320 protein-coding genes, 3 tRNA genes and 5 pseudogenes are annotated in these 359,137 nt (G+C 72.6%); 141 read left to right on the top strand and 187 right to left on the bottom strand.

Going from position 1 to position 359,137, the window contains the following annotated elements; all coding sequences use genetic code 11:
• Nucleotides 1-881 (top strand): hypothetical protein (locus tag AB0M29_RS07395; protein WP_365380208.1); only part of this gene is annotated, 881 nt, incomplete at its 5' end.
• A 131-nt stretch (nucleotides 882-1,012) separates the two neighbouring features.
• On the opposite strand, the gene AB0M29_RS07390 is transcribed toward AB0M29_RS07395, so the two are convergent.
• The gene (locus AB0M29_RS07390; RefSeq protein ID WP_365380206.1) at nucleotides 1,013-1,408 is read right to left on the bottom strand and encodes a hypothetical protein; all 396 of its coding nucleotides are present in this window, start codon (nucleotides 1,406-1,408) and stop codon (nucleotides 1,013-1,015) included.
• A gap of 1,346 nt (nucleotides 1,409-2,754) precedes the next feature.
• On the opposite strand from AB0M29_RS07390, the gene AB0M29_RS07385 reads away from it, so the two are divergent.
• Nucleotides 2,755-3,204, top strand: a complete 450-nt coding sequence (locus AB0M29_RS07385) for a phosphoribosyltransferase (RefSeq protein WP_365380203.1) — start codon at nucleotides 2,755-2,757, stop codon at nucleotides 3,202-3,204.
• Here the strand turns inward: AB0M29_RS07385 and AB0M29_RS07380 are convergent.
• Nucleotides 3,179-3,652: a hypothetical protein gene (locus AB0M29_RS07380; RefSeq protein ID WP_365380200.1), complete on the bottom strand. Its 474-nt coding sequence runs from the start codon at nucleotides 3,650-3,652 to the stop codon at nucleotides 3,179-3,181. The genes AB0M29_RS07385 and AB0M29_RS07380 overlap by 26 nt on opposite strands.
• 24 nt (nucleotides 3,653-3,676) lie before the next feature.
• Here AB0M29_RS07380 and AB0M29_RS07375 point away from each other — a divergent pair, with 24 nt between their 5' ends.
• From AB0M29_RS07375 to AB0M29_RS07360, 4 genes are all read left to right on the top strand, one after another.
• Entirely contained in the window at nucleotides 3,677-4,726 is a 1,050-nt protein-coding gene (locus tag AB0M29_RS07375; RefSeq protein WP_365380197.1) for a serine/threonine-protein kinase, read from the top strand.
• An 829-nt stretch (nucleotides 4,727-5,555) separates the two neighbouring features.
• Nucleotides 5,556-5,987 carry a hypothetical protein gene (locus AB0M29_RS07370; protein ID WP_365380195.1) on the top strand — a complete coding sequence of 144 codons (432 nt, stop codon included), beginning with the start codon at nucleotides 5,556-5,558 and terminating at the stop codon, nucleotides 5,985-5,987.
• Nucleotides 5,984-8,071 (top strand): hypothetical protein, encoded by a 2,088-nt coding sequence (locus tag AB0M29_RS07365; protein ID WP_365380192.1) that lies wholly within the window; start codon nucleotides 5,984-5,986, stop codon nucleotides 8,069-8,071. Before AB0M29_RS07370 ends, AB0M29_RS07365 begins: the two co-directional genes overlap by 4 nt.
• A 2-nt stretch (nucleotides 8,072-8,073) precedes the next feature.
• Nucleotides 8,074-8,841 (top strand): hypothetical protein, encoded by a 768-nt coding sequence (locus AB0M29_RS07360; protein ID WP_365380189.1) that lies wholly within the window; start codon nucleotides 8,074-8,076, stop codon nucleotides 8,839-8,841.
• Nucleotides 8,842-9,164: 323 nt separating this feature from the next.
• Here AB0M29_RS07360 and AB0M29_RS07355 read toward each other — a convergent pair.
• Nucleotides 9,165-10,038: pseudogene (locus tag AB0M29_RS07355) on the bottom strand (integrase).
• Nucleotides 10,039-10,685: 647 nt separating this feature from the next.
• On the opposite strand from AB0M29_RS07355, the gene AB0M29_RS07350 reads away from it, so the two are divergent.
• Entirely contained in the window at nucleotides 10,686-11,930 is a 1,245-nt protein-coding gene (locus AB0M29_RS07350) for a site-specific integrase (protein WP_365380187.1), read from the top strand.
• Between the two features lie 131 nt (nucleotides 11,931-12,061).
• On the opposite strand, the gene AB0M29_RS07345 is transcribed toward AB0M29_RS07350, so the two are convergent.
• A tRNA-Pro gene (locus tag AB0M29_RS07345) sits at nucleotides 12,062-12,135 on the bottom strand.
• 173 nt (nucleotides 12,136-12,308) lie between these two features.
• Between AB0M29_RS07345 and AB0M29_RS07340 the strand changes: the two genes are divergently transcribed.
• Nucleotides 12,309-12,599 (top strand): YiaA/YiaB family inner membrane protein, encoded by a 291-nt coding sequence (locus AB0M29_RS07340; RefSeq protein WP_365380185.1) that lies wholly within the window; start codon nucleotides 12,309-12,311, stop codon nucleotides 12,597-12,599.
• 33 nt (nucleotides 12,600-12,632) lie between these two features.
• On the opposite strand, the gene soxR is transcribed toward AB0M29_RS07340, so the two are convergent.
• Nucleotides 12,633-13,100: a redox-sensitive transcriptional activator SoxR gene (gene soxR, locus AB0M29_RS07335; protein ID WP_365380183.1), complete on the bottom strand. Its 468-nt coding sequence runs from the start codon at nucleotides 13,098-13,100 to the stop codon at nucleotides 12,633-12,635.
• A 201-nt stretch (nucleotides 13,101-13,301) separates the two neighbouring features.
• Here soxR and AB0M29_RS07330 point away from each other — a divergent pair, with 201 nt between their 5' ends.
• Nucleotides 13,302-13,949 carry a transketolase gene (locus AB0M29_RS07330; protein WP_365380275.1) on the top strand — a complete coding sequence of 216 codons (648 nt, stop codon included), beginning with the start codon at nucleotides 13,302-13,304 and terminating at the stop codon, nucleotides 13,947-13,949.
• Nucleotides 13,950-14,114: 165 nt separating this feature from the next.
• Nucleotides 14,115-15,017 (top strand): transketolase C-terminal domain-containing protein, encoded by a 903-nt coding sequence (locus tag AB0M29_RS07325; RefSeq protein ID WP_365380180.1) that lies wholly within the window; start codon nucleotides 14,115-14,117, stop codon nucleotides 15,015-15,017.
• A 31-nt stretch (nucleotides 15,018-15,048) separates the two neighbouring features.
• Here AB0M29_RS07325 and AB0M29_RS07320 read toward each other — a convergent pair whose 3' ends face one another.
• Nucleotides 15,049-15,723, bottom strand: a complete 675-nt coding sequence (locus tag AB0M29_RS07320; protein WP_365380177.1) for a hypothetical protein — start codon at nucleotides 15,721-15,723, stop codon at nucleotides 15,049-15,051.
• Between the two features lie 376 nt (nucleotides 15,724-16,099).
• Between AB0M29_RS07320 and AB0M29_RS07315 the strand changes: the two genes are divergently transcribed.
• From AB0M29_RS07315 to AB0M29_RS07290, 6 genes are all read left to right on the top strand, one after another.
• A complete protein-coding gene (locus AB0M29_RS07315) occupies nucleotides 16,100-19,012 on the top strand; it encodes a glycoside hydrolase family 2 TIM barrel-domain containing protein (RefSeq protein ID WP_365380272.1) in 2,913 nt (970 codons plus the stop codon).
• On the top strand, nucleotides 19,009-19,623 hold the full coding sequence (locus AB0M29_RS07310) for a GNAT family N-acetyltransferase (RefSeq protein ID WP_365380174.1): 615 nt from the start codon (nucleotides 19,009-19,011) through the stop codon (nucleotides 19,621-19,623). The genes AB0M29_RS07315 and AB0M29_RS07310 overlap by 4 nt, the downstream gene beginning before the upstream one ends.
• A 237-nt stretch (nucleotides 19,624-19,860) precedes the next feature.
• On the top strand, nucleotides 19,861-20,697 hold the full coding sequence (locus tag AB0M29_RS07305; protein ID WP_365380270.1) for an SDR family oxidoreductase: 837 nt from the start codon (nucleotides 19,861-19,863) through the stop codon (nucleotides 20,695-20,697).
• A gap of 6 nt (nucleotides 20,698-20,703) precedes the next feature.
• Nucleotides 20,704-22,023, top strand: a complete 1,320-nt coding sequence (locus AB0M29_RS07300; protein WP_365380172.1) for an NAD(P)/FAD-dependent oxidoreductase — start codon at nucleotides 20,704-20,706, stop codon at nucleotides 22,021-22,023.
• 71 nt (nucleotides 22,024-22,094) lie between these two features.
• Nucleotides 22,095-23,579: a cytochrome ubiquinol oxidase subunit I gene (locus tag AB0M29_RS07295; protein WP_365380169.1), complete on the top strand. Its 1,485-nt coding sequence runs from the start codon at nucleotides 22,095-22,097 to the stop codon at nucleotides 23,577-23,579.
• The gene (locus AB0M29_RS07290; protein WP_365380166.1) at nucleotides 23,579-24,619 is read left to right on the top strand and encodes a cytochrome d ubiquinol oxidase subunit II; all 1,041 of its coding nucleotides are present in this window, start codon (nucleotides 23,579-23,581) and stop codon (nucleotides 24,617-24,619) included. The genes AB0M29_RS07295 and AB0M29_RS07290 overlap by 1 nt, the downstream gene beginning before the upstream one ends.
• Before the next feature lie 13 nt (nucleotides 24,620-24,632).
• On the opposite strand, the gene AB0M29_RS07285 is transcribed toward AB0M29_RS07290, so the two are convergent.
• The 4 genes from AB0M29_RS07285 to AB0M29_RS07270 all read right to left on the bottom strand — a co-directional run bounded on the left by AB0M29_RS07285 (nucleotide 24,633) and on the right by AB0M29_RS07270 (nucleotide 29,593).
• Nucleotides 24,633-26,213 (bottom strand): GMC family oxidoreductase, encoded by a 1,581-nt coding sequence (locus AB0M29_RS07285; protein ID WP_365380164.1) that lies wholly within the window; start codon nucleotides 26,211-26,213, stop codon nucleotides 24,633-24,635.
• 102 nt (nucleotides 26,214-26,315) lie between these two features.
• Nucleotides 26,316-26,831, bottom strand: a complete 516-nt coding sequence (locus tag AB0M29_RS07280) for a gluconokinase (protein ID WP_365380161.1) — start codon at nucleotides 26,829-26,831, stop codon at nucleotides 26,316-26,318.
• Nucleotides 26,828-27,769, bottom strand: coding sequence for a cyclase family protein (locus AB0M29_RS07275; RefSeq protein ID WP_365380158.1), 942 nt, complete (start codon nucleotides 27,767-27,769; stop codon nucleotides 26,828-26,830). Before AB0M29_RS07275 ends, AB0M29_RS07280 begins: the two co-directional genes overlap by 4 nt.
• Nucleotides 27,770-27,772: 3 nt before the next feature.
• Complete coding sequence (locus AB0M29_RS07270; RefSeq protein ID WP_365380155.1) at nucleotides 27,773-29,593, bottom strand: glycoside hydrolase family 15 protein; 1,821 nt, start codon at nucleotides 29,591-29,593, stop codon at nucleotides 27,773-27,775.
• 185 nt (nucleotides 29,594-29,778) lie between these two features.
• Between AB0M29_RS07270 and AB0M29_RS07265 the strand changes: the two genes are divergently transcribed.
• The 3 genes from AB0M29_RS07265 (at nucleotide 29,779) to AB0M29_RS07255 (ending at nucleotide 33,649) form a co-directional block, all read left to right on the top strand.
• Complete coding sequence (locus AB0M29_RS07265) at nucleotides 29,779-30,732, top strand: DUF389 domain-containing protein (RefSeq protein ID WP_365380152.1); 954 nt, start codon at nucleotides 29,779-29,781, stop codon at nucleotides 30,730-30,732.
• 175 nt (nucleotides 30,733-30,907) lie between these two features.
• Entirely contained in the window at nucleotides 30,908-31,828 is a 921-nt protein-coding gene (locus AB0M29_RS07260) for an aldose 1-epimerase family protein (RefSeq protein ID WP_365380149.1), read from the top strand.
• A 42-nt stretch (nucleotides 31,829-31,870) separates the two neighbouring features.
• Nucleotides 31,871-33,649: a sodium:proton antiporter gene (locus AB0M29_RS07255; RefSeq protein WP_365380147.1), complete on the top strand. Its 1,779-nt coding sequence runs from the start codon at nucleotides 31,871-31,873 to the stop codon at nucleotides 33,647-33,649.
• Between the two features lie 21 nt (nucleotides 33,650-33,670).
• Here the strand turns inward: AB0M29_RS07255 and AB0M29_RS07250 are convergent, their stop codons facing one another.
• On the bottom strand, nucleotides 33,671-34,933 hold the full coding sequence (locus AB0M29_RS07250; RefSeq protein ID WP_365380145.1) for an MBL fold metallo-hydrolase: 1,263 nt from the start codon (nucleotides 34,931-34,933) through the stop codon (nucleotides 33,671-33,673).
• Between the two features lie 272 nt (nucleotides 34,934-35,205).
• Between AB0M29_RS07250 and AB0M29_RS07245 the strand changes: the two genes are divergently transcribed.
• The 6 genes from AB0M29_RS07245 (at nucleotide 35,206) to AB0M29_RS07220 (ending at nucleotide 42,204) form a co-directional block, all read left to right on the top strand.
• Entirely contained in the window at nucleotides 35,206-35,979 is a 774-nt protein-coding gene (locus AB0M29_RS07245) for a GntR family transcriptional regulator (RefSeq protein ID WP_365380142.1), read from the top strand.
• A 66-nt stretch (nucleotides 35,980-36,045) separates the two neighbouring features.
• Nucleotides 36,046-36,273: a ferredoxin family protein gene (locus AB0M29_RS07240; protein ID WP_365380139.1), complete on the top strand. Its 228-nt coding sequence runs from the start codon at nucleotides 36,046-36,048 to the stop codon at nucleotides 36,271-36,273.
• Between the two features lie 14 nt (nucleotides 36,274-36,287).
• Nucleotides 36,288-37,709: an ABC transporter substrate-binding protein gene (locus AB0M29_RS07235; RefSeq protein ID WP_365380137.1), complete on the top strand. Its 1,422-nt coding sequence runs from the start codon at nucleotides 36,288-36,290 to the stop codon at nucleotides 37,707-37,709.
• Nucleotides 37,706-38,644: an ABC transporter permease gene (locus AB0M29_RS07230; RefSeq protein WP_365380134.1), complete on the top strand. Its 939-nt coding sequence runs from the start codon at nucleotides 37,706-37,708 to the stop codon at nucleotides 38,642-38,644. The genes AB0M29_RS07235 and AB0M29_RS07230 overlap by 4 nt, the downstream gene beginning before the upstream one ends.
• A gap of 5 nt (nucleotides 38,645-38,649) precedes the next feature.
• Nucleotides 38,650-39,450 (top strand): ABC transporter ATP-binding protein, encoded by an 801-nt coding sequence (locus AB0M29_RS07225; protein WP_365380132.1) that lies wholly within the window; start codon nucleotides 38,650-38,652, stop codon nucleotides 39,448-39,450.
• Nucleotides 39,451-39,495: 45 nt separating this feature from the next.
• Complete coding sequence (locus AB0M29_RS07220; protein WP_365380129.1) at nucleotides 39,496-42,204, top strand: fumarate reductase/succinate dehydrogenase flavoprotein subunit; 2,709 nt, start codon at nucleotides 39,496-39,498, stop codon at nucleotides 42,202-42,204.
• A gap of 41 nt (nucleotides 42,205-42,245) precedes the next feature.
• Here AB0M29_RS07220 and AB0M29_RS07215 read toward each other — a convergent pair whose 3' ends face one another.
• Entirely contained in the window at nucleotides 42,246-44,264 is a 2,019-nt protein-coding gene (locus tag AB0M29_RS07215; protein ID WP_365380126.1) for a M3 family metallopeptidase, read from the bottom strand.
• Between the two features lie 127 nt (nucleotides 44,265-44,391).
• Nucleotides 44,392-44,625, bottom strand: coding sequence for a DUF5302 domain-containing protein (locus tag AB0M29_RS07210; protein WP_365380123.1), 234 nt, complete (start codon nucleotides 44,623-44,625; stop codon nucleotides 44,392-44,394).
• A gap of 131 nt (nucleotides 44,626-44,756) precedes the next feature.
• Here AB0M29_RS07210 and AB0M29_RS07205 point away from each other — a divergent pair, with 131 nt between their 5' ends.
• Both AB0M29_RS07205 and AB0M29_RS07200 read left to right on the top strand, forming a co-directional pair.
• Nucleotides 44,757-45,791, top strand: coding sequence for a saccharopine dehydrogenase NADP-binding domain-containing protein (locus tag AB0M29_RS07205; RefSeq protein ID WP_365380120.1), 1,035 nt, complete (start codon nucleotides 44,757-44,759; stop codon nucleotides 45,789-45,791).
• A 188-nt stretch (nucleotides 45,792-45,979) separates the two neighbouring features.
• A complete protein-coding gene (locus tag AB0M29_RS07200; RefSeq protein ID WP_365380117.1) occupies nucleotides 45,980-46,837 on the top strand; it encodes an alpha/beta hydrolase in 858 nt (285 codons plus the stop codon).
• A 46-nt stretch (nucleotides 46,838-46,883) separates the two neighbouring features.
• Here the strand turns inward: AB0M29_RS07200 and AB0M29_RS07195 are convergent, their stop codons facing one another.
• The 5 genes from AB0M29_RS07195 to AB0M29_RS07175 form a co-directional block, all read right to left on the bottom strand.
• Entirely contained in the window at nucleotides 46,884-47,084 is a 201-nt protein-coding gene (locus AB0M29_RS07195) for a DUF6126 family protein (RefSeq protein ID WP_365380115.1), read from the bottom strand.
• A complete protein-coding gene (locus tag AB0M29_RS07190; protein WP_365380112.1) occupies nucleotides 47,081-47,728 on the bottom strand; it encodes an XRE family transcriptional regulator in 648 nt (215 codons plus the stop codon). The genes AB0M29_RS07195 and AB0M29_RS07190 overlap by 4 nt, the downstream gene beginning before the upstream one ends.
• A gap of 72 nt (nucleotides 47,729-47,800) precedes the next feature.
• A complete protein-coding gene (locus AB0M29_RS07185) occupies nucleotides 47,801-48,607 on the bottom strand; it encodes an SAM-dependent methyltransferase (RefSeq protein WP_365380110.1) in 807 nt (268 codons plus the stop codon).
• Nucleotides 48,608-48,641: 34 nt separating this feature from the next.
• The gene (locus tag AB0M29_RS07180) at nucleotides 48,642-48,857 is read right to left on the bottom strand and encodes a DUF397 domain-containing protein (protein ID WP_365380268.1); all 216 of its coding nucleotides are present in this window, start codon (nucleotides 48,855-48,857) and stop codon (nucleotides 48,642-48,644) included.
• 81 nt (nucleotides 48,858-48,938) lie between these two features.
• The gene (locus AB0M29_RS07175) at nucleotides 48,939-49,763 is read right to left on the bottom strand and encodes a helix-turn-helix transcriptional regulator (protein WP_365380266.1); all 825 of its coding nucleotides are present in this window, start codon (nucleotides 49,761-49,763) and stop codon (nucleotides 48,939-48,941) included.
• A gap of 178 nt (nucleotides 49,764-49,941) precedes the next feature.
• On the opposite strand from AB0M29_RS07175, the gene AB0M29_RS07170 reads away from it, so the two are divergent.
• On the top strand, nucleotides 49,942-50,436 hold the full coding sequence (locus tag AB0M29_RS07170) for an ATP-binding protein (RefSeq protein ID WP_365380107.1): 495 nt from the start codon (nucleotides 49,942-49,944) through the stop codon (nucleotides 50,434-50,436).
• A gap of 42 nt (nucleotides 50,437-50,478) precedes the next feature.
• Here the strand turns inward: AB0M29_RS07170 and AB0M29_RS07165 are convergent, their stop codons facing one another.
• Together AB0M29_RS07165 and AB0M29_RS07160 are read right to left on the bottom strand one after the other, a co-directional pair.
• The gene (locus AB0M29_RS07165) at nucleotides 50,479-51,270 is read right to left on the bottom strand and encodes an SGNH/GDSL hydrolase family protein (protein ID WP_365380104.1); all 792 of its coding nucleotides are present in this window, start codon (nucleotides 51,268-51,270) and stop codon (nucleotides 50,479-50,481) included.
• 79 nt (nucleotides 51,271-51,349) lie between these two features.
• Complete coding sequence (locus AB0M29_RS07160) at nucleotides 51,350-53,455, bottom strand: alpha-galactosidase (RefSeq protein ID WP_365380101.1); 2,106 nt, start codon at nucleotides 53,453-53,455, stop codon at nucleotides 51,350-51,352.
• A 161-nt stretch (nucleotides 53,456-53,616) separates the two neighbouring features.
• Between AB0M29_RS07160 and AB0M29_RS07155 the strand changes: the two genes are divergently transcribed.
• Nucleotides 53,617-54,456: a tyrosine-protein phosphatase gene (locus tag AB0M29_RS07155; RefSeq protein ID WP_365380098.1), complete on the top strand. Its 840-nt coding sequence runs from the start codon at nucleotides 53,617-53,619 to the stop codon at nucleotides 54,454-54,456.
• Between the two features lie 51 nt (nucleotides 54,457-54,507).
• Here the strand turns inward: AB0M29_RS07155 and AB0M29_RS07150 are convergent, their stop codons facing one another.
• From AB0M29_RS07150 to AB0M29_RS07075, 16 genes are all read right to left on the bottom strand, one after another.
• On the bottom strand, nucleotides 54,508-55,938 hold the full coding sequence (locus AB0M29_RS07150; RefSeq protein ID WP_365380095.1) for an aspartate aminotransferase family protein: 1,431 nt from the start codon (nucleotides 55,936-55,938) through the stop codon (nucleotides 54,508-54,510).
• Nucleotides 55,925-57,838: a 1-deoxy-D-xylulose-5-phosphate synthase gene (gene dxs / locus AB0M29_RS07145; RefSeq protein ID WP_365380092.1), complete on the bottom strand. Its 1,914-nt coding sequence runs from the start codon at nucleotides 57,836-57,838 to the stop codon at nucleotides 55,925-55,927. Before dxs ends, AB0M29_RS07150 begins: the two co-directional genes overlap by 14 nt.
• 124 nt (nucleotides 57,839-57,962) lie before the next feature.
• Entirely contained in the window at nucleotides 57,963-58,991 is a 1,029-nt protein-coding gene (hpnH, locus tag AB0M29_RS07140) for an adenosyl-hopene transferase HpnH (RefSeq protein WP_365380089.1), read from the bottom strand.
• Nucleotides 58,992-58,996: 5 nt separating this feature from the next.
• Nucleotides 58,997-59,599 (bottom strand): 1-hydroxy-2-methyl-2-butenyl 4-diphosphate reductase, encoded by a 603-nt coding sequence (locus tag AB0M29_RS07135; protein WP_365380086.1) that lies wholly within the window; start codon nucleotides 59,597-59,599, stop codon nucleotides 58,997-58,999.
• Between the two features lie 3 nt (nucleotides 59,600-59,602).
• Nucleotides 59,603-61,618: a squalene--hopene cyclase gene (gene shc, locus AB0M29_RS07130; RefSeq protein WP_365380084.1), complete on the bottom strand. Its 2,016-nt coding sequence runs from the start codon at nucleotides 61,616-61,618 to the stop codon at nucleotides 59,603-59,605.
• Nucleotides 61,619-61,715: 97 nt separating this feature from the next.
• Complete coding sequence (locus AB0M29_RS07125) at nucleotides 61,716-62,786, bottom strand: polyprenyl synthetase family protein (RefSeq protein WP_365380081.1); 1,071 nt, start codon at nucleotides 62,784-62,786, stop codon at nucleotides 61,716-61,718.
• Entirely contained in the window at nucleotides 62,783-64,201 is a 1,419-nt protein-coding gene (hpnE, locus tag AB0M29_RS07120) for a hydroxysqualene dehydroxylase HpnE (RefSeq protein WP_365380078.1), read from the bottom strand. Before hpnE ends, AB0M29_RS07125 begins: the two co-directional genes overlap by 4 nt.
• 130 nt (nucleotides 64,202-64,331) lie before the next feature.
• Nucleotides 64,332-65,276, bottom strand: a complete 945-nt coding sequence (gene hpnD, locus AB0M29_RS07115) for a presqualene diphosphate synthase HpnD (RefSeq protein WP_365380076.1) — start codon at nucleotides 65,274-65,276, stop codon at nucleotides 64,332-64,334.
• Nucleotides 65,273-66,160 (bottom strand): squalene synthase HpnC, encoded by an 888-nt coding sequence (gene hpnC, locus AB0M29_RS07110; protein WP_365380073.1) that lies wholly within the window; start codon nucleotides 66,158-66,160, stop codon nucleotides 65,273-65,275. The genes hpnD and hpnC overlap by 4 nt, the downstream gene beginning before the upstream one ends.
• Before the next feature lie 303 nt (nucleotides 66,161-66,463).
• Nucleotides 66,464-67,249, bottom strand: a complete 786-nt coding sequence (locus AB0M29_RS07105; protein WP_365380264.1) for an ABC transporter ATP-binding protein — start codon at nucleotides 67,247-67,249, stop codon at nucleotides 66,464-66,466.
• 7 nt (nucleotides 67,250-67,256) lie between these two features.
• The gene (locus AB0M29_RS07100) at nucleotides 67,257-68,186 is read right to left on the bottom strand and encodes an ABC transporter permease (protein ID WP_365380070.1); all 930 of its coding nucleotides are present in this window, start codon (nucleotides 68,184-68,186) and stop codon (nucleotides 67,257-67,259) included.
• 80 nt (nucleotides 68,187-68,266) lie between these two features.
• On the bottom strand, nucleotides 68,267-69,151 hold the full coding sequence (locus tag AB0M29_RS07095) for a glycosyltransferase (protein WP_365380068.1): 885 nt from the start codon (nucleotides 69,149-69,151) through the stop codon (nucleotides 68,267-68,269).
• The gene (locus AB0M29_RS07090; RefSeq protein ID WP_365380065.1) at nucleotides 69,148-69,927 is read right to left on the bottom strand and encodes a CDP-alcohol phosphatidyltransferase family protein; all 780 of its coding nucleotides are present in this window, start codon (nucleotides 69,925-69,927) and stop codon (nucleotides 69,148-69,150) included. The genes AB0M29_RS07095 and AB0M29_RS07090 overlap by 4 nt, the downstream gene beginning before the upstream one ends.
• A complete protein-coding gene (locus tag AB0M29_RS07085; RefSeq protein ID WP_365380063.1) occupies nucleotides 69,905-70,966 on the bottom strand; it encodes an iron-containing alcohol dehydrogenase family protein in 1,062 nt (353 codons plus the stop codon). Before AB0M29_RS07085 ends, AB0M29_RS07090 begins: the two co-directional genes overlap by 23 nt.
• On the bottom strand, nucleotides 70,954-71,706 hold the full coding sequence (locus AB0M29_RS07080) for a phosphocholine cytidylyltransferase family protein (RefSeq protein ID WP_365380061.1): 753 nt from the start codon (nucleotides 71,704-71,706) through the stop codon (nucleotides 70,954-70,956). The genes AB0M29_RS07085 and AB0M29_RS07080 overlap by 13 nt, the downstream gene beginning before the upstream one ends.
• Nucleotides 71,703-73,565 (bottom strand): DUF5941 domain-containing protein, encoded by a 1,863-nt coding sequence (locus AB0M29_RS07075; RefSeq protein WP_365380261.1) that lies wholly within the window; start codon nucleotides 73,563-73,565, stop codon nucleotides 71,703-71,705. Before AB0M29_RS07075 ends, AB0M29_RS07080 begins: the two co-directional genes overlap by 4 nt.
• 397 nt (nucleotides 73,566-73,962) lie before the next feature.
• Between AB0M29_RS07075 and AB0M29_RS07070 the strand changes: the two genes are divergently transcribed.
• Nucleotides 73,963-74,916: a cation diffusion facilitator family transporter gene (locus AB0M29_RS07070; protein ID WP_365380058.1), complete on the top strand. Its 954-nt coding sequence runs from the start codon at nucleotides 73,963-73,965 to the stop codon at nucleotides 74,914-74,916.
• A gap of 84 nt (nucleotides 74,917-75,000) precedes the next feature.
• Nucleotides 75,001-75,612: an isopentenyl-diphosphate Delta-isomerase gene (gene idi, locus AB0M29_RS07065; RefSeq protein ID WP_365380055.1), complete on the top strand. Its 612-nt coding sequence runs from the start codon at nucleotides 75,001-75,003 to the stop codon at nucleotides 75,610-75,612.
• A gap of 73 nt (nucleotides 75,613-75,685) precedes the next feature.
• Here idi and AB0M29_RS07060 read toward each other — a convergent pair whose 3' ends face one another.
• A complete protein-coding gene (locus tag AB0M29_RS07060) occupies nucleotides 75,686-76,156 on the bottom strand; it encodes an ATP-binding protein (protein WP_365380052.1) in 471 nt (156 codons plus the stop codon).
• 291 nt (nucleotides 76,157-76,447) lie between these two features.
• Here AB0M29_RS07060 and AB0M29_RS07055 point away from each other — a divergent pair, with 291 nt between their 5' ends.
• Both AB0M29_RS07055 and AB0M29_RS07050 read left to right on the top strand, forming a co-directional pair.
• Nucleotides 76,448-77,221 carry an enoyl-CoA hydratase-related protein gene (locus tag AB0M29_RS07055; protein ID WP_365380050.1) on the top strand — a complete coding sequence of 258 codons (774 nt, stop codon included), beginning with the start codon at nucleotides 76,448-76,450 and terminating at the stop codon, nucleotides 77,219-77,221.
• Nucleotides 77,222-77,239: 18 nt separating this feature from the next.
• The gene (locus tag AB0M29_RS07050; protein WP_365380048.1) at nucleotides 77,240-78,406 is read left to right on the top strand and encodes a winged helix DNA-binding domain-containing protein; all 1,167 of its coding nucleotides are present in this window, start codon (nucleotides 77,240-77,242) and stop codon (nucleotides 78,404-78,406) included.
• A 47-nt stretch (nucleotides 78,407-78,453) separates the two neighbouring features.
• On the opposite strand, the gene AB0M29_RS07045 is transcribed toward AB0M29_RS07050, so the two are convergent.
• A complete protein-coding gene (locus AB0M29_RS07045) occupies nucleotides 78,454-79,341 on the bottom strand; it encodes a DMT family transporter (protein WP_365380045.1) in 888 nt (295 codons plus the stop codon).
• Nucleotides 79,342-79,390: 49 nt separating this feature from the next.
• On the bottom strand, nucleotides 79,391-80,206 hold the full coding sequence (locus AB0M29_RS07040; RefSeq protein WP_365380042.1) for a helix-turn-helix domain-containing protein: 816 nt from the start codon (nucleotides 80,204-80,206) through the stop codon (nucleotides 79,391-79,393).
• A 395-nt stretch (nucleotides 80,207-80,601) separates the two neighbouring features.
• On the opposite strand from AB0M29_RS07040, the gene AB0M29_RS07035 reads away from it, so the two are divergent.
• Complete coding sequence (locus tag AB0M29_RS07035; RefSeq protein ID WP_365380259.1) at nucleotides 80,602-82,512, top strand: putative Ig domain-containing protein; 1,911 nt, start codon at nucleotides 80,602-80,604, stop codon at nucleotides 82,510-82,512.
• A gap of 75 nt (nucleotides 82,513-82,587) precedes the next feature.
• Here the strand turns inward: AB0M29_RS07035 and AB0M29_RS07030 are convergent, their stop codons facing one another.
• Together AB0M29_RS07030 and AB0M29_RS07025 are read right to left on the bottom strand one after the other, a co-directional pair.
• Nucleotides 82,588-82,995, bottom strand: coding sequence for a hypothetical protein (locus AB0M29_RS07030; protein ID WP_365380039.1), 408 nt, complete (start codon nucleotides 82,993-82,995; stop codon nucleotides 82,588-82,590).
• A gap of 126 nt (nucleotides 82,996-83,121) precedes the next feature.
• Entirely contained in the window at nucleotides 83,122-84,762 is a 1,641-nt protein-coding gene (locus AB0M29_RS07025) for an ABC-F family ATP-binding cassette domain-containing protein (RefSeq protein WP_365380036.1), read from the bottom strand.
• 166 nt (nucleotides 84,763-84,928) lie between these two features.
• On the opposite strand from AB0M29_RS07025, the gene AB0M29_RS07020 reads away from it, so the two are divergent.
• From AB0M29_RS07020 to AB0M29_RS06990, 7 genes are all read left to right on the top strand, one after another.
• Nucleotides 84,929-85,894 (top strand): acyl-ACP desaturase, encoded by a 966-nt coding sequence (locus AB0M29_RS07020; RefSeq protein ID WP_365380034.1) that lies wholly within the window; start codon nucleotides 84,929-84,931, stop codon nucleotides 85,892-85,894.
• Nucleotides 85,895-86,123: 229 nt separating this feature from the next.
• The gene (locus AB0M29_RS07015) at nucleotides 86,124-86,939 is read left to right on the top strand and encodes a TIGR03084 family metal-binding protein (RefSeq protein ID WP_365380031.1); all 816 of its coding nucleotides are present in this window, start codon (nucleotides 86,124-86,126) and stop codon (nucleotides 86,937-86,939) included.
• Complete coding sequence (locus AB0M29_RS07010) at nucleotides 86,936-88,528, top strand: carboxyl transferase domain-containing protein (RefSeq protein ID WP_365380028.1); 1,593 nt, start codon at nucleotides 86,936-86,938, stop codon at nucleotides 88,526-88,528. Before AB0M29_RS07015 ends, AB0M29_RS07010 begins: the two co-directional genes overlap by 4 nt.
• Before the next feature lie 12 nt (nucleotides 88,529-88,540).
• A complete protein-coding gene (locus AB0M29_RS07005; RefSeq protein WP_365380026.1) occupies nucleotides 88,541-90,547 on the top strand; it encodes a biotin carboxylase N-terminal domain-containing protein in 2,007 nt (668 codons plus the stop codon).
• The gene (locus AB0M29_RS07000; RefSeq protein WP_365380023.1) at nucleotides 90,544-91,734 is read left to right on the top strand and encodes an acyl-CoA dehydrogenase family protein; all 1,191 of its coding nucleotides are present in this window, start codon (nucleotides 90,544-90,546) and stop codon (nucleotides 91,732-91,734) included. The genes AB0M29_RS07005 and AB0M29_RS07000 overlap by 4 nt, the downstream gene beginning before the upstream one ends.
• A gap of 11 nt (nucleotides 91,735-91,745) precedes the next feature.
• Complete coding sequence (locus AB0M29_RS06995) at nucleotides 91,746-92,489, top strand: enoyl-CoA hydratase family protein (protein ID WP_365380021.1); 744 nt, start codon at nucleotides 91,746-91,748, stop codon at nucleotides 92,487-92,489.
• Nucleotides 92,477-93,103 (top strand): TetR/AcrR family transcriptional regulator, encoded by a 627-nt coding sequence (locus AB0M29_RS06990; protein WP_365380018.1) that lies wholly within the window; start codon nucleotides 92,477-92,479, stop codon nucleotides 93,101-93,103. The genes AB0M29_RS06995 and AB0M29_RS06990 overlap by 13 nt, the downstream gene beginning before the upstream one ends.
• 16 nt (nucleotides 93,104-93,119) lie before the next feature.
• Here the strand turns inward: AB0M29_RS06990 and AB0M29_RS06985 are convergent, their stop codons facing one another.
• Both AB0M29_RS06985 and AB0M29_RS06980 read right to left on the bottom strand, forming a co-directional pair.
• On the bottom strand, nucleotides 93,120-93,713 hold the full coding sequence (locus tag AB0M29_RS06985; RefSeq protein WP_365380016.1) for a DUF1349 domain-containing protein: 594 nt from the start codon (nucleotides 93,711-93,713) through the stop codon (nucleotides 93,120-93,122).
• Nucleotides 93,691-94,644, bottom strand: coding sequence for a GNAT family N-acetyltransferase (locus AB0M29_RS06980; protein ID WP_365380013.1), 954 nt, complete (start codon nucleotides 94,642-94,644; stop codon nucleotides 93,691-93,693). The genes AB0M29_RS06985 and AB0M29_RS06980 overlap by 23 nt, the downstream gene beginning before the upstream one ends.
• A 156-nt stretch (nucleotides 94,645-94,800) precedes the next feature.
• On the opposite strand from AB0M29_RS06980, the gene AB0M29_RS06975 reads away from it, so the two are divergent.
• Nucleotides 94,801-95,076, top strand: coding sequence for a DUF6343 family protein (locus tag AB0M29_RS06975; RefSeq protein ID WP_365380010.1), 276 nt, complete (start codon nucleotides 94,801-94,803; stop codon nucleotides 95,074-95,076).
• 78 nt (nucleotides 95,077-95,154) lie between these two features.
• Here the strand turns inward: AB0M29_RS06975 and AB0M29_RS06970 are convergent.
• Nucleotides 95,155-95,228, bottom strand: a tRNA-Met gene (locus AB0M29_RS06970).
• Between the two features lie 46 nt (nucleotides 95,229-95,274).
• Entirely contained in the window at nucleotides 95,275-95,658 is a 384-nt protein-coding gene (locus AB0M29_RS06965; RefSeq protein ID WP_365380007.1) for a hypothetical protein, read from the bottom strand.
• Between the two features lie 281 nt (nucleotides 95,659-95,939).
• Between AB0M29_RS06965 and AB0M29_RS06960 the strand changes: the two genes are divergently transcribed.
• Genes AB0M29_RS06960 through AB0M29_RS06950 form a run of 3 tightly spaced genes read left to right on the top strand, consistent with a single transcriptional unit; the run spans nucleotide 95,940 to nucleotide 99,442 of the window.
• Nucleotides 95,940-97,550 carry an ABC-F family ATP-binding cassette domain-containing protein gene (locus AB0M29_RS06960; protein WP_365380256.1) on the top strand — a complete coding sequence of 537 codons (1,611 nt, stop codon included), beginning with the start codon at nucleotides 95,940-95,942 and terminating at the stop codon, nucleotides 97,548-97,550.
• A gap of 18 nt (nucleotides 97,551-97,568) precedes the next feature.
• Nucleotides 97,569-98,525, top strand: coding sequence for a pseudouridine-5'-phosphate glycosidase (locus AB0M29_RS06955; RefSeq protein ID WP_365380004.1), 957 nt, complete (start codon nucleotides 97,569-97,571; stop codon nucleotides 98,523-98,525).
• A complete protein-coding gene (locus AB0M29_RS06950) occupies nucleotides 98,522-99,442 on the top strand; it encodes a PfkB family carbohydrate kinase (protein WP_365380002.1) in 921 nt (306 codons plus the stop codon). Before AB0M29_RS06955 ends, AB0M29_RS06950 begins: the two co-directional genes overlap by 4 nt.
• Nucleotides 99,443-99,455: 13 nt before the next feature.
• Here the strand turns inward: AB0M29_RS06950 and AB0M29_RS06945 are convergent, their stop codons facing one another.
• From AB0M29_RS06945 to AB0M29_RS06925, 5 genes are all read right to left on the bottom strand, one after another.
• Complete coding sequence (locus AB0M29_RS06945) at nucleotides 99,456-100,256, bottom strand: aminotransferase class IV (RefSeq protein ID WP_365380000.1); 801 nt, start codon at nucleotides 100,254-100,256, stop codon at nucleotides 99,456-99,458.
• 39 nt (nucleotides 100,257-100,295) lie between these two features.
• The gene (locus AB0M29_RS06940) at nucleotides 100,296-100,706 is read right to left on the bottom strand and encodes a RidA family protein (protein ID WP_365379997.1); all 411 of its coding nucleotides are present in this window, start codon (nucleotides 100,704-100,706) and stop codon (nucleotides 100,296-100,298) included.
• 172 nt (nucleotides 100,707-100,878) lie between these two features.
• A tRNA-Leu gene (locus tag AB0M29_RS06935) sits at nucleotides 100,879-100,963 on the bottom strand.
• A gap of 190 nt (nucleotides 100,964-101,153) precedes the next feature.
• Nucleotides 101,154-101,819, bottom strand: coding sequence for an SDR family oxidoreductase (locus AB0M29_RS06930; protein ID WP_365379994.1), 666 nt, complete (start codon nucleotides 101,817-101,819; stop codon nucleotides 101,154-101,156).
• Nucleotides 101,820-101,976: 157 nt separating this feature from the next.
• A complete protein-coding gene (locus AB0M29_RS06925) occupies nucleotides 101,977-102,315 on the bottom strand; it encodes a chorismate mutase (RefSeq protein ID WP_365379991.1) in 339 nt (112 codons plus the stop codon).
• A gap of 73 nt (nucleotides 102,316-102,388) precedes the next feature.
• On the opposite strand from AB0M29_RS06925, the gene fdhD reads away from it, so the two are divergent.
• Both fdhD and AB0M29_RS06915 read left to right on the top strand, forming a co-directional pair.
• A complete protein-coding gene (gene fdhD / locus AB0M29_RS06920) occupies nucleotides 102,389-103,255 on the top strand; it encodes a formate dehydrogenase accessory sulfurtransferase FdhD (protein ID WP_365379988.1) in 867 nt (288 codons plus the stop codon).
• Between the two features lie 44 nt (nucleotides 103,256-103,299).
• Nucleotides 103,300-103,674: a hypothetical protein gene (locus AB0M29_RS06915; RefSeq protein WP_365379985.1), complete on the top strand. Its 375-nt coding sequence runs from the start codon at nucleotides 103,300-103,302 to the stop codon at nucleotides 103,672-103,674.
• Here the strand turns inward: AB0M29_RS06915 and AB0M29_RS06910 are convergent.
• The 3 genes from AB0M29_RS06910 to AB0M29_RS06900 form a co-directional block, all read right to left on the bottom strand.
• Entirely contained in the window at nucleotides 103,614-104,615 is a 1,002-nt protein-coding gene (locus tag AB0M29_RS06910; RefSeq protein ID WP_365379982.1) for an NAD(P)-dependent oxidoreductase, read from the bottom strand. The two genes, AB0M29_RS06915 and AB0M29_RS06910, sit on opposite strands and share 61 nt — an antisense overlap.
• A gap of 66 nt (nucleotides 104,616-104,681) precedes the next feature.
• Nucleotides 104,682-105,230 carry a DinB family protein gene (locus AB0M29_RS06905; RefSeq protein ID WP_365379980.1) on the bottom strand — a complete coding sequence of 183 codons (549 nt, stop codon included), beginning with the start codon at nucleotides 105,228-105,230 and terminating at the stop codon, nucleotides 104,682-104,684.
• On the bottom strand, nucleotides 105,130-106,215 hold the full coding sequence (locus AB0M29_RS06900; protein ID WP_365379977.1) for a bile acid:sodium symporter family protein: 1,086 nt from the start codon (nucleotides 106,213-106,215) through the stop codon (nucleotides 105,130-105,132). Before AB0M29_RS06900 ends, AB0M29_RS06905 begins: the two co-directional genes overlap by 101 nt.
• A 94-nt stretch (nucleotides 106,216-106,309) precedes the next feature.
• On the opposite strand from AB0M29_RS06900, the gene AB0M29_RS06895 reads away from it, so the two are divergent.
• Together AB0M29_RS06895 and AB0M29_RS06890 are read left to right on the top strand one after the other, a co-directional pair.
• Nucleotides 106,310-107,179, top strand: coding sequence for a LysR substrate-binding domain-containing protein (locus tag AB0M29_RS06895; RefSeq protein WP_365379974.1), 870 nt, complete (start codon nucleotides 106,310-106,312; stop codon nucleotides 107,177-107,179).
• Nucleotides 107,180-107,481: 302 nt separating this feature from the next.
• A complete protein-coding gene (locus AB0M29_RS06890) occupies nucleotides 107,482-109,308 on the top strand; it encodes an AMP-dependent synthetase/ligase (protein ID WP_365379971.1) in 1,827 nt (608 codons plus the stop codon).
• A 131-nt stretch (nucleotides 109,309-109,439) separates the two neighbouring features.
• Here the strand turns inward: AB0M29_RS06890 and AB0M29_RS06885 are convergent, their stop codons facing one another.
• Nucleotides 109,440-110,108 (bottom strand): SLATT domain-containing protein, encoded by a 669-nt coding sequence (locus AB0M29_RS06885; RefSeq protein WP_365379969.1) that lies wholly within the window; start codon nucleotides 110,106-110,108, stop codon nucleotides 109,440-109,442.
• A gap of 140 nt (nucleotides 110,109-110,248) precedes the next feature.
• On the opposite strand from AB0M29_RS06885, the gene AB0M29_RS06880 reads away from it, so the two are divergent.
• Nucleotides 110,249-111,076 (top strand): aldo/keto reductase, encoded by an 828-nt coding sequence (locus tag AB0M29_RS06880; RefSeq protein ID WP_365379966.1) that lies wholly within the window; start codon nucleotides 110,249-110,251, stop codon nucleotides 111,074-111,076.
• Nucleotides 111,077-111,187: 111 nt separating this feature from the next.
• The gene (locus AB0M29_RS06875; protein ID WP_365379963.1) at nucleotides 111,188-111,919 is read left to right on the top strand and encodes a class I SAM-dependent methyltransferase; all 732 of its coding nucleotides are present in this window, start codon (nucleotides 111,188-111,190) and stop codon (nucleotides 111,917-111,919) included.
• Nucleotides 111,920-111,950: 31 nt separating this feature from the next.
• On the opposite strand, the gene AB0M29_RS06870 is transcribed toward AB0M29_RS06875, so the two are convergent.
• On the bottom strand, nucleotides 111,951-112,667 hold the full coding sequence (locus AB0M29_RS06870; protein WP_365379961.1) for a Clp protease N-terminal domain-containing protein: 717 nt from the start codon (nucleotides 112,665-112,667) through the stop codon (nucleotides 111,951-111,953).
• A 98-nt stretch (nucleotides 112,668-112,765) separates the two neighbouring features.
• On the opposite strand from AB0M29_RS06870, the gene AB0M29_RS06865 reads away from it, so the two are divergent.
• Together AB0M29_RS06865 and AB0M29_RS06860 are read left to right on the top strand one after the other, a co-directional pair.
• Nucleotides 112,766-113,347 carry a TetR family transcriptional regulator gene (locus AB0M29_RS06865; RefSeq protein WP_365379958.1) on the top strand — a complete coding sequence of 194 codons (582 nt, stop codon included), beginning with the start codon at nucleotides 112,766-112,768 and terminating at the stop codon, nucleotides 113,345-113,347.
• Between the two features lie 112 nt (nucleotides 113,348-113,459).
• The gene (locus AB0M29_RS06860) at nucleotides 113,460-114,227 is read left to right on the top strand and encodes a glucose 1-dehydrogenase (protein ID WP_365379956.1); all 768 of its coding nucleotides are present in this window, start codon (nucleotides 113,460-113,462) and stop codon (nucleotides 114,225-114,227) included.
• A gap of 61 nt (nucleotides 114,228-114,288) precedes the next feature.
• On the opposite strand, the gene AB0M29_RS06855 is transcribed toward AB0M29_RS06860, so the two are convergent.
• Entirely contained in the window at nucleotides 114,289-116,319 is a 2,031-nt protein-coding gene (locus tag AB0M29_RS06855) for an alkaline phosphatase family protein (RefSeq protein ID WP_365380254.1), read from the bottom strand.
• Between the two features lie 202 nt (nucleotides 116,320-116,521).
• Between AB0M29_RS06855 and AB0M29_RS06850 the strand changes: the two genes are divergently transcribed.
• Together AB0M29_RS06850 and AB0M29_RS06845 are read left to right on the top strand one after the other, a co-directional pair.
• Nucleotides 116,522-117,313 (top strand): MBL fold metallo-hydrolase, encoded by a 792-nt coding sequence (locus AB0M29_RS06850; RefSeq protein ID WP_365379952.1) that lies wholly within the window; start codon nucleotides 116,522-116,524, stop codon nucleotides 117,311-117,313.
• The gene (locus AB0M29_RS06845) at nucleotides 117,310-117,936 is read left to right on the top strand and encodes a VTT domain-containing protein (RefSeq protein ID WP_365379950.1); all 627 of its coding nucleotides are present in this window, start codon (nucleotides 117,310-117,312) and stop codon (nucleotides 117,934-117,936) included. Before AB0M29_RS06850 ends, AB0M29_RS06845 begins: the two co-directional genes overlap by 4 nt.
• Here AB0M29_RS06845 and AB0M29_RS06840 read toward each other — a convergent pair.
• From AB0M29_RS06840 to AB0M29_RS06830, 3 genes are all read right to left on the bottom strand, one after another.
• The gene (locus AB0M29_RS06840; RefSeq protein WP_365379948.1) at nucleotides 117,904-118,974 is read right to left on the bottom strand and encodes an MBL fold metallo-hydrolase; all 1,071 of its coding nucleotides are present in this window, start codon (nucleotides 118,972-118,974) and stop codon (nucleotides 117,904-117,906) included. The two genes, AB0M29_RS06845 and AB0M29_RS06840, sit on opposite strands and share 33 nt — an antisense overlap.
• A 397-nt stretch (nucleotides 118,975-119,371) precedes the next feature.
• On the bottom strand, nucleotides 119,372-120,580 hold the full coding sequence (locus AB0M29_RS06835) for an aminotransferase class I/II-fold pyridoxal phosphate-dependent enzyme (protein ID WP_365379945.1): 1,209 nt from the start codon (nucleotides 120,578-120,580) through the stop codon (nucleotides 119,372-119,374).
• A 483-nt stretch (nucleotides 120,581-121,063) separates the two neighbouring features.
• Entirely contained in the window at nucleotides 121,064-121,738 is a 675-nt protein-coding gene (locus AB0M29_RS06830; RefSeq protein WP_365379943.1) for an HAD family hydrolase, read from the bottom strand.
• A gap of 59 nt (nucleotides 121,739-121,797) precedes the next feature.
• On the opposite strand from AB0M29_RS06830, the gene AB0M29_RS06825 reads away from it, so the two are divergent.
• Nucleotides 121,798-123,270, top strand: a complete 1,473-nt coding sequence (locus AB0M29_RS06825; RefSeq protein WP_365379940.1) for a phosphatase PAP2 family protein — start codon at nucleotides 121,798-121,800, stop codon at nucleotides 123,268-123,270.
• A 124-nt stretch (nucleotides 123,271-123,394) separates the two neighbouring features.
• Here AB0M29_RS06825 and AB0M29_RS06820 read toward each other — a convergent pair whose 3' ends face one another.
• On the bottom strand, nucleotides 123,395-123,820 hold the full coding sequence (locus AB0M29_RS06820; RefSeq protein WP_365379938.1) for an SseB family protein: 426 nt from the start codon (nucleotides 123,818-123,820) through the stop codon (nucleotides 123,395-123,397).
• Nucleotides 123,821-123,951: 131 nt separating this feature from the next.
• On the opposite strand from AB0M29_RS06820, the gene AB0M29_RS06815 reads away from it, so the two are divergent.
• Nucleotides 123,952-124,563 carry a GNAT family N-acetyltransferase gene (locus AB0M29_RS06815; RefSeq protein WP_365379935.1) on the top strand — a complete coding sequence of 204 codons (612 nt, stop codon included), beginning with the start codon at nucleotides 123,952-123,954 and terminating at the stop codon, nucleotides 124,561-124,563.
• Nucleotides 124,564-124,591: 28 nt separating this feature from the next.
• Here the strand turns inward: AB0M29_RS06815 and AB0M29_RS06810 are convergent, their stop codons facing one another.
• Nucleotides 124,592-125,662, bottom strand: coding sequence for an RNA ligase (ATP) (locus AB0M29_RS06810; protein ID WP_365379932.1), 1,071 nt, complete (start codon nucleotides 125,660-125,662; stop codon nucleotides 124,592-124,594).
• Between the two features lie 148 nt (nucleotides 125,663-125,810).
• Here AB0M29_RS06810 and AB0M29_RS06805 point away from each other — a divergent pair, with 148 nt between their 5' ends.
• On the top strand, nucleotides 125,811-126,806 hold the full coding sequence (locus tag AB0M29_RS06805) for a 2-dehydropantoate 2-reductase N-terminal domain-containing protein (protein WP_365379930.1): 996 nt from the start codon (nucleotides 125,811-125,813) through the stop codon (nucleotides 126,804-126,806).
• Nucleotides 126,807-126,890: 84 nt separating this feature from the next.
• On the opposite strand, the gene AB0M29_RS06800 is transcribed toward AB0M29_RS06805, so the two are convergent.
• Together AB0M29_RS06800 and AB0M29_RS06795 are read right to left on the bottom strand one after the other, a co-directional pair.
• Nucleotides 126,891-129,050 (bottom strand): DUF5107 domain-containing protein, encoded by a 2,160-nt coding sequence (locus AB0M29_RS06800; RefSeq protein ID WP_365379928.1) that lies wholly within the window; start codon nucleotides 129,048-129,050, stop codon nucleotides 126,891-126,893.
• Nucleotides 129,051-129,158: 108 nt separating this feature from the next.
• The gene (locus AB0M29_RS06795) at nucleotides 129,159-130,064 is read right to left on the bottom strand and encodes an arginase family protein (protein ID WP_365379925.1); all 906 of its coding nucleotides are present in this window, start codon (nucleotides 130,062-130,064) and stop codon (nucleotides 129,159-129,161) included.
• 99 nt (nucleotides 130,065-130,163) lie between these two features.
• Between AB0M29_RS06795 and AB0M29_RS06790 the strand changes: the two genes are divergently transcribed.
• The 3 genes from AB0M29_RS06790 to AB0M29_RS06780 all read left to right on the top strand — a co-directional run bounded on the left by AB0M29_RS06790 (nucleotide 130,164) and on the right by AB0M29_RS06780 (nucleotide 132,209).
• The gene (locus AB0M29_RS06790) at nucleotides 130,164-130,961 is read left to right on the top strand and encodes a maleylpyruvate isomerase family mycothiol-dependent enzyme (protein WP_365379922.1); all 798 of its coding nucleotides are present in this window, start codon (nucleotides 130,164-130,166) and stop codon (nucleotides 130,959-130,961) included.
• A gap of 63 nt (nucleotides 130,962-131,024) precedes the next feature.
• Nucleotides 131,025-131,720 carry a hypothetical protein gene (locus AB0M29_RS06785; protein WP_365379920.1) on the top strand — a complete coding sequence of 232 codons (696 nt, stop codon included), beginning with the start codon at nucleotides 131,025-131,027 and terminating at the stop codon, nucleotides 131,718-131,720.
• 9 nt (nucleotides 131,721-131,729) lie between these two features.
• Nucleotides 131,730-132,209 (top strand): ankyrin repeat domain-containing protein, encoded by a 480-nt coding sequence (locus tag AB0M29_RS06780; protein ID WP_365379918.1) that lies wholly within the window; start codon nucleotides 131,730-131,732, stop codon nucleotides 132,207-132,209.
• A 25-nt stretch (nucleotides 132,210-132,234) separates the two neighbouring features.
• On the opposite strand, the gene alc is transcribed toward AB0M29_RS06780, so the two are convergent.
• The 3 genes from alc to AB0M29_RS06765 form a co-directional block, all read right to left on the bottom strand.
• Complete coding sequence (gene alc, locus AB0M29_RS06775; protein WP_365379916.1) at nucleotides 132,235-133,365, bottom strand: allantoicase; 1,131 nt, start codon at nucleotides 133,363-133,365, stop codon at nucleotides 132,235-132,237.
• A gap of 59 nt (nucleotides 133,366-133,424) precedes the next feature.
• The gene (locus AB0M29_RS06770; RefSeq protein WP_365379913.1) at nucleotides 133,425-134,351 is read right to left on the bottom strand and encodes a LysR substrate-binding domain-containing protein; all 927 of its coding nucleotides are present in this window, start codon (nucleotides 134,349-134,351) and stop codon (nucleotides 133,425-133,427) included.
• A gap of 74 nt (nucleotides 134,352-134,425) precedes the next feature.
• The gene (locus tag AB0M29_RS06765) at nucleotides 134,426-135,367 is read right to left on the bottom strand and encodes an AraC family transcriptional regulator (protein ID WP_365379911.1); all 942 of its coding nucleotides are present in this window, start codon (nucleotides 135,365-135,367) and stop codon (nucleotides 134,426-134,428) included.
• An 88-nt stretch (nucleotides 135,368-135,455) separates the two neighbouring features.
• Here AB0M29_RS06765 and AB0M29_RS06760 point away from each other — a divergent pair, with 88 nt between their 5' ends.
• Nucleotides 135,456-136,160 carry an anthrone oxygenase family protein gene (locus AB0M29_RS06760; RefSeq protein ID WP_365379908.1) on the top strand — a complete coding sequence of 235 codons (705 nt, stop codon included), beginning with the start codon at nucleotides 135,456-135,458 and terminating at the stop codon, nucleotides 136,158-136,160.
• 115 nt (nucleotides 136,161-136,275) lie between these two features.
• On the opposite strand, the gene AB0M29_RS06755 is transcribed toward AB0M29_RS06760, so the two are convergent.
• Complete coding sequence (locus AB0M29_RS06755) at nucleotides 136,276-137,037, bottom strand: crotonase/enoyl-CoA hydratase family protein (protein ID WP_365379905.1); 762 nt, start codon at nucleotides 137,035-137,037, stop codon at nucleotides 136,276-136,278.
• A 102-nt stretch (nucleotides 137,038-137,139) separates the two neighbouring features.
• Here AB0M29_RS06755 and AB0M29_RS06750 point away from each other — a divergent pair, with 102 nt between their 5' ends.
• Both AB0M29_RS06750 and AB0M29_RS06745 read left to right on the top strand, forming a co-directional pair.
• Complete coding sequence (locus AB0M29_RS06750) at nucleotides 137,140-137,652, top strand: hypothetical protein (protein WP_365379903.1); 513 nt, start codon at nucleotides 137,140-137,142, stop codon at nucleotides 137,650-137,652.
• A gap of 99 nt (nucleotides 137,653-137,751) precedes the next feature.
• Nucleotides 137,752-138,708: a hypothetical protein gene (locus AB0M29_RS06745; RefSeq protein WP_365379900.1), complete on the top strand. Its 957-nt coding sequence runs from the start codon at nucleotides 137,752-137,754 to the stop codon at nucleotides 138,706-138,708.
• A gap of 58 nt (nucleotides 138,709-138,766) precedes the next feature.
• Here the strand turns inward: AB0M29_RS06745 and AB0M29_RS06740 are convergent, their stop codons facing one another.
• Nucleotides 138,767-139,414 carry an XRE family transcriptional regulator gene (locus AB0M29_RS06740; protein WP_365379898.1) on the bottom strand — a complete coding sequence of 216 codons (648 nt, stop codon included), beginning with the start codon at nucleotides 139,412-139,414 and terminating at the stop codon, nucleotides 138,767-138,769.
• A gap of 80 nt (nucleotides 139,415-139,494) precedes the next feature.
• Between AB0M29_RS06740 and AB0M29_RS06735 the strand changes: the two genes are divergently transcribed.
• From AB0M29_RS06735 to AB0M29_RS06725, 3 genes are all read left to right on the top strand, one after another.
• A complete protein-coding gene (locus AB0M29_RS06735) occupies nucleotides 139,495-140,223 on the top strand; it encodes an AzlC family ABC transporter permease (RefSeq protein WP_365379896.1) in 729 nt (242 codons plus the stop codon).
• Nucleotides 140,220-140,543, top strand: a complete 324-nt coding sequence (locus AB0M29_RS06730; protein WP_365379893.1) for an AzlD domain-containing protein — start codon at nucleotides 140,220-140,222, stop codon at nucleotides 140,541-140,543. The genes AB0M29_RS06735 and AB0M29_RS06730 overlap by 4 nt, the downstream gene beginning before the upstream one ends.
• 1,002 nt (nucleotides 140,544-141,545) lie before the next feature.
• A complete protein-coding gene (locus AB0M29_RS06725; protein ID WP_365379890.1) occupies nucleotides 141,546-142,628 on the top strand; it encodes a phosphatidylinositol-specific phospholipase C domain-containing protein in 1,083 nt (360 codons plus the stop codon).
• Between the two features lie 113 nt (nucleotides 142,629-142,741).
• Here the strand turns inward: AB0M29_RS06725 and AB0M29_RS06720 are convergent, their stop codons facing one another.
• Nucleotides 142,742-144,388, bottom strand: a complete 1,647-nt coding sequence (locus AB0M29_RS06720) for an acyl-CoA carboxylase subunit beta (protein ID WP_365379888.1) — start codon at nucleotides 144,386-144,388, stop codon at nucleotides 142,742-142,744.
• A 294-nt stretch (nucleotides 144,389-144,682) separates the two neighbouring features.
• Here AB0M29_RS06720 and AB0M29_RS06715 point away from each other — a divergent pair, with 294 nt between their 5' ends.
• Nucleotides 144,683-145,909 (top strand): helix-turn-helix domain-containing protein, encoded by a 1,227-nt coding sequence (locus AB0M29_RS06715; protein WP_365379886.1) that lies wholly within the window; start codon nucleotides 144,683-144,685, stop codon nucleotides 145,907-145,909.
• Between the two features lie 8 nt (nucleotides 145,910-145,917).
• Here AB0M29_RS06715 and AB0M29_RS06710 read toward each other — a convergent pair whose 3' ends face one another.
• Complete coding sequence (locus AB0M29_RS06710; protein WP_365379885.1) at nucleotides 145,918-146,841, bottom strand: LLM class flavin-dependent oxidoreductase; 924 nt, start codon at nucleotides 146,839-146,841, stop codon at nucleotides 145,918-145,920.
• Nucleotides 146,842-146,844: 3 nt separating this feature from the next.
• A complete protein-coding gene (locus AB0M29_RS06705) occupies nucleotides 146,845-147,234 on the bottom strand; it encodes a nuclear transport factor 2 family protein (RefSeq protein ID WP_365379883.1) in 390 nt (129 codons plus the stop codon).
• 304 nt (nucleotides 147,235-147,538) lie between these two features.
• Between AB0M29_RS06705 and AB0M29_RS06700 the strand changes: the two genes are divergently transcribed.
• Nucleotides 147,539-148,132, top strand: a complete 594-nt coding sequence (locus AB0M29_RS06700; protein ID WP_365379880.1) for a DUF4291 domain-containing protein — start codon at nucleotides 147,539-147,541, stop codon at nucleotides 148,130-148,132.
• Between the two features lie 54 nt (nucleotides 148,133-148,186).
• On the opposite strand, the gene AB0M29_RS06695 is transcribed toward AB0M29_RS06700, so the two are convergent.
• Nucleotides 148,187-148,582 (bottom strand): hypothetical protein, encoded by a 396-nt coding sequence (locus AB0M29_RS06695; protein WP_365379877.1) that lies wholly within the window; start codon nucleotides 148,580-148,582, stop codon nucleotides 148,187-148,189.
• 40 nt (nucleotides 148,583-148,622) lie between these two features.
• On the opposite strand from AB0M29_RS06695, the gene AB0M29_RS06690 reads away from it, so the two are divergent.
• Nucleotides 148,623-149,207 (top strand): GNAT family protein, encoded by a 585-nt coding sequence (locus AB0M29_RS06690; RefSeq protein WP_365379874.1) that lies wholly within the window; start codon nucleotides 148,623-148,625, stop codon nucleotides 149,205-149,207.
• A gap of 230 nt (nucleotides 149,208-149,437) precedes the next feature.
• Here AB0M29_RS06690 and AB0M29_RS06685 read toward each other — a convergent pair whose 3' ends face one another.
• The 6 genes from AB0M29_RS06685 to AB0M29_RS06660 all read right to left on the bottom strand — a co-directional run bounded on the left by AB0M29_RS06685 (nucleotide 149,438) and on the right by AB0M29_RS06660 (nucleotide 156,283).
• Nucleotides 149,438-152,428, bottom strand: coding sequence for a tetratricopeptide repeat protein (locus AB0M29_RS06685; RefSeq protein ID WP_365379872.1), 2,991 nt, complete (start codon nucleotides 152,426-152,428; stop codon nucleotides 149,438-149,440).
• A gap of 31 nt (nucleotides 152,429-152,459) precedes the next feature.
• Nucleotides 152,460-152,789, bottom strand: a complete 330-nt coding sequence (locus AB0M29_RS06680) for a trypco2 family protein (protein WP_365379869.1) — start codon at nucleotides 152,787-152,789, stop codon at nucleotides 152,460-152,462.
• A gap of 310 nt (nucleotides 152,790-153,099) precedes the next feature.
• Nucleotides 153,100-153,975, bottom strand: a complete 876-nt coding sequence (locus AB0M29_RS06675) for a L,D-transpeptidase family protein (protein WP_365379867.1) — start codon at nucleotides 153,973-153,975, stop codon at nucleotides 153,100-153,102.
• A 183-nt stretch (nucleotides 153,976-154,158) separates the two neighbouring features.
• Nucleotides 154,159-154,716, bottom strand: coding sequence for a TetR family transcriptional regulator (locus AB0M29_RS06670; protein ID WP_365379865.1), 558 nt, complete (start codon nucleotides 154,714-154,716; stop codon nucleotides 154,159-154,161).
• Between the two features lie 400 nt (nucleotides 154,717-155,116).
• The gene (locus tag AB0M29_RS06665; RefSeq protein ID WP_365379862.1) at nucleotides 155,117-155,479 is read right to left on the bottom strand and encodes a DUF1304 domain-containing protein; all 363 of its coding nucleotides are present in this window, start codon (nucleotides 155,477-155,479) and stop codon (nucleotides 155,117-155,119) included.
• Nucleotides 155,480-155,599: 120 nt separating this feature from the next.
• Nucleotides 155,600-156,283 (bottom strand): alpha/beta fold hydrolase, encoded by a 684-nt coding sequence (locus AB0M29_RS06660; RefSeq protein ID WP_365379860.1) that lies wholly within the window; start codon nucleotides 156,281-156,283, stop codon nucleotides 155,600-155,602.
• Nucleotides 156,284-156,386: 103 nt separating this feature from the next.
• Here AB0M29_RS06660 and AB0M29_RS06655 point away from each other — a divergent pair, with 103 nt between their 5' ends.
• The gene (locus tag AB0M29_RS06655; protein WP_365379858.1) at nucleotides 156,387-157,088 is read left to right on the top strand and encodes a winged helix-turn-helix transcriptional regulator; all 702 of its coding nucleotides are present in this window, start codon (nucleotides 156,387-156,389) and stop codon (nucleotides 157,086-157,088) included.
• 101 nt (nucleotides 157,089-157,189) lie between these two features.
• Here AB0M29_RS06655 and AB0M29_RS06650 read toward each other — a convergent pair whose 3' ends face one another.
• From AB0M29_RS06650 to AB0M29_RS06625, 6 genes are all read right to left on the bottom strand, one after another.
• Nucleotides 157,190-158,239 (bottom strand): thaumatin family protein, encoded by a 1,050-nt coding sequence (locus AB0M29_RS06650; protein WP_365379856.1) that lies wholly within the window; start codon nucleotides 158,237-158,239, stop codon nucleotides 157,190-157,192.
• Nucleotides 158,240-158,378: 139 nt separating this feature from the next.
• A complete protein-coding gene (locus AB0M29_RS06645) occupies nucleotides 158,379-159,107 on the bottom strand; it encodes an SRPBCC domain-containing protein (RefSeq protein ID WP_365379853.1) in 729 nt (242 codons plus the stop codon).
• Between the two features lie 51 nt (nucleotides 159,108-159,158).
• Entirely contained in the window at nucleotides 159,159-159,704 is a 546-nt protein-coding gene (locus AB0M29_RS06640; RefSeq protein WP_365379850.1) for a dihydrofolate reductase family protein, read from the bottom strand.
• Nucleotides 159,701-160,330 (bottom strand): helix-turn-helix domain-containing protein, encoded by a 630-nt coding sequence (locus AB0M29_RS06635; protein WP_365379847.1) that lies wholly within the window; start codon nucleotides 160,328-160,330, stop codon nucleotides 159,701-159,703. Before AB0M29_RS06635 ends, AB0M29_RS06640 begins: the two co-directional genes overlap by 4 nt.
• Before the next feature lie 122 nt (nucleotides 160,331-160,452).
• Nucleotides 160,453-161,208 (bottom strand): Mut7-C RNAse domain-containing protein, encoded by a 756-nt coding sequence (locus AB0M29_RS06630; RefSeq protein ID WP_365379845.1) that lies wholly within the window; start codon nucleotides 161,206-161,208, stop codon nucleotides 160,453-160,455.
• Nucleotides 161,209-161,292: 84 nt separating this feature from the next.
• The gene (locus tag AB0M29_RS06625) at nucleotides 161,293-162,099 is read right to left on the bottom strand and encodes an exodeoxyribonuclease III (RefSeq protein WP_365379842.1); all 807 of its coding nucleotides are present in this window, start codon (nucleotides 162,097-162,099) and stop codon (nucleotides 161,293-161,295) included.
• Nucleotides 162,100-162,184: 85 nt separating this feature from the next.
• On the opposite strand from AB0M29_RS06625, the gene AB0M29_RS06620 reads away from it, so the two are divergent.
• Complete coding sequence (locus AB0M29_RS06620) at nucleotides 162,185-162,676, top strand: GNAT family N-acetyltransferase (protein ID WP_365379839.1); 492 nt, start codon at nucleotides 162,185-162,187, stop codon at nucleotides 162,674-162,676.
• Nucleotides 162,677-162,712: 36 nt separating this feature from the next.
• On the opposite strand, the gene AB0M29_RS06615 is transcribed toward AB0M29_RS06620, so the two are convergent.
• A complete protein-coding gene (locus tag AB0M29_RS06615) occupies nucleotides 162,713-162,955 on the bottom strand; it encodes a DUF1049 domain-containing protein (RefSeq protein ID WP_365379836.1) in 243 nt (80 codons plus the stop codon).
• A 77-nt stretch (nucleotides 162,956-163,032) separates the two neighbouring features.
• The gene (locus AB0M29_RS06610; RefSeq protein ID WP_365379834.1) at nucleotides 163,033-163,941 is read right to left on the bottom strand and encodes a helix-turn-helix transcriptional regulator; all 909 of its coding nucleotides are present in this window, start codon (nucleotides 163,939-163,941) and stop codon (nucleotides 163,033-163,035) included.
• A gap of 171 nt (nucleotides 163,942-164,112) precedes the next feature.
• Between AB0M29_RS06610 and AB0M29_RS06605 the strand changes: the two genes are divergently transcribed.
• Nucleotides 164,113-165,558 carry an MFS transporter gene (locus tag AB0M29_RS06605; RefSeq protein ID WP_365379831.1) on the top strand — a complete coding sequence of 482 codons (1,446 nt, stop codon included), beginning with the start codon at nucleotides 164,113-164,115 and terminating at the stop codon, nucleotides 165,556-165,558.
• 143 nt (nucleotides 165,559-165,701) lie between these two features.
• Here AB0M29_RS06605 and AB0M29_RS06600 read toward each other — a convergent pair whose 3' ends face one another.
• Both AB0M29_RS06600 and AB0M29_RS06595 read right to left on the bottom strand, forming a co-directional pair.
• Nucleotides 165,702-167,066: a M14 family zinc carboxypeptidase gene (locus AB0M29_RS06600; protein WP_365380252.1), complete on the bottom strand. Its 1,365-nt coding sequence runs from the start codon at nucleotides 167,064-167,066 to the stop codon at nucleotides 165,702-165,704.
• 21 nt (nucleotides 167,067-167,087) lie between these two features.
• Complete coding sequence (locus AB0M29_RS06595) at nucleotides 167,088-168,581, bottom strand: glycosyltransferase family 87 protein (protein WP_365379828.1); 1,494 nt, start codon at nucleotides 168,579-168,581, stop codon at nucleotides 167,088-167,090.
• A 274-nt stretch (nucleotides 168,582-168,855) separates the two neighbouring features.
• Here AB0M29_RS06595 and AB0M29_RS06590 point away from each other — a divergent pair, with 274 nt between their 5' ends.
• The 3 genes from AB0M29_RS06590 (at nucleotide 168,856) to AB0M29_RS06580 (ending at nucleotide 171,477) form a co-directional block, all read left to right on the top strand.
• Nucleotides 168,856-169,968 (top strand): molybdopterin-dependent oxidoreductase, encoded by a 1,113-nt coding sequence (locus AB0M29_RS06590; protein WP_365380249.1) that lies wholly within the window; start codon nucleotides 168,856-168,858, stop codon nucleotides 169,966-169,968.
• Nucleotides 169,965-170,474: a hypothetical protein gene (locus tag AB0M29_RS06585; RefSeq protein ID WP_365379825.1), complete on the top strand. Its 510-nt coding sequence runs from the start codon at nucleotides 169,965-169,967 to the stop codon at nucleotides 170,472-170,474. The genes AB0M29_RS06590 and AB0M29_RS06585 overlap by 4 nt, the downstream gene beginning before the upstream one ends.
• 82 nt (nucleotides 170,475-170,556) lie before the next feature.
• Nucleotides 170,557-171,477: an alpha/beta hydrolase gene (locus AB0M29_RS06580; protein ID WP_365379822.1), complete on the top strand. Its 921-nt coding sequence runs from the start codon at nucleotides 170,557-170,559 to the stop codon at nucleotides 171,475-171,477.
• Here the strand turns inward: AB0M29_RS06580 and AB0M29_RS06575 are convergent.
• The 3 genes and pseudogenes from AB0M29_RS06575 to AB0M29_RS06565 all read right to left on the bottom strand — a co-directional run bounded on the left by AB0M29_RS06575 (nucleotide 171,404) and on the right by AB0M29_RS06565 (nucleotide 173,756).
• Complete coding sequence (locus AB0M29_RS06575; RefSeq protein WP_365379820.1) at nucleotides 171,404-172,198, bottom strand: methyltransferase domain-containing protein; 795 nt, start codon at nucleotides 172,196-172,198, stop codon at nucleotides 171,404-171,406. The genes AB0M29_RS06580 and AB0M29_RS06575 overlap by 74 nt on opposite strands.
• A gap of 242 nt (nucleotides 172,199-172,440) precedes the next feature.
• A pseudogene (locus tag AB0M29_RS06570) lies at nucleotides 172,441-173,058 on the bottom strand (DUF2064 domain-containing protein); the annotation flags it as partial.
• Complete coding sequence (locus AB0M29_RS06565) at nucleotides 173,055-173,756, bottom strand: glycosyltransferase family 2 protein (RefSeq protein WP_365379816.1); 702 nt, start codon at nucleotides 173,754-173,756, stop codon at nucleotides 173,055-173,057. The gene AB0M29_RS06565 and the pseudogene AB0M29_RS06570, both read right to left, overlap by 4 nt.
• Nucleotides 173,757-173,871: 115 nt before the next feature.
• On the opposite strand from AB0M29_RS06565, the gene AB0M29_RS06560 reads away from it, so the two are divergent.
• A complete protein-coding gene (locus tag AB0M29_RS06560; RefSeq protein WP_365379813.1) occupies nucleotides 173,872-174,639 on the top strand; it encodes a response regulator transcription factor in 768 nt (255 codons plus the stop codon).
• Entirely contained in the window at nucleotides 174,632-175,750 is a 1,119-nt protein-coding gene (locus tag AB0M29_RS06555) for a HAMP domain-containing sensor histidine kinase (protein ID WP_365379810.1), read from the top strand. Before AB0M29_RS06560 ends, AB0M29_RS06555 begins: the two co-directional genes overlap by 8 nt.
• 224 nt (nucleotides 175,751-175,974) lie before the next feature.
• On the opposite strand, the gene AB0M29_RS06550 is transcribed toward AB0M29_RS06555, so the two are convergent.
• The 6 genes from AB0M29_RS06550 to AB0M29_RS06525 all read right to left on the bottom strand — a co-directional run bounded on the left by AB0M29_RS06550 (nucleotide 175,975) and on the right by AB0M29_RS06525 (nucleotide 184,602).
• Nucleotides 175,975-176,913, bottom strand: coding sequence for an LD-carboxypeptidase (locus tag AB0M29_RS06550; protein WP_365380246.1), 939 nt, complete (start codon nucleotides 176,911-176,913; stop codon nucleotides 175,975-175,977).
• 68 nt (nucleotides 176,914-176,981) lie between these two features.
• Complete coding sequence (locus AB0M29_RS06545; protein ID WP_365379807.1) at nucleotides 176,982-178,979, bottom strand: prolyl oligopeptidase family serine peptidase; 1,998 nt, start codon at nucleotides 178,977-178,979, stop codon at nucleotides 176,982-176,984.
• Nucleotides 178,976-180,364, bottom strand: coding sequence for a M20/M25/M40 family metallo-hydrolase (locus AB0M29_RS06540; protein WP_365379804.1), 1,389 nt, complete (start codon nucleotides 180,362-180,364; stop codon nucleotides 178,976-178,978). Before AB0M29_RS06540 ends, AB0M29_RS06545 begins: the two co-directional genes overlap by 4 nt.
• On the bottom strand, nucleotides 180,357-181,199 hold the full coding sequence (locus AB0M29_RS06535) for a M55 family metallopeptidase (RefSeq protein WP_365379802.1): 843 nt from the start codon (nucleotides 181,197-181,199) through the stop codon (nucleotides 180,357-180,359). The genes AB0M29_RS06540 and AB0M29_RS06535 overlap by 8 nt, the downstream gene beginning before the upstream one ends.
• A 117-nt stretch (nucleotides 181,200-181,316) precedes the next feature.
• Nucleotides 181,317-182,042, bottom strand: coding sequence for a methyltransferase domain-containing protein (locus AB0M29_RS06530; protein ID WP_365379799.1), 726 nt, complete (start codon nucleotides 182,040-182,042; stop codon nucleotides 181,317-181,319).
• Nucleotides 182,043-182,130: 88 nt separating this feature from the next.
• Nucleotides 182,131-184,602 carry a SpoIIE family protein phosphatase gene (locus AB0M29_RS06525; protein WP_365379796.1) on the bottom strand — a complete coding sequence of 824 codons (2,472 nt, stop codon included), beginning with the start codon at nucleotides 184,600-184,602 and terminating at the stop codon, nucleotides 182,131-182,133.
• A 347-nt stretch (nucleotides 184,603-184,949) separates the two neighbouring features.
• Between AB0M29_RS06525 and AB0M29_RS06520 the strand changes: the two genes are divergently transcribed.
• Nucleotides 184,950-186,569 (top strand): MFS transporter, encoded by a 1,620-nt coding sequence (locus AB0M29_RS06520; protein WP_365379794.1) that lies wholly within the window; start codon nucleotides 184,950-184,952, stop codon nucleotides 186,567-186,569.
• 92 nt (nucleotides 186,570-186,661) lie between these two features.
• Here AB0M29_RS06520 and AB0M29_RS06515 read toward each other — a convergent pair whose 3' ends face one another.
• Both AB0M29_RS06515 and AB0M29_RS06510 read right to left on the bottom strand, forming a co-directional pair.
• Nucleotides 186,662-189,181 (bottom strand): MFS transporter, encoded by a 2,520-nt coding sequence (locus tag AB0M29_RS06515; RefSeq protein ID WP_365379791.1) that lies wholly within the window; start codon nucleotides 189,179-189,181, stop codon nucleotides 186,662-186,664.
• Nucleotides 189,182-189,377: 196 nt separating this feature from the next.
• On the bottom strand, nucleotides 189,378-190,391 hold the full coding sequence (locus AB0M29_RS06510; protein WP_365379788.1) for a LacI family DNA-binding transcriptional regulator: 1,014 nt from the start codon (nucleotides 190,389-190,391) through the stop codon (nucleotides 189,378-189,380).
• A gap of 114 nt (nucleotides 190,392-190,505) precedes the next feature.
• Here AB0M29_RS06510 and AB0M29_RS06505 point away from each other — a divergent pair, with 114 nt between their 5' ends.
• Nucleotides 190,506-191,405: an amidohydrolase gene (locus AB0M29_RS06505; RefSeq protein ID WP_365379785.1), complete on the top strand. Its 900-nt coding sequence runs from the start codon at nucleotides 190,506-190,508 to the stop codon at nucleotides 191,403-191,405.
• Complete coding sequence (locus AB0M29_RS06500; RefSeq protein ID WP_365379782.1) at nucleotides 191,402-192,001, top strand: cysteine dioxygenase family protein; 600 nt, start codon at nucleotides 191,402-191,404, stop codon at nucleotides 191,999-192,001. The genes AB0M29_RS06505 and AB0M29_RS06500 overlap by 4 nt, the downstream gene beginning before the upstream one ends.
• Nucleotides 192,002-192,087: 86 nt before the next feature.
• Here AB0M29_RS06500 and AB0M29_RS06495 read toward each other — a convergent pair whose 3' ends face one another.
• From AB0M29_RS06495 to AB0M29_RS06475, 5 genes are all read right to left on the bottom strand, one after another.
• The gene (locus AB0M29_RS06495) at nucleotides 192,088-193,062 is read right to left on the bottom strand and encodes a glycine betaine ABC transporter substrate-binding protein (protein WP_365379779.1); all 975 of its coding nucleotides are present in this window, start codon (nucleotides 193,060-193,062) and stop codon (nucleotides 192,088-192,090) included.
• A gap of 71 nt (nucleotides 193,063-193,133) precedes the next feature.
• Complete coding sequence (locus AB0M29_RS06490; protein ID WP_365379776.1) at nucleotides 193,134-193,895, bottom strand: ABC transporter permease; 762 nt, start codon at nucleotides 193,893-193,895, stop codon at nucleotides 193,134-193,136.
• Nucleotides 193,892-194,602 carry an ABC transporter permease gene (locus tag AB0M29_RS06485; RefSeq protein ID WP_365379773.1) on the bottom strand — a complete coding sequence of 237 codons (711 nt, stop codon included), beginning with the start codon at nucleotides 194,600-194,602 and terminating at the stop codon, nucleotides 193,892-193,894. Before AB0M29_RS06485 ends, AB0M29_RS06490 begins: the two co-directional genes overlap by 4 nt.
• Nucleotides 194,599-195,747, bottom strand: a complete 1,149-nt coding sequence (locus AB0M29_RS06480) for an ABC transporter ATP-binding protein (RefSeq protein WP_365379770.1) — start codon at nucleotides 195,745-195,747, stop codon at nucleotides 194,599-194,601. The genes AB0M29_RS06485 and AB0M29_RS06480 overlap by 4 nt, the downstream gene beginning before the upstream one ends.
• 7 nt (nucleotides 195,748-195,754) lie before the next feature.
• Nucleotides 195,755-196,510, bottom strand: coding sequence for a helix-turn-helix domain-containing protein (locus tag AB0M29_RS06475; protein WP_365379767.1), 756 nt, complete (start codon nucleotides 196,508-196,510; stop codon nucleotides 195,755-195,757).
• A 393-nt stretch (nucleotides 196,511-196,903) separates the two neighbouring features.
• Here AB0M29_RS06475 and AB0M29_RS06470 point away from each other — a divergent pair, with 393 nt between their 5' ends.
• Together AB0M29_RS06470 and AB0M29_RS06465 are read left to right on the top strand one after the other, a co-directional pair.
• Entirely contained in the window at nucleotides 196,904-198,394 is a 1,491-nt protein-coding gene (locus AB0M29_RS06470) for an aromatic amino acid ammonia-lyase (RefSeq protein WP_365379764.1), read from the top strand.
• A 416-nt stretch (nucleotides 198,395-198,810) separates the two neighbouring features.
• Nucleotides 198,811-199,254 (top strand): ATP-binding protein, encoded by a 444-nt coding sequence (locus tag AB0M29_RS06465; RefSeq protein WP_365379761.1) that lies wholly within the window; start codon nucleotides 198,811-198,813, stop codon nucleotides 199,252-199,254.
• Here the strand turns inward: AB0M29_RS06465 and AB0M29_RS06460 are convergent.
• From AB0M29_RS06460 to AB0M29_RS06450, 3 genes are read right to left on the bottom strand one after another with little or no spacing between them, the layout of a single operon-like run.
• The gene (locus AB0M29_RS06460; RefSeq protein WP_365379759.1) at nucleotides 199,238-201,547 is read right to left on the bottom strand and encodes an FtsX-like permease family protein; all 2,310 of its coding nucleotides are present in this window, start codon (nucleotides 201,545-201,547) and stop codon (nucleotides 199,238-199,240) included. The genes AB0M29_RS06465 and AB0M29_RS06460 overlap by 17 nt on opposite strands.
• A gap of 4 nt (nucleotides 201,548-201,551) precedes the next feature.
• The gene (locus AB0M29_RS06455) at nucleotides 201,552-202,340 is read right to left on the bottom strand and encodes an ABC transporter ATP-binding protein (protein ID WP_365379756.1); all 789 of its coding nucleotides are present in this window, start codon (nucleotides 202,338-202,340) and stop codon (nucleotides 201,552-201,554) included.
• The gene (locus AB0M29_RS06450) at nucleotides 202,337-202,837 is read right to left on the bottom strand and encodes a PadR family transcriptional regulator (protein ID WP_365379754.1); all 501 of its coding nucleotides are present in this window, start codon (nucleotides 202,835-202,837) and stop codon (nucleotides 202,337-202,339) included. The genes AB0M29_RS06455 and AB0M29_RS06450 overlap by 4 nt, the downstream gene beginning before the upstream one ends.
• Before the next feature lie 161 nt (nucleotides 202,838-202,998).
• Here AB0M29_RS06450 and AB0M29_RS06445 point away from each other — a divergent pair, with 161 nt between their 5' ends.
• Nucleotides 202,999-204,276, top strand: coding sequence for an ABC transporter substrate-binding protein (locus AB0M29_RS06445; protein WP_365379751.1), 1,278 nt, complete (start codon nucleotides 202,999-203,001; stop codon nucleotides 204,274-204,276).
• Between the two features lie 19 nt (nucleotides 204,277-204,295).
• Here the strand turns inward: AB0M29_RS06445 and AB0M29_RS06440 are convergent, their stop codons facing one another.
• Nucleotides 204,296-204,739, bottom strand: coding sequence for an SRPBCC family protein (locus AB0M29_RS06440; protein WP_365379748.1), 444 nt, complete (start codon nucleotides 204,737-204,739; stop codon nucleotides 204,296-204,298).
• Between the two features lie 116 nt (nucleotides 204,740-204,855).
• Here AB0M29_RS06440 and AB0M29_RS06435 point away from each other — a divergent pair, with 116 nt between their 5' ends.
• A complete protein-coding gene (locus AB0M29_RS06435; protein ID WP_365379747.1) occupies nucleotides 204,856-205,929 on the top strand; it encodes an Rv2578c family radical SAM protein in 1,074 nt (357 codons plus the stop codon).
• Between the two features lie 21 nt (nucleotides 205,930-205,950).
• Complete coding sequence (locus AB0M29_RS06430; protein WP_365379745.1) at nucleotides 205,951-206,466, top strand: GNAT family N-acetyltransferase; 516 nt, start codon at nucleotides 205,951-205,953, stop codon at nucleotides 206,464-206,466.
• Nucleotides 206,467-206,563: 97 nt separating this feature from the next.
• Here AB0M29_RS06430 and AB0M29_RS06425 read toward each other — a convergent pair whose 3' ends face one another.
• The gene (locus tag AB0M29_RS06425) at nucleotides 206,564-207,082 is read right to left on the bottom strand and encodes an adenylosuccinate lyase (protein ID WP_365379743.1); all 519 of its coding nucleotides are present in this window, start codon (nucleotides 207,080-207,082) and stop codon (nucleotides 206,564-206,566) included.
• Between the two features lie 360 nt (nucleotides 207,083-207,442).
• Here AB0M29_RS06425 and AB0M29_RS06420 point away from each other — a divergent pair, with 360 nt between their 5' ends.
• The 8 genes from AB0M29_RS06420 (at nucleotide 207,443) to pssA (ending at nucleotide 217,403) form a co-directional block, all read left to right on the top strand.
• A complete protein-coding gene (locus AB0M29_RS06420) occupies nucleotides 207,443-209,263 on the top strand; it encodes a 3-hydroxybutyryl-CoA dehydrogenase (protein WP_365379741.1) in 1,821 nt (606 codons plus the stop codon).
• A 142-nt stretch (nucleotides 209,264-209,405) separates the two neighbouring features.
• The gene (locus tag AB0M29_RS06415) at nucleotides 209,406-210,197 is read left to right on the top strand and encodes a TetR family transcriptional regulator (protein WP_365379739.1); all 792 of its coding nucleotides are present in this window, start codon (nucleotides 209,406-209,408) and stop codon (nucleotides 210,195-210,197) included.
• A gap of 449 nt (nucleotides 210,198-210,646) precedes the next feature.
• Complete coding sequence (ccrA, locus tag AB0M29_RS06410) at nucleotides 210,647-211,984, top strand: crotonyl-CoA carboxylase/reductase (protein WP_365379737.1); 1,338 nt, start codon at nucleotides 210,647-210,649, stop codon at nucleotides 211,982-211,984.
• 13 nt (nucleotides 211,985-211,997) lie between these two features.
• Nucleotides 211,998-214,007 (top strand): protein meaA, encoded by a 2,010-nt coding sequence (locus AB0M29_RS06405; RefSeq protein ID WP_365379735.1) that lies wholly within the window; start codon nucleotides 211,998-212,000, stop codon nucleotides 214,005-214,007.
• Nucleotide 214,008: 1 nt separating this feature from the next.
• Complete coding sequence (locus AB0M29_RS06400; protein WP_365379732.1) at nucleotides 214,009-214,515, top strand: MaoC family dehydratase; 507 nt, start codon at nucleotides 214,009-214,011, stop codon at nucleotides 214,513-214,515.
• Nucleotide 214,516: 1 nt separating this feature from the next.
• Entirely contained in the window at nucleotides 214,517-215,731 is a 1,215-nt protein-coding gene (locus AB0M29_RS06395) for an acyl-CoA dehydrogenase family protein (RefSeq protein WP_365379729.1), read from the top strand.
• A gap of 183 nt (nucleotides 215,732-215,914) precedes the next feature.
• The gene (locus tag AB0M29_RS06390; RefSeq protein ID WP_365379726.1) at nucleotides 215,915-216,571 is read left to right on the top strand and encodes a phosphatidylserine decarboxylase; all 657 of its coding nucleotides are present in this window, start codon (nucleotides 215,915-215,917) and stop codon (nucleotides 216,569-216,571) included.
• Complete coding sequence (gene pssA / locus AB0M29_RS06385) at nucleotides 216,558-217,403, top strand: CDP-diacylglycerol--serine O-phosphatidyltransferase (protein ID WP_365379724.1); 846 nt, start codon at nucleotides 216,558-216,560, stop codon at nucleotides 217,401-217,403. Before AB0M29_RS06390 ends, pssA begins: the two co-directional genes overlap by 14 nt.
• A 141-nt stretch (nucleotides 217,404-217,544) precedes the next feature.
• Here pssA and AB0M29_RS06380 read toward each other — a convergent pair whose 3' ends face one another.
• Nucleotides 217,545-218,681, bottom strand: a complete 1,137-nt coding sequence (locus AB0M29_RS06380) for a glycerate kinase (RefSeq protein ID WP_365380244.1) — start codon at nucleotides 218,679-218,681, stop codon at nucleotides 217,545-217,547.
• 185 nt (nucleotides 218,682-218,866) lie between these two features.
• Between AB0M29_RS06380 and AB0M29_RS06375 the strand changes: the two genes are divergently transcribed.
• Entirely contained in the window at nucleotides 218,867-219,370 is a 504-nt protein-coding gene (locus AB0M29_RS06375) for an NUDIX hydrolase (protein WP_365379722.1), read from the top strand.
• 4 nt (nucleotides 219,371-219,374) lie between these two features.
• Here AB0M29_RS06375 and AB0M29_RS06370 read toward each other — a convergent pair whose 3' ends face one another.
• The 3 genes from AB0M29_RS06370 to AB0M29_RS06360 form a co-directional block, all read right to left on the bottom strand.
• On the bottom strand, nucleotides 219,375-219,869 hold the full coding sequence (locus tag AB0M29_RS06370; protein WP_365379719.1) for an NUDIX domain-containing protein: 495 nt from the start codon (nucleotides 219,867-219,869) through the stop codon (nucleotides 219,375-219,377).
• Between the two features lie 55 nt (nucleotides 219,870-219,924).
• Nucleotides 219,925-220,392: an SCP2 sterol-binding domain-containing protein gene (locus AB0M29_RS06365; RefSeq protein WP_365379717.1), complete on the bottom strand. Its 468-nt coding sequence runs from the start codon at nucleotides 220,390-220,392 to the stop codon at nucleotides 219,925-219,927.
• A 130-nt stretch (nucleotides 220,393-220,522) separates the two neighbouring features.
• A complete protein-coding gene (locus AB0M29_RS06360; RefSeq protein ID WP_365379715.1) occupies nucleotides 220,523-221,125 on the bottom strand; it encodes a TIGR03086 family metal-binding protein in 603 nt (200 codons plus the stop codon).
• 87 nt (nucleotides 221,126-221,212) lie between these two features.
• Here AB0M29_RS06360 and AB0M29_RS06355 point away from each other — a divergent pair, with 87 nt between their 5' ends.
• Nucleotides 221,213-221,962 (top strand): Sir2 family NAD-dependent protein deacetylase, encoded by a 750-nt coding sequence (locus AB0M29_RS06355; protein ID WP_365379712.1) that lies wholly within the window; start codon nucleotides 221,213-221,215, stop codon nucleotides 221,960-221,962.
• Nucleotides 221,963-222,170: 208 nt separating this feature from the next.
• On the opposite strand, the gene AB0M29_RS06350 is transcribed toward AB0M29_RS06355, so the two are convergent.
• The 9 genes from AB0M29_RS06350 to ggt form a co-directional block, all read right to left on the bottom strand.
• Nucleotides 222,171-223,586 carry an NAD(P)/FAD-dependent oxidoreductase gene (locus AB0M29_RS06350; RefSeq protein ID WP_365380241.1) on the bottom strand — a complete coding sequence of 472 codons (1,416 nt, stop codon included), beginning with the start codon at nucleotides 223,584-223,586 and terminating at the stop codon, nucleotides 222,171-222,173.
• 11 nt (nucleotides 223,587-223,597) lie between these two features.
• On the bottom strand, nucleotides 223,598-224,473 hold the full coding sequence (locus AB0M29_RS06345; protein WP_365379709.1) for an inositol monophosphatase family protein: 876 nt from the start codon (nucleotides 224,471-224,473) through the stop codon (nucleotides 223,598-223,600).
• Between the two features lie 12 nt (nucleotides 224,474-224,485).
• A complete protein-coding gene (locus AB0M29_RS06340; RefSeq protein ID WP_365379707.1) occupies nucleotides 224,486-226,000 on the bottom strand; it encodes an NCS1 family nucleobase:cation symporter-1 in 1,515 nt (504 codons plus the stop codon).
• Nucleotides 226,001-226,017: 17 nt separating this feature from the next.
• Nucleotides 226,018-227,031, bottom strand: a complete 1,014-nt coding sequence (locus AB0M29_RS06335; protein WP_365379705.1) for a TIGR03842 family LLM class F420-dependent oxidoreductase — start codon at nucleotides 227,029-227,031, stop codon at nucleotides 226,018-226,020.
• A gap of 16 nt (nucleotides 227,032-227,047) precedes the next feature.
• Nucleotides 227,048-228,454 (bottom strand): dihydropyrimidinase, encoded by a 1,407-nt coding sequence (gene hydA / locus AB0M29_RS06330; protein ID WP_365379703.1) that lies wholly within the window; start codon nucleotides 228,452-228,454, stop codon nucleotides 227,048-227,050.
• On the bottom strand, nucleotides 228,451-229,785 hold the full coding sequence (locus AB0M29_RS06325; RefSeq protein WP_365379700.1) for an aspartate aminotransferase family protein: 1,335 nt from the start codon (nucleotides 229,783-229,785) through the stop codon (nucleotides 228,451-228,453). Before AB0M29_RS06325 ends, hydA begins: the two co-directional genes overlap by 4 nt.
• 4 nt (nucleotides 229,786-229,789) lie before the next feature.
• A complete protein-coding gene (locus tag AB0M29_RS06320; RefSeq protein WP_365379697.1) occupies nucleotides 229,790-230,632 on the bottom strand; it encodes a nitrilase-related carbon-nitrogen hydrolase in 843 nt (280 codons plus the stop codon).
• Between the two features lie 213 nt (nucleotides 230,633-230,845).
• The gene (locus tag AB0M29_RS06315) at nucleotides 230,846-232,435 is read right to left on the bottom strand and encodes a hypothetical protein (protein ID WP_365379695.1); all 1,590 of its coding nucleotides are present in this window, start codon (nucleotides 232,433-232,435) and stop codon (nucleotides 230,846-230,848) included.
• A 122-nt stretch (nucleotides 232,436-232,557) separates the two neighbouring features.
• Nucleotides 232,558-234,417, bottom strand: coding sequence for a gamma-glutamyltransferase (gene ggt, locus AB0M29_RS06310; protein WP_365379692.1), 1,860 nt, complete (start codon nucleotides 234,415-234,417; stop codon nucleotides 232,558-232,560).
• A gap of 108 nt (nucleotides 234,418-234,525) precedes the next feature.
• Here ggt and AB0M29_RS06305 point away from each other — a divergent pair, with 108 nt between their 5' ends.
• On the top strand, nucleotides 234,526-235,311 hold the full coding sequence (locus tag AB0M29_RS06305) for a hypothetical protein (RefSeq protein ID WP_365379689.1): 786 nt from the start codon (nucleotides 234,526-234,528) through the stop codon (nucleotides 235,309-235,311).
• Here the strand turns inward: AB0M29_RS06305 and AB0M29_RS06300 are convergent.
• The 13 genes from AB0M29_RS06300 to AB0M29_RS06240 all read right to left on the bottom strand — a co-directional run bounded on the left by AB0M29_RS06300 (nucleotide 235,280) and on the right by AB0M29_RS06240 (nucleotide 247,495).
• Entirely contained in the window at nucleotides 235,280-236,032 is a 753-nt protein-coding gene (locus tag AB0M29_RS06300; RefSeq protein ID WP_365379687.1) for a ZIP family metal transporter, read from the bottom strand. The two genes, AB0M29_RS06305 and AB0M29_RS06300, sit on opposite strands and share 32 nt — an antisense overlap.
• A 49-nt stretch (nucleotides 236,033-236,081) precedes the next feature.
• Nucleotides 236,082-237,062 (bottom strand): SGNH/GDSL hydrolase family protein, encoded by a 981-nt coding sequence (locus tag AB0M29_RS06295; protein ID WP_365379684.1) that lies wholly within the window; start codon nucleotides 237,060-237,062, stop codon nucleotides 236,082-236,084.
• 94 nt (nucleotides 237,063-237,156) lie between these two features.
• Nucleotides 237,157-239,040, bottom strand: coding sequence for a transketolase (locus AB0M29_RS06290; protein WP_365380238.1), 1,884 nt, complete (start codon nucleotides 239,038-239,040; stop codon nucleotides 237,157-237,159).
• Between the two features lie 202 nt (nucleotides 239,041-239,242).
• Nucleotides 239,243-239,494 (bottom strand): TfoX/Sxy family DNA transformation protein, encoded by a 252-nt coding sequence (locus AB0M29_RS06285; RefSeq protein WP_365379682.1) that lies wholly within the window; start codon nucleotides 239,492-239,494, stop codon nucleotides 239,243-239,245.
• Nucleotides 239,495-239,587: 93 nt separating this feature from the next.
• Nucleotides 239,588-240,028: a DUF6278 family protein gene (locus tag AB0M29_RS06280; RefSeq protein ID WP_365379679.1), complete on the bottom strand. Its 441-nt coding sequence runs from the start codon at nucleotides 240,026-240,028 to the stop codon at nucleotides 239,588-239,590.
• A 50-nt stretch (nucleotides 240,029-240,078) separates the two neighbouring features.
• The gene (locus tag AB0M29_RS06275; protein ID WP_365379676.1) at nucleotides 240,079-240,858 is read right to left on the bottom strand and encodes an exodeoxyribonuclease III; all 780 of its coding nucleotides are present in this window, start codon (nucleotides 240,856-240,858) and stop codon (nucleotides 240,079-240,081) included.
• A gap of 57 nt (nucleotides 240,859-240,915) precedes the next feature.
• Entirely contained in the window at nucleotides 240,916-241,554 is a 639-nt protein-coding gene (locus AB0M29_RS06270; protein WP_365379674.1) for an MBL fold metallo-hydrolase, read from the bottom strand.
• 25 nt (nucleotides 241,555-241,579) lie between these two features.
• Complete coding sequence (locus AB0M29_RS06265) at nucleotides 241,580-242,845, bottom strand: alpha/beta fold hydrolase (protein ID WP_365379671.1); 1,266 nt, start codon at nucleotides 242,843-242,845, stop codon at nucleotides 241,580-241,582.
• 34 nt (nucleotides 242,846-242,879) lie between these two features.
• Nucleotides 242,880-243,482: a hypothetical protein gene (locus AB0M29_RS06260; RefSeq protein ID WP_365379668.1), complete on the bottom strand. Its 603-nt coding sequence runs from the start codon at nucleotides 243,480-243,482 to the stop codon at nucleotides 242,880-242,882.
• On the bottom strand, nucleotides 243,479-244,615 hold the full coding sequence (locus AB0M29_RS06255; RefSeq protein ID WP_365379665.1) for an ROK family glucokinase: 1,137 nt from the start codon (nucleotides 244,613-244,615) through the stop codon (nucleotides 243,479-243,481). Before AB0M29_RS06255 ends, AB0M29_RS06260 begins: the two co-directional genes overlap by 4 nt.
• Nucleotides 244,612-245,481 (bottom strand): ATP-binding cassette domain-containing protein, encoded by an 870-nt coding sequence (locus AB0M29_RS06250; protein WP_365379663.1) that lies wholly within the window; start codon nucleotides 245,479-245,481, stop codon nucleotides 244,612-244,614. The genes AB0M29_RS06255 and AB0M29_RS06250 overlap by 4 nt, the downstream gene beginning before the upstream one ends.
• Nucleotides 245,478-246,515, bottom strand: a complete 1,038-nt coding sequence (locus AB0M29_RS06245; RefSeq protein ID WP_365379661.1) for an ABC transporter permease — start codon at nucleotides 246,513-246,515, stop codon at nucleotides 245,478-245,480. Before AB0M29_RS06245 ends, AB0M29_RS06250 begins: the two co-directional genes overlap by 4 nt.
• Nucleotides 246,512-247,495: a sugar ABC transporter substrate-binding protein gene (locus AB0M29_RS06240; RefSeq protein WP_365379659.1), complete on the bottom strand. Its 984-nt coding sequence runs from the start codon at nucleotides 247,493-247,495 to the stop codon at nucleotides 246,512-246,514. Before AB0M29_RS06240 ends, AB0M29_RS06245 begins: the two co-directional genes overlap by 4 nt.
• Before the next feature lie 287 nt (nucleotides 247,496-247,782).
• Between AB0M29_RS06240 and AB0M29_RS06235 the strand changes: the two genes are divergently transcribed.
• The 5 genes from AB0M29_RS06235 to AB0M29_RS06215 all read left to right on the top strand — a co-directional run bounded on the left by AB0M29_RS06235 (nucleotide 247,783) and on the right by AB0M29_RS06215 (nucleotide 252,331).
• Entirely contained in the window at nucleotides 247,783-248,631 is an 849-nt protein-coding gene (locus AB0M29_RS06235; protein ID WP_365379656.1) for a TIM barrel protein, read from the top strand.
• Entirely contained in the window at nucleotides 248,628-249,617 is a 990-nt protein-coding gene (gene iolC, locus AB0M29_RS06230) for a 5-dehydro-2-deoxygluconokinase (RefSeq protein WP_365379653.1), read from the top strand. Before AB0M29_RS06235 ends, iolC begins: the two co-directional genes overlap by 4 nt.
• A complete protein-coding gene (gene iolB / locus AB0M29_RS06225; protein WP_365379652.1) occupies nucleotides 249,614-250,492 on the top strand; it encodes a 5-deoxy-glucuronate isomerase in 879 nt (292 codons plus the stop codon). Before iolC ends, iolB begins: the two co-directional genes overlap by 4 nt.
• 46 nt (nucleotides 250,493-250,538) lie before the next feature.
• The gene (locus AB0M29_RS06220; protein ID WP_365379650.1) at nucleotides 250,539-251,324 is read left to right on the top strand and encodes an arylamine N-acetyltransferase; all 786 of its coding nucleotides are present in this window, start codon (nucleotides 250,539-250,541) and stop codon (nucleotides 251,322-251,324) included.
• A gap of 191 nt (nucleotides 251,325-251,515) precedes the next feature.
• On the top strand, nucleotides 251,516-252,331 hold the full coding sequence (locus AB0M29_RS06215) for a methyltransferase domain-containing protein (protein WP_365379648.1): 816 nt from the start codon (nucleotides 251,516-251,518) through the stop codon (nucleotides 252,329-252,331).
• A gap of 15 nt (nucleotides 252,332-252,346) precedes the next feature.
• On the opposite strand, the gene aroA is transcribed toward AB0M29_RS06215, so the two are convergent.
• Nucleotides 252,347-253,582 (bottom strand): 3-phosphoshikimate 1-carboxyvinyltransferase, encoded by a 1,236-nt coding sequence (gene aroA, locus AB0M29_RS06210; protein ID WP_365379646.1) that lies wholly within the window; start codon nucleotides 253,580-253,582, stop codon nucleotides 252,347-252,349.
• A gap of 231 nt (nucleotides 253,583-253,813) precedes the next feature.
• Here aroA and AB0M29_RS06205 point away from each other — a divergent pair, with 231 nt between their 5' ends.
• Together AB0M29_RS06205 and AB0M29_RS06200 are read left to right on the top strand one after the other, a co-directional pair.
• On the top strand, nucleotides 253,814-254,275 hold the full coding sequence (locus AB0M29_RS06205; RefSeq protein ID WP_365379644.1) for a lamin tail domain-containing protein: 462 nt from the start codon (nucleotides 253,814-253,816) through the stop codon (nucleotides 254,273-254,275).
• Nucleotides 254,276-254,411: 136 nt separating this feature from the next.
• Nucleotides 254,412-255,218, top strand: a complete 807-nt coding sequence (locus AB0M29_RS06200) for a polysaccharide deacetylase family protein (RefSeq protein ID WP_365379641.1) — start codon at nucleotides 254,412-254,414, stop codon at nucleotides 255,216-255,218.
• Nucleotides 255,219-255,244: 26 nt separating this feature from the next.
• Here the strand turns inward: AB0M29_RS06200 and AB0M29_RS06195 are convergent.
• From AB0M29_RS06195 to AB0M29_RS06180, 4 genes and pseudogenes are all read right to left on the bottom strand, one after another.
• Nucleotides 255,245-256,429: pseudogene (locus tag AB0M29_RS06195) on the bottom strand (cytochrome P450).
• Between the two features lie 58 nt (nucleotides 256,430-256,487).
• Entirely contained in the window at nucleotides 256,488-257,111 is a 624-nt protein-coding gene (locus AB0M29_RS06190; protein ID WP_365379639.1) for a bifunctional 4-hydroxy-2-oxoglutarate aldolase/2-dehydro-3-deoxy-phosphogluconate aldolase, read from the bottom strand.
• Nucleotides 257,112-257,267: 156 nt separating this feature from the next.
• Nucleotides 257,268-258,089 (bottom strand): AIM24 family protein, encoded by an 822-nt coding sequence (locus AB0M29_RS06185; RefSeq protein ID WP_365379636.1) that lies wholly within the window; start codon nucleotides 258,087-258,089, stop codon nucleotides 257,268-257,270.
• Between the two features lie 60 nt (nucleotides 258,090-258,149).
• The gene (locus AB0M29_RS06180; protein ID WP_365379633.1) at nucleotides 258,150-259,505 is read right to left on the bottom strand and encodes an ROK family transcriptional regulator; all 1,356 of its coding nucleotides are present in this window, start codon (nucleotides 259,503-259,505) and stop codon (nucleotides 258,150-258,152) included.
• A 149-nt stretch (nucleotides 259,506-259,654) separates the two neighbouring features.
• Here AB0M29_RS06180 and AB0M29_RS06175 point away from each other — a divergent pair, with 149 nt between their 5' ends.
• The 4 genes from AB0M29_RS06175 to AB0M29_RS06160 are packed head-to-tail and all read left to right on the top strand — an operon-like array spanning nucleotide 259,655 to nucleotide 264,245.
• Nucleotides 259,655-260,995: a sugar ABC transporter substrate-binding protein gene (locus tag AB0M29_RS06175; protein ID WP_365379631.1), complete on the top strand. Its 1,341-nt coding sequence runs from the start codon at nucleotides 259,655-259,657 to the stop codon at nucleotides 260,993-260,995.
• Between the two features lie 11 nt (nucleotides 260,996-261,006).
• Complete coding sequence (locus AB0M29_RS06170; protein ID WP_365379629.1) at nucleotides 261,007-262,008, top strand: sugar ABC transporter permease; 1,002 nt, start codon at nucleotides 261,007-261,009, stop codon at nucleotides 262,006-262,008.
• A 22-nt stretch (nucleotides 262,009-262,030) separates the two neighbouring features.
• Nucleotides 262,031-262,870 (top strand): carbohydrate ABC transporter permease, encoded by an 840-nt coding sequence (locus AB0M29_RS06165; RefSeq protein ID WP_365380236.1) that lies wholly within the window; start codon nucleotides 262,031-262,033, stop codon nucleotides 262,868-262,870.
• Between the two features lie 19 nt (nucleotides 262,871-262,889).
• Nucleotides 262,890-264,245 carry a GH1 family beta-glucosidase gene (locus tag AB0M29_RS06160; protein WP_365379626.1) on the top strand — a complete coding sequence of 452 codons (1,356 nt, stop codon included), beginning with the start codon at nucleotides 262,890-262,892 and terminating at the stop codon, nucleotides 264,243-264,245.
• A gap of 16 nt (nucleotides 264,246-264,261) precedes the next feature.
• On the opposite strand, the gene allB is transcribed toward AB0M29_RS06160, so the two are convergent.
• Nucleotides 264,262-265,614, bottom strand: coding sequence for an allantoinase AllB (allB, locus tag AB0M29_RS06155; RefSeq protein ID WP_365379624.1), 1,353 nt, complete (start codon nucleotides 265,612-265,614; stop codon nucleotides 264,262-264,264).
• A gap of 164 nt (nucleotides 265,615-265,778) precedes the next feature.
• On the opposite strand from allB, the gene AB0M29_RS06150 reads away from it, so the two are divergent.
• Entirely contained in the window at nucleotides 265,779-266,540 is a 762-nt protein-coding gene (locus tag AB0M29_RS06150) for an IclR family transcriptional regulator (RefSeq protein WP_365379622.1), read from the top strand.
• A 44-nt stretch (nucleotides 266,541-266,584) separates the two neighbouring features.
• Here AB0M29_RS06150 and AB0M29_RS06145 read toward each other — a convergent pair whose 3' ends face one another.
• Both AB0M29_RS06145 and AB0M29_RS06140 read right to left on the bottom strand, forming a co-directional pair.
• Entirely contained in the window at nucleotides 266,585-266,920 is a 336-nt protein-coding gene (locus AB0M29_RS06145; RefSeq protein ID WP_365379620.1) for a DUF5955 family protein, read from the bottom strand.
• A gap of 230 nt (nucleotides 266,921-267,150) precedes the next feature.
• Nucleotides 267,151-268,965 (bottom strand): serine/threonine-protein kinase, encoded by a 1,815-nt coding sequence (locus AB0M29_RS06140; protein WP_365379617.1) that lies wholly within the window; start codon nucleotides 268,963-268,965, stop codon nucleotides 267,151-267,153.
• Between the two features lie 116 nt (nucleotides 268,966-269,081).
• On the opposite strand from AB0M29_RS06140, the gene AB0M29_RS06135 reads away from it, so the two are divergent.
• The 3 genes from AB0M29_RS06135 to AB0M29_RS06125 all read left to right on the top strand — a co-directional run bounded on the left by AB0M29_RS06135 (nucleotide 269,082) and on the right by AB0M29_RS06125 (nucleotide 272,081).
• On the top strand, nucleotides 269,082-269,723 hold the full coding sequence (locus AB0M29_RS06135) for an NTP transferase domain-containing protein (protein ID WP_365379615.1): 642 nt from the start codon (nucleotides 269,082-269,084) through the stop codon (nucleotides 269,721-269,723).
• Between the two features lie 160 nt (nucleotides 269,724-269,883).
• Nucleotides 269,884-271,512: a malate synthase A gene (gene aceB / locus AB0M29_RS06130; RefSeq protein WP_365379612.1), complete on the top strand. Its 1,629-nt coding sequence runs from the start codon at nucleotides 269,884-269,886 to the stop codon at nucleotides 271,510-271,512.
• A gap of 80 nt (nucleotides 271,513-271,592) precedes the next feature.
• A complete protein-coding gene (locus tag AB0M29_RS06125) occupies nucleotides 271,593-272,081 on the top strand; it encodes a GNAT family N-acetyltransferase (protein ID WP_365379609.1) in 489 nt (162 codons plus the stop codon).
• Here AB0M29_RS06125 and AB0M29_RS06120 read toward each other — a convergent pair.
• The 11 genes from AB0M29_RS06120 to AB0M29_RS06070 form a co-directional block, all read right to left on the bottom strand.
• On the bottom strand, nucleotides 272,062-273,426 hold the full coding sequence (locus AB0M29_RS06120; protein WP_365379606.1) for a histidine-type phosphatase: 1,365 nt from the start codon (nucleotides 273,424-273,426) through the stop codon (nucleotides 272,062-272,064). The genes AB0M29_RS06125 and AB0M29_RS06120 overlap by 20 nt on opposite strands.
• A 63-nt stretch (nucleotides 273,427-273,489) precedes the next feature.
• Nucleotides 273,490-274,134, bottom strand: coding sequence for a TMEM175 family protein (locus AB0M29_RS06115; protein ID WP_365379603.1), 645 nt, complete (start codon nucleotides 274,132-274,134; stop codon nucleotides 273,490-273,492).
• 276 nt (nucleotides 274,135-274,410) lie between these two features.
• Entirely contained in the window at nucleotides 274,411-274,977 is a 567-nt protein-coding gene (locus tag AB0M29_RS06110; RefSeq protein WP_365379601.1) for a hypothetical protein, read from the bottom strand.
• 300 nt (nucleotides 274,978-275,277) lie between these two features.
• The gene (locus AB0M29_RS06105) at nucleotides 275,278-276,720 is read right to left on the bottom strand and encodes a nucleobase:cation symporter-2 family protein (RefSeq protein WP_365379598.1); all 1,443 of its coding nucleotides are present in this window, start codon (nucleotides 276,718-276,720) and stop codon (nucleotides 275,278-275,280) included.
• A gap of 253 nt (nucleotides 276,721-276,973) precedes the next feature.
• A complete protein-coding gene (locus tag AB0M29_RS06100) occupies nucleotides 276,974-278,344 on the bottom strand; it encodes an 8-oxoguanine deaminase (RefSeq protein ID WP_365379596.1) in 1,371 nt (456 codons plus the stop codon).
• Between the two features lie 11 nt (nucleotides 278,345-278,355).
• Nucleotides 278,356-279,270: a factor-independent urate hydroxylase gene (gene pucL / locus AB0M29_RS06095; protein ID WP_365379594.1), complete on the bottom strand. Its 915-nt coding sequence runs from the start codon at nucleotides 279,268-279,270 to the stop codon at nucleotides 278,356-278,358.
• 5 nt (nucleotides 279,271-279,275) lie between these two features.
• On the bottom strand, nucleotides 279,276-279,653 hold the full coding sequence (uraH, locus tag AB0M29_RS06090) for a hydroxyisourate hydrolase (RefSeq protein ID WP_365379591.1): 378 nt from the start codon (nucleotides 279,651-279,653) through the stop codon (nucleotides 279,276-279,278).
• On the bottom strand, nucleotides 279,650-280,201 hold the full coding sequence (gene uraD, locus AB0M29_RS06085; protein WP_365379589.1) for a 2-oxo-4-hydroxy-4-carboxy-5-ureidoimidazoline decarboxylase: 552 nt from the start codon (nucleotides 280,199-280,201) through the stop codon (nucleotides 279,650-279,652). Before uraD ends, uraH begins: the two co-directional genes overlap by 4 nt.
• A 90-nt stretch (nucleotides 280,202-280,291) precedes the next feature.
• Complete coding sequence (locus tag AB0M29_RS06080; protein ID WP_365379587.1) at nucleotides 280,292-280,669, bottom strand: helix-turn-helix domain-containing protein; 378 nt, start codon at nucleotides 280,667-280,669, stop codon at nucleotides 280,292-280,294.
• Complete coding sequence (locus tag AB0M29_RS06075; RefSeq protein WP_365379584.1) at nucleotides 280,666-280,947, bottom strand: hypothetical protein; 282 nt, start codon at nucleotides 280,945-280,947, stop codon at nucleotides 280,666-280,668. Before AB0M29_RS06075 ends, AB0M29_RS06080 begins: the two co-directional genes overlap by 4 nt.
• Entirely contained in the window at nucleotides 280,944-282,356 is a 1,413-nt protein-coding gene (locus tag AB0M29_RS06070) for an amidohydrolase (RefSeq protein WP_365379581.1), read from the bottom strand. The genes AB0M29_RS06075 and AB0M29_RS06070 overlap by 4 nt, the downstream gene beginning before the upstream one ends.
• 167 nt (nucleotides 282,357-282,523) lie before the next feature.
• Here AB0M29_RS06070 and AB0M29_RS06065 point away from each other — a divergent pair, with 167 nt between their 5' ends.
• Nucleotides 282,524-282,694 (top strand): thiazolylpeptide-type bacteriocin, encoded by a 171-nt coding sequence (locus AB0M29_RS06065; RefSeq protein WP_365380233.1) that lies wholly within the window; start codon nucleotides 282,524-282,526, stop codon nucleotides 282,692-282,694.
• A gap of 119 nt (nucleotides 282,695-282,813) precedes the next feature.
• Here the strand turns inward: AB0M29_RS06065 and AB0M29_RS06060 are convergent, their stop codons facing one another.
• The 9 genes and pseudogenes from AB0M29_RS06060 to AB0M29_RS06020 all read right to left on the bottom strand — a co-directional run.
• Complete coding sequence (locus AB0M29_RS06060; protein ID WP_365379578.1) at nucleotides 282,814-284,871, bottom strand: TOMM precursor leader peptide-binding protein; 2,058 nt, start codon at nucleotides 284,869-284,871, stop codon at nucleotides 282,814-282,816.
• Nucleotides 284,868-285,620, bottom strand: coding sequence for an ABC transporter permease (locus AB0M29_RS06055; protein WP_365379575.1), 753 nt, complete (start codon nucleotides 285,618-285,620; stop codon nucleotides 284,868-284,870). Before AB0M29_RS06055 ends, AB0M29_RS06060 begins: the two co-directional genes overlap by 4 nt.
• The gene (locus tag AB0M29_RS06050; protein ID WP_365380230.1) at nucleotides 285,617-286,540 is read right to left on the bottom strand and encodes an ABC transporter ATP-binding protein; all 924 of its coding nucleotides are present in this window, start codon (nucleotides 286,538-286,540) and stop codon (nucleotides 285,617-285,619) included. The genes AB0M29_RS06055 and AB0M29_RS06050 overlap by 4 nt, the downstream gene beginning before the upstream one ends.
• 1,559 nt (nucleotides 286,541-288,099) lie before the next feature.
• Nucleotides 288,100-289,173 carry a lantibiotic dehydratase C-terminal domain-containing protein gene (locus AB0M29_RS06045; protein WP_365379572.1) on the bottom strand — a complete coding sequence of 358 codons (1,074 nt, stop codon included), beginning with the start codon at nucleotides 289,171-289,173 and terminating at the stop codon, nucleotides 288,100-288,102.
• On the bottom strand, nucleotides 289,170-292,217 hold the full coding sequence (locus AB0M29_RS06040; RefSeq protein ID WP_365379569.1) for a lantibiotic dehydratase: 3,048 nt from the start codon (nucleotides 292,215-292,217) through the stop codon (nucleotides 289,170-289,172). Before AB0M29_RS06040 ends, AB0M29_RS06045 begins: the two co-directional genes overlap by 4 nt.
• Nucleotides 292,218-292,251: 34 nt before the next feature.
• Nucleotides 292,252-293,856: a nitroreductase family protein gene (locus AB0M29_RS06035; protein WP_365379567.1), complete on the bottom strand. Its 1,605-nt coding sequence runs from the start codon at nucleotides 293,854-293,856 to the stop codon at nucleotides 292,252-292,254.
• A 39-nt stretch (nucleotides 293,857-293,895) separates the two neighbouring features.
• Nucleotides 293,896-295,842 carry a TOMM precursor leader peptide-binding protein gene (locus AB0M29_RS06030; protein ID WP_365379564.1) on the bottom strand — a complete coding sequence of 649 codons (1,947 nt, stop codon included), beginning with the start codon at nucleotides 295,840-295,842 and terminating at the stop codon, nucleotides 293,896-293,898.
• Entirely contained in the window at nucleotides 295,832-298,189 is a 2,358-nt protein-coding gene (locus AB0M29_RS06025) for a TOMM precursor leader peptide-binding protein (RefSeq protein WP_365379561.1), read from the bottom strand. Before AB0M29_RS06025 ends, AB0M29_RS06030 begins: the two co-directional genes overlap by 11 nt.
• Nucleotides 298,190-298,764: 575 nt before the next feature.
• Nucleotides 298,765-299,475, bottom strand: a pseudogene (locus AB0M29_RS06020) (BTAD domain-containing putative transcriptional regulator); the annotation flags it as partial.
• A gap of 730 nt (nucleotides 299,476-300,205) precedes the next feature.
• Here AB0M29_RS06020 and AB0M29_RS06015 point away from each other — a divergent pair.
• From AB0M29_RS06015 to gcl, 5 genes are all read left to right on the top strand, one after another.
• Complete coding sequence (locus AB0M29_RS06015) at nucleotides 300,206-301,024, top strand: TIM barrel protein (protein ID WP_365379559.1); 819 nt, start codon at nucleotides 300,206-300,208, stop codon at nucleotides 301,022-301,024.
• Between the two features lie 61 nt (nucleotides 301,025-301,085).
• The gene (locus AB0M29_RS06010) at nucleotides 301,086-301,985 is read left to right on the top strand and encodes a 2-hydroxy-3-oxopropionate reductase (RefSeq protein WP_365379557.1); all 900 of its coding nucleotides are present in this window, start codon (nucleotides 301,086-301,088) and stop codon (nucleotides 301,983-301,985) included.
• Between the two features lie 163 nt (nucleotides 301,986-302,148).
• A complete protein-coding gene (locus AB0M29_RS06005; protein ID WP_365379554.1) occupies nucleotides 302,149-303,615 on the top strand; it encodes a catalase in 1,467 nt (488 codons plus the stop codon).
• Between the two features lie 216 nt (nucleotides 303,616-303,831).
• On the top strand, nucleotides 303,832-304,578 hold the full coding sequence (locus AB0M29_RS06000; protein ID WP_365379551.1) for a hypothetical protein: 747 nt from the start codon (nucleotides 303,832-303,834) through the stop codon (nucleotides 304,576-304,578).
• 214 nt (nucleotides 304,579-304,792) lie between these two features.
• Nucleotides 304,793-306,595, top strand: a complete 1,803-nt coding sequence (gene gcl / locus AB0M29_RS05995; protein ID WP_365379548.1) for a glyoxylate carboligase — start codon at nucleotides 304,793-304,795, stop codon at nucleotides 306,593-306,595.
• On the opposite strand, the gene AB0M29_RS05990 is transcribed toward gcl, so the two are convergent.
• On the bottom strand, nucleotides 306,573-308,192 hold the full coding sequence (locus AB0M29_RS05990) for an AMP-binding protein (RefSeq protein ID WP_365379545.1): 1,620 nt from the start codon (nucleotides 308,190-308,192) through the stop codon (nucleotides 306,573-306,575). The two genes, gcl and AB0M29_RS05990, sit on opposite strands and share 23 nt — an antisense overlap.
• Nucleotides 308,189-309,862, bottom strand: coding sequence for an AMP-binding protein (locus AB0M29_RS05985; RefSeq protein WP_365379542.1), 1,674 nt, complete (start codon nucleotides 309,860-309,862; stop codon nucleotides 308,189-308,191). Before AB0M29_RS05985 ends, AB0M29_RS05990 begins: the two co-directional genes overlap by 4 nt.
• A 161-nt stretch (nucleotides 309,863-310,023) precedes the next feature.
• Between AB0M29_RS05985 and AB0M29_RS05980 the strand changes: the two genes are divergently transcribed.
• From AB0M29_RS05980 to AB0M29_RS05970, 3 genes are all read left to right on the top strand, one after another.
• Entirely contained in the window at nucleotides 310,024-310,845 is an 822-nt protein-coding gene (locus tag AB0M29_RS05980) for a LuxR C-terminal-related transcriptional regulator (protein ID WP_365380228.1), read from the top strand.
• A 153-nt stretch (nucleotides 310,846-310,998) separates the two neighbouring features.
• Nucleotides 310,999-311,610 carry a LysE family translocator gene (locus AB0M29_RS05975; RefSeq protein ID WP_365380225.1) on the top strand — a complete coding sequence of 204 codons (612 nt, stop codon included), beginning with the start codon at nucleotides 310,999-311,001 and terminating at the stop codon, nucleotides 311,608-311,610.
• A gap of 186 nt (nucleotides 311,611-311,796) precedes the next feature.
• Nucleotides 311,797-313,338, top strand: coding sequence for an MFS transporter (locus tag AB0M29_RS05970; RefSeq protein ID WP_365379539.1), 1,542 nt, complete (start codon nucleotides 311,797-311,799; stop codon nucleotides 313,336-313,338).
• Nucleotides 313,339-313,630: 292 nt separating this feature from the next.
• Here AB0M29_RS05970 and pqqE read toward each other — a convergent pair whose 3' ends face one another.
• The 5 genes from pqqE to pqqA are packed head-to-tail and all read right to left on the bottom strand — an operon-like array spanning nucleotide 313,631 to nucleotide 316,766.
• Entirely contained in the window at nucleotides 313,631-314,722 is a 1,092-nt protein-coding gene (pqqE, locus tag AB0M29_RS05965) for a pyrroloquinoline quinone biosynthesis protein PqqE (protein WP_365379536.1), read from the bottom strand.
• On the bottom strand, nucleotides 314,719-314,985 hold the full coding sequence (gene pqqD, locus AB0M29_RS05960) for a pyrroloquinoline quinone biosynthesis peptide chaperone PqqD (RefSeq protein ID WP_365379533.1): 267 nt from the start codon (nucleotides 314,983-314,985) through the stop codon (nucleotides 314,719-314,721). The genes pqqE and pqqD overlap by 4 nt, the downstream gene beginning before the upstream one ends.
• Nucleotides 314,982-315,710, bottom strand: a complete 729-nt coding sequence (gene pqqC, locus AB0M29_RS05955; RefSeq protein ID WP_365380223.1) for a pyrroloquinoline-quinone synthase PqqC — start codon at nucleotides 315,708-315,710, stop codon at nucleotides 314,982-314,984. The genes pqqD and pqqC overlap by 4 nt, the downstream gene beginning before the upstream one ends.
• 29 nt (nucleotides 315,711-315,739) lie before the next feature.
• Nucleotides 315,740-316,639, bottom strand: a complete 900-nt coding sequence (locus tag AB0M29_RS05950; protein ID WP_365379530.1) for an MBL fold metallo-hydrolase — start codon at nucleotides 316,637-316,639, stop codon at nucleotides 315,740-315,742.
• Between the two features lie 10 nt (nucleotides 316,640-316,649).
• Complete coding sequence (gene pqqA / locus AB0M29_RS05945; protein WP_365379527.1) at nucleotides 316,650-316,766, bottom strand: pyrroloquinoline quinone precursor peptide PqqA; 117 nt, start codon at nucleotides 316,764-316,766, stop codon at nucleotides 316,650-316,652.
• A 198-nt stretch (nucleotides 316,767-316,964) separates the two neighbouring features.
• On the opposite strand from pqqA, the gene AB0M29_RS05940 reads away from it, so the two are divergent.
• Complete coding sequence (locus AB0M29_RS05940) at nucleotides 316,965-318,191, top strand: MFS transporter (RefSeq protein ID WP_365379525.1); 1,227 nt, start codon at nucleotides 316,965-316,967, stop codon at nucleotides 318,189-318,191.
• Nucleotides 318,192-318,201: 10 nt separating this feature from the next.
• On the opposite strand, the gene AB0M29_RS05935 is transcribed toward AB0M29_RS05940, so the two are convergent.
• Nucleotides 318,202-318,792: a putative glycolipid-binding domain-containing protein gene (locus AB0M29_RS05935; RefSeq protein WP_365379522.1), complete on the bottom strand. Its 591-nt coding sequence runs from the start codon at nucleotides 318,790-318,792 to the stop codon at nucleotides 318,202-318,204.
• Nucleotides 318,793-318,808: 16 nt separating this feature from the next.
• Nucleotides 318,809-319,420, bottom strand: coding sequence for a TetR family transcriptional regulator (locus AB0M29_RS05930; protein ID WP_365379519.1), 612 nt, complete (start codon nucleotides 319,418-319,420; stop codon nucleotides 318,809-318,811).
• Between the two features lie 105 nt (nucleotides 319,421-319,525).
• On the opposite strand from AB0M29_RS05930, the gene AB0M29_RS05925 reads away from it, so the two are divergent.
• On the top strand, nucleotides 319,526-320,689 hold the full coding sequence (locus AB0M29_RS05925) for an FAD-dependent monooxygenase (protein WP_365379517.1): 1,164 nt from the start codon (nucleotides 319,526-319,528) through the stop codon (nucleotides 320,687-320,689).
• On the opposite strand, the gene AB0M29_RS05920 is transcribed toward AB0M29_RS05925, so the two are convergent.
• Genes AB0M29_RS05920 through kduI form a run of 3 tightly spaced genes read right to left on the bottom strand, consistent with a single transcriptional unit; the run spans nucleotide 320,676 to nucleotide 323,099 of the window.
• Nucleotides 320,676-321,488, bottom strand: coding sequence for an IclR family transcriptional regulator (locus tag AB0M29_RS05920; protein WP_365379514.1), 813 nt, complete (start codon nucleotides 321,486-321,488; stop codon nucleotides 320,676-320,678). The genes AB0M29_RS05925 and AB0M29_RS05920 overlap by 14 nt on opposite strands.
• Nucleotides 321,489-321,516: 28 nt before the next feature.
• Nucleotides 321,517-322,272 carry an SDR family oxidoreductase gene (locus AB0M29_RS05915; protein ID WP_365379511.1) on the bottom strand — a complete coding sequence of 252 codons (756 nt, stop codon included), beginning with the start codon at nucleotides 322,270-322,272 and terminating at the stop codon, nucleotides 321,517-321,519.
• Nucleotides 322,269-323,099, bottom strand: coding sequence for a 5-dehydro-4-deoxy-D-glucuronate isomerase (gene kduI / locus AB0M29_RS05910; protein WP_365379508.1), 831 nt, complete (start codon nucleotides 323,097-323,099; stop codon nucleotides 322,269-322,271). The genes AB0M29_RS05915 and kduI overlap by 4 nt, the downstream gene beginning before the upstream one ends.
• A 164-nt stretch (nucleotides 323,100-323,263) precedes the next feature.
• On the opposite strand from kduI, the gene AB0M29_RS05905 reads away from it, so the two are divergent.
• Together AB0M29_RS05905 and AB0M29_RS05900 are read left to right on the top strand one after the other, a co-directional pair.
• Nucleotides 323,264-324,916: an L-lactate permease gene (locus AB0M29_RS05905; RefSeq protein WP_365379505.1), complete on the top strand. Its 1,653-nt coding sequence runs from the start codon at nucleotides 323,264-323,266 to the stop codon at nucleotides 324,914-324,916.
• 32 nt (nucleotides 324,917-324,948) lie between these two features.
• On the top strand, nucleotides 324,949-325,305 hold the full coding sequence (locus tag AB0M29_RS05900; RefSeq protein ID WP_365379503.1) for an SAV_915 family protein: 357 nt from the start codon (nucleotides 324,949-324,951) through the stop codon (nucleotides 325,303-325,305).
• A 12-nt stretch (nucleotides 325,306-325,317) separates the two neighbouring features.
• On the opposite strand, the gene AB0M29_RS05895 is transcribed toward AB0M29_RS05900, so the two are convergent.
• On the bottom strand, nucleotides 325,318-326,160 hold the full coding sequence (locus tag AB0M29_RS05895; RefSeq protein ID WP_365379500.1) for a GntR family transcriptional regulator: 843 nt from the start codon (nucleotides 326,158-326,160) through the stop codon (nucleotides 325,318-325,320).
• Between the two features lie 248 nt (nucleotides 326,161-326,408).
• On the opposite strand from AB0M29_RS05895, the gene AB0M29_RS05890 reads away from it, so the two are divergent.
• From AB0M29_RS05890 to AB0M29_RS05865, 6 genes are all read left to right on the top strand, one after another.
• A complete protein-coding gene (locus AB0M29_RS05890) occupies nucleotides 326,409-327,686 on the top strand; it encodes an extracellular solute-binding protein (RefSeq protein ID WP_365379497.1) in 1,278 nt (425 codons plus the stop codon).
• 104 nt (nucleotides 327,687-327,790) lie between these two features.
• The gene (locus AB0M29_RS05885) at nucleotides 327,791-328,699 is read left to right on the top strand and encodes a sugar ABC transporter permease (RefSeq protein WP_365380220.1); all 909 of its coding nucleotides are present in this window, start codon (nucleotides 327,791-327,793) and stop codon (nucleotides 328,697-328,699) included.
• Entirely contained in the window at nucleotides 328,696-329,586 is an 891-nt protein-coding gene (locus AB0M29_RS05880; protein WP_365379494.1) for a carbohydrate ABC transporter permease, read from the top strand. The genes AB0M29_RS05885 and AB0M29_RS05880 overlap by 4 nt, the downstream gene beginning before the upstream one ends.
• Before the next feature lie 40 nt (nucleotides 329,587-329,626).
• Nucleotides 329,627-331,219: a beta-N-acetylhexosaminidase gene (locus AB0M29_RS05875; protein WP_365379492.1), complete on the top strand. Its 1,593-nt coding sequence runs from the start codon at nucleotides 329,627-329,629 to the stop codon at nucleotides 331,217-331,219.
• 30 nt (nucleotides 331,220-331,249) lie between these two features.
• Nucleotides 331,250-332,710, top strand: a complete 1,461-nt coding sequence (locus AB0M29_RS05870) for a cellulose binding domain-containing protein (protein ID WP_365379489.1) — start codon at nucleotides 331,250-331,252, stop codon at nucleotides 332,708-332,710.
• A gap of 148 nt (nucleotides 332,711-332,858) precedes the next feature.
• A complete protein-coding gene (locus tag AB0M29_RS05865; protein ID WP_365379486.1) occupies nucleotides 332,859-334,847 on the top strand; it encodes a sigma-70 family RNA polymerase sigma factor in 1,989 nt (662 codons plus the stop codon).
• A gap of 10 nt (nucleotides 334,848-334,857) precedes the next feature.
• Here AB0M29_RS05865 and AB0M29_RS05860 read toward each other — a convergent pair whose 3' ends face one another.
• The 6 genes from AB0M29_RS05860 to AB0M29_RS05835 form a co-directional block, all read right to left on the bottom strand.
• On the bottom strand, nucleotides 334,858-335,955 hold the full coding sequence (locus AB0M29_RS05860) for a winged helix DNA-binding domain-containing protein (protein ID WP_365379484.1): 1,098 nt from the start codon (nucleotides 335,953-335,955) through the stop codon (nucleotides 334,858-334,860).
• Nucleotides 335,956-336,031: 76 nt separating this feature from the next.
• The gene (locus AB0M29_RS05855; protein ID WP_365379481.1) at nucleotides 336,032-337,195 is read right to left on the bottom strand and encodes an XdhC/CoxI family protein; all 1,164 of its coding nucleotides are present in this window, start codon (nucleotides 337,193-337,195) and stop codon (nucleotides 336,032-336,034) included.
• Between the two features lie 34 nt (nucleotides 337,196-337,229).
• Nucleotides 337,230-338,696 carry an NCS2 family permease gene (locus AB0M29_RS05850; protein ID WP_365379479.1) on the bottom strand — a complete coding sequence of 489 codons (1,467 nt, stop codon included), beginning with the start codon at nucleotides 338,694-338,696 and terminating at the stop codon, nucleotides 337,230-337,232.
• A 160-nt stretch (nucleotides 338,697-338,856) separates the two neighbouring features.
• Complete coding sequence (locus tag AB0M29_RS05845; RefSeq protein ID WP_365379477.1) at nucleotides 338,857-341,265, bottom strand: molybdopterin cofactor-binding domain-containing protein; 2,409 nt, start codon at nucleotides 341,263-341,265, stop codon at nucleotides 338,857-338,859.
• A 2-nt stretch (nucleotides 341,266-341,267) separates the two neighbouring features.
• Complete coding sequence (locus AB0M29_RS05840) at nucleotides 341,268-341,744, bottom strand: (2Fe-2S)-binding protein (protein ID WP_365379474.1); 477 nt, start codon at nucleotides 341,742-341,744, stop codon at nucleotides 341,268-341,270.
• Nucleotides 341,735-342,631, bottom strand: a complete 897-nt coding sequence (locus AB0M29_RS05835) for a xanthine dehydrogenase family protein subunit M (protein ID WP_365379471.1) — start codon at nucleotides 342,629-342,631, stop codon at nucleotides 341,735-341,737. The genes AB0M29_RS05840 and AB0M29_RS05835 overlap by 10 nt, the downstream gene beginning before the upstream one ends.
• Before the next feature lie 249 nt (nucleotides 342,632-342,880).
• Here AB0M29_RS05835 and AB0M29_RS05830 point away from each other — a divergent pair, with 249 nt between their 5' ends.
• Both AB0M29_RS05830 and AB0M29_RS05825 read left to right on the top strand, forming a co-directional pair.
• Nucleotides 342,881-344,578 (top strand): PucR family transcriptional regulator ligand-binding domain-containing protein, encoded by a 1,698-nt coding sequence (locus AB0M29_RS05830; protein WP_365379469.1) that lies wholly within the window; start codon nucleotides 342,881-342,883, stop codon nucleotides 344,576-344,578.
• 194 nt (nucleotides 344,579-344,772) lie between these two features.
• Nucleotides 344,773-345,537: a hypothetical protein gene (locus tag AB0M29_RS05825; RefSeq protein ID WP_365379466.1), complete on the top strand. Its 765-nt coding sequence runs from the start codon at nucleotides 344,773-344,775 to the stop codon at nucleotides 345,535-345,537.
• Between the two features lie 183 nt (nucleotides 345,538-345,720).
• On the opposite strand, the gene AB0M29_RS05820 is transcribed toward AB0M29_RS05825, so the two are convergent.
• Both AB0M29_RS05820 and AB0M29_RS05815 read right to left on the bottom strand, forming a co-directional pair.
• Entirely contained in the window at nucleotides 345,721-346,584 is an 864-nt protein-coding gene (locus AB0M29_RS05820; RefSeq protein ID WP_365379463.1) for an NmrA family transcriptional regulator, read from the bottom strand.
• A gap of 82 nt (nucleotides 346,585-346,666) precedes the next feature.
• A complete protein-coding gene (locus AB0M29_RS05815; protein ID WP_365380218.1) occupies nucleotides 346,667-347,350 on the bottom strand; it encodes a GntR family transcriptional regulator in 684 nt (227 codons plus the stop codon).
• Nucleotides 347,351-347,487: 137 nt separating this feature from the next.
• On the opposite strand from AB0M29_RS05815, the gene AB0M29_RS05810 reads away from it, so the two are divergent.
• Together AB0M29_RS05810 and AB0M29_RS05805 are read left to right on the top strand one after the other, a co-directional pair.
• On the top strand, nucleotides 347,488-348,393 hold the full coding sequence (locus AB0M29_RS05810; protein ID WP_365379461.1) for a (2Fe-2S)-binding protein: 906 nt from the start codon (nucleotides 347,488-347,490) through the stop codon (nucleotides 348,391-348,393).
• A gap of 175 nt (nucleotides 348,394-348,568) precedes the next feature.
• On the top strand, nucleotides 348,569-349,642 hold the full coding sequence (locus AB0M29_RS05805; RefSeq protein WP_365379458.1) for a DUF2637 domain-containing protein: 1,074 nt from the start codon (nucleotides 348,569-348,571) through the stop codon (nucleotides 349,640-349,642).
• A gap of 38 nt (nucleotides 349,643-349,680) precedes the next feature.
• On the opposite strand, the gene AB0M29_RS05800 is transcribed toward AB0M29_RS05805, so the two are convergent.
• A complete protein-coding gene (locus tag AB0M29_RS05800) occupies nucleotides 349,681-350,130 on the bottom strand; it encodes an ATP-binding protein (RefSeq protein WP_365379455.1) in 450 nt (149 codons plus the stop codon).
• A gap of 715 nt (nucleotides 350,131-350,845) precedes the next feature.
• Here AB0M29_RS05800 and AB0M29_RS05795 point away from each other — a divergent pair.
• Together AB0M29_RS05795 and AB0M29_RS05790 are read left to right on the top strand one after the other, a co-directional pair.
• Nucleotides 350,846-351,049 (top strand): annotated as a pseudogene (locus AB0M29_RS05795) (helix-turn-helix domain-containing protein); the annotation flags it as partial.
• Nucleotides 351,050-351,076: 27 nt separating this feature from the next.
• Nucleotides 351,077-351,634: an IclR family transcriptional regulator C-terminal domain-containing protein gene (locus tag AB0M29_RS05790; RefSeq protein ID WP_365380216.1), complete on the top strand. Its 558-nt coding sequence runs from the start codon at nucleotides 351,077-351,079 to the stop codon at nucleotides 351,632-351,634.
• Nucleotides 351,635-351,641: 7 nt separating this feature from the next.
• On the opposite strand, the gene AB0M29_RS05785 is transcribed toward AB0M29_RS05790, so the two are convergent.
• On the bottom strand, nucleotides 351,642-353,384 hold the full coding sequence (locus tag AB0M29_RS05785) for a pyruvate dehydrogenase (RefSeq protein ID WP_365380214.1): 1,743 nt from the start codon (nucleotides 353,382-353,384) through the stop codon (nucleotides 351,642-351,644).
• Between the two features lie 102 nt (nucleotides 353,385-353,486).
• On the bottom strand, nucleotides 353,487-354,707 hold the full coding sequence (locus AB0M29_RS05780) for a protein phosphatase 2C domain-containing protein (protein ID WP_365379452.1): 1,221 nt from the start codon (nucleotides 354,705-354,707) through the stop codon (nucleotides 353,487-353,489).
• Between the two features lie 1,213 nt (nucleotides 354,708-355,920).
• Here AB0M29_RS05780 and AB0M29_RS05775 point away from each other — a divergent pair.
• From AB0M29_RS05775 to AB0M29_RS05760, 4 genes are all read left to right on the top strand, one after another.
• On the top strand, nucleotides 355,921-356,910 hold the full coding sequence (locus tag AB0M29_RS05775) for a helix-turn-helix domain-containing protein (RefSeq protein WP_365379449.1): 990 nt from the start codon (nucleotides 355,921-355,923) through the stop codon (nucleotides 356,908-356,910).
• 118 nt (nucleotides 356,911-357,028) lie between these two features.
• A complete protein-coding gene (locus AB0M29_RS05770) occupies nucleotides 357,029-357,514 on the top strand; it encodes a DUF456 domain-containing protein (RefSeq protein ID WP_365379446.1) in 486 nt (161 codons plus the stop codon).
• A 127-nt stretch (nucleotides 357,515-357,641) separates the two neighbouring features.
• Nucleotides 357,642-358,028, top strand: a complete 387-nt coding sequence (locus AB0M29_RS05765; protein ID WP_365379444.1) for a PPOX class F420-dependent oxidoreductase — start codon at nucleotides 357,642-357,644, stop codon at nucleotides 358,026-358,028.
• A 225-nt stretch (nucleotides 358,029-358,253) separates the two neighbouring features.
• On the top strand, nucleotides 358,254-359,137 hold an 884-nt coding region (locus tag AB0M29_RS05760), incomplete at its 3' end, for a LacI family DNA-binding transcriptional regulator (RefSeq protein ID WP_365380211.1).

Raw genomic sequence — 359,137 nt, 5'->3', positions numbered from 1 at the left:
GGACTCCGCCATGCCCGAGCACCGAAATCGCATCGGCCACCCGACAGCGGACCCCTCAGCGACGCCTCATCACCCCAACCGAAACGGCGAGGCTAATGCCCGACACCGAAAACGTGGACGAGCTGACCGACGACGACCGGCGACTTCTCAGCGAGGAGCGGACACCGGTGGTGACGGGCCGCCCAGTACCGTGGCCACAGCTCTACCTCATCGCCCGCCGCACCGGCCAGGGGGTAGCCGAGGTGACCGCACGGCTACGGAACCTCGGACACGACGTTCCCAAAACGTATCCCGCCCCGAGCGATCCGCTGGACCGAAGTATCGCCCTGCTCGCCGAGTGCAAACTTGACGTATACACGCTCCATCTCATGGACGAGCCAGTTTTCCTCCCCCAGCTCATCTACATGGCGGACACGAAAAAGCACAGCCTGTCCGCGCTAGCCGAGGCTCTGACCACACTCGGCTACACAGTCTCGGTGGACGTCGAAGAACTCGACCAGTTGAGCGAACGAGATACGTCCTCCCTTAGCTATTCCCTTCCTCTGCTCATGCGCTTCTATCCGGTCACCCCCGTCGAGCTCTACGCCATCGCCAGGCACGTCGACCGCCCTCGAGCTGACGTCGCGGCGGACCTGGCGGCCCTGGGCTGCACGATCGACCCCACGGATGAGGAGTTCGAGCGGGACGTACGGGCGGAGGAGCGCCTCGAGCGAGCGATCACGGCACCACAGGAGGCGGTTGCGACCGAGGGCGAGCCATCCGCGATCTCGCTCAGCGCCCTGGCGGCCGTCGCCCTGCGGCAGGGCAAGACCCTCCGAGAGGTGGGCCTCAGGGCGAACACGTGCGGGATGCGACACGAGGCGGAGGGGTGGTTCGCGTAGCTTCGGTACGCCGGACGGTGGTCGGGTTGCTGCGATGGTGACCATGCCTTGGCAGGCGTTGGCACGCTTGTGGCAACTCGTGGCGACTGTCGCCCTTTTCCCGCTTTTGCCAGCAGGAGCGCGGGGCCCTTCTAGGATCGGCCCCTCCGCGGGAAGGGCTTCCCGATGGGCCACGGGTTAGCCAGGCCAAACCACTCCGTCGGCGTGCGCGCAGGCTCAACGAATTGCACTAGGCCGTGGGCGTCGAGGGTCGAGCGGCGCCACATCGGGAGAGGGGGTATGGACCACTCAGGGTCGGGGTGCTCCCACATGGTGTGCTGTTGGGTGCCCACCAAGGCGGGGTGCAGTTGATTGACAACGAGCACTGCAGACACGTGGCGGTGGTCCCAACGGTCGCCCTTGTACCAGTAACCGTCCGGCTTGCGGACGATAGTGTGCGAGTGGTCCTCGGCGCCGGGCCCGGTGTCTATCAGCAGGGCCTCGGTGCCGTACAGCGCGTTCTTCACGTCGCCCTCATCGATGGTCATGCTGCTCAATGCCACCGCGACGACGTACGGGGCACCGAGCGGCCCGTAGGCGGAACCCTTGTCGCGTAGCGCGCTCTTGATGCCCTCCTCGTCCTGTACCCAAAAGGGCTGTCCCCCACCGTAGATCCCTAGGGGCCTCACGCCATCCTTCCCGCGCGCCTCCGGTGACTTCGGAAGCGCGCGGAACTGGATCCGTCACCCATCCGCCTCGTAGGGCATACCTGAAAAGTCGCGGCGGCCGTTCCCGCGATCCCGGTAGGCGTCTGGATTCAGCTCTGCCAGCCATTCTTCCAGTGTGGAGCGCAACGGGCGAGCCCGCAGGGGGCCGTCCCCCCTGCCTCTCCACGTCGATCCACAGGAAGAAGTTCGGGCTGTCGATCTTGTCAAGCGACTCGTACACGGTGTTGACCCTCGCGACCGCGCGCACTGAGCTGTCGCTTGGCGACGCTGCTCGAGCTTCCAGGTAGAACGCGCCGCCGTCCTTCTCCGCGAGGAAGTCCGGGCGGCGGCTGGTCCCGTCGACTTCCGGGTGGCAGGTCACGTCGTAGCCCATCCGGAGAAGGCATTCATGCAGATACAACTCGAAGAAGGCTCCTTTGGACTGCCGGTCGTCCCTGGAGCGCAGACGTCCCCTGACGTCCGCTTGGGCGTCCGGGCACAGCCGGGAGAACCAGTCCTCGATCAGGTCCCGGACCTGATCCCAGAAGACTCCCGCGACGCGGTCGACGAACTGGGAGTAGCTCTCCCCGTGCCTGGCCGGGGACGGGTCAGTTCGCTCAATCGCCGAGAAGATGTCGACGCTGATCATCACACCCGGTCCACCGACCCCAAGGCAAGACGATCTGCCGACCGTCGAAGCACCTCGTCGACTCGCTGACCACCACCTTCGGCGACATATTCTGATTCCTTGATCCACCTGATCCTTGGTGCGCCTTCAACCGCCTGGTCGCTCGTGGCCGTCTCGACGACCGGGCACCGACGATGGGGGCTGCAGGATGTCGCCGCCAATTCAGCAGCGCAGATGCTGGGACAGCCGGCGGTGCGGGGGTGCGGTGCGGGCGCTTGCCAAGCGCTCATGGTGCGGCGGAGCCTCACAAAGAGCGCCGAGGTACTGATGTTCAAGGAGATGCCGCGTGGAGCACGGTCGGCGCGCAGAGCGGACTGTGGCTGCTCAGATCGATGGTTGCGTAGGAGCCAACCGTCCTGGGCTTCGATCCAGGATTCTGCGAGACGTTTACTACTACGGGGCCTACTTGGTAACGGATTCCGCATCGCTGTTGGCATCTGCTCGTTGTCCATGAAGACTGCGGTTGATAGGTGCGCCAGGCTCGGCGAGAGTGGGGGACATGAGCAATCTGCTAGAGGCGGTGGAAACCGCTCAAGACAACATCGAGCGTCTGGCCGACCCAGGTGAGTTGCGCGCTGCCGCCGAGCAGATCATGAGTTACGCCCGGAAGTACGAGGCCCGATCCATCCTGGCTGCCAGTCCAGCGGCAGAGCGACTGGTTGGGGCCTTGCTGTCGGAGTACCACCAGCTGGTGGCCCTGACCACCCATGTGGCCGGGGCACAAGCTGAGGTTCTGATCGTGGACATCAATCTGGCGAGTGGGATGTCAGTCGCCCAAGCGGCCCGCGTGGCTCGCACAGCCGGAGCTCAGCATGTTCACGCGGTCGTGCTCCATCAACTGACCGCAGTGGCGGCGCGTGCCTCTGATTGCGGAGTGGACGTGTTGGACGTACTTGGCCCCGTCCCTCCGGAGCGTCAGGGCTCTACGACGAGTTCTGGCTTGGCTTAGGAAGCGCAGACAAGGCGGCAGAGGTCGCCTCTGGACGCTTGGAGTCGAGGTCCTTCCCTAGCTGTAGAGCATCGGCCTTGCTAATTCCGAGAGCTTCGCCGACCTCTTTGCCGCTACGGTAGAAGATCTTCGGGATCTTGTGTGTTTTACACACGTACGCCAATGCGCCCTCGATCATCAGGCGGCGACGCGGCCCGACAGCCCGGCTCCCCGTTGGGGCCATGTCTGCGATCCGGATGACCACAGCGCCGAGCGTCCTGGCGGAGAGTTTACTACTTAGCTTCCGGCCTAGGTCGTCGATCTGATCGACGATTTCCGTCTCGGCCGTCTTGAGCTCGCACCCCTCGTCGTAAATTGGATCTTCGTAAGATCCACTAAGTACGACGCAGGTGATCACGGGACGACGCCCTACGCCGGAGAACCCCACACTGACGCCAAGTACATCCATGCGTAGCACTATAGGGTGTGCGCCATGTCAGGATTGGTGGACGGCAGAGTTGGCAGCCGCATCAGCGACCGATACGTGGTCATCGGCCTCTTGGGGGAGGGCGACGCTGGTGAAGTGCACAGGGTTCTGGACGAGCACCTCAACGGCGAGGTTGCGATTAAGTTGTTCTTCCCCAAGTCCGGCGTGTCGGCCACTTGGGATGAGGCGCGCGTGCTAGCACGCCTGCAAAGCCAGTACCTCCTGCCTGTTCACAACGCGGACGTCATAGCTGGAACAGATATTCGATATATCACGACCCCAGTGATGGCTGATGATCTTGAGAACGCTTGTCGGCCTCATGGAGTCGACGCCGCACAAGCGGCGCGTTGGGGTCAGCAGCTAGCGTACGGGCTCCAGCGGATGCATGAGGAAGGCCTACTGCACCGAGATGTGAAGCCGGGAAACGCTTACCTAGATGCGCACGACGACGTCCTGCTCGGCGACCTGGGCATGGCGGTTCAGATGGACGAGAAGGGTTGCGCGGGGGCTGATGGAACGCTCGCAACCGTGGCTCCGGAAGTCTTGCAATCGGATACTTGCTCAGTTGCATCGGATATCTACTCCCTGGCAGCCACGCTCTTTTATATGGTTTCCGGAAGATACCCCAATGGCTCGCTTTCCCTGGATAAGAGATCACGGCGGGATCGAATTATTGCCGGGGAATTTGACAAGCTCCGCGATGTTGCACCGCATATTTCTCAAAGTTTCGGGCAAATTATAGATCGGGCACTTTCGACAGATCCAGCACTACGCCCTCAAAGCGCTCAGGCATTTGCAAACGAGCTTGCCTCCAGTCATCACCATCGCCGGTCGTGGCGACAGATCCCGGCTCACGGCGGACACGATTCCTGTTTCGAGGGAGGGGAGACCACGACGGCCAAGGCTGTCACGGTCTGCGTAACTTCCCAGCCAAAGGGGCGGCTGGCCATTGAGGTCCTGCGAGCTTCCGGTGGGCATGTGCGTGCACATGAGCACGAAAACCTGACGCGAAATCGAGCCCTGACAACCCTTCGCGCGCTATTTCGCGATCTCTGATTTAGCTCGTGGTGGTTCCGGGACGGAGTGCAGAATATCCTCTGATGGGTCATTCAATGCTGCCCTGCGTTGCTGGTTTCGAGATTTAGGGAATTTAGAGAACGCTCCGGGCCACCACGCAGGAGCCGGCCCATTGCATCGTGATGCGGCAGCACTCGTCCGTAGATCGGGCTCATTCAGGAACCTCCCAGATCGGGAGGAGTAGGTGGTCGGGAACGTGGATTGGGCACCAATCTGCGAAGCCATCGCCCGGCGGCCGAACCTGATACTGGCGGCGCTGTCGCCGACACCCTCCCTGCTCCGGACGCGTCCCGGACGGGCCGGTGTCGACACCGACGTCCTCGCCCGGCTATCACCGACGGGCTGCTCATCGACGGTCTCCTAACGACCCACGAGTGCTGCCAGGACCAGCGCGACCAGACCGCTGAGCACGAGAGCCGCGCACATGCACTCCGGGTAGAGCCGCAGCCGCCCCAGTTATCGCGTAGGCGCATTGGCACCACACGCGCAGGAGAGGCCTCAATACTCCTTCTCTGCACATGTAGCTCAGATTCGGACAATCATCCCCCGAGTGGTTCTGGCCAGATTGCGCCCGCCCTGGAGCAGGGCGACGCACTGTACTGCAGCTTCTGCGAGTGCTTGCCGCTCGCACCGGGCCGTACCTCACTAGATGACCTGTTCTACCCACCTGGGAATATCCGATTCCAGTATGTGGTAAATATGTTCGATTGCGGGGTCCCGAGTCGGCACCCACCCTGATGTGTCGAATATGCCGCCGACGCCTGCGGAGCCGTCGGCTCGGAGCCTGTCACGATCATGGGGGAACGCGTTGGACATCATGCAGGTCGCGGGCGTGGGGGCGGCGGCTCTGGTCGCCGAGATGGCCAAGAGCACCTGGGAGACCGTGCGGGCGGTGGTGGCCCGGATGCTGCGGCGGGACGGTGAGCGGGGCGCCGAGCAGGTACTGATGCTTGTAGACGGCGCCCGGCAGCAACTCATCGACAGCCCGGAGAGCGAGCGTGGACCGGTGGAGGAGCGGCTGCGCGGCGAACTGCTGATCCAGCTGGCGGCCTTTCTTCAGCGGCATCCGGACGCGGCGTCTGAACTGCAGCGGCTGACGGAGCAGGTCGAGGGCGATAGCGCGGTCGCCGGGGCCCGGACGAACGTGCACCACAACACCAACAGCCAGGTCGTCATCTCAGGTGGGGCGATCAACGCGTCGGGGGGCTTCCACTACGGCAGGCCCGAGGTGGGTCGGTGAGCGACGAGTCCTTCGTCGGTGCGGTCCCGCCTCCTACTCCGCCTCCGCCACCTGCTGCCCCGTGGGCGCCGGAATTCCGGGTCGACGTGGGAGGCAACCAGAACTCGAAGATCATCGTTGCTGCTGGATCCGTCACCATGAGCAGCAAGCCCCAGCTGCCCGTGGCCGACATTCCTCAGGCTGAGTTGGATGTCGTGGAACTGGCATGGGTGGATTTGAGCGCCCGGGACGAGAAGGTCCACACGGCCGGCGAAGCAGTTGAGCGGCTTACCCGGGAAGGGCCACGGTTGGCCGTCGTGGCCGGCGCCTCCGGCTACGGCAAGCGCACGGCCGGGATCAAAGCCCTGGCGGAGGTATCCCGTAGGGAACGGGAGATGCGGGGCAGTCCGCTCACACTGCAGGAGATCCGACCCGACTGGGAGCGCCCCGGGTCACCTGACATTTCAGTGCTGCCCGATGACCCCGGCAGAGGGTACTTGCTCGATGTCGCGGCGGAGATCGGCTCGTGGCACAACCCCGGCAATGTGGCCGAACAGCTCGTCAACTACGCGGAGAGGCTCAATTACGTTGGCTCGTACCTGGTCGTGATCGCTGACGACCACGGTTGGCCGGACGGCTCGGGAACATTGGCCCGCGTGCTCGTCCGCGCGACGGCGCGGCCATCCGCGCACCGCGTGGCGGAGGCACACCTGGAGATGGTGCACCGCAAGCCAGACCGCCTCCGATGGCTTAGCACTGCCTCGTCGGAAGGTGAGCAGCCTGGTTCGGCCGCCCATTTGCTGAATGACAGCAGTCGTCCCGCGGACGGTGTGCGCCTGGCCACAGCACTTGCCCACGCCGATGGCACAGCAGAAGGCCTCAAGACCGCTCTGAGCACCTTCCAGGAGTGGGGCAACGATGTCCAAGGCGTCTTCAAGGCCACGAACGAGGATCCTGAAGACCGTGCATTGCTCGTCTCCGCCCTCTTCCTCGACCGCAAAGACGCCCTGACCGTCCAAAGCGGAGCCCGGATTCTGCTGAACGAACCTGAGAAAACAGACGTCCGCGCGATCCTGACGGGGCCCGACCTGACCACCCGCCTCGAAAGGATGGGGGCCGAGGTCACCGGCCGGAGCGTCACGCTGGGGCACAAACCCGGTTACGCCCGGGCCGTTCTTCTGCACCTGTGGCGGCAGCGCGCCGACATTCACGCGCCGATACTGCAGTGGCTCGACGCCCTCACCGCCCCCAAGGGACTCGCCGCCGACCGGCTGGCCGCCATCAGCGACCTCCTGGTCGAACTGGCCGTCGCCGAAAAGGACATCCGTGTCATCGACCAGATCCACGCCTGGATCGACAAGGGCGACGACAGCAGCGAGCACCGCAAACTGATCGCCCGCGTCCTCACCGTCGCTGCCGAGTCCGACACCCTGGGGGCCGAGGTCCGTGCCCTGCTGCTGGACTCCGCCCAGGCCTCGACTGAAGCCGTGGCCACGGTCGTAGCACTGGTCTGCCAGGGCGAGTTCGCCGAACACTACCCGCGCCAGTCACTCGTACGACTGCGACACATTCTCGACCGATCCGCCGCCGACGACGCCGTACTGGCTGCCCAGGACGCATTGCGGGACATCGCCGCCCGCGAGGGCCAGTTGCCGCGGGTGTGGAGCACCGTCATCAAGTGGGCCACTGAGAAGAAGCACCTGGCCGGTCACCGGGCCTTTCTCTCACTCCTGGACCCGAGCGTCGCCCCATACGTCCTGCAAGTCATGCTCGCAGCCGCCCAACAGGACCCGGACGTCAAGGATGCCCTGGTGGAGGGATGGAACGTGGCCCTGGCCGACTCCCGAGTCGATGCCGAATGCCGACAACTCCTGGTCGCTTGGGCCCGCGCACGGGAATCGAAGCAGGTACCGGAAGGCACTGTCACCGAGATCCTCAACGAAGTCGTGGTGCAGCACCTGTACTCCACGCCCATCTCCGCGCTCATCTTCGGCGAACCGGGTGTGGCCAACGACGCGGCGGTCATCGAACTGCGCAAAGATCTAAGGCTGCCGCCCACTCTGTCGGCCGCCCTGCACAACGAGCCTTCCCCTGCGGGGTCCTGACGGTGGCGGTCTCTCGATGGGCGCGGCGCCGTACACGCAGACGGCTGCGGCGTGGACTTACCCGCTTCGACGCCCGGCTGCGCAGCTCATGCCCCGGCATCGGCTTCACCGCACGGATCACAGCCAGCGTCCTGACCGACCCCCCATATGCGGAGACGGACAAGGAGATCGTGCACGCGGTCCGAACAGTGCTGAGAACGGCTGCTGAAGATGTCTCCAAGTCCTGCGATCCGGCGGACCTCGCAACGGCACGCGACCGCATCGAGCATCATTTACGCCAACAGCGCACGCTGCCGGCCCAGGCCACTTTCACGTTCAGGGCCGAGCTGACGCTCGAACTCCTACCCGACGATCAGGCAGCGGTGGGCGCTCTTCTCGCTGCGCAGCGCAGTCAGGCTATGACAGACATTCTGCGTCAGCAGAAGGTGGAGGCGGCCGCGGCGGAACTCGCCGACCCGGCGGCCTTGCTTCTGCGCTGGGTCGAACGCGAAGACGCCCAGTGGTCAAAGCTTCCCTCACTGGCTGAGGACGCGAGGGCGCTCGCGGCAGTCTTCGCGCAACACCGCCCGGAGCACGAGCGAACGATTGAGTATCAGGCCATCGAGGTTGTGCGTGAGTTCTTGACCAGCTTCCCCGATCACGCCCAAAAGCGCATGCTCTACACACTTCTGGCTGCTGGCATGGAGGGCGCACAGCGCCCCCACCACGCCGCGAAAGCCCAGGCGCTACTCAAGGGGCACATGCCACCTGACACTCCGAGCGGCGGATGAACACCACCGGGCTCATACCGAGGAACGCTGACCGTAGGCGTCGCGAATGAGTACTTCCCTGTGGCGGTGCTTACTGGCGCCCCGCACAAGCTGGCGTGCATGGCAACTGACACGCTACGCCAACGGCAACATCAGCTACGACACTGCATGGCGCCGAGCCCGGATCGATCTCCACCCTGACGAGTTGCCCTACCGGCACCATGACCACCTACCGGACACCACCCACAGCACCAAACCCACCTCTGCCTGATAGGTAATCCGGCATGCGGTCGGTAGACAGCGGGGTGACGCGCGAGGTACGAGCGCGCCCCAGACCCGTGCGGTCAGTGCTGGTTGTAGAAGGTCTCGACTCTCGGAGCGCGTGGAGAAGGTGGCTCTGGTTCCAGACAAGGGTTCGGTCGAGGAGTTCGCGCTGGTAGGTCTGGATCCAGCGCTCCATGAAGGAGTTCATACGCGGTACCCGGATGCCGCTCCTGACGATCTCGAGTCCGGCGTCGGCGAGCACGGCGTCGAAGGCGGCCGTGAACTTGGAGTCGCTGTCGCGGATCAAGAAGCTGGCCTTGCTGCCCGCGTCTTCGAGGTCCATGGCAAGGTTGCGTCCGAGCTGCAGGACCCATTGTGCGGTGGCGCCCAGGATCCGGATGCGCCGGGTGGAGTGCTCGATGATGGCGAAGACATACAGGCGTGCTCCGGTCAGGGTGCGCCTTTCGAAGAAGTCGCAGGCGAGCAGGGCGCCTGTCTGCCCACGCAGGAAGTCGGCCCACGGCGTGCTCGCTCGTTCCGACGTGGGTGGGATGCCGTGCTCCACGCGGATCTCCCAGACGGTGGAGGCGGCGACCTCGATCCCGAGCGAAGCGAGTTCGCCGTGGATGCGGCGGTATCCCCACGAGGAGTTCTCGTGGGCGAGGCGCAGGCCAGGGCGCGGATGGAGCGGATCGTAGGTGGTCGTCCACGCCGCTTTGGCATGCAGGTAGCAGCATGGCGCTGTTTGAGCAGGTTGCGGTGCCAGCGCAGCATCGTGTCCGGACGTACCAGCAGTAGGAGCTGGCGGAGCTTGCCCATCGGGAGGTGGGGGAGCAGACCGGCGAGGATGGCACGATCGGCGTCGGTGAAAGCGGGCTTGCCGGCCCGGCGTTGCAGGATCAGCAGCTGGTGCCGCAGAGCAAGGATCTCGATGTCCTTGTCACGGTCACTCATCGGCAGCAGACGAAGGAACGCGAAGCAGCACGACAGATCATGATGCCCTCTGCACCCAGAGTGGATGAGGACATCGGTCCGAGTGGCAGGAGAGCTCCGGGGGCCAGTGATCAAGTTCGTGACCTGTGCGGTCTTATCGGCACCCGCAGTGTCCGCCAGGGGACACGAGCGAGGCGCTGGCACGGAACGGTCGAACCAGGCTGGCCCACCGATCGCGCACGTCTGCCGCACCTGAAGCAGGGGGGACCCACAGCTCCTCACGGCAGTCTTCCACGGACGGGCTCTTCTCCAGTGATCACCTGGACAGCCAACGCACGGCGGCCGAGGGCGTCCGATCCGGTCCGGCGTCAGATGGCCCGTTACCAAGCGTCTGCGCGCAGTTGCGTACAGGCTGATCCGCGTGGCATATCAGTCATCCTGCTTCAGGTGCACACGCAGCTCGGATGGATGTATTGACGGCCGATAGCATCACCCGCCGTCGAGACGATGCCGAATCTCAAGGGAAACGCTCTGGCCAAGCCCGTGGCCCAGTCGGGGTGATGGCGAGGTGATGGCACACCGCCCCGCAATCGCCAGGTCACGCCCCCTGCCGCGCCAGGTCGGCCCCATCGAATGGTAGGGACACGTCGAATGTGGAGGACGCCACTATGCCCGTCACCGCCACTCCCCCGCCACGCGGCCGCGTCTACCGCAGGTGCGGCTGCCGCCGGCCCGACAGGCGGCAATTCGGGGCAGCCTGTCCGGAACTCCAGGGCAGGAAGCGACATGGATCCTGGGCGTTCGCGGTCGATCTGCCCTCGATCGACGGACGGCGCCGGCCCCGCTGCCGCAGCGGATTCCCCACCCGTAGCGCTGCCGCGGCGGCGCTGGCACAACTGCTCGAAAACGAGGAGAGCGGGCTCGAGACGCAGGCCGATCTCACGGTCGCGGCCTACCTCACCGCCTGGTTGCGCTCGAAGCAGGAGCCGCTGCGTCCCACCACCTATGCCCGCTACCGCGACAACGTGCAGCGGGATCTGATTCCCGCATTCGGGCCCATGCGTCTGGTCGACCTGCGGCCGCGGCACATCGTGGCGTGGTCGGATCGCGAACTCGCCCTCGGCCGGGGGCGAACGGCCGTATACCGCGCCGGGGCCGCTCTCTCCAGCGCCTTGGGCGCCGCCGTGCGGACCCGGCTCATCGCCGACAACCCGTGTCGGTACTCGCTCATCCCGCGCCCGGCGGCCGGCGAGCGGGTCTGCTGGAATCCCAGTCAGGCCGCCGCGTTCCTGCGGCACAACCACACCGATTACGCGGACCAGTTCGCCGACATCTTCGAGCTGCTGCTCGGCACCGGCATGCGGCGCGGCGAGGCGCTCGGGCTGCACTGGGCGGACGTGCACCTGGCCGAGAACGTGCTGCTGGTGCGGTGGAACCTCACCGCCGTCGACAACAACCAGCTCTTCCTCGGCCACCCCAAGACCAAGGCCAGCCGCAACTGGGTCAGCCTGTCCCCACGCGTCGCCATCGCACTGGAGCGCCAGCAGGTCCAGGCGCGCGCACGCCTGCCGGAAGGGGCTCCACTGGAGGGGCTGGTGTTCTGCCGCGAGGACGGCTCCCCGTTGCGGCCGCAGTCGGTGCTCACGGAACTGCGCCGGCGCTCGGCCGACCTCGGACTGCCCCGGATCGGGGTGCACGATCTGCGGCATACGGCAGCCACGATCATGATCAGCTCACAGGTCCCGCTCGCCGTGGTCTCCAAGACGCTGCGGCACTCGACCTTGTCGACGACCGTGAACCTCTACGGCCACCTGCTCCCCCACGCCGCCCGCGACGCCGTCACCGCATTGGGGGAAGCCTACAAACAGGCGGATCTGGCGGCCGGTGGCGGCAGTGACGCCGCAGCGGCCTGACAGGTCCATGCGGCGAAACCGGGCCGCGCCGACGGACGGGAGCGATGAGAGCTGTCATCACCGTGCCATCACGTGTACCACCAACGCATTCAGCGGGCCCGTCGTTGCCGACGAACCCGCTGATCGCACCGTCGGGACGACAGGATTTGAACCTGCGACCCCTTGACCCCCAGTCAAGTGCGCTACCAAGCTGCGCCACGTCCCGGTGCTTGATCGTCCGGGTGAGTGGACCCCCGGCTGACCGCGCATGAGAACAATACCGCACCTGGGGTGGTGTTCGCGCGCGGCATGAGTGGGGGGTGGATGGGGGCGGGGAGCGGGGGGAGTTGAGTACGGGTACTCATGTGGGGTGGGTCACAGTGGGGGGAGCGTGGGGGTATGACGAAACCGATTCAGCAGGAGACGACGGCCGCGTATGCCGCGCAGGCGGCGCTCTCGTTCGCGCTGGCGCTGGGGGCGATGGTGGTGGGGGTGGCCTATCTGCCGGTGGGCGGATGGGTTCGGGCGTTCTTGGGGGTGGGGTTGCTGTACGTGGTGACGTCGGCGTTCACGCTGGCGAAGGTGGTGCGGGACCGGCAGCAGGAGGGGCAGGTCGTGAGCCGGGTGGACCAGGCGCGGCTGGACAAGCTGCTGGCCGAGCACGATCCCTTCAAGGTGGAGGGGCTGTAGCGGCCCGGCGACCGAGCGTGGTCGCCGGGGGGTTTACGCGGCCGGGGGTGGCTCGTCGCCGAGGAGGTAGCGGGCGCCCGGGCCGCGGCGGGCCGCCTGGTCGCCGAGGTTGTAGAGGCCGCAGCGGGTCAGGGAGAGGCAGCCGCAGCCGACGCAGCCGGTGAGCCGGTCCTTGAGGCGCTGGAGCTCGGCGATCTGGTCGTCGATGCGCTGCTGCCAGGCGCCGGCGACGTGGTTCCACTCGGCGGGGCTGGGGGCGTGGTCCACCGGGAGCTCGGCGAGGGAGGCGCCGACCTCGTCGAGGGAGAGGCCGATCCGCTGGGCGGCGCGGATGAAGGCCAGGCGGCGCAGGGTGGAGCGCCGGTAGCGGCGCCGGCCGCCGGAGGTGCGCTCGGAGTGGATCAGGCCGAGGTCCTCGTAGTAGCGCAGCGCGGAGGCGGCGATGCCGCTGCGCGCCGAGAGTTCGCCGATGGGCAGCAGGTCGCGGGTGGAGAGCGTCACAACCTCCGAGGATACGCTTGACCTCAAGTCGGCTTGACGTCGCAAGGTCGACCCATGACACGTCACCTGACAAGCCCGGCGGCACGTCCGACGGCCAGCCCCGCGGCAAGCACGACGACCCGCCCCACGCCCATCCCGACGACCCGCCCGGCAGCCACCGATGCGGCGGCACGGCACGGGTACCAGGACCTGCGACGGCTGATGTCGCAGATGACCGGCGACGAGAAGCACGGTCCTGCGGCCACCTCCACCCTCGATGTGCTGTGGGTGCTGTACGACCGGGTACTGCGGGTGGATCCGGCGCACCCCGGCGACCCCGCCCGGGACCGGTTCCTGCTGTCGAAGGGCCACGGGCCGATGGCGTACTACGCCGTGCTGGCTGCCAAGGGCTTCGTCCCGCAGGAGTGGCTGACCGGCTTCGGGGCGTACGACTCCCCGCTCGGCCACCATCCGGACCGGATGCTCGTACCGGGGGTGGAGATCGGGTCCGGGTCGCTGGGGCACGGGCTCGGCCTGGGGGTGGGCACCGCGCTGGGGCTGCGGGCCCAGGGGCTCACCGACCCGGGGGTGTGGGTGCTGGTCGGCGACGCCGAGATGGACGAGGGCAGCAACCACGAGGCGGTGCAGTTCGCCGGGGCCGTGGGGCTGGACCGACTGCATGTCGTCGCCGTCGACAACGCCTCCGCCACCTACGGCTGGCGCGGCGGGCTGGCCTCCCGGTTCGCCGCCGAGGGCTGGTCGGCGGTGACCGTCGACGGCCGCGACCACGAGGCGCTGTACGAGGCGTTCACCGCGCCGCACCCGGGGCGGCCGCACGCCGTCGTCGCCCAGGTCGAACCCAAGTCCTGACGCGGACGGCCACCCCCGGGCCGTCCCTGGGCCACCCCCGGGCCGTCCCGGGCCGCTCACCCGCCCGCACGGACAGCCGCACGGACGCCCGCACGTACAGCCACCCCGGCCGCTCACACCCGGGCACCCACCCACCCACCACCACACGAATTCGGGAGCACCCTGATGGACACCATGCGCGAGCGCTTCTCCGCCGTCACCACCGAACTCCTCGACGCCGACCCGCGGCTCGCCGTCGTGCTCGCCGTGATCTCCGGCGACCGCTTCAAGGACGCCGCGCGTGCTCATCCCGACCGGGTGATCGACGTCGGGATCAGGGAGCAGTTGCTGGTCGGGGCGGCGGGCGGGCTGGCGCTCGCCGGGCTGCGGCCGATCGTGCACACCTTCGCCAGCTTCCTGGTGGAGCGCCCGTTCGAGCAGGTGAAGCTGGACCTCGGCCACCAGGGCGTGGGCGCGGTGCTGGTCAGCGCGGGGGCGTCGTACGACATCGCCGCCGGTGGGCGCACCCACCAGGCACCGGGCGACGTGGCCCTGCTGGACACCCTGGACGGCTGGACCGTCCATGTGCCCGGCCACCCCGACGAGGCGGAGGCGCTGCTGCGGCACGCGGCGGCGGACGGCGACAGCCGGGTGTACGTACGGCTCAGCGACCAGTCGAACGCGGCGGCGCGGCCGGTGTCGCCCGGCCGCTTCGAGGTGCTGCGCGAGGGGCGCGACGGGGTGGTGCTCGCGGTCGGGCCGATGCTGGACGCCGTGCTGGAGGCGACGAGCGGGCGGGACGTGACGGTGCTGTACGCCTCGACGGTACGGCCGTTCGACGCGGCGACCGTACGGGAGGCCACCGCGCGGGCGGGCGCGCCGGATCTCGTCCTGGTGGAGCCGTACCTCGCCGGGACCTCGGCGGCCCACGCCGAAGAGGCGCTCATCGACTTCCCGCACCGCGTGCTCTCGCTCGGCACCCGCCGCGAGGAGTTGCGGCACTACGGCAGCCGGCAGGAGCACATCGCCGGGCACGGCCTGGACGCGGCGGGGCTACGGCGCCGGATCGACGCGTTCCTGCGGGTCTGAGGAGGCTGGGGCGCGGCGCGAAAGCCCCTTCTCACGCCTCGGGCGCGGCAGCGGGCCCCGGCACCGGCGAGAGCGCGGGTGCGGGTGCAGGCACGGGCGCGGGATCGGGCGCACCCGGCCCACCGTCGCCGTGACCGCCCGCTCCCCCGGCGTCCCCGGGCGACCCGCCCGCCGCACCGCCCGGCACACCCGGCGCCGCGGGAGGCGACGGCGGCGACGGCGGCGTCTTCACCCCGGCCGCGTGCCGCCGCGCGTCCTCCGCGCTGTTCTGAGCGCCCAGCGTGCCGAAGTAGAAGCCCGAGACCGTGGCCAGCACCGTCATCAGCGAGGTGACGATGGTCTTGCGGAGGTCGCCGGAGTCCGCGCCGGACGACAGCATCGCGACGGCGAGGGCGAAGCCGACCAGGGCGAGGATGAGGACGGCGATGATGCTGCGGGTGAGTCCGCGGACGCCGCGCGGCTCGCGCAGATCCCGCAGGAAGTCCCGTACCTCGGCGTCGGTGGCCGCCTGGTCGATCAGCCGGTCGGTGAGCTGCTGCCGCCAGGCGGTGGCCCGGCGTACGTCCATGATCAGCGGGACGACGGCGATCGCGGCGATCACCACGATCACCGCGGCGATCAGGACGAACGCCGACGAGCCCTTCAGTCCGAGGATCGGTTCTGCCGCCCCGGCGGCGGCGAGGCTGGGCGCGGAGTGCGTCGTCATCTGGTCGGTCCCCCCGTACGCGATAGGGCCGGAATGGTCCCAGCGTCGCGGTGGGACGGTCAAGTCCGTTGCCCGCCAAGGCAGTCGGGGATCGCGCTGCTCCGGCCGAACCCCCGTGACGCGGCCCCGCCCCGCCGAAAGAAACCGATCACCGGAACAGCTCTCACCGCGAAAGCCCCTAGCGGCGCGGCCCCCCACCTCAGGAGAATCATTCCGCAGACCACAGGCATATCCCGGCACCGTGGGACTTGAGGACTTGAGGAGCAGCACCATGCACGAGGCGCCGCACGCTGGGGCAGCGCAGGCGGGGATCGGGCCCACGGGGACCGGGCCTGACGGGGCCGGGCAGGCCGAGGCGCTCCCGTACTACGAGGACATGTCACCCGGCAGCGGAGCGCTGGCGCCGCGGGCGTGGTGGGCGGTGTCGGACGCGCGGCGGGTGAACCTGGGCGGGGCGTGGCGGTTCCGGCTGTCGGCGACCGCCACGGCGGAGGACGACAGCTTCGCGCGGCCCGGGTTCGACGCCTCGCGGTGGGGCGTGCTCGCGGTCCCGGCGCACTGGCCGCTGCAGGGCCAGTCGCTGGGCAACGGGCCGGGCCCCGGCAGCGGGCGGCCCGCGTACACCAACGTGCGCTACCCCTTCCCCGTCGACCCGCCGTACGTGCCCACCGAGAACCCGACCGGTGACCATCTGCGGGCCTTCGACCTGCCCGACGACTGGCCCGGCGGCGCCGCGGTGCTGCGCTTCGACGGCGTCGACTCGTGCGCCAGGGTCTGGCTCAACGGGCAGGAGCTGGGCACCTTCAAGGGCAGCAGGCTGCCGGTGGAGTTCGAGGTGGGCGAGCTGCTGCGGCCGCGCGGCAACGTCCTCGCGGTACGGGTCCACCAGTGGTCGTCCGGCAGCTACCTGGAGGACCAGGACATGTGGTGGCTGCCCGGGATCTTCCGGGACGTCACCCTGATCGAGCGGCCCGAGGGCGCCGTCACCGATTTCTTCGTGCACTGCGACTACGACCACACCACCGGCACGGGGACGCTGCGGGTGGAGTGCGAGCCCGGCGGCAGCGTGACCGTACCCGAGCTGGACCTGGACATCGCGACGGGCGAGACGGTGACGGTGCCCGTCGAGCCGTGGTCGGCGGAGATCCCGCGGCTGTACGACGCGGAGCTGGCCACCGAGGGCGAGCGGATCCCGCTGCGTATCGGCTTCCGCACGGTCGCCGTCGAGGACGGCGTCCTCAAGGTCAACGGGCGGCGGATCCTGTTCCGCGGCGTGAACCGGCACGAGTTCGACCCGGACCACGGCCGGGTGGCCGACCCCGAGACGATGCGCCGCGACCTGCTGCTGATGAAGCAGCACAACATCAACGCCGTACGCACCAGCCACTATCCGCCGCACCCCGCCTTCCTGGAGCTGTGCGACGAACTGGGCGTGTGGGTGGTCGACGAGTGCGATCTGGAGACGCACGGCTTCGAGGTGGTCGGCTGGCGCGGCAACCCGGTGGACGACGACCGCTGGACGCCCGCGCTGCTCGACCGCGCCGCCCGCATGGTCGAGCGCGACAAGAACCACCCCTCGGTGGTGATGTGGTCGCTGGGCAACGAGTGCGGCACCGGCCGCGGCCTGTCCGCGATGGCCTCCTGGATCAGGGAGCGCGACCCGGCCCGCCCGATCCACTACGAGGGCGACCTGACCTGCGCCGACACCGACGTCTACTCACGGATGTACGCCGACCACGCCGAGACCGAGTTGATCGGCCGCCGCGAGGAAGCACCGCTGGCCGACGCCGAGTTGGACAAGCGCCGCCGCGACATGCCGTTCGTGCTGTGCGAGTACGCGCACGCGATGGGCAACGGGCCCGGCGGACTGTCCGAGTACCAGCGGCTGTTCGCCACGTACGAGCGCTGCCAGGGCGGTTTCGTCTGGGAGTGGATCGACCACGGGCTGCGCCGCAGGACCGCCGACGGCACCACGTACTTCGCGTACGGCGGCGACTTCGGCGAGGAGCTGCACGACGGCAACTTCGTGTGCGACGGGCTGGTCTTCCCCGACCGCACGCCGTCGCCGGGGCTGCTGGAGTACAAGAAGGTCGTCGAGCCGGTGCGGATCGAGGGCGACGCGGAGCGCGGCACGGTGACCATCACCAATCTGTACGACTTCGCGGACCTGTCGGGGCTGTCCTTCCGCTGGTCGTTCGAGGTCGCGGGCGAGGAGAGCGACTCGGGGCGGTTGGAGGTGCCGCCGGTGCTGCCCGGGGAGAGCGCCGTGCTGCATCTGCCGCTGATCCCGCGGACGATGGCGGCGGGCGAGCAGTGGTGGACGGTGCGGGCGGTGCTCGCCGAGGACACCGCGTGGGCGCCCGCCGGGCACGAGGTGGCGTGGGCGCAGTTCGGCCAGCCGGCCCGGGGCAGCGCCTTCAAGCTGCGGCGCGGCGGCCCGCACAGCCCGCGGCTGGTCACGGGCGGGCTGATCGTCCTGGGCCGCGGCACCTTCGACGCGGCCAGCGGCGCCCTGAAGTACTTCGGCGGCTCGGTGGTGGCCGGTCCCGTCCTCGACGTGTGGCGGGCCCCGACGGACAACGACCACGGCATGGACTGGTACCCGGAGGGCCAACTCGCCCGCAGGTGGCGCGAGTTGGGGCTCGACCGGATGCGGCACCGGATCGTGCGGGTGACGATCGGCGGTGACACCCTCACCGTCGCCACCCGGGTCGCCCCGGCCGCCTCCGACCTCGCGCTGCGCACCGTCTACTCCTGGACGGCCACCGGCGACCAGCTCACCCTGCACGTGGACGTGGAGCCCGAGGGCGACTGGCCGGTGCCACTCCCCCGGCTCGGCGTGCGCAGCGGGCTGTGCCCGAGCCTCGACCGCGTGGAGTGGTACGGCGGCGGGCCCGGCGAGGCGTACGCGGACACCAAGGCGGCCTCCCGTATCGGCCGTTACCGCAGCTCGATCGCCGACCTCCAGACGCCGTACGTCCGCCCGCAGGAGAACGGCGCCCGCCCCGACGTGCGCTGGGCCGAACTGCGCCGCGACGACGGTACGGGGGTGCGGGTGGACGCCGAGCCGCCGTTCTGGCTGACGGTGCGGCCCTGGTCCACCGAGGCCCTCGACGCGGCGGAGCACACCCACGAGCTGGTCCGCGGCGAGCATGTGTGGCTCCACCTCGACCACGCCGTGCACGGCGTCGGCAGCCACTCCTGCGGCCCCGAGGTGCTGCCCCAGCACCGGCTGCGGGCGGCGCCCGCCGCCTTCTCGTTCACCTTCACCAGCCTGGAGCCCAAGTGACCGCCGCGGTCCGCCCGTACCGCCCCGCCGACCTGCCCGCGCTGTACGACATATGCCTCCGTACCGCGGCGGGCGGCGAGGACGCCAGCGGCGACTACCCGGAGCGCGACCACGACCTGCTCGGCGCCATCTTCGCGGCCCCGTACGCGGTGCTGGACCCCGGCCTGACCTTCGTGGTCGACGACGGCCACGGGCAGGCCGTCGGCTACATCCTCGGCACCGCCGACACCGCCGCCTTCGCCGCGCGCTTCCGCCGGGAATGGCTCCCGACGGTCGCCGACCGCTTCCCCCCACCCACCGGTGCGCGGGTCACCCCCAGCGAGGTGATGGCGGGCCTCCTGCACGCCCCGGAGCGCATGGTCCTGCCCGAACTCGCGGCATACCCGGCCCATCTCCACATCGACGTCCTGCCCGCCTTCCAACGCGGCGGCCACGGCCGGGCCTTGATGACAGCCTTCCTCGCCGCCCTCGCCACCCGCGGCGTCCCGGCCGTCCACCTGGGCATGCTCACCACCAACACCCGCGCCCGCGCCTTCTACGACCGCCTCGGCTTCCACGAGATCGCCCTACCGGACACCGGCGAACTCACCTACCTGGGGCGCGCCACCTAGCTCCGGAAGCGGCGCGCGTGCCGGAGGCGTAGCCCGACCGTGTGACATACCCCGCCGAAATGGGCTGGGCCGCGCGCCGGTTGGTTCCGCCCGCGAGGCAGGGTGCTTTTGTCGTGGTGCCGGGTGTGCGGTGGCTCCTGGGCCGGTCCCGGCGGGACGGCCGGGTCCCGGCCTTCCTCACGCGCGTCGCCCGCTTTCTGACGGCGTGCTGTCCGACACGCCGAAAGAGAGATCGTGGTGGCAGCGAAAGTCGAGAACCGAAGGGCGACGTCCGCGCAGCTCCTCAAGGGCCAGAAGGCATTGGTGACCGGTGCCAACTCGGGCATCGGCCTGGCGACCGCCGTTGCCCTGGGCCAGGCCGGTGCGGACGTCGTGGTGAACTACGTCGTCGGGGCGGACGAGGCCGAGAACGTCGTGAAGCAGATCGAGGGCTTCGGGGTCCGCGCCTACGCCCACGAGGCCGACGTGTCCGACGAGGACCAGGTGACCGCCATGGTCGCGCGGATGGTCGAGGAGTTCGGCACCATCGACATCATGGTGGCCAACGCGGGCCTCCAGCGGGACGCGACCCTGACGGAGATGACGCTCGCCCAGTGGCAGAAGGTCATCGACGTCAACCTGACCGGGCAGTTCCTGTGCGCGCGGGAGGCCGCCAAGGAGTTCATGCGGCGCGGCGTCGTGCCCGAGGTGTCCCGGTCGGCCGGGAAGATCATCTGCATGAGCTCGGTCCACCAGATCGTCCCGTGGTCCGGTCACGTCAACTACGCCTCCTCCAAGGGCGGTGTCGGCATGCTGATGACGACGCTCGCCCAGGAGCTCGCACCGCACCACATCCGGGTCAACGCCGTGGCCCCCGGCGCCATTCGCACGCCGATCAACCGGGCCGCCTGGGAGACCCCCGACGCCGAGGCCGACCTGCTCAGACTGATCCCGTACCGGCGGGTCGGGGATCCCGAGGACATCGCCGACGCCGTCGTCGCCATGGCGTCCGACCTGCTCGACTACGTCGTCGGCACCACCCTCTATGTCGACGGCGGAATGACGCTCTTCCCCGGCTTCGCCACCGGAGGCTGATCTCCGATGCAGGACCATGTCACGCCCCGCCGGGTGGTGATCCTCGGCGGGGGGTTCGCCGGGCTGTTCGCCGCCCGCGCCCTGCGGAAGTCACCGGTCGCGGTGACCGTCGTCGACCGCCGTGCCCACCACCTCTTCCAGCCGCTGCTGTATCAGTGCGCCTCCGGGATCCTGTCCGAGGGGCAGATCGCCCAGCCGCTGCGCGGGGTCCTGCGGCGCCACCACAATGTGAGCTGCGTGCTCGCCGAAGCGACCGAGGTGGATGCCGGCGCCCGGCTGGTTCACGCCCGGCGGCCGGAGGGCGGATCCGTCGCGCTGCCGTACGACGATCTGATCGTCGCGGTCGGGATGCGCCAGTCGTACTTCGGGCACGACGAGTTCGCCGCGCACGCCCCCGGAATGAAGACCCTGGAAGACGCGCTGGACATCCGCCGGCGGATCTACCGGGCGTTCGAGATGGCCGAAACGGCCGCGGACGACCGGGAACGGCAGCAGTGGCTCACCTTCGCGCTCGTCGGCGGCGGCCCCACGGGGGTCGAACTCGCGGGGCAGATCCGGGAGATCGCCGGCCACACACTCGACCGGGAGTTCCGGAAGATCGATTCCGCCGCCGCCCGGGTGCTGCTCTTCGAGGGGTCCGACGCGGTGCTGGGCGCGTTCGGGCCACCGCTGGCCCACCGCGCGGCCCGGTCCTTGCAGAGCCTCGGCGTGGAGCTCCACCTGGGCACGATGGTCACCGACATCGACGCGCACGGCCTGACCGTGAAGGACCACGCCGGCGCGACGACCCGCTTCGACGCACGCACCGTGCTGTGGACGGCGGGCGTCGAGGCGCCGCCGATCGCGGCCGCGGTGGCCCGGGCGACCGGTGCCGAGCAGGACCGGGCCGGACGCATCCTCGTCGAACCCGACCTCACCATCTCCGGCCATCCGGAGATCCGCGTCACGGGCGACGTGATGAGCCTGAACCGGCTGCCGGGCCTGGCCGAGGTCGCCATGCAGTCGGGTGCGTACGCGGGCCGGAGTGTGCGGCACCAGGTCGAAGGCAGGACGAAGAAGCCGAAGCCCTTCAAGTACGTGGACCTGGGCAGCGCCGCCTACATCGCCCGCGGCCGGGCCGTGGTCAAGACCGGTCCGGTGCATCTGTCGGGCTTCACCGGCTGGCTCGCGTGGCTCTTCATCCACCTGGCCTTCCTCACCGGCTTCCGCGGCAGGCTGGGGGCGGTGCTCAGCTGGTCCGTCGCCTTCGCCACCAGCTCGCGACGCGAGCGCGCCTTCACCATGCCCGGCACCGACGCGTCGACGGCGCCCCCACCGCCGTCCTGACAGCGACCTCCCCTCGCATCCTGTCCCTCCTCAGCCCCGCCTCCTCCGCAGGGCAGACCATCGAGGCGCACATGTTCAGCACCGCTGCCTTTCTGGCGAACAGCACTCCGGCCCAGCTCCTGCCGGCCCGCGAGATGATGGCCTTCACCCTGGCCTCGCACATCCTTCTGGTCCCCTTCGGCGTGGCACTTCCGTTCATCACCGTGCTGATGCACTACCGGGCGCTGCGCCGAGGTGACGCCGTCGCCCTCATGCTCGCCCGGCGCTGGTCGGCGGTCATGGCCGTCCAGTTCGCCATCGGCATCATCACCGGCACCGTGCTGTCCTTCGAGTTCGGCCTGCTGTGGCCGGGCATGATGGGCCGCTGGGGGGACGTGTTCGGCCTCGGATTCGGTGTCGAGGCATGGGCGTTCTTCCTGGAAGCCGTGCTGATCGCGATCTACCTGTACGGGTGGCGCCGGCTCAAGCCCTGGACCCACTTCTGGCTGGCGGTGCCGCTGCCGCTGACCGCCCTGATGGGGGCGTTCGGCATCATCGCCGCCAACTCCTGGATGAACACCCCCCAGGGCTTCACCCTCGACGCCCAGGGCAAGCCGACCCACGTCACCGTGCAGCAGGCGGTCTTCACACCGATGTTCGGCCCGGAGTACTGGCACTTCGTGGTCGCGATGTTCATGACCGCCGGATACGTGGTCGCGGGCGTGTACGCGGTCGGCTGGCTGCGGGGGCGCCATGACCGCTACCACAAGCTCGGCTTCACCGTGCCGTTCACCGTTGCCGCCATCCTCACCCCCGTCCAGTTCTTCCTCGGGGACAACGCCGCTCGCGCGGTCTTCCACAAGCAGCCGATCAAGTTCGCGGCCATGGAGATCGTCTGGAAGACCGACAGGCACGTGCCGGAATACGTGTTCGGACGGTTGAACAGCAACGGGACGATCGCCGGCGGGATCAAGATCCCCCAACTGGACTCGATGCTCGCCGGATTCAAGCCCAGTACGCAGGTGACCGGGCTGACGTCGGTGCCGGCCTCCGACCGCCCCACGCCCACCGAGGCGACCATCGTCCACTTCGCCTTCGACATCATGGCCACGATCGGCAGCGTGCTGATCCTGCTGGCCCTGTGGTACGCGTGGATCTGGTGGCGGCACCGGGACCTGCCGCACAACCGTTGGTTCTTCCGCTGCGCCGCGGTCGCGGGAGCCGCCTGCCTGGTCACCGTCGAATGCGGCTGGGTCACCACGGAGGTCGGCCGCCAGCCCTGGATCGTCTTCAACCAGATGCGGGTGTCGGAGGCCGTCACCCACACCCAAGCCAGCGGGATCTGGGCCATGCTCGGCATCGTCATGGCCGTGTACGTGGCCGTCTTCGGGTCGTTCCTCGCGGTCGTCCTGAAGATGCGCACCCGCTGGCGCATCGCCGACGAGGGCGCGGCCGGGGTGCACGTCCCGACGGATCCCGAGGCCGACACACCCTACGGGCCCAGAAGCGCGCCCGAGCCGATGGCCGCGGCGGCCGCGCGCGGCGGGTCCGACCACACCCCCGGCGGTGCGTCGTAATGGCCGGGTTCATCGCATGGGTGCTGGTGACCGCGATCGCCGCCTACGCCTGCGCCGGGGGCACCGACTACGGCGCGGGCTTCTGGGACCTGCTGGCCGGCGGCGCGGAGCGCGGGAAGCGGCCCCGCTGGCTCATCGACGAGGCCATGGCACCGGTCTGGGAGGCCAACAACGTCTGGTTGATCTTCGTCCTGGTCATCATGTGGACCGGCTTCCCGACGATGTTCCAGGCCGTGTTCTCCGCGATGTGGCTGCCGCTCGCCCTCGCCGCCGTCGGCCTGGTGCTCCGCGGCGCCGGGTTCGCCCTGCGCAAGCCGGCCCACCGCCTGGCCCAACGACGGATCTACGGCGCGATGTTCGCGGTCTCGTCACTGGTCACGCCGTTCTTCCTCGGGGCGGTGCTCGGCGGCATCGCCTCCGGCCGGGTCAAGGTCGGCACGACCGCCTCCTCGGACGCCTGGGCGAATGGCACCTCCGTGCTCACCGGTCTGCTGGCCATCGCGGCCACCGCGTTCCTCGGGGCGGTGTTCCTCTGCTCCGACGCCCTCCGGTTCGGCGCACCCGATCTCGTCGAGTACTTCCGCCTGCGCGCACTGATCGCCTTCGGCGCCGTCGTGGTCCTCGCGCTCATCGCCCTGCCCGTCACCCACCACGACGCCCGCTACGTCTGGGACGGCCTCACCGGGGGCTGGGGGCTGGCGCTGATCATTGTGGCCGCGGTCTGCGGTCTGGCCACGGTGCTGCTCGTGCTGCGCCGGTCCCACGGCTGGTCCCGCTACACCTCGGTGGCAAGCGTCGCCCTGGTCGTCGGCGCGTGGGGCTGCGCGCAGCGGCCCTATCTGCTGCCCACGTCGCTGACGGTGGCTCAGGCGGCCGGCGCCGCTCACACGCTGCGCTGGCTGGTGATCGTCACGGGCATCGCGATCGTGCTGGTCGGCCCGGGGCTGGTGCTGCTCTACCGGCTCGACACCATGGGTGAGCTGGAGGAGCTCACCGACGCCGACACCCGGGCCGCCGGAGCACCGGGGGACCACCTGTAGCGGCGCGCCCGCGTCAGCGCAGCCGGTCGGCGATGTGGTCCGCGACCCGCAGGGCGTTGGCGATGGCCGTCAGGGACGGGTTCACCGCGCCGATGCTGGGGAAGAAGGACGTGTCCACGACGTAGAGGTTGTCGAGGTCGTGGGCCTTGCAGTTGACGTCCAGGGCCGAACTGGCCGGGTCCGCGCCGAACCGCACGGTTCCGGCCTGGTGCGCGGTGGCGCCGATCGGCATGCCCTTGTGCAGGTAGATGCTGTGGTCCAGCAGGTGGTGCTCGTGCATGCCCAGGTGTCCGAGCATTCCCTGCAGCTTGTGCTGGAGGCGCTTCAACCCGGCGACGTTGTTCTTCTCGTCGATGGCCAGGTGGATGGCGTCGTCCTTGTCGAGGGTGACCCGGCTCCCGGGCAGCGGCAGGTCCTCTCCGCACAGCCAGAAGTCCACGGCGTGGTGCGCCAGCACCTCGAACGGCATGTCCGGGGAGACCTTGCCGGCCCAGCGCGGCGCCTCTCCGTGGATCTGGTCGGCGTCGGACTTGCCCAGCATCTGGATGCCGCCGAGCGGGAAGTCCCAGTCGTCCGCGCCCAGGTACCAGTCGTTCATCGCCAGGGTCTTCTGGAACTTGGTGGGGTTCGGTTCCTTCGACACCGCCATCAGCGCGAGGTTGTTGTGGCGCATGTAGTGGCGTCCCACGACGTCCGAGCTGTTGGCCAGGCCGCCGGGGTGCTTGTCGTTGGCCGAACGCAGCAGCAGGACGGCGGAGTTGACCGCGCCGGCCGCGACCACCACGATGTCGGCGCTGAACTCCGCCGACTTTCCGTTCTTGAGCTCGGCGACGACTGTGGTGACGGTGTGTCCGGTCGGGTCGGTCTCCAGGCGGCGCACGTCGGCGTTGGTCACCATCGTGACGTTGTCGTGCTTCAGCGCCGGGTCGACACAGATCACCTGCGCGTCGGACTTGGCGCCCACCAGGCAGGGGAAGCCGTCGACCCGGTCGCAGCGGATGCAGACGCTGTCATGGGTGGCCCGGCCGTTGTCGTCCTGGGTGAGGTTCACGCCGATGGGCAGGTGGAACGGGTGCAGGCCGGCCTTGCCCAGATCGTCACTGAGCTGCTGGATGCGCGCCTCGTGCTCGACCGGCGGGTAGGCGTACTGCGCGCTGGTCGGCCCTCCGGTGGGGTCCTCGCCGTGCCGTCCGTGCACCAGGTAGAGGTGCTCGGCCTGGGTGTAGTACGGCTCCATGTCCTCGTAGGAGAGCGGCCAGGCCGGTGAGATCCCGTCGTGGTGCCGCAGCTCGCCGAAGTCCTCGGGCCGGAGCCGGAAGAGCGCGGCGCCGTAGAACTTCGTGTTGCCCCCGACGTAGTAGTTGACCTCCGGGGGGAACTGGTTGCCGTGCTTGTCGTACCAGAACTCCGGGGCACGGTACTTGCCCTGGACGAAGACCGCGGTGGAGTCCCAGTTGTCCCGCTCCCGGGGCAGGTAGTCGCCGCGTTCCAGGATCAGGACCCGCTTGCCGGTGGGAGCCAGCCGGTGGGCGAGCGTGCCGCCCCCCGCTCCGGTGCCGATGATGATGACGTCGTAGTGCTGGTCGTCAGCCATGAGAGGGTCCTGTTCTGAAGGAAATCGGAACATTCCGCACTGAATTCCACGCTATCGGGTGGGCCGCGGAGCGGCGACTCGGGGAGTCGAACCCGCGTTCCCTCACCTCGCCGCCCTGAGGGCGCGCTCCGCCTGGTCGACGATGATCCGCGGGTCGGCCACCGCGGCGACGGTCAGGCCGGGCTCGTCCGGCCGCAGCGGTTCGAGGGCGGCGTATTGGGAGTCCACCAGCCCGGCGGGCATGAAATGGCCCACGCGCTCGGCGACCCGCCGGTCGGCCGACGTTCGGTCGAGCTCCAGGTACAGGATCCACACGCCCGCACCCGCCCCGCGGAAGACCTCCCGGTACGCGTACTTGAGGGCCGAGCACGCCACCACCCCGCCCTGGCCGGCGTCGGTCGCCTCGTGGATCCATGCGGCGATGGACAGCAACCACGGCCTGCGGTCCTCGTCGTCGAGCGGATGGCCCGCGGCCATCTTGGCGCGGTTCGAGGCCGGGTGGACGTCGTCGGCCTCCAGGAAGGGCACTCCGAGGCGCTGCGCGAGCAGACGTCCCACGGTGGACTTGCCGCACCCCGAGACACCCATGACCACCACGACCGTGGGCACCTCGGTCACAGGACTGCTGTCGGGTTGACCGGCGAGCCGGTGGCGTCCGGCAGCCTCAGCGGGGAGATCACGCAGAGGAACGACCACCGTTCCTCCGCCTCGCAGACCGGTGCCAGGTCCTCGAACTGCAGGTAGTCCAGCAGGTGAAGGCCCATGGCGTGGATCGCGAGCACGTGCACGGGGAAGTCGACGCCGTCGGTGGAGCTCGGGGCGGTGTCGTTGTTCCCGTCGCCACCGAGGACGGCGACCCGGCGGTCCGCCAGGAACTCCATGGCGGAGGGATGGAGCCCGGCGCGCGCCTCGGCCGCGTGCCAGGGACCCAGTTCGCCGCGGCGTCTTCGGTGGCCGACCCGGACGAACAGCAGGTCCCCCTCGGTCACTTCGACCCGCTGCGCCGTCTCGGCCGCGGCGAGGTCCTCAGCCGTGACGTGGTCGCCCGGCTCGAGCCACGGCACGCCGCGCAGCCGCGGGATGTCCAGCAGCACGCCGCGTCCGACGATCCCGTCGTGCGCGGCCTCGATGGAGAGCGCCCTGGCCCCGTCCGCCGTGACGCTGCCCGCGGACACGCCACCGTGCAGTGTGCCGTCGTAGATCACGTGGCACAGCGCGTCGATGTGGCTGTCGGCGTCGCCGTGCACGTTCATCGCGAAGCTGTCCCTCGCGAAGTCGAGGCCGCTCGCGGCGGGATCGGGGACCCCGCGCATCCTGTGCCGTGCGGGCTCGGGGTTGTCCGGCCCCGGCGTCGACTCCACCGGCGCCGCGAGCGTGATCGTCCGGCCGATCCGCACTTCCCGGGCGGCGGCCACCACCCGGGCGGGAGTGAGCGCTTCGAGCGCGCCCCGTTCACCGGCGGCCCAGGCGCTGCGCGCGCGAAGGCGCTCGTACAGTGTCCCGAACTCGGTCGAGGTCAGCCGCGGTGCTCCCACCCGGCGGTCAGGTGTGACCATGGGTCAGCGCCCTTGCTTCGCGTCGAGCGCCTCGTCCAGGGTGGTGGCGGCCATGATGAGTGACAGATGGGTGAACGCCTGTGGGAAGTTCCCCAGTTGCTCCCCGGTCGGGCCGACCTCCTCCGCGAACAACCCGACGTGGTTGGCGTAGGTCTGCATCTTCTCGAACGTGTACCGGGCCTGCTGCAGCCGTCCCGCCCGGGCCAGCGCGTCGACGTAGAGGAACGTGCACAGGCTGAAGGTGCCCTCCGAGCCGCGCAGCCCGTCCGGTGAGGCGGCCGGGTCGTAGCGGTAGACGAGGCTGTCGGAGACGAGCTTGCGGTCCATCGCGTCCAGGGTGGACAGCCAGACCGGGTCCCTCGGGGCGAGGAAGCCGACCCGCGGCATCAGCAGGAGCGAGGCGTCCAGCACGTCGCCGTCGTAGTGCTGGACGAAGGCGTTCTCCTTCTGGCTCCATCCCTTGTCCATGATCTGCTCGTAGACGGCGTCCCTGGCCGCACGCCACTTGTCGATGTCGGCGGGCATGCGGAACTGGTCGGCCAGGCTCAGCCCGTGGTCGAAGGCGGCCCAGCACATCGCCCGGCTGTAGGTGAAGTCCTGGCGGCCGCCGCGGGTCTCCCAGATGCCCTCGTCCGGCCGGTCCCATGCGTCGGCCAGCCAGTCCAGCGTCCGGGCCAGCGTCTTCCATCCCTCGTAGGTGCCCTGCTGCCCGATCTCACGGCCCTGGGCGACCGCGTAGATCGCTTCCCCGTAGATGTCCAGCTGGAGCTGGTCGGCGGCACCGTTCCCGATCCGCACGGGCGCGGAACCGCGGTAGCCCTCGAAGTGGTCGAGCGTCTCCTCCGGCAGGTCGGGGCTGCCGTCGATCCGGTACATCGTCTGCAGCGGTTCGCCCCCCTTGCCCTCGCGCTCGCGCAGCCGCTCCACCAGCCAGTGCACGAACGCGGTGGCCTCGTCGGCGAAGCCGAGGTCGAGCATGGCCCGCACGGACAGCGAGCCGTCCCGTACCCAGGTGAACCGGTAGTCCCAGTTGCGCTCTCCGCCGACCTGCTCGGGCAGGCCCATGGTGGCCGCCGCGACGAGGGCGCCGGTGGGCGCGTAGGTGAGCAGCTTGAGGGTGATGACCGAACGGTGCACCAGTTCCGGCCAGCGGCCCCGGTAGCGGGACTGGCTCAGCCAGTCCTGCCAGAACTGGCCGGTGTCCTCGACCTGCGCGGTGAGCCCCTCGACCGTGGGGAACCGCGGCGCCTTGCCGCCGGGGGCACAGACGGTGAACACGGCGCCGCCCGCCTCGCCGGCGTTCAGCGTCACCCTGCCGCGCACGTCCTGTCCGTCCCGCTCCAGCGGGAACGAGCTCTGCAGGTGCGCGTCCGTCCCCGGGGACCGGAACAGGCCGGAGTGCCCGTCAAGTTCCAGCTGGTGCTCGGATCGGCCGTAGTCGAAGCGCGGCCGGCACTCGAGCGTGAAGTCGACGGTCCCCCGCACGGCACGCACGACACGTATGAGGGTGTGCCGGTCGGTGGCGGTGCGGGTCCGGTCCGGGGGCATGAAGTCGACCACCTCGCCCACCCCGTCCGGTGACATGAACCGGGTCACCAGAATGGCCGTGTCGGGGTAGTAGAGCTGCTTGCAGGTCTGGTCCGGGTGCTCGGGGGCCAGCCGGAAGAACCCGCCGCCGTCGTGGTCGAGCAGGGCGGCGAAGATGCTGGGCGAGTCGAACCGGGGAGCGGCGAACCAGTCCACGACCCCCTGCGAGGAGACGAGCGCGGCGGTCTGCAGATCGCCCACCAGGCCGTGTTCGGCGATAGGAGGGTAACGGTCCATGACTGCTCCGAAATATCGGAAATGATCCCTTTCTTCCACTATCCGCCACTCGAATGGCCCTCGCCATGCCGGTGCTGTCGACGGCCGCTCTCCCGCCGGTGCCGCCGCCCGCACCGCACCCGCCTTGCCGAACCCCTCCCTTCGGGCATTACTGGCTGGAGTCGGCCGGACACGGGAGGTTGCGCATGGAGATGATCCACGTCCGGCTGGTGAGCCCCGCCGATCTCACCTCCCGGGCGGTCGGGCTGCTGACCGACGACCGCTATGTCTTCAATCTGGTCGTCCTTCCCGGAAGGGCGCGCAACCCCGACGGTGACGCGATCGAGTGCGACATCCTGGCCGGCGCGGCCAACACCGTGCTGGGCGGTCTGCGCGAGCTGGAAGTCGACCGTCGCGGGTCCATCGTCATCGAGCCGGTCGAGATGGCCTTCTCCGGCGCCGCGGCGACGGCGGAGCGGCAGCAGCTCGGGTCGCTCGCCCACGCGCCGGTCTGGGAGGAGGTGGAGGCGCGCATCCGCGCCGAGGGCACCTACCTGCCGAGCTTCTACGTCTACCTGGTCATCGCCGGGCTCATCGGGGCGGTGGGCATCCTCACCAACTCCCAGATCCTGATCGTCGCGGCGATGGTCGTCGGACCGGAGTACGGCGCCATCACCAGCGTCGCGCTGGGCATCGACCGCGGCAACGGCACCAGGATCCGGCAGGGCCTGTTCGCCCTGACGGCCGGATTCTCGCTGGCCGTCCTGGCGACATTGCTGTTCTCGTGGGCCATCCGGGGCCTCGACCTCCAGCCCAAGGCGTTCGAGCTGGGCATCAGACCTGTCTCCACACTGATCGACGCCCCCGACTTCTTCTCCGTCGTCGTCGCGGTCCTGGCCGGCATCGTGGGGATCGTGTCGCTGACCCAGGCCAGGACGAGCGCACTGCTCGGCGTCTTCATCTCCGTCACCACCATCCCGGCCGCCGCCGACATCGGTGTCTCCTGCGCGTTCTCCAGTTGGAGCGAGGCACGCGGATCCCTGATCCAGCTCCTGCTCAACATCGTGCTGCTGATCGTGGTGGGCGTGCTGATGCTCAGATTCCAACGGGCCGTCTGGCAGCGCATCAGCCGGCGCCGCGCACGCCCGGACAGCGCCTGACGCCGTTGTCCCCTGGCTCCTACGGGCGAAAACGCCAGGCCGATGCGCCCACGGGAACGTGTCGCGCTTGACCGGGCCGCTGCCGGGCCGCACGCTCCGGACGAGGGGCCGACGCCGCAGGCCACCGACGCGCCCACGTCTGAGGACCGCTGCCGGGCGGGCGAGGAGGCCACGCATGCAGGACAGCCGCACCGGACGGCAGCTGACCCTACGCCACGGCGCGCACACCGCCGTTGTCGTCGAGTTGGGGGCGGCGCTCCGGTCGTACACGGTCGGGGATCGTGCCGTACTCGACGGCTTCGCCCCGCAGGACCGGATCACCGGCGGGCGCGGCCAGATCCTCGTGCCGTGGCCCAACCGGATCCGGGACGGCAGGTACCGCTGGGACGGGCAGGACCTGCAGCTGCCACTCACCGAGCCGACCGGCGGAAACGCCATCCACGGGCTGCTCCGGTGGACCTCGTGGCAGGTCGTGGAGGCGAGCGACAGCCGGGCCGTCCTGGACGTGACGCTGTGGCCGCAGCCGGGCTACCCCTTCCACCTCCACGTCCGCGCCGCATACACCCTGGGCGAGGGCGGGCTCGAGACCGCCGTCACCGCCCGCAACCTCGGCGCGAGCGCCGCACCCTACGGCTTCGGCCAGCATCCCTACGTCATGGCGGGCACCCCGGTCGTCGACGAAGCGGTGCTGACGGTCCCCGCACGGACCTGGCTGCGCACCGATGAACGCGGTCTGCCCGTGGCCGTCGAGCCGGTCGCCGGGACGGCGTACGACTTCCGCACCCCGCAGGCTGTCGGGGCGCGGAGGCTGGACACCCCTTTCGGCGACCTCGACCGGGACGCGGACGGGCGGGCCGTCGTACGGCTGGCCCACCCGTCGGGTGCGTTCGGCACGGACGTGTGGGCCGGTGAAGGAGCCGACTACGTGCAGCTCTACACCGGCGACACCCTGCCCGAGGGACAGCGCCGCCGCGCGATCGCCATCGAGCCGATGACATGCCCGCCGGACGCCTTCCACAGCGGCACGGCGGTCGTCAGCCTCGGCGCCGGCGAGCGGCACACGACCCGCTGGGGGATCAGGCCGTGGGAACAGTGAGCACACCGCGAACCCGAGCAGCGCGACCCTCGTCGGACTGAGATGACGACGAACCAGGTGCTGATCGGCGTGGGCCTGATCATGGTGCTCGCCGTCGGATCGCAGATCCTGGCCGGCCGCCTGCGGATCCCCGCCCTCATCGTCCTGCTCCCGGTCGGCTTCGCCGCGGGGGCGCTCATCGACGACGTCGACCCGCAGCGGCTGCTGGGCCCGGCGTTCTCACCGCTGGTGTCCCTGGCCGTCGCCGTGATCCTCTACGACGCCGGCCTCGGGCTCGAACTGGCGAGGCTGAAAGGACACACCCGCCGTGTCGTGCTCAGGCTGATCTGGATCGGCGTCCCCATTACCTGGATCCTCGGCACGCTTCTCGCCGCGCCGCTCCTGGGCATGTCCCATCGGGCGGCCGTCATGATCGGCGCGATCCTCGTGGTCTCGGGGCCGACGGTCGTCGGACCGCTGCTCAGTTTCGTGCGACCGAAGGACCGGCTCCAGCACATCCTGGTCTGGGAAGGCTCCCTCATCGACCCGGTCGGGGGCATTCTGGGGGCACTCGTCTTCCACGCGGTCAGCGAGAGCACGAAGCACCATCGTGTCAGCTCGGTGCTGGGCTTTCTGGCCAGCATGGGCACCGGACTGGCCGGGGGCGTGATCGGGGCGGCCGTGCTGTGGACGCTGTTCCGGTGGCTGCGGCTCGGCGAGATCCTCGGCACCACGGCGCAGCTCGCCGCCGTGATCGGCGTGGCGGCGTTCTGCGATGTCCTGCGCGACGACACGGGGCTCATCGCCGCCGTGGTGATGGGCCTGGCCATCGCCAACCTCCCCGGCATCGACACTCCGGCGCGCAGGCCGTTCTTCGAGACCCTGGTCAGCCTGGTCCTGGGCCTGCTCTTCATCTCGATCTCGGCCACCGTCACCCCCATGTCCCTGCGCCACGTCGTGCTGCCCGCGCTCGGCCTCGCCGCCTTTCTGGTACTGGTCGTCAGGCCGCTGGTCGCGGCCGTGTCCACCCTGGGCACCGACCTGGGACGCGGCGAGCGGGGCTTCATCGGCTGGATGGCGCCTCGTGGCATCGTCGCGGCGGCCACCGCGTCGACGTTCTCGTCCACCCTGGTGGCAAAGGGCATCGGCGGCGCGTCGAAGATCCTCCCCGCCACGTTCCTGGTCATCGTCGCGACCGTGACGCTCTACGGCCTGACCGCCTCACCCATCGCCCGGCGCCTGCGCGTCGTACGCCCGTCCCGCTCGCGGCCGCTCCTGGTGGGCGGAGACCCCTGGGTGGTCGACCTGGGACTCGCGCTGCAGTCGGCGGGGCTGGAAGTGCTGATGTGGGCAGGGCAGGAGCAGCAGCGCGAACGCATCGAGCAGGCCGGAATCGCGATCGCGCCCGGCGAGCTGCTGGCCGCCGCCACCGGAAAGCACGCCGAACTGGAAGGCATCACGGCGGTGTTCCTCCTCACCGCCGAGGACGACTTCAACGCGCTGGCGACCGCGATTCTGCAGGGCACCCTGGAGGAGGCGGTCCACCGCATCGCCGCCCCGCCCGACAGCCGCGGGGTCGTGGCACCGTTCATCGGCGGCGAGGTCCTGTTCGGCCCGGAACTGAACGGGCCCGCGTTCACCAGCAGATACGAGGACGGGGACACCGTCCTCGCCCGGCCCGCCGGTGACGTCCCGCCGCCCGGCCACGACCTTCTGTTCCGCGTACGGCGGGACGGCCGCCTCGTCCCGGTCACGGAAGGCAGCGAACCACTGCCCGAGCCAGGGGACACACTCGTCCTGCTGGCCCCGGGCGGTCGCGGCGCCGCGACTGCGCCCGGATAGCCCGGACGCGGGCGAACCGACCTACGTGGGGCGCGCCACCTCGTAGTCGCCGCTGTCGATGTCCCCTTCGGAGCCCGTGCCCGGCCCGGACCCGTCCACCAGCGGGTCCGCGGCGGTGCCGGCGGCCGCCGCGGTGTCGGCCGCCGAGGCCGCCGGGTGCGCGGTCCAGCCACCCGGGGGCGTGACCGCGATCGGCCGCCACCACCAGTCGTCCGGCTGCTCGTCCACGGGTTCGAAGGGGGCGCCGGGGCGGGGGGTGGCGATTTTGGAGCCGGTCTCGCGGGCGGCGGCGACGGTGCCCTCGGCGGGGTCGGCCCAGGCGTGCTGGGCCAGGTTGAAGGTGCCCCAGTGGATCGGCATCATCGTGCCCCGCGGCTGCCCGCCGGACAGGTCGACATGCGCCTGCATGCCCTCGGCCGGCGTCATGTGGATGTCGGGCCAGAACTCGCTGTAGGCGCCGATCTGGATCATCGTGGCGTCGAAGGGGCCGTGCTCGGCGCCGATGTCGGCGAAGCCGGGGAAGTAGCCGGTGTCGCCGCTGTGGAAGATCCGGTGGGTGCCGTCGGTGACCGCCCAGGACGCCCAGAGGGTCTGCTGGCGGCCGCGCAGGCCGCGGCCGCAGAAGTGGCGGGCCGGGGTGGCGGTCAGGGTGAGCCCGGCGACCTCGGTCGACTCGTTCCAGTCCAGCTCGCGCAGCCGCTCAGGGGCCACACCCCAGAACTCCAGGTGCGCGCCGACGCCCAGCGGCACGGCGAAGACGACGTCGCTGTGGACCAGCGCCATGATCGAGGGCATGTCCAGGTGGTCGTAGTGGTCGTGCGAGATCACCACCACGTCGAGCCCGGTCAGCGACTCCAGCGGGACCGGCGTGGGGTGCACCCGCTTCGGCCCCGCGAAGGCGAACGGCGAGCAGCGCTCCCCCCAGACCGGGTCGAACAGCACCCGCCGCCCGCCGATCTCGGCGAGCACCGTCGAGTGGCCCATCCAGGTCAGCCGCAGCCCGGAGGCCGGCGGCCGGGCCAGGTCCGCGAGCGTGGTCGGGTGCACGGGCACGGTGCCGACCGGCTTGCGCGGCAGCCGGGCCTCCTTGCGCAGATTGGCCGGGAGGGACTTGATCAGGTCCCCGTTGGGGACGGTTCTGGCGCCGACCGGGTTGATGAAGGCGCCGTCCGCGTAGTTCGGTGACTTCTGGATGCGTTCCAGCCGCGCGCCGGTGGGGTCCGCGCCGAACGGCGCCGGGCGGAGCTTCACGAGGCGGGACGGCTGTCGGCCGGCGCCGGTCACGGGTCCTCCAGGCAGATGGTGTCGGTCGGCGGGGTCCCGCCAGAACCATTATGCGGGGACGCGCACGGGACCAAGTGGCAGATCTTCCCTGCCGGGATACGTATCCGCAGGTCACAGAGGTGCGGAAGGCGGGTCAGATGGCGCAACACACTGGCAACACCATTGCGGCCGCCCGCTCGGTAGTGTCCGTGCACGGCAGCCGGAGACCGCTGCCGAGGTACCCGCCGAACGGCCGCGTACCTCGTACGTACCGACCGACACCGGAGCGCCCGATGCCAGCCGAACGCACCCGCGAGCACACCGCACCGGTGGCCGCCGCGCGGCGCCGCAGGCTGCGGGCCGACCGGGCCATGCAACTGGCCGACCTGCTGCGCAGGCAGGTGCTCGGGCACGCCTTCGCCGACGGAGTGCTCCCGCACGAGGACGCGCTGGGGGCGGAGTACGGGGTGTCGCGCAACACCGTGCGGCAGGCGCTCGACCTGCTGCGGGCCGAGGGCCTGGTGGAGCGGGTGCCGGGGCTCGGCACGGTCGTGGTGGGCGAGAAGTACCCGCACGGCCTCGACCGGCTGATGGGGCTCGCGGAGACCCTGCACCCGCACGGCCGGGTCACCAACGAGGTGCGCGCGCTCAGCACCGTGCGCGCCCCGGCGACGGTGGCGAGCCGGCTGCACGTTCCCGAGCACACCGACGTGCTCTATGTGGAGCGGCTGCGCAGGCTGGACGGGCTACCGCTCTCCCTGGACCTGACCTATGTGCCGATGGACCTCGGCATCGGGCTGCTCGGCGCGGACCTGGAGAACACCGACGTCTTCCGGCTGCTGGAGGATCTGTCCGGCCAGCCGCTGGGCACCGCGGAGATCACCCTGGAGGCGGTCAGCGCCGACCCGCACTCCGCCGCCGTGCTCGAAGCGCCGCGCGGCGCCGCCCTGTTGATGCTGGAGCGGCTGACCCATCTGTCCGACGGCCGCCCGGTGGACCTGGAGTTCGTACGGTTCCGCGGCGACCGCATCACCATGCGCGGCCTGCTGCACCGCGCCACGTCCTGACACCCGCGGGCCCGCCCCGCCGCGGCCTGATCCGCACCCACCACCCCACCCTCACCGGAGACAGCCATGCCTGTCGTGCCCCAGCGCGCCGACGTGCCCGTGACCATCGACGAGTCCCTGTGCATCGACGGCTGCACCCTGTGCGTCGACATGTGCCCGCTGGACTCCCTGGCGATCAACCCCGACAGCGGCAAGGCGTACATGCACGTCGACGAGTGCTGGTACTGCGGCCCCTGCGCCGCCCGCTGCCCGACCGGCGCGGTCACGGTCAACATGCCCTACCTGTTGCGTTGAGAGGTGCGGAGACAATGCGCAAGTTCCTCGTGGCGGCCGGTGCCGCCGCCCTGCTGCTGCCGCTGGCGGGCTGCGGTTCCGGCTCGGGTGACGGCGGCGGCCGGACCGTCACCGTCCATGTCGGCTACCAGTCGAAGACGATCAACACGGTGACGGCGGGCACCCTGCTGCGCTCGCTCGGGTACTTCGAGCGGCAACTGGCCGCGCTGGGCCGCCGGGACGGGATCACGTACAAGGTCGACTGGCAGGACTACGCGACCGGAGCGCCGATCACCGCGCAGATGGTGGCGGGGAAGATCGACATCGGGTCGATGGGCGACTTCCCGCTGCTGCTCAACGCCGCCCGCGGCGTCCAGTTGCGCCACCCCACCAAGCTGGTCTCGGTGACCGGGTACAACCTGCGCGGCGGCCTCAACATGGTGGTGACGAAGCCGGATTCGACGCTCACCGACCTCGGCGGGCTGCGCGGCGGGAAGGTGTCCACGAGCATCGGCTCGGCGGCGGACGGCACGCTGGTCCGCGCGCTCCAACTGCGGGGTGTGGACGCCGAGAAGGATCTGCACAAGCTCAACCAGCAGCCCGCGGTGGGTGCTTCGGCGCTCCAGGCGGGCAGTGTGGACGCGCTGTCGCAGTTCGTGGCGTGGCCGGGCCTGCTGGTCTTGCAGGGCAAGGCGAAACCGCTCTACGACGGCGCCGCGCTCGACCTGCCGACCTTCCACGGCGTCACGGTCCGGCAGTCCTTCGCCGACAAGCGGTCGGCCGTCGTGGACGCCTTCCTGGCCGCGCAGATCCAGGCGACCGGCTATCTGCACGCCCATCCGCTGGCGGCGGCCGAGAAGGTCGCGCAGGCCACCGGGCTGCCACCCGAGGTGGTCTACCTCTACAACGGGCCCGGCGGGATCGCCACCTTCGACCCGACGCTCAAGCCGCGGCTCGTGGCCGCGCTCAAGAAGGACGTGCCGGTGCTGGCGTCGGAGAAGCTGGTCGACTCGATCGACGTGGACTCCTTCGTCGACGACTCCTTCGTGCGCCGCGCGCAAGGGGCCTCGTACGACAAGCAGTTGGCGTCGACGGCCAATCCGGCGCCGGTGGCGGGCACCGACCCGGTGTGCGGCGGGACCGTGGGCGATCCGGCGACGGCGAGCGAGGCATGGCCGTCGGGGAAGCAGACCACGGTCGCCTTCGCCACCCCGAGCTGCCTGCTGCGCTACCTCGGGCAGCACCCCGGCGGCGCGGTGCGCGCCGCGTACGCGCCGGACGCCCTGACCGGCACCCGCTGGTTCGCCGACCGCGCGGTGTGGGCGCGGGACCCGGCGGCCGACGCCAAGTCCCGCTTCCAGCCGTTCACGACGGCGGAGAACGCCCGCGCCTGGCTGGGCAAGCACCCCGGCGCGCGCCTGGTGACCTTCCAGCAGGCCCTGAGCGAGGCGCCGTGAGACTCGAACCCTGGTACCGCTACGCGCTGCGCGTGCTGTCGCTGCTCGGCTTCCTCGCCGCGTGGCAGGCGCTGACCGCATTCCGGGTCCATGTGTGGGTGCACTTCGAGGAGTTGCCCACGGTCGTGCAGGTCGCGAAGGAGTTCGGCCACCGGGTCCGCGGCGGCACGTACTGGCAGGACCTCGGCGACAGCCTGGGCCGGATCCTCACCGGGTTCGGGCTGGCGGCCGTCCTCGGGGTCGCCGCCGGAGTCGCGATCGGCCGGTCCCCGCTGGTCCAGGACCTGTTGGGCCCGGTGGTGGAGATCCTGCGGCCGATCCCGGCGATCGCGCTGGTCCCGGTGGCGATCCTGCTGTTCCCCAGCAACGAGCAGGGCATCGTCTTCATCACCTTCTCGGCGGCGTTCTTCCCCGTCCTGGTCAGCACCCGGCACGCGGTGCGCGCGCTGACCCCGGTCTGGGAGGAGGCGGTGCTGACCATGGGCGGCGGCCGGTGGCGGGTGCTGCTGCAGGTGGTGCTGCCGGGCGCGCTGCCCGGGATCTTCAGCGGTCTGTCGGTCGGCATCGGGGTGGCCTGGATCTGTGTGATCTCCGCGGAGATGATCTCCGGTGAGTACGGGGTGGGCTACCGCACCTGGCAGGACTACACGGTGGTGGACTACCCGGGCGTGCTCGTCGGGATGGTCACCATCGGGCTGCTCGGCCATCTCACCTCCTCCGCCGTGGAGTTCGCCGGGCGCCGGGCGACCCGCTGGCTGCCGCGCACCGACGCCGCCGCGCGGCCGGAGCGGCGCGGGAGGGCCGCGGGCCGCCGCCGTACGGGCAAGGCGTCCCCGGCCACGCCGGTACCCGCGCCCGCGCCGCCGTCCGCTCCCGTACCCGCGTCCGCATCCACATCCACATCCGCGTCCGTATCCGCATCCCAGGGCAGGTGAATCCGATGACGCTCTCCCCCACGGCCGCGCCCAGCGCGCCCCCGGCGGCCGAGGTGCCCGACGGCGCCCGGCTGACGCTGCACGACGCCGCCATCGGCCGCCGCGGGGCGCCCCCGGTGCTCGACGGGATCGGGCTGGACGTGGTGCCCGGCGAAGTGCTGGCCGTGGTCGGCGCGTCGGGGTGCGGGAAGTCCACGCTGCTGCGGACGCTGGCCGGGCTGCTGCCGGCGCTCGGCGGTGAGGTACGCGAGGACGGGGCGCCGGTGACCGGGCCCGGCGGCGGCCGGGCGCTGGTGTTCCAGGAGGACGGGCTGCTGCCGTGGCGTACCGCGCGGGCCAATGTCGAACTGCCGCTGGCCATCGGCCGGGTGGGGCGCACCCGGCGGCGGGCCGCGGCCGTGGAGTGGCTGGCCAGGGTGGGCCTGGCGGGATACGAGGACCGGCTGCCGCACCGGCTGTCCGGCGGCCAGCGGCAGCGGGTGCAGCTCGCCCGCGCGCTGGCCGGTGAGCCCCGGGCGCTGCTGATGGACGAGCCGTTCGGCGCCCTGGACGCGCAGACCAGGGCCGGGATGCAGCAGTTGCTGGTGGACGTGCTGCGCACCACCCGGGCCACCGTCGTCTTCGTGACGCACGACGTCGACGAGGCGCTCTTGCTCGGCGACCGGGTGGCGCTGCTCGGCGCCTCCCAGGACGGCCCGCCGGTCCGGCTCCTGGAGGTGCCGCGCCCGCGCGACCGCGCCGCGCACGACGATCCCGGCACCGCCGCCGTCCGCCGTGAGCTGCTGGCGTCGCTCACCTCGTCCTGACCCACCCCGTACCGACCGATGTGAGAGGCCCTCATGGACAGCCCCATGGCCATCCCCGACCTCGCCGACGCCGAGGAGTTCCGCTGCGACGTGCTGGTGATCGGCGGCGGCACGGCCGGGACGATGGCCGCGCTGACCGCCGCAGAGCGCGGCGCGTCCGTACTGCTGCTGGAGAAGGCGCACGTCCGCCACTCGGGCGCGCTCGCGATGGGCATGGACGGCGTCAACAACGCCGTCGTGCCGGGCGCCGCCACCCCCGAGGACTACGTCGCCGAGATCACCCGCGCCAACGACGGTGTCGTCAACCAGGCGACGGTCCGGCAGACGGCGACCCGCGGCTTCGCGATGGTCAAGCGCCTCGAGGGCTACGGGGTGAAGTTCGAGAAGGACGAGCACGGCGAGTACGCGGTCCGGCAGGTGCACAGGTCGGGCAAGTACGTGCTGCCGATGCCGGAGGGCAAGGACGTCAAGAAGGTGCTCTACCGGGTGCTGCGGCGGCGGGAGATGCGCGAGCGGATCCGGATCGAGAACCGGGTGATGCCGGTACGGGTGCTCACCGCGGGCGGCCGCACGGTCGGCGCCGCCGGGTTCCACACCCGCACCGGGCGGTTCGTCACCGTACGGGCGGGCGCGGTGATCCTGGCCACGGGCGCCGCGGGCCGCCTCGGGCTGCCCGCCAGCGGGTACCTCTACGGCACCTACGAGAACCCGACGAACGCGGGCGACGGGCACGCGATGGCGTACCACGCGGGCGCCGAGCTGAGCGGTATCGAGTGCTTCCAGGTCAACCCGCTGATCAAGGACTACAACGGCCCGGCCTGCGCGTATGTGGCCAATCCGTTCGGCGGCTACCAGGTCAACCGGCACGGCGAGCGGTTCGTCGACTCCGACTACTGGTCGGGCGCGATGATGACGGAGTTCGCCCGCGAGCTCGCCTCCGAGCGCGGCCCGGTGTACCTCAAGCTCAGCCATCTGCCGGAGGAGTCGGTCTCCGCGCTGGAGACGATCCTGCACACCACCGAGCGGCCCACCCGCGGCACCTTCCACGCCGGGCGCGGCCATGACTACCGCACCCACGACGTGGAGATGCACATCTCCGAGATCGGCCTGTGCGGCGGCCACTCCGCGTCCGGGGTGTGGGTCGACGAGCACGCCCGCACGACGGTGCCCGGGTTGTACGCGGCCGGTGATCTGGCGTGTGTGCCGCACAACTACATGATCGGCGCGTTCGTGTACGGCGAGCTGGCGGGCGCGGACGCGGCGGCGCGACCGGCGGTGTACGAGGGCCCGTTGCCGCCCGAGCAGCTCCGCGAGGCGCACGAGCTGGTCTACCGGCCGCTGCGCAGTCCGCAGGGGCCGCCGCAGCCGCAGGTCGAGTACAAGCTGCGGCGGTTCGTCAACGACTACGTGGCGCCGCCGAAGAGCGGGGCGCGGCTGTCGCTGGCGGTGGAGGCGTTCGAGCGGATGCGCAGTGAGATCGACGGGCTCGGGGCGCGCACCCCGCACGAGTTGATGCGCTGCGCCGAGGTGTCGTTCATCCGGGACTGCGCCGAGATGGCGGCGCGCTCGTCGCTGGCCAGGACCGAGAGCCGCTGGGGGCTCTACCACGAGCGCACCGACCATCCGGCGCGCGACGACGACGGCTGGCTGCACCACCTCAACCTCCGTAAGGGCGCGGGGGGTTCGATGGAGTTCCTGACCCGTCCGGTGGCGCCGTACGTGGTGCCGGTGGAGGGCTTCACGCCGGGCGGTGGCGAGGTGCGGCTGATCGGTGAGGTGCTGCCCGAGCAGGTGGCGACGGCCGGGCGGCGCGAGGTGCCGCCGGTGGACCCGGGCGCCGCGCGGGTGGCCGCGGTACGGCCCGCCGCGGCGGGCCCGGGTTCGCCGCGCATCTTGGAGCTGCTCGAACTGGCCGAGCGGGAGCCGGGGTTGGCCGATCTGGCGCCCTATCTCGTGGACGCCGACCCGGCGGTGCGGCGCGCGGCCGTGGACGTCCTGACCGAGACCGTGCCCCCGGGGACGGGGCCCGCGCTCGCCGCCGCGCTGGCGGACGAGGACGGGGCGGTACGGGAGGCGGCCGGGGCGGGGCTGCGCGAGCTGGTCGAAGTGCTGCCACCGGACGCGGAGTTGGCGGCGCCTCTGGTGGCGGCGCTGGAGCTGGCCAATCCGGGGGCGCGGGCGGACGCTGCCGGGGTGCTGCGGGTACTGCGGCTGGGCGGCGGGGAGTTGTTCACCGCCGCGCTGGCGGACGCCGACCCGCGGGTGCGGATCGAGGCGGTACGCGCCCTGGTCCCCCTCGGCGCCGTGCGAGCCCTGGAGGCGGCGGCCGGTGACGGCTCCCGCGAGGTGCGGGTGGCGCTGGCGAAGGGGCTGGCCGCGACACCCGGCGCGCTGCCGCTGCTGACCCGGCTGACGGCGGACCCGGATCCGCTGGTGCGCGGCGCCGCCCTGGAGTCGCTGGCCGAGGCGGGCTGCCCGCCGCCGCTGGCGCGCGCGGCGGCGGCGGCGCTCGCCGATCCCGCCTGGCAGGTCAGGCGCGGCGCGGCGACGGCGCTCGGCGCGGCCGAACCCGCCGCGGCGGTGCCCGCGCTGCTCCCGGCGGCCCGTGACCCGCACCCGGACGTGCGCCGGGCCGCCGTCCAGTCCCTCGCCCGGCACACCGCCGACGCCGACGTCCGTACCGTCCTGGAGGGTGCGAGCAGCGACCCGGACGCCGATGTCCGCGCCTACGCCAGGCGGGCGCTGGCGCACTGACCGAGGGGGGCGGCAGGCATCCGCCGCCCCCTCCGCGGCCGTCAGGCCGTCGTCAACCCGCGCCGCTCCAGCAGCGGTTCGGTGCGCGGCGCGCGGCCGCGGAAGGCGGCGAAAGCGGCCATCGGGTCGACGCTGCCGCCCTTGGACAGGAGTTCACGGCGGAAGGTGTCGCCGTTCTCCCGGCGCATGCCACCGTGCTCCTCGAACCAGGTCACGGTGTCGGCGTCGAGCACCTCGCTCCAGATGTAGGAGTAGTAACCGGCGCTGTACTGGCTGGAGAAGATGTGGTGGAAGTAGGTGGTCCGGTAGCGCGGCGGGATGGCGGGCAGCGCCAGGCCCGCTTCCTTGAGCACGGCCGCCTCGAAGGCGAGCGCGTCGCCGGGGTCGCTGCCGGCGGGCAGGGTGTGCCAGGCCCAGTCGAGCAGGGTCGCCGCCAGGTACTCCACGGTCGCGAAGCCCTGGCCGAACTTCGCGGCGTCCTTCATCCGCGCCACCGCGTCGGCGGGCATCGGCTCGCCGGTCTCGTGGTGGGTGGCGTAGCGCTCCAGGACCGCGGGCCACAGCGACCACATCTCGTTGACCTGCGAGGGGTACTCGACGAAGTCGCTCGGCACGGCGGTGCCCGAGAAGTACGGGTAGCGCACCGCGGAGAACAGCCCGTGCAGCGCGTGCCCGAACTCGTGGAAGAGCGTGTCCACCTGGGTGAAGGTGAGCAGCGCGGGCTCGCCGGGCGCGGGCTTGGCGATGTTGTGGTTGTTGACCACCACCGCCTTCCTGTCCTCCAGCCCCGACTGCAGGACGAGTTCGTTCATCCACGCCCCGCCGCGCTTGGACTCGCGGGCGTAGAAGTCGGCGAGGAAGAGCCCGAGGCCGCTGCCGTCGGCGTCGATGACCTCGTAGACCCGTACGTCGGGGTGGTAGCCGGGCAGGTCGGGGCGCTCGGTGAAGGTCAGGCCGTAGATCTCGTGCGCGGCGTGGAACACCCCGTCGCGGAGCACCTTCTCCAGCTCGAAGTACGGGCGCAGCGCGGCCTCGTCGATGTCGTAGCGCTCCTTGCGGACCTTCTCCGAGTAGTACGACCAGTCCCATGCCTCGACGGGGCCGCCCGCCACCTCGGCGAGCGCCTGGGCCTCGCGTTCGGCGTTGGCGACCGCGGGCGGCACCAGGCGGGCCAGCAGCTCGCTGACGGCCTCGGTGCTGCCCGCGGTGCGGTCGGCGACCACGTACGCGGCGTGGCTGGGGTAGCCGAGCAGCGCGGCGCGTTCGGCGCGTAGGGTGGCGAGGGTGACGGCCAGCGGGCCGTTGGTGTCCTGGGCGCGGTCCAGGGACGCGGTGAGCAGGCGGCGGCGTACCTCGCGGTCGTCGAGCGAGGCGAGTTCGAACTGGTTGGAGAAGAGTTTCAGGCTGAGGACGTAGCGGCCGTCGTGGCCGAGGTCGCGGGCGTTCTGCGCGGCGGCCGCGACGGCGTCGGCGGACAGCCCGGCGAGCTGCGCGGCGTCGTCGAGGACGAGGGCGGATGCCTTGCTCGCGGTCAGTACGTTCTGCCCGAAGGCGGTGGAGGCTGCGGCGATCTCGGCGTTCAGCTCGCGCAGCCGCGTCTGGCCCTCCGCGGAGAGTTCGGCGCCCGCCCGGCGGAAGTCGGTGTGGTAGCGCTCCAGCAGCCGCAGGGACTCGGCGTCGAGGCCGAGGGTGTCCCTGGCCTCGTACAGTGCGGTGATCCGCGCGTAGAGCGCGGGGTTGAGGTGGACGGCGTCGCTGTGCGCGGCCAGCAGGGTGCTGACCCGCGACTCGATGTCCTGCACGGCGGGGGTGATGTCGGCGGACGCCTTGTTGAAGAAGACGGCCCGGACGCGGCTGAGCAGCGCGCCGGAGCGTTCGAGGGCCACCACGGTGTTGTCGAAGGTCGCGGGATCGTCCGCGGTCGCGATCGCCTCGACCTCGGTCAGATGGTCGGCGAGGCCCCGTTCGAAGGCCGGAAGGTAGTGCTCGTCCCGGATCTCGGCGAACGGCGGCAGTTCGTACGGGAGCGTGCTGGGGCTGAGGAACGGATTCGTCGTCACCCGGCCGACCCTACGCCGCCAGGTCGGCGACGCGCGCCGAAAAAGCGCCCGCGCAGATCGCTGACCTGCGCGGGCGCCGGATGTGTCCGGGATGGGTGGGGGGACGGTACGGGGAGCGGAGTGGGTGTCAGCCGCCGCTCTTGCGGCGGAACTCCCGCTGGCCGCCGGCCCTGCCATGGGCGCCGTGGATCTTCGACTGGCCGGTGCCGGTTCCGGCTGCGCCCTTGCGGGCGCCCTGCTTGCGCTCCAGGGCTTCGCGGAACTTCCGCTTCACCTCGTCCTCGTCCGGCACCTGCGCGTCGGCCGGCGTCTCGGGGCCGGGGTCCGCCGCGGCGTCCTGTGGTGTTGCGTCAGCGGCCACGGTAGCCTCCTGCTCTTGGTCGGTCATGCCACCAGAGTCGCATGTCTCACGTCGGGTGGCCCACCCGATATCGCCCGAGCGGACGGCGCGTGTACGGTTCCGGTCACCACCTCCGGGGAGGATTCAGACCCATGACTTGGCTGTTGTACGGCGCGACCGGCTACACCGGACGCCTGATCGCCCGCCGCGCCACGGCGCTGGGACAGCGACCTGTCCTCGCCGGGCGCAACGCCGCGAAACTGGTACCGCTGGCCGCCGAACTGGGCCTGGAGCACCGGGTGTTCGACCTCGGTGACGCCGCCGCCGTGCGCCGCGGCCTGAAGGACGTGGACGCGGTCGCGCACTGCGCGGGGCCCTTCGCGCGCACCGCGGAGCAGATGGTGACGGCATGCCTGGACACCGGTACGCACTACGTGGACATCACCGGCGAGATCGAGGTCTTCGAGGCGCTGCACGCGCTGGACGCCCGGGCCGAGAAGGCCGGGATCACCGTGCTGCCCGGCGCGGGCTTCGACGTGGTCCCCACCGACTGCGTCGCCGCGCTGCTGGTCGCCAAGCTGCCCGACGCCACCCAGCTCGACCTGGCCTTCCTGATGGGCGGCGGGGCCAGCCCCGGTACCGCGAAGACCCTGCTGGAGGGGTCGGGCGCGGGCGGCAGGATCCGGGTGGGCGGGGAGATCCGCAACGTGCCGATCGGCTCCCGCCAGGTGCAGGCGGCCTTCCCGTCCGGCACGCGCAAGGTGGTGTCGATCCCGTGGGGCGACGTCAGCACCGCCTACCACTCGACCGGCATCCCCGACATCACCACGTACACCTGGGTGCCGCTGCCGGCGCCCGCGCTGGCGATGAGCAGGGTGCTGAAGGTGGGCCCGCTGCGGGGGGCGCTGTCCAGCGCGGTGTCGAAGCTGGTGCGCGGCCCCGGCGAGCGCGCGCTGAACGGCACCCGCTGCGAGGTGTGGGGCCGCGCCCGCGACGCCGCGGGCAACACGGTGACCGCGACCCTCACCGGGCCGAACCCGTACAGCCTGACCGTCGACGCGGTGCTGCGGGTCATGGCGCGGCTGCCGGGGCTGCCGACGGGCTACCAGACCCCGTCGCGTGCGCTGGGAGCGGATTTCGCGGAGAGCCTGGACGGTGTGACAGTCACGGTCGACGCGCTGCACTGAGCGGTGGTGACGCAGCCGCCGCGGGCTTGCGTGACACCTTGCGAGGTCGCGGGCACGGCGTCCGACGGACGCCGTGCCTCCGGTTTTACGGACCGGCGCACTCCGCTCCGCATACCGGCCGAAAGGCGGGGTTCCGCCGTCTGACCTGGTACTTGCCTGCGTCCCGGGGGGTCTGTGAGGATCGCTTCATGTCGACCTTCCAGGCCCCCGACGGCACCCGGCTCCGCTTCCACGTCCTCGGTACCGGCGACCCGCTGCTGGTCGTCCCCGGCGGGCCGATGAGCGCGTCGGAGTACCTGGGGGATCTGGGCGGTCTCGCCGCGCACCGTCAGCTGGTCCTGCTCGACCTGCGCGGCACCGGCGGCTCCGAGGCGCCCGCGGACCCGTCGTCGTACCGCTGCGACCGGCAGGTGCCGGACGTGGAGGCCCTGCGGGAACATCTCGGCCTGGAGCGGGTCGATGTACTCGCGCACTCGGCCGGCGCCAACCTGGCGATCCTGTACGCCGCCGCCCATCCCGGGCGGATACGCACCCTGACCCTGGCCGCGCCGAGCCTGCGCGCGCTGGGCGTGCACTTCACCGAGGAGCACCGCAGGGAGGCCTCGGCGCTGCGGGCGGACGAGCCCTGGTACCCGGAGGCGGCGGCCGCCCTGGAGTCGGCCTTCGCGGGCACCGCGACCCGCGAGGACTGGGACGCCCTGGAGCCCTTCGTCTACGGCCGCTGGGACGACGCCGCGCAGGCGCACGCCGCGTCGGGCGAGCGGTGGCGCAACGACGAGGCGGGCGAGGTCTACTACGACCCCCGTGCGTTCGACCCGGTGGCCGCCAAGGCCGCGCTGCGGTCGCTGGACGCGCCGGTCCTGTTGATCGCGGGCGAGCGTGACGGCGGTCCGCGGCCCCAGGTGGCCGCCGCGGCCGCCGCCTTCTTCCCCGGCGGCCGGACGGCCGTGCAGCCGGGCGGCGCGCACTACCCGTGGCTGGACGACCCGCGGTGGTTCGTCGACACGATGACGGACTTCCTGACGGCCGCGGCGTTCGCGCGCTGAGTACGGGGTCGGCGGCGGCTCGGCCGCGGGGTTCAGCCGCCGCGGCTCAGCCGCGCTGGCCGACCATGAACAGCAGCCAGATGAAGAACGCGAGCAGGTGCGCGACCACCACGTAGACCAGCACACGCAGGGTCACACCGCGTTCCTTGCGGCGCTCCGAGCCGTTGGTGGTGCCGACGAACAGCGGGGTCGGGACGGGGGTCTGGGCAGCCGGGACAGGCGTCTGGACAGGGGTCTGACCGGTCATCGCGGGTCTCCTGGTGTGTGGTGGTGCGCGCCCGTTCCGGCGCGGCCGTCCGGTGGTCCGACGCAGAGCGCCGAGGTCTCGCTCTGCATGAGCGTGTGGACGAACAGCAGGTCCACTCCCCCGGCGTCGGCCGCCGCGAGCTGGTGCGGCACCAGCGAGTCGAAGTGGGCCGAGTCCCCGGGGCCGAGGCTGTGCGTGCGGTCGCCGAGGGTGAGCCGCAGGGTGCCGCCGGTCACGTGCAGCCACTCCTCGCCGGGGTGCACCCGGACCAGGGCGCGCTGCGACCCGGCCGGTACGTGCAGCCGCAGCGCCTGCATGGCGCGGCCGGTGCCGCCCGCGCGGCGGTAGGTCCAGCCGCCCGCGGGCACCGGTGTCATCCGGTCGCCGCGTACGATGGGATCCGGCTCGGCGGAGGTCTCACCGAGCAGGTCGGAGACCGTGGTCCCGTACAACCGGGCCAGGCCGAGCAGGACCGGCAGCGAGGGCTGGCGCAGCCCGGACTCCAGCCGGGACAGATGCGCGGCCGACAGCTCCAGGCGCCGGGCGGCGTGCTCCAGGGTCAGGCCGCTGCCGCGCCGCCGGTCCCGCAGACGCGGGGCCAGCGCGAGCTCGGCGGCGGTGTCGGCCGTGTCGGTGCTGTCCATGGCTCCATGGAACAGCACCGCTTACCCAAAGGGCAAAAAGTTTGCCTCAGAGGCAAAAACCGGCGAGTGACCTCAGCTCTTGCGGCCGACCCCTCCGTAGAAGCCGATCCGCCGCACCTCGGCGGGCTCGGGGTCGGGGCCGTCGGGGCGCCACATCGGGACCTGGACCACACCGGGCTCGACCACGTCGAAGCCCTCGAAGAGGGCGGCGACCTCCGCGTACGGGCGGGTGTTGAGGGTCGCGGTCGCCTTGTCGTAGATCTTGAAGACCTCGGGCAGGCTGCTGGCGTGGAAGTCGGCGGTGGCGTGCGAGAGCACCAGGAAGCTGCCCGCCGGGAGGGCGTCGCGCAGTGTCGCCACGATGCCCGCCGGGTCCTCCTCGTCCTTGATGAAGTGCAGCACGGCGACCAGGAGCACCGCGACCGGCTCGTCGAAGTCGATCAGCTTGCCGATGGTGGGGTGGTCCAGGATCGTCCGCGGCTGCCGGACGTCACCGAGGAAGAAGCCGGTGTTGCCCGCGCCGGTGAGCCGGGCCCCGGCGTGGGTGGCCACGATCGGATCGTTGTCGATGTACGCCACGCGCACCTCGGGTGCCAGCGCCTGGGCCATCTCATGGGTGTTCGGCGAGGTGGGGATGCCGGTCCCGATGTCGATGATCTGCCGGATGCCGCTCTCCACCAGGAAGCGCACGGACCGGTGCAGGAAGTCACGGTTGGCGCGGGCCGCCGGAATGATGTCGGGGAGGACGTCGATCACCCGCTGGGCCGCCTCGCGGTCGACCTCGTAGTTGTCCCAGCCGCCGAGGTAGTAGTCGTACATCCTGGCCGGGTGCGGTCTGCTGGTGTCTATCTCGTCGACGGGGAATCCCTGGTCGGTCACGCCGTCCTCCGCTTCTTCTGTGCACAGTGCCTGTTCATCCGAGGAGGAAGTCCGCCTCGCCCGCCTTGGCGCCCTGGATGAACGTGGTGATCTCGTGGTTGGTGTATATCAGCGCCGGTCCGTCGGGGTCGGTCGACTGCCGGAGCGCCACCCGGCCGTCGTTGAGTCTTTTCGCCTCGACGCAGGAGCCGCCGTTCCCGCCGCTCCAGGGTTTCCGCCAGCCGTCATGACCGAGTTCGGTGGCGGGCATTCCGTTGTAGATTCCGTCGTAAACGCCGTCGTATCTGTCCTCGTACCCGTATATGTCGTCATTGCTGACGCGATCCATCGTTCAGATCTCCTTGCGCATGCCATCGAGGATGGCCTTGGTGCTCTGTGCTGGCGCAGCCTGCGCGCACATCCGGTCGAGCGCTTCCAGGAACGTGGACACGTCGTCCCGTTCGTCGAAGTAGACGCCGCCCACGAGGCTTTCGGAGTAGGCGATGTCCGGGATTTCCTGGAGCTGGAACCGGAAGATGTGGAACGGCCCGTACATCGCCGGGTGCGGCCCGGCCGAGAACGGGATGACCTGGAGCCGGACGTTGGTGCGCTCGGTCGCCTCGATGAGGGCGGTGATCTGGTCGCGCATCACCTTGCGGCCGCCGATCGGGCGGCGCAGCACGGTCTCGTCCATCACGACCCACAGCAGCGGCGCGGAGTCGCGGTCGAGCAGGCCCTGGCGCTCGATCCGCACGTCGACGAGCCGGTCGATCTCGCCGGCCGCGGCGTGCGGCAGTCCGGCGCGCAGCACGGCCCGCGCGTACGGCCCGGTCTGCAGCAGCCCGGGGACGTAGTGCGGCTCGTAGGCGCGGATGATCGAGGCTTCGCCTTCGAGGCTGACGAAGGCACTGAACCAGTCGGGCAGCACATCGCGGAAGTTGTGCCACCAGCCGGGGCGGTTGGCCTCACGGGCGAGGGCGAGGAAGCCGCCGATCTCCTCGGGTGCGGTGATTCCGTACGTGGTGAGGAGTTTCTCGACATACGGGAGCTTCAGGCCGACTTCGGCCTTTTCCATCCGCCGTATGGTGGCGTGCGTGACGTCGAGCGCCCGTCCGGCCTGCTCGTAACTGAGTCCGGCCTTCTCCCGCAGATCCTGCAGGCGCTTTCCGAGGACCATGCGCAGGACGGTCGGGGCGCCACCCGGCCGGGGGTCCATCACGTGGCTCTCCTCCAACTTCCTTGATGTGCAAGCAGTGTGTCATGGCGTCAGCGGGAGGAACAGCCTGTCCTTGACGATTCTGTAATTTACAGAACGGACCTTGCCATGTGTCTGTCACCGGCCTCATAGTTACGGAGTGGTTCCTTCATCCGACGCGCTACGACGCGAGCGCCGCGAGGTCGTGGGCGGGCCCTTCCGCCGCGATGTCTTCCGGCTGCCCGCCCAGAGTGCGTCGGTGGCCGACGCCCGCGGGCGGATACGCACCCGGCTCGGCGAGTGGGGCGCCGACGCGGAGCTGCGTGAGGACGCGAGTCTGGTGGTGACGGAGCTGTTCACCAACGCGGTACGGCACACGGACAGCGAGAAGATCACCTGTGTGCTGCAGGACTCGGGCTCGGTGGTACGGCTCGAAGTGACCGACCAGGGCAGGGGATCGGGGGTACCCGTGCCGTGTTCCGTCGGCGCCGACGCCGAGGGCGGACGGGGCTTGTTCCTGGTGGGCGTGCTCTCGCTGGCGTGGGGTTCCGCCCCGGCGGAGGACGGCGCGGGGCGCGTGGTGTGGGCCGAACTGGCCGCACACCTCGCGCCCTCTTTGCGTACGGCCCCGATCAGCCTGGAGCGCCGCCGCTAGGGCCTGTCCTCACGGCCGCCGCGGAATCCCGTTGCCCCGGCGTCACAGCGGCAGCAGGTCGGGACGCTTGGGTTCGACGTCGTCGCCCGACGACACCCCGCGCAGCCGCCGCCCGATCCACGGCACCAGGTACTCGCGCGCCCAGTGGATGTTGTCGCGGCGCACATCGGCGGGCGCGCGCTGCGACACCGGGGGCCACGGCTGGTCGGGGTCGGCGGGCACCTCCAGGCCGAGCACCTGCCCGGCGCGCAGCGCGACCCGGGTGTGCCCCTCGGGCGACAGATGCAGCCGGTCGACGCTCCACGCCCGCCGGTCCTGCACCGACCGCAGCGACCACAGGTCGAGCACCGGGCAGTCGTAGCGGTCGGCGATGGACCGTACATGGGCGGTGTACGTGGCGACCTTGCCGCGCAGATGGCGCAGCACCGGTACGTCGCGGGTGTCGAAGCCGGTGCAGACCAGCACGGTGCCCACGCAAGAGGTGAGGTCCGCGACCGCGGCCTCGAAGCGCTCGGCGATGGCGTCGGGGTCTCCCCCGGGCCGCAGGATGTCGTTGCCTCCGGCGCAGAAGGTCACCAGGTCGGGGGCGAGTTCCTTGGCCCGCGGCACCTGCTCGGCCACGATCTGGTCGAGCAGCCGGCCGCGCACCGCCAGGTTGGCGTAGCGGAAGGTGTGTTCGTCGCGCTGGTCGGCCAGCAGCACCGCGAGGCGGTCGGCCCATCCGACATACGCACCGTCAGGACCGGGATCGCCGACGCCTTCGGTGAAGCTGTCCCCCACCGCGGTGTACGACCCGATCACGCGATTGTTCAGTGTTTGCGAATCGTCAGCCACGTCAACCTATCTTTCCCCTCGCCCTGTGACCTACGCGACCGTAAGGAGGGGTTGACGCGACGTGATTCATCCCACCAGGTCAAAGCCTGCGCAGATGGAATACGGCGGCGTCCAGGTCTCCGGCCAGCGTGGTACGCAGTCCGCGCTCGGCGAGGACCGCGCCGCGCTGCACCACTGCGGTGGTCACGTCGCGGTAGGCGGCGGTCCTGTCCAGGCCGCGCAGCCGCAGCGGCGGCACCGGTTCGCCGAAGGACTGCGAGTGCAGCCAGGCCAGTACGACGGTGTCGGCACCGCGCACGTACTGCACGGCGCTCAGGCCGCCGTCGCCGGGCGGGCGCAGCCGGTAGAGGTCGCCGTACTGCACCACGGGGCGCACCGTCTTGTAGAGGCTCACCCAGCTCGCGGCCTCGGCGCGCTCGTCCTCGCTCCACTCCAGCAGGTCGCCGCCGATGCCGAGCACTCCGGCCATGGCGCTGACGAAGCGGAAACGCAGGCTGCTGGCGCGGTGGTTGAGCAGCGGGCTGGGGCTGTCGGTGACCCAGGCGGCCATCACCCGGGCGGGGTGGAGCTGGGTGAAGCCGTGCTGGATGCGCAGCCGGTCGAGCGGGTCGGTGTTGTCCGAGGTCCGCACCTGGTCGGTACGGGCGAGGATGCCGAGGTCGACCCGGCCGCCGCCGCCCGCGCAGGACTCGAAGGCGACCCCGGGGTGGGCGGCGCGCAGCCGGTCGAGCAGTGCGTACAGGCCGTCCACATGGGCGGTCCCCAGCGGCTGCGGACAGCGCTCCCCCGGTCGGCCGGGGTCGGTGCAGGAACGGTTGAAGTCCCACGCGACGTAGTCGACGGGGGCGCTGTGCAGCAGGGCGTCCAGCCGCTGCCACAGATGGTCGCGGACGTCGGCGCGGCCCAGGTCGAGCACGAGCTGGTCGCGGAATTCGGTACGGCGGCGGCCGGGGTGGTGCCGCACCCAGTCGGGGTGGGCGCGGTAGAGGTCGCTGTCCGGGCCGACCGTCTCGGGTTCGACCCGGACGCCGAAGTCCATGCCGAGCGCGTGCACCTCGTCGGCGAGCGGCTTCAGGCCGTGCGGGAAGCGGTCCGGGTGGGGAAACCCGTCTCCCAGGCCCGCCCGGTCCCGGGCGCCGCACCAGCCGTCGTCCACGACGAACAGCTCGACCCCCATCGCGGCGGCCCGCCGGGCCAGTTCGCGCTGCCGCTCCTCACCGGTGCCGAAGCCGGTGGCCTCCCGGGAGCTGTAGAGCACCGGGCGCGGCTGCTCGGCGCGCGGAAGGACGTGGTCGAGCTGGTACGTGTGCCAGGCGCGGCTGGCCGCGCCGAAGCCGCCGCCGCTGTACAGCCCGGCGAAGACCGGGCTGGTGTACGACTCGCCCGGCTCCAGCCGGACCGGGCCGGAGTCGTCGTGGCCGGCGCCGCCGGTGGCCTGGACGCGGCCGTCCGGCAGGGTGGACACCGCGATCCGCCAGGAGCCCGACCAGGCGAGGGCGGCCGTCCACACCTCGCCGTACTCCTCGCCCGCGTCGCCGGCGTCCAGGCCGATCCACGGCAGGTGGTCGTGGCCGGTGTGGCCGCGGCGGCTGCCGATCACGCGCTCGCCCGGGGTCAGCCCGGCCCGTACCAGCCGGGTCTCCGCGCCCCAGCGGCCGTGCAGCTGCGCCAGGCGCCAGGTGTCGCGCGGCGGCGGCGTCCAGGTGGCGGCGTCGGCCCGAAGCAGCTCCAGCGCGCCGAGGTGGCCGTTGGCGACATGGGTGGCGGTGGTCCAGCGCTCGACGACGTCACAGCCGGGGTGCGTCCGGTAGTGCAGGGTGAGGTCGAGGTGGTGCGCCGAGTCGTGGAAGTGCAGCCGCAGCTCCTCGCCCGCGGCGCCCTCCTCCACCTCGTGCTCCTCGAAGCACCACTCGGTGCCGCGGACGGCCGGGGAGCGCACCGACAGCGCGGGCCGGACGAAGCGCGGGCCGCCCTCGACCGGGTACTCCTCGTGGCCGTCCAGCTCCGACTCGAACGGCCGGGGGGCGGGCAGCGGGTCCATGGCCAGCGCTTCCGCGTCGAGGAGGGTGATCCTGGCCCCCCAGTGCAGGTGCAGCAGCTCGTCCCGTTCGGTGAGCTGGAGCGCGTAACTGCTCCCCGGGCCCGACAGCAGCCACAACCGCCCGGACCGCCCCGTTTCGATCATCCGGTTTCCCCCGTTCCGATCAGATCCGGACATCATCGGCCCGGGGTCGGCGCAGAGCAATGGTCCAACGGACACATACCGTTCGGTACGTGGCCTCCCCCCGCTGCCGTATCGTCGGACGTGCCCCCGCTCGCCACGTATGAGAGGTAGGAGGAGTGCCGGTGACCCAGGAACTGCCGAAGACCGCCCCGACCGGATCCGAGCCCACGCCCGAGCCCGAACTGACAGGTGTGCGTAACTTCCGTGATGTCGGAGGACTGCCGACGGTCGACGGCCGCCGGGTCAGGCACGGTGTGCTGTTCCGCAGTGGTCATCTGGCCCACGCCGACGCGGGCGACACGGCCTTCCTCACCGGCCTCGGGCTGCACACGGTCTTCGACTTCCGCAACGCCGACGACATCCGGATCGAGGGCCAGGACACCCCCCTCCCCGGCACCCTCAACGTCAACATGCCGCTGAGCGACCCGGCCCAGGGCGCCGACTTCTGGCACACCGTGCGCGACGGCGACCTGGCCGCGCTGCGGGAGGTGCTCGGCGAGGGCCGGGCGGCGGAGCGGATGGCGAACTCCTACCGCAAGCTGATCAGGGAGCGCACCGCCGAGCACGGCCGCATGCTGGCGCTGCTCAGCGAGCCCGTCGACGCCGCCGTCCCCGCACTGCTGCACTGCGCCGCGGGCAAGGACCGGGCGGGCACCTCGATCGCCGTCATCCTGCTCGCGCTGGGCGTGGAGCGCTCCGCCATCGAGGCCGACTACCTGGAGAGCAACGCCCGCCACCGCCGCTACCGGGTCCGCCGCGGCGACGGCAGCACCGGCTCGGCCATCGACCCCGCCATCATGGAGCTGCTCAACCCGCTCTTCGAGGCCCGCGTGGAGTACCTGCGCGCGGCCTTCGACACCATCGAGGAGGAGTGGGGCTCGGTCGACCGCTATCTGGAGGACGGCCTCGGCCTCACCAAGGAGCGCCGCGACCGGCTGCGGGAGCTGCTGCTCACCGACTGACCCGAGGGCGGGTGGGCGGCGCGGTCCGCGCCGCCCACCCGCCCTCGCGGCTCAGCGGTGGGCGACCGCCTGCTTCACCAGGGTCCGCCCGAAGTCCCACATCAGGCCGCCCCCGCCGTGCGCGTCGTCCATCACCTCGGTGAACGCCGTCACGAACCGGTCGACGTCCGCCTCGTCGACGACCAGCGGCGGGATCAGCTTGATGACCTCCAGATGGTCCCCGGAGACCTGGGTGAGGATGCGGTGCCGCTGCAGCAGCGGCACCACCACCATCTGCGCGAACAGCCCCTTGCGGGCGGCCTGCAGCATCGTCCAACGGCTGCGCAAGCCGAGGGACTTGGGGCGGCCGAACTCGATGCCGATCATCAGGCCCCGGCCGCGCACCTCCTTGAGGAGCTCGTAGCGGTCGGTGAGGGCCGCGAGCCGGGTGCGCAGCAGGTCGCCGGTGCGGCGGGCGTTCTCCACCACCTTCTCGTCGTCCATCACCGACAGCGTGGCCAGTCCCGCGGCCATGGCCTGCGCGTTGGAGCCGAAGCTCGCGGAGTGCACGAGGACGCGGTCCATCGAGGAGTAGACCTTCTTGAAGATCCAGTCCTTGCCCAGGGTCGCGCCGACCGGCACATAGCCGCCGGACAGCGCCTTGGCCACGCAGACCAGGTCGGGCTCGACGCCCTCCTCGTGCTGGTAGGCGTAGAAGTCGCCGGTGCGGCCGATACCGGTCTGCACCTCGTCGGCGATGAGCAGCGCCTTGTGCCGGTGCAACAGGTCCTGGGCGGCCCGCAGATAGCCGGGCGGGGTGGCGTACACGCCCTTGCCCTGGATCGGCTCCACGATCAGCGCGGCCACGTCGCCGCGCTTCAACTCCCTTTGCAGCGCGTCGAGATCGCCCATCTCGACCGCGGTGTCCGGCAGCAGCGGCGCGAAGCCGTCACGGAAGCCGCCCTCGCCGTTGACCGACAGGGAGCCGGTGGTGAGGCCGTGGAAGGCGTGGGTGCAGTACAGCACGCGCGGCTTGCCGGTGGCGTAGCGGGCGAACTTCAGCGCGGTCTCCACGGCCTCGGTGCCGCTGTTGCCGAAGAACACCCGCTCCAGGTGCGGCGAGTAGCCGAGCAGTTTCTCCGCGAGCAGTCCGGGCAGCGGCTGGCAGTCGAAGCGGGTGAGGTCGGCCAGCCCCGCGTCCAGCACGTCGTGCAGCGCCTTGCGCACCACGGGGTGGTGCCGGCCCAGGCCCATCACCCCGAACCCGGCGAGCATGTCGAGGTAGTCGGCGCCGTCGGCGTCCCAGAAGTGGGCGCCCTCGGCCCGCTCGTAGACCTTGTCGAAGCCGATGGTGTGCAGCATGCGCGGCAGTTGGTGGTTGAGGTACCGGCTGTGCAGGTCGTAGCGCTCACCGCCGCGCTCGGCGAGCAGCGTCGCCAGGTCGAAGCCCTTCGGTGCGGACCCGTCGGCCGCCTCGGGCCCCCGCGGCTCAGACGATGTCATCGCTCACCTGCTCCTTGCGTGCGTCGGTACGGGCCAGGGTGGCACCGATACGTCCGGCGATCTCGGCCGGGGTCAGTCCGATGTCGGCGAGCAGCTCGCCGCGCTTGGCGTGGGCCAGGAACTGCTGCGGGATGCCGAAGTCGCGCAGCGGCACGTCCACCCCGGCGTCGCGCAGCGCCTGCGCGACGGCAGAACCGACGCCGCCCGCGCGGCCGTTGTCCTCGACGACCGCCACCAGCCGGTGGCGCGCGGCCAGTTCGGGCAGCGCCTCGTCGACCGGCTTGACCCAGCGCGGGTCGACCACGGTCACGCCGAGGTCGCGTCCGGCGAGCAGTTCGGCCGCCGACAGGCAGGTGGCGCCGAGCGCGCCGACCGCGACCAGCAGCACGTCCTCCCGCAGTCCTTCGGCCGGGCGGGCCAGCACGTCCATACGGCCGATCCGGCCGACGGCGGGCAGCGGCTCCCCCGCGGTCTCCTTGGGGAAGCGGATGACGGTGGGCGCGTCGTCCACCTCGATCGCCTCGCGCAGCTGGGCGCGCAGCTGGTCGGCGTCGCGGGGCGCGGCGATCCGCAGGCCGGGGACGACCTGGAGGATCGACATGTCCCACATGCCGTTGTGCGAGGCGCCGTCGACACCCGTCACGCCCGCCCGGTCCAGGACGAAGGTGACACCGCACTTGTGCAGCGCGACATCCATCAGCACCTGGTCGAAGGCGCGGTTGAGGAAGGTGGCGTAGACCGCGACCACGGGGTGCAGGCCGCCGGTGGCCAGCCCGGCCGCCGAGGTGGCGGCGTGCTGCTCGGCGATGCCGACGTCGAAGACCCGGTGCGGGTAGGCGCGGGCGAATCCGGCCAGGCCGACCGGCTGGAGCATCGCGGCGGTGATGGCGACGACATCGGGCCGCTCGGCGCCGATCCGTACCATCTCGGTGCCGAAGACGGAGGTCCAGGAGGGGCCGCCGGCCGGGGTGAGCGGCTCGCAGGTGAGCGGGTTCATCGCGCCCACGGTGTGGAAGCGGTCCGCCTCGTCCTGCTCCGCCGCCGGGTAGCCGCGGCCCTTCTCGGTCAGGCAGTGCACCAGGACCGGGCCGTGGAACCGCTTGGCGCGGCGCAGCGCCGACTCCACCGCGGCGATGTCGTGGCCGTCGATCGGGCCGACGTACTTCAGGCCAAGGTCCTCGAACATGCCCTGCGGGGCGAAGGCGTCCTTGAAGCCCTTCTTCGCGCCGTGCAGGGACTCGTAGAGCGGCTGGCCGATGACGGGGGTGTGCTGGAGGACGTGCTTGCCCCAGGACAGGAAGCGCTCGTAGCCGTCGGTGGTGCGCAGGGTCGCCAGGTGGTTGGCCAGGCCGCCGATGGTCGGGGCGTACGAGCGCTCGTTGTCGTTGACCACGATGATCAGCGGGCGGTCGCGGGCGGCGGCGATGTTGTTCAGCGCCTCCCAGGCCATGCCGCCGGTCAGCGCGCCGTCGCCGATGACCGCCACCACGTGGTCGGCGCGGCCGCGCACCTGGTTGGCCTTGGCCAGGCCGTCGGCCCAGCCCAGCACGGTCGAGGCGTGGCTGTTCTCGATCACGTCGTGCTCGGACTCGGCCCGCGACGGGTAGCCGGACAGCCCGCCCTTGCTGCGCAGCTTGGAGAAGTCCTGGCGGCCGGTGAGGAGTTTGTGGACGTAGCTCTGGTGGCCGGTGTCCCACAGGATCCGGTCGGCGGGCGAGTCGAAGACGCGGTGGAGCGCGATGGTCAGCTCCACCACCCCGAGATTCGGCCCCAGGTGGCCGCCGGTCCTCGCCACCGCCTGGACCAGGAAGTGGCGGATGTCAGCGGCGAGTTCGTCGAGCCGGCCCTCGGGCAGTGCCTTCAGGTCGCGCGGGCTCCTGATGTTCTCCAGCATCGACATGTACAGACCTCGTTCCCTGCCGGGTTGCTACGTTCAGCCGACCGTTCCCGCGGTGGCGCCGCCCGCGGGCACCGGCGGCGGGGAGCCGCCGGCGACCGCGGGCTCGACTGCTGTCATCGCCCGTTCACTTCACCCGGTTCGACGCGACCGTCTCGCGGGCCGCGCGGATCGACTCCTTCAGGGAGCCCATGGTCGCCAGGACGGCCGTGGGCTCGTAGCCGCAGTGCGCCATGCAGTTGTCGCAGCGCTCGTCCTTGCCGCGGCCGTACTTGCTCCAGTCCGTCTCGTCGAGGAGCTTCTGGTACGTGGGCACATAGCCGTCCGCCATCAGGTAGCAGGGGCGCTGCCAGCCGAAGAGCGAGTAGTTCGGGATCGCCCACGCGGTGCAGGGGAAGTCGGCCTTGCCCTCCAGGAAGTCCAGGAAGAGCGGGGTGTGGTTGAGCCGCCACTTCTTCCGGTTGCCGTCGCCGAACGCCTTCTTGAACAGCTCGCGGGTCTGCTCGACACCCAGGAAGTGGTCCTGGTCCGGCGCCTTCTCGTAGGCGTACGCGGGCGACAGCATCATCTCGTCGACCTGGAGATCGTCATTGAGGTAGTTCAGCACCTCGATGATCGTCTGCGGCGTGTCGGTGTTGAAGAAGGTCGAGTTGGTGGTCACCCGGAATCCGCGGCGCTGCGCTTCCTTGATCGCCTCGACCGCCTCGTCGAAGGTGCCTTCCTTGGCCACCGACTCGTCGTGCCGCTCGCGCATACCGTCGATATGCACGGTGAACGCGAAGTACGGCGAAGGCGTGAATTTATCGATCTTCTTGCGCAGCAGAAGAGCGTTCGTGCAGAGGAACACGAACTTCTTGCGCGCCACCAGCTGGCGGACGATCTCGTCGATCTGCGGGTGCATGAGCGGCTCGCCACCTGCGATCGAGACCATCGGGGCCCCCGACTCCAGCACCGCACCGACCGCCTGTGCCACGGGCATACGCTGCTTCAGCACCCCGGCCGGGTGCTGGATCTTGCCGCAGCCCTCGCATTTGAGGTTGCACGCGAAGAGCGGTTCGAGTTCGACGATGAGTGGGAACTTTTCGCGGCGCCGGACCATTTTCTGTTCAAAGAGGTACGACGCGACACGGATGGACTGACGGAGCGGCATAGCCATCTAGCTCACCTCCACGGGAGCGCGGTAGTGCGGTGCCAATCAAGAAAGGCGGGAACAAGATCTCTGAGCACCCGGAAAGCGATGATCCCGGTGCGAAGCGTTCCGACGCGTACGAGTTCGTACTCGGGCGTGTCGACGACGACTCGGGCCGCGGCGACGTGGCGCGCTCCTTCGGCGAGCGCGGCGCGCCGCATGGCGGCCGATTCCATGTCCACGGCGATGGCACCCGTCGCCGCCAGTGCGGCGCGCTCGGCGCCCCGCACGACATGGTCGGATTCAGCGAGCGTTCCGGTGTGCACGGTGTGGCCCGCGGCCTTGAGCGCGGCGGCGAGCGCCTCGCTCTCGTGTCCGTCGTCGGACACGACGACATCGCCCGGCCGCATGCCCGGGGCGAGGCCCGCGCAGAAGCCGGTGGTGAGGACGGCCGCGTCGTGCAGCGCCGGGGCGTGCAGGGCCTCCCTGACGGCCCGGTCCGCTGCCTTCGGCCCCATGCCGGTACGGAGCACGCTGACGTGCCCCGCGGCGGCCCTGGCCGTCCCCCTGCGCAGCGCGACACGCTCGATGCGCAGGGCGCACACCACCAGCAGCGGTGGTCCTGTATGGCCCACGAACTAGGCCCCCTTTCCTACGGCGGTGACCGCGGGACCCGCGGTACCGAAGGGTTCCCTGCGGACGTAGCGGCCGAGCGCGGTCAGCGGGAAGACCATCCGGTAGAGGTGGTAGTTGATGGAGAAGTCACGGGGGAAGCCGGTCCCCGTGAAGTACGGCTCGTCCCAGGAGCCGTCGGCGAGCTGTGTGTCGGTCAGCCAGCGCACCCCGCGCTCGACCGCCTCGGTGTCGCGTTCGTCCGCCGCGAGCAGGGCCAGCAGCGCCCAGGCGGTCTGCGAGGCGGTGGAGACGCCCCGCCCGATCCACTCCCGGTCGGAGTAGGAGCGCAGGTCCTCGCCCCAGCCGCCGTCGGGGTTCTGCACCGACCGCAGCCAGGTCACCGCGCGCCGGACGGCCGGATGGTCGGCGGGGATGCCCGCGGCGGTGAGCGCCGGGACGGCGGAGCCGGTGCCGTAGACGTAGTTGACCCCCCAGCGGCCGAACCAGGCGCCGTTCTCCTCCTGCTCGGCGAGCAGCCATTCGATGCCGCGCCGGGCGTGCTGGTCGTGTTCCAGGCCGAGGGCGGCGAGCATCTCGACGACATGCGCGGTGACGTCGGCGGACGGCGGGTCGATGACCTCGCCGAAGTCGCAGAACGGCAGCCGGTTGGGGAAGGGGCTGGTGTTGTCGGCGTCGAAGGCGCCCCAGGCGCCGTTCCTCGACTGCATGCCGACGTTCCACCGGACGGCCTTCTCCACGGCGGAGTCGACGCGCGCCTGGTCGGGGTGGTCGATCCTGCGCAGCGCGAGGACCACCTCGGCGGTGTCGTCGATGTCGGGGTAGATGTCGTTGTGAAATTCGAACGCCCAGCCGCCCGGGGCGAGCTGGGGTCGTTGGACGGACCAGTCGCCGGGTCTGGTGATCTGCTCGCCGAGCATCCAGTCGGCCGCTTTGACCAGGGCGGGATCGTTTGCGGGAACGCCGGCGTCGGCCAGTGCGATGGTGGCGAGGCAGGTGTCCCAGACCGGCGACTGGCAGGCCTCGATCATCCGCACGCCCTCCTCGGGCCATACGGCGAAACGATCCAGCGAATCCAGCCCGGCCTTCACCACGGGATGGTCGAGTTCATACCCCAGCAGGTGCAGGGCGATCACCGAGTAGACCGCCGGGGGCTGGATGCCGCCCCAGCAGCCGTCGGCCTCCTGGCGTTCGATGATCCAGCGGGCGCAGGCGTTCATCGCGGTACGGCGTACCAGGCGCGGGCTGAAGCGGCGGTAGACGTGCAGTACCTGGTCGAGCCGTTCGAAGACGCCGTCCCAGCTGGTGAGCGGGGCCTTGCGGCGCTTGGGGTTGGGCGTGGCGGGGTCGACGTGCAGTTCGTCGATGCCGAAGGGCGCCGGGCGGACCGGCCGGTGGGCGCCGACGACGGTGAGCGGCACGATGGTCTGCCGTGCCCAGCAGCCGAAGGAGTAGATGTTCAGCGGCATCCACTTGGGCAAGTAGATGACCTCGGGCGGCAGTTCGGGGAGGTCCTCCCAGCTCCACCAGCCGAACAGCGCGAGCCAGATCCGGGTGAAGACCCGGGCGCGCGCGACGCCCCCCTCGGTGCGCGACCACTTCGCGGCCAGCGCCATGTGCGCTTCCTCGGGCGCGTCCCCCGCCAGCCGCAGCGCCACGTACGCCTCGATGGTGGCGGACAGGTCGCCGGGTCCGCCGTGGAAGGTCGGCCAGGCGCCGTCCTCCCGCTGCTGGGAGCGGATCCAGCGGGCCGACGCGGCCGTGGTGGGTCCGTCCTGGATACCGAGGAACTGGCGGAGCATCAGATCCTCGGCGTCCATCGTCACATTGGTTTCGAGGTCGCCCTTCCACCATCCATCGGGGTGCTGCCGTGCCAGGAGGTGGTCTGCGGCGCGCTGCACGGCACGCTGCGCCGCCGCCTCGGTTCCTCCGGATGGAACAGGGTCCGGTTCCGAGGTGCTGCTGGCCGAGGGTGTCCGGTGGGTTGGCGACCCTGGACTGCCATCGGTCGTCGCTGTCATGGCTTCCCCTTTGCAGTTGAGACTTCTGCGGTGTTGGGGCGGCCGTCGGCCGTCACATACGAGGGACCGGCGACGTTATGCGCTCCACGTTAGTTCTTTACTTCTCGCGAACCACCACAAAATCCGCCAGACCTACGAGCTTACGTTGAATATCTTCCGGCATGTCCATTTTGTCCAGCGCGGCGATCGCGGTCGCGTACTGCCTTCTGGCCTCCTGAGAGGTCCATTCGCGCCCACCGGCTTCTTCGATCAACGCCGCACGCATGGCGAACTCTTCCTCGCTGAAGGCACCGGTTTCCGGATTCTTCGCGTCCGCCGCCAGCAGTTCACCCAAGCGCTCCGAAGCGGAGCCCCCCGCGGCCAGCGCGGCGACCACCGGGAGGGACTTCTTGCGCTGCCGTAGATCACTCCAGGTCTGCTTGCCCGTCGTCGCCGGGTCACCCCAGATGCCGAGCAGGTCGTCGATCGCCTGGAACGCCAGACCCAGGTGGTAGCCGTACTCCTCCAGCGCGTCGGCGTCGGCCTCGGAGGCCCCGCCGAGCACCGCGCCGATGGACGAGGCGCAGGCCAGCAGCGCGCCGGTCTTGTTGCCCTCCATCTCCAGGCACTCCTCGACGGTGACCCGCTCGCGGTGCTCGAAGGAGATGTCCTGGGCCTGACCGTCGATCAGCTTGCGGGTGGCCACGGTCAGCCGCCGGGTGGCGCGGCCCGCGTCGGCGGTGCGCTGCTCCAGCAGGATCTCGTTGGCCAGCGCGAAGAGCGCGTCGCCGACCAGGATCGCCTGGGCGGGCCCGTGCACCTTCCACACGGTGTCGCGGTGCCGCCGCTGCTCGTCGCCGTCCATCAGGTCGTCGTGCAGCAGGGAGAAGTTGTGCACCAGCTCCACGGCGACCGCGCCGGGGATGCCGGTCTCGGCCGAGGCGCCGGCGGCTTCCGCCGACAGCAGCGCCAGCGCGGGGCGTACGGCCTTGCCGCCGTCGCCGTCCGCGGGCCGGCCGGTCTCGTCGATCCAGCCGAAGTGGTAGGCCGCGACGGTGTCCATCGGGGGTGCGAGGCGTGCCACGGCCGCGCGGAGTACCGGGGTGGTCAGGATGCGGCCGTTTTCCAGCAGCTCGATGACGCCGGCAGCGGTCACGTTCTCTCCTCTTGTTGCACCAATAGCACTCATGCCGCCTCCAGGGCGCCGTTGTCGAAGGGCATCCCGATGCCGAGGGCGGACAAAGCTTCTCGGGAGGCGTGCAGACCGCTGCGCACCGCACTCTCCATGGTCGCGGGCCAGCCGGTGGCGGTCCATCCTCCGGCCAGAAAGAGGCCGGGGGCGCGGGTGACCGGCCCGGGGCGCAGCGCGCCGACGCCCGGGGTGGGCGCGAAGGTCGCGGTGCGCTCGCGGGTGACGAAGAAGTCGCGGATCCCGGCGCCGCGGGCGGCGGGCAGCAGCCGCTCCAGCTCCGGCAGGTAGCGGGCGCGCAGTTCGGCGACCGGAAGGTCGATCTCGTCCTGGACCGCCGACTGGGACACGGCCAGGTACTGGCCGCCGCCGGTGAGGCCGGAGCTCACGGTCCGGTCGAAGACCCACTGCACAGGGGTGCCGAGCGCCGCGAGGAACGGCTGCCCGAGCACCTGTCTGTCGTAGATCACATGGACATTGAGGATCGGCGCCGTGCCGATGCGCAACAGCTTTTCCGGATCATGGACAGCGCCCTCGGGCAGCAGGCCGTGCGTCTCGCGCTGAGGAACCGCCAGCACCACGGTGTCCGCGTCCAGTTGCTGCCCGCGGCCCGGTCCGGTCTCCACGTCGACCTGCCAACCTCCGTCGGCCGCCGCCTTGATGCCGGTGGTGCGGGCGCGCAGCAGGGTGCGGACGCCCGCGGTGTCGAGCGCGGTACGGGCCCGGCCGTCGTGCAGGTCGCCGAGCGGGGCCGCGGCCCAGCCGATGTCGGCCGCGCCCGGGTCGGACAGCAGCCCGGTCTTGAAGACCTTCGCCGCCAGCCCCAGCGAGGCGTCCGCCGCGGTGGCGTTGAGGGTGGCCACCCCCACCAGGTCCCACAGCGCCTCGATGGTGCGCGGCGACTGGCCGCGCGCGGCGAGCCAGCTGGCGAAGTCGGTGGTGTCCAGCGCCGGGTCGTCCAGGTCCAGGCCGCGCAGCGCCAGTGCGGCGCGCCCGACGGAGGCGCGCTCGCGCAGGCCCAGATGCGGGTAGCGGGCGAGGCTCGACGCCAGGTGCAGCGGCACCGGCAGCCCGGCCCGGCTGAGCCGCCCGAGCCTGCCCGTGGCCACGTCGAGCACCGGCACGTCGAGCCTGCTCTGCAGGGTGACCAGGTCGCGTGCGGCGATCCGGTCGAGGAACCACTGGTAGGCGGTGCAGCAGCGCAGGAAGACATGCTGCCCGTTGTCGACGGTCAACTCGCCGCGGCGGAAGGAGAAGGCGAGCCCGCCCAGCCGCGGCCTGGCCTCGACGAGGGTGACCCGCAGACCGGCGTCGGCCAGCACCAGCGCGGCCGTCGTACCGGCGAGTCCGCCGCCGACGACCACCGCCGTACGCCCTTCGGGACGGCCGGTCGCCGTGTCCCGCTGTGCGCTCATCCGCCCTCCCCTCCCACGGTGCCGCCGGTGGCGCGGCGGTCCGTCGCGGAAAGTGACGCCGTGCGCGTCCCGGTGGTTGCTCCGCCGCGCACACCGTGTGCGCGCGGACCCGCGCCGTCGCGGGACGGTCTCACCTGTCACCCCGTGGCGTACGGGAGTTGCGGCGCGCGTCGACCCCGGCGAGGCCGCGGACGGCGACGTACGCCTTCTGACTGGTGGGCAGGGAGACCCGGCCGCGCAGCACGGCCTCGGGGTCGGCGGCGATCCGGTCGAGCAGCCGCCGGTAGATGCCCGCCATCGCCGCGACGCAGGCGCCGCTGCGCCGGTCGAGCATCGGCAGCAGCCGGTAACCGTCGGCGAACAGCGCCCGGGCGCGCCGGACTTCGAACTCGATGAGACCCGCGAAGTCGGAGCCGGGCGGCGGCGTGTCCCCGTGGAAGCCCGCCGCACAGCCGAACTTGGCGAGGTCCTGGGCGGGCAGGTAGGTCCGTCCGTTGCCGGCGTCCTCGCGGACGTCGCGGAGGATGTTGGTGAGTTGCAGGGCGAGGCCGAGCGTGTCGGCGAATTCGGCGGCACGGGCATGATCGTGCCCATTCACCGTGCCGAAAACGCCCAGGGAGAGCCTTCCGATCGCGCCGGCCACACAACGGCAGTAGACGGCGAGGTCCTCCCAGGTCTCGTAGCTCTCGCCACGGACGTCCATCAGGACGCCGTCGATGAGTTCGTCGAGCCCTTCGAGCGGGATCGGGAACCGGCGCGCGGTGTCGGCCAGCGCGACCGCGACCGGGTCGGTGTCGTCCTCGGCCACGTCGCCGGCCCTGACCCTGTCGAGCAGGGCCCGGGTGCCGTCGAGGCGTGCCGACTTCTCGTCGAGCGGCAGTTCGCCGTCGCCGATGTCGTCGACGCGCCGCGAGAACGCGTACAGCGCGGACATCGCCTGCCGCTTCGGGGTGGGCAGCAGGCGGATTCCGTACGCGAAGTTGCGGGCCTCGTGGCCGGTCACAGCCTCGCAGTAGCGGTAGGCCGCGAGGACCGGTCCGGATGTGTGGGCGGAACCGTTCACGGTCCGGCTCACCCCTCTCTTCGCAATGTCGACCCCACCTCACGCAGCAGGCGGGCCTTGGTGGCTTTCGGCGAACCCGCCAGGACGTCGTATCCCGCGCCCTCGACCGCCTTCAGCGCGGCGCGCCCGCCGCCGACGAAACCGGCGAGCAGCAGCCTGAGCCTGCCATGGACGCTGCGCACCAGGGGAGTACCTTCATCCAACAAGTATCGGGCGCGTTCGGCCTCGAACGCGACCAGGGCGCGCACCTGTGCGCCGGCCGCCGGCGCCGCCAGGTCGGCCTCCTCCACCGAGAAGCGCTTCATGTCCTCGGCCGGCAGGTAGATCCGGTCGCGGGCGAGGTCCTCGGCGACGTCCTGGAGGTGCTCGGCGATCTGCAGCGCGGTGCAGACGGCGTCGGAGCGGCGGACCCGCTCGGGGGTCGAGGTGCCGGTGATCGAGAGCACCAGGCGGCCGACGGGGTTCGCGGACAGTTCGCAGTACGCGAGCAGGTCGTCGTAGGTGGCGTAGCGCCGCACCTCCTGGTCCTGCCGGTTGGCGGCGATCAGGCCGAGGAAGGGCTCGGGGGTGAGGCCGTGGCGGCGGACGGTGGGCTGCAGGGCCGTCATCAGCGGGTGGCGCGGGGTGCCGTCGAAGACCCGGCGCAGATCGGCCTCGAAGGCGTCGAGCATCGCGACACGGTCGTCGGCGGCCGCGGCCTCCAGTCCCAGCCGGGCGGCGTCGGTGCGGCCGCCGTCGGCGAGGTCGCCGTCACCGATGTCGTCCACGAGGCGGGCGAAGCCGTAGACGGCCATCAGGTCCTGGCGCCAGGCGCGCGGCAGGAACACCGGTGCCACGGGGAAGTTCTCGCGCGCGGCCTTGTCCAGGACAGCCCGGGACTTGTCGTCCCCGGTCACCGCGGATTTCCCGGCACACAGGCGGCGAACGTGCCCCGGAGCAGGAGGATCCCGATCTTCATGGCCGCCACATCCCCCGTTCTACACCGCCTAGCAGAAACTTCCCATTTCGGACACGCCGCGCCGGGCATCGCGCCCCGGTAACGATCAGCGGAAGCCTCCAGCGACGGGTACAGCTTACGTCCGGCAGTCCGTCGGCGTACGCCCGGGGCGTGACACGTAGCGCAAGCGAAACACCGGAACCCCGCCGAATCTTCCGGCGGGGTCCTGTGACGGCTGTGAGCGGTGCGCTCCGCGGGACGGCTACTTCCCGGTGTGCTCCTCGTACGCCTTGATGACGTCGTCGGTCGGGCCGTCCATCAGCAGCTCGCCCTTCTCCAGCCACACCACCCGGTCGCAGGTGTCGCGAATGGAGTTGTTGTTGTGGCTGACGAGGAAGACGGTGCCCGCCTCCTTGCGCAGTTCGCGGATCCGCTCCTCCGACCGCTTCTGGAACGCCCGGTCGCCGGTGGCCAGCGCCTCGTCGATCATCAGCACGTCGTGGTTCTTGGCCGCCGCGATCGAGAACCGCAGCCGGGCCGCCATACCGGAGGAGTAGGTGCGCATCGGCAGCGAGATGAAGTCGCCCTTCTCGTTGATCCCGGAGAAGTCGACGATCCCGTCGTACCGCTGGCGCACCTCCTCCTGCGACATGCCCATCGCCAGACCGCCCAGGATCACGTTGCGCTCACCGGTGAGGTCGTTGAGCAGCGCCGCGTTGACGCCCAGCAGCGACGGCTGGCCGTCGGTGTAGATCTTGCCGCTCTCCGGCGGCAGCAGACCCGCGATGGCCCGCAGGATCGTCGACTTGCCCGAGCCGTTGGACCCGATGATGCCGATCGCCTCGCCGCGGTACGCGGTGAAGGTCACACCGCGTACGGCGTGCACCCGGCGCACGTTGGGCGAGCCCTTGCGCGACAGTATGCGGCCGAGGGCGGCGGTGGCGCTGCCCTTGCCGGTGCCCGCGCCGTGCACGGTGTACACGATGTGGACGTCGTCCACGACCACGGTGGGGACCCGGCTGCCCACGGCCTGCGGCGTGGTGGTCATCTGCTGCTCAACCACGGCCATACTGCTCCTCCGCCTTCCAGAAGTAGACGTATCCGCCGACGCCCACCAGCACCGCCCAGCCCACCGCGCTCGCCCAGATGTGCGGCGGCAGCTGCGAGGCCGTCACGCTGTCGATCAGCGCGAAGCGCATCAGGTCGATGTAGACGGCGGCGGGGTTGATGTCGAGGAGGATGCGCACGTAGTGGGGCGCGTGCGAGGTGAGGTTGTCGATGCTGTACATCACACCGGACACGTACATCCAGGTGCGCAGTATGAACGGCATCAACTGCGCCAGGTCCGTCATCTTGCTGCCCATCCTGGCCATGATCAGGGCCAGTCCGGTGTTGAAGATCCACTGCGTGAACAGCGCCGGGACCATCAGCAGCCAGGAGCCGTCCGGCACCTCGCCGGTCATCAGGACGATCGCGATCAGGACGAACATCGACATCAGCAGTTGCTGGAGCTGCATCAGCGTGAAGGCGATCGGCAGGCTGGCGCGCGGGAAGTGCAGCGCGCGCACCAGACCGAGGTTGCCCGACACCGCGCGCACGCCGCTCATCATCGAGGACTGCGTGAAGGTGAAGATGAAGATGCCGGTGACCAGGAAGGCGATGAAGTTGTCGATGCCCTTGCTGGTGCCGATCAGCAGGCCGAAGATCAGGTAGTAGACGGCCGCGTTGAGCAGCGGCGTCATGACCTGCCAGAGCTGGCCCAGCCGGGCCTGGGTGTACTGGGCCTGCGTACGTGCCTTGGCGAACTCGTTGATGAAATGTCGGCGGCCCCAGAGCTGCCGCGAGTACTCCAGCAGACCGGGCCGTGCGCCGCTCACGGAGAGGCCGTACTTGGCCGCTAGCTGTGCGGGGCTGAGGCCGTCATCGGCCGAGGGTGCTGGTGGGGCACCGACGGCGACCGCACCATTGTGCGTTGTCTCGCTCACAGTTGACACTTTCGTCCTCAAGGTGCGCGCCAGGGCAGGGGGATCCCGGGCTGCGCCTGATGCTCTCAGGTCCGAGCTTGTCAGATGATCGGGGGTCGGCCTAGTCGGGTCAACCGCCACACGGTCCGCCAGCGCATCGGGCGCCGCTCGCCGCACGGTGCGGTCCAGCCCTCACGGAAACCGCCGAGCCAGGCACGCAGCGCCTGCTTCGACGGCCGCCGCACCAGGGTCAGTGCGAACCACACCGCCAGGTACACCGGGACCAGGGGCCACGGCAGGTTGCGCCGCGCCAGCCAGACCCGGTTGCGGGCCACCAGACGATGGTAGACCGCGTGCCGGGCCGGAGAGGTCGCCGGATGGTGCAGCACCATGTCCGACCGGTAGTCGATCAGCCACCCCGCGTCGAGGGCGCGCCAGGCGAGGTCGGTCTCCTCATGGGCGTAGAAGAACTCCGCGGGCAGCGGCCCGACCTGCTGGATCACCCGGGAGCGCACCGCGCAGGCGCCGCCGAGGAAGGTCGTGACCCGGGAGTTGCGCAGGGGGTCGGCCGCGCGCAGCCGGGGGACGTGGCGGCGCTGCGTGATCCCGGTCTCGGGGTCGGCGATACGGAAGCTGACGATGCCCAGCTCCGGGTCGTCGGCGAAGGCCCGCCTGAGCAGTTCGCCGGTGTCGTCGCCGGGCAGCAGCCCGTCGTCGTCCAGGAAGAGCACCACGTCCACATCGGAGCCGCCGGGGCCGAACAGCTCGATCCCGACGTTGCGGCCGCCGGGGATGCCGAGGTTCTCCGGCAGTTCCGCGGTGCGCAGGCCCTCGGGCAGCGCGGGCAGCGGCGAGCCGTTGCCCACCACCGCGACCTCAATGGCGGGCCCCTGCTGCTTGGCGACCGAGTCCAGCAGGTCGTTCAGCTCGGCGGGCCGGTTGCCCATGGTGATGATCACCGCGCCCAGCTTCAGGGGCGCCGTCATTTGAGCCTGCTCGACGCGAGCACCGACACCAGGTGCAGCAGCGTCTGCAGCATGGCGATTCCGGCCAGCACCGCCACACCGAGCCGCGTGAAGAAGAGGTCGCCGCGCATCTGGTCCACCACCGCGAGCACGAGGATCAGCAGCGACGCCTCGACGCCGAGCACCAGCCGGTGGAACTTGAGCGCCGCGGCCGCCCGCCGCGCCAGCGCCACCCCGGAGGAACGCGGCTCGGACGCCGCCTCCTTCACCGGCGGCAGCCCGCCCTGGTGCCGCGCCACCCCGACCAGGTCGGTCTCGGCCTTGATCAGCACCGCGCCGAGCGCGGCCAGGGTGCCGAGGAACGCCCACAGCCAGTCGATCCGGCCGCTGCCCCACAGGTCGGCGGCGCGCAGCCCGAACCCGACCAGCACGGCGGCGTCGCACAGATAGGCGCCGACCCGGTCGAGATAGACCCCGCTCAGCGAGAACTGCTGCTTCCAGCGGGCGATCTCGCCGTCGACGCAGTCCAGCAGCAGATAGAGCTGGACCATGAGCACGCCGAGCACCGCGCCCGCGATCCCGGGCACCAGCAGCGCCGGGGCGGCCAGCACCCCGAAGACGGTCATGAGGTACGTCAGCTGGTTCGGTGTGACGCGGGTGGGTGCCAGATGCCGGTCTATGCGCAGCGAGAGCTCGCGCATGTAGAGCCGACCGGCCCAGTGCTCGCCGCTGCGCCGGTCCTTCACCCCTGGCGGGTGCACGACCGGGCGCAGTTCAGCTACTGATGGTTTTGGCATAGTCGGCGTACGCGTCCCTGATGTCGGTTGCGGACAGGTCCAGGTGTTCCAGGATCGTGTAGCGGCCGGGGCGGGTCTGCGGCGCGTAGCGCACCGCTTCGACGAACTCCGGTTCGGTGAAGCCGATTTCGCCGGGCAGTACGGGCAGGCCGTGCCGCCGCAGCGTCTCGGCGATCAGGCCCGACTCCTCGCGCGCCCCGCGCAGGTACATCGCGAAGGCGGCGCCGATGCCGACCTGCTCGCCGTGGGCGGCGGCCCGCTGCGGGTACAGCAGGTCGAAGGCGTGGCTGATCTCGTGGCAGGCACCCGACGACGGCCGGGTGTCACCGCTGATCGACATGGCGATACCGGAGAGCACCAGGCCCTCGGAGAGCGTGACGAGGAACGCGTCGTCGCCGATGCCGCCGGGGTGGCGCAGTACGGACTCGCCCGCGCTGCGCGCCATCGCGGCGGCGAGCCCGTCGATCGGCTCGCCGGTCTCGCGGTGGGACAGCTCCCAGTCCGCGATCGCGGAGATATTGGAGACCGCGTCGCCGATCCCGGCCCTGACGTAGCGCGCCGGGGCCTCGCGGATCACGTCGAGGTCGATGACCAGCGCTATCGGCGTCGGGACGCCGTAGGAGCCGCGGCCGTTGTCGTTGTCCAGGGTGGACACCGGCGAGCAGATGCCGTCGTGCGACAGGTTGGTGGCGACCGCGACCATCGGCAGGCCGACGCGCGCGGCGGCGTACTTGGCGACGTCGATGATCTTGCCGCCGCCGAGGCCGACGACCGCGTCGTACCGCTTGCCGCGCATCGAGTCGGCGAGCGTGACGGCGGCGTCGATGGTGCCGCCCTCGACCAGGTACCAGTCGGCGCCCGGCAGCTCGGGGGCGAGCCGCTCGCGCAGCTTCACGCCCGAGCCGGCGCTGACCGCGACGGCCAGCTTGCCCGAGGTGGAGATCCGCTGGTCCGCGAGGAGCCCGGCGAGGTCGGCGAGCGCCCCGCCGTTGATGTCGACGACGACCGGCGAGGGGATCAGCCGGGTCAGTACTGGCACGCGATCTCCCGGCCCTTGGCGAGGTCGTCGTGGTTGTCGATCTCGACCCACGCGATGTCGCCGATGGGGGCCACGTCGATGGTGAAGCCGCGGTCGACCAGCTCCTGGTAGCCGTCCTCGTAGTAGAGGTCGGGGTCGCGCTCGAAGGTGGCCTTCAGGGCGTCGGCCAGCTCGTCGGCCGCCTCGCCCTCGATCAGGGTGACGCCGATGTACTCGCCCGTCGCCTCGGCGGGGTCCATGAGCTTGGTGATCCGCCGCACGCCCTTGCCGGGCTCGAAGACGACCTTCATCTCCTCGTCGGCGAGCTGCTTGACGGTGTCCAGGGCGAGGATGATCTTTCGGCCCTCGCCGCGCGCGGCCAGCAGCGTCTTCTCGACGGAGACGGGGTGCACGGTGTCGCCGTTGGCGAGGATGACGCTGTGCCGGATCGCGTCACGCGCGCACCACAGGGAGTAGGCGTTGTTCCACTCCTCGGCCTTGTCGTTGTCGATCAGCGTGATCTTGACGCCGTACTTGGCCTCCAGCGCCTCCCTGCGCGCGTAGACCGCCTCCTTGCGGTACCCGACGACGACCGCGACCTCGGTGAGGCCGATCTCGGCGAAGTTCCCCAGCGTGAGGTCGAGCACGGTGAGGCTCTCCCGCGCACCTTCGGGCCCGACCGGCACCAGCGCCTTCGGCAGGGTGTCGGTGTAGGGACGCAGACGCCGTCCGGCGCCGGCCGCCAGCACAAGGCCGATCATGCGGGTTCTCCTGATTCGTCGTGTACAGCGGGCGCCCCTGAGGACACCCAGAAACGGACGCTCTCGGTCAGCACCAGCAGCGCGAGCGCCGCGGCGAGGACCGTCAGCGTGACCGTGAAGCCCGAGTGGTGCGCGAGTGCCGCCGCGAGGGCGACGAGCAGCGCCCGGCCCTCGTGCCCGCCTGCCGCCCGCACCAGGGCCCGCGGGGGCGCCCCGGTGCCGCCGCGAATGCGGTACACCGTGTCGTAGTGATGGTAGGCGACGGCGGCCACCAGTCCGAAAGCGGCGGGCAACGCCCCGTTCACCCCCGAGACAGCCGCCAGGGCCAGCACGGTGCCGTACTCGCCCGCGCGGAAGAACGGCGGGACCAGCCAGTCCAGCGCGCCCTTGAGCGGCCGGGCGACCGCGAAGCCCGAGGTGAAAACGTATACGGCCGCGGCGAGCACCGGCCACCAGCTGCCCCAGGGGGAGAGCGCCGCGGTGGCGGTCACCGCCCCGGCGCCGAGCAGCGCCACGGCGGGCGGCGCGAAGGACGGCATCCGGCGGGCGACCGGGCGCAGCGCCGCCGCGACGGCCTCGGCGAGCGGTCCGCTGTCGGCGAGGTCGGCCAGCGCCTGGGCGGCCCGGTCGGTGCGCCGCGCCTTCCTGGTCAGCGAGCGCAGCACGCGGCCCGCGGTGGTGTAGCAGGCGGCCAGCCCGCAGCCGATGAGGAGCACCGTGAGGGTGATCCGTGGGGTGGTGGCCGCGGTGAGCACGGCGATCAGCGCCCAGCGCTCGCCGATCGGCAGCACGATCATCCGCCGCACCCAGACCGTCCAGCCGACGCTGTCGAGGCGTCCGGAGAGCGCCGCTGTGGGGCTGGTGTTGGCGGTCGCGTCGTGGTTCGCCTCGTTGAAGGAGAAGTCGACGACATGACGGCAGGTCTGCAGCACCATCGCGCCGAGCGCCAGCGCCCACACGTCGTCGCCGCCGCGGGCGGCGCCCAGCGCGAGCCCCGCGTAGTAGGCGTACTCCTTGGCGCGGTCGAAGGTGGCGTCCAGCCAGGCGCCGAGCGTGGAGTACTGCAGCGAGTAGCGGGCGAGCTGGCCGTCGGTGCAGTCCAGCACGAAGGAGGCGAGCAGCAGCACGCCCGCGGCCACGTAGCCGGGCCGGGTGCCGGTGGCGGCGCAGCCGGCGGCGATCAGCGCGACCAGCAGCGAGGCGGTGGTCACCTGGTTCGGGGTCAGTCCCCTGCGGGCGCACCAGCGGGCCAGGTAGCGGGAGTACGGGCTGATGAAGTGGGTGGTGAAGAAGCCGTCGCGGGACTTGACGGCGCTGCGCAGCCGTACCGACTCCTCGTCGACGGCGGCGACGGCCTCGGTGGCGGCGGTGCGGCCCGCCGCGTCGGTGGGCACGGCCGCGACCAGGACGCCCAGCTCGGGGCGGTGCGGCGGCTCGCCCTCGGCGTCCAGGGCGGTGGCGAGGGCGTCCGGCAGCACGTCGGTGCGGGTGCCGGGGGCGGTCACCGTGCCGGTGCCGTTGTCGCCGGGCGCCGCGCTCCTGGCGGGCGCGGTGCCGGGGAGTGCGGCCAGCGCGCGGGCCAGCGCGGGGCGGGCGGCGGCCTGAACGGTCAGTGCGCCGCTCACCGCGGCGGCGTCGAAGCGCGGGTCGGTCAGCGCGAGCCGCAGCGTGTGCCGGTGGCCGAGGAAGCGGCGGTCGACGACGGCCACCCGCTCGGCGGCCGGGATCCGCGCCAGTCCCTCCGCGACGGCGGCGGGCGCGTCCGCCTCGACCACCTGGAATCCCAGCGCCCGCAGGTCGTCCGCGAGCGGCGACGGCGACCCCGCGGCGGGCGGGCCGGTGAGAAAGGCGGTCGGCAGAGGACTCACTCCCTAGAAAGCATGGGGAAGACGTGCCGGAGGGCCGCAGGCGGCGAGGCCGGGCGAGGCACGACGGCAGAGGCTATCGGATTCCCGAAGGCGACCGTTCACCGCCTGTTGGCCTCGACTTGGCGTGCACGGTGTGATCATCATCGTGGATCGCCGCCTTCCGGACAACCAGCACGGGCCGTACTCCGTACGGGTGAGGCGGGTGGGGCGTGGGCACGGTCTGCCGCGCGCCCCATCACCGCAGGTCACCGCACATGACAACGGTCACCGGTACCAGCTTGCCCACCGTACGTAACCGGTGTTGACTGAACCGCCGCGGCCACCGCGAAGCCGCCGGCGACACGGCGGGCGGCCGGGTCGGCCGCGCGGAAGGGAAGGGGCCGCGTCCATGGGGGCAGGGCACTCGCACGGCCACGGCCACGGACACAGCCACGCGCCGGGCCCGACCACCGGCACGGCGGGCGCCGCCTACCGGGTGCGGCTGCGGATCGCGCTGGGCATCACCCTGTTCGTGCTGGCCGTCGAGGTGGTCGGCAGCGTGGTCACCGGCTCGCTGGCGCTGCTCGCCGACGCCGGGCACATGGCCACCGACGCGGCCGGTATCGCGATGGCGCTGCTGGCCATCCACATCGCCAACCGCCCGGCCAGCGAGCGCCGCACCTTCGGCTTCGCGCGCGCCGAGATCCTGGCGGCGGTGCTCAACGCGGTGCTGCTCTTCGGCGTCGGCGCGTTCATCTTCTACGAGGGTGTGCGGCGGCTGATCACCCCGGAGTCGATCCACAGCGGCGCCACGATCGTCTTCGGCCTGATCGGGCTGGCCGCCAACTCGGTGTCGCTCCTGGTGCTGATGCGCGGCCAGGCCGAGAGCCTGAACGTCCGGGGCGCGTTCCTCGAGGTGATGGCGGACGCCCTGGGCTCGCTCGCGGTGGTCGTGGCCGCGGTCGTCATCATCACCACCGGCTGGCGGCAGGCCGACGCGGTCGCCTCGCTGCTGATCGGCCTGATGATCGTGCCGCGCACCTGGCGGCTGCTGCGCGAGGCCGTCGACGTGCTGCTGGAGGCCGCCCCCAAGGACGTGGACATGGCCGAGGTGCGCAGCCACATCGAGGCGCTGCCCGGGGTGGAGGGCCTGCACGACCTGCACGCCTGGACCATCACCTCCGGTATGCCGGTGCTGTCCGCACATGTGGTGGTCAGCCAGGACGTCCTGGAGTCGGTCGGCTACGAGAAGATGCTGCACGATCTGCAGGGCTGCCTCGGCACGCACTTCGACGTGGAGCACTGCACGTTCCAGCTCGAACCGGTCGGCCACGCGGAGCACGAGGCACGTTTGTGCCATTGACCGGCAGGCTCCCGGAGTGAGCCGGCGGGCCGCCTGAGTGAGGCAGACTAGGGCAGGCGTTGCCGTCGAAAGCGAAGGATGGATATGCCCACCAGTCCCGCCACCGGCCGACCCGGCTCCCCTGTCGAGGAACCGTCGCCGAACGGCGTCGCGGAACCGATCCTGCTCGAACTGGTCGACGAGAACGGCGTGACGATCGGTACGGCGGAGAAGCTGTCAGCGCATCTCGCGCCGGGCCGGCTGCACCGGGCGTTCTCGGTCTTCCTCTTCGACGAGGAGGGACGGCTGCTGCTGCAGCGCCGCGCGCTGGGCAAGTACCACTCCCCCGGCGTCTGGTCGAACACCTGCTGCGGGCACCCGTACCCCGGTGAGCAGCCGTTCGTGGCCGCGGCCCGGCGGACCGCCGAGGAGCTGGGGGTCGCCCCGGCGCTGATGCGCGAGGCGGGCACGGTCCGCTACAACCACCCCGACCCTGCGTCCGGGCTGGTCGAGCAGGAGTACAACCACCTCTTCGTGGGCCTGGTGAGCGGAAGCCTGCGTCCCGACCCCGAGGAGATCGCCGAGACGGCGTTCGTGGATCCGGCGGAGCTGGCGCGGCTGCGGGAGTCCGGGCCGTTCTCCGCCTGGTTCCAGACCGTGCTGGACGCCTCGCTTCCCGCGGTGCGCGCGGTGACGGGCGAGTCCGCCGGCTGGTAGCCGGTCCTTCCCGCTACGGGGGTTCTCCGGGCGGGACGGCCTGTTCCACGGGTCTGAGCGTCTACGGGCGGGTCTACGGGGCGGTGGTCCGCAGCGGGAGCGCCGCCCAGATCACCTTGCCGCCGGTCGCGGTCTGGGTGACGTCGCACTGCCCGCCAGCCTCACTGGTGATCGTCTTGACCAGCAGCAGGCCGCGGCCGCCGGTCTGCCCGTGGTCGGCCTCCAGCGCCTTGGGGCGGTAGGGGTGGTTGTCCTCGACGGCGACTCGGATCCAGTCCGCGCCCACCGCCAGCTCGACGGTGATCTCGGGCGAGAGCACCGCGGCGTGCCTGACCGCGTTGGTGACCAGCTCCGAGATGATCACCAGCAGCCCGTAGAGGGTGTCGTCGTCGACCGGGACGCGCTGTTCCGCGACGAGGGCGCGGACACCGTGCCTGACCTGCGGCACGGACGAGTCGAGGGCGGGGGCGGTGAAACGCCACACCCCCTCGTAGTCTCTCGGGGCCGGGACCTGACCTGGCGGGAGACTCCCGCGGACCTCCATGACCGCACCCACCATCGCCTTCGCGTGACGTGTCCCCGCAGTTCCCGCCGGGGACCCGGCAGATTCCGCCTCACACTCCGAGTGTCCGTACGCGGCGCGGTGGAGCAGGCAGGAAGCCGTAAGTCCGCACCTTTCTATGATTTTTGGCTGAACCCGACCGGAAAACTCGGTGCGCTGACCGATTTCCTTCTCTTTCTGTTCGCGGCTGGTGCGCGGTCGCCGTACCAGCGGAATCGATAGGATCCCGGCGTCACAGATCCGCGGAGGTCCCGCCGCTCAGAAGGAGCCCGTATGTCCCCCTCAGACCCCGGGCTGCTGGTGAGCGCCGCGGACGGTACGGCGACGGTGACCATCAGCAATCCGGCCCGGCGCAACGCCATGACGGTGGACATGTGGCGGTCGCTGCCCGGCCTCCTGGAGGGGCTGGCGGCCGACCCCGAGGTCCGGGTGCTGGTGCTCACCGGCGCCGGGGACACCTTCTGCGCGGGCGCGGACATCACCGACTTCGCGGGGCCCGGTGGGGTGCGGGACGCGCAGGAGGCGGCGATCGCGGCGGAGGATGCGCTGGCCGCCTTCCCCAAGCCGACACTGGCGGCGGTGCGCGGCTTCTGCGTCGGCGGCGGCTGCCAGCTCGCCGTCGCCTGCGACCTGCGGTTCACCGCGGAGGGCGCCCGGTTCGGGGTGACCCCGGCGCGGCTCGGCATCGTCTACCCCGCCTCCTCGACCCGCCGGCTGGCCGATCTCACCGGACCCGCCGCCGCCAAGTACCTGCTGTTCTCCGCCGAGTTGATCGACCACGAGCGGGCGCTGCGCACCGGCCTCGTGGACGAGGTGCTCGCCGCCGACGCGCTCGACAAGCGGGTACGGGAGTTCGCCGGGGTGCTCAGGTCCCGCTCGCAGCTCACGCAGGCGGCCGCGAAGGAGTTCACCGCCGGGATACCCGACCCGGCCCGGCTCGCCCACTGGGCCGGGCAGGCCCGCCACAGCGGCGACCCCGCGGAGGGCGCGGCCGCCTTCCTCGAACGCCGCGAGCCGCGCTTCACCTGGACACCGACCGCCGACTGACCGCAGGAGACCCCGCCGATGGCACCGCTCACCGAGGACGAGGTGCGCCGCTGGCGGGCGCACGCCCAGGGTCTGTACGGGGACGCCGCCGGCGCGCGTACGGTCCTCGACGCCGTACGCCTTTCGGGTGGTCTTCAGGCCCAGGACGCGAAGGCGTGCCGCCTCCAGGTGTGGGCCAGGACCAGGCCCGCGGACGCGGCCGGGACCTCGGCGGCGGGCGCGGCGCCGACCGCCGCCGACGTCGACGCGGCGTGCGGCGCCGACCGCCGGGAGGTGGTCCGCACCTGGCTGATGCGGGGCACGCTGCACGCGGTGGCCGCCGGGGACGCCCGCTGGCTCACCGCGCTGCTCGGCCCGCGGGTGGCCGACTCGTACCGGGGGCGGCGGCAGCGGCTCGGCCTGGACGAGGACCTGTGCGCGCGGGCGCTGCCCGTCCTGGAGAAGGTGCTCGCCGGGTGCGCGCCGGTGACCAGGGACGAGCTGGTCCGGCGGCTGGCCGCCGCCGGGGTCGCGGTGGACCCGCGGGGCCAGGCGGCTGCGCATCTGGTGCTCTACGCGGCGGCGCGGGGCGTGCTGTGCCGCGGCCCCGAGACAGCGGGCGATTCATCGACTTATGTACTCCGCGAGGAGTGGCTGGAACACGTCCCCGACACGGGGCCCCGGGGCGACGAGGCGCTCGCGGAACTGGCCGTACGCCATGCGACGGCCTACGGCCCGGCCTCGGCGGCGGACCTGGCCCGCTGGTCGGGGCTGCCGCTGGGATCGGCCCGGCGCGGCCAGGCCGCCGCGGGCGACCGGCTCACCGAGGTGGCCGGGCCCGCCGGTCCGCTGGTGACCGCCACGGGCACCGGGCCGCCGCCCCCGGCCGCCGACCGCGTCCGGCTGACCGGCCACTTCGACCCCTACCTGCTCGGCTACGCGGACCGCGATCTGCTCCTCGCGCCCGCCATCGCCCCGCGCATCGCGACCGGCGGCGGCTTCCTGATGCCCTGCGTCCTCGTCGACGGCGCCGTGGTCGCCACCTGGCGCCACGAGCGCCGTGCCGACCACCTCACCCTCCGCGTCGAGCCCCTCCCCACCCCCACCCCGCCCCCCGACCTCACCGAACCCCTCACCACCGCGACCACCGACCTCGCCCGCTTCCTGGACGTCCCCACCCGCTGGGAGTGGACCGAGGAGGCGTGAGGGCCCTACGGCAGGACGGCCGGAATCCGCCCTTGCCCGCGGTGCGGTCAGCCCACCTTGTCCGCGTGGACCGGCTGGCGGTGGGCGGTGCCGGGGGGCATCGCGGGGTGGCGGCCGAGGAGGACGACGCCGGTGGTGATGGCCGCCAAGCCCGCCGCCTCCCAGGCCAGGGCGGCGGGGGTGACGCGGAGCTGGTCGCCGAGGAACCCTATGCCGCAGGCGATCCCGGCCAGCGGCTGGGCGGCGGTCAGGGCGGGCAGCGACATCCGCAGCGGCGCCGCCTCGAAGGCGCTCTGCACCAGGAGCATGCCGGTCAGACCGATGGCGCCCACGGCGTACGGCTGCCAGTGGACGACCAGCTCGGGGAGCCCGCCGTCCTTGGCGATCTGCCCGCATATCCGGGTGAGGGCGTCCTGGAGGCCATAGAGCAGCCCGGCGGCCAGCGCCAGCAGTGTGGCCTCGGAGGGCAGCGGGAGGCGTTTCGCGACGGCGGTGAGCAGCAGCGCCAGTCCCGCGACGATGCCGAAGACCAGCCAGTGCCGCAGCGTGCCCGCGGGCGTCCCGCCGCCGCTGGGCTGCCCGGCCACGATGAAGGCGGTGACGCCCAGGGCCAGCAGGGCGACGCCGCCCCAGCCGCTGAGGCCCAGCGGCTGGCGGGTGAGCCAGCGGGACAGCGCCATCGCGAAGAGCAGGTTGGTGGCGGTCAGCGGCTCGACCAGCGAGACCTCGCCGTAGGCCAGCGCGATCGCGCTCAGCACCTGGCCGCAGACCATGAACCCCACGCCGAGCAGCCAGTCCGGCATCCGGATCAGGTCGAGCAGCAGCCTGAAGGACAGGAAGTCGGACAGGGGCGCGCGCGCCGCCGCGCGCTGCTGCAGCACGAACCCGAGGCCGAGGCAGCAGGCTGCGCTGACTCCGAGGAGGAACACGGCCACGCGGTCACTGTAACCCGCGGGGTGTCCGGTAAGGGGTGATCGCCCTGGTTCACAGACGCGCGCCGGAGACCGCCTCCGCGCCGTCCCAGACGGTGAGAAATGCCAGCCGCAGACAGGCCGCGAGCGCCGGGTGCTCGATGTACAGCGCGGTCGTGGCACCGGTTCCGGCCACCGGGTCCGGCATGTCGCACAGCACCAGCGAGGCGTCCGCGACGACGAGCTTCAGCGGCAGGTGCGCGGTGAAGCGCGACTCCTCGCCGGCGTCGCCGAAGCGCCGCACGTTCTCCAGCACCTCCGCGTCGTCGAGCGCCTCATGGGTGTAGATCGCCCGCACCATGCCGCCGGACCGGCGCAGCCGCCGTACCACCTTGATCCCCGCGGTGTTGCTGGCCGGGGCGACGAAGGGCGGTTTGCAGAAGCTCAGCAGCTCGTGCCGGGCCTGGCCCTGGATGTCGGCGAACGCCTCGGCGATCGACTTGGGGTCGCGGAGGATCTCCACGTAGTCCAGCGGGACGGTGTGGGTGCGGCCGTCGGCCCAGACCGGGACGAGCGCGGCCGTCAGCGTCGAGGACACCCGGTCCAGTCGCTCCAGCGCCTCCCGCTGAAGGGCCATCAGACGGGCCACGGCCAGCTCCGGCGCGACCGCGGAGAAGGTCGCGACCCGACCGGGGCGCGCGGTGGCCAGACGCCGCCTGACCAGCGCGTCGAGCACGTCGTACACCCGCTGCCGCGGGACGTCGGCCTCCCTCGCGACCTCGGCCGCGGTGTACGACTCGCGGCGCACGAGAGCGAGGTAGACGCGCGCCTCGTAGCGCGCGAGCCCCAGCGCGACAAGGTCGTTGACCGGACCATCCTCCGTATCCATGGCGCCACAAGGTATACGGCAGAGATCGCCCGGCGGAAGCGAGGTGGCCGGGAACCGAGGGCAATCCTTTGCCATTACTCGGTAGTCATTTGGCCACGGCTTCACTACCTTCAACCCCAGCCACCACTCAACGGGGTGGCAGCCAGCAGAAGTTGACGACAGTCAGCAGCCAGATCACCAGTGAACGTGCGCCACACCCCACAAATCCCAGGCGATGCCGCTCCATGATCGGTTGTCATGACCTTGACATGAAGATCATGCTGTGGTCGCCCTCGGGAGTCGATCCCCCCATGGAGGGCAGTTCATTGCAGTCGAAGAGCCCCGGCAGAACCAGACGTGCCGTCCGCCGCGCGTCTGTCGCGCTGGTCTCCGCAGCGGCCCTGATCACCGGCGGCATGCTCGCCGTCGCCGCACCCTCGTCCGCCAGCGTTCCGGCGACCGGAGGTGCGAGCACCTCCGTGCACACCGCGCGTCTGTGTGCGGCTCCCGCCAAGAAGGGCCAGATGGCCTGCATGGCGCTGACCCGTACCGACGTCGCGCACCACCTCGGCATCACCCCCAACGCCACCCCGTCCGGCTACGGTCCCACCGACCTGCAGAGCGCCTACGCCCTGCCGTCGTCGGCGGGCTCCGGCGCCACCGTGGCCATCGTGGACGCCCAGGACGACCCCAACGCCGCGGCCGACCTGAGCACCTACCGCTCGCAGTACGGCCTGCCGGCCTGCACCACGGCCAACGGCTGCTTCAAGAAGATCGACCAGAACGGCGGCACGAACTACCCGACCGCCGACTCCGGTTGGGCCGGTGAGATATCGCTCGACCTGGACATGGTCAGCGCGGTCTGCCCGCAGTGCCACATCCTGCTGGTCGAGGCGACCTCCGCGAGCATGGACGACCTGGGCACCGCGGTGAACCAGGCCGTCTCGCAGGGCGCGAAGTACGTCTCCAACAGCTACGGCGGCAGCGAGGACTCCTCGGACACCACCGCTGACACGCAGTACTTCAACCACCCGGGTGTCGCCATCACCGTCAGTGCCGGTGACAGCGGCTACGGCGCCGAGTACCCGGCCGCCTCGAAGTACGTCACGTCCGTCGGTGGCACCGCCCTGACCCGCGCGAGCAACGCCCGCGGCTGGTCCGAGTCGGTCTGGAACACCTCCAGCACCGAGGGCACCGGCTCCGGCTGCTCGGCCTACGACGCGAAGCCGACCTGGCAGACCGACACGGGCTGCGCGAAGCGCACCATCTCCGACGTCTCCGCGGTCGCCGACCCGGCCACCGGCCTCGCCGTCTACGACAGCTACCAGGCCACCGGCTGGCAGGTCTACGGCGGCACCAGCGCGTCGTCGCCGATCATCGCCTCCGTCTACGCCCTGGCGGGCACCCCGGCCGCGGGTTCCTCCCCGGCTTCCTTCCCCTACTCCCACACCGGCTCGCTGAACGACGTCACCAGCGGCTCCAACGGATCCTGCGGCGGCAGCTACCTCTGCACCGCCAAGTCCGGCTACGACGGCCCGACCGGCCTGGGCACCCCGAACGGCACGGCCGCCTTCACCGGCGGCTCGACCGGCGGCAACACCGTCACGGTCACCAACCCGGGCAACCAGACCACCGCGCTGAACGCGTCGGCCTCGCTGCAGATCCACGCGACCGACTCGGGCTCCGGCCAGACGCTGACCTACAGCGCCACGGGCCTGCCCACCGGTCTGTCGATCAACGCCTCCACCGGTCTGATCAGTGGTACCGCCACCGCGTCCGGCACGTACAACGTGTCGGTCACCGCCAAGGACGGCACCAACGCCTCCGGCAGCACCTCGTTCACCTGGACCGTCGGTTCCGGTGGCGGCACCTGCAGCCCGGCCCAGCTGCTCGGCAACCCCGGCTTCGAGACCGGCAGCGCCGCGCCCTGGACCGCCACCTCCGGAGTCGTGGACAACAGCTCCGGTGAGGCCGCCCACTCCGGTTCCTGGAAGGCCTGGATGGACGGCTACGGCTCCACCCACACCGACTCGGTCTCGCAGTCGGTGACCATCCCCGCCGGGTGCTCCGCCACCCTGACGTTCTACCTGCACATCGACACCGCGGAGACCACCACCACGACCGCCTACGACAAGCTCACCGTCACGGCGGGCTCCACCACCCTGGCCAGCTACTCCAACCTCAACAAGGCCACCGGCTACGCCCAGAAGTCCTTCAACCTGTCCTCCTTCGCCGGACAGACCGTGACGCTGAAGTTCAGCGGCACCGAGGACTCCAGCCTCCAGACCTCGTTCGTCCTGGACGACGCGGCCGTCAACGTGAGCTGACGCTGAGCTGCCACACATGAACGCAGGACCCGGGCCGGCCCCCACTGCCGTCCCGGGTCCTGCGCCTTTCCGCCGTCACCGTACGTCTACGGTGACTGTCCACCCGACGATGGCATGGCAGGACATGCCGCCGGGGGTGGCGCTGGGGCAGGCGTGCCGGAAACCGCTCAGTTCCGCGGTGCCCGCGCGCGCTCCGCGGTAGACACCAGGTGAGACCTCGGTGAGCGCGTTCCCCTTCTCGGTCGCCTGCTGCGCGCCGGGGCCGAGCTGCAGGCGCAGGGTGCTGCCCACGCTCAGGCAGACCTCGCGGCCGTTGCCGCCGGAGCCGGAGCCCGCACCGCCCGGGGTGACGACGACATCGCCGCAGTCCGGCACGGTGGTCGTAGCACCCGGATCGGGTGCCCCCACCCGTACGCCGCTCGCGGAACCGCAGCCGGCCACCAGCAGTACGGCGGCAGCGGCGGCCAGTATCCGAGCGCGCATCGAAACGTCCTCCTCCTGCACCCACGACCTCTGAGCTCCGGTCGTGGGTGGGACGCGTGTGACGCCTGTACGGTTCCCTCCGGGACCGTCGAGTCCCGGCCGTTCCCCGCCGCGCGGCCCCTCGGCTCAGCGCTCGGTGATCCGCCCCTCGGCCACCTCGACCCGGCGCGTGGTGTGCACCGCGTCGAGCATCCGCCGGTCGTGGGTGACCAGCAGCAGAGTGCCGTTGTACGAGGCCAGGGCCGCTTCGAGCTGCTCGATGGCGGGCAGGTCGAGGTGGTTGGTGGGCTCGTCGAGCACCAGCAGGTTGACCCCGCGGGCCTGGAGCAGCGCCAGGGCGGCGCGGGTGCGCTCGCCGGGCGAGAGGGTCGCCGCCGGGCGCAGCACATGGGCCGCCTTGAGCCCGAACTTGGCCAGAAGCGTACGGATCTCGGCCGGTTCCATATCGGGCACCGGCGTCCGGAAGGCGTCGAGCAGCGCTTCGTCACCGCGGAAGTGGGCGCGCGCCTGGTCCACCTCGCCGACCATCACCCCGGGGCCGAGCGCGGCCTCGCCCGCGTCCAGCGGCAGGCGGCCGAGCAGCGCGGCGAGCAGGGTGGACTTGCCCGAGCCGTTGGCGCCGGTGATCGCGATCCGGTCCGCCCAGTCGACCTGGAGGTCGACGGGCCCGAAGGCGAAGTCGCCGCGGCGCACCGCGGCGCCGCGCAGTGTGGCGACCACCGCGCCGGAGCGGGGCGCGGCGGCGATCTCCATCCGCAGCTCCCACTCCTTGCGCGGCTCCTCGACCACGTCCAGCCGCTCGATCATCCTGTCCGTCTGGCGGGCCTTGGCCGCCTGCTTCTCGCTGCCCTCGGAGCGCGCCTTGCGGGCGATCTTGTCGTGGTCGGGCGCCTTGCGCATGGCGTTCCTGACGCCCTTGTCCATCCAGCCGCGCTGCATCCGGGCCCGCGCCTCCAGCCCGGCCCTGGTGTCGGCGTACTCGTCGTACTCCTCGCGGGCGTGCCGGCGGGCGGTCTCGCGCTCCTCCAGATAAGAGGTGTAGCCGCCGCCGTAGACGGAGACCTGCTGCTGGGCGAGGTCGAGCTCCACGACGCGGTTCACCGTCCGGGTGAGGAACTCGCGGTCGTGGCTGACCAGCACCGTCCCGGCACGCAGGCCGGTGACGAACTTCTCCAGCCGCTCCAGGCCGTCGAGGTCGAGGTCGTTGGTGGGCTCGTCCAGCAGGAAGACGTCGTAGCGGCTGAGTAGCAGCGAGGCGAGTCCCGCGCGGGCGGCCTGACCGCCGGAGAGCGAGAACATCGGCTGGTCGAGGCTGACGGCGAGCCCCAGCGACGCGGCGGCCTCCTCGGCCCGGTCCTCCAGGTCGGCCCCGCCGAGCGCCAGCCAGCGGTCGAGCCCGGTGGCGTAGGCGTCGTCGGCGCCCGGCACCTCGTCGACCAGCGCCTGGGTGGCGGCGTCCAGCGCGATCTGGGCGGCGGCCACGCCGGTGCGGCGGGCCAGGAACTCCCTGACGCTCTCCCCGCCGGGCCGCCGCTCGGGCTCCTGCGGCAGATACCCGACGGTCGCGGCCGCCGGGCTGAGCCGCAGCGAGCCGTCCTCGGGGGTGTCGAGGCCGGCCAGCAGCCGCAGCAGCGTGGACTTGCCCGCGCCGTTGGCGCCGACGAGGCCGACCACGTCGCCCGGGGCGACGACGATGTCCAGGCCGGAGAAGAGGACGCGGTCGCCGTGGCCCGCGGCGAGGTTCTTGGCTACGAGAGTGGCACTCATCAGGGCCCGGATTCTATCCGGTGCCGACCCGGGCGCCGCACGGCCGGGAGGGCGGTGGTTGGTGGATGCACGCAGGTCGGGAGGTTGCCTTCTTACGTCGCCTTAACCTACGGTTGCGTAAGTTACGACAGCGTAGGTGTTGTACTCCCCGTCCCCAGGAGCCCCCGTGACCATTACCTCGCCCGACCGCGCCCGCCCCGACGTGTGGAGCGATGCCACACTGCTCTACGCGCTGGAGGAGGTCGTCGAGCGAGAGCTCAACCGGCACCTCGGCGTCGCCAAGGAATGGATGCCCCACGAGTACGTGCCGTGGAGCGACGGGCGCAACTTCGACGGGATAATGGGCGGCGATGCCTGGTCCGTCGAGCAGTCCAAGGTGACGGACGTCGGCCGGATCTCCCTCGTGGTGAACCTGCTGACCGAGGACAACCTGCCCAGCTACCACCACGAGATCGCCACGCTCTTCGGCCGCGACGGCGCCTGGGGCACCTGGGTGCACCGCTGGACGGCCGAGGAGGGCCGCCACGCGATCGTGATGCGCGACTACCTGCTGACCAGCCGCGCCGTCGACCCGGTCGAGCTGGAGCGCTTCCGCATGCAGCACATGTCGGAGGGCTTCGAGCACGACCACCGGCACAGCATGCTGCACTCGGTGGCGTACGTCGCCTTCCAGGAGCTGGCCACCCGCGTCTCGCACCGCAACACCGGCCACCAGTCCGGTGACCCCGTGTGCGACCGGATGCTGGCCCGGATCGCCACCGACGAGAACCTGCACATGATCTTCTACCGGAACCTGCTGGCGGCCTCGCTCGAACTCGCCCCCGACCTGGCGATGCAGGCGATCCGCGACGTGGTGGTGGAGTTCCGGATGCCCGGCCACGGCATGCCCGGCTTCGAGCGCGCGGCGGCCCGGATGGCGATCGGCGGCATCTACAACCTGCGGATCCACCACGACGACGTGCTGATGCCGGTGCTGCGACACCTCAAGGTCCTTGAGGTGTCGGGCCTCGGGCCCGAGGGACTCCAGGCGCAGCAGGAACTGGGCATGTTCATGGGCGGCCTCAACGAGCAGGCCACTCGGTTCGACGAGCGCCGCGAAGCGCTGCTGGCGCGCAGGGCGGCTCGGGGCTAGTCCGCTCGGCGCGGCGCCCACGGAAGAGTCGAGCCCCGAAGGGGCGCGGGGACGCGGGCTGCGCTTGCGGTGGGCCAGGCACCGTACGTGCCCCGAAGGGGCGTGTTGCTTACCCGGGGGGCGGGGACTGGTCACCGCAAAAATCATGCATGCGTGCTTGATTGTTTCTGGGCCCGCTGTCACGCTCGTGACGCACCCCGCTCTGTGCAGGCGTCCCCACGAGGTGGTCATGGCCGATCCGCAGTCCGTACGCACCGTCCTGAACGATCTGCGCGCCGAGAGCGACGCGCTCGACGGCCTGGTCGCCGGACTCGACCCGGCGGACTGGGCGACCCCCACGCCCGCCGAAGGGTGGACGATCGCCGACACAATCGCCCATCTCGCCTGGACCGACGTCCACGCGCTGCTCGCCGTCAACGACCCCGAGGCGTTCACCCGGCAACTCAGCGAGGGCGGCGAGGCGCTGGCCGAGGGATTCGTCGACGAAGGCGCCCGGCGCGGAGCCGCGCAGCCGCCGGCCGAGCTGCTCGAACAGTGGCGCGCGGGCCGGGCCCGTCTGTGGGCCACGCTGACCGGACAGCCGCCCGGTGTGCGGTTCCCCTGGTACGGGCCGCCGATGAGCACCGCGTCGATGGCGACCGGGCGGCTGATGGAGACCTGGGCGCACGGCGAGGACATCGCCGACACGCTGGGCGTACGCCGCGAGCCGACGGCCCGGCTCTGGCATGTGGCGCGGATCGCCGTCCGCGCCCGTGACTTCGCCTTCGCGGTGCACGGCCGTACCCCGCCCGCCGCCGAGTTCCGCGTCGAACTCACCGCCCCCGACGGCACCTTGTGGGACTTCGGCCCGGCCGACGCCGCGCAGCGGGTGACCGGTCCGGCTCTCGACTTCTGCCTGCTGGCCGTGCAGCGCAGGCACCGTGACGACGTGGCGGTACGCGCCGAGGGCGAGGACGCCGACGCGTGGCTGTCGATCGCCCAGGCGTTCGCGGGGCCGCCGGGCAAGGGCCGGGCGCCGGGCGCGTCCGGCGGCGGTGCGGCATGACGGCGGTCGACACCCGCGGCGCGGACTTCGCCGAGCGGCGCGCGACCATGCTGGAGCGGCTCGGCGAGGTCGAGGCGGCGCACGCGCAGGCGCTGGCGGGCGGCGGCGCCAAGTACCAGGAGCGGCACCGGGCGCGCGGCAAACTGACGGCCCGGGAGCGTATCGAGCTGCTGCTCGACCCCGACACGCCCTTCCTGGAGTTGTCGGCGCTCGCGGGCTGGGGCAGCGACTTCGCGGTCGGCGCGTCGCTGGTCACCGGCATCGGGGTCATCGAGGGCGTGGAGTGCCTGGTGACGGCGAGCGACCCGACCGTACGCGGCGGCGCGAGCAATCCCTGGACGCTGAAGAAGGCGCTGCGGGCCAACGAGATCGCCTTCGCCAACCGGCTGCCGGTGGTGAACCTGGTGGAGTCCGGCGGCGCCGACCTCCCCAGCCAGAAGGAGATCTTCATCCCGGGCGGCGCCCTCTTCCGCGACCTGACGCGGTTGTCGGCGGCGGGCATCCCCACCGTGGCCGTGGTGTTCGGCAACTCGACGGCGGGCGGCGCGTACATCCCCGGGATGTCGGACCACGTCATCATGATCGAGCAGCGCTCGAAGGTCTTCCTCGGCGGCCCGCCGCTGGTCAAGATGGCCACCGGCGAGGAGAGCGACGACGAGTCACTCGGCGGCGCCGAGATGCACTCGCGTGTCTCCGGGCTGGCCGACTACTACGCCGTCGACGAGCCGGACGCGCTGCGCACCGCCCGCCGGGTCGTCGCCCGGCTCAACTGGCGCAAGGCCGGGCCCGGTCCGCGCACCTCCCCCGCGCCGCCGCCGCTGTACGACGAGGAGGAGCTGCTCGGGATCGTCCCCGGCGACCTGCGCACCCCCTTCGACCCGCGCGAGGTCGTGGTGCGGATCGCCGACGGCTCGGCCTTCGACGAGTTCAAGCCGCGCTACGGTCCGAGCCTGGCGACCGGCTGGGCCGAGGTGCACGGCTACCCGGTGGGCATCCTCGCCAACGCCCAGGGGGTGCTCTTCAGCGCCGAGTCGCAGAAGGCCGCGCAGTTCATCCAGCTCGCCAACCAGCGCGACATCCCGCTGCTCTTCCTGCACAACACCACCGGCTACATGGTCGGCAGGGAGTACGAGCAGGGCGGCATCATCAAACACGGCGCCATGATGATCAACGCCGTGGCCAACTCCAGGGTTCCCCACATCTCGGTGCTCATGGGCGCGAGTTACGGCGCCGGCCACTACGGCATGTGCGGCCGCGCCTTCGACCCGCGGTTCCTCTTCGCCTGGCCGAGCGCCAAGTCCGCGGTCATGGGCCCGGCCCAGCTCGCGGGCGTGCTGTCCATCGTCGCCCGCCAGTCCGCGGCGGCGAAGGGCCGGCCGTACGACGAGGACGCGGACGCGGCGCTGCGGGCCATGGTCGAGCAGCAGATCGAGGCCGAGTCCCTGCCCATGTTCCTGTCGGGACGCCTCTACGACGACGGCGTCATCGACCCGCGCGACACCCGTACGGTGCTCGGCCTGTGCCTGTCCGCCATCCACGGCGCCCCCGTCGAGGGCGCCCGCGGCGGCTTCGGCGTCTTCCGGATGTGAGGGTTCCAGCCAATGACGGATTCAACCAAGGTCTCGGTCGTGCTGGTGGCCAACCGGGGCGAGATCGCCCGGCGGGTCTTCCGCAGCTGCCGGACGCTGGGGATCGGCACGGTCGCGGTGTACTCGGACGCCGACGCGGACGCCGCGCACGTACACGAGGCCGACGCGGCGGTGCGGCTGCCGGGGAACGCGCCCGCCGACACCTATCTGCGGGGTGATCTGCTGGTCGCGGCGGCGCTGGCGGCGGGCGCGGACGCCGTGCATCCGGGGTACGGGTTCCTGTCCGAGAGCGCGGAGTTCGCGCGGGCGGTCGAGGCGGCGGGGCTGGTGTGGATCGGGCCGCCCCCGGAGGCCGTGGAGGCGATGGGGTCCAAGACCCGGGCCAAGGAGCTGATGGCCGCCGCGGGTGTGCCGCTGTTCTCGGCGCTCGATCCGCGGAAGGTGACGGCCGCCGATCTGCCGCTGCTGGTGAAGGCGGCCGTGGGCGGCGGCGGGCGCGGCATGCGAGTGGTGCGCGAACTCGCTTCCCTGGACGATGCATTGGCCGCGGCCCGGTCGGAAGCGGCGGCCGCCTTCGGCGACGACGAGGTCTTCGTCGAGCCCTACGCCGAGGGCGCCCGCCATGTCGAGGTCCAGGTGCTGGCCGACACGCACGGCACGGTGTGGGCGCTCGGCGAGCGGGACTGCTCGCTGCAACGCCGCCACCAGAAGGTGATCGAGGAGACCCCCGCGCCGGGCCTGGGCGACGCGCTGCGCGGCACGCTGCACGAGGCGGCGGTCCGCGCGGCTCACTCGATCGGCTACACGGGCGCGGGAACCGTGGAGTTCCTGGTCTCGCGGGACGGGCGGCCGTACTTCCTGGAGATGAACACCCGCCTCCAGGTGGAGCATCCGGTGACCGAGTGCGTCACCGGCCTCGACCTCGTCGCCCTGCAGATCCGGGTCGCCGAGGGCGCGGCGCTGCCCCCGGCGCCGCCAGCACCGCGCGGCCACGCGGTGGAGGCGCGGTTGTACGCGGAGGACCCGGCGCGCGGCTGGCAGCCGCAGGCGGGGACGCTGCACCGGCTCGACATCCCCGGTGTGGACGCCGAGTTCGCCGTGCCGCCGGGCGGGGACGCCGGGCTGCGGCTGGACGCGGGCGTCACCGACGGCGAGGTGATCGGCGTCCACTACGACCCGATGCTCGCCAAGGTGACCGCCTGGGCGCCGACCCGTGCCGAGGCGGTCCGCCGGCTCGCCGACGCCCTGCGGCGCGCCCGGCTGCACGGCCCGGTGACCAACCGCGACCTGCTGGTACGCGCCCTGCTGCACCCGGAGTTCGCCGCCGCCCGCCTGGACACCGGCTTCCTGGAGCGCCGTCTGGACGAGCTGTGCGGTCGCGCCGACACGGCGCCGGTACGCGTCGCGGCGCTGGCCGCGGCCCTCGCGGACGCGGCGCGGCGCACCGAGGGGCGGAGCGCGGGGCCGGTCCCGGCACCGGTGCCCGTACGGCTCGGCGGCTGGCGCAATGTGCCGTCGCAGCCGCAGAGGAAACGCTTCCGCGGCGAGCCGGACGGCGAGGAGTACGACATCGCCTACGCGCTCGGCCGCGGGGGCCTGACCGCCGACGGATTCGAGCGGACGCGCCTGGTGGCCGCGGCTCCCGACCGGGTCGTCCTCGACATCGACGGGGTGCGGCGGACGTTCGACATCGCCGTGTACGCCGAACGGGTGTTCGTCGATTCCCCGTTCGTGTCCTGCGTCCTCACGGCGCTGCCGCGCTTCGCGGCGCCCGAGGAGCTGACCGCGCCGGGCTCGCTGCTTGCGCCGATGCCCGGCACCGTCATCCGGATAGGTGAATTCTCGCCCGGCGACCGGGTCGAGGCCGGACGCCCGCTGCTCTGGCTCGAGGCGATGAAGATGGAACACGTGATCGCCGCCCCCGTGACGGGCACGCTCACCGAACTCACCGCCGAGGTGGGCCGCCAGGTCGAACTCGGCGCCGTACTCGCCGTCGTCAAGGAGGAAACAGGCTCATGAGCACTGCCCACAGCACCTTCGACAGCGCCCTGCTGGAGAGCGAGGAGCGGCGCGCCCTGCGCAAGGCCGTCGGCGATCTCGCCCGCCGCTACGGTCGCGACTACTTCGCGGCGACCGTACGCGCGGGCAAGCACACCGACGAGCTGTGGCAGGAGGCCGGCAGGCTCGGCTATCTCGGGGTCAACCTCCCCGAGGAGTACGGCGGCGGTGGCGGCGGTCTGGCCGAGTTGTCCATCGTGCTGGAGGAGTTGGGCGCCGCGGGCTGTCCGCTGCTGCTGCTCATCGTCTCCCCCGCGATCTGCGGCACGGTCATCGCGCGCTTCGGCACCGACGAGCAGAAGCAGCGCTGGCTGCCGGGGATCGCCGACGGCTCGCTGCGGATGGCGTTCGGCATCACCGAACCGGAGGCCGGGTCCAACTCGCACCGCATCACCACCACCGCGCGGCGCGACCCGGAGACCGGCGGCTGGAAGCTGTCCGGCCGCAAGGTCTTCATATCGGGGGTCGACATCGCCGACGCCACCTTGATCGTCGGCCGCACCGAGGACGCCCGCACCGGCAAGCTCAAGCCCTGCCTGTTCATCGTCGACCGGGACACCCCCGGCTTCGAGTACCGGCAGATCGAGATGGAACTGGCCGCGCCCGAGAAGCAGTTCCAGGTCTTCCTCGACGATGTGGCGCTGCCGGCCTCGGCGCTGGTCGGCGACGAGGACGCCGGGCTGCTGCAGCTGTTCGCGGGGCTGAACCCGGAGCGGGTGATGACCGCCGCCTTCTCCATAGGGATGGGCCGCTACGCCCTGGACAAGGCCGTCGACTACGCCCGCACCCGCCAGGTGTGGAAGTCGCCGATCGGCTCCCACCAGGCCATCGCCCACCCGCTCGCCCAGGCGCACATCGAGCTGGAGCTGGCCCGGCTGATGATGCAGAAGGCGGCGTATCTGTACGACGCGGGCGACGACATGGGCGCGGGCGAGGCGGCGAACATGGCCAAGTACGCTGCCGCGGAGGCGGGTGCGAAGGCGGTCGACCAGGCCGTGCACACCCTCGGCGGGAACGGCCTGACCGCCGAGTACGGCCTCGCCTCGCTGCTCACCGCGTCCCGGGTCGGCCGTATCGCCCCGGTCAGCCGGGAGATGATCCTCAACTTCGTCTCGCACTACACGCTGGGACTGCCCAAGTCCTACTAAGGAGCCCGCTCGTGACGACCGCATCCGTGGTGCACCGGGAGCACGACCGTGGGGTCGCCGTGCTCACCCTCGACTCCCCGGAGAACCGCAACGCGCTGTCCTCCCGTCTGGTGGGCGAGCTGTCCGCGGCGCTCGACGACGCCAGGTCCGACCCCGGCACCCGGGCGGTGCTCCTCACCCACACCGGCGGCACGTTCTGCGCCGGGGCGGATCTGCGGGAGGGCGGCGGCCCGGCGAAGGGCACGGCGTTGCTGGTGGAACTGCTGCGCGCGATAGCGGAGTCGCCCAAGCCGGTGATCGCCGAGGTGAGGGGGCACGCGCGGGCGGGTGGTCTCGGCCTGGTCGCCGCCTGCGACATCGCGGTGGCGGGCCCCGACGCCACCTTCGCCTTCACCGAGGCCCGGCTGGGGCTCGCCCCGGCGGTCATCTCGATGCCGGTGCTGGCCCGCACCGATCCCAGGGCGGTCTCCCGGTACTTCCTCACCGGTGAGACGTTCGGTCCCGACGAGGCGGTCAGGATCGGTCTGGTGACGGCCAGGGAGGACGCGCTGGAGCCGGTGCTGCGCGGGCTGCGCGCCTCCTCGCCCCAGGGGCTCGCGGAGTCCAAGGCGCTGACCGCCGCCCCGCTGCGGACCGCACTCGCCGACCGCGGCGCGGAGCTGTCCGAGGTCAGCGCCCGGCTGTTCTCCTCGGACGAGGCGGCCGAGGGCATGCGGGCCTTCCTGGAGCGAAGGAAGCCGTCATGGGCGTCGTGACCGACCGCTCCCCCAAGCAGGACCGCAGCCGTGCCACCCGGATGCGGATACTTGAGGCGGCGGTGGAGTGCCTGGCCGAGCACGGCTGGTCGGGTACGACGGTCGCCGTGGTGTGCACCCGAGCGGGGGTCTCGCGGGGCGCCGCGCAGCACCACTTCCGCACCCGCGAGGAGTTGTTCACCGCGGCCATCGCGCACATGGCCGAGCAGTGGATGACCACCGTGCGGGACCGGGCGAAGGCGCTGCCCCGGCAGGGTCCCGACCGTACGTACGCGGTGGTCGACATGCTGGTGGCCGTCCACACCGGGCCGCTGTTCCGGGCCGCGCTGCATCTGTGGGTCGCGGCGGCGGACGAGGAGGCGCTGCGGCCGCGGGTCGGCGCGCTGGAGTCGCGGATAGGCAGGGAGGCGCACCGGCTGGCGGTGGAGTCCCTGGGCGCGGACGAGTCGGTGCCGGGCGTCAGGGAGACCGTCCAGGCCACCCTCGACATGGCCCGGGGCCTGGGCCTGGCCAATCTGCTCAGCGACGACTCCGCGCGCCGGGCGCGGATCGTCCGGCAGTGGTCGCTGGTGCTCGACACCGTGCTGCGGGAGGAGCCGGACGCCGGAAGCTGACGCCCGTGGCGGAGGGTCAGTGCAGGGAGGTGTCGGCGGGTCCCGTCGCCAGCCGGGTGAAGCGGACCCGCAGGCCCGCGCGCTGCGGAGAGCAGCAGAAGAGTCCGGCGCGGGCCTCGGCGGCCGGGTCGAGCCAGGCGAGCCTGACCATGCGCCAGGGACCGTCCGCGCGGCGGGCCCGCACCGTGACGGCGTCCGCCGACCGGCTCACCCGGACGGTGACCTCGTGCCCGGCCCACTCCGGGACGGGGGCGAGCGACCAGTCGGAGGTGCCGTGGGTGACGACGGCGCCCAGCTGGGGGTGGCCGTCGGACAGCTCGACGCCCGCCTTGATCCAGGTCTCGGCGTCGACCCTGACCAGGGCGCCCGCCTGGTCGTACAGCTCGGTGAAGTCGGCGACGAAGGTGACCTCGACGGCGCTGCCGGGCGGGAAGGCGGTCAGCAGGGCATGGCCGTCGTCGCGGACGAAGCCATAGCTGGTGGTGCGCCAGAAGTCGCTGCCCTCGCGGGTGGTGACCAGCAGTCCTTCGGTGTCGGCGACGGCCTCGGCGGGCGGGTTCAGCCAGCTCGCGTCGGACCAGACGACGTCACGCACGGTCGGTGAGGTCACGGGCGTACCGCCATTCGTTGCCGCAGGGCTGGTAGCCGAACCACCGGTTGACGGCCAGCATCGGGGCGTTGGTGTCGTCGTTGTTGGTGAACGCGTCGGTGTAGCCGGCGGCGCGGGCCCGGTGCAGGGACTCGGCCTTGGCCGCCTTGGCGAGGCCGCGGCCGCGGAAGGCGCGCCGGGTGCCGGTGCCGCCCGACCAGTAGCGGGTGCGGCCGTCGGTCTCGGCGCAGACGAACGCGGCGACGGTCCCGTCCACGACGGCGGCGACGCTCAGCTCGTGGTCGAAGCCGGGCCGGTCCCAGGTCATGGCGCGCCAGTCGGCGTAGCCGGGCGCGGTGGCGGCGGTGTCGTTGGGCTCGTCCTCGATGGTCTCGCGGTCCACCTCGTAGAGCGGACGGGGGTCGTCGGCCCAGTGCGAGGCGGGGAGCAGGACGACGCCGGGGCCCGGCTGGGGGCGGTCGGGCAGCGGGCCGTCCATGGCGAGGTCGAGCCGCAGGAAGCTGCCGGAGCGGCCGCGTACGTATCCGTGGCTCTCGGCGAAGGCGTGGCTGGCCGGTTCGTCGGTGGCCCAGGAGTAGACGGTGGTGGCGCCGAGACCGGTGAGGTAGGACTCGGCGAGGGCCAGGAGCGCGCGGCCGGTGCCGCGGCGGCGGTCGGCGGAGCCCACGGTGAGGTTGGCGAAGCCGTCCGCGGGGCGTCCCTCCCCGGCGTACAGCCCCATCCTGACGGAGCCGACGATCCGGCCGCCGCCCGGGCCGCCGTCTGTGGGCTGCTCGGCGACGAGGACCCGGTAGCGCTGCGCCGCGGGTGCCTCCGAGACCTGGGCCTGGACGGTCCGCGCCGTCGTCACCATGTACGGGAGGGCCTCGCGCATCAGGTCGGCGACGGCTTCTGCGTCCGCGGAGTCGTACTCCCTGATGATCACGTCCATGAGGTCGCACCCTACGCGGCGCGGCGGCCGGGCGCCGCTGCTTTTTCCGACGGGATTCCCGGCGGCTTTCGGGTGGCATTTCGGGTGGCATTTCGGGCGGTGCGGCCTCCCGTGGCGGCGGGTGCGGGTGGATGCTGGAAGGGGAGAGGAGACGAGGTGCCCAGGACCGGTTACGAGCCCGTTCAGGCCCGCAGTCCGTTGCGGATGCGGCTGGGGCTGGCGCTGTGCGGCCTGGTCTGGGCGGGTGCGGGCGCGGTCGGTTTCGCGCTGGAGCACCAGCCGGGCTGGGCGGCCGCACTGGCCGCGATCGCGCTGCTCGCCGCGGTCGACATCGTGATCGTGGTCCGCCACATCCGGCAGGGCCCGCACTACCAGCCGGGCCGCGGCATCCCGCCGTACCGCCCGGTCGAGCCGCCGCGCCGCAAGAGCTGAGCCGCGCCGGGGACACGGCGGACCCCGCCCGCACACCGAAAAGGGCCCGGCACCTGAGTGCCGGACCCTTCTCACAAGTAGCGGGGACAGGATTTGAACCTGCGACCTCTGGGTTATGAGCCCAGCGAGCTACCGAGCTGCTCCACCCCGCGTCGGTGAACACCACACTACGGGGTGGCAGCGCTCACGCCAAATCCTTTACGGCTGCCGGGCCAGCCAGCGCCATCGCGGCTGCTCGGTGACCAGGGTGGCGGCCGCCAGTACGGAGACGGCGACGGCCGCCCAGACCGGCCACAGCGCCCAGGCGGAGACCACGGCGGCCGCCAGTTGGAGCAGGACGAGGCCGATGGTCGCCCAGCCGGGCACCGCGACCATCACCTGGGCCTTGTCGCCCCGGGTGGAGAACACGGTGGGCAGTCCGATGAGCACGACGAGTGAGGCGACCGCGAGCACCCACGAGGTGCCCGACAGCCACCAGGGGGTGGCCACCCAGGCCACCAGTTCCGTCGCGAACCGCAGCACCGACGGCAGCCCGTCCTCGGGCGCACTGCCCGTAGCGGCACCCGCCGCGTCGTCTGTCACGGCGGCACCTTCTCATGGCGGGGGGCGCCGGAAAAAGCCGTTGCGGCCGGTGCGGGGCGCGTCCTACCGTCGGTGACAGGTCATTACGCCGCCTGACAGGAGAAGGCCGTTGCTCATCTGAGGTCCCGGGCCACCGTCGCCCGCCGAGTGCGTCATCGCAGACGCCCGGCGGCGCGTGTGCGCGACCTCAGCATTTGAGCCGAGCCGCAGCACACTCCCGGTGTCCCGACGCGTCGCATGTGTCATGTCATTCCAAGCGACCGGGAGACCTTTTGTCATTCATCCCCGCATCACTGACCTGTTCCCAGCTCACCTTCGCCTGGCCCGACGGCACTCCGGTGTTCGACGGTTTCCAGTGGGTGGCCGGCCCCGGCCGCACCGGGCTCATCGGCCTCAACGGGGCAGGGAAATCCACCCTGTTGAAGCTGCTGGCCGGTGAACTCACCCCGGCGTCCGGCACCGTGAAGGTGACCGGCGAGGTCGGCTACCTGCCGCAGGACGCGGCGCTGGACACCACCCTCCGGGTCGACCAGGCCCTCGGTATCGAGGCGGCGCGCACCGCGCTGCACGCCATCGAGGCGGGCGACACCGCCGAGGAGCACTACACCGCGGTCGGCGACGACTGGGACGTCGAGGAGCGGGCGCGCGCCACCCTGGACGCGCTCGGTCTGGAGCGGATCGGCCTGGACCGTACGGTCGGCGAGGTGTCCGGCGGCGAGTCGGTCATGCTCCGGCTGGCGTCCCTGCTGCTGCGCCGCCCCGACGTGCTGCTGCTCGACGAACCCACCAACAACCTGGACCTGCGGGCCCGGCGCCGCCTCTACACGGCCGTCGAGTCCTGGAACGGCGCGCTGGTGGTCGTCAGCCACGACCGCGAACTGCTCGAACGCGTCGACCAGATCGCGGATCTGCGCGGCGGCGAGGTGCACTGGTACGGCGGCAACCTGTCCGCCTACGAGGAGGCACTGGCCGTCGAGCAGGAGGCGGCGGAGCGGATGGTCCGCGTCGCCGAGGCCGACATGAAGCGGCAGAAGCGCGAACTGGCCGAGGCCCACGAGAAGTTGTCCCGCCGGGTGCGGTACGGCAAGAAGATGTACGACACCAAGCGGGAGCCGCGGGTGGTGATGAACGCGCGCAAGCGGGAGGCCCAGGTCTCCGCGGGCAAGCACCGCATCATGCACACCGAGCGTCTGGCGGACGCGAAGGAACGCCTCGACGAGGCGGTCCTCGCGGTGCGGGACGACGACGTGATCCGCGTCGACCTGCCGCACACCGCGGTGCCACCGGGCCGGACCGTACTGACCCTGGAGGCGCTGCGGTCCCGCTACGGGGCGCGGGTGGCGGCGTTGACCGTGCGCGGTCCCGACCGGATCGCGCTCGTCGGGCCGAACGGCGCGGGCAAGTCGACGCTGCTGCGCACCATCGCCGGGGAGATCCCCCCGGAGGAGGGCGAGGCGTGCCTGCACGTGCCGGCGCGGTTCCTGCCCCAGCGGCTGGACGTGCTGGACGACGAGGAGAGCGTGGCGGCCAACGTGGCGTCCTTCGCCCCCTCGGCGACCGACAACGCGGTACGGGCCCGCCTGGCGCGGTTCCTGTTCCGGGGCGGGCGGGCCGACCAGCTCGTCGGGTCGCTGTCCGGCGGGGAGCGGTTCCGGGCGACGCTGGCGGCGCTGATGCTGGCCGAACCCGCCCCGCAGCTGCTGATGCTGGACGAGCCGACCAACAACCTGGACATGGCCTCCGTCCGGCAGCTCACCACGGCGCTGGCGTCGTACCAGGGCGCGCTGATCGTGGCCAGTCACGACATGCCGTTCCTGCGCGCGCTGGAGATCACCCGGTGGCTGCGGCTGGACGACGGTGTGCTGAGGGAGGTGGACGTGTCGCTGGTGTGACGTGCCAGGGTAGGGGCCATGAGCACATCTGGATCAGTACCGAACGGACCGACGGCGGCGGCCTCCGCCGTCGTCCTGTCCGACGAGGTCCGTGCGGCCCTCGCCCGCCGGGCGCCCGTGGTGGCGCTGGAGTCCACGATCATCGCCCACGGCCTGCCCCGGCCCCGCAACCTCCAGGTCGCCCGCGAGCTGGAGGAGATCGTCCGCGGGGCCGGGGCGGTGCCCGCGACCGTCGCCGTACTCGACGGCGTGCCGCGGGTGGGTCTCACCGAGGACCAGGTCGAGCGGGTGGCCGAGGACACCTCGCTGCGCAAGCTGGGATTCCGTGATCTGGCGCCCGCGTCGGCGGCGGGTGCCAGCGGGGCGACGACGGTGTCCGGCACCGCGTTCCTGGCCGCGCGGGCCGGGATCCGGGTGTTCGGCACCGGCGGCCTGGGCGGGGTGCACCGCGGATATGTCACCGTGCAGGACGAGTCGGCCGATCTGGGGCTGCTGGCCAGGACCCGGATCACCGTGGTGTGCGCGGGCGTGAAGTCGATCCTCGATGTCCCGGCCACGCTGCAGCGGCTGGAGACGCTGGGCATCGGCGTGCTCGGCTACGGCACCGACCGCTTCCCCGGCTTCTATCTGAGCGACTCGGGCGAGCCGGTGGACTGGACGGTGCGTACGCCGCAGGAGGTGGCCGAGGTGATGGCCGCTCAGGACGCGCTGGGCGGCCACGAGTCGGGGCTGATCGTGGCCAACCCGGTGCCGCGCGCGGAGCAGCTCGACCCCGCGCTGCACGACCGGGTGCTGGCCGAGGCGCTCGCCGCGGCCGACCGCGAGGGCGTCACCGGACAGGCGATCACCCCGTTCCTGCTGGGTTATCTCACCGACAGGACCGGCGGGGCGTCGCTGGAGGCCAACCTGGCCGCGGTACGCGGGAATGTGCGGCTGGCGGCGGAGATCGCCGTGCGCTGGTCAGCACGCCGGTGAACGCCTCCCCTACCGGCGCCCCGGGTGGCGGCGGGCTGCTGGTCGTCGGTGACGTCGTCACCGACGTGGTGGCCCGGCACGCGGAACCGCTGGCCCCGCACACCGACACCGTGGCCCGGATCGCACTGCGGCCGGGCGGCGCGGGCGCCAACGTGGCCTGCTGGGCGGCCCGTTACGGCGCCCGGGCGCGGCTGCTGGCACGGGCCGGCGCCGACTCCGCCGACTGGCACCGCGCGGCGCTGCAGCGGGCCGGCGTGGACGCGGTGCTGCGGGTCGACGACGAGGCGCCGACCGCCGTGGTGATCGCGCTGGTGGACGCCGCCGCCGAGCGCACCCTGGTCACCGACAGCGGCGCCGCCTTCCGGCTCGGCCCGGCCGACTGGGACGAGGCGCTGCTCGACGGCGTGGGGCATGTCCATCTCTCCGGCTATCTCTTCTTCTCCGCGCCGGGACGGGAGTTGGCGGCTCTGGTGGCCAAGGCGGTCCGCGCCTGGGGCCTGACGCTGAGCGTCGATCCCGCGTCCGCCGGTTTCCTGCGGTCCCATGGTGTGCCGCGGTTCCTATCCGACGTGGACGGTACGGATCTGCTGCTGCCGAACGAGGCGGAGGCGGCGCTGCTGTCCGGCAGGTCCGAACCGGCGCGCGCGGCGGCCGAGTTGAGCGCCCGGTGCGGCGGGTCCGTGGTGGTCACCCTGGGCTCGGGCGGGGCGCTGACCGCGGAGCGCGGCGAGGTGACCGCCCGGGTGCCCGCCGTCCCGGCCCGGCCGGTGGACACCACGGGTGCGGGTGACGCCTTCACCGGCGGACTGCTCGCGGCCCGGCTGGCGGGGGCGAACCTTCCGGCGGCCGCGGCCACCGGATGCCGCGCGGGCGCCGAGGCGGTGGCCGTCGTCGGGGGCCGCCCCGAGGAGGGCTGAGTCCCCCGAGAGGTCAGATCACGTCCCAGGGCGCGGCCTCGTACAACTCCATGACGCGGCCGAGGAGTTCGGCGTCCAGCGGCAGTTCGGTGCCGTCGACGGCCGCGATCGGGGACAGGCCGCGGGAGTTGGCGAGGAAGGCCCCGCCGTATCCGCCGAGGTCGGTCACCAGGACCGGGCGGCGGGTCATGGGCACGCCCGCACGGCCGAGTTCGCGCTCCAGTACCTGCATGGCGATGCCGTGCAGGTACGGGGCGTCGGGCCAGACGACCGTGCCGCCGTCGATGAGGCCGAGGTTGGTGACGGCGCCCTCGGCGATCTCGCCGCCTGGGCCGACGAGCAGCGCCTCGTCGTAGCCTTCTGCCTCCACCTGGCGTATGTAGTAGCCCTGTCCGAAGCCGCCGGTGTGCTTCAGATGGGCGACCGGCCGCTGGTAGGGCACGGACTTGACCCGCTTCGGGCCGGGGGCGACGGTCGCGGGCGGGCGCACGGCGACCAGGACGGCGACCGGCGAGCCGGGTGCGTCGACCGGCCGGAAGACGTTGACGCGCACCGAGGCGTCACCGTCGGGGCCGCCCCAGCCGCCGAGCGCGTGCCGTATGTGCCCGCGTACCCGCTCGCCGTCCAGACCGGTGCCGAACAGCTCTCGGGTGGCCCCGTCCAGCCGTGCCAGGTGGAAGTCCAGCCCGCGCACCCGCCCGCCCCGCACCTGCATGGCGGTGAAGTGGCCGTAGCCGCCGAGCGCGGGCCACATGTCCTCGGCGGTGGCCGCGGCCCCGTCGATCTCGATGAGCAGTTCCCCAGGTCGCGTCATGGCCTCCACCCTAGGACGTGTCCTGTGCCGCGCGGCCGGTCAGCCGGGCAGGGCGGCGGTCAGGTCCAGCTCGACGAGTTGGCCGGTGAAGCCGAGTTGGGCGACGCCCAGCAGGGTGCTCGCGGTGGTGAACGCGGCACCGAGGGGCGACGCGGTGAGGGTGTCCCACACCGCGCTGAGCACCGGCTGCTCGTCGCTGACCACGTAGATCACCGAGCGCACCACGTCGTCCGGCCCGGCGCCGACGGCGGCCAGCGCCGTGAGCGCGTTGGCGGCGACCTGCCGCGCCTGTGCCTGGTGGTCGCCGGGGCCGACCACCTTCCCCGCTTCGTCCAGCGGGCACTGCCCGGCCAGATGGGCGGTCCTGCCGCTCTCGACGACGGTGATGTGGTGGTAGCCGGGGGTCTCGTGCAGACCGGGCGGATTGATCCGGGTGATGTGCGGGCTCATGTGCCCGAGTCTGCGCCCGCCGCCCGCCCGATCCCACCGGTTTTTCCGCGGCGCGCACCCGGGGACGAGCGCGCGGTCACCGGTCGTACGCGAAAGGTGACCGCCGCCGTGCGGAAGGGCCCGCAACACAAAAGGTGCCGACCACCTGGTCGGCACCTCTGCTCACTATCTGTGTCCGAGGGGGGACTTGAACCCCCACGCCCGATAAAGGGCACTAGCACCTCAAGCTAGCGCGTCTGCCATTCCGCCACCCGGACGGGGTGCGCCACCGCGACCGCTGGGCCGTGGCGACAAGAACAACGATACCAAGCTTTCGGAGTGCTTCTCACCTGGGAATCCGACGGGCGGCGAGGGGCACCCCGAGAGCGGCGGACGGCGGCTGGGCAGTGGCGGAGCGACGCCTGGGCAGTGGCGGAGCGGCGGCGGATCGGCGGCCCGGGGGCCCGGCTAGTCGGCGATGCCGATGGCCTGCTTGACGGTCTCCGGCTCCTCCAGGCAGCGCAGCATGAGGTGGGCGACGTCGGCGCGGGAGACGAAGGCGCCGTTGCGGAGGTTGTGGCCGAAGGCGGTGCGGTAGACGCCGGTGAGCGGCTTGTCGGTGAGCCGCGGCGGCCGGACCACCGTCCAGTCCAGGCCACTGTCGCGCAGCACGTCCTCCATGAGGGCCAGGTCGGCGAAGTGCTTGCCCAGGAAGAGCCTGCCCATCGGGGCGCCGAGGTAGCGCATGAAGGGGCCGTCGCCCGGGTCGTGCCGGGGCGGGTTCGGGCGGCCGGGCGACGGCGTGGTGGAGACCGGCGCGGCGCTGACCGCCACGATCCGCCGTGTGCCGGTGGCCAGCATCGCCTCGACGACGGCCCGGGTGCCGCCCGAGGTGATCCCGATGTCGGCCCGGCCGCGGGGGCCGAACGCCGAGAGCACCGCGTCGGCGCCGTCGACCGCCTCGCGCAGCGCTTCGGGGTCGGGGGCGGTCAGGTCGGCGATGACGCTGCGCACGTCCCGGGTGAGCTTCGACCGGTCGCGGACGACCGCCGTCACCTCATGGTCCGCGGCGAGGGCCTGGTCGACCAGGAGCCGGCCGATCCCCCCGGTGGCAGCGAAGATCGTGAGCTTCATGTCGGGCTCCATCTGTGTACGTGTACGGGTGCGTGTGCCCCTGCCTCATGTGGGCATGCTGGGGCGCTTTGTCCCGTTCAACGCGCTGCCCCGTACCCAGGTTGCGGGGTACGGGGCAGCGGGAGCCGACGCGCGGTGCGGAAGCTCTCAGGACGTCTCAGGAGCTCTTGGGGCGGGCGGCGATCGCGCGGTGGTGGCGTACCACCTCGTCGATGATGAAGTTGAGGAACTTCTCGGCGAAGGCCGGGTCGAGCCTGGCGTCCTCGGCCAACCGGCGCAGCCGGGCGATCTGGTCGGCCTCACGCGCCGGGTCGGCGGGCGGGAGGTGGTGGGCGGCCTTGAGTTCGCCCACCTGCTGGGTGCACTTGAAGCGCTCGGCGAGCAGATGCACCAGTGCCGCGTCGAGGTTGTCGATGCTGCCGCGCAGCGTCCGGAGTCTTTCCAGTGCCTCCTCGTCGCTCACCAGGGTGTGCTCGGCGGTCGGCTGGTCGCTCATCTCGGTCTGCCATCCTCGTCGGTACGTGGTGATCAGCGGCGAAGTCGCGCCCAGCCTATGACACCCTGGGGCCATGGGAAGGGTCACCGAGCGACGCCGGGTACTGCGAATACGGGACGGCGTGGCCGGGCACCGGGCGGACACGCTCGTGGCCGAGGAGCCCATGGAGATCCGGCTGAACGGCCGCCCGCTGGCGATCACCATGCGCACCCCGGGCGACGACTTCGCGCTCGCCACCGGCTTCCTGGTCAGCGAGGGCGTACTCGCGGCGGCCGACGAGGTCGCGTCGGTGGTCTACTGCGCGGGTGCGACCGCCGACGACGGCAACACGTACAACGTCGTGGACGTGCGCCTCGCGCCCGGTGTCCCCGTCCCCGACATCTCCCTGGAGCGGAACGTCTACACGACGTCCTCGTGCGGGCTGTGCGGCAAGGCCAGCCTGGACGCGGTACGGACCACCACCCGGCTGCCGATCGGCGACGCGCGGACCCCGCGGCTGACCCCGGCACTGCTCGCGTCGCTGCCCGACCGGCTGCGGGCCGCCCAGGCCGTCTTCGACCGGACCGGGGGCCTGCACGCCGCCGCGCTCTTCGACGCCGACGGTGAGGCGCTGGACGTCCGCGAGGACGTGGGGCGGCACAACGCGGTGGACAAGCTCGTCGGCCGCGCCCTGCGCGAGGGGCAGCTCCCGCTGGCCGACCGCATCCTGATGGTGTCGGGGCGGGCCTCCTTCGAACTGGCCCAGAAGGCCGTGATGGCGGGCATCCCCGTCCTCGCCGCCGTCTCCGCCCCCTCCTCCCTCGCAGTCGACCTGGCGCAGGAGACGGGCCTGACCCTGGTCGGCTTCCTGCGCGGCAGCTCGATGAACGTGTACGCGGGTGAGGAGCGGATCGATCTGGGGGTGCCGGCCGCGCGAAGGGCGTCCGGGGTCACCCCGTAGTATCCGGGCCGCACGCCTCGACACCCCGCCCGATGGAGACGCCGTTGTCCGCGTTGAGCACCGCCCTGACCGTGCTGCTGCTCCTCGAGGTGGTGCCGTCCGCGCTCGCCGGGCTGACCCGCTTCCCCGCGGGGGTCGAGCGGCTGGACTCGCTGACCCGGCTGGGCCTGCGCCAGGGCCGCGCGACCTGGGTCGTACCGGCACTCGGCGTCCTGCACACGGCCGCCACCGCGGCACTGATCGCCGGTATCTGGCACCCCGCGTACGGGGTGGCGGGCGCGGCCGCCGAGGCCGCCGTCTTCGGCTGGGTGCTGGTACGGCAGCTTCTCGCCGGTGACCGGGGCCGCGCCCTGTTCGCCTATGCGCTCTTCCTGTCCTGGGCGCTGGCGGTGCTGGTGGTGTCCGCGCTCCGGCTCTGAGCCGCCGCCCGCTCGCGGACCAGCGCGGCCAGGCCGTCGGGGACGGTGTCGTGGGCGGGCTTCCAGCCCAGTTCGGTACGGGCCAGGGTGGAGTCCACCCGCATGGTGCTGCCGAGGACGGTGTGCACGTAACCCATCGGGCGCAGCGCCCAGCGGGGCACCGTCAGCGGGCGCGGCAGGCCGAACAGCTCGGCGGTGAGCCGGACATGGGCGGCGAAGCCGAGCGGCTGCGCGCCCGCGATGTTGTACGCCTGCCCGGCCCGCCCGTGGTCGACCGCGAGCGCCACGGCGTCCGCCGCGTCGGCGAGGTCGACCCAGGGCAGCACCCGGTCGTGGTCGGGCGTGACGGGCAGCGCGCGCCTGCGCAGCAGCGGCAGCAGCGCGTCGGTGCCGCCCGCGCCGTAGAAGAGGCCGAACCGCAGCGAGACGCCCTCGATGCCGTCGGCGGTGAAGGCCAGCTCCTCCTTGGTGCGCATCGCGGCGATGGTGCGTTCCAGTGCCGCGTCGGCGCCGCGCGGCGCGAAGGGTGTGGTGTTCTCGGCGAGCGCGCTCTGTCCGTGGTCGCCGAACCCGTAGCCGAAGACCATCGACTCGACCACGAAGCGGCGGGCGCCCGTCTCCCGGGCGGCGGCGAGCAGATTGCGGGTGCCCTCGGTGCGCAGCGCGTTGGTCGCGGCCATGTCCCGGTGCATGACCGGCGGCTTCCGCAGCGCGGTCGCCGCGTGCACCACCACGTCGATCCGCCGCCCCTCGACCGCGCGCAGCAGCGCCTCGCGGTCCCTCAGGTCGGCGGAGACGTCATTGGCCGCCCCGCGGCCCAGGCTCACCACCCGGTGCCCCGCGGCGGTCAGCGCCCGCACCACGTGCACGCCGAGCACGCCGCTCGCTCCTGCCAGCAGCACGGTCTGGGGGGCCGGTGTTCCGGTGTCGTTGTTCGTCATACCGGTGCGACGGATGGCACCCGGGCAGATGTGACATCGCCTCGCCGGAGGGGTGCCCGGAAGCGCTCAGCGCCCGGTGGACCCGTCGTACAGCTCGCGCAGGATGTCGGCGTGACCGGCGTGCCGGGCGGTCTCCTCGATCATGTGGACCAGCAGCCAGCGCATGGACGGCGGGGCGGTCTCGCGCAGCGAGCGGGCGCCGGGGCGGTCGAGGTCGTCGCAGGCGGTGATGACGGCGTTGGCCCGTACGATCGCGGCGCGGTAGGCGGCGACGAGCTCCGCGCCGCTCTCCTCGGGCCCGGGCCGCGCCTCGTCGTCGCACAGCGGCAGCCCGGAGCCCGCGTAGGCCCACTCGAACCAGTTGGACTCGACGGCCGTCAGGTGCTTGACCAGGCCGAGCAGGCTCGTCCCCGACGGCACACCGGCCGCCCTGCCCGCGTCGTCGGGCACGCCCTCCGCCTTCGCCGCCACGCACTCGCGCAGGTAGTCGAGAAAGGTCAGCAGCGTGGTCCGCTCATCCGCGTCGAGCCCCGGCGGCCGAAGGTCCCCCCGCCCGCCCGGGCTCGCCGGGTCGGCGATCGGCGTCGTGCCGCTGCTCTGTGCCATGTCCGTCATGACCCCACGCTACTGTCCGGTCCTCGTCGGCCGCCCAGCGTTTGGCGATCACCGCGCAGACCATGAGCTGCATCTGGTGGAAGAGCATCAGGGGCAGGACGGCGAGGCCGGCGCTGGGGCCGAAGAGGACGGTGGCCATGGGGAGGCCGGCCGCCAGGGACTTCTTGGAGCCGGCGAAGACGATGGTGACGCGGTCGGCGCGGGAGAAGCCGAGGACGCGGGCACCGTAGCCGGTGAGGGTGAGCATCGCGGCGAGGAGGAGGGCCTCGGCGGCGAGGAGTTCGAGGAGGCGGAAGGCGGGGACCTGGTGCCAGATGCCCTCGGCCATGCCCGCGCTGAAGGCGGTGTAGACGACGAGCAGGATCGAGCCGCGGTCGACGTAGCCGAGGGCCTTGCGGTGCCGGGTCAGGAGGCCGCCGATCCAGCGGCGCAGGAACTGCCCGGCCAGGAAGGGCGCGAGGAGGTGCAGCGCGATGCCGAGGACGGAGTGGCCGCTGACGCCCGGGCCGCCGCCGATCAGCAGGGCGGCCAGCAGCGGCGTGAGCACGATCCCGGCGAGGCTGGAGAAGGAGCCCGCGCAGATCGCGGCCGCCACGTTGCCGCGGGCCAGCGAGGTGAAGGCGATCGCCGACTGGATGGTGGACGGCAGCAGGCACAGGAAGAGGAAGCCGGGGTAGAGCTGCGGGGCGATGACGTACGGGACCAGGCCGCGGGCGGCGAGGCCGAGCAGCGGGAAGACGGCGAAGGTGGCGGCGAGCACCGTGCCGTGCAGCCGCCAGTGCCGCAGGCCGTCGAGCGCCTCGCGGGTGGACAGCCGGGCGCCGTACAGGAAGAACAGCAGGGCGACGGCGGCGTCCGAGGCGTCACTCGCGGCGTGCGCGGCGCCGCCGGTCGCGGGCAGCAGCGCGGCGACCGCCACGGTGGCGAGCAGCGCCACGATGTACGGGTCGACGCGGAGACGGGAGAGCGGGGCGGTACGCGGCACCGTTCCAGCATGGCCGGGCGCCCGGCGATCGGGAAGCCCGCTTGCCGTACTCACTGCCATCACGGAACGCGATAACCAAGGCTACGCTGGACCCATGTTCGAGCCGGTGCAGTTGCGTACCTTCCTCGCGGTCGCCCAGACGCTGAGCTTCACCCAGGCCGCGCACCGGCTGGGGCTGCGGCAGTCGACGGTGAGCCAGCACGTGCGGCGGCTGGAGGAGGCGGCGGGCTGCCGGCTGTTCGCCCGCGACACCCACGGCGTGGACCTCACGGAGGACGGCGAGGCGATGCTCGGCTTCGCCCGGACCATCCTGGAGGCCAACGAGCGGGCCGCCGGGTTCTTCACCGGCACCCGGCTGCGCGGGCGGCTGCGCTTCGGCGTCTCCGAGGACTTCGTGCTGACCCGGCTGCCGGAGATCCTGGCGGGCTTCCGCCGCGAGCACCCCGAGGTCGACCTGGAGCTGACGGTCGAGCTGTCCGGCAATCTGCACCAGCTGCTCGACGCCGGACGGCTCGACCTGTGCCTGGCCAAGCGGTACGGGCCCGACGGCCCGGGGCAACTGGTGTGGCGGGACAAACTGGTGTGGATCGGCAGCGAGCGGCTGCGGCTCGACCCGGACCGCCCGGTGCCGCTGATCGCCTTCCCGCCGCCGGGCATCACCCGGGCCCGCGCCCTCGACGTCCTGGAGCGGCACGGCCGGGCCTGGCGGGTGGCGTGCACCAGCGCCTCACTGAGCGGTCTGGTGGCGGCGGCCCGCGCCGGGCTCGGTGTGATGGCCCACGCCCAGGGGCTGGTGCCCGCGGGGCTGGTACGGCTGCCGGCCCGATCCGGGCTGCCGGAGCTGGGCGGGGTGGACTTCGTCCTGCTCCACGGGCGGCGGCACGGCGTGGCCCAGGAGGCCGCCGACGCACTGGCCGACGCGATCCTCGGGGGCGGCGACCGGCTGCACCGACCGCTGCCGTAGCGGCCTCACCGGCGGGGTCGGGACTCCGTTCCCCCGTGACGTTCCCCGCGACGGCGGTGACCTGAGGGACAGCTGAGGCAGTGGAGTGTGAGTGACCGCTCGGGGCAGATTTAGTGGAGATCAAGGTTCCGCCTCCGGCGCCCGCCGGAGGGCCGAACACCCCGGCACCCTTGCGGCACACAGGAACCGCCGCCCCACCAGCACAGACGTCCGATATCGCTGCCCTGCCGAGGCCCCTCCCGCTCTTCCTGTGGATCGGGTACCTTACGGGCCCGCAGAGAGCGGTCCGAGGAGAGCACCCGTTGCGTGAGTTCACCGTCCCCCTGCTGGCCACGTCACCGCAGGCCGGAGGTCTGGCGGACGCCGTCTTCAGCAACGCGCTGCAGGCCCCCGACCAGGTGGCGCTCAGCCATGCCCTGGCGGACGGCGAATGGCGGGACGTGACCGCGGCGGAATTCCGCGACCAGGTCCTCGCCGTGGCCAAGGGACTGCTGGCGGAGGGCGTCCGGTTCGGCGACCGGGTCGCGATCATGTCCCGTACCCGCTACGAGTGGACGCTTCTCGACTTCGCGATCTGGGCGATCGGCGCCCAGTCGGTGCCGATCTACCCGACGTCGTCCTCCGAGCAGGTGCGGTGGATGCTGCACGACTCCGGCGCGGTCGCGGCGATCGTGGAGCACGAGGACCACGCGATGACGATCGGCGCGGCCGTCGACGAACTGCCCCATCTGACCCGGCTGTGGCAGCTCGACGCGGACTGCGTCGAGGAACTGGCCCAGGCCGGGAGCCTGATCGCCGACGAGGTCGTGGAGCGGCACCGGCTGGCGGTCACCCCGGACGCGACGGCGACGGTCATCTACACCTCGGGCACCACCGGGCGCCCCAAGGGCTGCGTCCTGAGCCACGCCAACTTCATGGCGGAGGCCGACAACGTGGTCGCCCGCTGGGAGCCGGTCTTCACCAACAAGCAGGGCGAGGAGCCGTCCACGCTGCTCTTCCTGCCGCTGGCCCATGTCTTCGGCCGCATGGTGGAGGTGGCCTGCATCCGGCACCGGATCCGGCTCGGGCACCAGCCGAGCATGGCGGCCTCCGACCTGATCCCCAGCCTCGCCGCCTTCCGGCCGACCTTCGTGCTGGCCGTGCCGTACGTCTTCGAGAAGGTCTTCCAGGCCGCGCGCCGCAAGGCCGAGGCCGGCGGGAAGCTCGCCCCGTTCGACAAGGCGGTCGACATCGCGGTGCGGCACGCGGAGGCGGTGGAGGCGAAGGCGTTCGGCACCGGTCCCGGCCCCGGGGCCAGCCTGCGGATGCAGCACCAGCTCTACGACAAGCTGGTCTACAGCAAGGTGCGCGCCGCGCTCGGCGGCCGGGTCAGGCACGGCATCTCCGGCGGCTCGGCCATGGCACGGCGGCTGGGCCTGTTCTTCTGCGGCGCGGGCGTCACGATCTACGAGGGCTACGGCCTCACCGAGACCACCGCCGCCGCGACCGCCAACCCGCCGGAGCAGACCCGCTTCGGCACCGTCGGCCAGCCGGTGCCGGGTACGACCGTGCTGATCGCCGAGGACGGCGAGATCTGGATCAGCGGCGGCCAGGTCTTCCAGGGGTATCTGAACAACGCCAAGGCCACCCATGAGGTGCTGCGCGACGGCTGGCTGGCCACCGGCGACATCGGGGCGCTGGACGAGGACGGCTATCTGACGATCACCGGGCGAAAGAAGGAGATCCTGGTGACCAGCGGCGGCAAGAGCGTCTCGCCGATCGCCCTGGAGGAGCGGGTGCGGGCCCATCCGCTGGTCGCGCAGTGCGTGGCGGTCGGCAACAACCGGCCGTTCATCGCGGCGCTGGTCACCCTCGACCCGGACGCGGTCAGCCACTGGCTCAGCATGCGGGGCAAGCCGCTGATGTCCCCCGCGGAGCTGGTGCGTGACCCGGATCTGGAGACGGAGATCCGGCGGGCGGTCGTGGCCGCCAACACGCTGGTCTCCCAGGCCGAGTCGATCCGCACCTTCCGCATACTGGCCTCGCAGTTCACCGAGGAACGCGGCACCCTGACCCCGTCCCTGAAGCTGAAGCGGCGGGCGATCGAGAAGACATACGCGGGCGAGATCGAGGCGCTGTACGCGCCGTAGGCGGGGTGGCTCAACGCCCGGGACTCGGCGGCCCGACGCCCGCGGCCGACGCTCGGCGGCCCAGGGCTCCGCGGCCCGACGCCCGGCGGCTTCACCGCTCTGCGGGCAGCTCGCCCGTGATCCCGGCCAGCTCAGCGCTCTGCGGCCGGGCTCGCGTCCTGGTCGTGGAGTTCTCTGGTGCGGGAGGCGAACTCCGCGCGCCAGACGGCCATCTCGCTCTCGACCTGGCCGCGGACGGCGTCGACGAGCCGGGTGATCAGGGCCAGCTGGCGCTCCACCTCGGCCGGGTCGAGCGGACCCGCGGTGCTGGCGGCGGCCCCGCCGGGACCGGCGCGCAGGACGTCGGCGGCCCATTCCAGCCGGACCGCGTCCAGCTCGCCGCGCAGGGTCTGGGCGACGGCGATGTTCCGCATCCAGCTCGCGGACAGGCCGAAGAAGTGGTCGAACGCCTTGCACCCGGCGGCCCCGGCCAGCAGCACATAGCCCCAGCCCTGCCCCGAACCGCCGCTCGCGGCGGTGGCCAGCGGCACCGCGGTGCCCGCGACGGCGAGCGCGATGGCCAGGCTCTGCATGAGGCGCGAGCCGATCCGGTTGCGGCGCTTGTTGCGCAGATACCAGTCGATGGCGTCCTGGGCCTCCTGCTCGGCCCACTCCCGCAGCCGGGCCAGCGACTCGCGCTGCCCCTGCGGGTCGGCGGCGGTGAGGACGGGGAACGGCCGCCCGCCCAGATCCCTGCCCCGCGGCCCCGCGCCCGGCCGGGTGCCCCCGCCGGGCCGTGTGCCGCCCTCCGCGCCTGCCATCGGCCCCCGCTCCCCTCGCGCCACGTCCGTGACCAGTGAGGTTATCGGCTGGACGCCATTACGGCCCCGGGAATGCGCTGATCGGCGCTCCGGTTGTACGGAGGTCCATGGATACACGTACGCACAAAGGATCCATCGCCTTGAGCCAGGTCCCGCACATCACCCTCAACAACGGCGTCACCATGCCGCAGCTCGGTTTCGGCGTCTGGCAGGTGCCCGACGCCGAGGCGACCGCCGCGGTCACGACCGCCCTGGAGGCCGGGTACCGCAGCATCGACACCGCGGCGCTCTACGCCAACGAGGCGGGCACCGGCAAGGCGCTGGCCGCCTCGGGCCTGCCGCGCGAGGAGCTGTTCGTCACCACCAAGGTGTGGAACAACGACCAGGGGTACGACAGGACGCTGCGCGCCTTCGACACCTCCCTGGCCAAGCTGGGCCTCGACCACGTCGACCTGTACCTGATCCACTGGCCGCAGCCGGCCCGCGGAACGTATACGGACACCTGGCGCGCGCTGGAGAAGATCGCCGCCGACGGGCGGGCGCGGGCGATCGGCGTGTCCAATTTCCACGCCTCGCACCTGGAGCGGCTGTTCGCCGAGGGGACCGTGGTGCCCGCGGTCAACCAGATCGAGCTGCACCCGCAGCTCCCGCAGGCCGCGCTGCGCGCGCTGCACGCCGAGCACGGCATCGCCACCGAGGCGTGGTCGCCGCTGGGCCAGGGCAAGGGCCTGCTGGACGACCCGGTGATCGGCGCGATCGCGCGGCGCCTGGAGCGCACCCCGGCGCAGGTGGTGCTGCGCTGGCACCTGCAGCTGGGCAACGTGGTCATCCCCAAGTCGGTGACGCCGTCCCGGATCCGGGAGAATCTGGACGTCTTCGGCTTCGAGCTGTCCGCCGAGGACATGGCGGCACTGGCCGCGCTGGACGACGGCACCCGGCACGGTCCGGATCCGGACACCTTCGGCTGACAGGCAGTCACCGCCCCTTCCGCCCCAGTCGTCTCCACCGCCCCAGGGTGTTACCGGGCCGCAAGGTCCCGGGTGAACTGATGTTCACCCGGGACCCTTAGCATGTCCCACATGCTGGACTACGACGTGGAGGCGGCGCGCTACGACGCCACTCGCGGCGGCGTACCGCGGGCCTCCTCCGCGGCGCGTGCCGTGCTCGCGCTGGTGCCCGACCGGGCCCGCACACTGCTGGACGTGGGATGCGGGACCGGGCTGGTCAGCGAGCGGCTGACCCGCCCCGGACTGCGGGTGTTCGGCGTCGACGCGTCGGAGGCGATGGCGCGGGTCGCGGCCCGACGGCTGGAGTCCCTGATCGTCCTCGGCAACTGCCACCGGCTGCCGTTCGCCGACGCCTCGCTGGACGCGGTGAGCGCGGTGTGGCTGCTGCACCTGCTGCCGGACGCACCCGCGGTGGTCGCGGAGTGCGCGCGGGTACTGAAGCCCGGTGGCGTGTTCGTGACCACCGTGGACAAGGACCTGAGCCACGACATGAACAGCGACGTGGACGAGCTGCTGGCGCCCTTCCGGGTGCACCGGGCGTACGACGCGGCGCCGCGCGTGCTGGCCGTGGCCTCCGAGCACGGGCTGCGCCGGGCGGGCGAGGCACGGTTCACCGGGCACGGGCAGGGCATGACGCCCTCCCGGGCGGCCACGGAGGTGGCCCGCGGCTACTTCGCGTCCGCGCTGACGCTGGACGAGGAGCAGTCCGCCACGCTCGTACGGCGGCTGTCGCTGCTGCCCGACGCGGACATACCGCGCGCGGACCCGGTGTACCGGCTGCTGGCGCTGCGCAAGGAGGGCTGACCTCCCGGGTGTGCCCGGCGGCTGCCGGGTCTCACCCGGTGAGCTGGGACAGCTGGGCCACGATCGAGCGTTCCGCGGCCTCATGGGTGACGCCGAGTGCGATCAGCGCCTGGGCCGAGGGGTCCTGGTCGTCGCTGAGCACGCCGAGCAGGATGTGCTCGGTGCCGATGTAGTTGTGGCCGAGGCGCAGTGCCTCGCGGACCACCAGTTGCAGGGTCTTCTTGGTGGCGGGTCCGACCGGCAGGTGCCCCTTGAGCGCCCTGCGCTCGGTCCCCTCGGTGGCGACGGCGGCGCGGATGGCACCCTCGTCCGCGCCGAGGTCGACGAAGACGCGGGCGGCCAGGGTCTCGCGCTGGTCCAGCAGGCCCAGCACCAGGTGCTGCGGTTCCACGGCGCCGTGCTTGGCCTTCCTCGCCTCCTCCTGGGCGGCCGCGACGGCCTTCCTGGCCCGGGGCGTGTAGCGGGTGAAGGACGCCTCCACCGATGTCTCCAGACCTTCGGGGACGCGTGGCACGAAGCGTTTCTGCGCGGCCTGCTTGCTCACTCCCATGTGCTGTCCGATGTCGGTCCAGGAGGCGCCCGCGCGGCGCGCCTGGTCCACGAAGTGGCCGATGAGGTGGTCGGCCACCTCACCGATGTGGCCGGCCACCTCGACGGCGTGCTGCAGCTCCGCGAGCGGGTCGCCGTCGGGGTCCTGGGCCTTGACGTAGTCGATCAGGTCGTCGAGTCGTACCGGGTGTTCGCTCATGCGTCAACGTTAGGTTGACGATCCGCTCAGCGTCAACCGATGGTTGACGATTGGCTCTTTCTTGACCGATCGTTCTCGATGGATCTAGTGTCCTTCTCATGGCCAGGACCAAGGAGTTCGACCCCGAGATCGCCCTGCAGGCCGCACTGGAGCTGTTCTGGCGGCGCGGTTACGAGGCGACCTCGATGGCCGACCTCGTCGCTCATCTCGGCATCGGCCGGGCCAGCGTCTACGCCGCGTTCGGCAGCAAGCACGAGCTGTATCTGCGGGCGCTGCGCCGCTACGGGCGGCTGTACGACCCGGTGCTGCTGGAGGAGCTGTCGCAGCCGGGCCCGGCGCTGCCCGCGGTCCGCGCGCTGGTGAACAGATTCGCCGAGGAGTCGGCCGGCGACGAGCTGCGGCGCGGCTGCTTCGTCACCAACACCGCCGTCGAACTCGCCCCGCACGACCGCGCCGCCGCCCGCCAGGTCGAGGCGAGCTGGGACCACCTGGAGGCCGGGCTGACCTCCGCGCTGCTGCGGGCCCGCGCCCAGGGCGAGCTGCCCGAGGGCCGCGACCCGCGGCTGCTGGCCCGGATGCTGCTGGTGCTGCTCCAGGGCATGCGGGTGGTCGGCAAGGCGGGTGGCGACCCGGACCGGGCGCGCGACGCGGCGGCGCAGGCACTGGCGTTCCTCGACTGACCCGCCCGCCACGGCGACCGACCGCTCGCCACGGCCGCGGTCTGACGGGTCGGCACGGCCCTCGCACGTGCTCTTTTTGGATCGATCGTTCTCATTGGATTGAGGAGTTCTCATGTCCCAGGACCGCTTCACCGGCACCGCCGTCCTCGTCACCGGAGCGGGCAGCGGCATCGGCCGGGCCGTCGCGCTCGCCTTCGCCCGCGAGGGCGCCAGGGTCGCGGTGGCGGGGCGCACCGAGGCCACCTTGAAGGAGACCGTCGCGCTCATCGAGGCGGCGGGCGGCGCCGGGGCCGCCGCGCTCACCGCCGACGTGACCAGCGGCGCCGACATGGCCCGGCTGGTGGAGACCGCCGCCGCCCGGCTCGGCGCGCTGGACGTCGCCGTCAACAACGTCGGCATCCTCACCCCGCCCGCCCCAGTCGCGGACATCAGCGAGGACGACTGGCACCGCGTCCTCGACACCAACCTCACCGGCCTGTGGCTGTCGATGAAGCACGAGATCGCCCATATGCGGGCACACGGCGGCGGCGCGATCGTCAACATCGCCTCCAACATCGGCGCGCACCGCAGGCTCGCGGGCCTGGGCGCGTACACCGCGACCAAGGCCGCCGTCAGCGCCCTGACCCGCAACGCGGCCCTGGACCACATCGGCGAGGGCGTACGGATCAACGCCGTCAGTCCCGGCGCGGTCGACACCCCGATGTCCACCCGGCCGGGCGAGACGCCCGAGGGCAAGGCGGCGCGCCTGGCCGCCCAGATCCCCGCGGGCCGCGCGGGCGGCGTCGACGAGATCGCCGCCGCCGTGCTCTACCTCGCCTCGCCCGCCGCGGCCTTCACCGTGGGCACCGACCTGGTGGTCGACGGCGGCGTCACGGCCTGAACGCACGCCCGCCGCCGGGGCGCCGGGGGCGATGGCACACCGGTCCCGGCGGCCGCCCGGCTCACTGCGGCGCCGCTGCCGGGACCGTGTCCGTCGCGCGGGCGGGGACCGCCGCCTGCCGCGGCCGCTCCGCCGCGAGCCAGCCGTGCAGCACCTGGTGCACGGCCTCCGCGCCCACCAAGGGGACGTCGGGGGCGGGGAGTTCGACCGGGTGCAGCACGAAGGGGCGGCTCTGGGGGCCGCCGAGCCCACCGTGCGAACCGGCCTGCTCCTCGAAGGCGTGCACCGCGCCGGTGGCAGGGTCGCAGGCCGAGTTGACCATCAGGTCGGCGGTGTGGGCGTAGCCGTCGGCGCGCAGCACCGCCGCCGCCGCGCCCTCGCCGAACGGCGCGAGCGGGTCGTCGCCCTTGATCCGCCCGGTGGCCAGTTCGTGCTCCGACCCCTCGGGCCCGAGCACCAGCGGGCCGCGCTCGGCGCTGCGGACCAGCACGAAGCCGATGCCCGGGTGGCGGGCCAGGACGTCGACCAGGCCGGGGCTGCGCTGCTCGATCTCCTCCAGGGTGGCCCGCCCCTCGATACCGGGGAAGGTCACCAGGCCCAGGTTGCCGGAGGCGAGCACCACCGGCTGCTCCGGCGGGCCCCCGCACTCGGCCTCCTCCGGCGCGCGCCTGCCCCGCTCGGGACGGCGCAGCGCGGTACGGGCCGCGGCGCGCGCCTCGGCCCCGCCCGCCGCGCGGCGCCTGGCCTGCCGTGCCGTCTCCGCCAACCCGCAGGCGGTCCGCACCAGTTCGCGCAGGGTGATGCCGTACGCGCCCTCGAAGGTCTCACCGGGGCTCTGCCCGTGGTCCGACAGCAGCACGATCCGGTACGGGCGCGGCGCGTACCGGGCGGCGTCCGCGATCAGCCGCACCGAGCGGTCCAGCCGGGACAGCACCTTGCGGGCGTCCCTGCTGTCCGGGCCCGAGTGGTGGGCGACCTCGTCGTAGGCGACCAGGTCCGCGTAGACGGCCGTCCGTCCGGCCAGCATGTCGCCGACCACCGCGGCCACCGCCACATCCCGCTCCACCACGGTGGCGAACGCCCGCAACAGCGGATAGAGGCCGCCGCGCTTGATCCGCGGCCGGTCCCTGCGCAGCCGGGCCGCGGTCGACTCCATGATCTCGCGGCCCACTTCCGCGACGAAGGACCAGGCGGTGCGCACCGCGTTCGCCGGGTCGGAGAAGTACGCGAAGTAACCGGACCTGGAGCGGCTGAACTTGTCGCGGCGCGCCGCCACCGACATCACCAGCGCCGACTGCTCGGCGCCGCCGCTGAACAGGTTGCCGCGGCTGGCCCCGTCCGCGGCGAGCAGTCCCGGGCAGCCGGTACGGGCCACCGCGCGGCGCTCCAGCTCGGCGGCGCTGGAGGGCCGGTTGCAGACCATGACCTGGCCGGTCTCCTTCTCGAACCAGCGGAAGGCGGGCACGTCGTGGTTGGAGCCGTGCAGGATCGCCAGCTGGCTGGCGCCGGTCTGGCTGCTCCAGTCGGTGCGCCACGGGGTGAGCCGGTGGGTGCTGCCCAGCCATCCGGCGAGCGTCGGCATCGCGGGCGGCGAGGACGTGAGGGCGTCGCGCATCACGTCGTGGCCGACGCCGTCGAGCTGGAGGAAGACGGTGCCCGGAGTGGTCGGCAGCGGCGGCTCACCGGCACGGCGGCGACGGCGGCCCGCCAGCCGCGCGAGGCGGCGGCCGTACGCGGCGTCGTCCCGTACCGCGAGCGCGGTGCTCGTCGCGGAGGAGGCGGCCGACATCACCGCGGCGATCACCACGGCCGTGGCGGGGGTGACCTCGCCGCGGCCGTCGGGGGTGAAGCGGAGCGCGACCAGCAGCAGCGAGCCGTTGAGGAAGAACACCAGCGCGCCCAGCACCAACGCGGGCACCAGCAGCAACGCCCGTACCAGCAGCGGCCACACCAGGGCGCTCAGCACACCGAAGGCGCCCGCGCCAACGGCGGCGGTCACGGCGATCTGGGTGGGGCTGTCGCCGCTCGGCGACTCGATACGGAAGTCGGGCAGCAGCCAGGCAAGCAGCGCCAGTGTCGCGGTGGCCACCATCCAGACGGCCAGCACCCGCCCCACGGCCCGCACCACGCTCCGGCCTGCGGCTCGTTCCCGACTCACTCCAGGCTGAGGCACCCTTCCACCCTGCCATACGGCCGCCGAGGGCCGTTCCGGTGTCCACGGCCGGCGCCATGGCCGCCGGAGGACAGGGCATACGCTCGGAGTCGGTACGGGCGGTCGGGAAGGGACGTGCGCGGTGGCGGTGGAGATCACGTGGTGGGGGCATGCCACGGTGACCGTGCGGGACTCCGGGGTACGGGTGCTCACCGATCCGCTGTTCGCCCGGCGGCTGGCCCATCTGCGCAGGCGGCGCGGTGCGGTGCCGCCGCCGAGCGCGGCCGCGGCCGACGTGGTGCTGGTGTCGCATCTGCACGCCGACCACCTCCATGTCGCGTCGCTGGCACGGCTGGCCTCCGGCACCACGGTCCTCGTGCCGCGCGGCGGCCTCACCGCGGTCGCCGGACTGCGGCGGCTGAGCGGGCGGCTGCGGGTGGTCGAGGTCGCCGCGGGCGACACCACCACGGTCGACGGGGTGAAGGTCAGGGCCGTGCCCGCCGCGCACGACGGGCGGCGGCTGCCGTACGGGCCGCAGCGCTCCCCCGCCCTCGGCTATGTGGTGGAGGGCTCCGCGCGGACCTACTTCGCCGGGGACACCGGTCTGTTCGACGAGATGGCCGACGCCGTCGGGAAGTGCGACATCGCGCTGCTGCCGGTCGGCGGCTGGGGGCCGTTCCTGGGCCACGGCCACCTCGACGCCTCCCGCGCCGCGCAGGCACTCGCCCGGCTGGCGCCGCGGGCCGCCGTCCCCGTGCACTACGGCACGTACTGGCCGATCGGGATGGACGCGGTACGACCGCACGAATTCCACTCCCCCGGCGAGGAGTTCGCGACCATCGCCGCCCGGCTCGCCCCCGATGTCACGGTGCACCGGCTCGACCACGGCCAGAGCGTGGTCGTCGAGGACGCCGGACGGGAGAGCGCCGGGTGATCGCGTTCCTGGCGTCGGCCGCCGCGAACCCGCCGCCGTCCGAGGGCACCCAGCAGGCGATCGGATACCCCACACTCTTCCTGCTGGTGGCGCTGGGCGCCCTCGTGCCCGTCGTGCCGACCGGCGCGCTGGTCTCCGGCGCCGCCGTGGTCGCCTTCCACCAGACCGAACCGGTCGCCCTCGCCGTGGTGTTCGCGGTGGCCTCGGTCGCCGCGCTGCTCGGTGACGTCACCCTGTACTGGCTCGGCCTGCGCGGGGTCCACTCCCGTAACGGCTCGCGCTGGCTGCACCGGCTGCAGGCCCGGGTGGACCCGACGACGCTGGAGACCGCCCAGCGCAGGCTCGACGAGCACGGCGCCGCCGTCCTGGTGCTGTCCCGGCTGATACCCGCGGGCCGTATCCCGGTGATGGTGGCGTGCCTGCTGGCCGAGATGCCGCTGCGGCGGTTCGTCCGCGGCGACGTACTGGCCTGTCTGGCGTGGGCGGCCGCCTACCAGCTCATCGGCATCCTGGGCGGTTCGCTCTTCCCCGAGCCCTGGCAGGGCGTGGCGCTGGCCGTCGGGCTCACCTTCGCCATCGCCGCGGGACCGTCAATCGTCCGCCATCTCCGGAAGGACGCCTAGTACGGGGGAACGGCTCAGGGCGCGGGCGGCCGTGGTGTCGGGCGCCGGGTCACCGGCCAGCACCCGGGAGCCGCCGACCGGCAGGTCCCACAGGTCGTGGCGGGGGCGGCCGGTGGCGGCCCAGGCCGCGTGCAGCCGGGTGAGGGGTTCCAGCGGCGGTTCGCTGGAGAGCAGGAAGGTCGCCCAGTGCATCGGGGCCATCGCGGTGGCGCCCAGGTCCAGGAACGCCCGGACCGCCTCCTCCGGGTCGGTGTGCACCGGGCTGAGCATCCAGCGCGGCGCGTAGGCGCCGATCGGCAGCAGGGCCAGGTCGATGCCCGGGTGGGCGCGGCCGATCTCGCCGAACCAGTGCCCGTAGCCGGTGTCCCCGGCGAAGTACACCCGTCGCCCCGACCGGTCGCCGAGCACCCAGCCGCCCCACAGCGAGCGGCAGGTGTCGGTGAGGCCGCGGCGGCTCCAGTGGTGGGCGGGCACGAAGTCGAACCTGACCCCGTCCAGCTCGGCCGCCTCCCACCAGTCGAGTTCGGTCACCCGGGTGAACCCGCGGCGGCGGCACCAGGCGGCCAGGCCCGCGGGGACGAAGAGCGCGGTGTCGCGCGGCAGCCGTTTGAGGGTCGGGGCGTCCAGGTGGTCGTAGTGGTTGTGGCTGATGACCACCGCGTCGACCGGCGGCACCTGTTCCCAGGGGACGCCGACCGGGGTGACGCGGGCCGGGGTGCCGGGGATCCGGCGGGACCAGACGGGGTCGGTGAGTACGGTCAGGCCGCCGATCCTGATCACCCAGCTCGCGTGGCCCGCCCAGGTGACGGCGACCGTGCCGGGCGCGGCGTCCGGCAGCGGGCCGGGGGCGACCGGCAGCGACTCCACCTGGGCCAGCGCGTGGGCGGGCGGCCGCACACTGCGCTCCCGCACCGCCCGCAGCACGTCCAGCACCCCCGGCAGCGGCGCCGACAGCCGGTCCGCGAACGACCCCGGCCACCGTCGGCGTTCGCCGAGGGGCCGGGGCGCGGCGAGGACGCGCTCGCTCTGATCCGTCATCAGCTCTCCATCCGCCGCGGGAACGGCCACCCCCAGCACCCGCCCACCGGGGTCTCCCCCGCCGACCGACCACCCGGAGTCCTGCCACAAGCACTCCCCGCAACGTAAGTCAGCCCCCGCCCCGGCGCGATCGGGCATCGCCCGATCCGCCCACCGCGCGCGGGGCGGCTCGGGGACGGCGTGGGGGGCGGCGGGGCGCGGGGCGGAAGCGTGCGGCGGCGGGCGCCGCGGACGGACAGCGCGGGGCGCGCGGGATGCCCGCGGTCGCGCGGGGCGGCGTCGGGCTGGTCAGCGGAATGACCCGGGGTGCCGCGGACCGGCCCCCGCGCGGGGCGCGCCGGAAGCGTGCGGGTGGGGGGGCGGCGTCGGTGGGACGGCCGGGGGGCCCGGTCCGGCCTCAGGAACCCGGGGCGGGGGAGCCGGTTTCCGCTGAGGCGTCGCTGGGGTGGGCGAGGGTGGCCAGGGCGTCGGCGAGGGTGGTGAGGGCGGCGGCGACGTGGGGGACGGCGAGGGGGTCGGCCGCGGTGAGGGCGGTGCGGCGTTCGGCCTCGGTGGTGCCGTGGAGGGCGCCGGTGTCGATGCGTACCCGCGGCTCGTTGGGGTCGTCGCCGAAGTGGTGGCCGCCGGGCGTCGGCCGGCCCAGGAGCGCGGTCAGCCGCTCCTCCAGGGCCTCCGCGCCGAGTCCCGGGGCGCGCAGCGTCGGGTAGAGCTGGAACCCGGCGGCGGGCGGACGGCAGGTGGCGCCCGCCCCGGTCAGCACGCGGTACGCGGCGGCCGCGGTACGCGCGTGCAGCCGGTTCGCGGCGGCGATCCACTCGGTGACCTCGGCGGGTTCGGTGAGGACGTACGCCGCCGCCGAGGCCACGGGCGCGAGCAGCACCGCGCGCAGTGCGGCCAGCACCGCGAGGGTGCGGCCCCGCCAGGCGGCGCCGTGCGCGGTGGCGGGGAAGCGGGCGAGGGCCGCGGGCACCGTGCCCGGCACCAGCGTCGCGCCGAGGTCGGTGAGCACCACCGTGTGGTCCGGCAGCATCTCGGCAGGGCTGAGCAGCACGGTGTCGTGGTGGTGCAGCGTGTCGGCGAAGGTCTCGTCGGAGACGATCAGCAGGCCCGCCTCCGTGGCGGCCTCACACGTCTCGTGCAGCAGCTCGGGCGCCGTGACCGTACCGGTCGGGTCGTCCGCCGCGGAGACCACCAGCAGGCGCGGGTCGCCGCCCGCCGCGCGGGCCCGCCGTACCGTCTCCAGCAGCGCGAACGGGTCGGGGACCCCGCCGCCCTCCGGCGGCGTCGGCACACTGTGCGTCGGGCGGCCCAGCAGCCGCGCGACCGGCTCCTGCCAGGCCGCAGCCGGGCGGGCCAGCACCAGGTCGCCGCCGGTCGCGGCGAGCAACGCCAGCAGCAGCGGTTCCGCGCCGGGCGCGGCGAGCACATGCCCGGCGTCGCTCTCCAGGCCGCGCCGGGCCCAGTACCCGCCCGCCGCCTCCAGCAGCCGCTCCCCGCCCCCGGGCGGGTCCGCCCCCACCGGCGCTCCCGCCAGACTCGCCTCCCAGTACGGGGGCACCGGCAGCCCCGCGTCCGGCCTCATGCCGTACGGCACATCCCGTCGCACCCGGCACCTCCCCTCTCCAAAGGTTCTCTCCGAGGGTTCCCCCTGCCGCCCACCTTGCCCCCACCACCCCCTCTCCGCATCCGCCCGCCCCCGGTCACACCGGAAGTGCCCCGAAGGGGCGCGGGGAACCGCGTGGCCGACCACGCGCCCCCGGCCACACCGGAAGTGCCCCGAAGGGGCGCGGGGAACCGCGTGGCCGACCACGCGCCCCCGGCCACACCGGAAGTGCCCCGAAGGGGCGCGGGGAACTGCGCGGCCAGCCCCCACCGGGCTGGAGCCCGGACACGACCGCAACTGCTTACGGCGAATCCCGGCCGCGGCGCCGTCGTGGCCGCTCGCGCAGTTCCCCGCGCCCCTTCGGGGCTCGGACCGACGCCGGCGGCGAGCGCGAGGGCGCCCCCCGGGGCTTCCGGGGCGAGGACCTACGCCAGTGCGGGCGAAGCCGCGCCACCGGGGGCGAGGACCTACGTCAGCGCGAGCGCTTCAGTACTCGGCGAGCAATCCCGGCAGGCGCCGCATGTCGGCGAAGACGGTGGTGTTCGGGCCTTCGAGCCAGGAAGCGGGGGTGAGGCCGCCGGAGTAGCCGAGGGCGCGCATGCCGGCGGCGCGGGCGGCGGCGACGCCGTGGCGGCTGTCCTCGACGACGACGCAGCGGGCCGGGGCGACACCGAGGGTGCGGGCGGCGTGGAGGAAGAGGTCGGGCGCGGGCTTGCCGTGCTCGACCTCGGAGGCGCTGAAGATACGGCCCTCGAACCGTTCGTAGAGCCCGGTCAGACCGAGGGTGTGCCGCAGGCCCTCATGGCTGCTGCTGGAGGCGACGCAGCTGGGCAGGGTGAGGGCGTCGAGCGCCTCGGAGACGCCGTCGACCTCGGTCAGGTCGGCCTCGAACGCCTGCCGGTAGAGGTGCCGGTACGGCGCGTCCCAGTCGGGCGCCAGGGTGATCCCCAGGTGCTCCTCGATCGCGGCCGTCATGTCCCGGTGGGAGCGGCCCACGAACCGCTCGACGATCTCGTCCTCGGCCAGCGGCCAGCCCAGTGCGGCGAGCACGAACGCGTCCACCGTGACCGCGATCCTCTCGCTGTCCACGAGCACGCCGTCACAGTCGAAGATGACCAGCTCGGGGCTCGGCCACCGGTCCGTCGGATGATCTTCGCTCACACCGGTCGAGCGTACATCGCGGCGGCGTGCACCGGCCGGGTGCGGGTAACCGAGCCCGCATGACATACCCGTGGAAGAGCTGGGACAGGAAGCTGTTCGCCGAGGTGGCGGGACGTCACTGGCCGGGCGCGGAGCCGGTGTTGCCGCGGTTGAGCCACGCGGCCAACCACGGCCGCCTGTGGTTCGGCGTGGCCGCCGGGATCGCCGCCACGGGCGGCCGTGACGGACGGCGCGCGGCCGCCCGGGGCCTCGGCTCACTGGTGCTGGCGTCGCTGACGGTGAACACCGTGGGCAAGGGCGCGGTCCGCCGCGCCCGCCCGCTGCTGGACGCGGTGCCGGTGATCCGCCAGCTGCGCCGCCAGCCCGTCACCTCGTCCTTCCCGTCGGGGCACGCCGCCTCCGCCGCCGCCTTCGCCGCGGGTCTGGCGATCGAGTCGCCGCGGTGGGGCGCGGTGGTCGCGCCGGTGGCCGCGGGCGTGGCCTTCTCCCGTATCTACACCGGCGTGCACTACCCGAGCGACGTGCTGGCGGGCGCGGCCCTCGGCCTCGGCGCCGCCCTGGCGGTGCGCGCCCTGGTGCCGCCCGCCCCGGGACAGCCCGAGGCGGGTCCCGACGCCCGGGTCCCGCACCTGCCCTCGGGGCGTGGTCTGCACGTGGTGGTGAACGCCGCCTCCGGCCCTCCTCCGCTGCTGACGGTTCCGGCCGAGCGGATCGCCGCCGCGCTGCCGGAGGCCACCGTCACCGAGTGCACCGAGGACGACGACCTCGCCGAACTCATGGAGAAGGCGGCGCGCACCGCCGTCGAGCAGGGCGGCGCACTGGGGGTGTGCGGCGGCGACGGCACGGTCTGCCTGGCCGCCGACGTCGCGATCCGGCACGGGCTGCCGCTGGCGGTCTTCCCCGGCGGCACCCGCAACCACTTCGCGCTCGACCTGGGCCTCTGCTCGGTCGACGACACCGCCACCGCGGTGCTGGCCCGCCGCGCCGCCCGCGTCGACGTCGCCCGCCACACCAGCCGTGACGTGCCGGGCCCGGGCGCGGCGACCGCACCTTTTCTGAACACCTTCAGCATCGGGTCGTACCCGGAGCTGGTACGGGTACGGGAGCGCTGGTCACGGCGGGTCGGCAGCTGGCCCGCGAGCGTACTGGCGGCCGTGCACGTGCTGCGCACCTGCGAGCCGGTGGACATCGAGATCAACGGGCGGCGCCGGTCGGTGTGGCTGCTCTTCGCCGGGAACTGCCGCTACTCCACCGTGGGTCTCGCGCCCGTGCGGCGCCGCGACCTGGCCGACGGGCTGCTCGACGTGCGGATCGTGGACGGCGGGCCCTTCGCCCGCACCCGGCTGCTGGGCGCGGCGCTGACCGGGGTGCTCACCCGGTCGCCGGTCTACACCGCCGCCGCCGTGCCGCGGCTGAGGCTGCGGCTGCCGGGTGCGGGCACCCATCTCGCGTACGACGGCGAGGTGGCGCCCGCCCCGGGCGAGCTGCTGCTCGACAAGGTGCCGGGCGGGCTGGTGGTCTACCGGGGGTGAGGCGGGCGGCATCGGGGCGCGGTCGCACGTGACCGCGCCGGGCCCGCCGTCCGGCGGCGCCGGTCGTCGACGACGGGCGCCCGGCGGCGGCCGCGTGTCGTGTGGCGCCCGGCGCGCGGCGCCGTCAGTTGTCGCCCGGCACCAGTCCGGCCAGTGCCTTCACGCCTTCGCCGGAGATGCTGAGCGCGTCGGGGCTGCCCGTGTCGATGGACAGGATCAGTTCGTCGGACGGCCAGGCGCCGCTCAGCGCGGCGAGCTGTACCAGCCGGTAGCGGCGGGTGCTCGGCAGGGCGTCGGCCATCCGGGTCTCCGAGGTGAAGACGGGCACGAGCTGCCTGCCGTCCTCCTGCTCGTAGACCGGAAGCTGGATCTGCCGGGGCAGCTCGGCGCCGTCGACGCCGTCCGGGTACTCGTCCGCGCCCGGCACGGGCAGCAGCACTTCGCTCACGGCGAGTGTGCTGAGCGCGATGACGTTCTCGCTGCCCTGGGCGATCTCGTGCAGTGCGCGTTGCGCCGGAGGCTGGGCTCCGTCAGGGTTCATGTCGGTCATCGCCTCTGGTCCTCTCGGGTGTGACGTCAACGTGGGTGAACCCGGCGCGTACCCGACTCTGGACAGAGCATGCCGTCCACGGGCTGAAATCGCTTTGACCAGGGCGCCCCCGCGCCGCCTACGGTGCCCGTATGACCGCCAGGACCCCCGCGCCCACCGTCCTCGAAGGCCGCCACGTACGGCTCGAACCCCTCCTTCCCGGGCACGCCGCCGACCTCTTCGCCGCGGGCGGCGGTGACGAGGAGGTGTGGCGCTGGCTGCCCACCGACGCCCCGCGTACCGAGGACGAGATGCGGGAGCTGGCGGAACGTGTCGCCGCCGACTCCGTCGCCGCCGGAGGGCTCGCCTTCGCGGTGGTCGAGCGAACCGGCGGCCGGGCGATCGGCTGGACCACGTACCACGACGTGAGCGCCGTGGACGAGCGGCTGGAGATCGGCTGGACCTGGTACGGCAGGGCCTACTGGCGCACCCCGATCAACACCGAGTCCAAGCTGCTGCTGATGACCCACGCCTTCGACGATCTCGGTATGGGCCGCGTCAGTTGGAAGACCGATGTCCTCAACACCCGCTCCCAGCAGGCGATAGCCCGGCTCGGCGCCGTCCGCGAGGGAGTCTGGCGCCGCCACCGGCTCCGCTCCGACGGGGTGACCTGGCGCGACAGCGTCTTCTTCTCGATGCTCGTCGACGAGTGGCCGGAGGCGAGGCGCCGGCTGCGGGCCCGGCTGGAGCGGGACGCGGCCTGACCGCGACCCGCTCCCGCTCCCCCGTGCCTCACTCGTACTCGGTGCCGCCCTTGCGGGTGAGGTAGGCGTCGCTGACCACCTTGGCGATGGCCCGGCCGCCCAGCGTGTCGCTGTGGCGGTCGTCGGCGGTCCGTATCACCACGCCCTCGCGCAGGTGCAGTCCGCGCCCGGACACCGTCTCGTCGCCCTGCGCCAGCTCCAGCACCAGGTCCAGGTCGAAGGGGCCCTCGTACAGCTTCGGTACGAGCGGCACCTGGCCGCCCAGCAGCGCGAAGGCGTCCAGCCAGCGCACCCGCCCGTCGATCTCGGCGCACACGTCGAACGCCGCGAAGCCGGGCGCGTCGCCGGTCCTCGCGGTGGTGCCGTACCCCAGGTCCTGCACCCCGCTGCCGTAGACCTCGCCGTAGATCCCCAGCCGCGCCGCGCCCAGCTCCCCCGCAAGCCGGGCGGCGACGGCGGGCAGACCGTAGCCGTTGACCGCGCGCCAGTACAGGTTGCTCTCGCTCTCCTTGAGCGCCAGCCGCTGGGCGCCCAGGCCCTTGGAGGTGACGTGGACGGTGCCCGTGTCCGCGTAGTACGACAGGCAGCAGGCCGTGCCGTGCAGCTTCTCGGTCACGCAGACCGGGTCGCCGGGCGCGAAGATGTCCGGGTAGCGCTTGAGGTTCTCGATGTCGATCCACGGCAGCAGATCGGGCGCCGCCTCGACGTCGCCGCTCATCGACACCGGCACGGGCGGCACCCATTTCACGATGCCCAGCCGCTCCGCGAAGTCCTCGCCGTCGGCCGCGGCCCGCTCCAGGTCGGTGCTGCCGACCGCCGCCGGACGGCAGACGATGCCCTGCGACAGCTCCCCGCGCAGCCGCACCGCCCGCACCCGGTTCGCGGCCGACCCCGCCAGCCGCCCGGTCAGCCCGAGTTCGGCGATCAGCCCCTCCGGCAGCACCGACTGCTCCGGGATGTACACGGCGAACTCCCCGCTGCGATAAGCACCCTTGGCGACCACCGCCCGGTACAACCCGACCTGCGCCAGCTCCAGCGCGTCGGCGTTCGGGTGGTCGAGGATCGTGAGCCGCTCGGCGGTCACGCGCAGCGTGGACATGACGTCCCCCCATGAGTTCGTCCAGGTTCCAGGTGTGTGCCGACCACTGTGACCGCCCGAACAGCCCCGCGGCCACCGGTTATCGACGCGCCCGCGCCCGCCGGGCGGGTGGGGCAGGGTGGGTGGGGATGTGTGCGAGGCTCGGGGGGTGCGATACATCATCATCGGTGCGGGTGCGGTTGGCGGGACGATCGGTGGGCGGCTGTTCGACAGCGGCCATGAGGTGGTGCTGGTGGCCCGCGGGGCGCATCATGACGCGCTGGCCGAGCGCGGGCTGCGGCTCGAACTGCCGGGCGGGGCGCTGACGTTGAAGGTGCCGGTGGTGGACGGGCCGGGGGCGCTGACGGCGCGGCCGGACGACGTGCTGGTGCTGGCGGTGAAGACGCAGGACACGGCGGGCGCGCTGGCCGCGTGGGGCGCGTACGGCATGGGGCACGGCGGGGACGGCCCGGCGGTGGTGTGCGCGCAGAACGGGGTGGAGAACGAACGGCTGGCGCTGCGCCGCTTCCGTGACGTGCACGCGATGTGCGTGTGGCTGCCAAGCGCGTATCTCGAACCGGGTGTGGTGCAGGCGCCGTGCGCGCCGCTGACCGGCATCCTGCACCTCGGCCGCTATCCGTCGGGCGCGGACGACACGACGTACAAGATGGCCGCCGATCTGGGGAGTTCGGGGTTCGAGGCGCCGGTCTCGCAGGACGTGATGGCCTGGAAGTACGCCAAGTTGCTGGGGAATCTGGGCAATTCGCTGGAGGCGATGTGCGGGCCGGTCGGCGAGGGGCCGTTGGCGGAGGTCTACCAGCGGGCCAGGGCCGAGGGTGAACGCGTGCTCGAAGCGGCGGGCATCCCGTTCGTGAGCGCGGCGGAACAGGCCAGGGTGCGCGGTGACCGGGTGCAGGTGCAGCCGATCAACGGCGTGCTGCGCGGCGGCGGTTCGTCCTGGCAGAGCCTTGCGCGGGGCACCGGCTCCATCGAGGCCGACTACCTCAACGGCGAGATCGTGCTGCTCGGGCGCCGGCTCGGCCTCCCGACACCGGTCAACGAGGCCCTGCAGCGCACCGCCGACACCTTCGCCCGCGACCGCCGCGGCCCGGGCAGCCTGACGGCCGCCGAGGCCGCGGCGCTGATCGGCGCGGGCCGGGCGTAGCGGCCCGGGTAGCGGCCGGGCATACGGCTCCGGGGCGGCCCCCGGGCCCGGTGCCGGGCCCGGGCCGCGGCTCTACCCCTCCGTTCAGGTGCCGGGGCGCATCCGGAAGTCGTACGCGGCGGGCAGCGGGTGCTCGGTGCGGGCCCGGGCGCGGATCTCGTCGGTGACGGGGCCGTCGCCCGCGACCAGGCGTTCGGCGATCGCGAACCAGGTGTCGCTGAGCGTCTCGACGCCCTCGTGCAGGTCGGGAACGACGAAGCCGCGGTCGAACTGGGCGCGGGCGGCGGTGACGTCGCCGCCCGCGAGGGCGGTCTGGGCGGTCAGCAGGCAGCGGCGGCCGTCGGCGTCCGGGGCGTGGTCGGCGCCGCCGTCGGAGGCGGAGGCGGAGTCGGGACCGGGGCCGGAGTCGGGGCCGGGTGGGGGTCCGGCAGGTGGGTCGGCGAGCAGGCGCTGGGCGTCGGCGGGGCGGTCCGCGGCCAGCAGAACCGGTATCGCCTCCAGCAGCAGGGCGCGCTGGACGGCGCGGGCGGTGGCGACGGCTTCCGGGAACCACCGTTCGCGGGTCAGGAACGTCTCGCGCAGGCAGCTGTACGCGGCCAGGTAGCGGTCGGCCGCCCGCCGGTCCTCGCCCGCGTCCGTCTCGGCGACGGCGAGGGCGCGCAGCGCCCAGGGCGAGGGGTGGTCGGCGACCGAGCGCTCCCAGCTCCGTACGGCCTGGGCGCGGTCGCCGGCGTGCCACTGGGCGATGCCGAGGTAGTAGTCGCGGAACCACTCGTTGCCCGGGTAGGTGTCGGCGGACTCCAGGAGTTCGCGCCATTCGGGGGCCACGAGGGCGGGCCCGGGCGCGGCGCCGTCGGCCGGCCGGGGGAACACGCCCGCGAGCAGGAGTTCCAGCCAGGGCTTGTGCGCGGCGCCGAGTGTGCTCGCGGAGAACGGCGTGCCCGGCAGATGGAAGTGGCCGCGCTCGACCTCCAGCGCGCCCCAGCCGGAGCCGGTGGCGAGGACGTCCTTCGGGTCGGTGTCGGCGTGCGCGAGCCAGGCCGCGTGGGCCGCGTCCACGGTGGCGCGCGGCAGCGCGGTCTCCAGCCGGGCCGCGGCCTCGGCGCGGGCGGCCGTCCAGTCGTCGCCGTGGACGACCGCCGGGTCGGCGGTGAGCGGGCCGTACGCCTCCAGCCAGGAGAGTTCGGAGTCCGCCGCCATGGGGAGGTGCTCGAACTGGGTACGGGCCAGGCCCGCCTGGATCTCCAGGTAGCCGCCGGTGCCGGGTTCGGTCAGCCACTGCTGCCAGCGCTGCCCGCCGCGCCCGCTGCCCCACAGGAACAGCTTGCGGCCGCGCAGTTGGTCGGTGGAGGTCTGCACGAGGCCGTGGCCGTCGCCGTCGAGCGCGGTGACCCAGTGGCGGTCGTCCTCGCTGATGTCGAAGAAGTAGTCGGCGGCGTGCGAGGAGCGGGCGGGGTAGCTGACGTCGGCGGCGGTGCCCCCGTCGCCGCTGGTGGGGCCGGTGCCGTTGGCTGACGGGCGCGGCATCGGGACGTGGCTGAGGGCGCGGGTGTAGTCGAAGTGCCAGGCCGCGTCGGCCGGTGCCAGGACCCGGGTGCCCTCGGTCTCCGGGACCGCGGTGTTGGACCACCAGTAGGTGGGGACGGTGCGGTCGTGCGGGTTGCGGACCCGCACGCCGACGTAGAGGAAGTCGGACTCCTCGGGCAGCCACATGTCGATCTGGAACGGCAGGTCCCGCAGGCGTTCCCACTCCCACAGCCGCAGCATCTCGCCGCCGCCGGGGGCCGGGACGCGGGCGGCGTGCAGTGGTGTGCAGGTGTGGGCGGCGTGGCCGGTGGCGCCCAGATTCCACTCGACGCCGCCGGAGAACCACGCTCCGGCCAGCCCGAACGCGGCAGGCTGCAGCACCGGGTTGCGGTAGAGCAGCTCCCGGCCGGTCGGCTTGTGCAGCAGGGAGTGCAGGCGCCCGCCGAGTCCGGGCAGCACGGTGGCGCGCAGCCGGTCGTTCTCGATCACCAGCGCGTCGAGGTCGGCGGGGGCGCGGTCGCGGCCGTAGCCGTCCAGGACGCTCACCGGGAGCACGGAGCGCAGTGGCGCGTAGCCGAGCTGGCGGGCCATGTCGGCGGGCAGCCCGGCACGGTCGCGGAGATCGATGTGGTGCATGTCGCCGAGTGGGCGCAGCGCGGGCAGCGGGTTCTCCGGGCCGAGAGGGGCGGCCGGAATGCTCACAGCGGTGCGTCGCACGGTCGTAGCCAAGGCCACCTCTTCAGCACGGTCGGCCACCCCCGATGCGGCAGCCCTCTGATGACCATGGAACAGGTTTCCCGCCGAGCTGAACAGTGCCTCCCGGAGTCAGGGTTGGGCAAAACCTGTGCAATCGGTCAGCAGATCCGCGAGAAGTACCGCTCCGGAGCCCTCTGGGTCGAGATCCGGGTCGTAGATCGTGAGGTGGAGTCCGGCGCAGCGCGGGGAGCGCGCCAGGGCGGTGACGAGCACCCGCAGTTCGGCGACGGTGAGGCCGCCGGGGTCGGGGCTGTCGACGGCGGGCATGACCTCGGGGTCCAGCACGTCGGCGTCCAGATGCAGCCAGAAGCCGTCGAGCTCCGGTGCGGCGAGGCGGGCCAGCACCTCGTCGGCGACGGCCTGCGCCCCGCGTTCGCGGATCCGGCCGGTGGTGGCGTGCCGGATGCCCAGCTCGGTCAGTTCGGCGAGGTCGTCGTCGTAGTCCCGCATGCCGAGTGCCCAGATGTCGTCGTCACGCACATACGGCCGCAGGCCCTCCAGGTCGGTGATGTCGTCCTGGCCGCGCCCGGTGACCTGGGCCAGGCCCTCGCCGGCGGCGGCGCCGATCCGGGTGGAGTTGCCCGGGTGGCGCAGGTCGGCGCTGCCGTCGAGATACGCCAGCCCGTAACGGCCCAGGCGGCGCAGCGCGAGGGCGGCGCCGAGCAGGATGCTGCAGTCGCCGCCGAGCACCACGGGGAACTCCCCTGCCGCGACCAGCGGTTGCAGCCGGTCGGCGAGCCGGACGCTGTACCCGCCGATGGCCTTGGCGTGGAAGACGCCGTCGCCCTCGCGCCACGCCCCGCGGTCGTAGCGCGGCGGGGTGACCACGCCGCCCTCGCGCGCGCCGAGCCGCGCCAGCAGCCCCTGGTCCCGCAGCGCCCCGGCCAGCTTGGCGCACCCGGGCACCGCCCCGGGGACGGGCGGCCGCAGCCCGAGGTTGGTCGGCGCGTCGATCAGGACAACGGAACGGTTCATACCGGCCATTGTGTACGCCCCCTCCGACAACGGCGCCGCCCCTTCGGCGGTGATCGCGTGCCGGGGCCACTGACAGTGGTCGCTGCTACAACGGACGCCATGACGACTCCGCGCTCCCCGCACGCGCCGCGCTCCTCCGAACCAGCGTTCCCCGACTGGCTCCAGATGGTCGAGGAGCGCTCCGCCGCGCTGCGCGAGGCCGTGGCGGCGGCGGATCTCACGGCGCGGATCCCGGGGTGCCCCGACTGGACGGTGCGGGACCTGGTGGCGCACGTCGGTCAGGTGCAGCGCTTCTGGGCGGCGACGGTGGCGGCGGGCCCCGCCCTGCGGCCGCCGTCCGACGAGGCCGTGGGCGCCACGGAACCCGCCGGTGACCTGCTCGCCTGGTCGGCGGCGTCCACCGCGCTGCTGCTGGACGCGCTGCGGGCGGCCGGGCCCGACACCCCGTGCTGGACGTGGTGGGCGGAGTCGGGGAACCCCGCCACCTCCGGTTCGGTGGCCCGCCACCAGGTGCAGGAGGCGGCCGTGCACGCCCGGGACGCGCAGGAGGCCGCGGGCGCCCCGGAGCCGCTGCCGCCGGCCTTGGCGGTCGACGCCGTCGACGAGTTCCTGCACGTCGGCTTCGGCTCGATGGACGGCTGGCCGCACTCCCCGGCCCGGGTGGCGCTGGTCGCCGACGAGGGCGCGGCCTGGACGCTGATCCTGGACGCCACCGGCGCCTCCGCGGTGCGCGGCGGGCCGGGGGACGGCCCGGAGCCCGGCGCCACCGTCGAGGGCCCCGCGGGGGAGCTGCTGCTGACCCTGTACCGGCGGGCGCCCTGGGACGGGAGCGCCCTGCGGGTGTCCGGGGACACCGCTCTGGTACGGCAGTTGGTGGTCTGGCCGACGCTCGGCTGAGCCCGTACCGTCCTGACCTGAGGGGTGATGCCCATGTCGGGTCGAGTGGTTCGCGCGGCTGGTGTGGCTCTCGTATCCACCGTCCTTCTTGTCGCCTGTAGTTCGGGGGCCGCCGACAACCGGCCGCCGACCCCCACGACCGACACCGCTCTCGCCTCCTCCGACCCGCCGCCCGTCGGCAGCATCGACCATCCGCGTCCGGTGGCCTGTGTGTCGAGCGAGGCGCACTCCGAGGAGTCCACCAGCCCGACCGGCACGAAGAGCCGCACCGGGACGAACAGCGGGACCCGTACCGGGACCGGCTCCCCCAGCCGTCCGCCGAGCCGCCCCGCGACGGTTGCCGCCACCGGCGCTCCCAGCCGGGCGCCGAGCGAGGGCCAGGACGACGTGGCCGTCGGTCCGGTCATCTGGCCGGGGTTGCGGCTGATGGCCGACGGCGACCAGAACGCCTTCGGCAGCCGCAACTCCGACGGCTGGCACTACAAGGTCGCCATCAGGCTCCGCGCCGGAACGACGGTCACCGTCACCATCGGCGCCCAGGAGCGGGCCCAGGCCGCGCTGGAGTACGGCCAGGGCTTCGGCTACGCCCCGGCCCCCGCGGTGACCTTCCAGGCGTGCCCGGGAAGCACCACCGGCTTCCCCGGCGGGTTCTTCGTCGCCGGGGAGGGCCGGGCCTGCGTGCCGGTGGAGGTCCGGGTGGGCGACGGCGCGCCGCAGCGCGTGGTGATCTCCTTCTTCAACGGTCAGTGCCCTGCGTAGGCTGGACGCATGACCGAGTCCCCGTCGCACGAGCCGTCGCCCGAGCAGCCCCACGAGTCGGCGTACGCCCCCGTGGGCGACCCCGCTCCCGACCCCGAGAAGCCCGCGCACGACCCGGAGGTCCTGCAGCTCGCCTCCCAGGTCTTCGACCTCGCCCGGCAGGGCGACACCGCCAAGCTGGCGGCCTATGTCGATGCCGGGGTCCCCGCGAACCTCACCAACGACCGCGGCGACACGCTCCTGATGCTCGCCGCCTACCACGGCCACGGCGAGACGGTGCGGGCCCTGCTGCAGCGCGGCGCGGAGCCGGACCGGGCCAACGACAAGGGCCAGACCCCGCTGGCGGGCGCCGTGTTCAAGGGCGCCCGAGAGGTGATCGACGCCCTGGTCGACGGCGGCGCCGACCCCAACGCGGGCGTGCCGTCGGCGGTCGACACCGCCCGGATGTTCGGCAAGGACGAGTTGCTCAAGCTCTTCGGCGCGAGCTGACCTCCCGCCCCCCGTAGCCGGGAGGTCAGCTGATCGCGTCGGTGCGCTCGGCGAGTCGCGCCGCACCCTGCTCGGTGAGCGAGCCGTACAGCCGCAGTCGGGATATCCCGCCGTCGGGGAAGATCTCGATCCGTACATGGGTGGCGGCCGTCGCGTCGACCACGAAGCGGTGCACCGTGTCCGGCTGGAGGCGGACCCGCTGGAGGAGCTGTGTCCACTCGCCGCCCGCCCGGTTGCGGACCGACAGCTCCGCCCAGCCCGCCGAGTTGCCCTTCAGATACGCGGTGTCGATCTCGACGGCGCGTATCACGCCCTGCTCGACCAGCCGGTACTGAATCCAGTCGTTCCCCTTGTCGCGGCGGCGGCGGGTCTCCCAGCCGTCGTCCATCTTGCGGGAGCGGCCGGGCAGGATGGTGTGCTCCGGCGGCGAGTAGAAGCGGTCGGAGGCGTCCTCCACGGTGCCGCCGTGCTCCAGCGCCACCAGGTCGAAGGTGCCGAGCGCGGCCAGCCAGGCCGGGTCGGGCGCCACCTCGCCGAGCACCCGCAGCCGGGCGACGCCGCCGTCGGGGTGCTGGCGCAGCCGCAGGTGGGTGAACCGACGCTCGACATGGATCGCGAAGGCGTTCTCCGCGTGGCCGCCGACCGCGGTGCGGGGCACCAGCTCGGTCCACTCCACCGCGGGGTCGAGCAGCTCCTCCGGCGACGCGGACAGCGGCTGCGCGGTGGCCTCCACCGAGACGGCCTGCGGGTAGTTGCCCCGGAAGTGGGCGGTGTCCACGACGAGGCCGCGGATCACTCCCGGCGCCCCGAGCCGTATCAGCGCCCAGTCGTGGTCGGTGTCTTCCGGGTGCGGCTCCTTCGCGGACACCCCGCGGCGCCGCCGGGTCTCCCAGCCGTCCATGATCTTGCCCTTGTGCCCGAACCGCTCGGGGTCGAAGACCGCGGGGCCGGCGACGAGCAGATTCTCCCGCTCGGCGAAGAACTCGTCGTTGGCCGCGAGCACCCCCGCCCCGAGCCTGCGGTCGGCGAGGTCCACCAGCGCGCCGAAGGGCAGGTCCACGCTGCGGTAGTCCGCGAACGGGTTCCCGCCCCCGTAGGGCAGTGCGTCGCCGGTGAAGGTGGTCAGTGGCGTGAAGGTCGCTCCGTCTGTCGTCATGCCTCTACCCTCCGCCCACCCGACCCTTCACGTCCATCGAAACTTACTGAAGATATCTTTCAGGTGAACTGCACAATCGGATCCAGCTCCGCCGCTTGCCGCAGCGCGCCCATGGTCCGCCGCAGCAGCGGGGCGTCCTCGGAGCCGCCGCGCACCGCGCACACGATGCGGCGCCGCGGCCGGTCGACATCGAGCGGGCGGACGACGAGGTCGGAGGTGCGGCGCGCACCCGAGGCCGTCATCCGGGGCACGAGGGCAATCCCCATGCCCGCCCCGACCAGGGCGAAGATCGCGGGCCAGTCGGCGGCCGCGTGCGCCTGCTCGGGTACGAAACCGGCGTCCGCGCATGCCGCGAGCGTGATCTCGCGCCACGGGCCGCGGCTGCCGAAGATCCACGGCTCGCCGGCGAGCTGCGCGAGCCGCAGCCCCGGCGCGGCGGCCAGTGGGTGCGTCGCGGGCAGCGCGATGTCCAAGGGGTCGGTGAGCAGCGGGAAGAGCACGAATCGCGCGTCCCTGGCGGTGGGCGCGTCGACGGCCAGCGACAGCGCGAGATCGACCTCGCCCGCGGCCAGCTCCTCGTACACCTCGGCCGCCTCCGCCTCGCGTACCGACAGGGTGATGCCGGGCGCGTCCCGCCGTACGATCTGCGCCGCGGGGACGACGAGGCGCGTGATGGCGGTCGCGATGGCACCCACGGTGACCAGGCCGGACTCACCCTGCGCGTATCCGTCGAGTTCAGCTCCCGCGCGTTCGAGCTGGGCGAAGACGACCTCGGCGTGGCGGAGCAGGACGTGCGCGGCGCCGGTGAGTCTGACGCCCCGGCCGCGCGCCTCGATCACCGGCGAGCCGATCTGCTTCGACAGCGCCGCGAGCTGCTGCGAGACGGCGGACGGCGTCATGCGCAGCGCGCCCGCCGCGGCCGTCACGGTGCCGGTGTCGTGCAGGGCGCGCAGGATCTGCAGCTTCCGTAGGTCCCATTCCTTCATGCAGCCAGCCTAAACAGTGCGCGCCGAATCGTCGCCACCCGCCACACGACGACGGGGGCGCGGCAGCGGGCGGGTCAGGAGGCGGCGGCGCCTTCGCGGTGCTGCTGCGGGCTGATCCCGCGGACCCGTTTGAAGGCGGCGCTGAGCGCGAAGGGACTGCCGTAGCCGACCTTGCGGGCCACCGCGCCGATGGTGGCGTCGGGCTCGCGCAGCAGGTCGGCGGCGAGCGACAGCCGCCAGCTCGTCAGGTACGACATCGGCGGCTCGCCGACGAGATCGGTGAAGCGGCGGCCGAGCGCCGCCCGGGACACGCCGGTCCTGGCCGCCAGCGCGGCGACGGTCCACGGGTGCGCGGGCTCGTCGTGCAGCAGTCGCAGCGCCGGGCCGACCACCGGGTCGGACTGGGCGACGTACCAGGCGGGGGCGCCCGCCTCGGGCCGGGCGAACCAGTCCCGCAGCACCGCGATGAGCAGCAGGTCGAGCAGCCGGTCGAGGACGACCTCCTGGCCCGGCTCGTCCCGCACGATCTCGTCGCGCAGCAGACCCGGCAGCGGGCTGCTCCAGTCGTCGCCGGGCAGCACCAGGATGTGCGGCAGTACGGACAGCAGCCGCTGGCTGATCTCGCCGCGCATCTGGTAGGTGCCGCTGATCATCACCGCCGAGCCGTGCGGGTCGTCGCCCCAGGTGCGTACGCCGAGGTCCATGTCCTCGCACAGTTCGACACCCTGGGGTGTGGCGGACACCTGACCCGGGTGGATCACGATCTGCGGTGCGGTGCCGGGGTCGTCGGCGACGGTGTACGGCTCGGGCCCGCGGACCACCGCGATGTCGCCGGGGCGCAGCCGTACGGGCCCGGCGGCGTCCGGCACGATCCAGGCGTCGCTGCTCACCATGAAGACCAGCGTCAGCGGGGCGCGGTCCTCGATCCGTACCGACCAGGGCGGGGTGAGGATCGACCGCAACAGGAAGGCGCCACGCGCCCGGGGCCCGTCCAGCAGGTTCGCCAGTGCGTCCATGGCTCCCAGCGTAGGGCTGGACGCCCGCGCATGGGGGTGAGCTTTTCGACGATGGTCGGAGGCTGGGCGGCGCGGCTTCACTGAAGTCATGACAACGAACCCGTACAGCGCCCCCCAGCAGCTCACCCACTACGAGAGCGGCTGGCAGCCGCGCCCCCAGCACGGGACCGGGCACGGCTCCGGACACGCACCCGGGCAAGGCACCGGGCACGGCCCCGGACCCGGCCGCCTCCCGAACACCCCGCCCGTCCCACCGTCGAAGTCGGCACCGTCCGCACCGCACAAGGGAGTTGCTGCCATGTCCGGCGACATCCGTACGTACGTCCTGCTCGCCGCCACGCTCACCACCGGTCTGATGGCGGGTCTGTATTTCGCCTTCTCGGTCGCGGTGATGCCGGGGCTCGGCAAGGCCGACGACCGCACCTTCATCGAGGGTGTGCAGCGCATCAACGTGGCGATCCTCAACGGATGGTTCAGCCTGGCGTTCGGCGGCGCCCTGGTGCTGGGCGGGATCGCGGTGGCCCTGCACTGGCGGGGCGAGGGGCGGCCCGCACTGCCGTGGATCATCGCGGGCGTCGTGCTCTACACGGCCTCGCTCTTCATCACCATGGGGCTCAATGTGCCGCTCAACGACCAGCTCGCGAACGCCGGCAACCCGGCGAAGATCCACGACCCGGCGGCCGTACGCGCCCAGTTCGAGTCCGCGTGGCTGCACTGGAACGTGGCCCGCGTCCTCACCAGCACCGCCGCCCTCGGCTGCCTGTCCTGGGCCCTGCGTGCCGGGCGCGGCTGACGCCCGGTGCCGGCGGCCGGTCAGGCCGCCGGGCAGCGACCCCGCCCTCCCCACGCCGTCGGGGGAGGGCGGCGGGCGTTTCGGGCCGGTGCGGGGGCAGTTCCCGAAGGAGGGGTCAGTTCCCGAAGGAGCCGTGGCGGCCCTGGCCCGCGGCGAACCGCGCCGCTCCCTCCGCGGCCTCGGTGAGCGAGACCATGCCGTGGCCCAACTCCACGGCCAGCGCCTCCTGTTCCGGCAGACCTTCCTGCTCCAGCAGCGACAGCCGGTCCTGGCGCAGGCAGGTCTGGGGAAAGGCGGCGATCTCGGCGGCGAGCGCGGTGGCGGCCGCGCGTGCGGTGCCGCGCGGCACGACCCGGTCGACCAGCCCGATCGCCAGCGCCTCGGCCGCGTCCACCGGGCGGCCGGTGAGCGTGAGGTCCATCGCGCGGCCCGCCCCGATCAGCCGGGGCAGCCGTACGGTCCCGCCGTCGATGAGCGGTACGCCCCAGCGGCGGCAGAAGACGCCGAACACCGCGTCCTCCTCCGCGACCCGGAGATCGCACCAGAGGGCGAGTTCGAGCCCACCCGCCACCGCGTGGCCGGAGACCGCGGCGATCACCGGCTTGCCCAGCCGCATCCGGGTCGGCCCCATCGGGCCGTCACCGGTGGCCGTCACCTTGTTGCCGCGTTCGGTGCCGATCGCCTTGAGGTCCGCGCCCGCGCAGAAGGTGCCGCCCTCGCCCCACAGCACGGCGACTGCGGCCTCGTCGTCCGCGTCGAACTCCCGGAAGGCGTCCGCGAGGGCCCGCGCGGTGGGCCCGTCCACCGCGTTGCGCGCCTCCGGCCGTGACAGCACCACCGTGGTGACCGCACCGTCCCGCTCACTGCGTACGGACATTCGTCGCGCCTTTCCGTCGGGCTTGCCAGGGGTGTTCCCGCAGCGTTAACACGGGGTACCCGGCGTCCGCAAGACACCCCCTGGGGGTATATCGTCGACGCCATGGCAGTGGACGGCGGCGGTACGCGGCAGGCGCGACGCCGCCGCACGCCCCGGGCGCTGGCCGTCTGCGCGGTGCTTTTCGGTCTCTTCCTGATGCACGGTTCACCGGCCTCCGCGGCTCAGGGGTGCCATGGCGGTGTCGCGTCGATGGCGTCGATGGGTGCTGCCGCTGCGATGGCGCACCCGCGCCACGAAGGGGGCGTCGGGGCCGATTTCACGGCTCCGTTCACCGATCATCACACTCTGGTGCGCGAAAACTCGCGCGGCACCATGAGTGGCGAATTCCGCGCCCAGGTGTACGGCGGGACGCACCCGCACGGGGACATCTGCTGGGCGACGCCCGCACGCGGCGGGTCGCCGCTGGCCCATGCGGCGACGGGTGCGGTGAGCGGTCACACGATCACCCAAGCGGGCGCGATCAGCTGGACACCTCATGCGCTCGGGGGCGGTTGGCGCGGTCCACCGTCCACCGGGCGTGCCGTGCTGCTGCGGGTGGGTGTGGCGCGGACCTGAGAGGGCCCGCCGGGCCGGGGTGTTCCCGGCGCGGCGCCGCGTCCTGCTCATTTCCGCGCACCTTGTGCGCGTCCCACCCGGAAGAACCCGGTGCATCTCATGCGACCTCTGCACGTTTCACGTTCCCGCGCCCGTTCCCGCACCACCGCCGTCGCGGCCGTCGGCGCCGCGCTACTGCTCGGCCTGACCGCCTGCGGCTCCGGATCCGGCTCCCCCGCCGCCAAGGGGACGGCCCACGACCACGCTCCGGCGATGACGTCGACGCCGTCGATGCCGGGGATGCCAGGGATGCCTTCGACGACGGGGATGCCGTCGATGTCAGGCATGCCGTCCATGGACACCACGGCGGCACCGTCCGACACCAGCGCGGGCTACCGTTTCGTCTCCGCCGACAGCCGCCTGACGGCCGGTCACCCGGTGGCGTACCGTTTCCGCGTCACCGGTCCCGAAGGCGGCCCGGTGACCGCCTTCGCCGTCGAGCAGACCGAGCGGCTGCACTTCTACGCGGTCCGCTCCGACCTCACCGGCTTCCAGCACGTGCACCCCGTGATGGCCGCCGACGGGACCTGGACGGCGGGGCTCGCCGCGCTGGCGCCAGGCGGCTGGCGGGTGTTCGCGACCTTCACCCCGGCCGACGGTCCCGGCAAGGGCGAGGACTTCGTCCTGAGCCGTACGGTCACGGTGCCCGGCGCCGCGACCGCCGCACCGCTGCCGCCCGCCGCGTCCACCACCACGGTCGACGGCTACACGCTGACCGTACGCGGCGAGGTGAGGGCGGGAATGGCCGCACCACTGACGGTGGCCTTCAGCAAGGACGGCAAGCCCGTGACCGACCTCCAGCCGTACCTGGGGACGTACGCGCATCTGACGGCGTTCCGCGCCGGCGATCTGGCGTTCGCGCACCTGCACCCCACCACGGCGGCGGACGGCACACCCGGCGGTCCCGAACTGACCTTCCACGCCGAGCTGCCGGCCGCGGGTGACTGGCGGCTCTTTGTGCAGTTCCGCACCGGAGGGACGCTGCACACCGCGGCGCTCACCGTACGGGCGGCCTGACGTACGGCATGAAGTAGGGCCAGACGTACTGCGCCGGGGCCCGGCGCCGCGCTGCTGGTCAGGGGTGTTCCGAGACCAGTACGGCGACGGTGTCGGGCTCCAGCGCGCGGAAGGTGTGGGCGACGTCCGCCGGGTACGAGATGTAGTCGCCCGGGTGGATCTCGACGGGGTCCTCGGTGAGGCCGACCAGCGCGCGGCCGGTGCTGAGCACGACGTGCTCGACGGTGCCGGGCGTGTGCGGGTCGGAATCGCGGGGGGCGCCCGGCTGTACGGAGACCAGGTAGATGTCGCGGCGCGTGTGCGGGGGGCCGGAGGCGAGCAGGGTGGCGACGTAGTCCGAACGCTCGGCCGTGAACGCCGGTCCCTCGCCCGCGCGCAGCACCCGTACGGTCGGCCGCGGCGGTTCCACGAGCTGCGCGAACGGCACGTCCAGGGTGACGCTCAGCGCCCACAGCGTCTCGACGCTCGGGTTGCCCGCGCCGGACTCCAGCTGGGAGAGCGTCGACTTGGCGATGCCCGCGCGGCGGGCGACCTCGGCGAGGGAAAGGCCCGCACGGCGGCGCTCGCGCTGGAGCGATTCGGCGATGGCGGCCAGTGGCGCTCTTCCGCCCTGCTGGGCCCGGGTGTCGTCGCCGCGGCTCGGGCCGCCGTCACCTTGGTCGTCGCGGTTGCCGCGGTTGCCGCCGGGGGCCTCGCCCTGTGCCATTCACTCGCTCCGATCGTTCGCTGGAGAATGCTGGTCGTTCGGTTTGACGAACGCCGTACTTGTGTTCATTATAGAGGGCGATGCGTTCGATATGGCGAACCCCAGAGAAGGGACTGGCGCGGGACATCGCGCTGGTCTGTGTAGCCGACGCCGTGGTCGGCGTCTCATTCGGCGCCATCGCGGTGGGTCTCGGTCTGCCGGTGTGGCTGCCCATGCTGATGTCCGTGGTGGTCTTCGCGGGCGCGGCCCAGTTCATATTCATCGGCATCGTCGGCGCGGGCGGCAACCCGGTCGCGGCGGTCGTCGCGGGCCTGCTGGTGAACGCGCGGCACGTGCCGTTCGGCTTCGCCGTGGGTGACGTGTTCGGGCCGGGGGCGCTGCGGCGGATCATGGGCAGCCACCTCATGGTCGACGAGACGGTGGCGTTCACCCTCGCCCAGAAGTCGCCCGCGCGGCGCCGCACCGCGTACTGGGCCTGCGGCGTCGGGCTGTTCCTGTGCTGGAACGCGGGCGTCGTCGCGGGTGCGTACGGGGGCAGCGCGGTCGGCGACACCGACAAGTTCGGACTGGACGCGGCCTTCCCCGCCGTACTGCTGGCTCTGCTGCTGCCGTCGCTGAGCGAGGCGGCCACCAGGAGGGCGGCTCTCGCCGGAGTCCTCATCGCGCTGGCCGCCACGCCGTTCCTGCCCGCCGGGCTGCCGGTTCTGCTGGCACTCGCGGGTGTGGCCGCGGCGCGCGGCCCCGCCGCTCCCGGGCCTGCCGCCGCTTCCCACCATGAGCACGAGTCACGCGAGGAGGTCGCCCCATGACATCGGCCACGACGCTGCTGGCCAGCACCGCCGTCCTCGGCGCCGGCACCTTCGCCTTCCGCTTCGCGGGCCCCCTGCTCCGCACCCGCGTCACCCTCTCCCCGCGCGTCGAGCGCCTGATGTCCGTCTCCGTGGTCGTCCTCCTCTCCGCCCTGGTCGCCACCTCCGCCCTCACCGACGGCCACTCCCCCGCCGACCTCGCCCGCCCCGCCGGCGTGGCCGTCGGCGGCCTCTTCGCCTGGCGCCGCGCCCCCTTCATCACCGTCGTCCTCGCGGCAGCCACCACCACCGCCCTCCTCCGCCTCCTCACCCCCCTCTAGCCCGCCGCCCACGCCCTCCCCCGATCTGCCGTCTCTACGGCGAGTCCGCCGCCGTCCCCCACTTCACCCACCGTCCGCGCGGCGCGCGGCTCGCCCCACGGCAACCACCAGCAGCCCCTCCCCCGGGGCAAGCCCCATCAGTGGCGTGCACAGCTGCCACACGCCGCATCCGCAGGCAAGCTCGCGCCCTTATGCCACGCCCTCGTGGCGCCCGTCGCGCAACGGCAAGCGCCCGCCGCGATGACCCCGCCTCCTCCGCAGCGCCCAGCCGCAGGCGCCCGTCCCGGCGGGCGAGTTCGCCAACCTCCCCCACCCGTCGCGCAACGTCAGCGGGCTCAGCCGCGCCCCCCGATCCCCCCGCGATGCTCACCCTCCATCCACCGTCCCCTGCAGGGTAGTTAGCGCCTCCACCAGCACCCCTCGGACGAGTCAGCGCCACGGCAACGTCCCAAGTCCCAGGATCCATCTCCACCTACCGCGCCCCACCTCCTCCGCGCACCACGCCCCGCAGACGAGTTGGCCCCCTCCCTCGCCGTCGCCGCAGCGACGACCCACCTGGTCGCGCCGCCCCCCATGCGCCCGCCAGCGCTCACGACAACGCACCCCACCGGGGAACAACGCCTCGACCCACCGCGTCGCCCGCCCCCGCAGGCGCGTTCGCAGCACGAACTCCCCCGACCCGAGTGCCCGTCGCCGCAGCGACAACGCGCGGGATCCACGTCCATTCACCACACCCACCACGCCGTCCACCCCGCAGGCGCGATCGCGGCATGCGCCCCCCTGCGCCCGTCGCCGCAGCGACCACGCACCCCCAAGCGCCCGTCGTCGCCCGACGACCACGCACCCGGCCGCGCCGGACCCCACGCACCGCCCCCCGCAGGGGACTTCGGCTCGAATCGGAGGTGACAGGAGGAATCCAGGTCGTGTTACGTGTCATGTCTCCGTCGCTTCACGCTGGGCATGCACCGTCCTGACGGAGAGCCACCCCCCACTGGAGGACACGTGACCGGTCCGCTGTCTCGACGCGTATTCCTACGACTGCGCATGGCGCTGCTCGGCATCCTGGCCGGATGTCTGGCGTTCACCGTGGCCGGAGCCGGGGGTGGCGCCGTGGCGTCCGCCGCCGACACGGGGTCGCTGCCGTTCTCCGGCGGCACTTCGTCCGGGCTGCACAACACGTACGACCCGGCGGCGTTCCCGTATCTGGCGCAGGCGCTCGACACGGGCACCTCGATGATCGAACTCGACGTGTGGGACGACTTCTTCACCCAGGAGTGGAAGGTCAGCCACTCCAACCCGACGGGGAACAGCAACAACTGCGTGAACGCGTCCTCGGCGTCGCAGCTCTACTCGGGTGGCGCGAACAAGGACCTGGAGAGCTGCCTGGACGATGTGCGGGTGTGGCTGGGCGCGCACCCCGGGCACGCACCGCTGATGATCAAGCTGGAGATGAAGGCCGGGTTCCAGGCCACCTTCGGGATGAGCCCCGCCAAGCTCGACCAGTCGATCAGCGCGCACCTGGGCAACCTGGTGTTCAAGCCGTCCGACCTGCTGGCCAAGCCGGGCGGCGGCAGCTACGCCACGCTCGACGCGGCGGCCACCGCGGGCAACTGGCCGACCCGGGCGCAGATGGCGGGCAAGGTGATCCTGGAGGTCATCCCGGGCACCGTCGAGGAGTCCAACCCGACCGACTCGCTGTGGACCGACGCCGAGTACGCGGGCTACCTCAAGAGCCACCTCTCCACCGCACAGGTCTTCCCCGCGGTGCACAACGCCCAGGCGGGCGACCCGCGTTCGCGCTACTCGGACACCTCGCTGCGCCCGTGGTTCGTGGTCTTCGACGGTGACGCGGCCACGTACCTCAACGGCAGCATCGACACCAGCTGGTACGACACGCACCACTACCTGCTGGTGATGACCGACGCCCAGAACGTGCCGCCGACGCTGGACGACACCAACCCGTCCGCGGCGGACGCGCAGGCACGTGTCGCCCAACTCGCCGCGGCGCACGCGACGATCGCCTCGAACGACTGGAAGGGTCTCCCCCAGGTCCAGTCGCTCACCCTGCCGCGCGGCGCCAACTGACCGTACCCGCGGCCCACGCACCGTCGCAGCACGCACACGACCGCACCCCACGGCGAGCCATTGGCCGTGGGGTGCGGTCGTGTGCGTACGGCGGTATCCGTACGAGTGCGCCCCTACAACGGGATGTTGCCGTGCCGCCGTTCGGGTGCGTCCGCCCGCTTGCCGCGCAGCGCCCGCAGGGCGCGGACCAGGTAGCCGCGGGTCTCGTGCGGCGCGATGACGGCGTCCAGGTAGCCGCGTTCGGCGGCGGCGTAGGGGGTGGCGAACTCCGCCTCGTACTCGGCGACGAGCCGCTCGCGCAGCGCGTCGGGGTCCGCTGCTTCGCGCAACGCCTTGCGGTGGAGTACGGCCACGGCGCCGGGCGCGCCCATGACGGCGATCCGGGCGGTCGGCCAGGCCACGTTGAGGTCGGCGCCCAGGTGCTTGGAGCCCATGACGGCGTAGCCGCCGCCGTACGCCTTGCGGACCACCACGGTAATCTTGGGGACGGTGGCCTCGGCGTACGCGTAGAGGAGTTTGGCGCCGCGGCGGACGATGCCGTCGTGCTCCAGTCGGACGCTCGACAGATAGCCGGGCACGTCCACGAAGGAGAGCACCGGGATGCCGAACGCGTCGCAGAAGCGGACGAATCTGGCGGCCTTCTCCGACGCGTCGATGTCGAGCGCCCCGGCCATCCGGGTGGGCTGGTTGGCGACGATGCCGACGGAGCCGCCGTCGACGCGGCCGAAGGCGCAGATGATGTTGGGCGCGAACAGCGCCTGGATCTCCAGGAGTTCGCCCTCGTCGACCAGCGGCCGCAGGATGTCCCGCATGTCGTAGACCTCTTCGAGGCGATCAGGGACGATGCCGTCCAGCCGCAGGTCGTCGGCGGTGACCGCGAGATCGGCGGGCGGGCCGTAACGGGGCGGCTCCTGGCAGTTGTTGGCGGGCAGATACGACAGCAGGACCCGCAGGAAGTCGAAGGCGTCGGCCTCGTCGTCGGCCAGGTAGTGCGCGGTGCCGCTGACGGCGGCGTTGGTCAGGGCGCCGCCCAGCTCCTCCGCGGTGGTCCGCTCGCCGGTCACCGAGCGGACCACCTCGGGTCCGGTGACGAACATGTGCGAGATGTCGCGGACCATGACGGTGAAGTCGGTGAGGGCGGGCGAGTACGCGGCGCCGCCCGCGCACGGGCCGAGGATCAGGGAGAGTTGGGGGATCACCCCGGAGGCCCGCACATTGCGCAGCACGAGCTCCGCGTAGTGGGCGAGCGCGACCACGCCTTCCTGGATACGGGCGCCGCCGGAGTCGTTGAGCCCGATGACGGGGCAGCCGACCTTGAGTGCGTGGTCCATGACTTTGAGGACCTTCTGGCCGAACGCCTCACCCATACTGCCGCCGAAAACGGTGGCGTCCTGCGCGAAGACGGCGACGGGGCGGCCGTCTACGGTGCCGTGTCCGGTAATGACACCGTCGCCGTCGGGACGGTCGGCGGCCGTGTCGAAGGCCGAACAGCGGTGCGTCACAAAGGCGTCCAGCTCGGTGAAGGATTCCGGGTCGAGCAGCAGGCCGATCCGTTCCCGGGCGGTCATCCTGCCGCGGGCGTGCTGGCGGTCCACCGCCGCCCGCGAACCGCCTTGCCAGGCACGGGCGCTGCGGGCCCGCAGCGCGGCGAGCGGGGTCGTCGGAGTGGTCGGAGTGGGGGTGGGGGTGGTCGGAGTCGGAGTGGTCGGGGTGGGGGTGATGGTCGGGTTGCGCTGGTACGGTCCTGCGGTCACGGTCATGGGGCGCCTCCGTATGCTGCGGGCGTTCCGGCCCTTCCGGCCCTTTCCGGCGTTCCGGCTTCCGGCGTTCCGGTGCTCCCGGGCACACGACACCCGGCCTATCAGGCTCCAACGGGGCAGGCAGGGCAGGGTAGTTCCGCGGATGACACTCCCTTTGGCGGCTTCTGTCACCCGGGTGACAAGTAACGCGGGCGACGCCGAGGCACTGATGCTTATTCGTGTGCTGGGAGGTACGGTCCGCGCAGATGCCCGGCCCCCACCCGGGTCTCCCCCTCCGGAAGGACGGCCTCCTCCGTGCTCAAGACCAGGCCACCGGCAGACGAACCCTTCAGCAGCCTCCCCGCCGAACTCGCCGTCCACCTGCGGCCGTTCCTCCCCGGCATCCAGGACGAGGTGGTCACCGCCATCCGTACCGAAGTCCCCGAGTACGCCCGGCCGTTCGACGACACCTATATGCGTACCCTGCGCACTGGCGTCGAGTTGGCGCTCTCGCTGCTCCTCGACCGGATGTCCGGCACCACGGCCGCGCCATGGAGCGGTACGGGGGGCGTCCAGACGGTCGCCGACACCTACCGGAGGATCGGCCGCGGCGAGGCCAGGGAAGGCCGCAGCCTCGACGCGTTCCAGGGCGCGCTGCGGATCGGCGCCCGGGTGGCGTGGCGGCGGATCACCGCGCTCGCCGACGCCGACGCGCTGCCGAGGTCGGCGCTGGTGCTGCTGGGCGAGGCGGCGCTGGTGCACATCGACGAGATCGCGGCCGCGACGGCCGCCGGGTACACCGAGGAGCAGCTGCACGCCGCAGGTGAACTCCAGCGCAGGCGGGCCCGGTTGTTGGACCTGCTGACCGCGGAGCCACCCGCCGCGCCCGAGGCGCTGCGCGAACTGGCCGAGGCGGCGCAGTGGCAGGTCCCTGGGTCGCTCGCGGTCCTGGTCGTCGACCGCGAGGACGAGGGTGACGCGGCGCCGCCGGTGCTGCCGCCCGGGTTCCTGGGCCGCTTCGACCAGCGGCCCGGCTGCGTGGTCGTGCCCGATCCCGACGGCCCCGGGCGGGCCGCGTCACTGGACCTGGGACAGTGGGGCAAGCGGGCGGCGCTCGGCCCCACCGTCTCCGTGACGGACGGAGCGCGGTCGCTGCGCTGGGCGGTGGCGGCGCTGTCGCTGGCCCGCCGGGGCATCCTGCCGGACCGCGGAGTGCTGCACTGCGCCGAACACCTCGCCACGCTCGTCCTCTTCCAGGACGAGGACCTGATGCACGCCCTGGTCGTACGGCAGTTGGCGCCGCTCGCCGGGATGCGCGTCCCCTACCGCGAGCGGCTGGCGGAGACGCTGCTGTGCTGGCTGCAGTGCAGCCGCAACGCCAACGAGGTGGCCGCCCGGCTCGGAGTGCACCCGCAGACGGTCCGCTACCGGCTGCGCCAGCTCGACGGGCTGTTCGGCGACCGGCTGCAGGATCCGGACGGCGGCTTCGAGCTGGAACTGGCGTTACGGGTAAGGCGATTACGGTCGCCGCGTGACGGGTGAGCTGGTCTTCAGACGAGCACGCGGGCGGCCGGCATCCGGTACGCGTCGAGTTGGGTGACCTTCGGCAGCGTCTCGGGCGGCGGGCCGCCCAGCGCGCGGATCGCCGGTGCGGCGGCCGCCAGGGTGGCGAGGGTGCGCCGCGTCCACGGCCCGGCGGGGACCAGGACCACATGGTCGAGGCCGTAGTCGACGAACGCGGCGCAATGGGCGACGAGTTCGTCCGCCGTCGCGTCGGGCCGCACCAAGGTGCTGACCGAGGTGTCCACATCGCTGACATCACGGCCGAGCTTGCGGCAGTGCACCGCGAGGATGTCGAGCTTGGCGCGCAGGGTGGCGCCGCCGTCCGGTACGTCGAGCAGGTCGCACGCCTCGGCGTACCGCGCGATCAGCGGCAGCGTCCGCGCGTCGCCGGTGCCGCCGACCAGTACGGGGGGCCGCCGCTCCTCGCCGGACGCGCCGCCGCCCCTGCCGTCCTCCGGCCACAACTCGTGGGCGAGCCGCAGGAGTTCCCCGGTGCGTTCCGCGCTCCCCGCGTTCCCCGCGCTTCCCCCGCTCCCCAGCGTGCCCGCCGCGAGCCGGCCGTACCCGGCGCCGATCCCGAGCCTGGCCCGGCCGCCGCTGAGCGCGTCGAGCGCGCGGGCGGCCCTGATGAGCAGGCCGGGGGAACGGTAGGCCGTCGCCTCGGCCAGCACGCCGAGCCGCACCCGTTCGCTGCGCGACGCAAGTGATCCCAGCGTCTCGTACGCCTCCAGGACGGCCTCGTCGGGCGATCCCGCCGGGTCGTCGCGCACCTCTTGCCGCAGATGGTCCGCGACCCACACGGAGTCGAGGCCGATCTCGTCGGCCGCCGCCACCACCCGCTCCACCTGTGCGGCCGAGCCCTTCGGCCCCTCGGGCCACGCGTGGTGGGCCACATTGATGCTGATCCGCATGGTCTACGCCTCCGGTCCTGAGCGTCCGCCGGTCGGGGTGAGGTGCACGGCCGCCAGTTTCCAGGCGCCGTCCTCGTGGACAATCGTCTGCGTGAGGCGGAAGTACCCGTCCGCGTCACGGCCGTCGTAGATGCTCTGCTGCCCCTGGATGCCGACGGCCACCGCCGCGTCCCCGTACTGACGGATGGTCACTTCGTCCCAGGTGAACGCGTCGTGCACCAGGCACCCCGAGTCGTACCGGTCCAGCCACTGCTTCTTGTCGAGCACGAAGCCCCGGTGCCCCACGGCCGTGAAGTCGTCGGTGAGCAGCGTGTCGAGCGTCTTGGTGTCGCCGCGCCACTCCGCCTCGGTCCAGCGGCGCGCGAACCGCGCCAGCTCCGGGTCCTGGTCCATGCCCTTGTCTCCCTTGCACGCGGTGAGCCACCGGGGGCCGGGTCCCGGCCCGGGGGAGCGGTCCGGGTTCCCGACCCGGTTCCGGGGCGGGCTCCGGGTTCTCCCCAAGACTCCCGCGCCGAGCCCGTCCGCCGCATCGACCGGCGGTATGCCTCTGCCGTACTCCCCCGGTCAGCCGCCGCCCACACCACCCGTACTCCCGCGGGAGTAACACCCCCCGCCCGCCTCCCCTCGGCCACACTCCCCACCGGGCCCGCGGTTATTCGGATGCGCCCCACCACCCGCGCCCGCCACTGTGTACGCCATGGAAGAACCCGCGCGCCGCATCCGCGCGCTGCACACCCCCACCACGGTCACCGTCTACCAGGCGTACACCCCCTCCCTCGGCACCCCCGCCGCCCGCAACGGCCGCTTCCCCGCCGCCTGGAGCCGCGACCGCATGACGTGGATCAAGCCGAGCTTCCTGTGGATGATGTACCGCTGTGGCTGGGCCACCAAGGAAGGCCAGGAGACCGTGCTCGCCGTCGAGATCACCCGCGACGGCTTCGCCTGGGCTCTTCGGCACGCCTGCCTCTCCCACTACGCCCCCAAGGTCCACGACGACCGGGCCACCTGGCGCCGCCAGCTCAAGCAGTCGCCCGCCCGCGTCCAATGGGACCCCGAACGCGACCTCCACCTCCAGCCGTTGCCCCACCGCTCCCTCCAACTCGGCCTCACCGGCGAAGCCGTACGCCTCTACGCCGACACCTGGCTCGTCAACATCACCGACGTCACAGCCCGCGCCCGCGAGATCCACTACCTCCACGGCATCGGCAAGACGGACGAAGCCCGCCAACTCATCCCGGACGAAAAGCCCTACCCCCTGGACGGCCTGTCCCTGGCCCACCTCGGCGCCTGAGGCTCGACCGCGGAGCAGCTTGCCCGAGAGCTTCTACGACGGCGTTTGCCCGTGCTATGCGGGGCGGAGAACGGGCTCGATCTCGGCCAGAGCGGCGAGCAGAAGAGGAGCCCCCGCAGAGACGCGGTCATCGGTGTCACGAGCCAATTCCTCCGAAAGTTGCACCGCACAGTCCCGGTCGGAGGAGAAGACGCCGAAAACGTCGACAATTGCGGCATGGATCCAATCGCTGTGATGTGAGTCGGCAACCGCTAAGGCGGAGGCGATGATCGCCAGCCCGGCCTTGTCCTTTCGCCGAAGCACGGCTTCCGCAGTCGCGCGGGTGACGAAGGTGTAATTCGGGTCGAGTACGAGTTCCCGCAGGGGTCCGACATCGGGGCTCTGCGAACAATCTCCGCCAAAGGCCCTGGCGGCGGTTGCTGTGCGTCGGGAAGACAACATGGTCGCCATCTCAACGGTGGAACGGCAATGACGAAGCTAGGTTGCAGCGATGAGCGACAACTCCCTTCTCGGCCGCACCATCCGTCTCGTTCCGCTGGCCGTCGATCACGCGGAAGCGCTGTTCCCCTCGGCGTCGGATCCTGAGGTCTGGCGGTGGATGCCCCGGCCTCGCCCGGGCTCTGTGACGGAGACGCGGGAGATGATTGGTCACATGCTGGCGGATCCGGCGAGACGGTGCTTCGCCGTGCAGCGGGTGACGGACCGGGCAGTGGTTGGCTCGACCAGTCTGTATGAACTCGACCTCGATGAGGGTCGCGCCGAGATTGGTGCGACGTGGTTCGACCGTGCTTGTTGGGGCGGTCCCTACAATGCCGAGTCCAAGCTTCTGCTGTTGTCGCACGCTTTCGACCATCTGCGCCTGGCACGAATCGCCTTGCGCACCGACAACCTCAATGTGAGGTCCCAACAGGCGATGACACGGCTGGGGCTGGTCTATGAGGGGACGCTGCGCAGTCACATGGTGCGGCAGGACGGCACGCGCCGGGATTCGCTGTACTACAGCGTCCTCGTGGAGGAATGGCCGTCCCTGCGCGAGAGGCTTGTCGCCCGGGTGGCGGCCAAGGCCACTGCCTGATCCTGCGGCGGCCCCGCCGCCAACCCTTCGCCCTTCCTCGGGATCGACCAGAAGCCGACCCTGTTGGCGCGATCAGCGGCCCAACGAGTGCCGGACATAACCCGGCTGGGCCACCCATCCCAATGCGGCTCTCGTCCACTCCGTTCAGCACGCGTGGCCTGGGCACTTTCCCTGGCGGCTGCGTAGAGAGCAGGCTCTCGCAGCGGTCAGGGCGCGCAACGCGAGTGAGGTCAGGAGGGCAGGCGGGAGAGGATGGATTGGATGGCGGATTCGCGGCGGGGGGCGTTCATCGTGCGGGCGAGGGTGAGGGCTTCGGTGAGGGCTTCGCGGGCCAGGGCGTCGCGGCCCGCGTGGAGGAGGATCTCGCCGAGGGCGGTGAGCATGGTGGTCAGGCCGCCCTCGTCGGCGGCGGCGCGGTGGAAGGCGATGGCGCCGGTGATGGTGCGTTCGGCGTCGGCGTAGCGGCCCAACTCGTCGTAGGCGAGGGCCAGGTGCCACTGGCACCAGGCGATGTTCGGGGCGTCGTCGCGGCGTTGGGCGAGGAGGAGAGCCTCTTCGAGTACGCGGGCGGCCTCCGCGGGCTGGGCGAGCTGGCGGTGGGCGTCGGCGATGTGGGCCGCCACCCAGATCTGGCCGCCCTCGTCGTGGAGTCCGCGGTAGAGCGCGTCGGCCTCGGCGTAGTGCGGCAGGGCGTCCTGGGGGTGGTCGAGGTCGCACTGGAGGTCGCCGAAGTGGGTGAGGATCCAGGCGCGTTTGGTGTCGTCGCCGAGGGACTGGGCGATCTCCTGCGCGCGGTCGTAGAGCGGCGGTGTGTCCTGGCTGCGGCCCAGGATCCGGCGGGCCTCGGCGAGGTGGATGAGGGAGCCGAGTTCGGCGGGCTCGTCGTGTTCGCGGCGCGCGGCCTCGACGGCCATGCCCTTGATGGACTCCATCTCCTCCCAGTGCCCGCGGTAGAACAGCAGCCCGTAGAGCGACCCGGCGATCCGCAGCAGCAGGTCCCACTGCTCGTCGGCGAAGGCCGCGCGCATGCTGGCGTTGACGTTGAGGAACTCGTCCGCGAACCAGGCCACGGCCTCGGCGGGCGGCCGTTCGTGGGCGTCGGGCAGCGACATCCAGGTCTCCAGGCAGTCCGCGTACCACCGCAGGGAGCGGCGGAAGGCGCTGCGCCGGTCGGCCGGTGACTCGTCGCTCTCGGCGCGCTCCCTGGCGTAGTGGCGGAGGAGGTCGTGCAGCCGGTAGCGGTCGCCGGCCGACCCGCTGACCTCGACGAGCTGGCGGTCGGCGAGCTCGCCGAGCATCCGCTCCGCGTGGTCGGGGGTGACGTCGCAGGCCCGCGCGGCGAGGGCGGGGGCGAAGTCGGAGGCGGCGAGCAGACCGAGGTGGCGGAAGAGGCGGGCGGTGTCCGGCCGCAGACCGCGGTAGCTGATCTCGAAGCTGCTGCGCACACTCTTATCCTCTCCGTCCAGATGGGAGACAAGCGCCTGCTCGTCGGCCAACTGCGCGGCGTGGAAGGAGAGGGGACGGTGCTGCCCGGCCGGGGAGGCGGCGCTGGTGGCGGCGATCCGGATGGCCAGCGGCAGACCGCCGAGGAGCGACACGATGGTACGGGCGGCGTCCCGCTCCCGGCTGACGCGTTCGGCGCCGGTGATCCGTTCCAGCAGCCGCAGGCCGTCCGGGTCGGCCAGCGGGGCGACCGGCAACCGGTCGGCGCCCTCGACGGAGGTGAGCGCCGAGCGGCTGGTCAGGATCACCGCGCTGCCGGGCGACTCGGGCAGCAGCGGCTGGATCTGGGAGGCGCGCACCACGTTGTCGAGCACCAGCAGGCTGGGGCCTGCCCGTAGCAACCGGTGTAGCACGTAACGGCGTTGACGGGTCTCGCGCGGCAGGTCGTTGCCGAACAGCCCGAAGCCCTGGAGTGCCTGGATCATCGCGCCGTCGGGCGTCACCTCGGAGGTGCCGCTGCCGCCGAGGTCCACCAGGATGCGGGCGTGCGAGAAGGTCGGGGCCAGCCGATGGGCGATGTGGTTGGCCAGCGCGGTCTTGCCGACGCCGGGCATGCCGTACAGCACCACCACGGGTGTGGTCTGCGCGAGGCGGTCGGTGAGCAGCGTCTGCGCCTGGGCGGCGAGCCGCTCGCGGTCGGTGAAGTCCGACAGCGGTCGGCGCAGCGCCAGATGGCCGGTCGCGGGCGGGGTGGGCGGCCTACTGGCGCGCGGCAGCACCGTCCAGGTGTCCAGGCCCAGGCGCCAACCCCAGTCGGTGCCCTCGACCAGCGCGGTCAGGTCGCTCAGCGGCGTGAGAGTCAGCGTGGAGGCGCCTTCCGGCAGGTGGTGCTCGATGAGCAGGCCCACGGCGAGCGGGCCGAGTTCGGGGTCGTCGCTGAACACGACGGCGCCGGACATGCCCTGCCACTGCGACTCGCCCAGGGCCCCGCTCGGCAGCGGCCGCGGTGTCGAGGTGGTGCGCAACTCCAGCAGCCCGCGGCGCCGGTTCGAGCCGGGCGCGATGACGCCCTCGATCTGCACGCTGTCCCGTAGCGGTACGGCGCCGGTACCGGCCGACGGCTGCTCCTTCCACCGCGGATAGCCGATCGCCCAGCACCGCGCGATCACCGCCGTCTGCGCCCGGTCCACCCGCGCGAACCGCAGCGCCGGTACGTCACTGAGCCCGGCCGCGTCCGCCTCGGCGATCTCCAGTACGGCGAGGTCCGCGGGGAGGACGGGCGCCGGGGCGGGTACGAGGAGTTCCGCGACCGGCGGCGCGGCGGCGGCCACGGGGGCGGGCAGCGGGGCGGTGGAGGGCGCGAGGACGCCCGGCGGGGCGGTGGCGGCAGCCGCCGTCAACTCGGCAGGCGGGGGCGGCGGAACAACGGAACCGGCACCGGCGAGGACGGTTGAGATGGCACCCGGCAGGGCGGTGGACGCAGCCGCTGTCAGCTCAACGGCAGGAGACGGCGAAGCGGCGGGCCCGGCGCCCGCGGGGATGGACGGGACGGACGGGCGGACGCCCGGCGGGAGGCCCGCGGCGAGCACCACCGCCGACAGCTCCGAGCCGTCGAGGCAGCGGACGAGGATGACGTCGTCGATGCCGCCTTCGCTACGGACGTTGTGGGCGGCGGTGAGGACGAGTCGGCCGCCGGCCAGGTAGCCGGAACCGACCGTCCAGCGGCCGTCGCCGCGCCGCCGCAGCACTTCGACAGCCCGGTCCGCGGGGCCAGTCATCACGAGGGGCGTCCGGTCGTCGCTCGTCGGGTCAGGGCTTCAGCGCGGAGTCGCGGGTCACCCGTATCGGGGCCCCGGTGGCGTCGGTCGGCGCCTCCAGTGTCACCAGCACGCGCTGGATCTCCTCCCGGCGGTACGAGGTGTCGCCCCCCAACTCGACGACCACGAAGTTCATTCCGGCCTTGCCCGCGGTCTCGCGAGTGACGCCGACGTGCAACTCCACCTGCACCTGGCCCACTTCGAACCGTATGTCCCCGCCCGGGCTCGTGCCCGTACCGACTTCCGTCGCGGCCTCGGCCGCGGCGACGGCCAGTTCGCGGCGCAGCGCGCCGATCGTTTCGGCCAGGCCGAGTTCTGGCACGGCAACCCCCCGTTGCGTGGTGGACGCGCCCGGTCGGGAGCGGGCGCGGACCGGACACCGGCAGGACCGTAGCGGAAGAAGATCCTTTTCCGGCCGGACTGACCCAATTATGCCCGGACGGGCGGCAGTTCGCCCGGAAAGCCACGGAGATCCGGTGCCGGTTCGGCGAACCGGCGAAAGCCCCCACGGCACAACGGCCGACGCGCCCGGGACGGCGGGCACGGCGGGCACGCGGACCGGGCGGGCCGATCGGACCAAGTGGACCGGGCGGAGCAAGGCGGCTTCGTGCTCCGCCGGAAGGGGCCAGGCCCTAGACGGCGAGCGACGCCTTGTCGCCCATCACGATCACCGGGTGGTCGGCGGGCACGAGGGTGTGCAGGAGGTCGACCATGTGGGTGGCGGAGACGCTGACGCAGCCGTGGGTCGGGCCGCCGTGGTCGACATGGACCCAGATGCCGCCACCGCGGCTGTGCCCCAGCGGCTGGCTGCCGTCGAGCGGGGAGGTACCCGGGACGCGGTTGTAGTCGATGGCGATGACGTAGTCGAAGGCCGCGTCGAGCGGCTCGCCGTCGAAGCCGACGCCGCCCGCGCGGAAGGCCGACGAGTGGTGGTACGGGAGCTTGGCGCCCGGGTTGGCGTCGAAGCCGCCCGCGTCGCTCAGCGTGAACACGCCGATGGGGCTGCGGAGATCGCCGACGTGGTGCTCGCGCGTCCAGCCGTGCAGCGCGTTGTGCGCGGGCCAGGCGGCGCCCGGGGTCCAGTGGCCGTCCGCGGTACGCGACCACAGCGTGACGACGGTGTCCGAGGAGTTCTTCGCGCGTCCCGAGGCGACGAGCACCTGGCGGGAGCCGGCCGGGATCGAGGCCAGCGTCTTCGGCCCGAGGCCCGAGATCCGGGTGAGCGCCGCCTCTTGGGCGGAAGTGCCGGGACCTGCGGATTTCACCGGGGCGGCGGGCGCGGAGGCGGTGGGGGGCACGGCGTCGCGGCGGAAGGTGTCGGCGACGGCGGTCCCGCCGTGCTTGCTCACCACCACGTATCCGGCGCCTACCACGGCGAGTACGACACCTACCGCCGCACCGATGGCACCGCCGCGCACCCCGCGGCGTTTTCGCCGCTGCCGGTGGCGGCCGCGGCCTTGGGGCTCGGTGCGGCTCGGGTTCAGGGGGTCGGTCGAGGCAGCAGTCATCGCCGTCGATCCTTGCAAACCGTCGCCCGCGACCGGCACCCAGGGTGAGCGCCCGCCCGATTCGCCCCGGGGAATCCGTATCGCCGGATTAGCGCCGTCCCGCACCGCCTGACGGCGTATCGGCCACCCGCATTGCCGCTCCCGCCCGGGCATCCACGCACCGTCGGCGGGGACTTGCGCCGACTACGTCACCGCGCGGTGGATCGCGATCAGCAGCCGCCAGATGTGGGCGGCCAGCGCGTCGGGCGGGATGTCGCCGAGGTGGCCGTGCAGCCAGTCGGCGAGCAGGCCGGTGAAGGCGGCGGCGACCGCGGACGCGGCCAGGGCGGGGTGCGGCGCTCCGGCGCGGGCGCGCTCGGCCTCGGAGCGGGCGCGCAGTTCGTGGTGGAGCAGGGTGCCGAGCGGGCCGCCGCCACCCTCGTCGAGCAGGCCGCGGTAGAGGTCGGCGCGGGCCGCGACGGCGGTGAGGAACTCGGTGAGCGGCGCGGGCGGCGCGTCCGGCCCCGGGGGCGCGGTCCAGGCGTGCAGGGCGTCGACCGCTTCGCGTACGACGTCGGCGCACGCGTCGACGGCCAGCGCCCGCAGGCCGTCGTAGTGCAGATAGAGGGTGGCCCGGCCCACCCCCGCCCGGCGCGCCACCGCCGACAGGCTGACCTCGTCGAGCGGCCGCGTCTCGCACTCGGCAAGCAGCGCCGCCCGCAGCCGGGCGCGGGTCCGCAGCGTCCGCGGGTCCTGGGTCACGGCGTTCCGGCCGTGCGGCCGCGCCGGGCGTACCCGTCGTTACCGTCGTTCCGGTCCTGCGGGACGAGGCTGTCTCCCTGCGGGCCCGACCCGCCCCACGGTGTGGGCGATGCGGGAGACGCCCGGGATGCCGACGGGTCACCGGGCGCCGTGGGCACGGCGGACACGGCGAGCGTCGAAGGCGTGCCGGAACCGCCGGGCGCCGCGGACGCGCCGGGCATGCCGGACGCGCTGGAAGCCGCACGCTTCGTGAGCGCCGCCGCCTTCCCGGACCGCGCGGGCGTCACGGACCGCGCCGCCTCCCCGGACCGCGCAGGCGCCCCTGGCGCCACCGGCCTCCCGGGCGTCGCGGACGCCGCGGACGCCCCGCGTCTCGACCCTTCCCGCCTCACGCGCCCACTCACCCCGCCACGAGGACCGCGGCCAGCGTCACGGCCGCGGGCGCGAACTGGACGAAGAGGATCTTTCGGGAGGCGGTGGCGGCGCCGTACGCCCCGGCCACGATCACGCAGCACAGGAAGAACACCTGGGCCTGGAAGCCCACGGGGTCTGAGGCGATCAGGCCCCACACCAGTCCGGCGGCGAGAAAGCCGTTGTAGAGGCCCTGGTTGGCGGCGAGCGGCGCGGTGACCTTGGCGCCGTCCGCGTTCAGGCCGTGCAGTGCGCGGCCGCGCGGCCCCTGCCACAGGAACATCTCCAGCACCATGACGTAGACGTGGAAGGCGGCGACCGCGCCGACCAGTATCTCCGCGACGACCTTCATGACCGCTCACACGCCTTCCGCGCACCGCCGGTCCGCCGTCGTCCCGACTTCCTGGACAACTGTACAGGAAGTCGTGGATCCCCGATGTGGAGCCCCGGCGCGGAAGCCCAGAGCCCCCGGTCAGACCGTCCGCAGCAGCGCCTCCGCGAGTTCACGCGGTCGGCTGAGGGCGACGAGGTGGCCGCCGGGCAGGTCCTGGACGTCGATGCCCAGCCGCTCACCGACCACCCGGCGCTGGAACTCCAGCGGCAGGAACCGGTCCTCGCGGCCCTGGAGGAAGGTGACGGGCACGTCCGGCCACTTCTCCAGGGGCCAGGGCTGGGCGAAGAGCGCGGACGGCGGTCCCGGCACCTCGCCGGCGAACGCCTCCTCGGTCACCTCGGGCGGGACGTCGTGGAAGAAGTCGGTGCGCAGGTCGAACTCGGCGTCCGCCCCGCGGCCGGTCGCCTCGGCGTACGCGGCCCTGGCCTGCGCCTGGCCCGTGTTGCCCCACCACTCCCCCGCCGTCTCACCGGGCGCCGGGACCATCGCGTTGACGAGCACGAGCCGGTCGACGGGCAGCCGCGCGCACACCAAAGGCGCCGTGAAACCGCCGAGCGACTGGGCGACGACCACCAGCGGCCTGGCCGGTGCGTCGCCGATCGCCGCCAGCACGGCGTCGGTGAACGCGTCGAGGTCCGCGCTGTCCTCCGAGGGCAGGTCGAGGGTCACCACCTCGTGGCCCCGGGCCCGCAGTTCGGGCACCACGCGGTGCCAGTACCAGGCGCGGCCGTCGGCGCCGGGGATGAGTACGAAGTTCGTCATGGTCACGCACTCCTTCGAGCGAGCGCCGCCGGAGCAGTGGCGCTACTCCTAAATTAGGAGCATGTACTCCACAATGGCAAGCACAACGACTAGAATGCGGCGTGTGGCAGGCAAGCGCAGTTACGACGACCCATGCGGGGTGGCGCGCGCCCTCGGCGCGGTCGGGGAGCGCTGGGCGCTGCTCGTCGTCCGCGAGCTGCTGCACGGCCCCAAGCGCTTCGGCGACCTCAGCCGGGGCCTGCCGGGCATGAGCCAGAACGTACTGTCGCAGCGGCTGCGCGAGTTGGAGGCCGCGGATGTCGTACGACGGGTGCGGCTCGGCCCGCCCGCCAGCACGAGCGGCTACGAACTCACCGAGCGCGGCGCCCTGTTGGAGCCCGTGCTCTTCGCGCTCGCCACCTGGGGCAGCCGACTCCCGCTGGGCACCGGCTCGGACGCCGAACTCAGCGTCGACGCACTGGTGCTGGCCCTGCGGACCACCTTCGACCCGGCCGCCGCAGACGACCTGCGGGTCGTCTGCGAACTGCGGATGGGCGACGACCGCTTCCGCGCCGAGATCGGTGACGCGCGCTTCCGCGCGACGCGCGCCACCGCCTCTGCCTCCGCCTCCGCCTCCGCGGAGTCGGCCGCCGCCCTGCCCGTGCCCGACGCCGTCCTGACAGCCGGTGTCGGCACGCTTCGCGCCCTGGTGTTCGGCGGGCGGCCGCTCGCCGACGCCCTGCGCGCGGGCGACGCGCACCTGACCGGCGACCGCCGGAGAGCCGCCCGCTTCCTGGCCTGCTTCCCCCGGCCGCCGATCGCGTAAAGCCCGGAAGCCCTGACGTCCTGACGTCCTAGAGCCCGGAAGCCCTGAAGCCCGGAAGCCCTGACGGGAGTCCTGAGGTCGCTACGGAGGGTCCTCCGGCGTCACGGGCTCAGCCCGAAGGTGATCCGGTACCCCGCCTCGCCCTTGCTGGTGAAGGTGCTCGTCGCGTCGTCGTCCACGTACGAGTACGCGAACGGCTCGGCCTTCTTGAACACCGCCGCGTACTTCACCGGCCACTTGTCGGGAAGGCAGGCCGAGCGCGGCGCCCATTGGCCGCGGCAGCAGTACTGGTCGGTGTCGAACACCCCGCACGGCGACTCGCAGCCGACGACCCGGCTGCCCGCCGTCACCCGGAGGGCGGCGGGGCAGTCCACCGCGTGCGTACAGCCCGCCGCCGAGCAGCCGTTCGCGCTGATCGGGTCCTTGGTCGTACCGCCGACGAGGTTGATGTACATCGGCAGGTTGGAGCCGTCGACCAGGCTGACGTCGTAGAAGTCGAGACCGCTCCACGCGTTGAGGTTGAACTCTGCCAGCGAGGCGGGGATCTTCCCGTAGCCGGGGCACTGGAAGCGGCCGTCGCAGTCGCCGGTCTCGCAGTGGCCGCGGCCCGCGGCGTCGAAGGTGCAGCCGGTACGGCCCCAGAAGCGGCCGTTCCAGTGGTCGGGGACCCGGACGCCGAGGGTCTGCCCGGGACGCAGCACCCAGCCGGTGGTCGGCAGCGCCGGGCGCGCGGTCTGCTCGCCCGAGGCCAGCCAGATGGTCTGGCCGAGCTTGTTGACGAAGGTGAAGACCCTGCTGCCCGCCTGCGGGGCCAGGTTGTGGGCGGCGGGCGGCGCGCCGGTCCGCCGCCCGGTCGGGCGGGGACGCGCGGCAGGTGGGGAGGTGGGCGACGCGGACGGGGTCGCGGTGGCCGAACGGGTCGGCTTCGGTGGGGTGTTAGGCATGACGGTCGTGGCGGCCGATGTCGTGGCCGTGGCGCCGAGCGGGCCCGCCGCGTCGGCGGAACCGCCGCCCGGACGCTGCCCCGCGACGGCGTAGACGGCCACGCACAGCGCGGCGACAGCCACCGCCACCACCGCCAGCAGCCCCCGGCTCCGTGCCGATCCGCCCTGCCGCGCCCTGTGTTCGCCCTGTCGGGCCCTGCGTCCCATCCGCGCCTCCACGCCCTGTCCCGCGGCATCCGGAGCCGTACGCTCCCACCACCCCGCACACAGGAGACGGCGGGCGGCCGTACGGACAACGGAAATCGGGGACGACAGGACGCGACGAGCGCGGCGCGGCGGCGGTGGCTCAGGCGTAGACCGCCGCCAGCCACTCCTTCCAGTCCGCCTCGATCCGCGCGGCGTCGGCGTCCGGCGCGAAGTCGTGGACGCTGACGCCGACGGTCGCGCCGAAGTGGTCGCGGCCGAAGAAGCGGTACATCGCCTGGTCGGTACGGAGGCCGATGAAGTACGTGTTGCGGTAGTCGAGTACGGCGGGAACCCGTCCGGCGCCGGGCAGTTCGACGCTCACCCGGTCGCCCTGCGCCGCGTCGTCGGCGATGCCCAGCGCCCGGCGCGCCACCTCGAAGGAGCCGGGGGCACCCGCGGCGGCGGGACCGCTCAGCGTGGTGAACGCCGCCTGGCGGCCGGTGAAGTGCAGCACGTACTGGCGCAGTGTGTGCAGGTAGAAGTCGGTGTGCTTGCTGGCGCCGTCGTACTGGTTGTCCCAGTCCTCGACGAAGATGCCGCTGTGCACGTAGCGCACCCACGAACCGCCGCCCTCGCGGGGCTCGATGAGGTGGTCGACCTGGTTGAAGGTCTGTACGGCGATGTCCTCGACGTTCTCCGTCCGCCCGGTCAGCCGGTGCGGCGGGTCCCACGCCGTGACGGTGCCGCCGAAGGGCGCGGCGCCGCCCTCGCGCTGCTCGTACTCCATGGGCCACAGCCAGCCGCCGGTGCCCGTGGTGATCGCGTCCCAGACCTGCTCGGGACTCGCGTCGACCTCGAACTCGCGGACGATCTCGAATTCCTTGGACATCACTGCTCCTGGGGGGTGGGGGTGCTCGAACGGGTATGCGGGGAAGGTGACTTACGCGCGCTGCGGCGCGTAGACGACGTGGTGGACGCCCGAGGAGAACATCTCGGACGAGACGACGGTCAGCGGTGTGGTGGCCAGTCCGTCCTGGAAGAGCCGCTTGCCGCGGCCGACCACGACCGGGTCGATCAGCAGCTCAATCTCGTCGACGAGGCCCTGTCCGAGCAGCCACTGCACGAGCGTGGCGCTGCCCATGACGGTGATGTCGGCGCCGTCCTGCTCCTTGAGCCGGGTGATGGCGGCGGCCGGATCGTCGGAGATGACGGTGGAGTTGTTCCAGTCGGCCTTCTCCAGGGTGGTGGAGACGACGTACTTGGCGACGCCGTTCATGTGCGCGCCGCCGGGCGCGTCCGCCATCCCGGGCCATGCCTCGGCGAAGCCCTCGTAGGTCACCCGGCCGAGCAGCAGCGCGTCGGAGGCGTCCATCTGGGCGGTGACCGTACGGGCCATGTCCTCGTCGAAGTACGCGCCGTGCCACTCGAACGGCGACTCCATGACCCCGTCCGCGGTCAGGAACTCGCTGACGACAAGCTTCCTCATGACGACTCCTCAGGGGGTGCGATCGGTGTGGCGGCGGGTGCGGGGTTCTGCACGGTGGGGTGGAGGGCGATGACGATCCGGTGCGGGCGGCCGCCTTCCGCGTCCTCGTCGTGGTACTTGGCGAGCAGCGCGCTGACCCCGTGGGTCAACTCCTCGACGAACGCCGCCCGTTCGGCGGCGGAGGCGAACCGCACCTCGCCGTCCAGCGCGTAGGTGGCCATCCGCTTGCCCGCCCGGTCGGCCCCGGTGATCAGGGTGCCGACGTCGCGGACCAGCCGGGCGGCGACGGCCAGCAGCCAGCGTGCGGAGAGCTGGTCGCGGAAGCGGGCCGGATCGGGCTGCACGGCGGCCAGCGCCAGCGGCGAGATCACGTACGAGGCGGCCGTCGCCCGCATCAGCCGCTCGGTGACGTTCCCCTTCTTCCGCTCACCCGCCAGCTCGACCAGGCCGTGCCGCTCCAGGGCCTTGAGGTGGTAGTTCACCTTCTGCCGCGGCAGCCCCACCCGGCCGGCGAGCATCGTCGCCGAAGCGGGGCCCGCGGCCAGCTCGCCCAGCAGCCGCGCCCGTATCGGGTCCAGCGACACCGCCGCGGCTTCCGCGTCCTCGATCACGCTCACGTCCAACATGACTCCACCCTCCCACCGAAAACTTTTTTTGTCCAGACGCAATTCCTTGTCGGTGAAGTGGTGCGGAAAAGGCGGGGTGCGGACTGCCGCACCCCGCCCTTGGTGGCGGCGGAGAGGAAGGTTCAGGGTGACGGGCGGCTGTCGGTGGCGCTCGGGGCGAATTCGCGCATCGCCGCGTCCACCACCGCCTGGAGGCGGGCGTGGTGGGCGCCGCGCCAGTAGACGCGGTCGCAGGAGGTGCAGGCGGCGAAGACGTCGTAGGTGCGCTGGGTGCCGTCTTCGAGGCGGCCGCGTACGGACTCCTTGTCGGCCTCCGTGAGACGGCCGTTGCAGGCCACGCAGCGCGTCCAGGGGACGAGGGCGGGGGCGAACCGCTGGAGGACGTCGCGGAGTTGGTCCTCGGGGCGGTCGCTGTAGACGTACGCCCCGGCCCAGATCTCGCGGCGCCGCAGCAGGCCGCGGTCGCGGGAGAGCAGCACGCGCCGCTCGCGGGCCGAGAGGGCGGCCAGCGCGGGGTCGCCGATGTCCTCGCTCTCGTAGGCCGCGTCGACACCGAGCAGCCGCAGCCGCCGGGCCAGCGTGCCCAGATGGACATCGAGCAGGAACCGCAGCGGCGCCCCCGGCACCTGCTGCGGGCGCTCCACCGCCCGTACCCGCACCTGCTCCCCCGCCGCGGGCACATGCGACACCGGCACCGGCTCACCGTCCACGCTGAGGCCGCCGACCTCGGTGAGCGGGATGCCGAGCGACTCCACCACGTGCCCGAGCGAGGACGTGCCGTCCGTGGCCACCTCGGTGGCGGCGCTTCCCCGGCGTTCGACGGAGACGAAGAGGTCCAGCTCAGGGGGGATGCTGACGGTGATACGCGGTCGGTTCACGGGAGTCAGCATGCCATCGGCGGCCCGGCCGGTGCGCGGGAAATACCGCCTCCGGCACGGCCGCGCACGGGCTCGTCCCCGGAGTCAGACCTCGTAGCTGACGGTGACCGGCGCGTGGTCCGACCACCGCAGGTCGTAGCTCGCGGCCCGCTCCACGACGGCCGTCGTCGCGGCGGCCGCCAGCGCCTCGGTGGCGACCTGGTAGTCGATACGCCACCCGGTGTTGTTGTCGAACGCCTTGCCGCGCACCGACCACCACGAGTACGGGCCTTCGACGCCGGGGTGGAGACCGCGTACGACGTCGTTCCAGCCGGAGCCGAAGACCTCGGTGAGCCACTCGCGCTCCTCGGGCAGGAAGCCGGAGGACTTGCGGTTGCCCTTCCAGTTCTTCAGATCCGCCTCCTGGTGCGCGATGTTCCAGTCGCCGCAGACCAGGGCATGGGTGCCGTCCGCGGCGGCGCGGTCGCGCAGCGCCTTGAGGTGGTCGTGGAACTCCTTCATGAAGCGGAACTTCTCGTCCTGCCGTGCCGTGCCGACCTCGCCCGAGGGCAGGTAGAGGCTGCCGACCGTGAGACCGGGCCCCGTACCGGGCAGGTCGACCTCCAGATAGCGTCCCGAGTCGCCGAACTCGGCGGAGCCGAAGCCGGTACGGACCGCGGCTGGCTTCTCGCGGGTGAAGAGGGAGACGCCCGCGCGGCCCTTGGCGTTCGCGGGGGCGTGGACGGCGTGCCAGCCCTCCGGGTCCCGCAGGGCGGCGGGCAGCTGCTCGGGCTCGGCCCGTACTTCCTGCAGGCACACGACATCGGCCGCGGTCGCCTCCAGCCAGGGCAGGAAGCCCCGCTTGGCGGCGGCACGCAGGCCATTCACGTTCACGGTGGTGACGGTCAACATGGGCGGGACGATACCGGGGCCGGTCGACGGGACCGTGAGCGAGACCACGGCCTGGACCCGTGGCGTACACACGTACGATGTCGTGGTGGAAATCAGGACGGCGCGGTACGACGACCCCGACGCGGTGAAGCTCAACGACCAGGTGCAGCTCGAATACGTCGCCCGCTACGGCGACGGCGACGTCACCTTCATGGACGCGGCGCACTTCGACCCGCCGCACGGGCTCTACCTGCTGGCGTACGACGAGGACGGCCAGCCGGTGGCCAGCGGCGGCTGGCGCACCCAGGACGCGTCGCCCGAGGGGTTCTCCGACGGGGACGCGGAGATCAAGCGGATGTTCGTGGTGGCGGCGGCCCGCGGCCGCGGTCTGGCGCGGGCGATCCTGGCCCGGCTGGAGGCGAGCGCCGCGGCGGCCGGCCGGATACGCATGGTGCTGGAGACCGGGGAGCTGCAGCAGGAGGCGATCGCGCTGTACCGCTCGTGCGGCTACGAGGACGTGCCGAAGTTCGGCCACTACCGGGACCACGAGCTGAGCGTGTGCATGGGGAAGGTGCTCACCGCGCCCGACCCGGCCTGAGCGGGCCGGGGTCCGGGCGGTCCCCGGCCGGAGCGGCTACCTCCTCTTCCGGCGGCTGCTGCCCAGATACGCCCCGATCACTCCGCCGATGACGAAGGTGACCAGCAGGGCCAGCCACAGCGGCATGGTGATCTCGGGGATGATCATCCGGATCTTGGTGTCGCGGGTGTTCTCGAAGATGAAGATCAGGGCGAGGATGCCCAGTACGGCCATGGTGATCCTGGCCGGGGTCATCAGCTCGCGAAGCCTGGACTCCCTGGGCAACTTCTCGGCGCTCATCACGCTCACCTGCTCTCGGCTACGAGGGCTCCCCTTCCGTTCATGGTCGCCGTCCATGCCGTGCGGGGGGCTGGGTGCTACGCCATTCGGGTGATGCCCGGCGGTGCGGTCACCGGGCGCCCGACCGGCCCGGTGGCGGCGGCGAGGAGGCGCAGCGCGGCCTCGTCGGGGGTGCCGGGCACCGCGCTGTAGAGCAGCATCCGGTGCCCGGAGCCGTCGCCGGTCCGCAGCATCTCGAACGCCAGCGCGAAGCGGCCCACCACGGGGTGGTGGAAGACCTTGGTGCCGGTGGTGCAGTTGCTGACCGGGTGGCGGGACCACAGCGCGGCGAACTCGGGGCTCTTCATCGACAGCTCGCCGACCAGTTCCGCCAGCCGCCGGTCGTCGGCGGCGCCGCCCGCGGCCAGCCGGAGCGAGGCGACCGCGCGGCGCGCCTCGTCCTCCCAGTGCGGGTGCAGCTCCCGGGTGTGCGGGTCGAGGAAGAGCATCCGCTGGGCGTTGGGCCGGTCCGCGGGCCGCTCGGGCGCCTGCCGGTCGAGGTGGCTCGCGGTGAGGGCGTGGCCGAGCGGGTTCCAGGCCAGCACGTCGAAGCGGCGGTCCATGACGATCGCGGGAACACCGTCCATGGCCGCGATGAGCTGCCGTATCGCGGGTCCCGCGGTCTCGGGGCGCTGCGGGGTGCGGCGGCGGGCCCGGCCGGGGCGGGCGAGGTTGCGCAGATGGGCGCGTTCGTCGTCGGTGAGCCGCAGCGCCCCGGCCAGCGCGTCGAGCACGGCTTCCGAGGCGTTGGCGCTCTGGCCCTGTTCCAGCCGGGTGTAGTACGCCACGCTGACGCCCGCGAGCTGCGCCAGCTCCTCACGCCGTAGCCCCGGCACCCTGCGCCGCCCGCCGTACGACACCACCCCCACGTCCTCCGGGCGCAGTCGCGCGCGCCGGGTGCGGAGGAATTCGCCGAGCTCCGAGGGGGTGTGCGTGCCGCCGTCCATGCCCCCAGTCTCCCTCGGCGGGCGCCGCGGAGCCTGACCCTGCCGGTGGTAGGCAGCGCGGTGGTACGCGCGGCGGTCGTACGAAGAGCGGGGGGCTGGGTGCGGCGGCGGGGGACGGCGAGCCTTCCGTACGTATCGACGTAACCCATCCCCCTTACGGAGGGCCTCGCCATGGCGACGACCGCACCACTGGACCCGACGGCGACACCGCCCGCGACCCCCGCGCCGCCGCCCCGGCTGACCGGGCGGCAGCGGTGGGTGCTGACGCTGCTGCTGGGTGCGCAGTTCATGATCGCGGTGGACTTCTCGATCCTGAATGTGGCGCTGCCGGTGGTGGGCCGGGGGCTCGGCTTCCCGCTGGCGGACCTGCAGTGGGTGGCGACGGCGTTCGCGCTGGCCGCCGCGGGGTTCACGCTGCTGTTCGGGCGGGTGGCCGATCTGTTCGGCAGGCGGCGGGTGTTCCTGGCGGGGATGGCCGTGCTCGGGGTGGCGTCGCTGGTGGGCGGGCTCGCCGTCGATCCGGCGATGCTGCTGGTGGCGCGGGTCGCGCAGGGGCTGGCGACGGCCGCGGTGACGCCCGCGGGGATGGCGCTGCTGACGACGTCCTTCCCCGAGGGGCCGCTGCGGGACCGGGCGCTGGGTCTCAACGGGGCGCTGATGTCGGCCGGTTTCACCGCGGGGGCGGTGCTCGGCGGGCTGCTCACCGATCTGCTGAGCTGGCGGTGGGCGTTCTTCCTCAATGTGCCGGTGGCCGCGGTGGTGCTGTTCGCCGCGCCCGCGCTGGTCGCGGAGAGCCGCCCCGCGGACCGGCCCCGGCTGGACGCGCCGGGCGCGGTGACCGTCACGGGCGGGCTGCTCGCGCTGGTCTACGGCTTCACCTCGGCGGGTGAGCGCGGCTGGGGGGCGCCGCTGACGGTCGGGGCGCTGGTGGTGTCCGCGGCGCTGCTGGCCGCCTTCCACGCCGTCGAGCGGCGGGCCGCGGCGCCGTTGGTGCCGGTGCGGATCCTGCGGCGGCGCGGTGTCGTCTGGGGGAACGTCGCCGGGCTGCTCGCGTTCGCCAGCGAGACGTCGCTGGTCTTCCTGATGACGCTCTATCTCCAGCGGGTGCTGGGCTTCTCGCCGCTGGCGACGGGGCTGGCCTTCGGGGTGCTCGGCGCGGGGACGGTCCTTGGCGGGGTCCTCGGGGCGCGGGTCATCGGCCGGATCGGCACCCGTTCCACGCTCGTCACGGGCGCGCTCGTGCAGGCGGTCGCCACCGCCTCGCTGGTGCTGCTGGGCGAAGGGCGCGGCTGGCTGACGCTGCTCCTGGTGGCGACCTTCGTCGGCGGCGTCGGCAACATGCTCGCCATCGTCGGCTTCATGGTCACCGCCACCTCCGGTCTGCCCGACGCGGAACAGGGCCTGGCCACGGGGCTCGCCACCATGACCCAGCAGGTCGGCATCACCGTCGGCATCCCGGTGATGAGCGCCGTGGCCACCGCCCACACCTCCGGCGCCGCCGGCCCCGCCGCCGTCCTGCACGGCGTCTCCCTCGCCGTCCTGCTCAACGCGGCCCTGGCGGCGGCCGTCGCGGTCACCTCGGCCCTCTTCCTCCACGGGCGGCGTAGAACGGCATAAGACGCCGTAAGACCCGTCATCCAGGAGGCCGGGACTTACCCGCGTGCCGACCGCCCCGAGCCCCGGCCCCCGAGTAAGCCCCGCGCTCCCAGGAGTGCGGGGCTTACCGGCCGGCCTCTAGGGCCTGTCCTGTGGAGCACGCCCTAGGCCCGCTGCGGCACCGCGTGCGGCGCGCGGGGCGCCGCCGCCCGTGGGCGGAGGGGAGCGGACGGGCGGACGGAGGCGGGTTTGTGGGTGCGGAGTTCCTCGTAGACGGCGAGGACGCTGCGGGCCTGCTGTTCCACCTGGTCGGCGACCGGGACCCAGCGCGGGTGGTAGGCCCGTTCGTACGCCTCGCACCACTCGTCGACGAGGCGGGTGACGCGGGGGACGGCCGCGATACGGCGGAGCATCGCGGCGGCGCGCAGCGGGATCCGCTGGGCGTAGACCTCGATGCTGGTGACGCGCGCGGTGGTCATGAGCGGCAGCGGCGCCGCGTCCGCCGGGCGGACGGCGGGGTCCCAGTCGGCGGACAACCGCGGGCCGATGGCGACGAGTTCGCGCACGGTGCGCAGCATCGGGGAGTCGGCGCCCACCAGGTGCGGGCTGATGGTGTCCAGCACCCGCGCCACGGTCGGCAGGTCCCGCCGCAGCGCGGCGCCCGCCGTGCGCAGCGCCCGGTCCGGCGAGGGGTGCGGAGTGGTGTCCGCGGTGCGGTCGCAGGCCCACATCGGCACCTCGACGACCGCGGTGACCCCGTCGTACCGCTGGGCGTGCGCCCAGGTGGAGTGCGCTCCGTCGCCCACCGCCGCGTCGTCGCCCCCGCGCGGCATCACGTAGACGCCCGGCCCCGGGCTCGGCCACTGGAAGGCGTCGGAGGACCCGCTCTCCAGCGGGATGTCGAGTTCCGCGGCCGATCTGCCGATCCGCGCGGGCAGCCCCGGAATGTCGCTGGTGAGCTGGACGAAGCTGCCGCCGACGTCGATGCCGTGCAGCGAGCACTGCAGCACCGGCCGCAGGCCGTCCAGCACACCGACCAGCGCCCGCGTCTCGGGCAGCGCTGCGCCCTGGACCCCGGCGACCGGCAGCCATTCGGGCTGCTCGGCGGCGCATGGCCGGAAGAAGTGCTCGTAGTGACCGCGGAGCGTGTACGGCCCGGGCAGCCAGGGCTCGTTGAGCACGGCGCCGTCCGGGTCGATGCAGAGCAGGAAGTGCCAGGCCGTGCCGTCGTCGTCGCCGCGTTCCCGTGCGGCGGCGAGCTGCCCCGCGAGGCGTAGCACCGTGGCGCCGCCCACCGCCGCCTCGTTGGCGTGCGGACCGGCCACCACCAGCACGTTCCTGCTTCCCTGACCCACCGTCAGCATCAACAGCGGGCGCCCTGCCCGCGATCTGCCGACCGCCCCCAACCGGCAGATGTCCGGGTACCTCAGCCGTAGTGACCTGGCCCCCGCAGTAACTTCGTCCGTCGTCGGATAGTGCTCTCCCGCCACCGCATTCCCCCAGAACCGAAGTACTGACTGCGACCGCATCCCCACGCCGAGTCAATCCAGTTAGTACGACACGGACGCGGCGGAGGTGTCAACGGTGCTACCGCGCCAGTTCGCGCGCACCGCCGCTCCGGCGACGACGGCCAGTGCCGCCGCCCCGTATGCGACGCTTTGGAGGAGGTCTCCACGGGCCCCCATCTCGCCCCCGGTGTAGAGCGCGAGCCCGGCCAGCGGCACCGCGAGCCACTCCCAGCGGCCGTCGAGCGCGACGAGTGCGACGACGAGAAGGGCGTACCAGTAGTACGACGGCGAGCTGAGCAGCAGCGCGGTGCCCGTCACCAGCAGCGCACCGCTCCAGGGGCGCAGCGGGTCGCCGCGCCGCAGCACCCATACGGCCACGGCGGCGATCGACACCAGTGCCACCGGACCCGCGGCGGCGTCCGGAAGCACCAGCCGCAACAGGGCGAACCGGCGTACGCTGCCCGGCTCGTAGCCCTCCTCCTGGAGGTAGCCGGGAAGATAGCCGAGCACCCCGCCGCCCGACGCCGCCACGTACGGCAGATAGGCGAGAACGATTACGGCGACTGCGGGGAGGACGATTCGCAGCGCCTGACGCGGGGATCGGCGGGCGAGGGCACCGGGCACGGCGAGCCCCGGCAGCAGTTTCACGGCGATCGCGGCGCCCAGCAGCGCGCCGCGGCGCAGGGGTCCGCCCGCGGCGCCGAGTGCGCCGAGCGGTCCCAGCGCGAGGACGGTGAGGAGCGCTCCGAGGGTGTCGACGTGCGCGTCGTTGACGGCGGCGACCGGCACCATCGGACACCACGCCCACAGCGCGGCGCGGCGGGGGTCGGCGCCGCGCCGCCGCAGTGCCGTCAGCAGCGCCCCTGTGGTGGCGACGGCCAGCAGCGCGCCGCCGATCTGAAGTGGCTTGTGCCGAAGGCCGGAGGGCGACAGCGCGTGGACGGCGAGAAACCAGCCTTCGGCGACGGGCGGGTAAATGGTGTGCACCGAGGGCCGGTTAATCGGGGTGCAGTCACCGCCGGTCGTCGGATGGGCCGTCCAGCGCGCGCACCCCGCGCTGCCCGCGGCCGGGAACAGCCACGGGTCGCGCAGCCGCGCCAACTCGGGCGCGTCGGGTGCGTAGGCGTACGGCGACACGCCCGCGGCCTGCACCTTTCCGTCCCACGCGTACCGGTACATGTCCGTGCTGGTGCGTGGCGCCCCGGCCAGTCCCGCGAGCGCGAGCGCCACGCTCCCGGCCACGACGAGCCAGGTCGCCGCACGCCGCGGCACCCTCCGCACCGCGACGACGGCCGCCGCGAACACCGCCCACCCGGCCGCGTACCAGTACGGCAGCCGGTCGGGCGCGTCGCTGCTCCCGCCGACCGCCACGGTCGCGACGACGACCGCGGTGAGCGCGGCGAGCAGCAGCGCGACGACCACGGTCGCGGTCCGGGCGCGCCGGGAGCGGGGAGCCGCGGGCAGCGGCTCGGGCACCGCCTCCGCGGCGGGCGTGTCCCGGCGGGGGGCGGCGGTCTTGCTCGTACGGATTCCCACAGGTCACACGCTCGCATCCGCGGTGGCCCGGGAGGGCGTACGGCGGGCGGACGTCCGCGTTCCGTAAGGAGTCGCGGGGCCCGTTTTCGGCGCGTGGCGAGGTGAGATGGGAGCCATGTCCCCCTCTCCCGCTCCCGGCCGTCCGCACGATCGCGACGGCGCCGACACGCCCGGCCCGACCCCGAAGGCACTAGGGCCGGCGCCGCCCCGGCGGGCGTTCGGGTCGCCCACGCTCTTCCCGGAGTGGGCGCGGGTCGGGCCGTTGCGGGAAGGGGTGTTCCGGGGGCGGCTGCACGACGCGCGGACCGCGGTGTCGCTGGGGCGGCTGCTCGGGACGACGCTGGCCGTGTGCTTCGTCACCGGGTTGGTGAGCCACTATCTGCAGCAGCCGCCGAGTTGGGCGGTGGATCATCTGCCGAGCCGCCCGATCTGGGGCTACCGGCTGACGCAGGGGCTCCATGTGGCGTGCGGGATCGCCTCGATCCCGCTGGTGCTGGCGAAGTTGTGGACGGTGTACCCGCGGCTGTTCGCCTGGCCGCCGCTGCGTTCCGTGGCGCACGCGCTGGAACGGCTGTCGATCCTGGTGCTGGTGGCGGCCACGCTGCTGCAACTGGCCACCGGGCTGCTCAACACCGTCCAGTGGTACCCGTGGCCGTGGAACTTTCGCCCGACCCACTGGGCGCTGGCGTGGGTGGTGATCGGGGCGCTGGCGCTGCACATCGCGGTGAAGGCCCCGGTGATCGCGGCTCATTGGTGGCGGCGTTCACCGGGCACCCTGACGCTGCCGGCGGCGGACGGCCCCGAGCGCCGGGCCTTCCTCGCCACGATCGGCGCGGCGGTGGGCGCGGTGACGCTGACCACCGTCGGCCAGTCGCTGGGCCCGCTCAAGGACACCGACCTGCTGGCGCCGCGCCATCCCGACCACGGCCAGCAGCACCTGCCGGTGAACCGTACGGCCGCGGCCGCGGGCATCACCGCCGCGCATCTGGCGAGTTGGCGGCTGTCCGTGCGCGGACCGCGGCCGTACGAGCTGACGCTGCCTCAACTCATGGCACTGCCCCAGCGGTCCGTGGTGCTGCCGATCGCCTGCGTGGAGGGCTGGAGCAGGAACGCGCACTGGTCGGGCGTACGGATCAGGGATCTGCTCGACCGGGCGGGCGCCCCGCACGACGCACGGGTGCGTGTGGTGTCGCTCCAACAGCACGGCGCCTACGCGGTGATGGAGATGGGCCATCTGTACGCGCGCGATCCGCTGACCCTGCTCGCGCTGGGCCTGAACGGCTCCCCGCTCTCCCCCGACCACGGCTTCCCCGCCCGGATCATCGCCCCCAACCGGCCCGGCGTACTGCAGACCAAGTGGGTCACCCGACTGGAGGTGCTGACATGACGGCCGAGCGGCGAACGGAACCTGCGGGCGCTCCCGTTGACGGCCCGTGGCGCCTCACGGGCGGCTGGCGGGTGGTGCGTTACGGGCTCGGTGCGGCCGGACTCGCGGGTGTGGGCTTCGGTGCGTCGCTGCTGCTGTCGGACCCGCTGGTGCGCAACTGGCAGGGCCTGGCGCGGTGGTTGGCCGCCGCGGTCGTCCTCCACGACGGCCTGCTGGTACCGGCCGTGCTGGCGCTCGCCGCGCTGCTCGGCCCGCGGTGGCGCAGGCGGCTGCGCTGGCCGTTCGTCGTGGCGGGCTCGGTGACGGTGGTGGCGCTCCCCGTACTGCTGCGGCCCGGCGCGACCGCGAATCCGTCCGTGCTGCCGCTCGACTACCCGCGGGGCTGGGCGATCTCGGTGGGCGCGGTCCTGGCGATCGCCGTGGCGTGGAGCGCGGGGCGGTGGGCGCTGGACCGGAGGGGGCGACGGCGGGCGTCGGGGGCGCGGCGATCACCGGACTCCCCATAACTAATGGCATTGACGCGCCTTACCCATTAGAGTGAGCGGTGGCGGCAGCGAGCCGCCACCGACACGGGAGGCGTACGCGACCATGCCTGCACTGCAACTTCCCCGAGTGGCGCACCGGTTCACCGAGGTGGACGGCCTGCGGGTGTTCTACCGCGAGGCGGGACCCGCGGACGCGCCCGTACTCCTCCTGCTGCACGGCTTCCCGTCGGCCTCCCACCAGTACCGGCGGCTGATCGACGCGCTGGGCGGGCACTACCGGGTGATCGCGCCCGACTACCCCGGCTTCGGGCACAGCGACGCGCCCGCGACCGCCCCCTCGGGCGGCGGCTGGACGTTCAACGCGCTCGCCGACACCGTCGAGGGCTTCGTCCGCGCCCTCGGCCTCGACCGCTTCACCCTCTACGCCTTCGACTTCGGCGCCCCCGTCGGCTTCCGGCTGGCCACCCGGCACCCCGAGTGGATCGCGGGCCTGGTCGTACAGAACGGCAACGCGTACGAGGACGGCCTCAGCGAACTGGCCCGGGGCTTCGTCGCCGAGGCGCCGGAGGTGCCGGGGGCGGAGGAGCGGGTCCGCGGGCTGTTCACGCTCCCCATGACCCGCGGCCAGTACGAGGGCGGCACCTCGGACCCGGCCGCCGTCGCACCCGAGGGCTGGACCCTCGACCAGCACTTCCTCGACCTGCCGGGCCGCAAGGACATCCAGCGCGACCTGGCCTTCGACTACAAGAGCAATGTGGCGCTCTACGGGCAGTGGCAGGAGTGGCTGCGCGCGCACCGGCCGCCGCTGCTGGTGCTGTGGGGCACCGGCGACGCCTTCTTCACCGAGGCGGGGGCCAGGGCCTTCCTCCGCGACGTGCCGGACGCCGAACTGCGGCTCTTCCCGACCGGGCACTTCGCGCTGGAGGAGTACGTGGACGAGATCGCGCCGCTCATCGCGGACTTCCTGGACCGTACGTGGGCCGGGGCGGCGGCGCGGGGCGCGGCAGGAGTGGCCGCTCGCTGACGGCGGGCGCGCCGCGTGGCGGGTCCTCGGGGCCGGGGCCGTTGACGAGCACCGCGAACCGGCGGCCGTCGGCGGTCCACTCCTCGGCCACCGTCCATCCTGTCGCCCGCGCGGCGGCCCGGACGGCGGCCGGGCCGAGCCGCGCCCACGCGAAGTCGCGGCCCTGCCGCCCGTGACCGTCCTCCACCCGTACGGTCACCCGCTCGTCGACCTCGTGCGCCGCCGCCTCGGTGAGCAGCCGGCCGCCGGGCCTGACGATGCGGGCGACCCGTACGAGCAGGGCGTGCGGGTCGCCGCCGATCCCGATGTTGCCGTCGGCGAGCAGCGCGGTGCCCCAACGGCCCTCGGCCGGAAGCCGGTCGAAGACCGACCTCCGGAGCACCGCTCCCCCGGCCCCCTTCGTCCGCGCCACCGCCGCCGGACTCACGTCGAGCCCCAGCGCCGGCAGCCCGCGCGCGGCCACGGCGGCCACCAGCCGCCCGGGACCGCACCCGATGTCCAGCACCGCACCACGGCAGCGCCGCAGCAGCGTACGGTCCGCCGCGTCCGGCGGCGCACACCACCGCTCCACCTCCAACGGCAGCAGCCACCCGTCCTCCCGCCGCAGGAACAACGGCCCCCGCCCACTGGCGAGGGCCCGCGCGTAGGGGTCACCACCCCAGGCCGCGGCGGTCGCGACGGGCGCTGCGGTCGGTCGGCTGACCGGCGTCGACGTGGTCACCGGGCGGCGCCCGGGGTGGGGGCGGTCGCATGCCCGGCGGCGACCGGGGGTCCGTCGGCGGCGGGGTCGAATCCGCAGGCGGCGTCGGCCGGACGCGCGGCGAGCGGCGGTCGCGGGCGCGCAGGCGCCGTGACGCCCGCATGCCCCGCGGCGGCCGGGGGTCCGTCGGCGGCGGGGCCCGGCGCGTGGGCGGCTTCGATCGGTCGTGGGGGGAGCGGCGTGCGCGGGCGCAGTGCGCGTACGGTGGCGGCGAAGTGGGTGTGCGGTGCCAGGGCGGCGACCTCCTTGGCGTCGGACGGGGTGTCCACGTCGCGGAGGTGGGGGAGGTCGCGGACGCGGAGGCCCGCGGCGGTGAGGCGGGCGCGTTGCAGGGCGCCGGTGTCGGGGGTCGACATGGGGACGCCGAGCAGCAGGTCGGGGCGGGCCGGGGCGGCGAGTCCGAGCGCCCAGAAGCCGCCGTCGGCCGCGGGGCCGAACCAGGCGTCGCAGCCGTCCCACCCACCCGGGCCGAACACCGGCGCCAGCAGCGCGGCGGTGAGCTGCGGGGTGTCCATCCCGACGAGCAGCGCGGGCCCGTCGCAGCGCGCGAACGCCCCCGCCAGCCGCGCGTCCAGCCCACCCGCCGTCTGCGGCGCCACCTCGTAGCCGGGCGGCACCCAGTCACCGGGCGCACCGTCCAGCACGAGCAGCCGCCGTACCGCCGGAAGGTCGAGACCGACCGCCAGGGTGTCCCGCAGCGCCGCCTCGGCCAGCCGGGCCGCCTCGGCGGCACCGTACTCCGGCGTCAGCCGGGTCTTCACCCGCCCCGGCACCGGGGCCTTGGCGATCACCAGCAGCGTCGTCCCGCTCCCCCGCCTCACCGGGCCACGCCCGCCGCGGACGGCTCACGCAGGACGGCGCTCATGTCGCGGACGGCGTGCCAGGTGCCGCGCCAGGTGCCGGTCACCTTGGACCGGCCGGTCCGCGGGGCGTACGGCACCGGCGTCTCCTGGACGCGCCAGCCGGCGTCGGCGGCGCGGACCACCATCTGCAGCGGATAGCCGGAGCGGCGGTCGGTGAGGTCGAGCGAGAGCAGGGCGGTGCGGCGGGCGGCGCGCATCGGTCCGAGGTCGTGCAGGCGCAGGCCGGTGCGGCGGCGCAGCAGCCGGGCGAGTTGCAGGTTGGCCAGCCGGGCGTGCGGCGGCCAGGCCCGCGCGGTGGTGGGGCGGCGGCGCCCGAGCACCAGGTCGGCGGTGCCCGCGAGCACCGGCCCGGCGACGGCCGGGAGCAGTCCGGGGTCGAGCGAGGCGTCGCAGTCGCAGAAGCAGACGACCTCGGCGGTGGCGGCGAGCAGCCCCGCGTGGCAGGCGGCGCCGAAGCCGCGGACGGGCGCGTCCACGACGAGTGCCCCCGCGTCCGCCGCGATACGCGCGGACCCGTCGGTGGAGCCGTTGTCGACGACGATCGCCCGCCAGCCGGGCGGGACGCGTTCCAGCACCCAGGGCAGGGCCGCGGCCTCGTTGAGGCAGGGCAGGACGACGTCGACGGGAGCTGGCGGTGGCTTGGTCACGCACTTCACCCTACGGAGCCGGATCGGACATAACGGACGTCAGATCCTTACGAATCGCGGACGTCGCCGCCGCCCGGCGCCCGGCCCGGCGTCACTGTCCGTCGCGGGTGTCAGACTCGACTGCATGAGCAGCCCCAGCGTGCCCGCGTCCGCGCCGCCCCGTCGGCGGGTCCTCGTCGTGGACGACGACCCGACCGTCGCCGAGGTCGTCGCGGGCTATCTCGACCGGGCGGGATTCGCCGTGGAGCGGGTCGCGGACGGCCCGTCGGCGGTTACGCGCGCCGCCGCGCTCCGACCCGACCTCGTGGTGCTCGACCTGATGCTGCCCGGCATGGACGGTCTGGAGGTCTGCCGCCGGATCCGTGAGGGCGGGCCGGTTCCCGTCGTGATGCTCACCGCGCGTGGCGACGAGGACGACCGCATCCTCGGCCTCGAGGTCGGCGCGGACGACTACGTGACGAAGCCGTTCAGCCCGCGCGAGCTGGTCCTGCGCGTCGAGTCGGTGCTGCGCCGGGCGGGCAGCAGGCCCGACCCCGGCCCGTGGCTGCGCTCCGGGCCGCTCGCCCTCGACCCCGCCGCCCGCCGGGCGCTGCGGGACGGCGCCGAACTGGCCCTGACCATCCGTGAGTTCGACCTCCTCGCCTTCTTCCTCCGGCACCCGGGGCGGGTCCTCGGCCGGGAGGAGCTGATGCGGCGCGTCTGGGGCTGGGAGTTCGGCGACCTGTCGACGGTGACGGTCCATGTGCGGCGGCTGCGCGAGAAGGTCGAGGACGACCCGGCGCGTCCGCAGCTGATCACCACGGTGTGGGGCGTCGGCTACCGCTTCGACCCGGCGCAGTCGGGGACGGCGCAGGCCGCCGCCACCGCGGAGGCGGGTGGCGGCGATGCGTGATCTGGTGCTCATCGCCGCGTACGCGGCGCTCGGCGCGGCGGCGGCCGGGCTGCTCGGCGCTCTGGTGCTGCGGCTGCTGCGGCACCGGTCGGTGGCGCTGTCCCTCGCGGTGGTCGCCGTGGTGACGGTGGCCGCCATGCTGGCCGGGACGCTCTCGGTGGCCTGGGCGATGTTCCTGTCGGAGCACGACCTGGGTGTGGTCACCACGGTCTGCGCGATAGCCGCCGTGGTGTCGCTGGGCGTCACCCTCCTGCTCGGGCGGCGGGTCGTCGCGGGCAGCCGGGCGCTGGCCGCCGCCACCCGCGCCTTCGGGGACGGCGACCCCTTCGCCGCCCCGGCCTCCGCCCCGACGGCCGAACTGGCCGAGCTGGGCAGGGAACTGGCCGTCACCAGCGCCAAGCTGGCCGACTCCCGTGAGCGCGAGCGCGCGCTCGAGGCGTCCCGCCGCGAGCTGGTCGCCTGGATCTCGCACGACCTGCGGACGCCGCTGGCCGGGCTGCGGGCGATGACCGAGGCGCTGGAGGACGGCATCGCGGAGGACCCGCCGCGCTACCACAAGCAGATACGCGCGGAGGTGGACCGGCTCAGCGGGATGGTCGGCGACCTCTTCGAACTCTCCCGCATCCAGGCGGGCGTGCTCGCCCTCAGCCCGGCCCGGATGTCGGTCTACGACCTGGTGGGCGACGCGATCGCGGGCGCCAATCCGCTCGCCACGGAGCACGGTGTGCGGCTGGTCGGTGACACCGTCGAGCGGGTGCCGGTCGAGGTCGACGGCCGCGAGATGACGCGTGTGCTGGCGAATCTGCTGGCCAACGCGATTCACCGCACGCCGGCGGACGGCACCGTCGCCGTCTCCGCGCGGCGGGACCACGCGTCCGACTCCGTCGTGCTGTCCGTCACCGACGGCTGCGGCGGGATCCCGCCGGACGATCTTCCCCGGGTCTTCGACACCGGCTGGCGTGGGACCGGGGCGCGGACGCCTCCGGCGGGGGCCGGGCTGGGGCTCGCCATCGTGCGGGGCATCGTCGAGGCACACCACGGCCGTGCGGCCGTGCACAACGTCCCGGGGGGCTGCCGTTTCGAAGTCGTCCTCCCGACGGCGCCCAACTGAGCCTCCCGCTCCCCCCGGGGACGCTTGCGGAGGTCGTGCCCCGTAGGGGCGCGGGGAAGCACGCTGCGCTTGCGGAGGGCCTGTTTTTCAGGGGCGCGGGGAACTGCGCGACAAGCCCCCACCGGCCGGTGGTCCGAAGACAACGCGTCTGCCCCATTGGGGCCGGTGGTGACCTGCAGGAGCGCGACGGCTGGTCGCGCAGTTCCCCGCGCCCCTTCGGGGCACTACGGTGCCTGGACCAGCGCCGGGGTCGCGAAGGTGAGCGTCGCGGCGTCGGCGTTGGCGTCGAGAACCGCGGGCACCCCGAGGGGCAGGGTGAGCGTTGACGGGCAGTGGCCGAAGCCCATCTCCTCCACGACGGGGACACCGAGCCCGCCGAGCAGGTCGGCGAACAGCTCCCGCACCTTTTCGTAGGGGCCGCAGTCCTGCCATGAGCCGAGGACGACGCCCGCGACCCCGTCGAGCCAGCCGGAGCGCAGCAGTTGGGTCAGGATGCGGTCCAGCCGGTAGGGGTCCTCGCCGACGTCCTCCAGGAGCAGGATGCCGCCCGCGGCCGACGGTCTGGCGTACGGCGTGCCCAGATCCGCGGCGAGCAGGCTGACGCAGCCGCCGAGGGTGACGCCCGCGGCGGTGCCGGGCACCAGGGTGCGGGCGGTCGGCGAGGTCACGGTGAGCACGTCCTGCGGGGCGAACAGGGTGGTGCGCAGATGGTCCTGGGTGGGGCCGTCCTTGAGGAAGGTCAGCGCGCCCGCCATCGGGCCGTGCAGGGTGGCCAGGCCCAGCCGGGTGGCGAACGCCTCGTGCAGCGCGGTGATGTCGCTGTAGCCGACGAAGACCTTCGGGCCCGCGGCGCGCATCTCCTCCCAGTCGAGGAGGTCGACCATGCGCTGCACGCCGTAGCCGCCGCGGGCGCACATCACGGCGGCCAGCGAGGGATCGCACCACGCCCGCTGGAAGTCGTCGGCGCGGTCCCGGTCGGTGCCCGCGAGGTAGCCGGACGGGTGCACGTCGAGGACGTGCGGCAGCACCACCGGGTCGAGGTCCCAGCTGCGCAGGATGTCCAGGCCCGTGTCGAGGCGCTCGCGCGGCACCGGGCCGCTGGGCGACACGATGCCGATCCGGTCGCCCGGCACCAGCCGCCGGGGGCGGATCAGCGCGGGCACCGGCACCCCGACGAGGTCGGCGACGCGGTGCGGCGCGCCGTCGCCGGGGACGGGGCCGGTGGTGCCTGTCATGTGCTGAGCTCCAGGGGTGCGATGCCGTGCGGGGTGAAGCCGAAGACCTGGCCGTAGAGGGAGAGTTCGGCCTCCAGGCAGGCCGTCATGGTCTCCAGGCGGCGGAAGCCGTGGCTCTCGCCCGCGAAGGTGAGATAGGCGTGCGGGATGCCGCGTCCGGCGACCGCCGCGAGGAACCGCTCGCACTGGGCGGGCGGGCAGATCACGTCGTCCAGCCCCTGGAGCAGCAGGAAGGGCACGCTGATCCGGTCGCTGTGGTGGACCGGCGAGCGGTCCACGTAGCGCTGCGGCACCTCGTCGAACGGTCCGACCAGCGACTCCAGGTACTGCGACTCGAAGTCATGGGTCTCGCCGCCCTCCCGCGACCAGCCGCGCAGGTCGAGGATCGGGTAGCTCACGGTGCCGCAGGCGTAGGTGGTCGTGGTGGTCAGCGCGGCCGCGCTGGTCCAGCCGCCCGCGCTGCCGCCGCGGATCGCCAGCCGGTCGGGGTCGGCCGCGCCCTCGGCGACCAGTCCGGCGGCGACGGCGGCGCAGTCCTCCACGTCGACCACTCCCCACTGCTCGCGCAGCCGGTTGCGGTAGGCGCGGCCGTAGCCGGTGGAGCCGCCGTAGTTGACCTCGGCGACGCCGATACCGCGCGAGGTGAAGTAGGCGATCTCCAGGTCGAGCACCATCGGGGAGCGGCTGGTGGGTCCGCCGTGCACCCAGATCGCGTACGGCGCCGGGCCGTCGGGGCCGGGGGCCGCCGGGTTTCGCGGCGGGTAGATCTGGGCGTGCACCTCACGGCCGCCGGGCCCGGTGAAGGTGCGGGCGACCGCCTCGGGCACATAGGCGGGGTCCACCGTGTCGTGGTGGGCGCTCCCGATGACGCGGGTGCGGCCGGTCGCGGCGTCCAGCTCCACCAGTTCGTACGAGGTGCGGGCGCTCCCGCCGATGCCGATGACCCGGCTGCCGGTGGCGGCCAGCGTCGGGTTCCACTCGGTCCAGTGCCCGGGGGCGTCGGTGACCTCGCCGGTGGCGGTGTCGAGCAGGCCGAGCCGGGGCGCGCCCACGCCGTGCAGCACGGCGACCAGGCCGTGGTCGAGCGGCGCGAACCAGCGCTGCCCGAGCTTCCACAGCGGGCCGCCGAACTCCTCCTGCCGCGGGCACAGGTTGACGGCCTCGCCGGTGGCCGGGTCGACCCGGTGGAGGTTCCACCAGCCGGTGCGGTCGGTGGCGGCGAGCAGCGACCCGTCGGGCGCCCAGTCGACCTGGGTGACCGACTCCTCCGGGCCGCCGATGAGCGTACGGGCCGGGCCGAACACCCCGTCGGCGCCGACGTCGGCGATCCGCAGTTCCGTACCGTCCCAGGGCATCAGCGGGTGGTCCCAGGCGGTCCAGACGGCCTGGGAGCCGTCGGGTGACAGCCGTGGCCCGGTGACGAACCGGTGGGTGGCGGCGGTGAGTTCGCGTACCGCGCCGCGGTCGTCGGCGGCCGAGCCGTCGAGCGGGACGGCGGCGGGCACCCGGCGGACGTCGGTCGGACCCTCGCCGGTGAACTCCTCCAGCACGCCCCAGATCTCGCGGCGGTCCGCGTGCGGCGTCAGATCGGCCCAGCGCAGACCGCCGCCGATCGCGGACACCGGGGTGAGCGGCCACGGCGGGGTCTGCGGCTGGTCCGGGCGGAAGGCGTACAGCCGCTGGTCGGGGTGGTGCGCGAAGACGATCAGCGGTGCGCCGTCCACGATCGCGCCCGCCCAGGGGGTGCCGCCGTACTCGATGACGCGGCTGCGGACGTTCCAGGGTGCGGGCAGCGGGCACTGCTCGGTGCCGTCGGGCAGGCGGCGGACCAGTGCGCGGCGGCCGCCCTCCGCGGGGCGCGGCGCGGTCCACCACACGTCCTCGCCGACGAGCCCCACGTACTCGGGGCTGCCGTCGTGCGCGGCGGCGGTGGCGGCGTCGATCGGCGAGTCCCAGCCGCCGTGCCGTACGGGGTTCTCGGTGGTGGCGGTCATGACCGGGCCGCCGTCCCGCGCAGGAACCGGTCGAGGACGCGGACGCCGAAGTGCAGCGCGTCGACGGGCACCCGCTCGTCCACGCCGTGGAACAGGGCGTGGTAGTCGAAGCCCGGGGGCAGCTTGAGCGGGGAGAAGCCGTAGCCGACGATGCCGAGCCGGGAGAACTGCTTGGCGTCGGTGCCGCCCGACATGCAGAACGGCACCACGTGCGCCTGCGGGTCGAAGTGCTCCAGGGCCTCGCGCATCGCCGCGAAGCTGGCGGAGTCGACGGGCGCCTCCAGCGGCACCTCGCGGTGGTGGAACTCCCACTCCACGTGCGGCCCGGTGAGCGCGTCCATGGTCGCGGCGAACTCCTCCTCGCCGCCGGGCAGCATCCGGCCGTCCACGAAGGCGGTGGCGGTGCCGGGGATGACGTTCACCTTGTACCCGGCCTGCAGCATGGTCGGGTTGGCGCTGTTGCGGACGATCGGCTGCACCAGGGCGCCGGCCGCGCCGAGCTGTCCGATCAGGGTGTCGACGTCGTCCAGCGCGGCCTGGTCGGCGGGGACGCCGTAGAGGGCGGCCAGTTCGGTGAGGGCGGCCCGTACGGTGGCGGTGATCCTGACCGGCCATTCGTGGTCGCCGATCCTGGCGATGGCGGCCGCGAGGTGGCTGACGGCGTTGTCGCGGTTGACCTTGGAGCCGTGCCCGGCCTTGCCGGTCGCGGTCAGCTTCAGCCAGGCGGTGCCGCGCTCGCCCGCCGCGACCGGGTAGATCCGCAGGTCGTCGCGGGCGTGGAAGGTGTAGGCGCCGGACTCGCTGATGCCCTCGGTGCAGCCCTCGAAGAGGTCGGCGTGCTCCTTGGCCAGGAAGCCGGAGCCGTACGCGGCGCTGTCCTCCTCGTCGGCGGTGAAGGCGAGCACGAGGTCGCGCTCGGGGCGCTGCCCCGACCTGGCCCAGGCGCGGACGGTGGCCAGCACCATGGCGTCCATGTTCTTCATGTCGATCGCGCCGCGGCCCCAGATGACGCCGTCCCTGATCTCGCCGGAGAACGGGTGCACGCTCCAGTCGGCTGCCTCGGCGGGCACCACGTCGAGGTGGCCGTGGACCAGCAGCGCGGGCAGCGAGGGGTCGGCGCCCGGGATCCTGGCCACCACGTTGGCGCGGCCGGGGGCGGACTCCAGCAGCAGCGGCTCGATCCCGGCGTCGGAGAGCCGCTCGGCGACGTACTCGGCGGCGGGCCGCTCGTTTCCTTCGCCGCCGCCGCGGTTGGTGGTGTCGATACGGATGAGGTCGGAGGTGAACGTGACGACCTCGTCGAGCGCCTGGGCGTCGACCGTCCCGTCCTCCGGCGGCAGCGACTCCCGCTGCCCGGGAAACGCCTCGACGGACTGCTCAGCCATACTGCTCCTCCACCGCCTGCGACACGAGTGTGGTGACCGCCTTGAAGGCCCTGATCGCCTCGTACATCGTCGGCAGTGTGTAGGCCACCCGCCGCTCTCCGGACCGTGCCACGCCGGGCACCACGCACGCGGCGCCGACGAGGTGGGCCGCGTCGAACTCCAGCTCCACCGTGAAGGGACCGGCCTGCACCGGCTCGTGGCGGACCGCGAGCGAGGCGGCCTCCTTGGCCGCGGCGCGGATGTCGGCGGCGGTACGGGCCGGCGGCCGGCAGACCGCCGCGTACCGCGACACGTAGTCCTTGACCGCCACCGTGCGGGCCTGCGGGGCGTACCCGCCCTCGCCGCGGGCGTCGGTGCCCGTCCTGTCGTCACCGGTCACCAGCACCACGGGGACGCCGTACTCGGCGACGACCAGGGCGTTGAGGCGGCCCTCGCTGGCCTGCACCCCGTTGACCCACACGCCGGTGATGGAGTTGGCGAGGTAGGTGTGGGCAAGGACGCCCTCGGTGCCCGCGCCGGTGTGGTAGCCGATGAAGGCGATGCCGTCGACGTCGCCGTGCTGGACGCCTTCGACCATCGAGAGGTCCTTGTGGCGGCCGGTGAGCATCTCGGCGCGTTCGTCGAGTTTCTCCAGCAGCAGGTTGCGCATCGTCCAGTGCGCCTCGTTCACCAGCACCTCGTCGGCGCCGCCGTCGAAGAAGCCTTCGACGGCGGCGTTGACGTCCGAGGTGAACATATGGCGGCAGCGCTGCCACTGCTCGCTGCCGGGCAGCACGTCGGCCGGCCAGGTCACACCGGTCGCGCCCTCCATGTCCGCGGAGATCAGGATCTTCATGGCACGTCACGTTACGCGGCGGCCGCAGCGGGCACCAGGGCCGCCCGTGCCCTGTGGACAACTTCAGTGGTCTAGACCTGTGGACAATGCCGCGAACCGGCCGTCACCAGCGGTTTTTCAGCGCGCGGCCGGGCCCGCCACCAGCCATTTGGACGGCACCTCGACGAAACCGCCGTCCGCCGCCGGTTCCGTGGTGACCAGCGGCTGGTCACCCTGCGCCAGCAGTTCGAGGCCGGCCGCGCGGAAGTAGCCGGCCACTGCGGCGTCCGCGACCTCACCCGGCGCGATGCCGTGCGAGAAGATCGCGGCCAGCTTCGGCGGCGGCCCCGCCGGTCCCTGCGCGAGGCCGAGCAGCACACCCTTGGCGGCCTCGGCCAGCTCCACCGCGAACACCCGGCCGCGGCTGCCGGTGAGCGCGGCGATGCCCGCGGTCAGCCCGGCCCGGTCGCCCGGCTCGCACTGGTGCAGCACACCGCGCATGTAGACGTTGGCGTCGCCGATCTCGGCGTGCAGCGCGCGCACCTCGTCGGTGTCCACCGCGTCCAGCCGCAGGTACTCCGCCCGCCCGTGCGGGTCGTCGCGCCGGGCCCGCTCGATGGCGGCGCGCGCCAGGTCCACCCCGACCACCCGCGTGTACTGCCCCGCCAGGAAGCGGGTCTGGGTGCCGTTGCCGCAGCCGAGGTCGACCACCGGCAGCCCGGGGTCGAAGTGCTCGGCGAAGTGCGGCAGATGGCTCGCCGCCGTCAGCGCGGGGTCCGCGTCCCACAGGACACCCCCGGGCTCCGGCGGAGCGTCCTCCCAGAAGCTCTCCCACGACCGCTCGTAACCGCTGGACACCTTCATGCGCAGTCACCACTCCCCAGGACAGTGAACGTACGAAACCGGGCGCGCCCGCCACGCGCGCCGCGAACAGGCCGCCCCCGCGGCGGCCTCAGTGCCGGCGCCGGGGCAGCGGCTGCTCGAACCAGACCGTCTTGCCGTGCGCGGAGCGGCTGGTGCCCCACTCCCTGGCCAGCCTGCTGACGATCCGCATACCGCGGCCGCCCTCGTCTTCGGGTCCGGCGCTGAGCAGCACCGGTACGGAGTGGTCGTCGTCGGACACCTCGCACAGCAGGGCGCCCGCGCGGACCAGCCGCAGCCCGACCCTGCGGGTGTGCGCGTGCCGTACCGCGTTGGTGACGACCTCGCCGACGAGCTGCTGCGCGGTCTCGGCGATCTCCGCCAGGTCCCAGCGCAGCAGGGTGTCGCGGACCAGGCCGCGGGCCCGCGCCACCTCGCGCGGGTCGAGGTCCAGCTCCCAGACGGCGACGTCCTCGCGCGGGATGCCATTGAGCCTGGCCATCAGCAGGGCCACGTCGTCCTTGCGGCCGCCGCGCGGGTTGAGGGCGCGGATGATGGTGTCGCAGGCGTCGTCCATCGACGCGGCCGGGTGCGCGGCGCTCTCGCAGAGCGCGGCCAGACCGGCGCCGATGTCCTGGCCGCGGACCTCGACCAGCCCGTCGGTGCACAGCACCAGCCGGTCACCGGGCGAGACCGGTACCCGTACCGTCTCGAAGGGCACACCGCCGACGCCCAGCGGCGCGCCGGTCGGCACGTCGAGCAGTTCGCTGCGGCCGTCGGCGGCCCGCACCAGGACCGGCGGGATGTGCCCGGCGTTGGCGATCAGCAGATCCGACTCGACCGGGTCGTAGACCGCGTAGAGGCAGGTCGCCAGGTACTGCTCGCCGAGCCGCTGAGCCAGGTCGTCCAGATTGCGCAGCAGCTGGGCGGGCGGCATGTCGAGCCCGGCCACGGTCTGCACGGCGGTACGGAACTGGCCCATCATGGCGGCGGAGTTCAGCCCGTGCCCCATCACGTCGCCCACGACCAGCGCCAGCCGCGACCCCGGCAGCTTGATGGTGTCGAACCAGTCGCCGCCGACCCGGCCGAGCCGGGTGCCGGGCAGATAGCGGGTCGCCACGTCGCAGCCGGGCATCCGCGGCGCGATGTGCGGCAGCATGCTGTCCTGGAGGGTGTCGGCGACGTTCTCCTGGTACGTGTACATGCGGGCGTTGTCGAGGACGAGCCCGGCGCGGGCGGCCAGTTCCGCGCCCGTGACGCGGTCCATGTCGTTGAAGACGGGCCGCTCGCGGTGGCGCAGCAGGATCATGAAGCCCAGCACCACGTCCCGCGCCTTGAGCGGGACGACCAGCATCGACCGGTGGGTGATCAGCGGGCTGATGTCGCGCTTGGGGAACTGCGCGGCGATCGCGTTGCCCATCTCCTCGCTGATCCGCGGCACCAGGACCGGGTCGCCGGTGGTCATGCACTGGAAGAACGGGGTCTGCGCGGGGAACGGCATCGACTCGCCGACCGGCACCACGTCGTCCCAGCGGCCCGGCTCGTCGGTGTGCTCCACGGCGACGCGGTACCACATGGTGGTGACATCGGGCGGGCCGTCGGGGAAGCCCTCACCGGCCAGCACCTGCTCGCGCAGATAGGTGCCCGCCACGTCCGTGAAGCGCGGCACCACGGCGGCGCTGACCTCCTGGATGGTCCTGGCCAGGTCCAGGGAGGTGCCGATCCTCCCGCTGACCTCGTTGAGGAACTCCAGGTGCTCGCGGACCGCGGCGTACTCCAGGTCGGGCGCCAGGTCGTCCTCGGACACCGAACCCGGGTCGACAGCCGCGGCCGCCTCGGCCGCGCGCCGCCTGGCGAGCCGCTCGACGCGGCGGGGCACGCCCCAGTCGGGGGTGACCGGCACCCGGTCGTGCCGGCTGATCTCCAGGACGGGATAGCCCAGTTCGAGCACCTGCGCCACGATCCGCGCGCTTTCCAGCGGATTCATGCTGGGCAGGATCTCCGGGAGCCGGCGGGCGAGCCCTTCGGAGCCGGGGAACTCGGTGTGCAGGGCGAAGCCGGGGGCAATGCGTTCGAATTCGGCGAGCGGCCCTTCGGCGTCCTCACCCGCGGTCACCGCCGGGGGCTGGAGCCGCGCGGCGTCGGCGGCGAGCACCAGCAGCCGCTCGGGGCCCGGTCCCACCAGCGGATACGCCCACCACAGCACGTCGACGGCGGTACGGTCGGCGCTCCTCGTGCCGTCACCGGCCTGCGCGGTGTCCGTGGCGTGGTCGAAGAGCCTGGCCCGTCCGGCCGAGGGGTAGGAGCTGCCGCCCGCCAGCGAGGACTCCAGGTCGGGGCCCAGGACGTCCTGCCGCGGATACGCCGCACCATGGTCGCTCTCCGTCAGGACGCCGCCCACGGGTAACAGGTCCACCGCCGCCCGTCCGACGGCCTCCTCCCTGGTGCAGCCGAACAGCCTGCGCGCGCCCGTGCTCCAGTGCGACACCAGCCCGGCCGCGTCCACGACGATCACCGCGAGCGGGATACGTCCGGACGTCCCCGGCGCGATACGGCGGTCCATCGCGGACTCGGCTCCTTCCTCCGGCTGCCGCGGATCCCCGCCGTTCCGGTGCGGACCACCCGTCCGGCGCAAGATCTGCGTTGCCGTAACCACGGTACGACCGCAGGGTGGACGGAGGGAGGCAAAGCACGAATCCGGGCGCACGCCCGCGCGCGAGCAACCAAACCGGCCGTGCTAGCGTCCAAACCCTCTGTTCGAACTCCGTGCGTCGTAAGAGTTCGACCCCTCAGCCGGAAGGGATGCCGGCCGGGGCTACTCCGCATCCGCGACCGGAACGAGGCCACGTGACCACCTGGCAGCCTGCGCGCTGGACCGCCTTGAGGGGGCCAGGGGCCCTTTTCCGGCGCGTGGACCTGCGGCACCCCGTCGTGGTGGCGACGGCCGCGGCAGCGGTGCTGCACATCGTCTGGGCCTACTTCCTGGCCAGGGACTCCGGCGACATGGCCGCGCAGTACGCCTGGACGGACTTCATACGTGCCCACCCCTCCGCCTCTTACAACCTGTCCTGGTACGGCGGTCTGCACCCGGCCTCGTACAGCATTCTGTCGCCGTACATCATGGCCGGGCTGGGGGTGCGGACCACCGCGGTGATAGCGGGCACGCTGTCGGCGACGACCGCCGCGCTGCTCCTGGTGCGGTCCGGAATACGGCGTCCCATGGTGCCGGTGCTGTGGACGGTATTCGCTCTTTGGTGTGATGTCGTCTCCGGCAGGGTGACGTTCGCGCTGGGCATGCTCTTCGCCCTGGTGGCCACGGTGCTGCTGTTCCCCGCCGAGCGGACCGTACGGGGCCGCCCGCAGCGGCTCGTGGGCGCCGCCTGCCTCACCGCCTTCGCGACGATGTGCAGCCCCGTGGCGGGCCTGTTCATGCTCGTGGTGGCGGCGGCGATGTTCCTGACCGGGCGGCACAAGGAGGCCTATCTGCTGGCCGCCGCGCCGCCCCTGGTGGTGGGCGCCACCTCGCTCCTCTTCCCGTTCTACGGGGTTCAGCCCTTCAACTGGTACTTCGCGATCATCCCGTTCGCGATCGCCGTGGTCAGCGCCGTGGTGATGCCCCGGCAGTGGCGCTCGATGCGGGCGGGGTCCTGGGTGTACGCCCTGGGGGTGCTCCTCACCTGGGTCATCCCTTCACCCATTGGAAGTAACGTCGAGCGCCTCGCGCTGCTCTTCGGCGGCACCCTGCTGCTGGTCATCGCGATGGGCAGCACCTGGGGCAGCCGCAGGACGCTGGCGCTGTGGCTGGCCTTCGCCGGTGTCGCGGCCTGGCAGATCACCAAGCCGATCGTCGACCAGGTGAACACCTCCGCGGTATCCGCGACGATCAAGCACGCGGCCCCGCTGATCACCGAGCTGCGCCACGTACGGGCCGACCGCGGCCGGGTCGAGGTCGTCCCGCTGCGCTCGCACTGGGAGGCGTCGGGCCTGTCCCCGTACGTCAACCTGGCACGCGGCTGGAACCGGCAGGCGGACGTCGAGCGGAACGCGCTGTTCTACGACGGCACGCTGACCGCCGACAGCTACCGCGACTGGCTGCGCCGCTGGAGCGTGAACTACGTCGTGCTGCCGTCGGACCAGCCGGACGGCGCGGCGGTGCGCGAGGCGAAGATCGTGGCGGCGGGGCAGTCCTGGCTGCGCCCGCTGTGGAAGGACCCGCACTGGCAGGTCTTCGAGGTCAGCGGTGCCGATCCGATGGCCGACCCGCCCGCCGTGGTGGACCAGGCCGGTCCCGCGGAGCTGACGGTGACGATGCCGGTCCCCGGCTCGACCCTGCTGCGCATCCCGTGGTCGCCGGTGCTGGGCATCGAGGGCACCAGCGACAACAAGCACGGCTGCCTCACCCAGGACGGCGACTGGACCCGGCTGTACGCGCCGAAGCGCGGCACCTACCGGATCGGCGGCAGCTACGCGGTGATCCGGGGCACCCAGTGCCCCAAGAACGAGACGAAGACGAGGAACCAGGAGGGGTAGCGGGCCGGGGCGGTGCGCGCCCCCGCCCCGGCTCCCCGTTTCACCCGTTCGGCCCAGCCCGCGGCGGATCCTACGGGGCGGCGGCGCCCCTCTCAGTCGGCGTGGCCGAGCTGGAGGTCGCGCTCGGTGCGACCGCCGCCCGCGACCTGCAGGACGGTGGCGACCGGCGGGTAGCCCGCGGCGATCACCGTGTACTCACCGGCGGCGAGGTCGACGAAGCGGAAGTGCCCGTCCGCGCCGGTGATCACCGAGTCCACGACGTTGCCGCCCGCGTCGAGCAGGGTGACGCGGGCGTCCTCCACCAGCCGCCCGCCGGTCGCGCGTACGGTCCCGCGCAGCATCGCGCCGCCCGCCAGCTCCACGTCCTGCCGGGTCTCCCTGGCGGCCTGGACCGACACCGGGAGCGCCGCGGGCCGGAAGGCGGTCGCGGTGGCGGCCAGGGTGTACTCCCCCGCCACCAGCTCGGCCAGTACGTACACCCCCTCGCGTCCGCTGCGGGCCGACGCGACCACGTCGCCGCGGACGTCGGTGAGGGTGACGATGGCGTCCCTGACCGGGGTGCCGTCCGCGGTGCGCACCGCTCCCGCGAGGCGTCCCGCGCCGCCGAGCACCACGTCCAGCTCGACCGGGCGGTCCCCCACCGTGACGCTCACGGCCTGCGGCTGGTGGCCGCCCGCGGCGGCGATCAGGACGTAACTGCCGCTGCCCGGCGTGCTCAACGCGTACCGCCCGTCGTCGGTGGTGGCGCCGCGGCCGATCTGGCGCCCGGCGATGTCGATCAGGGTGAGGGCGGCGCGGCCCACGGTGCTGCCGTCGGAGTGCTGGACGGTGCCGCAGACCGGGATGCCGCCGATGTGCGCCCGCCGGGCGCCGGGGAAGCCCCCGTCGGTGCCGTCGGCGGCCCCTGTGCCGTCCACGCCGCCGCCGAGGCCGCCGAGGCCACCGGCGCGGCCTGAGCCGCTTGTGCCGTCGAAGGGCCGGAGGGTGTCGCTGCGGGCCGCCCCGGGGGCGGTGGCGCCGTCGAAGGACGGCGGGGAGGCGGGACCGGACTGGGACACCAGGGGTTTCTCCTTGAGGAGGAAGGCGAAGAGGAAGCCGAGGACGAGCACCGGCACCAGGTAGAGGAAGATCCGCGGCATCGCGTCGGCGTAGGCGTGGATGTAGCCGTCGCGTACCGGCGCGGGGAGCGTGCGGACCAGTTGCGGGGTGACCGACTGGGGGTCGGGCAGCCGGGCGCCGTGCGGGAGTTCGACGGCGAGGCGCTTGGTGAGGCGGTTGGCGAAGAGCGTGCCGAAGACGGCCGCTCCGACCGAACCGCCGATCTGCCGGAAGTAGTTGTTGGCGCTGGTCGCCGAGCCGATGTCGGCGGGCCGCACCGAATTCTGCACGGCGAGCACCAGTACGGGCAGCACCATGCCGATGCCGAGGCCGAGCACGGCCATGTACACGCTGTACTCGGCCCGCGGGGTGTGCTCGCCCAGCCGCGACAGCAGCCACATGCCGACCGCGGAGAGGGCGCCGCCGAGGATCGGGAAGATCTTGTAGCGCCCGGTGCGGCTGATCAACTGCCCGCCGACGATGGAGGCGAGGACCACGCCGAGCATCATCGGCAGCATGAGCAGGCCGGAGCCGGTGGCGCTGGCGCCGTCCACCATCTGCAGGAACGTCGGCAGATAGCTGGCCGCACCGAACAGGGCGACGCCGACGACACCGCCGATGAGGGCGGTCGTAGTGAACACGCCGTCGCGGAACAGCCGCAGCGGGATGATCGGTTCCGCCGCGAAGCGCTCGACCACGACGAAGAGCGCCCCGCAGACCACCGCGCCGGCGCCGAGCCCGAGGATCTCGCGGGACCGCCAGCCGTACGTCGATCCGCCCCAGGTGGTCAGCAGCACCAGGCAGGTGGAGCCCGCGGCCAGCAGCAGCGCGCCGGCGACGTCGAGCCGGGGCCGTACGCCCGGCCTGGGCAGCCGCAGCACCATGCTGATGACGATCAGGGTGGCGAGGCCGAAGGGCACGTTGACGGCGAAGCACCAGCGCCAGGAGGCGTGGTCGGTGAAGAAGCCGCCGAGCAGCGGCCCGGCGACCGAGGCGAGGCCGAAGGCGGCGCCGATCAGGCCCATGTAGCGGCCGCGCTCCCGCGGCGGCACGATGTCGGCCATGATCGCCTGCACGCCGATCATGAGGCCGCCGCCGCCGATGCCCTGGACGGCGCGGAAGGCGATCAGCTCGTCCATGGTGCGCGACCAGGCGGCGAGCGCGGAGCCGACGACGAAGACCAGGATGGCGAACTGGAAGACCACCTTGCGGCCGAGGAGGTCGCCGAGCTTGCCGTAGATGGGCAGCCCGATGGTGGACGCCAGCAGGTAGGCGGTGACGACCCAGGACATCTTGTCGAGGCCGTGCAGCTCGCCGACGATCTTCGGCAGGGCGGTGGCCACGATCATCTGGTCGAGCGCGGCGAGGAGCAGCGCCAGCATCAGGCCGAGGAAGACCAGTCTGACCCGGCGCGGGGTGAGGTCGGCGGCGGGTCCGGAGGGGGGTTCAGGGGGGCCGCCCGGCTCCCCGGGCACCGATGCCGCCGGATCCTCGATCAGCGTGCTGCCACCCACTGTCACTTCCCTCGCCACTCCCGCCTCGCCTGCCTCGCCGCCGATTTCCCGCATTAGGCGACAACGACGGGCAAGCGCGGTGATTCTCAGGAAGTAGGCGAAACCACCCGTTCGTGTGGGGTGTTCACCGCGTGTACGGGCATCACGGCCGCGAGAACGGCGTCATGGCAGTGCGGGCGTCACGGGCGTACGGGCGTCACCGCGGTGCGGGCGGCGGGCCGACCGAGCCGCGGGGCTGGGAGGTCGGGGGCAGCACCTTGCGCCGGCTGCGCCTGCCCCCGCTGATCGCCTTGACGGTGCGTTCGATGACCAGGTCCACCAGCAGCTCCACCGGCCAGCGGTAGGTGGACAGCGGCGGGGTCAGCAGCCGGGACAGCGGATGGTCGTCGTAGCCGACGACCGAGATGTCGTCGGGCACCGACATGCCCAGTTCGCGGGCGCCCGAATAGACGCCGTACGCCATCGAGTCGGCCATGCACAGGAAGGCGGTCGGCGGTTCGGGCCCGGTGAGCACCGCGCGGGCGACGGCCGCGGAGCCGTCCAGGTCGTGCGGCGAGCGGTGCAGGGTGACGTGCAGCCCCAGCCCGTGGGCGACCCGGTCGGCGACCAGTTCGGCGGGCCGGTCGGGTGTGGTCAGGCCGCCGGGGGTCATGACCGCGATCCGGCGGTGGCCGTACTCGGCCAGCCCGTGCAGCGCGTCGGTGATCCCGGCTTCGTTGTCGAAGACGACCTCCGCGTGCGCGCTGGCGCCCGGCAGCCCGTCGCCGATGGAGATGAGGACGGTGCGCTGGGCGACGTCCGCCCAGTGCGCGGCCATCGGGTCGACCGGCAGCACGATGAGCGCGTCCACGCGCTGGTCGGCCAGTTGGGAGGCGAGTGTCGCCTCCAGGGCCGCGTCGTTGGACGCGTCGACGATCAGGGCGTGGCGGCCGACTTCGAGCAGCGCGCGGCCGAGCGCGGCCGCGGTGCCCTGCTGCCAGACGTCGGTGAGCGACCGGCAGAGCACGCCGATGTAGTCGGTGCGGCCCGAGGCGAGCGCGCGGGCGATGGGATCGGCCTGGTAGCCGAGGCGTTCGGCCGCTTCCCGTACGCGCTGCTGGGTCTCCGGCGGCACCTGCATCCCCCGCAGCGCGTAGGACACCGTGGCGACGGACAGCCCGGTCTCCTCAGCGACGTCGCGCTGGGTGACGCGCGGTGGACGATTCGGCACGCCGTCAGTCTAGCCATCGGCGGTTGCCGTCTTGACGGGAAGTCCGGTGAAGCGCTTCACTGAGGCGCATCACTGATGCGTTTCAGTGAAGCGCTTCACCGCAGAGAGGGGACCATGTCAGAGCAGGGTGCGACCGATGTCCACCAGCACCTGTGGCCGACCGCCTTCATCGAGGAGCTGCGGGCCCGCGACCGGCCGCCCTTCCTCGACGGCTGGACCCTGCACCTGGCCGGTGAACCGCCGTACGAAGTGGCGCCGCGGGACCACGACCCGGTGCTGCGGGCCGGACTGGACCCGGAGTTGCGGCGGATCGCGCTGTCGCTGTCCAGTCCGCTGGGCATCGAGTCGCTGCCTCCCGACGAGGCCGCCCCGCTGCTGGACGCGTGGCACTCGGGGGTGCTGGAGCTGCCCGAGCCGTTCGCCGGCTGGGCCTCCGCGCACCTCACGGAACCGGACACCGGCGGTCTCGCCGCCCTGCTCTCCGGCCGGTTGATCGGCCTTCAGGTGCCGGCGACCGCGCTGGCCACCCCGCGGGCGCTGGAGCGGCTGGCGCCGCTGCTCGCGGTCGCGGAGGCCGCGGGCAAGCCGGTACTCGTCCACCCGGGCCCCGAACCCGCGGCGGCGGAACCGCTGCCCGCCTGGTGGCCCGCGGTGGTCGGGTACGTGGGTCAGCTCCAGGCGGCCTGGTGGTCGTGGCACCTGGCGGGGCGGGCGCTCCTGCCGGCCTTGCGGATCTGCTTCGTGGCGGCGGCGGGCCTGGCCCCGGTGCACCACGAGCGGATGGCCATGCGGGGCGGCGGGCCGCTCCGGCCCGACCCCGGTGTCTTCGTGGACACCTCCTCCTACGGCCGCCAGGGGCTGGACGCCGTGGTCCGGGTGCTGGGCATCGACGCCCTCGTCCTGGGCAGCGACCGGCCGTACGCCACACCGACCGACCCGTGCATGGGCGCGGCGGCGGAGTTCGCCGTCCGCGTCCGCAATCCGCTCCACCTCATGGAAGGGGTTCGACCGTGACCACCGCTACGACGTCTCCCGAGGCCACGACGGCTCCCGAGGACCTTGACTCCGCCCCCGTCGGCCACGCCGAACCCTGGCGTGAGGTCCGCGCCTCCGTCACGCTCGACACCCTCCCGGAACGGGACCTCGACAAGCGCGAACTGCTGGAGCTGGCCTGCTCGGTGGCCGGGAACAGCGACCTGTGGCGGCAGCACGTCGTCTTCGACGGCGACCAGCGGCACTACGTCTCGCTGCACCGCGACGCCCATGTCGACGTCTGGGTGCTGTGCTGGACGCCGCAGAGCGACACCGGCTGGCACGACCACGACATCTCCTCGGGCGCCGTCGCGGTGGCCGAGGGGACGCTCGTCGAGCACAACCTGGCCGTGGACGTGCCCAGTCTGGCCACCGAGGTCCCGGCCGGGCAGGTCTACAGCTTCGGCCCCGACCACATCCACCGGCTCACCGGGCGCGACCCCGGCAGCGTGTCGATCCACGCCTATTCGCCGCCGCTGTGGCGGATGGGGCAGTACGCGGTCAGCCGTACCGGCATCCTGCGCCGTACCTCCGTGTCGTACGCGGACGAACTGCGCCCGCTCGACGACATGGCCTGAGCGCGGTGCTCGGACCGGGTCGCCGGCGGGCGGCAGCGGTTCGCGTACGGCCGGCCCGAGATGTCCGGGCCGGGGGGTGAGGGGCCTCAGCTGGTCTTGGCGAGGTCCCCGATCTCCTTGAGGTGGTACTTGGCCGCGGTCTCCTTGGTGACGACGATGGCGTCCCGGTCCTCGGCCGTCGACTGGTCGAGGACGATGAGCGGGGCCGGAGTCGCCTTCTGCAGCGCCGTGTAGACGTCGGCCGAGGTCGCCGCGGTCGACGTCTTGTCGAAGTACTGCAGCAGCACGCCGCTGTACTCGGGGATGAGGTCGATCGAACCGTCCTTGAGACCGGGGATGTAGGTCTCACGGCTGCCGATGTTCAGCTTGGTGCTGATCTTGGCGCCCTGGTCCCGTAGTGCCTCGGCGTAGATCTGCGCGAGGACCACGTTCTCCTGGAAGTTGGCCGAGCCGACCGTGATCGACACACCGGAGGCGGCGGTGCCGGGGGTGTCCAGGCCCTGCGCCTTCAGCCACTCCTTGGCGACCTTGGCCGGGTCCTGCTTGTCGGAGATGACCTTGGTGTCCAGGTCCGCGAGCCCGGTGGTGTCGAGCTTGTCGGAGACCGCCTTGAGCGTGGACTTCACACCCGGGGTGGCCTTGGCCTTGGTGATCAGCGGCAGCACGTTCTGCGCCGCGTAGAGGCTCTTGGGGTCGTCGAGGACGACGAAGCCGTTCGCCTTTATCGAGGGGTCGGTGGTGAAGATGTCGCCGGCGTCGATCTGGCCGTTCTTCAGGGCGTTGATGGTCAGCGGGCCACCGGCGTCCAGCGACTTGTACGTGCCGAAGACGACGTTGTACGTCTTCTTCAGGCCGGGCAGACCGTCGACACGGGTCTTCAGCTCCGGTGGGCCGCCCATCGTCAGCTTGCTGGCGACGGTGGCACCGCCGCCCGTACTACTGGACGAGCCGCCGCTGGTACTCGAACTGCCACTGCTGCCGCTGGCTCCGCAGGCGGCGAGAGCCAGTGCCGAGGCTCCGGCGAGGGCGAGCGTGGCCGCTCGCTTCGCGACGCGGTTCATGGTGTCTCCTTTTCGGTGGTCAACGTGAGCAACATGATCAGTGAGAAGGTGTGTTCCCGGGTGGCGCCGCGTCATACTGCCGCGGCTTGCGGCGGGGCGCCCGCGGTTTTCTCCGCCTCGGTCACGGCGGCCCCGACGGGACCCGAGGTCGACTTGCGGGAGAAGCGGCCGGACACGCCCCTGGACACCGCGAACCGCTGGGCGAGGGAGAGGGTGACGTCGACGGCGACCGCCAGCAGCGCGACGAGCAGCGCCCCGGCGTCCCGCATCGCGTGGTCCTGGCTGGCCTGGCCGTCGTAGACGAAGCGGCCGAGACCGCCGAGACCGAGGTACGCGGCGACCGTCGCGGTGGCGATCACCTGGAGGGCGGCGCTGCGGAACCCGGAGAAGATCAGCGGCAGCGCGTTGGGGAACTCGACCTGGCGCACCACCTGTCCGCCGCGCATCCCCATCCCGGCCGCCGCGTCACGCACCGCCGGATCGACGTTCTCGACACCGGCGTACGTGCTCGACAGGATCGGCGGGATGGCCATCAGCACCAGCACGGTCTCGGTCGGGATGAGATACGGGGAGCTGCCCCGGCTGTGGATGTGCGGCGAGAGCGCCACGTACAGCAGGATCAGCAGGCCCACGACGGGCAGGGCGCGCACCGCGTTGGCCGTGGAGATGATCCACCTTCCCCGGCCGGTGTGGCCGATGAGCAGTCCCGCGGGCAGTGCCAGCACCAGGGCGATCGCCAGGGCGATCAGCGAGTAGACCAGATGGGACCTGAGCTGGTCCAGGATTCCGCCGCTCATGGTCCAGTTCAGCGGATCGTTCAGCCACTTGATCATGCGCCCTTCACCGCCCTGCGCCACGGGGTCGTCAGCCAGTTCGCCAGCACGACCAGGCCGTCGAGGGCCAGGGCGAGCAGCACGCACAGCACGATGCCGAGCGCGATCGGCGGGTAGTACGGTCCGTCGACCGACAGTTGGAAGCCGGTGGTGAACAACTGGCCCAGTTCGGGGACGCCGATGGTGCCCGCGACGGCCACCAGGGAGACGTTGGCCACCACCGCGACCCGTACGCCGGAGGCGATCACCGGGACGGCCAGCGGCAGTTCCACCTTCGTCAGCCGCTGCCGCCGGGTCAGGCCCATCGCGGTCGCGGCCTGTGCCACGTCCTCGGGCACCGCGGCGAGCCCGTCGGCCACGACGCGGACCAGCAGCGCGACGGTGTAGACGGTCAGCGCCACCGCCACGTTGATCGGGTCGAGGATCTGGGTGCCGATCAGGCCCGGCATCGAGACGAAGAGCGCGATCGACGGGATGGTGTAGAGCAGCCCGGTGACGGTGATCAGCGGCGGGTACGCCCACTTGTGGCGGTTGGCCAGCCAGCCGAGCGGCAGCGAGATCAGCAGGCCCAGCACGATCGGCAGGGTCGACAGCCAGGTGTGGTACCAGAGCCAGTTGAGCACGTCGTGCTGGTGGTCGCTGAAGTAGCTGAACATCTTCCAGGGCGAGGAGTCGGAGCCGGCGAGGCCGGTGAGGCGGCCCGTCACTGCGCGCCGTCCTTCACCAGGGCGTCGCCGTCCGGCCGCGGCCCGGCCGCCAGGCGCTGCTCCTCGATCTTCGCCAGCACCTGCGAGGCGGTGACGGTGCCGAGCAGCCGTCCGTCCTCGTCGACCACGACACCGCGGCCGCTGGGCGAGGACAGCGCGGCGTCCAGGATCTCGCGCAGGGTGCCGCTCTCCACGGCGAGGGTGCCGCCGAGGTTGAGCCCGCCGGGGGTCACCTCCGCGGAGGCGTCGCCGTCGCCGTCGACACGCAGCCAGCCCTGCGGCTGGGCGTCGTCGTCCGTGACGAGCACCCAGCCGTCCTCGGCGTGGTCCCGGGCGCGGCCGAGTTCCCAGCCGACGCGTGCGGTCTTCTCGGAGTGCAGCGGCATGCTGCCCGCGCCGGCGAAGCCGAGTGCGCGGTAGCCGCGGTCACGGCCGACGAAGCCCGCCACGAAGGCGTCCGCGGGCTTGGACAGCAGCTCGGCGGGGGAGGCCAGTTGGGCGAGGTGGCCGCCGACCCGGAGCACGGCCACCTTGTCGCCGAGCTTGATGGCCTCGTCGATGTCGTGGGTGACGAACACGATGGTCTTGCCCAGTTCCGACTGCAGCCGCAGGAACTCGTTCTGCAACTGGTCGCGTACCACCGGGTCCACGGCGCTGAACGGCTCGTCCATCAGCATCACCGGCGGGTCGGCGGCCAGCGCCCTGGCCACACCGACGCGCTGCTGCTGGCCGCCGGAGAGCTGCGCCGGGTAGCGCTTGGCGAAGTGCGCGGGCAGGCCGACGCGTTCGAGCAGTTCGTACGCGCGGGCCCTGGCCGCCTTCTTGTCCTCGCCGAGCAGCAGGGGCACGGTCGCCACGTTGTCGATGATGGTGCGGTGCGGGAACAGGCCCGCGTGCTGGATGACATAGCCGATGCCGCGGCGCAGTTCGTGCGAGGGGACCGAGGCCGTGTCGCGGTCGTCCAGCAGGATCCGCCCGCTGGTCGGCTCGATCATGCGGTTGATCATCCGCAGGCTGGTGGTCTTCCCGCAGCCCGACGGCCCGACCAGGACCGTGATCTCGCCCGAGGGCGCCACCAGGTCGAGCCGGTCGACCGCGACCGTCCCGTCCGGGTAAGTTTTCGTAACCGACTCGAAGCGAATCACAAGGCGTTCACCTTTCCCGTCTGAGCTTTTGATCTGTGCTGTCAAGCCCGAGTTGATCGGCCAGCGCGCGGGCCTCGCGGGCGACGATGCGCCCGTAGGCGTGCATGGCGTCGTCGTCGATGCGGTAGCTGGGACCGAGCAGGCTGATGGCTCCGGCGATGCCGCCGGGGCGTGGAACGGGTGCGGAGACGGCGGTCACGTCGGGCTCCGTCCGGCCGCGTTCCGCGATGTAGCCCACGGCCGGGGTCAGGCCGCTGAGCGCTGCGCCCAGTGCGCCGTCGGAGAGCGGCACGGCCCGCCCGACCCAACTGGTGTGCCGTACCGAGTGGGTGCCCTCCACCGTCGCCACGTAGATGGCGGTCCCCTGGGCACCGGCCATGCCGAGGTAGGCGGACTCACCGGTGGAGGCGACGATACGGCGCAGCGCCGGTTCCGCCAGCCGCACCAGTCCCTGCCGTCCGAGCGCGGCGGCGCCGAGCTGGATGAGCCGGGGGCCCACCTGGTAGGCGCCCGCCGGGTCGCGGCGGACGAAGCCCGACGCCTCCAGGGTGCGCAGCAGGCGCAGCGCGGTGCTGACCGGCAGCCGGGCGCGGCGGGCGCACTGGGAGAGGGTGATCTCGCCCTCGGCGCAGACCTCGCCCAGCAGTCCCATGGCGCGTTCGACGGCCCGGGTGGACGCGGGCGCCGCGCGTCCCGACGGCCACGCGCCGCCGTCGGACGGCGGTTCGCCGGGCACCTCGGAAGACACCGGTCCGGTGCTCATCGGGCACCCCCTCGCCAGGTTTTCATCCAGTAGAACAGGCTTGCCATTGGGCGGTACGCTCGCACGCCGAGCGGTGGGCGGCAAGGTTCTTTCGCCGCCTGGGAAGATCGGCACACGAGCGTAATGAACGCTTAACACTTCGGCCGCCTTCGCCATGGCTGTGGCCCTGGCTGTCACGCGGGCCGGCCTGGTCGCCGCCGCACGCGTCGTGGCGCACGGCGCGGCCCCGACCGTCGTCGAGGTGGAACGGATCATGCGTTCCACCTTGCCGCTCTGCATATAGTCATGCAGAGTTGTCCCCCACTGAATGGAAGTCAATATTCCCGTACGGATGGTTCCTGATTTCAGACCACGACGCGGGACAAAGCGTCCGTTTGGAGTCGATGATCCGAAATGTTGTCTCATATTCTGGGCAAGCAGCCGCTCGACAGCGCGGGCGTGGTGCGGCTGGCGGACGGGACCGTCCGGCCGCTGCTGGACGACGCGGCGCTGGAACGCGTCGACCACGCCTACCGCACGGCCGACACACTGGTCGCCGCGGGACGGGTGTACGGGCGGACCACCGGGGTGGGCGCGAACCGGTCGGTCGAGGTCGGCGTCTCGGACGCGGCGAGCCACGGACTGCGGTTGCTGCGCAGCCACGCGGGCGGCATCGGCAACCTGCTCCCCGGCCGCCAGGTGCTGGCCATGCTCGCCGTACGGATCAACCAGCTCCTGGCGGGCGGGGCCGGGGTGCAGCCCGGAGTGGTCACCGCGCTCGCCGACGCGCTCGCCGCGGGGGTGCACCCGGCCGTCAACGAGTACGGGGCCGTGGGCACCGGCGATCTCTCCGCGCTGGCGCAGACCGGGCTGGCCCTGGCCGGGGAGCACCCCTGGCTCGACAGGTCGGGCACCGAGACCGTCGCGCCGGCGGCGGTCCCGCTGGCGGCCGGCGACGCTCTCGCGCTGATCAGCAGCAACGCCCTGACGCTCGGTCAGGCTGCCCTGGCGCACTGGGAGTTGGGCATCCTGCTGCGCGCCTCTCAGGTCGTCACCGCCCTGACGCTGCACGCCGTGGACGGGTCACTGGAGGCGTACGCCCAACCGGTGCACGCGGCCCGGCCGTACCCGGGCGCGGTCAGGACGGCCACCGAGATCCGCCGTCTGCTCGGCGCGCCGCCGCGGCCGCACCCGCCGGTGCGGCGCATCCAGGACCCGTACGGACTGCGGTGCTTCCCGCAGGTGCACGGGCCCGCGCTGGAGGCCGCCGACCAGCTCGAGCGGGTCCTGGCGGTGGAGCTCAACGCCTCCGCGGAGAATCCGCTGATCAGCGACGAGGGGCCGGAGGGCACCGGCGCCGCGTACCACCACGGCGGCTTCTTCGCGGCCCTGCCGGGCCAGGCGCTGGAGCACCTCGCGCTCGCGGTGCACCAGACGGCGCGGCTGTCCGCGGGACGGCTGGCCATCCTCGGCGAGCCGGACTTCACGGGCCTGCGCCCCTTCCTCGCCGACGACGTGACCGCGGGCTCCGGGCTGATGATCCTGGAGTACAGCGCCAATGCCGCGCTGGCCGAACTGCGCACCGCCGCCCAGCCCGCCAGCCTCGGCCACGCGGTGCTCTCCCGGGGCGTGGAGGAGGCGGCCAGCTTCGCGTCGCAGTCCGCCCGCCAGGCGCTGCGCGCGGCCGAGGCGTACCGGCTGATCCTCGGCTGCGAACTCGTCGCCGCCGTCCGGGCGCTGCGCCAGCGGGCCGCCGAGGGCGCCGCCCTCCCCGACCCCGGCTGCCCGGCCGGCCACGCCTTCGCCGCGGCCGCCGAGGCCCTCTCCCCCGAGATGACCGACCGCCCCCCGACCGGCGACGTCACCCGCGCCTGCGGCCTCCTGGACACCCTGGCCGAGATGTGACCCCCTGGGGGCGGCCCGGAACGGGTCGCCCCGCACCCTTGGCCGCGCGCGTCACCCCAGGCGCCCGACTACCTAGCAGGTGAGTAGCCCGGCCTTCCGGACCACCGGGAGAACGCGCCAAATACCCACCCAATCGCCACTTCACACGCAAATGTGGGTTGACTCACACACCCGGCGATACCTAACATGTATGTATAACAGGTCGTCCGACAGAGTGTGGCGGTAGTTCCACGGACAGCGATCCCCCGGTGCCCGAGCCGCTGCTGAGACCAGCGAGGCGCACCATGGCCGCAGCGTTCACCCTCCCTCTCCCCCTCCCACCGTGTGGAGCCGCATCACTTCCCCGGAGCACCGGGGCCAGGACCCGGTCCGGGGTCGGGTGGCCGCTGGGGGTGGCCACGGCGTCCCGCCGTGTCGTGATCACGCTCCGGGCCGAGGAGTGCCAGGTCGGCGAGGCCCGCCGGTTCGCCGCCGCGCACGCGTCCCGCTGGGGACTGTCGGAGCAGGACCTCGACTCCGTCGTCCTGATCATCGGGGAGCTGACGGCCAACGCGGCCCAGCACGGCGGAGCGGACATGACCGTGAGCCTGTGCCTGAGGAACCGGGACCTGTGCATCGACGTCGCCGACTCGGGGACGCGCGACCACCCGCGTCCCGTATCTCCCGCCGCGTGCGGGGACAGGCAGGGCGGGGACGGGGACGCGTACGACGTCGAGGACGAGCACGGCCGCGGCCTCGGCATCGTCGACCAGCTCGCCCGTTGGACGGACTTCCGCGCCGGGCGCGACGGATGGCGCTGCCGGGCCGGCCTGCGGGTCGCGCCGCTGCGATCCGCGGCTCCCGCTACAGAGTGTCGCTGAGCGTGTCCGCCAGTCGCTGGCGCACGCTCCGGGCCGCGGGCACCAGCGAGACGGCGACCGCGCCCGCGACCGCCGCCACGGCGATCGCGCACAGCACCACCGGCGGCGAGGACTGCGCGATCCCCCAGCCGATGCCGCTGGACCGGCCTTCGAGATTGATCAGCCAGTCGGTCGCCACCACTCCGGCGGCGATCCCCACCACGCTCGCGGCCAGCGCGATGAAGCCCGTGCCGCTGACGATGACCGTCATGATCTGGCGAGGGGTCAGCCCGATCGCCTTCAGGGCGAGCAGGTCGCGGCGGCGGTCCCGTTCGATCGCCGCGATGGTCGTCGACAGTTCGGCCAGACCGATGAAGCCGAGCACCACGACCAGCCCCACGATCACCCCGCGGACCGACGACAGCGCGCCCGCCGGGTTGCCGATCTCCACGACGTCGTACTGGCCGTGGGTGCTGCGGACCAGGTCGGCCCTGACCGCTCCGGGATCGGCGCCTGGTTTGAGCACCAGCTGGTAGAAGTCGGGCTGGAGCGCGGGTTCCCGGTCGCGCAGGGTGTCGAGCGAGGTGGAGATCACCCGTCCGCTGTGCTCCGGTTCGATGCTGCGCCCGACGATGTGCAGGATCTGCGGGGTGCCCCCGACGGTCATCCGCACCCAGTCTCCGACCTTGGCGTCGATCAGGTCCAGCAGCCCCTGACCCGCCACCGCCTCGTCCGGTCCGCTCGGCGGGCGGCCGTCGGCGACGGCGAAGGGGTACGGGCGGCCGTCCGTGCCGATGCCGCGCAGCCGTATCGTGCCGGTCTGGCCCGGAACCAGGGCGGCCACCTCGACACCGGGATAGGCCGCGGTCACCTCGGGACGGCCGGCCAGTAGAGGCCGTACGGAGGCCGTGTCCAGGTGGCCGCCGCGCACCGTGAGCGCGGCGGCGAGCCCCACCTGCTGGGGATGGTGCTCGAAGTCGTCGAGGGTGGTCCAGGCCCCCAGGGCCACGGTGATGAGCAGCAGCGGCACCGCGAGCCGTCCGACGGCGCCGAGGGAGCGCAGCGGGCGGTGGAAGGCGCCGCGCCATCCGAGCACCACGCCCGGCGGCAGCCGCAGCCTCAGGGCCCGCCCGACCGTGCCCGGGATCCGCCGCCCGGACGGGACCGCGGCCCGCGTGACGGGCACCGGTGGCACCCGTCCGGCCCGCCAGGCGGCCGCGGCGGTCGTGGCGGAGATGAGCAGCAGCGCGCCCGCCGGTACGGCGGCGGGTATCCAGGCGTGACCGGGGAGGGTCTGCCACAGCTGGAGCGCGTCACCGGTCCTGCCGGGCAGCCGCGGGCCGAAGACCTCGGTGAGCACCGCGCCGGCGCCCACCCCCAGCAGGGCGAGCGACAGATGCTCGATCAGGAACATCCTGACCACCTGTGCGGGGGTGAAGCCGATGGCCTTCAGGATGGAGATGTCCCGCAGGTGGCCACGGATCCTGGTGCTGATCGCCCCCGCGATGGCCAGGGCCGCGGCCAGCAGCGCGCCGAGACCGAAGGCCCCCAGCAGCAGCCCGAGGACCCGGTCGCCGCCGGTGGCCTCCGCCCGGGCCTGCTGCCAGGTGGAGACGTCCGTCACCTGGTCCGCGCCGAGCGCGGTCACCGCCCGCTGGACCGTGAAGTCGGTGTCCTGCGGATCGCTGATCCGCAGGCCGACGGTCTGGCCGAGGTGGTCGGCCCGCGGCTCGACGAGGCGGAGCGTCCCCGGCAGGACCCAGCCGATGCCCGGTGTCTCCCCCGCGCGGTACTGCGGCTCCGCGGTGTCGGCGACGCCGGTGACGCGCAGGGTACGGGCCGGGCCGCCGGGGGCCGCGACCCGCAGGGAGTCGCCGGGCTCCGCGAACAGCGCCCGCGCGGCCGAGCTCTCCAGTACGACACCGTCGCCGGACCGCGGGTCGAGCCAGTGGCCGGGGCCGACCAGCGGACGGGCCACCGTGGGCGGTGTCGGCCCCGCGGCGCGCAGCTCCACCGTCGCGCTCACCCCGCCGCGCTCGATGGTGGTGGTGGCCGTGCGGTACGGCCCCGAGACCGCCGCGACACCGCCGAGTTCCGCCAGGCCGCCGGTGTCGGCCGTCGCCTTGGTGTGGATCCAGACGTGGGCGCCGTTGGACTGGGCGAAGACGCGCTGCCAGGGATTGGCCGCGTAGTTGAGCAGGGCGCCGGCGAGCAGCAGCGAGACGATGATCCCGGCCGTCGCCAGGACGAGGAAGAACGCCTCGCCGCGCTGCGCGCGGAGGTCGGCGAGTGCCCAGCGGATCGCGGCCCGCACGGGTTCAGTCCCTCAGCTCGATCGTGCCGGAGACGCTGCCCGTGCCCCGGTCGTCGCCGCCGAACACGGTCTCGTCCACGATCCGCCCGTCGAAGAGGTTGATCACCCGGTCCGCGGCGCTCGCCATCCGCGCGTCATGGGTCACCAGCACGATCGTCTGCCCGCGCGAGTGGAAGCGGGAGAGCAGTCTGAGCACCTCCCGGGTGCCCTTGCTGTCCAGGCTGCCCGCGGGTTCGTCCGCGAGCAGCAGGGCGGGGTGGTTGACCAGGGCGCGGGCGAGCGCCACGCGCTGCTGCTGACCGCCGGAGAGCTCGCTGGGCATGCTGGCCTCCTTGCCCTCCAGGCCGAGGTCGGCGACCAGTTCGGTCCGGCTGTCGCGGGCCTGCCGGGGTGAGGCACCGGCGAGCAGCGCGGGCAGCTCGATGTTGTCGGCCACCGTCAGGTTGGAGATCAGGTTGAAGAACTGGAAGACGATGCCGATACGGCGGCGCCGCAGCACGGCCCACCGCGCCTCGCTGAAGGAGTCGACCTCGCGGCCGTCCAGCCAGATCCGGCCGCTGTCCGGCCGGTCGAGGCCCCCCAGCAGGTGGAGCAGTGTGGACTTGCCCGCCCCGGAGGGCCCCATGACGGCGACGAACTCACCGCGGCCGACGCACAGGTCCACACCGCGTACGGCCTTGACGGGGGTGCCGTTGGCCTGGTGGGTCTTGACCAGGCCCGCTGCCCGCACGAGGGGTTCCGGAACGGAATCGGTGGTCTCGGCGGCGTCGTCCTGCCGGACCTGGCGGCTCATTCCATCTCCTCCTGGCACCGCTCCAACCAGTCGAGGTCGGCTTGCAGGTGGAGCATCGCGCCCTCGATGAGCAGGTGCGCGAACCGGTTGTCCGGATCCTCGGCCGCGGCGATTCTCGACAGGTCCCGCATCGCGTTCAGGTAATGCCGGCGCTGCTTGTTGATCAGCGCCACCTGGCGGCCGGGCTCGGGGGCCAGGACGAGCTTCATGAAGACCTCGTCCCGCACGCGCGGCTCGTCGGTCAGCTCCTCGAACCAGCCCGCCACCGCTTCGTCTCCCGCGGGGGTCAGCCGGTAAATACGTTTGTTCGGCCGATTCGCCTGGACGACGTCCTGTCCCTCGATCAGCCTGGCCTTTTCCAGGCGCCCCAGAGTAACATATATCTGCCCAATATTCGGCGACGGATAGGCTGCGCCCAGAAGCTTTTCGAGGGCCTGCTTGAGTTCGTATCCATGGGCAGGACCCCGTGCGAGGAGTGCGAGGAGAGGCATTCGCACAATGCCTCCTCCTTTCCCGCGGATACCTTCCCGTTGACTAGAATCCTCCGGCTCCGCGTCGGCTCCGCCCTCGGGATACCGTGACATCCATTATCCCGTATAGCTAACGGGTATGCAGGGCCCGGGGCGGCGGCGGTGACCGGTGGGGTGAGGAGAGAGCGATGCCGCGGTCGCGCGCCCTGCGCAGGGCCCTCGTCGCGGGCACGCTCGTCCTGGCCGGCGTGGCCGGCGCGTGCGCCCCGTCCGGGCGGACCACGGACACCCCGGACGGCCGCGGCCCGCTCACCCTGGTGACGGGCGCCGATCTGAGCGGCTATCTGCGCGGCGTCCTCGACGACTGGGACCGCTCGCATCCGGCCGAGAAGGTGACCCTCGTCGAACTGCCGCAGGCCGCGGACGAGGTCCGCGCGCAGATGGCCACCAGCCTGCGGTCCGGAAGCGACCGCTACGACGTTCTCAATATCGACGTGGCATGGAACACCGAATTCGCCGCCGCGGGCTGGCTGGCCCCCTTGGACGCCGCCCGCTTCCCGACAAAGGAATTCCTGCCGCCCGTGGTGAACACCGCCACCTACAACGGCCGGCTGTACGCCCTCCCCTACGTCACGAACGCCGGCCTGCTCTATTACCGCAAGGACATCCTGGACCGGGAGGGCGACAAGCCGCCGCGCACCTGGTCCGAACTGGAACACCTGGCGAAGACCGTCGCCCCGAAATACGGACTGGACGGCTACGCGGGCCAGTTCCTGCCGTACGAGGGGCTGACGGTCAATGCCGCGGAGGCCGTGCAGTCGGCCGGCGGGTCGTTCCTGGCGGACGACGGCAGGCGGGTGACCGTCGACTCACCCCAGGCGCTGAAGGGCATCGCGTTCCTGGCGGACGGCGTCCGGGACGGCTGGATCCCGAAGGAGGCGCTGACGTACAAGGAGGAGGAGTCCCGGAAGGCGTTCCAGGACGGCAGGCTGCTGTTCCTGCGCAACTGGCCCTACGTCCACGCCCTGGCCGAGCGCCCGGACTCGAAGGTGGCGGGCAAGTTCGGGGTGGTCCCCCTGCCGGGCCCGGACGGACCGGCCGCGAGCATCCTCGGCGGGTCGAACCTCGCGATCAACGCGCATTCCCGGCACAAGGAGTCGGCGGCCGAGTTCCTCGGCTACATGACGAGCAGGGCGGTCCAGCGGCAGGTCCTCACCAAGGGAGCGCTGCCGCCGGTGTGGGCGGACCTCTACAGCGACCCGGCGCTGGTACGGCAGTTCCCGTACCTGCCCACGCTCCGCAAGAGCGTGCTCGCGGCCCAGCCCCGCCCGAAGAGCCCCCGCTACGAGCAGGTGGACCTGGCGATCCAGGCCGTCATGCAGGACGCGATGGCGCAGCGGGAGACACCGGCGCAGGCCGTCGCCCGCCTGGCGCGCGAGCTCCACGCGATCGCCGCGCGCCACTGACGGCCGACAGCGCGGTCCGCTACTTCTCGACGTCCGCGGCCAGCGCGGCAAGCACCGAGTCGTAGATGCCGTTCAGGCCCTTGGGGGCGAAGGTGCGCTCGAAGAAGCCGCCGATGCCGCCGGCGCCCTGCCAGGTGGTGGTGGTGACGACCTTGCTGCGGCCTTCACCTGAAGGGGTGACTGTCCAGGTGGTGACCATGGAGGAGTTGCGGTCGGTCTCCACGAGCTGGCCCGCGGTGGGCGCGGTGACGTCGAAGAGGCAGTCGCGGACGCGCTTGCTGGTGGCCTGCAGCTTCCAGTGCACGAGCGTGCCCGCGCCGTGGCCGCCCTCCCGGACCTCGTACTCGCTGAACTGCTCAGGGAGCACCCGGCCGCGGGTGCCCGCGTAGTCGGCGAGGGCGTCGTACACCCGCTCCGGCTCCGCCGCGACGATCCGCTCCGTGGTGGCCTCGACCAGCGCCATGACTTCTCCTCAGGTCCGTTTCCGCGCGCGATCTTCACGCACCGCACAAGCCAACCACACCCGGATTTCGAATCTGTGTTCTATTATGGGGTGACGGACGACCGAAGGAGGGCGCGATGCGCTGGGACCACCTGGGGGACGACGGCTCCGCGGCCGACACCCCCGCGGCGCTCTTCGGTACGGAGGCGGTCGTCACCCGCACCTTCGACACCCCCGGCTTCCGCGGCATCACCTTCCACGAGGTGCGGGCCCGGTCGATCCTCAACCGGGTGCCGGGCGCCTCCCGAATGCCCTTCGAGTGGACGCTGAACCCGTACCGCGGGTGCAGCCACGCCTGCGTCTACTGCTTCGCGCGCAAGACGCACAGCTATCTCGACCTGGACACCGGGCTCGGCTTCGACTCACAGATCGTGGTGAAGACCAACGCGCCGGAGCTGCTGCGCCGTGAGCTGGCGTCGGCGCGCTGGCACGGCGAGCACATCGCGATGGGCACCAACGTGGACGTCTACCAGCGCGCCGAGGGGCGGTACGCCCTGATGCCCGGCATCCTCACGGCGCTGCGCGACTACGCCAACCCCTTCTCGATCCTCACCAAGGGCTCGCTGATCCTCCGCGACCTGGAACTGCTGCGGCAGGCCGCCCGCGTCACCGACGTGTCCATCGCGCTCTCGGTCGGCTTCACCGACGGGGACCTGTGGCGCAGCGTGGAGCCGGGCACGCCTTCCCCCGAGACCCGGCTGGCGGTCTGCCGCACCCTCGCCCAGAACGGCATACCCCCGACGGTCCTGATGGCCCCGGTGCTGCCCTTCCTCAGCGACACCCCGGAGCAGCTGCGCGCGACGGTGCGCGCCATCGCCGCCGCGGGCGCCACCTCGATCACCCCGCTCGTGCTCCATCTGCGGCCGGGCGCCCGCGAGTGGTACACCGCCTGGCTGCGGCAGCACCACCCGCACCTGGTGCGGCGTTACGAGGCGCTGTACGCGGGCGGCTCCTACGCCCCCACGTGGTACCAGCGCCGGATCACCCGCCAGGTGCACGAGTTCGCCACCGAGTTCGGTTGCGGCCCGGCCCGGCGGGACGCCGGTGAGCGGCTGCGGGCGGCGGGTGAGGCCGCGGGCGGCCGGGCGGCCGAGGCGGTGCCCGCGCCGGGAGGCGCGCCCTCCGCCGACACCCAGCTCACACTGCTGTGAAAGCCTTCTAGGCTCTGCCCTATGGTTCACATACGGGTGATGACGGGGGCCGACATCCAGGCCGTGTCCACGATCCGGGTACGGGGCTGGCAGAGCGCGTATGTCGGGATCGTGCCGCAGTGCTTTCTCGACAAGATGTCGGTGACGCGGGACGCGGCCGAGCGACGCAGGTTCTTCGCCAAGTCGGCGGGCCGCGTGCACAATCTGGTCGCCGAGTCGGCGGACGGCCAACTGGCGGGCTGGGCGTCACTGGGGCCGTACCGCAGCCATGAGTTCCCGGCGGGCGTCGGGGAGTTGTACGCCCTCTACGTGCACCCCGACCGGATCGGCACCGGTGTCGGCCGGGCGCTGATCACCGCCGCGCTGGACCGGGCGACCGAACTCGGCTGGGACCGCCTGCTGTTGTGGGTCCTGGCCGAGAACACCCGCGCCCGCGACTTCTACGCGCGCGCGGGCTTCACCCCGGACGGCGCCGAGACGGTCGACGACTGCGACGGCGTCCCGCTGCGCGAAGTGCGCTACGCGCGCGATCTGTAGTGCGGCGTGCCGCGCGCGGCGGCGACCCCGTGCCACGGCCCGTCTGTCGGAACGCCGACCGCGCGCGGCGCGTGGCCCGCGCGGCAATCCGCGGCCCTCAGCCGCCCGCGAGAGCGACCTGCGCCGCTTCGGCCAGTGGTGGGTGGGCGCCGGCGGCGCGGAGGGCCTGCTCGGCGGGTGGGTGGGAGGTGGCCGCGGACAGTTCGCCGAGGCCCTGCACGCAGGCCAGGGCGATCCGCTGGTGCGGCAGGGGGGCGGGAGGGGCGGGGGGCCCGGAGACGAGGCGGGTCAGGGTGGTGGTGAGGGCGGGGACCGCCTCGGGGGCGCGCAGCCGGACGAGGAGGCGGATGGCCGGGAGGGCGTAGGCGACCCGTAGCGGGTTGGTGGCGAGGGCCGCGGCCGCGCGGCCGGTACGGGGGTCGCCGAGCAGGGCCAGCGCTTCGGCCGCGCGGCTCGCGCGCGTCTCGTCGCGGTAGTTGAGCAGCAGCGCCAGCGTCTCGAAGGCCCGCCGGTCACCGGCTCGGGCCAGCTCCGTCGCCGCGGCCTCCCGGCTCTCCAGCGGTTGGCCGGGCGCGGTGAGGACGAGCGCCAGCCGGTCCCGGGTGGATAAGTCCATCCGACCACAGTAGGGCTTCGCGGCGGGCCGCCGCCGGGTCCGCGCACGGGCGCCGGGACCGTGTCGCGCGATGTCGCGGGACGCTCATCTGTGGGCGGCCCAAATCACATGGGCGCAGGGGTGGCGCGGAAGTTACCCGCCGGTTACCCTCGGACCAACGTGCACAGCGGTTTGGTGACGCAACCGCCGGGCACAGCACCACCACGTCGGTTCTGCAACATCGCGGCGCGGCCCCGGGACAGGGCCCGCCAACTCTTCGCGCGGGCGCGCCCGATCCAGGCCACTCGCCCGCGACTCCACCCTCATCTCAGCCGTGCGCGCGCGTTCGCGCCCCGGCATCCCAGCACTTGGAGTCCCGCGATGGACCGTCCGTCCACATCTTCCGCGTCCCCTTCCTCAGCCACCGCCTCCCCCTGGGTCGTCGCCATCGTCGGCCTGGGCACCATGGGCACCGGCATCGCCGAGGTCCTGACCCGTGCGGGCCACGAGGTCGTCGGCATCGACACCGACGCCGCCGCCGCGCGCCGCGCCGTGACCGCCCTGGAGCGCTCCACGGCGCACTCCGTCGAGCGCGGCCGGTTCTCCGAGGCGGAGCGCGCCGACGCGCTCGCCCGGTTCCGTACCTTCCCCGACCTGCAGGCCGTCGCGGAGGCCGACCTGGTGATCGAGGTGGTCGACGAGCGCTACGAGACCAAGCGGGACGTGTTCACCGCGCTGGACGCGCTGGTCAAGCCCGGCGCGATCCTGGCCACCGGCACCAACGCGCTGTCGGTGACCCGGCTGGCCGCCGAGACCGCCCGCCCCGACCGGGTGCTCGGCCTGCACTTCTTCGCCCCCGCGCCGGCCATGAAGCTGGTCGAGGTGGTCTCCACCGTGCTGACCGCGCCCGAGGCGACCGCGGCGGTCACCGAGCTGGTGCGCACCCTCGACAAGGAGCCCGTCCCGGTCGGCGACCGGCCCGGATTCATCGCCGACGGGCTGCTGTTCGGCTATCTCAACCAGGCCGCGGCGATGTACGAGGCGCGGTACGCCACCCGGGAGGACATCGACGCGGCGATGCGGCTGGGCTGCGGCCTGCCGATGGGCCCGCTGGCGCTGCTCGACCTGATCGGCGTCGACACCGCGACCACCGTCCTGGAGGCGATGTTCGAGGCGTCCCGCGACCGGCTGCACGCCCCCGCGCCGATCCTCAAGCAGCTCACCGCGGCGGGGCTGCTGGGCCGTAAGTCGGGGCGCGGCTTCTACAGCTACGAGGCACCGGGCAGCACGGCCGTGGTGCCCGACGCGGAGACGCCCGGCGACAGCCACGCGCGGGTCTCGGGGCGGATCGTGCGCACCGTGGGCGTCGCGGGCTCCGGCACCATGGCGACCGGTATCGCCGAGGTGTTCGCCAAGGCGGGCTTCGACGTGGTGCTGGCCGCCCGCAGCCAGGAGAAGGCGGACACCGCGGTGGCGCGGCTGGCCGGTTCGCTGGACCGCTCGGTCGCCAAGGGGCGGCTGACCCAGGAGCAGCGCGACCAGGCGGTGGCGCGGGTGACCCCGGCCGGGTCGTACGACGCCTTCGCGGACGCCGATCTGGTGGTGGAGGCGGTGGCCGAGGACCTGCTGGTCAAGCAGCAGCTCTTCCAGACGCTGGACAAGGTCTGCAAGCCGGGCGCGGTGCTGGCCACCACCACCTCGTCGCTTCCGGTGGTCGCCATCGCGCGCGCCACCGGCCGCCCGCAGGACGTCGTGGGGATGCACTTCTTCAACCCGGCGCCCGCGATGAAGCTGGTCGAGGTGGTCCGCACCGTGCTGACCGCCGACGACGTGGTCGCCACCGTGCACGAGGCCTGCGCGGCGGTCCGCAAGCACGCGGTGGACTGCGGCGACCGGGCGGGGTTCATCGTCAACGCGCTGCTGTTCCCGTACCTCAACAACGCGGTGAAGATGGTGCAGGACCACTACGCGAGCGTCGACGACATCGACGCGGCGATGAAGCTCGGCGGCGGCTACCCGATGGGCCCGTTCGAGCTGCTGGACGTGGTGGGCCTCGATGTCTCGCTGGCGATCGAGCAGGTGCTGCACGAGGAGTTCCGCGACCCGGGCCTGGCGCCCGCGCCGCTGCTGGAGCACCTGGTGTCCGCGGGCTGCCTGGGCCGCAAGACCGGCCGCGGCTTCCGCGAGTATGCCCGGCGCTGACCGTTCCGGCGGGCGTGGACGCGGGCAGGGCGGCGGACGGCGGAACGGGGACGCCGACGCGCGGGACGGCACCCGTGCGGCGGGCTGGGGTGGTTTTCCCCCAGCCGCCGGACGGGCGGCTCCGCCGTGTTACGTTCCCCACATGTCCCAGCCCGTGAAGTCCGACGCTCCCGAGACCGCGAGCGGCCGCCGCGCCGCAGCCCAGCGCCACCGGGTACGGCAGGACCTCGCCACGGCCGCGATGCACCTGTTCGCGGAGCAGGGGTACGAGGCGACGACCGTCGACGAGATCGCGGCGACCGCCGGGGTGGCCCGGCGGACGTTCTTCCGGCACTTCCGCTCCAAGGAAGAGGCGATCTTCCCCGACCACGACGACACCCTGGTCCGGGTCCAGGCGGTGCTGGACTCGGCCGACCCGCACGAACACCCGCTGGACACGGTGTGCCGCGGCATCACCGAGGTGCTGCGGATGTACGCGCAGGTGCCGGAGGTGTCGGTCGAGCGGTACCGGCTGACCCGCGAGGTACCGACCCTGCGGGAGCGGGAGATCGCCTCGGTGGCCCGCTACGAGCGACTGTTCACCCGCTATCTGCTGGGCCACTTCGACGAGGGCGCGCACCGGGACGGCGACGACGACCCGCTGCTGGCCGAGGTGGCCGCCTCCGCGGTGGTCGCGGCCCACAACCATGTGCTGCGCCGCTGGCTGCGCAACGACGGCAAGGGCGATGTCGAGGTACAGCTCGACCACGCCTTCGACGTCATCAAGGCCACCTTCGGGACCGGCATCGGGGCGGGCCGGATACCGTCCAGGAGCACCGCGGAGCCCGCCGCGGCCGTGTCCCGGCAGGGCGAGGTGGTGGTGGCGGTGGCCCGTACCGACGCCTCCCCCGCCGAGATCCTGCGGACCATAGAGCAGGCCCTGCGGCGCCCCTGAGCGCCGCGTACCACCCCTGAGCGCCGCGTACCGCCCTCCCCCGCCACCCGTCCAGACACCACAGCGAGCCGCCCGCAGCGGCCGACCGGAACCCCCGGTCGGCCGCTGTTGCTCGTTTGTGGACGCGGGGTGACACTTGAGAGAAATTGTTGGCACGCAGTGTCTTTACGAGTGGCACCGCGTGCCATACCGTAGGGGCACTCCCGGCGTCACCCGGGAGACCGTCCGAGCGGGCGGTGTGCGCGCAACCCCCTCGCACGCCGTCTGTCCCCCAGGCCCGGACGACCGCGTCACAGGTATCCCCGCGCCACCGCGCGGCATGGCCCGTTCCACCCGTTCCACTCGCCGGACCGACGACGGCACCCTCAGCACCCAACTCCCCTGCGTTCCCTCAAGCGCTATCGCGGCAACGCGTTATCGCAGCGCAGCACGCTTCGCCGGAGGCCACCATGAAGGAAATCCTGGACGCGATCCTCGCGCCGGAGAGCTCAGCCAGCGACTTCGCGGCTCTGCCGCTGCCCGAGTCCTATCGGGCCGTCACCGTCCACAAGGACGAGGCGGAGATGTTCGCCGGGCTGGAGAGCCGGGACAAGGACCCGCGCACCTCGCTGCACCTCGAAGAGGTCGCGCTGCCCGAACTCGGCCCCGGTGAGGCCCTGGTCGCCGTGATGGCCAGTTCGGTCAACTACAACTCGGTGTGGACCTCGATCTTCGAGCCGGTCTCCACCTTCTCGTTCCTGGAGCGCTACGGCCGTCTGTCGCCGCTCACCAAGCGGCACGACCTGCCGTACCACGTCATCGGCTCCGACCTGGCCGGCGTCGTGCTGCGTACCGGCCCCGGGGTCAACGCGTGGAAGCCGGGCGACCGCGTGGTGGCGCACTGCCTCAGCGTCGAGCTGGAGTCCGCCGACGGGCACAACGACACGATGCTCGACCCCGAGCAGCGCATCTGGGGCTTCGAGACCAACTTCGGCGGCCTCGCCGAGATCGCGCTGGTGAAGTCCAACCAGCTGATGCCGAAGCCCGAGCACCTCACCTGGGAGGAGGCCGCCGCCCCCGGCCTGGTCAACTCCACCGCGTACCGCCAGCTCGTCTCGCGCAACGGCGCGGGCATGAAGCAGGGCGACAACGTGCTGATCTGGGGCGCCAGCGGCGGACTCGGCTCCTACGCCACGCAGTTCGCGCTGGCCGGCGGCGCCACCCCGATCTGTGTGGTGTCCAGCCCGGAGAAGGCCGAGATCTGCCGGTCGATGGGCGCCGAGAACGTCATCGACCGCAACGCCGAGGGCTACCGGTTCTGGAAGGACGAGCGGACCCAGGACCCGAGGGAGTGGAAGCGTTTCGGCAAGCGCATCCGCGAGCTCACCGGCGGCGAGGACATCGACATCGTCTTCGAGCACCCCGGCCGCGAGACCTTCGGCGCGTCCGTCTTCGTCACCCGCAAGGGCGGCACCATCACCACCTGCGCCTCCACCTCGGGCTACATGCACGAGTACGACAACCGCTACCTGTGGATGAGCCTGAAGAAGATCATCGGCTCGCACTTCGCGAACTACCGCGAGGCGTGGGAGGCCAACCGGCTCATCGCCAAGGGCAAGATCCACCCCACCCTGTCCCGTACCTACCGGCTGGAGGAGACCGGACAGGCGGCGTACGACGTGCACCGCAACCTGCACCAGGGCAAGGTCGGCGTGCTGGCGCTGGCCCCGGAGGAGGGCATGGGCGTGACGAACCCGGAGCTGCGCGAGCGGCACCTGCCCGCCATCAACCGCTTCCGGAACATCTGAGACGGGACGGGCGATGACTCAGCCGAAGAAGCGGGACCGGCCCTGGCTCATGCGCACCTACGCGGGGCACTCCACCGCCGAGGCGTCCAACGAGCTGTACCGCCGCAACCTCGCCAAGGGCCAGACGGGCCTGTCGGTCGCCTTCGACCTGCCGACCCAGACCGGCTACGACGCGGACCACGTGCTGGCCCGCGGCGAGGTCGGCCGGGTCGGGGTGCCGGTCGCGCATCTCGGCGACATGCGGCGGCTGTTCCAGGACATCCCCCTGGAGCGGATGAACACCTCGATGACCATCAACGCCACCGCCATGTGGCTGCTGGCGCTCTACCAGGTGGTCGCCGAGGAGCAGGGCCTCGGCCCCGAGGGCCTGGCCGCCCTCCAGGGCACGACGCAGAACGACATCGTCAAGGAGTACCTCTCCCGCGGCACGCATGTCTTCCCCCCGGTCCCGTCGCTGCGGCTGACCACCGACATGATCACGTACACGGTCAACCACCTGCCCAAGTGGAACCCGATCAACATCTGCAGCTACCACCTGCAGGAGGCCGGGGCCACGCCGGTGCAGGAGATCGCCTACGCGATGTCCACCGCGATCGCCGTGCTGGACGCGGTCTTCGCCTCCGGGCAGATCCCCGACGAGCGCAGGGGCGAGGTCGTGGCCCGTATCTCGTTCTTCGTGAACGCGGGCGTGCGGTTCGTCGAGGAGATGTGCAAGATGCGCGCCTTCGGCCGCATCTGGGAGACGATCACCCGCGAGCGATACGGCATCGAGGACCCGAAGCAGCGGAGGTTCCGCTACGGCGTGCAGGTCAACTCGCTGGGCCTGACCGAGGCGCAGCCGGAGAACAACGTCCAGCGCATCGTGCTGGAGATGCTGGCGGTCACCCTCTCCAAGGACGCCCGCGCCCGCGCGGTCCAGCTCCCCGCCTGGAACGAGGCGCTGGGCCTGCCGCGCCCCTGGGACCAGCAGTGGAGCCTGCGCATCCAGCAGGTGCTGGCGCACGAGAGCGACCTGCTGGAGTACGAGGACATCTTCGCCGGCAGCCATGTGATCGAGGCCAAGGTCGAGGAACTGGTGGAGCTGGCCACCGCGGAGATCGCGCACATCCAGGAGCTGGGCGGCGCCATGGCGGCCGTCGAGTCCGGCTACCTCAAGTCGCAGCTGGTGTCGTCGCACGCCGAGCGGCGGGCCCGTATCGAGTCCGGCGAGGAGAAGATCGTCGGGGTCAACATCTACGAGACCACCGAGCCGAACCCGCTGACCGCCGACCTCGACACGGCCATCATGACGGTCGACCCGGCCAACGAGGCCCGGGTGGTGGCCGCGCTGCACGACTGGCGGGTGGCGCGTGACGAGCAGCGGGCGCAGACCGCGCTCAGCGCGCTGCGGTCGGCCGCCGCGGGCACCGAGAACCTGATGACGGCGACGCTGGAGTGCGCCAGGGCGGGCGTGACGACCGGCGAGTGGTCCTGGGCGCTGCGCGACGTGTTCGGCGAGTTCCGGGCGCCGACCGGGGTGAGCAGCGCCCCGGTCGCGGTGGCCGCGGAGGCGGGCAGCCCGCTGGCCGACGTCCGCCGCAGGGTCGCCGAGACCGCCACCGAGCTGGGCGACGGCCGGCTGCGGCTGCTGGTCGGCAAGCCGGGCCTCGACGGGCACTCCAACGGCGCCGAGCAGATCGCCGTACGGGCCCGCGACGCCGGTTTCGAGGTGGTCTACCAGGGGATCAGGCTGACACCCGAGCAGATCGTGTCGGCGGCCGTCGCCGAGGATGTGCACTGCGTGGGCCTGTCGATCCTGTCCGGCTCGCACGCGGCCCTGGTACCCGACGTGCTGGACCGGCTGCGCCGGGCCGGGGTGGACGACATCCCGGTCGTGGTCGGCGGCATCATCCCCTCGGCGGACGCCAAGGAACTGCGCGCGGCGGGCGTGGCGGCGGTCTTCACCCCGAAGGACTTCGGTATCACCGAGATCATCGGCCGGATCGTGGACGAGATCCGGCTCGCGAACAAGCTGGAGGTATGACGTGCAGTTCGGCCGCACCTACGAGGAGTTCGAGATCGGTGCGATCTACAAGCACTGGCCCGGGAAGACGGTCACGGAGTACGACGACCATCTCTTCTGCCTCCTGACCATGAACCACCACCCGCTGCACATGGACGCCAACTACGCGGAGAAGTCCACCGACTTCGGCCGCAACGTGGTCGTCGGCAACTACGTCTACTCGCTGCTGCTGGGCATGTCCGTGCCCGACGTGTCCGGCAAGGCCATCGCCAACCTGGAGATCGAGTCGCTGCGGCACGTGGCGCCGACCTTCCACGGCGACACGATCTACGGCGAGACCACCGTGCTCGACAAGTGGCCGTCGAAGTCGAAGGACGACCGCGGCATCGTCCATGTGGAGACCAAGGGCTACAAGCAGGACGGCACCCTGGTGTGCGTCTTCCGCCGCAAGGTGATGGTCCCCACCGCCACGTACATCAAGGAGCGGGGCGGGGAGCAGCCCGGCCGCCCGGAGCTGGGAGAGAACTGACATGGCCAACCGCCTCGCGCAGACCGACGGGCTGACCGACATCCAGCAGGAGATCCTGTCGACGGTGCGCAGCTTCGTCGACAAGGAGATCCTGCCGGTCGCCACCGAGCTGGAGCACCGCGACGAGTACCCGGCGGACATCGTCGAGGGCCTCAAGGACCTGGGCATCTTCGGGCTGATGATCCCCGAGGAGTACGGCGGCCTCGGTGAGTCGCTGCTCACGTACGCGCTCACCGTGGAGGAGATCGCCCGCGGCTGGATGAGCGTGTCGGGCATCATCAACACGCACTTCATCGTCGCCTACATGCTCAAGCAGCACGGCACGCAGGAGCAGAAGGAGTACTTCCTGCCCCGGATGGCGACCGGCGAGGTGCGCGGCGCCTTCTCGATGTCGGAGCCCGGTCTCGGCTCGGACGTCGGGGCGATCCGCACCAAGGGTGTGCGCGACGGGGACGCGTACGTGGTCAACGGCCAGAAGATGTGGCTGACGAACGGCGGATCCTCCAACCTGGTGGCGGTGCTCTGCCGCACCGACGAGGGGCAGCCGGCCGACGCGCCGCCGCACAAGTCGATGACGACCTTCCTGATCGAGAAGGAGCCCGGTTTCGGCCCGAATCCGTCGGTGCCGGGGCTCACCGTGCCCGGGAAGATCGACAAGATGGGCTACAAGGGCGTCGACACCACCGAGCTCGTGCTGGAGGACGTCCGCGTCCCGGCCGACCGGGTGCTCGGCGGCGAGACCGGGCGTGGTTTCTACCAGATGATGGACGGTGTCGAGGTCGGCCGGGTCAACGTGGCCGCGCGCGGCTGCGGTGTCGCCCGGCGCGCCTTCGAACTGGGCATCTCGTACGCCCAGCAGCGGCACACCTTCGGCAAGCAGATCGCCCAGCACCAGGCGATCCAGTTCAAGCTCGCCGAGATGGCCACCAAGGTGGAGGCCGCGCACCAGATGATGGTCAACGCCGCACGGAAGAAGGATTCCGGCCAGCGCAACGACCTGGAGGCCGGGATGGCGAAGTACCTGGCCGCCGAGTACTGCAAGGAGGTCGTGGAGGACGCCTTCCGTATCCACGGCGGGTACGGCTTCTCCAAGGAGTACGAGATCGAGCGGCTGTACCGCGAGGCGCCGATGCTGCTGATCGGTGAGGGTACCGCTGAGATCCAGAAAATGATCATTGGACGGCGCCTGTTGGAGGAGTACCGTATTCAGGGCTGAATGTCCGAATATGTGGTGGTTTGCCCGAGGCAAAGGTCACACAGTGTGCGGGTGTCTGCTGTGTGAACCAGCCATCGACTCGCCACCGAGCTTGCCGAGTTGCCGGGGCCAACCGATACCATCGAGTTAAAGCCGCCGTCCCCAGAAGCAATTCGCGGCACCCCTCCGCTACGAAGGTCTTCCATGCCCCACAGCCATTCCTCTGCACCACGCGACAGCCTGGCCGGCGTACGACTCGCGCGCGGAGCGTCGCCGTGGCTCCTGCCGACCGTGGCCACCGCGGCGGTCAGCCTCGCCCGTGCGCGCCGTTCCGGGCGCTGGGCGACCGTGGCCGTCCCCGCCACCGCGCTCGCGGCGGGGATGCTGTGGTTCTTCCGCGACCCGGAGCGGGAGATCACCGACGGACGAGTGATCTCCCCGGCCGACGGCGTGGTGCAGAGCATCATGCCGTGGAAGGACGGACGCACCCGCGTCGCGATCTTCATGAGCCCGCTGAACGTCCATGTGAACCGTGCCCCCCTCGCGGGCACGGTCACCTCCGTCGAGCACATCCCCGGCGGATACGTTCCGGCGTTCAACAAGGAGAGCGAGAACAACGAGCGGGTGGTCTGGCACTTCGACACCGAGCTCGGTGACATCGAGATGGTGCAGATCGCCGGTGCCGTGGCCCGCCGGATCGTGCCGTACGTGCCCCGCGGCTGCAAGGTCGAGCAGGGCGACCGGATCGGCCTCATCCGCTTCGGCTCCCGGGTCGACATCTATCTGCCCGAGGGCGTGGAGCCCGCGGTCGAGGTCGGACAGACCACCATGGCTGGGGTGACTCGTCTTGACCGTGATTGATCCCGACACACAGTCCACCTGGGTGACCGAGCTGGAGGAGGAGGTCGACGACCTTCCGCTCTCCACCCGGCTGTCCATCGCCGACGCGCTCACGCTCGGTAACGCGATCTGCGGATTCATGGCCGTGTACTTCACGACCACCGGGGTCCTGGTACCGCATCTGATGGGCACCAGCGACGGCGGGATGTCCAAGCACAGCGCGGCCACCGCGGTCACGCTGATGCTGCTCGCGTCGGTCTTCGACCTCTTCGACGGGCTGGTGGCGCGCAAGCTGCGCAGCTCGGCGATGGGCGCCGAGCTGGACAACCTCTCGGATCTGATCAGCTTCGGGCTGGCGCCCGCGTACTTCGTGGTCGTCTGGGGCCTGGTCGCCGACGACGCGCACGGCAAGGTGTCCGCGGTCGCCGCGGTGCTGGTCGTGCTGGCGGTGGTGCTACGGCTGGCCCGCTTCTCCTGCACCACGGTGCGGGACGGTGTCTTCCAGGGCATGCCGAGCCCCTTCGGCGCGATGACGGTGGTCTCCGTCGTCCTGCTGGAGCTGCCCTTCGTGCCGACCGTGGTGGCCATCGTCGGTGTGGCGTGGCTCATGGTCAGCCGGGTCGAGTACCCCAAGCCGCGCGGACGGCTCGCGGTGATGACCCTGGCCTGGATCCTGATCAGCATGGGCTGCCTCACCGCGTGGACGCTCGACGTCCCCGGCGGCCACCTGCTGCTGCAGACCGGCTGCGCCCTGCAGTGCGTGGCCGCGGCGGTCATCCCCTGCTTCGCGACCACCCGGCGGGTCAACACGATCCGCAACAACCGCCGCGAGGCGCGGGCGGAACAGGCGTAGCCACCCGCACAGCGCGCCGCGCTCGGCCACGGAAAGGCCCCGTATCCCTCGCAGTGAGGGGTACGGGGCCTTCCTGCTGCCTGGGGGCTGGGGGCCTACCGAGCCTTCCCTGGCCTCAGCGGTCCCGGGCCCACCCGGGCCTCAGCGGCGGTCGAGGTGCGGCAGGAAGTCCTGGGCCAGGTTGCGGGCCAGTTCCTCCAGCAGCGGGGCCGCCTCCGCCATGCAGCGGGCCGGGTCGGGCTCCAGGTCGGTGAGGGCGTACGCACGGCGGATACCGGCGGCGCCCAGGGCGGCGGGGCCGAGCGCGAGGCGGCCGCAGACGGCCACCACGTCGATACCGCGGGCCCTGGCCGCCTGCGCGACGCCCACCGGAGCCTTGCCGTGCAGCGTCTGCTCGTCGAGCGACCCCTCGCCGGTGATCACCAGATCGGCGCCCTCCAGCGCCTCGGCGAAGCCCAGGACGTCGAGCATCACATCGATGCCGGGCCGGAAGGAGGCCCCCAGGGCCACCAGCGCCCCGTAGCCGATACCGCCCGCGGCCCCGGCGCCCGGTGCCTGCGCCGCCTCGTCGGCGACCGGTCCCAGCGCCGCCGTGAGCACCTCCACATAGCGGCCGAGCGCGGCGTCCAGCGTGGCCACGTCCTGCTCGGAGGCGCCCTTCTGCGGCCCGTAGACCGCCGCGGCGCCCTTCGGGCCGAGCAGCGGGTTGTCGACGTCGCTCGCCAGCACGATCTCGGCGTCGGCCAGCCGCGGGTCGAGACCGCTCAGGTCGGCGGTGGCGAGCGCGGCCAGCGGGCCGCCGCCCGGCGCCACCGGCGCGCCCTCGGCGTCCAGCAGGCGGGCGCCGAGCGCGGCGAGCATGCCCGCGCCGCCGTCGTTGGTGGCGCTGCCGCCGACGCCGAGCACGATGGTGCGGGCGCCCGCGTCGAGCGCGGCGCGCAGCAGCTCCCCGGTGCCGTAGGTGGTGGCGGTCAGCGGCGCGAAGACGCCGTCGGGCAGATACCGCAGCCCGGAGGCCTCGGCCATCTCGACCACCGCGGTGCCCTCACGCAGCGCGTAGGCCGCGGTCACCGCGGTGCCCAGCGGCCCGGTGACCTCGACGGTACGGCGCTCGAAGCCGCCGGCGACGGCCGCGTCCACCGTGCCGTCACCGCCGTCGGCCACAGGCAGCGAGACGACCGCCAGTCCGGGCACCACTTCGCGCAGGCCGGCCTCGACATGCGCGGCCACCTCCACCGCGGTCAGTGACCCCTTGAACTTGTCCGCGGCGATCAGCACGCGCCCCGTGGAATTGGTTACAGCGTCGGACACGTTCGTACTCCCCATCCGAAAACGGAACATCGCGCCGCTCGGACCCTATCTCGCCCCGGGCCGCCTGCCCATGGGCGCGACGGAGCGTCATGATCCGACCACGGTCAGGCGCCACCGCTCACACGCGCCGCGCGGCCCCGTAGGTTGGCGGTATGACGACCGACTTCGCCACCTACATCGCCTCGCTGCCGAAGATCATCGCGGGGGCGAACACCCTGCTGCGCTCTCCCGACGGCCGGGTACTGCTCGTGGAGCCGAACTACCGCGACGACGGCTCCTGGACGCTGCCGGGCGGCACCATCGAGTCCGACCAGGGCGAGACCCCGCGGCAGGCGGCCTTCCGGGAGAGCGTGGAGGAGATCGGCCTGGAGGTCGTGCCGGGCGCGCTGCTGGCGGTCGACTGGGTGATGGGTCCCGGACGGCCGCCGCTGGCGAGCTATCTCTACGACGGCGGCGTCCTGGCCGAGGAGGAGTTCGCGGCGATCCGCCTCCAGGCGGAGGAGCTGGACTCCTGGCGGCTGGTCGCACCCGACGAGATCGCCACCTACCTCACCCCCGGCGCCGCCCGCCTCGTCCTCGCCGCCCTGGCCGCCCTCGCCGCGGGCACCGGCCCGGCCGAACTGGTCAACGGCCGCCCGGCGAGCGGCAAGGAGTGACGCCCTAGGGCGTGTTCGGCACGAACCCGAGGTCGGGCGGCGGGTCCTGCGGACCGTGCGCCGCAACCTCCGCGAGCAGCGCGGGGAGCTGCGGCGGCCACAACGCGTCGCCGGTGGCGGCGAGTTCGGCCGGTGACCACCAGCGGCCGTGCTGGATGCCGTCCTCGGCGTGCGCGGCCGCGAGCCCCCCGGCAAGCGGTCTGCGCGGGGCGTACGCAAGGTAGATGTGCTCGTGCTGGCGTACGGGGACACCGGCGCGGGTGAAGTCGTGCTCCCAGGTGCAGAGCACGGGGCCCGGCGTGATGTCCGTCCAGCCGGTCTCCTCCCGGGCCTCGCGCACCGCGGCCTCGCGCGGCTGCTCGCCGTCCTCCAGGCCGCCGCCGGGCATCGCCCAGTGCACGCCGACCTCGGAGTTGTCGTACCGGAAGAGGAAGACCGCCCCGTCGGGTGCGAGGATCGCCACGCGCGCCGCCCGCCGGGGCGTCCGTATCAAGGTCACTGCCGCTGTTCCCCGTTCCCCGTCGCCTGTTGGTGCGGGCGGCGTCCCGCGGCGGTCAGGGTTTGGGGATGTCGAAGAAGTACGTCAGCCCGCCCGCCAGCCGGATGTCGCCCTGGATCTTCAGCTTACGGGTGAAGAACAGGGTGGGTCCGGAGGCGTTTCCCGAGACCAGCTTGAGGAATTCGGGGGCGGCCATGGTGAGGGTGAGGCGCGGGGTGCGGTCGGTCTCGGACGCGGTGACGGTGCAGGTGCCGTCGGCGATGTGCGTCTCGTAGACGTCCGGCGCCTCGTCGCCGGCGGTGATCCGCCAGCGGACCAGCGCGTCCCTGCTGCCCGCCGCCTGCGGCTTGAACAGGGTGTGCATCCGCTGGAAGACCTCGTCGAGCACGCGTCGGCGCTCCGGCCCCGCCATGAAGTCGGCGATCTGCCCGGTGGGCAGCCCCTTCACGATCCGGGCGAACTCCTTCGGTTCCACCGCGCCGAAGTCGAGGTGTTCCAGGTCGATGCCGTCGAGCGCCGCCATGCGGAGACCTTTCTGACTCGTCAGTAAGTTTACTGGTGAGTAAGAGTAGGTTCGGCTGGGCACGTTGACAAGACGCGGTGTGGTGCGGGCGGGCCGCGAGGGGCACAGCGGGCCGCGCCCGCACGGCGGTTCAGCGGGCGGCGGGCGTCCACTGCGGGTCGCGGCCGAGCACCGCCACCACCTGGTCGAGCGTCGACGCACCCGGGGGGACCTCCCGCTCCGGCCGGAAGGCGGCGCCCTCGGCGAGGCGGCTGCTGCCGCCGGGGACCGCCAGGGCGATCGGCAGCACCGCGTCGAGCAGCGGTGCGTCGAACTCCACTGTCACGCCGATGGACTTGGCCACGTCCCACGCGTGCACGACGGTGTCGACGAAGTGGAACCCGATCGCCAGGGAGGCGGGGAAGAGGCAGTCGTCGCGGATCTCCGGCAGCCAGAAGCCGCGCTCCAGCACGCCGTCCTCGGCGAAGGCCGCCGCCACGTCGGCCGCGGACTCGCCGAAGACCTTCGCCGGCTCGGCGCCGACCGGGCGGTCCGCCCATATGCCGATGTTCTGGGTCCCGCCGCGGGCGGACGCGGCGAAGCCGTGGTTCTGGCCGGTCATGTGCGCCAGGAGCTGGCCGAGCGTCCAGGCGGAACAGGGGGTGGGTACGTCGAGCGCCGCGGCGTCGACCGCGCCGACGACGGTACGGGCGACGTCGAGTGCCTCCCGGTGGAACGCGCGAAGATCAGTCATGCCGCCGACTGTAGGCCGGGAGTACGACAGGGCGCCCGCGAATAACGCGGTCGCGCCCGGCGGGGGCCCGCGCCTACGCTCGGACATATGGCCCAGCGCAAGCCGCTCGTGGCGCTGCTCAGCGGCGCCGGCATCTCCACGGACTCCGGCATCCCCGACTACCGCGGGCCCAACGGTGTGTGGCGCCGCGATCCGGAGGCCGAGAAGCTCTCCACCTACGACGTCTACATGTCGGACCCCGAGGTGCGGCGCCGCGCCTGGCGCACCCGGCGGGACAGCCCCGCCTGGAACGCCCGGCCCAACGCGGCGCACGAGGCGGTCGTACGGCTGGAACGGGCCGGGGTGCCCGTGCGGGTGATCACGCAGAATGTGGACGGGCTGCACCAGTTGGCGGGGCTCACCCCGCGCAAGGTGCTCGAACTGCACGGCACCGCACGCGAGGTGGTCTGCACGAAGTGCTCCGCGCGCGGCCCGATGGCGGAGGCGCTGGAGCGGGTGGTGGCCGGTGAGGAGGATCCGCCGTGCCTGGCCTGCGGCGGCATCCTGAAGTCCGCGACGGTGATGTTCGGGCAGCGGCTCGACCCGCGAGTGCTGTCGGAGGCCGTCGCGATCGCCAAGGGCTGCGACGTGTTCGTGGCGGTCGGCACCAGCCTCCAGGTCCAGCCCGCGGCCTCGCTCGCGGGCCTCGCCGCCGAACACGGCGCCCGCCTCGTCATCATCAACGCCGAGCCCACGCCCTACGACCCCCTCGCCACCGAAGTCGTCCGCACCCCCATCGGCACCGCCCTCCCCGCCCTCCTGGACACCCTGGCGAAGGAATCAACCGAGAACGCCTGAAGCAACGCCGCGCTCGGCACCCGACGCCTCCGGCGGGGGGGTATTCAGCGAAGCCGCGGGGCCACGGCGCTGACGGCGCGCTCGGCACCGTCGAGCCACGCCGTCGTGGCGCGGCGCCGCTGCGACGGATCGCAAACCCTGGTCTTCCGGCCCCCGGCGGGGCAACGCGGCAGCGCCTCGGGGACGCGGGGATTGGGCGCCCTGCGCCCTAGCGCGCCGCTGTTCTGCGGAGGTGGCGCAGGGCGGCGCGGGCGGCGTTGTGGCCGCTCATGCCGTGGACGCCCGGGCCGGGTGGGGTGGCGGAGGAGCAGAGGAAGATGCCGGGGCGGCGGGTGGCGTAGGGGACGGCGGCCAGGCGGGGGCGGATGACGGACTGGAGCCCGGAGTAGGCACCGCAGGCGATGTCGCCGCCCACGTAGTTGGCGTTGCGGGCGGCCATCTGCGCGGGTCCCGCGATCGCGCGGGCCAGCACGAGGTCGCGGAAACCGGGCGCGAAGCGCTCGATCTGCCGTTCCATGGCGTCGGTGGCGTCGCCGTGCCAGCCGTGCGGGACATGGGCGTAGGCCCAGAAGACATGCTTGCCCTCGGGCGCCCGGGACGGGTCGACGACGGTGGGCTGCGAGGTGATCATGAAGGGCGTCTGTGGCGGGCGGCCGGTGACCGCCCGCGTCAGCGCGTCGCCGATCTCGGTGTACGTGGGCCCGATGTGCACGGTGCCCGCGCGCCGGGCCTCGGGCGCGGTCCACGGCACCGGGCCGTCCAGGGCATAGTCGATCTTGAACACGGACGGGCCGTACCGGTAGCGGCGGTACGCGTCGCCGAGCCCGGCGATCCTGGCCAGCGCGGTCGGCGAGGTGTCGAAGAGATAGGCGCGGGCGGGCGGGAGTTCGTCGAGCTTGCGCACGGTGAACCCGGTGCGGATGACACCGCCCAGCTCCGTGAGGTGGGCGGCGAGCGCGTCGCAGATCGCCTGCGAGCCGCCGCGGGCGACCGGCCAGCCGTTCTCGTGCGCGGCCAGCGCGAACATCAGCGCCATCGCCCCGGTGAACGGCTCGGTCAGCTTGCAGATCGCGTGCCCGGCGAGCCCGGCGAGCAGCGCCCGGCCCTTCGCGTCGTGGAAGCGGTGCGCCAGCACACCCACCGGCGGGGTGCCGGTCAGCCCGAAGCGCAGGAAGCGGTACGGGTCGCGCGGCAGCCCCGCCCACGGCGGGCGGAAGAAGTCCGCGGCCATCGTGTCCCAGTGGCCGGTGTACGGCTCCAGCAGCCGCCGGTAGGTGCCCGCGTCGCGCGCCCCGAGCGAGGCGGCGGTCTCGCCGACGGTGGGCGCGAGGACGGCCGCGGTCCCGTCCGGGAACGGGTGGGCCATCGGCAGTTCGGGCTGCAGCCACTCCAGTCCGTGCGCGGCCAGCGGCAGCGCGCCGAAGGCGGGCGACCCGATGCCGAAGGGGTGTACCGCGGAGCACGGGTCGTGCCGGAAGCCCGGCAGCGTGAGCTCCTCGGTGCGCGCGCCGCCGCCCACCGTCTCCGCGGCCTCGAAGACCTGCACCGACAGCCCGGCGCGGGCCAGTTCGACGGCGGCGGTCAGTCCGTTGGGCCCGGCGCCGACCACGACGGCGTCGGCCACGACGGCCCGGGTCACCGCTGCTCCCCCATCACCGCGACGACCTCCCGGACGGTGGCCTCGTCCCGGGCGAGGGCGAACGGCAGCGTGTTGCCGCCGGGAATCCGGAAGGGCGCGCCGGACGAGGTGAGGCTGACGCCGCCCGCCTCGGCGGCCAGCAGCAGCCCGGCCGCGTGGTCCCAGGGCGCCTCCCAGAAGAAGGCCACGCCGTCCATGTCACCGCGCGCCACGTCGAGATAGGCGAGACCGGCGCAGGTGCAGGGGCTGCACTGCGCGCCGGACGCGGCGAGCCTGCCGAGCACCTCGCGCTCGTAGCCGGTGCGGTAGACCGGGTTGGAGGTCCACAGCCGCAAGGGCTCGCCGGGTGCGCCGGTACGGGTGCGCAGCCGCTCGCCGCCGAGGTGGGCGCCGCGGCCGCGGCGGGCGGTGGCGAACAGCCCGCGCCGCGGCCCGTACGTCCAGGACGCCAGCGGTTCGCCGTGCCGCACGAGGGCGACCAGCGTCGCGAAGCCGTCCTCGCCGCGGACGAACGCGGCGGTGCCGTCGATGGGGTCGATCACCCACACCGGGGCGTCGCCGCCGAGCCGTTCCAGTACGGAGGCGTCCGCGCTCACCGCCTCCTCGCCGACGACGACGGAGCCGGGGAGGAGAGCGGTGAGCCGCTCGGTGAGGCGTTCCTCGGCCCGCCGGTCGGCGACCGTCACCAGGTCGTTGGGGCCGTTCTTCTCCACGACGTCGCCGTCGGACAGCTTCCGCCAGCGCGGCAGCACCTCTTCGGCGACGACCGCCCTGATCGCGTCCTCGACGGCGGCGAGCAGCGCGTCGTCGACGTCGTCACCGCGGGCGGTGCGGTCGCCGCCCGGTGTCACCGCACCGGCCTCGTTGCGCATGCGGCCATCCAATCAGACGGCGGCCGCGCGCGGCGGGGCGGTCCACATCAGCGCCACGTACAGCAGCAGGGAGGAGGCCAGACCCACCGCCCAGCCGTAGTCGGCCAGCGGTTTGAGGAACGGGATCAGGCCGTGCGCGGGGAACGGGCCCTTGCCGGGCGCGGAGTACGAGCCGCCGATCGCCAGCACCCCGCCGACGGCGAAGGCCGTCACCGCGCGCCAGTTCCAGCCGCCGTCGTACCAGTAGCGGCCGGCCGGGTCGTACAGCTCGGCCAGGTGCAGCACGGTGCGCCGGATGATCCAGTAGTCGGCGATGAGGATGCCCGCGACGGTGCCCAGGACGCCGCCGACCACGCCGAGCCAGGTGAAGATGTACAGCTCGGGGGTGGAGATCAGCTTCCACGGGAAGATGACGACGCCGACCACGCCGGTGATCAGCGCGCCGGTGCGGAAGTTGACCAGCCGCGGCGCGAGATGGGACAGGTCGTAGGCCGGGGAGACCACGTTGGCGGCGATGTTGACCGAGATGGTGGCGACGAGCACGGTGAGCAGGCCGTAGGCGAGGCCGAAGGTGCTGCCGCTCTTGGCGGTGAGCGCCACCGGGTCCCACAGGGTGCTGTCCTTGGTGCCGTAGACGGCCTGGGCGCCGGAGGTGACCAGCACCGACAGCAGGGCGAAGGCGGTCATGGTGGTGGGCAGGCCGAGCGACTGGCCCCAGACCTGGGCGCGCTGGCCGGCGCCGAAGCGGGTGAAGTCGGGGATGTTGAGGGAGAGCGTCGACCAGAAGCCGATCATGCCCATCAGGGACGGGAAGAAGATCTTCCAGAAGCCGCTGCCCCAGCCGAGCGCGGACGGCTGGTCGAGCAGCGGGCCGAGGCCGCCCGCCTTGACCGCGATCCAGATCAGCAGCACGATCGCGCCGACCAGCACGAAGGGCGCGGCCCAGTTCTCGAACCGGCGCAGGGTGTCCATACCGCGGGCGATGATGGCCAGTTCCAGCATCCAGAACAGCACGAAGCACAGCCACAGCGGCCACGGGTAGCCGCCGATGTGGTGGGCGGACGCCCAGTCGCCGCCGACGATCCGGTCGAGCAGGATGAAGATGCCCTGTCCGCCGATCCAGGTCTGGATGCCGAACCAGGCGCAGGCGACGAGCGCCCGTACCAGCGCGGGCAGGTTGGCGCCGCGCAGTCCGAACGAGGCGCGGGCCAGCACCGGGAACGGGATGCCGTACTTCGGTCCCGCGTGCCCGGTGAGCAGCATCGGGACCAGCACGATGAGGTTGGCCAGCGCGATGGTGAGCACGGCCTGCTTCCAGTCCATGCCCAGCGCGACCAGACCGGAGGCGAGGGTCCAGGACGGGATGTTGTGCGCCATCCCGATCCACAGCGCGGTGAAGTTGTAGGTGGTCCAGGTGCGTTGTGCGACCGGGACGGGCAGCAGATCGGCGTTGGCGTACGACCCGGTGGGCGGGGCCGCGTCGGCGGGGAGTTCGACGCGGTCACCCGCATCCGTGGCTATGGCCATGGTCACCTCGTCTCAGGTCATCTCAGCGCGGGGATGATGTCCTTGCCGTAGGCGTCGATGGTCGACTCCTTGGCGTCGTGCATGTCGTAGACCGCGAACTGGTCGACGCCCAGGTCCCGCAGCGCCCGCAGTTTGGCGATGTGCGCCTGCGGCGGCCCGATCAGGCAGAAGCGGTCCACGATCTCGTCGGGGACGAACGCGGTGTCGGGGTTGCCGGTGCGGCCGTGGTGGGCGTAGTCGTAGCCCTGCCGCTGCTTGATGTACGCGGTCAGCTCCTCCGGCACCACCGAGGAGTGCTCGCCGTACCGGCTGACCAGGTCCGCCACATGGTTGCCGACCATGCCGCCGAACCAGCGGCACTCCTCGCGGGCGTGCGCGATCGCCTCGGGTGAGTCGTCGGCGGTGACGTACGCGGGCGCGGCGACGCAAACGGTGACCGACGCCGGGTCGCGTCCGGCCTTCTCGGCGGCGGCGCGTACCGCCTTGACCATGTACTCGGTGAGGTAGACGTCGGCGAGCTGGAGGATGAAGCCGTCGGCCTGCTCCCCCGCCATCGCCAGCGCCTTGGGGCCGTAGGCGGCCATCCAGACCGGCAGTTCGCCGTCGCTGACCCACGGCAGCCGCAGCGGGGTGCCGTCGACGTCCGCCTCGCGGCCCTCGGCGAGGTCGCGGATGACCCGCATCGCCTCGCCCACCCTGGCCAGGGTGTTGGGCTTGCGCCCGGCGACCCGCATCGCCGAGTCGCCGCGGCCGATGCCGCAGACCGTCCTGTTGCCGTACATCGAGTTGAGGGTGGCGAAGGTGGAGGCGGTCACCTCCCAGGTGCGGGTGCCGGGGTTGGTCACCATCGGGCCGACCTTGAGGTGCTCGGTGTGCTCGAGGATGCGGCTGTGGATGACGAACGGCTCCTGCCACAGCACGGCGGAGTCGAAGGTCCAGCCATAGGTGAAGCCGTTGCGTTCGGCGCGGCGCATCAGGCCGACGACGTTCGAGGCGGGTGGATCGGTCTGCAGGACGAGGCCGAACTCCATGGGCGCCACTCCTTCGTTAGATCAGGTACTGGCAGGTGCCGCGGGGCAGGTACTGGCCGTGTCCGGTCCTGCCCACGTACGACCCGGCGTCGATCACCGGGACACCTCGGGAGAGCACGGTCTCCACCCGGCCGGTGGTCCGCCGTCCCTCGTACGCCGAGTAGTCGACGTTCATGTGGTGCGTCTCGGCCGACATCACCTGCTCGGCGTGCGGGTCGTAGATCACCACGTCGGCGTCCGCGCCGGGCGCCAGGGTGCCCTTGCGCGGGTAGAGGCCGAACATCCGGGCGGGGGTGGCGCAGGCGATCTCGATCCAGCGGCGCCGGGTGATGTGCCCGTCGACCACGGCCTGGTGCAGCAGGTCCATCCGGTTCTCCACACCGGGCAGGCCGTTGGGGATCTTGGAGAAGTCGCCGCGGCCCAGCTCCTTCTGCCCGCTGAAGCAGAACGGGCAGTGGTCGGTGGAGACCACCTGGAGGTCGTTGGTGCGCAGGCCCCTCCACAGCGCGGCCTGGTGCTCCCGCGGGCGCAGCGGTGTGCTGCACACGTACTTGGCGCCCTCGAAGTCCGGCTCGGCCAGGTTGTCGGTGGACAGGAAGAGGTACTGCGGGCAGGTCTCGCCGTAGACGTTGAGCCCCAGGTCGCGGGCGGCGGTGATCTCGGCGAGCGCCTCCTGCGCGGAGACGTGCACGACATAGAGCGGCGCGCCCGCGACCCGGGCGAGCTGGATGGCCCGGTGGGTGGCCTCGGCCTCCAGCAGGGCGTGCCTGACCTCGCCGTGGTAGCGGGGGTCGGTCTTTCCGGCGGCCAGCGCCTGCTGGACCAGGACGTCGATGGCGATGCCGTTCTCGGCGTGCATCATCACCAGGCTGCCGTTGACGGACGCGCGCTGCATGGCGCGCAGGATCTGGCCGTCGTCGCTGTAGAAGACGCCCGGGTAGGCCATGAACATCTTGAAGCTGGTGACGCCCTCCTGCACCAGGACGTCCATCTCCTTGAGCGTGTGGTCGTTCACGTCGGAGACGATCATGTGGAAGCCGTAGTCGATGGCGCACTGGGCGTCGGCCTTGGCGTGCCAGGCGTCGAGGCCGCCGCGCAGCGACTGGCCGACGCTCTGCACCGCGAAGTCGATGATGGTGGTGGTGCCGCCCCACGCGGCCGCCCGGGTGCCGGTCTCGAAGGTGTCGGAGGCGAAGGTGCCGCCGAAGGGCAGTTGCATGTGGGTGTGGGCGTCGACGCCGCCGGGGATCACGTACTTGCCGGTCGCGTCGAGCACCTGGGCGTCGTCCCAGCTCCTGGCGGCGGCCGAGTCGTGCGCGGCCAGCGCGGCGATCCGGCCGTCCTCGACGAGGACGTCGGCGTGGATTTCGTCGGACGCGGTGATGACGAGGCCGCCACGGATGACGGTACGGTTCGCGGTCACTGCGCTGCCCCTCCTTCCAGCTCGGACTGGGCGACTTTGAGCGCTGCCTCCAGGGCGTCGGCGCCCTCCTCCGCCTCGGCCACCGTCAGCGACAGCGGCGGGGCGATCCGCAGCACGTTGCCCTCGCGGCCGCCCTTGCCGATCAGCAGGCCGTGTTCGCGGGCGGATTCGAGGACGGCGCCGGCGGCGGGCGCCGACGGGCCGCCGGTGAGCGGGTCGACCAGTTCGACCCCGAGCATCAGGCCGCGGCCGCGGACCTCGCGCACGATGCCGGTGGCCGCGCCGATCGCCGACAGCCGGGCCTTGAGCAGACCGCCGACGCGGCGCGCGTTGCCCTGCAGGTCGTGGTCGACGAGGTAGGTGAGGTTGGCGAGCGCGCCCGCGGCGGTGACGGGGCTGCCGCCGAAGGTGGAGATCGAGTTCGCGGTCAGGCAGTTCATCACCTCGGCGCGGGCCACCACGCCGCCCATGGACAGGCCGTTGCCGATGCCCTTGGCGAAGGTGAGGATGTCGGGCGGCCCGGCGTCCGCGTGTGCCTGCCAGCCCCAGAAGTGGTCGCCGGTACGGCCCCAGCCGGTCTGCACCTCGTCGGTGATCCACAGGATGCCGTGCCGGTCGAGCACCCGCTTGAACGCGGCGAGCAGTCCGTCGGGTCCCGAGGTGAAGCCGCCAACGCCCTGGATCGGCTCGGCGATCATCGCGGCCACCGTGCCGTTGGCCTGCCCGAGGATGTCCTCCAGGTCCGCCACGCACGCGGCGGTGAACTCGGCGTCGGACAGCGCCGCGTACGGTCCGCGGCTGCGCACCCCGCCGTGCACGTAGAGGGTCTGCAGCGGGGACAGGCTGGTCGGCGACCAGGCGGTGTTGCCGGTGATGCCGATCGCGGTGAAGGACCGGCCGTGGTAGCTGTTGCGCAGCGCCAGGATCTGGTTGGAGCGGCGGTAGGTGGTGGCCAGCAGCAGCGCGGTGTCGTTGGCCTCGGTGCCCGAGGTGGTGAAGAAGACCCGGGCGTCGGGGATGCCGGACAGCCGGGCGACGCGCTCGGCGAGTTCCACGGCGTGGTGGCTGAGGTAGAGCGTCGACGAGTGCAGGATCCGGCCGGCCTGCTCGGCGACGGCGCTGGTCACCTCGGGCAGCGCATGGGCGGTCATCGTGGTGAGGATGCCGCCGAAGAAGTCCAGGTAGCGGTTGCCCTCGGCGTCCCAGACATGGCGGCCCTCGCCGTGCGTCAGCTCGATCGGACGCGCGTAGTACGTGGCCAGCCAGTCGGGCAGGACGGCGCGGTGGCGGGAGTGCAGGGCGGCGTGCGTGCCCTCGTCGGCGGTGGCCATCGGCTCAGGCCCCCGTCAGGTCGCCGTAGGCGTCGGGCCGCCGGTCGCGGTAGAAGGCCCACTGCTGGCGCACTTCCGTGATCAGGTCGAAGTCCAGGTCGCGGACCAGCAGTTCCTCCTTGGAGTCGGAGGCGGTGCCGTCCACGAACTGGCCGCGGGGGTCGACGAAGTAGCTGGTGCCGTAGAAGTCGTTGTCGCCGTACTCCTCGCGGCCGACGCGGTTGATGGCCGCGATGTAGTACTCGTTGGCCACGGCGGCGGCGGGCTGTTCGAGCTGCCACAGGTACGCCGACAGACCGCGGCTGGTGGCCGACGGGTTGTAGACGAGCTGGGCGCCGGCCAGGCCCAGGGCGCGCCAGCCCTCGGGGAAGTGCCGGTCGTAGCAGATGTAGACGCCGACCTTGCCGACGGCGGTGTCGAACACCGGCCAGCCGAGGTTGCCGGGCTTGAAGTAGTACTTCTCCCAGAAGCCCTTGACCTGCGGGATGTGGTGCTTGCGGTACTTGCCGAGGTAGGAGCCGTCGGCGTCGATCACGGCGGCGGTGTTGTAGTAGAAGCCGTCCTGCTCGATCTCGAAGACCGGTACCACGATCACCATGCCGGTCTCGCGGGCCAGCGCCTGCATCCGCCGCACGGTCGGGCCGTCGGGCACGGGTTCGGCCCACCGGTAGTGCTCGGCCTCCTGGACCTGGCAGAAGTAGGGGGCGTTGAACACCTCCTGGAAGCCGATCACCTTGGCGCCCTGCGCGGCGGCGGCGCGCGCGTGTTCCTCGTGTTTGGCGATCATCGACTCGGTGTCACCTGTCCAGGTCGCCTGGACCAGTGCGGCACGCACGACATTGCTCATGAGCAGCTCCTCTGACGTGACGTCACGCCGGTTCTACGCACGTAGATCCCGTCGTGGGGAAGAACGTAGAAGCGCCTTACCCACTGTGGCAAGACCGCTACCGTTACCGGCCCAAGACGATCACGTTTCTCCCGCGCGGAACCCGTTCGGCGGCGTTTCCACCGTAACGCCGGAAATCGCCCCTGCTCCTGTCACGGAGGGGGCGGTCTCGGCTCAGCGGTCGGGCAGGCCCGCGCGGCGCAGGGCGGCGACGACGTCGCGGCGGCGGGGCTTGGAGACGCGCTCCGCGGCGGCGACCAGGGGGGCGGCGAGGTCGTGGCGGGCGCGGACGACGGCGGCGGCGTCCTCGGCGGGGCGGGCGCGGGCGACGGTGCCCAGGAGTTCACCGGCCTCGTCGTCACGGCCCGCGGCGCACAGGGCGGCGGCGGTCAGCGCGATGTCCCCGGGCGGGCGCGCCGCGGCCTGGTGCAGCAGGGTCTTGCAGTCCTCGGCGCGCCCGGCGGCGGCCAGTTCCGCCGCCGCCGCGGCCAGTGGTCCCGGCGGCAGCGCGGCGACCTCCCACAGCAGCGTGGCCACGTCCGCGCCCAGCCCGGTGCGCTCCAACTCCCGTACGAGATACGGCAGCCGGGCCGCCGGGCCCTCCGCGGCCTCGCAGAGCACCACATACGCCGCGCCGGTGTGCCCGTCCTGCCGCAGAGCCCCCAGCCGCGCCGCCTCCTGCCGCGCCTGCGCCGCCCACCGCGGATCCTCCACCACCGCCGCGGGCGCCTCCCGCACCTCGCCGGCCCCGGCGAACCGGGCGCCCCGCGGGCTCTCCGCCACACCCGGTGCCGTGACGGCGGGCCGGGCCCCGCCCTCCGGCGCTCCCGCGAACCGCGCCCCCCGCAGGCTCTCGGTCGCGACCGGCGCCGCGCTCGTACCGGGCAGTTCGGGAGGCGGCGGCTCCTCGGTGCCGGTGTCCTCCTCGAACGCCCCCGCGAATCGCGCGCCCCGCGGTCGCCCGCGGTCCTTGGGCTTCTTCCTGGCCGACCGCCGCGACGCCTCGGCGGCGGGCGGCGGTTCGGGGGCGGGCGTCTCCCCGAACGCCCCCGGCGGTGGCGGGGCCGGGGACCGCGCCGCCTGAGGGGACTGGTGCGGGGAACGCGGCTCCTGCTCGCCCCATCGCGGCGCGGGCCTGCCGGCGGCGGTCCGAGCAGCCTGAGTTGCGGGAGCGGCCGGGGTCGCGGAGCCGGCAGGTCCCGTCGGGCCGGGGTGTGCCGCCGGGCGGAACCAGTCGGCGGGGAGTTCGGGCGCGCCCGACAGGGCGGCGAGGCGGGTGCGGAGGTCGGCGTGGCGGGCGGTGGCGCGCTCGCGGTCGTCACGGGCCCAGGCGAGGACGTTGGTGAGGCGGCCCGCGTTGGGGGCCGACGGCGTGGCGGACGCGTGGTCGAGGGCGCGGACGGCCTCGCGTTCGCGGAGCACGGCCAGGTCGCGGGCGCGCGTGGCGGCGTCCAGCCGGGCGCGCAGTGCCTCCCGCGCGCCGGGCGCGGCGTCCCAGGCGGCGACGGCCTCCCGGTGCATGGCCCGCGCGCGCTCGGCCACCGCGTTGTCGACGAGTCCGCCGCCGCGCGCGGCGAGGTCGTGCAGGACCGCCAGCACGACGTCCCAGGGCGGCACTTCGGCGCCGCTCTCGTAGGTCCGCGCGGCCTGCGGCTCACGGCTCGCGAACACCCCGTACCAGCCGGTGCGTTCACCCAGGGCCGCCACCACCGACCGGAACCAGAACGTGAACCGCGCCTGCGCCTCGTCCGTTCCCGTCGTCACCACACCCTCCACCGCGACTCCTCCCGCTCCCCGCATTCGACACCCGTTGTGTTACGGGAGCGCTACGGACGGTTTTCGTCCTTACTGCGGATCACGGAAGGAGTCACGGGGAGCGCGGAGAGTTACGTCGAAGGGCACACCACCCGGGCGGAACCGCCGCCTCGGCGTACGGGTTCCGCGGCGGCGAGCCAGCGGCCGTCGGGGAGGCGCTGGATGCCGGTGGCCGCTCCGATCTCCGGGTTCTGGGTGAAGTGGTGGCCGATCGCCTCCAGTTGGGCCTGGAGCGGGCTGCCCCAGAGCGCGGGCTCCAGCTCCGTGTTGACCGCGTTGCGCTGGCTGGCGCGCGGCGCGGCGATCGCGTCGACCAACGGCAGGCCGCGGTCGACGTGTTCGGTGAGCACCTGGAGGACGGTGGTGATGATGGTCGCGCCGCCGGGCGAGCCGAGCGCGAAGTCGACCCGCCCGTCCTTGAGCACGATGGTCGGCGAGATCGACGACCGCGGGCGCTTGCCGGGCCCCGGCAGGTTCGGGTCGTGCACGGCCGGGTTGGCGGGCACGAAGGAGAAGTCGGTCAGCTCGTTGTTGAGCAGGAATCCGCGGCCGGGCACGGTGATGGCGCTGCCGCCGGTCTGCTCGATGGTGAGGGTGTACGCCACCACGTTGCCCCACTTGTCGGCGACGGTGAGGTGCGTGGTGTTGTCGCCCTCGTAGGTCGTCGGCGCGGCGGTGCCGGTGGCGCCGCAGGGCACGGGGTGCGCGGGGTCGCCCGGGGCGAGCGGGCTGGTCAGCGCCGCGTCGTCCTTGATCAGGCAGGCGCGCGAGGCGGCGAACGCCTTGGACGTCAGCCCGGCGGTCGGCACCTGCTCGAACGCCGGGTCGCCGACCCAGCGGCCGCGGTCGGCGAAGGCGATCCTGCTGGCCTCCAGGTAGTGGTGCAGGTACTGGGCCTCGCTGGCGTGCGCGAGGTCGGTGTGCTCCAGGATGTTCAGCGCCTCGGCCACGGTGGTGCCGCCGGACGACGACGGCGCCGGCCCGTAGACGTCGAGGCCGCGGTACCCGGTGTGCGTCGGCGCCTGCTCCTTGGCCCGGTACGCCGCCAGGTCGGCGGTCGTCAGGTCTCCGGTGCGCACCACCCGGGTGGCGGCCGGGTCGACCGGGGGCTGGCGTACGGTACGGACGATGTCGGCGCCGATGTCGCCGTGGTAGATCGCGCCGACGCCCTTGGCGCCCAGTTCCTGGTAGGTGCGGGCGAGTTGCGGGTTGCGCAGGGTGGAGCCGACGGCCGGGGGCTGCCCGCCGGGCAGGAAGAGCCGCGCAGTGTCGGGGAAGTCCTTGAAACGGTCCTGGTTGGCGGCGGTCTGCGCGTTGAAGGTGGCGTCCACGGTGAAGCCGTCGCGGGCGATCCTCTCCGCCGGTCGGAGCACCTGGTCGAGCGATTGCGAGCCCCAGGAGTCGAGGGCGGTCTGCCAGGTGGCGGCGGTGCCGGGCACGCCGACGCTGCGGCCGCTGGTGACGGCGTCCGCGAACGCCAGCGGCTTCCCGTTCTCGACGAAGAGCTGGTCGGTGGCGCTGTGCGGGGCGGTCTCGCGGCCGTCGACGGTGAAGACCCGGTGCTGCCGGGCGTTGTAGTACAGGAAGTAGCCGCCGCCCCCGATCCCCGAGGAGTACGGCTCGGTGACACCGAGCGCGGCGGCGGTCGCCACGGCCGCGTCCACCGCGTTGCCGCCGCGCCGCAGCACCTCGATACCGGCCGCCGAGGCGTCGGCGTCCACACTGGCGACCGCTCCCCCGTAGCCGACGGCCAGCGGGCTCTTCGCGGCCGCGGGCGGCGCCGCCTGGTGTGCCCGCGGCACGGGCGCGGGGGCCGCGGCACTGACCGTTCCCACCGCCGCGGTGACGGCGAGCGCCGCCGCGATCCTCAACGCCGGCCCGCGCGTGCGGCCGGTACGGCGATTGCGTTGCGTTTGTCGGTTGCGTCCCATTGCGGAGCCTCCACTCAACGACCGTCACGGCAGCGTAACTTCACCTCACCCGTCCCGTAAGGACCGCGGGGCGGCGCTGTTGGTCGAACACCGCTACGATGCCCCGCCATGAGCGACGACCTCCGCAACCTCGTCCTGGTGCTGGCCGCCTGCGTCCTCGCCGCCGCGCTCGGCTGGTTCCTGCGCAGCGCGCTGTGGCGCCGGACACTCGGCCGCAAGCAGCGCTTCTTCGGCCTGCCGAAGGACTCCGAGTGCCTGCTGGTGGTGCCGCGCGACCCCGGGTCGCGGGGCTGGAGCCTGGCCAGGCACGACGCGTTCGCGCTGCTGGAACTGGCCGCGGTGATCAAGGAGTGCGGGGCGCACGCCGAGGTGCTCGCGCACGACACCGCCTGGCAGGGGTTCGGCGCGCGGACCGAGTTCTGCATCGGCGGCCCCGCGGCCAACCACCGGCTGGCCGCCCATCTGCGCTCCATGCTGCCCGGCATCGTGATCGACACCGACCCCGCGCCGGGCCCCGACCAGGGCGCGATCACCGTGGGCGGGCAGACGTACCGGATGGAGAAGGGCACGGTGGAGTACGTCCTGCTGGCCCGGCTGGCCGCCGCCCGCGACTCGGGCAACGAGCGCCCGGTCTTCCTGTCGTCCGGCCAGCGCGGTATCGCCAACCAGGCCGCGACGCGGTACCTGGCCAGGCACCACGCCCGGCTGGCCCGCAAGCACGGCGGAGACTCCACCTTCTGCCTGCTGCTGAAGGTGGTGAACTCGCAGAGCTACGGCTCCGACGTGGTGGAACTGGTCGCGGACGTCACCAAGCCCGCCCTGGCCGCGCCGCCCGCCGGGTCGTCCGCGGGCGGCGAGAAGGTCAGTCCGCGAGCCCAATCACCAGCCACATAGCGGCGACGCCGGCGACGGTGCACAGCAGGGTGGACGTGGACGGGTGCGGGCTGTGCGCCTCGGGCAGGATGTCGGAGGTCGCCAGGTAGAGCAGGAACCCGGCGAAGAAGCCCAGGTAGAGGCCGAGCGCGCCGCTGGGGATGGTGAAGGCGAGGGTGATCGCGGCGCCGATCACCGGCGCCAGCGCGTCGGCCCCGAGCAGCAGTTGCGCGCGGCGCTGCCCGTTCCCGTACAGCCGGGTGATCGTGTAGGTGTTGAAGCCGTCGGCGAAGTCGTGCGAGATCACGGCGATCGCCACCACGATGCCGACGGTGCTGCCCGCCTGGAACGCCGCGCCGATCGCGAAGCCGTCCATGACGCTGTGGCCGACGAGCGCGACGGCCGCGGTGATCCCGATGCCCTTGACCGGGTCGTGGGCGTGCCCGTGGCCGTGCGCGTGCGGGGCGTACTCGCCCTCGTGCGCGCGGTGGATCGCCACCGCGCGCTCGACGATGTGCAGGGCGAGGAATCCGGCCACGAACATCAGCAGCGCCGCGGGCACGCCGAAGACGACGCGCCGCTGCATCTGGAGCGCCTCGGGCAGCAGGTCGAAACCGACGACTCCGAGCATCAGCCCGGCGGCGAGCCCGAGGACGAGATGGCGGCGGTCTCCGATGTGCTGGGCGACCACCCCGCCGACGAGGGTCATCGCGAACGCGCACGCGGCTATCAGGACCGGCATGAGGTCATGATCCATGACGCGTTGCGCGCTCGCGACTCAGGGGTGCCCCTTACCCTCGGTGACCGCGTCCGCTCCGGTCGAGGGTGTGCTGGACGGCCTGGGCCATCGCCGCCTCGCCCCTGGCGTTGGGGTGGGCGGGGGCGGCGGGCGACGCGGGCTGCAGCGGCTCGATCAGCCGGTCCGCGGGGGCCTTGCACATGTCGTGGCCGACGGTCGGGCCGTAGGTGTCGACGTACTCGGCGCCGCCGAAGAGCGCCTCGATCCGCAGCATGGCGTTGAGCTTCTTCTCGGTGTCCCGCAGATACGGGAAGTCACCGGCCGCGAAGGGCACGGCGGGGAAGCAGCCCACGCCGTCGTCGGGCAGCAGGTCGGGGTAGCCGACCAGCAGGACCCTGGCGTGCGGCGCCCGGTCGTGGACGGCCCGCAGCACCTGGGCGATCTTGGGCGCGGTGGTGAGGACGTTCATGGCGAGCTGGTCGTACCCGCCCGCGACGTAGTGGTCCTTGCACGGGCTGCCCGCCGGGTTGGTCACGCTCAGCCCGGCGCAGGTGGCGATGATCGAGCCGAAGCCGACGTCGTTCCCGCCGATCTGCACGCTCACCAGGGTGGTGTCGTGGTTGATCGCGTCGAGCTGCGGCCCGTTGGTGCCCTGCGGCTTCCACATCTGCACGGTGGTGGCGCCGCTGCAGCTCGCGTCGGTGAAGGAGGCGAACTTGTCCGCCGCCGCGATCAGCGACGGGTAGTTGTGGTCGGAGCGCGCGCAGTTGGCGTCGACCTGGGTGGGGATGACGGGACCGGCCGCGTACGAGTCGCCGAGGGCGACATAGCGGACGGCCGGGCCGTGGTGACCGGGCCGGTCACCGCCGGGCCTGTCGTGGCCGGGACTCGCCGCGGCCGGGGAGACCGCCGCGGCGGTGAGCGCCAGCGCCCCGCCGATGGCCGCGGCGCCCAGCGCCGCGGCCCGTCTGCCGGACGGCCGCTCCCCCGCGGTCCCGCCCCTGCGCCTGTCCGTACCCGTGCCAGCGGCCATCGGGCCCCTCCCCTGCGTCGACGTTGACGACGATCAGGCTCTGGCCCGGGGGGACGGGTGTCAATGGTCCTGACACCCCGAAGTGGGGTGGTCTTCAGCTCGCGTTCGTCCGCTCCTCGACGATCACCGGGCGCTCGCCGGCGCACAGCTTGCGGGCGGCGGCGCTGATGGACCGGGCGTTGATGCCGGCGGCGTCGAGCTGCTGGTCGGGGGTGGCGGAGCCGGGCATGGAGTGCACGGCGAGCCGGGTGAGCAGCGGCATGGGGTGGCCGTTGCCGAAGGACTCCAGTACGGCGTCGGCCAGACCGCCCTCGGGGTGGTGGTCCTCGACGGTGACGAACCTGCCGGTGGCCACGGCGGCCTCGCGCAGCCGCTGGGCGTCGACCGGCTTGAGGCTGTAGAGGTCGATGACGCGCGCCGCGACCCCCTCCTCGGCGAGCTGGTCGGCCGCCCGCAGCGCCTCGTGCACGGTGACGCCCGCCGCGATCAGGGTGACCTGGTCGTCGGGGCCCGACCGCAGCAGTCTGCTGCCGCCGACCGGGAACTCCTCGTCGGGACCGTAGATCACCGGGGTGTCGCCGCGGGTGGTGCGCAGATAGCTGATACCGGGCTGGTCGGCCATGGCGGCGGTGAGCGCCGCGGCCTGGTTGGCGTCGCAGGGGTAGAGCACCGTGCTGCCGTGGATCGCCCGCATCATCGCCAGGTCCTCCAGCGCCATCTGGGAGGGGCCGTCCTCGCCGATGGAGACGCCCGCGTGCGATCCGGCGACGTTGATGGCGGAGCGGCTGATCGCGGCCATCCGCAGGAAGTCGTGGGCGCGGGTGAGGAAGGCGGCGAAGGTGACGGCGTACGGCGTCCAGCCGCGCACTCCGAGACCCACCGCGGTGGCCACGAGCTGCTGTTCGGCGATGTAGCACTCCACGTACCGGTCGGGGTGGTCCTTACCGAAGAGCGCGGCCTTGGTGGAGTCGCCGACCTCGCCGTCCACGGTGACGATGTCGCCGCGCCGGGTGCCGAGCACGGCCAGCGCCTCGCCGAAGGCGGTCCTGGTGGCGACGGACTCGCCGGTCTTCCAGCGGGGCAGGGCGGCGTCGCGGTCGGCGCCGTCACGCCGGGGCTCCTCGGCGGCGGGCGGCTGTTCGACCTTCACCCGCAGGTCACGCGGGCCGCCGAGTTCGGCGACGGCCTCCTCGGGGTCGGGCAGCGGCTTGCCGTGGAAGCCCTCGCGGTTCTCCACGGCCGCCACCCCGCGGCCCTTCCTCGTCCTGGCGATGATGGCGGTGGGCGCGCCGCGGGTGGCGCGGGCCTCGGCCATCGCGGCGTCGACCGCGTCCACGTCATGGCCGTCGACCTCCACGGTGTGCCAGCCGAACGCCTCGATGCGGCGGGCGTACGCGGGCAGGTCCCAGCCGTGCCGGGTGGGACCGCGCTGGCCGAGCCTGTTGATGTCGAGCAGGGCGGTGAGCTGGTCGAGCCCCTCCATCCCGGCCTGCTCGAACGCCTCCCACACCGATCCCTCGGCCAGCTCGCTGTCCCCGCAGAGCACCCAGGTACGGAACGGGATGTGGTCCAGGCGCGCCCCGGAGAGCGCGATGCCCACGCCGATGGGCAGGCCCTGGCCGAGGGAGCCGGTGGCCACGTCGACCCAGGGCAGCCGGGGAGTGGGGTGGCCCTCCAGGCGGCTGCCCAGGGTGCGGAAGGTCAGCAGCTCCTCGTCGGTGACGGCGCCCACGGCCTTGTAGGCGGCGTAGAGCAGCGGCGAGGCATGCCCCTTGGAGAAGATCAGGTGGTCGTTGCCCGGGTGGCGGGGGTCGTCGAAGTCGTAGCGCAGATGGCGGCCGAGCAGGACGGCGACGAGTTCCGCGGCGGACATCGAGGAGGTCGGGTGGCCGGAACCGGCCGCCGCGGCGGCGCGGACCGAGTCCACTCTGAGCTGCTGGGCGAGTTCCGCCGCCCGGTCGCGTGCGGCGGCGTCCATGCCCCCGGCGACCGGGAGTGCGTCGTTCCTGGCCGTGGCGTTCATGAGTCTCCCTTCCACCGGTGCGGCTGCCCACGACGGAGCCGGGCACACAACAATCGTTACCCGCGCGTAACCCATGTGCGCGTTACTGCAGGTAACCGGTGGAACGGCCGCGGCGGACACGCGGGGTGCGGGAGTACGGGAGTACGGGAGCGGGCGCTCAGCCCAGGACGCGGTTGACCAGGGTGTCGCGTTCCGTCTGCGGGATGGCCGTCCAGCGCATGCCGCGCAGCGCGCCCTCCAGGGCCAGCAGGGTGTGGGTGCGTGCGTCCTCGGGGAGATCGGGGCGGATCTTCTCGAACGCGCGCCCGGAGCCCAGTCTGCGGAGCTCACCCGCGTCATCGACGCCCGCGCGGCGGAGACGATCGGCGAGCACCGCCCCGATGTTGGGAAGCTGCTGAAGGGAGTCCACGTCGTGCCTCCGATTACGAGGTGAAGGGAACTCCGCCATCATGCACGTGCCGCCGCGCCCTGCCGGGCGATCGGGCCCGGACACGCCAGGGGTTCAGTCCTCCGACGCCTCGGCGAGCACCTGCGACAGCTCGGGACTGCCGCTCTCGGCCCAGGCGTGGCCGAGTTCCACGGTGTCGATCTCCCGGCCGGAGACCAGCCGCACCACGGGGTGGCCGTTGGGCCAGACCTGCCAGTCGGCGCCGGGCACGGTCTCCACGATGACGGTGCCCAGGTAGAGCCCCGCGTCGTTGCCGAGCCAGCTCATCACATCGGGGTCGTCGCGCCAGCTCGGCACGATCTGGTCGAGCGCGGTGAGCGACTCCTCCGAACCGTCCAGCTCCACACCGGAGTGCGAGGCGCGGACGCGCAGCAGCTCGCACTCGCCGAGGAGTTCGGCCACCGCTGTCCCCTCCGGGTCGCCGCCGCTGAAGACCGCGACCCCGCGGGCCGTCCCGTGCCGTTTGCGCCACATGCCGAACAGTGGGATGTCCATACCGCCCAGCGTGTCACCCGCGATGCCGTGCCGACCACAGGCGCGCAGCCTCAGACGTCGAGATCGACCACGACCGGCGCGTGATCGGAGGCGCCCTTGCCCTTGCGCTCCTCGCGGTCCACGTACGCGTCGCCGACCGCCTTGGCGAACGGCGCGTTGCCGTACACCAGGTCGATCCGCATGCCGCGGTTCTTCGGGAAGCCGAGCTGCCGGTAGTCCCAGTACGTGAACGGGTGGTCGTACTTGAGCGGGCGCGGCACCACGTCGGTCAGCCCGGTGTCGCGCAGCGCGGCCAGCGCGGCGCGCTCGGGCTCGGTGACATGCGTGGCGCCCTCGAAGACCGACAGGTCCCACACGTCCTCGTCGGCGGGCGCCACGTTGTAGTCGCCGAGCACCGCGAACGGGCGCTGCCCGGCCGCGTCATCGGCCACCGCGGCGCGCAGCGCCTCGAACCAGGCGAGCTTGTACGCGTAGTGCGGGTGGCCGACCTCGCGGCCGTTGGGCACATAGACCGACCAGAGGCGGACCGGGCCGCAGGTCGCCGACACCGAGCGCGGTTCGTGCACGCCCTCGTAGTCGGGTCCGCCGGGCAGGCCCTCGACCACGTCCTCCAGGCCGACCCTGGAGAGCAGCGCCACCCCGTTCCACCTCCCGGTGGCGTGCACCGCCGCTTCGTACCCCAGCTCGCGCAGCTCGTCCCGCGGGAACTGCTCGGCGGTGCACTTGGTTTCCTGGAGGCACAGGACGTCGGTGCCGCTGCTCTCCAGCCAGGCGAGCAGCCGCGGAAGGCGGACGGTGATCGAGTTGATGTTCCAGGTCGCGATGCGCATGCCCACAACCTAGCCGCTGGGTACGACAGCGGGCCCGGCCCGCTCCCGCGTCAGGCGTCAGGCGTCGGTGCTGTCGCCGGGCGCCAGCCGGTTGTGCTCGGCGCCGCTGAGGTTGCCCAGCATGGTGTCGTAGATCGGCCGGGCCAGATCGGTCAGCAGCCCGTCGTGCACGTCGACGGTCCGCCGCGGCTTGACCTCGCGGACGTAGTCGATCACCTCGGAGATCTTGCTCCACGGCGCCATCACCGGCAGCAGCAGGGTGTCCACGGTGTGGTCGGGCAGCGTCAGGGCGTCACCGGGGTGGAAGACCGAACCGTCCACCAGGTAGCCGACGTTGGTGATCCGCGGGACGTCCGGGTGGATGACGGCGTGCAGTTCGCCGTGCACCTGCACGTCGAAACCGGCGGCGCTGAAGGTGTCGCCGTGGCCCACGGTGTGCACCCGGCCCGGGAAGGCGGCCGACACCTGGTCCGCGACACTGCGCAGCGTCCACAGTTCGGCCGCGGGGTTGGCCTCCAGACCGGCCCGCAGCCGGTCCTCGTTGAAGTGGTCGAGGTGCTCGTGGGTGACGAGGATGACGTCGGCGCCGACGGCCGCGTCCTCCTCGCTGAAGGTGCCGGGGTCGATGACGAGGGTGCGCCCGTCCTTCTCGAGCCGGACGCACGCGTGCCGCTTCTTGGTGAGCTTGATGGTCATGCCCCCATCTTGCTACGGGATCTTGTTACGGGTGCGCGCCGGTCTCCTGCTGGATCGCGGTACGCGCGGTCTCGACGGCGGCCCGGGCGGCGGGAAGGCCGCAGTACACCGCGGTGTGCAGCAGCACCTCCTCGATCTCGGCGGGGGTCAGGCCGTTGCGCAGTGCCGCCCGGGTGTGGTCGGCGAGTTCGCCGAGCTGCCCGAGCGCGGTCAGCGCGGTGAGCGTGACGCAGCTGCGGGTACGGCGGTCGAGACCCGGCCGGGACCACACCTCGCCCCACGCGTAGCGGGTCATGAAGGTGTCGAAGCCGCTGCCGAAGCCCTGGCCGAGCGCCGCCGCCCGGTCGGCCTCCGCGTCGCCGACCATCTCGCGCCGCAGCCGCAGACCCTCCTCGTACGGTCCGGGACCGGCCGCGGGGAGCGCGGGACGCGGCACACCGGCCGGCGGGAGCGCGGGAAGCGCCGGTACGGCCACGGGCCCGGTGGGCGGGCCTTCCGTCCAGGCGCTGCCGAAGTGCCGGGCCAGCAGGTCGCCGACGGCCACCGGCTCCTCCACCGGCGCCAGGTGCCCGGTGGCCGGGACGACGGCCAGCCGCGCGTCGGGTATCCCCGCGACCAGCAGTCGGGCGTCGGCGGGCGGTGTCTCGGTGTCGTCCGCGCCCGCCACCACCAGCGTCGGTACGGTCAGGGCGCCCAGTTCGTCGCGGATGTCGAAGGCGGCCAGCGCCTCGCAAGCGGCGATGTAGCAGTCGCGGTCGGTGGTCCTGACCATCTGCACCGCCCAGTCGGTGATCGCGGGCTGGGTGGCGAGGAAGGGGTCGGTGAACCAGCGCTCGGGGCTGGAGTGCGCGGTGCCGTCCATCCCGCTCGCCCGGATGACGACGGCGCGCTGCCGCCAGGTGTCGCCGGTGGCGTACCGGGCCGAGGCCGAGACCAGCGCCAGCGCGGCGACCCGGTCGGGGCGCAGCAGCGCCAGCCGGGCGCCTATCGCGGCGCCCAGCTCGCAGCCGGCGTAGCCGAAGATGTCGATGCCCTCGGCGTCCAGGACCGCCAGCAGCCGGTCGGCGAGGTCGTCCACGGAGGACGCCGGGACGGCGGGGGCGCCGCCGTGTCCCGGCAGCTCGTAGCGGAGCACCCGCCACTGGTCGGTGAGTACGGGGAGCTGCCGATCCCACATGTGCCAGGTCGCCCCGAGGGCGGGTCCGAGCACCAGCACGGGGGCGTCGGCGGGGCCGTCGAACCGGTGCTGCAGGGGCGGCGCTTGCTGCTCGTCGTCGGTCACGTCGCTCATCGCGGTCACGCTATCGAGTGACCCCGCGGCCATGTCACCCGCCCCCGAAGCCGTGCTGGAAGTTGACGGTCGACACCACGTACACCGTCGGGGTGTCCGGGGTGCTGAGGTCCACCACGATGTCGTGGTCGGGCTTGTCGCCCGCCTGGTGCAGCGTGGTCCCGTGCCAGTCGTGGCCGTCGGGGAACGCCCAGCCGGCGGCCGTGGTCTGCGCCGTCGTGATGGCGCTCTTCCCGGCCGTCAGCGCGACCCGGCTGGTGCCGATCTGCGCGAGGAAGGTGTCGAGGCCGCCGGAGGTGGTGGTGAACTGCACGTACAGCTTGCTGGTGTCCCAGGAGTTGGTCTCCAGATAGCCCGCCCCGGTGACGCCCACCGGGAAGGGCACCTGGTAGATCCGCTGCTGGAGCGAGGACGGCGTCTCCATCGTCAGACGGGTGACGGCGGCCTCCTCCTGCTTGGTCTCGCCGCTGTCGCGGCTCTGCTCGGCGGAGATGATCACATAGCCGATCGGCACCAGCACCAGCAGCGGCAGCACGGTCCAGCGGACCCAGCGCGGCGGGTTCCGCGGCGGGAGCGGCCCGTGCGCGGGGTCGCCGGCGCCCCGGTCGTCCACCTGCTGTTCGGGGATCGTGGTCACTGCGCCGTCCCCTGCCGTCCGTAGACCTTGCCGTAGCGCTCGTACCGCTCCACGCGGCGCCGGTTCGCGCGGCGGAAGCGGCGGGCGACCAGCCGGGCCAGGTCCGCGGCGCCGACCATGCCCGCCTCGGGGCCCAGCTCGGCCTTGACGATGCGCGCCTCGGGCCGGTAGCCGCGGCCGGTGAGGGTGCGCCGGAAGGCGTCCCTCGCCGGACCGATCAGCAGGTCGTCGGCGGCGCTGACGCCGCCGCCGATGACGAAGCACGACGGGTCGAGGGCGGCGGCGAGGTTGGCGATGCCGACGCCCAGCCACTGGCCGATGTCCTGGAACAGCTCGACGCACATCGCGTCGCCCTCGCGGGCCAGCTCGGTGATCAGCGGCCCGGTGATGTCGCGGACGTTGCCCGCGACCCGGTCGATGATCCCGTAGGCGACCGGCGACTCGGCGGCGGCCAGCTCGCGGGCCTCCCTGACCAGGGCGTTCCCCGAGCTGTACTGCTCCCAGCAGCCGCGGTTGCCGCACGGGCAGCGGTGCCCGCCCGGCACCACCTGCATATGGCCGAACTCCCCGGCGACCCCGTATCTGCCCCGCTTGACCTGCCCGTCCTCCAGGATGGCGCCGCCGATGCCGGTGCCGAGGGTGATCATCACCAGGTCGGCCTCGCCGCGCCCGGCGCCGAAGCGCCACTCGGCCCAGGCGGCGGTGTTCGCGTCGTTGTCGACCATGACGGGCACCAGCAGGCGCTCGGCGAGCCGGTCGCGCAGCGGTTCGTCGCGCCAGGACAGGTGCGGCGCGAACAGCACCCGGGAGCGGTCGGCGTCGACCCAGCCGGCGGCGCCGATGCCCACGGCGTGGACGTCGTGCCGCTCGGACAGGTCGAGCACCAGCTCGACGATGGTGTCCTCGACGACCTTGGGGCTCTTGGACTTGTCCGGCGTCTCGGTGCGGATCTTCTCCAGGATCACGCCGTCCGCGTCCACCACCCCGGCCATCACCTTGGTGCCGCCGATGTCGATGCCGACGGTCGGCACCCGGGGCGCCGTCAGGTGCGAGCGCCTCTCCCGGCGGCCCACGGTCTGCAGCACCGTGGCTCTGGCGGCGCCGCGGTGGACGCGTTCACGATTGGCACTCAAGCGGTGTTCTCCGGGTCGGTGGCCGGGGTCGGTGTGGTGGTCGCCCGGCGCAGTTCGTGGGTCAGCTCGTCCAGCTCGCTGCCGCCGGCCATCTCACGGGTCAGCTCGTCCAGCGTAATGTCCTTCTTCAGGTGGCTGCCCGACATGGTGCCGCGCTTCAGCAGGACGAAGCGGTCACCGACCAGGTAGGCGTGGTGCGGATTGTGGGTGATGAGCACCACACCCAGCCCCGCGTCCCGGGCCGCCGCCACGTATTTCAGCACGACCCCCGACTGCTTGACGCCCAGCGCCGCCGTCGGCTCATCCAGGACGAGTACCTTCGCGCCGAAGTGCACGGCGCGGGCGATCGCCACGCACTGCCGCTCGCCGCCGGACAGGGTGCCGATGGGCTGGTCGACGTCGCGCAGGTCGATGCCCATCCGCAGCAGCGCGGCGTGGGTGGTGGCGCGCATCGCGGCGACGTCCAGCCGGCGCAGCGGGCCGCGGCCCCTGGTCGGCTCGGAGCCGAGGAAGAAGTTCCGCCAGACCGGCATCAGCGGGACCACGGCGAGGTCCTGGTAGACGGTGGCGATGCCGTGGTCGAGTGCCTCGCGCGGCGAGGCGTGCCGGACCTCGGCGCCCTCGACGGCGTAGCTGCCCGCGTCGTGCGGGTGCAGCCCCGCGATGATCTTGATGAGGGTGGACTTGCCGGCGCCGTTGTCGCCGAGCACGCAGGTGATCTCCCCGGCGTGCACCTCCAGCGACACGTCGCGCAGCGCGCGCACCCGGCCGTACGACTTGGAGACGTCCGTCAGCCGTACCAGGGGCGCGGACGCCCCGTCCGGCGCTTCGCCCACGGGCTCGCCGTCCTTGGTGAGGTCGGTCATGCGGTGGCCTCCGCCCTCTTGCGCACCCAGGCGTTGAGGAGGGTTGCCAGCAGCAGCATCGCCCCCAGGAAGAACTTGAACCAGTCGGGGTTCCACTGCGCGTACACGATGCCCTTGCTGGTCATGCCGAAGATGAACGCGCCGACCGCGGAGCCGATCGCGCTGCCGTAGCCGCCGGTCATCAGGCAGCCGCCGATGACGGCCGCGATGATGTAGAGGAACTCGTTGCCGACGCCCTCGCCGGACTGCACCACGTCGAACGAGAAGAGCAGGTGCTGCCCGGAGATCCAGGCGCAGAAGGCGACCGCCATGTACAGGCCGATCTTGGTACGGGCGACGGGGACGCCGACCGCGCGCGCCGCGTCCACGTTGCCGCCCGCGGCGAAGATCCAGTTGCCCGCGCGGGTGCGCAGCAGGATCCAGGTGGCGACGGCGACCAGGCCGATCCACCAGGCGATGGTGACCTGCAGGTCGACCGAGCCGATGGTCAGATGCGAGGCGAACAGGTCGCGGGCGGTCGGGAAGCCCTGCATGTCGGCGATGGTCATGGTGGAGACGGTGCCGCTGATCAGCTTGGTCAGGCCCAGGTTCAGGCCGGTCAGCATCAGGAAGGTGCCCAGCGTGATGATGAAGCTGGGCAGTTTGGTGCGCACCAGCATGACGCCGTTGAAGAAGCCCAGGGCCAGCGTGGCCAGCAGGGACACCCCGACGCCGACCCAGACGTTGGCGGTCATCTGGTAGCTGAACATCGAGGAGATCAGCGCGGAGCTGGTCACCATGACACCGGCCGACAGGTCGAACTCGCCGCCGATCATCAGCAGCGCCACCGGCACCGCCATGATGCCGATGGTCGAGGACGCGTACAGCACGGTGCCCATGCTCGACGCCTGCAGGAACGAGTCGGCGACGACCGAGAAGAACAGGAACACCGCCGCCGCGCCGACCACCGCGCCCAGCTCCGGCCGCCCCAGCAGCCGCCGCACAAGGGACCGCGACTCCAGCCGCTCGTCCACGGGGGACGCCAGAACGCTCATCGGGTGCCTCGCTTGGTGTACTCCAGCAGCGCCGACGCGTTGTCCTTGGTGACGATCTGCGGGCCGGTGAGGACCGGCTGGCCGCCGCCGAGGGTGTCGCCGTTGTAGCGGTAGAGCCACAGCAGGTCGATCGCCTCGTAGCCCTGGAGGTAGGGCTGCTGGTCGACGGCGAAGCCGAGGCTGCCGTTCTGCAGCGAGGTGGCGACCTGGCCGTTGAGGTCGAAGGTGTCGATCTCGGCGGAGGAGCCGGCCTGGCCCTTGGCCTTGACGGCGGTGGCGGCGAAGGGCGCGCCGAGGGTGACCACGGAGTCGATGGACTTGTCCGACTGGAGCTTGGCCTGCAGGGCGGACTGCACGTCGGGCATGTTCGTGCCGTTGACGTACAGGTTGTCGACCGTGCCGGAGAAGGTCTGCTTCACGCCCGCGCAGCGCTGCTCGTGGCCGACGTTGCCCTGCTCGTGCAGCACGCACAGCGCGTGCTTCTTACCGCGCTTGTTCAGCTCGTCGCCGACCGCCTTCCCGGCGATCGTCTCGTCCTGGCCGATGTGGCTGAGGGCGCCGAACTGCTTGGACTGCTCGGATCCGGAGTTGATCGTGATCACCGGGATCCCGGCCTTCTCCGCCTTGGCGACGACGGCCTTCATGGCGTCCGGCTTGGCCAGCGTGACGACCAGGCCGTCGACGTGCTGGTCGATGGCGGCCTGGACGAGCTGCGCCTGCTGGTCGCCCTGGTCGCTGTTGGAGTAGAGGAAGGTGATGTTGTCCTTGGCGGCGGCCTGCTTGGCGCCGCTCTGCACGATGTCCCAGAAGGTGTCACCGGCTCCGGAGTGCGTCACCATCGCGAACTTCCAGCGGGGGGTGTTGACCGCCGAGCCGTTGGCCTTGGCCTGCTTGGCCCGGTCCTCCGCGCGCTTGCCGCCGGTGCTGCTGCACCCTGCCAGGCAGACCGCGCCGAGCACCGCCGCCAGCAGTGCGCCCATCGCGCGTGTCCCTGCCCTTGCCTTCGCCACGAGGCCCTGCCTTTCCTGCGTTCAGTGTTACTGCCGGGGGAGAAGTGTTCCGAGCGACCTTCCCGGCGGGCCAAGTATCCGTCAAGGGGTACGGTCGGGTGACGGGGAGTCCGTATGTCAGGACAAAGCGTGGACAGAAATCCGGGGCGCGCGGAAGGCGGGGAACCCGCCGCCTTCCCGCGCGTCGCGGGTGGTCCTGGACCCGGATCCCTGCGAGGGTCGGGAAGAGCTACGGGCGAGGTGAGCGGGGTGGTCGCATGAGGCGGGACCGGATCGCGGGGGCGCCGATCTCCTGGGGGGTGTGCGAAGTCCCCGGCTGGGGGCATCAGTTGACACCCGAGCGGGTGCTCGACGAGTTGACGGGGCTGGGGCTGACCGCCAGCGAGTTCGGCCCGGACGGCTTCCTGCCGGGACCGCTGCTCGCGGCCCGCGGCGTGACCGCGGTCGGCGGTTTCGTCCCCGCGGTGCTGCACGAGCCCGGCCACGACCCGCTGCCGGACGTCAGGGCCGCGCTCGACCGCTTCACCGCGGCCGGCGCCCGCACCCTGGTGCTCGCCGCCGCCACCGGTCTGGACGGCTACGACGAGCGTCCGGTGATCGGCGCGCGGGGGTGGCGTGTGCTGCTGTCCCGGCTGGACGAGATCGCCGCGCTCGCCGGGTCGCTGGGGGTGACGGCCGCGCTCCACCCGCACGTCGGGACCGTGGTCGAGGGCCCCGCCGAGGTCGACCGCGTCCTGGACGGCAGCGCGATCGGCCTGTGCCTCGACACCGGGCACCTCCTCGTGGGCGGCACCGACCCGGTCGCGCTGGCCCGCCGCGCCGCCGCCCGGGTCGCCCATGTCCATCTCAAGGACGTCGCCGCGCCGCGGGCGGACGAGGTGCGCACCGGCCGCAGCACGTACACCGCCGCGGTGTCCGCGGGCCTCTACCGCCCGCTCGGCCGGGGCGACCTGGACCTGGTCACGCTGGTCGCCGCCCTGGAGGACGCCGGGTACACCGGCTGGTACGTGATGGAGCAGGACACCGTCCTCACCGCGGAACCGCCGCCCGGCGAGGGCCCGCTCGCGGACGTACGGGCCTCGCTGGACTGGCTGGCCGCCGTATGAGCCGCCGTACGACCGACGCCGCGGCCGGGCGGCGTCCCCGGCCGCACGACGTGATCACCCTCGGCCGGGTCGGCGTCGACCTCTACCCCGAGCAGAGCGGCGTCGGCCTCGCCGAGGTGCGGACCTTCGCGAAGTCCCTCGGCGGCACCGCGGGGAACGTGGCCGTCGCCGGGGCCCGGCTGTCCTTGCGCACCGCCGTCCTCACCGGTGTCGGCGACGACCCCTTCGGCACGTACATCCGCACCGCGCTGCGGGACTTCGGCGTGGACGACGCCCTCGTGACGACCGTGCCGGGTGTCCAGACGCCCGTCGTCTTCTGCGAGCTGTTCCCGCCGGACGACTTCCCGATCTACTTCTACCGCCGCCCCGTCGCGCCCGATCAGTGCCTGGAGCCCGGGCGGCTGGACCTGGCCGCGGTCCGCGCCGCACGCGCCCTGTGGATCACCGGCTCCGCGCTGGCGGTCGAGCCGACCCGGTCCACCGTCTTCGCGGCGCTGGAGGAGCGCGCGGGCCGCGAGGTGTGGTTCGACCTGGACTGGCGGCCCGGGTTCTGGGCCGATCCCGGGGAGGCGCCCGAGCTGTACGCCCGCGCGCTGTCGTACGCCACGCTCGCCGTCGGCAACCGCGACGAGGTGGAGGTCGCGGTCGGCAGCCGCGACCCGGAGACCGGCGCCGGGCTGCTGCTGCGCCGCGGGGTGCGCACCGCGGTCGTCAAGCGCGGGCCCGAGGGGGTGCTCGCGCGGACCGCGGACGCCACGTACTCGGTGCCGCCGGTGCCGGTCAAGGCGGTCAACGGGCTGGGCGCGGGCGACGCGTTCGGCGGGGCGCTGTGCGCGGGCCTGCTCGCGGGCGACCCGCTCCCCGATGTGCTGCGCGCGGCCAACGCGGCGGGCGCCCTGGTCGCCGCCCGGCTGGCCTGCGCGGACGCCATGCCGACCCGGGCGGAGATCGACGCCGCGCTGGGCGAGGGGAGTGCGGCGACATGACGGCCGCGCACCTGCCCGCGGGCAGCGCCACCAGGGACGGCTACGACCTGTGGGTGGACCCGGCGGGCGCGGGCTGGGAGTTCACCTCGCTGCGCGTGCTCACCCTGGAGCCGGGCGGTGAGCGGCGGTTCGCGACCGGCGGCAGCGAGTGGATCGTGCTGCCGCTGGCGGGCGGCTGCGCGGTCGCGGTGGACGACGCCGCGGGCGGTGCTGGGACGGACTTCGCGCTGCACGGCCGGGCCGATGTCTTCTCCGGCGTCAGCGACTTCGCCTACCTGCCCCGGGACACGGCCGCCGTGCTGCGCAGCCCCGGCGGAGGGCGGTTCGCGCTCGCCGGCGCGCGCTGCGAGCGGCGGCTTCCCGCCCGGTACGGCGCCGCCTCCGCCGTACCGGTCGAACTGCGCGGCGCGGGCGCCGCGACCCGCCAGGTCAACAACTTCGCGGCGGCCGACGCCTTCGCCTGCGACCGGCTGATCGCCGTCGAGGTCCTCACCCCCGGCGGCAACTGGTCCTCCTACCCGCCGCACAAGCACGACGAGGCGGGGCCGCACGAGTCGGTGCTGGAGGAGGTCTACTACTACGAACTCGGCGGCGGCCCGGCCGCGATGGGCTACCAGCGGGTCTACCCCTCCCCCGGCGGCCCGTCCGACGTGCTCGCCGAGGTGCGCTCGGGGGACGCGGTGCTCATCCCCGACGGCTGGCACGGCCCGAGCATGGCCGTGCCCGGCTACGACATGTACTACCTGAACGTGATGGCCGGTCCCGGGCCGGTGCGGCAGTGGCTGATCAGCGACGATCCCGCCCACGCGTGGGTGCGCGGCACCTGGGCCGGACAGCGCCCCGACCCCCGGCTGCCGATGTCGGCGCCCCCGTGATCTCCGGAGGTGGCGCGCGGCGGGGAAGATCGTGGATAAAGGGGGCATGGACTCTTTGCGAGCTGACGCCTATCTCCAGCACATCGGGGTGCCCCGGCCCGGGACGGCCGGGGCGGCGGAGTTGCGGGCGCTGCATCTCGGGCACCAGTTGGTGGTGCCGTTCGAGAACCTCTCGATCCACCTCGGGCAGGACGTGCCGCTGCGGGAGGAGGCGCTGGTCGAGAAGATCGTCGATGCCGGACGGGGCGGTTTCTGCTACGAGTTGAACGGCGCGTTCGGCGGGCTGCTGGCGGCGTTGGGGTACGAGGTGACCTTGATGGCGGCGCGGGTCTTCGGCGAGGGCGGGCGGCTGGGGCCGCCGTACGACCACCTGGCGCTGCGGGTGGCGGCCGCGGACGGCAGCGGCCCGTGGCTGGCGGACGTGGGCTTCGGGCGGCACAGCCACTTCCCGCTGCTGTTCGACAGCCGCGGCGAGCAGAGCGATCCCGCGGGCGTGTTCCGGCTCGTGGAGACGCCGGAGGGCGACCTCGACGTGCTCAGGGACGACGCCCCGCAGTACCGGCTGGAGCGGCGCCCGCGGCAGCTCGCGGACTTCGAGGCGACCTGCTGGTGGCAGCGGACCTCGCCGAAGTCGCACTTCCGCCAGTCCCTGGTCTGCTCCCGGCTCACCGAGGACGGCCGGGTGACCCTCAGCGGCCGCACCCTTGTGGTGACCGGAAGCGACGGGCGCCAGGAGCGCGAACTCCCCGAGCACGAGGTCCTGGACGCCTACCGCGACCACTTCAGCATCGTCCTGGACCGCGAACCGCAGGTGGCACCCCTGGACGCCTGACCAAGGCCGCGTCGGGCGCCCCGGGGGCGCGGGGAACTGCGCGACCAGGCCCCACCGGCCGGGGAGCCGGCCGACCACCGCAAGCGGCACCCTCGTGCCCCGAAGGGGCGCGGGGAACTGCGCGCCCAGCCCACCACCGGCCGGTGGTGCAAGGGACGAGGGTCAGCGGCCCCGCTGGCTAGAGTGGCCGCATGACGGATCAGCGGCCGACCTCGGCGTTCCACTCGGACAACGCGGACGCGATCGGCGTCGAGCGGCTGGTGAACGCGCTGGACGCCCAGGCGGCGAACACCGGGGTGCGGCGGCTGCGGGAGTGGGCCCACCGGGCGGTCGCGGCGCCCGCCGGCGGGCAGGTCGTGGACGTCGGAGCGGGTACCGGCTCCGAGACGCGGGCCCTGGCGGCGACCGTGGGCCCGCGCGGCACGGCGATCGGCGTCGAGCCGCACCCGGGCCTGCGGCAGGTCGCCACCGAACGCGCCGCGACGGCGAACAGCACCGCCCGGTTCGTCGAAGGCGACGCGTACGCGCTGCCGTTGGGCGACGGCGAGGCCGACACCGTCTGGTGCGAGCGGGTGTTCCAGCACCTGGACGAGCCGCCGAAGGCCGCCGCGGAGATCGCCCGGGTGCTGCGGCCCGGCGGCCGGGTCGCGCTGCTCGACACGGACTGGGCCACGATGATCCTGCACCCCGGCGACCCCCAGGTGGTCGCCGCGCTGACCTCAGGAGTGCTGGCCGCCGCCGCGAACCCGTACGCGGGACGGCGGCTCGTCGGCCAACTGGCCGCGGCCGGGCTGGAGATCGAGGACGTCGGCTCGCAGGCGCTGATCCAGGACCACCGCACCGTCGTCTGGCCGCTGATCCGGATGATGGGCGCCACGGCGGTGAAGGACGGGCGGATCACCGCCGAGCAGCGCGACGCGCTCTACGCCGATCTCACCGCGGCGGCGGAGCGGCAGGCGCTGCACATGTCGGTGACGATGTTCGGCGTCGTCGCCCGCAAGCCGTAGGACACACCCTGGCCGTCAGACGCCCCACTCGGCGCGGCGGGCGGCGAAGAACTCGTGGAACCCGGGGAAGGTCTTCTTCACGCATCCCGGGTCGTCGAAGGTGGTGCCGGGGTTGCGGATCCCGGCGACGGCGAAGCTCATCGCGATGCGGTGGTCGCCGTGGCAGGCGATCTCGGTGGGCGCGGGCGTGCCCGGGTGGATCTCGATCCAGTCCCTGCCGGTCTCCACCCGGACTCCCTGGCGGCGCAGGTTCTGCGCGCACGCCTCGAGCCGGTCGCACTCCTTGACGCGGGTGTTGTAGACGTCCTCGATACGGACCGGCCCGTCGGCGTAGGGGGCGATGGCGGCCAGCGTCGGCATGGTGTCGGAGATGTCCCGCATGGTGACGGTGGTGCCGGCGAGCCGTCCGGTGCCGGTGACCGTGGTCGCGTCGGGGCCGGTCTCGACCTCGGCGCCCATCGCGCGCAGCACGTCGACGAAGCGGAGGTCGCCCTGGAGGGCGTCCGCGCCGAGGCCGGGGACGGTGGCGCTGCGGCCGCTCAGCGCGGCGGCGGCGAAGAAGTAGCTGGCGGTGGAGGCGTCCGGCTCGATCGGGTAGTCGGTGGCCCGGTAGCCGCCGGGCGGCACGGTGAAGGTGTCGCCGTCGCGGCCGACCTCCACGCCGAAGCGGCGCATCATCGCCAGCGTGATCTCCACGTACGGGGCCGACACCAGGTCGGTGACGCGGATCCGCAGGCCCTCGGCCATCAGCGGGCCCGCGAGCAGCAGCGCGGTGAGGAACTGCGAGGACAGCCCCGCGTCCAGCTCGATCTCGCCGCCCTTGAGCCCGTCGGCGACCACCGTCAGCGGGAGGTGCCCTTCGGCCTCCTCGTGCGTGAGGTCCACGCCGAGCGCGCGCAAAGCGGCGGTGAGCGGAGCGACCGGGCGGCGCCGCATCTGCGCCGACGCGTCGAACCGGTACGTGCCGTGCCCGGCCGCGGCGAGCGCGGGCAGGAACCGCGCCGCGGTGGCCGCGTCACGGCAGTACACCTCCGCCGCCGCCACCGCGGGCCCCGCGGGCCGCCCGGTGATCCGCCACCCCTCGTCGCCCCGCTCGACCTCGTACCCGAGCGTCACCAGACCCGCGGCGAACCCGTCCGTGTCGTCCGACAGCAGCGGCCGCCTCAGTACCGTCGTCCCCTCCGCCGCGGCGGCGAGAAACAGCGCACGGGCGGTCACCGACTTCGATCCCGGAACGGCGACGACGGTCACTACGGTGCCTCCTGGCCAGCTGACGTCCACAGAACCGCGACCGCGACCCCGCCGCAGATTCTAGGCACCACCCCGCCCCCGCCGCCGGGCTGTCCGGCAGTCGAGAGGACGCCTGACGCGTGGCGTTTCGTAACAGCTTGGGCAAGAGCGTCCTATCTTCGGCCCCGCGCCCTAGCCTGATCGTCTCGCCGGGCCCATCAGGGGGGTGCCCGGCCGAACTCAGGGACATCCATGCTTCGTTCACGTCTTCTCACCGCTGCCGCCGTCGTCGCCACGGGGTGCGCCACCGGAGTGCTGCTGGCTCCCGCGCAGGCCGACGCCACCGCGGGCTCGGTCCACCTCTACCGGATCTACTACAACAGCCCGGGCAGCGACACCGGCTCCAACACCAGCCTCAACGGTGAGTGGGTGCAGGTCACCAACACCACCTCGGCGGCGGTGAACCTCACCGGCTGGACGGTGACCGACGCCTCCCGCCATGTGTACGTCTTCTCGTCGTACAGCCTCGGCGCCCACAAGACGATCACCATCGACACCGGCAAGGGCACCAACACCGCCACCCACCGCTACCAGGGCCGCTCCTGGTACGTGTGGAACAACGACAAGGACACGGCCACCCTCAAGAACGGACACGGCACCAGGATCGACACCTGCTCGTACAACAACCCGAGGGCCTCGTACGCCTGGTGCTGAGCCGGGCGCGGTGGCGTCCGCGCCCCCTCGGGGGCCGGGCGCCGACCCGGGAGGCGGGGGCTGTATACCCTCTGTGTATAGTGCTCCCGGGCTCGCCGTCGCGGGCCCGTACGCAGAGGATGAGGGAGTCTCCCGGATGCGGAGCACGGCCAGGGTGCGGCGAGGGCGTGGGCTGGCGGCGGTGCTGGCCATGGCCGCGCTGGCGCTCGGTGTGAGCGGGTGCGACGGGTACGACAGCACGTCGCCGGCCAGTGCGCGCAAGCATGTGGCGGCGAGCGGGCCGGCCGCCTTCGCGAAGGGGCCGCAAGGCACGGTCGACTGCCGGAAGGCCAAGTGCGTGGCGCTCACCTTCGACGCCGGGCCGAGTGTGCGGACTCCGCAGATCCTGGCGATCCTGGCCAGGTACCACGTGCATGCGACGTTCTTCACGCTGGGCAAGAACCATGTGATGGTGCACCCGCAGATGGTCAGGGACATGGCCGCGCAGGGCCATGAGATAGAGACCCTGACCTGGTCCCACCAGATCCTCACGAAGATCAGCAAGGCCGAGATCCGCAAGGAGATCACCGAGGGCCGCGACGCCGTGCAGAAGGTGACCGGCGTCCGCCCGACACTGCTGCGCCCGCCGCAGGGCCGCACCAGCGACACCGTCACCGCGATCGCCAAGGACCTGGGCATGGCCGAGGTGGTCTGGAGCGCCAACGGGGCGGACTACAAGACCACCGACTCGGCGCTGATCACCAAGCGCATCCTGGCGCAGACCAAGCCGGACGGGATCATCCTGCTGCACGACCTGGTCGACCCCACCAACGTCGGTTACAACGGCACGGTCGCCGCCGTCCCCGGCATCATCTCCGCCCTCCAGGCCCGCGGTTACACCTTCGTCACCGTCTCGCAGCTCCTGGCGCCGGGCACCCCGCAGCCCGGCAAGGTCTACAAGTGACAGCCAATCTCCCCGACTGACGGACGTCAGAAGCGCACCGGCAGCCGGGTCACCCCGCGCATCAGCAGGCCGGGGCGCCAGGAGAGCAGATCGGGGCTGGTGTCGAGGGCCAGGTCGGGGAAGCGGTCGAGCAGACCGCGGACCGCGATCCGGCCCTCCATCCTGGCCAGCGGCGCGCCCAGGCAGTAGTGGATGCCGTGGCCGAAGGCCAGATGGCCCTGGGCCGGGCGCCGGATGTCGAAGGTGTCGGGCGCGGGGAAGCGGCCGGGGTCGCGGTCGGCCGCGGCCAGCGCCACCAGCACGGCCTCGCCCGCCGGGATCCGGGTCCCGCCGATGTCGGCGGGCTCACGGGTGAACCGCCAGGTCGCCGTCTCGATCGGCCCGTCGTACCGCAGCATCTCCTCGACCGCGCCGTCCAGCAGCGCCGGTTCGGCGCGCAGCGCGGCGAGTTGGGCCGGGTGGCGCAGCAGCGCGAGGACGCCGTTGGCGATGAGGTTGACGGTGGTCTCGTGCCCGGCGACCAGCAACAGGAAGGCCATGCCGACCAGTTCGTCACGGGCGAGCGCGTCGCCGCCCTCGTCCCGGGTGCGGATCAGCGCGCTCAGCAGGTCGTCGCGCGGCGCGCTGCACCGCTTGTCCTCGATCAGGTCGATCAGATACTCCGACATCGCGACCACGGCCGCCGCCTCGGCCTCCGGGCTGCTGCCCGCGACGATGTCGTTGGACCAGCCGCGGAACGCCTCGCGGTCCAGGTCCGGCACGCCGAGCAGTTCGCAGATCACCGTCATCGGCAGCGGGAAGGCCAGCGCGTCGACGAGGTCCGCGGAGCCCGCGGGGGCCATCGCGTCCAGGAGGTCGTCGGTGATCCGCTGGACGCGCGGGCGCAGCGCCTCGACCCGGCGCGGGGTGAACTCCCGGGAGACCAGGGCGCGCAGCCGGGTGTGCCGGGGCGCGTCCGAGTCGAGCATGTGGGCGCTGATCGGCGCCCCCTAGACACCCGGCGACACGATGCGCCAGTCCTTGCTCAGCCGCGGGTCGGCGAGCGCGGCGCGGGCCTCCTCGTGGCCGACGACCAGCCACAGGTCCCCGCTGTCGGCGGTGCGCACGTAGTGGACCGGCCCCTGGGCGCGCAGTTCCGCGTAGACGGGATACGGATCGGTGGTGAAGGCCGCGCCGTGCGCGGCCAGATCGACGATGTGCCGTGCGGTCATCTGTGGCCCCCTGCCGTCGGCGTCCCCCACGGCAAGCGTAACCAACGGGCCGTACGCGTCAGGCGGTGTCGGCGAGGCGGGCGAGCAGTTCGGACAGCCGCTTGGTGACGGTCTCGCGGTCGCCCGTGGTGAGCGCGGAGCCCATGCCGACGGCGACCGCGCCCGCGGCCACCCAGTCGGCGGCCGCCTGGACGGTGATGCCGCCGGTGGGCAGCAGCGCGGCCTGCGGGAGGATCGCGCGGACGTCGGTGACCCAGTCGACGGGGAAGGCGGTGGCCGGGTAGAGGGTGAGCGCGTCGGCGCCCAACTCCATCGCCCGCACGACCTCGCTGGGGGTGGCCACGCCCGGGAAGACGGGCACACCGTAGCGGTGGCCGGTGCGCAGCACCTCCTCGTCCAGGCTGGGCGAGAGCAGGAACCGGGCCCCCGCCTCGATGGCCATCCGGGCGGAGACGGCGTCGAGCACGGTGCCTGCGCCGATCACCGCGTCGTCGCCGACCTCGCGGACCAGCGTGGTGACGGCCTCCAGCGCGAACGGCGTGGTGAGCGAGATCTCCAGGGTGGTGAGCCCGGCGGACAGCAGGGTGTCGGCGGTCGCGGCGGCCTGGTCGTAGCTCTCGCTGCGGATGGTGGCGAATACCCGCTGGGCCAGTGCGGCCCGGGTGATCTCCCAGCGGTACACGGAGTTCGCCGTCCTTCCTGGGGTGATCTGCTCTCGGCTGTCTGCACGCTACCGGGCGCGCGGTGTACCACCGGCGGGAGAATCCCGAGCTGTCACCGCAACGTGACATGAGGGGAGCATGAGAGAGGTGTGCGGGGAGGGAGATCCCGGGAGCCGTCAGCCGACGTGGGTGGAGAACATCCCGCCCGTCGGCCCCTGCTTGTCGCCGCCCTGCGCCTTCTTCAGCGCGTTGGCCAGCCCCTCGATGGTCATCGACTGCAGGATGACCCGGCCGTTGCCCTCCAGGGTGGCGAGCGAGAGGCCCTCGCCGCCGAAGACCGCGTTCATGATGCCCTGGCGGTTGAGCCCGCCGATCCGCTGGACGCCGTACTGGATGCCCTCCTCGAAGGCGACGATGCAGCCGGTGTCCACCTCGATCCGGCCGCCGAAGTCGGCGGGGTTGAGGTCGATGAAGTTGCCCGCGCCCGCGATGATCACGGTGCCGTGGCCGGTGAACTTCTCCAGGATGAAGCCCTCGCCGCCGCTCATGCCCTGGCGGCCGCCCGCGAAGGCGATGCCGAACTGCACGGTCTCCTCGGCCGCCACGAAGGCGTCCTTCTCGGCGAACCAGGCACGCGAGCCGGTCAGCTCCAGGGCCCGCATCTCGCCGGGCAGCACACCGGCGAAGCCCACGGTGCCCTCGCCGCCGGAGGCGGTGAAGTACTGGAAGGCCAGGCTCTCCCCGGCCAGCGCCCGCTGGCCGACCTGCATGGCGGTGCCCATGGCCTGGCGGAGCAGCCCGCCCATCCCGCCGCCGCCCTGCTGGCCGACACCGCCGCCGTTCTGGCGGTTGCCGGGGCCGCCGAGGCGGGTCTCCATCGACACGTTGGCCGTCTTGAACAGGAACTTGCCCGCCTCGCAGTAGACCGTCTGCCCGGGGTTGAGGGTGCAGACGGCCATCTGCATGGCGTTGCCGACGATCTGCTGCTGCAGGGTCACAGCGGGACTCCTAGGGCGTTGCGAGGGGGGTAAGGGCGGCGCACCTCGCACCGCCCCCCGTCAACGTACCGCCCTCGCGATTCGGTTCCGCACGCCGTCCTGGCGTTCCCGCCCGTCACGGGTGTCACGTACGTCACGTGCGTCACGGCGATCACGCGGGATGGCGGCGCCGTCCTCCGGGGCGCCCTCGTGGCCGCCGCCGCGTACCGGACGCTCGCCTCCGGCGTCCAGGAAGCGGGCCAGCGGCAGGGTCGCGGCGCCGACGGTGACGGCGTCGGGGCCGAGCCTGCCCATTTCGATGGAGGTCTGCGCGCAGGGGTGCCGCAGCGCGTACTGCGCGGCGACCTCGCGGACGGTGGGCAGCAGCCGGGGGCCGAGCAGCAGCCCGGCCCAGCCGCCGAGCACGATGCGCTGGGGGTTGAAGAGGTTGATGAGGTCGGCGATCCCGGCGCCCAGGTACTCGGCGGCCTCGGCGAGCAGCGCCCCGGCCTCCGGGTCGTGGTCGGCGGCGGCGAGCAGCGCGGCCAGGCCGGTCTCCTCGCTGACCCCCTCGGGCGCCAGCGGCCAGCGGCCGAGCAGCGCCTCGGCGCCGACGTACGCCTCCAGGCAGCCGCGCGACCCGCAGCGGCAGGTCCGCCCGCCGACCCGCAGGGTGGTGTGCCCCCACTCCCCCGCGCTGCTGCTGGCGCCGCGGTACGGGGCGCCGTCGCCGACGACGCAGGCGCCGACGCCCGATCCGATGAGGGCGATGACGACGTTGCTCGAACCGCGGCCGCCGCCGAACCACATCTCGGCCTGGCCGAGGGTCTTGGCGCCGTTGTCGATGTAGAGCGGCAGCGCGGTGCCCTCGCGCAGCAGCCTGCCCAGCGGTACGGCGTCCCAGCCGATCGTCTGGCCGTGCACCACGATGTCGTCGCCCTCGCCCGGTGCGGCGGCGCCCTGTTCGACGATGCCGGGCACGCCGATGCCGACGCCGAGCACCTCGCTGTCGTCGATACCGGCCTCGCGGACCACCGAGGCGATGCCCTCCAGCGCGAGCCGTACGACATGGTCGACGTCGTGGCCGCTGTCGGACAACGGCAGGTCGGCGGCGGCGCGTTCGGTCAGCGCGAGGTCGAACAGCTCGACCCTGACCCGGGTTTCGCCGACGTCGACACCGACCACGTAGCCGTAACCGGCCGCCACCTGCAGCAGGATGCGGGGCCGTCCGCCGTCGGACTCGACGGCTCCGGCCTCCTCGACCATGCCGTCGGCGATCAGCTCGCCGACCACGTTGCTGATCGACCCGGCGCTGAGGCCGGTGTCCCGGCCCAGCTCCTGCCGGCTCAGGGGCCCTTCGAAATACAAATGACGCAGAAGCGATGCACGGTTGCCGCGCCGCAGGTCACGCACGGTCCGCTTGCCGCGTTCAGCCATTTTGTCTCCCTCCTGGCCCGTCCGGCGTGAATCTATCGCTGCACGAGGTCTTGACGCCACCTTTTCTCACAAGTTAAATCACGGCCTGAATTAAGGTACAGGCGCTGTTCACTTCCTGAAGCGAACCCACCCCCTGAGAGGGAACCGTCATGCGCACCTCCAGCACCTCCAGCAGACTCCTCGCGGCCACCGCCCTCGTGGCCGCGCTCGGCCTGACCGTCTCCGCGTGCGGCGGCGGCTCGAAGGACAACAGCGGCGACAGCGGCGGCAAGTCCAGCGGCGGAAAGACGCTCACCTACTGGGCGTCCAACCAGGGCACCAGCCTGGACAACGACAAGGCCGTGCTGACGCCCGAGCTGAAGAAGTTCGAGCAGCAGACCGGGATCAAGGTCAAGCTGGAGGTCATCCCCTGGTCCGACCTGCTCAACCGCATCCTCGCCGCGGCCACTTCCGGCCAGGGGCCCGACGTCCTGAACATCGGCAACACCTGGTCCGCCTCGCTCCAGGCCACCGGCGCGCTGCTGCCGTTCGACGACGCCACCTTCGCGAAGATCGGCGGCAAGGACCGGTTCGCGCCCGCCGCCATCGCCTCCGCGGGCGCCGCGGGCAAGGACCCCGCCGCCGTGCCGATCTACTCGATGGCGTACGGCCTGTACTACAACAAGAAGATGTTCGCCGACGCGGGCATCGCCGCCCCGCCGAAGACCTGGGACGAGCTGGTCGCGGACGGCAAGAAGCTCACGAAGGACGGCCACTACGGCCTCGCGGTCGAGGGCGGAAACGGTTCCGAGAACATCCACCACGCCTTCGTGCTGGCCAAGCAGCGCGGCTCCGACTGGTTCGACGCGTCCGGCAAGGCGACCTTCGACACCCCGGCGAACGTGGCCGCGGTCAAGCAGTACGTCGACTTCATAGCCGCCGACAAGATCGCCGCCAAGGGCAACGCCGAGTACGCCCAGAACCAGACCATCACCGACTTCGCCACCGGCAAGGCCGCGATGATGATGTGGCAGTCCGCCGCCACGTCCATCAAGTCGCACGGCATGACGCCCGACCAGTACGGCGTCGCCCCCGTCCCGACGCAGACCGCGGGCGCCACCGGTGACGCCGGTGTCACCTCGATGGTGGCCGGTATCAACCTGGCCGTGTTCAAGAACTCGAAGAACACCGACGGCGCGCTGCAGTTCGTGAAGTTCATGACGAGCACCCCCGAGCAGAAGATCCTCAACTCCACCTACGGCTCGCTGCCGCCGGTGAAGGAGGCGCAGGGCGACCCCGCCTTCCAGACGCCCGACCTGAAGGTGCTGGCCTCGGTGCTCGGCAGCTCGGCGGCCCCGCTGCCGCAGGTCGCCAACGAGAGCCAGTTCGAGACGCTGGTCGGCACCGCGGTCAAGGACCTGTTCGCCGACGCCGCCGCCGGCAAGGACGTCACGACCGACTCCGTCAAGGCCGCGCTGACCAAGGCGCAGCAGCAGATGCCCGCATCGTAAGGATCGGCTCCATGACTGCCACCGCCCCTCCTCGGAGCACCACCGAGGCCGGCCCCTCCTCCGGCGGCAAGCCCGCCGGACGGGGCCGGCTCCGGCCGCGCGTCCCCGAACGTCTGCGCCGCGTCGGCCTGCCGTATCTCCTCCTGTTTCCCGCGCTGATCCTCGAACTGCTCATCCACCTGGTGCCGATGGTCGTCGGCATCGTGATCAGCTTCAAGGGACTGACGCAGTTCTTCATCCGCGACTGGGGCAGCGCGCCCTGGACCGGTCTCGACAACTACCGCCTGGCGGTGAAGTTCAACCAGCCCGTCGGCGAGGCACTGCTGCACTCGTTCTGGGTGACGTGCACCTTCACCATCTTGTCGGTCGGCCTGTCCTGGCTGATCGGCACCGCGACGGCGATCCTCATGCAGGACGCCTTCCGCGGCCGCGCGATCCTGCGGGCCATCTTCCTGGTGCCGTACGCGCTGCCGGTCTACGCGGCCGTCATCACCTGGGCGTTCATGTTCCAGCAGGACACCGGCCTGGTGAACCATGTGCTGCACGACCAGTTGCACGTCACCTCCAACAAGCCGTTCTGGCTGATCGGTGACAACAGCTTCTGGGCACTGGTCATCGTGTCGGTCTGGAAGTCCTGGCCGTTCGCCTTCCTGTGCCTGATGGCCGGTCTGCAGAACATCCCGCGCGAGCTGTACGAGGCCGCGGCGATGGACGGCGCCGGTGTGTGGCAGCAGATCCGCAAGATCACCCTGCCGTCGCTGCGGCCGGTCAACCAGGTGCTGGTCCTGGTGCTGTTCCTGTGGACGTTCAACGACTTCAACACGCCGTTCGTGCTGTTCGGGAACTCCGCCCCGCACGCGGCCGACCTGATCTCCATCCACATCTACCAGTCGTCGTTCATCACCTGGAACTTCGGCTCGGGCTCGGCGATGTCGGTGCTCCTGCTGCTCTTCCTGCTCGTGGTGACCGCGTTCTACCTGCTCTTCACCAGGAAGAGGGACGTCGATGCCTAGGACTCCCGCCCAGCCGTCGCCCATGGCCGCGCCGAAGTCGTTCCTGTGGACCCGGCGGATCTTCCTGACCCTGCTGCTGATCTTCGTGCTCACCCCGGTGTACGTGATGCTCAGCTCATCGCTCAAGAAGCTGCAGGACGTGCAGGGTTCGTTCCACTGGATCCCGAGCGGCCTCACCATCCGGCCGTACATCGACATCTGGAAGACCGTCCCCCTCGCGCACTACTTCATGAACTCGCTGATCGTCTCGGTGAGCGCGACCCTGTTCTCGGTGATGATCGCGATCTTCGCCGCGTACGGGGTGAGCAGGTACCGCTTCGTCGGCCGCCGGTTCTTCACGGTGACCGTGCTCTCCACCCAGATGTTCCCCGGCATCCTCTTCCTGCTGCCGCTGTTCCTGATCTTCGTCAACATCGGGAACACCACCGGCATCCAGCTCTACGGCAGCAGGCTGGGCCTGATCATCACGTATCTCACCTTCTCGCTGCCGTTCTCCATCTGGATGCTGGTCGGGTACTTCGACTCCATCCCGCGCGACCTCGACGAGGCCGCGAAGGTGGACGGCTGCGGGCCGTTCGGCGCGCTGTTCCGGGTGGTGGTCCCGGCTGCCGTCCCCGGCATCGTCGCGGTCTGCGTCTACGCGTTCATGACCGCCTGGGGCGAAGTGCTCTTCGCCTCGGTCATGACCAACGACTCCACCCGCACGCTCGCCGTCGGCCTGCGCGGTTACGCCACCCAGAACGACGTGTACTGGAACCAGGTCATGGCCGCCTCGCTCGTCGTGAGCGTGCCGGTGGTCGCCGGATTCCTGCTCCTCCAGCGTTACCTCGTCGCCGGGCTCACCGCCGGCGCCGTCAAGTGACCCCACCGAAAGGTAGCTTGTGAACGACCTCAGCGCGCTTCCCCCCGATTTCGTCTGGGGTGCGGCCACCGCCGCCTACCAGATCGAGGGCGCGGTGGACGAGGACGGCCGGGCCCCGTCCATCTGGGACACCTTCTCCCATACGCCCGGCAAGGTTGCGGACGGCGACACCGGCGACGTCGCCTGCGACCACTACCACCGCTGGCCCGAGGACCTGGAGCTGATGCGGGCCCTGGGCGTGGACTCCTACCGCTTCTCCGTGGCCTGGCCCCGGGTGATCCCGCAGGGTTCCGGCGCGGTCAACGCGGCCGGTATCGGCTTCTACGACCGGCTGGTCGACGCCCTGCTGGAAGCGGGCATCACCCCGAACGCGACGCTGTACCACTGGGATCTGCCGCAGGCGCAGCAGGACCGGGGCGGCTGGCCCGAGCGGGAGACCGCCGAGCGCTTCGGCGAGTACGCGGCCGTGGTCGCCGAGGCGCTGGGCGACCGCGTCAAGGACTGGGCGACGCTCAACGAGCCGCTGTGCTCGGCCTGGATAGGCCACCTCGAAGGCACCATGGCGCCGGGGCTGACGGATCTGACGGCGGCCGTCCGCGCCTCGTACCACCTGCACGTCGGCCACGGCCTGGCCGTGCAGGCGCTGCGCGCGGCCCACTCCGACCTGCGGGTCGGCATCGTCAACAACCTGAGCCCCTGCGAGCCCGCCACCGACCGCGAGGCGGACATCGCCGCCGCGCGCCGGGCCGACGGCCACACCAACCGCTGGTGGCTCGACCCGATCCACGGCCGCGGATACCCGCAGGACATGGTCGAGTTGTACGGCGTGGACCTGCCGATCAGGGACGGCGACCTGGAGTCGATCGCCGCGCCGCTGGACTGGCTGGGGCTGAACTACTACTTCAGGAACGTCATCACCGACGACCCGAAGGGCCCCGCGCCGTACGCCAAGTCGGTCTACCTGCCGGGGGTGCGCCGCACCGCGATGGACTGGGAGGTCAACGCCGACGGCCTGGAGCAGCTGCTGGTCCGGCTCTCCGAGGAGTACGGCGCGAGCCGGATCCTGGTCACCGAGAACGGTTCCGCCTACCGCGACACCGTCGGCGCCGACGGCCAGGTCGACGACCCGGAGCGGACCGCCTACCTGGAGGAGCACCTGGCCGCCTGCGCCCGGGCGATCCGCCAGGGGGTGCCGCTGGCCGGGTACTACGCCTGGTCGCTGCTGGACAACTTCGAGTGGGCGTACGGCTACGACAAGCGCTTCGGCCTGGTCCACGTCGACTACCCCACGCAGAAGCGGACCATCAAGGGCAGCGGGCGCCGCTACGCGGACATCATCGCCGCCCACCGCCGCCGGGTCCGGCGCGCGGCCTGACCCGGCGTCAGCACCGTCAACTCCCGTCGGCCGGCCGTTCGATGAGCCGGCCGACGGGCTCTGCGGCCACCTCGCTGTTCTCGGCGATCCGGGTGCCGCGCAGCCAGGTGGAGCGCACCACGCCGTGCAGGGTCTTCCCCGCGTAGGCGGTGATGCGGTTGCGGTGGTGCAGATGGGCCGGGTCGACCGTGAAGGTCTCCTCGGGGGCGAGGACGGCGAAGTCGGCGTCGTAGCCCTCGGCGATGGCGCCCTTGGCCGTCAGCCCGGCCAGCCGGGCGGGTCCGGTGGACATCCAGCGGACCACGTCGGCGACGGTGTGGCCGCGGCGGCGGGCCTCGGTCCAGATCGCGGGCAGGCCGAGCTGGAGCGAGGAGATCCCGCCCCAGGCGGAGGCGAAGTCCCCGGTGTCCTTGGACTTGAGGTCGATGGTGGACGGCGAGTGGTCGGAGACCACGCAGTCGATGGTGCCGTCGGCCAGCCCCTGCCACAGCGCGTCCTGGTTGGCGGCCTCGCGGATCGGCGGGCAGCACTTGAACTCGGTGGCGCCGTCCGGGACTTCCTCTGCGGTGAGGGTCAGGAAGTGCGGGCAGGTCTCGACGGTGACCCGCACCCCGCGCTCCTTCGCCGCGGCGATCAGGGGCAGCGCCCCGGAGGACGACAGATGCAGGACGTGGATCCGGGCGCCGAGCCGTTCGGCGAGGGTGATCAGACCGGCGATGGCCTGGTCCTCGGCGGCGCGCGGCCGGGAGGCGAGGAAGTCGGCGTAGCGCGGGCCGCCGCGCTGCGGAGCGTCCTCGATCACCCCGGGATCCTCCGCATGTACGATGAGCAGCCCGTCGAAGCGGGTCAACTCCGTGAGTGCTTCGGCGAGTTCGGCCGGATCGAGCTGCGGGAACTCGTCCACGCCGGAGTGCAGCAGAAAGCACTTGAAGCCGAAGACGCCCGCGTCGTGCAGGGGCTGGAGATCCTTGACGTTGCCGGGTACCGCGCCGCCCCAGAAGCCGACGTCGGTGAAGACCCGGCCGCGTGCCGTCTCGCGCTTGACCGCCAGGCCGTCCGTGGTGGTGGTCGGGGGGATGCTGTTGAGCGGCATGTCGACCAGGGTGGTGATGCCGCCCGCCGCGGCGGCGCTGGTCGCGGTGGCGAAGCCCTCCCACTCGGTGCGTCCGGGGTCGTTGATGTGCACGTGGGTGTCGACCAGGCCCGGCAGCAGTACGTCGTCGCCGAGGTCGACCAGCCGCGCGCCGTCCGGCACCGGGGCGTCGTACGGCCGTACCGCGGTGATCGTGCCGTCGCTGACGGCGACCGCGGCGGGGCGCTCGCCCTCCGGCGTGACCACGCGCGTCGAGCGCAGGACCAGCTCGTCCACGTACCCTCCTCCAAACCGTTCCTCAACCCGTTCTTCAACACTCTGTTGAACGAATGTGCAGGACCAGCCCGTGAGTCGTCAAGGGCATGTAAGCTTCCGCAGAGCGGAATTATGATTTCGTAACGAGCGCACCGCGCTCGCGCCTAGGTTAAAGGGGATCGCACGTGTCTGCTGACCGCGCCGGAGGCGTCCAGTCGCTGGAACGAGCCTTTGACCTGCTGGAGCGGATGGCCGACGCGGGCGGCGAGGTGGGGCTGAGCGAGCTGTCGGCCAGCAGCGGGCTGCCGCTGCCGACGATCCACCGGCTGATGCGGACCCTGCTCGACTGCGGGTACGTCCGCCAGCAGCCGAACCGGCGGTACGCGCTCGGCCCCCGGCTGATCCGGCTCGGCGAGAGCGCGGCGCGGCTGCTGGGCACCTGGGCGCGGCCGTATCTGGCCGAGCTGGTCGAGGCGACCGGCGAGACCGCGAACATGGCGCTGCTCGACGGCGACGAGGTCGTCTATGTGGCGCAGGTGCCGTCCCGGCACTCCATGCGGATGTTCACCGAGGTCGGCCGCCGGGTGCTGCCGCACTCCACGGGTGTCGGCAAGGCGCTGCTCGCCCATGTGCCGCCGGAGGAGGTACGGGCGCTGCTCGGCCGCACCGGGATGCCCGCCGCGACCGAGAAGACGATCACCGACCCGGACGCCTTCCTCGCCGAGCTGGAACGGATCCGCGGCCTCGGCTACTCCGTCGACGACAACGAGCAGGAGATCGGCGTGCGCTGCCTCGCCGTGACCGTCCCGGACTCCCCCACCGCAGCCGCCATCTCCATCTCCGGCCCCGCGGGCCGCGTCACCGAGGCCGCGGTCGACAAGATGGTCCCCATACTCCACGAAGTAGCCCGCGAACTCTCCCGCGCCCTGGCCACGACGACGGCCTAGCGGCCGAGGCCGACGGGTGGGGGCGGGCGGGCCAGGGCTGGCGGCTAGCTCGCTCGGAGGGCGAGGGTTTCCTCTACTGCCAGGCGCAGTTCGGCGAGGGGGTCGGCGAGGGCGCTGACGGAGCCGAGGGCGGCCGCCACCAGTAATAAGGAGTGGCGCAGGCGCTCGGTGTCCAGGGGTTCGCGGGGCCCGGCCGTCACCGCCTGCTGGGCCAGGGCGTCCAGCTCGTCCTCGGCGACCGCGCGGTCAGGCAGCGCCGGAGGGTATGCGGCGAGCTCCCGCTGGACGCGTACCACCGCGTCCAGCAGACCCGCCGCCCCCGGTCCGCCCCGCGCCGCCGCCGTCCGCGCGGCCGTGCCGCCGCGGTCGTCGTCGACCACTCGTGTCTCCCCCACCGCGTACCGCCGACTCGCACCCACTCGCCCCCGGAGGTGCCCGGGGTCGTCCTGGCTCCCGGGCCGATCAGTTAACGCGAACACCAGGCCGTAGCGCCATACGGTCGACAGAAAACGCGCCAAATTCGTTGCGGCGGGCGGTCATTGGTTTGCGGACGCCGGTGTTCGACTTCCGCTGGTCGGTCGGTTTCCGCTCAGCGGACACCGCGCCCCGCTCACTGGTCCGCTTCCACGCTCTCGCTCGCGGTCCGCCAGACGGTGACGTCGAGCGTGGCGCTCTGGGCGGGCGCACCGGGCGTGGCCAGGGCGCGGAAGGTGACCAGCGCGGTGGTCCCGTCCATCGCCCGGACGCAGATCCTGGACCCGGCGGAGACCGATTTCCGCGGTACCGACGCCTGTTCGCGCGCCGCGGCACGGCATGCGGCGAGGGTGCCGGGCCGGCCGGGTTCCAGCAGTGCGAGGGTGCCGCGGTTCACGTCGGTGGCGAAGGCGTCCGCCTCCGGGGTGAAGCCGAAGACGCCGCTGAAGGTGCCGGGACGTACGACGGGCGGGGTCTCGGCGAGCGACAGGCCGTATCCGGCGGGGAGGCGTATCGCCGGGTAGACGCTGCCGGGCGCCGATCCGGGTATGCCGGTGGGGTCGGGGGACAACGTCACCGTGGCCGACGGGTCCCCGGGATCGGTGGGGGCCGCGGGGCCGGTCGAGCCGGTGGGGTCCGTCGAGGGCCCGGGGGCCGTTCCGCCGGGCCCGTCCGCGGGCGCGGTCGCCGTGGGGCGCGCGCCGACCGCCTTGTCGTTCCCGGCGCCCGGCCGGGTGCCGCTGTCGCCGAAGCCGCCCGCGAGGGCGAACCCGGCCGTGACCACGACGGCCAGCACACCGATCGCGGCCACGACGCCGGGCGCCCGCCGCCCCACGTGCGGACGGTGCAGCGGGCGGTGCAGCGGCAGATGGACCGGAAGATGCCGGGGCGCGTGCGGGACACCCGGGCGCGCCCAGCCGTAGTGCAGCGCGCCGGGGTGCTGTCCGGGGAGCGGGGGCACGGGCGGGACCGGGGGCGCGGGCGGTGGCATCGCCGGGACGATCGCGGCGAGCAGGGCGGGCGGCAGCCAGCGGTCGGCGCGGCGGCGGGAGGCATCGGGCGCGGCCTGCGCGCACATGGCGATGATCTGCGCCGGGGAGGGCCGCAGCGCCGGGTCCTTGATCAGGCAGCGGGTGACGATCTCCCGCAGCTCGCCCGGGAGTTCGGACAGGTCGGGCTCCTCCTGCTGGACCCGGGACCTGACGGTGTCGAGCGGTCCGCCGCCGAAGGGCGCGGCGCCGATGGAGGCGTACGCGGCTATCTGGCCGAGCGCGAACACGTCCGTGGGCGGGCCGCTCGGCCTGCCCGCGGCCTGCTCGGGCGCCAGGAAGACGGGGGCGTCGCCGCCGGGCGCGCCGCCACCCGGAACCGCGGACAGCAGCGAGGCGAGACCGTAGTCCTTGACGCGTGGCCCGTCGGCGGCCAGCAGCACCTGGGCGGGGGCGAGGCCGCCGTGGACGACGCCCGCGTGGTGGATGGTCCGCAGTGCCTCCGCGATCCCCGCCACCAGCCGCAGCACGCTCGGCACGGGCAGCGGCCCGGCGGTGCCCACCGCCTCGTCCAGCGCGAGGCCGGGCACGTACGCGGACGCCAGCCACGGCCGCTCCCCGTCGGTGCCGCTGTCGACGACCGGAACCGTGTACGGCCCGTGCACCCGTCGCAGCGCCTGCGTCTCGTGCGCGAACCGGCCGGTGAAACCTTCCGCCGCCGCCAGCTCGGGACCGATCACCCGCAGCGCGACGGGCAGCCCGCCGGGGGCGTGCGCCAGATACACCCGCGTGGGCGGGGGCGCCGCGGCCGTATCCGCGGCCGTATCCGCCACCTTCGGGCCCACTCCCGGTGCGCCCAGCCGGGCGCTGATCCGGTAGGCGGAGAGCGCCACGGGGTCGTCCGGTGTCAGCGGCTGGAAGACCGGTCGCTGGAAGACCGGCCCGGTGTGCTGAACGCCCATCAGTCCCCGTTTCTCCCTGGCAACCGCCCCTCCCGGCAGTCGGCCCGACGATACCGGAACACGCCGTGCCGCCCGTCCCCGTTCCGTCGCGCACGACCACGCGGTATGCAGGAGCCATGGAGACAAAAGGCGAGGTTGCCGGAGTTCTGCTGGCCGCGGGCGGCGGGCGGCGGCTGGGCGGGCGGCCCAAGGCGCTGCTGACGTACGAGGGCCGCCCCCTGGTCGAGCATGCGCTACGGGCGCTGCGGGACGGCGGCTGCGGGCCGGTGCACGTGGTGCTGGGCGCGGCGGCGGACGAGGTACGGGAGCGCGCCGACCTGTCCGGCTGCGTGATCGTGGACAACCCGCGGTGGGAGGAGGGCATGGGCTCGTCGCTGCGCGCGGCCCTCGCCTCGCTGGCCGCCGCCGAGCGGCCGTCCGCGGCGGCGCTGATCGGTCTGGTCGACCAGCCGGGGGTGGGCGCGGCGGCGGTCGCCCGGGTGCTGGCGGCGGCCGGGACGGGCGACGCGCTGGTGTCGGGTCTGGCCTCGGCGGTGTACGGCGGCCACCGCGGGCATCCGGTACTCATCGGGGCGGCCCGCTGGGCGGGCGTCGCGGGCAGTGCCACCGAGGACCGCGGGGCCCGTGCGTACCTGCGGGAACACTCCGAGCAGACGATCCTGGTGGAGTGCGGTGACATCGGCGACCCCGCCGATATCGACACCCCCGCTGACCTGCGGCTTCTGGAAGCCCCTGCACCGCGTGCCACAAAACGTTGAACTTCCGCACTGTGAAAACTATGCTCCACCTTGCAGAAGCGCCCGTTCCACGGACCGACCCGGCATCGCGTGCCACCCTTCGCCCCTCCCGGCGAGGACGGCACTTCCAGCCGGCCCGGCGGACGCCAGGCACCCTTTGCTCTCTGGAGGAGTGACAAGCATGTCCGCATCAGCGCCGTCTCCGGCCGTCGTCAGCGAGGCCGCCGGGCCCGTCCCCCGCGAGGAGGTGGTGCTGACCCCGGAGGCCCTCGCCTTCGTCGGTGAGCTGCACCGCCGCTTCGCGCCCCGCCGCGCCGAGCTGCTGGCCCGCCGCCGGGCCCGGCGCGCGGAGATCGCCCGTACCGCCTCGCTCGACTTCCTCCCGGAGACCGCGCACATCCGCGACGGCGACTGGCGGGTCGCCGCCGCGCCGCCCGCGCTGGAGGACCGCCGGGTGGAGATCACCGGCCCCACCGACCGCAAGATGGCCATCAACGCGCTGAACTCCGGCGCCCGCATCTGGCTCGCCGACTTCGAGGACGCCTCCGCCCCCACCTGGGAGAACGTCATCGGCGGGCAGATCAACATGATCGACGCCTACCGCCGCCGGATCGACTTCACCTCGCGCGAGGGCAAGACGTACGCCCTCAAGGACGCCGCGGAACTGGCCACCGTCGTGATGCGCCCGCGCGGCTGGCACCTCGACGAGCGGCACCTCACGGTCGACGGCGAGCCCGTCCCCGGCGGTCTGGCCGACTTCGGCCTGTACTTCTTCCACAACGCGCAGCGGCTGATCGACCTCGGCAAGGGCCCGTACTTCTACCTGCCCAAGACCGAGTCGCACCTCGAAGCGCGGCTGTGGAACGACGTGTTCGTCTTCGCCCAGGACTACGTCGGCATCCCGCAGGGCAGCGTGCGCGCGACCGTGCTGATCGAGACGATCACCGCCGCGTACGAGATGGACGAGATCCTCTACGAACTGCGCGACCACGCCTCCGGGCTCAACGCCGGGCGCTGGGACTACCTCTTCTCGATCGTGAAGAACTTCCGTGACAGCGGCGAGCGGTTCGTCCTGCCGGACCGCAACGCGGTGACGATGACGGCGCCCTTCATGCGTGCCTACACCGAACTGCTGGTCCGCACCTGCCACAAGCGCGGCGCGCACGCGATCGGCGGCATGGCCGCGTTCATCCCCTCGCGGCGCGACGCCGAGGTCAACAAGGTGGCCTTCGAGAAGGTCAAGGCCGACAAGGACCGCGAGGCGGCCGACGGCTTCGACGGTTCCTGGGTCGCCCACCCCGACCTGGTGCCGATCGCCCGCGCCTCCTTCGACGCCGTCCTGGGCGACCGCCCGCACCAGAAGGACCGGCTGCGCGAGGACGTGCACGTCACCGCGCCCGAACTCATCGACATCGCCTCCCTCGACGCCAAGCCCACCTACGAGGGCCTGCGCAACGCCGTCCAGGTCGGCACCCGTTACATCGAGGCGTGGCTGCGCGGCCTGGGCGCGGTGGCGATCTTCAACCTTATGGAGGACGCCGCCACCGCGGAGATCTCCCGCTCCCAGATCTGGCAGTGGATCAACGCGGGCGTCGAGTTCGAGGTCGACGGCCACCCGGTGAAGGCCACCCACGACGTCGTCCTGCGGGTCGCCGACGCCGAACTCGCCGCCATCCGCGAGGAGATCGGCGAGGACGCCTTCGCCGCGGGCAAGTGGGCCGAGGCCCATGAACTCCTGCTGCGCACCGCGCTGGACACCGAGTACGTCGACTTCCTGACGCTCCCGGCGTACGAGCAGCTGGCGGACTGAGCACGGCGTTCCAGCTGGCGTTCCAGCTGGCGTTCCAGCCTGCGGACTGAGCGCGGCGTCCGGCCTGGCAGACTGAGCGCATGATCATCCGAGATGTGGCCGAGGCCGACTGGCGGCAGATCTGGCCGTTCCTGCGCCAGATCTGCCGGGACGGCGAGACGTTCAGCTATCCGACGGACATCTCGGAGGAGCTGGCACGCGACTTCTGGCTGCTGGCGCCGCCGAACCGCACGGTGGTGGCGGTCGACGAGGCCGGTGTCGTCCTGGGGACGGCGAAGATGAACGCCAACCAGATGGGCAACGCCGGCCATGTCGCCAGCGCCAGCTACATGGTCGACCCGGCGCACTCCGGCAAGGGGGTGGGCCGGGCCCTGTGCGAGGAGTCGCTGCGCTGGGCGAGGGAACGCGGCTTCCGCGCCATGCAGTTCAACGCCGTCGTGGCCTCCAACACCCACGCCGTGCGGCTCTACGAGTCACTGGGCTTCCGGGTCGTGGGCACGATCCCCGAGGGCTTCCACCACCCCGCGCTCGGGTATGTCGGACTGCACATCATGCACCGCGCGCTGTGAGCGGCGGCCCACCGGGCTCTGCGTCGCGGCCGAAGCAGCTCTCCAGCGTGTCGAGGTCGTAGAACGTGCTGCCTTTGGAGATCGGGTGGCAGGCGGCCTTGAAGGCCGTCTCCTTCTCGTTGTAGAGCATGCGCACCAGGTAGCGGCCGTTCTTCTCGAAGACGTCCCACTGGATATTCGCGCCGAGCGGGGCGACCGAGGCGCCGCGCCAGGCGTTGTCGGCGTACGTGTACGGCTGGTCCGGCGTCGCGGCCTTCGTGCTGCCGGGCAGGCCCATCAGGGCCGCGAGCGGGATGATCTCCTCGGCGTGGGTGAAGCGGAGTTCGGCGCCGAGATCGCCGGTCCCGGCCCGCACCGCCTCGACCTGCTGGAAGAGGTCGTCGAGGAGGACACCGGCCATCTTGTACGTGATGTCGCTGTCGGCGAAGCCCGGGCCCTTCTCGTAGAAGTCCTCGACGTCGCTCAGGTAGCCGAACCACGAGGCGTCGCGGCGCGAGAGGAAGCGGTCCATTCCCCAGCCCCGGCCGCCGGGGCTCTCCTCGCTCATCGCGGGGGCGATCGCGTACAGGTTGTAGACGGCCTGGGCGGCGGCGACCTGGTCGGGGATCTGCTGGACGAAGGCGTCCTTGAAGATCCTGCGCAGGACGCCGGCGGCGGCCTGATGCGTACGGGGCTGGTCGGTGAGGCTTGTGAGCGTCCGCGCCAGTCGCTGGTCGTTGGCGATGTAGTCGCGGTACGCGGCGCCGCCGGGCGCCTTGTGGAAGTAGAGCAGGTCCTTGTCGGTGCGGGTCGCGCCAATCAGCGGCTTCAGGGCCGGGTCGGTGTCGCCCAGGGCTCCCGCGTACAGGTTGGCGCTGTCCACGGCCCGGCCCTGCCCGGAGCTCACGACGTCGATCTTCTCGCCGTCCCGCGCGATCCGCGCGAACAGCCCTGGCAGCCGCTGCTGCATCCTTCGAGCGGTCGACCGCATCTCCTGCTGCCCGCGCGCACTCAGGTTCCCGTAGCCCACCGTGGCCATCGCGTCCTGCAGCGCCCGCGCCTTCGGCCCGAACTCCTCACCGATACGGGTGAGTTGCCCCTGCGCCTCGGCCTTGTCCCACAGCGGCAGGAGGAGATCCCCGTCCCCGCTGTCGGTGGCCGCACGCGAGCCGTGCCGCGAGACGTTCTCGGTGAACACCGGCGCGAACCCTGCCGGCGGCCGCTGATACGTCCGCGGGTTCTGCCCGGGCGCGTACGTCGCCTTGGTGCCGTAACTGTCGTCATGCGTGCGCGTGTCCGCGGCCTGCGCGGGCACCGCCGCGACCAGCACAGCACACAGCGCGAGGGCGAAACCGATCCTCTTCATCCCCCGATCCTCAACGCCCTCCGTAAACCCCCGGAAACCACGAGGTGACCCCCACACACCGCCTCAACCCCCCAACGCCCCTTCGGACCCGGCCCCCGCCCCCGCCTCCGCCTTGGTCGGCACCGGGACCTGGTTGAACGCGTAGTACACGGCGAGCAGTCCGTGCACCGCCAGCGTCAACGGCGCCGACACAAAGGCCAGGCCCACCGTGATGGGGTACACGACCGTGCCGAGCGCGAACCGCGCCCTCGTCGCACGGGCCGCCTCCACGTCCACCTCGTCGGCGAAGAGATGACCCGTGCGGGTGAGATGCCACCACATGCCCTGGAACACCAGCGCGTGGAACACCATGAACATGCCGTACACGGCAAGCGCGATCTTCGCCGCGTGCCCCTCCCGCAGATACGCGGCCACCACCGCGGCGGGCCACGGCAGCGCCGCCACACCCATCAGCAGCACCAGGTTGAGGAACAACAGCGTCCGGTCCACCCGGGCGATCACCTGGAAGACCGTGTGGTGGTTGACCCACATCACGCCGATGATCAAGAACGTCACGGCGTAGGCGGCGTACGACGGCCACATCTCTCCGAGCGCGGACCACAGGTCGTTACCGGCATCGTGCGGCACCTTGATCTCCAGCACGAGCAGCGTGATCGCGATCGCGAACACCCCGTCGCTGAAAGCCTCGACTCTTCCCGACTCGTTCATTCGTGTCCCCCGTGTGGGCAAGCTCTGCGACGCCCACCGCACCCCGGCAGGCAGACGCGCAGGGTACGCAGTCGGACCACGTCGAAGGGTGCCGCTGGGATCGCTTCCGTCGATCGCGACGGGACGAGCGGCGACCGCCAGTGTAAGCGGTTCTGGATCACAATCGGCTTGCTGAAATGGCGTGGGCTGTGCGAGAGAGGCTGTCCAGGAGGGCTTTGCCCTTGGCTGCGGTGGCCAGGGGCGCTGACCGGGACGGTGGGGGCGCGTTCGGAAGGCTCAGCCGAACCGCCGACCTCGCTTCATGCGTACGGCAAGGCGCCAAGCGCCATAGCGAACAGCATTCAATGACCACAACGACAGCCAGTACACGGAGAAGCTCACCGAGAACCAGATCGCACCGCTGAGAATCTTACCGGCGGCAGCCGATGGCGGAGTTTTCAACGCCCAGACGAAAATCAGGGCAGCGACAATCGGAAAAGCCATGGGCGCACACGCCGCCAGCACCTTCCATATCCGGCCGCCGCGCATGACCAGCCGCTCGAAGCCAAAAGCGAAAGGGAAGATAACAATGCTGACGACAAACCCCGCACCAACGGCAAGCAGAAGGGCCTTGGCATAGTCGCTGGCGATCAAGTCCCCGTCGATGAAGAAGACGGCCACGATCGGGAGGCTGACGACCATGAACGCCATCGTGATGAATGCTGTCGTCATGGCGATGGAGAGTGAGTGCCGAAGGACCACCCATCGCCGGGAATAGGGGTTGTAGACAGGAAGGGGGTCGCCGAATGCGCCGGTGGCGCGTGGATCGGTCCGGTAACCGCCAAGCAACATGTTCTCCCTCACGCTGGGTCCCACAGCCCCTGACACCTCCACCCGCCTCCGGGGGCGCTGCGACAGCCCGCGGTTCGGGACGAGATGGTCCCCCGAAAGATGCCTCGGTGGCATCAGGGAAATCACGGAGTCGAACACGTAGTTTCAGGACGTCTGATGCTGGAGGGTCCAGCGGTGGTCCGGAGGCTCCGTCGCCTACCTCGACTAGCGAGCAGATCGACCTTTGAGCTCACCTGACGCGCTGTCACCACGCCGCGGTGGAGCGGCTTTCCGCCCGCCGGACGGGGCGCGGCGGAAGTCGTGGTGTCCGTGTCAGCGCGGTTCCGGCACCGGGAGGAGCGGGGGGTCGGCCAGGGCCGGGGTGGTGGGGGCGGGGTGGCGGCCGAGGTGGTGGAAGGCGAGGTTGAGGGCGACGGCGACCAGGCAGCCGGTGCTGATGCCGGAGTCCAGGACGATCCGCAGATGCGGGTCGAAGTGGGCGTAGAAGTCCGGTGCGATGACCGGGATGATGCCGACGCCGATCGCGGCGGCGATGATCAGCAGGTTGTCGCCGTCCTCCAGGTCCGCCTCGGTCAGCGTCCTGATGCCGCTGGCGGCCACCGTGCCGAAGAGCACCAGACCGGCGCCGCCGAGCACCGGCTGCGGGACCAGGGCGATGACGGACGCCAACACCGGGCACAGGCCGAGCAGGACGAGGATGCCGCCGCCGACGGCGACCACGAAGCGGCTGCGCACCTTGGTGATGGCCACCAGGCCGATGTTCTGAGCGAAGGCGCTGGCCATGAAGCCGTTGAAGACCGGGCTGAGGGCGGAGCCGAGGGCGTCGGCGCGCAGGCCCGCGGCGAGCGTCGCCTCGTCGGCGGGCCGCTCCACGATCTTGCCGAGCGCCAGGATGTCGGCGGTCGACTCGGTCATGCACACCAGCATCACCACGCACATCGACAGGATCGCGGCGATCTGGAATTCGGGGGCGCCGAAGTGGAAGGGCGTCGGGAAGCCGACGAGGTCGGCGTGGCGCAGTTCCCCGAAGTCCGTCTTGCCCATGGGCAGCGCGAGCAGGGTGCCCAGCACCAGCCCGATGAGGATGGCGACTTGCTGCAGGAAGCCGCTGAGCAGCCGTCGTAGGGCGAGCACGATCACCAGCGTGGCGGCGGCCAGCGCGATGTTGGACCGCGAGGCGTAGCCGGGGGCGCTCGCGTTGCCGCCCTGGGCCCAGTTGGCGGCGACCGGCAGCAGGGACAGGCCGATCAGGGTGATCACCGAGCCGGTGACGACGGGCGGGAAGAACCGTACGAGCTTGCAGAAGTACGGGGCGAGCAGGAAGCCGAGGGCGCCCGCGACCATCACGGCCCCGTAGATCGCGGGCAGCGCGTGGCCGGGGGCGGCGGACTTGCCGATGGCCAGCATGGGGGCGACACCGGCGAAGGAGACGCCGTTGACGAAGGGCAGCCGGGCGCCTATGCGCCAGATACCGAGGGTCTGCAGCAGGGTGGCGAGCCCGGCGGTGAAGAGGCTGGCACCCATCAGGAAGGTGATGTCGGCGGTGGACAGTCCGATGCCGGCGCCGACGACCAGCGGTGGGGCCACCACGCCCGCGTACATCGCGGCGACGTGCTGGAGCCCGCTGGTGAGCAGCTTTCCCGGTGGCAGTGACTGGTCGACCGGGTGAGGGCCGACGGGGTGAGTGGTGACCACGGTTCCTCCTGGCGGTTGAACGCGGGGCGTTGGCGCGGCCGCGGTTTCAGGGAGGTGCATGTACGGGTCGAGCGCGAGGGGTGGCGAAGCACGAGGGGTGGCGAAGCACGCGCGGGGTGAGGCGCGGGGGAAGGTGCGGCGCGCGGGGTGGTGGCGCGAGGAGGGAGGCACGAGGAGGGAGGCGTGCCGCCCCCGGGCCGTGGATCCGACCGTGGTCCCACGGTCCGGGGGCGGTGCCGCCGGGACCCGTTCAGGACAGGGCCCGGCTACCGGTCGGGGGCCGTCCCTCCCCGACCGGTTGTCTCAGGGTGTGTCAGTCCAGGCCCGCGATACGGGCCAGGCGGCGTGCCTCACTGCGGGCCTGGCGCGCGATGGCGTCCTCGTCGGCCCGGGTGAGGGTGCTGTTCTCGACCACGGTGACGCCGTTGACCAGCGACAGGGTGATCGGGGCGGCGGCGCCGAAGACCAGCGCGGCGACCGGGTCGGCGATCGAGGAGTGCGCGATGCCGTCGAGCTTCCACAGCACCAGGTCGGCGAGCTTGCCCGCTTCGAGGGAGCCGATCTCGGCGGTACGGCCGAGCACCTGGGCGCCGCCGTAGGTGCCCAGACGCAGCGCCTGGCGGGCGTTGAGCGCCTTCTCACCGCCGCCGAGACGGTTGATGAGCAGGGCGTTGCGCAGCTCGGTGTGGAGTTCACCGGACTCGTTGGACGCGGTGCCGTCCACGCCGAGGCCGACCGGGACCCCGGCGGCGAGCATGTCGGGCACCCGTGCGATCCCGGCGGCGAGCCGGGCGTTGGACGACGGGCAGTGCGCGACACCGGTGCCGGTACGGGCGAAGGCCGCGATGTCGGAGTCGTTCATGTGGACGCAGTGCGCCATCCACACGTCGTCACCGAGCCACCCGGTGGACTCGAAGTAGTCCGTGGGGCCCATGCCGAACAGCTCGTGGCAGAACTTCTCCTCCTCCACCGTCTCGCTGCCGTGGGTGTGCAGCCGCACGCCCTTGCGGCGGGCCAGTACGGCGGCCTCCCGCAGCAGTTCGGTGGAGACCGAGAAGGGGGAGCAGGGCGCGGCGGCGATGTGCAGCATCGAGCCGAACGACGCGTCGTGGTGCCGGTCGATGGCCTCCTCGGTGGCGAGCAGCGCCCCCTCGGTGGTCTCCACGGCGAAGTCCGGCGGCAGCCCGCCGTCGCTCTTGCCGCGGTCCATCGAGCCGCGGGCGGCGGTGAAGCGGACGCCCAGTTCGGCGGCGGCCCGGATCTCGGCGCCGAGCAGGTCGCCGGCGCCGCGCGGGAAGACGTAGTGGTGGTCCATGGCGGTGGTGACGCCGCCGCGGGCCATCATGCCCAGCGAACCGGCGGCCGCCGCGTAGACCATGTCCTCGTCGATCCGCGCCCACGTCGGGTACAGCTCGACCAGCCAGTTGAAGAGGTTGCTGTCCTGCGCCAGGCCCCGGGTGATCCACTGGTAGAAGTGGTGGTGGGTGTTGACCAGGCCGGGGGTGGCCAGATGGCCGGTGCCGTCGACGCGGCGGGTGACACCCTCGAGTCCGGCGGGGGCGGGACCCGCGCCGAGCGACTCGATGACGTTGTCCGCGACCACGATGTGGCCCGAGGCGTACTCGGTGTCGTCGCTGTCGACGGTGGCGACGGCACAGTTCTCGATGACGATGCGCTCAGTCATGGAAGGGCCTTTCAGTCCGTGACCGGGATGCCGGGCTGGACGCCGTCCCGCAGGACCGTGCCCTCGATGAGGCCGTACGGACGGTCGGCCGCCAGGTAGACCTCGTTGTCGTTCTTGAGGCCGAAGGGCTCCAGGTCGACCAGGAAGTGGTGCTTGTTGGGCAGCGAGAGCCGGACCTCGTCCACCTCGGAGCGGCTGTTGATGACCCGCGAGCCCATGGCGTAGAGGGTCTGCTGCAGCGAGAGCGAGTACGTCTCGGCGAACGCCTCCAGCAGGTGGCGGCGGACCTGGTCGTACGACTTCTCCCACTGCGGCGCGCGCTGGTCGTCGCTGGTCCAGTTGAAGCGCCAGCGGGCGGTGACCTCGGTGGCCAGGATGCGGTCGTACGCCTCTTTCAGCGTCGTGTACTTGTCCTTGACGAAGCCCCAGAACTCGGAGTTGGTGGAGTTCATCACGACCAGGTCCTTCAGGCCGGAGATCACCTGCCAGTTCTCGCCGTCGAAGGTGACCTCGGTGGTACGGGTCTCCTGGCCCTTGCGGACGAAGGAGTGCTGGATCTCGTCGGCGCCGATGAAGCGGGAGCTGGCGTCCGAGGCGGCGATCCGCTCCCAGGTGTACTCCTCGATCCGGATCCGCGCGCGGTGGATCGGCTCCTGGCTGGTGACGAAGTGCCGGGCCAGGTGGATGCCGAACTGCTCGGCGGACTCGATGCCGTGTTCCTTCGCGAAGGCGAAGACCGTGTTCTTGGTGGTGTCGGTCGGCAGCACATTGGCGTTGGAGCCGGACAGGTGCACCTCGTCCATGTCGCCGGACAGGGCGACCGAGACGTTCAGGTCCTTGATGTGGTGCGTACCGCCCTCGCGCGTGATCTTCACGACGCGGTTTTCTGCCTTGCCGTACTGGTTCTGGCCGAGATAGGTGGGCATCGGTGCTAGCTCCCTCGGTATACGGAGTAGCCGAACGGATTGAGCAGCAGCGGCACGTGGTAGTGCTCGCCCGGGGTGACGGCGAAGACGATCGCCACCTCCGGGAAGAAAGCTCCGCTGTCCCTTACGCGGGGGGCGTCCTGCTGTGCGTTGGCTTGACGGATGAAGTACGGCTCGACCTCGAACTGGAGCCGTACGTGGGTGGTGCCTTCCGGCAGCGCCGGCAGGTCCTTGCAGCGTCCGTCGCCGTCGGTGGCGGAGACGCCGTGCCCGGTCCAGTCGGCGCCGTGCGAGGCGCGGACCGACAGGTGTACGGCGACGTCCGCCGCGGGGCGGCCGACGCTGGTGTCCAGGATGTGCGTGGACACGGAGGTGTCCGTCATGACGGGTCTCCTTCGGATGCCGCATCCGCTACGGCACCGGGTGCCGCTTCGGGTGCCGCTTCGACGAGGCGGGTGAGCCGGATGCGGTTGATCTTCCCCAGTTCGACCCGGACGATCTCGTGTTCGGTGTCCGTGTCGTTGCCGATCCGCTCTTTGAGTGCGGCCAGCATCTGGTCACCGGTCCGGCCGGTGGCGCAGATCAGGAAGACATGGCCGTGGCGGTCCTGGTAGGCGAGGTTGAGCTGGAGCAGTTCCTCGCGCTGGGACGCGTCGACGCCGCTCTGCTCCCGCTGGGAGGTCGGGTCGCCCGGGGTGGGGCGGCCGATCGGCGGGTGCCCGGCCATCGCCTCGCCGAGGTCGTCGGCGGTGAGCGCCGCCATGGCCGTGTCGCTCGCCGCGAGCAGGTCGTCGAGGCGGGTGTACGGCCGTCCGGCGGCCACCGCGGCGCCCCAGGCCGCACTGGCGCACACCTCGTGCAGCAGTGCGGTCACCGTGGGACCGGCGGCCTCGTTGAACCGGGCAAGGCCCGGCGATGCGCTGGAAGTCACAGTCGCAAGCTAAGAGCCGCCACCACGAAACGTCAACAGTTTGTTGAAAAGTTCAGGTAACAAAGGGGGCCATCAGGGGTGGGCGGCCGCTCACTCGCCCTCGCGCGCCGCGTTCTCCCTGTTCAGGTAGTTGTAGACGGTGAAACGGCTGACACCGAGTGCCGAGGCGACGGTCTCCACGCCGTGCCGCACCGAGAACGCGCCGCGCTCCTCCAGGATGCGTACGACGTTCTGCTTGTCCTTGCGGCCCAGCTCGGGCAGCGACCCGTGGCGGCGTTCGAGGTCGGCCAGCAGGTGGTCGAGCGAGTCGGCCAGATGGGGCAGCCGGACCGCCACCACGTCCTCGCCCTCCCAGCTCAGCACCACGTCGTCACCGCGCGCCTGGTCCGGCGCCACCATCTGCGCACCCATGGCGTCCACCAGCGGCTGGACCGCCGCCGCGAACGGGTGCCCCCCGGCGTCCGTCACTTGCCGCCCTCCCCGGCCCCGTCGGTCCCGTCCGCTGCCTCCGGCACCACGTTCACCTGGAGCGAGACGCGGGTGGCGCCCGCCGCCAGGGTGCGGTGCAGCAGGTCGGCGACGGCCGCGACCACGGTCTGCGTGGAGCCCTCGGCGGTGTTGCCGAACGGGCCGACGTCGACCGCGTCGAGACCGGCGCCCTCGACGACCTCGCGAGCCACCAGCGCGTGCGCGGGCGGTTCGTCGAGGTCGAACGGCTCGGTCGTGAATTCCAGCCTGAGTCTCACCAGGGCCCCTCGGATGACTGCGGGACATCACCGCCGTCCCCCGGGGACGGCTCCGATGTGACCTTAACCGACACCATCTGCGCGCGTACCGCCGCTGCCATCGCCGTGATGCCCGCCTCCAGGGACAGCCGGGGATGCGGACGGAAGCGCGGTGAGTGGTTGGGGGCCAGCGCCGCCAGCCGGTCGGCCGCGGCAGCCCCGGGGGCGCCGCCCGCCGCCTCCGCCCACTGCCGCGGGCCGACCGTGCCGAGCATCCAGTAGCCCAGCCGGACGCCCGGCACTCCGTGCAGGTCGAGGCCGCCGTCGCCGTACAGCGGGAAGTCCTCGGTGGCCATCGACGGCTGCCAGCGGGTCACCCGCTGCGGTCCGAAGGCGGCCAGGTGGGCGTCGCGCAGCGCGGCGGTGAGCCGCGGGTCGGGCGCGGTGACCCGCGACCGGGACAGCTCCCTGATGTCGGGCGCGGGCGGCAGCGGGTCGGGGGAGGCGGCCGACTCGGCGGCGGCGATCCGCCGGACCGCGGCCGTCGCCCGCTCCAGCGCCGCCTCGGAGAAGGCCCGCACCGTCACCTGGAGGGTGGCGGACTCCGGGATGACGTTCCCGGGGCCGCCCGCCCGTACCGAGCCGACGGTGACCACCAGCGGCTCGGCGGGGCTGGTCTCACGGGACACGACGGTCTGCAGCCGCAGCACCACGGCGGCCGCGGTGACCACCGGGTCGGCGGCGAGCTGCGGCGCGGAGGCGTGCCCGCCGCGGCCGTGCAGCACCACCTCCAACGTCACGCTGCCCGCCAGCAGCGGCCCGTCCGCGTGCGCGACCATGCCCGCGGGCAGCGGCGCGGTGTGCTGCGCCAGCACCACCGAGGGGGTCGGGAAGCGGCGGTAGAGGCCGTCGGCGAGCATGGCGGCGGCCCCGGTCAGCGTCTCCTCCGCGGGCTGCCCGACCACCACCAGCGTGCCGCGCCACTCCCCCGCCGCCGCCGCGAGCACCTGGACGGCGCCGGCCACACAGGCCATGTGCACATCGTGGCCGCAGGCGTGCATGACGGGCACCGGGGCGCCGTCGGGCCCCGGCGCGGTGGCGGTGCTGGCGTACGGCAGGCCGGTGTCCTCGCGTACCGGCAGCGCGTCCAGCTCCGCGCGGACCATCACCACGGGGCCCGGCCCGTTGCGCAGCACGCCGACCACACCGTGGCCGCCGATCCCCCGCTCGACGGTGAGGCCCGCCGTGGTGAGGGCCGCGGCGAACCGGGCGGCGGTGCGCTCCTCGGCACCGGAAAGCTCCGGATCGCGGTGCAGCGCCACATACAGCTCGGCTGCGGCCCCGAGCGCGGCCACGACGGGCGGCGGAGTCCTGGGCGCGGCCCGCGGGTGCGGCTGCGCCGGTACGGTCTGCCCGGTCGGCGCGGTCATCGCGCGCTCCCTTCGGTACGGGACGGCTTGAGGTGTGCGCGACAGCGGGATGACAGCGGGTGGCAGGCGGATGTGCCAGCGGACGCGCGTAGAACAGGACTGTCGGCCCGTCGCGGGCCGCCCGCGTCCCCCCGAGAGAAGGAGTCATCATGGCTGACATCACCAAGATGGACACGAGTCTCGCCTCCCTGGCCCAGGAGATCCTGGAGCTGGAGTCGGAGACCTTCGAGATCACCGACTACTCGGACGCCAGCGAGGTCATGCTCGGCTCGTCGACGAGCTGCTCGAGCACCAGCACCTGCTCCAGCACCACGAGCACCACGAGCTGCACCGCCTGACGCCTCGGCGCCTGCGGGATCCGCGGACCACGGCACCGCCGGTCCGCGGATCTCGCGCGTTCCCGCCCGGGCGCAGGTGTCCGCCCGGGCGCAGGTGCCCGCCCGGGCGTCCGGCGTCGTCACGGGAACGGGTGCGGCACCCGGCGCACCTCGTCCTCGCGCAGGTCGTCCGGGCGCAGCCCGCCCCGCCGCGGCGCGGTCCGCAGCCGAGGCATGGTCAGCGCCCGCTGGCGCGGCCACCCGAAGTCGATGGGCAGCAGTCCCGGCGCGATCGTGCAGACCGTCCGCAGCCCCATCCGCAGCTGCTCCGGCGTGGTCTGGTCGACGACGATCACCTCGCACCCGGCCCGCGCCAGCTCGTCGCGGCACCACAGCACGTCGTCCAGCAGGTCCAGGCCCCGCGGCCGCAGCCGCTCCCAGCCGTCCCGGTGGGCGGGACCGGCGGTCGCGGAGCCGGTGTCCCCCGGGCTCCCGTAGATCTCCGCCATCGACCGCACCGCGACCGGTTCCAGATAGCTGCCCACATGGCCGGTCATCCGCGGCAGCCCGAACAGCGCGGCGTGGTCGGGCAGTCGGCGTACCAGCGAGAAGTCCTCGGCCATCGCGGCCAGTTCGGCCGGGCGCTCGGCCACCTGGCGGGGCAGGTGCGGAAGGTAGGTGAGGATCTCGGAGACCGCCGACTCCACCGCCGTCTCCGGGTCGAAGGCGGCGCCCGCGGCGAAGGCCAGCGTGCCGGGGCCGCCGTCGCGGCGCACCGCGAGGCCCGTGACCACGGGCACCGCGAGGTCGATGCGGTTGTCGAAGGCGTGAACGTCGTAGCCGCAGAGCGCGGCGCGGTCGGTCATCGCCCGCAGCACCGGGCTGCGGCAGGAGCCGAGGTCGATCTCGGTCAGCCGGGCGTCGCCGTACCAGCCGAGCAGGAAGGCGTCCCGCTCGATGAGTTCGAGCAGACCGAAGAGGACGGCCTCCTCCAGACAGCTGCCGATCGCGCAGCCGTTGGAGCACTCGAAGACGAAGTGGTCGGCGGCGGTGCCCGCGCTGTAGTAGACGAGCCGGGCCGGGACCAGGACCGGGCGGCCGTCGCCCAGTGACCAGCCCTGTACCCACGGGATGGGCCGCGCCGGGTCGAAGGGCGCGATCATCGGGTCGTCGCGGTACGTCTCGGGGGCGTACACACCGCACGCGCGCGGGTCGAGCGCCGCGTCGCCGAGGTCGTCGTACGCGGCGGTCAGCAGCCCGTCCCTACGGCGGCGGTGCGTGCCCGCGTAGCGTTCGAGCCCTTCGAGGAAGGCCAGATCCCGGCTGCTCGCGAAGGAGTTGGACTGACCGCTCCAGGTGACGTCGGTCAGTCCCGCGTAGCCGCGCATGAAGACGCTGCCCGCGACCGGCGCCGTCGTCGGCGAGGTGACATCGCTCCAGGTGCCCGCGCCGAGCACCCCGCACACCGGGTTGGCGAGCGCGGCGGTCGGCAGCTCGTAGGAGGCGGGGGTGCGCAGCCGGTAGCCGTCGGGCGCGTGCTTGGTCCTGGACTCCAGCCGCGGCGGCCGGTCCTCGTCCTCCGCCGCGGCCGTGTTGTGCGGGCACAGCGGATCGGCGAGCAGCGGTACGGTCCCCACCCGGCCGGTCTCCAGGTCCAGCCGGGTGACCCGGGGCAGCCCGTCGGGGCTCTTGCCGTCGGGGCTCTTGCCGTCGGCGCGGGACCGCTCGGCGCCCAGCACCAGCAGGCACAGCGACCACGCGGCGTCCACCGTCCAGTCCGGCAGCACCGGCCACCGCCCCGCGGCCGACCGGGCCAGTCCGGTCTCCAGCGCCTCGCGCTCGGTACGGGTGCGCAGCCGCTGCCAGCGGATGGCCAGGCAGCAGCCGCAGGCCGGCGCGGCGTCCGGCGACCCGCCCCACGGGCCGACCAGCACGGCGTCGGCGGTGAGATGGACGGTGGCGCCGGCCCGGAGCGCCGCGGGGTCGCTGGCGGAGGACGACTCACCGCCGGACGGGTGCTCGCCGCCGGAGGTGGGCTCGCCCAGGACGTCGGCGGCGCCGATGACCGCGACCCGTGGCGCGGGGGCGGCGTCGCGGGCCGCGCGCCGCGCCAGCCGCCGCTCCAGGTCGCGGCCCGCCGCCTCCAGCGGTGCCTGCTCGGGTACGGGCGCCGGGCGCACCGCGGTGTCGAGGGTCATGTCCGGTTGCTCCAGCGGAAGGTGCGGGCCGCGATCAGCCCGAAGACGAGGGTGAAGGCGGCGAGCCCCGCGCAGTCCGTGGCCAGCGAGCCGATGCCGCCGCGTCCGGCGAGGATGTTGGTCAGCCCGTGGTCGAGATAGCGCAGCGGCAGCACCCACGACAGCGTCTGGATCCAGCCGGGCAGCAGGTCGGCCGGGTAGAACGCGCCGGACAGGAACGCCATCGGCACCATCACGCAGTTGGCGATCGCGGCGACCGCCTCCGGGGTGTCCGCGAGGCTGCCGACGACCAGTCCCATCGCCAGGAACGCGGCCACGCCGAAGACCAGCAGCGGCAGCGCCAGCGGCCAACTCCCCGACAGGTGCAGGCCGAAGAAGGGCAGCAGCGCCACCGCGGTGAAGAGCACCGCCTGCGCGATGCCGACCACCACGGCGACCGCGAACCGCGAACCGAGCACCGTGGGAAGGGGTGTCGGGGTCCGCCAGATCAGCCGCAGGATGTCGTCGCGCCGCCAGTGCATCATCGCGAACGCGGGCCCGAAGAGCGCCGCGTTGCCCACACCCCAGGACAGCACACCGGGCGCCACGTAATTGATGTACGCCAGACCGCCGTTGACCGACTGGCCGCGGAAGAGCAGGCCGAAGACGACGAGGAAGACCAGCGGGAAGGCGAAGGTGAAGAAGACGGTGGTGCGGTCCCGTACGGACGCCAGGTAGGTGGCCCGGGTCAGGGCGGCGTAGGCGCTCATGAGCGGTGCTCCGTTCCGGTCAGCCGCAGATAGGCGTCCTCGAGCGTTGCGGTCCTGGTCTGGATCGCGTCCATGTCGACCATCGAACCGACCTCGACCAGCACCCGGTTGGCGTGCCGGGTCTCGATGACGAGTTCCGCGCCCTCCAGCAGCACCCGGTCGACGCCCTCGATGGCGCGGGCCTGGTCGACGGTGATGCGGTCGGCGGGGATCAGCAGCCGAGCGGGCGCGGCCAGCGAGCGGATCAGCGCTCCGGGGCTGTCGAGGGCGACGACCTTGCCGCCCACGATGATGGCGACCCGGTCGCACAGTGCCTCGGCCTCGTCCAGGTAGTGCGTGGTGTAGACGATGGTCCGGCCCTCGCTGCGCAGTGACCGCAGCACCGACCAGAGCGCCCGGCGGGCCTCCGGGTCGAGGGCGGCGGTCGGTTCGTCCAGGAAGATCAGGTCGGGCTCGTGCACCAGGGCCGTGGCCAGGGCGAGGCGCTGGCGCTGGCCGCCGGACAGGTTGTCCACCCGGCTGCGTGCCTTGTCCTCGAGATCGACCAGTTCCAGCGCGCGCCGGGCCGCCTTCCGGTCCAGGCCGTGCAGCGCGGCCACCGTCTCCAGGTGCTCCCACGCGGTGAGCCGCGTGAAGAACGCCGACGCCTGCGTCTGCACGCCCATCCGCCGCAGCAGCCCGATGTTCCGCGGCCACGGGCTCTCCCCGAACACCGCCACCGTCCCGGCGTCCGCCTTCCGCATCCCCTCCACGATCTCCACGAGCGTCGTCTTCCCGGCCCCGTTCGGCCCGAGCACCCCGAAGAACTCCCCCTGCTCCACGCTCAACGACACCCCGTCGAGCGCCCGCACCTCCCCGTACCGCTTGCTGACTCCGTCCAGCACGACAGCCGGTCCCGGCGGCCCCTTGGGTCCTGTCATCTCGCGTGGCTCCCGTTGAAGAAGTGTGTTGTCTTTGCCGGTCCCGTGGGCGCCCGGGGGCGCGTCCGTGGGCCCGGAGGCGCCGCGGTCCCGCACGGCGGAGGGTGCGGCGTGCGCCGCGGTGGGGGTGGCGGCAGGGCGGCCGTCCGTCACGACGGCCGCAGAGCCAGCGCTGGCCGCGCCCCCTGCGGGGCCGCCTCCTCCGTCGGCAGGCGGTGGTTTGCGGAGGGCAGCTCGGGCGCGCAGGGCCGCGGCGCGCAGGCCCAGGACGCGCAGGATCAGGGCGGCGGCGACCAGGGCGACCGGGAGGTAGGGGGTCCAGGAGGCGTAGCGGGACGGCAGCTCCGCGCGGCAGAGCAGGCCGCCGCCGAGGAGCGCGCCGAGGGCGAGCAGCGCACAGAGTGCCGCGTAGCCGCCGTAGGCGAGCCGCAGGTGGCGCGGGTAGGCGCGCAGTCGGGTGCGGGCGAGGGCCCGCGCTGAAGCGGCGGGAGCTGTGGCCCCCGTCGGGGCGACGGGGGTAGCGGGTCGCGCGAGGGCCGCGGGCCCGGCGGCGCTCGCCCGGCCGGGGCGCGCCAGCGCGGCCGTCATCGCCAGCTTCAGGAAGGTGCGGCTTTCGGTGGCCAGTTGGAGGGTGGAGAGGGTGTAGCCGAGGGCCTTGTAGCCGTCGAGTGGGGGGAGGGGGAGGAGGTTGAGGAGGGCCATGGCGGTGCCGAGGAGGAGGAGGCCGCCGAGGGCGGGGAGGGCTTGGGCGGTGTCGGGGAGGAGGGCCCAGACGGCCCAGAAGGGCAGCAGGAAGAGCAGGTTCATCACGGCGCCCGCGGCCGCGACGGCGACCTGGCGGGCGCGGTGGCCGAGGAACTGGACGTCCTCGACCTCGCAGTAGAGGTACGTCATGAACCCGAAGCGCCGCTGCAGCCCGATCTCCCCGACCCGCAGCCCGTAGGCCCGCGCGACCAGGCCGTGGGCCAGTTCGTGCAGCCCGAGGCTGACCCACAGCACGCAGCCGACAGCGGTCAGCGTGACCGGCTCCCCGTACAACCGCCGCGTCTCGTGGGCGAGTTCGCCGAAGCAGACGCCGACCATCACCAGGACGGCCGCGGCCAGCGCGAGCAGCACGACGACGACGGAGCGGCGGCGGGCGAAGGCGGTGGCGGCGTGCAGCCGGTCCATCAGCGCGGGCGCGTCGGCGACCAGCCGGGTCCGCCCGGTCAGCAGCGACGGCTTCGGCGCCGGCGAGGCGATGGCGGCGGCCGCCGGGCGCACCACCGGCCGCCCGCCGTCGAGGAGTTGCCGGGTGGACAGCAGCCGCAGCATCTGCTGCCACTGCGCGTCGCCGAGCCGCGCGCCGAACCTGGCGGCGTACTCCGCCCCGATCTCGGCGAGCGAGTGCGCGCCGTCCAGCCGGGCGATGATGAAGTGCTCCTTGGCCCCGACCTCCAGCCGCACCCCGGTGACCGGGTCCTTGAGCAGATGCACCGGCACCGGCCCGCGCATCAGGGCCGGGCCGACCAGGATGTCGGGGCGCAGCGCCGGACGCAGTTCCAGCAGCCCGCCGGTCGTCACGGCGCCGCCGACGGCTGGGGTTCGCGCAGCGCGCGAGCCAGGACGTAGGACAGGAACGCCTCGTCGCGTACGGTCACCGACAGCCGGTTGTTGGTCATGTGCATATACGGCGACAGCAGCATCGGCAGCGCCTGGTCCGGGTCGGTGACCGGCAGGTCGCGGGTGCCGTCCCAGGAGCGGAAGACCAGGTCGCCGCCCTCGGCCAGCGCCACCACCCGCTCGCGCAGGTCGAGGCAGTGCTCGGCCCAGCCGCGCAGGAACCCCGGCAGCCGTTCGGGCGCGGGCTCCGCGACGGCCCGCCGTATCTCCTGGAAGCGGCGCGGCAGCGCGTCCATCGTGCCGTAGGCCCGGTCGTAGCCGTCCTGGGCGGTGTAGTTGGTGCCGGAGAAGGCCGAGTTCCAGAACTCGTGGTAGCGGTCGAGGAATCCCAGCAGCGCGTCCTCGTCGCGCAGCAGGCAGCCCGACATGGTCATCATCAACTGCGCGGACACGCCCAGCAGTACGGTCCGCAGGTGCAGGTTCATCGACCCCACCGCGTCGGTGACCAGGTCGCTGGAGTGCTGGAAGTGCCACTCGGCCAGCTCGACGCCGGCGGGACCGCCGTACTTGCCGTACTCGGGCTCGTACGGCTCGGGGCTGAAGGTGTTGTTGGGCCGCAGCCGCATGTTGCCGCTCTCGTCCACCAGCCCGTTGCGCTCGCCGCCGGGGAACTCCAGCTCGAACAGGGTGTTGTACAGCTCGGCGAGGAAGCCGCCCTTCACCTCGTAGAGCGCGGGGCGCTTGCGCAGGAAGGCGTCGATCGCGGCGGTCGCGCGGGCGGTGACCACCGGCGCGGCCTGCGGGGAGGAGGGCCGCAGCCGCAGCCGGATGTGCGGGCCCTCCAGCCAGTAGTTGATGAAGAAGTGGCCGCTGAGCAGGCCGTCGCGGGTCAGTGCCTCGATCAGCGGCTTGGCGCACTGCAGCAGGAAGGGGCGCGGGCTGGCGGCGTAGAAGACGTGGAACGCCTGCCAGTCGCCGCGCGTCTCGCCGTTGGCGGCCGCGGGGGGCGTGGTCACAGGGGGCTTGGTCACAGGGAACTGTCCTGCCTTCCGTGGCGGGCCGCCCCGGCCGGTGCGGCCGCGCGGGGGACGATTTCCACGGCCAGTTCGGCGACGTGGTGGCCGCGCGGCGAGCGGACGTGCAGCTCGTCCTCGCCCGGCAGCATCTCCTCGAAGACGGTCCTGGTCCGGCCGCCGCCGGCCAGCCCGTCGAGGGCGATCAGGGACAGCGGGCTGTCGAAGTCCACGTAGAGCGGCTTGGAGCCGCCGAAGACGGCGCCGAACCCGACCGGACCGCCCTCCGCGCCGTCGTCCGCCGTCCCGCCCGGCGCCTGGTGCACGGTGGCGAAGACCCGGTCGGGCAGCCCGTGGTCGCGCCGCCAGCGCTGCCAGCGCAGGAAGAACTCCGCCTCGTCTAGGCCGGGTTCGCGTACCGGCAGCGCGCCGGGCGCCGCGGTCCAGGACCGCCGGTGGAGTACGAGGCTGCGGTAGCGGACCCGGGGCCGGGCGGTGACGCCGTCGGTGGCGGGTCCGTCCGGGACTCCGCGCCACACGTCCACCGAGGCCCGTGAGGTCGGCGAGAACAGCAGCAGGGTGCGCGGCACTTCGGGCAGCACCATGGGCACGAGGTAGCCGAGGTAGAGCGGGACGACCTCGCGGCCGAGCCGCCGGGAACGCAGCACCAGCCGGTCGTCGTCGGTGTCGTGCTCGGCGTAGAGGTCGTCCAGGTCGATCCGGCCCTCGGCGGGGACGGTGCTGCTCTCGCCGGGGCAGACGATCTCGTAGTCGGTCAGGCGGCCGTGCAGGTTGAGGTTGGTGGTGGCGGATCCCGCGGTGATCTCGGCGAAGACGGCGCCTGGCGGCTGCCACTCGCGAAGGGTCTCCCGCAGTCCCGCCGACATGCCCCCGGCGCCGTGCGCCGTGCCTGCTTCCGTGCCCGCGTCCGCGCCCGCCTCCGCCTCCGCCTCCGCGTCGAAGCAGTGCGTGAACCGGGTGAAGGGGAAGCACAGACCGCCGTAGGAGTTGTTGAGGACCACCAGCGGGTCGTGCTCCCGGCGGGCGAGCTGAAGGAAGTGGCTGTGCGGGGCGAACGACCCTCCCAGGGGCGCCAGTTCGGCCGTGACGGCGGACACCGTCTCCTCGTCGAGGCTGAGTTCCTCGGACGGTCCGGCCGCCGGGGCGCCGCTGCCGGGGTGCGCGGCCCACCGCTCCCGCATCCGCCGGGTGAACTCGGCGCGGGCCCGGTCGAGCGCGGTGACCTCGGGCATGCCCAGCCAGTTCTCCTCCGCCGCGTGGCTGCCGTCGGCCGCCCAGGGCGACTTGAGCGAGGTGAACTGCAGGTACTGCGTGAAGATGTCCTCGTGGAAGTCGTGGACGAGGCGCAGCAGGTCGTCGCAGCGGCCGCCACGACCGTAGCGGGCGAGGAAGAAGCCCTTGAGGGTGAGCCGCTGCGGCAGGGCCACGTCGAAGGCGGGCAGCATGCCGGTCAGCGTGTGCAGCGGCGCGGCGGCCAGCTCCGTCCACTCGGTGAGGTCGGCCTCGACCCGGCCCTCCCGGACGTCCTCGTAGAGCAGCGTCTGCGGCAACGACGGTGCCGCCGCGCCCAGTTCGCGCTGGAGGTCGAGGAGGTCGCGGCGGAGTGCGCCGAGCAGGGCGCGCCGGGAGGCGGCGTCGGCCCGCGGGTATCCGGCCACATGGGCGGCGGGGGCGTTCAGCCGGTCGGCCGTGTCGTCGGCCCAGTCGCGGTCGAGGACGCGCAGTGCCTGCTGGAACGCCCGTAGCGGGTCCGGCGCGTGGACGTCGGTGGCCAGTCCCGTCGTCTGCAGGATGCCCAGGTCCAGCAGCGTGGCGGCGTAGTGCGCGGCCTCGTCGGCCGTCGCTCCCGTCTCGCGGGTCAGCCAGTCGGCCAACTCGGCGTACCGCAGCGGGCGTTCGCCGTGGAAGAGGGCGATCATCCGTTCCAGGGTGCCGCTGTGGCGCAGGAAGAACAGCCGGTCGTGCGCTGCGTCGAAGCTCACCGCGGCGCTGTCGTCCCCCGCGGTGACCGAGCGGCGGACGAACCGGATGCGGTCCTCGTCCAGTTCCCATCCGGCGGACAGCGCGACCGGCAGATCGCCCCTGCGCCGCTCGTCGGCGGCGATCAGCTCGGCGAGCCGGGCCAGCACGACCACGTTCAGCCGGGGATGGCTGGTCCAGGCGCCGCCCGCCCGCACGTCCGGGTCGGCCGTGACCGGGGTGAAGCGGCCCTCGGCGACCGCCGTGAACGTACTGAACGGGCTGGTCTTGCACGCCGTCCGGTAGACGTACGACAGCAGCGAGCGCTCCTTCTTCCTGGCGCGCTTGTCGGGGGTGGCCGAGCGGTCGGCGATGAAGGCGTCGAGCTGGCCGTCGAGGGTGGGCGAGGCCAGCGCGAGGGCCAGCCGCAGCCGTTCCTCACCGGCGAGGTCACGCAGTGCGGCGCGGCTGCCCGCCAGGTCGCGGCCGAGCAACGGGCCGCCCTCGGCGCGTAGTTCCTCCAGCCGCAGCCGCGCCTCGAGCCAGCCGGTGAGCAGGTCGCCGGTGCCGCCGCCGATGGCCGCGGCCAACTCCCGCACCACCTCGGGGTCGCGCGGCAGCCGGTCGTTGAACACCTGGCGGCGCAGGGCCAGCACGGCGCGCCGCTCCTGGTCGTCCTCGGTCGCCTTGACCAGTACGGTCAGCGGGTCGCTCAGCTCGGCGCCCAGCCGCGACAACCGCTGCTCCGCGTCCAGCACCCGGTCGGCCCAGGCACGCGTGTCGGGGCAGCGCAGCCCGTCCACGGCCTCCACCGGCAGCCCCGCGACCCGCAGCATGAAGCGGCGATGGAGGACGAAGTCCCGCTGCCCGGAGCTGGATTCGTCCGCCCCGGCCCCGGCCTGCCCGACCGCGGTCCGTCCCGTCGTGCCGTGTCCGGGCGCGGTCTGTCCGACCGGAGGCTGTCCGGCCGCGAGCTGCCCGGTCGTGCCGTGTCCGGCGGCTGTCTGCCCGGCGGCAGCCTGTCCGGTCGGAGCCCCGGCCTGTCCGGTCGGGTTCTGCCCCGCGGCAGCGGTCCCGCTCATCGTGCTGTCTCCCTCGTGAGTGCGCACGGCCCGGTCAGACGATCTCGTAGTGGAAGTCGGCCGGGCGGGGGCGCTCGTGGCCGATCATCATGATCAGCAGCGGTACCTCGCCGGTCTCTTCGAGCCCGAGTTCCTCGGTGAAGGAGATCGCGTCGAAGCCGAGCGCGACACCGCAGGACAGGTCGGCCGCGGCGGACGCGGTGTAGACGGCCTGCGAGACCGCCCCCACCACGGCGTTGACCAGCCGGTAGCCGCGGTCGCCGATCGCGTCCAGCACGGCGCCGGTCCGGGCGGCGGGCACGATGACCGCCGCCGCCTGCTCCAGGTTGTAGTTGGCCAGGAAGTAGTTGCGCTGCAGGAACTCCCCCGGCGGCCCGCTGCGGATCAGCCGCAGGCTGCCGTCGCTGCCGTCGCTGGGATCGTGCAGGTAGACGCCCTGCGGTATGCCCGCCACATGGTTGACGAAGACGTACAGCCGGGTGAGCGGCCCGGCGCCGGGGGTCTCGGTGTCGCTGTCGAGGGTGCCCGCGGCCCCGGCGGCGGCCAGCACGGTCGACAGCGCGTCGGCGGGCAGCGGCTGGGTGGCCTGGAAGCGGCCGAAGCTGCTGCGGCGGGCCCGCAGCGCGGTGCGCACCCCGGCGTCCAGCTCACGCGGTGCGGGCAGCGCGGTCCGCTCGCCGCCCGGCGGCACCGGCAGCGCGAGCGCGCCGTCCAGGACGCCCGGCGCGGGCCGGTCCGCGGCGCCTTCGAGGGTCGCGGCGTGCATCCGCTCCACGGTCTCGAACTCCGTGACGGCGTGCGAACGTTCCTGGTCGGCGCGGTGCACCCGCGGCGGCAGCGCCGCCTGACCGCCCTGCCCGGCCTCGGCCGCCGCACCGCCCTCCCAGGTCAGCGGCACCACCGCGAAGACGCCCTCCTCGCGCGCGGTGAGTCCCAGCAGGCCGCCGAGCCGCTCCTCGTCGAACCACAGCGCGGGGCCGATGTGCAGTCCGTGGGCCCGGGCCCAGATCCGCCAGGTCTCCACGAGGGCGCCGATGTCCATGGTGACGACGTGGTAGCTGAAGCTGTTGTACTTGAAGGCGTTCTGCCAGAACCGCACGCTCAGCACGAGGAACTGGGTGTGCCCGGCACCGGGTTCACCCCCGCCCAGCGCGGAGCGGACCTCGCCGCTGACGTCTCCTGCCAGCAGCCGCCGCATGTCGTGGTGCGGTGTGGAGTAGTAGTAGACGCCCGGCGTCAGCGGGCCGCCCGCACCGCACACCCAGTGCACGCCAATCGGGTAGAGCCCGCCGCCCGAGGCGGTGCCCCGCGACCAGTTGGCCTGGGTGTACATCGGCAGCGTGCCCAGGTCGGAGTTGGCCTGCACGGCGAGCCTGCGCCCCACCAGACCGTACGAGTCCTGCAGCATCCCGGCCAGCAGCGGCAGGGTGAACGCGCCGTCCTCGCGCGGCCCGAACAGGCCGCGCTGCACGGTGGCCGACCCGGGCACCTCGGTGCGGGGCAGCGGGAACGCCTGCGCGCCCGGGAAGTGCTTGCCCTTCCTCGGCCGGTCCGCCCAGTCCGGCACCCAGTCGGCGGGCTCCATGGGGAACCTGCCGCGCCGGACGATCGCGGTCGCGTACTCATGGGCGAATCCCACGGGCGTTCCTCTCTCGCTGTCGAGCGAACTCACGGGCAGTCAGGGGAAGGGATGCGGAGCCAGGTTGATGTCGTCAGCCATCAAGTCCCGGGGGTGCAGTCCCGCTTCGCGAAGCGCCGTACGCAACCGGGGCATGTGCAGGGCGCGTTGTCGGCTCCAGCCGAAGTCGATCGGCAGCAGTCCCGGTACGAGGACGCCCGCGGTGTGGAAGCCGAGGTCGCGCTGCTCGGGCATGGTCTGGTCGATGACGATCACGTCGAACCCGGCGTCGGCGACCGCGGTCACGCAGTGCTCCACGTCGTCGCGCAGGTCGTCGGCGGGGGGCAGGGTGGCGGCGGCCACGGCCGCGAGCGAGGTGTGCGGCCGGTCGCCACGCAGCAGGAAGTCGGCGTAGGACGCCATCTCCGGCAGGCCGTACATCAGCGGGTGGTCGTGCAGCACCTGGACGCGGCCGAAGTCGGCGGCCATCGCGCGCAACCGGCGCTCGTCGCGTGCGGTGCGGCGGCGCAGGTTGACCGCGTCGGTGGCGATCTCGCACAGCCCGGCGGCGAGCGCCGCCTCCGGGTCGAGTCCGGCGCCCGCGCCGAAGCAGAGCCGGCCCAGGCCGCCGTCGACGCGTTCGGCGACCGCGGTGACCACCGGGATCGGGAAGGTGACGCGGGTGTCGAAGAAGCGCGCCCGGTACCCGTACATCGCGAGCCGGTCGATCATCGCCCGGGTCTCGGGGCGACCGCTGCCGGACGCGTCGATCTCGGGCAGCGGCGCCCTGCCGTACCAGGCGAGCAGGAACGCGTCGCGCTCGACGACCTCCATCAGCCCGAAGTAGACGGCCTCGGCCAGACTGCCGCCGGACGCACAGCCGTTGGAGCTCTCCTGCACGAACCGGTTCTCCAGGCCGCCGGGCGCGTGGTAGTAGGCGAGGATCTCCGGTACGAGCAGGGCCCGGCGGTCCCGCAGCGACCAGCCCCACACCCAGGGGATCGGCCGGTCCGGGTCGAAGGGGCGTACGGCGGGCTCGGCGCGGTGGAACGCGTCGGTGTAGAGCCCGCAGTCGCGCGGGTCGAGTGCCTGGTCGCCGAGTTCGTGGTAGGTGGCGGTGACCTGGGTGCGCTTGCCGCGCGGGCGCATCCCCGCGAAGCGTTCCAGCCCTTCGAGCAGGCCGACGCGCTCGCTGGAGCGGTAGCGCGGGGTGTGGCCGCCCCAGAAGCACTCGCGCAGGTAGTCGCCGGAGCGCAGCAGGAACGAGCCGACCGTCGAGGACGTCGACGCGGACGTCAGATCGGGGACCACGGACGGGCCGAGCATCCCGGCCGCCGGGTTCACGAACGCCTCGAACGGGATGTCGTAGTCGTCGGCGGGCCGCAGCCGGAACTCCCCGGGCGCGGGCTTGGGGGACGGCGCCAGCGCGATCCTCGCGTCCCGCGCGGTGTCGGCGGGGCGGTCACCGCAGCGCGGGCACTCCGCGTCCGGGACGAGCGCGAAGCGGGTGACGCGCAGCGTCTCCAGGTCCACCAGGAACGCGTACGGGAAGCGGCCGTCGGCCGCCGCGGCCGTGCGGTGCGCCGCGACCAGCGCCGCCAGCCCGTCCACGGCGAAACCCGTCCCGCGCGGCGCCTCCCCCGCCGCCCGCGTCCCGTTCCCGGTCTCCAGTGCCTCCCGCAGCGCCCGCGTCCGTACGCTCTGCCAGCGCCGCGCCAGGCAGCGCGCGCAGCCCGCCGCCCCGTCCGGTGTGAAGGGGCCGAGCAGCGCGTGGTGCCCGTACAGCATCAACGCGGCGCCGTCGCCCGCCGGTTGGGCCTCGTCGCCCGGGACCTCCAGCTCGTCGCGGACGCCGAGCGCGGAGATCCGCACCGCGCACCGCCCGGCCCCGTCGTGGGTCGCCAGGCTCGCCGACAGCCGGGTGGCCAGGGAGGCGCAGGCGGCGGTCAGCGGGCCGGTGAAGGCGGTGGTCACCGGCGGGGCGGGGGCGGCGGGTTCAGTGCGCACGGTGCGGGGTGGTGGTGAGCAGGACGCGGGTGGCGTGGACGCGGGCGGCGGCCAGGTCGGGGACGGGGGTCGGGGCGAGGAGGACGTCGTGGCCGTCGGCGCGCAGCCGGGCCGCCACGGCGGACCAGGTCGTCGCCGCCGTGTCGCCCGTGGTCTCGCCGGTGACCGCGAGCGTGCCCGGGTCCAGGTCGGTGAGGAGCGGGTCCCCCGGGTCCAGGTCCGCCTGCGCGGTCTGCACCGCGCCGAGCAGGTCGCGTACCGCTTCGAGCGCCGCGTCCCGCGGCCGGGGCCCGCTGCCCGTGGCCCAGTGCCAGCGGCCCGAGACGGGGTCGGCGGCGCGGGCCAGGACGACCGGCAGCGGGTGCTCCCCCGGCAACCCGAGGGCGAGCACCTCCAGCTCGACGCCGAGTCCGGCGGCGGAACGGGCGAGGAAGGTGAGTTCGGCGTCGTCGACGTCGGCGGCCGGGTCGACCCGGGCGACGGTGACGGCCCCGGCGAGGGCGCGGCGCAGCACGTGGTGGGCGAGCGCGGTGCGCAAGCCCCGGGTGACGGCCTCGGCCGCCGTACCGCCCGCGCCGCTGCCCGCGGCCGTCACCTCGACGACCCGGTCGCGGTTGTGCGGGCCGAACGGCCGTACCGCGGCCGCCGGTACGAGCAGCGTCTCGCCGCTCAGCAGCGAGGTCGCCGCGCACCACTTGGCGATCCGCTCGGCGGGCACGCCGAGCCCGCCCGTGATGGTCAGCCCGGCGGGATCGGCGGCGCGCCACTTCTCCCGCGCCGCCTCCAACTCCGCCCCGCCCAGCGGCTGCGGGGCGGGCACCACATGCTCCACGTACACCTCGGCCGCCCGGTACAGGGCGCGCAGCCGGGCCCCGGCGACATGGTGGATGTCGTACGCGGTGATCTCCCGGCGTCCGCGGTGCCCGGTGCCGAGTGTCACGCTGCTGACCTTGAGCGGTGTCTGCGCCCAGTTCTCGTCGGCGAACCGCTCGAACACCCCGGCGTTCGGCTGCACGAGTACGGCCCGGTCGGTGATCTCGGCCAGCGCGGCCTGCGCGGCATCCTCCTCGGCCGCACCGTCGGCGGGCGACCCGGCGGGCAGGGTGCCTGCGCCCGGCGACGATGCCGCCGACGCGGGCGGTGCGGTCGCTGTGCCGCTCGGCGTGGCACTCTCCGTCGCCGTCGCCGCATCCGTGCCCAATTCCGCGTCCAGCGACGCGAGTTCGACTGTCTGGTCCGGCGCCGAAGGCGCCTGGGCGGCGGTGCCGCAGCGGGGGCAGCGGGGGTGGGGCAGCAGGGGTTCGGCGGCGGTGTCGAGGGAGTCGAGGTCCTGGACGATGAGTTGACCCGTGGTTTCGGCGGGGAGGACGCCGGTGGTGAGGCGGAAGACCTCGTAGCCGAGCAGGTTGCCGACCATCGCGGCGAGCGGGCCGCCGATGGTGCGGGCCGCCGCGTCGCGGGGACCGGCGGGGGCCACCGCACTCCAGACGTCGGCGGCTTCCGCCGCCCGGCCGTTGGCGCCGAGCCGCAGGACGGCGCAGGTCCAGCAGCCGACGCTGTCGGCGGTCATCAGCGGCCCGATCACCACGGACTCGCCGAACGTCCAGGCGGGCAGCAGCCGTCGGCCCGCGGGGACACCGGCCGCGAGGAGCTGGGCGATCTGGCGCGGGCCGCGGTCGCCGGTGACCAGCACCACGTCGTAGCCGTCGAGCTGGTCCCAGTCGTAAGTGCCGGGTGCGGCGCCGCCGTCGGGGGCGGCGTCCAGCAGGGTGAGGTCGACGGGGCAGCCCACCTCCAGCAACTGCCGTGCCTCCTCGGTGACTTCGCCGAAGCGGTTGTCCGGGCCGTCGATCGACGGCGGCACGGCCACCGCGGCGCAGCCGTTGCGTATCAGGCTCAGCGCGGCCCAGCGGGCGAGCGCGTCGTCGCCGAGCACGGCCACCCGCGCCTCGCGGAAGTCCTGGAAGCGGCCCACGGCGCCGTCGGTGTAGTGGTCGACGTAGTCGATCTGCTCGGCGAACCGCTCGGCGACCGCGGGAAGCGGCGCCACCGCGTCGGTCGGCGCGGGTTCCGCGGCCCGGGCGAAACCACGCGCGTAGAGAGTGCCTACCAGCTGGACCACCATCGCGCGCTGCTTCTCGCCGAGCCCCTGGCAGAGGGCCGCCACGGTGTGGTCGCCGGTGAGGTGCGGCACGATCAGCGTGGCGAAGCGGTAGGCCGACGGCATGACGACGCTGAAGCCGCCGCGGGCGTTGTGGAAGTGCACGCCGGTGGGCGTCTGCGTGTAGAGCACGTCCCGGCGGATGCGCGGCCGGGTGTCGGCGATCTCGTCGTACGTTGACACCATGTCAGTCACGCCTCCGTCGGATGCAGTTCCGCGGCGCTGGGCCGCTGGGGGTGGATGGGGGATGGTCCGGGTGTCCCGGCGTGGGCGGCGCCGACCCCGCCTGCCGCCGCGGCGCGGGTGAAGACCCGCAGCAGCTCGTGCATCCGGTAGTGGCCGCGCGGCCCTTCTTCCAGCAGCCCCGCGCCGACCAGGCTGTCGAGGACGCGGCCGCCGGCCACCGGTTCGCCCGCGACGGGGTCGCCCTCGGCACACGAGTCCTCCGCGGGTCCCGCCTCCGGCCGCCCTGCGCCTGAGCGCTCGCCCGCGAGCCAGTCGGCATCGGAACGGTCGCCCGCGGACCGGTCGGCTTCGGACCGGCCGTCCCGGAACCCGTCGGCCCGCGCCCCGGACGCGTCGGCCGAGGACCGGTCCGCCGCCGAGAGCCCGGCCCCGGACCTCCCGGCCGACCGCCCGGCAGCGGACTGCCCGGCGCCAGAGCCACCGGACCACCCCGCGGCACGCCCGGCAGCGGACCCCCCGGCCCCGGACCTCCCGGCCTCCGGCCGGTCCCGCTCCGCCGCCTCGCCGCCCGCCGGTTCACCGCGCAGGATGGACAACTCCAGGCGCTGCAGGGCGGGTCCGGGGTCGACGCCGAGCTGCTGGGCCAGGTGCGTCTTGAGCCGCCGGTACTCGCCGAGGGCCTCCGCACGGCGGCCGACGCGGTGGAGCGCCTCCATCAACTGCTCGGTGAAGCGCTCGTGCAGCGGGTGCGCGCGGGCGGTGGGCCAGATCTCGGCGACCGCCTCGCGATATCGGCCGCACGCCAGTTCGAGGTCGAAGACGCGCTCGATCGCCCGCAGCCATTCCTCGTGCAGCCGCGGCACCTCGTCACGGTGCAGCAGATCGGAGGGGACGTTGCCCAGAAGCGGAGGCTGCCAGAGGGCGAGCGCGGCGCGCAGCAGCCGCAGTTCCTCGTCGGCGTCGCCGGTCGCATAAGCCCGGTCGAGCACTTCACGGAACTGCACCAGATCGAGGGTGTCCGCGTCCGCCGTCAGGCGGTATCCGCCGGGCACCGCCTCGATCGTGTTGCCCGCGATCCCGTATTTGCCGAAGAGGCGGCGCAGCCGCAGCACGCAACTGTGCAGTGCCGACTTGGCCTGCGCCGGAGTCTCCTCACCCCAGATCACCCGCTGCAGGAAATCGGCGGAGACCACCGAATTCGCATTGAGCAGCAATGCCGCGAGAAGGGCGGCAGGCCGTGACGGCTGCAGCACCACGGATTCACTGCCGTCCGTGACGGCCAGCATTCCGAGTACGGTAAAGCGGGTGGGCGAGTTCAGTCCCGGCGGTACACCGCCGGGAGTCTTCTGTAATTCCGTGTTGTTTGTGAGTGCATTGGACCAGACCACCAATCCACCATCCCCGTAGCCCCGTATTGACCGCCGGCACACTCGGCTGTTGTGGGCCGAGACGAGGCCACATCGCTTGTGGGTGTTGCCTATTGGCGGTCAGGGAGGAGAGTACGGCAGCGCGCTTTACCTTGTCTAGGGGAAAGAAGCAGCGGGCGCGCGGCCTCCGGCACGGAACCGAGAATTCGGACATATCTCTCAGTATTGCGCCAGTGTAAAGCGACATTTTCCGCCGCTCTTACCCACCGGCTTTATGTACGACACCTTGGAAGGCGAGTGCGCCTTTCCGCAGCAGACTGCAGCCGTTGAATACTTGACAAAAGACGGACGCTGTATTCCGTGACAGTTCCGGCCGCCGCCCGCACATCACCGATGAGCGGCGGAACACCCGTCTGAGCTGCGGCGCGATCGGGGCCGGCGGCCGGGCGCGGCGAAGCACCCGGCGAAACCGGAGAGGGCGGCGAGCGGAAGCGGAGGGGGCGCGCTGCGGCACGCGGGGCGGATCGGGGGCCGCCGGGCGGCCCGTATCCGCCGGTCGGCGCGGCCGAGACTTGACAGCCGCCGCTGGGCTGATTCACTGTTCCACAAGACAGAAAACAACTTCCGCAATACGGAAGGGGCGCACCTAGTGAGCTTCTCGGACGCGCGCTTCGACGTGAACCTCTCGATCCTGTTCACCGAACTCCCGCTGCTGGAGCGGCCCGCGGCCGCCGCCGCGGCGGGCTTCGACGCGGTCGAGCTGTGGTGGCCGTGGCCCGACAACCCCACTCCCGACCAGGCGGAGCTGGACGGGCTGCGGTCCGCGCTCGACGCGGCCGGGACCCGGTTGGTCGGCCTGAACTTCTACGCCGGGCAGCTGCCGGGCCCGGACCGCGGCGCGCTGTCGCTGCCCGGCACCGAGAGCGAGCGCTTCCGCGCAAACATCGACGTGGCCACGGACTTCGCCGCCTCCGTCGGGTGCACCGCGCTGAACGCGCTGTACGGCAACCGGGTCGAGGGCACCGATCCGGCGGTCCAGGACGCCCTGGCCCTGGAGAACCTGGCGCTCGCCGCCCGGGCCGCCGACCGGATCGGCGCGATCCTGCTGATCGAGGCGCTGAACGCGCCGGAGTCGCCGCTGTACCCGCTGGTCAGCGCCCCGGCCGCGGTCGAGGTGGTGGACCGGGTCAACGCGGCGACCGGCCTGGACAACGCCCGCTTCCTGCTCGATCTGTACCACCTGTCCATGAACGGCGAGGACCTCCCGGCGGTCGTCGACGCCTACGCCGACCGGACCGGCCATGTGCAGATCGCCGACAACCCCGGCCGCGGCGCGCCCGGCACCGGCACGCTGCCGCTGGCCGACCTGCTGTCCCAGCTGCGGAAGGCCGGGTACGCCGGTTGGACCGGGCTGGAGTACAAGCCCTCGGCGGCCGGTTCCGCCGCCTCCTTCACCTGGCTCTCCTGAGCCCGCCGCACGGCGAGGTCCGCCGCGGCCGACTGTTCGCACGCTGTCCTGAGAGGATCTCATGAGCACCAACCTTCCCAAGATCGCCTGGATCGGACTCGGCATCATGGGCTCCCCCATGGCCGAGAACCTGATCAAGGCGGGGTACTCCGTCACCGGCTACACGCTGGAGCAGGAGAAGCTGGACCGGCTGGCCGCCAACGGCGGCACCGCCGCCTCCTCCATCGCCGAGGCCGTCAGCGGCGCCGACGTCATCATCACGATGGTGCCCGCCTCCCCGCAGGTCGAGGCGATCGCCTACGGCGAGGACGGCATCCTGGCGAACGCCAAGCCCGGCGCCCTGCTGATCGACACCTCGTCGATCACCCCGCAGACCTCGGTGGACCTGGCGAAGGCCGCCGCCGACAAGGGCATCCGGGTGCTGGACGCGCCGGTCTCCGGCGGCGAGGCCGGTGCGATAGAGGCGGTGCTGTCGATCATGGTCGGCGGCGAGCAGGCCGACTTCGACACTGCCCGCCCGATCCTGGACAAGCTCGGCAAGACCGTGGTGCTGTGCGGCCCGCACGGCTCCGGCCAGACCGTGAAGGCCGCCAACCAGCTCATCGTGGCGGTCAACATCCAGGCGTGCGCGGAAGCCGTGGTCTTCCTGGAGAAGTCCGGCGTGGACCTGTCCGCGGCGCTGGAGGTGCTGAACGGCGGTCTCGCCGGTTCCACCGTGCTGACCCGTAAGAAGGACAACTTCCTCCAGCGGCAGTTCGCCCCCGGCTTCCGGATCGACCTGCACCACAAGGACATGGGCATCGTCACCGACGCCGCGCGCAACGTCGGCGCCGCGCTCCCCGTGGGCTCCGTGGTGGCGAACCTGGTGGCCTCGCTGCGCGCCCAGGGCGACGGCGGCCTCGACCACTCGGCGCTGCTGCGCGGTGTCGAGCGGCTGTCCGGTCTTCCCGTCAAGGACTGACGACCGGACCCCACAAACGCCGTCCGGCGGTGCGTGACCTGTCCTGTCGCGCCAAACGCACCGCCGGGCGGGACCAACCGTCTGTCCCGCAGACCCGGGCCGTCCACCCCACCCTCGCGACGCCCCTTCGTCGCTCCAGTACCCGCCCGCCATGGAAGGCGTCATGCCCAAGCACACGCTGACAACCGAGTCCGGCGCCCCGGTCGCCGACAACCAGAACTCCGCCACCGCCGGCGTCGGCGGCCCGCTCCTCCTCCAGGACCAGCACCTGCTGGAGAAGCTCGCCCGGTTCAACCGCGAGCGCATCCCGGAGCGCGTGGTGCACGCGCGCGGCTCGGGCGCGTACGGCCACTTCGAGGTGACCGACGACGTCACCGGCTTCACGCACGCCGACTTCCTGTCCGAGATCGGCCGGCGTACCGAGGTCTTCGTCCGCTTCTCCACCGTCGCCGACAGCCTGGGCGGCGCGGACGCGGTGCGTGACCCGCGCGGCTTCGCGCTGAAGTTCTACACCGCCGAGGGCAACTACGACCTGGTCGGCAACAACACCCCGGTGTTCTTCATCAAGGACCCGCTGAAGTTCCCGGACTTCATCCACTCGCAGAAGCGCGACCCGTTCACCGGTGTCACCGAGCCGGACAACGTCTGGGACTTCTGGGCGCACTCCCCCGAGGCCACCCACCAGATCACCTGGCTCTTCGGCGACCGCGGCATCCCGGCCTCGTACCGGCACATGAACGGCTACGGCTCGCACACCTACCAGTGGACCAACGCCGAGGGTGAGGCGTTCTTCGTCAAGTACCACTTCAAGACCAACCAGGGTGTGCGCTGCCTGTCGGCCGAGCAGGCCGCGGAGCAGGTCGGCGCGGACGCCAACTCGCACCAGCGCGACCTGGTGCACGCGATCGAGCGCGGTGTGAAGCCGTCCTGGACGCTGCACGTGCAGATCATGCCGGCGGCGGACGCGGCGGAGTACCGCTTCAACCCGTTCGACCTCACCAAGGTGTGGCCGCACAGCGACTACCCGCTCCAGCGGGTCGGCCGCCTGGTGCTCGACCGCAACCCGGACAACGTCTTCGCCGAGGTCGAGCAGGCGGCGTTCTCGCCGAACAACTTCGTGCCGGGCATCGGCCCGTCGCCCGACAAGATGCTGCAGGGACGGCTGTTCGCGTACGCCGACGCGCACCGCTACCGGCTGGGCGTCAACCACACGCAGCTGCCCGTCAACGCGCCGAAGGCCACCGAGGCGGCCAACTACGGCCGCGACGGCCTGCACGCCACCCACGGCGGCGCCCGCTACGACCGGTACGCCAAGAACTACGAGCCGAACTCGTACGGCGGCCCGGCCGAGACCGGCCGCCCGCTGTCCGCGCCGCTGGCCGTCACCGGCTGGACGGGCACCCACGCGGCGGCCGAGCACGTCAAGGACGACGACTTCTTCCAGGCCGGCGAGCTGTACCGGCTGATGTCGCCCGAGGAGCGGTCGCGGCTGGTGGCGAACATCGCGGGCAGCCTGTCCCAGGTCACCCGGGACGACGTGGTGGAGAAGAACCTCGCCCACTTCCACGCGGCGGACACCGAGTACGGCACGCGGGTCGCGGAGGCCGTGCGCGCCCTGCGCGAGGACTGACCCGCGCTCCACGCGGGTCGACAGGACCGGCCCGCGTCGTACGGCTTCTGAGGGGTAGCCGTGCGGCGCGGGTTTCCGGCATGCCCCAGGCGCCCGTTTCGCGCCACCCGTCCGTTCGGGCGCTGTCCCCGTCCCCCGTCGCCCCGCCGGTCCTGCACTATGGAGGTGCACCACGTCATCGGCGCAAAACGCCGCGGCCGACCGGGAGTTGTGACCATGGCAGAGAGCGTGCTCGTACGCTGTCCGGCCTGCGACCGGAAGCACACGTACACCGCACCGACGTTCCCGTGCGCCTGCGGGACGCCGCTGGCGCTGAGGGTGCAGCTCGGCGGGGCGCCGCAGGCCGTCCGCCATCTGTCGTGGGAGGACTCCTGGGTACGGCTGCGCTGCCCCGACTGCGGGCGCGCCGACGAGTGGCCGCAGCCGGAGTTCGACTGCGACTGCGGGACGGTGGTGCGGCTGCCGGTGGCCGGTGAGGCGGCGGACGAGGGCGCCCGGCTGCCCGTACCGCATCCGCCGGGGTCGGCTCCCGCGCCGACCGGGGCGGTGCCGCCGCCGCCGATGGCGCGGCCGCCCTTCCGGCCGGTGACCATCCGCACCGGGCGGGACGCGCTGACGGCCGCCGCGCAGTATCTGAAGTGGCTGGGCTTCTCGGGCGTACGGCTGGCGGGTGACCGCACCGCCAACGGCATCGACCTGCGCGGGGACGGCCTGGTCGCCCAGGTCGACCCGAGCACCCAGCCCACGGCGCTGCGCGATGTGGAGTGTCTCTGGCTGAACTGCGCCAACGAGGACGCCATAGGGGCCTTCTTCTCGCTGGCGGGCTACGCGCACAACGCCAGGCTGCGCGCCGACCAGCTCGGTGTGCCGCTGTTCGTGATGGACCTGACGGGCACCCCGCAGCCGGTCAACGACGCGGCGGACACCCTCATCCGCAACGGCCCCGGCACGCCCGCGCACTGACCTCCGCCCGCCCGAAGGCGCCCGGCAACTGCACCACGCCGGGCGCCTTTTCGCTGCCCGGAAGCCGCCGCGATCCGCCCGGCGCAGGTGCTCCCTTGACGCCCCGCGGCACCACCGCTTACGTTACTTCCATATCGCAGAACTACTTTTCCACATTACGGAAACACCGTGGAGGTAGGACGCGGACGAGCTGACGCTAGGAGAGGGAGTCCTCATGTCTCGTATGACCGCCGCCCGTGCGGCCGTGGAGATCCTCAAGCTGGAGGGCATCGACGTCGCGTTCGGCGTGCCGGGGGCCGCGATCAACCCCTTCTACGCGGCGCTGAAGGCGTCCGGCGGCATCCGCCACACGCTGGCCCGGCATGTCGAGGGCGCCTCCCACATGGCCGAGGGCTACACCCGCACCCACCCGGGCAACATCGGTGTCTGCATCGGCACCTCGGGCCCCGCGGGCACCGACATGATCACCGGGCTCTACTCCGCGACCGGCGACTCCATCCCGATCCTGTGCATCACCGGCCAGGCGCCGACCTCGGTGATCCACAAGGAGGACTTCCAGGCCGTCGACATCGCCTCGATCGCCAAGCCGGTCACGAAGGCCGCCACGACCGTCCTGGAGGCCGCGCAGGTCCCCGGCGTCTTCCAGCAGGCGTTCCACCTGATGCGGTCGGGACGGCCCGGCCCGGTGCTGATCGACCTGCCGATCGACGTGCAGCTCACCGAGATCGAGTTCGACCCGGAGACGTACCAGCCGCTGCCGGTCTACAAGCCGACCGCCACCCGCGCCCAGGTCGAGAAGGCGATCTCGTACCTGCTGGCGTCCGAGCGGCCGCTGATCGTCGCCGGCGGCGGTGTCATCAACGCCGACGCCTCCGACCTGCTGGTGGAGTTCGCCGAGCTGACCGGCACCCCCGTCGTGCCGACCCTGATGGGCTGGGGCGCCATCCCCGACGACCACGACCTGAACGCGGGCATGGTCGGTCTGCAGACCTCGCACCGCTACGGCAACGCCACGTTCCTGGAGTCGGACTTCGTCCTGGGCATCGGCAACCGCTGGGCCAACCGCCACACCGGCTACAAGCTCGACGTCTACACCAAGGGCCGCACCTTCGTGCACGTCGACATCGAGCCGACCCAGATCGGCAAGATCTTCGCCCCGGACTACGGCATCGCCTCCGACGCCAAGGCCGCGCTCACCCTCTTCGTCGAGGTGGCCCGCGAGCTCAAGGCCGCCGGCCGGCTGCCGGACCGCCGCGAGTGGATCGACGCCACGCTGGAGCGCAAGGCGACCCTGCACCGCCGTACGCACTTCGACAACATCCCGATGAAGCCGCAGCGGGTCTACGAGGAGATGAACCGGGCGTTCGGCCCCGAGACGCGCTACGTCACCACCATCGGCCTGTCACAGATCGCGGGCGCGCAGATGCTGCACGTCTACAAGCCGCGGCACTGGATCAACTGCGGCCAGGCGGGCCCGCTGGGCTGGACGATCCCGGCCGCACTCGGTGTCGCCACCGCCGACCCGGACGCCCAGGTCGTGGCGCTCTCCGGTGACTACGACTTCCAGTTCATGATCGAGGAGCTGGCGGTCGGGGCGCAGCACCGCATCCCGTACGTCCACGTCCTGGTCAACAACTCCTACCTGGGGCTGATCCGGCAGGCGCAGATCGGGCTCGGCATCGACTTCCAGGTCAACCTGGAGTTCGAGAACGTCAACTCGCCCGAGCTGGGCGTCTACGGCGTCGACCACGTCAAGGTCGCCGAGGGCCTGGGATGCAAGGCGATCCGGGTCACCGACCCGGCCGAGCTGGGCGCGGCCTTCGAGCAGGCCAAGAAGCTCGCCGCCGAGCACCGGGTGCCGGTCGTGGTCGAGGCGATCCTGGAGCGGATCACCAACATCTCGATGTCCACCACGGCCGACATCAGCAACGTGGTCGAGTTCGAGGAGCTGGCCACCGAGCCCGGCCACGCGCCGACCGCGATCCGCCCGCTGGTCAGGTCCGTTCCGGCGAGCTGAAGTCCTCCCGCAGCTCCACCTTGCGGATCTTGCCGCTGACCGTCATCGGGAAGGCGTCCATGATCCGCAGGTGGCGCGGCACCTTGAAGTGCGCCAGCCGGCCCGCGCAGAACTCCGCCACCTCGGCGAGGCTGGGCGGGTCGGCGGGGTCGCGGGGGATGACGCAGGCCAGGATCTCCTCGCCGTACCGCTCGTCCGGGACCCCGACCACCTGCACGTCGGCGATCTTGGGGTGGCTGTAGAGGAACTCCTCGATCTCCCGGGGGTAGACGTTCTCGCCGCCCCTGATGATCATGTCCTTGATCCGGCCGACGACCGCGAGATAGCCGTCGTCGCGCATCACCGCCAGGTCGCCGGTGTGCATCCAGCGGGCGGAGTCCACCGCCTCGGCCGTACGCTCCGGCTCGTCCCAGTAGCCGAGCATCACCGAGTAGCCCCGGGTGCACAGCTCACCCGGTTGTCCCCGCGGCAGGGTCACTCCGCTGGTTGGATCCACGATCTTGACCTCCACGTGCGGCAGCGCCCGGCCGACGGTGGCGGTGCGGTGCTCCAGGCCGTCGTCGCGCCGGGTCTGGGTGGAGACCGGCGAGGTCTCGGTCATCCCGTAGCAGATCGACACCTCGGCCATGTGCATCTCGGTCATCACCCGCTTCATCACCTCCACCGGGCACGGCGAACCGGCCATGATGCCGGTACGCAGCGAGGTGAGGTCGTAGCCGGCGAAGTCCGGCAGGCCCAGCTCGGCGATGAACATGGTGGGGACGCCGTAGAGCGAGGTGCAGCGCTCCTGCTGGACGGCGCGCAGCGTGGCGGCGGCGTCGAAGGACGGGGCCGGGATCACCACGCAGGCGGCGTGGCTGGTGGCGCCGAGATTGCCCATCACCATGCCGAAGCAGTGGTAGAAGGGCACCGGCAGGCAGATCCGGTCCTCCTCGGTGTAGCCGACCGTCTCCCCCACGAAGAAGCCGTTGTTGAGGATGTTGTGGTGGGAGAGCGTGGCTCCCTTGGGGAAGCCGGTGGTGCCGGAGGTGTACTGGATGTTGACCGGGTCGTCGCAGCTCAGCGTCGCTTCCACGGCGGCCACCCGGTCCGCGGGCACCCCCGCCGCGGCGTCGAGGAGCGTGTCCCAGGACGGGTCGCTGATGTGCAGCACCTCGCGCAGCTCCGGGCAGCGGCCGCGGACCTCGGCGACCATCGCGCGGTAGTCGCTGCCGCGGTGCTCGGTGGAGGCGACCAGCACCGAGATGCCCGCCTGCCGCAGCACGAACTCCACCTCGTGCACCCGGTACGCCGGGTTGATGTTCACCATCACCGCGCCGATCCGCGCGGTGGCGTACTGCACCAGCACCCACTCGGGGCAGTTGACCGCCCAGATGCCGACCCGGTCGCCCTTGCCGACGCCGAGGCCGAGCAGCCCGCGGGCCACCTGCTCCACGGCCGCGCCGAACTCGGTGTACGTCCAGCGGCGCCCGCTGGCCATGTCGACCAGCGCCTCCCGGCCCGGGTGCGCGGCGATCGCCCGGTCCAGGTTGCGCCCGATGGTGTCGCCGAGCAGCGCGGTGCCGCCCGTGCCGTGGGTGTACGAGGGCTCGCTCACCGGTAGTCCTCCTCGTGGAACTCGGCGCTTCCGTCGTGCATGGTCCGCTCGCGCAGTTCGATCCGGCGGATCTTGCCCGACACGGTCTTGGGCAGTTCGGCGAACTCCAGCCGCCGGACGCGCTTGTACGGGGCGAGCACGGCCCGCGAGTGGGCGAAGATCGCCTTCGCGGTCTCCCCGTCGGGCTGCCAGCCCTCGGCCAGCACCACGTACGCCTTGGGCACGGCCAGCCGCAGTTCGTCCGGGGCCGGGACGACGGCGGCCTCGGCCACCGCCTCGTGCTCCAGCAGCGCGCTCTCCAGCTCAAACGGCGAGATCTTGTAGTCGGACGCCTTGAAGACGTCGTCGGCGCGGCCGATGTAGGTGATGTAGCCGTCCGCGTCCCGGCTGCCGATGTCGCCGGTGCGGTAGTAGCCGCCCGCCATCGCCTCCGCCGTCAGGTCGGGCGCGCCCGCGTAGCCGGCCATCAGGCCGACCGGGCGGGGGGACAGGTCGAGGCAGATCTCGCCCTCGTCGCCGGGCTCGCCGGTGACCGGGTCGAGCAGCGTCACCGTGTAGCCGGGGGTGGGCCGCCCCATGGACCCGGCCTTGACCTGCTGGCCGGGGGTGTTGGCGACCTGCACGGCGGTCTCCGTCTGGCCGAAGCCGTCGCGGATCACCACGCCCCAGGTCCGCCGGACGTGCTCGATGACCTCGGGGTTGAGCGGCTCGCCCGCCGCCACCACCTCGCGCGGCGGGGTGCGCAGCGCGCTCAGGTCGGCCTGGATCAGCATCCGCCACACCGTCGGCGGGGCGCAGAAGCTGGTCACCCCGCAGCGGTCCATCTCGGCCATCAGCCGGGCAGCGTCGAAGCGCGTGTAGTTGTGCACGAAGACGGTGGCCTCGGCGTTCCACGGCGCGAACAGGTTCGACCAGGCGTGCTTGGCCCATCCGGGCGAGGAGATGTTGAGATGGACGTCGCCGGGCCGCAGCCCGATCCAGTACATGGTGGTCAGATGCCCGACGGGGTACGAGACGTGGGTGTGCTCGACCAGTTTGGGCTTGGCGGTGGTGCCCGAGGTGAAGTACAGCATCAGCGGGTCGGCCGCCCGGGTGGGGCCGTCCGGCACGAAGACCGGGTCGGCCGTACGGGAGTCGGCGTAGGAGAGCCAGCCGGGCACCGTGTCGCCGACCGCGATCCGGGTGTAGTCGCCGGGGACGTCGGCGAACTTGGCCGTGTCGGCGTCCCGTACCAGGGCGTGCCGGGCGCCGCCGCGGTCGATGCGGTCGCGCAGGTCGGCCGGGCCGAGCAGCGGTGTCGCGGGGATGACGACGGCCCGCAGCTTCATCGCGGCCAGCGTGATCTCCCACAGCTCGGCCTGGTTGCCGAGCATCACCACCATCCGGTCCCCGGCCCGGACGCCCTGCGCCCGCAGCCAGTTGGCGACCCGCGCGGAGCGCTCGGCCATCTCGCGGAACGAGATCCGGGTCTCGCCGCCGTCCTCCTCGACGATCCACAGCGCGGGCCGGTCGTTGCCCTCCGCGATCACGTCGAACCAGTCGAGCGCCCAGTTGAAGAGTTCCGGCTCCGGCCAGCGGAAGCCCTCGCGGGCGGCCGTATAGTCCTCCCGGTGCCGCAGCAGGAAGTCCCGGGCGGCCCGGAATTCGCCGGTCGCCTCCGTTGCCGCCATGTGTCCTCCTCGGTGATGGGCCCCTCGGTAGCATCGTGCGGTAGTGACCTGGGTCTCACTACCCCCGGACGGGGGTGCTGGGCCGCCCGGGTCGGTGGGAGGTGGAGCGAGTGGACGGTCAGCGGGCCGACGCGGTGCACGTACGGGCCGCACTGCTGCGGATGCGCAGGTCGGGCATGCTGCCGGTGGCCTTCGGCGGTCTGGTGGCCGGGCCCGCGGGCGGGCTGGGCAGCTACGGCACGGCGCGCGCCTTCACCATCTCCGAGCTGTCCGGCACCGACACCGAGTCGCTGCGCGGGCTGACCATCGCCACCGGCAACGGCCTGGGCGGCAAGACCCTGGCCATGGGCCGCCCACTGTCGGTCATCGACTACGGCGCCTCCCGGGTGATCAGCCACGAGTACGACCCCGCCGTCGCCGCCGAGGGCCTGCGGTCGGTGCTTGCCGTGCCGGTGGTGGTACGCCGCCAGGTGCGCGGCATCCTCTACGGCGCCCTCCGGCAGCCGTACGCGCTGGGCGACCGGCCGATGGCGGTGGCGATGGACGCGGCGCGCGACCTGGAGCAGACGCTGGCGGTCAGGGACGAGGCACGGCGGCTGCTGGCAGTCGCCCGGCAGCAGCCGGTGACCGCCAATCCGCGGGCCTGGCAGGAGGTCCGCGAGGCGCACTCGGAACTGCGGGCGCTGGCGCTGCGCATCCCCGATCCGCATCTGCGGCAGGAACTGCTGACGGCCTGCGCCCGGCTGGCCACGGCGGCGACGGAGCCCGGCGACCGGGACACCCGCCCGGTCGCGCTCACCCCCCGCGAGCTGGACGTGCTGACCGCCATCGCCTCCGGCGCCACCAACTCCTCCGCCGCGGTACGGCTGCGGCTGCGGCCGGAGACCGTCAAGAGCTATCTGCGCTCGGCGATGCGGAAGCTGGGCGCGCACACCCGGCTGGAGGCCGTGGTCGCCGCCCGGCGGGCGGGGCTGCTGCCCTGAGGGCGCCACCCCCGGCGGCCCTCCCCAGGTCGTAAGGACCGCCGCCCGGAAAATACCGGGCGCCCGCCGCGGCCGCGGGGCTAACCTCGCCGCACATGTGACGAGGCGGAGGAGTTCACGGTGGCGCTCGACCGGTTGCTGGGTTTCGCGGCGATGTCGCTGGTGCTGGTGCTGATCCCCGGGCCGAGCGTGCTGTTCGTGCTGGGCCGGGCGCTGGCGCTCGGCAGGCGGGCGGCGCTGGGCAGCGTGCTGGGGAACACCATCGGCGGATACGTGCTGGTGGTGGCGGTCTCCATCGGGCTCGGCGAGGTGGTGGCCCGGTCGGTGGCGGTGTTCGTGGCGCTGAAGCTGGCGGGCGCCGCCTATCTGGTGTTCCTCGGGGTCAAGGCGTTCCGGCACCGGCGCGCGCTGTCGGTGACCGCCGCCGGCGACGAGGACGTGCCCGCCCGCGGTGACGCCAGGACGCTGTGGGAGGGGTTCGTGGTCGGGGTGACCAACCCGAAGACGATGGTCTTCTTCGCGGCGGTGCTGCCGCAGTTCGTGGACCGGGACGCGGGCCGCGTGCACGAGCAGATGCTGCTGCTCGGACTGGTCTTCACCGTGATCGCGCTGGTCTGCGACACCGTGTGGGCACTGACGGCATCGGCGGCCCGCACCTGGTTCGCCCGGTCCCCACGCCGGTTGTCCGCGGTGGGCGGCACCGGCGGTCTGGCCATGATCGGCCTCGGGGTGACGGTCGCGGTCACCGGGCGCGCGGACCAGTAGCCGCTCTTCGTCGTACGCGTCGGGCCTGGCCGCAGCGGCCGGGCCCGGCCGTGTGAGCGGGCCCACACGCCGGACGAGAGCGAAACGTTTGCGTTTCGATAGGGGCCGTCGTACGGTCTTGGAGTACGAAACAGTTTCGTTCTTCCTGCGGACCTCCGTACCCGTCCCACCTCAGGAGTGCGCCTCATGTCCTCCCAGTCCACCGCCGACATCCCTGTCGGCGACACCGCGCCGGTCTCCGCGACCACCGGCGGGCGTGCCCCCTCGGGCGGCGCCCAGAAGGCGGAGAAGGCCAGCCACCGCTGGTGGGTGCTGGGCGTCATCGCCCTCGCCCAGCTCATGGTGGTGCTGGACGCCACCATCGTGAACATCGCCCTGCCTTCCGCGCAGAAGGACCTCGGGTTCAGCGACGGCAACCGGCAGTGGATCGTCACCGCCTACTCCCTCGCCTTCGGCAGCCTGCTGCTGCTCGGCGGACGGCTCGCCGACCTCGTCGGCCGCAAGATCGTCTTCCTGGTCGGAGTCGTCGGCTTCGCGGGCGCCTCCGCACTCGCCGGCGCCGCGCAGAACTTCGACGTGCTGGTCACCGGCCGCGCCCTGCAGGGCCTGTTCGGCGCGCTGCTCGCACCGGCCGCGCTGTCCCTGCTCAACACCACGTTCACCGACGCCAAGGAACGCGCCAAGGCGTTCGGCATCTACGGCGCCATCGCCGGCGCGGGCGGCGGCGTGGGCCTGCTGCTCGGCGGTCTGCTCACCGAGCACCTGAACTGGCGCTGGACCCTGTACGTGAACCTGTTCTTCGCCGTCCTCGCCTTCTTCGGCGGTATGGCACTGCTGCGCAAGGGCGCCCCCGCCGACCGGCCCAAGCTCGACATCCCCGGTACGATCGCGGTCTCCGCGGGTCTGTTCGGTCTGGTCTACGGCTTCTCCAACGCCGAGACCCACGGCTGGTCGTCCCCGATGACCTGGGGCTTCCTCGCCACGGGCGGTGTGCTGCTGGCGGTCTTCACCTGGTGGCAGACCAGGGCGGCGCACCCGCTGATGCCGCTGCGCGTCCTGCTCGACCGCAACCGCGGCGCGTCCTTCGCGATCCTCGCGATCTCCGGCGCCGGGATGTTCGGTGTCTTCCTCTTCCTGACCTACTACCTCCAGGCGTCGCTGCACTACAGCCCGGTCAGCACGGGCCTGGCGTTCCTGCCGATGATCGGCGCGCTGATGGTCTCGGCGCAGCTCGCGACCAACACCCTGCTGCCGCGGTTCGGCCCGAAGCCGATCGTGCCCGTCGGTATGGCCATGGCGAGCGTCGGCATGGTCTGGCTGACCGCGCTCGACCTGAGCAGCACCTACGCGGCCAATGTGCTGCCGCCGCTGCTGGTCATCGGCTTCGGTCTCGGTCTGGTCATGCCGACCGCGATGAGCGTGGCCACCGAGCGGATCGACGCTCAGGACGCCGGTGTCGCCTCCGCGGCGGTCAACACCATGCAGCAGGTGGGCGGTTCGATCGGCACCGCGCTGCTCAACACGCTCGCCGCGAGCGCCGCGACCAGCTACCTGACCTCCCACAAGCCGTCGGCGGGAGCCGCCGCCCAGGCGCAGCTGCACAGCTACTCCACCGCCTACTGGTGGTCGGCCGGGCTCTTCGCCGTCGGCTTCCTCCTCGCCCTGGTCATGTACCGCAAGGGCCGTCCCGCCCAGTCCGACGACACCGTCCAGGCCGTCCACATGTGACACGGCCCCCCGATCCCCCCGGCCCCGCAGGAGCGGAGCGAGGCCGGGGCCAGGGGGCCGGTAGCCGGGTCATCGTGGGGACGGGACACCCGGGTCAACCGGCCCTCTTCTGTTGGACAGCCACCCCGTTCTGTGCGCCACCCCCGTGCGCACAGGGCGGGGTGGCTGTCTTTGTACGGTGCACCTTCCCTGGGCACCGTATTCGTGCCCCGAAGGGGCACGGGGAACTGCACGACCAGCCCCCCGACGGGGGAAGGTCCCGGGGACGGGCTCGGGCGGCAGCCCGGGGGGATCAGGATCGGGAGGGGTAGCGGTAGACGTACGGGGGGCCGCCGGAGGGCGGCGGGGCGGTGAGGGACTCGACCAGGGCGTGGTCGGGGGAGAGGGCGCAGGCGGGGTCGGTGCGGGCGGGGTCGCCGGTGAGGGCGAACGCCTGGCAGCGGCAGCCGCCGAAATCCAACTCGCGCCGGTCGCACGACCGGCAGGGCTCGGGCATCCAGCCGGTCCCGCGGTAGCGGGCGAAAGCCGGGGACCGCTCCCAGATCCACCGCAGCGGCCGGTCGCGGACATGCGGCGGATCGAGACCGGGAAGCGTCGCGGCCGCCGGACACGGCAGGACGGTGCCGTCGGGCGCGACGGTGAGCGAGATCGCGCCCCACCCACCCATGCACGGCTTGGCCTCGCCGTCGAAGTAGTCGGGCACGACCCAGACCAGGTCGAGGCGGCCGTCCAGTTCCGCCCGCCACCGGGCGACGGCCGCCCCGGCCGCGGCGAGCTGCGCGCGGCTCGGCAGCAGCGCCACCCGGTTGCGCAACCCCCAGCCGTAGAACTGCGCGTTGGCCAGCTCGATGCGGTCCACGCCCCAGGCCAGGCCGAGTTCGACGAGGTCGTCGATCGCGTCGAGATTGTCGCGGTGCAGCACCACGTTGAGGCCGAACGGCAGCCCCGCCTCCCGTATCAGCGCCGCCGCCCGCTCCTTGGCGGCGAAGGAGCGGCTCCCGGCGATGCGGTCGGAACGCGCGGGGTCGGCGTGCTGCACGGAGAGCTGGACGCTGCGCAGCCCCGCGCCGGTCAGCGCGTCCAGCCGGGCCGCGTCGAGGCCGCTGCCGCTGGTGACGAGCTGGGTGTGGATCCCGGCGGTGTCGGCGGCGGCCACGATCGCCTCGAGATCGGGCCGCAGCAGCGGCTCCCCGCCGGACAGATGGGTCTGTACGACGCCGAGTTCGCCCGCCTGGAGCAGTACGTCCGCCCACTCCTCGGTGCTCAGCTCCCGCGAACGGCGGGTCAGCTCCAGCGGGTTGGAGCAGTACGGGCAATGCAGCGGGCAGGCGTGGGTGAGTTCGGCGAGCAGCGCCCACGGCGGCGGTGGTACGGGAGTGCTCATCGCAGCCAGCCTTCCGCGCGGATCCGGTCGAGGAAGCGCGGCACCTCGGCGCCGACCGGCGCCCCCGGGTGCCGGTCGGCCAGTTCGGCCACGATCGCGGCGACACCCCGGACCCCGTCGCACAGCCGCAGCACGGCGGCGGCCTGCGCGTTGAGCACCACCACCCGCTCGGGCAGCACCAGCAGGTCGGTGTCGCGTACCGGGTCGTGCCGCAGCATTACCGCGGGCCGCAGGGCGGGCCGCCAGTCCTGGGCGGCGGTCATGCCGGGTCCCGGTGGGCGGTGGGGTCGAGGCGGCCCGCGGCCTCGACCGCGTCCAGCAGTGCCCAGAGCACCTGGCACTTGAAGGTGAGCGCGGCCACCGCCTTCTCCTGCCGGGCCCGGTCACGGGCCCAGTCGAGCACCAGCGGCAGCGCCTCGTCACTGTCGCGCCGCCCCTGGGCGACGCGGGCCCTGAAGTACGCCAGACCCGCGGGGTCGATCCAGGTGTAGTGCTGTTCGAAGGCGGCGATCCGGCGGCTCATCAGCTCGGGCGCGTTCAGCTCGGTCAGCGACGCGGCGACGGCCTCCAACGGCCCGTGCAGACGGCAGAAGTTGACGTATCCGTCGACGGCCAGCCGCACACCGGGCAGCACGTCGGCGCCCGACAGCAGCGTGTCGCGGCGCAGCCCCGCGGCCTCGCCGAGCCGCAGCCAGCGCTCGATACCGCCGTCGCCCTCGGCGGCGCCGTCGTGGTCCTGGATGCGGCGCAGCCACATCCGGCGCAGCGCGGGGGTGTCGAACTTGGCGGTGATGAGCGCGTCCTTGACGGGGATGTGCCGCTGGTAGTCGAACCGGTTGGTGATCCACCGGCGCAGCTCACGTACCGTCAGCAGCCCTTCGTTCATACGCACGTTGAAGGGGTGGCGGTCGTGGTAGTGCCGCGCCCCGACCGCGCGCAGCCGGTCCTCGAACTCGGCGCGCGTCCAGGGGGCGTCGTCCGCCACCAGGGCGGCGGCAGCCGTACCGCTCGTCGTCGTCACAGCTCGATCACCATTCCTTCCGCGGCCACCTCCAGGCCGAGCGCGGCGAGTTCGCGGCACTCGGGGCCGGTGGGGTCGGCCATCGGGTTGGTGTTGTTGAGGTGGGTGTAGAGACAGCGGGCCGGCAGGGCGGCCAGCCGCTCGGCGGTGCCGTGCGGGCCGGTGACGGGCAGATGGCCCATCTCGGTGGAGGTGCGCGAGGACACCCCGGTGCGCCGGGGTTCCGCGTCGTCCCAGAAGGTGCCGTCCACGAGCACCACGTCGGCGGTGGCGAGCGCCTCGTCGAAGGCGGCGGGCCAGGCCGCGAGCGCGGGGGCGTAGAGCAGGGAGCGTCCCGAGCCGCGGTCGGTGAAGGACAGCGCGACCGTCCACGCGCCGTCGTTGGGCCCGGCGGGCAGCGCGGCCGCGTAGCGCGGGCGCTTCCCCGACAGCGGCACCGCGCGGACCTCGACCTCGGCGCCGGGGTGTACGGGCATGCTCTCGGTGCCCAACTCCCGCCAGTCGACGGCCGCGTACGGCGCCAGGACGTCCGGCAGCCGCAGGCCCTCGCCGAGCGCCCGGTGGACGGGCGCGGTGGCGAGCACGGTCAGCCGGTCGGTCTCGCGCAGCCGGGCGATGCCGAGGGTGTGGTCGAGTTCCGCGTCGGTGAGCAGGACGCCGCGCAGCGGGGTGGCGCGGGTGCCGGGCGCCGGGAGCAGTTCGGGCGCCGACTCGATCTGGTCGGCGATGTCGGGGGTGGCGTTGACGAGGTGGCAGCCGTCGTCGGTGAGCAGGGCCAGTGCGGCGTGGCGGCGGCGCAGTGGCGGGTGTACGCGTGCCCCGGTGCACTCGGGGCACGCGCAGTTCCACTGGGGGATGCCGCCGCCGGCCGCGGTGCCGAGTACCCGCAGCAGCATCGCGGCGGGGTCAGCGCGTGGCGAGTGAGTAGGCGGTGACTTCGAGCCCGGTCTCGATCACCGTGTACTCCGGAGTCGCCCAGACCTCCGAGGTGTTGGGCTGCTGTTCCTGGTTTTCTTCCTTCATGTCGTGCACACCGTCCTTCCTGAGGCGAAAAGCGGGTCATGGTGCAACAGGGGGAACGGTATTGGTCGGATCTCATATCTGTAAAGAACCTTGACGATTGATCGTGCGCTACCCTGCTCGCATGTTCCTCCCCCGTGCCTAGGCCGAGCCGACCCCCACCGGTCCGTCTCCGCCCTCCGCATCCCGAGGAACACACCCATGTCTTCGTCACGCCCGGCGGCGTCCTATGCCGCCGTTCTCCGACTCCCCCATGCCCGCCGCACGTTCGGCGCCGCCCTGTTCGGCAGGCTCGGCTACGGGGTCGTCTCGCTCTCCCTCGTCCTGTCGCTGACCACCGCCACCGGTTCGCTGTCCGGCGGTGGTCTGCTCACCACGCTCTTCGCCGGCTTCTCCGTCGCCCTCGGCCCGGCACGCGCCGCGCTGATCGACCACTGGGGTCCGCGCCGCGCGCTGCCCGTGCTCGCCTTCCCCTTCGCCGGTGGGCTGTTCGCACTGGCCGCGGTGGTCAGGCACCCCGGCGCCCCCTGGTGGCCACTGGCCGTCCTGGTCACCCTCACCGGCGCGAGCTGCCCGCCGCTCGGCCCCACCATGCGCGCGCTGTGGAGTGCGCTGGCCCCCGACAAGGCACTGCTGCAACGGGCGTTCAGCCTGGACACCGTCGCCGAGGAACTGATCTTCCTCACCGGCCCGTTGCTGGTGGTCGCCGTGCACCCGGTGCGCGGCCTGGTGCTCTCCGGCGCCCTCGTCGCGAGCGGCGCCGTGGCCATGGTCAGCTCCCCCGCCGCCCGGCTGATCGCCCCGCGCACCCGCGAACAGGCCAGGCCGCTGGGCCTGTTGGGCTCCGCGGGGGCCGGTGTGCGGCGGGCCGCGTACGCCGCGGCGGGCGCCGGATGCTGCCTCGGCGGGGTCTACCTGTACGTCATCGCGTACGCCGACCGGCACCACCACCCGGCGGCCGTCGGCTGGATCCTCGCCGCGCAGTCCGCGGGCAGCGCGCTGGGCGGGCTGCTCTACGGGCGGGTGGCCTGGCGGCGGACGGCGGCGGCGCGGCTGCCGTATCTGCTGCTCGGCCTGGCGACCCTGCTCGCGATCACCGCGACGGCGCCGTCGGTGCCGCTGCTCGGCCTCGGCGTGGCCGCGACCGGCACGCTGATGTCCCCCCTGCTGTCGACCGCCTATCTGGCGGCCGATGCCCAGGCCCCCGAGGGCACCGCCACCCGGGCCACCGCATGGGTCAACTCCGCCGTCAACGCCGGCTCCTCCGCGGGCGGCGCCGCGGCCTCCCTGCTCGTCGCCCGCGTCCCGCTGCCGCTGTGCTTCGTCCTCACGGCGGCGGCCCCGCTGTGCACGGCCCTCGCCGCCCGCGCCCCGCGCCGGGCGGCCGCACGGCCCGGCGGCGCGGTGGCGACCGAACCCGTCGCCTAGGGCGTGGAGTTCAGGAGCGGGCCCGATCGGTGCGGTTCAGCCGGGTGGCCAGCCCCTCGTAGTGGACCACCAATCCGTCGGCGTCGAAGTCGAGTTCGCTGCGATAGCTGCCCGAGGCGTAGCCGACGCGGGCGCCCGACAGCAGCGGGGTGAGGTGCGTGTACGCCTGGAGGTTGGGGCGTACCGCCAGGGTGGGGACCGGCACGAAGGCCATCAGGAAGTCCTGGTGGCCTTCGGTGCGGTGGAGCTGGTGGCGCAGCACCGGCATCGTGTTGGTCAGCGGCGACATACCCAGGTCGCAGTCGAGCGCGCCGTCGAGCCCTGGCACCGTATGGCCGTTGGCCGTCCAGTGGCCCCCGTCGTCGCGGCGCAGGTCGAGGACGTAGGTGGCGTCCGCGGTGTGCGAGGTGACGTGCAGCGCGCGGGTGACGAAGGCGTCGCCGGTCTCCAACTCGTAGCTGAGCCAGTACGGTTCCGGCCGCAGCCCCATCGCCCGGCCGTGGGCGCGTAGTCCCGCGCCGTTCAGCTCCACCCACGCGGTCTCGAATCCGCCGGTCTCCTCGACCTGCCAGGTCAGCACGGTGTTCGGCGCAGCAGTCATGGGGCAAACGTTACGTTCAGCGCGGATCGGGCGCCAGGACCGCGGCGACGGCAGGTGCGTACAGCTCCTCGACCTGCCGCGGGGTGAGCGCGGTGACGGCCGGGATCCGCAGCAGGTAGCGGGTGAGCGCGAGACCCAGGAGCTGGGCGGAGAGCAGGGCGACGCGTGGCAGCGGGTCGGCGCCGGGCGGCAGCGCGCCGGCCACCGCCGGGGCGACCTGGCGGGCGAAGATCTCCCGCATCCGGGCGGCGGCCTGGTCGTTGGTGACGGCGGAGCGCAGCAGCACGAGCAGCGCGTCGTCGGTCGGGTCGCCCTCCCACCGGTCGAGGAAGTGCCGCACCAGCAGCGCGGGGACCCGGTCGGCGGGCACCTGGGCGAGGTCGGGCAGCTGCAGGTCGATGGCGAGCGCGGCCTCGAAGAGCTGCTCCTTGCTGCCGAAGTAGCGCATCACCATCGCCGCGTCGATGTCCGCGTCGGCCGCGACCGCCCGGATGGTGGTGCGCTCGTAGCCCTGCCCGGCGAAGCGGGCGCGAGCGGCGGCGAGGATCGCGGCCTTGGTGGCGTCGGAGCGCCGGGGCCGCTCCCGGTCGGTCGCCGGGGCGCCGGCCCCTGAGGTGTCCTTCTGCATGCCAACAACCGTAGGCCAACACGCGTTGACATGCCAGCGACGCCGGGTGCACCATGTCAACAGACGTTGGCCAACAAACGTTGACCATAGAACGAGGGGATCATCATGGACACCACCGGCACCGGCACCGCCGCCCGCACCTCCGCCGCGCTCCCCGCCGCCACCCATGTGGCGATCGTCGGCGCGGGGCCGACCGGGCTCGCCCTGGCCGTCACCCTCGCCGAGGCCGGGATCGAGTGCGTGCTGCTCGACAAGCTCGCCGAGGGCGCCAACACCTCCCGCGCCGGAGTCGTCCACGCCCGCACCCTCGAAGTGCTCGACACCCTCGGCGCCTCGCGCCCGCTGATCGAGCGCGGGCTGATCGTCGACCGGTTCACCGTCCGCGACGGCCGCCGCACGCTGGCCCGTATGCGCTTCGCCGGACTGCCGACCCCGCACCCGTACACCCTGCTGGTCCCGCAGTACGAGACCGAGGCCGTCCTGCTGGAGCGGCTGCGCGCGCTCGGCGGCGATGTGCACCGGCCCTACGAGGTGACGGGTGCCACCCAGGACGACGACGGTGTCACCCTGACCATGGCCACCGGCGAGACGCTGCGGGCGCGGTACGCGGTCGGCGCCGACGGGATGCACAGCGCGGTCCGCGAGGCGGCCGGGATCGGCTTCACCGGCAGCGCCTACCCGCAGTCCTTCGTGCTCGCCGACGTGACGATGGACTGGGCGCCCGGCCGCGACGAGGTCTCACTGAACTTCCACGGCGACGGCCTGGTGGTCGTCGCGCCGCTGCCCCAGGACCGCTACCGGGTCGTCGCCATCGCCGACGAGGCGCCCGGGAACCCCGACGCGGCCTATGTGCAGGCCCTGCTGGACGCCCGCGCGCCCGGCCAGGCGCGGGTCACCTCGGTGGTGTGGGGCTCGCACTTCCGGGTGCACCACCGGGTCGCCGACGCCTACCGCGCCGGACGGCTGCTGCTCGCCGGGGACGCCGCGCACGTGCACAGCCCGGCGGGCGGGCAGGGCATGAACACCGGTATCCAGGACGGCTACGCGCTCGGCCGCGCCCTGGCCGAGGACCGGCTGGACAGCTACGAGGCGACCCGCCGCCCGGTCGCCCTGCGGGTGGTCGCCTTCACCGACCGGATGACCCGCGTCGCCACCACCCGCCGCGCCCCGGCCCGCGCGCTGCGCGACCTGCTGCTGCCGCTGGTCAGCCGGATCCCGGCGGTCCGCACCCGGCTGACCACCGAGCTGGCCGAACTCAACTACCGCTGACCGGATCCGCGCCGGGACCGGAACCGGGACCGGATCCGGCGTCCGACGGCGCGCCGAGAGCGGCGGAGACCTCCGCGGCGGCGCGCCGGACCCGTGCCGCGAGCCGCTCGACCGGGCTGCGCCATGGGTCGAGCGTGATGGTGGCCACGCTGATGCCGCCGATGACCGCGCCGGTGTGGCCGCGTACCGCCGCAGCGATGCACAGGATGCCCGGCTCGTTCTCCTCGTCGTCGTAGGCCCAGCCGCGCGAGCGCACCTCGTCCAACTGCCGCCGCAGCGCCTCCGGTTCGGTGACCGTGCGGGGAGTGCGGGCCTCCAGTCCGGTCCGCTCCACGATCGCGTCGACGCTCGCCGGCGGCAGCTCCGCGAGGATCGCCTTGCCGATGCCCGTGCAGTGCAGCCGGATGCCGCGGCCGATCCGGGACGGCATCTGGTACGGCTTGTCCCCTTCGAGCTTGGCCGCGTAGACCGCCTGGTCGGCGTCGAGCAGCGCGAAGTGCACGGTGCAGCCGGTGTCCTCGCACAGCTCGCGCAGCGCCGTCTCGGCGTGCTGGGCCGGGTTGTGGCGGCCCATGACCTGCCCGGCGAGCGACAGGATGCGCGGGCCGCCGACATAGCTGCCGTTGCCGGTGGGCAGCGCGAACTGCCGGTCGACCAGGGACTGCAGGATGCGGTGGACGGTCGACTTGGGCAGTCCCGTGGCGGCGGCGATGTCCGTGACGCGCTCGTGCGCGGGCAGCGCCTCCAGTACGGCGAGTACCTTCTCGATCGCGTTTCCGCCGCCGGGGTTGCTCCTCATGGGGTCACCGTATCCGGGCCGCCCGCGCTCACCTCGCCATCCACCCCCCGTCCACGACCAGCACATGCCCGTTGACGTAGTCGGCCGCGGGGGAGGCGAGGAAGACGGCGGCGCCCGCCAGGTCCTCGGGGCGGCCCCAGCGGCCCGCGGGGATGCGGCCGCGGATCTCCGCCTCGCGCGCCGGGTCGTCGCGCAGCGGACGGGTGTTGGCGGTGGCGATGTAGCCGGGGGCGAGGGCGTTGGCCTGGACGCCGTGCGGGCCCCACTCGTTGGCCAGCGCCTTGGTCAGGCCCGCCACCGCGTGCTTGCTGGCGGCGTAGGAGGCGACGTTGACGCCGCCCTGGAAGGACAGCAGCGAGGCGATCGTGACGATCTTCCCGCTGCCGCGGGCGGCCATCGCGGCGCCGCAGGCCCGGGAGAGCAGGAAGACGGCGTCGAGGTTCACGTCCAGCACGGCCCGCCAGTCGTCGTACCCGGTGGTCTCCACCGGGCCGCGGTGGATCACCCCGGCGTTGTTGACCAGGATGTCGATCCGCTGCCGGTCGAGCAGCGCCTCGCAGGCGGCGGGGATCTCCCGCGGCCGGGACAGGTCGAGCGCCAGGGTGCGGGCCGCGCGGCCGGTGCCGCGTACCGCCTTCTCGGTGTCGTGCAGGTCGCCGGTGCGGCCGAGCAGCACCAGGTCGGCGCCCGCAGCGGCCAGCGCGACGGCGACGGCCCGGCCGATCCCGGTGCGGGCGCCGGTCACCAGCGCGGTGCGGCCGTGCAGCGAGAAGGGCCCGCTCACCGCAGGTCCGCGACCGCGACGGGGTCCATGTCCTCGAACGCCTGGTTCTCGCCGCCCATCGCCCAGACGAAGGCGTAGTGGTGGGTGCCGAAGCCGCAGTGCACCGACCAGCTCGGCGAGATCACCGCCTGCCCGTCGGCGACGATCAGGTTGCGGGTCTCCTGCGGGCGGCCCATGAGATGGACGACCCGCTGGTCCTCGGGCAGCCCGGTGTACAGGTAGACCTCGGTACGGCGGTCGTGGGTGTGGCAGGGCATGGTGTTCCACATCGAGCCGGGTTCCAGCACCGTGACGCCGAGCACGAGTTGGCAGCTTCGTACGCCGTCGGCGTGGATGTAGCGGCGCAGGGTGCGCAGGTTGGAGCCCTCGGCCGAGCCGAGCCCGACGCCCTCGGTGTCGGCGAACCGGACCAGGGCGGTGGGGTGTTCGGTGTGCGCGGCGGTGGACACCAGGTAGAAGCGCGCCGGTGACGGACCGTCGGAGGCGAACACGACCTCGCGGGCACCGCGCCCCACGTACAGGCAGTCCTTGTCGCCGAGGCGGTGGACGGCGCCGTCCACGGTGACGGTGCCGGGCGCGCCGACGTTGACGATGCCCGCCTCGCGGTGGTCGAGGAAGTACGGGCCGCGCAGCGCGTCGAAGGCGGGCAGCGCGACGGGTTCGCCGGGAGCCGGGGCCGTGCCCGCGACGACCATCCGGTCGTGATGGCTGTAGACGGCCCGGACGGTGCCGGGCCGGAAGAGGTCCTCGACCAGATGGCGGGCGCGCAACTCCTCGGTGCCGAGCCGCGGAATCTGGTCCGGATGCGTGGCGTGGCGGATTTCCATGTCGCAGCTCTTCCCTCGGTCCGACGGCAGTGCCAACATGTGGACCGTACTACAGAACGTCGTTCCATACTACGGAACATTCCACGCCATCGCTCGCCTGCACGCCACCCACCGCCTGCACACCACCCGGCACCCAGCCACCGCCGACGCGGGAGACACGTCTGATGTACCGACAGAATCTGGACCCCACGGGCACCCTCGCCTGGTCCGCACTGATCGCCGCCGTGCCGCTGCTGGTCGTGCTCGTGCTGCTCGGCGTCTTCCGCTGGAAGGCGCACTGGGCGGGCCTGGCGGCACTGGTCTCGGCGCTGCTGGTGGCGACCGCCGGTTTCGGCATGCCCGTCGCCCAGGCCGCCGACTCGGCCGCGTACGGCGCCGGGTTGAGCGTGCTGCTGGTGCTGTGGATCACCTTCAACGCGATCTGGATCTACAACCTGACCGTGAAGAGCGGTCACTTCGCGGTGCTGCGGCGGTCGTTCGCCGCGATCAGCGACGACCGGCGGATCCAGGCCATCGTCATCGCGTTCTCCTTCGGCGCGCTCATCGAAGCACTGGCGGGCGGCGGATCGCCGATCGCCATCTGCTCGGTGATGCTGATCGCCTGCGGCTTCCCCCCGGTCAAGGCGGCGACCCTCGCCCTGGTGGCCAACACCGCGCCGGTCGCCTTCGGCGGCATGGGCAACCCGGTGACGATCCTGGGCCAGGTCACCCAGCTCCCCGCCGACGACTTCGCCGCGATGGCCGGGCGGCAGGCCCCGCTCCTGGCACTGCTGGTGCCGTTCCTGCTGGTCGGCATCGCGGACGGCTTCCGGGCGGTACGGGAGGTGTGGCCCGCCGCGCTGGCCGCCGGACTCGCCTTCTCCGTCGGCCAGTTCACGCTGTCGAACTACTTCAGCTACAAGCTCACCGACATCTTCGCCGCCCTCGCCTCGGCGGGCGCGGTGCTGCTGCTCAACCAGGTCTGGCAGCCCGGCACGGCCGGGCGCGCGGTCACCGCTCCCCCGGTGATCGCGGGCGGCTCCTCGGACGCCTCCGCCGCGGAGGTACGGCGCGCGGGCACGCCGGACGGCGGCGACACGGCCGCCGACCGGCTCACCGCCTTCGCGCCGTACCTCATCATCGTGACGCTCTTCTCGCTGGCGCAGATCACCCCGATCAAGAACTGGCTGGCCAAGGGCGTGGTGAAGTTCGGCTGGCCCGGGCTGCACATCGTCAGCACCAAGGGCACCCCGGTCGCCACCGTGTACTCCCTCAACTGGGCGTCCGCGACCGGGAGTCTGCTCTTCCTGTCCGGGCTGCTCACCCTGCTGGTGCTGCGGATCGGCCCGCTGTCGGCCCTGCGGACCTACGGCGAGACCATCCGGCAGTTCGGCTGGGCGATCTTCACCATCTTCTGCGTCTTCGCGCTGTCCTATGTGATGAACCTGTCCGGGCAGATCACCACCCTGGGCGACTGGCTGGCCGAGGCGGGCGGCTTCTTCGCCTTCCTCGCCCCGGTGGTCGGCTGGTTCGGTGTCGCGGTGACGGGTACGGACGCGGGCTCCAACGCCCTGTTCGGCGGGCTGCAGCTGGCCGCCGCGCACCAGCTCGACACCTCGCCCGTGCTCTTCGGCGCCGCCAACACCACCGGCGGGGTGATGGCCAAGATGATCTCGCCGCAGAACCTGGCGATCGGCGCCGCGGCGGTCGGCGCGGTCGGCCAGGAGGGCACCCTGTTCCGCAAGGTCTTCGGCTGGAGCGTCGGGCTGCTCCTGCTGCTGTGCGTGCTGGTCTGGCTGCAGTCGACCGCGGTGCTCGACTGGATGGTCGTGAAGTAGTTACCGGCCCGGGCCCGGGATACCGTGGGGGCATGGACGCAAGCCCGCTGTACGTGCCCGTACGCCCGGGGCCCGCCGGATTCACCCTGCGCCTGATGCGCACCCCCTTCGGGAGCCGTACGGCGGTGGCGTTCACCAGCGACCAGCGGCTGCGGTCGGTGCTCGGGCCCACCCAGCCGTGGATCCGGCTGTCGGCGACCGCGCTGCGGGCGATGGCCGAGCCGCTCGGCGCCCACCACCTGACGGTGGACCCGCTGCTGACCGCCCGGCCGCCCGCCGTCTGGTCGACGCCCGCGACGGACGGACCGGCCGGGCCCGACAAGCCGCCCGGCCCGGCAGGCGATGACGACCTGGACGGACAGCAGCAGCCCGCGGGCCTGGCGCCGTAGCGTCCGGCCCGGTCAGCCGCTCGGCTGCACCTCGCCCACCATCTGCGCGGGCACGTCGCCGCGGCCCGCGAGGTCGCCCGGGGGGATGCCCGGATGGTGCCCGGCGTCGGACCGCCCGCTCGCCGGGGCCGCGTCGCCCAGCGCCAGCCGGGAGACGATCCGGTAGCGGTCGCCGCGGTAGACGGAGTGCACGTACTCCACCGGGCGGCCGGTGTCGTCCTTGGTGAGGCGCTCGAAGAGCAGCGCGGGCGACAGCACGGGCACCCCGATCAGCCGCGCCTCCTCCTCGTTGGTCACGGTCGGCTCGATCGACTGGACGGCCTCGTGCACCCGCACCCCGTGCGCGGTGCGCAGGAAGTCGTAGAAGTCGCCGGACTCCATGTCCGCGGGCCGCAGTCCCGGCACCAGATCGGCCGGGACGTGCAGGTACTCGATCGCCATCGGCTCGTCGTCGACCAGCCGCAGCCGGGCGATGTAGGTGATCTCGGCGGCGGGCGAGATCCGCAGCCGGCGGCCGACCCGGGCCCCGGCCTGCACGGTGGTCAGCTCCAGGACCCGGCTGGCCCAGGTGCCGCCGGCGTACGGCAGGCGGTGCGCGGTGCCGTCCGGTGCCAGCTCCTGGGTGATCTTGGCGCGGGCGACGAACATACCGCGGCCGTGCTCGCGTACCAGCAGTCCGGTGGTGACCAGTTCGTCCACGGCCGAGCGCAGGGTGGGGCGGGAGACGCCGAGCTGCTCGCACAGCGCCCGCTCGGAGGGGATCGGGTCACCGGGCGCGCGTGACTCGACGAGTTCCCTCAGGTAGTCGCGGACCCGTTCGCGTTTCAGCGCCGATCGCGACGGCTCGCTGGCCATGTGCTGTGTCCCCTCCGGCTGTGGTGCGTGTCGTACTTGTCCACTGAGGCTATCCAGAAGCTGACCAGTACGCCAGTGGCGGCCCTCCCCGTACCGTCCGCGTTGACGGTCGCACCTTCTGAACAGCGGGCATGCGCGGACTCTTGACGACATCAGTGGTCTATGCCACCTTCCTGACCAGTACTTGACCACTTGCCAAGTGGTAAAGCCTGCTCGCCCTGTTCGCTCCCGTCCCAGGAGACATCCCCGTGAGATCCAGACTCGTTCCCGGCGCAGCGTCGCTCGTCCTCGCCGTCACCGCGCTCACCGCGTGCGGCTCGTCCTCCTCCGGCTCCGGTGACAGCGGGGACTCCGCCGCGTCACCCGCGAAGCTGACGGTGTGGATCATGCGCGGCAGCATGTCCGACGGCTTCCTCAGCCGCTTCGAGACCGACTTCGAGAGCACCCACAAGGGCACCACCCTGGACATCCAGATCCAGGAGTGGGACGGCATAGGCCAGAAGATCACCAGCGCGCTGGCCAGCAAGGACGCGCCGGACGTGATGGAGGTCGGCAACACGCAGGTGGCGCAGTACGCGGCCAGCGGCGGCGTGGAGGACCTCACTGCCAAGGTCACCGACCTCCAGGGCGGCGACTGGATCCCGGGCCTGGCCGACCCGGGCGAGATCGACGGCAAGCAGTACGGCATCCCCTGGTACGCGGCCAACCGCGTCGTCGTCTACAACAAGGACCTCTTCGCCAAGGCCGGGATCACCACCCCGCCCAAGACCCGCGCCGAGTGGATCACGGACACCACCAAGCTCAACACCGGTGGCGACGACGGCATCTATCTGCCGGGGCAGAGCTGGTACGCGCTGGCCGGGTTCGTCTGGGACGAGGGCGGCGACCTGGCCGTCAAGGACGGCGACTCCTGGAAGGGCGCCCTCGACACCCCGCAGTCCAAGGCCGGCATGGAGTTCTACAAGCAGCTCCAGGCGCTCGGCAAGGGTCCCAAGGACTCCGACGAGGCCAAGCCGCTGCAGGCCGACGTGTTCGCCAAGGGCAAGAGCGCGCAGATCATCTCGGTGCCCGGCGGCGCTGACGCGATCCTCAAGGCCAACCCGGCACTGAAGGGCAAGATCGGCTTCTTCCCGATCCCCGGCAAGACCGCCGACAAGCCGGGCGCGGTCTTCACCGGCGGCTCCGACCTGGTCATCCCCGAGGCGTCCCGGCACCAGGCGCTCGCCTACGAGGTGGTCAAGGCGCTGGCGGGCACCAAGTGGCAGACGGACATGGCCAAGGAGATGAGCTACGTCCCCAACCGCACCTCGCTGGCGAACGTGCTCGCGGGCAACGAGGGCGCCTCGGTGATGGCGGTCGGCGCCGCCAACGGCCACGCCACCCCCAACTCCCCCAACTGGGCTGCCGTCGAGGCCAACAACCCGATCAAGCAGTACATGACGCAGGTGCTCACCGGCGCCGATCCCGACGCGGCGGGGAAGACCGCCTCGGCGGCGATCACCAAGGCCCTCAACACCGCGTCCTGACCGGCCTGCCCGCGAACCCCCAGGAGACCGCCGTGCTCACCGCTCCTCCCCCCGCCGCCCGGCCGGCCGTCGCGGACCCGCCGCCGCGCCGGACCGCGCGGCGGATCCGCCGCCCGCTCGCCGCGCTCTGGCCGTATCTGCTGATCGCCCCGACCGTGGTGGGCACGGCCTTCCTGCTGGTCTATCCGCTGGCCAGGAACACCGTGATGTCCTTCCAGCACTTCGGGATGGGCGAGCTGATCCGCGGCGGCGCCACCTGGGTCGGCACCGCCAACTACCGTGCGGTGCTGGACGATCCGGAGTTCTGGACGGTGGTCAGACGAACGCTCTGGTGGACCGCGCTCAACGTCGCCCTGATCATGCTGCTCGGCACCCTGGTGTCGCTGATGCTGGTCCGGCTCGGCAAGCGGATGCGGCTGGCGGTGATGAGCGGCCTGGTGCTGAGCTGGGCGACCCCGGTGATCGCCGCCACCACCATCTTCCAGTGGCTCTTCCAGTCCCGCTTCGGAGTGGTCAACTGGCTACTGGTAAAGCTGGGGTTCAGCTCGTACCGCGACTACACCTGGTTCGCGCACGGCGGTTCGACCTTCGCCATCCTGGTGACGCTGGTGGTGTGGCAGTCGGTGCCGTTCGCCGCGCTGACCCTCTACGGCGGACTCACCACGATCCCGGCCGAGTTGTACGAGTCGGCCAGGATCGACGGCGCCGGCGCGTGGCAGACCTTCCGTCTTGTCACCTTCCCCATGCTGCGGCCGCTGTTCGCACTGGTCACCTCGCTGGAGGTGATCTGGTGCTTCAAGTGCTTCGCGCAGATCTGGGTGATCAGCGAGGGCGGCCCCGACGGCGCGACCACCACGCTGCCCGTCTACGCCTTCCAGATCGCGCAGTCCCTGCACCGGTACGACCTCGGGTCCGCGGTCTCCATGCTGACCGTGCTGATCCTGCTGGGCGCACTGGTGTTCAACCTGCGGCGGATGTTCCGCCAGGAAGGCCGGGAGGAAGCGGCGCGATGACCACTCCGACCCTGCGAGTCCCCGCCCCGCGCACCCCGGGCGCCCGCACCCGCCGCACCGGCAACGCGGTGCGCAGGCTGCCGCTGAACCTGGCGGCCCTGGCCGTACTGGCCGTCTCCGTCTTCCCGGTCTACTGGATGGTGATCACGGCGCTGAAGCCGACCACCGCCATCCAGTCCGACACCCCGTCCTTCCTCCCCCTGCACCCGACGCTCGCGCACTTCAGGACCGCCGTGCACGCCGACGGCTTCGGCACCTTCTGGCGCAACAGCCTCACCGTCACGCTCGGCGCCGTGCTGATGTCGCTGGTGGTGGCGCTGCTGGCGGCCTTCGCGGTCGGCCGGATGCGCTGGCGCGGGCGGCGGGCGTTCCTCCTGCTGGTGTTCACCGCGCAGATGGCGCCGTGGGAGGCGCTGCTGATCCCGATGTACGTGATCGCGCGGGACACCGACATGCTCGACAAGCTGTCGATGCTGACGCTGGTCTACTTCATGACGACGCTGCCGTTCACCATCGTCACCCTGCGCGGCTTCCTCGCCGCGATCCCGGTGGAGCTGGAGGAGGCCGCCCAGGTGGACGGCTGCACCCGGCCGCAGGCGTTCCGCCGGGTGACCTTCCCGCTGCTGGCGCCGGGGCTGCTGTCCACCTCGCTGTTCGGCTTCATCACCGCCTGGAACGAGTTCGCGTTCGCCAACACGCTGATCATCAAGAACCAGGACGCCCGCACCCTGCCGGTCTGGCTCTCCTCGTTCAGCAATGTCTTCGGCACCGACTGGGGCGCCACGATGGCCGCCTCGTCGCTCTTCATGCTGCCCGTGCTGCTGGTCTTCCTCGTCCTGCAGAACCGGGTCACCACCGGAATGACCGCCGGCGCCGTCAAGGGCTGACCGCCCGCCGCGCGCCCGACCTCCCCTGGAGAGCACCGCTGTGTTCATTCCGCACCCCACCCGACTCACCCTGCTCCCCGGCCACTTCACCTTCGACGCGGCCACGGCGGTACGGGCCGGCGACGGCGCCCGGGACGCCGCCGGGCTGCTGCGCACGCTGCTGCGGCCCGCCACCGGACTGCCGCTGCCCGACGCGCCCACCGGCGCCGTGACACTGGCCCTGGACCCGGCCGCGTACGGCGGTCCCGACAGCGGTTCGGGCGCCTTCGCGAGCGGTCCCGACGGCGGTCTCGGCCCCGAGGGGTACGAGCTGACCGTCGGCCCGGACGCGGTGCTGCTGCGCGCGGCGCGCCCCGCGGGCCTGCTGCACGGCGTGCAGACGATCCGCCAACTGCTGCCGCCCGAGGCGCTGTCGGAGCTCCCGGCCGGCGGGACGCCCTGGCGGTTGCCGTGCCTGCGGGTCACCGATGTGCCGGCGTTCGGCTGGCGCGGGGCGATGCTGGACGTCGCCCGGCACTTCCTGCCGATGCCGTTCCTGCGCCGCTTCGTGGACCTGCTGGCCTTCCACAAGCTGAACGTGCTGCATCTGCACCTCACCGACGACCAGGGCTGGCGGATGCCGGTCGCCGCCTATCCGAAGCTCACGGAGATCGGCGGGGCCAGGGCGCGCTCCATGATCGGCCCGGCGGGCAGCGGCCGCTTCGACGACCGGCCGCACGCGGGCGCGTACACCGCCGCGGAGCTGCGGTCGCTGGTGGCGTACGCGGCCGGGCTCGGGGTCACCGTGCTGCCCGAGATCGAGATGCCCGGGCACGCGCGGGCGGCGCTCGCGGCCTATCCGCACCTGGGGAACGTGCCCGGGCGGGAGCTCGACGTGTGGACCGAGTGGGGCGTGTGCGAGAACGTGCTCGGCGTCCACGACGAGGTGCTGGCCTTCTGCGGGACCGTACTCGACGAGGTGCTGGACATCTTCCCCTCGCCGTATGTGCACGTCGGCGGCGACGAGTGCCCGGTCACCGAGTGGGAGCGGAGCCCCGCGGCCAGGCGGCGGGCCGCGGAGCTGGGGCTGGCGGCGCCCAAGGCGCTGCACGGCTGGTTCCTCGGCCGGATCGGCGCCCACCTGCTGGCCGCGGGACGGCGGCCGGTGTGCTGGGCGGAGGACTCGGGGGCGCTGCCGCCGGAGTTCACCGTGATGCCGTGGCGCGACACCGACCACGGTCTGGCCGCCGCCCGCCGCGGCCACGACGTCGTCATGACGCCGTACCGCTCCACGTATCTGGACTACCCGCAGTCCGGCGACCCGGGCGAACCCCAGGGCCAGCCCGGCACGGTCGTCGACCTGCGGGCCGTGCACGGCGGCGAGCCCGCGCCGGGCGACTGGGAGCCGGAGGCGGCGGCCCGGGTGCTGGGCACCCAGGCGCAGCTGTGGACCGAGTTCGTCGAAGGACCCGAGCAGGCCGAGTATCTGACCTTCCCCCGGCTGTGCGCGCTCGCCGACCGCTCCTGGAACCCGGCCGCCGACTGGTCGGCCGACTTCCTGCCCGCCCTTACCCGGCACCAGCCGCGGCTGTCCGCGCTGGGCGTGCGGTACCGCCGCGGCGTGCCCGCCACCGACCACCCCCACCAGCCGTAACACCCAACCCCCCACCGGAAAGGGATCACCGTGTCACGAACGATCCGCATACCCGCCAGGGTCCGTGCCGCGACGGCCGTCTGCGCCGCCGCCGGTCTGGCCTGCGCGGCGCTCACCGCGCTGCCCGCCTCGGCGGCGCAGGACTCGCTGAGCGTCCAGTACCGCACCAGCGCCTCCGGGGCCACCGCCGACCAGGCGGAGCCGTGGCTGGAGGTCACCAACACCGGCAGCTCCAGCGTGGCGCTCAGCGGTGTCACCCTGCGCTACTACTTCAAGTCCGATGGTCCCGGCGTCAGTTACCGCTTCGCCTGCTCGTGGGCGGTGAAGGGCTGCGCCAACATCACCGGCACCTTCGGCACCCTGGCCAACCCCACCGCGACCGCCGACCGCTATCTGGAGATCGCCTTCACCTCGGGCGCGGGCTCGCTGGCGCCGGGGCAGAACACCGGCGACATGCAACTGCGGTTCTACCGCGCCGACTGGCAGACCCTCCGGCAGTCCGACGACTACTCCTTCAACGGCGCCCAGACGTCGTACGCCGACTGGAACAAGGTCACCGCGCAGAAGGGCGGATCCGTGGTGTGGGGCACCGCCCCGGCCGGGAACGACCCGACGCCGCCGACCACCCCGCCGACCACGCCGCCCACCACTCCCCCGACGTCGCCGCCGCCGGCCGGCGGGCCCGCGCTCTTCGACGACTTCAGCTACGCGTCCAGCTCGGACGCGGCGGTGCAGCAGCACGGCTGGACGGTCAAGTCGGGCCAGGGCGGCCCCGGGGTGGCGGGAGCCACCTGGTCCCCGCAGGACGTCACCTTCGTGCCGGACGGCTCCGGCGGCAACAAGGTGATGAACCTGCGGCTCACCACCGACGGCACCGCGGCGGGCACCAAGGAGACCGAGATCCAGACCGCCGCCCGCAAGTTCAAGAACGGCACCTACGCCGCCCGGGTCCGCTTCAACGACACCCCGACCGGCGGCCCCGACGGCGACCACGTCAACCAGACGTTCTTCACCTTCACCCCGCTCAACGCGCCGATGGACCCCGACTACAGCGAGCAGGACTTCGAGTACCTGCCCAACGGCGGCTGGGGCGAGACGCAGAACATCATGTACGAGACGTCGTGGGAGACGTACAACCCGGACCCGTGGAACGCGGTCAACGTCCATGGCCAGCAGTACGGCAGCCTCGACGGCTGGCACGACCTGCAGATCACCATCGACAACACGAACATCACGTACTACATCGACGGCACGCAGGTCGCGCAGCACGGTGAGCCGTACCTGCCCGAGACCCCGCAGTGGATCGACTTCAACCACTGGCTGATCGACCTCACCGGCCAGACCGGCAGCACCGCGCGGTCGTACAACGAGCAGGTGGACTACGTCTACTTCCTCAAGGACCAGGTGCTGACCCCGGCGCAGGTGCAGAGCCAGGTGGCCGGCTACCGGTCGGCGGGCACCACCTTCACCGACACCGTGCCCACCAGCTAGCCCCCGGAAGGGGCGCGCTCCCGCGGGGCCTTCGGACCTCCTTCCCTCCCATGCGGGGAAGTCCGGGGGTCCCGCGGGTTTCTGTTATCCGGCCGGCATGACAGCGTCTCCTGTCCGGGGCAGAGTCGACGGACAGGAGTGGAGCACCATGCGGGCAGGCGACCGTGTCGGACCCGATCCCGCGCTGGTGACCGCCGCGCGGGCGGGTGACCAGGCAGCGCTGGACAGGCTTGTCGCCGACTGCCTGCCACTGGTCTACAACATCGTGGGGCGGGCGCTCGACGGCCACGACGACGTGGACGACGTGGTGCAGGAGACGCTGCTGCGGGTGGTGCGGGGCTTGGGCGACCTGCGGGACCCGGCGGCCTTCAGGTCCTGGATGGTGGCGATCGCCGTACGGCAGGTGCGCGACCGCGAGCAGGCGCGGAAGGCGTCGTGGCACCACCAGACCGCCCTGGACGCGGCCGAGTTGATACCCGACCCGGCCTCGGACTTCGCGGCCGTCACGATCCTGCGGCTCGGACTGACCGACCAGCGGCGCGAGATGGCCGAGGCCACCCGCTGGCTGGACCCGGACGACCGGACGCTGCTGGCGCTGTGGTGGCTGGAGGAGACCGGCGACCTGGGCCGCTCGGAACTGGCCGGGGCGCTGGGCCTGTCCCGGCAGCACGCGGCGGTCAAGGTCCAGCGGATGAAGGAGCAGCTCGACACCTCGCGCGCGGTGGTCCGCGCACTCGGCGCGTCCTCGGACTGCCAGGGGCTCGCCCATCTCACCGGCGGCTGGGACGGCGTCCCGAGCCCGCTGTGGCGCAAGCGCTTCGCCCGCCACCTGCGCGGCTGCCCGGAGTGCACCCGGCACGGCGGGGTGCTGCTCCCGGTGGACCGGCTGCTCAGCGGTCTGCCCCTGCTCCCGGTCCCGATCGGCACCCCGTTCAGCGCCCCCTTCGGCTCCTCCGCCCCGCCGCACGTCCCGCCACCGGGCCACGCGGATCTTCCCCCGGGTGCCCACCCCACCGTGCCCTCCTCCCAGGCCGCGCCCCCGGCGGCCCCGCGCACCGCTCCGCGTCATCGCCCCCCACGGCGGAGCGGTGCGCCCCGGGGAGCCCGGCCGAAGCTGCTGCACGGCGGCCCCCTGGGGGTCCCGGCGGCCGCGATGGGCGTCGTGGCGGCCGTGGCGGCGGGGGCGCTGCTGGCGGTGCACCTGTCCTCGGACCGGTCGGCGCCCGCCGCGCGGGCCACCGCGCCGAGCCACTCGGCGACCGCGCCGGCGGCCACGGTCCCGGCGACCGCCACCCCCACCACACCGGCACCCACCCCGACCAGGACCCCGACGCCGAGCCGTAAGCCGACGCCGGCCGCGACCACCCACGCCCCACCGCAGGCACCGCCGCCCGCGCCGCCCGCCGCCTCGGCCCGCAAGGGCGTCGGGGTGTGGAGCTTCAACGGGGTGAACACCGCGCTCGCCCGCTCGGGCGCGGGCTGGTACTACACCTGGGCGACCACGCACAGCGGCATCAGCGGTCCCGGTTTCGTCCCGATGATCTGGGGTGCGAAGAGCACGGACGCCGCGTCGCTGGCCCAGGCGAAGCAGGCGGGACCGTATCTGCTGGGCTTCAACGAGCCCGACATGGGCGGACAGGCCAATATGACGGTCGATCAGGCGCTGTCCCTGTGGCCGAAGTTGATGGCGACCGGCAAGGTGCTGGGCAGCCCCGCGGTGGCGTACGGCGGGGACACACCCGGCGGCTGGCTGGACCGCTTCATGACCGGCGCGAAGGCCAAGGGCCTGCGCGTCGACTTCATCGCGCTGCACTGGTACGGCGGCGACTTCACGACGCCGGACGCGGTCGCGCAGCTCAGGTCGTATGTGCGGGCCGTCCACGACCGCTACCACAAGCCGGTCTGGCTCACCGAGTTCGCGCTGATCGACTTCGCGGGCGGCGGCGCCCGCTTCCCCACCGACCAGCAGCAGGCGGCCTTCGTCACCTCGGCCACGAAGATGCTCGACGGGCTGCCATGGCTCCAGCGCTACGCCTGGTTCGGGCTGCCCGCCGACGACGCCAAGCCGAGCAGCGGCCTCTTCCACAGCGGCCCGGTCGAGACCCCGGCGGGCCGCGCCTTCGAGGCGGCGCGCTGACGGACACGCCTCAGGCGGTCTCGAAGCGTACGGTGTGCGCCGCCTCCGGGTCGGAGGCGGCGAGCAGCCGGGCGCCCTCCTCGGTGAGGGCGTCCCGGTCGGCCGCGGACAGCGCGGCGAAGGGGGTCACGACGACGGCGGCCTCCCCCTTGGCCCGCTCGAACCGCCAGGTGCCGCCGACGAATCCGTCGACCAGGATCGTGCCGCGGATGATGCCGTTGACGGTCATCACCTTGGTGCGGTGCGCGTCGTCCAGGACGCGGGTGCGGTCGGCGTGCGAGAGCAGCAGGTTGTCGAAGTCGGCCACGAAGCGGGCGGAGACCTCCCGGTCCGGGTCGGCCAACTCGGCGTCCGGCAGGTCGTAGAGCACCCGGCCGTCGTCGGCGGTGCAGGTGCGCAGGTCCATCGCGGTGAACACCGGCTTGAGGCCGGTGAGGCCGCACCACTTCTGCATGTCGGCGGGGGTGGCGGGGCCGAAGGCGGCCAGATAGCGGCGGACCAGCTCGCCCGGGTCGGGCTGTACGGCCGCCGCCTCGCCGAGCCAGTCGTCGAGATACGCGTACCGCGGCTGCCCGGCCGAGCCCCACACGCCGCGCGGTGGGATCTGCACCAGCGGCGCCCACACCCGCAGCGCGCTGACCAGCGACGCCGGATCGGCGTCGGGCCACCGCCGGCTGAGCGCGGTCCGCAACTCCGCGGGGCCCAGGGCCTGTTCGGCGAGCACCTGGCGGCCGTACGCCACGAGCAGGTCGCGGTCGACGCCGGTGATCCCGGCCGCCCACTGCGAACTCCGCAGCCCCCGGTCCAGCATCGGCTGCACCCACGGCCGCAGCAGCCTGGCGTCGGCCGCCGTGACCAGGTGCACGGTGCTGCGCATCAGCACGATCCGCACCAGCTTGCGTGCGGTGAGCAGCTCGCCCACCTCGTCGAAGGAGAAGTCCGCCACCCGCGTCCACAGACCGGGGTACGGCGACAGCGGCGCCTGCGACTGCAGCCCCAGCAGATGCGCGACGGCCGCCTCGGCGCCCTTCCCGGTGCGCTCCAGCAGCAGTTGGCGCTCCAGCAGCGTGCGGTTGAGGGTGCGCGGGTCCAGCGGTGCGTCGGCCATGGCCCTACGGTAGATCGCCTTGCGGACAGCTTCTGACCGCAAGGGCGTGGCGTGATCGATACACCGGGCGCGTGTCCTACGCCGCCGGGCTGCCGAGCCTGCGCGGGGATATCTTCGGCTCGTGGTGGATCGGGGTGTGCGCGCCGGTCAGCGGGGTGCCGGTGCCACCGCGGCCGTGGGCCACGATCTCGGCGGCGATGGACAGCGCGGTCTCCTCGGGGGTGCGGGCACCCAGGTCGAGGCCGATCGGGGAGTGCAGCCGGTTCAGGTCGAGTTCGGTGACGCCGGTCTCCCGCAGCCGGTCGAGCCGGTCCAGGTGGGTGCGGCGCGAGCCCATGGCGCCGACGTACGCGAACGGCAGCCGCAGGGCCCGCTCCAGCAGCGGGATGTCGAACTTGGCGTCATGGGTGAGGACGCACACCACGGTCCGGCCGTCGAGCCGTCCGGCCGCCACCTCGGCGTCGAGGTAGCGGTGCGGCCAGTCGACGACCACGTCGTCCGCCTCGGGGAAGCGCCGCGGGGTGGCGAAGACCGGCCGGGCGTCGCAGATCGACACCCGGTAGCCGAGGAACTTGCCCGCCCGCACCAGCGCCGCGGCGAAGTCGATCGCGCCGAACACCAGCATCCGCGGCGGCGGCACGCTGGCCTCGACGAGCAGCGTCAGCGGCACGCCGCAGCGGCTGCCGTCGGCGCCGATCACGGTGGTGGCGGTGCGGCCCGCGGCCAGCAGGGCGCTGGTCTCGGCGGCCGCGGTACGGTCCCGCTCGGGGTCACCGAGCGAGCCCTCGTACGATCCGTCGGAACGCACCAGCAGGGCGCGGCCCATCAGTTCCGCGGGGCCCTCCACGATCCGGGCGACCGCGGCCGACTCCCCGGCCACGGCGGCGGCCAGCGCGCCGGTGATCTCGGGGCGGGCCGCGGGGTCGATCCGCTGGACGAGGATGTCGATCTCCCCGCCGCAGGTCAGGCCGACGGCGAAGGCGTCGTCGTCGGAGTAGCCGAAGTGCTCCAGGACGGGTGCGGCCCCGGGTCCCGCGGCCAGCACCTCCTGGCACCGTTCGTAGACGGCGCCCTCCACACACCCGCCGGACACGCTGCCGATGGCGTTGCCGCCCCCGTCGACGGCGAGCGCCGCGCCGGGCTGGCGGGGGGCGCTGCCGCCGATCGCGACCACGGTCGCCACGGCGAACGGCGCGCCGAGTCCGCTCCAGCGGTGCAACTCGTCAGCGATGTCCAGCATGGTGTTCAGCTCCTTGGCGTTCTCTGCCCGGCGCTCACTTGACGCCGAGCCAGCCCTCGATCGGATGCAGGGCGAAGTAGACGACGAAGACGGCGGTGAGGATCCACATGAACACGCCGGGCTCGCGCCACTTGCCCTGCGCGGCCTTGATGGCGGTGTACGAGACCACACCGGCGCCGACGCCGGCGGTGATGGAGTAGGTGAAGGGCATCAGTGCCACGGTCATGAAGACCGGCACGGAGACCGCGCGGTCGGACCAGTCGACGTGGCGGGCGTTGCTCATCATCATCGCGCCGATCACCACGAGGGCGGCGGCGGCGACCTGGCCGGGCACGATCTGGGCGAGCGGCGTGAAGAACAGGCCGAGCGCGAAGAAGATGCCGGTGACGACCGACGACAGGCCGGTACGGGAGCCCTCGCCGACGCCGGTCGCGGACTCGATGAAGACCGTCTGCCCGGAGGCTCCGGCGACACCGCCGATCGCGCCGCCGGCGCCGTCGATGAACAGCGCCTTGGACAGGCCCGGCATCCGGCCCTTGTCGTCGGCGAGTCCGGCCTCGGTGCCGACGCCGATGATGGTGGCCATCGCGTCGAAGAACCCGGCCAGCACGAGGGTGAAGACGATCACGCCCACCGTCATGCCGCCGATCGAGCCCCAGCCGCCGAACTCCACGTGGCCGAACAGCCCGAAGTCCGGCATGGAGACGGCGCTGCCCTGCAGCTTGGGTGCGCTGCCGCCCCAGTCGGCGGGCGTCAGGTTGCCGACCGCGTTGACGATCACAGCCAGTACGGTACCGACCACGATGCCGATCAGGATGGCACCGGGGACACTGCGGGCCTGCAGCATGAAGATCAGCAGCAGGGTGGCGCAGAAGAGCAGCACCGGCCAGCCGTGCAGCTGGCCGCCCGCGCCGAGGGTGACGGGCGCCGAGCCGTGCGGGTCGCCCTTGCCCACGAACCCGGCGTTGACCAGGCCGATCATGGCGATGAACATGCCGATGCCGATGGTGATGCCGTGCTTGAGCGCCAGCGGGATGGCGTTCATGACGATCTCGCGCAGCCCGGTGACCACCAGCAGCACGATCACGCCGCCGTAGATCACACACATGCCCATGGCCTGCGGCCAGGTCATGTTGGGGGCCACCTGGGTGGAGATCACCCCGGCGACGCTGAGGCCCGCGGCGAGCGCCAGCGGCACCTTGCCGACGAAGCCCATCAGAAGGGTGGAGACAGCCGCGGCCAGTGCGGTGGCGGTGATCAGCGCGGCGTGGCTGAGCTTGTGTCCCGTGACGTCCGGTCCGGACAGCAGCAGGGGGTTGAGCAGCAGGATGTAGCACATCGCCATGAAGGTCGTGATGCCGCCGCGGACCTCGCGGGGTATCGACGAGCCTCTTTCGGAGATGTGGAAGTACCGGTCGAGCCAGGATCTTCCGGCGGGCTGCAGCGAGCCGGAGCCCGCCTCCTCCGCCGCGGTGAGCGGCTCTACTGGCGTCTGGGTCATGATGCCAACTCCCAAGGTTCACAGGGGCACCCGTACGCGGTGTACGGGATTTGGGATCTGCGTGGCCTGCACGACCCGGGGGACGGCCCGAGACGAACGCTTGCCTTGCCTGCCGCCCGGTCCGGGGGCGGGAGCCCCCGTCCCGGACGGACGGCGTCCTTCAGGACCCGGTCAGGTGTTCCGGCCGGATGGGTGTCCTGTTCAGTTCGAGACCCGTGGCGTTCCTGATCGCCGCGAGGACCGCGGGAGTGGACGACAGGGTCGGTGCCTCGCCGATGCCGCGCAGCCCGTACGGGGCGTGGTCGTCGGCGAGTTCGAGCACGTCGACGGGGATCGTCGGCGTGTCGAGAATCGTGGGGATCAGGTAGTCGGTGAAGGACGGGTTGCGGACCTTCGCCGTCTTCGGGTCGACGATGATCTCCTCCATGACCGCCACGCCCAGGCCCTGGGTGGTGCCACCCTGGATCTGGCCGACGACGGACAGCGGGTTGAGCGCCTTGCCGACGTCCTGGGCGCAGGCGAGTTCGACCACCTTGACCAGGCCCAGCTCGGTGTCCACCTCGACGACCGCGCGGTGCGCGGCGAAGGAGTACTGGACATGGCCGTTGCCCTGGCCGGTCTTCAGGTCGAAGGGCACGGTCGGCCGGTGCCTGAACTCCAGCTCCAGGTCGACCGCCTCGCCCTCCAGCACGTCCGCGATCGGGGCCAGCGCCTCGCCGCCGTCGGTGACGACCTTGCCGCCCTCCAGCAGCAGTTCGGCGGTGGCCCACGCGGGGTGGTAGGTGCCGAACTTGCGGCGCCCGATCTCCAGCACCTTCTCCCGTACGGCCTCGCAGGTGTTCTTCACCGCGCCGCCGGTCATGTACGTCTGCCGGGAGGCGGAGGTGGAGCCCGCGGAGCCGACCTGGGTGTCGGCGGGCTGGATCGTCACCTGGGTGACGCCGAGTTCGGAGCGGGCGATCTGGGCGTGCACGGTGACTCCGCCCTGGCCGACCTCGGCCATCGCGGTGTGCACGGTGGCGACCGGCTCGCCGTTGATGACCTCCATCCGCACCCGGGCGGTGGAGTAGTCGTCGAAGCCCTCGGAGAAGCCGACGTTCTTGATGCCGACCGCGTAGCCGACACCGCGGACGACGCCCTCGCCGTGCGTGGTGTTGGACAGGCCGCCGGGCAGCGCGCGCACGTCGGAGGCGCCGCCGGCCACCTCCCACTGGCGCTCGGGCGGCAGCGGCCGGGCCTTGACCCGGCGCAGCAGTTCCGCGACCGGGGCCGGGGAGTCCACGAGCTGCCCGGTGGGCATGATCGCGCCCTGCTCCATGGCGTTGATCTGGCGGAACTCCACCGGGTCCATGTCCAGCGCGGCGGCCAGCTTGTCCATCTGCGCCTCGTAGGCGAAGCACGCCTGGACCGCGCCGAAGCCGCGCATCGCGCCGCAGGGCGGGTTGTTGGAGTACAGCGCCAGGGCCTCGATCTCGACGTCGTCGACCACGTAGGGGCCGACCGACAGCGAGGCGGCGTTGCCGACCACGGCCGGGGAGGCGGAGGCATACGCGCCGCCGTCCAGCACGATCCGGCACTTGAGGTGGGTGAGCTTGCCGTCGCGGGTCGCGCCGTGCTCGTACCAGAGCTTCGCCGGGTGGCGGTGGACATGGCCGAAGAAGGACTCGAACCGGTTGTAGACGATCTTGACCGGCTTGCCGGTGCGCAGCGCCAGCAGGCAGGCGTGGATCTGCATCGACAGGTCCTCGCGGCCGCCGAAGGCGCCACCGACGCCGGAGAGCGTCATCCGGACCTTCTTCTCCGGCAGGCCGAGCACCGGCGCGATCTGCCGCAGGTCCGAGTGCAGCCACTGGGTGGCCACGTAGAGGTCGACGCCGCCGTCCTCGGAGGGCACGGCCAGGCCCGACTCGGGGCCGAGGAACGCCTGGTCCTGCATGCCGAAGACGTACTCGCCGCTGATGACGACGTCCGCGCGGCGGGCGGCCGCGGCCGCGTCGCCGCGGATGATCGGCTGGCGGTGCACGATGTTGGGGTGCGGCACATGGCCGCTGTGGTGGTCGTCGCGGTTCTCGTGGACCAGCACCGCGTCCTCGGCGGTGGCCGACGCCTCGTCGGTGATCACCGGCAGTTCGCGGTACTCAACGACGATCTTCGCGGCGGCCCGGCGGGCGGTCTCCGGGTGGTCGGCGGCGACCAGCGCGACCGGCTCGCCGTGGTGGCGGACCTTGCCGTGCGCGAGCACCGGGGTGTCCTGGATCTCCAGGCCGTAGTGCTTCACCTCGGTGGGCAGGTCGTCGTAGGTGAGCACGGCGTAGACCCCGGAGGTGGCCAGCGCCTGGGAGGTGTCGATGGAGACGATCTCGGCGTGCGCGACGGTGCTGCGCAGGGTGTAGCCCCACAGCATGTCCTCGTGCCACAGGTCGGACGAGTACGCGAACTCGCCGGTGACCTTCAGGGTGCCGTCGGGGCGCAGCGTGGACTCGCCGATGCCGCCCTTGGTGGCGCTGCCCTGGGTGAGGCTGGTGGGGGTGCGTCCGGGTGCCGTGGAGTTGCGTGTCTCGGCGTTCATGGTCACACCGCCTCTTCGGTGCGGGCGGCGGCGAGCCGGACCGCGTCCAGGATCTTCTCGTAGCCGGTGCAGCGGCACAGGTTGCCCGACAGCGCCTCGCGGATGTCCCCGTCGGAGGGCTCGGGGTTGCGCTCCAGCAGTTCGTCGGCGGCGACCAGCAGCCCGGGGGTGCAGAAGCCGCACTGCACGGCGCCCGCGTCCACGAACGCCTGCTGGACGGTGGACAGGGTGCCGTCCTCGTCGGCCAGGCCCTCGACGGTGACGACCTCGCGGCCCTGCACCTGGCCTGCGGCCACCAGGCAGGAACACACCGGCACGCCGTCGAGGCGGACCGTACAGGAACCGCATTCGCCCTGCTCACAGGCGTTCTTGGAGCCGGGCAGGCCCATCCGCTCACGCAGGACGTACAGCAGGCTCTCGCCCTCCCATACGTCGTCGGCCTCCTGCGGGCTGCCGTTGACGGTGAAGGTCACGCGCATGGCTTGCTCCTGTCGCTCTGCTCGGTGCCGCGGTACTGCTCCCAGGTCCAGCCGAGGGTGCGGCGGGCCATGACGCCCAGCGCGTGCCGCCGGTACGAGGCGGTGCCGCGGACGTCGTCGATCGGGTTGGCGGCGCCGGAGACCAGCACCGCGAACTGCCGGGCCACCGCGGGCGGGATGACCCCGCGGCTGTCCCACAGGCCGCCCTCGTCGAGCGCGGCGGCCAGGAACTCCTCCGCGGTCTTCGCCCGGATCGGGGTGGGCGCCGCGGACCCGATGCCGGTACGGACCGTGCGGGTCTCGGGGTGCAGTGCCACACCGAACGCGCAGACCGCGATGACCATCGCGTTGCGGGTGCCCACCTTGGAGAACTGCTGGGGGCCGTCCGCCTTCTTCAGGTGCACCGCGCGGATCAGCTCGTCGGGCTCCAGCGCGTTGCGCTTCACCCCGAGGTAGAAGTCGTCGATCGGGATCATCCGGGTGCCGCGCACCGAGACCGCCTCGACCTCGCCGCCGCCGGCCAGCAGCGCCGGGTGGGCGTCCCCGGCCGGGGAGGCCGTGCCGAGGTTGCCGCCGACACCGCCGCGGTTGCGGATCTGCGGGGAGGCGACGGTGTGGCTGGCGAGCGCGAGACCGGGCAGCTCGGTGCGCAGGTTCTCCATGATCCGGCTGTACGGCACCGAGGCGCCCAGCCGGACGGTGTCGGCACCCACCTCCCACTCCTCGAGCTCACCGATACGGTTCAGGTCCAACAGGTACTCGGGCCTGCGGTGGTCGAAGTTGATCTCGACCATCACGTCCGTGCCACCCGCGATGGGCACAGCGGTGGGGTGCTCGGCCTTTGCGGCGAGCGCCTCCTCCCAGCTGGCGGGGCGCAGGAAGTCCATGGGATTTCTCTTCTCGAGTTCGAGCGGGCTGTTCATGTCCTGTACACGCGGCGTGGGCCTAGTACACGACCGGGAGGCCATCCGGGTGCAGTCACCGAAAACATGAAGCGTTTGGCTGGCCAGCCACCAGGTCTTGTAGATTCCTCTGAAAGGGGTCCTTCCGGAACCTCGCTGTATCCCACCTGCCACACCCGTCTTCTCCCCCCTCCTCTCCAGTGTTCTCCACCCGCTCAAGACAAGGCGACGACCATGCGGCTGCGCGCACTGCTCGACACCGAAGCCCTCGGCCTGCGGCTGCTCGGCGGCGAGGCGGAGCTGGACCGTACGGTCCGCGGTGTCATGACCACCGATCTGCGCGATCCGAGCCGGTATCTGACCGGCGGCGAGCTGGTGCTGACCGGGCTCGGCTGGCGGCACGGGCCCGAGGACTCCGAGTCCTTCGTCCGGCTGCTGGCCGGGGCCGGGGTCGCCGGGCTCGGCGCGGGCGAGGCCGAGCTGGGGTCGATCCCGGACGACCTGGTGAGCGCGTGTGTACGGCACCGGCTGCCGCTGTTCGCGGTGGACGAGAAGGTCTCCTTCGCCTCGATCACCGAGCATGTGGTCCGCCAGGTCTCCAGCGAGCGGGCGGGCGACCTGGCTGCGGTCGTCGACCGGCACCGGCGGCTGATGTCGTCAGGGCCCGCCGGCGGCGGCCCGGACGCGGTGCTCGACCTGCTCGGCAGCGACCTGGACCTGCGGGCGTGGGTGCTGTCCTCCACCGGCCGGGAGATCGGCGGCTCCGGGCATCCGCTGCCCGCCGCGGTCCGTACCGAACTGGCCGGCGCCCAGCAGGCCGCGGCCCGCACGGCCCGGCCGTCCCCGCACCGGGTGGCCGTGCAGGGCGGACGGACCTACTCCCTCTTCCCGATCCGCTCGGGCGACGCCGACGTACGGGCCACGTTGCTGTCCGACTGGTTCCTGGCCGTCGAGGCGGACGCCGGGGAGTGGCCCGCCGAGCGGCTGGACCTGCTGCACGGCGTCACCCAGCTGATCGCGGTGGAGCGGGACCGGCGGGACGCGGCCCGGGCGGTACGGCGGCGGCTGGCCGCCGAGGTGCTGGAGCTGGTGACCGGTGGTGCGCCTCCGGCCGAGATCGGGGCCCGGTTGCGGGCCGCGGCGCCGGTGCTGGTGCCGGGGGCCGGGGGCGCGCCGTACTGGCAGATCGTGGTGGCCCGGGTGGACTGGGCGGGCGGCGAGGTGCCGTCGGGGCCGGTGGCGCAGGCCCTGCTGGAGGAGGCGCTGGCCGATCCCGCGGAGGCGGGCCCGGACGCGGCCGACCGGATCGCGGTCGCCCACGCGGACGACAAGGCGATGGCGCTGGTGCCGCTGCCGCCGGCGCTCGCCCCCGCCGAGGGCGACGGAAGCGGTGAGGGCGGTACGGCGGCGGACGCGCGGGCGGGCGGCGCGCCGAACGCCCTGCACGCCGACCGGCTGCTCGACATGCTGCGCTCCCCGCTGTCGCGGGGCCTGGCCGAGGACGGCCGGGTCACCATCGGGGTGAGCGCGGCCGTGCAGTCGGCGGAGGGGCTGCGCGGCGCCCTGGAGGAGGCCAGGCACGCCCGCCGGGTGGCCGCGGCCCGCCCGGGACGGGTCTGCGTCGCCGGGCACGAGGAACTGGCCTCACACGTCCTGCTGCTGCCCTTCGTGCCGGACGACGTACGCCGCGCCTTCACCGCCCGGCTGCTCGACCCCCTGCGCGCCTACGACCGGCGGCACCGCGCCGAGCTGATCCCGACGCTGGAGGCGTTCCTGGAGTGCGACGGCTCCTGGACCCGCTGCGCCACCCGGCTCCACCTGCACGTCAACACCCTGCGGTACCGGATCGGGCGGATCGAACAGCTCACCGGGCGGGATCTGGCCCGGCTGGAGGACAAGCTGGACTTCTTCCTGGCGCTGCGGATGAGTTGAGCGGCGCCGCGCGGGAGGCGGTCACGGCGGGCTCCACCACGGGTTCGGGTGGTGATCAGGCCATTAGTGATCCCGTTCACAAGAAGTGATCTCCAACCCCTTGGCGGGGACCCCCGCGCCATGTTTACCTTCCGCCACTGGCACACGTATGCACTGGCTCGCACTGGCTCGATGACGCGCTTGGGGGAGAGGCTGTGGCGGATACCGCCCTGTCGGATTCGGTGGTCGGGGTTCCGGACGTATGGCGGCTGCGGGCACGCGGCTGCTGGGCGGAGGCGGCGGCACTGCTCGCGCCGTACTGTGCCGACGATCCAGGGGCCGCGCTACGGAGGGCGGAACTGCTGGTCGAGGGGTGTTTCTACCACCTCGACGGATGGGCGGAGGCGGAGGACGCGCTGCGGACCGCCGAGGCCATGGCGGGCACCGACGAGGAGCGCGGCGCGGCGGCCTCCGAGCGGGGGTACCTCGCGTACGGCGCCACGCTCTTCTCGGTACGGGACCGCGCCGACGAGGCCCGGTCCGCGTTCGGGCGGGCCGCCGCGCTGCTGTCCCCGGCGTCGCCGGGGCGCCCTCTGCTGGACTTCCGGCGCGGGCTGGTCGCCGAGAACATCGCCGCGAATCCCGCTGCCGCGCGGGCCGCGTACCGGCGGGCCCACGCGGGCGCCGTCGCCCACGGGGACGTCTTCCTGACCTCCTTCACCTGGCGCCACCTCGCGGGCCTCGCCGCCGCCGACGGTGATCTCGCCGAGGCCAGGCACGGCTTCGCCGAGTCCCTCCGCCTGCGCGTCTCCCTCGGCCACCTCGTCGGCACCGCCCCCGCCATGCTCGCCCTCGCGGACGTCGCCCCCGACCCCGAGGCGGCCCGCCTCCGCCTCGAGGCCGCCCGCCTCTACGCCCTCCTCAACAACATCCCCACCTGGCTAGCCCCCGCCTTCGAGGCCGCCGAGGCGCTCCGCTAGCGGAGGACGTGCCCCGTAGGGGCGCGGGGAACTGCGCGACCAGCCGTCGCGCTCCTGCAGGTCACCACCGGCCCCGATGGGGCAGACGCGTTGTTTCCCGACCACCGGCCGGTGGGGGCTGAGCGCGCAGTTCCCCGCGCCCCTTCGGGGCACTCCGGTGCCTGGCCCGACGCACGCGCAGCGTTAGGCCGGGGTCCAGACGCCGGAGGCCGCCGTACGGGCGGCGTACGCCGCGAAGTCGCGGGGCGGGCGCCCGAGGGCCTGGTGGATGCCGTCGGCAAGACAGGCGTTGCGGCCGTCGAGCACCTCGGTGAAGAGGGCGGTGAGGAGACCGACGAGCTCGGCGGGAAGGCCGTGCTCGGCGAGGAGCGCGGCATAGTCGTCCGCGGGCAGGGAGACGTACCGGATGTCCCGCCCCGTGGCACGGGCAATCTCCGCCGCGGCCTCGCCAAAGCTCAGCAGGCGAGGCCCCGTCACTTCGTAGAGCCGCCCGACGTGCCCCGGCTCGGTGAGCGCGGCCACCACGACCTCGGCCAGATCGTCGAGATCGACGAAGGGCTCCCCCACCTCCCCCGCGGGCAGCGCGATCTCCCCGGCGAGCACCGGCTCCAGCAGATAGTCCTCGCTGAAGTTCTGGCAGAACCAGCTCGACCGCACCACCGTCCAGTCGGCCCCGCTGTCCCGTACCGCCTCCTCGGCGCGCAGCGCCCCCGCCTCGCCGCGACCGGACAGCAGGACCAGACGGCGTACGCCCTGCCGTACCGCGAGCTCCGCGAAGGCCCCGACGTCACCGGCGGCTTCGGGCGCGGCCAGGTCCGGGGAGTAGGCGATGTACGCCGCCGCCGTACCCTCCAGGGCGGGCGCCCAGGTGCCGCGGTCCTCCCACAGGAAGGGCGGGTCACCGGCGCGCGAGCCGATCCTGACGCTCCGGCCGCGCGCGGCCAGTCCCGCGGCGACCCGCCGCCCGCTCTTGCCCGTACCGCCGAGGACCAGGACATCGTCCGTGCTCTTGCTCTTGCTCGTACTCGTGCTCGTTGCGTTCGTCATGCCCTCAAGTCAACGGGCGGCCCGGCGCCCGGACCATGGCCGAAGCGCTCACCCGCATAAGCGGCGCACTCCCGGCGCGCGGCTACCGCCAGGCGGAGCCGGAGAAGTGCTCGCGGGCCAGCGACTCGACGGTCGCCACATCGCCCGCGACCAGCGCTTCGAGGAGTACGGCGTGCTCGGTGGCGTCCGCGACCAGTTCGGCGCGGCGGGTCGGGCGCAGCGGGTGCGGCGGGGCGAGCGGCCACTGCGCGCGCCGGTGCAGTTCGTCGGCGACGGAGACCAGCTGCAGGTTGCCCGACAGCTCCAGCAGGGCGCGGTGGAAGGCGCGGTCGGTCTCGGCGTAGGCGGCCCGGTCGCCGCACGCGGCGGCGTTCACGGTGGCCTCGGCCAGCGGCCGCAGCGCCGCCCACCGGTCGGACGGCACCGTACGGGCCAGCCGCAGCATGACCGGCACTTCGAGCAGCGCCCTGATCTCGGCCAGCTCGGCCAGGTCGCGCGCGGTGCGCTCGGTGATCCGGAAACCGCGGTTGGGCAGCACCTCGACCGCGCCCTCCCGGGTCAGGACCTGCATCGCCTCGCGTACCGGCGTGGCGGACACCCCGTACCGGGCGCCGAGCGCGGGCGCGGAGTGGACGCTGCCCGGCGGCAGCTCCCCGCTGACCAGAGCGGCGCGCAGCGCCCCCAGCACCTGGGCGCGCACCGAGTGCCGCTCGGGCAGCCGCCGCCGCGGAATGTCGGCGGAGGTGCTGTCGGCATGGTCGGGTATGGCGGCGCGCTCCACCGGGTCGGTCCCCTCTCCTGCGCGACCGTCACTCGGGTGGCGCACTGCCGTTAGGTTAAACCCCCACCCGGCCGGATAAGGTAAGCCTTACCTCTCCCGGACGGCTTCTGGACGGTACCCGTATGCCCGTGACCTGCTCCTCGTACGACGACGCGGACGCCGCGGCGGACCCGGCCGCCGGGGATGTCACGAATGTCACGGACGCGACGGACGTCACCGGTGACGCGTACGACCGCCTGGCGGCGCTCTTCCCGGGCCTGCGGGTGGTCACGGCGGCACCGCGGTCGGGAGCGGGCTGGGTGGGGGCGGGCGAACTGGCCGCGGGCGGCGGGACCGTCGACGCCCTCGCGGCGCTCGTCGCCGAGCAGGCGGTACGCGAGCACGGACGGCGCCCCCGCCCCCACGTGGCCGCGACGCTCGCGCTGCACCGCTACACCTGGCCCGCCTGCCTGCTCTTCACGGTGCCCTGGTTCCTCCAGCGGCGGGTGCCGCGGCTGCCGGTGGACGCGGTGTCCTTCCACCGGGCGGGCGGCCGGATGACGGTACGGCCGCGCTCCTTCGCCTGCCTGCCGGACGACCCGGCCGCCGCGCTGCCGGGCGCCCGGGTCGTCCCCGACGAACAGGCCCTGAGGGACGCCCTGCTGGCCGCGCTCACCGAGCATCTGACCCCCGTGCTCGACGGGTTCAGGCCACGGCTGCGGCGCGGGCCGCACGCGATGTGGGGCATGGTGACCGACGAGATCGCCGAAGGGCTGTGGCTCATCGGGCGGTTGGCGGGCGAGGAGCGGCGGGCGGTCGCGGAGCTGTCCGCGCTGCTGCCCGGTGGGACTACGCCGTATGCCGGAGGCGCCCACTTCCGCGAACTGCCCGCATCCGGTGGTCCCGGCGAGACCGCCGCCACCGCGTCCGTCACCCGCGACCGGCTCACCTGCTGCCTGTTCTATACGATCAGCCCCGCGGACGCCTGCGCCGCGTGCCCCCGGACCTGCGCGGCGGCCCGGATCGGGCGGCTGGTCCCGGCCGCCTGAAGATCACGCTACGATCTCGCTCAACTGAGCTGTTCTGGCACGAGAGTTCGAGCAAACCATCCATAGGCGTGCTCTTGGGCCATAACCTCTGCACTCATCCGCGCTCTTCGCAAAGATGTCGGTCGTAAGCCGTCCCGCGGCCCGAGCGCGACGGAAGCGACACGAGGACTCGCACATGACACTTAACGGGATTTCGCTGGACTGGACGCTCTCGGGGGCCCTCGGCCTTGTCGTCCTCGCGGCCTGCGTCGTCGTGCTCCGCAACCGCCGTGGCGACAGCGGCAAGCAGGGCGTGGAGGTCGACTCGTGGGAGCGCTCCGAGGAGCGCCGCCGCCGCAAGGAGGCGATATACGGCAGTGCGTCATACGTCCTGCTCTTCTGCTGCGCCGCGGTGGCCGCCGCGCTCTCCTTCCACGGCCTGGTCGGCTTCGGGCAGGAGAACCTCAACCTGACCGGCGGCTGGGAGTACCTGGTGCCGTTCGGGCTGGACGGTGCGGCGATGTTCTGCTCGGTGCTCGCGGTACGGGAGGCCAGCCACGGCGACGCGGCGCTCGGCTCCCGGCTGCTGGTGTGGATGTTCGCGGGCGCCGCGGCCTGGTTCAACTGGGTGCACGCGCCGCGCGGAGTCGACCACGCGGGCGCCCCGCAGTTCTTCGCCGGGATGTCGCTGTCGGCCGCCGTGCTGTTCGACCGGGCACTGAAGCAGACCCGCCGGGCCGCGCTGCGCGAGCAGGGTCTCGTCCCGCGTCCGCTGCCGCAGATCCGTATGGTCCGCTGGCTGCGCGCGCCGCGCGAGACCTTCGCGGCCTGGTCGCTGATGCTCCTGGAGGGCGTGCGCACCCTGGACGAGGCGGTCGAGGAGGTCCGCGAGGACAAGCGGCAGCGGGAGCAGACCGTGCTGCGCCGCCGCGACCACGACCGACTGGAGCGGGCCCGAGTCAAGGCGCTCAACCGCCAGCACCGCAACTGGCCGCGCGGCGGCGGGCGGGGCGGCCGTCAGGTCGAACTCCCTGCGGGCGGTTCCGCGGCCGGTGGCGGCCCCGCCGCGTCGGAGCCTGCCATAGGGGACGTCCCCGCCGCCGAACTGCCGGTACGCGCCCGCCCGGCGCTGCAGCCGGTACGTGAGGAGGCGGTCCCCTCGGCCTCGGCGTTCACCATCGACCTCACCGCCGAGGACGACACGATGACGCTTCCGCGGCTGGACTCCCTGGAGCGCAAACTGGAGGACCTGGAGCGGCAGTTCGGCTGAGCCCTGGTGCGGCCGGCCTCGCTGATCGATCCCCCCACCTAGGCCGTCGCCACGTCCAGTTCGAACCAGACGACCTTGCCGGTGCCCATGGCGTGCACCCCCCAGGCGTCGGCGAGCACCTCCACCAGCAGCAGGCCGCGCCCGGAGGTGCTCTGGTCGTCCTCGGCGGCGCCGTCGCGCAACCGCGGCCGCCGGGTCACGGTGTCGTGCACCTCGACCCGCAGCCGCATCGCCGACGCCCCGGGGTCGAGGCCGACGACGACCACGGCGCCGTCGCCGGTGTGCTGCAGCGCGTTGGTGACGAGTTCGGTGGTCAGCAGCTCCGCCGTGTCCACCAGTGCGGGTACGCCCCACATCCGCAAGTGCTCCCGCAGCAGCTGGCGTACCTCGGCCACCGCGGGGAGATCGGCGCGCCGTACGGCGTGCCGCAGTTGCCGCCCGGTGATTTCCGTCTGGTCCCCCTGTTCCCCTGCGTCGGGCTCTTCCATCTCCCAGCTCCGGACCGCCGCCGCGAATCTCCGCTCGAACTTCCTGCCGATAGGCATTCCCACCTCAACGGCGTCCAGTCCTCTCCGGCTGATCTCCTGACGCGTTTCGCCGCGCTCGCGATGCGTTGCCTGCCTATGCCTTGCATCAATTCCTCCTGGCATGTGCCAGGAGAACCCCTCCCACCCGCCCACCGCCTCCCGCCCGAGGTCGCGGGCGTACGGCGCCCCTGCGGGGTGCCACCGCCCCACATCCCGCGCATTTCTGGCGGGCGGTCAGAAAGCATGCACTCAGCAGCAATTGATTGCCCATCGGGTAGTTGCCCCGAGAATGCATCCCAATTCCGCCGCCGCCGAATTCGTGCCCCGTAGGGGCGCGGGGAACTGCGCGACCAGCCCTCGACGGGCTGTAGGTCACCACCGGCCCCAATGGGGCAGACGCGTTGTTTCCCGACCACTGGCCGGTGGGCGCGGGCCGCGCAGTTCCCCGCGCCCCTTCGGGGCACGTCCGGTGCCTGGACCACCGCAAGCGCAGCCCGCGTCCCCGCGCCCCCGGCGGGGCACAGGCACCCCGCGGGAGGCGCGTTTTTTGATCGGCGTTGACCTCAACATTTCTCTTTTGCGACCCCCTGATCATGTCCACCTCGTCCCGATTGGCCGAAAAAACGGGATTGTGCCGAGCCGGAAAGATCCAGGATTATCGTCCGTATAGCGAGGGGTGATTGTCTGGTCCTCCGCGGGAACAGGACAGGGGGTCGCGCCGGTGGAAGGTGCCGGACGGAGCGTGCTGGAAGGGGCGTTCGCCCTGCTGGAGGCAGTGGAGCAGGCTGGGGAGGCCGGGTTGACGGCACTCGCCGTGGAAAGTGGGCTCCCGAAATCCAGCGCTCACCGATTACTGGAACAACTGATTGCGCTGGGTGCCGTCGAGCGGTCCGGCGGCGTTTATCGCATGGGGGCACGGGTGTTCCGGCTCGGCCGTACGTGGCAGCCGTATCCGGGGCTGCTCGCCGCCGCCAATGGGCCGATACGGCGCCTTACCGCGGTGACCGGTGCGACCGTGGCGATCTGCGTACTGCGCGAGGGCCGCACGATGGCGGTGGCGGGGGTGCCGGGCGAGATCGCGGAGGTGCTGCCGCTGCGGCCGGGGATGGTCTGGCACTGGTCGGCCGCGGCGGGCAAGGTGCTGGTGGCGGGCGCCGCGCCGGAGCTGCCGATCGGTCCGCTGCCGCCGTCGTGGCGGTGGACGGCCGCGGAGATCCGTGAACAGGGGGCCGCGTTCGACCGGGAGCAACTGGTGCCGGGGGTCTGCTGTGTGGCGGTGCCGCTGTACGGGCCGCGCGGGCAGCCGATCGCGTCCCTGTGCGCGATGGTGCCGCCCGCCCGCGATCTGGCCGCACTCGCCGACGCGCTGACCCGGGTCTCCCGAACCGTCACCGAGGACCTGCGCGGCGGCCGCGCCGCGAGCGGCGACGTACCGCAGCCGTCCCGTACGCCCACCAGTCGCTGAGACTCCGTCAGGGACGCGGCACGTTACGGAGGTTGGAGCGGGCGAGCTGCACCATCTTGCCGACGCCGCCGTCCAGCACCATCTTGCCCATCGACAGCGCGAAGCCGCCGATCTGCTCACCGGTGATCCGCGGCGGGATGGACAGCGCGTGCGGGTCGGTCACCACGTCGACGAGGGCCGGCCCCTTGTGCCGGAAGGCGGCCCGCAGCGCGCCCCGCAACTGCTTGGGCTTCTCCACCCGCACCCCGTAGGCGCCGGCGGCGGTGGCGATCGCGGCGAAGTCGGGGTTGTGGTTGGTGGTGCCGTACGCGGGCAGGCCCTCCACCATCATCTCCAACTCGACCATGCCCAGCGAGGAGTTGTTGAAGAGCACGACCTTCACCGGCAGGTCGTACTGCACCAGCGTGAGGAAGTCGCCCATCAGCATGGTGAATCCGCCGTCGCCCGACATCGACACCACCTGGCGGCGGCGGTCGAGGAACTGCGCGCCGATCGCCTGCGGCAGCGCGTTGGCCATCGAGCCGTGCGTGAACGAACCGATCACCCGGCGCTTGCCGTTGGGCGTGAGATAGCGGGCCGCCCAGACGTTGCACATCCCGGTGTCGACGGTGAAGACGGCGTCGTCCGCCGCCTCCTCGTCCAGCACCGACGCCACGTACTCCGGGTGGATCGGCACATGCTTGTCCACCTTGCGGGTGTACGCCTTGACGACGCCCTCCAGCGCGTCGCTGTGCTTCTTCAGCATCCGGTCGAGGAACGTGCGGTCGGTCCGCTCCCGCACCCTCGGGGTCACACAGCGCAGCGTCTCGCCGACGTCGCCCCACACCGCGAGGTCCAACTTCGAGCGGCGGCCCAGATGTTCGGGCCGCACGTCGACCTGGACGATGGTCACGTCGTCGGGCAGGAAGGCGTTGTACGGGAAGTCGGTGCCGAGCAGGATCAGCAGGTCGCACTCGTGCATCGCCTCGTACGCGGCGCCGTAGCCGAGCAGTCCGCTCATGCCGACGTCGTACGGGTTGTCGAACTGGATCCACTCCTTGCCGCGCAGGGCGTGCCCGACCGGGGACTTCACGCGCTGCGCGAAGGCCATGACCTCGTCGTGCGCGTTCGCGGTGCCGCTGCCGCAGAAGAGCGTGATCCGGCGTGCCCGGTCGACGAGTTCGGTGAGCGCGTCGATCTCCGCGTCACCGGGGCGGACCGTCGGCCGCCGGGTGACCAGGGCGTGCTCGATGCTGCGCTGCGGCGCGGGGTGGGCGGCGATGTCGCCCGGCAGGCTGATCACGCTGACCCCGCCGCGGCCGACCGCGTGCTGGATGGCGGTCTGCAGCACCCGTGGCATCTGGGCGGCGTTGGAGATGAGTTCGCTGTAGTGGCTGCACTCCCGGAAGAGCTGGTCGGGGTGGGTCTCCTGGAAGTAGCCGGTGCCGATCTCACTGCTGGGGATGTGCGAGGCGAGGGCGAGCACCGGGGCCATCGAGCGGTGGGCGTCGTAGAGGCCGTTGATCAGATGCAGGTTGCCGGGGCCGCAGGAGCCCGCGCAGGCGGCGAGGCCGCCGGTGAGCTGGGCCTCGGCGCCGGCCGCGAAGGCGGCCGTCTCCTCGTGGCGTACATGCACCCATTCGAGGGAACGGTTGCGGCGGACGGCGTCCACGACCGGGTTGAGGCTGTCGCCCACCACCCCGTACAGCCGCCGCACGCCCGCGCGCACCAGCACGTCGATGAACTGCTCGGCCACGGTCTGCTTCGCCATCGGCCCGCCCGTCTCGTCGGTGTCTGTCACCCATCTCGCCACGGACCGCGCGGGCACGCATCCGGGGACGTATCCAGGCACGTATCCGGGCCGGACGGACGGTCACGCCTCCCAGACGGTCACCGCCGTACGGTCGTCGGCGTAGCCCTTGACGCGGGTCTGGGCGTCGGCCAGGTAGGCGGCCATGCCGGGCGGGCCGTCGCCCCAGCGGGCGGCGAGATGGGTGGCGAGGGCGGGCTCGCCGCGCAGCGGTTCCGCCAGGCCGCCGCTGCACATCACCAGGCCGTCACCCGGCTGGGCGACCGAGGCGCGGAAGCGGAACGGCGCGGCGGTCTCGTCGGGTGCCAGGTCCAGGTCCTGCCACTGGCCGTCCCTGATCCGGAACAGGCCGCCGTCGCCGACGCCGAAGAACAGCCGGATCCGGCACTCGGGGTCGACCGGCAGCAGCAGGCAGCGCAGGGAGGCGGTGTACGTGCCCTCGTCCAGGCCGAGGTCCTCGCCGCGGGCCCGCAGCCGTCCGTAGCAGCGGTCGGTCAGCCGGTGCAGACCGGATTTGAGCGAGCCGCGGCGGGCGGCGCGCAGGTCGTCGGAGAGGCGGTTGCGGCTGCGGCCGACGGCGCCCGCGATCCAGCGCACCGCGTCCTGCGCCGCCCGGTGCGCGTCGTCGGAGGCGCGGGCGCCGCTCGCCATCGCCACCAGCAGCAGCGCTTCGTCCCCGGTGCCGAAGCGCGCGGTGAGCAGGGCGTCCCTGCGCGGCTGGCCCCGGAAGCGCGCCGAGTCGCCGCGCACCGAGACCGAACGCAGCGTCATGCTGCCGTAGTGCGCGCCGTCCACCACGGTGTCCGCCACCAGCGCGCCCAGGTCGTCCGGATCGGCCTCCGGCCACGCGGTCGGCTCCGCCGCATACGTCGGCGGTCCCCCGCCGACCACCCCGGGCTCCGCCACCTCCTCCTCGTCCGCGGCCACCCACCCGGGCGGCAACTCCGGCGCCCACCGCACATCCCCCTCCGCGAACGCCGTCTTCCCCCATGCCTCCCCACTCCCGGGCCGCCCAGCCCCCCACCCCTCGCCGGCGGCACGCTCGGAGGCAGGGCCCGCCTCACCCCCGGCGAGCGTCGGCTCAGGCACCTCCGGGGCCGACCCGGGCTCCGGGGCCGACTCCGCGGCGGGTCGCGGCTGCGGGAAGGGTGCGGCGGGCTCGGGGGGCTCCGGCGACTCCGGCGGCTCCGCGAAAGTGGGCGGCACCGTCCACGCGTCCCACGGCGCCGCGACAGCCGGACCGGTCGCCGTCTGCTCCGTCGCCTCCGTCTGCTCCTGTGGCATCGGCGGCTCGGCGAAAGTAGGCGTCGCCGTCCACGCGTCCCACGGCGCGGCAGGCGCCGGAGCCGAAGGCGCCGTCGGCGCGACTCGCCCAACGGGGGGCCACGAAGTCTCCGCAGCGACAGGCGACTCGACGGCTTCGGGAGCCTCCCCCACCGCGGGCGGCACTACGGGTGCTGTCCCGGACTCGCCGCCCTCGGCATCCTGCGGCGCGGACTCGGGGGCTTCCCGGGGACCGGACGACGCTACGGGAGCCGGATCCGGCTCCCGGTCCTCCGCCTCCCGCGGCGGGCGTGCCGTGAACGGCCATTGCGGGAACGTCGAATCCTCTCCCCGCCCAGGCGGCACTACGGGAGCCGGATCCGGCTCTGGGCCTTCCGCGCTCCCTGGCACAGGCCCCGCAACCGGCGGCGCAACGGGCTCCCCGCGGTTCTCCGAAGCCTGCGGCAAGGCAGGTTCGCGACTCGGGCGAGGTGCGGCCAGGAACGGCCAGTTCGCGGACTCCGTGTCCTCCTCAACGCCCGGCGAGGGTGCGGGGGTTGCATCCCGCGGGGCACGCGGCGGGGCGGGCAGCCCAGCGGGCTGCGAGGGCGCGGCGGCGCGCGGCGCGGGCTCCTGGTCCTCCGCGGCCCGCGGGGCGGGCACCTCATCCGGCGCGCTCGCCGCGGGCGGCGGAGGCGGGGAGGGGCGGGTCGGTTGGGGCCAGGTGGACGGGGGGCGAGGGGCGGTCGGGCGGCGGAGCTTGAGGGTGTCGGCGGCCGGTGGGGGCGGGGGTGGGGAGACGGCGTTGAGGGCCGAGTCGAAGTGCGCGTCGATCGAGTCGGGCGTCACGGAGCCCGCGGCGGCGCCGGACGCGTCGTCGTCGTACAACTGCCCCCACCAGTCGTCCTCTTGGTCGTGGTGGCTGTGGTGCGAGTCCCCCTGCTGGCTCATGCCCTTATTGTCCACCGCGCGGGCCACCGGGAAACGTGGAACCGCCGGGCGGCCCCACCCCCACAGACGGGGCCGCCCGGCGGACCCCCCTCCGGTTCGCCGCGCGTGCCGCCGACTGCCGCGCGGCCCGGGCGCGTGGCCCGGCCCCCCCTTTCATCCGTACTGACGCGAGTGATCGTGAATACGGTGTCGATCACCCTGGCAGAGAGCCCCGCAAGGAAGGGAGGATGGCGGCGGCGGAAAACCGCCGTGGCTCATTTCCGCCATCGCAGGGAGGGGCTCCGTGCTCGGTGCCATCGGACTGGACGAGGTGCAGGAGAACGCCTACCGGGCGCTGGTCGGCCTGGGCGCGGCCGAGGTGGGTGATCTGTCGCACCGGCTCGGCCTGTCGGAGGACGATGCGGGCCGGGTGCTGCGACGGCTGGCCGCGCACGGGCTGGTCGCGCAGTCGTCGGCCCGCCCGGGCCGGTGGGTCGCGGCGCCCCCGGGCGTCGCGCTGTCCGCGCTGCTGACCCGGCAGCGGTACGAGCTGGAGCAGGCCGAGCTGGCGGCGGCCGTACTGACCGAGGAGTTCCGGGCGGAGGCCACCGAGCCCGCCGTGCACGACCTGGTCGAGGTGGTGACCGGTGCCCACGCGGTGGCGCAGCGCTTCCTGCAGTTGCAGTTCGGCGCGGAGAGCGAGGTCTGCGCCCTGGTCACGGACAAACCGGTGGCCATCACGGGCACCGAGAACGACGCCGAGCGGGACGCCGCCCGCAGGGGCGTGAGCTACCGCGTCGTCCTGGAGCGCTCGGTGGTGGCCGGCCCCAACGGCTTCGCCGAGGTCTCCGACGCGCTCGGCAGGGACGAGCAGGTCCGGGTGGTGGACCGGGTGCCGACCAAGCTGGTGGTGGCCGACCGGTCGACGGCGATGGTGCCGCTGACCCGCCGCCTCGCCGAGCCCGCCGCGCTGGTGGTGCACGCCAGCGGTCTGCTGGAGTCGCTGATGGGGCTGTTCGAGGCGGTGTGGCGGGAGGGGATGCCGCTGAGCCTGGACGCGGCGGGGGCGCTCGCCGAGGAACCGCCCGGTCAGCCGGACGGTACGGACCTGCGGATCCTGTCCCTGCTGCTGGCCGGGCTGACCGACGCCTCGGTGGCCAAACAGCTCGATCTGGGGCTGCGGACCGTGCAGCGCCGGGTCAAACGGCTGATGGAGATGACCGGCGTCACCACCCGTCTGCAGCTCGGCTGGCACGCGTACGAGCGCGGCTGGGTGGCCCGTACCGAGGACTGACCCGGCCCCTTCCCCGGCGGAGACCCGGCCGAGACCCGGCCGAGGCCCGGCCACGCCTGGGCGAAACCCGGCGGATACCGGGCGGCGGCCCCGGCCGGATTCGGGCAGGCTGGGACGCATGGGGACCGCACAGGTGGGCCTGATCGGCGCGGTGATGCTGCTCGGCCTGGTCGGCGTGCCCGCCCCCGGCGTACCCGGGACGCTGCTGTGCTGGGCGGCCGTGCTCTGGTGGGCGACCCAGGAGCACACCAGCCTGACCTGGGGTGTGCTCGCGGCGTCGACCGGTCTGCTGGCGGTCGTCCAGGTCGTCGTGTGGCTGATGCCCGCCCGGCGGATCCGCGACTCGGGCGTCACGTACCACACGGTGGTCAACGCGGGCGCGGTCGCCATCGCGGGCTTCTTCCTCGTCCCGGTGATCGGCGGGGTCCTCGGCTTCGTCGGCACCCTGTACTTCACCGAGCGGGTACGGCTGGGCGGCGGCCACCGTACGGCCTGGGCCGCGACCCGCCGGGCGATGCGCGCGGTGGGCGGGTCGGTGCTGGTGGAGCTGATGGGCTGCCTGATGGTGGCCGGGGCGTGGCTGGGAGCGGTGATCGCGGGCTGAAGCGGCCGGCACGCGGCAGGCGGGCCGTACCGGGTCCTGCGACGTAGGACCCGGGGACCAGGGCCCTCCGCCCGGGCCGGGCCCAGCGCCCGATGCACCGTGATGACCATGGTGTGAGGGTGGACGTATGACGACGACGCAGCGCAGGACCGTACTGACCGAGGCCGAGCTGGCGTATCTGCGCGGCCAGCGGCTGGGACGGCTGGCGACCGTCGACGGGCACGGCCGCCCGCAGGCGAACCCGGTCGGCTTCTTCCTCAACGACGACGGCACCGTCGACATCGGCGGCTGGTCGATGGGCACCACCAAGAAGTGGCGGAACATCGCCGCCAACCCGAATGTCTCCCTGGTGGTGGACGACCTCAAGAGCGTCGACCCGTGGCAGGTGCGCGGGGTGGAGATCCGCGGCACCGCCGAGCAGGTCGTCGAGGACCACGGCCGGGGCGCCCACATGAGCCGTGAGCTGATCCGGATCCGGCCCTACGCGATCATCGGCTGGGGCCTGGCGCAGTAGCGCCCGCCCGGCGCGGCACCGGCGGACCCGGGCGCGAGCGGCGGCGGGCACGGGCGCGACGGGTACCCAGCACGGGCCCAGCCCGGGCCCCGCACGGGCCCCGCGCGGACGGACACAGAGAGCGCTCTCACACAGCACCGGATCACCCGATACGCTGGGCGCACAACCGGCCACCGGTTTTCTGTTATTTCCGCGCGAAGGAGCCCTCCGTTGTCCGACCCGACCATGGCCGCGCGCCCCACGCTCGAGGAGGTCGCCGCGCGGGCCGGGGTCTCCCGGGCCACCGCGTCACGGGTGGTCAACGGCAGCGAGGGCGTGCGCGCACCGCTGGTCGAGCGGGTCAGGAAGGCCGTGGAAGAGCTGGGTTATGTGCCCAACCAGGCGGCCAGGACCCTGGTGACGCGGCGCAACGACGCGATCGCGGTGGTGGTCGCGGAGCCGGAGACGCGGTTCTTCACCGACCCGTTCTTCGCCCAGCAGGTGCGCGGGATCAGCAAGGAGCTGACCGCGCACGACAACCAGCTGGTGCTGCTGCTGACCGAAGGCGTGGCCGATTACGAGCGGGTCGGCCGCTATCTGGCGGGCGGGCACGTCGACGGCGCGCTGATCTTCTCGCTGCACACCGACGACTCGCTGCCCGTACTCGCCCGCAAGGCGGGGGTGCCCACGGTGATCGGCGGCAGGCCCGGCTGGAGCGACGGCGACAGCGGGCACAGCACGTTGTACGTGGACTGCGACAACCGGGGCGGCGCGCGGGACGCGGTAAGGCATCTGCTCGGGATCGGGCGGCGCCGGATCGCCCATATCGCGGGGCCACTTGACCAGACCGCCTCGGTGGACCGGCTGGACGGCTTCCGTGACGTGCTGCCGGAGAACGACCCCCGGCTGATCGCCGAGGGCGACTTCACCCCCGAGGGCGGGGCGCGGGCGATGGCCGAACTCCTGGAGCGCTGCCCCGACCTGGACGCCGTCTTCGCCGCCTCCGACGTCATGGCCTCCGGCGCCCTGCGCGTGCTGCGCACCGCCGGCCGCCGCGTCCCCGACGACGTCGCCGTCGTCGGCTTCGACGACATGGTCTCCGTCGCCGAATGGACCGACCCGCCCCTGAC

The sequence above is a fragment of the Streptomyces sp. NPDC051976 genome, assembly GCF_040680795.1.
Lineage (GTDB): Bacteria > Actinomycetota > Actinomycetes > Streptomycetales > Streptomycetaceae > Actinacidiphila.
The sequence above is the reverse complement of the archived record's forward strand: the minus strand, read 5'-3'. Positions and strand labels throughout refer to the sequence as shown.

Bases quoted from the DNA above. Each gene is read 5' to 3' on its own strand.
- AB0M29_RS07275 (WP_365380158.1), bottom strand. From the start codon at position 27,769: ATGGTCACACCTGACCGCCGGGTGGGAGCACCGCGGCTGACCTCGACC.
- AB0M29_RS06675 (WP_365379867.1), bottom strand. From the start codon at position 153,975: ATGACTGCTGCCTCGACCGACCCCCTGAACCCGAGCCGCACCGAGCCC.
- AB0M29_RS06955 (WP_365380004.1), top strand. From the start codon at position 97,569: ATGAGCACATCTGGATCAGTACCGAACGGACCGACGGCGGCGGCCTCC.
- AB0M29_RS07060 (WP_365380052.1), bottom strand. From the start codon at position 76,156: ATGGAGGTCCGCGGGAGTCTCCCGCCAGGTCAGGTCCCGGCCCCGAGA.
- AB0M29_RS06120 (WP_365379606.1), bottom strand. From the start codon at position 273,426: ATGAAGAGGATCGGTTTCGCCCTCGCGCTGTGTGCTGTGCTGGTCGCG.
- AB0M29_RS07070 (WP_365380058.1), top strand. From the start codon at position 73,963: ATGGGGGCAGGGCACTCGCACGGCCACGGCCACGGACACAGCCACGCG.
- AB0M29_RS06335 (WP_365379705.1), bottom strand. From the start codon at position 227,031: ATGGAGTTCGGCCTCGTCCTGCAGACCGATCCACCCGCCTCGAACGTC.
- AB0M29_RS07055 (WP_365380050.1), top strand. From the start codon at position 76,448: ATGTCCCCCTCAGACCCCGGGCTGCTGGTGAGCGCCGCGGACGGTACG.
- AB0M29_RS05850 (WP_365379479.1), bottom strand. From the start codon at position 338,696: ATGACCCAGACGCCAGTAGAGCCGCTCACCGCGGCGGAGGAGGCGGGC.
- AB0M29_RS07315 (WP_365380272.1), top strand. From the start codon at position 16,100: ATGTCACCCGGCAGCGGAGCGCTGGCGCCGCGGGCGTGGTGGGCGGTG.
- AB0M29_RS06405 (WP_365379735.1), top strand. From the start codon at position 211,998: ATGACTCAGCCGAAGAAGCGGGACCGGCCCTGGCTCATGCGCACCTAC.
- AB0M29_RS05835 (WP_365379471.1), bottom strand. From the start codon at position 342,631: ATGGACTTCCTGCGCCCCGCCAGCTGGGAGGAGGCGCTCGCCGCAAAG.
- AB0M29_RS06235 (WP_365379656.1), top strand. From the start codon at position 247,783: ATGAGGCGGGACCGGATCGCGGGGGCGCCGATCTCCTGGGGGGTGTGC.
- AB0M29_RS06660 (WP_365379860.1), bottom strand. From the start codon at position 156,283: ATGACGAACTTCGTACTCATCCCCGGCGCCGACGGCCGCGCCTGGTAC.
- AB0M29_RS07080 (WP_365380061.1), bottom strand. From the start codon at position 71,706: ATGATCGGCCTTGTGCTGGCGGCCGGCGCCGGACGGCGTCTGCGTCCC.
- AB0M29_RS07245 (WP_365380142.1), top strand. From the start codon at position 35,206: ATGCCAGCCGAACGCACCCGCGAGCACACCGCACCGGTGGCCGCCGCG.
- AB0M29_RS06490 (WP_365379776.1), bottom strand. From the start codon at position 193,895: ATGATCAAGTGGCTGAACGATCCGCTGAACTGGACCATGAGCGGCGGA.
- AB0M29_RS06050 (WP_365380230.1), bottom strand. From the start codon at position 286,540: ATGACAGGACCCAAGGGGCCGCCGGGACCGGCTGTCGTGCTGGACGGA.
- AB0M29_RS07325 (WP_365380180.1), top strand. From the start codon at position 14,115: ATGGACACCATGCGCGAGCGCTTCTCCGCCGTCACCACCGAACTCCTC.
- shc (WP_365380084.1), bottom strand. From the start codon at position 61,618: ATGACAGCGACGACCGATGGCAGTCCAGGGTCGCCAACCCACCGGACA.
- iolB (WP_365379652.1), top strand. From the start codon at position 249,614: ATGACGGCCGCGCACCTGCCCGCGGGCAGCGCCACCAGGGACGGCTAC.
- AB0M29_RS06750 (WP_365379903.1), top strand. From the start codon at position 137,140: ATGGCAGTGGACGGCGGCGGTACGCGGCAGGCGCGACGCCGCCGCACG.
- AB0M29_RS05840 (WP_365379474.1), bottom strand. From the start codon at position 341,744: ATGCGCGTGACCTTCACCGTCAACGGCAGCCCGCAGGAGGCCGACGAC.
- AB0M29_RS06065 (WP_365380233.1), top strand. From the start codon at position 282,524: ATGGACACGAGTCTCGCCTCCCTGGCCCAGGAGATCCTGGAGCTGGAG.
- AB0M29_RS07030 (WP_365380039.1), bottom strand. From the start codon at position 82,995: ATGCGCGCTCGGATACTGGCCGCCGCTGCCGCCGTACTGCTGGTGGCC.
- AB0M29_RS06940 (WP_365379997.1), bottom strand. From the start codon at position 100,706: ATGAGCCCGCACATCACCCGGATCAATCCGCCCGGTCTGCACGAGACC.
- AB0M29_RS06625 (WP_365379842.1), bottom strand. From the start codon at position 162,099: ATGTTGACCGTCACCACCGTGAACGTGAATGGCCTGCGTGCCGCCGCC.
- AB0M29_RS05920 (WP_365379514.1), bottom strand. From the start codon at position 321,488: ATGAGGAGCAACCCCGGCGGCGGAAACGCGATCGAGAAGGTACTCGCC.
- AB0M29_RS05790 (WP_365380216.1), top strand. From the start codon at position 351,077: ATGGGGGCACGGGTGTTCCGGCTCGGCCGTACGTGGCAGCCGTATCCG.
- AB0M29_RS06100 (WP_365379596.1), bottom strand. From the start codon at position 278,344: ATGACTGAGCGCATCGTCATCGAGAACTGTGCCGTCGCCACCGTCGAC.
- AB0M29_RS05780 (WP_365379452.1), bottom strand. From the start codon at position 354,707: ATGCCACAGGAGCAGACGGAGGCGACGGAGCAGACGGCGACCGGTCCG.
- AB0M29_RS06025 (WP_365379561.1), bottom strand. From the start codon at position 298,189: ATGGTGTCAACGTACGACGAGATCGCCGACACCCGGCCGCGCATCCGC.
- AB0M29_RS06840 (WP_365379948.1), bottom strand. From the start codon at position 118,974: ATGACGGATCAGAGCGAGCGCGTCCTCGCCGCGCCCCGGCCCCTCGGC.
- AB0M29_RS06345 (WP_365379709.1), bottom strand. From the start codon at position 224,473: ATGCGCAACGAGGCCGGTGCGGTGACACCGGGCGGCGACCGCACCGCC.
- AB0M29_RS06815 (WP_365379935.1), top strand. From the start codon at position 123,952: ATGACCGCCAGGACCCCCGCGCCCACCGTCCTCGAAGGCCGCCACGTA.
- AB0M29_RS06865 (WP_365379958.1), top strand. From the start codon at position 112,766: ATGGCCAGGACCAAGGAGTTCGACCCCGAGATCGCCCTGCAGGCCGCA.
- AB0M29_RS06665 (WP_365379862.1), bottom strand. From the start codon at position 155,479: ATGAAGGTCGTCGCGGAGATACTGGTCGGCGCGGTCGCCGCCTTCCAC.
- AB0M29_RS07005 (WP_365380026.1), top strand. From the start codon at position 88,541: ATGACGGATTCAACCAAGGTCTCGGTCGTGCTGGTGGCCAACCGGGGC.
- AB0M29_RS07010 (WP_365380028.1), top strand. From the start codon at position 86,936: ATGACGGCGGTCGACACCCGCGGCGCGGACTTCGCCGAGCGGCGCGCG.
- AB0M29_RS07205 (WP_365380120.1), top strand. From the start codon at position 44,757: ATGACTTGGCTGTTGTACGGCGCGACCGGCTACACCGGACGCCTGATC.
- hpnE (WP_365380078.1), bottom strand. From the start codon at position 64,201: ATGAGCGCACAGCGGGACACGGCGACCGGCCGTCCCGAAGGGCGTACG.
- AB0M29_RS06885 (WP_365379969.1), bottom strand. From the start codon at position 110,108: ATGGCAGGCGCGGAGGGCGGCACACGGCCCGGCGGGGGCACCCGGCCG.
- AB0M29_RS07260 (WP_365380149.1), top strand. From the start codon at position 30,908: ATGCAGGACAGCCGCACCGGACGGCAGCTGACCCTACGCCACGGCGCG.
- fdhD (WP_365379988.1), top strand. From the start codon at position 102,389: ATGGGAAGGGTCACCGAGCGACGCCGGGTACTGCGAATACGGGACGGC.
- AB0M29_RS07200 (WP_365380117.1), top strand. From the start codon at position 45,980: ATGTCGACCTTCCAGGCCCCCGACGGCACCCGGCTCCGCTTCCACGTC.
- AB0M29_RS05845 (WP_365379477.1), bottom strand. From the start codon at position 341,265: ATGAACGCCGAGACACGCAACTCCACGGCACCCGGACGCACCCCCACC.
- AB0M29_RS06200 (WP_365379641.1), top strand. From the start codon at position 254,412: ATGCGGAGCACGGCCAGGGTGCGGCGAGGGCGTGGGCTGGCGGCGGTG.
- AB0M29_RS06555 (WP_365379810.1), top strand. From the start codon at position 174,632: ATGCGTGATCTGGTGCTCATCGCCGCGTACGCGGCGCTCGGCGCGGCG.
- ggt (WP_365379692.1), bottom strand. From the start codon at position 234,417: ATGGGACGCAACCGACAAACGCAACGCAATCGCCGTACCGGCCGCACG.
- AB0M29_RS06360 (WP_365379715.1), bottom strand. From the start codon at position 221,125: ATGACTGATCTTCGCGCGTTCCACCGGGAGGCACTCGACGTCGCCCGT.
- AB0M29_RS06265 (WP_365379671.1), bottom strand. From the start codon at position 242,845: ATGAGCGACGTGACCGACGACGAGCAGCAAGCGCCGCCCCTGCAGCAC.
- AB0M29_RS07050 (WP_365380048.1), top strand. From the start codon at position 77,240: ATGGCACCGCTCACCGAGGACGAGGTGCGCCGCTGGCGGGCGCACGCC.
- AB0M29_RS07175 (WP_365380266.1), bottom strand. From the start codon at position 49,763: ATGGTCCTCGGAAAGCGCCTGCAGGATCTGCGGGAGAAGGCCGGACTC.
- AB0M29_RS06320 (WP_365379697.1), bottom strand. From the start codon at position 230,632: ATGAGCAATGTCGTGCGTGCCGCACTGGTCCAGGCGACCTGGACAGGT.
- AB0M29_RS06295 (WP_365379684.1), bottom strand. From the start codon at position 237,062: ATGGCCGCTGGCACGGGTACGGACAGGCGCAGGGGCGGGACCGCGGGG.
- pqqE (WP_365379536.1), bottom strand. From the start codon at position 314,722: ATGAGCACTCCCGTACCACCGCCGCCGTGGGCGCTGCTCGCCGAACTC.
- AB0M29_RS07385 (WP_365380203.1), top strand. From the start codon at position 2,755: ATGAGCAATCTGCTAGAGGCGGTGGAAACCGCTCAAGACAACATCGAG.
- AB0M29_RS06435 (WP_365379747.1), top strand. From the start codon at position 204,856: ATGCGCTGGGACCACCTGGGGGACGACGGCTCCGCGGCCGACACCCCC.
- AB0M29_RS06530 (WP_365379799.1), bottom strand. From the start codon at position 182,042: ATGAAGGTGTCCAGCGGTTACGAGCGGTCGTGGGAGAGCTTCTGGGAG.
- AB0M29_RS06930 (WP_365379994.1), bottom strand. From the start codon at position 101,819: ATGAAGCTCACGATCTTCGCTGCCACCGGGGGGATCGGCCGGCTCCTG.
- AB0M29_RS05765 (WP_365379444.1), top strand. From the start codon at position 357,642: ATGACGACGACGCAGCGCAGGACCGTACTGACCGAGGCCGAGCTGGCG.
- AB0M29_RS06300 (WP_365379687.1), bottom strand. From the start codon at position 236,032: ATGCCGGTCCTGATAGCCGCGTGCGCGTTCGCGATGACCCTCGTCGGC.
- AB0M29_RS06135 (WP_365379615.1), top strand. From the start codon at position 269,082: ATGGAGACAAAAGGCGAGGTTGCCGGAGTTCTGCTGGCCGCGGGCGGC.
- AB0M29_RS06795 (WP_365379925.1), bottom strand. From the start codon at position 130,064: ATGAACCGTTCCGTTGTCCTGATCGACGCGCCGACCAACCTCGGGCTG.
- AB0M29_RS07090 (WP_365380065.1), bottom strand. From the start codon at position 69,927: ATGCCAAAACCATCAGTAGCTGAACTGCGCCCGGTCGTGCACCCGCCA.
- AB0M29_RS07015 (WP_365380031.1), top strand. From the start codon at position 86,124: ATGGCCGATCCGCAGTCCGTACGCACCGTCCTGAACGATCTGCGCGCC.
- AB0M29_RS07000 (WP_365380023.1), top strand. From the start codon at position 90,544: ATGAGCACTGCCCACAGCACCTTCGACAGCGCCCTGCTGGAGAGCGAG.
- AB0M29_RS06720 (WP_365379888.1), bottom strand. From the start codon at position 144,388: ATGACCGTGACCGCAGGACCGTACCAGCGCAACCCGACCATCACCCCC.
- AB0M29_RS06165 (WP_365380236.1), top strand. From the start codon at position 262,031: ATGGCCGCGCCGAAGTCGTTCCTGTGGACCCGGCGGATCTTCCTGACC.
- AB0M29_RS06180 (WP_365379633.1), bottom strand. From the start codon at position 259,505: ATGGCTGAACGCGGCAAGCGGACCGTGCGTGACCTGCGGCGCGGCAAC.
- AB0M29_RS05950 (WP_365379530.1), bottom strand. From the start codon at position 316,639: ATGCTGCTGCGGGTACTCGGCACCGCGGCCGGCGGCGGCATCCCCCAG.
- AB0M29_RS06730 (WP_365379893.1), top strand. From the start codon at position 140,220: ATGACATCGGCCACGACGCTGCTGGCCAGCACCGCCGTCCTCGGCGCC.
- AB0M29_RS07240 (WP_365380139.1), top strand. From the start codon at position 36,046: ATGCCTGTCGTGCCCCAGCGCGCCGACGTGCCCGTGACCATCGACGAG.
- AB0M29_RS06875 (WP_365379963.1), top strand. From the start codon at position 111,188: ATGCTGGACTACGACGTGGAGGCGGCGCGCTACGACGCCACTCGCGGC.
- AB0M29_RS06760 (WP_365379908.1), top strand. From the start codon at position 135,456: ATGACAACGAACCCGTACAGCGCCCCCCAGCAGCTCACCCACTACGAG.
- AB0M29_RS06140 (WP_365379617.1), bottom strand. From the start codon at position 268,965: ATGGGCGTTCAGCACACCGGGCCGGTCTTCCAGCGACCGGTCTTCCAG.
- AB0M29_RS07265 (WP_365380152.1), top strand. From the start codon at position 29,779: ATGGAGATGATCCACGTCCGGCTGGTGAGCCCCGCCGATCTCACCTCC.
- AB0M29_RS05805 (WP_365379458.1), top strand. From the start codon at position 348,569: ATGACACTTAACGGGATTTCGCTGGACTGGACGCTCTCGGGGGCCCTC.
- AB0M29_RS06040 (WP_365379569.1), bottom strand. From the start codon at position 292,217: ATGAGCGGGACCGCTGCCGCGGGGCAGAACCCGACCGGACAGGCCGGG.
- AB0M29_RS05770 (WP_365379446.1), top strand. From the start codon at position 357,029: ATGGGGACCGCACAGGTGGGCCTGATCGGCGCGGTGATGCTGCTCGGC.
- AB0M29_RS07320 (WP_365380177.1), bottom strand. From the start codon at position 15,723: ATGACGACGCACTCCGCGCCCAGCCTCGCCGCCGCCGGGGCGGCAGAA.
- AB0M29_RS06770 (WP_365379913.1), bottom strand. From the start codon at position 134,351: ATGAAGGAATGGGACCTACGGAAGCTGCAGATCCTGCGCGCCCTGCAC.
- AB0M29_RS06395 (WP_365379729.1), top strand. From the start codon at position 214,517: ATGGCCAACCGCCTCGCGCAGACCGACGGGCTGACCGACATCCAGCAG.
- AB0M29_RS06990 (WP_365380018.1), top strand. From the start codon at position 92,477: ATGGGCGTCGTGACCGACCGCTCCCCCAAGCAGGACCGCAGCCGTGCC.
- AB0M29_RS06600 (WP_365380252.1), bottom strand. From the start codon at position 167,066: ATGCGGTCGCAGTCAGTACTTCGGTTCTGGGGGAATGCGGTGGCGGGA.
- AB0M29_RS06535 (WP_365379802.1), bottom strand. From the start codon at position 181,199: ATGAAGATCCTGATCTCCGCGGACATGGAGGGCGCGACCGGTGTGACC.
- AB0M29_RS07300 (WP_365380172.1), top strand. From the start codon at position 20,704: ATGCAGGACCATGTCACGCCCCGCCGGGTGGTGATCCTCGGCGGGGGG.
- AB0M29_RS07295 (WP_365380169.1), top strand. From the start codon at position 22,095: ATGTTCAGCACCGCTGCCTTTCTGGCGAACAGCACTCCGGCCCAGCTC.
- AB0M29_RS07290 (WP_365380166.1), top strand. From the start codon at position 23,579: ATGGCCGGGTTCATCGCATGGGTGCTGGTGACCGCGATCGCCGCCTAC.
- AB0M29_RS06105 (WP_365379598.1), bottom strand. From the start codon at position 276,720: ATGCACCTCCCTGAAACCGCGGCCGCGCCAACGCCCCGCGTTCAACCG.
- AB0M29_RS07235 (WP_365380137.1), top strand. From the start codon at position 36,288: ATGCGCAAGTTCCTCGTGGCGGCCGGTGCCGCCGCCCTGCTGCTGCCG.
- AB0M29_RS06745 (WP_365379900.1), top strand. From the start codon at position 137,752: ATGCGACCTCTGCACGTTTCACGTTCCCGCGCCCGTTCCCGCACCACC.
- AB0M29_RS05975 (WP_365380225.1), top strand. From the start codon at position 310,999: ATGTCGCTGGTGCTGGTGCTGATCCCCGGGCCGAGCGTGCTGTTCGTG.
- AB0M29_RS06615 (WP_365379836.1), bottom strand. From the start codon at position 162,955: ATGAGCGCCGAGAAGTTGCCCAGGGAGTCCAGGCTTCGCGAGCTGATG.
- AB0M29_RS06250 (WP_365379663.1), bottom strand. From the start codon at position 245,481: ATGACCGACCTCACCAAGGACGGCGAGCCCGTGGGCGAAGCGCCGGAC.
- AB0M29_RS06070 (WP_365379581.1), bottom strand. From the start codon at position 282,356: ATGACCGCGCCGACCGGGCAGACCGTACCGGCGCAGCCGCACCCGCGG.
- AB0M29_RS07390 (WP_365380206.1), bottom strand. From the start codon at position 1,408: ATGACCATCGATGAGGGCGACGTGAAGAACGCGCTGTACGGCACCGAG.
- AB0M29_RS07190 (WP_365380112.1), bottom strand. From the start codon at position 47,728: ATGGACAGCACCGACACGGCCGACACCGCCGCCGAGCTCGCGCTGGCC.
- AB0M29_RS05785 (WP_365380214.1), bottom strand. From the start codon at position 353,384: ATGGCGAAGCAGACCGTGGCCGAGCAGTTCATCGACGTGCTGGTGCGC.
- AB0M29_RS06115 (WP_365379603.1), bottom strand. From the start codon at position 274,134: ATGAACGAGTCGGGAAGAGTCGAGGCTTTCAGCGACGGGGTGTTCGCG.
- AB0M29_RS06635 (WP_365379847.1), bottom strand. From the start codon at position 160,330: ATGTTGGACGTGAGCGTGATCGAGGACGCGGAAGCCGCGGCGGTGTCG.
- AB0M29_RS05830 (WP_365379469.1), top strand. From the start codon at position 342,881: ATGCGGCTGCGCGCACTGCTCGACACCGAAGCCCTCGGCCTGCGGCTG.
- AB0M29_RS06740 (WP_365379898.1), bottom strand. From the start codon at position 139,414: ATGGCACAGGGCGAGGCCCCCGGCGGCAACCGCGGCAACCGCGACGAC.
- AB0M29_RS06980 (WP_365380013.1), bottom strand. From the start codon at position 94,644: ATGGACGTGATCATCAGGGAGTACGACTCCGCGGACGCAGAAGCCGTC.
- AB0M29_RS05900 (WP_365379503.1), top strand. From the start codon at position 324,949: ATGGACGCAAGCCCGCTGTACGTGCCCGTACGCCCGGGGCCCGCCGGA.
- AB0M29_RS06910 (WP_365379982.1), bottom strand. From the start codon at position 104,615: ATGACGAACAACGACACCGGAACACCGGCCCCCCAGACCGTGCTGCTG.
- pqqD (WP_365379533.1), bottom strand. From the start codon at position 314,985: ATGACCGCCGCCCAGGACTGGCGGCCCGCCCTGCGGCCCGCGGTAATG.
- AB0M29_RS06175 (WP_365379631.1), top strand. From the start codon at position 259,655: ATGCGCACCTCCAGCACCTCCAGCAGACTCCTCGCGGCCACCGCCCTC.
- AB0M29_RS07330 (WP_365380275.1), top strand. From the start codon at position 13,302: ATGTCGCAGATGACCGGCGACGAGAAGCACGGTCCTGCGGCCACCTCC.
- AB0M29_RS06505 (WP_365379785.1), top strand. From the start codon at position 190,506: ATGTCAGAGCAGGGTGCGACCGATGTCCACCAGCACCTGTGGCCGACC.
- AB0M29_RS06755 (WP_365379905.1), bottom strand. From the start codon at position 137,037: ATGTCCGTACGCAGTGAGCGGGACGGTGCGGTCACCACGGTGGTGCTG.
- AB0M29_RS06000 (WP_365379551.1), top strand. From the start codon at position 303,832: ATGGCAGAGAGCGTGCTCGTACGCTGTCCGGCCTGCGACCGGAAGCAC.
- AB0M29_RS06415 (WP_365379739.1), top strand. From the start codon at position 209,406: ATGTCCCAGCCCGTGAAGTCCGACGCTCCCGAGACCGCGAGCGGCCGC.
- AB0M29_RS06945 (WP_365380000.1), bottom strand. From the start codon at position 100,256: ATGACGCGACCTGGGGAACTGCTCATCGAGATCGACGGGGCCGCGGCC.
- AB0M29_RS06495 (WP_365379779.1), bottom strand. From the start codon at position 193,062: ATGAACCGCGTCGCGAAGCGAGCGGCCACGCTCGCCCTCGCCGGAGCC.
- AB0M29_RS06790 (WP_365379922.1), top strand. From the start codon at position 130,164: ATGACGACTCCGCGCTCCCCGCACGCGCCGCGCTCCTCCGAACCAGCG.
- AB0M29_RS06560 (WP_365379813.1), top strand. From the start codon at position 173,872: ATGAGCAGCCCCAGCGTGCCCGCGTCCGCGCCGCCCCGTCGGCGGGTC.
- AB0M29_RS07180 (WP_365380268.1), bottom strand. From the start codon at position 48,857: ATGCCCGCCACCGAACTCGGTCATGACGGCTGGCGGAAACCCTGGAGC.
- ccrA (WP_365379737.1), top strand. From the start codon at position 210,647: ATGAAGGAAATCCTGGACGCGATCCTCGCGCCGGAGAGCTCAGCCAGC.
- AB0M29_RS05980 (WP_365380228.1), top strand. From the start codon at position 310,024: ATGCGCAGGTCGGGCATGCTGCCGGTGGCCTTCGGCGGTCTGGTGGCC.
- pucL (WP_365379594.1), bottom strand. From the start codon at position 279,270: ATGCCCACCTATCTCGGCCAGAACCAGTACGGCAAGGCAGAAAACCGC.
- AB0M29_RS06525 (WP_365379796.1), bottom strand. From the start codon at position 184,602: ATGGACCGCCGTATCGCGCCGGGGACGTCCGGACGTATCCCGCTCGCG.
- AB0M29_RS07105 (WP_365380264.1), bottom strand. From the start codon at position 67,249: ATGACCACCACGCCGCAGGCCGTGGGCAGCCGGGTCCCCACCGTGGTC.
- AB0M29_RS05940 (WP_365379525.1), top strand. From the start codon at position 316,965: ATGTCTTCGTCACGCCCGGCGGCGTCCTATGCCGCCGTTCTCCGACTC.
- AB0M29_RS06245 (WP_365379661.1), bottom strand. From the start codon at position 246,515: ATGAGCGTTCTGGCGTCCCCCGTGGACGAGCGGCTGGAGTCGCGGTCC.
- AB0M29_RS06700 (WP_365379880.1), top strand. From the start codon at position 147,539: ATGGAAGAACCCGCGCGCCGCATCCGCGCGCTGCACACCCCCACCACG.
- pqqA (WP_365379527.1), bottom strand. From the start codon at position 316,766: ATGAAGGAAGAAAACCAGGAACAGCAGCCCAACACCTCGGAGGTCTGG.
- AB0M29_RS06280 (WP_365379679.1), bottom strand. From the start codon at position 240,028: ATGGACATCCCACTGTTCGGCATGTGGCGCAAACGGCACGGGACGGCC.
- AB0M29_RS06905 (WP_365379980.1), bottom strand. From the start codon at position 105,230: ATGACGGACATGGCACAGAGCAGCGGCACGACGCCGATCGCCGACCCG.
- dxs (WP_365380092.1), bottom strand. From the start codon at position 57,838: ATGTCGATGCTGGAGAACATCAGGAGCCCGCGCGACCTGAAGGCACTG.
- aceB (WP_365379612.1), top strand. From the start codon at position 269,884: ATGTCCGCATCAGCGCCGTCTCCGGCCGTCGTCAGCGAGGCCGCCGGG.
- AB0M29_RS06825 (WP_365379940.1), top strand. From the start codon at position 121,798: ATGACATACCCGTGGAAGAGCTGGGACAGGAAGCTGTTCGCCGAGGTG.
- AB0M29_RS06475 (WP_365379767.1), bottom strand. From the start codon at position 196,510: ATGAGCACCGGACCGGTGTCTTCCGAGGTGCCCGGCGAACCGCCGTCC.
- AB0M29_RS06610 (WP_365379834.1), bottom strand. From the start codon at position 163,941: ATGGACGGCGGCACGCACACCCCCTCGGAGCTCGGCGAATTCCTCCGC.
- AB0M29_RS05905 (WP_365379505.1), top strand. From the start codon at position 323,264: ATGTACCGACAGAATCTGGACCCCACGGGCACCCTCGCCTGGTCCGCA.
- AB0M29_RS06605 (WP_365379831.1), top strand. From the start codon at position 164,113: ATGGCGACGACCGCACCACTGGACCCGACGGCGACACCGCCCGCGACC.
- AB0M29_RS06895 (WP_365379974.1), top strand. From the start codon at position 106,310: ATGTTCGAGCCGGTGCAGTTGCGTACCTTCCTCGCGGTCGCCCAGACG.
- AB0M29_RS06055 (WP_365379575.1), bottom strand. From the start codon at position 285,620: ATGAGCGCCTACGCCGCCCTGACCCGGGCCACCTACCTGGCGTCCGTA.
- AB0M29_RS06205 (WP_365379644.1), top strand. From the start codon at position 253,814: ATGCTTCGTTCACGTCTTCTCACCGCTGCCGCCGTCGTCGCCACGGGG.
- idi (WP_365380055.1), top strand. From the start codon at position 75,001: ATGCCCACCAGTCCCGCCACCGGCCGACCCGGCTCCCCTGTCGAGGAA.
- AB0M29_RS06355 (WP_365379712.1), top strand. From the start codon at position 221,213: ATGGCCCAGCGCAAGCCGCTCGTGGCGCTGCTCAGCGGCGCCGGCATC.
- AB0M29_RS06240 (WP_365379659.1), bottom strand. From the start codon at position 247,495: ATGGGCGCACTGCTGGCGGCGGTGCTCGGCGCGGTCTGCCTGGCAGGG.
- AB0M29_RS07350 (WP_365380187.1), top strand. From the start codon at position 10,686: ATGCCCGTCACCGCCACTCCCCCGCCACGCGGCCGCGTCTACCGCAGG.
- AB0M29_RS07125 (WP_365380081.1), bottom strand. From the start codon at position 62,786: ATGAGTGCTATTGGTGCAACAAGAGGAGAGAACGTGACCGCTGCCGGC.
- AB0M29_RS06420 (WP_365379741.1), top strand. From the start codon at position 207,443: ATGGACCGTCCGTCCACATCTTCCGCGTCCCCTTCCTCAGCCACCGCC.
- AB0M29_RS06640 (WP_365379850.1), bottom strand. From the start codon at position 159,704: ATGAGGAAGCTTGTCGTCAGCGAGTTCCTGACCGCGGACGGGGTCATG.
- AB0M29_RS06365 (WP_365379717.1), bottom strand. From the start codon at position 220,392: ATGGCGGCGCTCGACGGCATCGACCTGGAACACCTCGACTTCGGCGCG.
- AB0M29_RS07220 (WP_365380129.1), top strand. From the start codon at position 39,496: ATGGCCATCCCCGACCTCGCCGACGCCGAGGAGTTCCGCTGCGACGTG.
- AB0M29_RS06005 (WP_365379554.1), top strand. From the start codon at position 302,149: ATGCCCAAGCACACGCTGACAACCGAGTCCGGCGCCCCGGTCGCCGAC.
- AB0M29_RS06220 (WP_365379650.1), top strand. From the start codon at position 250,539: ATGGACTCTTTGCGAGCTGACGCCTATCTCCAGCACATCGGGGTGCCC.
- AB0M29_RS06010 (WP_365379557.1), top strand. From the start codon at position 301,086: ATGAGCACCAACCTTCCCAAGATCGCCTGGATCGGACTCGGCATCATG.
- AB0M29_RS07160 (WP_365380101.1), bottom strand. From the start codon at position 53,455: ATGATCGAAACGGGGCGGTCCGGGCGGTTGTGGCTGCTGTCGGGCCCG.
- AB0M29_RS06925 (WP_365379991.1), bottom strand. From the start codon at position 102,315: ATGAGCGACCAGCCGACCGCCGAGCACACCCTGGTGAGCGACGAGGAG.
- AB0M29_RS06170 (WP_365379629.1), top strand. From the start codon at position 261,007: ATGACTGCCACCGCCCCTCCTCGGAGCACCACCGAGGCCGGCCCCTCC.
- AB0M29_RS07340 (WP_365380185.1), top strand. From the start codon at position 12,309: ATGACGAAACCGATTCAGCAGGAGACGACGGCCGCGTATGCCGCGCAG.
- AB0M29_RS06445 (WP_365379751.1), top strand. From the start codon at position 202,999: ATGCCGCGGTCGCGCGCCCTGCGCAGGGCCCTCGTCGCGGGCACGCTC.
- AB0M29_RS06215 (WP_365379648.1), top strand. From the start codon at position 251,516: ATGACGGATCAGCGGCCGACCTCGGCGTTCCACTCGGACAACGCGGAC.
- AB0M29_RS06455 (WP_365379756.1), bottom strand. From the start codon at position 202,340: ATGAGCCGCCAGGTCCGGCAGGACGACGCCGCCGAGACCACCGATTCC.
- AB0M29_RS05800 (WP_365379455.1), bottom strand. From the start codon at position 350,130: ATGGAAGAGCCCGACGCAGGGGAACAGGGGGACCAGACGGAAATCACC.
- AB0M29_RS07375 (WP_365380197.1), top strand. From the start codon at position 3,677: ATGTCAGGATTGGTGGACGGCAGAGTTGGCAGCCGCATCAGCGACCGA.
- AB0M29_RS07025 (WP_365380036.1), bottom strand. From the start codon at position 84,762: ATGAGTGCCACTCTCGTAGCCAAGAACCTCGCCGCGGGCCACGGCGAC.
- AB0M29_RS06765 (WP_365379911.1), bottom strand. From the start codon at position 135,367: ATGGACGCACTGGCGAACCTGCTGGACGGGCCCCGGGCGCGTGGCGCC.
- AB0M29_RS07095 (WP_365380068.1), bottom strand. From the start codon at position 69,151: ATGACGGCGCCCCTGAAGCTGGGCGCGGTGATCATCACCATGGGCAAC.
- AB0M29_RS06645 (WP_365379853.1), bottom strand. From the start codon at position 159,107: ATGTCCAAGGAATTCGAGATCGTCCGCGAGTTCGAGGTCGACGCGAGT.
- AB0M29_RS06125 (WP_365379609.1), top strand. From the start codon at position 271,593: ATGATCATCCGAGATGTGGCCGAGGCCGACTGGCGGCAGATCTGGCCG.
- AB0M29_RS06735 (WP_365379896.1), top strand. From the start codon at position 139,495: ATGCGTTCGATATGGCGAACCCCAGAGAAGGGACTGGCGCGGGACATC.
- AB0M29_RS06270 (WP_365379674.1), bottom strand. From the start codon at position 241,554: ATGACCATCAAGCTCACCAAGAAGCGGCACGCGTGCGTCCGGCTCGAG.
- AB0M29_RS06695 (WP_365379877.1), bottom strand. From the start codon at position 148,582: ATGGCGACCATGTTGTCTTCCCGACGCACAGCAACCGCCGCCAGGGCC.
- AB0M29_RS06650 (WP_365379856.1), bottom strand. From the start codon at position 158,239: ATGGGACGCAGGGCCCGACAGGGCGAACACAGGGCGCGGCAGGGCGGA.
- alc (WP_365379916.1), bottom strand. From the start codon at position 133,365: ATGACGACAGACGGAGCGACCTTCACGCCACTGACCACCTTCACCGGC.
- AB0M29_RS06390 (WP_365379726.1), top strand. From the start codon at position 215,915: ATGCCCCACAGCCATTCCTCTGCACCACGCGACAGCCTGGCCGGCGTA.
- AB0M29_RS06580 (WP_365379822.1), top strand. From the start codon at position 170,557: ATGCCTGCACTGCAACTTCCCCGAGTGGCGCACCGGTTCACCGAGGTG.
- AB0M29_RS06820 (WP_365379938.1), bottom strand. From the start codon at position 123,820: ATGACCGACATGAACCCTGACGGAGCCCAGCCTCCGGCGCAACGCGCA.
- AB0M29_RS05880 (WP_365379494.1), top strand. From the start codon at position 328,696: ATGACCACTCCGACCCTGCGAGTCCCCGCCCCGCGCACCCCGGGCGCC.
- AB0M29_RS05810 (WP_365379461.1), top strand. From the start codon at position 347,488: ATGCCCGTGACCTGCTCCTCGTACGACGACGCGGACGCCGCGGCGGAC.
- AB0M29_RS06585 (WP_365379825.1), top strand. From the start codon at position 169,965: ATGACGGCCGAGCGGCGAACGGAACCTGCGGGCGCTCCCGTTGACGGC.
- AB0M29_RS06290 (WP_365380238.1), bottom strand. From the start codon at position 239,040: ATGGACGCCGCCGCACGCGACCGGGCGGCGGAACTCGCCCAGCAGCTC.
- AB0M29_RS06340 (WP_365379707.1), bottom strand. From the start codon at position 226,000: ATGGCCATAGCCACGGATGCGGGTGACCGCGTCGAACTCCCCGCCGAC.
- AB0M29_RS07380 (WP_365380200.1), bottom strand. From the start codon at position 3,652: ATGGATGTACTTGGCGTCAGTGTGGGGTTCTCCGGCGTAGGGCGTCGT.
- AB0M29_RS06060 (WP_365379578.1), bottom strand. From the start codon at position 284,871: ATGACCCTCGACACCGCGGTGCGCCCGGCGCCCGTACCCGAGCAGGCA.
- AB0M29_RS05855 (WP_365379481.1), bottom strand. From the start codon at position 337,195: ATGCTGGACATCGCTGACGAGTTGCACCGCTGGAGCGGACTCGGCGCG.
- AB0M29_RS06780 (WP_365379918.1), top strand. From the start codon at position 131,730: ATGACCGAGTCCCCGTCGCACGAGCCGTCGCCCGAGCAGCCCCACGAG.
- AB0M29_RS06685 (WP_365379872.1), bottom strand. From the start codon at position 152,428: ATGACTGGCCCCGCGGACCGGGCTGTCGAAGTGCTGCGGCGGCGCGGC.
- AB0M29_RS07035 (WP_365380259.1), top strand. From the start codon at position 80,602: ATGCTCGCCGTCGCCGCACCCTCGTCCGCCAGCGTTCCGGCGACCGGA.
- AB0M29_RS05925 (WP_365379517.1), top strand. From the start codon at position 319,526: ATGGACACCACCGGCACCGGCACCGCCGCCCGCACCTCCGCCGCGCTC.
- AB0M29_RS06540 (WP_365379804.1), bottom strand. From the start codon at position 180,364: ATGGCTGAGCAGTCCGTCGAGGCGTTTCCCGGGCAGCGGGAGTCGCTG.
- AB0M29_RS05985 (WP_365379542.1), bottom strand. From the start codon at position 309,862: ATGGCGGCAACGGAGGCGACCGGCGAATTCCGGGCCGCCCGGGACTTC.
- AB0M29_RS07150 (WP_365380095.1), bottom strand. From the start codon at position 55,938: ATGACATCGTCTGAGCCGCGGGGGCCCGAGGCGGCCGACGGGTCCGCA.
- AB0M29_RS06705 (WP_365379883.1), bottom strand. From the start codon at position 147,234: ATGGACCAGGACCCGGAGCTGGCGCGGTTCGCGCGCCGCTGGACCGAG.
- AB0M29_RS06860 (WP_365379956.1), top strand. From the start codon at position 113,460: ATGTCCCAGGACCGCTTCACCGGCACCGCCGTCCTCGTCACCGGAGCG.
- gcl (WP_365379548.1), top strand. From the start codon at position 304,793: ATGTCTCGTATGACCGCCGCCCGTGCGGCCGTGGAGATCCTCAAGCTG.
- AB0M29_RS07195 (WP_365380115.1), bottom strand. From the start codon at position 47,084: ATGACCGGTCAGACCCCTGTCCAGACGCCTGTCCCGGCTGCCCAGACC.
- uraH (WP_365379591.1), bottom strand. From the start codon at position 279,653: ATGACGGACACCTCCGTGTCCACGCACATCCTGGACACCAGCGTCGGC.
- AB0M29_RS07270 (WP_365380155.1), bottom strand. From the start codon at position 29,593: ATGGACCGTTACCCTCCTATCGCCGAACACGGCCTGGTGGGCGATCTG.
- AB0M29_RS06810 (WP_365379932.1), bottom strand. From the start codon at position 125,662: ATGTCCACGCTGCGCGTGACCGCCGAGCGGCTCACGATCCTCGACCAC.
- AB0M29_RS06305 (WP_365379689.1), top strand. From the start codon at position 234,526: ATGAGCGACGACCTCCGCAACCTCGTCCTGGTGCTGGCCGCCTGCGTC.
- AB0M29_RS05935 (WP_365379522.1), bottom strand. From the start codon at position 318,792: ATGACTGCTGCGCCGAACACCGTGCTGACCTGGCAGGTCGAGGAGACC.
- AB0M29_RS06690 (WP_365379874.1), top strand. From the start codon at position 148,623: ATGAGCGACAACTCCCTTCTCGGCCGCACCATCCGTCTCGTTCCGCTG.
- AB0M29_RS05865 (WP_365379486.1), top strand. From the start codon at position 332,859: ATGCGGGCAGGCGACCGTGTCGGACCCGATCCCGCGCTGGTGACCGCC.
- AB0M29_RS06425 (WP_365379743.1), bottom strand. From the start codon at position 207,082: ATGGACTTATCCACCCGGGACCGGCTGGCGCTCGTCCTCACCGCGCCC.
- AB0M29_RS06325 (WP_365379700.1), bottom strand. From the start codon at position 229,785: ATGGCCACCGCCGACGAGGGCACGCACGCCGCCCTGCACTCCCGCCAC.
- AB0M29_RS06470 (WP_365379764.1), top strand. From the start codon at position 196,904: ATGTTGTCTCATATTCTGGGCAAGCAGCCGCTCGACAGCGCGGGCGTG.
- AB0M29_RS05895 (WP_365379500.1), bottom strand. From the start codon at position 326,160: ATGGCCAGCGAGCCGTCGCGATCGGCGCTGAAACGCGAACGGGTCCGC.
- AB0M29_RS06870 (WP_365379961.1), bottom strand. From the start codon at position 112,667: ATGAGCGAACACCCGGTACGACTCGACGACCTGATCGACTACGTCAAG.
- AB0M29_RS05970 (WP_365379539.1), top strand. From the start codon at position 311,797: ATGTCCTCCCAGTCCACCGCCGACATCCCTGTCGGCGACACCGCGCCG.
- AB0M29_RS07255 (WP_365380147.1), top strand. From the start codon at position 31,871: ATGACGACGAACCAGGTGCTGATCGGCGTGGGCCTGATCATGGTGCTC.
- AB0M29_RS07225 (WP_365380132.1), top strand. From the start codon at position 38,650: ATGACGCTCTCCCCCACGGCCGCGCCCAGCGCGCCCCCGGCGGCCGAG.
- kduI (WP_365379508.1), bottom strand. From the start codon at position 323,099: ATGGAAATCCGCCACGCCACGCATCCGGACCAGATTCCGCGGCTCGGC.
- AB0M29_RS06855 (WP_365380254.1), bottom strand. From the start codon at position 116,319: ATGGTGGCCACCGCGACACTGGCGCTGCTTGCCTGGCTGCTGCCCGAC.
- iolC (WP_365379653.1), top strand. From the start codon at position 248,628: ATGAGCCGCCGTACGACCGACGCCGCGGCCGGGCGGCGTCCCCGGCCG.
- AB0M29_RS06430 (WP_365379745.1), top strand. From the start codon at position 205,951: ATGGTTCACATACGGGTGATGACGGGGGCCGACATCCAGGCCGTGTCC.
- AB0M29_RS05820 (WP_365379463.1), bottom strand. From the start codon at position 346,584: ATGACGAACGCAACGAGCACGAGTACGAGCAAGAGCAAGAGCACGGAC.
- AB0M29_RS07040 (WP_365380042.1), bottom strand. From the start codon at position 80,206: ATGGATACGGAGGATGGTCCGGTCAACGACCTTGTCGCGCTGGGGCTC.
- AB0M29_RS06375 (WP_365379722.1), top strand. From the start codon at position 218,867: ATGACGACCGACTTCGCCACCTACATCGCCTCGCTGCCGAAGATCATC.
- AB0M29_RS06275 (WP_365379676.1), bottom strand. From the start codon at position 240,858: ATGCGCATCGCGACCTGGAACATCAACTCGATCACCGTCCGCCTTCCG.
- AB0M29_RS06710 (WP_365379885.1), bottom strand. From the start codon at position 146,841: ATGCGGATCAGCATCAATGTGGCCCACCACGCGTGGCCCGAGGGGCCG.
- AB0M29_RS06545 (WP_365379807.1), bottom strand. From the start codon at position 178,979: ATGACCGCCACCACCGAGAACCCCGTACGGCACGGCGGCTGGGACTCG.
- AB0M29_RS05930 (WP_365379519.1), bottom strand. From the start codon at position 319,420: ATGCAGAAGGACACCTCAGGGGCCGGCGCCCCGGCGACCGACCGGGAG.
- hpnH (WP_365380089.1), bottom strand. From the start codon at position 58,991: ATGGCTATGCCGCTCCGTCAGTCCATCCGTGTCGCGTCGTACCTCTTT.
- AB0M29_RS06440 (WP_365379748.1), bottom strand. From the start codon at position 204,739: ATGGCGCTGGTCGAGGCCACCACGGAGCGGATCGTCGCGGCGGAGCCG.
- AB0M29_RS05860 (WP_365379484.1), bottom strand. From the start codon at position 335,955: ATGGCCGACGCACCGCTGGACCCGCGCACCCTCAACCGCACGCTGCTG.
- AB0M29_RS07285 (WP_365380164.1), bottom strand. From the start codon at position 26,213: ATGGCTGACGACCAGCACTACGACGTCATCATCATCGGCACCGGAGCG.